We start from the raw sequence: 461373 nt of genomic DNA, 5'->3' as shown, positions 1-461373 counted from the left end.
CGTGCAGCGTTCCAGGTAGACGAAGGAGAGGCGTTCGCCGGTGCGGGTGAGCTGCCTGGGAGTGAGCGCCGGGCGGCGGGAGACCGTGCTCATGGCTGTGCGTGGGTGGGCTGGGTGACGGGTGCCAGGGTGAGGAGGCCGCAGCCGTAGGCGCGGGCCCGGCCGATGCCCTGGGTGAGGGTGCGGCGCAGTGCTGCGGGATCGGTGACTTCCAGCCGTCCTTCGAAGGTGACGGTGACGACGATGACCGACTTGTCCCGGCGGCCGCCGGAGCCGCGGGACTTGTCGAAGGCGAGGGACCGGGTGTCCTGTACGGCCAGCTCGTAGCGGTCGCCGGGGTGGGGCTGTTTGTGGTGGGTGGTGCCGTCGGGCAGCAGCCGCCGGTCGGCCGGCTTCTCGCAGACGCGGAAACCGAGACGCTTCTGGCGTTCCTCGTCGAGCAGCCAGCCCATCTGGTGGACGGGCGTGAGGTGGGCGGTGAGCTTGCGGGGTTCGCCCTCCTTGCGGCGGACCGTGTGCACGGGGTTCGCGGTCAGCCGGAACGCCCAACGGTCACCGGTCGCCAGGCGGTCGAGCAGTGGAGCGTAAGGCCGGGTCTGCCAGCCGGGGTTCTCGGGTCCGGCGACGGCGGGCCACCCGGCCTGCTCGACCAGGTGCGTCAGGTCGGGACGGTCGGGGCTGACGACGTACAGCAGCACCTCGGCGCGGGCTCGCTGGTCCAGACGCCACAGCACACGTGGTGCGTCGGGCTGCGGGCTGTCGGAGGGCAGGATGTGAGGGAAGGAGGACATGACGGCCGCGTGCATGGCCTGGGGTGAGGACAGCAGGCGGCGAGCGCCGGGCCGCGCGGTGTTGACGCGGAAGCGGGAGAGGAACATCAGGCTCTCTCATTCTCCAGGTCGTCGAGGGCGGCGAACGGGTCGTGCGTGCCGTGCGGGCTGCCGTCGCCTGCGGGGAGGGGAGTGGGTACGGCGGTGGTGACGACGGTGCGCAGCGCGTGCCGGCGGTGGGCGGCGTCGAAGCTGACGGGCTGGTCGCGCAGGACGTCGGCAGACTCGGCAGACTCGGTGGTGGTGGTCTCGCGCAGTACGGTCAGGGTCTGCGGGGGCCGGTGGCGTCTGCGGTACCAGGCGGAGGCCTGCCACGGCGCGCTCGTCAGTGCGTCCTCGAGCGTCGCGTCCTCGTATCGTCCGAGGTCGACCGGCTCGGAAGGCGGGCACGAACGCCGGCCGAGGTACGGGGGGTAGACCGGGGCGCGCAGGGCGTCGTGCAGGCCGGTGAGGAGGGCGTGGTCGCCTTCGACGACGGCAACGAAGACGGCGTCGGCTAGGTAGAACCGCTCGGACAGCGGCATAGACGCCCCGGTGACGCCGTGGTGGGCGGTGTGGAAGTCCCGGATGCGGGTGCCGGGCTGGTCGATGCGGACCCCGAACCGCAGTGCCGCCAGGGGCGCCAGGCGCGTGTCGTCGCCGCGTTCGATGCCGGCCGCCGCGGCGAGAAGGCCGACGACGCCGCTCTTGGTCGGGGCGGATTCGGTGGTGCGGCGGGTGAAGCGGGAGGAGGCCCCCCAGGACTGCAGGGGGCCTGCCAGGCGAAGGACGAGCACGCCGGTGCGGCTCATGCGGGCTTCTCCAGGCGTTCGGCGACGGCCTGTCCGACGGCGGCGGCGAGTTCGCGCAACGTTCCGGCCTCGGTGCCCAGATCGGCGAGCTTCTGCGTGGCGGGGCCGACCCGCAGGACCCACGTGAGGGTGGTCTCGGGGTCGCCGTAGGCGCGCTCGACGTCGGCGGCGTAGGCGGCGAGCCGGTCGGCGGCCTCGCGCAGATGTCCGCCGCCGTCGCTGCGGACCGGGTCCTCGAAGGCCGCGACGTAACTGATGGGGCGTGTGGTGCGGAGCTTGACGACCACGGCGTCGGGCTCGGTGTGGTGACCGAAGGTGTTGATCTTCCCGGTGGGGAGCGAGTCGACGAAGGCCCGCACGAACGCCTCGACGGCGCGGCGAACCGGCTCGGTGCGCGGTTCGTCGTCGCGCAGGCCCTGGCCGAGGTTGCCGGCGAGCAGGTGCACGCCGAGGGCGGCGTAACGGTAGAGCGTTGCGGAGTTGAAGTCGACGGTGCCGATCATTCCGGCGCCGGTCTCCTCGTCGGTGTTCTCGTCGTCCACGGCCGTGTAGTAGTCGGACTCGTTGTCGACCCGGTGGACGCTGAGGGCGTGGGCGACCTGCACGGCGGCGTCCACGTTGATGTCGGCCACGTCGGCGACCATCCGGCCGAAGAGGGCGATGTCCACGGAGTGCCGGGTGTCCGCGAGCTCCTTGGCCCGGGCCTTGTTCTCCTTCGTCTTCAAGAACCCCGTGATGTCGTCCGCCCCTTCCAGCGCCAGGCGCGCCAGACCGTCGAGCTGCCGGGAGCTGAGGAAGACCAGGTACTTGCTCTCGGGGGCGGGGGCGGGGCCTCCGTCCTTCTTCGCCTGGTCGGCTTTCCGCTTGGGGACCTCGGTTTTGAAGCCGGCGGCCCGCACCGTCTCGTCGGCGAGCTTCAAGGCCGTCTCCTGCTCGACGGGCTGGTCGAGCCCGGTGATCCGGTCGGCCAGCAGCTCCACGATCTTCTTGGTCCGCACGCCCAGCTCGGCGGGGTCGAGCAGGTGCTCGTCCTTGAAGCAGGTGCGGATGGCCCGCTTCCACGCCTGGCTGGAGACACGGGCCCGGGGGACTCCGCCGTAGACGGCCGTCTTGGGCGCGCCCGTGTCGTCCCGGTTGAGGTTGCTGGGCGGGACGGTCTGCAGGGCGTGCACGTCCAGGAAGATGCGGTTCACGAGGCGTCCTTGTCGGTGTCCGGGGTGTTCTTCTCGTTGGAGGCCGGGGCGGTGCCCGGCAGGGTCCGCACCTGTTCGTGGAAGGAACGGCCCCACCGGCGGCGCACGGCGGCGGGTCCGTCGGCCCACTGCCAGACGTAGAGCTGGCCTGCGAGGAGCGCGTAGTCGAGTGGGACCGGATCCTTGGCAGCGCGCAGCAAGGCGACGATGTCGCGCAGCCGCTGGGTGAGGGTGGCGAGGTCGGGGGCGGTGCCCGCGCGGACCAGGCGCTTACGGACGGGAGCGTCTGTGCCGTCGGCCGGCATCAGACGCCGGACCGCCGCGCCGAGGCCGCCCGGCCGTTCACGGGTGTGCCGACGGTGCATGGGGACGCCGCGGGACTGCTGGTGGAACGCCCACAGGGTGAGAGCCGCGTGCAGCGCGTTCTCGGCACGCTCCAGCTCCTGCTCGCTCAACGGCCGCATCCCCTCGACCGGAGTGTGGAGCGGATCGGTGTCGACCAGGCTCCACAGGTCGGGCGTCTCGCCCGCCTCACGGCCCGCGCCACGGCGCAGTCGCGCGAGAGCGGCGACGGCGGGGGACCTGTCCTTGAGGTATCCCTCCTGCCAGGAGGCGATGCGTGTGGCGGCGAGATCCGCGACCTGCTGCTGAACTGCGGCTGCGGCGGGCGGGGTGGATACGGTGGTCGTCACTGGTCCACCATCCTTTCTACGGGCCTCAGTTGCCGGTTCGTAGTCGGAGCCGGTGAGAGCCGGGGTCATACGTGCACCTCCGGTTCGGTCACGGCGTGTTCGGTTCCTGGCGGGCCGGTGGGCTCCGGCCCGGGCGGGCCGCCGTCGGCCGAGGTGGTGGCCTTCGCGCCGGAGTCGGCGGAGCCTGGTGCGTCGGGGTCTCCCAGCGCCCTGGCCAGGCGTCCCCGGAACCACACGTCGGCCAGGCCCGCGTTCAGCCAGTGGGTGCTGCCCCTGTTGTCGGTGTGCATCCGGCCCTCCCAGGCCGAGTCGCCCGCGGCGGCGATGAGACGGTCACCGAGACGGCCCACCGCCTGCCGCACCTGTCGCTGCCAGGTCTGCCGGTGCTCGAAGGGGTCGGGGGCCTCCGCCATCTCGGACAGCCAACCGCGGTAGCCATGATCCAACGCGTCGAATCCTCCGGCCCGGGCCGCAGACTTCGGCCCCTCCTGCTCGGACCCGGTCGCCCGGGCCAGATCGGCCGCAAGATCCCCTAAGACCCGCACCGCCCTGTCGGCGTCCTCGGCCGCCGCGATGACCTGCGCGGCGTAAGCGGGATCTCGCCCGTGCAGCAGGACGACCGGCATCTCCAGGCGGTCGTCGACCACCTCATCGACCACGGACTGCTGGGTCCCGTACCTGACACCCGCCACCCGGGCACGGACGAGGAAACGACGGGGCAAGTGCCCCTCTGTCACCAGCCGCGCGACCCACTCGAGGATCCGCGGCCGCAGCCGCGAGGGCCCCTCTGCGCCTCCGCCCTCCTCCAGCCGGTCGGCGAGGAGCGCGGCGATACCCCGCCAGGCCGATCGGCCCGGATCGTGTTCGAGCGGCAGATACACGGGCGACTGCCCCAGCTTCTTCTCCTGCGTGGGGCTGCGCCGCCATGCGGTCATCGGCTCGCTGCGGTGTAGGTTCCGCGAAGCGAGGGGATCGCCGTAGCCGAGGACGACACCGTGGACACCGTCCGGGTCGTGGTGCAGAAGCACCCGGCGTGACTGCCAGGTGTACAGGTCACGCAGGCCGGTCGCGGCTCGCCCGTCGGAGCCCGGCCCGCAAGGCTCACGGCGCCAGGCCGGCCGGTCGTCGCCGGAGAAGGCGAGCTCCTCGGTGTCCGCCGCCACCAGGTTGAGCAGCAGGGTCTCGCGCAGGGTGCCGCCCTCCACGAAGACGCCGCCCAGGCCCCCCGCCCACCCAGTGCCGAGCGGGTAGACCTTGCCGCTCTTGACTCGGTCGTCGCCGACCACGCCGGACTTGATGCCGGAGGTGTCGTAGGCATGGACGTGAACGACCCAGCGCGCGGCCTCGGCAAAAGACAGCCGTTCCACGTCCGGCATCCGTGTGCTGAAGAACGGCTCCCCGGCCGGCACGTCGGCCACGATCCGGTTGAGGGAGAACACCTCGTCCCTCGCCGTGTGCAGCCCGGCGGTCTGCATGAACGGTGTGACGGGGTGCAAGAGATCGAACCGCTCGCGCTGCTGCTCCAGGTATGCCTGGACCGGAGCGAAGCAGTCAGGGTCTTCCCACAGCTCCGTCCAGTCCTCGATGTCGCCGGGACCGTCCAAGGCATCATGCGCAACGGCCAGGAGAAGGCGGACCAGGGAGAACTCATGTGTGGCCAGTTCCCCCACGACGCACCGCAGGTCATCGGCCTGGGCAAAGACCTGGCCGAGTGACAGCTCATCCTGGGAGCCGTCACGCCGCAGCACGCAGATCCACGGCCGGCTGGTCAGATCGAAGGACACCACTTCACCCCCACCCACGCCGGCACCGGGGGGTTCAGTCGTCTGCGTCACGGGTCACCTCAAGACCGTCACTCGGGCTGTAGCTGAGTACGAACCCTGCCAGGTGGGTCTGACAGTCCTCGTCGAGAGCGAGAATCAGATGGTCGGAGAGCCAAGGACTGTTCTTGCCCTGCCAGTTGGGCAGGTACAGCTGCTCCAGCTCCTCGATGGCCCGGTCCATCGTCTCGCCGGAGAACTGCAGGGGGAGCCGCAGCCCGCAGCTCGCGGCCGTTCGGGCCGCGAACCGCGTCGGCGTCGCGTCCTGCGGTAACTCGAGGCCCGCGCGCCGGCGTCCCTTGCCGTCCGCCTCGAGCCACGGCAGGGTGGCGAGGCTGCCGTCCCCACGCCGCTGGACCACCACGACCTCCAGGCTGTCCCGGCTGTCGCGGACCTGTGCACGCCCGGTGGGGGTGTCGTCGGTGTCTCCTACGCCGGCGGCGACCCAGCCGAACAACGGCCGTTCCGGTTTGCCGACGTCCCCCAGACGGAACACGGCGGCGCGTTCGGCCTGGTCGTCGCGGTGCCGCTCGAACCGCTCGCCCGCCGTCTTCATGGCCTCCTGCCAGTGGTCCGGCCCGACCGGGGCTTCCCCGTACGCTTCTTGTACGAGTGTGCTGATGTCCGCTGGGAGCCTCACCGGGCGCCGAGACCCGCCTTCCAGGTGGGGAAGGAGCACCGCGGCCGACCGCAGCAGGGCGTGCTGCCCATACACGGCGACCGACCCCCGTACCGGAGCGGGTACGTCCGCGGTCCAGTCGGCTCCCGCCACCAGACAGCGTGGTGTGCGCAGGCGTTCGGGCCGCTCTTGTTGGCCTGGTCCGCGCCAGTGGCGGTGCAGGCGGCCCATGCGCTGCAGGAGCAGGTCGACCGGGCACAGGTCGCTGACCAGCAGGTCGAAGTCGACGTCCAGGGACTGCTCGGCGACCTGGCTGGCCACCACGATGTGCCGGCCCGAGGGCCTGGCGTCCGTCTTCTCCGGAGGCCCGAAGAGGCGGAGCAGTTCCTTGTCCTTGCCCGCCCGGTCGAGGTCGACGAAGCACGAGTGGGCGACGGTCACGTTCTCGGCACCGAACCTGTCGCGCAATGCGCGAGCCGTTTCCAGCACCCGTCTGACCGTGTTCCGGATCACCAGGACACACCCGCCGTCGATCAGCTCGTTCTCCAGCCGGTCGGCGAGGACGTCCAGGCCGTCGGCGAGCGGCTCCACCCGCACCTCCGAGGAGCGGGCAGACGCCTGCGGGCGGCGGACCAGGGGACCACCACCCGGAGCAACGGCGGTCAGCAGCGGGTACGCGTCCGCCGCAGCCGCGCCCGTCTCTCCGGCTACGGCTTCGTTCCGGCCGGAGTACGCCGCGACCAGCTCACGCCTGCGTGAGGCCGGCAGCGTGGCGGACAGCACCACCACCGGAACCCGGTACGCGCCCAGCCAGGACAGCACCCGGTCCAGGTACACGCTCATGTACGTGTCGTAGGCGTGCGCCTCGTCGATGACGACGACCTTGCCGGCCACAGCGAGGTGCCGCAGCGCCAGGTGCCTGCTCTTCAGCCCGGCGAACAGCAACTGGTCGATGGTGCCCGCGACGAAGGAGGCCAGCATGGCCCTCTTACGCCCCCGTAGCCAGGCATGCGCCACGAGCTCGCCCCCCGCGCGGTGCCGCTCCTCCGGCCTCTGTCGGGAGGCCGGCGCCGCTTCGTCCACGCCGACGGCCGCGACCCCTCCCGTACGGGCCATCAGGCCGGCGAAGTCCTCGTTGAGAGCCGCCTTGGAGTGGGCCAGGTGCACCGAGTGACGTGAGCCGGCCACCCCCGGCAACCGGTCCAGCCAGTCGAGCAGGCGGGGAAACATTGCGTTGCCCGTGGCCATGGTGGGCAGGGCGAAGAACACCCCACCCGCACCCGAGCGCGCCGCGAAGATCTCGGCCACGGCGAGGGCCGCCTCCGTCTTCCCCTCACCCATCGGCGCCTCGACGACCATCAGCCCGGGCGTCTCCATCTCCCGGGCGAGTTCCACGGCCGCGTCCTGGACGGGACGTATCTCGGCTCCCGCCGGCAGTTCGAACCGTGAGGTGAACAGCTCCTGGGCACTGCGGTCCAGTTCCTCGGCCCGCCACGGTTCCGGCAGGTCCAGACCCTGCCAGGCCGCGGCAAGACGCTCCTGGTCGCCGCGGGACGCGCCGTCGGGGAAGTACGGGAACAGGTCCGGATTGCTGGCGATCCAGTCGGAGACGATGACCAGCGCGGTGAGCAGCACCTGCACCGGCTGCGGCAGCCTGACCTGCCGCCATTGCCCCAGCCGTTCGGCCACGCCGAACTGTTCCGCACAGGCATCGAGCAGCTCGGTCTGCACCTGTCGCCAGACCCGGCTGCCCGCACCGGGAGTGCGGAGCAACTCCTCATGTTCGTAGAGGGCCTTGATCTGACCGTGCTCGGGCGGCACGCCGTGATGCCCTCCGACAACAACCGTGAACTGCCCGGTCCGCGCGGACGCCCACCCGTGCCGTTCCTCCAGCCATTCCCCCAGCAATACCTGTCCGGCCAGGCCATGCGGCGCCACCCGACGATCCGGCCCCAGCGCCCGCACGGAACGCATCTCCAGCCCTTGATCGCGCATCGCGTCGGCGAGCAGGTCGACCTGGCACGCGAACGCCGGGGTGGCCTTGCCGACGTCGTGCACACCGGCAAGCCATACGGCAAGGGCACGCGCGTCCGGCTCCCCCTGCGGCAACGCCTCGGCGATCAGCTTCCGCACTCCTGCGGGCAGCCACCGGTCCCACAACAAGCCCGCCACCGCGGCACTGTCCTCCATGTGCCGCCATAACGGCAGCCAACCGTCGGTGTCATAATCGTGCTTGGCCCATACCGACCTAGCCGGCTCCCCAAGCCGACGTAGCAGGCCAGAACGGGCGTTCCTCCCATCCCTCCTCATGAGTGATTGATACAGGGAAAACCCGGTTCCACACGCCAGAACGAGAAAACTGAAGGGTTCGCAGGGAGACGGCGCTCTCAAGCCGTACGATGATCGGCTACTTCCGGGACCACTTGCGGATCGAAGGACGCCATATGTCTAATTTGTCGGAATCTGTGAAAGTCGCTGAAAGTACACTTCTGCCTCAGTAAACTCGCAGGTCAAACAGTCTGCTCCCCGCACCCGCGGGGATAGTCCCGAATCCAAGGCCACGGGCCCCGCTCCCTGGCGCTGCTCCCCGCACCCGCGGGGATAGTCCCGTCATGTGCCCGCCCGCGATCGGCTGCTACAACTGCTCCCCGCACCCGCGGGGATAGTCCCGTCATGTGCCCGCCCGCGATCGGCTGCTACAACTGCTCCCCGCACCCGCGGGGATAGTCCCCGGGAACCGAGCGCTGGGGTAGGCACGGTCCCCTGCTCCCCGCACCCGCGGGGATAGTCCCGCTGATCCTGCGGTGACGATCCCGCAGATGATCTGCTCCCCGCACCCGCGGGGATAGTCCCGCCTGCCGGTCCTGCTCCCGCTGCGACGGCTCCTGCTCCCCGCACCCGCGGGGATAGTCCCGCGTGCGTGATGGGCGGCATCGTCTACCTCCCCTGCTCCCCGCACCCGCGGGGATAGTCCCGACGCCAACCGCAGCGCCTACGACGCGCAGATCTGCTCCCCGCACCCGCGGGGATAGTCCCTGACCCCAGTTCGCACTACCTTGCTGATCCCGCTGCTCCCCGCACCCGCGGGGATAGTCCCTGCTGGCGGGGCACGAACGCGGCCACGAATTTCTGCTCCCCGCACCCGCGGGGATGGTCCCGCGACGAGGGCTGTCTGGTCAGACGCCGTCGGGGCGCAGCGCGCTCAAGAAGCTGCTCCATGCGGGGGCAGAGACGGGAAAGGGGCGGCGATCGCGGTCCTTGGCGTCACGGACCAGTACGCCGGCGCCAACCGCGGCAACGCAGGCCTCCACGCAGGCTTCCTCGAAGTCGGTGCTGTAGCTGCTCTTGTACCAGCCCGTGGGCGGGAGCGGCATGAGGTCCTCCTGACAACGGTTGGGAGCGGGCGGAGACCCGTGCCCGCCCGGCGGAGACTACGGATCAGCAGACCTGCCCGCAGGCGTGTTGTTGTGCAGCAACCCGAAGGAGAATAGGGGAGACGTCATGTCGCATGAGGCAAGGCCGCCACGGTGGACGGCGCAGGAGATGGACGACTTCGAGAAATTCAGCTCCAGCTTGGTGAGGGTCCATACGGCGGTTTGTAAGGAACCGGCTGGCCCGACTTCGCGTCCAACAGAATACGGTCCCCCAAGGGGTGCTCAAGTTCTACCGAAACTTGTCGCAACCTAGCCTGTTTCGTGCACTTCTCATTGTCCTTCTGCTGCTTGACGGAGGACGATAGGACCACACTGCGGACGGTTTCCAGGGCCTCCACCGTCGCCCCGTCGTGACAGACACCACGGAGAGCGATCACAGTGACTGATCGCCCGTCCTCGGCAATGTCGACCAGCCCATTCAGTTGCCGTACGGGGATGTCACGCGCTCGGCCGATCGGTGACGGGGGGAGCTGCGATGGGTCGGCAGCTGCCCTCTTGAGGGGGGAGGTGTAGCCATCAAGAGTGAAAAGCCAGGCGGGGACGGTCGCCGGTCCGCGGCTGGTGGCCAGCGTCATGGTGCCCAGCTTCGCGCCAGTCACCGTGAGGCCGGTCTCGCCGTCGGCGAGCCCCCCAGACAGGGACCTGTACGACTCCTCCGCCCCCGACAGGGGGCGAGTGAGCGACTCATCGCCAGCCCAATTCACCCGGCCACTTTTTGGCCAGTCGGTGGGCAACTTGCCTCGCAGAACAAAGCTGCGGTCCTTATATGCCTGCTCATCAACTTTGCTGCGCAGACCACCATGGGGCAACTGAACCACATCACCCATCGGGTAGTAACCAGCACGCCACTTGTCGGCTGCGGTTGACCCATCCCAGGCTGCGGCTACTTGCTCGGCGCGGTGCGACACCGCTTTTGCATCGGCCTCAGCCTTTTCGTCCGACTGACTGCCACAAGCGGAGACGGTCAGCCCGACGACAGTCACCGTGGTCAACAAGCCGACAGAGTGCATGGCCTTGATGCGCATGGTGACCTCCAGAGAGAACTGCAGAGTGGCGACGGCTCGTACCTCTGACGCAGTTGGTGCACGATAGGTTCTCCAGCGGAGACGGTCCGCTGAGGCATAGCGTCAGTAGATGCGGAGGCCGCGTTCGTTCACTACCGTCTGCACCCTCGTGTAGTAGTTGCGGTACTCGCCGGAAGACGAGGAGTTGCAGGTCGTCTCGGCAGTGCCCCCTGAGAGCAGGCCCAGAGCCGTCGATCCGTGGAAGAGCGGCCCACCGCTGTCGCCTCCTAGGGCGCAGTGGTTTGACTCGTACATGCCGTGCATGGTTTTGCCGCTGATGTTGACGGTCACGCTTGTCTTCGTGATGAACCCTGTCGTGTCCTCACTCATGGTGCCGATCCGGTCTGAGTCCTCCCGTTCAGCCGCGAATCGGGAGGTGGTGATGTCCTTGACGGTGCCGTTGAAGTATCGGACACCCTCGACCGGCTTGATCGTGGAACCGTCTGCCCGGATGGTGGCCCAGTCGCAGCCGCGGTCTACACCATCGCACCAGCCGCTGGTGCCGTAGCCGTTGGCGTAGGCGTTTTGGACGCCGATCCTCTCGTTGTTCCAGTTCATGTACCAGATGTTGCCGGTACCCGGCACGCAGTGACCGGCGGTGAGTACGTAGATTGCCCCCGACGAGTTCTTGGCGTTGAACCCGGCAGAACACAGCCATCCATCGGATGTGATGCCGACGGCTCCGAGGAGCCGTTCCTTGAACACCAACCTGCTGTTGATCCGGCTGATCTCTACGGCGCCCGGGTGGGCAGCCGCAATCTTCTCGATTCGGGAACGAGCATCAGAAGGTGCACCGTCGAAGATCTCGACGTTCACCTGGTTGGTGGCGGCTTCAACACCCCATGCCGTATTTGGGATGTTTCCCAGTTGGTCGAGCTTGTCGTGGATGGATGCCAACTCATCTGCGCTGCGGGTCACAACCTTCGCAGCACCGCCCGCATTCCGGACCGTTCGGGCTGCCGCTTGATCAGTAACCGCTACGACGAGACGCCCATCCTCGTAGTACACGCCTCCGGTGCGGTGGCCGCCGAGCTCGGCCACAAGCGCCGCCGCCCGCGTCGGACTGGTGAGCGGCGCGGGACCATCCTCAGCGGATGCCGGCGTAGTTGCAGCTACCGTTGCCAGAAGCGCAACGACGGGGACCTGTAAGAACTTCTGCCAGTGATGATTCACGGCAGCCTCCAAGGCCGATTGAAGCCAGTGGAACACCAGTGCGGATTGCACTGGTGTGACTCTAGGTGATGGTCGGGTCACTGATCACTCAAGTGCGGAAAGTGGCAGTTGTGTTTCCGCTTTCAGGTGACCTGGTGAACCTGTCCAAGCAACGCAGAGGCCTGCCGCCGCCTGAAACAACACCCCGCGACGGTCAGGTGCTTTGGTACTCAAACAGTCACTTAGCGGCCCGGATGAGAAACCGCACCGACCGTCAACCCATCGTTCCCGCAATGGGAGTTGGCTGCCATTGCGCAGAGTTACCCGGCCGGGCGGTCGCCCGGGGCGGCCACTTCCTCAACATCGGAGTGGTCACTTTCCTCTTGAGGGTTTGCGGGTGAAGAGGGCGGCTGCCCGGCCGGGTGGCGCACCGTGAGGAATGTCTTGGGCGCTGTGAAGCACCTCACCTTTCCCGGGGCTATCTGCTGCGACCGGGGCGGTGCTCGATGCCGTCGCCGGACCGGTGGGCGGTGACAGGACCGGACGTCGTGGGCTTCGTGCTCGGGGAACGGGTGCCGGTTGTCGACCGGCTGCGCGCCGCCGCAGCACTGGGGCGGGCAGTCGAGGCCGCGGGGAGCGTGGGCCCCGACTGCTGTTCCGCCGCCACGTCGACGGGCAGCCACGGCTGACCGGACCGGATCTGTCTGTGGGCGGCCGCGTCCAGCCGGGCGCGCGCGGTGTCCATGCCCGTACGGGCAGCCGTGCGCAGGATGCTGGCGGCGGCTGCCTGCTCGGCCCTCACGGCGGGCTCGTAGCGCTCTACGAGGCGTCTCGTCTGGTGGCTGGGCAGCGGGTAGAAGCGATGCACGGCCTCCGGAGGACGGTGATCCACGTTGTCGGTCACCAGAGTGGATTCGATCCGCCTGACGACGGAGGGCATGGCCGCGGCAAGCTGCCACCCGGTACATCGTGTGCGTCAGCTCCGCGAGGCCTCCGGCGTCGGCAAGCACCTCCCGGGTGTCGCGCTGGACCGGGCGCCCTGGTGTCTCCGGGTTCCAGGCCATGCCGTAGAGCAGCTGACCGAGGCGTGTCGTATGCGAGTGCGCGGTGAGCAGGGCGGGGTGCGGAGGCGTCTTGGGCAGGTGTGTGAACTGACCGCTGCGCGCGAGGTGGTAGCTGGGCAGCGGCAGCTTCGGGTGGACGCGAGGGTCGGAGAGATCGACGACCCGGTGCCACTGCGCCGCGCTCTCTTGCCAGGCCTGTGCCGTCTCCCGCAGCCGGCCGGCGGCCTCCCGCAGCGGCTCGGCGGTGTGCGGATCGACGGACGTGGCGACGTGCAGCAGGATACGGCCGGACAGCAGGTCACTCATCGCCCGCCATCGAGTCAGTTGCTGCACGTCGGACCCGCTCAAGCCGGACTCGCCGCGGCCGTGCAGGGCCTCGAAGGCAACCCGGGACAGGCGCTCGCAGTCGTCGGCGAGATGCGCGGTGATGCTCTCGGGAGCATCGGTGGGCAGAGCCGGGCGGGGATCGAGCGGCGGCACATGCGGGAACGCCTCAGTAGCCCGGTTCATCTGTCCGCCGGCGGTGCGGCCGAACACCGAGGCTTGGTCGAGGCTTCCGCGCGCGACGTACAGCTGCACCGCGGTGCCCTCGTTGGTGACGGCCTCGCCCAACGCGTGAGCCACTCGGGCCGCTCCCCAGGCCAGGTCCGCCGAGCAGTGCACCAGGTAGGACCGGGCGGGGCGTTCGGTGAACGCCAGGGCGTACGGCGTCACCGGGATGCCGTCCCGCCCGCGATGGCTGGCGATGAGGTCCTGTACGGCGGCCGCCGCCTGGACCGCACGGGCCAGCGGAGTGCCGTGGTGCAGGGCGGCAACCTCGTCGTCGAGGGCGGGCAATCGTCCGGCCGCGCGGCGCAGAGCGCTCTGGGCGGTGGCCAGATGGGTGGCGGGCCCGGGGTTCGCCCGCCGGGGCCGCTCCCCGGCGCTCTCCAGTGCGGTCTGCAGGTGCCTGACCAGGTTGGTCAGCTGTCGGACCACGACGGACTGTTCTCGGGCATCGTCCGGCATGAGGGTGTCGGAGATGACCTCGCGCAGGTTGCGGCTGGCGGTCTCGCTCAGCTCTCTCAGCGTGGTGGGCATGCCTATCGCTCCCGGGTAGCGAGGAGCGCCCCGGCGGCGGTTGCAGCTTTGTCAGCAGCCTCCCGCACCGCCGCTCGGCCGCCTTCTTCCGTCCCCGGCTCGGCAGCCGTATGCTCGAGGGCCGCCTGGACGTGGCGCAGTAGCTCCACGTATGGGGCGAGCCCTTCGGCACCAGGCGACAGGGGCGGCACGTCGACGGGGCGACCGAGCCCAGGCAGCGGCAGGAGGCTCCGGCCGGCCGCACTCGCCTGCGCGGCCATCAGGGCCTGGAGCTCGTCGCCGACTTCCTCAAAAGCGACAGCGTCCGCCACCTGTTCGGCCACGGCGAAGGCTTCCCAGGCGGCTGCCATGACCTGGGCACGGTCCGTCGAATCCAGGGACGCGTCCAAGGGCTTCAACGTGTCTGGTAGTGACACTCCGATACTCCATGTCTCGCTCAGTCAGGCAGAGATCGTCTCACTCGGTGAAGACAACGCAGGGCGCCCTGTGGATAACCACCTAGGGCTCGGTGTTGAGCCAGAAGGACAGGCCCTACAGGTGGGAGCGGCCGTCCTGGGCGAGAATGGGAGTAGAGGAGGTTGTCGTGTCATCACCGTTCCTTCGGGACACGGATCAGTGCGAGGTTGACGTAGGACGCAGCCCGCTCGACCCCAGTACGTAATCGGCTGCAATGCCTCATTTGCCGGAATCCCTTAAAGTCCCTGAGAACACGCTTCGGCGGTCATAAACTCGCAGGTCGAACAGTCTGCTCCCCGCACCCGCGGGGATGGTCCCAGCGGGTTCACCGTGATGTACCCGGCGTCCACCTGCTCCCCGCACCCGCGGGGATGGTCCCCATCGGTGGGCCTGGCCGGAGTTGGCGGATCCCTGCTCCCCGCACCCGCGGGGATGGTCCCCCCCCGGCGGGGTCACCCCCGCCGCCTTGAGTCTGCTCCCCGCACCCGCGGGGATGGTCCCGGTCGCCTTGATGTTCAGCTTTCCGATGTGCCCTGCTCCCCGCACCCGCGGGGATGGTCCCCTTCGGGACGATGGGGTAATCCACGAAAGGGACTGCTCCCCGCACCCGCGGGGATGGTCCCAGCGGCTTGAGGACGGACTCCCACATGAACTTCTGCTCCCCGCACCCGCGGGGATGGTCCACCTCCGGCGCGTTCTGCTATCCCTCTCACCCACTGCTCCCCGCACCCGCGGGGATGGTCCCTCGCCGGTCACCTCGTCCACGCCGATGCCGACCTGCTCCCCGCACCCGCGGGGATGGTCCCGGCACCGCGTCACGAATCGACCGGGCTACGACCTGCTCCCCGCACCCGCGGGGATGGTCCCCGAGGCCGCTCCACCAGCTTCACGCTGTACCGCTGCTCCCCGCACCCGCGGGGATGGTCCCACGTAGTACGGCCGACCAGCCCCGGAGGGCTACTGCTCCCCGCACCCGCGGGGATGGTCCCCACCAGGCGCGCCGGTCCGGCGACGGGGACGCCTGCTCCCCGCACCCGCGGGGATGGTCCCGCGGCCCCCATCACCACCGACCAGCGCGCCACCTGCTCCCCGCACCCGCGGGGATGGTCCCGCTCACGGCCCCCAGCACGTACGGGCCTGGCCTGCTCCTCGCACCCGCGGGGATGGTCCCAGCGGCAAGGACGTGCGCCCGTGAGCGCCGAACTGCTCCCTGCACCCGCAGGGATGGCCCCCGGTCGTCGGCGTCGCGCTGGAGGCCAGCCATCTGCTCCCCGCACCCGCAGGGTTGCCGTCTCATGGCGACGAGGCGCTCAACTGCTGACGCCGTCGCGCAGCAGCGTTCTGCCGTGCCCCGCGCCCCGGTCAGCGCACGGCACGGACCATCACAGTCAGGACCGGCGACGCCGGTGACGGCTGGCTCTGTCCGATGTCCTCGTACCCCCACGACCGGTAGAGAGCGTGGACCTTTCCGTCCCCGGCGGCCGGGTTGACCATCAGCGTGACGAACGGTTCGTCGCGCGTGGCGAGGAGGGCGTCGTGGATACGCCGGGCAGTGCCGGTCTTCCGCCACGCCGGCCGGACGCCGATCTCCTTCAGAGCCACGGCCGGGCGCTCGGCGTATGGGGCCGCAGGCGCCGGGCTGGTGCGCTGCCAGTAGCGGTCGCCGTGCTCGATGGTGTTGGCGTAGGCGTATCCGACCGGATGCTCGTCCGCGTAGGCGAGGACTGCGGTGAATCCCGGCTCGCCGCCGTGCCGGTCCAGGCGCTCGCCGAAGGCGGTGACCGCGTAATTGGGCAGGTGGAGAAGCGGGGCGCGCACGTCGGCGTAGACGTCGAGGAGGTCGCCGCGGGCGGTGTCGAGGGTGGTGAACGTGCGCAGTTCGATGGCGGGCGCCGTGGTCATGCGGCCATCCTCCAGGAGGCGGTGTGCTCGGTCCAGGTCTGCACGGTGGAGCTGCGGGGCGCGGTGGCGCGCAGCGCGGCCCCGAACTCCTGCAGCATGCGCGTCACCCGGGCGTGCCGGGTGGCGGCGTCGGCGGGGACCTTCATCGCGGTGCTCGTGGCGGCGTCGGCTGCACCCTGTGCGAGCTGGGCGTGCGCGAGACGGGTCGTGGTGATGGACCGGGACCGGACCATGTGCGGCCGCAGGGCGGAGAGGCAGCGGTGGGCGTGGTACTCGGCGGTCGAGTAGTCGCCGAGTGCCAGATGGGCGGACAGGGCCAGGGAGTGCAGCTCGGCCTGGTCGTAGAAGGCGAGCAGCCATACGGGCCGGTAGTCGCCGGGGTCGGCACGCAGCATGGCTTCCTGCGCCTGGTCGAACGCACGGCGGGTGCCGGTGCGGTCGTGCGCCGCGCCGTGGATCGCCGCATGCCGGGCCATGCCGAGGGAAGCGAACATCGGGTCGCGGCGCGTGATGTACAGGTTGCGGGCGACGTCGTTGGCGGCGAACGCGTCGGCGGGCCGGCCCATGTGGCGGTACATGGTGCCCGTGTGGCTCCAGATACGGAACTTGATGGCCTGGTCACCGGACATCTCGGCGAGGGCCTGAGCCTCACGCATGTGCGCCTTGGCGACGTCGTAGCGGCGGCCGTCGATGGCGGCCCACATCGCCGACGAGCGGAACGCCGCCGCGGAGGCGTAGAGGTTGCTGCGTACGCGCTGGGTGGCACTGCCGGCGTTCTGCAGGTTCAGAGCCTCGTCGGCGAGCGCGGCCGCCCGCTGTTCGATGCCGAGCTGTCCGCCGTGTCGGTGGTCGCTGGCGATGATCTCGGCGAAGCGCTTGTTCAGGCGGTCCACGTCGCTCATGCCGATGCGGCGGGGCCCTGCGGCGCCTGGCGCGGCCGCTGCTGCTGCGGCGGCAGCAGCGATGCCGCCGACGAGGGTGCGGCGCTTCATGTCGGGGTCCTCCTGCTGCGGTGGGGAGGGGGTGGACGAAGGCCGGCCCCGTGGCACGAACCCCAGAGCGACGGCGGGCAGGCCGCTGACGTCCTCGATCGCCTTGCGGGTGGCTGATTTGGGCCACATGACACGGCCCGCCTTCCAGGCTCGGACCGACGAGCCGTCGAGTCCGCCAGGCCGGCCGGTCAGCCGCTCGAGGGCCCCGTTCACGGCGTCGGCGAGGCTGTTGGAGCTGTAGCCGTGTTCGGCCATCCACGCCTCGAGAACGGCGTTGCGCGTGGTGTCCATGCCCGAACGGTAGCTCTGACGCCCCCTCATCCACCAGGTAAAGGGAAAGTCAAATCATCCTAGGCCTTTCCTCGGAGTGGACGGCGAATCGCCCTAACCACCAGGCCCCAGAAGCGAGTTGTCTGGTTGGTGGCTGCTCGCCCTCTCCTCCGGAGCGAGCGGCTGTTGACCGTCCGGCCTCCTCCTCGCGGCTTCTCAGGAGTGGGCCGGACACCGAGACGACGCGAGGGCTCAACCCCGATGACGAGTCTGATCACGCTCATGCAATCCGCTGCCACCGGGCATCCCGCCTACAGCCAGACCTTCCCGTGCGAGCCGTCCACTGCCGAAGCCGGCCGGACGCTCGTTCGTGACGCCCTCGGTGCATGGCACCTCGACGACCTCGCCGAGGTCACCGCGCTGATCATGTCGGAGCTGATTGCGAACGCCGTCACGCACACGCCGTGCCGATCGATCCGTCTGATCGTCGGGCGGCCGAGCGCGGCACGGGTACGGGCCGGGGTGGTGGACCGGGCGCCATACCGCCTGCCGGTCCTCGGCCGGGCCGGCGAGGACGACGAGTCAGGGCGTGGCCTGCTCCTGATCGATGGCATCGCCGACCGCTGGGGCTATGACCTGCACGGCCCGCACAGGAGCCCGTGGGGCAAGGAGGTCTGGGCCGAACTCCTGATGAAGACAGACGGGTGAGCACCTCCGTGGCGGCCTCGGGCTTTCCGGACGTCATCCGCCTCCGCATGACCTCTCGAAAGCGACGGCCGGCTGCCGTCTCACCAGACTCCCGCCCCGATCAGGCGGCGCCGTGCCGTACGGCCGGAGGCGGGCTGCACCGCACAGAAGCATTCCGACGTAGAGGAGTTGGCATGACACGCAGCACCGTAGTCCCGAGCAACACGCAGGTGAACGGGCGGACGCCGAGGCCGTCGGACGGCTTCGACCTGGACGTCTCCCTCGTCGAGGTGGCCGACCCGGCGGGCCTGGTCAACCTGACCGACGACAACTGCGGATCCACCTGCGGCGCCTGCACCACGAACGTCGCCTGACCACCCCAGGGCTTCGCGTCTTCGCGGGCTGGTGCTGCCGCGCCGTGTGGCGTGGCGGCACCAGTCGCCGTCCCTCACCCACGGAGGTAGTGGTGGCTGATCCGTATCCGGCGTTCCGTGCCGGCACGACCGCTTTCGTACGAGCCGTTGCCCGCCCGGAACCGCCGTGTCCTCCGCTTCCCGACCCCGACGACCGCTCCGCCGACGGAGTCGCCGCCTGCATCGCGTGGCTGCGTACCGTCCTCGCCGACTACGACCTCGCCGAAGCCCTGGAGTACGCCAGCCCGGTTCTGGCCGCGAGGGTACGGAGCGTGTGCACGTCCGTTGAACCGTCCACGGCGCGCGTTGCACCGTCCACGGCGCGCGTTGAGCCGTCCGCGCGGCAGGTGGGGCGTGTGGCGCTGTCCGTGGCGCGCTACCTGCTGCGTTCCCGGCACAGGGCTACGCCGTTCGGGCTCTTCGCCGGTGTGACCGTCGCGGGATTCGGCCCGCAGGCGCGCGCGAGCTGGGGTGGCGAGCACGTGGCCGTCGGCCATGCGGGCGCGGAGTGGCTGGCCGCTGTCGTCGAGCGGCTGGAGTCCTGCCCGGGCCTCTTCGAACGACTGCCCGTTGTCGTCAACAACACCGTGACGAGCCGCGGCGACCGGTTCGTCGTGCCGTTCCAATCCGACGACCGGAGCGAGCGGACTCGCGCGGTGGAGGCGTCCCTCGCCCTGACCGAGCCCGTGCGCGCGGTCCTCGCCGTGGCGCGGGAGCCGGTCCGGGGCGGTGAACTCGTGGACAAGCTCCAGGCGGAGTTTCCCGAGGCCGGGCCGGAGAAGGTACGCCGACTGCTGGCGGAGCTGGTCCGACGACGGGTGCTGATCACGGGCCTGCACGCGCCGAGCACCGAGACCGACGCCCTCGGACACCTGCTCGACCGGCTCCGCACCATCGACGCCGCTGACCTCCCGGCTCTGGCCGAGACCGCGCGCGAACTGGGGGAGACCCGGGCCATGCTGACGGAGTGCGCCTCGCGCGGTGGGCGCGACAGCGCGGCAGCGCGGATGAGGGCTCTCGTGCCGGGGCTGCGCCGCCACCCCGTCGCACTCGACCTGCGCCTGGACGCGCAGCTCGTACTGCCGGACGCGGTCGCCCGCGAGACCGAGCGCGCCGCACTGATCCTGACCAGGCTCAGCGGTCGCCCGTACGGCACCGCGGCGTGGGGTGCGTACCACCAGCGGTTCTACGAGCGGTACGGCATCGGCACCATGGTGCCGCTTCAGGAAGTCGTCGCCGACAGCGGCATCGGTTACCCCGAGGGCTACCCGGGTACCTCGCCCGGCGCCCGCCGGCCGCGCCTCTCCGCCCGTGACGACGCCCTCGTACGGCTGGCGCAGGCCGCCGCGCTCGACGGCAGTGACGAGGTGGTCCTCACCGACGAGTCGATCGACGGCCTGGACGCAGGGCCCGACGAACCCCGACTGCCACCGCACCTGGAGATGGGGGTACGGGTCCATGCCGGCAGCGTGGACGCGTTGCAGCGCGGGAGGTTCCGGCTGGAGATCGTGAGCGTGTCCCGCGGCGTCGGCGTGACCACGGGCCGCTTCCTCGGCGTTCTGGCCCCGGCCGACCGTGCGGCCTTGGCCGCCGAACTGTCCGGCCTTCCGACCGCCGACGGCGACACCGTGCCCGCCCAGCTCTCCTTTCCGCCGCTCCTGCCGGAGAGTGCCCACGTCGCGCGGGCCCCGCGGGTCCTGCCGACCGTGATCAGCCTCCAGGAACACCGCGCCCTCGCCGACGACGTCCTCGGACCCGCGGACTTGGCGGTGGGGTGCGACGGCCGCCGCATGTATCTGGCCCTCCCGGAGCGTGGCCGGCGCGTCGAGGCCGTCGGGATGCACGCGTTGAACCTCCATACGCACACTCCGCCGCTCGTGCGGTTCCTCGCCGAGTTGCCCCGCGCCCAGAGCGCGCAGGTCACCGTGTTCGACTGGGGCGCCGCGGCGGCGATGCCGTTCCTGCCGCGCCTGCGGTACGGGCGCATCGTGCTCGTTCCGGCCCGCTGGCGACTCGAGGCATCCGAGCTGCCTGGTCGCGCGCATCCCCGGACCGAATGGGACGCCGCCCTCACCGACTGGCGGGCACGGCGGCGGCTGCCTCGGCGGGTCCACCTCGTGGAGGACGACCGGCGCCTCTTCCTCGACCTCGACGAGGCCGGCCACCGGACGCTGCTGCGCCACCATCTCGACCGAGTGCGCCAGGCCCTGCTCGAGGAGGCGGCGGAACCGGGGGCGTTCGGCTGGTGCGACGGCCGGGCCCACGAGGTGGTGGTGCCGCTCAAGGCGACCCGGCCGTCGTCGTGGCCGGAGCTGCCCGCCCCCACTCCCGCACGCGCCCTCTCCCATGCCCAGACGCAGACCCCGGCCACTTCGCCGGTACTGCTGGCCGCGTTGTACGGAGACCCCCGCCGCCAGGACGCGCTGCTCTCCCGCCACCTGCCTGATCTGCTCGAACGACTCGGTGGACCGCCGTGGTGGTTCATCCGCTTCCGCGACCCCGAGCAGCACGTGCGCCTGCGCATCGCGCTCCCCACTCCCGAGGCGTTCGCCGGGACGGCCCGGACAGTGAGTACGTGGGCCGACGAGCTGCGCGGTGCAGGGCTGTTGGCGGACCTGCGGTACCCGACCTCCTATCGGGAGACGGGGCGCTGGGGCTCCGGCGACGCATGGGATGCGGCCGAGGACGTGTTCCGCGCGGACTCGCGCGCCGTCCTGGCCCAGCTCTCCCAACGGCGGCGTCCGCACCGGCGCACGCTGGTGGCCGCGAACGCCGTCTCCATCACCTCCGCGTTCCTCGGCGGCACGGAAGCCGGGACGCGCTGGCTGATCGACCACGTGCCGCCCGTGGCGCCCGGGCCCGTGCCGCGCCCGCAGTTCACCGAAGCCGTACGTCTGGCCGACCCCGGCGACGACTGGTCGGCACTGCGCGCCGTACCCGGAGGAGCGGCCGTCGTGTCGGCGTGGGCGGACCGGGACGCGGCGCTCGCCGCCTACCGGCGGCACCTGCCCGGACCCCACACGCAGGGCATCGCCCTCGACGACGTCCTGACTTCGCTGCTGCACGTCCATTTCGTACGGCACATCGCGGTGAACTTCCCCGAAGAGGAGATATGCCTCCACCTCGCCCGCGCTGCCGCCCTGGCGTGGTCCGCACGCACCACTGGGAGAACACCTACTGGGAGAACGCCATGACCGCACAGGCCGCACAGGCCCCGCTCGACCTGGTCGACGCCGTCGCCCAGCAGCTCACCGACCCCGGCAGTGTGCTCCTGCCGGCGGCACACCGGCAGCACCTCGCCCACGGCCTCCCCGGCATCGCGCTGCTGCACATCGAGCGGGCCGCGGCCGGCCTCGGCCCGTGGCAGCGCGCCCACGACTGGCTCGCCGCAGCATCCCGCGCACCGCTCACCAGCGGCCCCGACAGCCACCCGTTCTACGGGGCGTCCGCCTTCGCGCACGCCCTGGCCTGCGCCGCCGATCACCTGCCCGGTGCCTACCGACGCGCTCTCGACACCCTGGACCGGCAGACGGCGGCCGATGCGATCCGCCGCGTCGACGCCGCTCACCACCGCATCGACACCGGGCGCCTCCCGGCGCTCGCCGAGTTCGACACCATCCGGGGCCTGTCCGGCTACGGCGCCCACCTCCTGCGCCGCAACCCCGACTCGTCCGCCCTGCGCGCCGTCCTCGGCTATTGCGTACGCCTCACCCGGCCGATCACCCAGGACGGAGACACCCTGCCGGGCTGGTGGACGGAAACGGGCCCCTCGGGCCGCCCGGACGAACGCTTCCCAGGCGGACACGCCAACAGCGGCATGGCGCACGGCGTAGGCGGTGTACTCGCCCTGCTGGCGCTCGCTGCCCGGTACGGCACCTTCGTCGCCGGGCACGGCGAAGCACTGGACCGCATCCTGACCTGGCTGGACCACTGGGAGGACGGTAGCGGGCCGACCTGGCCGTACTGGATCACCCGGGCCGAGCTGCGCGCCGGCCACCCCGCCCCGTCCGCGCCACGGCGGCCGTCATGGTGCTACGGCACCGCAGGTCTCGCCCGGGCCCGGCAACTCGCCGCACTCGCCCTCGGCGACACCCGCCGCCGGCTGGACGCCGAGAACGCGCTCGTGGCCGCCCTCACCGACCCCGCCCAGCTCAAGGCGACGAGGGACAACGCCCTGTGCCACGGATTCGCCGGCCTCGCCCACATCGCGGCCCGCGCGGCCGACGACGCCCACCCCTCGACCTCCCGACGGCTCCGCGCCGTGATCCCGGCACTCCTGGCCGCCGTCCATCCGCCGGGCACCGACCCCGTGCACACCGCCACGGCGATCGTCCAGGACGAAGCGCGTGGCCCCGGCCTCCTCGACGGCGCAGCCGGCATCGCTCTGGCCCTCCTCGCGACCAACGCCGCCGCACCGCCCCGGTCCGCCTGGGACGCCTGCCTGCTCGTCGCCTGACCCCATCGACCGAAGGACATCCGCATGCCCCCGGACCCCTGGCAGCAGCACAACGTCACCTTCGCCGACCGCGAGAGCGCCCGGCGCGCCATCGCCGAACGCATCGCCCCCGCCCTCCTCGCCGCCGAACAGGACGGGCAGCTCACGGGCTGGTGGTTCATGAACAAGCAGCCCTGGCCGCTTCGGTACCGCGCCGACGAGCCATCACCCGCCGTCGAGACGATGCTGAGCGACCTCGTCCAGGACGGCACGGTCGTGTCATGGTTGCCGAGCATCTACGAGCCCGAGACCGAGGCATTCGGCGGGACCGAGGCCATGGAAGCCGCTCACGAGCTGTTCCACGAGGACAGCCGCCACCTGCTCACCCACCGGCCCGGGCCGGAGCACCTCGGGCGCCGGGAAACCGCCGTACTGCTGGCGAGCGCGATGATGCGGGCGGCAGGCCTGGACTGGTTCGAGCAGGGTGACGTGTGGGCGAAGGTCGCCGCCCTCCGGCCGGTCACCGGCCGTCCGCCCTCCGCACGGGCCGCCGAACTGGTGCCCGCGATGCGCAAGCTGATGACCGTGGACGCCCAGGGCCTGTGCCGCCCGGGCGGCCCGCTCGCCGGGCACGGCGGATGGGTGGCCGCGTTCGAGAGGGCAGGTGCCGAGCTGGCTTCCCTCGCTGATCGTGGTGCCCTCACACGCGGTCTTCGAGCCGTCGTCGCCCACCACGCGATCTTCCACTCCAACCGCGCCGGCCTCCTCAGAGGCGACCAGAGCGCAATGTCCGACATCGCACGAGAGGTAGTCATGGGAACGAGCGACAGCCCCACACCGTCCGGCGAAGCAGCGACCGGCGCGCAGCGCGTCCACGTCATTAACGACACGCTCGCCGCACCCGAAGCGGACGCCGAGCGCCTCCGGAACACCCTGGTCGACCAGTTGCGCGCGGACGGGCACGCCCGTACGCCCGCCGTCGAAAACGCACTGCGGACCGTCCCGCGCCACGTGTTCGTGCCCGAGGCGCCGCTCGAGGACGCCTACGCCAACGCGCCCGTGCACATCAAGTACGACACCGACGGCACCTCGATCTCCTGCGCCTCCCAGCCGGGCGTCGTCGCCCTCATGCTGGACCAGCTCGATGCCCGGCCCGGCGAGCGCGTCCTCGAACTCGGCACCGGCACCGGCTACAACGCCGCTCTCCTCGCCCACCTGGTCGGCGACAGCGGACACGTGACCACCCTCGACGTCGACGACGACCTGGTGGAGGGCGCCCGCGCGCATCTCGCCGCCGCAGGGATCGGCAACGTCACGGCGGTGACCCGCGACGGGGCCCTCGGCCACGCCGAAGGCGCACCGTACGACCGCATCATCGCCACCGTCGGCGCGCACGGCGTGCCGCACGCCTGGCTGCAGCAGCTCGCACCCGGCGGCCGGCTCCTCGTCCCCCAGCGCCTCAAGGGCACCGTCTCCCGCTCCATCGCCTACGAGCAGCGCGACGGCCGATGGGCGTCCCTCGGCAGCGAGATGAACACCTTCATGCCGCTTCGCAGGGGCATCGCCGACGACGACCGCAGCGTCATCCCGCTGAGCACGGACGGCACCGTACGCCTGCAGGCCCCGGCCGGGCAGAACATCGACGCCGACGCCCTCGCCGGCGTCCTGTACCAGCCGCGCACCGAGGAGTGGACCGGCGTGACGGTCCGCGCCATGGAGTCGCCCGAGTGGATGGAACTGTTCGTGACCTGCTCCCTCCCCTCGGGCCTGATCCGGCTGCTGTTCCCCCAGACCGCCAAGGGCACTCTGCTCACGGAGGACCCCTACCCCTCGTCGACCGCGGCGGTCGACAAGGGCGCCGTCGCCTACCTGGCGCGGCGCTTGTCGGAACGGAAGACGCCGGAGGGCGGCAGGCTCTGGGAGTTCGGCGTGATCGGTCACGGCCCCTGCAGCGACGAGCTGGCCGCGAAGGCCGCCGAGGCCATCCGCACCTGGGACCGGGAGTACCGCGGCCGTGAGGCCACCTTCGAGATCCAGCCCCTCGACGCCCCCGCCATCGAGCAGCGCCCCGGCCACTTTGCTCTCGACACCCCGCTGAACCGCATCGTCGTCGACTGGCGCTGACGCACCACGCGTAGCGGACGGTGGGTGCCCGCCCGCCGACGTACGGCGGACGGGCACCCACCGTCCCAGCAGCGCTCCAGCTCCCACTCACGCCCGGGGGACCCATGGACCCGTACGGACCCGCAGCCCAGCGCTTCCCGCTCGTCGCCCGATTCCGGCCTCCGTGTCTCCCTCTCCCCGAGCGCGTACGCAACCTCGTCGAACTCGCCGGCACCGCGGTCGAGAAGAGCGACCAGGGCCTCGCATCGTCCGCCTGCAACCAGGCCGCGCTCACCGCCTCCGACGCCGGCCTCCCCGACCTCGCCCGCGAACTGTGCCGCCGGCACGCCGCCGCCTACCTTCACGCCTGCCCCCTGCCCGGCATGAGCGCGATCCGGGGCCTGGAACCGGTCGTCAACCTCGCCCGCCTCCACATCCGCGCCGGCCGCGCGGACGAGGGACGACAGCGGCTGCTCGACCTGTACGCGGCGGTCGAGGCGGGTACGGCTGCCCAGTTCGAGGGCGTCGCCGTACCGGCGGACCTCACCGCGACCGACGAGGACCGCCACGAGGTCCGCGCGTGGCTGTGGCGCGTCCTCCTCGCCGACGGCACCCGCACTCTCACCACCACAGGACGATGGGCCGAGGCCGAAGCACACATCGAAGCCCACCGCGGCGTCGGCAGCCGGATGCTCGACGGGCGCCAGACCGCGGTGATCGCCGCGCTCACCGCCGGCGACACGACCCGGGCCGCTGCCCTTCTCGCCGAGACGAAGCCCGGCGACCCGTGGGAACAGGCCGTGACGGCCTGCCTGACCGTCCTGTGCCGCCGCGACGCCGGGCAGCCGGTCGACCGCCACGTGGCCGACCTGGTGACGGCATACACCGGGCGGAAGACCGACCCGGGCATGACCGTCTTCGACATCCGGTTCGGCCTCACCATCCTCGACGCGACCGGCTCCACCGAGCCATCTGTCGCGCGCCGCATGGTCGACGACCTTCACCGCAGGACCATCAACGCCCGGGACGGCTACGCGGCTCGCGAGACCCTGGCGCACCCTTTGTTCACCGCGATCGCCTCAAGCCGACAAACGCAGGATTGCCGCGACCTGGTGAGTGCCTGCGCCCTCGGGGCAGGCGGCATGCCGAACGAGTCGCAAGCAGAACTCACTTCGATCGTGCGCACCAGCGACAGCGTGATCCGGGCAAGTCTCGCCCGACCGTTCGATTCCGGACGTACGCCTCCTATGGAGAGAGGCTGAGGAAGCGCGGCTCGAAGAGTTCGCGGGAAGAGGAAACGTCCAAGAAGTAGGATGAGCGGCTGGCCCTCCAAGTACCCATGGAGCCCCCGATGCCCTATTTGCCGGAACCGGTGAAAGTCACCGAAACCGCGTCTCTGCGGCCATAAACACGCAGGTCAAGCAGTCTGCTCCCCGCACCCGCGGGGATGGTCCCGGCGCCTACCTGGCCGCGATCGGCGCGGTGAACTGCTCCCCGCACCCGCGGGGATGGTCCTCAACAAGACGTCCCGCCTGTTACCTCCACCGGCCTTCCGACCGTCTACGGGAGCCCTGGATGTGGCGGACAGCGGGGTCAGGCCGCCGGCAGGCGCAGCGAGCGGAGCCGTTCGGCCACTGCGAACGAGTCGAGACGCAGGGCGGTGATGTCGGCGATCAGGTCCCGCCAGGCCTCGAACTTGGTGTTCACCCGCTCCCCGTGCATCCCGAGGTACGCCACGGCCACACCGAAGCCGTACAGCTCGTTGCGGGCGGGCAGCGGCCGGAGCACGACGCACTCCTCAAGCATCACGGCCGCACGCCAGAAGGCGTCCGGGTGGTGCTGGTCGTGGCGCGGCGGGTCGACCTTGTGCCGGGCGGCCAGGCCGACGAACACGGAGTAGTCGTTGACCGCGAGATCGTCCAGCAGCTCGGCCTGGCGTTCCAGGAACCACCGGTAGTCGACGTAGTACTCGGCAGGCACAGGTCAGGCCGCCCGCGCGGCGGTCCGGGCCGGCGCGGGGCCTCCGTATTCAGCGTCGAACGCAGCGGCCGTTTCCGGGTCGCTGGTGACCTGCCGGAAGATCTCCGCGCCGTCGGCCAGCGCGCGCTCGCGCCGCTTCTCCTCGGCGACCTGCGCGAGGTAGGCGTCCAGCGGCAGCCCTGCCGCGTCGGCCAGGGCCCGCAGTGCATCTGCGGTGGTGTCGTCGATCTCGATGCCAGCCATGCCACGAGTATGCCGCGCGAGACCACGCCCAGGCCAGCCACCTGGAAATTACGCTTTGACCTGCTGGTTTCTGATCGCTTCCGCCACTTCGATCAGCCAGGCACCTCTTGGCGCCCGAGCGGAGCGATGACGCTGCCCGACGCCTTGATGCCGGCCAGTAGCGGCGACACCCGAGGTCGAAGGTGCGGTCGGGCTGGTCGAGCAGAGCGAAGTATCTGCCGAACGCCCGGAGGCTCCCGTGCTGCGGCCAGGGCTAGGCTCATGGCCGGACACGGTCACCGACGAGGGGGTTCCGAGGCATGAGCGGGAGAGTGACGGCGGTCAGCAGCAACGGGGAGTACTCGTTCACCAAGCCGAACAGGGACAGCGTCAGGTTGCTCGCCGGGCTCGGTGTGGAGGGGGACGTGCATGCCGGTGTGACGGTCAAGCACCGCTCGCGCATGGCGCAGGATCCCACCCAGCCGAACCTGCGCCAGGTCCACCTCATTCATGAGGAGCTTTTCGACGAGGTCGACGACGACGGATTCAAAGTGGCGCCCGGCGAACTCGGCGAGAACATCACCACGCGTGGCATCGATCTGCTCGGTCTGCCGGTCGGCACACTGCTGCGCATCGGCGACTCCGCAGTCCTGGAGGTTACCGGCCTCCGCAATCCCTGCCTGCAGATCGACAACTTCCAGGACGGACTGCTGAAGCAGGTCGTCGGTCGCGACGAGGCGGGGAACATCGTGCGCAAGGCCGGAATCATGAGCGTCGTGAAGGAAGGCGGTGTGGTGCGCCCCGGCGACAGTGTCGAGACGGAACTTCCCAGCGGTCCGCACCGACCCCTCGACCGGGTCTGACCGGCTCGCCGAGGTCGAGCCATGCCCGAACCCGCCGACAGGCAGCCTTCCAGCGGCAAGGACCCCCTTGCCGCTGGAAGGCTGCTTGTCGTACTGGTGGCGGACGTGGTGGCCGTGCTGTCGGCCGCCATCGTGCTCACCGTACGTGGACTGGGACGGACGGACACCACCCCCGGACAGACAGCGACCAGCGTGCCGCTCCTGGACGGGGCGCCAGTGCTGGGTTTGGGGCCCTGATCTGGCGTGGAATCGGCCCTATGGCCGGCGGGGCGGCCACGGGCGCCGGTGGCTGAAGCTGACTGCATCGACTGCACTCGCTGGTCAGAAATGGTCGAGGGGCTCGGCTGCGTAGGTCCCGTCCTCCAACTGCACGTCAGTCAGTTCGAAGAGGCGTTGGCGGCCGCTGACCCAAGGAGTGATCTTGGTCCCGGTGGGCCGGGTGGTCTCGTACCGCACGGGCCTGCCGTCGGCTTCCTCGGTGCGCAGGAGGGTGAAGCGGCGTACGCGAGGCGGCTCGGCGGGAGTGGCGGCCGGGCTCCGTCGGTACAGCCGGGTACCGGCGACGGCAGCGGCGAGAAGTACGACGAGCAGCCACTGGCCCAGGGCCGTTCCGAGAAGATCCAGGCCCTGGTCGAGGGCGAGGGAGACGAGGGCGGTCATGGCGGCATCACTCCTGGGTGGCGCGGTCATGGCCCGCCGGGGTGACGGACCGCGCCGACTGTGCGGGAGAGGGGTGTTAGGCGCGCAACCCCCATTTGATCTGCCTCATCTGTCCTGCTGATGCTCGCTGGTGGTGTCGGCCCCTGCATGGGTGCCGCCCTCGTCGAGAACGACCAGCGGTACGTCGTCGCCGGAGCCCCAGCCGGGTGGCACGGCGAAGGCCGACGGCGCATCCCCGCTCCAGGGGGCAGGTGGTTCAGGTGACACAGGGGCCCGACGGCCGGTGGCCAGGGCGGCGACGGCGGAACGGAAGACGGGCACGTTCTCGCTGGTCATCTCGTAGGCGATGATTTTGTGCCAGCTGGGATTGTCCGGGTCGTGGACCGGGGCGATGGGCACACTGATGCCTTCGGGCCACCAGCCCTCGCGCACGCCGCGCGGGACGGCACGGGACAGGGCGACGGTCGGGCCGTTGAGTTTCCCGATAGCGGCGCGTAGTTGGTCCGCGTCGATGTAACCGTCGCCGTCGACGATGACCATCTCGGCGAACCGGCGGGCGCCGGCGGTCAGCGAGCGCAGGAAGCGCGTGGCGCGCTCGACGGTCCAGGCGGTGTCGACGGCCGCGACAGTCAGTTCTGCGTGGTGCGCTGCGGCGAGCGCGACGAGCTTCTCGGTGAAGTCCTTGTCCGCGCCCTCGATCGTGATCTTCATATGGCCTTCCGTCAGATTCTTACTCAGTTCTGCGGGATCTCCATGAAGAGTAGGCCCGCGCTTCCCGGCAGGCATGTAGCACCCGAAGAATCTGGCCGGAATTCTCCATGAGGAGAGGTGATCTGTCCGGCGGCTGGGCACGACGGGACATCTGGCATCGGATAACCTCTCCTTATCCGACGTCATGAACAATCGGGGGAGTGCCTGTTGAGCATCGACACCGAGCACCCGTCGGGAGAGGGGGGCACGACTCCCGTTCCGGCGGAGCGGTCCCCGCTGGTCGTCCAGTGGGCGGAGCGCCACGGTGTCGAGGTCGCGCGGCGCCTGGCGGACGCGGAGGACTTCGCGGACGAGGTACGGCGGCGACTGCGACCGGCCAACACGACGGACACGTACGCGAAGGCGTGGAAGGTCTGGACGCGGTTCTGCGGAACGCAGGGCTTTCCCGAACTGGAATGCACGCGTGGTGCGTTGGTGGCGTTCGTCGTGTGGCTGCTGGACCGGGGCCGGGTGGACGGGAAGGGCTACGCCCCGTCGTCGGCGAGCACGATCCTCGCCGGAGCCGTCGTGGAGCTGCGCCGCCGTGGCGCGGAGGTGAACCGGGACGACCAGGCGCAGGCCCGGGTGACCCTGGAGGCGGCAGCCGTGGAGTTGCTGAAGGCGGGGGAGCGGCGAGGCCGGGGCCAGGCCGCCGCGGCCGAGGTCCCCGACCTGTACCGGGTGGCGAGGGCATGCCCCGACACCCTCGCCGGAACTCGGGACAAGGCGCTCGTCCTGACCGGCTTCCACTACGCCTCGCGTGCCCAGGACCCCGCCGGACTCCTCGCCGGAGACGTCGCCCTCACCTCGCGCGGCCTGGTCGTGTCGGTGCTCACCGGCAAGACGAAGCACAGCGTCCGTGATGCGAAGATCAACTACCAGCAGGATCCGGCGATTTGCCCGGTGGAAGCGTGGAAGATGTACCGGGCCCGCCTCGCCGCCGAGGCCCCGTCGCACTGGTCGGAGCCGGACGCCCCCGCGTTCGTCGGCGTCGACCGGCACGGCAACGTCACCGGCGGCATGGTCCCCGACTCCGTCACCCGGGCCGTGAAGCGGATCAGCGCCCGCGCCGGGATCCCGCTCGCCTGGACCGGCCACTCCCTCCGCATCGGCCTGGCCACGACCGCCCGCAAGAAGGGCAAGGATGCCGTGGCGATCGCCGACCAGGGCGGCTGGGCCCGGCACTCCCGCTCCATGAACGGCTATTTCCAGCGGGTCGACGGCTGGGAGGACAACGCCACCGCCGGCCTCACCTGACCAGTGGGCGGCGACAGGAGGCCGCCCGCGACAAGACCAGAACCACATGGCCCTGGACTCGCCACGCAGGAAGGCTGCTTCGTTCCGGCACGGAGGACCGGTGCCGGGGCGAAGCGCGGACGACGAGTGCGCAGATCGCGTGTGTCAGTCGTCCGGGAGGTTGGTGGTGGACCACTCGTTGGCGAAGTGTTCCATCTGCTTCAGCACCAGGTCGATGGCCTCCGGGGCCTGGTCCGGAGGGTAGTTGCGGCGGGCCAGGAGGCGTTTGATGGCGCTGCGCAAGCGGGCCCGGACCGGCTCGCGGGCGATCCAGTCCGGCTTGAGCTTGCTCCGTACCTCAGCGACCAGTTCGCGGGCGATCCCGGCCAGCACCTCATCGCCCATCACCGAACGCGCCGTGCCGTGGTCGGCGACCGCGTCGTAGAAGGCGAGCTCGCGCCAGTCCAGCGGCGGGTCGAACTTCTCGCCGCGCCGGCTGTCCTCCATGACCTCCTTGGCCATCTCGATCAGCTTGGCGATGAGCTCAGCGCTCGTGTACTGCTGCCGCATGTACCGGACCATCAGGTCCTGAAGCCGCTCGGAGAACGTCGTGCGGCGCACGACGTTGTGCCGTGTCACCTCACGCATCTTCTTCTCGATGAGCCGCCGCAGCGCCTCCGCCGCCAGGTGCGGGGTCTCGCTGTTCAGCAGCCGGCCGACGAGCGCGTCGTTGAGCTGCGTCAGGTCGGCGGTCTCCAGGCCGGCCTCCGCGAACAGGTCCGTCACGCCGCTGGTCTCGACGACCGAGGAGGTCAGCTGCGCCAGGTACAGCTCGACATCGCGGGCCACCGGCAGACCGCGCGCCTCGCGGTCCATCGCGTCGTACTTCGCCATGTAGGCGCGGACCTCGACGAAGAACTGGATGTCCCGCCGCCAGGTCGGGTGGTCCGGGAACCGCTCGCCGATGTTCGTGGCGCTGCCGCACAGCGCGTAGAAGCGCTCCAGCCGGTGGGCGTGGTCGCGGAAGCGGCGCCCGAGGGTCTGCCGGGGATCGTCCAGCTTCTCCGGGTCGTTGCCCGCGGTCTGCGGGTCCCGGAGGTAGTTGGCGGCCCGGATGGCGGCGTCGATGAACGCTGTCCTCGCCGGCATGGCCAGCCGTTCCCGCCAGCCGAAACCGCGCAGGATGTCCGAGAGGACGTCGTACTCGTTGCGCAGCTCGTCCAGAGCCCGGTCGACGTCCTGTCCGAGCGTGCGGTCCTCCTGGTCGGCCTCGGTGTACTCGGCGATCGCCCGCTGGAGGTTCTCGGTCAGCGGCGCATACCCGACGAGGAGGCCGTCCTGCTTTGCACGGAAGCGGCGGTTGACGCGGGCCAGCGCCTGCATCAGGTTGGCGCCCTTGAGCGGCCGGTCCAGGTACATCGTGTGGACCGGCGGGGCGTCGAAGCCGGTCAGCAGCATGTTGTTGACGATGAGCAGCTCGAGCTCGTCGTCGGGGTCCTTCGCCCGGTTGATGACCGCCTTCCGCCGGGTGTCGCTCAGGGAGTGGGCGAGCAGGCGGTCGGGGTCCTTGCGCGAGTTCGTGGAGAAGACGACCTTCATGGCGCCCTTGTCGATCTCGTCGCTGTGCCATTCGGGCCGCAGCTCGCGCAGGGCGTCATAGACGCGGACGCAGATCTCCCGGGTCGCGCACACGACCATCGCCTTGCCGGCCGCACCGCCCTTCTCCGAGACGCCGACGAACGGATGCATCCGCTCTCGCCGCGCCTCCCAGTGCTTTACCAGGTTTTCGGCGAGGTCCCGTATGCGGGCGGGCGTGCCGTACATCGCGTTCATCGTGGCGACGGCCTGCTCGACGCGGCGGCGCTCGGTGTCGTCGAGACCGTCGGTGATGCGGTCGGCCTCCTCGTCGATCTTCGTGGGATCGACGTCCTTGTCGAGGACGAGCGAGATCACCCGGCTCTCGTGGAAGACCTTGACGGTGGCCCCGTCGTCGGCGGCCCGCTTGAGGTCGTAGATGTCGACGTAGCCGTCGTACGCGCCCTTGTCGCCGAACACGTCACGGGTGTTGCGGTCGTCCTGGGAGATCGGGGTGCCGGTGAAGGCCAGCAGCGTGGCGTGCGGAAGCGCGTCACGCAGGTGGCGGGCGTAGCCGTTGAGGGAGTCGTAGTGGCTGCGGTGCGCCTCGTCGACGACCACCACGATGTTGCGCCGGTCGGAGAGGAGTGGATGGTCCGCGCCGGACTCCTTCTCCTCTTTCGTACGGCCGAACTTCTGCAGCGTGGTGAAGAGGATGCCGCCGACGCCCTTGGCCGCCAGTTTCTCGCGAAGCTCGGCCCGGGTCTGCACCTGGTGCGGGCTCTCCGGGAGGACCTCGCTCTCGAGGAAGGTGGAGAACAGCTGGTCGTCGAGGTCGGTTCGGTCCGTGATGACCACGACCGTCGGGTTCAGCAGCGCCGGGTCGCGCATCACCATCGTCGTGGTGAGCACCATCTCCTCGGATTTGCCCGAGCCCTGCGTGTGCCAGACGACGCCGGCCTTGCCGTCGCTTGCCGCGGCCTCTCGTACGGCCTCGGCGGCGCGGGTCACCGCGTAGAACTGGTGCGGCTTGGCGATCCGCTTCATCCGCCTCGACGGGACGAAGTTGACGAAGGACCGGACGAGGGAGAGGAAGCGCGGCTGGGTGAACAGGCCGTGCAGGGCGAGGTTCTGTCCCGAGTCCCATATGCCCTCGGCCTCTAGCACGTCGACGCGGTTGCCGAACTCGTCCGTGTTCCACGGCGCGAAGTGCTCGTACGGGGTGAAGGGCGTGCCGTACTTCGCGGTGATGCCGTCGGAGAGCAGGACCACCGCGTTGTAGCGGAAGGCGGTCGGGAACTCCTGGACGTACCGGGTGACCTGCGAGTGCGCCGTCTGGAGCGTGGCGTCCTCGTCGCCGGCCCGCTTCAGCTCCAGCACGGCGACGGGCAGGCCGTTGACGTACAGGACGACGTCGAAGCGGCGATTCTTCTCACCGTCGATGACGGTGACCTGGTTGAGCGCGCGGTAGACGTTCGCGTCGGGATCGTCCAGGTTGACGAGACTGATGGTCGGGTTGTGCTCGGCGCCGAAGGCGTCGGTGTACGTGACGGAGCGGATGCCGGTCGTCAGGTACTCGTGGGCGGTGCGGTTCTCCTCGTACGTGTCCTGAGACGCCGGGGCCGCGGCCGTGGCGACGGCCTCGCGGACGGCGTCCGGGGGCAGGCCGGGGTTGAGCCGCTCGACGGCCTCACGGAGGTCGGGGTAGAGGATCAGGTCGTCCCACGACCTGCGGTGATCGGAGCCGGGAGCGAACGCGTTGCCGGGCGCGGGTTCCCAGGCGAGCTCGCCCAGCTCGTCGAGGGCGAGCAGTTCCCAGTCGGACTCGTGGGGGCGGTGGTTGTCTCTGCCGTCGTCCTCGTGCGTCATGCGTGGTCCTCGACAATCTTCTCGGCGTCCTTGACGCGCAGCCGGCCGGACATGAGCTGGGGGAGGAGGGTGTCGCGGAGGGTGCCGAGGAGCCGGTTCTCACTCTGCAAGGATTTAACATGGGCGAACGCTGTTGCGGCTTCCTCACCAAAAACCGCCAGAGCTTCTGCTTCCGGTCGTTTTACGAAGTAGTTAGCTGCATCCGTCGCACTTACGCGCTGGCGCCCGGAAGTGCCGATCATGTTACGAATGGCATGTGCGCGGAATCTTGCATCACGCGCCAAGAAATAGCTGAGTTCTTTAGGGACCCCACTGCGGGAGCGCATGACGATGAATTCAGTGGATCCAAGCCCTACCTCGCCATCCTCCATGAAGTCGACATATCCGGTCTTCCCGTTTTCTAGGCACGGAGTGATGCGCGCCAGGAGTGTGTCACCGTTCATGAACCGTGGGCCGGACTTGGGTGCCCGCCGAGTCCATGTTGGGATGCTGGCTTGATCGGTCTGCAATGCGGCCATGTCCACATAGACCGGCTCATCTGCAGAGGGTTTGGTTAGCTTTGGATTGAAGGTGATCAAGGCCGTGACTGGAATGGCGTGTTCATCGTCAGGTTCGCCGGACAGGCCCATGGCGGTGTACTTGCAGTGGAGTAGCTGTTCGTACGTGGCCGCGATGCGCCTATTGACATCGATCTTGTCATCCAATGCGCCCAATAGGGTCGCGATGGCATCCTGTTCCGGCCGCTCCGGCACCTTGATCGGGAAGGAGCTGATGTAGTTCCTGTTCAGCATGGGCTGAACACTTCCCGAATTGAATCCAGCGAGATCCAGTACTTGGAAAAGATGGTATGTGAACCGTACGTTGTTTCCTCGGAAATCGGTCACATAGAGCGTTGTATTGAGAGGCCAAAAATCCTTCTCGGTCAATGTTGGCACACCGAGATTGGCGGCTCGTCCGATACTGATACCTGGCCCGGGGGCTCTAGACTCATTGTGCCAGCCCGTGATGCCGCCACTTCCTACAACGGGGATATTCCCGGGAAGGCGTTGCCCCGAAGGAAGGTCATGTCCTCGTTGAAGGCTGACAAATTCACCCAGCGTAGTATCGAACCACTCAGGCACTGGCCCTCCCCAACTGCTTCCGTACCGTCTTCTCCAGCTCCGCCGACTTGTCGAACAGCCGGTGCAATTCATCAGTCAGTTTGGTGATCCTCTCGGCAATCGCCTCCGCGTTTTCTTCCTCTGCTTGGGCAGCTCCCACGTAGGGCCCTGGCGTCAGAACGTATCCGCGCTTGCGTACGGTTTCCAGGTCTGCCGAGAGACAGAACCCCGGTTCGTCCTTGTACGTCAGCCCCTGTTCGCGCGCTGACGCTGTGCCCCGCCACGCGTGGTACGCTCCAGCGATCTTCGCCAGATCGGCGTCTGTCAGGACGCGCTCGGTCCGGTCGACCATCTTGCCCATGTTCCGGGCGTCGATGAAGAGGATCTCACCGCGCCGGTCCTCCAGGCGCTTTGCGCCCTGCGGGGTCTTGTCCTTGGCCAGGAACCACAGGCAGGCCGCGATCTGAGTTGTGCGGAAGAGCTGGGGCGGCAGCGCGACCATGCAGGCCACCAGGTCCGCTTCGACCAGCGCCTGGCGGATCTCGCCCTCGCCACTCGACTGGGAGCTCATCGAGCCGTTGGCCAGGACGATGCCGGCCGTGCCCCGCTCGCCCAGCTTCGAGATCATGTGCTGGAGCCACGCGTAGTTCGCGTTGTTCCGCGGCGGCACCCCGTACTTCCACCGCGCGTCGCCCTCGTCCCGCGCCCAGTCCTTGATGTTGAAGGGCGGGTTGGCCATCACGAAGTCGGCCTTGAGGTCCGGGTGCTTGTCCTCGGCGAAGGTGTCGCCCCAGCGACCGGCGAGGTTGCCGTCGATGCCGTGGATGGCGAGGTTCATCTTGGCCAGACGCCACGTGCGCTCGTTGAGCTCCTGGCCGTAGACCGCGATGTCCGCCTTGTGGCCGCGGCCCCGGTGCGCCTCGATGAACTTGCTGGCCTGGACGAACATGCCGCCCGAGCCGCACGCCGGGTCGTACACCCGGCCCCCGTACGGCTCCAGGATCTCGACGATCAGTCGGACGACCGACTGCGGGGTGTAGAACTCACCACCCCGCTTGCCCTCCGCCCGTGCGAAGTTGCCGAGGAAGTACTCGTAGACCTCGCCCAGGACATCCTGTGCCGGCTTGTCCTCGGTGCCGCCGAAGCGGGCGTCGCTGATGAGGTCGACGAGCTCGGCCAGACGCTTTTGGTCGACGTTGTCGCGGTTGAAGATCTTCGGCAGGACGCCCTTCAGCGAGGCGTTCTCCGCCATGACCGCGTCCATCGCCTCGTCGAGGAGCCTGCCGACGCCCTGGCTCTTGGCGTTCGCGGCGATCCACGACCACCGCGCGGTCTCCGGGACCCAGAAGACGTGGGCACCGGTGTACTCGTCGCGGTCCTCCAGGAAGTCGTCGAGGCGCTCCTCGTCGATGCCGTCCTCGGCGAGCTCCTTCCTCAGCTCGTTGCGGCGCTCGTCGAAGGCGTCGGAGACGTACTTCAGGAAGATCAGGCCGAGGACGAACTCCTTGTACTGCGCGGCGTCGATGGAGCCGCGCAGCTTGTCCGCGGCCTTCCACAGGATGGCCTGGATCTCCTTGGCGGTGGAGGCGCTGAACAGCTCCGCCTGGTCGGTGGCTTTCTTCGTGCCGGGAGGCATGGGGTAGGAGGTCTCCTTCGGTCGGTCCATCGGTCGGTGTTCAGTCGGTCATGCGGTTCGGTCATCGGTCCCGGGGCCGGGAAGGTCCTGGAAGGTCAGCGTGCCGTCGGCCACGCCGGCGGCGGCTGTGCGGGCCAGGTCGTCCAGAGCCGCGCACTGCTCCCGCAGGAGCGCCGCCCGGTCCTCGACCTCGGACAGCAGGGCGTCGAAGCGCTCAGCCTCCTCCCGCCCCAGGTCCGGGACGAGGAGGTCCTCGATGCCCCGGGAGGCGCGTACGGCCCCGCTGGTGCGCGAGTACTCGGCGGCCGCCGCCCGCAGCAGCGCCGCCAGCACCCGGGGGAAGACCGGGGGATCGGCGTCCGGCCGTACCCGCAGGACGCGGCCCGGAGCGGCGACCACGGACAGGCCGGCCTCGTCGACGTAGACACCGAAGCGCGGGTTCGCGGTGATGACGAGGTCGCCGGGCTCGGTGAATTCGGCGTGGTCGTACGCGGTGAGCAGTAAACCGCGGTCGATACGGCGGCCGCCCGGGCGCGCGATGCCCAGGACCTCCTCGGGAGTGAGCACCGTGTAGTGGCCCTCGGCCGCGATGTGCTCGGGGGCGATCCGGTGTCCGGGGCGGCGGCGCAGCCGGCGCTGCTCGACGAGCCGCCGGACGGTGGTGCGACGGGGCTGCTGCTGGTCTTCGGAGCGCAGCACGGCCTGGATGCGCAACGCCGCGCGCAGATCGGCCCGGTGGCTCGCCGAGGAGTGCTCGTGGAGCTCGATCAGGCGCCGTTCCAGGCCGCTGATACGGGCCGGTCGCTCGATGACGCCGCGCGTGTAGCGGGACTCGTGCGGGCGGTGCTGCGGGCTGAAGGGGGTGCCGGGCCGATCGTCGAGGTCCTTGGCGGGGACGATGACGGCGTGGCAGGGCTCGTGCCTGCGGTCGCCGTGCCAGCGGGAAGCGCGCCAGATGGCGATGTCCTCCGCGAGCGCGTCGAGGACCGGCTCGGTCAGCGGGCGCGCGGAGAGGTCGGCGAGGAGGACGAGGCCCGTGCGTTCCTCCTCCGCCGTGCGGGACAGGACCCACACGGCGCTGCGGTAGCCGGGGCGGTAGGGGAGCACGCCCTCGGGGAGGCCGATCGCGGCCTTGAGCAGACCGGAACGGAGGAAGGAGCGGCGCAGGCGGTCGGCCTCGTCGTGCCGGGGCAAGGGGCCTACGAGGACGTCGGCGGGGCCGAGGACCACGGCCGTGGAGCCGGCGCCGAGGTAGTCGGTGAGCCCCTGTATCCGGTCCAGTACCGCCACCGGGTCACGGACCTCCGCGGCCTCGTAGGGCAGGGCGCAGACCAGCAGGTGAGGGTCGCCCCACACGTCGACGGAGGCTGCCAGTTCTTCGCCCTCGGTGACGTCTAGCTGGAACTCGTACACTCCGCGCACCAGCATCCGGCGGCGTACGAGCCGGGCCCGGGCCGGGTCAGGGTCGCAGGCGAGGTAGGTGTGGCCGGAACCCTCCGGCGCCAGGGTGTGCAGGGCGGCGAGGAGGTCGCCGGTGCGGGCGTAGGGGGTGGCGAGGACGGCTTCCTCGTCCAGGTCCTCCACCCCGGCCAGGGAGGCGAGCGCACGGACGACGGCCGGGGCGGGCTCGTCGCCGGCCGGGTCGTGGGAGCCGAGGCGTCGGCGGGCCTCCAAAACCCAGTCGAAGGCCTCGGCGGGTGTGTAGGCGGCCTCGACCAGCTCGTCGGCGAGGGTGGCCAGTGCCGAGCCCCTGGTGCCTGCGGGGCCCATGGGCCCCTCGGAGTCGCCGGTGTGGTCGTCCGGGTTGCCAGGTATGGCACGCAGCTCTGACAACAGGAACTGGTCCTCCGGGTCCAGGTCGGCGGCTCGGGCCAGCAGCCCGTCCCAGTCCTGGCCGGAGACGGGCGCGTCGAGCTGCTGGCGGAGGCAGATCAAGGCGGTCAGCGCCCCCACCAGGACGGGAGCCGGCAAGTCGGGTGTACGCCAGGCGGCGAGGGTGTGCAGGGACAGCTCTGCGCGAAGGCGGCGGGCATCGGTGTTGCCGCGACCGGTCGACGACAGCCAGTCGACGATCGCACGCCCGTCGAACAGGGGCCGGCCGTCCACGTGGTCGACGGGCGCTGGAAAGTCGGGATGCCGGCGGCTCCAGGTGGTGGGGACGGGCCGCTGTACTTGGGCGAGGGCGGCGATCTCGGCGTAAGTGATCCGCCAGGCCGGCGTTTCGGGCACGATGGGCGATACGGCTTCGCGTGCGGTGGTCACTCGACCCCGTCCCCCTCCGTGTCGGGCCTGTTCCTCATTGGCCGCTCCCGGGTGGATCGCCCGGTCTCACGGCAGGCAGAACATTACAGCCAAGGGCGCATCGTGCTCCCGATCGGTCTGATAACCCGGGTTACCAGGGTAAATAGAGAGCCTCTGATTCGGATCAGGTGCACCTTTGGTGTCCGCTCACCGCACCACGTTCCGTACGGAGGTCCCACCATGGCCGACACGCCCTCGTTCCCGCCCACCCCCCAGCAGCCCGGAGGTACGGGCCCGAGTTCGCGCCCGGGCCCCGGTCAGGGCCCCGGTCCGCACACCGGGCCCGTGCCCGGACGGGCCGCCGGCCCGCACCCGATGCCCACGGCGGCCGGGCAGCCGCCAGCGTTCACTCCGCCGCCCGCCCACGGCACGCTCACCGGGGGCAAGCCCTCACGCCGCAAGGCGTGGCTCACCCACGGCGCGACGGCGTTCGTCGCGCTGATCTTCGGTGCCGCGATCGGCGGCAGCGGTGAGGCCGACGGCGCCGCGGACGCCTCGGGGCCCGCCCCGGCCGTCACCGTCACCGAGACCGCGCCCGCCGGAAAGGGCCCGGACGCACCGGAGCCGGCGGTCACCGTCACCGAGACGGTCAAGGAGACGGTCACCGCCAAGCCGAAGCCGACGAAGAAGCCCGGCCCACCGAGCAGCTTCGACGGGGACGGCCAGTACCTGGTGGGCGAGGACATCCAGGCGGGCACGTACAAGACTGCCGGACCCCAGGACGACAGCATCATCCCCAACTGCTATTGGGCCCGGCTCAAGGACGCCTCCGGCGAGTTCGACGCGATCATCGCCAACGACAACCTCAAGGGCCAGGGCCGCGTGACCCTCAACAAGGGCGAGTACTTCGAGACCAACGGCTGTCAGAAGTGGGAGAAGGCCGGCTGACGCCTCCGCCGTCCCGGCTCCGATCTGCCGCTCACCGGTGATGCGGCCCGCCCCCGCGTGCTCTTAGCGACGTCGGCGGGTCTGCACGAATGGGCGTCGTGCTCCGGCACCGGCGGCTACTCCGACATCGGCCTCGGCACCCAGGCCAACGTCACAGGCGAGGACGACTGCGCGCCGACGGGATCGAGTTCACACTCGGCGACTGACACGGGCTCGGCCGAGGCCCCAAGCAACTCGCACAGGACCGAGCACCACCCGCTTTTACCCCCGTTCGAAAGGGCTGTGCCATGAGCAGCAAGCGGCAGCGCAAGCACACCACCCGGAAGTCGACACTCCACCGCCTCAAGGTGCCCCGGACAGGGGTAGCCGACCTCCGGGACCTGGTCCGAGACCGCTACCTGGAGAGCCCCGACCACACGGTGCGGGATTTCGCCGCGCAGGGCATCGAAGGCCTGCTGGTCGCTGGGGGAGTCCCCCGCGAGCGGGCCGACTGGTGCACGGCGGTCGAGGCCATCACCGGCCTCGCGGTCAGCGAGCGCAGCCACTCCGCCGCCGGCCTCGTCCTGATGCGGACCGAGCGCGGCTTCTACGCCCTCAGCTACGGCGTGGGCCACCACATGCTCGACCCCTCTCACCGCGACGACGACTTCGGACTGGAGTTCGCCACCCGCAGCCTCGACGAGGACGGCGTCATCAAGGTCCGCAACCAGATCATGGACGGTCGGGGGCGGATCGACGAGTATTCGGTCGCCCGCGGAGAGCGCATCGACGGCTTCGGACTCGACCGGATCGGCGCCATCGTCAGGCGCCTGTGCGGCACTGTCAGCGGCATCCCCCTGACGTCGGTACGGGACGGAAAGGCCCACCAGGTCAAGGTGGAATGCGCGGCGTCGACCATCAAGCTACCCCTGGCGACCCGTCCCGAGGACTTCCTCGGCGATCTGCGGGCGATCGAGGAGATCTGCGCCCGCCCCGAACCCCTTCCCGAACTGCGCTTCGTCGACCGAGTCCGCACCCTCGCCCCTTCCGGTCGCAAGGCGGAAGAGGCGAAGGACGCCCTGGACAGGCTGCTCGCAGATCCGGACAGTCCCCGCCTCGCCGTCAGCGTGCCGGAGTCCTGCCTGGAGGCCTTCGGATCCGCCCAGGCGTTCCGGCTCACCAGACCGAACCACGGCCGCGAGGAGGTGACCGACCTCGATCTGGCCGCCCTGCTGAGGTTCGTCGGGGACGAGGACGAGGGCGACCGGTTGAAGGCGCTGGGGGAGGTGCGCGTCACGCTGTACGCCGACGACGACTGCCGGACTCCCGCGAGCTCCGCCACCAAGGGCTCCGAGTGGCTCATCGCCGACGTTCCGGTCGGGGCCCACCGCTACTTCTACGGTCAGGGGAAGTGGTACGAGGTCGGCGCCGAGTTCCTGGAAACGCTGCAGGAGGAACTGCGGGAGCTGTTCGCGCGGAAGGGGACGGTGACCCTGCCGCCGTGGCCGAAGGGCGTGAGCGACTCGAAGGGACGGGACTCCCACGACGAGGCCTGGTACAACGAAGAGGTCGCCAAACAGCCGGGCTACACGCTGTTCGACAAGAAGACCGTCGTCACCGACAGGTTCAATGGCGGCGGCCTTGAGATCTGTGACGTTCTCGGGCCCCGGGGTGAGCTGATCTGCGTGAAGAAGGCGTCGCAGACCGCGTCCCTCAACCACCTCTTCGCCCAGGGAGTGGTCGCGGTCGAGACACTCCGTACCGACCTCGAGGTGCGCGAGAAGTTCCGCACGCAGGTGGCCGCCCGAGCCGGAGGTCACATGGTCCCGGAGGATCTCGGCGCTCTCCGTGTGGTGTTCGGCATCCTCCTCAAGGACGGGCGGGACATCACCGTCGACTCCCTCTTCGCCTTCGCCCAGGTCTCGCTCCTGAACGCGGCCCGGCGACTGCGCGCCATGCACGCCGAGGTGGAAGTGATCCCCATCCGTCGCTGACCACAGGACGGGCGATGGTGGGTGCGGCCCCGACCATACGGGGCCGCCAGGGGAACGCCGGGCTCATCGGGCGCCACTCGACTCCCTGCGTCCGTGGTAGTGAACTCACGTCAGAGCACGCAAAGTTGATAACCCGGGTTATCAACTTACCCAAGCAATAAAGTGCTTGCTTCCTCTTATCGTTCCGTCCTGTCGGCAGGCGCCGCAGGAACCACATCCTCCGCGGCCTCAGCCGGTGTCCCACCCTTCTCCGCTTCAGCACCGGACCCAGGTAGGCACTCATGACCGAGACAGCACAGCCCGACCCGTCCACGAACCCCACCCCCGCCCACCCGGCTGCAGCCGACCAGCCCGCCCCGCTGGCCGAGCTGGTGCGGGCCCGCCTGGCCGCGGCGGAACTCGCCGAGCCGGTGAAGGCGCTTGTCGAGGAAGCCCTTGGCGACGGTGAGACCCGGGTGGCCTCCCCGGTCGGCCGCGTCTATCTCGAGTCCGTCTCCGTATCCCGGTTCCGCGGCATCGGCCCCCGCGCCTGGCTCAGGCTCAGCCCCCGGCCCGGCGTGAACCTCGTCGTCGGCCGCAACGGTTCCGGCAAGTCCAGCATCGCCGAGGGCATCGAGACGGCCTTCACCGGCACGAACCTGCGGTGGGAGGGCAAGGACGCGGCGAGGACCCAAAACTGGCGCAACCTCCACGACACCGACGGCGGGCCGGAGATCGAGGTCAAGCTCGCCGTCGCGGGAGACACCGGCCGCAGCACCCTCGTCCGCACCTGGGAGGGCGAGGACTTCGACGACTCCCGCGGTGAGCTCAGGCGGCCCGGACACGGTCGCGCCTCCCTGGACCAGGTGGGCTGGGAGCAGCCCCTGGCGAACTTCCGGCCCTTCCTCTCGTACGCCGACCTCGACCGCATGCTCAGCGGGAAGCCGGCCCACATGTACGACGCCATCGCCACCATCCTCGGCCTGGGCCGGCTCAGCACCGCCGAGGGCCGGCTCCGCCAGGAGCTCAGGGGGCTTGAAGCGGCGGCGAAGGCGGTGAAAGAGGAGCTGCCCGGCCTCAAGGACGCCCTGTACGAGCTGGAGGACGACGACCGCGCCGTCCAGGCTCTCCTGGCCGTCGACACCCCGGGCACCCCCGACTTCGTCACCCTCGACGCGCTGGTCGCCGGCCTGCCCGCCCGCGCCGACGACGGCCTGATCGCCGAGCTGCGCGTGGAGGCCGCCGTCCAGAGCCCCGACATCGACCGGACCGGAGCGGCTGTGGACCGGCTGCGCGAAGCCCTCGCCAGCGTCGACGATCTGCGCGGCACCAGTGCCGAGGACGCCCTGCAGCGCGCGGCGCTCCTCGAGCGGGCGGTGGACCACCACGACCGCCACCCCGACGTGGACTCCTGCCCCGTCTGCGGGACCACCGGCAAGCTGGACGCGGCCTGGGCCGCCGAGGCCCTGGCCGAGATCACCGCGCTCCGGCAGGAGGCCGAGACGGCCACGGCCGCGCGCGCCGAACTCCGCTCGGCCGCCCGGGCGGTGCAGGACCTCGTCCACACGCCCGAGCGGATCCCCGCCTCTCTCACCGACCCCTGGAATGCCTGGACCGCCTGCCGCACGGTCGGCGACCCCGCCAAACTCGCCCGGCGCGCCCTCGACGCCGCCATGGTCCTGGCCGACGCCTGCGCCGCCGTCCGGGAGCGGGCCGCCGGTGAGCTGGAGAAGCGCGACGAGCGCTGGAGCGCGCTCGTCGCCCGCCTGGCGGGCTGGGCGAAGCGCGCCCGTGCCGCAGAGGCGGCCAAGGAGCGGCTGAGGGACCTGAGGAAGGCGAGCGCCTGGCTCAAGACCCTCGCCGCCGAGCTGCGGGAGCAGCGCATGGAGGGCTTCGCCGATCAGTCGCAGCGGATCTGGGAGAAGCTCCGCCAGGAGAGCAACATCGACCTCAAGGCCGTGAGCCTGAAGGGCAGCGAGAAGGCCACCGTCCGCAAGCTCGTCATGGACGTCACCGTCGACGGCCGGGAGGCCTCGGCGCTCGGCGTGATGAGCCAGGGTGAGCAGCACTCCCTCGCCTTGTCCCTGTTCCTACCCCGCGCGGCGACCACCGACAGCCCGTTCGGCTTCATCGTCATCGACGACCCCGTGCAGTCCATGGACCCGGCCAAGGTCCACGGACTCGCCCGGGTCCTGCACGAGCTCGGCGAGCACCGGCAGGTCGTGGTGTTCACCCACGACACGCGGCTCCAGCGCGCGTTCGCCGGCCAGGAGCTGCCGGTGACGGTGTTCGAGGTCGAGCGGGGCACGTCGTCCCGAGTGAGCGTCAGGCCGGTCACCGACCCGGTCCGGCAGGCGCTCGACGACGCCCGGGCCATCGCCGCCACCGGTGACCTCCCGGAGGCGGCGAGGACCCATGTCCTGCCCAGCCTGTGCCGCATCGCCCTGGAGAACGCCTTCCTCGAGGCCGCTTGGGTCCGGCACCACCGCGCCGGAGGCCCCGAGCACGCGCTGCAGGCCGCCGTCGCCGGAGCCGACAAGCTCATGAAGGTCGCGGCGCTGGCCCTGTTCGGTGACGCCGGGCGGACCGGTGACGTCTACCGGGAACTGCTGTCGCGCTGCGGACCGCGCGCGGTGGACCTGCTCAAGCAGTGTCAGGACGGCGCTCACGCCGCGGGGGTGCGGATCACCGATCCCCACCGCTTCGTCGACGCCGTCGAGACCATGGCGCAGAAGGTGCGCAGGCCGGAGGTGGCCGCCTGATGAACGCTTCCGTCGTTCCCGCCACGTCCCCTGCCCCCTTGGCGCCCGCCTCCGCGCCCGTTTCTCTGACGGCCTCCGCTGAAGGCCTCCTGCTGACGGCCGACCTCCTGCTCGCCGGTGACTTCACCGGCACCACGGCCGCCGGCCGTAACCGCGGCGCCTGTATCGCCCTGCGGACCGCCCTGGAGATCGGCGTCGACCAGGTACTCGACGCCGCGGTGCCGGGGCTTGGCGACGCCACCATGCGGGCCAAGCTGCTCTGCTTGCACCGCTACAGCACGGAACGGACCGCTCGACGTACTCGCGCAGTCTGGTCGCACCTCTGCCTTGGATGCCACTACCACCAGTACGAGATCGGCCCCGCATACGACCAGGTCCGCGTCTGGCGGGTGGAGGTCGGGGAGTTGGTACGCGAACTGGCCCGCTGATGTGGGCCCCGGACTGTTTGTCACCGTCCGGTCTCTGATAGTCATAACGCCGGGGACGGGCGTACGCCCGTAGCGGCGTCCCGCGGGACGCCGCGAGGGAGGGAAAGCACATGAGCACCACCACACGCGACGACGTCATCGCCCTCGAGCAGAAGGCTGTGGACCACGCGTACGCCTGTTACGAGGCGCGGCTGGTCGAGATGAACGGAACAGTGACCGCCACGGCGTCGGCCACCGGCAAGGACGGCATCGCCAACAAGAAGGACGCGGAGCAGCGGGCAGCGGCCTACGGCAACCTCGGAGGCGAGTCTCTGGTCTTCGCCCGCGTCGACGCGCCGGAGGAGCCCGGCGGCGAGCCCCGGCCCTGGTACGTAGGCCGGCGTCCCGTCTCCGACGTCCGAACCCGCGACACCGTCGTCGTGCTCTGGACCAGCGGTATGGCCACCAAGTGGCTCGAGGCGCAGCAGGAGGCGCCGGGCGACGTCGTTCTGCGGCGGCGACTGCGCTGTGCGGAACGTGTCGTCGAGGACTACTCCGACGAGATCGCCGTGCCCGGAGCGCTGTCCGGCACGGCTTCCGAACCCGCCCCCGACGCCGCCCCCGATGTGGGCCTCGTTCCCACGCCGAGGCCTGCCGCCGACGACATCCCGACGGCCGGGCGGCCGGGCACCGCGAAGCCCGGAGAGCGTCCACCGACCCACACTCCTGCCGACATCGCCCGTATCCAGCGTCGCAGGCCCCCGCAGCCGGACGACTTCCTCCTGCGTGAGCTGCAGCGTGCGCGCAGCGGCCGGATGCGGGACATCGTGGAGACGATCCGCCGTGACCAGATGGCCCTGGTCACGGGTTCGCCGACCGACATCCTCGTCGTACAGGGCGGGCCGGGCACAGGTAAGTCCGCGGTCGGCCTGCACCGCGTGACCTGGCTGGTCAACAACGAGCACTTCACGGCCTCGGACATCCTCGTCATCGGCCCCCACCAGCGGTTCCTCGACTACGTCGGCCAGGTGCTGCCCACCCTGGGCACCCGCGACGTCAACGCCGTCCAGATGACCCGCCTGTGGGAGGGCGATGCCCTCGGTACCGACACGCCGCGGGCGCGGCTGGTGAAGTCCGACGAACGCATGTCGGCCGTCCTGCGCCGGCGGGTCGAGCGCGAGTGCCGCCCCGAAGCCCTCGACGCCCTCCTCACCGCTCCCTCCTTCGAGGGCGATGAGCCGGCGTTCACCGTCACCGCCGGCAGCACCACCCTGCGCGTGCCGCGCTCGGAGGTCCTCGCCCTCCTCGACGAGGCGCGCGACGGTGAAGGCGCCCATCGCGAGCGCCGCGACCGCTTCCGCAACCAGCTCGTCGACCGTCTCCTGGCCGAACTCGTTGCCGTCGCCCCGCGCCGTGGCGCGGACGGCACGATCCGCCGCAGCCTGGAACGCAACCGCAAGGTCGAACGCCTCCTCGACCGCGTCTGGCCCTCGCCCGGCGCCCTGGAGGCCCTGCGCAGCCTCTACGACTCGCCCGACCTGCTGCGGGCCTGCGGCGCCGACGTCCTCGACGACGAGGAGCAGGCCGCCCTGCACCGTCCCCGCGCCGCCACGGCCGACGGCGACCCGTGGACCCTGGAAGACCTCGTCCTGCTCGAGGAACTCCGGTATCTCATCACCGGCGAGACCCCGCGCCGCTACGGCCACATCGTCGTCGACGAGGCCCAGGACCTGACCCCCATGCAGGCCCGCACCCTGCGCCGACGCGTCGCGAGGGGCGGTTCCATGACCATCCTCGGCGACCTCGCCCAGGCCACCGGTCCGCGGGTGCACACGGACTGGGAGGAACTGGGCACCCTGCTGTCCGACCACGGCGACTGGCGCGTGGCCGAACTGAACACCAGCTACCGCGTGCCTGCCGAGATCATGGAGTTCGTCGCGCCGCTGGCCCGCACGGTCGCCCCCTCACTGCCGTACCCGCAGGCGGTGCGAGAAGCCGGCGAGGATGCCGTACGGACCATCGAGACCGAGCCGTGGCGGCTCCTGGACGACACCGTCGCCCAGGCCGTCCGCCTCCTCGGCAGCAGCGACGGGCACACGCTGCGCTCGGTGGCCGTCATCGTCCCCGACGACTCCGGCTGGCTCGACGAGATCGCCCGCCACCTCGACGAGGCGGACGGCCTCACGCGGCCGGAACGCGAGGCGGTGTCCGTGCTGGCCGCCGCCCAGGCCAAGGGTATGGAGTACGACCACGTCCTCGTGGTGGAACCCGCCACCATCGCCGCCCGTGGCCCGGCCGGCCTGCGCCAGCTGTACATCGCGCTGACCCGCAGCACGCAAACCCTGACCGTTCTGCACACCGCGGCGCTCCCGGAGGCCCTCACGGACACCGGCACCGAGGACCCCGCCGAACAGCCGACCACCGTCACCGCTCCCGGCACGGACGAGGGCGTCGGTAGCGCCGCCGGACCGGCCACCGCAACAGGGAACGCCCCCGAGATCGGCACCGACATCAGGGTCCGCGTCGTCGGCCACACCACTGGCGGCAACTACAAAGTCGAGGCGGTCTCACCCGCCACCGACCGCCCGCTGCTCCTGGCCGTACGCCATGGCTCCACCCCTCCCACGAACGGGACGGAGATGAATGCCTGGGTCCTGCGCCACACCTCCAACGTCACCTTCGTCACCGTCGACGAGCGCGGGCGCAGGCCCATCTCGCCCACCATGGCCGAGCGGTACGTGGACGCGCTCGCTGTCGTCGGGGAACTGACCGACGGCAACATCACAGGCGACGCCCGGGCCCGGCTCTCCGAACTCAAGGGCATGGCCAACCGCTGCCTGCGCCTGGACCAGCACGACTGGCTGGACGTCTGGCGCGTCCTCGGCTCCCCGGACCGGGACCGCCTGGCCCTGCTGCGGGACATCGCCGCGAACACCAACCGCACGCTCGCCTCGGACACCCCCGACCTGGACCGGTTCCGGGGCGAACTCCAGCGCAGCGGCTGGGCCGAGGCCCTCGCCGAGGCGCGCCGGACGCTGGAACAGCGTCTCGCGGCCGAGGCCACAGACCGTCCGGTGAACGAGAACCGGGACACCGATCCCGCCGCCACGCGCTCCGTCGAGCCTGCACCGTCGGGGCGGACCGAACCGCCCACACCGCAACAGCAGCCCGCGCGGCCCGACCAGCCCGAGCAGCCCGAGCCGGAGGAGAACCACCCCATGCCCAGCACCCCCGCCGGCACCGCCGCACCGACGGCCGGGCCGAGCACGGACCTGCTCCGGTTCCTGGAGACCTCGGCCGCGACCGACCGCACCTGCAAGACCCATGAGGCGGTGCGCTTCGAACTGATGGCGGCCCTCCTGCGGGCCGACCGGCAGCCGAAGGCCGACTCGCGGATCGTCGACGTCGACTGCACCACCGAACACGGCCACTTCCTCTACGAGATCCTGGGCGCCGGCCTGTCCACGTACCCCGACCTCCGCTCGGGAGCGGCCCGCCTCCGCGAGGTCAACCACACCCTGCCGACGGCCGCAGACCGCCTCTACCTGGTGCTGTCCCAGCCGCCCGCCGAGGAATGGTCGCCCGCCGCCGTCCACGCCGTCTTCAGCGTCCACGTCCTGTGGCGCACCCCGCAGGGCTGGGGCGGACCGGACACCGCAACCGCCCTCGGCCTCGCTCCCGGCCAGGCCTGACAGCATCATCGGCCGGGAGCGTCCCGTCCCGCACCGCTCGGGCCGGGACGGCGCCGACCGTTTCCCGAGCCGTGAACAACACGCCGGACCCCAACCCGCGGGAAGCGGCCGTGAGCAGGCCAGCAGCCCACGCCCGCGCTCGGTCCGCCCACCCTCGGCCCCTGGCCCTTTTGGCCCGCCCGCCGAACCACTTGTGCAAACGACGAAACGGACTTCTTGTGAGCACTGCCGGCCCAAGCGGGCGGATCCAGCCCATCCGCCCCGGTGACCCTTCACGTATCGGCCCTTACCGGATCATCGGCCGTCTCGGCTCGGGCGGCATGGGAATCGTTCACGCCGGACTCACCTCCGACGGGCTTCGGGTCGCGGTCAAGGTGATCCACCCCGCACAGGCCGAGGACGCCGACTTCCGGGCCCGGTTCCGCCGCGAGGTGGACCTCTCCCGCCGGGTCCAGGGCCCGTGCCTCATACCGCTGCTCGCGGCCGAGCCCGACGCGAGCCCTCCGTGGCTGGCCACCGCCTACGCCCCCGGCCCCACCCTCAACCAGCACCTCGCCGACCACGGACCGCTGACCGGCGGAACCCTGTATGCCTTCGCGGCTGGCACAGCCCAGGCACTGGCCGCCATCCACGAGGCGGGTGTCGTCCACCGGGACGTCAAGCCGCAGAACATCGTCCTCACCCCCGCCGGCCCGCGCGTCCTGGACTTCGGCATCGCCCATGCCGCGGACGGCACGAGCATCACCCGGACCGGCGTCATGACCGGCACCCCCGGATGGATCAGTCCGGAGCACTACCGCACCGGCACCGCCGGGCCCGCGGGCGACGTGTTCGCCTGGGGCGCGCTGGTCGCCTACGCCGCCACCGGCCGCCTTCCCTTCGGGGCCGGTGCTCCGGACGTGGTCGCGTTCCGCGTCATGTCGGGCGAGCCCGACCTCGACGGCATGCCCGGGCAGCTGCGGGACATCGTGGAGAAGTGCCTCGCGAAGGAGCCCGCCGACCGGATGAGCGCCGCATCGGCGGCAGAGGAGTGCGGGGCACTGCTCGCCTCGCAGGACACGCAGGTCCTCGGAGACGGCACGGCACCGGAACCCACCCGCGTCGGCGAACTGGTCACGGCCCAGTGGGACATGCCGCCCCTGGACGACCCCGCCTGGCATCTCCCGCCCACACGCTCCCGAAGACGCACGGTCGCGACGGTCCTGGCGGCCGCGGTCGTCGTCGGCGGCATCGTGGGCGGCGCCCTCACCCTCCCCTTGGACACGGAGAGCACCACGCACGACACCGCCGACGCACAGGCCACACCCGGGGGCTCGAGCGCCCCGCGCACCGGGCCCGCACCATCGAGCACCGGCACGGGGGAGCAGCCTTCGGCCGACCCTCGTACGGTCGGCATCCCGAAGGACCCGCTGCTCGGGGTGCCAGATCCCGCCTACACGCGGGCCGACGACCCTGCTCAGCCCCGTTACGACGAGTGGACGAGGAGCACAGCCGCCGCCGGCCCGGACGAGAAGGACGTAGAGGAGGCCGTCCGGAAGGACATGACGTCCATGCTCGCCACGAAGGACATGACCTTCATGGAGCCCACCGTCACGTTCAACAGGCGGGCCCAGACGGTGATGATCACCGGCGGCCCGATCTCCACACTGACCGACGACTACAAGGAAGTGTTCGGCAGAGCAGGAGCGATGGCCGCCTGCACCGCCCTCGCCCACCGCCTCGAGGGTGCCCCCACCACCTGGCCGTACGGCCGCTATTACGTCCTGTGGAAGGACTTCGACGGCCATACGGAACCGACCTTCCTCAGCTTCGGGCAGGCGACCGACGGCTGTCTCCCGCAGACTGCGGGGCAGTGGCAGGGAAGCGAGACCGGTATCGCGACCGCCACGATGCCGAGCAGCGACAAGGCCGAGATCCGCGTCGCGGACACCGTCGTCAAAGCCGTCAGGTCGGCTTGGAACACCAGAGCCGCCGGAGGGCGGTACGGCCTGACCCCCTTCGGCAGGGACGATTCCGTCAGCCTCGGATTCGACCCCGTCGAAAGGGCCGCCTATGTGTGGGCCGGGGACCACACGGGTGGGCTCGTGGGCCGCGCCCAGAAAAGCCAGTTCCAGCAACTCGTCTCCAAGACCGTCTGCCAGAAGATGACCACCGAGTACGACCGGAACGCGAGCTGGAACTATACCCGCTGGTCGGTGGCGGTCTACCAGGGGAACAGCGGGGTGGCAGAGTTCGTCGGCTCGGGCATCTGCGCTGCGGACTGAGCGGTGCGAGGACGGCTCCGAGCAACACGCCACGGACGTGCTGGTAACAGTGGCATACCCCGCCGGAACCGCAGGTCAGACGACCTTTAACGCCTCTCGACGTAGCGGCGCGGAATGTCATTCCAGTAGGAATGGTCTTACCTACCCCGATCCCGTAGTTGCGGACGTGTTCGGGTTGCCGAGCGAATCGCGGAAGACGTCGGCCGCCGCGCGGACGGTCAGAGCCTTCCCCGCGGGCAGTTGTACGACGGCGGACACCACTTTTCCCCTTGCGGCAGATAACGGGGCCGCTTCATGTACGGCCTGACGGCCGTCCCCGCAGGTCACGATCCAACCTGCCTTCCCGCAGATAATAGGGCGCTATCTGCGGAAGGCTTCGAATCGGTCCCGCGACCGACGTCCCGTCAGCCGCCCACCAGGGCCGATAGATCCTTAGCCCCGGTTTTCGTTCCGATGTTCCAAGCGCCACCAATTGCATCGAATGCGAACTCGCGATGGTCTGTGATTCGACCTGGCAGGATGCCGGATTCATCGCCGTGACCAGGGTGATTGTGATCCTGAAGCAGCACCTGACGCTACCGGGGCTCAGCTCGCGGTTGCCAGCTGTGTCACTCGTATGGATGGCTGGCCTGCGGATTTGCCGCTCTCTCGCATCGGATGTGGTTTTCTCGCACCTGATGCGAGTGACGGAGGGTGGCGGAATGGTGGGGTCCAGCGGGCCGGTGCCAGGAGCGGCGGGGCTGCATCTGGTCCTGGTACATGGCCGAGTGCTGCCGCTGCGGCCGCCGCAGAGAACTCCTGATGACGTGCGGAGTCCTTCCTGCGGCCGACAAGTACCTTTGTTCCTTCCAGCGCTGGCTTCCCGGGCATCTGGCCGGCATCGCCGACCCCGAGCACGCCAAGATGATCAAGCTCTACACGACCTGGCGCGTTCTCCCCCGGCTGCGGGCCCGCGCTGAGCGGAGCCACATCACACCGAGCATCCGCCGGTTCGCCGCCGAGCAGATCAAGTACGCGACCGCCTTCCTGCACTGGCTCGGCAAGCGGAACACCAACCTCGCGACTTGCGGCCAGCTCGACGCGTGGTGGGCCGCGAACAACCGAACGCGGCCGCACCTGCTTGCGAGCCTTCCTCAACTGGGCCATGCAGGCTCGCCGCTGCCCAGGCTTCCTCTCCATTCCGGCCATGAAGGTCTCCCGGCGGGTCGCAATGAGCGACGACGAGCGCCTCGACGCCCTCGGCCGACTACGACACGGAGACACCGATGAGGCTCCGAGTCGCCGGAGTCATCGTGCTCCTCTACGCGCAGCCCGTGAGCCGCATCGTCCGACTCACCCTCGACGACGTCATCCGCGACGGTGACACCGTGCTGCTACGGCTCGGGGAGTCACCCTCACCGATCCCTGAGCCGGTCGCCGACCTGCTGGAACACATCGCACACCGCGACAACATGAACACCGCCACCAACCCCGCGTCCCGCTGGCTCTTCCCCGGCCGCAGGGCCGGCCAGCCGTTCCGCCCGGATCACCTGTCCGCTCTGCTGAACGAGATCGGGATCCCGGCCGTAGCTGCCCGCGGCGCCGCCATCCGCCAGCAGCTCCTCGACATGCCCGCCGCCGTGGTCGCGGACGTGCTCGGCTACCACCACAAGACCGCCACCCGGCTCCGCAACGAGACTGGCGGGACATGGAGCCGATACGCCCCCGGAGATCACGGAAGGTCACCAGCGGGCTGGACTCCTCGGGGAACCGGCGACAGTTGATTACGCGAGTCCATCAGTACCAAGGCCGGTCGGCAGCCACGAAGGCGCAGTGCTGACCTGCCCTGAGCTACCCGCACCAGTTCAAGCGTCTGGCGATCCGCTCGGAGGGTTCGGCGAGGGAGAGCGAGGTACCCGGTTCCTTCGTTCCCTGAACGCGTCCGCCTGACGTTGCCGTTCCTCCCTGATCATTGGGGCAGCAGCCAGCTTGTACTGACTTCGGCTCGCCAGGGTGAATCTTTGCGAAGTCCCTGATGGGTCTGGAGCGGTGGCTGTATTCCGTGGTGTGTGAGATATGCGGATGGGGGCGGGCTGACCGCTGCGGGACGTCGGCGCCGGGAGTCGGTGCGGATGCAGGCGGCCGAGCTGTTCGAGCAGGAGATCAAGCCGCCGGAGGTGGCACGGCGACTGCGGGTGAGCCTGAAATCGGCCTACCAGTGGCACCAGCTGTGGCGGGACGGTGGTCATGAGGCTCTGGCCTCCCGCGGCCCGAGCGGATCCCGTTGCCGGCTGTCCCCGCGCTGTCTGGAGAAACTGGCTGCGTACCTCGATGAGGGCCCGGCCGCCCACGGCTGGGTGGAGGACCAGGTGTGGACCGCGGCGAGGGTGGCCACGCTGATCGGCCGGAAGTTCCACGTCTCCTACAGCGTCTCCGGTGCCACGAGGCTGATGCACCGGCTCGGCTTCAGCCCGCAGGTCCCCGCACGGCGGGTCGCCGAGCGCGACGAGAGGGCCGTCACCGTGTGGAAGGAGGTGACCTGGGCGGAGGTAAAAGAGCCCGGGCGGCCTGCGGGGGCTACATCTGCTTCGAGGACGAAGCAGGGTTCACGCGGAAGCCGCCCCGGGGACGAACCTGGGGCCGGCGCGGGCACACCCCGGTCGTGACCGTCAGCGGGCGACGCTCGGGGCGGCTGTCGGTGGCCGGACTGATCGCCATGCGGCCCGGCTCCCGTACCCGGCTGTGCCACCGCCTGCGCGCCCACCGGGCGGGCAGAGGCAAACGCCGCAGCATGGGCGAGCGTGACTTCATCGCGCTCGTCGACGGCGTCCACCAGCTCCTCAAGGCACCTATCGTGCTGGTCTGGGACCGCCTCAACACCCACGTCTCTCACGCCATGCGCAAGTTGATCGCCGAGCGCGCATGGCTGACAGTGTTCCTGCTGCCCGCCTACTCACCCGACCTCAACCCCGTCGAATGGGTATGGGCACACATCAAACGCAGCCTGGCCAACCTCGCCGTCGTCGCGCTCGACCGGCTCGAAGCACTCGTCCGTAACCGACTCAAGCGCCTTCAGTACCGGCCCGGCACCCTCGACGGCTTCATAGCCGGCACCGGCCTGACTCTCGACGAACCTGCCTCACCCTGACGAGCCGAAGTCAGTAACTGTCGGTCAGCTTGCCTAGCACGGTGCTGATGCTGTCTAGCTCCTCCTCCAGCCGCTTGGTAGGCCGCTCGCCAATCAGCGAATCCCCCCAGAACCCGAAATCGATCATGTACTCCAGCGCCTCCACTGCGCCTTCAGGACCATCGCATTGAACAGTGAACGTGTAGGCGGTCGGGAGGTCGGTACGCCACCGGTCGTGGTCGTCGAAGAGATAGACGAGGCGCCTTCGGGGAGGCAGCGCTGAGATGAGCTGCGACATGATCTGTTGCAGGGTTGCGGTCAGGTCATCGCCCCAATTTGAGATGATCGGCGGGTCGCAACTGATCCGCACGTTTCTGGCTACTGTGGGGCCTATGTTCTCAATGACCAGGACCATGGCTGGGGAGCCTGGCTGGTAGGGCTCGATGTCGACGACGACGTAGGGCTCGTTTTGTTCGCGGCGCACCCGCTTGGCCATCTCCATCTGACCATCTGCGGATGTGCGAGCGATCCGGGCCTGCCATGCGCTGATGAAGGCGGCGCCGACCGACACAACGACCGCGATCAGAGCGATCCAGTCTCCTGAGTCCATGTGGAGAACCTAGCGGCCGGGTGCGGCCGCCGCTGCTGCTACGGTCCGGCGCCATGAACACTGACGACTGGACGGCGTTCGGTGCCATTGTTACCGCGGTCGGGGTGGTGGTCGCCGCGGTCATGGCGTACTGGACGACCCGCAAAGCGGCGGCGGCCGCTGCGGACTCGGCTGACACCGCGCGAGAGGTGGCGCAGATCGAACGAGACCGCTGGCACCGCGAGTTGACTCCTAAGCTGACCTTCAGCCTGATCCGCGTGGGCTCCAACCGCCTGAGGCTCACCACCACACTCGCCGGCCCGGTCGGCCTGGATCACCTCGACACAATCACCATCACCGTGCGCGACGAGGCCGGACGGGATCACTCAGCCAGACCGCATTACGACGAAGCTATGCGTACGGAGCTGCCGTCGGTGATCTGGGGGCCCGCCCGGTTCAGCCCCGGGGTCGACGGGGTTGCCGCGCCCGGCCGCCAGAGCATTATCCGGAGCCTGGAGCGCGGCAACTTCGTGCACCGGCAGATGGATAACTCCGAGCCGCCGAGCTGGTTCCAAGACCCGGGAGACTGGGTGGACGGGTACTGGGAGGCGAAACTGCGCCTGCACGCGGTCTGCGAAGTGGAGGGGCATAGACCCTGGATCGTCGTTGCCGAGGTCGCGAACCCGGGGGTGGAGTACATCTCCGACGGTTCAGACGAGATGGAAATTCCGGAGCAGTACCGCTGAATGACGGCTGCCCGGGGTCGAGGCCCAAGCGGTCCCGGCGACGCCGGAGGACCCCGGCGGCAGGTCCTCGCCGAGCGCCGCTGAACGCCACCGGCCCCGGACCAGCACAAGCAGCTCACCCGGAGTCGATACGCCGTTGGAGATCACACACGGTCACCAGTGGGCTGGGTTCCTCGGGGAACTGTCGACAGTTGAATACGCGAGCTCACCAGTAGACCGCCGTTACCCGGCGGCTGCGGCGCAGTCCGCCTCGACGCCTTCGCTTTCGGTGCCGAGCTGTTCCGTGATGGCCTCTTCCTGGTCCGTGCCCTGAGCAGCGGCCAGGGCGATCGGAACTGTACCTGCGGCGTAGTGGTCGATAAAGATTTGGTACTGCGGGGTGTTCTCGACCGTGTTGGCGTCCATGAACGCCTGGAGCAGCTTCTTGTCATCCTGATCGAGCGGCGCCTTGTCCTCCCGCCACTTGAGCGCCAGGGCGGCAAGCACGTCGCGTGTGCAGCCCTGCGCCGGCGAGTCCTCGACCGCAGCCGCCGACGGGTCCTCCGTCTTGGCCGCGCTGCTGGACTGGCCGTTGGAGCATCCAGCCGCGAGCAGCATCGCACCCATCGTGAATACCAGTGTTCTTCGCACGTTCCCCCACCTCAGTGGCCCCAGACGGAGCATCAGACACATCATGCCGAACGGCGCGACCAGCCGTCGACGACGCTGCCGTCGTTGAGTGCTGGTGGGGGGTACTCAATGGCGGCCAGGCTCTCGTCGAGGCGCTCGGCGCCTCACAGACCGGCGCGACCTGATGCCGATACGTCGTTGGCGATCACACCGGGTCACTTGTCGGTCGGACTCCTCGGAGAACTGGCGACAGTTTAAATACGCGAGCCCACCAGTACGCTGGGTAGCTGTTCGCTCACTGCAGGAGTCAGTCCGTACGGGAGCTATCGGCAGGTTGCCCGCTCCGGGTGTCGCCAGCGGGCGGAGTATCCGTTGTAGCGTCGGACGCCGTTTCGGCAGCGTCAGCGGTGCGGCGTTTGCTCCACTTGTCGTAGGCGACGGTCCCCGCGATGGAGGCGCTGGTGATGGCGCCGCCGATGATGATGCCCCGCCCGGTGTAGAAGGCGCGCAGCGCGGTGGGACCGCCGCGCTTGGCTGCTTCCTTGGCCAGTTCCGCGTAGGCCCACGCCATGGTGCTCCTCAATTCGTGTCGCTCACTCAAAGATGGATCAATGATCGCAGGGCGACACGTCGTGGGTGGGGCGTTCACGGACGTACGTCACCGGGTGCGGGAGCCTCCGCCGCCGATGGTGCGGCCGTAGGGTGGGGCGCTGCGGGCACCCTGTCCGCTGCTCGACGGTCCTGGCAGTGGTCGGTGAAGGAGACCAACCGGCCTTGAAACCGGACGCCGTTCGCGATCACGCATCGTCACGAGCCGGTTGGAGTCCCCGGCGAACTCGCGACAGTTGAATACGAGAGCCCACCAGTACCGAGTCGCATCTGATGAGGACGGCCACGACCCGCTGTTCGTCCAGCAGCAGGTCGGCCACGACCACGCCTCCACCACCGCGATCTACACCTGCGTCTCCTCCGGCTTCCGCACCCGCTCCCTGCGACGCGTTCTGGACGCCACCATCGAGGCCGCTCGAGGCCGGGAAGGTTCTCCTGGTGCCACGCCAGATCAGCTATCGATGGCGCCTGCGCGAGCTGATGGCCGCCCGCGGCATGTTCACCGTCGCCGAACTGATGCCACACCTGAACGAACGCGGCATCACGCTGTCCTCCTCCCAGGTCCGCCGCCTGGTCTCCGGCACGCCGGAACGGCTGTCCCTGCCGGTGCTGGCCGCCCTCTGCGACATCCTCGACTGCACGCCCACCGACCTGATCGCCACCTCGGCCCAGAACCTCCCGGCCCGCCGGGCGGCCGGAGAGGAAGCGCCGATCAACCTGGCCGCCCGGCGACCCACACGGGTCCGGCTGACGCCGGAGGGGTGAGCGGTGACGCCGGAGGAGTACGAGCGGTGGATAATCCGCGACTGCGCACGCTGCGGCCGTCGGGCCTCGAAGTCCGCCGAGTGGTCGGACGGTCCGATCTGCCGAACCTGCTACAACCGGGCCATGCTTGTCCGTGGCTGCTGCCCCGGCAGCCGAGCCGACCGACTGCTGCCCGGCCGGGAAGCGACCGGCACGCCGGTCTGCCGCGACTGCGCGGGCATCACCCGCGACTTCTTCTGCGACCGCTGCGGCTTCGAAGGGTTTCTCCTCGGCGGACGCCTCTGCGAACGCTGCACCCTCGCCAACACCCTCGGCCGACTCCTCGACGACGGCACAGGTCACGTTGCCACTTCGCTGCAACCACTGGTCACCTCCCTGTTGGAGATGGACCGGCCCAAGAGCCGCCTGATCTGGCTCCGCAACCCCAATGTCGTCCGACTCCTCCGGGGCCTGGCCGCCGGCAGCATCCCGCTCACCCACGACGGGCTGCACCAGGAGACACCCTGGCGAACCGTCGTCCACCTGCGTGACTTGCTGATGGACAGCGGTGTCCTGCCACGCGTCGACCGTCGAATCCTGCTCTATCAGCGCTGGCTGGCCGAACGGCTCGCCACCGTCCAGCAGGCCGACCTCGACGCCTGGCACACCGAGAAGCCGGCCACCCGCCGCCCGGCCCAGACGTTCCTACGCTGGTGCATGAAGACGAGTCGAATGCCCCGCCTCGCCCTTTCGACGATGGGACCACCGTCACCGTCCGACTGGGAGACCCGCCCTCCCCACTTCCGGAGCCCGTCGCCGGCCTCATGCGGGCATACGTCCAGTCCTGCCGACACCTGCCCTACGCCAGCAGCAGAAGCTCACGGTGGCTCTTCCCCGGACGCCAGCCCGGCCAGCCGATGAACCCGGTCAGCCTCCAAGCCCACCTGCGGGAGATCGGCGTCCCACCACAGCGCGGCAGGACCTCCGCGATCCGCCAACTCATCCTCCAGGCCCCGGCCCCGTCATCGCGAAGGCCCTCGGTTACCACGACAAGACCGCCACCCGCCTGGTCACTGGCTGGCGGAACCTGGAGCCGGTACGCCCCTGGCGACCACACACGGTGACACCAGATTCGGTTTCACCGAGGGACGCGGTCCAGCCGATCTCACCGTCATTCATTCCACGGCCGGACCTGACTTCCGGAACGTCCTCCAGTGCTGACGTCGCTTTTCGTCTCTCACGACGACGCCGAGACGGGCCAGTTCCTCCCGGAGCTCTTGAACGTCGTCGTCCGAGGAACTCTTCTTCTCCAACGACTCCTGGCGGGCTTTGAGGATGGCGTTCGCACCCTCCGGGAGGCCAGGAGTGTCAGGGACCCAGCGGCGGAACTCATCCTTGTGCGGATCGGCATCCGCCCACACGTAACGGTGCTCGGTAAATGCGCCGGCAACGCGGCCGACGTCCAGGTCACACTCTTGCCGGGTGAGCTCGCCGCAGTCGTGGCCGAGCAGGACGAGTTGCTTGCCGTCCCGGAGCACTGCGGCGATGGCGTCACGTGAGAACTCCTGCGCACGTCCCTTGCAGGTGAGCACAACGCGGTCATCCGACAGGCGAATCACCAACTGCTCGTGCTGAGCAACAAGCCCAAGGGCCAGCCCAGCCACCGAACCCGCGGCGGGCAACCACGGAGCGGGGATCGACGCAACGAGCTCGGCCGGTCCCTGTAGCGGTGCCCAGGGAAGCGTCACCAGCCAGTCGGCCAGAAGGCCGACCAGCCAGCCGACACCCGCCCCCACCAGCATGAATAAGAAATAGACACACACAGTGCTCAAAGTCGGCTGTCGAAGCACGGTGAGCCGGCTTCCTTGCGACTCCCGCCCGGCTCCCTTGCGCATGTTCATGTTCCCTCTCGTCTCCAACTCGCGTAATAATAGACCGAGCGCTCAGTCTATCAATACCCATCCAAGACCAGAGTCGAGAGTTGACCAGAGAGAGGCCCCGATGAGGACAGTCGACCCAGCCAGGCGCCAGGCACGGCGCCGGCACATCGTCAACACTGCGGCCGAACTCTTCGCCGCCAAAGGTTTCGAGCGCACCACCACGGCAGAGATCTGCAAGGCCGCCGGCATGAGCGCGGGCAACCTGTTCCACTACTTCCCCAACAAGCGCGCGATCTTCCACGCCGTCTTCGAGGACGAGGAGCACGACAGCGCCGCCAAGGCCGAGCGTCTCGCCGCTGCCCGCACCGCCGACGACCCGTGGACCGCCCTCCTCGACATCGTCGACCTCCTCGCCGCCCCCGCCGCGGAGCCGCTGGTCCCCGCCCTCGTCATGGAGGCGATGATCCAGGCTTACCGCGACCCCGAACTCGAAGCACTGCTGAGCCGTGACAACGATGAGGAACGGGCCACCATCACCGGCCTGCTGCACGACTCGGCCGCAGCAGGCCAGATCGACCCCACCCTGGACCCCGACGACACCGCAGCCTGGATCATGGCACTCATCGCCGCTCTCTACACCAGCGCCGCCACCGACCCGTCCTTCACCCCGGACGCCCAGCTCCCCACCCTGCGCCTGATCCTCCATCGCTTCCTGCGACCCCACACACACGAGGAACCGGAGCGATGAACGGGCACTCCCGGGTTTCGCGCAGTAGGCCAGAGCCTGCTCCAGCCAGTCCTCGTCGAGCAGGTCCCAGTCGGCATCGCTCAGGTAGCCCACGGAGGCCGCTTCGAGGAAAGCCAGCGGCAGGGCTGATGGAAGCCTTTGAAATCGGCCGGGGCTGCTCCTCGCCCCACTTGCTTGGTCTTTGAACTGTCTGGGGAAGATGGGGAGTGAAGAGCGGCCCTCGATTACCGAAATCTCCGGTTTTTGGCTATGCCCCTGTGACTGGCGGATGGGCCGGGACGGGCCTGCACGGCCCCCGTTGGAGTGTGGGGTCCGGACCGTTGGCTTGATCGGTCCGTGAGCCTTGATCGTTGCCGAGCCTGTTGATTGGTTGGTCGGCATGACCGAATTCGGATCCGACGCCTGGCCGCCTGCCCCGATCAAGACTGAGCGGCTCGTGCTCCGAGAGCCCGAGGCCCGGGACCGTACGGCGTTTATCGAGCTGCTGGCGTCGCCAGAGGTGCACACCTATCTCGGCGGCCCCCGGCCGGGTGACGCGCTTGAGCGCGAGATACCCGGGGTGCCCGAGCGGTGGCCGGGGAGTTTCGTCGTTGATCTCGACGGGGCGATGATCGGCCAGATCTTGCTCAGGAGGGCAACGGAGCATCTTCGTCCGGCTGCTGCGGGGAAGGTTGATCTCGGTTACCTGTTCCTGCCACGGGCGTGGGGATTCGGGTATGCCGCCGAGGCGTGCACGGCGGCACTCGATTGGTTCGACGGCGTCCTTCCCGGCGAGCCGGTGGTGCTCGCCACCCAGACCGCCAACGTCGGCTCGATGCGCCTCGCCGCAAAGCTGGGGTTCACCGAGGTAGAGCGGTTCCAAGCCTGGGACGCCGAGCAGTGGCTCGGCTTGCGGTTCCCGGTCGCGCCGTCCGCTTGAACTTATGGACGAAGTCGCGTTGTGCGCCCGCCGACCGTCAGGTCGGCGGGCCCGATGATCGGTGACGGTCAGCCGGAGCAGGGCCCGGCCGCGCACGGCTGGGTGGAGGACCAGGTGTGGACCGCATCGAGGGTGGCCACGCTGATCGGCCGGAAGTTCCACGTCTCCTACAGCGTCTCGGGTGCGACGCGGCTGATACACCGGCTCGGCTTCAGCCCGCAGGCTCCCGCCCGGCGGGTCGCCGAACGCGACGAGAGGGCCGTGACCGCGTGGAAGGAGGCGACCGGGGCGGAGGTGAAAGAGCCCGGGCGGCTTGCGGGGGCTACATCTGCTTCGAGGACGAAGCCGGGTTCACCCGCAGACCGATAGCAGCAACAAGCGCAGACACCCCTCCCTCGGCCGTTTGCAGGTCTCATCTCGGTCCGTGTCGGACCGAATCGTTCCGTGCAGGCCCGCCGTTGGTTCCGCTCGCGGGTGACGGGCCCGCCTACGCGGACAGCGCCCCGCTCCGGGCCGCCTTGCGGTGGCGTGCCGACAGGCGGGAGCCGGACTCGCGGCGGGCGGCGCGGCGCAGGAGCGGGACCGCGAGGAGGAAGCCGAGGACGGCCCAGGCGGCCAGTACCAGGGCGACCATGGGCAGCTCCCAGGAACCCGCCGCCTCGGCGGCCCGTGCGGAGTCCGGCAGCAGCGCCGAACGCAAACCCTGCGCCATCCACTTGAGCGGGAAGACGGAGGCCACCTGCTGGACCGGCACCGGCAGCGAGGTGAGCGGGAATACCGCTCCGGAGGTCAGCAGCAGCGCCATCGTGGGCAGCATGATCAACGCCAGTGCCTCGCGCGGGTTGGGCAGCACGGCGCCGATGGCCGCGCCCAGCGGCACGACGGCGAGCAGTCCGAGCGCGGTGACCCACAGCAGCGTCAGCCAGTCGCCCGGCCCGCGCGGCAGCGGCCCGTCCACCAGCAGCGCGGCGGCCGCCAGGAGCAGGGCCAGGGTGCCGGCCGCCACGGCGACCACCAGCAGGCACTTGGCGACGAGGTAGGCCGGTATCCCGCCGGGCGTCGCGCGCAGCCGCAGCAGGGCGCCCTCCTCCCGCTCGGTCACGAGTATCTGCGGGAGGTTGATCAGCCCGATCTGGAACAGCAGGTAGGCGGCGAAGCCCGCCAGCACCAGGTGGGCCATCGGGGTCTCGGTGCCGGGCACGTCGTCGCTGATGTAGGCGGCGATCAGCAGAGCGACGACCACGTTGCTCAGATGGCCGGACATCTCCTTGGGATTGCGCAGCAGGTGCCGCAGTTCGATGCCGCCGCGCTGGAACCCGGCGCGCAGACGCTTCGACGTCATGTGTGTTCCCCCTGTTTCCCGTCCTCCCCTCATGCGGCCTGTGCCTCCTCGTCGACGGCCCCGTCCGCGCCCTCGTCCGTGCCCTCGTCCGTGCCGTCCGCCTCCCGGTGCACCATGTGCAGGTAGGTGTCCTCCAGCGTCGGGCGGCGGACCTCCAGGCCGGCGATCGGGCCGGTCGCGTCCTGGTGGAGTTCCCAGACCAGGCGCGAGGGGTCCTCGGTGCGTTCGCGACGGGGCGTCCCGTCGTCGGCCGTCCAGCGGACCTCGGCCCGGGCGGCGGCCCGGCGGGCCAGCTCCGCCGGGGTGCCGCAGGCCCGGATCCGGCCGCCGACCAGCATCGCGATGCGGTCGGCGAGCCGTTCGGCCTCCACCAGGTCGTGCGTGGTGAGCAGGACGGTGACGTCTTCCTCGCGGGCCAGCCGTTCGACCAGGAGGTGGAACTCGCGCCGCGCCTCGGGGTCGAAGCCGGTGGTCGGCTCGTCCAGGAAGAGGAGTTCGGGGCGGCCGACGATGCCGAGCGCGACGTCCAGCCGCCGGCGCTGGCCGCCGGACAGCCGGTTCACCTGCCGGTCGGCCTGGCCGGTGAGGCCGACCAGGGCCAGCAGTTCGGCCGGGTCGCGCGGGTCGGGGTAGTACGTCGCGAAGTGCGTCACGAGCTCGGCCACCCGCCAGCGCGGGTGGTCGCGCCAGGCCTGCAGGACCAGACCGATCCGCCCGCGCCAGGCGTCGTCGCCCCGCTCCGGGTCCGCGCCGAGGACGCGGACCTCCCCGGCGGAGCGCTGCCGGAAGCCCTCCAGGATCTCGACGGTGGTGGTCTTCCCGGCCCCGTTGGGCCCGAGCAGGGCGAAAACCTCGCCGCGGTGGACGTCCAGATCGATGCCACGCAGAACGTCGACGGCGCCGTACGCCATGGTCAGATCGCGTGCCCGGATCACGGGCTGGGCGGATGCGGGCCGCGTCATCGGGTTGCCTCCGAAGGCTGCTGCCGCCGTGGTGCCGTCCCGGTCTCCGCCGTCGGCCCGGCGGCGCCCTCGACGATCGCCCGGAGCGCCGCCACATGCCCCTCGAAGGCGGTGCGGCCACGCTCCGTCAGCCGTACCCTCGTGCGCCGCTTGCGGCCGCCGCCCTCCTTGCGGATCTCCAGGTATCCGGCCTCTTCCAGGGTGTGCAGTTGTTTGGAGAGCGCGGAGTCGCTGAGCGAGAGGCTGTCGCGGACGAAGGCGAAGTCCGCCCACTCGGTGGCGGCGAGCAGCGAGACCACCGAGAGCCGGGTGGCGGGGTGGATCAGCTCGTCGAAGCCGCTGGGGATGCTCATCGTCCCGCCCCCTCGCGGACCGTCGGTTCGCCGCTGCCGCGCAAGGAGCCGGCCGCCCAGCGGGTCGTCGGCCCGGTGAACACGATGAACACGGCCGTGGACACCGTGGCCTGGACGAGACCGGCGTACACCGGCTCCAGCGACTCGACCAGGTGGCCGGAGAGCAGGACGGTCCCGCCGGTCACCACCGCCCCGGCGACGAACGACGCGAGCAGCCGCCAGTTGGCGCGGGAGTGGTGCAGTCGCATCCGGCTCCTGCGGCTGTACCTCACGGCCAGCGCGCTCAGCAGCGCCACATACGTGGCGAGGCACAGCCAGGAGCCCCACCGGGGCAGGTCCAGTCCCATGCCGGCCAGGAAGAGCCACATGAGCGCGGCCGTGGCGTAGGTCGCGCCGGGGCCGCCGGACGCGGACCGCTCGAACTCGTCGTACACCCGCTCCTGCGGTACACGGATGCGCTGCAGGTCCCGCCATGCCTGTTCGGCGTCCACCGGTGTGCTCACGCTCGTCGTCTCCTAGCCGCAGCCTTCACTTTCCTGAGAGGAAAGTTATCCCCGGCTTTCCCGGAAGGCAAGTCGGGCGCTGCTCACGACCGAGCGGGCCGAGCGGGCCAGCGGGCCCGGGGGCCCGGGGGCCCGGGGGCCGGGACGCGGTCGCGGTCACCGGCCGAGGGCCCGGGTGGTGCGCGGCGGCGCCGTGCTCGCGCGTTCCACCAGGCGGGTCGAGAGCTCCGTGCGAGTGCTCTCCGGGCGGTCGCCGTCCATCATGCGCAGCAGCAGGCGCAGGGCGGTGGCGGCCATCTCGGAGAGGGGCTGCCGCACCGTGGTCAGGGCCGGGGTGGCCCAGCGGGCCTCGGGCAGGTCGTCGAAGCCGACCACGCTCACGTCGTCCGGCACCTTCAGGCCCCGTTCGGCCAGAGCCTCGTACACGCCGAGGGTCATCACGTCCGAGCAGACGAACACGGCCGTGGGCGGGACCGGCAGGTCCAGCAGCTCCCGCGTGCGGCGCCGGGCCGCGGCCCGGTCGAAGCCGGCGTGGCGGACGTACTCGGGGCGATGGCGCAGGCCCGCCGAGGCCAGGGCGGAGCGGTAGCCGGCGACCCGCGCGCCGCTGCCCGGCATGCGCCGCCGGCCGGCGATGACGGCGATCCGTTCGTGCCCCAGGCTCAACAGGTGCTCGGCCGCCGTCACCCCGCCCCGCCAGTTGGCCGCGCCCACGGACACCACGCCCGGGGGCGGTTCCTCCGCCGGGTCGATCATCACGAAGGGGATGCGGTGGCGCTCCAGCCAGGCGTACTGGGCGGCGGTCAGTTCGGCCAGGTTGAACAGCACTCCGGACGAACCGCGCGCGACCAGCCGGTCCAGTCGGCCGCGCTCCGGCCGCGGCCGCTCCCCGGCCCCGGCGCCGGACCGGGGGCGGTCCAGGCCGGCCGAGACCACGACCTCGAGCCCCGCGTCGTACGCCGCCTCCTCCACCCCGTGCAGCACCGCGCCCGACCAGGAGCTCTCCAGGGAGTGCACGATGAGGTCGACCAGCCGGGGCGCGTGCGTGGCGTCGAAGCGGGGTCTGCGCACATAGCCGAGCCGGTCCAGGGCCTCCGTGACGCGGCGGCGGGTCTCGGGCGCCACGTCCTCACGCCCGTTGACCACCTTGGACGCGGTCGGCACCGAGACCCCCGCCTCCCGGGCCACCACCGCCAGCGTCGGCCCGGCCGACGTGCTCGCACTCGCCGTACGGCCCATCGGTCAACCACCTCTCCGGCCCGCCCGGGGCCCGGGGATAGAAAGCGCTTCCTATCCTAGGTGTGCCGCGTCACGGCGGGAAGACGCGGGAAGCGAGGGGCCGCGCGGCGGGCGGCCCCGGGCCCGGTCAGTCCGCGAAGGCGGCGACGGCGTCGAGGCCGGCGTGGTGGAGGGTCCGGTGCACGGCCGGGCGGGCCCCGCGGACGGTGATGTCGGCCGGCTCCGGGACCCGGGTGACCGCCCGCAGCAGCGCGTAGGCGCAGGCCAGGTCGATGTGGTGCAGGTCGCTCATCTCCAGGGTCCACGTGCCGGGCTGCCGCAGGCGGTGGTCGAGGAGGAGCTCCTCCAGCACGCGCAGCGCGGGAGCGTCCAGGTTGCCGGAGAAGGCCAGCACGGCGTGCTGCCCGTCGGCCTCGGCGATCCTCACGGGGGCGGACTGGCTCGGGCGATGAGGGTCGACGGTCACGACGGCCTCCTCAGCGGCACATGGCGGACGTGCGTGTGCTCCATTGTCCCTCAGCCGCGTCGAGCCGGACGTCCGGAATAGATCCGCTCGCCGTACCGCTGTGGCATGAGCAGTGCATCAGTGCGGCGAAGGGCTGGTGAGCGCGTCATGGCAGACCGGAAGAGACCCGTGGTCAGTACGCCGTACGGGGCGGTGCGCGGCAGGTACGAGCACGGGACCGCCGTGTTCCGGGGTATCCCGTACGCGGCGCCCCCCTTCGGGCCCCGCCGGTTCCGGCCGCCCGAGCCGCCCGAGCCCTGGGACGGCGTACGCGACGCGGGCTCCTTCGGCCCCACGGCGCCGAAACCGCCGTACTCCGAGGCCTTCGCCCGGTACCTCTCCGACCCGGCGATCCCCGGCGAGGACTGCCTCAACCTCAACGTCTGGACCCCGGAGCCGGGCCCCCACGCCCGCCTGCCGGTCCTGGTCTGGCTGCACGGCGGCGCACTGACCAGGGGCTCGTCCGCCGTGCCCGTCTACGACGGCCGCACCTTCGCCCGGGACGGCGTGGTCTGCGTGTCGATCAACTACCGGCTGGGCGTCGAGGGCTACGGACTGTTCCCGGACGCCCCCGCCAACGCCGGCCTGCGCGACCAGCTCGCCGCCCTGGAGTGGGTGCGCGAGTCGATCGCCGCCTTCGGCGGCGACCCCGACCGGGTCACCCTCGCCGGCCAGTCCGCCGGAGCCATCAGCACCGGCGCCCTCCTCGCCGCCCCGCGGGCCCAGGGCCTCTTCCGGCGGGCCGTGCTGCAGAGCGGCGCCCCGGAGGCCGCCGAGCGCGACAAGGTGCGGCGGATGGTCCGCCGCATGGCCTCGCGCCTGAAGATCCCCGCCACCGCGGAGGCCTTCGCCGCCGCCGACCGCGACGAGCTGCTGCGCGCCCAGGCCGAGGTGGGCAGGTTCAGCAGTCCCGTACTCGGCGGACCCGCCTTCGGCATCGTCGTCGACGGGGACGTGCTTCCCCGCGATCCGCTGGAGGCGCTCGTCGAGGGCGGGGCGGCACCCGGTGTCGACCTGATGATGGGCTGGACCCGTGACGAGTACCGGCTGTGGCTGGTGCCCGGCGGTCTCCTCGAACGCGTCGACCGGCTCGGCGCCGTCGCCCTCGCCGGCGCGCGCGCCCGCGTCCACTGCGGCAACGAGGTCGTACGCGGCTACCGCGCCGTGCACGCCGGTGCCGCCGAGACCGTCGGCCAGTTGGTCACCGACCACCTGCTCCGCATCCCGATGCACCGCCTGGCCGACGCGCGGCCGGGTTCGTCCTACGTCTACGAGTTCGCCTGGCCGTCGGGCCTGCCCGGCCTCGGCGCCTGCCACGCCCTGGAACTGGGCTTCGTCTTCGACTCCGGGGACACGCCCGATTCCCGCAGGCTCGCGGGGGAGGGTGCTCCCCAGGAGCTGGCCGACGCGATGCACGGGGCGTGGGTGCGGTTCGCGGAGTGCGGGGACCCGGGCTGGACGGCGTGGGACGCCACGCATCCCGTGCGAGTGTTCGGGGACGGCGCCCCGTACGTGGAGTACGGGCCGCGTGACGCCGAGTTCGACCTGTGGGAGGCCGACGTCACCATGCGAGGAATGCGGTCCAGGCGGCTGGTTCGACGGTGATGGTGTCGCCGACGGTTGTTTTGGAGTCGCGGATGTGGATGGTGGTGGGTTGGATGGCGACTTCTACGCAGGCGCCGCCTTCGCTTCCGCTGTAGCTGGACTTGAACCACTTGAGTTCGGTGCCGCTCATGCTTCTCCCAGAAGACGATCCAACATGGCCCTCGTCTCCTCGGTGTTGAGGGCCTGCGTTCGCAGCATCGCATACTTCTGGGTCAGGATCCCCACCCCATCGGGATCGGCGATCAACTGGCTGCCCCGCTGAGTTTCCATGTAGGCGAGCCGCTGGTATTCGGGTGTTTCGAGCAGGATGAACGGGCCATCGAGTCCGGCGTGGGAGGTTCGGCCGAGTGGCAGGACCTGGAGGGTGATTCCAGGTACGTCGACGTGCTCCCGCAGCTTCCGAACCTGCTCGACGTATACGTCGCGTCCGCCCAAGTGGTCTCGCAGCGCGGCCTCCCAGATGACGAAGCTCACGGTGGGCGGCACTTTGCGGTGAAGAATTGATTGACGGTCGATGCGACCAGCGACCAACTGCGCGATCGAGTCGTCGTCATAGACCGGTACCCGGCTCCGGAAGACGGCTTGGGCGTAGGCCTCTGTTTGCAGCAGACCGGGAATGGCCAAACCCTCATACCACGAGATCGCGAAGGCCTCCCGCTCCCTGTCGATGTACTCCTCCGCCCACAACGGAACCAGATCCACTTCCGGCATCCTGCTCAACGCAACCGACAACGCCCCTTTTGTCTCAAGGAGTTCGTCGAGCTGCTCGGCGAGATCCGGCTTCAGCGGCCGCCTGCCCTGCTCGATCGACGCGATCTGCTGCTCGCCGATGACGAACCTCTCGCCCAGTGACCGCTGCGTGTGTCCGGCCGCCTGGCGGTAGAGGGCGAGCAGCGCCCCCACCATCTTCATCGCGGAGGCGTTCCTCCGTGTCGTCGTGCCCATGAGGTCGAACTCCCCAGCCGTGCGCGTACGTTCACCCTCGCGCGCCCGTACAGACCTGCTGTACGGCAGCGCGTTCTGTCTCATCATGACCACGGAGCGTGACCATCGTCACGTGAACAAGGAAACTCAACCCCCGTCCCCGCGTGAACGCCTCTACCGCCGGGAACGCCGGTCGGTCCCCGCCGCGAGGGCGTTCGCGCGCGAGGCGCTCGACGCGTGGGGCATGCGCGAGCGCGCGGACGACGTGGTGCTGTGCGTCAGCGAACTGGCGACCAACGCCCTGGTGCACGGCGTGCCGCCCGGCCGGGGCTTCCTGCTGCGCCTGCTGCCGTACGGCGACGGCGTCCGCGTCGAGGTGCACGACAGCGGGGACGGCGTACCGGCGGTGCCGCGGACGGACGTACGCGAGCCCGGGGAGGGCGGACGCGGACTGCTGCTGGTCTCGGAGCTGGCGGACAAGTGGGGCGTGGCGGAGCGGAATCCCGGCAAGACGGTGTGGTGCGAGCTGGGCGGCGCCTACTTCCCGCCCCACCGCCGAGCACCCGTCACCTGAGCGACGCCGACGGCGACACCCACCACCACCCCGGCGGCGATCACGCGCCCCAGCCCGAAGCCGGCACCGCTCACCGGAACCACCGAGGCGGTCAGCACCACGCCGGCCCCGGCGCAGGCCGCGATCGCCTCCGCCCACACGCGTGCGGCCCCGCGTCCCCACCTCCAGGGCCACGTCTCACTCATCACCAGGTAGGCGACCAGCAGCCCGATCACGCAGGCGCCCTCCCACCAGGCCGGATCACCGGACGCCGCGATCACCACGACACTCCCCGCCAGCACCGTCGTCCGCTGCCGCAGCAGGAGGTGGGACCACCGTGCGGACTCCAGCGACGGCCGTCGGTCCAGCGACGGCGCCGCCCACAGCGCGAGGGCGACCGCGCATCCGAACACGACCGCACCCGGCCCACCGCTCACCGTCGCCCACGGCCGCCACGCCATCACGACGGACGCCGCTCCGAGCAGACGGACCGGCAGGGTGCCGACCCAGTACGCCAGGTACTCCCGAAGGCCGGCCCGTGCGTCGAGCACCGTCATCCCGCGCGCCCCCTCCCGCCGACCCGCCCCGACCGCAGCGGCGCCAACGCCAGGTCCAACGACTCACCCACGACGTGCCGCAGCACCGGCACCCCGCTGTCCCGCAGGGCGAAGCGCATCGCGTCCCGCTCCGCGTGCCACAGCCGCAGCCCCAGCTCGCCCGCCGTGTCCCCGGGCTCGACCCGCGGGTCCCCGCTCGGGATCTCCACGACGACCGGGCGGCGCCCCCGCGCCTGAAGGTCCCGCAGTACCTTCAGCACCCGCGCGTCACTCAGCGGGGTGAACACGTACACGAGCGCTCCCTCCGGCAGCGCGGGCGGCGGCACCCGTTCGAGGCCGGAGGCGTCGAACCGCCGGTCCCTGCGGACGTCGAGGACGCTCTCCACGATGCGGTAGAACGCCGCGTCCCCGGTGCCCGGCGCCAGCCAGCGTGTGGTGCCCCCGGTCGAGACGACCCCCACCCGGTCGTGGGTGCGCAGGTAGGCCCGGGCGAGCCCGGTGGCGGCCCGCACCGTCTCGTCCAGGGACGACAGCCCGGTCACCGGGTCGACGACGTCCCCGAACGCGTCGAGCAGCATCACCGTGTCGGCGGCCCGCTCGGCCGCGAACCGGTGCAGTTGCACCGACCCGCGCCGGGTCGTCGACGGCCAGTGGATGCGCCGCTGCCGTTCCCCCGGCACCCAGGGGCCCACTCCGATGACCTCGACGCCCTCTCCGGCCTGCGGCGAGGCGTGCTCGCCGAGCCGCTGCGGCAGCCGTGCCGGGATCGGCGTGAACCTCGCCTGCGTGGCGCGCGGGAACACGGACACCTCCGCCGCCGCGACGCGCACGGTGCGGCGCACGGTGCCCCCGGCGTCGTACACGTCGAGGTCCACCGGCCCGAGCGACCAGCGGCCCCAGTGCAGCGCGGTGTGGCGCAGCGTCACCGTGGACGGGCCGACGACGACCTCGTCGAGCCGCAGTCCCGGGCCGAGCGTGACGCCGGGGTCGAGGCGGACGGCGTCCCCGTCGTGGGCCACCGAGACGCGGACGGTGACGGTGTCGCCCTCGAAGCAGCGGCCCGGTTCGACGGCCACCGACGTCTCGACGCGCCGGGCTTGGGCGCGGGGCAGCGCCAGCGCGAGCAGCACCAGCGGCGCCGCCGCGAGCGCCAGCAGCCACGCCCGCCCGGTGAGCAGTGCGGCGGACAGCGCGACGGCGGCGACGGTCAGCAGGCGCAGCGTCCGCTCGCCCGGGCGCGGCCCGCCGGGCGGCGGGGGCGGCGGCTGCGCCGGGGAGGTGCGCCCCTCCAGGGCGCGGACCACGGCGGCGTTCGGCGGCGGCACGGGAGCGGGCGCGGTCACGACGACACGGCGGCGGCCGTACGCCGCGTCGTCGGCGTGCCGACACTGCCGACGATCTCGCGGAGCACATCGTCCGTGGACACCTCGCGTACCCACAACTCCGGCCGGAGCGAGACCCGGTGGGCCAGCGCGGGCACCGCGAGGGCCTTGACGTCCTCCGGGACGACGAAGTCGCGGCCGTCCAGCACGGCGCGGGCGCGGGCGAGCTGGACCAGGGCGAGTCCGCCGCGCGGCGAGGCGCCGATGCTGATCTGAGGATGGTCGCGGGTCGCGCCGACGAGCGCGACGGCGTACTCCAGCAGGTCGTCGTCGATCTCCACGCGCTCCACGACGGCCCGCCACGCCACGACGTCCTTCGGCCCCGCGAGCCTGTCGAGCACGGCCTCGGGCGCGGCCCGGTCGATGCGGGCCCGCAGCATCGCCAGCTCCTGGCGGGCGGTCAGATAGCCCATCCGGACGCGTAGCTGGAACCGGTCGAGCTGGGCCTCGGGCAGGGAGTAGGTGCCCTCGTACTCCACCGGGTTGGCCGTCGCGACGACCAGGAACGGGTCGGCGAGCGGTCGGGTCTCGCCGTCCACGGTCACCTGCGACTCGGCCATCGCCTCCAGCAGCGCGGCCTGGGTCTTGGGCGGCGTCCGGTTGATCTCGTCGGCGAGCAGGAGGTGGGTGAAGACCGGGCCGGGGTGGAAGACCATCTCACCGGTGCGCTGGTCGTACAGCGGCGTTCCGGTGACGTCGGAGGGCAGCAGGTCGGGCGTGAACTGGATGCGGCGGAAGTCCAGGCCGAGCGTGGTGGCGAAGGACCGCGCGAGGAGCGTCTTGCCGAGCCCCGGCAGGTCCTCCACGAGGACGTGGCCGCCGGCCAGTACGCCCAGCATCACCAGTTCGAGGGCGTCCGGCTTGCCGACCACGGCACGGCCTATCTCGCGCAGTACGGCGCCGGCCTGCTCGCCGACCTGTTCGGCGGTGCGGAGCCGGGGCGTGGGGTCAGTCGTCACGTCGCTTGTTCCTTACCGGTGCGGGGGTACGAGTGCGGGGTGCGCCGAGCGTTTCGAGCCGGTCGACGAGGCGGCGCAGCACGTCGACGGGAACCTCGCCGTCGGGCCCGGTCCGCGGCGGCTCGGGGCCGAGCCACGGCCACAGCTCGGGGCCGATCAACTCGGCTGCCCGCCCGGGCTGCTGGTCGAGCGAGACGTGGTGGTGCTCGGCGAGCGCGGCGGCGTATAGACGGCGCAGCTCGGGCCGGAGGACCGCACGGTAGTAGAGGGCGCCGTCCGGTCCGGTCGCGGTCCCCACGTTCCGTCGCCACTCGCCCATACCCGGCGCCCGCGTCCGCAGCAGCCGCACCTCGTCCCGGCGTCCGGAGTCGAAGGCGCCCGCCCCGGCGACGTACCGGGAGACGATCAGCGCCACGACGACGAGCAGGGTCAGGAGGGCTCCGGCCGCCTCGGCGCCGTCGAGGAGCAGGACGAGCAGGACACCGGAGCCGGCGACCGCGCCGCCGAACAGCCCGAGCCGGCCCAGGGTGAGCAGGTCCCCTCCCGGAGCCTCTTCGGCCGGCCGGTTCACCGCGCGCCCTCCCGGTCCCGGAGCAGCGAGGCGATGTCCTCCAGGGCGCCGGCCGCGGCCCCGCGGTGCGAGGCGTCCATCGGGTGCGAGGAATAGCGGGCCTCGCGGAACAAGGCGGTGAGGCGTGGTGCGGCCGGGCCGGGCGCGAGGCCCGCGTCGACGGCGCGGGTGAGCAGATCGGCGGGGCTGTCGGAGACGTGCCGCGGCACGCCGGACGCGACGAGGGCGTCCTCCATCCCGGCGTAGCAGGCGATGACGGCCGCACGGGCGTCACCGGTGGCGGCCAGCGCGCGGCGGCCCGACCGCACGGCGGACAGGAGCAGGCGCGCGTCGTCGTCCTCCGTCACGCTGCCCGGGAGGCCGGGGCGCTGCGGCACCCTGAGTCCGAGCCGTCGCAGCCGTCGCACCACGGCCACCGTGACGACCACGACGACGACCGCGGCCAGCAGGCCGAGGACGAGGTACAGCGGCAGGGACCAAGGGTGCGCCGGATCCCCAGAGTCCGCACTGGGCAGCGGCCTGCCCGGATCCGGCCGGGTGGGGGCCGGGACCGGGGTGATCGGCGGTGGGGTGGATTGTGGGCTGCCGCGCGAGAACCGGTGCAGGACCAGCGCCAGGACGCCGATGGCACCCGCCCCGACGAGCAGCAGCGGCGCGGCGATCTCCCGCAGCCGTTCCTCGCCCGGTGGCAGCGCGGCACGGTAGGTGTCGAACCGGGGGCGAAGGCGCTTGACGGCCGTCATGACTCCGACCGCCCAGGCGACGGACGATCCGATGGCGACGATGCCCCAGTGGCCCAGCGGCCCCTTGCCGGAGTGCAGCAGTCCCTCCGCGGGCCGCAGCGCGAGCGCGGCGACGGCCAGCGCCCCGACCACCGAGACGGCGACCACCGCCCCGGGCACCACGCGCCGCCTCGCCCGTCCCCCCTGTTCCATGCCGCCCCCTGCTGAACCCGTCGCCCCCGAACGCCAGTTCACCGCAATCTTGGCACATGCCGCACCGACGGCCTACGGCACGGCTCGCGGCCCCGCGGCCCCGCGGCCCCGCGGCCCCGCGGCCCCGCGGCCCCGCGACCTCGCGGCCCCGCAGCCCCGCGACCTCGCGACCTCGCGGCCTCGCGGCCTCGCGGCCCCGCGCCCCCGCGGCCACCGGTCACCCCGGTGTCAGCGCCGCAGCGACCGACCTGATCGCCTCCGGCCCCACCCGGCAGCACCCGCCGACCAGGCGCGCCCCGGCCGCCCGCCAGCCCCGTACCTCCCCGGCGGCGAACGAGGAACGCCCCCGCCACGCCCGTGCCTCGGCGTCCCAGGCCTCCCCGCTGTTGGGGTAGACGACGACCGGTTTGCCGGTGACCCGGGCGGCCGTCTCGACCGCGCCCGCCACGTCCTCGGGGGCGCAGCAGTTCACGCCCACCGCGATCACCTCGTCGGCGTCCGCGGCCAGGGCGAAGGCCTCCTCCAGCGGCTGGCCGGCGCGGGTGCGGTCGCCCGCGACGGTGTACGACAGCCAGGCCGGCACGCCCAGGTGGCGCACCGCCCGCAGCAGCGCCGCCGCCTCCTCGGTGTCGGGGACCGTCTCCAGCGCGAGGACGTCGGGCCGGGCGGCGGCCAGGACCTCCAGGCGGGGCCGGTGGAAACGCTCCAGCTCCCCGGCACCGAGCCCGTACCGGCCCCGGTACTCGGAGCCGTCCGCGAGCATCGCCCCGTAGGGCCCCGCCGACGCCGCCACCCACAAGCGGCGGTCCGTCCGTGCGCGCCGGGCCGCCTCCCGCGCCGACTCCACACTCAGCGCCATGAGTTCCGACGCCGCGTGCCGCCCGACCCCGTGCCGGGCGAAGCCCTCGAAGGTGGCCTGGTAGCTCGCCGTGATCGCCACGTCCGCGCCGGCCTCGAAGTAGGCGAGGTGCGCCTCGCCGATCGCCTCCGGCTCCTCGGCGAGCAGCCGCGCCGACCACAGTCCGTCGCTCAGGTCGTGGCCCGCCGACTCCAGTTGGTTGGACATGCCGCCGTCGAGGACGAGGGGGCGGCCGGAGACGAGGGCGTCGGCGAAGTCGCTGGTCATGGCGCGAGGGTAGTCAGTGACCCCCGCCCGGCGAAGGGCCTGTCCCCCGTGCGAGCTACAGCCGGGTGTCCACCGTGAGGTGACGACCTGCGGCCGCCGGATCCGTAGCGTCCGGTGCAGCCCGCGGCACACCGGCCGCGGCCCGCAGGAGGGGTTCCCGTGAGGTTTGTCTGGCAGTTCCTGGCCGTCGTGGCGATCTACGCGCTGGGCGGCATAGCCGTCACCGCGGTGAAGGAGAACGACTGGCTCACGCTCGTCCTCGGTCTCACGGCGGCCGCGCTGGTCGTGCTCGTGTACGCGTGGGTGGTGCGGCGGACCGAGCACCGGCCCGCCCTGGACGTGGCCCGGGAAGGCGCCGTGGCCAAGACCGGCTGGGGCGTCCTGATCGGCGCGGGGATGTTCGCGGCCGTCATCGTGAACCTCTTCGCCTCCGGGCACTACGACGTCGAGGGCCTGGGCTCGGTGACGGGCGCGCTGGGGCTGCTCGGGTTCATGGCCGCCGCCGCGGCGGCCGAGGAAGTGGTGTACCGCGGGGTGCTGTTCAGGATCGTCGAGGAGCGCACCGGCACGTACCTCGCGCTGGTGCTGACCGGGCTCGTGTTCGGCCTCTCGCACCTGCTCAACGAGCACGCGACCCTGTGGGGCGGCCTCGCCATCGCCATCGAGGCCGGCTTCATGCTCGCCGCCGCGTACGCCGCCACCCGCAGCCTCTGGCTGACGATCGGCGTGCACTTCGGCTGGAACTTCGCCGCGGCCGGCGTCTTCAGCACCGAGGTCTCCGGCAACGGCGCCAACCAGGGGCTGCTGGACTCCTCCACGTCCGGTCCGGAACTGCTCACCGGCGGCGCGTTCGGGCCGGAGGGCAGCGTGTACTCGGTGGGCTTCGGGGCGCTCCTGACCCTGGTCTTCCTGTGGCTGGCCCACCGGCGCGGCAACATCGTGCCCTTCGGCTCCCGGCGGGCCGCGGGCGCCGACTCCGCGGCTAAACTGCCCCGGTGATCGTTCGTCGGCGTGTCCTGGAGTCGTGGCACCGGCTCGACGTCACGGTCCGGGACCTCCCGCTCGGGATACTGCTCCTCGTGGCGTCGGCGGTGCCGGCGCTGCACGGCAACGGCACGGAGGTCGGCGGTCTGCCGACCCGGCCCGTCGACGCGCTGGCCGGTGTGGCGGGCGTCCTGCAGTGCCTCCCGCTCGCCCTGCGCCGGCGGTGGCCGCTCGTCTGCCTCGCCCTGGTGTCGTGCGGCTTCTCCCTCGACCAACTGCGGGGCTACCACCTCTTCGCGGGCACCGCGCTGCCCATCGCGCTGCTGAGCGCCGGGTCGTATCTGGAGCGGTACCGGCGCGCCACCCTGGTCGCCGGCTCCGTGGCGTTCGCGGTCCTGTCGGTCGCGCTGCACCGGCGGGGGCCCGGCGACCCGGCGGTCGAGTTCGTGACGTTCTACCTGGTGCTCGGCCTCACCTGGGGCGTCGGCGCGTGGATGCGCTCCGCCCGGGTCGCGGAGGCCGAGCGCCGCGGCCGCGTCGCCGAGGACGCCCGTACCGCCGAACGCACCCGCATCGCCCGCGAGCTGCACGACGTCGTCACCCATCATGTGACGGCGATGGTCGTGCAGTCCGAGGCGGCCCGGTACCTGACCGCCGCGCCCGACCGGCTCGACCAGGCCCTGACCGCCGTCAGCGACACCGGCCGGCGTGCCATCACCGACCTGCGGCACCTGCTCGACCTGCTCAACCCCGACTACGGCACCGGCCACGGCGGCGAGGACCGGACGCCCCCCGTCGGCCGGGTGCTCACGCTCGTCGAGCAGACGCGACTGGCCGGGCAGCCCGTGGAGTTCACCGAGGAGGGCACTCCGCCCGCCTCGACCGGCAGCGCCGACCTGGTGGCCTACCGGGTCGTGCAGGAAGCCCTGACCAACGCGCTCAAGTACGACCACGGCGGCCGGACCTCGGTCCTGGTCCGCCATGGGGAGAGGGAGATCACCGTGGAGGTCGGCACGGACGGTTCCGGTTCGCGGGCCGGTTCCCCCGGCGGCAGCGGCCGGGGACTGGAGGGCCTGCGCGAACGGGTCGGCGTCCTGGGCGGCGACTTCAGCGCGGGCCGGGGGACCGGCGGCGGCTTCCTCGTACGGGCGCGGATACCCGCGGGCGGCCCGGTATGAGCGCGCCGGTCCGGGTCCTGGTCTGCGACGACCAGGTGCTGATCCGCACCGGGCTGTCGACGATCATCGACGCGCAGCCCGACCTGGCGGTGGCGGGGGAGTGCGGGGACGGCCGGAGCGCGGTGGAACTGGCCGCCGAACTGCGCCCGGACGTCGTGGTCATGGACGTCCGCATGCCGGTGCTCGACGGCATCGAGGCCACCCGCCTGCTGGCCGGTGCCGGGGTGCGGCACCCCGTCAAGGTGCTCGTGGTGACGACCTTCAACCTGGACGAGTACGTCTACGAGGCGCTGCGGGCGGGAGCGAGCGGGTTCCTGCTCAAGGACGCGCCGCCGGACCGGCTGCTGCACGGCATCCGGACCGTGGCCATGGGCGCGGCGCTGCTGGACCCCGACGTGACGCGGCGGCTCGTGGGCCGGTACGCCGCCCGCATCCGGCCCGCCGAGGGCAGCGCGGCGGACGTCCCGCTGACACCCCGCGAACTGGAGGTCCTGCGCCTGATCGCGGACGGGCTGTCCAACAGCGAGATCGCCGCGGCGCTCGTCATCAGCCACGAGACCGTCAAGACCTTCGTCTCCCGCATCCTCACCAAGCTCGACCTGCGCGACCGGGTCCAGGCCGTCGTCTACGCCTACCGGCACGGCCTGGTGACCTGACACGCCGTGCGGGTCCGCGGCGTCGGACCCGTTGACCTTCCCCCGTCACCCCCTTACCTTTTCGACGTTCGTAATCACAGATGGTGTTCGGTATGCCGGACGGCTGTGGAGAACAGCCTTCGCCTGCCCGCACCCCCGTCGAGAGGCAGCCCGCATGAGCCGCGCCGACGAAGCGCCCGATCAGCCCGCGGTCCCCGGCCGACGCCTGCTGTTGAAGGGCGCCGCGCTCGCGGGAGCCCTGGCGGCCGTCCCCGCCGTCGCCTCCGCCGTGCCCGCCGTGCCCGGCAAGGCGGCCCCGTACGTGAACCCGCTCGTCCGCAACCGCGCCGACCCGCACATCCGCCGGCACACCGACGGCTTCTACTACTTCACCGCGACGGCCCCCGAGTACGACCGCATCATCCTGCGCCGCTCCCGCACCCTGAACGGCCTCGCGACCGCCCACGAGTCCGTGATCTGGCGCAAGCACGCCACCGGCGACATGGGCGCGCACATCTGGGCGCCGGAGATGCACCGCGTCGGGGGCAAGTGGTACATCTACTTCGCCGCCGCGCCCGCCGAGCGCGTCTGGGACATCCGCATCTGGGTCCTGGAGAACTCCCATCCGAACCCCTTCCGGGGTACCTGGGTCGAGCGGGGCCAGGTGAAGACGGCGTGGGAGACCTTCTCCCTGGACGCCACCACCTTCACCCACCGCGGCACCCGCTACCTCGCCTGGGCCCAGCACGAGCCCGGCATGGACAACAACACCGCGCTGTGGCTGTCGGAGATGGCGAACCCCTGGACGCTGAAGGGCCCGCAGATACGGCTGTCCACGCCCGAGTACGACTGGGAGTGCGTCGGCTTCAAGGTCAACGAGGGCGCGTCGGTCATCGCCCGCAACGGCCGCCTGTTCATGACCTACTCGGCCAGCGCCACCGACGCCAACTACTGCATGGGTCTGCTGACCGCCGACGCGGACGCCGACCCGATGGAACCCGCGAACTGGTCGAAGTCGCCGACCCCCGTCTTCACCAGCAACGACACCACCGGTCAGTACGGTCCCGGGCACAACTGCTTCACCGTCGACCGGGACGGCCGCACCGACGTCCTCGTCTACCACGCCCGCCAGTACAAGGAGATCGACGGCGACCCGCTGAACGACCCCAACCGGCACACCCGCGTCCAGAGACTCGGCTGGAAGCCGGACGGCACCCCGGACTTCGGCGTTCCGGTCGCCGACACGGCGAAGGGACGGGCGTGAGACGCGCTGCCGTCACCACGCTGGTGGCGGCCGTCACGCTGGCCGTCGGCGCCCTGACGGCCGTACCCGCCCAGGCTCGGACCCAGGCGCCGGCACCGGCGCGGGATCAGGCACCGGAGCGTCCCGCCGGTATGGCCGACTGCACCGCCACGGCCTGCCACTTCGACGTTCCGCCGGGCACGTACGACGTGCGGGTGCTGCTCGGCGGCGAGGACGCCGCCCGTACCGCCGTCAGCGGCGAGAGCAGGCGGGCCCTGCTTCCCGAGACCGTCACCGCGGCCGGTGAACGGGTCGCCCGCGGCTTCACCGTGGACGTCCGCACACCCGAGGGCGAGCCCACCGGACCCGACGGCAGCCCGGGCCTGGACCTGGTGATCGGCGGTTCGGCGCCCGCCCTGGCCGGCATCAGGGTGACCCCCGCCCGGCACGCGCGGCAGATCATCCTCGTCGGTGACTCCACGGTCTGCGACCAGCCGGGGGAGCCGTACTCCGGGTGGGGCCAGCGACTGCCGCAGTACCTCGGCAAGGGACTGTCCGTCGCCAACCACGCCGACTCCGGTGACAGCACCGTCAGTTACCTGGCCGACCAGCGGCTGTGGGGCACCGTCCGGACCCGGATCCGCCCCGGGGACCTGGTGCTCGTCCAGCTCGCGCACAACGACAAGACGACCGACGGGGCCACCTACCGGGCCAACCTGGAGACGCTGGTGGCGGGTGTGCGGGAGCGGGGCGGCCGGCCCGTCCTCGTGACGCCCGTCGTGCGCCGCTGGTTCAACGCCGACGGCACCCTGAACAACGGCACCGCCCTGCTCGTCAACGGCCTCGGCGTCGACCATCCGGCCGTCGTCCGCTCGGTCGCCGCCGCCCGGGACGTGCCGCTGGTCGACCTGACCGCGAAGACCAAGGCGCTCGTGGAGTCCCTGGGCGTGGAGGGCTCCAAGGAGCTCTACCTCTACAACGAGAGGCGGGACAACACCCACACCTCCGCGTACGGCGCCACGGTCTACGCGGGCCTGGTCCGGGACGGACTCGTCGCCCAGCGGCTGGTACCGCCCGGCAAGGTGCGGGCGCAGCTCAGCTCTGGAGCCGACTCCGCATCTGCGACAGACGCCGGTCGAAACGGAGGTTGAACCAGGTCAGCCAGCCCATGGCCGCGACCGCGAGGGCGAGGGTCCAGCTCCCGGCGGTGACGGAGCCGTAGACGAACCAGAGGATCGACGTGCCGAAGAAGATGAGGGCCAGGAGCGGGAACGCCCACCAGCGGTTGCGCCGCAGCCGCCGCTGACGGGAGTCGACCAGCGCCGCCAGGGCCTGCCGGCGTCGCGGATCCTCGGGGGGCGGCCCGCCCTTGAGGATCCGCCGTTCCATGGCGGGCACGTCGTCGGGCTGCGCACCGGTGTCCCGCGCGTCGTGCCGACGGCGGCGGCGGACCAGGAACACGACCCAGACACTCATCAGGCCGGCACCGACGAGGGCCGACGGCCATGAGCCGGCCCCGTTGAGGAGCAGTCGGACCACCAGGCCCACGGCCAGTGCGACCAGGCCGATGACCGACAGCCTGTCCCGCCATCGCGGTCCGGAGAACGCGTCGTGCCGCTCTCGTCTCTTCATGTCCACCTCTCGCAGTCGTAGTGGTCACGCCGGGTGCCTGCCCGGGTACCCGCCCCGAGGTCGGGAACACTTCGGCCGGCACCGAAGCAACCGGCCCATAGCGTGCGGGACATGAGCGACACGAACACCGCCACCGCCACCACCGTCACGCCCGCCGACGCCGTCACCGGCATGGTCGACCACGTCCTGGCCCTGGCCGCCACCTGGACCCACTGGGACGGGCGGCCCGCGCACGTCGACGACCGCGTCCACACTCCGCACAAGGCGATCCGGCGCGTCGCCGACCACCTGGTCGACCACCTCGCGGAGCTGGAGGCGCGGTTGGCAGGAGAGGAGACGCAGCCCGACCACTGGCACGCCTCCATGGTCACCACGGACGCGGACCGCGCCCCCTTCACACAGGAGGACCTCGACGAGGCCCGCAGCCGCCTCACCCGGCTCGCCCGGATCTGGGCCAACCGCCTCGACGCGCTCACCGACGAACAGCTCGACCACTCGCCCGGCGAGGGCTGGAGCTTTCGCGAACTCGCCGTGCACCTCACGGAATCCGTGTACTACGCCGACGCGGTGGGTGACCTGTCGTGACCGCCTTCGCCGACCTCCACCGTGCCGGTGAGCCCCTGCTGCTGCCGTGCGCCTGGGACCACGCCTCCGCGCTCGCCCTCGCCGGGCAGGGCTTCCGGGCGGTCGGCACCACCAGCCTGGGGGTCGCGGCGGCGGGCGGGCTGCCCGACGGGGCGTCGGCGACCCGTGACGAGACCCTGCGGCTGGCCCTCACCCTCGGGTCGGCGCCGCTCCTGCTGTCCGTCGACGCGGAGGACGGCTTCAGCGACGACCCCGACGAGGTGGGCGAGTTCGCCCGGCGGTTGACGGCGGTCGGAGCCGTCGGCGTCAACCTCGAGGACACCCTGGGGCCCGCCGACCGGCACGCCGCGAAGATCGCCGCGGTCAAGTCGGCGGCTCCCGGCCTGTTCGTCAACGCCCGAACGGACACGTACTGGCTCGGCGACGGCTACCGTGACGGCGACGGTGACGGACGTGCCAGGGAGACCATGCGGCGACTGGACGCCTACCGCGAGGCCGGCGCCGACGGCGTCTTCGTTCCCGGCCTCACCGATCCCGGCCGGATCGCGGCCCTCGTCGCCCACTTCGACGTTCCCCTCAACGTCCTCTACTCGCCCACCGGTCCCGCCCTGCCGCACCTCGCCGACCTCGGCGTCCGGCGCGTCAGCCTCGGCTCGCTGCTCTACCGGCGGGCGCTGGGCGCCGCCCTGGAGACGGTGGCCGACATCGGCGCGGGCCGGGAAGTGCGGGGCACGGCACCGACGTACGACGAGGTGCGGGCGCTGGGCCGGGGGTCCGCGGAGCCTGGGTAGGCTGGGGGCATGTCGAACGAGTATCCGGCCGCGCCGGGTTCCGACGGGCAGCCCTCCGGCGCCCCGGGTGGTTACGGCGCCCCGGGCGCCCCGGGTGCTCCGGGTGCTCCGGGCGCCCCGGGTGCTCCGGGTGCTCCGGGCGCCCCGGGTGCTCCGGGTGCTCCGGGTGCTCCGGGTGCTCCGGGTGGTTACGGTGCTCCGCCCAGCGCGTACGGCGGCGCCCCCGGCGCGTATGCCGGCGCGCCGCACGCCGGTGTCCCGTACCCCCAAACCCCGTACCCCTATGCCCCGTACGCCCAAGCCCCTTACCCCCACGCCCCCGTGCCGCCGCCGTCCATGCCGGGTAGTGTGCGCGCGGCACGGACCGTGATCTGGGTGATGACGGGTCTGGTGCTGCTGGCCGTGGTGGTCTGGGGAGCCGGCTTCGGTGCCGAGGACGCGGGCCGGCTCTTCGCCACGAACCTGATGGGATGGGCGCTGTTCGTCCTCTCCTTCAGGTACGGCACGGGCGGCAACGGCGTGCGCGTCGCGTCCATCGTGCTGGCGAGCGTGCAGATCGCGTTCTCGCTCGGTGGGATCGCCCAGGGGAACGGGGGCGGCGGCCTCCCGCTGTTCGGCGCGATCGCCGTCGTGGCCCTGCTCAGCCAGAGCGCCGCGGCCCAGTGGTTCAAGCGGCCGCGCGCGGGCGGGCTGCCGTACGGTCAGTGACCGCGGGGGCCGGCCGGCTCCCGGGGCCAGTTCTCCAGCGCCACGTGCAGGGCGTCGACCGCCTTGTCCCAGGACGCCCGTACGTCGCGCGGGGCGCCGAAGCCGCCGGTGGCCTCCAGGGCGCAGTAGCCGTGGAAGGTGGCGCGCAGCAGGCGTACCGCGTCGGTGCGGTCGGGTTCGGCCAGGCCGTAGGCGCGGAGCATGCCGTAGGTGATCTCGGCGGTGCGGCGCAGGGCGGTGGAGCCGGCGACGAGGGACTGGTCGACGCGGATCTGGGTCGCGGCGTAACGGCCGGGGTGGCGCAGGGCGTACGCCCGGTAGGCGCCCGCGAAGGCGGCCAGCGCCTCCTTCCCGGCCCGGCCGGCCACCGCCGCCGCGATCTCGTCGATCAGCTCGCCGCCGGCCAGCAGCGCGACCCGGACGCGCAGGTCCTGGAGGTTCCTGACGTGCGTGTAGAGGCTGGCGTCCTTCACCCCGAAGTGCCGGGCGAGCGCGGAGACGGTGACGCTCTCGAACCCGGTCGCGTCGGCGAGGTCGGCGGCGGCCGCGACGACGCGGTCGGTTGTAAGGCCCGCTCGGGGCATGGGCCACCTTCCAGCTTCCTAGAGCTCCTAGGTTTCATGCTAGGGCAGGCCGGGCGGCAGGCGGGGCTCATCTCCGAGTCGTTAAACGTTCATCTTCTGCCTCGATTCTCCTCACAGCCGCGCACGGCGGCGGTATCCAGGAGGAACTTCATGGAGCACGGACACGGGCACGGGCAGCACCACCACGGACACGCACACCCGCACGACCACGACCACGAGCACCAGGCCGCGCAGCCCCTGCCCGCCGCCTTCGACACCAGCGTCCCCGACGAGGCACTGAGCCCCGAACAGCAGTCGCGCCGCGGCCTGCTGCGCCGTGCGGGCCTGCTCGGCGCCGGACTGGCCGCCGGCAGCGTCCTCGCGCAGACCGCGACCGCCGCCCCCGCACAGGCCGCGGGCAACGGCCGCCGCAGGAAGGGCTTCCTCTGGCTGGCCGGCGACCACCACATCCACACCCAGTACAGCAGTGACGGCAAGTACCGCGTCGTCGACCAGGTCCGCCAGGGCGCCCGGCACGGCATGGACTGGCTGGTCATCACCGACCACGGCAGCGTCACCCACGCCAAGATCGGTGTGGAGAAGGTCAACCCGGACATCCGCGAGGCCCGCGACGCCCACGGGGACACCCTCGTCTTCCAGGGCCTGGAGTGGAACATCCCGGCCGCCGAGCACGGCACCGTCTTCGTCCACCCCGGCCGCCACGAGGTCTCCGTCCTCAAGCAGTTCGAGACGGACTACGACGGCGGGGTGAAGGGCGCAGGCGACTCCACGCCCGCCAACGAGGCGCTCGCCGTCGCCGGCCTCTCCTTCCTCGCCGACCAGGTCAAGCGGCGCAAGGTCAAGGACGCCCTGATGCTCGCCAACCACCCGGCGCGCAAGGGCATCGACTCGCCGCACGAGATCCGCGCCTGGCGCGACGCCACCTCCCGCGGCCACCAGATCGCCGTCGGCTTCGAGGGCGCCCCCGGCCACCAGGCGGCCGGACTGCCCAAGCCGCTCGGCATGGGGCGCGCCCGCGGCATCTACGACGGCAGCCCGGGCGCCAACTCCTTCCCCGGCTACCCGCTGGAGAGCTACCGCACCTGGGGCGGCTTCGACTGGATGACCGCCACCGTCGGCGGCCTGTGGGACAGCCTCATCGCCGAGGGCCGCCCCTGGTGGATCACCGCCAACTCCGACTCCCACCAGGTGTACGCCGACACCGCCGCCCGCGGCGGCGGCGACTTCAAGGCCAACGGCCGCTACGACGACCCGGTCTACGCCGGGCAGATCGACGTCACCCAGGGCGACTTCTGGCCCGGCCAGTACAGCCGCACCCACGTCGGCTCCGACGGCTTCTCCTACGCCGCCGTCATGGACGGCATCCGCGCCGGCCGCATCTGGGTCGACCACGGCCAGCTCGTCAGCGGCCTCGACGTCCGCGTCTCGGGCGGCGGCCGCTGGGCCACGCTCGGCGGCGCCCTGCACGTCCGCAAGGGCACGCGGGTCACCCTGTCCATGGACGTCGCCATGGCCGGCGGCCCCAACTGGGCCGGGTTCACCCCGAAGCTGGCCCGGGTCGACGTCATCCAGGGCGACGTGACCGGCTCGGTCGCCGACCAGGACACCTTCACCGCGCCGACGGCCAGGGTGGTCAAGTCGTACGAGGTGAACAAGGACACCGGCACCGTCCGGCTCACCTACGACCTCGGCCGCGTCGACCGCCCCGTCTACCTCCGCACGCGCGGCACCGACGGCAACCGGTCCGCCGTCGGCGCGCTGGGCGCGAAGGTCGACCCGGCGGGCCCCGCCATCGACGTCGTCGGCGACGCCGACCCGTGGCGCGACCTGTGGTTCTACTCCAACCCGGTGTGGGTCCTGCCGTCGTGACACCGCCCTGCGCGCCGTACGCCATCGGCATCGACACCGACGCGACGACGCTGCGCGAGGCCGATCACCTGCTCCAGGCGTTCGCGGCCGGACTCGACCTCCCCGAGGGCGTCTTCGGCTGCACGCACCTGGTGCGGGACGGGCGTCCGCGCGTCGCCCTGTCGCTGGCCGCCGAGGCGGAGCCGGTCCTGCGCACCGCCCGGGAACGGCTCACCGCACAGGGGTACGGGGTCCGCGAAGGCGCCCCGGACGAGTCCGGCCGCGCCGTCCTCTACCCGGGCGCGGACGCCCTCACCGGCACGCTGACGCTCGCGGAGCTGCTCGCGCGCTCCGCGATCGAGCGGGTGACGGTGCTGGGCACGCCGGACGAACCCGCCCCGGACACCCGGCTGGTCACCCGGGGACACGTCCGTCCGCAGTGGCGCAACGGCCGCCTGGTCCTGGCCGCCATGCCCGCCGCGGGCGGCACCCTGGTGCCCTTCGAGTACCCGGATCCGACACCGTGCTGCGCGGACCACTGACACGTACGTAAGGTGGTCGCCGACCGGACAGGGGGACGCGACGGGGGAGGCGACCGGCATGCGGCGGCGGACGGCGACGGCCCGATGACCCACGAGGCACGGGACGCCGGGCGCGCCGCCGGCCGTTCCCCGAAGGACCCGCGGCCCCTGTGGCGGCAACGGGACTTCGGTGTCTTCTGGGCCGCGCAGACCCTCTCCGTCCTCGGTGACTCCTTCGCGCTGATCGCCCTGCCCCTGCTGGTCCTCGAGGCCACGGGCTCGATCGCGCGGATGGGGCTGCTCACGGCCGTCGGCGGCGCGGCCGCGGTCCTCGCGGCCGTGTTCGCCGGGACCGTGGTCGACCGGGTGGACCGCCGCAGCCTGCTCATCGGCTGCGACCTGGTGCGGATGGTCCTGTACGGGCTGGTCCCCGTCGTGTGGCTGCTCGACCCGCACATCTGGCTGCTCTACGTCGTCCTGCCGGTGTGCGAGGCCGTCGGCATGTTCTTCGCCGTCGGCTACGTCACCGTCGTCCGCGCTCTGGTCGGCACCGAACAGCTCACCGAGGCCAACGGACGGCTCAACGCCACCGCCGCCGCGGCCGGAGTGCTCGGGCCGCTGTGCGCCGGAGTGGTGGCCGCCTGGTCCGGCCCGGCCGCCGCCGTCGGCGTGGACGCGGCCAGCTTCGGCGTCTCGGCGGCCTGCGTCGCCTTCGTCCGCTTCCGGCCCCGCCCCGCCGACGACCAGGGGTCCGAGAAGCGCCCGGGGCTGTGGCAGGACCTGCGCGTGGGAGCGGCCTTCCTCCGCGGGCACCCCGTGCTGCGCGCGCTCACCGTCCTGCTGTGCGGTTTCAGCTTCCTCACCCTCGGCCTCAACGACCTGGTCATCTACCACCTCAAGCACGACCTCGGCCGCGACGACGGCACGGTCGGCACCGTCATGGCGGTCGGCGCCCTCGGCACCATCACCGGCGCGCTGCTGGTGGCCCGCGTGCGCCGCCGGCTCGGCTTCGGCCCCACCTGGACCGGCGCCGTGGCGGTGTGCGGACTGGCCTTCGCCGGGCTGGGCTGGGCCAGCGACGTGCCCGCCGTCGCCCTCCTGAGCGCCGCCTTCCTGGCCTGCGTCGGGATGGCCGGCACCTGCTCGATGTCGCTGCGGCAGGAGGTGACCCCGGAACACCTGCTCGGCCGGGTCACCTCCGCCTTCTGGACCCTCCAGTACTCGGTGGCGCCCATCGGCGCGGCCGTCCTCACCTGGGCGGCGGAACGGCGCGGCACCACACCGGTCGCCCTGGCGGCCGGCACCTGCTGCGTACTCATCGCGGCCGCCGGGCTGTTCACCCCGATCCGCCGGGCCGGCCGCGCCTGAGCAGCCCCTCGCCCGGTGCTCACCCGCACCCGCACGCGCACCCGAACCCGCACGCGCACGTGCACGCGCATCCGCGTCGGCGGTCGTCCGGGAGCGCTGGCGGCGTACGCCCGCGCGGGCGTTCGTGCACCGCGCGTCAGTCCTCCGGCTCGGAGAACACGAACGAGAACTCCGTGGGCTCGGGGTGGAGGAAGTACCGCGGCAGCGGACCCGGCCCGCAGGACTGGGAGCCGATGCCGTGCAGGGCGTGGTCGAGGTTGACCCAGACCGTGTCGCCGGGGGTGAGGTCGGTCAGGTGCCGGGCGGCGTCGAGCTGTTCGGTGCTCCACGGGCGGGCGGTGAACCAGAACTCGGGCTCGGCCTCGGCCCGCAGGCCGCCGATCTCCGCCCACCGCACGTCCGCTCGCGCGCCGTTCTCCTGCGGGCGGACGTAGGGCGTCTGAAGCTCCTCGACGTCCGCGTCCCACAGGAGGTGCCGCGAGGCGGACCTGGTGTCCGGGTAGGCCTCCGTCCCGCCGCCGTACCAGAAGACGACGTTCGTGGACTCGGCGTCCAGCCCGAAGCGGATGCCGAGCCTGGGCAGCGGTACCGTCCACTCGCCGTCCGGCTCGACCGACACGGTCAGCCGCACGGACGTGCCGTCCGAGGTCCAGCGGTACACCGTCCGCAGCCCCGGCTCGCGGCCGGCCGGCGCCACCCGGGTCCGCACGGTCAGTGCCTCGCCGTCCGGCTCGACGGCGTCCAGCCGGTGCCGCATGCGGTGCAGGCCCAGTTCACGCCAGCGGAGCCCGTACCGGGTGTCCGACTGCCAGGCCGCCCCGTCGTCGTTGTCGGTCGGCGCCCGCCACACGTCCAGGCGCAGATCGCGCACCTCCACGCCGAGCAGCGTGCGCACCGCGCCGGTGCGGGCGTCGAAGGAGGCCGGCCCCAGCGTGATCCGGTCCCCCTCGACGACGGGCCGGAGACCGGTCGCCGGGGGCAGGGGGGCCCGCGGGGACACCGTGTGCTGGGCCCAGGCCACCAGGTGTCCCTTCCCGGCCCAGGGGGTGTCCGTCGCGTGCACCGCGCTTATCGACCACTGCACTTCCTCCCCCTTGCCGTCGGGGGCCTCGGGCAGCTCGACCTCCGCCGACCGGCCGGGCGCGAGCGGCGAAACCGCGAGCCGGCTCGCCCCCGTGGGCATGCCGTCCACCTGGTGGCAGAACACGAACTCCAGGTGGGACAGGTCCGCGAAGTCGTACCGGTTCGTCACGCGCACGAAGCGCCCCGCCTCACCGTTCGCGTCGCGGACGGGCTCGATACGCACGGGCTCGATCACCTTCTTGTACTCGGTGAGCCCCGGCGAGGGCGTCCGGTCCGGGAACAGCAGCCCGTCGCAGACGAAGTTGCCGTCGTGCAGTTCCTCCCCGAAGTCACCGCCGTAGGCGTAGCCGAACTCCGGGTGCCTGATGCCGTGGTCGATCCACTCCCAGACGAAGCCGCCCTGGAGCCGGTCGTACGCCTCGAACAGCCTTTGGTAGTCGGCGAGTCCGCCGGGGCCGTTGCCCATGGCGTGCGCGTACTCGCACAGGATGAAGGGGAGTTCGCGGCGGCGGTGCGGGCCCCCGTCCAGGCCCCGGCCGATCCGCTCGACCTCGTCGTGGGAGGCGTACATGCGGGAGTGGACGTCGGTGTCGCGGCAGCTCTGGTCGCCCTCGTAGTGCAGCGGCCGGGACGGGTCCCGCTCACGGACCCACTGGGCCATCGCGGTCAGGCCGCGTCCCGTGCCGGCCTCGTTGCCGAGGGACCACAGCACGATCGACGGGTGGTTCTTGTCCCGCTCGACCATGCGGGCGGCGCGGTCGAGGAGGGCCGGGGTCCAGCGGTCGTCGTCGACGGGGTTGTCCCGCCAGTCCTGTTCGACGAATCCGTGCGTTTCCAGGTCGCACTCGTCGATCACCCACAGGCCGTACTCGTCGCACAGGTCCAGGAAGGCCGGGTGCGGCGGGTAGTGGGAGGTGCGGACCGCGTTGACGTTGTGCCGCTTCATCAGCAGCACGTCCTCGCGCATGGTCTCCAGATCCAGCGCGCGGCCCCGATCCGGGTGCCACTCGTGCCGGTTGACGCCCTTGAAGAGGACCGGCGTGCCGTTGACCTTGATCAGGCCGTCCTCCAGGGCGACGGTGCGGAAGCCGATCCGCAGGCTCACCCGTTCGCCGTCCGTGGCCAGTACGCCGTCGTACAGGGCCGGCGTCTCCGCCGTCCACGGCCGGACGGGGACCGTCACCGTCTCGCCGGTCGCGATGTCGACGTCCAGGGCGGGCACGGTGACCCGGCCGGGCACGTCCGAGTCGACGCGCAGGGTGCCGGTGCCGGCGGTGTGGTCGTAGGAGGCGTGCACGAACAGGTCGCGGGCGGCACCCGCCGGGCGGTGCAGCAGGGTCACGTCCCGGAAGATGCCGGGCAGCCACCACTGGTCCTGGTCCTCCAGGTACGAACCGGCCGACCACTGGTGGACCCGGACCGCGAGCACGTTGCCGGCCAGCTTCAGCAGCGGGCCCACGTCGAACTCGTGCGGCAGCCGGGAGCCCTTGAACTCGCCCAGCCCGGTGCCGTTGAGCCAGACCCGGGCACACGACTCGACCCCGTCGAAGCGCAGCACCGCCCCGCCGTCCGCCGGCCACTCGTCCGGCAGGTCGAAGACGCGGAGGTGGTCCCCGGTCGGGTTCTCGGTGGGGACGCGGGGCGGGTCCACCGGGAAGGGATAGAGGTGGTTGGTGTACGCCGGGGAGCCGAAGGCCCCGTCGCCCTGGAGGACCCAGTGGCCGGGCACCGTCACCTCGGCCCAGGCCCCGGCGTCGTATCCCGGCGCGGCGAACGAGTCGTCCTCGGCGTCGGCGGTCGCGGACAGCCGGAAGCGCCAGCTACCTCCCAGTGGGAGGGACTTCGCGTCCGAGGTGTACCGGGCGCGGGGCGCGAGGGCGCCGCTGCCGGGAGAGACGTCCTCGACGTAGGCGACGGCGGGAGAGGGAGAGGAAGGGGGGGAGGGCGTGGGGGAGAGGCCGGCGGGGGCGCTGCGGGCGGGGCGGGCGGGGCGCGTTGACATGGGGCTCCTGACTCGGTCGTCGGGTGCGGAGGGCGTCGGGTGCGGGAGTTTCGGGGGCACCGGGCGTGGGGTGCGGGCGGGGCGCGCGGAGAGCACCCGGGTTCGGGCCGGGGCCGGCCGAGGGCCGGCCGAGGACCGGGGATGGGGCTCGCGCGCGTCGGGCGTCGGGCTCGGGCGGGTCGGGCACCGGCACGCGAGGTCGGGCATCGGGCGCGCGGGTCGGGCACCGGGGATGTGCCGGTCGGGAAAGGGTGTGCGGGTCGGGTACCGGGGATGTGCCGGTCGGGAAAGGGTGTGCGGGTCGGGTACCGGGGATGTGCCGGTCGGGAAAGGGCGTGCGGGTCGGGACGTCAGCCGAGCGGTGCGGTACGGCGGCCCGGCGCCGGGGCGGCGCGTCTGGGGGTGCCGGGCCGGGGTGCCGGCTCCAGCGCCCCCTCCAGCGCGAACGTCGCCGCGCCGAGACAGACCGGGTCGGTCGGGATCGGGGACAGGACGATCTCGGTGGCCGCCAGCGGGCGGCGCAGCGCGTGCCGGGCGACACACTCGCGCACCGCGTCCAGCAGCGGGTCGCCGAGGGCGGCCGCGACCCAACTGCTCAGCACGACCACCTCGGGGTTGAGGAGGTTGACGAGGGCGGCGATGCCCGCGCCGAGGTGGCGGGCGGTGTACCGGACCACCTCGAGGGCCACCGGATCGCCCGCCGCCGCCGCACGGGCCAGCGCCTCGACGGTGGCCGTCTGGTCCCCGGGGTGCAGCAGCGGACTGCGCGGGCTCAGCTCGCTCAGGTTCCGCATGATCCCGGGCGCCCCGACGTAGGCCTCCACACAGCCGAGGCCGCCGCAGTGGCACGGGCGGCCGTCCAGGACGAGGGTGGTGTGGCCCCACTCGCCCGCGCTGTTGCTCACGCCCCGGTGCAGCCCGCCGCCCAGCACCAGCCCGGCGCCCACCCCGGTGCCGAGGTTGACCACCACCGCGTCCCCGCGCCCGCGCGCCGCCCCCGACCACAGCTCGGCCACCGCACAGGCGCGCAGCGGGTTGTCGAGGTAGAGGGGGTGGCCGAGGTGCCCGGCGAGCAGGTCCAGGAGGGGGACGTCGTGCCAGCCCAGGTTGGCCGCGTACACGGAGACCCCGGCGCCCCGGTCCACCTGGCCCGGCACGCTCACCCCGACGCCGAGCACCCGGGCGTCCTCGGCACCGGCCCGCGCGAGCACCGTGCCGACGGTGGTGGCGACATGCCCGACCACCTGCTCGGGACGGCTCTCACCGGGGTGCAGCTCCGCGTCGGCGCGGGCCAGTACGTTCAGCGCCAGGTCGAACAGCTCGGCCCGGACGTACGTCTCGGCGACGTCCACCCCGACCAGCACGCCGCCCGCCGCGTGGACGGCCACCAGGCCCCGGGGGCGTCCGCCGGCCGAGTCCTCGAAACCGACCTCGGTGACCATGCCGAGGTCGAGCAGCTCACCGACCAGGGTGGCGACCGTGGCGAGACTGAGACCGGTGAGGGACGCCAGCTCCTGCCGGGACGTGGGCGAGCCGGCGATGATCCGGCGCAGCACCTCGTAGCGGTTCGCGGTACGGATGTCCCGGGACGTGCCGCGCTTCATCGAACCCCCAAGTCACCGACGAGCACCGGGCGACGCCAGGCTATGGCGCCGTCCGGGCTTTCTACAAGGGGTGTGCGAAGGGGTTGGGAAAGGCTGCGGAGAGGCGAGACCGTGCAGGAGGTCCGGGGAAGGCGCGCGGCCTCAGCCGGCCAGCACCGCCCGCACGAAGGCGTTGGTGAACTTCCCCGCCGGGTCCAGCGCCTCGGCCAGCGCCCGGAAGTCGTCCAGCCGCGGATAGAGCCGGCGCAACTCGCCCGCCGGCGTCGTGAACACCTTCCCCCAGTGCGGACGTGCCGCGAACGGGGCCAGCGCATCCTCCAGCCGCCGCACCACCGGCAGCACCGCCGCCGTGTCCTCGACCCAGGTGAAGTGCGCGGCCACGGTGTCCCGACCGTACGCCGGGCTCAGCCACTGCTCGTCGGCGGCGACCGTGCGCACCTCGCAGGTCTGCAGCACCGGCGCGAGGACGTCGCGTATCGCGTCCATGGCGCGCAGGGCGGCCAGGGCGTGCTCGCGCGGCATCAGGTACTCCGACTGGAGCTCGGCACCGCTGCTCGGCACGAACTCGGCGCGGAAGTGCGGCAGCCGCTCGTGCCAGGGGCCCGGCACGCCGAACTGCTCGGTGCAGTTGACCGCGGGCATGCCCGGCACCGGGTGCGTCTTCTCGGTGGCCGGCGCGGCGTACGGGAACTCGGGCAGCGGCTGGTCGGTGCGCCGCTTCAGCCACACCTGCCGGAAGCCCGGGGCCCGCCAGTCCGTGAAGAGGCTCACGCTGTACGCCGCCGCCATCACCGTCTCGAACGCCGCCGTGTCCAGTCCGACGAGCGGCAGCTCGGTGAAGACGTGCTGCTCGACCTCGTAGGCCGGCTCCAGGTCGAGGGTGAGCGCGGTCACGACACCCAGCGCGCCGAGTGAGGTCACCGCGCCGTCGAACCGCTCGTCGCCCCGCGCGATCCTCACCGTCGAGCCGTCCGCAGTGACCAGCTCCACCTCGCGCACCACCGACGCCAGCGAGCCGTTGCGCACCCCCGAACCGTGCGTGCCGGTCGCCACCGACCCGGCGACCGAGATGTGCGGCAGCGACGCCATGTTCGGCAGCGCCAGCCCCCGCCCGTGCACCAGCCGGGCCAGCTCCGCGTACCGGACACCGCCGCCCACCCGCACCGTACGGGCCGCCGTGTCGACGTCCACCTCGGCCGGCAGTGCCGCGAGCGAGAGCAGTACGCCCTCGGCGCCCGGCTCGGCGATCTCGTTGAAGGAGTGCCCGCTGCCCAGCACCCGCACCCGCGCGCTGTCCGCCACCAGGGCCCGCAGCGCGTCCGGTGAGTGCGGCCGGAGCAGTTCCTTGGCCGTGTAGGTGATGTTGCCGGCCCAGTTGGTCACGGTGATGTCGCTCATACCGCGGAAACCTACCCGGCGCGCCCGAGGGGGCCCCGCGCGGGAAGCCGCACGGCCGGGGGCATACCGTGAGAAGTCGAACGCCTGAGCCGGGAGGAGACACGGATGGGCAGCCGCACCGCGCTGGTCGAGGATCTTATGGAGCGCTTTCCGCACGTACCGCGGGAAGCCGTCTTCAAGGAGGACCTGCTCCGCGGCGGGGTGGCCTTCGACCCCTCCGCACTCAGTGACAACGAGGACGGCGAGGTCAAGCCGAAGTCGTACTTCATCTTCTCCTTCGACCACGGCACCCTGCCCGAGCTGGGCGAGGCCGCGCTGCGCCGCCCGCCCGAGGAGATCATCCTCACCGGCGGCCCCTACGACCTGCGCCGCACCGTCGTGTCGGTCCGCGTGAACCCGGCGTCCCCCTACCGGGTCGCCGCCGACGAGCACGGTCAGCTCGGTCTCTACCTGGACGGCAAGCGCATCTCGGACGTCGGTGTGCCCCCCATGCCGGAGTACTACCGGCACACCCTGTCCAACGGGAAGTCGGTCATGGAGGTGGCGCCCACCATCCAGTGGGGCTACCTGATCTACCTGACCGTCTTCCGGGTCTGCCAGTACTTCGGCGCCAAGGAGGAGTGCCAGTACTGCGACATCAACCACAACTGGCGCCAGCACAAGGCCGCCGGGCGGCCGTACACCGGCGTCAAGGACGTGGAGGAGGTGCTGGAGGCCCTGGAGATCATCGACCGGTACGACACGGCGAAGGCCTCCACCGCCTACACCCTCACCGGCGGCGCGATCACCAAGACCGTCTCCGGGCGGGACGAGGCCGACTTCTACGGCCACTACGCCAAGGCCATCGAGGAGCGCTTCCCCGGCCGCTGGATCGGCAAGGTCGTCGCCCAGGCGCTGCCCAAGCCGGACGTCCAGCGCTTCAAGGACTACGGCGTGCAGATCTACCACCCCAACTTCGAGGTGTGGGACGAGTACCTGTTCAAGATGTACTGCCCCGGCAAGGAGCGCTACGTCGGCCGCGACGAGTGGCACAAGCGCATCCTGGACTCCGCCGACGTCTTCGGCGCGCGCAACGTCATCCCGAACTTCGTCGCGGGCGTCGAGATGGCCGAGCCCTTCGGCTTCAAGACGGTCGACGAGGCGATCGCGTCCACCACCGAGGGCCTGCGCTTCTTCATGTCGCACGGCATCACGCCCCGCTTCACCACCTGGTGCCCCGAGCCCACCACGCCGCTCGGCAAGGCCAACCCGCAGGGCGCGCCGCTGGAGTACCACATCCGGCTGCTGGAGGCCTACCGCGCCACCATGGACGAGTTCGGCCTGGCCTCGCCCCCCGGCTACGGCCTGCCCGGCGCCGGCCGCGCGGTCTTCTCGGTCAGCTCCTTCATGGACAGCCTGCCCGAGGACGCGGCCGTCGAGGTGTGAGCCGAAGGGGGAGCCGGCGGGTCGCGCACCGGACCCGCCGGTGCTGAGCACGGCGCTTGTCAGTCGTGCCGAAGACGTGCGAAGCTCTGCGCCTGCCGCGAGACCCGGCCGCCAACTCCTCCGTCCGTGCGGCGAGTTGTCCTCGCCCGTGGATGCAGGAGTCCGATGCCCGACCTGCCGAGCCCCCAGGACGCCGCCGAGGCCGCGCTGCTCGACGAGTGCTGGGACACGGTGCTCTCCTACGCCGATCTGTGTACGACGGGTTCCCGGGCGGCCGTCCGGCTCGCCGCCGAGGCGTTCGCCCACGGCATGCGCGAGGTCCGCGCCGCCGACGCGACCGCGGCGCGCGGCACCGTCCGCCGCCTGCCCCGCATCCCCCTGCTCCTGACCGCCGTACGCACCACCGCGGCCGCCTGGGAGGACGACGGGCGGGGCCACGAACTCGACTCCGGACTGCGGCTGTGGCTGGGCTCCGCCCAGGCCGCCCGCTACGCCGGACCGCCGCCGCGCCGCCCGCTGGCGCTGCGCGGCCTCAAGGACATGCAGCCACCGGACGCGGAACTGCTGTGGCTGGCCGACGTGGAGGCCCTGCCCCTGTCCGTGGTGGCCCGCCGTCTCGGCCTCGATCCGGCCACCGCGTCCGACGAACTCGCCCAAGTGCGGGACCTGTTCCGCGACCGCTGCCGGCGGGGCCACCTCGACGCACCGCTGGACGCGCGGTGCCGCGGCTACGCCCGGCTGCTGGACGCGGTCACCAGGTCGTCCGCCGCCGACGTGCCCGACGACCTCTCCCGCCACCTCGCCACCTGCCCCGACTGCGCCGAGGCCGCCGCCTGTCTGCGTACGAACGGCGGCGGACCGCCCGCGGCCCTCGCCGCCGGGGTGATCGGCTGGGGCGGTCTCGCCTACCTGGAGCGCCGCCGCCGCGCCGCCGATGTACGACTCGGTGCCGGGCGCCCGGCAACGGCCGACGACGACCGCGCCGACGCGCCGCCGGACGGCGGCCACCGGGCCCGCGTCGTCCGCGGCGGCCTCCTGGCCACCGCCGTCCTGGTGTCCCTGGTGGCGCTCACCGTCTCCCTCATGCCCTTCGGCGACACGGCCGAGGACGGCGCGGCGTCCGCCGGCACCGTGGACCGCCGCCCCGTCGCCGTCCCGGACCCCGTACTGCCGCCGGCCGGCCCGCGGCCGTCGCACACCTCACCGCCGACCGCCGGCACCACGGCCGCCGCGCCCGCCAGGACGCCGCGGACGGACCCCGACCCGGAACCCCAGGGCACCGCCACGCCCACCCCGAGCACCGAGGACCCGCCGGAACGCGGCCGGGACGGGCCCCCGGCTCCGGAGCCCTCCGCGACCGGCCCGGCCGCCTGCCGCGTCCGCTACGACCTCGTCAACCAGTGGCCCGACGGCTTCCAGGCCACGGTCACCGTCACCTCCGCCGACGCCCTCGACTCCTGGCGCGTCGCCTGGACCTTCCCCGACGGCCAGCGGATCGGCCAGATGTGGGACGCGAGCCACGCCCAGAGCGGCCCCCGGGTCACCGCCACCGCCGCCGAGTACAACGGCTCCGTCCCCGCGGGCGGCCGCCTCGCCTTCGGCTTCCTCGCCTCCTGGCGCGGCAAGAACTCCCCGCCGTACGACTTCACCCTGAACGGCCGGGCGTGCGAACGGGCCTGACGCCCCGGGCCCGGAAAAGGCGTTGACGCACCGCGGTACCGACGGGCTACTGTGGCGGCACGTCACGCGGTGATCACCGCGGGGCGAAGAGCGCAGGAGTGAGGAGGTGTCGACCGATGGCTGTCGTTGCGAAGGGCGCTGCCCGCATCCAGGAGTCCATCAAGTCCACCTCCGCGGCCACCGGCTGACCTCGGCCTTCCCGAGTCCTTCCGCCGGGGCCGCCCCCCGAAGGGTCACCCCTTGTCTTCCACGTCTTCCAGCTCCGTCTTCACCGCTCACTCCGCCCTGACTCCCCACGGCTGGGACGAGGACTGGGCCGACGCGTTCACCCCGTACGCCGACGAGGGACTGCTGCCCGGCCGTGTGGTCCGGGTCGACCGCGGGCAGTGCGACGTCGTCACCGCCGGCGGAGTCCTGCGGGCCGACACCGCCTTCGTCACCCCGCACGACCCCCTGCGCGTCGTCTGCACCGGCGACTGGGTCGCCGTCGAACCGGACGGCAACCCGCGCTACGTACGGACATGCCTGCCGCGCCGTACGGCCTTCGTGCGCTCCACCTCCTCCAAGCGGTCCGAGGGGCAGATCCTCGCGGCCAACGTCGACCACGCGATCGTCGCCGTGTCGCTCGCGGCCGAGCTGGACCTCGCCCGGATCGAACGCTTCCTGGCGCTCGCCTGGGAGTCCGGCGCGCAGCCCCTGGTCGTGCTCACCAAGGCCGACCTCGTCCCCGACCCGGTGACCCTGGGCCACCTCGTCCAGGACGTGCAGACCGCCGCCCCCGGCGTGCCGGTGCTGTCCGTCAGCGCCGAGCGGGGGGAGGGACTCGACGTCCTCGCCGCCGTCGTCACCGGCGGTACGGCGGTGCTGCTCGGACAGTCCGGCGCGGGCAAGTCCACCCTCGCCAACGCACTGCTCGGCGAGGACGTCATGGACGTCCGGTCCACCCGGGACGTCGACGGCAAGGGCCGGCACACCACCACCACCCGCAACCTCCTCGTGATGCCCGGCGGGGGAGTACTGATCGACACCCCCGGACTGCGGGGCGTCGGACTCTGGGACGCGAGCAGCGGGGTCGGCCAGGTGTTCGCCGAGATCGAGGAGCTGGGCCGGGACTGCCGGTTCCACGACTGCGCCCACGAGAGCGAGCCGGGCTGCGCCGTCCTCGCCGCCATCGACACCGGCGAACTGCCCGAGCGGCGGCTGGAGAGCTACCGCAAGCTGATGCGGGAGAACCAGCGCATCGTCGCCAAGACCGACGCCCGGGTGCGCGCCGAGATGCGCAAGGAGTGGAAGCGGCGGGGCGCCATCGGCAAGGCGGCGATGGAGGCCAAGCGGGGCCGCGTGCGGTAGCCGGCAGCGCCGTGTCCGATTTCCGCCAGCCCGGTCCTCCGGTCTGGCGGAGACTGGACGGCGTGATGGGGAACGGGACGCGGCCCGCGGAGCACCGGGCGCACGAGGACAGCAGGTACGAGGCCGTACGCAGCCGGGACGGCCGGTTCGACGGCGCGTTCTTCTTCGCCGTCGAGACGACCGGTATCTACTGCCGGCCAAGCTGCCCGGCCATCACGCCGAAGCGGCACAACGTGCGGTTCTTCGCGACGGCCGCCGCCGCGCAGGGCTCGGGGTTCCGGGCCTGCCGGCGGTGCCGTCCGGACGCCGTGCCGGGCTCGGCGGACTGGAACGTCCGCGCCGACGTCGTCGGCCGGGCCATGCGGCTCATCGGCGACGGCGTCGTCGACCGCGAGGGCGTCGCCGGACTCGCCGGGCGGCTCGGCTACAGCGCCCGCCAGGTACAGCGGCAGCTCACCGCCGAACTCGGCGCCGGGCCGGTGGCCCTGGCCCGCGCCCAGCGGGCGCACACCGCGCGCGTCCTGCTGCAGACCACCGGCCTGCCGGTCACGGAGATCGCCTTCGCGTCGGGGTTCGCCAGTGTGCGGCAGTTCAACGACACCATCCGGGCCGTGTACGCGGCCACCCCGAGCGAGCTGCGCGCCGCCGCCCCCGCCCGGGACCGGGCGGGCTCCCGGCGCGCGGCCACCCCGTCCGCCGGCATCCCCCTCCGGCTCGCCCACCGGGGCCCCTACCAGGCCGGCCCCGTCTTCGACCTGCTCCAGCACGAGGCGGTGGCCGGCGTCGAGGAGGTGAGCGGCCCGCCCGGCCGCCGCGTCTACCGCCGCACCCTGCGCCTGCCGTACGGCACCGGGATCGTCGCCGTCGACGAACGGCCGGGTTCGCCCGCCACGGGCAGCGGCGGCTGGCTCGACGCCCGCCTCCACCTCACCGACCTGCGCGACCTGACCACGTCCGTACAGCGGCTGCGGCGGCTGTTCGACCTGGACGCCGACCCGTACGCCGTGGACGAGCGGCTCGGTGCCGACCCCCGCCTCGCCCCGCTGGTCGCCGCCCGCCCCGGGCTGCGCTCACCGGGCGCCGCGGACCCCGACGAACTCGCCGTACGGGCCCTGACCGGACGGACGGAGGCCGAGCGGCTGGTCCGGCGCCACGGCAAGACGCTGGACGCTCCCTGCGGCACCCTTACCCACCTCTTCCCCGAACCGGCCGTCCTCGCCGGGGCCGAGCCGGACGGCGCCCCGGGCCGGCTCGCCGCCGCCCTCGCAGGCGGCGCCGTGCGCCTCGACCCGGGCGCCGACCGGGACGACGCCGAACGCGCGCTGCTCGCCGTGCCCGGCGTGGACCCCCGTACGGCCGCCGTCGTCCGCACCCGCGCCCTCGGCGACCCGGACGTCGCCCCGCCCAACCCGGCCGTACCCGACACCTGGCGCCCCTGGCGCTCCTACGCCCTGAACCACCTGCGCGCAGCGGGAGAATGGGAGCAGCACCGATGAAGACCCCGACCACCACCACGCCCTCTGTGACCACGCCCCCTGTGACCACGATGCCTGTGACCGCGACCACGATGACCACGACCTACTGGACCGAGACCGACAGCCTCGTCGGCCGGCTGCTGCTCACCGCGGGGCCGGACGGCGCGCTCACCTCCCTGTCCGTGCCCGGGCAGAAGGGCGGCCGGAGCGTCCAGGACGGCTGGCGGCACGACGCCGGGCCCTTCCGCGCGGCCGCGGAACAGCTCGCCGCCTACTTCGCCGGGGAGCTGAAGGAGTTCCGGCTGCCGCTGCGCGCCGAGGGGACCGCCTTCCGGGAGCGCGTCTGGGCCGCCCTGGACGACGTGCCCTACGGGGCGACCACGACGTACGGCGAGATCGCCGCGCGCATCGGTGCCTCCCGGCCGGCGGTACGCGCCGTCGGCGGCGCGATCGGGGCCAACCCGCTGCTGATCCTGCGCCCCTGCCACCGGGTGATCGGCTCCGACGGCTCCCTGACGGGGTACGCGGGCGGTCTGGAGCGCAAGACGCGGCTGCTCACCCTGGAGGGCGCCGCGCTAGCCGGCTAGCACCGCTCCCAGCCACGCCCCGGTGACCAGCAGGCAGGCGAACAGCTCCGTCAGCACGCTGGAGCCGCCCGAGCGCATCGCCGTGCGCAGCGCCGTCATCGCCTCGCCGTGCCGGCCGAGCCGCAGCCGTTCGGCGAGGTAGATGCCACCCATGAAGCCGGGTATCGCGCCCAGCACCGGGACCACGACGAAGCCGACGAACGCGCCCGCGCCCGCGTACGCCGTGACCCGGCGGCCGGCGTCGTCCCGGCCCAGCCGCCGGGGCGGCAGCGTCCAGCGCACCGCCTGGGACAGGAGGAGCACGACCGTGGCGCCGACGAGCACGGCCCACGAGAGGGACTGCGGATCCTTCAGCGCCCACCACAGGACCCCGGCCCACACCAGCCACGACCCGGGCATGCCGGGGAGCAGTACTCCCAACAGCCCGAGCAGGATGACCAGGCCGGACAGCAGGAGATTCCACGCTCCCATCTGTCCAGGGTGCCGGAATCGGTTCCGGTCCGCAGATGTCCCGCACCGCGGGCGGGGCGGGGGTGGCCAGGCGGCCGGTTCAGCCCGTCCGGGCCACCCAGTCCCGCTCGTACGCGTGCCAGCCGAGCTGGAGCCGGGTCGTGACCCCGGTCAGTTCCATCAGGCGCTTCACCCGACGCTGTACGGTCCGCAGTCCCAGGTCGAGCTGTTTGGCCACGCTCGCGTCGGTCAGTCCGGCCAGCAGCAGGGAGAGGATCTCCAGGTCGGTGCCGTCGGGACCGTCCGGGCCGTGCTCGCTCACGCCGGCCGCGCCGAGCCGCAGCGGCAGCGCGTCCCGCCACACCGAGTCGAACAGGCCCGAGAGCAGTTCCAGGAGGCCGCTGGCGTGGACGACCAGTGCGGCCGGCTCCGAGGAGTGCGCCGTGAGGGGGACCAGGGCCAGGGCCCGATCGGCGATCACCAGCTTGGTCGGTACCCGGTCCACCACGCGCACCTGCTCGTCGCGGCCCAGTGCGGCGGTCAGCTCGGTGATGCCGGTGGGCAGGTCCAGAACCGCCCGCTCGACGACCACCCGGTAGCCGACCCCGCGTCCGGCGGCCTGCTCCTCCGCGTCGTTCTCCATGCCGGTGACGGCGACGGGGTTGCCGGTGACCAGCGCGCACACCTCGTCGCTCGCCCCGAGCTGGAGCTGGAGGAAGCGCTGGGCGACCGCCGCGGCACCGGTCACCACCTCCACCAGGTCGTGCACGGCGGGCTCGGCCGCCGCCGCCCGGTACTCCTCGGCCAGCAGCGCCGCGGCCAGCTCCGCCTTCTCCAGTTCGTGCCGCTGCCGGGTGAGCAGCGCGCCCAGTGCCACCCCCGGCGGCGCGGCGACCCAGCGGCCGGGCCGGGCCGACGACTGGGCGGCCAGCCCGTTCTGTTCCAGCCGGCGCAGCGCACGCTCCGTGTCCCGCTCGCCGAGCACCAGCCGCCGGGCCAGATCGGGCACGTCGGCCGCGCCCACGGCCACCAGCGCCCGGTACGCCGACTCGTGCGTGTCGTCCAGCCCCAGCACTCCCAGCATCAGGTGCAGTCCCTCCCCGAGAACAAACCTCACCACCACAGCGCGCGGAGCCGTCCCTGGCGGAAAACGGCCACGGCGTAAACCCGCCTGCGGACATCATCGCCGTACCGCCGGTCACTCTGCCAATGTGGCGTCGCCGAGCGGTCCTCCCGTGGGGGGTGGGGCCGCTCGGCCGCCCACCTCGCCACACGTGTTCGACACGTCCCCCGACACGCCGTCCGGCGCGGCACCGGTCCGCCGGAATTTCCGGATGCCCCGTTTTCATACGGCTCCGTCGGTGGACAATCGGGAGCATGAGTCAGCAGGGGGGAAGGCCCACCGGTCAGGACGACGACTGGTGGGGGCGGCTGTACGACGACTCCACCGGCGACACCGGCCACACGGCCGCGCCCGATTCCCTGGACGACCGGTTCGCCTCGGCAGCGGGGACGGTGGGCGGCCGGACACCGCCCCCGGACACCGCGGACGGACCGCCCCCGGACACCGCGGACAGACCGTCCTCGGACACCGCGGACGGACCGCCCCCGGACACCGCGGACGGAAGGACACCGTCCTCGTCGGCGACGGGCCGGATCCCGCCCGCGGCGACCGATCCTCCCGCCGAGCGGAACTCCCCTCCGGAAGAGGACCGGCCCCCCTGGTGGGCGGCGGCCGAGCCGCCCGGTGTCCCCGGCCCTCGCACCGCGGGCCCGCCACACGCCGACACCCCACTGCGCCCCGAGGCGCCTCCGCCGGGCGGCGCTCCGGGTGCCGGTCGGGGGCCCGGTGCGGGTGGGGTGCCGCCGGTTTCCGGTGAGGCGCCGCCCACCGTTGGTGGTGATCGTGGTGCCGGTGAGGTGCCTCGGGCCGGGGGCGGGCCGGGTGCCGGTTCGGTGTCGCGGGCGGGCGATGGGCGGCGTGAGGAGGGTTCGCCGTCGCGCGGTGAGGTGCCTCGGGCCGGGGGCGGGCCGGGTGCCGGTTCGGTGTCGCGGGCGGGCGATGCGCGGCGTGAGGAGGGTTCGCCGTCGCGCGGTGAGGTGCCTCGGGCCGGGGGCGGGCCGGGTGCCGGTTCGGTGTCGCGGGCGGGCGATGGGCGGCGTGAGGAGGATTCGCCGTCGCGCCTTCCCGGGCCGCCCCGGCAGCGAGCCCCCTGGGAACCGCCGCCCGCCACACCCACCGGCCCGGTGAGCTTCCCGCGCGGACCCGGACCCGGACGGGGGCCCGGGGGGACGGCCCACGGGGCGGAAACCGACGGCCCGCCACAGCCGCCGGCCGGCCGGGAGCCCGGACTCATACGGCCCGCGCCTGCGTCGGCTCCGCCACCGACCGGGCACCGGCAGGGACCCCACGGCCGCACCACCTCGGGGACCGGCCCCGCCGATCTGACGGAACCCTCCGCCCAGGATCCCCCCGCCGCACGGCCGGCCCCCGGCGCGGCAGCGTCACCGCCGCCTCCCCCCACCGCCTCCGACCTGCCCCCGCTCCCGCCGCCGTTTCTCCCCGCGCAACCTCCACAGCCCCTGCCCGCACCGGGTGAGGACCACCCCGCCCCGCGCGACTACGTCGGCTCCGGGCCGCCCACCTACGACGCCGAGCCCACCGCGCTGCCGTCGGCCGACCCCGACGGGCTCGACGGGCTGGTGGCGGACACCGTGCTGGACGGCGCCCGGTACGGGACGTGCACGCTGCGGGCCGTCTCCGCGCGGGGGGACTCCGCGCGGTACCGGGGCGACCCGCGCCGCGACGCGCTGCTCGTCGCGCGCTTCGGCGCGGGGGAGCAGGCACTGATCCTGGTGGCGATGGCGACCGGCGCCCGCGCGACCGCCGGGGCGCACCGCGCCGCCGCCGAGGTGTGCCAGTGGATCGGCCGGGCCGTGGGCCGCAGCCACGCCCGGCTCGCCGAGGACCTGCGGGCCGCCCGGCGCGGCGAACTGAAGTCCGGACTGCACCGCCTCACCGACCGCAGCCTCGGCCGGCTCCGCGCCGGCGCCGCCGAACAGGGCCTGGCTCCGGAGGAGTACGCGGCCACGCTGCGCTGTCTGCTGCTGCCCGCCGACCCCGGGTGCCGTACGCGGGTGTTCTTCGGTGCCGGCGCGGGCGGACTGTTCCGGCTGCGGGACGGCGCCTGGCAGGACATGGAGCCGGGCGCCGGCGACGTCGCCGGTGAGCCCGTCGTCGGGTTCGGCTCGCCGCCGCGAGCGAGGCCGGGCCAGGCGCCGGACGAGACGCCGGAGGGCGACCGGCTCACCATGGACCTGGGCGTCACCACCCCGCCCGGCCCCTCCGGAGGACCGCCCGCCGGGCCGCCCCGCGAGCCCTTCCGCTTCCGGGCCTCCGTAGCCCGCCCGGGTGATGTGCTGCTGCTGTGCACCACGGGCCTCGCCGAACCCCTGTTGAGCGAGCCCGAACTGGGCGAACACCTCGCCCGGCGGTGGTCCGGCCGTACCCCGCCCGGCCTCGCGGAGTTCCTCGCCGACAGCCGCGTCCGGGTCAAGGGCTACGCCGACGACCGTACGGCGGCCGCCGTCTGGGAGGCGTGACGCCGCCCGCTGTGCCATAGCTGGAGCCATGGCCAAACAGAACGTCGCGGAACAGTTCGTCGACATCCTCACCCGCGCCGGAGTCAAACGCCTCTACGGAGTCGTCGGCGACAGCCTCAACCCGGTCGTGGACGCCGTGCGCCGCCACTCCGGCATCGAGTGGGTCCACGTGCGGCACGAGGAGACCGCCGCCTTCGCCGCCGGCGCGGAGGCCCAGATCACCGGGAAGCTGACCGCGTGCGCCGGCTCCTGCGGCCCCGGCAACCTCCACCTCATCAACGGCCTCTACGACGCCCACCGCTCCGCGGCCCCCGTCCTCGCCCTCGCCTCGCAGATCCCCTCCAGCGAAATCGGCCTCGGCTTCTTCCAGGAGACCCATCCCGACCAGCTCTTCCGCGAGTGCAGCCACTACAGCGAGTTGATCTCCAGCCCGAAGCAGATGCCCCGGCTGCTCCAGACCGCCATCCAGCACGCGGTCGGGCAGGGCGGCGTCAGCGTCGTCTCCCTGCCCGGCGACCTCGCCGACGAGCCCGCGCCCGAGAAGGCGGCCGAGACGGCCCTCGTCACCTCCCGGCCGACCGTCCGGCCCGGCGACGAGGAGATCGACCGGCTGGTGCGGCTCATCGACGACGCCGACAAGGTCACCCTGTTCTGCGGCGCCGGCACGGCGGGCGCGCACGCCGAGGTGATGGAGTTCGCCGGGAAGATCAAGTCCCCGGTGGGGCACGCCCTGCGGGGCAAGGAGTGGATCCAGTACGACAACCCGTACGACGTGGGGATGAGCGGCCTGCTCGGCTACGGCGCGGCCTACGAGGCCACCCACGAGTGCGACCTGCTGATCCTGCTCGGCACGGACTTCCCGTACAACGCCTTCCTGCCCGACGACGTGAAGATCGCCCAGATCGACGTCCGGCCCGAGCACCTGGGCCGGCGCTCCAAGCTGGACCTCGCGGTGTGGGGCGACGCGAAGGAGACCCTGCGGTGCCTGATCCCGCGGGTGAGGGAGAAGAAGAACCGCCGCTTCCTCGACCGGATGCTGAAGAAGCACGCCGACGCGCTGGAGGGCGTGGTCAAGGCGTACACCCGCAAGGTCGACAAGCACGTGCCGATCCATCCCGAGTACGTCGCCGCCGTGCTCGACGAGATGGCCGACGACGACGCCGTGTTCACCGTCGACACCGGCATGTGCAATGTCTGGGCGGCCCGCTACATCTCGCCCAACGGGCGGCGCCGCATCATCGGTTCCTTCTCGCACGGCTCGATGGCGAACGCGCTGCCGATGGCGATCGGCGCCCAGTTCACCGACCGGCGCCGGCAGGTCGTCTCCATGTCCGGCGACGGCGGGTTCACCATGCTGATGGGCGACTTCCTCACCCTCGTGCAGCACGACCTGCCGGTGAAGGTCGTCCTCTTCAACAACTCCTCGCTCGGCATGGTCGAGCTGGAGATGCTGGTCGCGGGGCTGCCCTCGCACGGCGTGGCCAACGCCAACCCCGACTTCGCCGCCGTCGCCGAGGCCTGTGGCGCCTTCGGGGTCCGGGTGGAGAAGCCCAAGGACCTGGCCGGGGCGCTGAAAGCCGCGTTCAAGCACAAGGGGCCGGCCCTCGTCGACGTCGTCACCGACCCCAACGCCCTCTCCATCCCGCCGAAGATCAGCGCCGACATGGTCACCGGCTTCGCCCTGTCCGCCTCGAAGATCGTGCTGGACGGCGGTGTCGGACGCATGCTCCAGATGGCCCGCTCGAACCTGCGCCACGTCCCGCGACCGTGACCGGCGAGCGGTCGTCGGCGGGAGTGCGGCCGGGATCGTGGCGGGGCCGACGCGTATCGGCATGACTGCGGGGGGCCCGAACGGGCAAGGCTTCCCCGTGAGGACGTTCGAACAGGAGGGGGAGCGACATCAGCACGCGGACGGGGGACATGAAGGGACACGCGGCACCACAGCTCAGGCGGCGGCTCGGGCGGGCGGACCTGCGGGCGGTGCCCGAGGCCCGGCGCGCCCTGCGTGAGCTGCTGCGGCAGTGGGGAGGACCCGGACGCTCGGAGGTGGCGGAACTGCTCACCAGCGAACTGGTCACCAACGCGCTCGTCCACACCGACGAGGGCGCCGTCCTGACCGCCACGGTCGGACCGCGCGCGCTGCGGGTCGAGGTGCGGGACTTCGTCGGCCGGCTGCCCCGGCCGCGCGCCCCGGAACCGGAGGAGAGCACCAACGGCAGAGGCCTGGTCCTGGTGCGGTCCCTCGCCGACGACTGGGGCGTACGGCCCTGCGCGGTGGGCAAGTCGGTCTGGTTCGAACTGGGCGCCGAGGCCGCCTGAGGCGCCGGGACGATCCCGGCGCCCGGCACCCCGGCGTCTCACGTCTCGTCAGCCGAACTGCTGCTCCAGGTCCTTGAGCTTGCGCTCCAGGGAGTCCAGGCGGGGCAGGGCCTGGGTGTCGTCCTCCGCGGTGAGGTCGACGGTGATCTGGTCAGCTCCGCGGCGGACGGGCTGCAGTGAGGGACGCCGGCTTGCGGGCAGGGGCTCCGGCGTCGATATGGCAGGCTCCGCGGTGGCACGTTCGGAGCCACGCTCCACCTGCTGCACCTCGACCTCGACCGGGCGGCCGCCGCGGCCGGGGAAGCCCCGGTGGCCGTGGCCCCGGCTGATCGCCTTGAGCTGTGCGCGCTCCAGTCGCTCCTGCTCGCGCCGCCGCAGCTTCTTCTCCTCCTTCTGACGCCTGTCGTCGCGCACCTCCTCGACCGCCTCGTCGAGGCTGCGCACACCCTCCAGGAGCATCAGCGACCAGGCGCGGTACGTCTCCCGGGGAGCCCGCAGCCAGCGGACCATGCGGATCTGCGGCAGCGGGCGCGGCACCAGGCCCTGCTCGCGCAGGGCTGCCCGGCGGGTCTGCTTCAGGGCGCGGTCGAACAGCACCGCCGCCGACAGGGACATGCCCGCGAAGAAGTGCGGGGCACCCGCGTGACCGATCCCGCGGGGCGCGTGCACCCAGTTGAACCACGCCGCCGCGAACGCGAACGTCCACACGAGTATGCGGGAGCCGAGCGCCGCGTCACCGTGGCTGGCCTCGCGCACCGCGAGGACGGAGCAGAACATCGCCGCTCCGTCGAGACCGAACGGGACCAGGTACTGCCAGCCGCCGCTCAGGCCGAGGTTCTGCTCGCCGAAGCCGACCAGACCGTGGAAGGAGAGCGCCGCGGCGACCGCGGCGCAGCAGAAGAGCAGGACGTAGGAGACGCTGCCGTAGAGGGCTTCCTTGCGCCTGCGCCGCTCCTCCATGCGCTCCCACGAGTCGTCCGCGCCCGCGTCCTTCCCCGAGGAACGCTTGCCTCGCGCGAGCACCGCCACCGCCGCCAGCATGCCCAGGAGCAGTACGGCGCCCGGAAGCAGCCAGTTCAGCGATATGTCGGTCAATCTCATCTGGGGGTCCCTTGCATTGGGATAGGGCGTAACGCCCGCCATGGTGGCCCAAACCCGGCGGCCCTCAAGGGGTTTCGGGGCAAGAGGCAGCCAAGGGAGGGTGAAGGGAGGCCCAGGGCGGTGCTCCGCTCGAACTGCCGCATGAGGGGCGGGAGTTGAGTTCGAATAAGACTACCCGTACGGGTGGTTCCACGGAAAGTTCCCGCGGCTCGTGAGGGAGTTGTGAAACGACGCCGGTGATCTTAACCGACCATCTTGGTGGCGGTCGCGCCCGAGTTCACCGCGCCCGAGTTCACCGCGCCCGAGTTCACCGCGCCCGAGTTCACCGCGCCCGAGTTCACCGCGCCCGAGTCCGGCCGCGGGTGGCTCAACCCGCCGTGGCGAGCAGCTTGCCGACGCGGTCCGCGTCGCAGGTGCGCGGGCAGGTGGCGCAGGTGTCCTCGGGGCGCAGCGTGTAGAACATGCAGCAGCTCGCCCGGTCCCGGGTGTGCAGTGACTCGCCGTCAGGTCCGGTCAGCTCGCGGAACGCCGCCTTGCCGACGTACGGCTTGGTCGCGCCCGGCAGCAGCGACTCCAGCTCGTGCCGCGCCCGCTCCTGCTCACCGAGCAGATGGGCGACGTACCACAGGCCCTCGACGACCTCGTCGGTCGCCATGCCCCACAGGGCGCGTCCGCGCCGCCGCATGCGCGGCCCGAACCCCGCCAGCACCGGTTCCATGTGCTCGGCGACCGCGGCGCGCACCTCGGCCCGCAGTGCCTCCTCGTCGGCGACCACGCGGGCGCCGGGCAGCGCGGCGGCCGGATCGCCGGGCAGGCAGGCGAAGTCCTCGGGCCGCACGGCCATGCGGCCGAGGGGGAGGCCTGCCGCCGAGCGGTCGTAGGCGACGCGGGTCACGGGGTAGCGGGGCACCCGGCGGTGCAGGAACCACGGCACGGTGATCAGCAGGCAGGCCGGCCACGCGTACCGGTGCAGTCCGAAGCTCGCGACCACGTCCGGCCGGGCCCGCTGCCCGTAGTCCCGGACCACCTGGGCGTCGTCCCAGGCGAGGAAGGCCTCCAGCTCCGCCCCGCCCGCGGCGAGCGCGTCGGCCGCGACCCAGCCGCCGCCGCGCGGGACCTCGCCGGCCGGGTCCACCTCGGTGACGCCCAGCCCCGGGAGCACCTCGGACAGGCGCGCGTAGGCGGCTGTGAAGGCCGAGCGGGCGACACGCATGCGGGACCACCGATCCACGTTCGAACAACGGGCTGCTTGAGGTAAGCCTTACCTTACCCAAGATCTTTGGGATTTGAACTGACGGCCCCTGCCCTTATGGTGCTTGACGGACAGGTGACAACCCGCCGTAATGACCCCAAGTACCGACACATCCCACAGGAGGGCCCGTGAAGCCGAGCGCGCGGGGTCCCGCAGGCACAGGGGCCGGGCGGGTCCGCACCGCCGAGTCGCCCGGACCGGTCCGCGAACCGGCCGCATCGGCACGGGTCGAACCGGCCGCATCGGTGCGGGTTCCGGCGCAGCCGGGCGTCGCGGACATGGACCGGGACCGGGTGTGCGGGGCCGGGGAACCGGCCGGGGCCGCGCGCGGCGAGCACACGCACGGCGAACCTCCGCCGCACCGCCCGCGCGTACTCGTCCAGCGTTCCTCCGTGCGCGGGCAGATCCTCGACGCCCTGCGCACCGCGCTGGTCTCCGGGGAGCTGCGGCCCGGCGAGGTCTACTCGGCACCCGTGCTCGGCGAGCGGTTCGGCGTCTCGGCCACCCCCGTACGGGAGGCCATGCAGCAGCTCGCCCTGGAGGGCGCCGTCGAGGTCGTCCCCAACCGGGGCTTCCGCGTCGTCGAGCGCGGCGACCGGGAACTGGCCGAGCTGGCCGAGGTCCGCGCCCTGCTCGAAGTCCCGGTGCTGCTGCGCCTGGCCCGTACGGTGCCCGCCGAACGCTGGGCGGAGCTGCGGCCCCTCGCCGAGGCCACCGTCCGGGCCGCGTCGTCCGGCTGCCCGGCCACGTACGCCGAGGCCGACCGCGCCTTCCACCGCGCGGTGCTCGCGCTGGCCGGCAACGACCAGCTCGTCCGAATCGCCGCCGACCTGCACCGCCGTGCCCAGTGGCCGCCGGCCGGGGCTCCCGCGGTACGGGGGCGGGCGGACCTGATCGCCGACGCGCACGAACACACGGCGCTGCTGGACGCGCTGATCGCCGGCGACCCGGACATGGTGCGGACCCTGGTGGGGGAGCACTTCGGCCAGCCACGCTGAGCGCGACGCCGCGGACGCGAACCCCTCCCGACCGGACTCCTGCGAAGACTCGTAGGGTCCCTATGAGTCCCTACGAGTCCCTATGAGGCCTTACAAGGCCCTATGAGTCCCTACGGGTGTCGCAAGCCGCTACGGGTGCTTGCGGCGCCCTGTAGAGGCGCTACAAGACCTCCTGCCGTTCCGTGCGGCTCGCCGGCACCTTCTTCCGCTCCGTGCTCCGGCCCTCGCGGCGGGTGGGGCGGGACCCGGTGCCGCGGTCGTGCATCTCGATGGCCAGCGGAGACGCGGTGAACACCGAGGAGTACGTGCCGACCCCCACACCGATCAGCAGGGCGAGGGCGAAGTCGGTGAGCGAGTCGTCGGCGAGGACGGCCAGTGAGGCGAGGATCAGCACCGCGCCCAGGCCCGTGTTGACCGTGCGCGGCAGGGTCTGCAGGATCGCCTGGTTCGTGAGCCGGGCGAACGGAGCCTTCCGCTCCTTGCCGCCGAGCAGCTCCCGGATGCGGTCGAAGAGGACGACCGAGTCGTTGACCGAGTAGCCGATCACGGTCAGCAGCGCGGCCAGGAAGACCCCGTCGATCGGCTTGCCCAGCCAGGCGAACACACCGACCAGGATCACCACGTCGTGGGCGAGCGCGCCGACCGCCGCGGTGCCGAACAGCAACCGGAAACGGACGGCGAGATACAGCAACTGGGCGCACAGGGCCAGGCCCAGGGCGATCAGCGCGTCCTTGCGCAGCTCCGCGCCCAGGCTGGGGCCGATCAGCTCGTCGCGGACCTTCTCCGTCTCGCCGCCCAGCTCGCCGATGGCCTCGGTGACGGTCTCCGCCTCCGCGTTGGTCAGCTTCTCGGTGCGCACGGTGAGGTCGCTGTCGCCGGAGGACTGGACGACGGCGCGGGGGAAGCCCGCGTCGGCGAGGGCGTCCCGCGCCCGGTCGGCGTCGACCCGGGTGGCCGTGGAGTACTCGATGAGCCGTCCGCCGGTGAACTCGATGCCGAAGTCGAGGCCGCGGACCAGGATGCCGGAGCCGGCCACCACGAGGACGACCGCGGAGGCGGCCAGCCAGCGGCGCGGGCGGCGCATCAGGAAGGGGTCGCGGCGCAGCAGGGCGTCACGCACCGGGCCGGTGGTCGAGATGCCCGTGATGTGCGGGCGGCGGAAGACCGACGGGCGGCTCGCGGCGAACTCGGCGAGCACCCGGGTGATCACCAGGGCGCTGACCATGGAGGCCAGCACGCCGATGCCCAGGGTGACGCCGAAACCCTTCACCGGCCCCGAGGCCAGGAAGAACAGCAGGGCGGCGGCGATCAGCGTGGTGATGTTGGAGTCGGCGATCGCGCTGAAGGCGCTGCGGAAACCGGCGGTCAGCGACGAGCGCGTACTCGGCCGGGTGCGGGCGGCCTGTTCCTCGCGGGCGCGTTCGAACACCAGGACGTTGGCGTCCACCGCCATGCCGATGGCCAGCACGAAGCCGGCCAGGCCGGGCAGGGTCAGGGTGGCCCCGATCGCGGCCAGGGCGGCGTAGGAGATCAGGCCGTAGCAGAGCAGGGCCACGGTCGCGAGGGCGCCCATGAGCCGGTAGACGAAGACGATGAACAACCCGGTCAGCGCGGTGCCGATGACGGCGGCCCAGGCGCCGGCCGAGATGGCCTCGTCGCCCAGGGTGGCGCCGATGGTGCGCTGCTCGATGGTCTCGACCGGTACGGGCAGGGCGCCGCCCTTGATGAGCAGGGCAAGCTCGCGGGCCTCGGCGTCGTCGAAGGAGCCGGTGATCTGGGTGGAGCCGCCGGCGATGCCCGCCCCGCAGGCCACGGAGGGATCGACCTGCGGCGAGGAGATGATCTTGTCGTCGAGCACGATGGCGACGCGGCGCTGCGGATCGCCGGCCGGGTGACAGGCGGCTTCGCCGGTCACCTCGGCCCAGCGGTCGCTGCCCGCGTCCTTGAAATCGACGGTGACGTGCCACCCGGCTCCGCCCTGCTGGTCGAAGCGGGCGTCGGCGCCCTTGACGTCCTGCCCGCTCAGCGTGGCGTCCGCGAGCCGCAGGGACTGTCCGGACTCGTCCGGCAGCACGCGCTCGCCGTCCGTGCCGGACGAGGCCCCGGTGGCCTCCTGCCCGGCCTCGGCCGGGCCGAGCACCGAGTGGACGGTGAGTTGCGCGGTGCGGCCCAGCACGTCGGCCGCCTTCTTCGGGTCCTGGACGCCGGGCAGCTCGACGACGACGCGGTTGTCGCCGGAGCGGACGATGGTCGGTTCGGCGACACCGAGCGCGTCGATACGGCCGCGCAGTACCTCCACGGTGCGGTCGGTGGCCTCCCGGTCGGCCTCGGTGGTCTCGGTGGACTTGGTCTCCAGCACGATCTGGGTGCCGCCGCGCAGGTCGAGTCCGAGGCGGATCGGCATGGTCAGGGCGATGGCCGCGGCTCCGGCCAGCACGAGGAGGGCGACGAGCGCCCGCCCCTTCGGGGAGTTGGCTCGGGAGCGGGGACGAGAACGTTTCAACACGGGCCTCCGGCAGGCACGCCACGGCGGCGGCCGAGCGCGGCCGCGGCGGGGGAAGGTGAAAGGACGGACTGTCTCAGTTACCGGAGGAGACGGGGGGAGCCCGCCCGCGGTCGTGGCTCGCACGGCCGGGGGAGACGGGCACGGGCCGGGGCGCCGCCGAGGTCCGCCGGTGGGCGGCCGGGGCGGTGCCGGCGGCGCGTGTGACGGTGGCGAGGCGGTCCGGTGGCGCCGGACGCTCGGCTAGGTGGTCGTGCCGGGGCCTGACCTGGGCCGCGCAGCCGGTGGCACAGTTGTCGTCCGCGTGGTACCCGGCGTCCGGATGCGGGACGGCCGTCGCCGCGGGCGCCGGGACCGGTCCCGGGACGGTGGTGCCCGCGCCGGCCACCGGCCATGCCGGGACCAGGACCAGCAGAACGGCCAGCAGCGCGGCGAGCGTCGCCGCGAGCCGGTGTCCCGGGGCGGGAGGGGCAGCGGCGCGGCCTGCGGGGGCGGTGCGGCCCGCGGGGGTGGTGCGGTCTGCGGGGGCGGTGCGTCGTGCGGGGTGCATGCACCGTCCCCTTTCGTGGCGGGTGACGCGTCGCGGGCGGTCGGACGGTCGGGCGGGCGGAGGAGCGGGAGCCCGGGGCTCCGGACGGGGAGTGGGCGGCCAGGGCTCCGGGCGGTTCGCAGGCGTCGTGCGGACGTGTCAGGGTTCGATGAGTCCGGCCCGGATGGCGTAGCGGGTCAGTTCCAGGCGGTCGCGCAGACCGAGTTTCTGCAGGAGGTTCGCCCGGTGCCGCTGGACGGTCTTGATGCTGATGAAGAGGATCTCGGCGATCTCCTTCGAGGAGTGGCCCTCGGCGACGAGCTTGAGGACCTCCTCCTCGCGGGGCGTGAGGATGTGGTCGGCACTCTCCTCGCCGTGCCGGACACGGTCCAGGAAGTTGCGGATCAGCGCGGTCACCGCGCCCGGGTACAGGAAGGGCTCGTCGCGCATCGCGGCCCGACAGGCGGCGACCAGATCGCGGTCCGCGACGGACTTCAGCACGTACCCGCAGGCCCCCGACTTCAGCGCCTGGAACAGGTACTGCTCGTTGTCGTGCATCGTCAGCATCAGGATGCGCAGCCCCGGCTTGAGCGCCGCCAGCTCCCGGGCTGCCTGCAGACCGGTCAGCCGGGGCATCGCGATGTCCAGGACGGCCAGGTCGACGGCGTGCGCCCGCGCCATGTCGATGGCCTCCGCGCCGTCTCCGGCCTCGGCGACCACCTCGAGGTCCGGCTCCCGGTCGAGGATGAGCCGCACGCCGCGGCGTACCAGCGCGTGGTCGTCGGCGAGCAGGATGCGGATCCTCGACGGATCGGCCGCGGGCGCCGGGGCCGGTCCGGACGCGGGGGAACCGGGCAGGGAGGGGTCGGACATGGTCAGGGCTGCTTCCTGGGGACGGGTGAGAGGAGCTGGATCCGGGTGCCGGCGCCGGGCGCCGAGGTGATGTCGAGGGCGGCCCCGATGAGCAGGGCCCGTTCGCGCATGCCGCGGATACCGGCGCCCTCGCACGCCGCCTCGATGCCGCGGCCGTCGTCGGCGATGGCGAGCGCCACCGCGCCGTCGGCACGGGCCAGGCTCACCTCCACCCGGGAGGCGTCCGCATGCCGGGCCGCGTTGGTCAGGCTCTCCTGCGCGACACGGTAGAGGACCAGCTCGGTCTCGGGGTCCAGATCGGGCAGATCGGCCTCGAAACGGCGCACCACCCGCAGGCCGGTGTGCGTGGCAAAGTCGTGCGTCAGCGAGGACAGCGCGCTGATCAGACCGAGGTCGTCCAGGACCCCGGGACGCAGCCGGCGCACCAGGCGGCGCACCTCGTCCAGGCTCTCCCGGGTGATCTCCTGCGCCTGGTGCAACTCCTCGCGCAGCGGCTCGTCGGCGTCGTCGGCGGCACGCCCCAGCACCAGCAGGATCGCGGTCATGCTCTGCCCGACCTCGTCGTGCAGCTCCTGGGCGATACGGCGCCGCTCCGCCTCCTGGGCGAGCAGGACCCGGGCGGTGCTCGTGGCGCGCTCGTGCTCCAGCCGCTCGAGCATGGCGTTGAAGGTGCGGATCAGCTCGGCGACCTCGCCGCCGCCGGACACCGGCAGCCGCTGGCCGGGGCGCAGCAGGTCGACGGTGGTCATCAGTCGCGTGAGCCGGTCCAGGGGTGCCAGGCCCCAGCGCAGCAGGGCGCCGTTGGCCACCAGCATGACGCCCAGGCCGCCCACCAGAATGACGGCCTCGGTCAGCAGGACCGGCACGGAGACGGTCACCGGAGCCCACAGCAGCAGTGCCGTGGCGAAGCCCAGCACCACCGCGTTGAGCCCGAAGATCCGCCAGAACAGGGACACCGGGGGGTACGCCTCCTTCTGCGACGCGTCGACTGGTACGCCTCTACTGTCGGTCATCGCGCCCTCGGCGGGGCCCGCGGCCCAAGTCGCGACCGGGCAAACGACCAGCGTGCCCCGTCCGCCACCGCCGGTCGATGGGGTCCGACCCCCATTTCCGGGACGCGGCACACCCATCCGGCCGCCCCCGCGCACCGCCGAGTGGATCCTGCGCCCCCGGGCAAATGGGGCCTGCGCCCGATGGGTTTCCCGCGACGGGGCGGCCAGGGTTGAGGCTGACCGGGTCCCATCGGCCCGGCGCCGGTCATACCCGCGGAACTTCCCGAGAGAAGGACTCACCGTGTCGCTCGACGCCTCCCGTATCGAACCCCGCCCCGAGCGGCTGACCGCTCACGAGTCGCGCCAGCGCCTCGAACACGCCCGCAACACCCGCCTGACCCAACTGCGGGCCCTCCCGGAGAGCGGCCAGGCGGACGACCAGCTCATGTCCGCGCAGAAGGCCGCCATCGAGCGGGTGCTCAAGGAGATCGAGGAGGCCTTCGCCCGCATCGAGCAGGGCACCTACGGCACCTGCCTCGGCTGCGGCAAGCCCGTCCCGGGGGAGCGGCTGGAGATCCTCCCCTACACGCGGTACTGCGTCGCCTGCCAGCGCCGCGCCGCCGCCTGACCACCGTCCGTCCAGTCTTCGTCTCCCGCCCCGCCCGAGGGGTGAAGTGGGTGAAGTGGTGAACCACCAGACCATCGACGACCGCGACAGGCGGCTGTCGCCCGAGGACCTCGCCGCGCTCCGGGACGACCTCCACGAGCAGCGGCTGTTCCGCGAGGAGCAGCTCCGGCAGATCGCCGACGTCCCGTCCCGCACCGGCGAGCCGGTCCAGCGGCCGTCCGCCGCGCGGACCGAGGTGCGGGCCGAGCTCGCGGCCTGCGCGCGCATGGTCCTCGCCGACGTGGAGGCGGCACTCGAACGCATGGACGAGGGCCGTTACGGCCTCTGTCATCTGTGCCGTCGCCCCATCGACCGCGAACGCCTGGCGATCGTGCCGCAGGCCCGCTACTGCGGTCGCTGCCGGCAGGTGCGGGAGGCCGGACGATGACCGTGGTCCGCCGGCCCCGCGCCGCCCCGGCCGGGCACCGCCCGTGGCCGCTGTGCCGGCGGTGCGGCGGCGGGGTCGCCCTCGACATGGGCAGTGCCCGCACCCGCGCCTGGGTCGCCGGGCGCGGTGTGATCCTCGACGTGCCGACGGTGACCTTCCCCGGCGCCGGTGCGGTGTACCCCATCCGGCGCGGCTCGATCGTCGACACCGGGGGCACCGCCCGGATGCTCGACCGGCTGCTCGGCCACCGACTGCCCCGCCTCACCCGTCCCCTGGTGGTGGTGACCGCGCCGGTGCTGGACGGGTTCGCCTACCGGACCGAGGCCCGTACGGCCGTGGAGGTGCTGCGCCCGCGCGGTGTGCTGACCGTTCCCAGCGCGCGGGCCGTGGCCCTGGCGGCGGGCGCGGACCTGGCCCGGCCGCTGCTCGTGGTGGACATCGGCGCGCATCTCACCGAGGTGGTGCTCCTGGTGGACGGCGCCGTCTTCGACGCGCGCCGCACCGCCCTGGGCACGGGGGACATCGACGAGGCGACCCCGGCCGCGCGGGTGGCGGAGGCGGTGGTCGACATGACGACCTCGATGCTGCGGCAGGACGACACGTCGCTGACGGCAGACGCCCTGAGCAGGGGCCCGCTGCTCGCGGGCGGGGGTGCCCTGCGTCCCGACATCACCTGCCGGCTCACCGGCGGACTGCACGCTCCCCTGCGGGCGGTGCCGGCCCCGCACACGGCCGCGGTCCGCGGCGCCGCCAAGCTCCTGGAAGCCGCGCACGCCCACCCGTCGACCACGGGTACGGACCCACCGGACGAGCATCCGCACTGACCCCGGGGCGACCGGCCCTCCCACGGCGCGGGGCACCCGTGCGGCCGGACAGAGCACCACCACGACCGGCCCGTGACCTCGGCCCCCGACCCCGCCCCCGTCGCCGTGCCGGCTACGGGCGTACTCCGGCCCCCGCGCCCACCGCCCGCCCGGCGTCGGCCGTACCGCCCCGCCCGCCACAACCCCCGCGCCCGTCCCCCGGGCCCCGACCCGCCGTCGATGCCGGACCGGTACCGACCGGCGCCGCTCCGGCTGCCCCGACCCTGGAAGGAGGCGCACCGTGGCCGGTGAGATACCGCAAGCACAGCCACCGCCCGACGTTCCCGCCCCCGGACGACACCCGCACCTCCTGCTGTGGCGGTGGCGGCGCAACCCGTTGCGGCGCCGTACCGACCGGATGCACGCGTGGGCCGCCCTCTGGCTCCTGCTCGCCGTGCTGGTGGCAGCCCCGGCGGCGATGTTCGCGGTCGGTGACACCGCGTACAGCCACTACCGGAGCACCGCCGAGCACGAGGCCCGGACCCGGGACCACCGTCCCGCCGTCCTCGTCCACGACGCGCCGCGTCACCCCGAACCCGGGTCGGACGAGGCCGAGAAGACCCGGTACCCGGTCAAGGTCCGGTTCACCGGTCCGGACGGCGCGGCGCGGACCGGGAAGGCCGACGTCGAGCCGGGGCTGCCCGTGGACAGCACCGTCCTGGTCTGGGTCGACACGGACGGGAAGATCACCGAGCCGCCGCTGACCGCGGAGCAGATTCGCAGCCGCACGATGGGCTGGGCGATCCTCGCCTTCCTGGGCGTCGTCCTCACCGGCCTCGCCGCCCACGGGGTCACCGGGTACGTGCTGCAACGGCGCAACCTCGCCGGGTGGGACGCCGCCTGGACCGCGACGGCCCCGCGCTGGAGCGGGTTCCCGTGATCGGCCGTCCCGCGGTGGCGGTGCCCGTCGCCGGCTGTCCCGAGGCGGCGGTGCCTGCCGGCTGCCGTCATGCGGCCGTGACACCCGCCGACTGCCGTCCCGAGGTTGCCGCGCCCGCCGTCCGCCGTCCGCCGTCCGCCGTCCGCGGTCCGCTGTCCGCTGTCCGCTGTCCCGAGGTTGCCGCGCCCGCCGTCCGCCGCCCCGCGGTCGCCGCGCCCGCGACCGCCGTCACGCCGTCCGCCGCCCCGCGGTCGCCGCGCCCGCGACCGCCGTCACGCCGTCCGCCGCCCCGCGGTCGCCGCGCCCGCGACCGCCGTCACGCCGTCCGCCGCCCCGCGGTCGCCGCGCCCGCGACCGCCGTCACGCCGTCCGCCGCCCCGCGGTCGCCGCGCCCGCGACCGCCGTCACGCCGTCGCCGCGTCCGCGCCCGGCGGGGCCAGTTGCCGCGCCAGCCACGTCGGCACACCGCCCAGCAGCCGGAACAGCCGCCGTGCCTCCTCCCGCAGCCGCGACGCCTCCGGCTCCGACTCCGCGTCCGCCAGCGACGCCAGCGCGGGGGCCGTACCGACCAGGTATCCCAGCTCCTCGCGGATGCGCAGGGACTCGGCGAAGCCGTGCCGCGCCTCGGCCAGCTCCCCTTCCCGCAGGGCGAGTCCGGCCAGATGCCGCCAGGTGAAGGACTGGAGCAGCGGGTCGGCGTGCGCGGTGGCGCCGGCGTGGGCGCGCCGGTACGCCGCCCGGGCGGCCTGCGGGGACCGGGTCAGGTTCTCCGCGAGCAGCCCGCGCCGGAAGTCCAGCAGTGCCCGCCCCCTGGCCCCCGGCGCGATCAGTGCCGCCGCCCGGCCCAGGGCGGCCCGCGCCTCGTCGGCCCGGTCGCGCACCCCGTGCACCGTGGCGGCGTACGCGAGCTGCCCGCGTTCACAGGCGGCGGCCCCGCGCTCGTCGTCGCTGTGGGCCAGCGCCTCGGCGGTGCGCAGCGCGTCCTCGGCCTCCGCCCAGCCCTGCTCGGTGTACAGACACCGCTCCACCAGCAGCGCGGTCCGCTGCAAGGCGGTGGCCGCGGTGACCGGCTCCAGCAGGGCGACCGCGTCGGCCCAGCAGGCGCGCGAGCGCAACCGCCACACGGCGGTCTGGAGCGGATCGTCACCTTCGGTCGTTCCCCAACCAGAACCAGCCATGGCGGAATGCGCCACGTTGCCCTCCCCTTAGCACGCCATCGAGCTCTCGAGTGGTGGCCGCATCTCAGCACGGATCCGGCGGCCCGGCCAAGAGGATGGGTGAAAGATTTCACAAAGTGGTGGGACTTCCCGGTCCGGAGGTTTGGGAGCGTCCGGGGCTTCTCGCGCGCCCCGGCTCAGCTCATCCGCAGCGCCAGGAAGAAGTCCAGCTTGTCCTCCAGGCGCGACAGGTCACGCCCCGTCAACTGCTCGATCCGCCCGACGCGGTAGCGCAGCGTGTTGACGTGCAGGTGGAGCCGGCCCGCGCAGCGCGTCCAGGAGCCGTCGCAGTCGAGGAACGCCTCCAGCGTCGGGATCAGCTCGGCGCGGTGGCGGCGGTCGTAGTCCCGCAGCGGGTCCAGCAACCGGGCGGTGAAGGCGCGGCGGACGTCGTCGGGGACGAAGGGCAGGAGGAGGACGTGCGAGGCCAGTTCCTGGTGGCCGGCCGCGCAGACCCGGCCGGGGCGCGCCGCGGCCACCCGTCGCGCGTGCCGGGCCTCCTCCAGCGCGCCGCGCAGTCCCTCCGCGGAGTGCACGGCCGCGCTGACGCCGAGGGTGACGCGCCCGTCACCGTCCAGCCCGGCGGACAGCGGTTCCCGTACGGAGGCCAGCAGCGCGTCCGCGAGGATGCCGGTCTCGGAGCCGTCGTGCTCGCTGGAGACCGCCGGCAGCGGGACGAGGGCGACGGCCTCGTCGCCGGTGTGCGCCACGGCGATGCGGTCGGAGTGCTCGGGGCCCGTGGCGAGCGGGTCGACGAGGATCTCCTCGAGCAGGGTCTGGGCGACCGGGCCGGTCTCCGTCCCGCCGTCCGTCCACTCGACGCGGGCCACGACGACCTGCCAGTGCGGGGCCGCGCCGAGGCCCGGCAGCAGCACCGGTGCCGCCACCCGCAGCCGGGCCGCGACCTCGGCCGGGGCGGCGCCCGTCTGCACCAGCTCCAGGACCTCCTGCGCGAGCCGCCGCCGCACGGTGCGCGCCGCGTCCCGGCGGTCCCGCTCGACCGCGATGAGCTGCGTGACGCCGTGCAGCAGGTCGAGCCGCTCCTCGGCCCAGTCCCCGGCGTCCGCCTCCACCACCAGCAGCCAGTCGGACAGCACCGTCTCGCGCACGTCCCGGGCGGCGGCGCCCGCGCCCTGCGGGGTACGCGTGCCGGCGCGCACCGGGAAGAGGCTGTACGTCGTGCCGCCCAGGGGCACCCGGTGCGGCGCGCGCCGGCCCGCGCGGGTGGCCGCGAGGTGATCCGCCGCCAGTTGCGCGCACACCTCGGCGGAGAGCGCGGGAGCGGCGTCCTTCGGGCCGGCGACCGGGCGCCCCGTCGGGGAGAGCACCCAGGCCCGCAGGTCCAGGTCGGAACCGAGCAGGTCCAGCACCACGTCGGGGCCGCCGCCCGCCGGACCTGAGGTCATCATCCGGCGGTGCCGGTCCACCACGGCCGCCAGGTCCCCGGCCCGCTCGCCGGAGACCTGGCGGACGACGTGCTCGGTGATGGTCGCGAAGGCCACCGACTCGTTCACCGCGAACAGCGGCAGCCGGTGCCGGGCACACGCCACCAGCAGGTCCTCGGGCACGCTCCCCAGCTCCGCCTCACCGGCGGCCAGCGCGGCGACCCCGGCCTGCACCAGGATCCGGACGAACGGCTCGGAGTCGTCGGCGTCCCGGCGCCAGGCCAGACCGGTGAGGACCAGCTCGCCGCCCGAGAGGTAGCGGCTGGGGTCCCGCAGGTCGGTGGTCATCACGCCCCGCACGGAGCGGTCCAGCTCGTCCTCGCCGCCGAGCAGCTTGAGGCCCAGCGCGTCGGTGTCCAGCAGTGCGCGCAGCCGCATTCTCGTCGCCGCCGTTCTTTGTCTCGAAGTGTTCCAGGTCACGCGGCTGTGTCGCCCGTTTCCGGAGGAAAACGAGGAGGCTCCCGAGGACCTCCTTTCATACGAATCTACAAGATGCCAGCCCTGGCCAGCCAACTCCTTCATGGTTTCTGCGACTGACCCTGGTGGAGCGCCGGGCGGTGTACTGAGGCCACTCCACGTGAACAGGACATGAACGAGCCGGGCCCGCCGCCCGCAGATTGGCTTGATCCGCACGGCCCACCGCACGAAGACGTAGAAGAGAGCCGGTCATGGACTTCCTTCGCCCCGCAAGCTGGGAGGAGGCGCTCGCAGCGAAGGCCGAGCACCCCACCGCTGTGCCGATCGCGGGTGGTACCGACGTGATGGTCGAGATCAACTTCGACCACCGCCGGCCCGAGTACCTGATGGACCTGAACCGCGTCGCCGACCTCTTCGAGTGGGAGGTCGGCGAGGACTCCGTACGGCTCGGTGCCTCCGTGCCCTACTCCAGGATCATGGAGAACCTGAGCACCGAGCTGCCGGGTCTCGCCCTCGCCTCGCACACGGTCGCCTCCCCGCAGATCCGTAACCGCGGCGGCGTGGGCGGGAACCTCGGCACCGCCTCCCCGGCCGGCGACGCCCACCCGGCGCTGCTGGCCGCCGGCGCGCGGGTCGAGGCCGAGTCGGTGCGCGGCAGGCGCCTGATCCCGATCGACGACTTCTACACGGGCGTGAAGCGCAACGCGCTGGAGCCCGACGAGCTGATCCGCGCCGTGCACGTCGACAGGGCCGACGGCCCGCAGCAGTTCTCCAAGGTCGGCACCCGCAACGCCATGGTCATCGCCGTGTGCGCCTTCGGTCTCGCCCTGCACCCCGGGACCCGCAGGGTCCGCACCGGCATCGGCTCGGCCGCGCCCACCCCGGTCCGTGCCCGGTCCGCCGAGGAGTTCCTGAACGCGGCGCTCGAAGAGGGCGGCCTCTGGGACAACGGAAAGATCATCACCCCGGCGGTCGCCAAGCAGTTCGCGGACCTGTGCTCCGCCGCCTGCGACCCCATCGACGACGTCCGGGGCACCGCGGGCTACCGCCGCCACGCGGTCGGCGTCATGGCCCGCCGGACGCTCACCTGGACCTGGGAGTCGTACCGCGGCGCCCGCCGCACCGAGGAAGGAGCCGCGTGATGCGCGTCAACTTCACCGTCAACGGACGTCCGCAGGAAGCCGACGACGTGTGGGAGGGCGAGTCCCTGCTGTACGTGCTGCGCGAGCGGATGGGCCTGCCCGGTTCCAAGAACGCCTGCGAGCAGGGCGAGTGCGGGTCCTGCACGGTCCGCCTCGACGGCGTTGTGGTGTGCTCCTGCCTGGTCGCGGCAGGTCAGGCCCAGGACCGCGAGGTCGTCACCGTCGAGGGCCTGGCCGACCTCGCCGAGAAGCGCGCCGAGGGATGCGCCGCCGGCCGGGGCACCACCCTCGACGAGGCCGAGCGGTGGCAGGCCCGGGGCACCGACTCCCGGACCGGCGAGGGCGCGGAACCGGCCCCTCTCCAGCAGGCGTTCCTCGACGCCGGCGCCGTCCAGTGCGGCTTCTGCACGCCCGGCCTGCTGGTCGCCGCCGACGAGATGCTGGAGCGCAACCCCAGCCCCACCGACGCGGACATCCGCGAGGCGCTGTCGGGCAACCTGTGCCGCTGCACGGGCTACGAGAAGATCATGGACGCGGTCCGCCTGGCCGCCGCCCGCCAGTCCGAGGGGGGCTGAACATGGCCGCCACCGGCGCACCCACCAAGATCACCCAGGGCTCCCGGACCAAGGGCGGCGTCGGCGAGTCCACGCTCCGCCCGGACGGCACCCTCAAGGTCACCGGCGAGTTCGCGTACTCGTCCGACATGTGGCACGAGGACATGCTCTGGGGCCAGATCCTGCGCTCCACCGTCGCACACGCCGAGATCGTGTCCATCGACACGGGCGAGGCCCTCGCCACGGCCGGAGTCCACGCCGTCATGACGTACGACGACCTGCCCACCGACGTGCGCGACTACGGCCTGGAGATCCAGGACACCCCCGTCCTCGCCCACGGCAAGGTCCGCCACCACGGGGAGCCGGTCGCGATCGTCGCCGCCGACCACCCGGAGACCGCGCGCCGCGCCGCCGCCAAGATCAAGGTGGAGTACCGGGAACTGCCCGTCATCACCGACGAGGCCTCCGCCACCGCCCCCGACGCGGTCCTCGTCCACGAGAACCGCGACGACCTCCCCCCATCGCCTGAGACGAGCTCCGGCGCCGGCAAGACCCCCAGCAGTGCCCACGTCCCGCACCCCAACATCGTGCACCGCCAGCCGATCATCCGCGGCGACGCCGACCGGGCTTCGCGCAAGGCCGACGTCATCGTCCGGGGCGAGTACCGCTTCGGCATGCAGGACCAGGCCTTCCTCGGCCCCGAGTCCGGCCTCGCGGTGCCCTCGGAGGACGGCGGCGTCGACCTCTACGTCGCCACCCAGTGGCTCCACTCCGACCTGCGCCAGATCGCGCCCGTCCTCGGCCTGCCCGAGGAAAAGGTGCGGATGACGCTGTCCGGCGTGGGCGGCGCGTTCGGCGGGCGCGAGGACCTGTCGATGCAGATCCACGCCTGCCTCCTGGCGCTGCGCACCGGCAAGCCGGTCAAGATCGTCTACAACCGCTTCGAGTCCTTCTTCGGCCACGTCCACCGCCACCCGGCGAAGCTCCACTACGAGCACGGCGCCACCAGGGACGGCAGGCTCACGCACGTGAAGTGCCGGATCGTCCTGGACGGCGGCGCCTACGCCTCCGCCTCCCCGGCGGTCGTCGGCAACGCCGCCTCCCTGTCCGTCGGTCCGTACGTGGTCGACGACGTGGAGATCGAGGCCCTCGCCCTCTACTCCAACAACCCGCCCTGCGGCGCGATGCGCGGCTTCGGCGCGGTCCAGGCGTGCTTCGCCTACGAGGCGCAGATGGACAAGGTGGCCGGGGAACTCGGCCTGGACCCGCTGGAGTTCCGCCGGATCAACGCCATGGAGCAGGGCACGGTCATGCCCACCGGCCAGCCGGTCGACTCCCCGGCCCCCGTCGCCGAACTCCTGCGCCGCGTCAAGGCGATGCCGATGCCTCCCGAGCGTCAGTGGGAGTCCAGCGAGGGCACCGACGTACGGCAGTTGCCCGGCGGCCTGTCCAACACCACGCACGGCGAGGGCGTCGTCCGCGGCGTCGGCTACGCGGTCGGCATCAAGAACGTCGGCTTCTCCGAGGGCTTCGACGACTACTCCACCGCCAAGGTCCGCGTGGAGGTCGTCGGCGGCGAGCCGGTGGCCGTCGTGCACACCGCCATGGCGGAGGTCGGCCAGGGCGGCGTCACCGTCCACGCGCAGATCGCCCGCACCGAACTGGGCGTCACGCAGGTGACCATCCACCCGGCGGACACGCGGGTGGGCTCGGCCGGCTCCACCTCGGCCTCCCGGCAGACGTACGTGACCGGCGGCGCCGTGAAGAACGCCTGCGAGCTCGCGCGCGAGAGGGTCCTGGAGATCGGGCGCCGCAAGTTCGGCTCCTGCCACCCCGCCTGGGCCACCGCCGAACTCCTCCTGGAGGGCGGCAAGGTCGTCACCGACGGCGGCGAGGTCCTGAGCGACCTGGCCGAGGTGCTGGAGGACGAGGCCGTGGAGGTCGAGGAGGAGTGGCGGCACCGGCCGACCGAGCCCTTCGACCCGCACACCGGCCAGGGCCACGGCCACGTCCAGTACTCCTTCGCCGCGCACCGCGCCGTCGTCGAGGTCGACACCGAACTCGGCCTGGTCAAGGTGATCGAGCTGGCCTGCGCGCAGGACGTCGGCAAGGCGCTCAACCCGCTCTCCGTCATCGGCCAGATCCAGGGCGGCACCGTCCAGGGCATGGGCATCGCGGTGATGGAGGAGATCGTCGTCGACCCCGGGACCGCGAAGGTCGGGAACCCGTCCTTCACGGACTACCTGATCCCCACGATTCTCGACACGCCGGCCCTCCCGGTCGACGTGCTCGAACTCGCCGACGACCACGCGCCGTACGGGCTGCGCGGCGTCGGCGAGGCACCCACCCTGTCGTCGACCCCGGCGGTCCTCGCGGCCATCCGGGACGCGACCGGGCTGGCGCTCGACCGCACGCCGGTACGGCCGGAGCAGCTTACCGGCACGGCGTGAGAAGACCCTCCGGGCGGCGCACGGAACGTCACACCCGCGCCGCCCGGAGCGCAGACCAAGTCCCGCTCCGCTCGCGGTGCTTGAAGTACCACCACATGCGTTCGCCTCGGGCCGTCCCCCGGGTCGTGCATATCCCAAATCCCGCGACCGCCCCAGCGGTCGGCCGGGTGCACCTATGAACCTTGGGAGACGGCCCCATGACCCAGCAGTCAGTGGAGCCCAGGACCACCGCCGAGGACGCGGCCGCGGGTTCCCGCGTCCCCGCCGGCCGGTCCTGGCTCGACCGGTATTTCCACATCACCCATCGAGGATCCACGGTCGCGCGTGAGGTGCGCGGCGGTACCACCACCTTCATGGCGATGGCGTACATCGTCCTGCTCAACCCCGTCATCCTGTCCGGCAAGGACGCGGCGGGGGACACCCTGGGCCAGAAGGCCCTGATCACCGCCACGGCGCTCGCCGCGGCGGTCACCACGCTCCTCATGGGCTTCGTCGGCAAGGTGCCGCTCGCCCTGGCCGCCGGTCTCTCGGTGTCCGGGGTGATCGCCGGGCAGGTCGTTCCCCAGATGACGTGGCCGCAGGCCATGGGCATGTGTGTGATGTACGGCGTGGTGATCATGCTGCTCGTGGTCACCGGGCTCCGCGAGATGATCATGAACGCGATCCCGCTCGCCCTCAAGCACGGCATCACCATGGGCATCGGCCTGTTCATCGCCATCATCGGCCTGGTCAAGGGCGGCTTCGTGCACGCCGGCAAGGCGACCCCGCTCACCCTCGGCCCCGCCGGTGAACTCGCCGGCTGGCCCGTCCTGCTCTTCGCGGGCACCCTGCTCCTGATCTTCATGCTCCAGGCGCGCAACATGCCCGGGGCGATCCTGATCGGCATCGTCACCGGCACGATCGTGGCGGCGCTGCTGAACGCCACCGGGGTCATCGACCCCGAGCAGTGGGCCAACGGAGCCCCCGAGCTGCACGGCGGCGCGGTCTCCATGCCGGACTTCTCGCTCTTCGGCGACCTGGAGTTCGGCGGCTGGGGCGAGGTCGGCGCCATGACGGTCGGCATGATCGTCTTCACGCTGGTACTGGCCGGGTTCTTCGACGCGATGGCCACCATCATCGGCGTTGGCACCGAGGCGAAGCTCGCCGACGACAAGGGCCGCATGCCGGGCCTGTCGAAGGCGCTCTTCGTCGACGGCGCCGGCGGCGCGATCGGCGGTGTGGCGGGCGGCTCCGGCCAGACCGTCTTCGTCGAGTCCGCGACCGGCGTCGGCGAGGGTGCCCGCACCGGGCTCGCGTCGGTGGTCACCGGCCTGTTCTTCGCGGCCTGCCTCTTCTTCACGCCGATCACCGCGATCGTGCCGCAGGAGGTCGCCTCCGCCGCGCTCGTCGTCATCGGCGCGATGATGATGATGAACGCCCGGCACGTGGACTGGGCCGACCGGGCCACCGCGATACCGGTCTTCCTGACCGTCGTCCTGATGCCGTTCACGTACTCCATCACGGCGGGTGTCGCCGCCGGCGTCATCTCCTACGTCGCCATCAAGGCCGCCCAGGGCAAGGCCCGGGAGATCGGCGTGTTCATGTGGGCGCTGACGGTGATCTTCGTCGTCTACTTCGCCCTCAACCCGATCGAGAGCTGGCTGGGCGTGCATTAGCCGCCGCCACGGGAACCCCTTCCATATCCGCTCCGTGGAGGAGACCGACAGATGCTGGACATCGCCGAAGAGCTGGACCGGTGGGTCGGGCAGGGACGCGACTTCGCCGTGGCCACCGTGGTGGCCGTCGGCGGCAGCGCCCCGCGCCGGCCCGGCGCCGCCCTCGCGGTGGACGCCGGGGGCACGGCGGTCGGCTCGGTCTCCGGCGGCTGTGTGGAGGGTGCCGTGTACGAGCTGTGCCGGCAGGCGCTCGAGGACGGCGAAACCGTACTGGAGCGCTTCGGCTACAGCGACGAGGACGCCTTCGCCGTGGGGCTGACCTGCGGCGGGGTCGTCGACATCCTCGTCACGCCGGTACGGGCGGACGACGCCGCCCGTCCGGCGCTGGCCGCCGCGCTCGCCGCCGCCGCGCGGGGGGAGCCGGCGGCGGTGGCGCGGATCGTGCGCGGTCCGGCGAAACTGACGGGCCGCGCGCTCGCCGTCCGCCCGGACGGCTCCCGCACCGGCGGTTTCGGCGCCCATCCCGAACTGGACCGCACGGTGGCCGGCGAGGCGGGCGCCTTCCTGGACGCCGGCCGCACCGGCACGCTGGAGATCTCAGAGCAGGGCTCGCGTTGCGGAGCACCGCTCACCCTGCTGATCGAGACCTCCGTCCCGGCACCCCGCATGATCGTCTTCGGCGCGGTCGACTTCGCCTCGGCGCTGGCCCGGGCCGGCAAGTTCCTCGGCTACCACGTGACGGTGTGCGACGCGCGCCCCGTCTTCGCGACGCGGGACCGCTTCCCGGAGGCGGACGAGGTCGTCGTCGAGTGGCCGCACGAGTACCTGCGGCGCACGGAGGTCGACGCGCGCACGGTGCTGTGCGTCCTGACCCACGACGCCAAGTTCGACGTACCCCTGCTCGAGCTGGCGCTGCGCCTGCCGGTGGCGTACGTCGGCGCGATGGGCTCCCGCCGCACCCACCTGGACCGCGACGCACGGCTGCGCGAGGCCGGCGTGAGTGACCTGGAGCTGACCCGCCTCAGGTCACCCATCGGCCTCGACCTGGGCGCCCGTACGCCCGAGGAGACGGCCCTGTCCATCGCCGCCGAGATCGTCGCGACCCGCCGGGGCGGCACGGGCGCCTCCCTGACCGGCGCCCACACCCCCATCCACCACGACGGCCCGTCGTCCCCGGCCGGCCGCATCGGCTCGGTGGCCTAGCCAGGACCCAATCAGCCGCGGCCGTCCCCATTCCCCGCCTTCCCGGCCTTCCCGGCCTTCCCGGCCTTCCCGGCCTTCCCGGCCTTCCCGGCCTTCTCCGTCTTCGGCGGCTTCCCGGGCTTCCTCGGCAGGGAGACGTCCGCGACCACCGGCCGGTGGTCCGAGGCCAGGGCCTCGTCCGGCACGTGGGCGCCGTGCACCCGCACGTCCTTGCCCACGGCCACGTAGTCGATCCGCTTCACGGGTGCCGCGGCCGGAAACGTGCCACCGCTCTCCCCTCCGGCGTCGCGCAAGTCCGTCCACAGCGGTCGCAGTTCGGGATCCAAGGGCTCCGCGTTGAAGTCGCCCAGCAGCACCTGCCGGGCCCCCGGCAGCGCGGCCCGCTCCCGCGCCATGATCCGCCGGGTGTCGGCGACCTGGGCCACCCGGACCGCCGGGTCGGAGCGGTAGTCGAGGTGCGTCACGAACACCTGCACCGGCACCCCGCGCACCTTGAGCGTCACCTCGCCGAACCCGGGCGCCGGGGCCGGCACCGGGTTCTCGTCCTGGGTGGACAGGCGCGTGATCTCGTGGTTCGCCGCGGAACGGATCGGGAAGCGGGAGAGCACCGCCACGCCGTACTCGCGCCGAGGGCTCCCGGGCGCCACGGGGTCGAGACTGTAGATCGGCGCGAACGACACCCGCATGCCGAGCCGCCGCGCCAACTCTCCTGCGACGTCCAGCCCCTGACTGCGTGGACCCCAGTGCACGTCGACCTCCTGGAGGCCGATCACGTCGGCGTCGAGGGCACGCAGCGCGGCGGCCTGCCGGTCGAGGTCGAAGACGCCGTCCGACCCCGTTCCGGCGTGGATGTTGTACGTGGCGACGCGCAGCGGGACCGCGAAACCCTGGTCGGCGGAGGCGGCCGGTGCGGCCACGGCGAGGCTCAACAGAGCACCGGCTACGGACAGTTGGACGAAGGTGCGCACTCTGGCAGACATGCCGGCACGGTACGCGGGAAACGTCCGGGGCGCGGCGTGCGACGCGATCCCGACCGCGGCCCGTGCCTCGTGGGCGACCGGGGGTTCACGGTCGCCGCAGGAGCCGGTTGACCGCGCGGCCGAAGACGTACCGCCCCGCGCGGCCGAGCGCGCCGTCGAAGAACGACGGGAGGAGGCGCACCCTCAGTTCCTCGCGCCACACGACGCGGGTCCGGCCGCCGGGGCCCGGGTGGACCTCGATCTCGGCCCAGCCCCCGACCAGGCGGCCCCGCTTCTCCAGCCGGCACAGGCCGGGGGTGCCGTCGCCCGGTGGCTGCCAGGCGGTCACCTCCATCCTGTCGTCGAAGGCGAGCGGCCCCGCGCCCGTGCGGGCCACGATCACCGTGCCCCGGCGCGTGGGACCGGGAGTGGTGACGGTGACCCGGGTCATCGGCACGGCGTCACCGTGCCGCTGCCATGCGGTGAGCCGGCGCCATGCCTCGTCCAGGGGGAGCGGGGCGGTGCGTTCGAGCGAGAAGGTGGCCACGCACCGATCGTAGGGAACGGGCCGCGGGTGACCGATGACCGGTGACCGGTCCGGCCGGTCGCGGGACGGGGTGATGCCGTCCGCGGAAGTGCCCTCCTCGCCCATGTCGAATGTGTGTTCGGGGTAGTGGGGGCGTTCACCGGGTTACTCAGCCGACACGCGAGTGACGCGAGAGTGAGGAGGACCCCGTGAGCGAGAGCCCCGTGGGCGACAACCCCGTGAGCGGACGTGACTGGCGCCGGGCCCTGGTGACCGGCGGAGCGGGATTCGTGGGTTCCCACCTGTGCGGCCGCCTGCTCGACGCCGGTACCGACGTCGTGTGCCTCGACAACCTGGCCACCGGCTCCCGCGCCAACGTGGCCGAGCTGGAGCGGCACCGAGGCTTCCGGTTCGTCCGGGCCGACGCCACCGACCCGGCGGCCCTGCGCCGCCTGCCCGGCCGCTTCGACCTCGTCCTGCACTTCGCCTGCCCGGCCTCACCCGCCGACTACCTCCGGCTGCCCCTGGAGACCCTCGACGTCGGCAGCACCGGGACCCGCAACGCCCTGGAACGGGCCCGTGCCGACGGCGCCCGCTTCCTGCTCGCCTCCACCTCCGAGGTCTACGGCGACCCGCTGGAGCACCCGCAGCGCGAGACGTACTGGGGCAACGTCAACCCGGTCGGCCCGCGCAGCGTCTACGACGAGTCCAAGCGCTTCGCCGAGGCCCTGGTCACCGCCCACCGCCAGGTGCACGGCACCGACGCGGCCATCGTCCGCATCTTCAACACCTACGGCCCCCGCATGCGCACCGGCGACGGCCGCGCCGTGCCGACCTTCATCGCGCAGGCCCTGGACGGCATGCCGCTCACCGTCGCCGGCGACGGCGGCCAGACCCGCTCCCTGTGCTACGTCGACGACACCGTCGACGGCGTTCTGGCCCTCGCCGCGTCGGGTGAGAGCGGGCCGGTGAACATCGGCGGCGCCGACGAGATCACCATGCTGGAACTGGCCCGCCGCGTCGTCGAGCTCACCGGTTCCGGCTCCCGCATCCGCTTCGTCGAACGCCCCGTCGACGACCCCGGCCGGCGCAAGCCCGACACCACCCTGGCCCGGGAACGGCTCGGCTGGCGGCCCCGGGTCGGCTGGAGCGAGGGGCTGGAGCGGACCATCGGCTGGTTCGCGCACTCCGTGGCGGCGTAGCCGCGGGCAGGACAGGCCGCCTACCATCACAGTCCGTGACATGTCCGCTCATTTCTGGAACTGAGTTGTCTCCAAGTGTTTGAGTCAGCCGCCCCGCGGCACCCGCGAGCCGAGACGGAACCAAAGGTTCCACAGGAGCCGGAACGACCCAGAGAGATTCACGAGCCGCCCGGGACGGAGCACCCCCCATGCGCATCCTTGGTATCAACGCCCTGTTCCACGACCCGGCCGCCGCACTCGTCGTCGACGGCCGGACCGTTGCGGCCGCCGAGGAAGAGCGCTTCAGCCGCCGCAAGCACGGCAAGCGCCCGGTGCCCTTCTCCGCGTGGGAGGTACCGGAGCTGTCGGCGCGGTGGTGCCTGGAACACGCCGGGGTGCGGCCCGGGGAACTGGACGCCGTCGCGTACTCCTTCGACCCCAAGCTCGCCCGGCCCGCCCGCGACATGGGCCTGGACGACCCCTGGGACCCGCTGCGGCTGGAGTACGCCCGCCGCGCCCCCGAGTTCCTCGCCGACGCGCTGCCCGGTCTCGACCCCGACCAGGTCGTCTTCGTACCGCACCACGTGGCGCACGCCGCCTCCGCCGGACCGGCCTCACCGCACCCCGACAACGACGTCCTCGTCCTCGACGGGCGCGGCGAGTCCGCCTCCCACCTGGCCGGCCGCTACCGCGACGGCAAGCTCGACACCCTCGCCACGCAGGCGCTGCCGCACTCGCTCGGCCTGGTCTACGAGGAACTGACCGAGCACCTCGGCTTCCTGCGCAGCAGCGACGAGTACAAGGTGATGGCCCTCGCCTCCTACGGCACCCCCCGCCACCTCGACCGGCTGCGCGAGCACGTCCACGCCACCGGCGACGGCGGCTTCCGCGCCCACGGCGTCGACTGGGCGGCCCTCGCCCCGGCCCGCGCCGAGGGCGAGGACTGGACGAAGGACCACGCCGACCTCGCCGCGAGCACCCAGGCCGTACTGGAGGAACTGCTCCTCGAACTCGTCCACTGGCTGCACCGCGAGGCCGGGGGAGAAGCGCTGACCATGGCGGGCGGCGTCGCGCTCAACTGCGTCGCCAACTCGAAGATCGCCGCCCGCGGCCCGTACCGGCACGTGTGGGTGCAGCCCGCCGCCGGCGACGCGGGCACGGCCCTCGGCGGCGCCCTGCACGTGGCCGCCGCCCAGGAGGGCACCGCTCCCGAGCCCATGCCCGGCGCCGACCTCGGCCGCGGCTGGAGTGACGAGGAGATCCGCGCCTGGCTGGAGACGGCCGCGATCCCCTACGAGGAGCCGGACGACATCGCCGAGACGGTCGCCGAGGAACTGGCCCGGGACGGCGTCGTCGCCTGGTTCCAGGGCCGCAGCGAGTTCGGACCGCGCGCCCTCGGCCACCGCTCCCTGATGGCCCACCCGGGCCGGGCGGAGAACCTGGAGCGGCTCAACCACGTCAAGGGCCGCGAGGAGTTCCGTCCCGTCGCGCCCATGGTGCTGGCCGACCGGGCCGCCGACATCTTCACCGGGCCGGTCCCGAGCCCGTACATGCTCTTCGTGCACGATGTGGCGCCCGCGTGGCGCGACCGCATCCCGGCCGTCGTGCACGTCGACGGCACCGCCCGCATCCAGACCGTCGAGGAGCGCCGCGAGCCGCTCGTCGCCCGGATGCTGGCCGCCTTCGAACGCCGTACCGGGCTGCCCGTCGTGGTCAACACCAGCCTCAACACCGCCGGGCGGCCCATGGTCGACGACCCGCGCGACGCGCTGGAGTGCTTCGGGTCCGCACCGGTGGACCTGCTGGCGATCGGCCCGTTCGCGGTGCGCCGGGGGAGGGCATTCGCATGACCGGCGACTCCGTGACCGGCGGCGGCCCCAGGACGGGCTACGCCGTGGTCGTCCCCACCCTCGTGCGCGCCACGCTGGCCGACTGCCTGGCCGCGCTGACCGCCGCGACCGGGCCCGGTCCCGACGAGATCGTCCTCGTCGACGACCGGCCCCTACCGGACGCCGACCCGGAAGCGCTGGAGCACCCCCTGAGCGTCCTCGGCGACCTGCGCGAGCGCACCGTGGTGCTGCGCAGCGGGGGCCGGGGCCCCGCCGCCGCCCGCAACACCGGCCTCAGCGCGGTCACCTCGCCCTGGACCGCCTTCCTCGACGACGACGTCCAGGTCGGCCCGCACTGGTGCGACCAGTTGGTCCAGGACCTCGCCGAGGCGGCGCCCGACACGGGTGCCGTGCAGGGCGTGATCGCCGTGCCGCTGCCGGGTGAACGCCGCCCCACCGACTGGGAGCGGGGCACCGCCGGCCTCGCGCGGGCCCAGTGGATCACCGCAGACATGGCCTACCGCACCGACGTGCTCAAGCAGGTCGGCGGCTTCGACGAACGCTTCACCCGCGCCTTCCGCGAGGACGCCGACCTGGCGCTGCGCGTCCTCGACGCGGGCTGGCGCATCCGGCGGGGCCGCCGCACCACCCGCCATCCCGTACGCCCCGCCTCCCGCTGGGCGTCCCTGAAGCAGCAGCGCGGCAACGCCGACGACGCCCTGATGCTGCGGCTGCACGGCCCCGACTGGTGGGCCAAGGCGGTGGCGCCCAAGGGCCGGATCCGGCGCCACGCGGCGATCACCGCCGCCGGTGCGGCCGCCCTCGCCCTCACCGCCGCCGGCCGGCCCCGCGCCGCCGCGGCCGCCGGGCTCGGATGGGCCGCGGGCACCGCCGAGTTCGCCTGGGCCCGCATCACCCCGGGACCGCGCACCCGCCACGAGGTCACGACCATGCTGATCACGAGCGTGCTCATCCCGCCCGCCGCGACCTGGCACCGGCTGAGCGGACTGTGGCGGCACCGCAACGCCCCCGCCTGGCGGGAGGTGGCCGCATGAGCCCTGTCAAGGCCGTGCTCTTCGACCGCGACGGCACTCTCGTCCACGACGTCCCCTACAACGGCGACCCGGAACGCGTCCGGCCCGTCGAGGGCGCCCGCGAGGCGGTCGCACTGCTGCGCGAACACGGCATCCGCACCGGCGTCGTCACCAACCAGTCCGGCATCGCCCGCGGCCTGCTCAGCGACACCGACGTCCGCCACGTCAACCGGCGGATCGACGACCTCATCGGCCCCTTCGACGTCTGGGCGATCTGCCCGCACGGCCCCGACGACGGCTGCCACTGCCGCAAGCCGGAGCCCGGCCTGGTGCTCTGGGCCGCCGGACGCGTCTGCACCGACCCCGCCGACTGCGTCGTCATCGGCGACATCGGCGCCGACACGGAGGCCGCCGAACGCGCGGGCGCCCACGGCATCCTCGTCCCCAACGCGCAGACCCGCCCGCAGGAGACGGCCACCGCGAACCACGTCGCCCCGGACCTCCTGACCGCCGTACGGGCGGTACTCGCCGGCCCGCCCAGGGGCCGGGTCCTCGTGGACGAGCGGCCCATCGGGGCGGCGTTCGACACGGGCACGGACGGCAGCGAGCCTGCGGCCGCTGTGGACGGGCGGGCGCCGGCGGGCGGTGCTGATGGGAGTGAGCCTGCGGCCGGTGTGGACGAGCGGGCGTCGGCGGCCGGCGTGGACGGGAGTGAGCCTGCGGCGGTCGTGGACGGGCGGGTGTCGGCGGCCGGTGTTGACGGGAGTGAGCCTGTGGCGGTCGTGGACGGGCGGGTGTCGGCGGCCGGCGTGGACGGGAGTGAGCCCGCGACCGCCGCCGACCGGCCCGCCCCCGGCCGGGGCGGGCGGGGTGACGTAGGCGCCGGTGGTGAAGGGGGCCGGTCGGCCGTCCCCGGCGTGGCTGCTCCCGGCGCGCGGAGCGGTCGGGACCGCTCCGTCGGCTTCCCCGGCCGGGGCACCTCCGGCCCCGAGGCGGCTCGGACACGTGCCGTCGTGGACACCCGCGGGAGGCCGCGATGAAGGCGCTCGTCACCCGGCTCGACAGCTTCGGCGACGTACTGCTCGCCGGGCCCGCCGTCCGGGCCGTGGCCGCCCGGGCCGACCACGTCACCATGCTGTGCGGGTCCCGCGGCGCGCCGGCCGCCCGTCTGCTGCCCGGCGTCGACGAGGTGCTGGTGTGGGACGCGCCGTGGGGCGGGTTCCAGCCGCCCGACGTCAGCCGGGCGGACATCGACGCACTGGTGGACCGGATCGACGCCGACACCGCCCTCGTCCTCACCTCCTTCCACCAGTCCCCGCTGCCCACCGCCCTGGTACTGCGCCTGGCCGGCGTCCGGCACATCGCCGCGGACAGCGTGGACTACCCCGGCTCCCTGCTCGACCTGCGCCACCGGCGCGCACCGCACGCCCACGAGGCCGAGGCCGCGCTCGACCTCGCCGAGGCGGCCGGATTCCCGCGCCCCGACGACGGACGGCTGCGGGTGCGCACCCCGCCCCGCGCCGGCGCGCTGACCGGCCCCGGCCCCTACGTCGTGCTCCACCCGGGCGCCAGCGTCCCCGCCCGCGCCTGGAGCCCCGACCGCAGCGCCGAGGCCGTGCGCGAACTGGCCGCCGCCGGGCACCGCGTGCTGGTCACCGGAGGCCCCGGCGAACGCGAGCTCACCGCGTACGTCGCGGGCGAGCACGGCACCGACCTCGGCGGCCGCACCGAGGCTCCCGAGCTGGCCGGGGTGCTCGCGGGCGCCGCCGTCGTCGTCACCGGCAACACCGCGCCCGCCCACCTCGCCGCCGCCGTCGGCACCCCGGTCGTGTCTCTGTTCGCACCGGTCGTACCGGCCGAGCGCTGGCGGCCGTACGGCGTCCCCTACGTCCTGCTCGGCGACCAGGACGCGCCCTGCGCCGACAGCCGGGCCCGGGACTGCCCCGTCCCCGGCCACCCCTGCCTGAACACCGTCACGGCCACCGACGTGGCGGCCGCCGTCGAGAAACTGCTGGGGGAGGCATGAGGATCCTCATCTGGCACGTGCACGGGTCGTGGACCACGGCCTTCGTGCAGGGCCCGCACACCTACCTCGTCCCCGTCACCCCGGACCGCGGACCGGACGGCCTCGGCCGCGCCCGTACCTGGGACTGGCCCGACTCCGTCGTCGAAGTACCGCCTCAGCGGCTGCGGGACGAGCACATCGACCTCGTGATCATCCAGCGCCCGCACGAACTCGCCCTGGTCGACCAGTGGCTCGGCCGCCGCCCGCCGCTGGTGTACCTGGAGCACAACGCCCCCGACGGCTCTTCTCCCGGAGTACCCGACACCCGCCACCCCGCCGCCGACATCCCCGGCGTCACCCTCGTCCACGTCACCCACTTCAACCGGCTGATGTGGGACGCGGGCCCCACGCCGACGACGGTCGTCGAGCACGGCATCATCGACCCCGGACACCGCTGGACCGGCGAGCTGGACCGCGCGGCCGTCGTCGTCAACGAGCCGATCCGGCGCGGGCGTACGACCGGAACCGACCTGCTCCCCGCGTTCGCCCGCGCCGCCCCGCTCGACGTGTTCGGCATGCGCACCGAGGGACTCGCCGACCACATCGGCGTCGACCCCGGCCGCTGCCGCACCCGGGACGTTCCCCAGAGCGACCTGCACGCCGAGCTGGCCCGCCGCCGCGTCTACGTCCACCCCATCCGCTGGACCTCCCTGGGCCTGTCCCTCCTGGAGGCCATGCACCTCGGCATGCCCGTGGTCGCCCTCGCCACCACCGAGGTCACCGAGGCCGTGCCCCCCGGCGCCGGCGTGGTCTCCAACCGCATCGACGTACTGACCGACGCCGTACGCGACTTCCTCGCCGACCCGCCGCACGCGCGGACCGTCGGCGACGGGGCCCGTGCGGCGGCCCTGTCCCGCTACGGGCTGTCCCGCTTCCTGGACGACTGGGAGCGGCTGCTGAAGGAGGTGACCCGATGAGGATCGCCATGGTGTCCGAGCACGCGAGCCCCCTCGCCGCGCTCGGCGGCGTCGACGCCGGAGGACAGAACGTCTACGTGGCCCGCCTCACCGAGGAGTTGGCGGGGCGCGGCCACGACGTCACGGTCTACACCCGCCGGGACGCCACCGACCTGCCCGACCGGATCCCCCTGCCCGGCGGCGCGGTCGTCGAGCACGTGCCCGCCGGACCGCCCGCGGCCGTACCCAAGGACGAACTGTTCCCGCACATGCCCGCCTTCGGCGCCTACCTGGCCCGTGCCTGGGCCCGGGAGACGCCCGACGTGGTGCACGCCCACTTCTGGATGTCCGGCATGGCCGCACAGATCGGCGTACGGCCGCACGGCATCCCCCTCGTGCAGACCTTCCACGCCCTCGGCACCGTCAAGCGGCGCCACCAGGGCATGCGGGACACCAGCCCGTACGAGCGCGTCGGCATCGAACGGCAGCTCGGCCGCGCCTGCGAACGGGTCCTGGCCACCTGCACCGACGAGGTCGTCGAACTCGGCGACATGGGCGTACCGCCCCGGCAGGTCTCCGTCGTGCCCTGCGGTGTGGACGCCGAGCACTTCCACCCCACCGCCGACACCGGCCGCACCCCGGCCCGACGGCAGCGGCACCGGCTGCTCGCCTGCGGCCGGCTCGTCCCCCGCAAGGGCTACGACCAGGCCATCCGCGCCCTGGCCCAGGTCCCCGACACCGAACTCCTCATCGCCGGCGGCCCGCCCCCCGGCGGCCTCGACGCCGACCCCGAGGCCCAGCGCCTGACCGGGCTCGCGCGCCGCACCGGCGTCGCCGACCGTGTCCGGCTGCTCGGCGCGGTCGACCCCGAGGACATGCCCGCCCTGCTCCGCAGCGCCGACCTGGTGCTGTGCACCCCGGTCTACGAGCCCTTCGGCATCGTGCCGCTGGAGGCGATGGCCTGCGGCGTGCCGGTCCTCGCCACCGACGTCGGCGGCCACCGCGACTCCGTGGCCGACGGGACCACGGGCCGCCTGGTCGCCCCGCAGGACCCCGAGGCCATCGCGGACGCCGCCCGCGAACTCCTCGCCGACGAACGGCTGCGCCGCCAGTACGGCCGCAACGGCCGCGAACGCGTGCTGCGGCACTACACGTGGGCGCGCGTCGCCGACGGCGCGGAACAGGTGTACCGCCTGACCCTCGCCGACCACGCGCTGTCGAAGGAGGTGGCGTGATGACCGTCCACCCGCCCGTCGTCGGGCACTGCGACGAACTCCAGGACGCGCTGGGAGCGTTCCGCGCCTCCGCGCACATCACCGAACGCTGGGGCGGGCGGCTGGCGTCCGTCCTCTCGGGCGGCGGCCGGCTGCTGGCCGCGGGCAACGGCGGCAGCGCCGCCCAGGCACAGCACCTGACCGCCGAACTCGTCGGCCGTTACCGCGACGACCGGCCGCCGTTCTCCGCCATCGCCCTGCACGCGGACACCTCCTCCACGACCGCCATCGCCAACGACTACGGCGTCGACGAGGTCTTCGCCCGCCAAGTCCGCGCCCACGGCCGCGAGGGCGACGTACTGATGCTGCTGTCCACCAGCGGCGCCAGCGCCAACCTGCTCTCCGCGGCGGACGCCGCCCGCGCGGCCGGGGTACGGGTGTGGGCACTCACCGGCCGCGCCCCCAACCCGCTCATGGCGGGCAGCGACGAGTCCCTGTGCGTCGACGCCCCGTCGACGGCCACCGTCCAGGAGATCCACCTGGTCGCCGTGCACATGATCTGCGCGGCCTTCGACGCCGCCCTGGAGCGGGGTGTACGGCGTGCACCGGGCGCACGGGGCGCACGGGGCAAGGGAACGCGGAGGTGACGAGACGCATGGCGGACAGGACCCCACTGGTCGTGGTCGGCGACGCCCTGCTGGACCGCGACCTGACCGGCTCCGCCGACCGGCTGGCGCCCGACGCGCCGGTACCGGTCGTGTCGGAGTGCGCCGAGCGCGTCCGGCCCGGTGGCGCCGCGCTCGCCGCGTACCTCGCCGCCCGCGACGGCCGCGAGGTCACCCTGATCACGGGCGCGGGCGACGACCCGGCCAGCCGGGCACTGCGCGCACTCCTCGACCCCTGGCTGACCCTGATCCCCCTTCCCCTCACCGGGACACTGCCCGAGAAGACCCGCGTCCTGGCGCAGGACCGCCCCGTCGTCCGCCTCGACCGCGGCGGCGGCCGGGCCCGCGAGGCCACCGACGAGGCCCGCGCCGCCCTGCGCTCCGCCCGGGCCGTCCTCGTCTCCGACTACGGCCGCGGTACGGCGGACGCCCTGCGGGACGTACTGACCGCACGCCCGCCACTGGTCTGGGACCCGCACCCGCGCGGGGGCCCGCCGGTCCCCGGCACCCGGCTGGTGACACCCGCCGAGAAGGAGGCGCACGGCTTCGCACCGCGCGACGGCCACCCGGGCGGGGGCCTGCGCGCCGCCGCGCTCGACGCCGCCGCCCTGGTACGGGACTGGCGGGTGGCCGCGGTGACCGTGACCCTCGGCTCCCGGGGCGCCCTCCTCTCCTACGGCGAACACCCCCTGCTCGTCCCCGCGCCCGCCGCCCACCACGGCGACTCCTGCGGCGCGGGGGACCGGTTCGCCGCCACCGCCGCCGGACTGCTCGCCGACGGGGCGCTGGTGGGGGAGGCCGTCGAGGGAGCGGTGGCGGCCGCGACGGCGTTCGTCGCCGCGGGCGGTGCGGGCGCCCTGCCCCCCGCCGGCACCGGTCCGGAGTCGGCCGCCTCGCCCGACTCCGGCGACCCGCGGGCCCTGGCCGCCCGCGTCCGCGCCCAGCACGGCACGGTGGTCGCCGCGGGCGGCTGCTTCGACCTGCTGCACGCCGGACACGTCGGCCTCCTCCAGGCCGCCCGGCGGCTCGGCGACTGCCTGGTCGTCTGCGTCAACTCCGACGCCTCCGTCCAGCGCCGCAAGGGCGTCGGCCGCCCGGTCAACCCCCTCGCCGACCGCGTCCGCGTCCTGCGCGCCCTGGCCTGCGTCGACGCGGTCGCCGTCTTCGACGAGGACACCCCCGAACGCCTCCTCGGCGATCTGCGCCCCGACGTCTGGGTCAAGGGCGGCGACTACGCCGGCGCGGACCTCCCCGAGGCCGCGCTCCTCCAGGAGTGGGGCGGCCAGGCGGTCCTCCTGCCCTACCTGGACGGCCGCTCCTCGACGGCCCTGATGGCCCGGGCCGCGGAGGGGGTGCGATGACCCGGGACACGCCGAGGGGGCGGGCCGGCCGGGAGACGGCCACGACGTCCGCCGGTGGCCCCGTGACGGGCGACCCCGTGCATCCGCCGTCCCCCGGGATGGCGCACCCGCCCGATGCCGGACCGGCGTACGCCGCCTCGGACGCGGGGCGGCACGGGGACGGCGGGGAAGCACGGCCCCGCGTGCTCGTCCTGCGCGCCCTCGGGCTCGGGGATCTGCTGGCCGGGGTGCCCGCGCTGCGCGCGCTGCGCCGCGCGTACCCCGGGCACGAACTGGTGCTGGCCACCCCGGCCGAGCTGGCGCCCGCCGTCGCGGCGACCGGCGCCGTGGACCGGCTGCTGCCCGCCGCCGAACCCGGCCGCGCCGTCCCGCGCTCCCTCGACTGGACCGGACCGCCCCCCGACGTCGCCGTCGACCTGCACGGCAACGGACCGCCCAGCCACCGCCTGCTGACCCGCATGCGCCCGCTGAAGCTGATGGCGTTCGCGCACCCACGGACGCCGGAGGTGGAGGGGCCGCCCTGGTTCGCCGAGGAGCACGAACGCGACCGGTGGTGCCGGCTGCTGCGGGCTTACGGCATCGACGCCGACCCCGCCGACCTGCGGCTGCCGCGTCCGGACGGACCGTCCCCCGCCCCCGGCGCGGTCGTCCTGCACCCCGGCGCAGGCGCCCCCTCCCGCTGCTGGCCCGTGGAACGGTACGCGGCCGTGGCGCGAGCGCTGCGCGCGCGAGGACGCCGGGTCGTCGTCACCGGGGGAGCGGACGAGGCGGACCTGGTGGCGCGGCTGGCGAAACGCGCCGGCCTGCCCGACACGGACGTGTTCGGCGGCGGCCTGCCCTACCACCGGCTCTCCGCCCTGGTGGCCGGCGCCCGCGCCGTCGTCAGCGGCGACACCGGCATCGCCCACCTCGCCGTCGCCCACGCCACGCCCTCCGTCACCCTCTTCGGCCCGGTCCCGCCCAGCCGCTGGGGTCCGCCGGACCACCCCCGGCACCGCGCCCTGTGGCTCCCGAGTCCCCACGGCGACCACGGTGACCCGCACGGCCACGAGACCGATCCCGCGCTGCTGCGGATCACCACCGACGACGTCCTGGACGCACTCGCCGCCCTGGACGCCCTGGAAGAGGCACCATGAACCACGCCACCGACCGCGGCCCCTCCAGCACCCGAGAGCGGTCCCACGCCGACCCCGCGGAAACCGCGCCCGTCGGCGTCGTCATCGCCACCCGCAACCGTTCCGCGAGCCTCGCCGTGACCGTGCGGAACCTGCTCGCCCTGCCCGAACGGCCCAAGGTCCTCGTCGTCGACAACGCCTCCACCGACGACACCCGCGCCATGCTGGCCCGCGACTTCCCGAGGGTGCGGGTGCTCGCCCTGCCGTTCAACCGCGGCGCCCTCGCCCGCACCCACGGCGTCCGCGCCCTCGACACCCCGTACGTGGCGTTCAGCGACGACGACTCCTGGTGGGCCCCCGGCGCCCTGCGCGCAGCCGCCCGGTACTTCGACGAGCACCCCCGGCTCGGCCTGCTCTCCGCCCGCACCCTCGTCGGCCCCGCCGACGCCGCGGACCCCCTCAACGACCTGCTCGCCGGCTCCCCCCTCGGCGCGGCCACCGACCTGCCCGGCACCCAGGTGCTCGGCTTCCTCGGCTGCGCCGCCGTCGCCCGCCGCACGGCCTACCTCGACGCGGGCGGCTACCACCCCCTGCTCTTCTTCGGCGCCGAGGAGACCCTCCTCGCCTACGACCTGGCCGCCCGCGGCTGGGGCGTCACGCACTGCCCCGACGTGGTCGCCCACCACCACCCGGACCCCGGCCCCCGCACCGACCGCCCGGCGTTGGTACGCCGCAACGAACTGCTCACCGCCTGGCTGCGCCGCCCCCTCCCGCACGCGCTCGCCCGCACCCGCGCCCTCGCCGCCGACGCCCGCCGCGACCCGCGGGCCCGGCGCGCCCTGCGCGAGACGCTCACCCGCCTGCCCGCCGCCCTGCGCGCCCGCAGGCCCCTGCCCCCGCACGTCGAACGCGCCGCGCGCCTCCTCGACGGCGCCCACGGAACGGACGCAGCCGGCGGAGCGACCTCGTGAGCGACACCCGGACCACCGTCGTCGTCATCACCCACAACCGGTGCCCCGAACTCCTGCGCACCCTGGACCGCCTCGCCGAACTCCCCGAGAAGCCCCCGGTGATCGTCACCGACAACGCCTCCACCGACGGCACCGCGTCCGCCGTCGCCCGCCACCACCCGGACGTACGGCTCCTGCGCCCCGGCCGCAACCTCGGCGCCGTCGGCCGCAACCTGGCGGTCCGCCAGGTCCGCACGCCCTACGTCGCCTTCTGCGACGACGACTCCTGGTGGGCCCCGGGCTCCCTGTCCGGGGCCGCCGACCTGCTCGACCGGTACCCGGCGGTCGGCTCGGTCACCGCTCGCATCCTCGTCGAACCCGACGGCACCGAGGACCCGATCGTCGGGGAACTGCGCGAGTCGCCCGTGCCCCGCCCGAACTGGCTCCCGGGACCGGCCCTCGGGTCCTTCCTGGCCGCCGCGACCGTGCTGCGCGCCGACGCCTTCCGGGCCGCGGGCGGCTTCCACCCCCGGCTGTGGCTGGGCGGCGAGGAGGAGCTGCTCGCCGCCGACCTGGCGGCGGACGGCTGGTGGCTGACGTACGCGGACGACCTGACGATCCACCACCACCCCTCGCGGGTGCGGGACTCGACGTTGCGGCGGGCGCACGGCATCCGCAACACCCTGTGGTTCACGTGGCTGCGCCGCCCGGCCGGCCCGGCCCTGCGCCGCACCCTCCACCTCGCCCGCACGGTCCCGCGCGACACCGCGTCCCTGCGCGCCTTCGCCGAGGCGACGGCCGCCCTGCCGTGGGTGCTGCGCGAGCGCCGGGTGCTGCCACCGGAGGTAGAGGCCCGGCTGCGCTCACTGGAACCCGCCCAGCGCGCCTCGACCGCCCGCAGCTACACGGGCTGACGCCCGCCGCCCACCACCACGGCGGCCACACACGGGCCGGCCCCGCGCCGAGGGGACGCGGGGCCGGCCAGGGGAGTGGACGGGCGGGCGAACCGCCGCCTAACCCTCCGTCCACCGGCACAGCAACCGGAACACCGCGAACAGCGTCACCGGCCACACCGCGGCGAAGGACCAGATCACGGCGGGCTCGGACGTGACGATGCCGGTGACCAGCAGGGTGACCGACACGGTGAGCAGCAGCAGGACGGTCGGGGTGCGCGGGCGGTACGCCGCCGGACGGCCGAGGCCGGGGCACCGGCCGAGCCGCAGCGTGCGCAGGCGCCGGTCCAGCCCGCGGTCGCGGCACAGTGCCCGTTCGACCTCGTCGAGTACGCGCTGCTCGTGATCGGAGAGCCGGCCGGCGCTCACGATGTCTCCTCCCGGGACGGACCGACGGTCCACCGGGTGCCCGCGCGGCCGGGCCGCTGACCGGCCGGCCGCGCCCCCGGCGCCTCCCGGGTCTCCAGTGCCGCCAGGAGCCCGTCCGCGGCGTCCGCGGCCGCGTCCGCCGTACGGAACCCGGCGGCGATCCGCCGCGCCTCGTCCCGCCCGCCGGTCAGGCACCAGTCCCACCAGCGGTCCAGTACGCCTTCCGCTCCCTTCACCGTCCGCTCGGCGGGCACCAGCGCCGGCCAGCCGCAGGCACGGGCCTGCGCCGTCACCTTGGCGCCGCCCGCGACCGGGTCCACCGCCAGCGCCGGCGTCCCGGCCCGCAACGCCAGGACCAGCCCGTGCAGCCGGTCGGTGACGACCAGGTCCAGCCGGGACAGCACCGCCTCCAGTTGGGCCGGCGTGCCGCACAGCCGCCAGTCGTGCGCGTCGAGCCGCGTGTCCAGTTCCAGCCGGGCACAGTCCTTGCCGGCCAGCCAGCGCGTCAGCCCCGCGGCGACCTCCTCGTGCCGCCGCTGGTCCCCGTACTCGTGCTGCCCGTGGGTGAGGACCACCCCCACGACCGGCCGGGCGGGCAACGCGGGCGCGCGGGCGGCGAGGTCCGGGGTCGGCACCGCGCCGGCGGCGTCCCGGGCCAGCACCTCGTGGAAGCCGGTGGCGGCCGGGGAGGCGGGGTCGACGACGGAGACGCCGACGGCGATCCGCACGCAGTGCGCGAACCGCCGGTGCAACTCCTCGACCTGCGGCCCGTGCACCGGACCGCACACGAAGACCAGCCGGGAGTACGCCGCCGGGTCCAGGTCGGCGAAGTGCGGCGCGTCCGCCCGGAACCCGGGACTCCACACGACGTCGTACGCGAGCCCCGCGCCCCGCAGCACCTCCTCCACCCGTCGCAGCGCCAGCACGTCCCCGGCGGTCGCCTCCCCGTGCAGGAAGCTGAACCAGCCGGTCACCAGGGTCTTGCCTCGTTCGCGCACAGTGCCCATGGGTGCCCCGACGGCGGCCCGGCAATCACCGGCCGGCGCGGTCAGCGCTTGACCACCGGCTCGAAGGCGTCGCGCACGTCCGCGTCCGAGGGCGTGACGGACCGCTGCGCGGGCGGACTGCCGTAGTACGAGATGAAGTACGGGCAGCTTGAGCCGCTGATCTGCAGCTTGCGGTCGGACACGAGCTTCCCGGTCCGCAGTGCGTAGGCCTTCACCCGGACCTCGACCTTGCGGAACGTGACGCTGCGGACGCGTTGGTCGTCGTCCCGGTACCGGCAGGTCTCGACGGTGTCGCCCATGCCCGCCGAGTCCACGCACACCACCAGCGCCGCCTTGGCCGCGTCGGAGGCCTGCCACCCGTCCGGCAGCTTGTCCGTGTACTCGCCGTCGCCCACGAACAGGGCGCGGTTGGTGCCCTTGCGGTAGGCGGGGGCCTGCGAGTACTTCGCCGGCTCGCGGCAGTAGCCGGTGCTCATGCCGTCCGTCGCCGACACCAGCTCCCTGACGTGGTCCAGTTCGATGGCCAGCCCGGCCTTCCTCATCCCCTCGCGGGCCGTCCTGGCGCGCTTGTCCCCGGGGTGCTCGTCGAGCAGCCGCTGGTAGCGGTCGCGCGCGTTCGCCCACTCGCGGTCCGTCATGAGGGCGTCCGCGCACTTCATCAGCGCCTCGGGCGCTATCCGGGCCGCGGTGGCGGAGGAGGGGGTGGTCAGGCCCTCGGGCCCGGCCTCGCGGTCCCGCAGCCAGTCCGCGATCCGTACGGTCTGGCAGCCGTCGCCGGTGGGCAACTGACCGAGGAAGCGTTTCAGGGCCGTGGCGACCGTCTGCTCGTTGCCGGGTTCCTCGAGGACCGTGCCGAGCCGCCCGAAGCCGGTCTCCAGCATGTCCAGGTCGCCGGTCAGCCCGCCGCTCAGATAGCCCGACGCCGTGTCCAGGCGCTCGCACGCCTCGACCACCCTGTCGCCCCGCGCGGCCACCGGGGCGGCGGCCAGCCGGTGCCCGAACCCCACCCCGTCCTGGGCGTCCACCGCGGCCACGCAGTCCCCGTCCGCACGGGCCTCGTCGACCGAGTCCTCGATGCCGTGGGCGTCGAAGCGCAGCCACCCGGCGCTCACCAGCACCGGGAGGGTGAGGGCGAGGGCGAGCACCCGCTGTCCGCGCCGGGGACCCGCCGCCGGGTGCCGCCGCGCCAGCCGCCACCCGTGCGCGACGACCGCCGCCCACCACAGCAGCAGGAGCAGCTCGCACCAGGTCTCCGCCTTCGCGGCCGTGAGCCACACCAGCGACACGGTGACCACCGCGGCAGCCCAGAACAGCCCCCGCCGGCCCAGGATCAGGTATCCCGCTCCCAGCAGCGAGGCGTTGCCGACGGCGACGGCGAGCGGATCGGGCTCGCGGGGCCCGCGGGGCTCCCGGGACGGCGCCGGCGGCCAGGGTCCCGGCTCGGGGGACCCGTTCTCGGGGTACTCCGGCTCGTCGTACGGCGGTCGGGTCATGTTCCGGCCTCCTCGGTGCGGGCACGGACGTACCTTTCGGCGGCCGGCAGGTACAGCAGGGCCAGGCCGGGAACCGCGAGGGCCGCGCCGAGCAGCAGGGTGGCGCCGCCGTACAGCGGATCGTCGAACGCGTACGGTGCCGACAGCACGAGGACCACCACGGTCAGACAGGTGACCGTGATGCGGGCGATCCGCCGCCCGCGGCCGGCGCGCACCGCGAACCAGAAGCAGAGCGCGACGGGCAGCACCGTCGTCGGATGCCCCTGGGGGCCGGTCGCCGCCATACCCGCGATGAACGTCCCGAGGATCAGCAGCACCACCGCCGTCGTCACGCTTCGCGGCCGGCGGGTCGCGTCGGTGGTCATCGGATCACTTCCTTCATGGGCCTTTCCCTGGTGCGGGGTGAACCGGGTGCGGGGTGGCGCGACCGTGCCGGACACGGCGTCCGCGCCGCCCCGCGCTCCCCCGGCCACCGATTCCACCGCGGCACACCGTTGTTCAGCAGCCCGGGCGGGACACTGAACAATGCGGAACGGCGCGGAACGGGCGCGGAACGGCGCGGAACCATGCGGAACCGGGGTGAAGGCACGGTGAACTCCCCGTGTGCCACCCGCCGACGAACACCTGTGCGCTTGCCGCTTCGTCCGGCGGCTCCCTACCGTGGGCGCCCGGACGGAGACCGAGAGCGACGAGCGGCGACGGGGCGGGCGGGGATACGTGAGCGGACACGGAGTGGGACGCCGGGAGCGACGGCTCGACCCGGGGGCCGGACCGGTGCAGCGGTTCGCCGCGGAACTCCGCGCCCTGCGGGAGTCGGCGGGGCGGCCTACGTACCGGACGATGGCGCAGAAGGTCCCGTTCTCGGTGACCGCCCTGTCGCAGGCGGCGGCCGGCCGGCAGCTCCCCACGCTCGCGGTGACCCTCGCCTACGTCGGTGTCTGCGGCGGCGACGAGGAGGAGTGGGAGCACCGCTGGCGGGAGACGAGCGCGGAGGCCGCCGCCCTCGCCGCCGCCGACGAGGACACGCTGCCGCCGTACCGGGGGCTGACGCGGTACGAACCGGACGACGCCGCCCTGTTCTTCGGGCGCGACCAGTTGGTCGACCGCCTCACCGAACTGACCCGCCGGCACCGCTTCACCGCCGTCTTCGGCCCCTCCGGCAGCGGCAAGTCCTCCCTGCTGCGGGCCGGTCTGATCCCGCGCCTGCGCGAGAGGGGAACCGGCGCGGACGCCGCCCGGCCCCCCGCGGCCGTACGCATCCTCACGCCCGGCGCACACCCCCTGCGCACCCACGCGGACCGGCTGGCCCCCGTGCCGGACACGGACGCGGACACCTGGCTGATCGTCGACCAGTTCGAGGAGCTGTACACCCTCGGCGCCGACCCGGCCGAGCGCGACGCCTTCGTCGGCCGGCTGCTCGCCGCCACCGCCCCCGGCAGCACACTGCGGGTGGTGATCGCCGTACGCGCCGACTTCCTGGGGCGGTGCGCCGAACACCCCGGGCTCACCGCGGCCTTGCAGGACGCGACCCTGCTCGTCGGCCCGATGTGCCGAGAGGAGCTGAGGGAGGCCGTCGTACGGCCCGCCGCCGCGGCCGGACTGGTCGTCGAACGCGCCCTGACGGCACGGCTGCTCGACGAGGTCGAGGACGCTCCGGGCGGACTGCCCCTGATGTCGCACGCGCTGCTGGAGACCTGGCGGCACCGCACCGGCCGGTCCCTGACCGAGACCGCCTACGAGGCGGCGGGCGGACTGCGCGGCGCCGTCGTCCGCACCGCCGAGGAGGTGTACGGCGAACTCACCGCGCCCCAGGCCGACCTGGCCCGCCGCGTCCTGCTGCGGCTCGTCGCCCCGGGCGACGGCACCCCCGACACCCGGCGGCCGGCCGAGCACGCGGAACTCGACCTCGGCGACCCCGACGGCACCCGTGCCGTGCTGGACCGGCTGGTCCGGGCCCGGCTGCTCACCTTCGACGACGGCACCGTCGAACTGGCCCACGAGGCCCTCATCACGGCCTGGCCGAGGCTGCGCGGCTGGATCGACGCCGAACGCGACCGGCTGCGCGTCCACCGGGCGCTGTCCGAAGCGGCCCGCACCTGGCTGAACCTGGGCCGGGAGAACGCCGCGCTCTACGCCGGATCACGCCTGGCCGCCGCCCACGACGCCTTCCCGCAGGACCACCGGAGCGCGGAACTCACCTCGGCGGAGCGCGAGTTCCTGGCCGCCTCGATCCACCGGAGGCGTCGCGCGGTATGGCTGCGGCGGGGCCTGTCGGCCGCGCTCGTCATGCTGGTGCTGATCGCCTCGGGCACCGCCGTCGTCGCCCTCAGGGCGCGGGCCACCGCCCAGGCCGAGCGGGACGACGCCGTCTTCGGCCGGATCACCGCGGAGGCCGACCGGCTGCGCGGCAGCAACACCGCGCTGACCGCCCGGCTCGACGTCGCCGCGCTCGGCATGCGCGCCACCGCGGAACTGCGGACCCGGCTCACCACGGACGCGGGCCGGGTGCTGTCCACCCGGCTGGGCGGGCACGAGGGCATCGGCAGCGCCGTGGCGTTCGCCCCCGACGGCCGGACCCTCGCCAGCGGCGGCCACGACGGCACCGTACGGCTGTGGGACACGGCGGGAGCGGGCGAGGGCGCGCAGATCGGCGAGCCGCTGCGCCTGACCGGCGGACCGGTGGGCGCCGTGGCCTACTCACCCGACGGCGCCCTGCTGGCGGCGGCCGGGCACGACGGCGGCATCCGGCTGTGGGACGTACGCGACCGCGAGCGGCCGCGGCCCGAGGGCCGGCCCCTGGTGAGCCACGCGGGGGAATCCGTCGTCGCGGTCGCCTTCGCCCCGGACGGCGGCACCCTCGCCACCGCGGGCGACGACGGCACCGTCCGCCTGTGGGACGTGAGCGGCCCGGCCGGGCCCCAACCACTGGGCGAACCGGCCCGCGCCGACGCCCGCAGCGTCCGCGACGTCGCCTTCGCCCCGGACGGCCGCACCCTCGCCACGGCCGGCCACACCGGAACCGTGCGTCTGTGGAGGCTGGACGGCACCGACGGACCGGCCCCGCTCGGCGAGCCCCGGCACGCACACGAGGAGGCCGTCTGGTCGGTGGCGTTCTCCCCGGACGGCGACACCCTGGCCACCGCCGGCTACGACGAGACGGTGCGCCTGTGGGAGGCTTCCGGCCCGGGCGCCCCGCGCCCGCTGGGCGATCCGCTCACCGCGCACTCCGCCGCGGTGTGGGGCGTGGAGTTCGGCCCGGACGGGCACACGCTGGCCACGGCCGGGCAGGACGACGTCGTGATCCTGTGGAACGTGGCCAACCCCGAGTACCCGCAGCAGATCGGCGAGCCGCTGACCGGCCACACGGAGGGACTGTGGGACGTGGCGTTCGCCCCCGACGGCCGTACCCTCGCCACCACCGGCGCCGACCGCGGCGTCCGCGTCTGGCACCTGCCGGAGAACGTCCTCACCGACTTCACCAACCCGCTCACCTCCGTGGCCTACGGCCCGAACGGCCGCCTGCTCGCCGCCGCCAGCACCGACGACGCCCTGGTCCGCCTCTGGGACGTCCGCCGTCCGGGACACCCCCGCCGGCTGCCGCGTGACCTCACCGGCCACGAGGCCCCCGTACTCGCCGTGGCCTTCGCCCCGGACGGCCGCACCGTCGCGGCCGGCGCGGAGGACGGCACCGTACGGCTGTGGGACGTCAGCGAGCCCAGCCGCCCCGCCCCCGCCGGCACCCTCCGGGACGCCCACCCGGGCGGTGTCCTCACCGTCGCCTTCGCCCCGGACGGCCACACCCTCGCCACCGGCGGCGCGGACGGCAGGGTCCGGCTCTGGGACGCGCGCGACCCGGACGGCGTGCGCCCCGTCGGCGAGCCCCTGGTCGGCCACACGGACTGGATCACCTCCGTGGCCTTCGCGCCGGACGGCCGTACCCTCGCCACCGGCAGCCAGGACAAGACGGCCCGCCTGTGGGACGTGAGCGACCGCGACCGGGCCCGACCCGTGGGCGAACCGCTCACCGCCCACGGGGACTGGGTCAACTCGGTCGCCTTCGCCCCGGCAGGCGACACCCTGGCCACCGGCGGCCGGGACCGCACCGTCCGGCTGTGGGACGTCACGGACCCCGGCCGGGCCCGCCCGCTGGGCGAGGAACTGAGCGGGCACCGCGGCGGTGTCACCTCCGTGGCCTTCGCCCCGGACGGCCGCACCCTCGCGAGCGGCGGCGAGGACCACGAGGTACGCCTGTGGAACGTCGCGGACCCCGCCCGCGCCGAGCCGTTCGGCGACGCGCTCACCGGCCACCTGGAGACGGTCACCTCGGTCGCGTTCAGCTCCGACGGCGACACCCTCGCCTCCGCGGGCATCGACCTGACCGCCCGGCTGTGGACGCTCGACACGGAACGGACGGTCCGACACATCTGCGCCCGCACCGGCGGCGACCTCACCCCCGGCACCTGGCACGAACTCCTGCCGCAGCTCGCCTTCCGGCCCACCTGCGGACAGCGCGGCCACCGGCCCACACCGCTTCGGTGACGGTCACCGTCACCTGCGCGCCGGGCGCCGTCTCCGCGAGGGCGGCGGTCACCGCGCCGGGTACGGCGCGGGCGACGGCCGGGGCGCGGTGGTCGCGGGGACGACGCTCTGTACGCCCGCCTCCCCCCGCCCGGCCCCGGGGGCCCGGACGCCCGCATCCGGGCCGGACCGCGGACGGAACCTGTCCGCAAGCCCCGCTACCGTGCACACCATGACGACCAAGGCACGAACGTCGACGGCCCCCGTCCTCGGGACCCGGGCCCTGGGCCGCGCCACCCTGGCCCGGCAGTTGCTGCTGCGCCGCGCGTCGATGTCCGCCGAGGCCGCCGTCGCCCATCTCGTCGGACTCCAGGCGCAGAACGTGAAGCCTCCGTACTACGCGCTCGCCGCCCGCATCGAAGGCTTCACGCCCGACGACCTGTCCGGGCCGATGGCCGAGCGCCGGACCGCCCGCCTCGTCACCCTGCGCTCGACCATCCACACCCACACCGCCGACGACTGCCTGACCCTGCGTCCGCTGGTGCAGGCCGCACGGGACAGGGAGCTGGGCAACTTCCGCAAGGGCCTGGTGGGAGTGGACCTGGACCGCCTCGCCGTCCTGGCCCGCGAACTGGTCGAGGCCGAACCGCGCACCATGGGGGAGCTGCGCGAGGCCCTCCTCGCCGAGTGGCCCGGCGCCGACCCGCAGGCCCTGTCCGTCGCCGCCCGCTGCCGGCTCCCGCTCGTGCAGGTCACGCCGCGCGGACTGTGGGGCAGGAGCGGCCAGGTCAGGCTCACCACCGCCGAGCACTGGCTCGGACGTCCCGCGCGGCCCGCGCCGGCACCGGACGACACCGTGCTGCGCTACCTCGCCGCCTTCGGTCCCGCCTCCGTGAAGGACATGCAGACCTGGGCGGGTCTGACCCGCCTGCGGGACGCCTTCGAACGGCTCCGCCCCCGGCTCGTCACCTTCCGGAGCGTGGACGGTACCGAGCTGTTCGACCTCCCGGACGCGCCCCGCCCCGACCCGGACACGCCGGCCCCGCCGCGCTTCCTGCCCGAGTTCGACAACCTGCTCCTCTCCCACGCCGACCGCGCTCGCGTCGTCCCGCCCGCGTACAAGGGCCGCACCTGGAAGAAGAACCAGGCCTACCGCGTCCTGCTCGTCGACGGCTTCGTGGCCGGGCTGTGGAAGCCGGCCGACGACGCGCTCGTCGTCGAGCCCTTCGACCGCCTCACGGGAACGAGCCGCGACGAGGTGGTGGCCGAGGGGGAGCGGATGCTGGCGACGATGCACCCGGACGCCGCGTACGGCGTCCGCTTCGGGACGGTACGCGGCTGACGTGGAAAGGGGGCGTTGCGGGCCGCTCGTGGAGGCTCGCAACGCCCCCCGGTCTCTCACCTGAGGGGTACTCAGGAGATCAGGAGGGCCCCCGGCACGGGGCTACGATGGGCTGCGGCGCGGCGACGGCGGAGGGGGCGGCGAGCCGCGCGGTGACGGCGGCGCCGGCGGTGGCCAGGGCGGCGGCGGCCGATCTGGCACGGGTGAGCCCGAACATGAGTCTCCTCAAGGGGTTGCCGGTGGGGGGTCGCACGGGCGTGGGGGGTTGCACGGGGGTCTCGGGACAGACCCCCGTATGCCCGGGCGAGCGGCACGTGCTCACGCTAGAACCGGCGGTGCGGACCGCCCAATGAGGGAAGCCCCTAGGGGAGTCGGGCAGGGAAAACCCTCGGTTTACCGCCGGTAAACCCTGCCGTTTCCCGTGCCGTTCCCCGTGCTGTTTCCCGTGCCGTTCCCCGTGCTGTTTCCCGTGCCGGTCTCCCTGCCGTCTCAGTCGGTCCGCCGGCCCGCCGCCAGTCGGACGATGTCGACCCGGGAACGGATCCCGAGTTTGCGGTAGACCCGGGTCAGGGTCGCCTCGACGGTCTTGACGCTGACGAACAGGCGGGCGGCGATCTCCCGGTTGGTCGCGCCCTCCATGACGAGTGCGGCGACCTGACGCTCCATCGAGGCGAGCCCCGCCAGACCGTCCGGCACGACGGGTGGCGCCGGGGGCGGTCCGGCCGCCTGCGCCGCGACCGCCGCCTCCACCTGCCGCAGCCAGGGCAGCGCCCGGCAGCGCCGGAACAACCGAGCCGCCTCGTCGTACGACGCGGGACCCGGCGCCCGCCCCGGCCGGCCGGCGTGCAGTGCCGCCAGCGCGAACGCCGCCCGCGCCTCCTCCAGGCCGTAGCCCAGCCCGGCGAGCCGCTCCCGCGCCGACGTCAGCCGGGTGACCGCGGCCCGGTGCTCACCCCGCGCCGCCCGCACCTGCGCCTCGGCCCGGTCCAGCACGGCGAGCACGCTCTCCCGCCCGAGCCGCAGGGCGTGCGCGCGCGTGACCTCGATGACGTCCTGGGCCTCGGCCGGCTCCCCGGTACGCACCAGCGCCTCGGCGAGGTCGCCCTGCCACCGGCCGCGCGCCGGGTCGGTGATGCCGGCGCCGGCCTCCAGCTCCCGCACCCGGCGCAGCGCCCGCACGGCCGCGCCGGCGTCGCCCGCCACCAGGCTCGCGTGGCCGAGCGCGGCCAGCGCCCGCGACAGGTACACGGCGTCGCCGTCCTCCTCGGCCCGCCGCACCGCCTCCCGGGCCAGCGCCAGCGCCCGTTCGACGTCACCGCCGGCGGCCTCGGCGAGCGCGGCCTGCATCGCGCCGGCGCCCTCGCCGATGCCCGCGTCCCGGGCCAGTGTCAGGCTCTCCCGGGACAGTTCCAGGGCCCGGCCGCAGTGCCCGGAGTGCAGTTCGGTCTCGGCGAGGAAACGCAGGTAGTGGACCTCGCTCTCGGCCATGCCGCGCCGGCGCACCTCGCGCAGCAGCGCCGTGACGGTGGTCCGCGCCTCCACCAGCCGGTCGCTCATCACCAGCCACCGGAACCGAGAGGAGCCGGCCCCGTTGTGATGGCAGGCCACCCGCGGGTCCTGCGGCTCCTCCAGTGCCCGCCGGATGGTCGCCGGGGCGGCCGGATGCCCCATCAGCGTCTCCGCCTGCGCCTGGAAGGCGAGCGCGAGCAGCTCGGTGCGCCGGTCCCCGGCCCGCGCCGCCAGCCGGGCCGCGTGCGCGGCGTCCTCCCTGCCCTGCGCGAAGTCGCCCTGCACCACCAGGGAGCGCCAGGCCAACTGGTAGTGGACCAGGGCGAGCAGCCGCGGGTCGTCGCCCGCGTCGGCCAGCGCCTGCGGGAAGACGGCGTCGACCTCGCCGATGGCCTGCCCGGCGGCCTCGATCACCACCATCCAGGCGCGTACCCGCTCACCGGGCGCGCCGGCGCGGGTCAGCACCTCGCGGGCGATGTCCCGGGCCAGGTCCGGCTCGCCGGCGGTGATCGCGTCGTCCGCGGCCGTCAGCCGGCGCTCGTCCGGCCCCGGTGCGCCGTCCGCCGGGGTGTGCCGGGCCGCGAGCAGCCCCAGCGACGCGGCCACCGAGGGCGCTCCCCGGTCCCGGGACAGCGCGGCGGCCTCGGCCAGCCGGGCCGCCACCTCCGGGTCGGTGCCGGTGGTGGCCAGGGCAAGGTGCCGGGCGCGCTCGATCGGGTCCGAGGCCGCCGTGGACAGCGCGGCGTGCGCCGCCCGCCGCTCCGGCGCCGGTGCCTCGGCGTACAGCGCGGCCGAGATCAGCGGATGCGCGAACCGTACGGTCGGACCCTCCTGGGCGGTCGCCAGCAGCCCGAGCGTCGCCGCCTGGGCGGTCTCGGCCTCGGCGTTGTCCCGGCCGGCCGCGTGCAGCAGGGCCGGGGTCGGGCGGGCGCCGGCGCTCGCGACCAGGAGGGTGCGGCGTGCCTCGTCCGACAGCATCTCCAGCCGGGACAGGACCAGGGCGCGCAGCGAGGTCGGCACCGGCAGCGGCTCGCCCGGCCGCGGCGGGGTGGGGCTCTCGGCGAGTGCCCGGCCCAGCTCCAGTGCGAAGAGCGGGTTGCCGCCGCTGGTGCGGTGGATGTCGCGGACCGTGGACCGGGGCAGACCCGAGTAGCCGCGTTCGTCGAGCAGCGTCGACACCTGGGCGCGGGTCAGCGGTCCCAGGCGGACCGCGCGGGTGTCCGGCGGGGAGGCGCGCAGGTGGCGGTCGTACTCCGCGCCCTCGGTCTCCGGTCCCTCCGTCCGCACCGCGCACAGCAGCCGTACCGGGGTGTCGCCCAGGCGGCGGGCGGCGAAGCCGAGGAGTTCGGCGCTGGCCGGATCGAGCCACTGCAGATCGTCGGCGACCACGAGGACGGGGCCGTCGGCGGCGAGCGCGCGCAGCGCGGAGAGCACGGCGAGGCGCAGCGCGAGGCCGTCGCGCTGGAGCGTGGACTCCCGGCCGGTGAGCGCCGATTCCAGTGCGGTGCGCTGGGCGGCGGGCAGTGCGTCCGACACGTCGCCCAGGACCAGGCCCAGGAGGTCGGCGAGGGCCAGGAAGGGAAGATGTGATTCGGACTCGGTGGCCGAGCAGCGCAAGACGGTGTGAGCCGTGCCGGCGTATTCCGCGGCCAGGGTCCGCAGGACGGTCGACTTTCCGATTCCGGCGGGCCCGTGCAGCAGCACGCTCCCCCCTCTGGCGAGCTGCTCCCGTGCCGCGCCGAACGCCTCCTCCCGCCCGATGAGCAGGTCGGAACGGCACCCGGCAGACTCCGCGAAGTCCCGTCGCACGGTGACCGCTCCCCTCCGATGTCGTGTCCCGGCCAATATTAGGCATTGGTCCATTGAATTACGGTGGGACGAGAAGGTGAGCCGAACAACAAACACCGGATCCGAATACACAAAAGCCCGCGAAAAGTGGCCCCCGCCGCGCGCACGGGCCTACGGCAGCCACCCCGCCCGGCGTGCCATGACGACCGCCTCTCCGCGGGTGCGCGCGCCGAGCTTGCGCATGGCCGAGCGCAGGTAGCTCTTGACGGTTTCCGGCCGTACGCCGAGCCGTCGCGCGGCCGCCGCGTTGGTCGCCCCCGCGGCGACGCAGGCCAGCACGTCCACCTCGCGCGGAGCCGGGCGGGCCTCCCGCGCGGGTCCGCTTCCCGCGGCGAGCAGGCCGCACGCGCGCAGCAGTTCGTCCCGCAGTGCCGGGTCCGCGATCCTGGGCGCCAGTGCCCGCAGCGCCGTGTGCGCCTCCCGCACCTGTTCCCAGGCCGCCGGGCCCGCCGGGTCGTGCGCCGGCTCCGGCCGGGCCGCCGCCAGCAGTTCGCCCGCCTCGTCCCGCAGCACCAGCGCCTGTTCCACGTCCCGCGCCGCCGCCACCGCCGCCCTCAGCGTGCGGTCGCCCAGCGGCTGGGCCGTGCGCAGCGCGCCGTACAGCACGCCGCGCACCCGGCGCCGTACGACCACCGGCACCGCCAGCACCGAGCGCAGGCCCTCGGCGGCGACGGGGAGGTCGTACTCGTGGCTGATCCGCCGGGACGCGGAGTAGTCCGTCACGGCGCACGGCCGGGTGAGCTCCACCGCCTTGCCGCCCAGGCCGTTGCCCGAGGTCACGGCGAGGGAGCTCAGCGCGGCCGTGGCGGTGCCGCTGAGCGCGCTGATGCGCACCCGCCGCCGGCCGGTCTCCATCAGGCCGCCGAAGGCGACCGGCAGCCCGGTCGTGCGCCGCAGCCGCGTCAGCGCGCTGCGGATCTCCGCCATGTCGGCCGCGTCCACCGCCACTGGTTCCGTCCTCCCTCGCACCCGTCCGGGGCGCACACCCCCGTTCGGGGGTAGTGAGACCCGCATCACGGATTAGACGATGGCACCCAGCCGCCCGGCAAGGTCCGGCACCGAGGAGGACAGATGACGACGGCCACGGAGCTGTTCCGCAGCGCACGGGACTTCCTGCTGGAACACCGCGAGGACTACACCGCCGCCTACGAGGGGTTCCGGTGGCCCCGGCCCGAGTACTTCAACTGGGCGCTGGACTGGTTCGACGCCCTCGCCGACGGCAACGAGCGCACCGCCCTGCACATCGTCGAGGAGGACGGCTCCGAGGTCCGGGTCTCCTTCGCCGAGATGTCCGCCCGCTCGAACCGCGTGGCGAACCGGCTGCGCGAGTGGGGCGTCGGCCCCGGGGACCGCGTCCTCGTCATGCTCGGCAACCAGGCCGAACTGTGGGAGACCGCGCTCGCCGCGATGAAGCTGCGCGCCGTCGTCATTCCGGCCACCCCCCTGCTCGGCCCCGCCGACCTGCGCGACCGCGTCGACCGCGGCCGGGTGAAGCACGTCGTCGTGCGGGCCGAGGACACCGCCAAGTTCTCCGACGTGCCCGGCGACTACACGCGCGTCGCGGTCGGCGGCACGACGGCACCCGGCTGGCAGGCGTACGAGGACGCCCACGCCGCCTCCGGCACCTTCACGCCCGACGGCCCGACCGCCGCCGGCGACCCGCTGATGCTGTACTTCACCTCGGGCACGACCGCCCGGCCCAAGCTGGTCGAGCACACCCACGTGTCGTACCCCGTCGGGCACCTGGCGACCATGTACTGGATCGGGCTGAAGCCCGGCGACATCCACCTGAACATCTCCTCGCCCGGCTGGGCCAAGCACGCCTGGTCGAACCTGTTCGCACCGTGGAACGCCGAGGCGACCGTCTTCCTCTACAACTACACCCGGTTCGACGCGGTCCGGCTGATGGCCGAGATGGACCGGGCCCGGGTGACCACCTTCTGCGCCCCGCCGACCGTGTGGCGCATGCTCATCCAGGCCGACCTGACCCAGCTCGCCACCCCGCCGCGCGAGGTCGTCGCCGCCGGTGAGCCGCTGAACCCCGAGGTGATCGAACAGGTCCGCCGCTCCTGGGGCCGGACCATCCGGGACGGCTTCGGGCAGACGGAGACCGCCGTCCAGGTCGCCAACAGCCCCGGCCAGGTGCTGAAGACCGGCTCCATGGGCCGCCCCAGCCCCGGCTACCGCGTCGCACTCCTCGACCCGGTCACCGGCGCGCCCGGCGCCGACGAGGGCGAGATCGCCCTGGACCTGTCCGACCGTCCCGTCGGCCTGATGACCGGCTACCACGGCGACCCCGACCGCACCGCCGAGGCGATGGCCGGCGGCTACTACCGCACCGGCGACATCGGCGCCCGCGACGCCGACGGCTACCTCACCTACGTCGGCCGCGCCGACGACGTCTTCAAGGCGTCCGACTACAAGATCTCCCCGTTCGAGCTGGAGAGCGCGCTGCTGGAGCACGAGGCGGTCGCCGAGGCCGCGGTCGTGCCCGCACCGGACGCACTGCGCCTCGCGGTGCCGAAGGCCTACGTCGTGCCGGCGGCGGGCTGGGAGCCGGGCCCGGACACCGCGAAGGTGCTGTTCGAGCACTCCCGGGAGACCCTCGCCCCCTACAAGCGCATCCGCCGCCTGGAGTTCGGCGAGCTCCCCAAGACCGTCTCCGGCAAGATCCGCCGCGTCGAGCTGCGCGAGGCCACGGCGGCCGGTTCCGCGAACGAGTACCGCGAGGAGGACTTCCGGTGACTTCGCGACCGCCGCGCTCGCCGCAGGCGTCGTACGCCCACGGCACCGGCACCACCCCGCTCCTCGGCGACACCATCGGCGCCAACCTCGACCGCGCGGTCGCCGCGCATCCGGACCGCGACGCCCTGGTCGACGTACCGTCCGGGCGGCGCTGGACCTACGCCGAGTTCGGCGCCGCGGTCGACGAGGTGGCGCGCGGACTGCTGGCGAAGGGCGTCACCAAGGGCGACCGGGTCGGCATCTGGGCGGTCAACTGCCCCGAGTGGGTCCTCGTCCAGTACGCCACCGCCCGCATCGGCGCCGTCATGGTCAACGTCAACCCGGCCTACCGGGCGCACGAGCTGGAATACGTGCTCGGGCAGTCCGGCATCACCGTGCTGATCGCGTCCCTGTCCCACAAGAGCAGCGACTACCGGGCGATCGTGGAGCAGGTCCGCGTCAGGTGCCCCGCGCTGCGGGAGACCGTCTACATCGGCGACCCGTCCTGGGACGCGCTGACGGCGGGCGCGGCCTCGGTGCCGCGGGAGCGGCTGGCGGCGGCCGCCGCCGAGCTGAGCTGCGACGACCCGGTCAACATCCAGTACACCTCGGGCACGACCGGCTTCCCGAAGGGCGCCACCCTCTCCCACCACAACATCCTCAACAACGGCTACTGGGTGGGCCGTACGGTCGGCTACACGGAGCAGGACCGGGTCTGTCTGCCCGTCCCCTTCTACCACTGCTTCGGCATGGTCATGGGCAACCTGGGCGCCACCTCGCACGCCGCCTGCATCGTCATCCCCGGCCCGTCCTTCGAACCGGCGGCCACGCTGGAGGCGGTACAGCGGGAGCGGTGCACGTCCCTGTACGGCGTCCCGACCATGTTCATCGCGGAGCTGAACCTCCCCGGCTTCGCCTCCTACGACCTCACCTCCCTGCGCACCGGCATCATGGCGGGCTCGCCCTGTCCGGTGGAGGTCATGAAGCGGGTGGTCGCCGAGATGCACATGGAGGAGGTCTCCATCTGCTACGGCATGACCGAGACCTCCCCGGTCTCCCTGCAGACCCGGATGGACGACGACCTCGAACACCGCACCGGCACCGTCGGCCGGGTCCTGCCCCACATCGAGGTCAAGGTCGTCGACCCGGTGACCGGCGTGACCCTGCCGCGCGGCGACGCGGGCGAGCTGTGCACCCGCGGCTACAGCGTGATGCTCGGCTACTGGGAGGAGCCCGAGAAGACCGCCGAGGCGATCGACGCGGGCCGCTGGATGCACACCGGGGACCTCGCGGTGATGCGCGAGGACGGGTACGTCGAGATCGTCGGCCGCATCAAGGACATGATCATCCGGGGCGGCGAGAACATCTACCCGCGCGAGGTCGAGGAGTTCCTCTACGCCCACCCGAAGATCGCGGACGTCCAGGTCGTCGGCGTGCCGCACGAGCGCTACGGCGAGGAGGTCCTGGCCTGCGTCGTCCCGCGCGACGCGGCCGACCCGCTCACCCTGGAGGAGCTGCGCGCCTACTGCGACGGGCAGTTGGCCCACTACAAGGTGCCCAGCCGCCTCCAGCTCCTCGGCTCCTTCCCGATGACCGTCTCCGGGAAGGTGCGCAAGATCGAGCTGCGGGAGCGGTACGGCGCGTAGGCCGCGCCTGGTGAGAGGTCAGCCGGCCGTGGCGTCCAGCGCCACGGCCGGCGCGTTGACCGGGCGCGGCACACCCCCGGGGTCGAGGACGAAGAGCGGGACGCCCAGCGCACCGGCCCGGGCCCGCGCCTCCTCGGCGTACCCGGCGAGGGAGAAGTAGACGCAGTCCGCGGACTCCGCCATGGCGGTCAGCCACAGGCACTCCACGTCCCGCACCGAGGCCGGGCCCACCGTCGGGTCCACCTGGACGACGATGCCGGGCGCGGCCAGCCCGATGCCGGACATGGGCCGCTGCTCGGCGCGCCGGACGTCCCGGTGGCCCAGCCCGCGCAGATACAGGACGGCGGCGGTGACCGCGTCGCGGGCGGTCCTGACCGGGACGGCCCGATGGGCGGGGACCCGTGACCCGGGGGCGCGCCCGGACCGGCCGGTGGCCGCGCCGTCCACCGGCACGCACAGCACGGTCCCGCACGAGCAGCCCAGCTCCGGCCGCGGCCACCGGCTCTCGGTCCCGCAGGCCGCGCAGCGCACGCCGATCCACTCCTCGTCCCAGGTCCGGTGGGTGACCTCGGTCGCGGTCCCGCGCGGATCGAGCTCCGGGGCGACGGGCGCGCCGCACGCGCAGGGGTACGACGGTGCCGTGTAGCGGTGCCGGCGCCCGCAGGCGGCGCAGCACACCGAGATGGTCTCGGACATGACCCCCATCGTCCTCTCTTGACGGCCCTCGGCCGCCCACTTACATTACTTCCAGATCGTAGAAAATAAATTTCGCTATACGGAAGTTGCTACGGAAGAAGCTCACCGCGGGGCGCGACGGTAGTGCGAATCCGACAGCCGGAGCAGGAGTACTCGATGGCTCGTATGACCGCTGCCCGAGCGGCAGTTGAGATCCTCAAGCGCGAGGGCGTCACCGACGCGTTCGGTGTGCCGGGCGCGGCGATCAACCCCTTCTACGCGGCGCTCAAGGCATCCGGCGGCGTGAACCACACCCTCGCCCGGCACGTCGAGGGCGCCTCGCACATGGCCGAGGGCTACACGCGGACCCACGCCGGCAACATCGGCGTCTGCATCGGCACCTCCGGGCCGGCCGGCACCGACATGATCACCGGCCTCTACTCGGCGATCGGCGACTCGATCCCGATCCTCTGCATCACCGGCCAGGCGCCGACCGCGGTGATCCACAAGGAGGACTTCCAGGCCGTCGACATCGCCTCCATCGCGAAGCCGGTCACCAAGATGGCCGTCACCGTCCTGGAGGCGGCGCAGGTCCCCGGCGTGTTCCAGCAGGCGTTCCACCTGATGCGCTCCGCCCGGCCGGGACCGGTCCTGATTGACCTGCCGATCGACGTCCAGATGACGGAGATCGAGTTCGACCCGGACACCTACGAGCCGCTCCCGGTCTACAAGCCGGCCGCGAGCCGCGCCCAGATCGAGAAGGCCATCGGCCTGCTCAACGCCGCCGAGCGCCCGCTGATCGTGGCCGGCGGCGGTGTCATCAACGCCGACGCCGCCGACCTGCTGGTGGAGTTCGCCGAGCTGACCGGCACCCCGGTCGTGCCGACCCTGATGGGCTGGGGCCTGCTGCCCGACGACCACGAGCTGAACGCCGGCATGGTCGGCCTGCAGACCTCGCACCGCTACGGCAACGCGACCTTCCTGGAGTCGGACTTCGTCCTCGGCATCGGCAACCGCTGGGCCAACCGCCACACCGGCAAGCTCGACGTCTACACCGCCGGGCGGAAGTTCGTCCACGTCGACGTCGAGCCGACCCAGATCGGCAAGATCTTCGCCCCGGACTACGGCATCGCCTCCGACGCGAAGGCGGCCCTGGAGCTGTTCGTCGAGGTGGCGAAGGAGCTGAAGGCGGCCGGCAAGCTGCCCGACCGCTCCGCGTGGGCCGCCTCCGCGCAGGAGCGCAAGGCCACCCTGCAGCGCCGTACGCACTTCGACGACATCCCGATCAAGCCGCAGCGCGTCTACGAGGAGATGAACAAGGCCTTCGGCCCGGAGACGCGGTACGTCTCCACCATCGGCCTCTCCCAGATCGCCGGCGCCCAGATGCTGCACGTCTACCGCCCGCGGCACTGGATCAACTGCGGCCAGGCCGGCCCGCTCGGCTGGACCGTCCCGGCCGCCCTCGGTGTCGCCAAGGCCGACCCGGACGCGCAGGTCGTGGCGCTCTCCGGCGACTACGACTTCCAGTTCATGATCGAGGAACTGGCCGTCGGCGCGCAGCACAAGATCCCCTACGTCCACGTCCTGGTCAACAACTCCTACCTGGGCCTGATCCGCCAGGCCCAGCGGGCGTTCGAGATCGACTTCCAGGTCAACCTGGAGTTCGAGAACCTCAACTCGCCCGAGCTGGGCGTCTACGGCGTCGACCACGTCAAGGTCGCCGAGGGCCTCGGCTGCAAGGCGATCCGGGTGACCGACCCGGGCGAGCTGGGCGCGGCCCTGGAGCAGGCCAAGAAGCTCGCCGCCGAGCACCGGGTGCCGGTCGTGGTCGAGGCGATCCTGGAGCGCGTCACCAACATCTCCATGTCGGGCAGCAACGACATCGGCAACGTCGTGGAGTTCGAGGAGCTGGCGACCGAGCCGGGGCACGCCCCGACGGCGATCCGGACGCTGAAGGCCTGACCCGTACGCGGTACGCCGAGAGCGGCCCGTTCCCGACGAACGGGCCGCTCTTTCGCGTGCCCTGCCGCGGGCTCCCGCTCAGTCCCCGCCCCCGCCGCCTCCGCCGCAGTAGTACGCCATGCCGCCTCCCGGGCCGCTTCCGCGTTCCGGCCGGGCGTGCTTGAGCAGGCCCTTGTCCGCCACCTCCACCCGGTCGGTGAGCCCGGCCCGCAGAGCGAAGCGGGGCAGCAGGACGCGCAGGGCGGCCACGTCGTGCAGGGCGACGGCGAGCAGCCTGTCGTCGGCCGTCAGACCGCGCCGGCTCGCGGGCAGCGGGTGCGCCTCCCGGAGGGCTCGCACCCGGCGACGGGCGGCACGGGTCGGACCGAGCAGCGGGTAGCGCAGCAAGCCCGCTTCCGCCAGGGGGATCCGCATCAGCGCCACCGCCAGGCGGACGTCCGGGTGCCGGGTCAGCCGCCGTGGCGCGAGGGGCTCGTGGAGGCACCCGCGCACCGCCTCCGCCAGGGGCGGCAGGGGGACCGCGGCCGCCCCGGGCGCCGACGACAGGGCGCGTACGGTGCCCGGCGGGCCGGCGTCGACGGCGCCCCGCAGGTACAGGTCCACCACGCAGACCGTCACGGCGGCACGGGGGCCGCCGCGCAGCAGTGCCACCTCGTGCGGTGCGAGACGGACCGTCCTGTCGTCGTCCATGAGACCACCCCCGAGAGCACCCCGTGTGCCCCGGGTTGTGCCCGCTGCCGGGGGCGCCTACGCGCGTTCAGCCCCCGTGGTGCTCATGGTGTTCGTGCAGTCCCGGCCAGTCGTCCGGGCCGCCGCCCTGCCACTCGACCAGCTCGCTGTCCTCCACGTCGGTCACGTACAGGTCGGCCAGCCGCAGCAGCTCGGCGACGTCGTCGACGTGCGAGGCGACGCCCAGGGTCTCCTCGCCGGAGGTGACCCGGCGGGATCCGTCGAGGGCGGGGGAGTGGACGACGATGTGCGGGTGCTCGGACGGGTGCGCCATTGCCATGTCTCCAGGCTGCTGCGCGGACGCGCGATCCGCACCCCGGCGCCGGGGCGAACACCGCGGAGCGCCGGATGCGGGACCGTCCGCATCCGGCGCTCCGCGGCCGGTGAGGCTTCTTCACGTGCTGTCAGGTGCTGTCACGTGGTGTCCGTCCGACGGCGCGAGGCTGGGCGCGACAGGTCGTTCGCGCCGCCGGACGGAGTTCTGGGGCCCCTTTCGCGCAAGGGGCGGGTGGTGGCTGGGACCGCGGCGGTGCGACGGGTCCGGAACGCCTCTCCCCTCAGGTCGTAGGAGAAGCCCCCGGGCCCTTCACCACCGCACTGGCTCGCAGGCCGCCGCGGTCCTCGCCCTGCCCGCGCAGTCCCCGGGCGGTCACCCCTCATCCGGGCCGCTCCGGTGCCTGCGCGGGCCGCGCACACGGTCCCGGCCTCCCCGCCGGGTCCCGTGCGCGAGCCTTGCGTCAGTCCTCGCGCAGGGCGCGGACCGCCTCCTCCACGCGCCTGCCGTACTCGGTGTCGGCGGCGTGGAAGTGCGCGAGGTTCTTCTCGACCACGTCGCCCCGGGAGACCTGGGACAGGCCGCCGGCGATGTTCGCGATCAGGCGCTTCCTCTCGTCCTCGGACATCAGGCGGTACAGCTCACCGGCCTGGAGGAAGTCGTCGTCCTTGGTGTGCTGCGGCGCCGCGTGGGTGCCGGTGTGGCCGGACACCGCGAGCGGGGCCGCCAGCGGACGGCCGGTCTCGACCGGGCCGTCGTACGAGTTCGGCTCGTAGTTCTTGGCGTCCCGGCCCCGCGAGTGGGAGGCCATGAGGCCGTCGCGGCCGTAGTTGTCCGCGCCGCCGGGCACCGCCTTCGGGGCGTTCACCGCGAGCTGGGTGTGGTTGACGCCCAGGCGGTAGCGGTGCGCGTCCGCGTAGGCGAACAGCCGGCCCTGGAGCATCTTGTCGGGGGAGGGGCCGATGCCCGGAACGAAGTTGTTCGGGGAGAACGCGGCCTGCTCGACCTCGGCGAAGACGTTGTCCGGGTTGCGGTCCAGCACCAGCCGGCCCACCCGCTTGAGCGGGTAGTCGGCGTGCGGCCACACCTTGGTCACGTCGAAGGGGTTGAAGCGGTAGTTCGCGGCCTCGGCCACCGGCATGAGCTGCACGTGCAGCGTCCAGGACGGGTACACGCCCCGCTCGATCGCCTGCACCAGGTCCGTCTGGTGCGAGGTCGGGTCCTGGCCCGCGAGCTCCGCGGCCTGGTCGGCGGTCAGACAGCGGATGCCCTGGTCCGTCTTGAAGTGGTACTTGACGAAGAAGGACTCGCCCTTGCCGTTCGTCCACTGGTAGGTGTGCGAGCCGAAGCCGTCCATGTGGCGGTACGACGCCGGGATGCCGCGGTCGCCCATCAGCCAGGTCACCTGGTGCGTGGCCTCGGGGGAGTGCGCCCAGAAGTCCCAGACGTTGTCCGGCTCCTGGCGGCCCGAGAACGGGTCGCGCTTCTGCGAGTGGATGAAGTCGGGGAACTTGATCGGGTCCTTGATGAAGAACACCGGGGTGTTGTTGCCGACGAGGTCGTAGTTGCCCTCCTCGGTGTAGAACTTCAGCGCGAAGCCGCGCGGGTCGCGGACCGCGTCCGCGCCGCCCAGCGAGTCGGCCACGGTGGAGAAGCGCAGGAAGACCTCGGTGCGCTTGCCGACGGTGCTCAGGAAGTCGGCGTGCGTGAAGCCGGTGACGTCGTCGGTCACCTCGAAGTGGCCGTAGGCGCCGGAGCCGCGGGCGTGCACCACGCGCTCCGGGATGCGCTCGCGGTTGAAGCGGGCGAGCTTCTCCAGCAGGTGCTGGTCCTGGATGAGGAGGGGACCGCCGATGCCGGCGGAGGCGGAGTTCTGGTTGTCTGCGACCGGGGCGCCGGACTCCGTGGTGAGAGTCCGCGTCGTGAGCACGCGCTGCGACATCGGGGACCTTCCGTGCGAGGGGTCAGCGGAAACTTGTTTCCGCTTCGTGGAGCCTAGATTTGGGGCGATGGAACGTCAACAGTTTGTTGAAGTTCATCGGCGGTTCGTTGAGCCGGGTTCCGGGCGGCGCCGCCGCTCGGGCGCGACGGGACAGGTGTCAGCGACGGCGCCACCCGGAGGTCTCATGGGGTGCCCGCGGTCAGACCTGGGCGCCGGAGAGGCGCTCCACGGCCCGCAGCAGGGCCGAGTGGTCCAGGCCGCCGTCGCCCTGGGCGCGCAGCGACGCGACGAGCTGGGCCACCACGGCGCCCACCGGAAGCGCGGCGCCGACGTTGCGGGCGGCGTCGGTGACGATGCCCATGTCCTTGTGGTGCAGGTCGATGCGGAAGCCCGGTTTGAAGTCGCGGTCGAGGAAGTTGTCCTTCTTCCGCGTCAGCACGGTGGAGCCCGCCAGTCCGCCGTTGAGGACGTCGAGGGCGGCCTTGAGGTCCACGCCCGACTTCTCCAGGAAGACCACGGCCTCGGCGCACGCCTGGATGTTCACGGCGACGATGAGCTGGTTGGCGGCCTTGACGGTCTGGCCCGAGCCGTGCGGGCCGCACAGCACGATGGTCTTGCCGAGCGTCTCCAGCAGCGGCCTGGCCTCGTCGAAGTCGGCCTGCTCGCCGCCGACCATGATGGACAGCACGGCCTCGACGGCGCCGGCCTCGCCGCCGGAGACGGGGGCGTCCAGGACGCGGATGCCCTTGTCCTTCGCGGCCTTCGCCAGGTCGACCGAGGTCTGCGGGGTGATCGAGGACATGTCGACCAGCAGCGCGCCGGACTTCGCGTTCTCCAGGATGCCGTCGGGGCCGTACGCGATGGCCTCGACCTGCGGGGACGCGGGCACCATGGTGACCACGACGTCCGCGTCGCGCACGGCCTCGGCGATCGAGCCGGCCGCGGTGCCGCCGGCGGCGGACAGACGGTCCAGCTTCTCCTGCTCCAGCGTGAAGCCGGTGACCTGGTAACCCGCCTTGATCAGGTTCTCCGACATGGGGGATCCCATGATGCCGAGACCGATCCAGGCGACCTTGGGAAGGGTGCTCATGATGGGTGCCTCTCTGAAATCTCTGAAGAGTTCCTGCGGGACGGCGCTCAGCGGGCCGCGCGGGCCTCGGCCGGCAGCCAGGAGAAGGACGCGGCGCTGGGGTTGTCGCCCGGCTTGTACTCCAGGCCGACCCACCCCTCGTAACCGGCCTTCCCGAGCTGGTCGAGCAGCTCCTCCAGCGGGAGGGAGCCGGTGCCGGGGGCGCCGCGGCCGGGGTTGTCGGCGATCTGCACGTGGCCGGTCTTCGCGGCGTAGGCGTCGATCACCCGCGGCAGGTCCTCGCCGTTCATGGACAGGTGGTACAGGTCCATGAGGAACTTGGCGTTGCCCAGTCCGGTGGCCTCGTTGACCTTGTCGACCACCGCGACGGCGGCGGGCGCCGACACCAGCGGGTACAGCGGCGACTCGGGCTTGTTGAGCGCCTCGACCAGCAGGATCGCGCCGATCCGGTCGGCCGCGCGGGCGGCGAGCACCAGGTTCTCCAGCGCGAGCCCGTCCTGTTCGGCCGGGTCCACGCCCTCGACGCGGTTGCCGTACAGGGCGTTGAGCGCCGTGCAGCCCAGCGACTTCGCGAAGTCGGCGGCCACGTCGATGTTGGCGCGGAACCGGTCCGACTCCTCGCCGGGGACCGACAGGGCGCCGCGGTCGGGGCCCGGCAGCCGGCCGGCGTAGAAGTTCAGCCCGGTGAGCTGGACGCCCGCGTCCTCGACGGCCTTCTTCAGGGCGTCGAGCTCGGCCTGCTCGGGGGTGGGCGAGTCGATCCAGGGCCACCACAGCTCGACCGCGGTGAAGCCGGCCGCGGCGGCGGCCGCGGGGCGCTCCAGGAGCGGGAGTTCCGTGAAGAGGATCGACAGGTTGACGTTGAAGCGCTGGTCTGCGAATCCCATGGGGTGCCGCGCTCCCTTCCGTTCGATCGCGATTCCGTATTACGGAAGTTCGTTTCTGCTTAATGGAAGATTGCCGCCAGGGCTTCACCCTTGTCAAGAGGGGGCGGCGGAAACGGTCACCGCGCGTTAGGTTGACCGGGTGCGATTGAGAGTGGAGTTCACGACCGAACCCTTCGACCTGGACGAGGCGCCCGCGCACGCGGTGGTGGCCCGGGAGGTCGTCGAGGCCGCGGAGCTGGACGAGGTGGACGTCGGCCCGTTCGGCAACACCGCCGAGGGCGGCGCCGACGCGGTGCTCACCGCCGTGGACGCGCTGCTGCGCCGGTCCCTCCGGGCGGGCGCCACCCGGATCTCCCTCCAGGTCAACGTGGTCGAGGAGAGCGTGGCCGGGGAGGGTGAGCGGTGACGGGCCCGGGGGAGGAGCCCTTCATCGCGTCCGTGAAGCCGCTGGTCGACGCCATCGGCGGCGAGATGCTCCCGCCGGACGAGGCGGGCCAGGACGACGTCGTGCTCTCCTGGGAGGGTGCCGACGTCGTCGCCGTACGCCTGCCGCAGCTCGCCGACTCCCTGGACCACATCCTGGCCGCCATGGAGCGCCGGCAGGGCAGGCCGCTGGCCGAGCTGGACCGCCGGGCCAAGCAGGAGGTCGTCCGCACCCTGGAGGCGCGCGGCGCCTTCTCCGTGCGGCACGGAGTGGAGACCGTCGCGGGCGCCCTCGGCGTCAGCCGCTTCACCGTCTACAACTACCTCAACCGCGAGAAGGACTCCTGACCTGCGCGGGAGCCCCGTATGACGAGCCGCCGTCCGGTAACCGGGCGGCGGCTTTCGTTACCCCGAATTTTCAACAAACTGTTGACGCGTTGTTTCCGAGGGCGTTAGCTATCGGCACGCCCGTCCAGCACAAGGCCACGGAGGCTCCCGTGACGTCCACTTCCGCGCCGGGCCTGGCCCGTCTCAACGCCGGTGAGGAGTCCGCGGCGCTCGCCGAACTCCACGAGGCGTGTGCCTCCACGGCGTGGGCCCGGCACCTGCTCGCCGCCCGCCCCTTCGCCACCGTCGAGGACCTGTACACCGCCAGTGACGCCGCCATGGCCGAGCTGACGGCGGACGACCTCGACGAGGCGATGGCCGGGCACCCGCCGATCGGCCGGCCCGAGCCGGGCGACCCGACCTCGTCCCGCGAGCAGGCCGGGATGGCCGGCGCCTCCGAGGAACTCAAGGCGGAGATGCTCGAACTCAACCTGGCCTACCAGGACAAGTTCGGCCACGTCTTCCTCATCTGCGCCACCGGCCGGACCGGCGAGCAGATGCGGGACGCGGCTCTGGAGCGGATCGGCAACTCGCCCGAGCAGGAGCGCGAGATCATCCGCGCCGAACTGGGGAAGATCAACCGCATCCGCCTGACCCGACTCGTCGAACAGGACGCCTGACCATGAGCACCAGCACCACCGCCTCCGTGTCCACGCACATCCTGGACACCAGCGCCGGCCGCCCCGCCGAGGGCGTCGCCGTCCAACTCGCCGCCCGCTCGGGGCAGCACGCGGACTGGCGGACACTCGGCGGCTCCGCGACCGACGCGGACGGCCGGTGCAAAGACCTCCCGGCCCTGCCGGAGGGCACCACCCACGTACGGCTCGACTTCGACACCGAGACGTACTTCGCCAAGAAACAAGCCGCGGCCCAGCAGGACGCCCCCGCGCTCCGGGACAGCGAGAACGGCCGGCCCGTGTTCTTCCCCGAGGTCACCATCACCTTCGCGGTGGTGCCCGGGGAGCACTACCACGTTCCGCTGCTGCTCAACCCGTTCGGCTACTCCGTTTACCGAGGGAGCTGACCGACACATGACCCGTTTCGTCCTGGGACAGAACCAGTACGGCAAGGCAGAGAACCGCGTTGTCAAGATCACGCGTGACGGCGACACGCACCACATCAAGGACCTGAACGTCTCCGTCGCCCTCTCCGGCGACATGGAGGAGGTCCACCGCAGCGGGTCCAACGCGAACGTCCTGCCGACCGACACCACCAAGAACACGGTGTTCGCCTTCGCCAAGGAGCACGGCATCGAGAGCGCCGAGGACCTCGGCGTCAAGCTCGCCCGCCACTTCGTGGACAACAACGAGCCCATCCACCGGGCCCGCATCCGCGTCGAGGAGTACTCCTGGGAGCGGATCGAGACCTCGAAGGGCGGCGCCCGCTTCGTCGGCTCCGAGGAGATCGCCCACTCCTTCGTCCGCAAGGGCCAGGAGACCCGCGTCGCGCAGATCACCTACGACGGCCACGGCGTCCAGGTGCTCTCCGGCTTCAAGGACCTGACCGTCCTGAACTCGACCAGCTCCGAGTTCTTCGGCTTCCTGAAGGACAAGTACACCACCCTCCAGGAGGACTACGACCGCATCCTCGCCACCACCGTCTCCACCTGGTGGCGGCACAACTGGGACGGCGTCGACTCGCACGCCCCGGACTGGGACCGCTCGTACGCCGGGGTGCGCAAGCACGCCCTCCAGGCGTTCGCCGAGACCTACTCGTACTCGCTCCAGCAGACCCTCTTCGAGATGGGTGTGCGGGTGCTGAACTCCCGCGACGAGGTCGACGAGATCCGCTTCTCGATGCCCAACAAGCACCACTTCCGCTCGGACCTGTCGCCCTTCGGGATCGACAACGAGGCCAAGGACGGCGCCGTCTACTACGCCGCCGACCGCCCGTACGGCCTGATCGAGGCCACCATCCTGCGGGACGGCGCCGAGCAACTCATCCCGGTCGACATGACCAACCTCTGACGCGGAAGGCGCGCCCCCGGCCGGCCGACCGGGCCCGGGGGCGCGCCACACCGGAGGAAAGAACATGGCACTGCCTGCGAAAGGGCCCGTGACAGGCCCGGGTTCCACCCCGCCGGTGCACGAAGAGGACGCCGTCACGTCCGTGCACCCGGTGGACGAGAAGCTCCACCCCTCGCGGCTCGTCCCCGCCGCGCTCCAGCACATCGCCGCCATGTACGCGGGCGTTGTCACTCCTCCGCTCATCATCGGCCAGGCCGTCGGACTCGACATCGAGGGCCGCACCCGGCTGATCGCCGCGAGCCTGCTCATCGCGGGCGTCGCCACCCTGCTCCAGACCCTCGGCGTCAAGGGCTTCGTCGGCAACCGCCTGCCGTTCGTCAACGCCGCCTCCTCCGCCGGCATCGCCCCGATCCTCGCCATCGCCGAGACCAACGGCGACGGCGGCCAACTCCCCGCCATCTACGGCGCGGTGATGGTCGCCGGCGTCTTCTGCCTCGCCGTCGGCCCGTTCTTCGGCCGGCTGCTCCGCTTCTTCCCGCCGCTGGTCACGGGCGTCGTCATCACCCTCATCGGGGTCACGCTGATGCCGGTCCCGGTCGGCTGGGCCCAGGGCGGTGACGAGGCCGCCGCCGACTTCGGCTCGATGCGCAACCTCGCGCTCGCCGCCTTCACCCTCGGCGCCATCCTCGTCATCCAGCGCTTCGGCAAGGGGTTCCTCAAGCAGGTCGCCCTGCTCTTCGGCCTGCTCATCGGCACCCTGGTCGCCGTCCCGGCCGGCATGGCCGACTTCAGCGCCCTGAAGTCCGCGCCCCTAGCCGCGCTGCCCGCCCCCTTCGCCTTCGGCGCCCCGGAGTTCCAGCCCGCGGCCATCCTCTCGCTGTGCATCGTGATGCTGGTCCTGATGACCGAGTCCAGCGCCGGCATGCTCGCCCTGGGCGAGATCTGCGACCGCCGCGCCGACGCCAGGGTCATCACCCGCGGTCTGCGCACCGACGGCCTCGCCACCCTGGTCGGCCCCGTCTTCGGCGGCTTCCCCACCTCCGCCTTCGCCCAGAACGTCGGCGTCGTCTCCCTCACCCGGGTGCGCAGCCGCTACGTCGTCGCCGTCGCCGGCGCCACCCTGCTGGTCCTCGGCGCCTTCCCGGTCCTCGGCGCGGTCGTCTCCCTGGTGCCGATGCCGGTCCTCGGCGGCGCGGGCATCGTCCTCTTCGGCTCGATCGCCGTCAGCGGCATCCGTACGCTGTCCGAGGCCGGCCTCGACGACAGCTCCAACATCATCCTGGTGGCCGTGGCGCTCGGTGCGGGCATCATCCCGCTGGCCGCGCCCACCTTCTACGCCGAGTTCCCCGCCTGGGCGCAGACCGTCCTCGGCTCCGGCATCAGCGCCGGCGCGCTCGTCGCGGTCTCGCTCAACCTGTTCTTCCACCACCTCGGCACCCGGGGCCGTCCCGCGGCTGCGGCACTCAAATCCTCCTAGGGTCCTGCCGTGCCCTCCCCGTGGGCACGCAGTCCCGCCCGCGGGCCCCACCGAAAGACAAGGAAGCAGCATGGCAGCATCATCGGCAGCCGAGCGCGTGGTGATCGAGAACTGTGCGATCGCCACGGTGGACGCGGGCGACACCGAGATCGCCTCGGGCCACCTCGTCCTCGCCGGCAACAGGATCGAGTCCGTCGGCGCGGGAGGGGCACCCGAGGGTCTGGGGAACGTGGCGCGCCGGATCGACGCGACCGGCCACCTGGCCACCCCCGGCCTGGTCAACACCCACCACCACTTCTACCAGTGGCTCACCCGGGGCCTGGCCACCGACCACAACCTGTTCGACTGGCTGGTCGCGCTCTACCCGACCTGGGCGCGCATCGACGAGCCGATGGCATACGCGGCGGCCCAGGGCTCCCTCGCCATGATGGCCCGCGGCGGCGTCACCACCGCCATGGACCACCACTACGTCTTCCCGCGGGGCTCCGGCGACCTGTCCGGCGCGATCATCCGCGCCGCCCGCGAGACGGGCGTCCGCTTCACCCTCGCCCGCGGCTCCATGGACCGCGGCGAGTCCGACGGCGGCCTGCCGCCGGACTTCGCGGTGGAGAGCCTGGACGACGCGCTCGCCGCCACCGAGGCCACCGTCAGGCAGCACCACGACTCCTCCTTCGACGCGATGACCCAGGTCGCCGGCGCCCCCTGCTCCCCGTTCTCCGTCTCCACCGAACTGATGCGCCAGGGCGCGGAGCTGGCCCGCCGGCTCGGCGTACGGCTGCACACCCACGGCTCGGAGACCGTGGAGGAGGAGAAGTTCTGCCACGAGCTGTTCGGCATGGGCCCGACCGACTACTTCGAGTCCACCGGATGGCTCGGCGAGGACGTGTGGATGGCGCACTGCGTCCACATGAACGACGCCGACATCGCCGCCTTCGCCCGCACCAGGACCGGTGTCGCCCACTGCCCGTCCTCCAACGCGCGACTGGCCGCCGGAATCGCCCGGGTCCCCGACATGCTCGCCGCCGGCGTCCCGGTCGGTCTCGGCGTCGACGGCACCGCCTCCAACGAGTCCGGCGAACTCCACACCGAACTGCGAGGCGCCCTGCTGGTCAACCGCCTCGGTGCCCACCGCGAGGCCGCGCTGAACGCCCGCGAGGCGCTGCGGCTGGGCACCTACGGCGGTGCCCGGGTCCTGGGCCGGGCCGCCGAGACCGGCTCACTGGAGCCCGGCAAGCTGGCCGACCTGGTGCTGTGGCGGATGGACACCCTCGCCCACTCCTCCATCGCCGACCCGGTGACCGCCCTGGTCTTCGGCGCCGCGGCCCCGGTCACGGCATCGTTCGTGAACGGCCGCCAGATCGTCGAGAACGGCCGGCTGCTCACGGTCGACGAGGACGCCATCGCCCGCTCCACCCGGGACGAGGCGCGGCGCCTGGCGCGGATCGCGGCCCAGGACTGAACCACCCGGCCACCGGTCCGCCGGCAGCCGGGGCACGCACAACTGAACACCACTTGATCTCCGGCCGGAAGGGACGGCTTCCGGCCGGTAGCCGTGGACCCGAGCGGGGTCCACGGCGGCCGTCTCCGGGGCGTGCGCCCATGTGCACGCCCCCGGAGCGGTCACCGTTTCCCCGAACGGCCCGTCACGGTCCCTCCCCCACTCTCGACTTCTCTCGAGCGGGAGGTACCCCATGCCCCTCACCAGCACCACCTCCCTGACACTGACGTCAAAGCCGACGTGTAACCGACCGGAGGAACGCCGCCGTGGCCGACCACCCTGTTGACGAGAAACTTCCGCCACTGAAAATGGCGACGACCGGCCTGCAGCACGTGGCCGCCATGTACGCCGGAGTCGTCGCACCACCCCTGATCGTCGGTGCGGCCATCGGCCTGACCGCCACCGAACTGACCTTCCTCACCGGCGCCTGCCTGTTCACGGCAGGCCTCGCCACCTTCCTGCAGACCCTCGGCATCTGGAAGATCGGTGCCCGGCTGCCCTTCGTCAACGGCGTCACCTTCGCCGGTGTCGCCCCCATGACCGCGATCGTCGCCTCCACGGAGGACAAGTCCGACGCGTTGCCGATCATCTTCGGCGCCGTCATCGTCGCCGGACTCCTCGGATTCGTCGCGGCCCCCTTCTTCAGCAAGGCGATCCGCTTCTTCCCACCGGTCGTCACCGGCACGGTCATCACCCTGATCGGCATATCCCTGCTGCCGGTGGCCTTCGGCTGGGCCCAGGGCGCCAGTCCCGAGGCCGACGACTTCGGGTCCGCGACCAATCTGGGCCTGGCCGCGATCACCCTCGTCATCGTCCTGCTCCTGCGACGCTTCACCCGCGGTTTCGTCAAGCAGATCGCCGTGCTGCTCGGCCTCGTCGCGGGCACGCTCATCGCCATCCCGTTCGGCGTCACGGACTTCGGGCCGGTCGCGGACGCGAGCGTCGTCGGCTTCCCGACCCCGTTCCACTTCGGCGCCCCGCAGTTCCAGCTCGCGGCGATCCTCTCCATGTGCGTGGTGATGGTGGTCTCCATGACGGAGTCCACCGCCGACATGCTCGCCCTGGGCGAGATCGTGGACCGCAAGGCCGACGAGAAGGTCATCGCGGCCGGCCTGCGCGCCGACACCCTCGGCTCGGCGATCAGCCCGCTGTTCAACGGCTTCATGTGCAGCGCCTTCGCCCAGAACATCGGCCTGGTCGCGATGACGAAGATCCGCAGCCGCTACGTCGTCGCCGCGGGCGGCGGCTTCCTGGTCCTGATGGGCCTGTGTCCCATGGCCGCCTCGCTCATCGCCGTCGTGCCCCGCCCGGTGCTCGGCGGCGCCGGCGTGGTGCTGTTCGGCTCGGTCGCGGCCAGCGGCATCCAGACCCTGGTCCGGGCGAGCCTGGACAAGGACAACAACGTCCTGATCGTGGCGGTGTCCCTGGCCGTCGGCATCATCCCGATCGCGGCGCCGGAGTTCTACCACTCGTTCCCGGAGAACGCGAAGATCATCCTCGACTCGGGCATCTCGACCGGCTGTGTGGCCGCCGTCCTGCTCAACCTGATCTTCAACCACATCGGCGGCCGGGGGCGGGAAGCGGAGGACGTGACCCATCCGATGGAGGCCGGCACGGAGATCAGCGAGGCGTCCCGGGCCCCGGCCACGCCGTGATCCCGAGGCCCTGACGCGGGTGGGCCGGAGCCTCTCGATCCGTCGAGACGCCCCGGCCCACCCGCGCTGGACGACCGGGAAGGGAACGGGCGAGGTGGCGGCACGGGCGCGGGCACCGATGGGTTTCGTCCCGCCGCGTCACCTCCCTGTCGGGAACGTACTCTTCCGCACCCGCGCAAGGCCCGGCGTGAGATGACGAGGAGCGTGCGGACCATGGCCGAGGAGAGGGTGCCACCCTGACGGTCGCCGTGCCCGTCGCGAGGGTGTTCGCGGTGCCGGCGGGCCCGGCGGCCCATGCCGTGATCCTCTCCCCGGGGCTCGAACGAGCGTTGAGCGCGCCCCGCCTCTCCCCGAGGCTCGGACGGCACGGCTCGCTCACGGCCCGAACAGCGCGGGATCCGAGGCCAGCTCCTTGAGCCGCCGGTGCGGATCCGCCACCAGTTTGCGGGCCTCGAGGTCCATGAGCCCGCCGACGCCCTCGATCTCCGCCGCGACCGTGCCGTCCGCCTTGCGGATGAGCTGCCGGATCCGGAACGTCCTGCCCTCGCCCCACTCGAACGCGCAGGTCACCTCGACCTCGTCGCCGGCGAGCAACTCCCGCCGGTAGCGGATGGTCGTCTCCAGGGCGACCGGCCCCACACCGCGGGCGATCAGGTCGGCCTGCCGGACGCCGGCCGCCTGGAGCAGCGACCAGCGGGCGTGCTCCGCGTAGTTCAGGTACACGGACTGGTTCAGGTGGCCCTGCGTATCGATCTCGTACCCGCGGACCGTGACCGGCACGGAAAACGGCTCACTCACCGCTGCTGCCTCTCCTCGTGGACGTACTGCCGTACTGACCGACCGATCCTGTCATGAGAGCGTCACACCTTCCGCGGGGACGCCAGCAGGTAACGGGCCCGTGTACGCGGCTCGGTGTGCTCGCCGACCTGCCACCCCGCCCGTTCCAGCGTCACCGCACACCCCCGCAGCGCGGCGCCGTCGGGCGCGTACACGGCGACGGCCTCCGGCTGCGGCGTCGCGCGCACCCGGTACCCGTCCTCGCCGTCCGGACCGGCCGGAGGGTGCCCCGCAGCCTCCAGGGCGAGCGCGGCGGCCTGCACGAGGTGCGTCCGCTCCCACCCGCAGGGCCGGTCCGTGCTCCCGTCGGAACGTGTCATCCGGCGCAGCTCCAGCAGCCCCTGCCAGGCACCGCGCACCTCCCGCAGCCGCGCCGGCCCGGCGCCGCCCGGCCCGGCCTCCTCCCCGCCCACCCGGGCGGCGAACACCCCACCGGCGGCCGGTGCGGCCGGCTCCGTCGTCCCCGGCGGCTCGGGCTCGGCGGGCGACTCCCGTACCCGGTGCCCGGCCGGTGTCAGGAAGTGGTCGTGCGGCGGTCGCGGATGCCGGAACGCGAGCCCTCGTTTCACCAGCGCCGCGAGCTGCGTCTCCGTTCCCCTCAGGCGTCCGGTGGCAGGATCGGCGGCGTCGATGACGCGCCGCTGCGCGGGCGTGGGCGACAGGGCCACGGCGTCCTCCCTCCCTCACCGGTGACGTCTTCGAAGACTACGACGGGGGTCTGACATTCCAGGCGGCGATCACCGGCCGCCCGTGCTCCGTGCCCAGCCGGCACAGCGTCCCCGTGCCGAGCTGGAACAGGGCGCCGTCCGATGCCGGCAGCCCCAGGTGCCGCGCGGTCAGCACGCGCAGGAAGTGCCCGTGCGCCACCAGCACCACGCACCCCTCGGTGTTCGCGAACGCGGCCTCCACCTTGGCCAGCACCCGGTCGGCCCGCTCCCCGACCTGCTCCGGCGTCTCCCCGGGGTGGTCCGGCGGGCCGGGCGTCACGCCGTCGGAGAACAGGAACCAGTCCGGCCGGGTCCGGTGGATCTCGACCGTCGTGATCCCCTCGTATCCGCCGTAGTCCCACTCGTGCAGGTCCGGCTCGATCCGCACCCCGTGCAGCCCGATCAGCTCGGCCGTCTCCCGAGCCCGCTGGAACGGGCTGACGAACGCGGCACCGATCCGGTGCGACCGGATCAACGGCACGAGACTCCGAGCCTGCTCCCTGCCGTTCTCGGTCAGCGGCACATCCGTCAGCCCGGTGTGCCGTCCGGACCGCGACCACTCGGTCTCACCGTGCCGGACCAGAAAGAGATCACCCATACCGCCCAGGCTACTGTCGGCGCCCTCCGGCCCGCTCGGGGCGGGCCACGGGGGCTCGCCCTACTGCCGGTACCCGCCCAGGAACCGGCCGATCCGCCCGATGGCCGCCTCCAGGTCGTCCGCGTGAGGCAGGGTCAGGATGCGGAAGTGGTCGGGGGAGGGCCAGTTGAAGCCGGTGCCCTGGACCACCTGGATCTTCTCCCTCAGCAGCAGGTCCAGGACGAACCGCTCGTCGTCGTGGATCTCGTGCACCTTCGGGTCGATGCGCGGGAACGCGTACAGCGCGCCCTTCGGCTTCACGCACGACACACCCGGGATCTCGTTCAGCTTCTCCCAGGCCACGTCGCGCTGTTCGCGCAGGCGTCCGCCCGGTGCCGTCAGCTCGCGGATCGACTGGCGGCCGCCGAGCGCCGCCTGGATGGCGTACTGGGCGGGCGCGTTGGCGCACAGGCGCATGGAGGCCAGCATGGTCAGGCCCTCCAGGTAGTTCCGCGCGTGCTGCCGCGGGCCCGTGACCACCAGCCAGCCCGAGCGGAAGCCCGCCACCCGGTAGGTCTTGGACAGGCCGCAGAAGGTGAGGACCACCAGATCGGGAGCGAGGGCGGCGGCCGAATGGTGCACGGCGTCGTCGTACAGGATCTGGTCGTAGATCTCGTCGGCGAAGACCATCAGGCCGTGGCGGCGGGCGAGGTCGAGGATGCCCTCGACGATCTCCTTGGGGTAGACGGCGCCGGTGGGGTTGTTGGGGTTGATGATGACGACCGCCTTGGTGCGGTCGGTGATCTTGGACTCCATGTCGGCCAGGTCCGGGTACCAGTCCGCCCGCTCGTCGCACAGGTAGTGGACCGCCTTGCCGCCCGCGAGGGTCGTCACCGCCGTCCAGAGGGGGAAGTCGGGGGCGGGGACGAGGACCTCGTCGCCGTCCTCGAGCAGGGCCTGTACGGCCATGGAGACCAGCTCGGATACGCCGTTGCCGAGGAAGACGTCGTCGACGTCGACCTCCAGGCCGAGGGCCTGGTAGCGCTGCGCGACGGCCCGGCGGGCGGAGAGGACGCCGCGGGAGTCGGTGTAGCCGTGCGCGCTAGGCAGCATGCGGATCATGTCCTGGAGGATCTCCTCCGGGGCCTCGAAACCGAAGAGCGCGGGGTTGCCGGTGTTCAGGCGCAGCACGCTGTGCCCCGCCTCCTCCAGTGCGTTGGCCTGCTCGATGACCGGGCCGCGGATCTCGTAACAGACCTCGCTGAGCTTGTTCGACTGCCGGAACTCCATGGCGGCGCTTCCCCTCCGGTATCTGGTGTTGCTTGGTTTTACCAAGTGCAAGCTTGGAAAGTCCAACAGCTTGTCTACACTGCGTCGCATGTCACCTCGCCGAAGCTACGACCAGTACTGTTCCGCCGCCCGCGCCCTCGACGCCGTCGGCGACCGCTGGACCCTGCTGATCGTCCGGGAGCTGCTCGCCGGTCCGCGGCGCTACACCGACCTGCACGCCGACCTGCCCGGCGTCAGCACGGACGTACTCGCCTCGCGGCTCAAGGACATGGAGCGGGACGGCTTGACGACCCGGCGCCGGCTGCCCCCGCCAGCAGCGGCGTACGTCTACGAACTGACCTCTCGCGGGCGCGGGTTGCTGCCGGTACTCGAGGCGCTCGGGGCCTGGGGCGCCGGCGAGCTGGGGGAGCGGCGGCCGACGGACGCCCTGCGGGCGCACTGGTTCGCGCTGCCCCTGCTGCGGGCCCTGCGCGAGGCCGGTGCGGGGGAGGGGCTCGTCGAGGTCCGGCTGGAGGAGGGGAACTTCCACCTGTACGCGGGCGGGGGCGAGGACCGCCCCGTGTACGGAGACGGGCCCGCACCGGAGGAGCCCGACGCCCTGCTCGTGCTGGACTCCGGGACCTGCGCCGCGATCGGCCGCGGGGAGCTCGGCCTGCGGGACGCGGTGCGGGACGGCCGCGTCGGGGTGAGCGGCGAAGGCACCGCGGCCAAGGCGCTCCGGGAGGGCTGAAACGCCGGAAGGCCCGCCGTGGCGGGCCTTCCGGGGAGCCGTCTTCCGGGGAGTCGTCTTCCGGGGGTCTTCCGGGGAGCGTCACACGCCCGGCGGCACCCGTCGCGGCCGTCCCGTCCCGCGGGTCAGCGCGTATCCGCCGATGCCCGCCAGCGCGGCCAGCACCCCGCCGGCCCCGGTCCACACCCATCGGTCGGACCACCAGCCGGAGGACCAGCCGTCCTCGGGCTCGACCGCGGACAGCACCGCGCCGCGGTCCGAGCCGTCCTCGTCCGCGCCGGAGTCAGCGCCGGACGTCATCGCCACGCCAGGCACCAGCGGCTCGGCCAGCGAGCCGTCCACCGCCGCCGCCCCGCCGACGTCCTCGGAGTCCACCCGGACCTCGGCGCCGACCGGGACACCGAGATCCGACGTCGGCAGGTCCACCGCCGTCAGCCGGACGTAGTACGTCCCCGGCAGCGGATCGTTGGCCCACGGCTCCGCCCAGGCGCGGACCGTGCGCAGCACGCAGGCCAGCTCCACGGAGGACGCGTCCACCGTCGCCGTGCGGGTCTGCGCGCCGTACTGGCAGGCCTGGCGGCGGCGCAGACCGTCGTACACGTCGATCCGCCAGGTCTCGGCGGCGTGCGTCTCGGGCAGTTTCACCGTTGCCTTCACGGTGGGGCGCTGTCCGGCGTCGGCCGGGAAGGACCAGTACAGGTAGTCGCCCGCGGAGCCGTTCGCCGTGGCCTGCCGGCCCTGCTCCAGCTCGGTCGCCGTACGGAAGGACGTGCCCGCCTCGGTCGGCGCACCGCCGTCGTCCGACGGCCCCGCGGAGGGTGAGGAGTCGGCCGCAGCGGGGGCCGCGGCGAGGCCGAGCAGCAGCGTCGCGGCACTCAGTGTCCGGGTGATGCGCATCAGTTGGTCCTCCAGACCGCGAATCGCCAGCGCGACAGCCAGCCCCACAGCAGACCGGCGAGGAAGCCGGCCAGGATCAGTGCCCCCAGCAGCCACCAGCCGCGCCCGAGACCGAAGGAGGCCACGTCGTCGGCGTCACTCGGACCGTCCACGACGTCGACCGTCAGTTCCAGCGGCAGCCCCGGCGTGGTCTTCACCCCGGCGGCGACGGAGAAGGAGTTGGTGACCTGGAGACACACGGTCTCGGCCGGGGCGTCCTCCTCGTCGCTCGCCGCCTTCGGATACCGCAGCCCCGTGGAGAGCACGTCCGTGCGGCCGTTGCCCGCCGCCTCACCGCGCACGATCTCCCGGCCGTGCACCGTCACCGCCCGCAGCAGCACGCCGTAGGAGGGGTTCACGGCGCGGTCGGCGCCCACGCTCACCGAGGCGCGCAGCTCCTGGCCGGGCTCCACGTCCACCCGGTACCAGCGCTGCCGGCCGAACTCCTCGCGGTCGGTGTACAGACCCGACTCGAGCGTCGGCGCCTTCGCGCACGTGTCCGCGCCCTCGGTGGCGACCGGCGTCACCACCGGGTCGGCCGCGCGGTCCACCAACTGGTTGACCTTGTCGGTGAGTTCGTCGGTGTGTTCGACCGAGGTGTACGTCCCGCCGGTCGCCTCGGCGATGCAACTGAGCTGCTGCCGCATCTTGGCGTTGGGGACCAGGCCCAGCGTGTCGATGGTCAGCCCGATGCCCTTGGCGGCGATCTCCCGGGCCACCTCGCACGGGTCGAGCGGGGCACAGGTGTCCTCGCCGTCGCTGATCAGCACGATGCGCTTCGAGCCGCCGCCGCCCTCGAGGTCGTCGGCCGCCTTGAGGAGCGCGGGGCCGATCGGCGTCCAGCCGGTGGGCGCCAGCGTCGCCACCGCCGTCTTGGCCTCGGTGCGGTCCAGCGGGCCGACCGGGTAGAGCTGCGCGGTGTCCTTGCAGCCGGTCTTGCGGTCGTCCCCCGGATAGTCGGCGCCCAGGGTCCGGATCCCGAGCCGCACCTCCTCGGGCGTCGCGTCGAGCACCTCGTTGAACGCCTGCTTCGCCGCCGCCATCCGCGTACCGCCGTCGATGTCCCGCGTCCGCATCGAACCGCTGACGTCGAGCACCAGGTTGACCTTCGGCGCGTCCTCGCCCGTGGGTTCACCGGCGGCCGCCCCGGCCGGGAAGGCGATCCCGGCCGTCAGCGCGGCGAGCAGGGCACAGGCACCCGCCGCCAGCCGTGTTCTTGTGATCATCGGCGGATCCTATTGATCAGTGGTGCCGGGTTCCAAAACGAGACCGCGACGACGCCCCGACTTCACCTCCAGCGCAGCGGGTTGGGCAGAAGCGCCCACAGGTCCCCGGCGGTCCCCGGCGAAGTGCGCATCAGCGTCAGTGCTTTCACCGGCAGCGGCTCCTCGCACAGCGCCACGACGTCGGGGGTGCGCGGCAGTTCGCGTACGGCCTCCTCCAGCACCTCCCGCAGCGCCGCGCCCGAGCCCACCGTCGCCGCCAGCGCGCCGCCCACCAGCGAGCCGAACAGTTTGCGGCGCAGCGCCACCGGGTCGTCGGTGAGCATGCGTGCGGGCAGGCCCGGGGCGGCGACGCCGTGGCGGGCGAGGCGCGCCGGGCTGACCCGGATGTCGGCCAGGTCGCGGTAGACCAGGCGCAGCGGATCGCCCGCCGGGGACAGCACCACGAGAAGGTTCTGGCCGTGCGCCTCCAGGGCCACGCCCAGTTCCAGCAGACGCAGCCCCACGGTGAGGGCGAGGCGAGCGAACCCCGCCCGCCACGCGGGAGAGCCGGGCAGCCCGGTGCCGGCCAGTGCGGCCACCGGGACGACGCGCTCGCCGGGGGCCGCGTACACCCGGGGCGACTCGCGCAGTACGGCGGCCAGGTCGGGTGAGCCGGCGGCCGCCGCTCCCAGGGTGCGGGTGACGTGCAGCAGCCCGTCCGCCCGAGCCGTCAGCGCCTGCCCGAACTCCGACACCTCCGCCGACGCGGCGACCGAGGCGACCGAGATGTCCCGCACGGAGGAGGTCAGCCGGGTGCTCAGCGCGGTCTTGACGTGCGGTCCGCCGGGCAGGGCGAGGGTGCGCAGGGACATCAGCGGGTGGGCGGCCAGCCGCTCGTCGCACGGCCGCTTGAGCACGTGCGCGGCCTGCCACGGGTGCACGGGCAGCAGGACCTTCGCGCCCTCGCGCAGTTCCCGCGGCCACACCCCCGTGACCAGGCACTCGGCCGCCGGTACCGGCACCAGCCCCAGCCCCACCACCGGCCCGTGCTCGGGCCCGTACGCGAGCTGCTCCGCCACCGAGAAGCCCGGGCGGGAACGGCAGCCGGGGTGGTACGGATGGCCGTCGACCACCCGCTGCTCCCAGGCCCAGTCGCTGTCCGGCCACTCGTCCGGGTGATTCTCCTGCCCCGCCCGCGACAGCGCCAACGACGCGACACTGTGCCCGAGTTCGGCCGCGAATCCCGCGGAGCGCGGTACGGCGAGGTCCGTCACCAGCCGCGCCGCATCGTCGTACGCGGCCCCGTCGAGCCGCACCACGCCGACGTACGCGTCCGTGCGGTACGGGTCGGCGGCCGGACCGGCCAGCCGGCGGCCGTCCCGGAGGCGCAGCACGAGTTCCTCCCGGCCGCTGCCCCGGCCCGCGATCCACGGCAGCGGTTCATGGGCGAACGCACGCCACAGCCGGGACAGCACGGCCGCGCGGGCGCCGGGCAGCCCGGCCGTGAACCGGGCGACCAGACCGGGGCGGACGACCGCCAGCTCGTCGGCGACCTCGGCCTCTGCGCTGGGGGAACGATGCACGGGCGGGCTCCTCGGGTACGAGACAGGACGTCACGGCGGACGGTCGACGACAGACATACTGATCGTCTCCGGCAACTCCGCCATCTTGGCCATGGACAGCATGGGCAGCATGGACAGACCGTAGGGAACGAGTGGAACGCGTGGATCTCCTGCCCCCGCCCACCGGCGCCGACGCCGCCTTTCGGGACGACGTCGCACAACGCGCCGACGCCTACGCGGCGGTGCCGCTGCTGAACTGCCTGCTGCGGGAGGTGGCCGAACCGCTGCCGGCCCCCGGCGCCCGGCCGGTGTACCGGCTGCCCGGCGGCAGACTGCTCCGCGTACGCGGAGGCCGGCGCCCCGCCGAGCCGGAGGTGCGCGCGGCCGGCGGCTGGCACCGCGTCGGCCACACCGAGCTGGTGAAACTCGTCGCGGAGGAGCTGCGCCGGCACACCGGTCTGACCAACCACGAACTGCCCACCGAGATGACCGACAGCCGGGACGCGGTGGCCGCGCTGCTGACGGCACGCGCGGCAGCGACCCCGCCCGAGGACCCGTACCTCCGCTCCGAGCAGTCCCTGCTCACCGGCCACACCCACCACCCCGCCCCCAAGGCGCGCGGCGGTGGCCCGCACGCGGGCTGGCTGCCGTACGCGCCCGAGGCGCACGCCCGTTTCCCGCTGCCGCTGCTCGCCGTGCGCGAGGACGCGGTCGTCGACGAGGGCGACACCGCCGCCCTGGACGCCCTGGGGGAGGCCCCGCCCGGCTACCGGCTGCTCCCGGCCCACCCCTGGCAACTCGACCTGACCGCGGCCGCCCTGGCCCCGGCCTTCGCCGACGGCCGCCTCCTCCGGCTGGGCACGACCGGCTTCCCCACCTGGCCGACCGCCGCGATCCGCACGGTGTACGCACCCGAGTACCTTCCGGGGCGCGACCTGTTCCTCAAGTTCAGCCTCGACGTGCGCATCACCAACGACGTCCGTCGCCTGTGGCGCCACGACCTGATGGAACTGCGCCGCACCGACACCGCGGTCACCGAGGCCTTCGCCGCCATCGCCTCCCCGGCGGCCTGGCTGGGCGACCGCGGCTACCGCACCGCGGACTTCGCCTTCGAGGAACTGGCCGTCGTCGTTCGCGACGGACTGCGCGACCACGCCCTGCCGGGCGCGACCCCGGTGCTCGCCGCCGCACTGGTGGAGGGCTTCCCGGGCAGCCCGCTGGAGGCCGCCGCGGACCCGGCGGCCTGGTGGGAGGCCTACCTCGCCGCCGTCGTCCCGCCCGTGCTGACCGCCTTCGCCGACGACGGCGTCGTCCTGGAGGCACACCTGCAGAACACGCTGGTCGCCGTGGACCGGGGCGGCACACCGGTGCAGGCGCTGTTCCGGGACGCCGAGGGCGTCAAGCTGCTGCCGGACACCTCGCGGGCGGCCGGCTGGGAACGGCTGGTCTACTGCCTGGTCGTCAACCACCTCTGCGAGCTCGCCGCGGCGCTGGCCGAGCACCACCCCGGCCTCGACCCCTGGCCCGCCGTCCGCCACGCCCTGGCCCGCCACGACGACCTGCCCGAGGTCCCGGCCCTCCTCGACTCGCCCACCCTCCCCGGCAAGACCAACCTCCTGCTGCGCTGGACGGGCGCGGACGGCGCCGACGCCCGCTACCTGCCGCTGCCCAACCCGCTGCGGACCGCCCGCTGAGGCCCGCTCCGGGCCCGTGGAGCACCGGACGCGCCTAGGCCGACTTCCCGGCCGGCTCCGACGAGGTGGGCGACGTCCGGTGCCGGTACGCCCCCGAAACGTACGAGCGTCTCGGCCGGATCAAGCAGCGGTACGACCCGGGCGTCCCCCTTGCCGCACCCACGCCGTCGTCCAGTCCGCAGCCGCGACCTGACGCTCCCTCGGTCCTCCCGCACTCATCTAGTAATGGTAATCATTATCGATTATCGTGCCGATCGAGTGCCGCGCGCCCTGGCCCGAAGGCGCAGTCGGATGCCTGGTGATCCGCCCCGTCCCCGGTCGCCGGCCGTCGCGTCGGCTCGTTGCCGAACTGTGTGCCAACGATTCCAGGAGCAGTGATGAGCGACCCCTACGAGCGGTCCGCGGAGTACCTCGACATCATGATCGCCGAGGCGTGGGAGCCGCTGGCGCCGGCGCTGACGGACGTCCTGTCGCGGGTGCGCGCCGAAACCGGTGCCGTGGTGGACCTCGGGGCCGGGTCCGGCCGGGGTGTCCGCGTCATCTGTGACGCACTGCCGCAGGCTCCGGTGCTCGCCGTCGAACCGTCGGCGGCGATGCGTGCCGTCCTGCTGGCCCGGGTCCACGAGGACGACCGGCTGCGCGGGCGCGTCACCGTGCTCCCGGGTGACTGCGCGAGTGCCGACTGGCCCGACGGGGTGCGCGCGGTCGTGGCCCTGAACGTGATCGGTCACCTTCCGCCCGGCGAGAGGCGTGTGCTGTGGAGCCGCGCCGCCCGGCAACTCGCCCCGGGCGGGGTGCTGGTGTTCAACGTCACTCGGCCGTACGCCCCGGTGGAGGTGGAGCGGGTGCGGATGGCCCGGGTCGTCATCGGCGAACTGGAGTACGAGGGCTGGGCCAGTGCTCGGCCAACGGGTCCGGACGAGGTCACTTGGCGCATGGACTACCGGGTTCTGCGTCGGGGGGAGCCGGTGGGCGGGACCTCGGTCCAGTACCGGTGGTGGGTCGCCACGGTGGAGGAGCTGGCGGCCGAGGCCGCCGGGGCTGGGCTCCGGCTCGGCGCGGCCGGTGATCCGGGGCTGGGGCTGTGTGTCGTGGAGCACGCGAAGGAAGCACCCACGTCCAATAGTTGATCTGATAATCATTTTCATCTAGGTTCATTCGTGTCCTGCTCCCCCCGGGTCCTGGTGCCCTGCCGGGGAGGGGAGGCCCCTTCCCGCCCGCCGCCGCAACGGAGACCGGATGAACCAGCCTGTGCCGAGCGAAGACACCCTTGCCCGCGTCGTCGATTGCATAGCCGACGTCCTCGGCACACCACCGCGGACGGTCGCGCTGACGACTCCGCTCGCGGCCCTGGGGCTCGAATCCTTCACCGCGGTGCGATTGAGGCGGCGGATCCGCGAACGCACCGGCCGGGACCTGCCGTTGACCGCCTTCCTCGGTGACGGCGCCACGGCCCGCGCGGTGACGGACCTGCTGATCGCCGCCGAGGCGTCCGCGGCGTCGGCGGACCCCGCGCGGCCCGCGCCTGCCGGCCCCGACGCGCTGGCGGCGGCGGAGGCGGGCCCCGGCGGTGGGGGAGTGACGGGGGAAGGCTTCCCGCTGACGCCGATCCAGGCCTCGTACCTCGCCGGACGGGCCGAGGGCATGCCGCTGGGCGGGGTCGCCACGTACTACTACCACGAGTACGACCGCACGCCCGGTGACGCGGACCCGCTCGTGGACGTCGACCGTCTGGAGACCGCCTGGAACCGACTGGTCGACCACCACCCGATGCTGCGTATGACGGTGGACCACCGGGGCCGCCAGCACATCGCCGCTGCTCCGGGCCCCTACCGGATCGGCGTCACCGACCTGCGGCGCGAGCCCGCCGAGGGCGTGCGGGAAGCCCTGGCGGCACAGCGGCGGGAGCGATCCCACCGGAACCGCCCCACCGGCTCCTGGCCGCTGTTCGACGTCCACGCCACGCTGGTGCCCGACGGACGGACGCGGCTGCACGTCGGGGTCGACGTGCTGCTGACCGACCTGGCCGGCTGGATGCTGCTGATGCGCCAGTGGGGCCGCCTCGTCGAGGACCCCGCCCACCGGCTCCCCGAACCGTCGGCGCGGTTCGCCGACCTCCAGCGGGCCCGGTCCGCGGACCCCGAGTGGGCCGCCCGGCGCGCTCGTGACCGCGCCTACTGGGCCGAGCGCGCCCCCGTCCTGCCGCCGTCACCGCGACTGCCCCTGCTGCGCGACCCCGCCGACACCACCCCGCCCCGCTTCGTCCGCTCCGCGGCCGAACTCGACGCCGGAAGCTGGGCGGAACTGCGCGCCCGATGCGCCCAGCACGCGGTCACACCGACCGCCGCCCTCCTCGCCGCCTTCGCCGTCGTGCTCGGCCGGTGGGGCGCCGGGGAGCGGCTGTGCCTCAACACCACGCTGTTCGACCGCCCGGAGGAGGGGAACGGGGCCGAGAACGTGGTCGGCGACTTCACCACCACCGCACTGGTCGGCACGCCCCGCTTCCACCCGGCCGACTGGAAGGGCTTCGCCGACTACGCCGCCGCCGTGAACCACCGCTTCTGGGAGGACCTGGACCACCGGTCCGTCTCCGGTGTGGAAGTGCTCCGGGACCTGCGGGACCGCACCGCGCGGCCGGTGGGAGCCCCCAGCCACCCGGTGGTCTTCACCAGCGGCGTCGGTCTCGCGGGCGACGGGAAGCCCCCGGCCTCCTGGCTCGGCCGGGAGGTGTACGGCATATCCCAGACCCCGCAGGTCCTGCTCGACCACATCGTGTGGGACGAGGGCGGCCGGCTCCGCCTGGCGTGGGACGCGGTCGAGGGAGCCTTCCCCGACGGCTGGATACCGGCCCTGCTCGACGCCTACGTACGCCTGCTCACCACCCTGACCCGCCCCGCGGCCTGGCACGACCCGGCCCTCGGCTGGGACCCCTCCTTCCGCCCCGAGGAGCCGCTGGACGTCCGGCCCTTCACCACCGCCGGCCCTCTGCTGCACGACCCGGTCGCCGACGCGGCTCAGCGGCATCCGAGGCGGCCCGCCCTGCTCACCTCCGCCGCCACCGTCACCCACGCCCGCCTCGCGGGCAACGCCGCCGCCACCGCCGCCCTGCTGGCCGCTCACGGCGCGGGCCCCGGCGAGATGGTCGCCGTCGCCTGCGAGAAGGGCTCCGCGCAGATCACCGCCGTACTGGGCGTCAGCCTGAGCGGAGCCGGATACCTGCCGGTCGAACCGTCCTGGCCGGCCGCGCGCGTCGCCGCGGTCTGCGAGCGCGCCGGCGTCCGCCACGCGCTGGTCGGCCGGGGCGTGCAGACGCACTGGCCCGACTCGGTCACGGCGCACCGCCTGACCGCTGCCGGACGGCCCGCCCGCGGGGCCGCGCTGCCGCCCGCGCCGGAGCCGTCGCCCACGGCCCCGCGCCCCGACGACATCGCCTACACGATCTTCACGTCCGGCTCCACCGGCAGCCCCAAGGGCGTGGAGATCGAGCACCGGGCCGCGCGCACCACCATCGACGACATCGTCGACCGGTTCGCCATCGGCCCCGACGACCGGGTGCTGGCGCTGTCGGCACTCAGCTTCGACCTGTCCGTGTTCGACGTCTACGGCGTCCTCGGCGCCGGCGGATCCCTGGTACTGCCCGACCCCGCGCGGCAGCGCGATCCGCAGCACTGGCTCGAACAGGCCGGACGGCACGGCGTCACCGTGTGGAACACCGCCCCCGCCCTGCTGGAAATGCTCGTCGAGTACGCGGAGATGGAGCCGGACGAGGCCGGCGAGGCGCTGCGCGCGCTGCGTCTGGTGATGCTCTCCGGCGACTGGATCCCGCTGACCCTGCCCGACCGGCTGCGACGGCTCGCGCCCCGGGCTCAGGTGATGAGTCTGGGCGGGGCCACCGAGGCCTCCATCTGGTCCATCACCCATCCGGTCGGGCACACCGACCCGAACTGGCGCAGCATCCCCTACGGCAGGGCCCTGCGCGGCCAGAGCTTCCACGTCCTCGGCGAGGACGGCTCGCCCCGCCCGGTCGGCGAGGCGGGGGAGTTGTACATCGGCGGCGACGGACTGGCCCGCGGCTACACCGGTGACCCGGTGCAGACCGCCGAGAGGTTCGCCGTCCACCCCGTACTCGGCCGCAGGCTGTACCGCACCGGGGACCTCGGCCGGTGGACCGCCGACGGCACCATCGAGTTCCTCGGGCGCGTCGACCGGCAGGTGAAGATCCGCGGGCACCGCATCGAACTGGGCGAGGTGGAGGCGGTGCTGGCCCGCCACCCGGCGGTCCGCCAGTGCGTGGTGTCGTCCGTACGGGGGCCCGACGGGCGGCCCCGGCTGGTCGCCCACCTGGCGCCCCGCGGGGCGAGCGAGCCGCCGACGGCCCAGGAGTTGGCGGACGCCTTGCGCGAGCGGTTGCCCGACTACATGGTGCCCGGCCGGTTCGTGATCCTGGACCGGCTTCCGGTGACGGCCAACGGCAAGATCGACCACACGGCCCTGACCGCCGCGCCGGCCGACTCCGGACCCACGGAGACCGGCGAGTCGGGTGCGTCCGGCGCGGAACGGGACGAACCCTCCGCGCCCCGGAGCACGGCTTCGGCCGGAGCCGTCACCGAGCCGGCCCCGGCCGCCGACGCGGGCAGGGAGTGGGTGGCCGCGGCGCTGGCCGAGGCGGCCGGCCTCGGGCTGGAGGCGGCCCTCGTGGTCCGGCCCGGACGGCTCAGCCCGGACCGGGCGCTGGAGGCTTCCGCCCGTTGGCTGCGAAGCGTGGCGCGGACCGCGGACGGCAGGGGCGCCGAACCGCGCCTGGCCGCCGCAGGGCTCGCGGAGGTGGTCTGGCACCCCGACGGGAGCGCGCCCGAGACACCCGCCCCGGCCCCCGGTCCGGCGTCGGAAGCCGGAGCCCCGCCCCCGGCCTCGGCGCCTGACCCGCACGGCAGCGCGTCCCGCACGGCCCCCCGGCGTCGCGGGCACGGCCCCGCCGCACTCGTCGACCCGGCCGTACTGGAGGCACTCACCGGCGTACTGGCCGACTTCACGGACGTGCCGGTGACGCCCGACAGCACCTTCGGCGACCTGGGGGCGACCTCCCTCACCCTGGTCCTCGCCCACCGCCGGCTCCGCGAGAGCATCGCCCCCCGGCTGGCGCTGGCGGACATGTTCGAGCATCCCACCGTCGCCGCGCTGGCCGCCCGCATCACCGGCCATAGCGCCCCGGACCACGGCCGACCGCCTGGCGCCACCGCCACCGGAACCGGAACCGGAACGGACAGAGGCACAGGCCCGGGCCCTGGCCCGGACACCGACGCCGTCCCGCCGTCCGCGACCGCGCAACCCCCGCAACCCGCGCGGCCCTCGCGCAGAACCTCCCGCATCGCCGCCCGCGCCCTGGCCGAGGAGACCGCGTGAGCACCGGACCGACCACCTCCCGAGAACATGCGCCGGACGCGTCCCCGCCCGGCAACCCGGCCGGCGAGGACGACCTGATCGCCGTCACCGCCCTGGACTGCCGGTTCCCCGGAGCCCCTGACACGGCGGCGTACTGGGACCTGCTCGTCAACGGCCGCAGCGGACTGACCCGGCACAGCGAGCGGGAGTCGCCGGGCAACCCCGCGCACGTACCCGTCAGCGGGATCATCGACGGACAGGACCACTTCGACCCCGAGCCGTTCGGCCTGTCCGACGCCGAGGCGGCCGTGATGGACCCGCAGCAGCGGCTCTTCCTCGAGGCCTGCCTGCGTGCCCTGGAAAGCGCCGGGCACGGCGGCGGCGCCGGAGCGGGCGCCGTGGGGGTCTTCGCGGGCGCCGCCCACAGCGACTACCTCGCCCGCAACCTCGCGGACCGGTACGCCGCCTCCGCCACCGACCCCGTCGGCAGCCTGCAGGCCGCCCTCGCGGGAGTCGCCGACTACCTCCCGCTGCACGTCGCGCACCGCCTCGCGCTCACCGGGCCGGCCGTCGCGGTCGGTACCGCGTGCTCGACCTCGCTGGTGGCCGTGCACCTGGCGGCCCAGTCGCTGCTGGCGGGGGAGTGCGACACCGCGCTCGCGGGCGGATCCTCCCTGATCATCCCGCAGGGCAGGGGTTACCTCCACGTCCCCGACGGCATCTTCTCCGTCGACGGGCACGTGCGGACCTTCTCCGCCGGGGGGACCGGCATCGTGCACACCCAGGGCGTCGGGGTGACCGTCCTTCGGCGGCTGCGCGAGGCGCTGGCCGACGGCGACCCGGTGCTGGCCGTCCTGCACGGCTCCGCGGTCAACAACGACGGCGGCGACCGCACCGGATTCACGGCCCCCTCACCGCGTGGACAGGCCCGTGCCGTGAACGAGGCACTCGCCGTGGCCGGTCTCACGCCGAGGGACATCACCTACGTCGAGGCCCACGGCACCGCCACCCGCCTCGGCGACGTCGTGGAGGTCGCCGCACTGCGCCGCGTCTTCGGCGACACCGGCCCGGCCTGGTGCGCCCTCGGCTCGGTCAAGAGCAACATCGGGCACGCCAACTCGGCCGCGGGCATCGCCGGTTTCGCCAAGACCGTGCTCGCCCTGCACCACGGTGTGCTGCCACCCACCCTGGACGCCCTGCCGCTCAACCCCGACCTCCGGTTGGCCGACTCGCCCTTCACCGTCGTGCACGAGACCGCCGACTGGACCGGGCCCCGGTACGCGGGCGTCAGCTCCTTCGGCATCGGCGGCACCAACTGCCACGTCGTCCTGGGCAGCGCCCCCGTCCGGCCCGCACCTCCCGCCGACCCGCGCCCACAACTCGCCCTGCTCAGCGCGCACCGCGACGACGCCCTCGCCCGCCTGGCCGAGGACACCGCGACCGCCCTGCACACCACGGCCGCCGATCCCGCCGACGCCGCCCACACCCTGCACACCGGCCGCGCGACGCTGCCGTACCGCGCCGCGGCCGTACTCACCGGCCGGCGGGCGGCCGACAGCCGCGCCCTGCGCACCGCACCGCGGCGCCGTCCCGGCCCCACACCGCCCCGGATCGTGCTGGCCTTCCCCGGCGGGGGAGCACAGTACGCGGGCATGGGGCGCGAACTGTACGCGCAGGAGGAGGAGTTCGCCCGCACCGTGGAGGCGTGCGCCGACCTGTTCGACGACGGCGTCGGCTCCGGCCTCACCGAGCTGATCACGGCCGAGCCGTCCGACGAGGGGGCACGCCGGCTGCTGCGCGACCCCGAACACGGCCTGCCGGCCCTGTTCGCCGCTTCCCTCGCCGCCGCGCGGACGCTGCGCTCCTGGGGCGTGGAACCGGACGCGGTGGTCGGTCACAGCCTCGGCGAGTACGTGGCCGCCGTGCTGGCCGGAGCCCTGTCACTGCCCGACGCGGCGACGCTGGTGGCGGTCCGCTCACGCGGCATGTCCCGGGCGGCCGGCGGCGGGGCGATGCTGACCGTCCCGCTGACCGAGCGGCAGGTCCTGGCCCTGCTCATCGACCATCCGGAGCTGGACCTGGCCGCCGTCAACGGTCCGCGCTCCTGCGTCGTGTCCGGGCCCGCGCGGGCCGTGACCGATCTGGAACTGGCCCTCACCGCGCGGGGCGAGCACACCGTACGGCTCTCCCTCGACGCGGCCGCCCACTCCCGCCTGGTCGACCCGGTCCTGCCGGAACTGCGCGCGGCCGCCGAAGGCGTCCAGCCGGGCGTTCCCGGCATCCCGCTCGCCACGACCCTCACCGGGAAGCTGCTGGACACCGCTCCCGATGCCGACCACTGGGTGGCGCACCTGCGTTCCACCGTGCGCTTCTCCGACGCCCTGGCCACGGCCCTCGGCGACGGGCCGGCCGTCCTGATGCAGACGGGGCCGGGCAGTGGCCTGCTCCAACTGGCCCGCCGACAGGGGGACCGGCGGGCGCCGGCCACCCTGGCCACCTTCCCCGACCGCGACGATCCCCGTGGCGGGCGGGCGGCGCTGCTCGCGGCCGCCGGCGAACTGTGGACGTACGGAGTCCCCCTGGACGCGGCCGCCCTGCACCGCCCGGGGCGCCGGAGGACCACCCTGCCGGGCCTGCCCCTGGCCCGCCGCAGACTGTGGATCGACCCGCCCGCCGCCGCTGTGCCGGCGGATGGCCGGCGGCACCGTTCGGGGCAGCCGGTACCCGACGAGTCCGAGCCGCTCCAGTTGCCCGTGTGGACGCGCACGCCGCCCCTCGAGGCGGACCGTTCGGCGCTACGGGGCCGTTGGCTCGTGGCCGCGTCCCCCGACTCGCCGTCGGCCGGCCCGGTGCGGGCCGCGCTCGTCGCCGCGGGCGCCGAGGCCGTCACCCTCGACGAGGCGGTCCGGGATCCGGACATCCCGTGCGAGGGCATCGTCGTGACCGGCCCGCACGGCGGCCGCGGCGAGTCCCCGGCCGAGGGAGCGGACCCCGCCGCGACCGTCACCGCGTCGGTCCTGCGCTACGCGGAGGTGGCCCGAGCCGCCGCCTCCTGGGCCCACCGCGCCTGTCTGCTGCACGTCAGCCACGACGCCCAGCAGGTGGAGAGCGCCGACCGGCCCGCGGCCCACGCCGCCGCCACGCTCGCCGTACCCCGGGTGCTCGCCCAGGAGTTCCCAGGCCTGCGCTGGCGTGCCCTGGACCTGCCGGCCGGACCACCGGACGCCCTCGGCACGGAGGCCGTACTCGCGGAGGCCGCGGACCTGGTGTCCGGCGGGCCGAACGGCACCGAGTGCGCGGTCCGCGGCGGACACCGCTGGACGCGCGGCATCACGCCCTGGCGGCCGTCCGCCCCCGCACCGGACCCGGAAGGACCCGCCGTCACCGAGGGCGGCACCGGAACCGCGGTGGTGCTCGGCGGACTCGGCGACGTGGGCCTGGCCCTGGCCGGACACCTGGCCCGCTCCGGGCGGCGCGTCGTGGTGACCGGCCGCGCCGGACTCGACCCGCGTCCCGGCTCCGGCGGCAAGGACGCCGAACGCGCGGAGACCCTACGCCTTCTGCGGGCGTCCGGCGCCGACATCGAGGTCCGCGCCGCCGACGCCGCGGACATCGCGGCCACCACGGACCTGCTGAGCGAACTGACCGGCCGCCACGGCCCGCTGGACCTCGTCGTGCACGCCGCAGGCGTCGTCGCCTCCGCCGCCGTCGCACCGCTGCGGGCCACCGAGGAGGAGAGCGTGCGCGCGCACGCCCACGCCAAGGTCACCGCGGCGCTCGCGCTGCGTAGCGCCGTCAACGCCCTCCCGCCCGGCCGCCGCCCGGGCACCGTACTGCTGATGTCCTCGGCCACGGCGTTCGTCGGCGGCCTCGGCCTCGCCCCGTACGCGGCCGTCAACCGCTACCTGGACGCGCTCGCCGAACACGAGCACAGCGCGGACCCGGACGCGCCCCGCTGGCTCAGCGTGGCCTGGGACGGCTGGCGCGTAGGGCCCGGCCGCAGCGAACGCACCGTGGCCTCCCGGCACTCGATCGGCCTGGCGGACGGCATGCGCACCGTGGACCGGCTGCTGGCCCTCGCGGCCGCGGGCCGTTCGCCGGCCTCCGTCGTCGTCTCGCCGGCCGACCTCGCGCCCCGCACCGCGGGCACGCCCGCCGTCGTGGCCGCCGCCGCACCCGGCGTGTCCACGTCGGAGCCGCGGGACGGCACGGCATTCACCACCGCGGCGGAGGCACGGCTGGCCGAGGTGTGGTCGGACCTGCTCGGCTTCCCCGTCACCGACCGCGACGCCGACTTCTTCGCTCTCGGCGGACACTCGCTGCTGGCCACCCGGATGCTCGCCCGGCTGCGCGACGACCACGGCGCCGACCTGCTGCTGCAAGACCTCCTCGCCCGGCCCTCCATCGCGGCCCTGGCCCCGATGCTGCCCGGCGGGCCGGACCGGCGCCCACCGGCCGGACCGCAGGACACGGAGGCCGCCCCACCCCCCGGACCCGACGAGGAGCCGCGCGAGTTCCCCCTCACCCGGGTGCAGCACGCCTACTGGGTGGGCGGGTCGGGTGGCTACCGCCTCGGCGACGTCCCCTGCTCCTTCCACCTGGAGTACGACTGTCCCGACCTGGACACCGACCGCTACGAAGCCGCCTGGAACGCGGTCATCGCCCGCCATCCCATGCTGCGCGCGGTCGTCTCACCCGAGGGCCGCAACCGGATCCTCGACAAGGTGCCCCACTACCGGATCCGCGTCCAGGACCTGACGGGGGACGACGACGGCGAGCGCGCCCGGAAGCTGGAACGCGTCCGCGAGCGCATGGTCCGCCGCGAACCCCGCCCGGGCCGCTGGCCCCTGGTCGACATCCGGGCCGCCCGGCTGCCCGGCGACGTCGTCCGCCTGTTCGTCAACGTGGACGTCCTGGTGTGCGACACGGCGAGCTACCTGGTCTGGGACCGGGAACTGCGCGCCCTCTACCACGACCCGGCCGCACGACTCCCTCCGCTGACCACCACCTTCGCGCAGTGCGTGGCCGCGCTCCAGCACCGCGCCGAAGGCCCCGGACACGCCCGGGCCGCCGCCTACTGGCGTGCCAGACTGGACGACCTGCCCGGCGCGCCGGCGCTTCCCGTCCAGGACCGGAATCCGCGGGAGCGGCCCCGCTTCGCACGGCGCACCGCCCGTCTGGAGCCGGACCGCTGGGACGCCCTCAAGGCCGAGGCGGCCCGGCGCGGACTGACCCCCACGGCCGTCCTGCTGGCGGCATACGGCGAGGCACTCGCCGGATGGTCGGGACAGGACCGGTTCTCCCTCACCCTCACCCTCTTCGACCGGCCCGCGCACCTGCCCGGGGCGGACGCCGTGGTCGGCGACTTCACCTCGCTGATGCTGCACGAGGTGGACCGCTCGGACACCCGCCGCTTCGCCGACGCCGCCGTACGGGCCCAGCGCACCCTCTTCGAGGACCTGGACCACCGGGAGTTCTCCGCGCTCGACCTGCTGGCCGAGAAGTCCTCGCGCACCGGCCGCTCCGAGTCCGTTCCCGTGGTCTTCACCAGCGCCCTGGGTCTGTCCGGACCGCTCGGCGGCGGCCACGACCTGGACTGGGCGGGCACACCGGTGCACGGCGTGAGCAGCACCCCGCAGACCTGGCTGGACCACCAGGTGATCGAGCAGCACGGGGCGCTCCTGCTCCAGTGGGACGTGCTGGAGAGCGCCCTGCCCGCCGAGGAGGCCAACGCCGCGTTCGCCGCCTACACCGAGCGGGTACGCCTGCTGGCCGACGCGCCGTCGGCGTGGGACCTCGACGAGCCCCGCGCCGCGCTCCCCGTCCCGGCCCGCGCACCGGACCGGCCGGCACCCGCCGACGCCTCCCGGACGGCGAAACCGGCCGGCCACGGCCCGGGCCCCGACGCCGCTGCCCACGCCGGTGGCGATACCGGTGCCGGTGGCGACGCCGGTGGCGATACCGGTGCCGGTGCCGGTGCCGGTGCCGGTGGCGATACCGACGCCGCTGCCCGCGCCGGTGGCGACGCCCGCAACCGCGCCGATGCCGATGCCGACGCCGCCATGCTGCTGCACCACGGCAACGGCGACCGCCCGCTGTTCCTGATGCACCCCTCCGGCGGCGACGTGCTGTGCTACGGCGAACTCGCCCGCCTCCTCACCGACGGCCGGCCCGTCGTGGCCCTCACCGACCCCGCCCTGACCGGCGGCACCGGGGCGCGGACCATCGCCGAGATGACCGACCGCTACCTCGCCGCGCTGCGCGCCCACCAGCCGCGGGGGCCCTACCTGCTGGGCGGCTGGTCGATGGGCGGCACGGTCGCCCACCAGATGGCCGTGGAACTCGAACGACGCGGTGAGAGAACCGACCTTCTGGTCCTGATCGACTCCAACACCCCCGACCGCATCCGGGCCCTGGCGGGGACCGGCCGCACCCGGACCACCGCCCACGCGGCCGTCCGCTACCTGCGCTCGCTGGAGGCGTTCCTCGACCTCGACCTGGACCTCGGCGCGGACGCGAAGGAGATCCGCGAGGCCCCGACCCCGGCCGCCGTGCGCCGGGCCGTCACCGAGCGACTGCGGCTGGCCGGCCTGCTCGGCCCGCACGACACCGCCGACACCCGGCTGGAGGTCTTCGAACGCCACCTGCGGGCCCTGGCGGACCACCGGGCCGGACACCTCACCGACCCGGCCACCCGGCTCCTGCTCATCGCCGCGTCCCGCCCCTCGCCGCACAACGCCGGCGTCGGCATGGGCGTCGACGACGCCGGGGACCTGCCCGCCCTGGGGTGGCTGCCGCACGTCAACGGCCCCGTCGACGCCCACACCGTCGAGGGCCACCACTACTCCCTGCTCCACGACCCCGCGGTACGGCGGACCGCCGCCCTCATCGACCGGGCCCTGGCCGCCGTACCCGCCGACCGGTGAAAGCCGGCAGCCCCAGCCCCTGCGACACCCGAATCCCGCGGAAAGCAACCATGCACCAGCACCCCTCGTCCCGTGTCCGCCCGTCCCGCTCCCGCGGATCCGCCCTCGCCGCCCTCACGGCGGCCGGCGCCCTGCTGCTCGGCGCCTGTTCCGGCACACCCGCCGCGGACGCGGACGCGCCCGCCGCCGGCACCGGCACACCGGTAGACGGCGGCACCCTGCGGTACGCCGTCGCCGGATCACCCGCCACCGCCAGTGACGACCCGCACGGCGGACTCGGCAACGAGTCCGACGTCATGCGCTTCGCCCTGACCTACGACGTCCTGACCGTCCCCGGCGAAGACGGGAGGACCCGGCCGCGGCTCGCCACGTCGTGGAAGCCCAACGACGCCATGAACCGCTGGACCCTCACCCTGCGCGACGACGCCCGCTTCACCGACGGCGCCCCGGTACGCGCCGCCGACGTGCTCTACTCCCTGCGCCGCATCGCCGGCAAGGCCGCCGAGAACTACGGCCGACTCGCCGACTTCGACCTGCGGAAGTCCACGGCCCCCGACGAGCACACCGTCGTCCTCGCCACCCGCGCCCCGATGGCCGACGCGCCCCGCGCGCTGGAATCCGTCACCTTCGTCGTACCCGAGGGCACCGAGGACTTCTCCCGTCCCGTCCCCGGCTCGGGACCGTACCGGGTGGAGCGGACCAGCGCCCAGACCACCGTGCTCACCCGCAACGACACGTGGTGGGGCGAGCGCCCGCACCTGGACCGGATCGAGGTCCAGGCCGTCGCCGACCCGCAGGCACGGGCGAGCGCCGTCGCCTCCGGGCAGGCCGACGTCGCCGGAAGCGTCAGCCCCGCCGCCGTCAAGAGCACCGGCTCCTCGGCGAAGACCCAGGTCGTGCGCCGCGACGGGGTCACCGAGTACCCGTTCGTCATGCGCTTGGACACCGAGCCGTTCGACGACCCCGGGGTCCGCGAGGCATTCCGCCTCGCCGCCGACCGGAAGGCCCTGGTCGACACCGTGTTCCTGGGCTACGGGGAGGTCGCCAACGACCTCCCCACCCCCTACGACCCCTCGGCGCCCGACGACCTTCCGCAGCGCACCCGTGACGTGGAGAAGGCCAGGAGACTCCTCGAGGAAGCGGGCCACGCCGACGGGCTGTCCGTCACCCTGCACACCACCACCTCCTATCCCGGCATGGACACGGCGGCCACGCTCTACGCCCAGCAGCTCGCCGACATCGGCGTCGACGCGGAGGTGAAGGTCGAGCCCGCCGACACCTACTGGACCGCCGTCTACGCCAAGAAGGCGTTCTACACCGGCTACTACGGCGGCATCTCCTTCCCCGACCTGGTCCGTGTCGGCCTGCTGGCCGACGCGCCCACCAACGAGACCGCCTGGCGCAGCAAGACCTTCGACGACGGCTTCGCCAGGGCCATGGCCACCGCGAACGAGGCACGGCGCGAGGAACTGCTCTCCGGCATCCAGCGCGAGCTGTGGAAGGACGGCGGCTACGTCGTCTGGGGCACCGGCGACGGACTGGACCTCGCCGCGCCCGGGGTGCGCGGCCTCCCCGACGGGCCCGGCTTCCAGCGCATGTTCATCGACCAGGTGTGGATGGCCGAGTGACCCCGCGTGCTGCCGGCCGTGCCCTGCGCCCGCTGGGCCGGGCCGCGGCCCTGGCCGTCGCCGCCACGGCGGTGGTCTTCACGGCGACGGAGCTCCTCCCCGGCGACGCCGGGGAGCTGCGGACGACGGGCCGGGCCTCCCAGGAGGACGTCGCGGCGGAACGGCACCGTCTCGGACTGGACCGGCCGGCCGCGGTGCGCTACCTCGACTGGCTGTACGGTCTGGTCCGGGGAGACCTGGGACGCTCGCTGGCGGGCGACAGGCCGGTGGCGACGCTGTTCGCCGAACGGCTGCCCGCCACCGCCGTGCTGGTGGCCGTGGCGCTGGCCGTCACCGTGCTGCTGACCGCGACGGCCCTGACCCTGACGTACCTGCGTGGGGGCCGGGGCGGCACGGCCGCCGCCGCGCTGGCCGCCGTGCCGCAGCCGGTCTACGCGGCGTCGCTCGGCGCGGTCCTGGCCGGGCTGCTGGGCTGGCTGCCTCCCGTGTCCCTGCTCCCGCCCGGCGGCTCGCCCCTGGCCGATCCCCGGCTCCTGGTGCTGCCCGCCCTCACCCTCGCCCTGCCCTCGGCCGCCTTCGCCACCGTCCTGCTGCGCGGAGCGCTGGGCGACGCCCTGCGCCGCCCCCACGTGGCCGACGCACGACTGCGCGGCCTGCCCGCGCCGCTCGTGCTGCACCGGCACGTCCTGCCCTTCCTGTACGCGCCGGCGCTCCAGGTGGCGGCCCTGCTGGCCGGGGGACTGGTGGCGGGAACCGCCCTGGCGGAGACCCTGTTCGGCTATCCGGGCACCGGCCAGCTACTGGTGTCCGCCGTAGTGGTGCGGGACGTCCCCGTCGTCCAGGCCGCGGCCCTCCTCCCGGCCGCCGTCCTGCTGCTGGGCATGCTCCTGGCCGACCTGGCCGCCCGCCGCACCATGCTCCCGCGCCTCTCCCGGGGCGCCGGACGCGCCGTGCCGGACGGACCCGGAGGGGCCGGATGGTGAGCCGGTCCGCGCCGTCCTTCCCCACGACCGCCCGCCGCACGGCGCCCGTCGTCGCGGCCGCCGTCGTGCTGGTGTGCGTGCCGCTCGGCCGGTACGCCGCCCCGCACCCGCCGGAACGGACGGTCGCCGAGCCCTGGCTGCCGCCCGGCGGGCAGCACCTCCTGGGCACCGACGTCCTGGGCCGCGACGTACTGTCCCGGGTGCTGGCAGGGGGCACCGAACTCCTCACCGTGTCCCTGCTCGCCGCGCTCGCCGCCGTCGTCTGCGGCACGGCTCTCGGCCTCGCCGCGGGCTGGTCGGGCGGCCGTACCGCCCGCTCCGTGCGGGCCCTGTGCGACCTGCTGCTCGCGGTCCCCGCCCTCGTCCTGGCGCTGGTGCTGGCCACCGCGCTGACCGGGGCCACGGCGGTCGTCGTGGCGGCGGTGCTCGCCGGGGCGCCGCTGACCGCGCGGGTCGTCGGCACCCAGTGCGCCCACCTGCGCGACAGCGGACACGTGCACGCCGCCGTCGAACGGGGCGAGCGCACACCCGCCGTGCTCGTCCACGAGGTGCTGCCCAACCTGCGCCGTCTGGTCGCCGCCGACGCCGGACTCCGGCTGGTCACGGCACTGCAGATCGCGGCCGCCCTGGCCGTGCTCGGCCTGGGACCGCAGCCGCCCGCCCCCGACTGGGCCCTGATGCTCAGCGAGAACCTGCCCGGCGCCGCGCTCAATCCCCTGGCGCTGCTGGCTCCCGCGGTTCCCCTGGCGGGCTGCGCCTGGGTGTTCGCCGCGGCGGCCGGGACCGCCGCCCGCACGCCGCAGGAGGCCGTATGACAGCCCGTTCGCACACTGCCGCAGCCGCAGCCGCAGCCGCCGCCGTCCCCCTGCTGGCGGCGGAAGGATTGACGGTACGCCGCGTCCACGACGGAGCCACGGTGCTGCCGCCGGCCGGTCTCGAGGTCGGCTCCGGCGAGGTGCTGGCCGTCACCGGCGCGTCCGGTGCCGGCAAGACCACCCTGCTGCGGGCCCTGCTCGACGTCCTGCCGGACGGACTGCACCGTCCGGCGGGGACCGTCCGCTGGCGCGGCGCGCCGGTGGAACCGGGCCGGGCGGCCAGGCGGTGGCGGCGTGCCCGGTGCGGCTGGCTGGGGCAGGACCCCGGCGCGGCGCTGAACCCGCTGTGGCGCGTGGACCGGCTGATCGGCGAGGGGTTCACCGGTGACGCCGGCGCCCGGGTGCGGCGCGTCGAAGTCCTGATGCACCGGCTGGGCCTGCCACCCGGCCTCGCCGCACGACGGGCGGGGGAGGTCTCCGGCGGACAGGCACAGCGGGTCGCTCTGGCCCGCGCCCTGTGCGCCGACCCGGAACTGCTCGTACTGGACGAACCGACTTCGGCGCTGGACCGTGCGACGGCCGGCCTGGTCGCCGAAACCGTACGCTCCTGGCGGGACGTCCCCGGCAGGTGCGTCGTCCTGGTCACGCACGACGCCCACCTGGCCGCCGAACTGGCCGATCGCACCCTGGTGCTCGCCGGCGGCCCCCGTCCCGCGCCCGACGCGGGGGCCGCCGGCGGCCCGGCGCTCCCGGCAGCCCCGGGGCACGGACCACGCCCGGCCGCCGTGGTACGGGAGTCGCTTCCGTCCGCCGTCGTCCGCGAGCCGCTTCCGTCCGGCGTGGTACGGGAGTCGCTTCCGGCCGCCTCGGCGCACGAGGCGTCCGCCGGGACCGCCGGGACTCCGACCGGGCCCGCACCCTGCACGGCGGCTGCTTCGGCCGCGTCGTCGGCTTCCGCCGCCCCGTCACCGGCTCCTGTGGTGTCGTCCTCGGCTTCTGCGACGCCGTCGCCCGGTCCTGTGGTGCCGCCACCGGTCACTGCCGCGCAGGCACCGGATCCTTCCACGCCGTCACCGGCCTCTGCCACGCAGCCACCGGCACCGGATCCTGCCGCACCGCCACCGGCTCCCGTGCTGTCGCCACCGGCTCCCGTGCTGTCGCCACCGGCTCCCGTGCTGTCGGCGCGGGGTCTGTCGCTGCTCACCCCCGGCGGCGCGCCGTTGCTCGACGCGGGCGACCTGGAGTTGCCCGAGGGCGGCTGGCTGGCCGTCACCGGACTTTCGGGTTCCGGCAAGACGACCCTGCTGCACGCCCTGGCGGGCCGCCGCCCCCCGGCCGGCGGGGAGCTGCTGCTGCGCGGGCACCCGCTGCCCCGCGAAACGCGCTCGCGTGACCGGCGGATGCTGCGCGCCGTCCAACTGGCCGGACAGGACACGGTGACGGAACTCAACCCGGCGCACACCGCGGGCCGGTCGGTGGCCCGGCCGCTGAGGGTGTTCCACGGCACGACGGGGACGGCCGGGCGACGCCGGGTGCGGGAGCTGCTCGAAGCCGTGGGACTGCCCGCAGAACTGTCCGGCAGCCGGCCCTCGGCGCTCTCCGGCGGCCAGCGTCGTCGGGTCGTCCTGGCCCGCGCGCTCGCCGCCGAGCCCGACGTGCTGCTGCTGGACGAACCCACCGCGGGCCTCGACCCGGTCTCCGCGCGACGAGTCCTCGATCTCCTGGACCGGCTGCGCGGGAGCGGCCCGGCGATCCTGACCGTCACCCACGACCCGGACACGGCCGCCCGCGCCGACCACGTACTGCACCTGACCGGGCGCCGTCTCATCCCGCGGGCGCCCACGGCCCTCCCCGACCCCGCCCATGACCAGAGAACGGAGCATCACGGTGTCCGACAACACCACGGCTGACCACACCGGCCGGATCGCGGAGCTGCTGGCCGCCCACCCCTGGGTGGCCCGGGCACGCCCCGCGCCCGACGGCGGCGTCCAGGTCGTCCCGCACCCGTACGCCGTGACCGCCGTGCCCGAGCCGGGCCCTCTGCTGCGCGAACACCTCGAGCAGTGGACCGAGGTCTACGAGTGGGTGTACGAGACGGCCGAGGGGCGGCACGCCGACGACCTGGACCTGTCCGGATGGCGGGCGTCCGACACCGGAGCGCCGTTGCCCGAGAGCCACATGCGGGACTGGGTGGAGCGCACCGTGGAACTCGTCCTGGACCGGCGCCCGAGGCGGCTGCTGGAACTGGGCTGCGGCACCGGACTGCTCGCCTACCGACTCCATCCGCACCTGGACGGGTACGTCGGCACCGACGTCGCTCAGGTCGCGGTGGACCGCCTCGGCGACGCCGGCCTGCCCCGCTCCGCTTTCGTCCGGGCCGCCGCCCACGAGACCGCCGCCCCCGGAGTGCGGGACGCGATGGACGCCGTCTTCGGTCCCGGCACGCTCCCCGACTGCGTGCTGCTCAACTCCGTCACCCAGTGCTTCCCCGACCTGGCCTACCTGACCGCCGTCCTGCACGGGGCGCTGTCGGCCGTAGCGGACGGCGGCACCGTGATCGTCGGAGACAACCGGCACTCCGGCCTGTTGCTCGACCACTTCGAACGACTGGAGCGGGCACGGGATCCCGAGGCGGACGACACGACGATCGCCACCAGGGCCGCGGCCGCCGCGGCCGCCGACGAGGAGCTGTCCTTCAGCCCCGCGGCCGTCGCCGCGGCCGTCGCGGCCCAGCCGCGGCCGGTCCGCATGAGCGTGCACGCCCGCACCATGGCGGCGGACACCGAACTGACGCGCTACCGCTACGACGTCGTCCTGCGTGTCGGCCCGTCCGCCGGTGGGCGGGAGACCCGGCGCGTGCGCCGGACGCCGTGGCACGGGCTCCGGGGGAGCGACACCCGGGCAACGCTGCGCGGCGCCCTCGGCGCGGGCCCCGTCGTCGTCCACGGCATCCCCAACGCGCTCCTGTGCGACGCCCCGGGAGCGGTGACCCCGTACGCCCTGCGCGAGGCACTGGAGGGAGTCGACGCCGCCGTACTGCTCGACGTCGCCGATCCGCGCCTGCTGGCCGTGGCCGCGCCCGCGGACCGCGCCCCCGCCGCCGCGGACGTCGCGATGCCTTCCGGCCCGGCCGCCCACGAGCCGTTTCCCGTGTTCGTGCGGCGCCGCCTGCCGGAGGTCCTGCGTGATCACCTGCGCCGGGCGGAGCCGGCGACGAGCCCACCGGCGATCACCGTGGTGGACGGCGGCGAGGACGGCCGCTCGTGAACGACGTGCTCACCGACGAGGTCCTCGGCGGACTCCCGGGCGTGACGGACTGGCAGTTGGTGCGCGGTGGCGGTCGGGACAGCCTGCTGGTGGCGGGCCCGTCGCCCGGTCCGCGACCGCCGGCCGACGCCGGACGTGCCGACGCCGACGCCGCGGGCCGGGCCGCGGACGCGGGTGACGCCTCCGTGCGCGGTACCGATCCGGCCCCGCTCGCGGCCCTGATGCGGCAGCTCGACGAAGCGGCGCTGCTGACGATGGCCCGGGTGCTCGACCGGACCCGGCTGTTCCGCGACGCCGGCCGGCCGCACACCGACGAGATCCTCGCGGCCCTGGCGGTCGCCCCCCGGCACGCCTGGATCGTACGGCGCTGGCTGAGCACCCTGACCGCGGAGGACCGGCTCCGGCCGGCCGCGGCGACGGGCCGCCACCACCGCCTCACGGCGCCGGACCGCCGGGACCACGCACGGGCGTTGCGGGACCTGGAGGGGGCCTGCGCGGGCCTGGGCTACCCGGCGTCCATGACCCGGTTTTTCCGGGCCGCGGCCGAACGGCTTCCCCTGCTCCTCCAGGACCGCACGTCCCTGCACGAGGTTCTCTTCCCCGACGGGGAGACGGACACGGCGCAGGGCAACTACCGCGACAGCGTGCCCAGCCGCTGGGCCAACCACGCCGCCGCCGCCCTGCTCGCCGCTGAGGCCGGGCGCCGGAGCGAGCGGGGCCCGCTGCGCGTCCTCGAAGCGGGCGCCGGGGTGGGCGGCACCACCACGGCCGTCCTGGAAGCGCTCGGCGACACGCCCGTCGACTACCTGTTCACGGATGTCTCGCCGTTCTTCCTGCGGGCGGCCAAGGAGGCCTTCGGCGACCGCCCCGGAGTGCGGTACGCACTGTTCGACATCCAGGCCGACCCGCACGGGCAGGGCCTGGAGCCGGGCTCCCGGGACGTCGTCCTTGCGGCGAACGTCCTGCACAACGCGCGGCACGCCGGGCGCTGCCTGGCGGACCTGCGGGAACTGCTGGCCCCCGACGGGCTGCTGGTCATGATCGAGTCGTGCCGGGAGCACTACCAGGCACTCACCTCCATGTACCTGCTGATGTCTCCCGGGCCCGACGAGGAGGGCTGGTTCACGGACCTGCGAGCCGGCCAGGACCGGGTCTTCCTCACCGCCGAGGAGTGGACGCGGCAGTTGGACGCGGCGGGCTTCGACCCGCTGCCCGTCCTGCCGCACGAGGCACACCCGCTCGCCGCGGCCGCGGGCCAGCGCGTCATCGCGGGACGGGTGCGAGCCCACGGGGCCCGTCCGGACCCCGGCCGCGTCCGCGCCGCGCTCGCCGACCGGCTGCCCCCGTCCCCCGGCCCTCCCCGGGTCCACTCCGTGGACGAGATCATCCACCCCACCATCCCGACTGGAGAACCCCGTTGACCTCCCCCTCCACCTCCGAGCACACCACCTCCGGGCACACCACCTCCGGGCACGCCACCTCCGGGCATACCACCTCCGGGCATACCACCTCCGGGCATGCCACCTCCGGGCACGCCGCCTCCGGGCCGTCGGCCCCGGCCGACCTGGTCGACGCCGTCCGCGCCGTGTGGGCCGACGCCCTGGAGACCGACCCGACGGCCGTGCCGGCACACGCCAGCTTCCTGAGCCTGGGCGGCGACTCCGTCCTGGCCGTCCGCATGGCCGCGATGCTGCGCAAGCGGCTGGGCACGCCGCTGGCCCTGGCGGACATCCGGGTGGAGCAGAGCGCCGCCCAGCTCGCCGCCCTCGTCCACGAACGCAGCACCGGTTCCGGCACCGGCACACTGCGCCCGCTGCCCCTGGACCTGCGCCGGCGTGCGGACCCGGACGCCGCCTTCCCGCTTCTGCCGCTCCAGCAGGGCTACTTCGTGGGTCAGCAGGACGCCTGGGAGCTGTCCTACCGCTCCGCACACCACTACGTGGACATCGGCCTGGAGGACATCGACGCCGACGAGGCTCCCGAGGCGCTGCAGGACGCCCTGGAGCGGCTGGCCGAGCACCAGGCCGTCCTGCGTGCCCGCATCCTGCCCGACGGCCGGCAACGCATCCTGCCCCTCGACGATCCGGACGCGGTACCGAGGCTCGGCGTCACCGACCTGCGCGGCGCCGACGAGGAGACGGCCGCCGCGCGGCTCGCGGAGATCCGCCACGAGATGAGCACCGAGGGGCCCGACCCCGCCACGGGGTGCGGGCTGGACATGCGGCTGACGCTGATGCCCGGCGACCGGGCGCGACTGCACTCCGCCACCAGCCTGCTGATCATCGACGGCTGGTCCTCGGGCGTCTTCTACCGCGACCTCTTCGCCCTGGTCTCCGACTACAACGCCGTCCTCGCCCCCCTGGACATCGACTACGGCGACTACGTGACGACCCTGCGCGACCTGCCCGGCACGCAGGCGTGGCAGGAGGACCGCGACTGGTGGTGGGACCGCCTCGACTCCTTCCCCCTGCCGCCGGCGCTGCCGCTGGTGGCCGACCCCGCCGAGGTGCGCCCCACCCTGATGGGCACCCGGCAGGCGGTGCTGGCCCCGGAGCGCTGGTCGGCGCTGCGCCGTCTGAGCACCGAGCACGGGGTGACCCCCTCCGCGGCGATGTTCGCCGCGTTCGCCGGTGCCGTCGCGCGGGCCTGCGGGCACCGCCGTTTCCTCCTCAACACCCTGCAACTGAACCGCCTCCCGCTCCACCCGGACGTGTCCCGCCTGGTGGGAGCCTTCTCCTCCACCATGCTGCTGCCGGTCGACCTGCCGGCGGCCCCGGTCTTCGCCGACCTCGCCTCCCGCGCCCAGCAGGACATCGGCGACGCCCTCGCCCACAACCTGGTCACCGGCGTGGAGGTCTCCCGCGAACTGGGCCGTCGCCGGGGCACCCACCGTCCGGTGGCGCCCGTCGTCTTCCAGTCCACCCTGGGCGTGGACGCGGCACTGGGCAGTGAGGTGCCCCAGGAGGCGGGACCGCTCGGAGTCATCGACCTGCTGAGCCACCACCAGCAACTGAGGACGCCCCAGGTGGCCCTTGAGGTGCGGCTGTTCGAGCTGCGCGGCGAGCTGGTGGTCGTCTTCTCGCTGGTGGAGGAGCTGTTCGCGGGAGCGGATGTCGACCGGATGTTCGCCGATCTCATGGTCACCGTCGAGTCGCTGGTCGAGCCGGACGGCTGGTCCGCCGTCGTCGAACTGCCGGACCCGGTCGACGGCGAGCAGGAGGGACCGAGCCGGCAGGCATCCGGCCGGCGCCTGTCCATGCCCGCGACGGTGACCGACCGGGCGGAACCGGGACCGCCCCGCGACGACACCGAGCGGGCCGTCGCCGCTCACTGGGAGAAGTCGCTGGACTGCCCGGTGGACGAACGCACCGCCGAGTTCTTCGCGCTCGGCGGCGACTCGCTGCTCGCGGTGCGGATGCTCGGGTCGCTCGCGCGGGAGGGGCTGGGACGGGTGACGCCCCGCCGTTTCCTGCGGCAGCCCACGGTGGCCGGGCTCGCCGCCGCCCTGCGCGAGCCGGACGGCCGGTGAACGGGGTGCGGCGGGGGCGGGACCGCTCCCGCCGCACCCGGTGTCAGCCGCCCAGGCCGGCGTCCTCGCGGAAGAGTTCCTGGTCCAGCCAGACCGCGGCGCGGGCGCCGTCGGCGGCGCCGGTGATCACGAAGGTGAGGGCGTCCGGCAGGGCCTCCAGACGGGCGGTGTCCCCGGCCGCGTACACGCCGGGCACCGACGTGCGCTGGAACTCGTCGACCCGCACACAGCCGTCCGGGAGGATCAGGCACCCCAACTGCTCGGCCAGCGGGGAGTGCTGGCGGGTCGGCGGCCGGTGGTAGACGCCCTGCCGCTCGATGACCCGGCCGTCGGCGAGGACCAGGCGGACGGCGCCCTCCTCGCCCTCGATCCGGGTCACGCCCGTCTCCTCCACCGCGATCCCCGCGTCGGCGAGCCGGCCCGCGGCCTGCTCGGGCACGGGGTGGCCGTCGGTGCACACGATCACGTCCCGGCTGAAGCGGTCGGCGACGTACAGGGCCTGCATGACCTGCGGCAGTTCATGCCCGAGGACGGCCAGGCTCATCCCGGTGGTCTCCCAGCCGTGGCAGAACGGACAGTGGTACACGCCCCGGCCGAACAGCGCGGACAGCCCCTCCACCCGCTCGTCGAGCACGTCGACCTGCCCCGTGGCGAGGACCAGTCTGCGGGCGTGCTCCACCGCGCCGTCGGCCAGCGTCACGGTGAATCCCCGGGGCGTGGTCGCGGCGGTGGTGACGGTGGCCCCACGCACCTCCACGTTCGGGTAGGCGGAGAGCTGGTCGCGGCCTATGCGGCGCAGTTCGGCCGGCGGGAACCCGTCACGGCTGAGGAACATGTGCATCCGCGCCGCGGGTGCGTTGCGGGGGCGGTCGGAGTCCAGCAGGAGGACCCGCCTGCGCTGACGCCCGGACACCAGCGCCGCGTTGAGGCCCGCGGGCCCGCCGCCCACCACGATCACGTCGAACATCGTCGTCACTTCTTTCCTGGTTCGGCGATCAAGAACTAGTACGATAATCATTATCATTTTCAACAGTGGAGTCCGAGGGGAACGGTGGGAATACCGATGCGAGACAAGACGGCCGTCGGCGTCCTGGGCGGTTACGGAGCGGTCGGCGGTGCGGTCGTGCGACGGCTCCACCGGGCGGGTGCCGGCCCCCTCCTGGTGGCCGGCCGTGACGCGGACCGGGCGGCGGCGCTGGTCACCGGACTCCCGGAGGGCGGCTCGGACGCGGCTGCCCTGGCCGTCGATCTGACCGACCCCGACTCGCTGGACCGCTTCACGGCCGGATGCCGGCTCGTCGTCAACTGCGCGGGTCCCTCGTACCGCGTGCTCGACCTGGTCGCGCGGGCAGCGCTGCGCAACGGCGCCGACTACGTGGACGCGGCCGGTGACGATCCGGTCCGCGACCTGCTGTCCGCCGGCCAAGGCGCCGAGCGATGGGCGGCGGCCGGACGCGTGGCCGTGCTGTCCGCCGGCGCGCTGCCCGGTCTGTCGTCGCTGCTGCCTCGCGCCCTGGCCGCCCGCGCCACCGCGGCGGTCGCACTGGACGCCTACGTCGGTGGTGTCGCGCCGCTCACCCCGGCCGCGGCCGGCGACGTGCTGCTCGGCCGGGGGCCGGAGCACGGCACACCGGCGGCCGCCTGGGAGGAAGGACGGATACGGGAGCGCGCCCTGGCCCCCCGCCGGGCGGAGCGGCTCGATGCCTTCCCGGCGCCCGTGGACGCCTTCCCCTTCCTGTCCGCCGAGGCCGTCCGGCTGGCCCGCGACACGGGTGTCGGCCGCCTGCGCTGGTACACCGTCTTCGGCGGCGGCCGCCTGGCCGAGGAACTCGCCATGGCGTGGGCGCTGGACGGCACGGGGACCGCCGAGCTGGTCACGGCCGCCGACGAGGACGTGCGGCGCCACGGGGCCTGGTACGGACAGGAGTTCCACCTCTGGGACGGGGTGGAGGACGGGCCGCCCACCGCAAGGCTGGTCCTGCGCGCCGAGGACTCCTACGAGCTGAGCGGGTTCCTGGCCGCCACCGCCGCGCTCGGGGTCCTCCACGGGGCGATCGCACCCGGTGTGCGCTTCGCCGCGGAGGTACTCGATCCGCTGCGCGTCACCGAGGACCTGGCGACGGACGGGGCGGCCGAGCTCAGGATGCTGTGAGGGTCCGTGCGCCGGCGCGCCTGCGGGAGCCGCTCGCGCGCCCGCCGGTCAGGGGTCCGTCCGGCGGTCGGCCGGGCGGTGGCAGTCACCGCACACGCCCGTGAGTTCGACGGTGTGGTCCACCGCGCGGAATCCGATCAGCCGTACGGTCCTCGCCACCCACTGCTCTACCTCCTCGGAGTCGACCGCGAGGCTGAGGCCGCACTCCCGGCAGACGGCGTAGTGCCGGTGACCGCCGTCCGGCCTGGGCCGGTAGAGACGCTCACCGTCACCGTCCCGTACCACGTCGACGTGCCCGGCCGACTCCAGTAACCGCAGGGTGCGGTAGACGGTGGTCAGCCCCACCGCCACGCCGTCCGCGGCCAGAGCGGCGTGCAGGGCCTGCGCCGAGACGAAGCCGTCGCAGGCGCGCAGGGCCCCGAGGACCGCGGCTCGCTGCCGGGTCGTACGCCACTCGCCGCGGGCCGTTCCGTACATGGGCGTGCCTCCTCGCGTCCGGCGGGCCGCGCGGTGCCGGACGCCGTCCGTCCAGTGGGTCTCTCGCAGTCGTCAGGCGCGGACCGCGCGCCCGTCCCTCATCTCGACCACTCGGTCCGCGAAGTGCCGTACGACCGCCCGGTCGTGGCAGATGAACAGGTAGCCGAGGCCCAGTTCGTCCTGGAGGTCACAGAGCAGGTTCAGCACGCCGGCCCGCACGGAGGCGTCGAGCGCCGACACCGGTTCGTCGAGGACGAGCAGCCGCGGCCCGGAGGCGAGGGCGCGGGCGATCCCGGCCCGCTGGCACTGGCCGCCGGAGAGTTCGTGCGGGCGCCGGTCCCCGTACGAGGGGTCGAGGCCGACCCGGTCGAGCAGCTCGGCCACGCGGGCGGGTCCGTCGGCCCGGTCCCATCCGCCCTGCACCTTCAGCGGCTCGGCCACCGCGTCGCGGATGCGGTGCCGGGGGCTCAGGGAACCGTAGGGGTCCTGGAAGACGGGCTGCATGCGCGGGCGCAGCGGGCGCAGTTCACGTTCCGTCAGGGTCGTCAGCTCCCGGCCCTCGAAGCGGACCTGCCCGCCGTCGGGCCGGCGCAGTTGGAGCACCGCGAGGGCCGTGGAGGACTTGCCGCAGCCGGAGGGGCCGTTGAGGGCGAGGGTCTCACCGGCGTCCAGCGTGAACGAGACCTCGTCCACGGCGGTCACCGGGCCGTAGCGGACGACGAGGTCGCGGACGTCCAGCAGGGGGTGGTTCACACGAACTCCCGGAGAGGGTCGGGCACGTCGTCGGCGTGATGGCAGGCGACCAGGCGTCCGTCCACGGTCCGCGGTTCGGGTTCGCGGTCGCGGCACGGGTCCGTCGCCAGCGGGCAGCGCGGCGCGAAGGCGCAGCCCGGCCCGAGGGCGTCCGGCGCGGGCGGGGTGCCGGGGAGCGCCGGCAGCCGGCGGCGCCGGGGGCCGTCCTGCGGGAGCGAGGCCAGCAGGCCCGCCGTGTACGGGGCGCGCGGACGGCCGAGGACCTGCCGGGCCGGGCCTCGTTCGGCCGCCCGGCCCGCGTACATCACCAGCACCTGGTCCGCGTGCTCCCGTACGACCTCCAGGTCGTGGGTGACGAGGACCAGCGCGGCGCCGACCGCCTCCCGCTGCTCGGCGAGCACCCGCAGCACCTGCTCGCGGCGTTCCTCGTCCAGCGCGGTGGTCGGTTCGTCGGCGACGACGACGTCCGGCTCGTTGACCGTCGCCATGGCGATCACCGCGCGCTGCCGCATACCGCCCGAGTACTCGTGGGGATAGGCCCGCGCCCGGCGCGCGGCGTCCGGGATGCCGACCCGGTCCAGTGCCGCCACGGCCAGGTCGCGCGCCCGGCCGCGGGACAGGCCCCGCACCGAGCGCACGGCTGCCGCGAGCTGGTCGCCGACGGGGTGGACGGGGGAGAGGGCGGACAGGGCGTCCTGGGGGACGAGGGTGATCCGGCGCCCGCGTTCGGCGGCGAGGTCGGCGGAGCCCCGCAACCGCACGCTGCCGCCGGCCGTCGCACCGCGCGGCAGCATGCCGAGCAGTGCCCGGGCGGTGAGGGACTTGCCCGCGCCCGACTCCCCGACGACGGCGAACACCTCGCGCGGGCGGACGTCGAACGTCAGCCCGCGCACCGCCTCGACCGCGCCGAACGCGATCCGCAGATCACGCACCGACAGCAGTGCCTCGGACGGCATGGGTGGTCTCCTTTCGTGACGTGCGGCCGGTCGTGCGCCGGGCTCCGCGGCCCTGCGCGTACGCCGCTCCCGTCACGGCCAGCCCCGCCAGCAGGGCCAGCGCGACGGCCGGGGCGAGCGCGGCCCAGGGGGCGCGTTCGATGTAGGCCCGGGACTCGTCCAGGAGCAGGCCCCACTCGGGGGCGGGCGGCTGGGCGCCCAGCCCCAGGAAGCCCAGGGAGGCCAGGGCGAGGGCGATGCCGGGCAGCCGGAGGAGGGCGTGGCGGGCGACCGGGGCGGCGACGGACGGCAGGACGTGCCGGGTGAGGATCCACAGGGGCGGTGCCCCGATGGCGCGTTGGGCGGTCAGGAACGCCGACGCCCGCACCTCCTGCACCAGCGCCGCCGCGTGCGCCGCCAGGGGCGGCCAGGAGATCAGCGCGACGGCGAGGGCCGCGCCGCCGGTGCCGGGACCGGCCGCCGCCGCGACCAGGATGCCGACGATCACGGGTGGCAGGGCGTTGGCGATGTCCGCCGCCCCCGCCGCGACGCCGGGCAGGAAGCCCAGCGCCAGCCCGGCCAGCAGGCTCAGCAGGCAGACGGCCACGGCCGTACCGACCGTAGCGGCGGCGCCGTGCCCGAGCCGGGCCAGCACGTCGCGGCCGAGCCCGTCGGTGCCCAGCGGGTACGCCCAGGAGGGCGGGGCCAGCCGGGCGGCCGTGTCCACCGCGTACGGGTCGCGCAGCAGGCCCCAGCCGATCACCGCCAGCAGTACGGCGGCGAGGGCGGCCGGGACCGCCGGGTGCGCCCGGACCGGGCGGGCCGGGGGCAGCGCGAGTCCGGCGTCGCGCAGGGCGGGGCCCAGCAGCCGACGCCGTACCAGGGCGGCCAGCGCGCCGGTGACCAGGCCCAGGGCGAGCAGGGCGAGGACCGCGCCCTGGAGCAGCGGCAGGTCCTGCGACTTGGCCGCGCCCAGCGCCGTACGCCCGATGCCGGGCACCGCGAACACGGTCTCCACCGCGACCGCGCCGCCCGTCAGGCCGACGGCGACCATCCCGAACTGCGGGACCAGCGGCGGCAGTACGCGGCGCAGCGCGGCGGCCGAGACGCGGGCGCGGCTCACCCCCGCGCCCCGCCACAGCTCCACCCACCGTTCGTCGAGCACGGCGGGCAGCGCGTCCGCGACCAGCCGCCCGAGCAGGCCGCCCGCCGGAACACCGAGCGCGAGGGCCGGCAGGACCAGGTACTCGGGCCCCCGCCAGCCCGACGTCGGCAGCCATCCCAGCCACACCCCGCACACCAGCAGTGCCACGGTGGCCAGGAGGAACTCGGGCACGGCGGCGGCCATCGCGGCGAACGCCCCGGCCGACCCCCGGCCCCGCACCAGTACGGGTGCCACCAGGGCCGTGGCCAGCAGCACCGCCACGGTCAGCGCGGCGGCCATCAGGCCCAGCGAGACCTGGAGTCCGGAGACGACGGACGGCAGGATCTCCGTCCCCGACACCCACGAGGTGCCGAGGTCGCCGCGGAGCAGTCCGGCGGCCCAGTCGCCCAGCAGGGAGAGCGGGCCGGCGTCCAGGCCGAGGTGCTCGCGGATCGCGGACAGCGCCTCCTCGGTCGGCTCCTGTTCGGCCGACCGGGCGCGCAGCACGGTCAGCGCCGGGTCCCGGCCGGAGAGCCAGGGCAGCAGGCCGACGGCGGCCAGCACGGTGACGAGGGCGACGGCGCGCGTCACCCCCGCTGCGCGCGGCCTCACTTGACGTGCGTGTCGAGCGTGACCAGCTCCCGCTCGCGCGGGTCGTGCGCCGCGCCGACCACGTCGGCGGCGTCGCCCTGGATCACGCGTTCGTGGAGCATCGGTACGGCCGCGTCGGTGGCGAGCACGGCGGCCTCGGCGTCGACGACGGCCCGGCGCCGGGCCTCACCCGTCGGCGTCGCACCGGCCTTGCGCAGGGCCTTGTCCACGGCCGGGTCGGCGAGTTGGGAGATGTTGAAGGAGCCGTCGGAGGCGAAGTCGCTGTACAGGTACGCGGCCGGGTCACCGGAGTCGAGGACGGTGGCCCGGGAGAGGACGAACGCGTCGAACGCGCCCGCCAGCGCGTCGGACTCGATGTTGGCGTACTCGCGGACCTCCAGCTTCACCTGGAAGCCCGCCTTCTCCAGTCGCTGTTGCAGTGCGGCGGCCACCTCGGGCAGTTCGGCCCGGTCGGTGAAGGTGCCGATGGTGATGCTCTTGCCGGACGGATCACCCGCCTTCGCCCGCCGCACCGGTTCGCGCAGCCCGGCCGCCCACGGCAGTGCGGGCCCGAGCAGCCCCTCGGCCACGTCGGCCCTCCCCTCGTACACGCCCTTCACGATCGACTCGGCGTCGATCGCCTCCCGGGCCGCCGCCCGCAGCGCCGGGTCCTTGAAGGCGCCCTTCTCCGTGTTGAGGTACAGCGTGTTGGTGCGGGGCATCGGGACCTCGGTGATCAGGTCCTCGTCCAGCAGCGCGGCCTGCGAGACGGGCACCGCCTCCACGATGTCCGCCTCGCCGCTGCGCAGGGCGGCGGCGCGCGCGGTGCCGTCCGGCACGAACGTGACGTCGATGCCGGGAGCCTTGGCCGTGCCGCCCCAGTAGTCGTCGTAGCGGTCGAGGGCGGCGGAGGAGGTGCCGTTGACCTCGGTCAGCTCGAAGGGGCCGGTGCCGGCGCCGACCGGGTTCACGGTCTTGCCCCGGTAGGCCTTCGCCGCGAGGACCGACAACTGCGGGGAGCTGAGCCGCTGCGGGACCAGGGGGTCCTCCTCGGCGGTGGTGACGGCCACGGTGCCGGCGTCCCCCGCCTTCACCGTCAGCTCGACCCCGTCGAGGATGCGGGGCTTGGGGGAGGCGCCGGCGGCCCGGGTGAGGGAGCGGACCACGGCCTCGGCGGTCAGCTCGGTGCCGTCGTGGAAGGTGACGCCCTCGCGGAGGGTGAAGGTCCAGGTCCGGCCCGACTGCTTCCACCCGGTGGCCAGCGCCGGTTCGGGGTCGCCGTCCGCGTCCAGTTTCACGAGCGTCTCCGCCGTCGACCAGCGGGACAGCTTGAACGCGTCGTCGGAGAGCGGGGACAGGCCCGAACGCGGCGGCTGCATCATCGCGACGCGGATGCGCTCGCCCGCGTCGGCGCCGGTGGCTTCCGTGGACGCGAAGCAGCCGGTGAGCAGGGCGGAGGCGGCGAGTGCCGCGGGGAGAGGCAGGAGGCGGGCGGGGACGCGCACGGGGTCACTCCGGGTAAAGAGCCGGTCAAAGGTTGAGCGTTCGACGACCGTAGCACGATGACAATCATTTTCAAGCACGGGCTTTCCAGGTCACCTTCTCCTGCCGTGCCGGTCGGCGAGACCACGGCTCGGGAGGCGCTCCCGCGTGGCCCCCGGCCGACTCGGCCACGCGGGCACGTCGGCCTTGGGGCGTACGGAAAGCCGATCAGGGCCCCGCCGCGAGGGCCGGGTCGTGGAGGCGAGGACGCCTGAGAGGTGCCGCGCGACGGCGGCTCGGTCGTGGCCGTCGGCGGCGAACAGCCCGTTGGTGTAGTGCGCGAGCGGACTGCCCGGGGTCGTGATCGCGACGACCGGCGGCAGGCGGGTGGCTGCTCGCGGGCGCGGCCCACGGCCTCGACGTGCTGCCGGGCGCCTTCGCCGCCGGTGCTTGACCCGCCTCGTGCTGCACGCGGAGGGCGCGCGCAGGCCTGCGCACCCGCCGAACCGGTCACCCGAGTGACCGTCGGAATGGGCAGGGGCTACGGCCGCCCAGGTGCCGGAGCGAACCCGCACGGACCGGACGGCCCTCGCGCTGTTCGCCGCCGGACACCCGCTGACGAACCCCGAGGGACCACCGTCCGCTTGAGCGGGCAGGTCAGGCGTCGGCCTTGTCGGAGCGGTCCGCGGGACGTCGCCGCAGCTCCTCGTTGATGCGCCGGGCCTCTTCCAGTTGGTCCTCGAGGATGACGATGCGGCAGGCGGCTTCGACGGAGGTGCCCTGGTCGACCAGCTCGCGGGCGCGGGCGGCGATGCGTAGCTGGTAACGGGAGTAGCGGCGGTGACCGCCGTCGGAACGCAGGGGCGTGATCAGCCGGGCCTCCCCGATGGCCCGCAGGAAGGCGGGGGTGGTGCCGAGCATCTCCGCTGCTCGTCCCATGGTGTAGGCGGGGTAGTCGTCGTCGTCGATACGGTTGAGCGGATTGTCTGCGGTCACTGGCACCTCTGATCGGGGAACGCGTCGAGGGGCCTTGGTGCCGTACGGCACCAAGGCCCCGAGGGATTTGTAACACCATCTGCCGGCTTACTGCGGTGCCGGCTCTCTGTTTCCGCACCAGCCACTGTGCAAGGGCGGGCGGTCAAGGGATCGCGGATGCGTGACCGTGGGACCACCTTCCGTTCCGGGGCCTGCGGTACCCGGGAGAACCGTTCTCGCCCGGGCGATCCTGATGGCGTTCGCCTCCTTCTCTCTTCCTTCTTTGCATCTCTCGGTACTGCTGGCACTGCGTACTGCCGGCGGCCCTGGTAGGCCGCCTGGCCCGGCAACCAGCGGCGGGACCCTGGGAATCTCTGGCCCACGCCACTCCGCTGCCGTGCCGAACCACTGTCCTGCATGCGGGCAGTTCGTCTCTGCCGCGCCTCACTGACTTCCTGGCTACAACAAGACAGTAACCCCAACGACGGCCGCATGTCTACATCAGCCGCTACAGGTTTCACTCCGAACGGGTGACCGTTTCTCTGCATCCATGCCATCCGCTCAGGTGGGCCGGGCGACGGCCGTGGTCGAGACGGACGCCGGTCGGTACCCGGTGTCGCCGCCCTGGAGCAGATGGCCCGGGAACCCGAGCGGATCAGACGGAGCGCAGCCCATGTTCACCCGGCAGTACCTCCAGGAGCACGCCGAACGTCGCGTCCCGGCCGCGCCCACGACGGCTGCGTCCGCCAGGTCATCACCGCGTACCCCGTAGTCGCGGGCCGGTTGGCGGTTGACGCACGAGCCGGCCGAGGGTCCGCTCGACGACCGGGCGCAGGGGCGCATGGCGCGGTGGCCCGGGCGCTCCTCGCCGGCGGTCACCCTCGGTTACTATGCTCACTTCATGCCTGAAGCCGGTAGCAGGGGGCGGACGGCCATCGACGGACTGCCGGGGAGGCGGGAGGATCAGCATGGTGGCCGGAACTCCCCGGGTCCTCCCCAGAGCTGTGGACGAGCCGATCTCTCTGTGCGGCACCCAGGAGGTCGCCATGGGTTTCGAGGCCGACAGGGGTGACGGGATGGGAAAATGCTGAGGAGCGTCACCGCCGCTCGCTATGTCGAGCCCCTGCATACCGGCGGCTCCGTCCCCGGCGTCGTCGAGGCCGACGACCTCGGCACCTACGTCGTGAAGTTCACCGGCTCCGCGCAGGGCCGCAAGGCGCTGGTCGCCGAGGTGATCGTCGGTGAGCTGGCCCGTGAGCTCGGGCTGCGCGTCCCCGAGCTGGTCCTCGTGCGATTCGACCCGTCCATCGCCGCCGGTGAACCGCATCAGGAGGTGCGGGACCTGCTGGACGCCAGCGCGGGACTCAACCTCGGCATGGACTACCTGTCGGGCGGCGCCGACTTCACGCCCGAGGTCGCGGAGGTGTTCCCGGTGGACCCGGGGGAGGCCGGTCGCGTCGTCTGGCTGGACGCCCTCACCGTGAACGTCGACCGCACGGTGCACAGCTCCAACCTGATGGTCTGGCCCACCCTCGGCATCGCGCCCCCGCGCCTGTGGCTCATCGACCACGGGGCGGCCCTCGTCTTCCACCACCGCTGGGGCGCCTCCCCGCCGGAGAAGGCGTACGACTTCCGCCACCACGCGCTCGGCCACTCCGCGCCCGACGTCCGGGCCGCCGACGCCGAGCTGGCGCCGAAGGTGACGCGGGAGCTGCTGCACGAGGTGGTGGCGCGGGTACCGGAGGTGTGGCTGACCCGAGAGGCCGGCTTCGGCACACCGGACGAGGTCCGGAACGCCTATGTCGGCTACCTGCACGCGCGCGTCCGGGCCTCCCACGACTGGCTGCCCACCGGCTTCCCGACCCGTGACGAACTCGCCGCCGAGAACGCCGCCCGTGCCGCCCGTACCCGGCGGGGACGTCCCGACTGGCTCAAGCGCGTACCCGACCTGCACGGCAAGCCGCCCGCCGAGCAGGACTGGTCCGTGCACCTGGGCTGACGCGCGTCGGCGCCCCCGGCGCGGTGCGGTACCGGGGGCGCGGACGGGCATCGCCGAGTCGGACGTCAGCCCCTGAGCTGCTCGTACGCCGGCAGCGTCAGGAAGTCGGCGTAGTCCTCGTCGAGGGAGACGGTGAGCAGCAGGTCGTGGGCCTGCTGCCAGTTGCCGGCCGCGAACGCCTCGTCGCCGATCTCGGCGCGGATGTTCGCCAGCTCCTCGGCGGCGACCTTGCGGGCCAGGTCGGCGGTGACCTGCTCGCCGTTGTCGAGGACGACCTCCGCGTTGATCCACTGCCAGATCTGCGAGCGGGAGATCTCGGCGGTGGCCGCGTCCTCCATCAGGTTGAAGATGGCCACCGCGCCGAGGCCCCGCAGCCACGCCTCGATGTAACGGATGCCCACCTGCACGGCGTTGACCAGGCCCGCGTACGTCGGCTTGGCGTCCAGGGAGTCGATCGCGATCAGGTCGGCCGCCTTGACGTCGACGTCCTCGCGCAGACGGTCCTTCTGGTTCGGCTTGTCGCCGAGGACCTTGTCGAAGGACTCCATGGCGATCGGGACCAGGTCGGGGTGGGCGACCCAGGAGCCGTCGAAGCCGTCGCCGGCCTCGCGGTCCTTGTCGGCGCGGACCTTCTCGAAGGCCACCTTGTTCACCTCGGCGTCCCGGCGGGACGGGATGAACGCCGCCATGCCGCCGATCGCGTGCGCGCCCCGCTTGTGGCAGGTGCGGACGAGGAGTTCGGTGTACGCGCGCATGAACGGGGCGGTCATCGTCACCGCGTTGCGGTCCGGCAGGACGAACCTGGCGCCGCCGTCCCGGAAGTTCTTGACGATGGAGAAGAGGTAGTCCCAGCGGCCCGCGTTCAGCCCGGAGGCGTGGTCGCGCAGTTCGTAGAGGATCTCCTCCATCTCGTACGCGGCCGTGATCGTCTCGATCAGGACGGTGGCGCGGACGGTTCCCCGCGGGATGCCGACGTAGTCCTGCGCGAAGACGAAGACCTCGTTCCAGAGGCGGGCCTCCAGGTGCGACTCCGTCTTCGGGAGGTAGAAGTACGGGCCCTTGCCGAGGTCCAGCAGGCGCTGCGCGTTGTGGAAGAAGTACAGGCCGAAGTCGACCAGCGCGCCCGGGACCGGCCGGCCGTCGACCTGGAGGTGGCGCTCGTCGAGGTGCCAGCCGCGCGGGCGCATGACGACCGTCGCCAGTTCCCCGTCCGGGCGCAGCGCGTAGGACTTGCCGGTGCGCTCGTCGGTGAAGTCGATGCTCCGGGTGTAGGCGGAGGCCAGGTTGAGCTGGCCGAGAACGACGTTCTCCCAGGTCGGCGCGGAGGCGTCCTCGAAGTCCGCGAGCCAGACCTTCGCACCCGAGTTGAGCGCGTTGATCGTCATCTTGCGGTCGGTGGGGCCGGTGATCTCGACGCGGCGGTCCTGCAGCGCGGCCGGAGCGGGGGCCACCCTCCAGGAGTCGTCCGCGCGGATGGCGGCGGTCTCCGGGAGGAAGTCGAGCGAGGAGGTGCGGGCGATCTCGGCGCGGCGCTCCGCGCGGCGGGCGAGGAGCTCGTCACGCCGGGGCGTGAACCGCCGGTGCAGCTCGGCCACGAAGGCGAGCGCCGCATCGGTGAGGACCTCCTCCTGCCGGGGCAGGGGCTCGGCGTCGACGATGGCCAGCGTGGACGGCGCTGGTGCGGACATGAGCTGTCACTTCCTTCAGCGGTGGCACCGGGTGCCAACGAGCACGTATGGGGCATAGCGCACCCGTTGTGCGGTCGGGTGCTTCTGGTCAGTGGATAGTAGTTTCCTCATTGTGGAACTTCAATGGTTTGTTGATGTCGAGATTCTCTGAGTCGAGGCAAGGTGGCGCCCAGTGCCACGCTCCTCACTCAAGGTGGCGCAGGTCGGCCTCCGTGTCGATGTCGTACGGCCGCGCCACGTCCCCGCACTCCACGAGCGCGATCTCCGCCTCGTGTTCCCTCAGGTAGGCGCGTGCCCCCCGGTCCCCGGTGGCAGTCGCGGAGACCCCCGCCCAGTGCGCGGCGCCGAGGAGGACCGGATGGCCGCGCGCGCCCGCGTAGGCCGCCGAGGCGAGCGACGATTCGTCCAGGTATCCCGCACGCACGCGCGCCATCGCCCGCGCGCCGATGCCGGGCTGGTCCACCAGCGAGACCAGGGCGGCCCGCATGCCCGTCCCGGCCAGTGAACCGAGCCCGGCGCGCAGTGACGACCCCATGCCCTGCTCCCAGTCGGGGTTGTCCACGACGACGCAACCGTCGAGCGCGGCCCGCGCGCGTACGTCCTCGGCGCGCGCCCCCAGTACGACGTGCACGCGGGCGCAACCGGCCGTGCGCAACGCTGCGATCGCATGTTCGACGAGTGGACGTCCGCGGTGCTCGAGCAGCGCCTTGGGGCGTCCGCCGAGTCGTCGCCCGCCCCCGGCGGCGAGCAGCAGCCCCGCTACCTGGTCTTCGTTGTCGGTCATGCGTCCTGCATACCTGACCGCCCGCCGAACGCTCCGGCGTGCGCGGGTTTCGGGAAGACTGAAATTCGGTCCGCGCGGTGGCGCGTCCGGTGCGGGGTGGCGTTTACTGGCCCGCGTCCCCGGCGCCCGGCCGACGCCATGGGGCGCTCGGCACGATCACCGGGTAGGGGCGCGCAACGGGGAGCGAGGGGGAGGGCTGTGTTGCGGAGCTTGGGGCAGAGGCAGGCGACCGTCGGTGACGAGGATGTGAGGGTGGCGGCACTGCGGACCGCGGTGTCCCGGTTGCGCCGCCAACTCGCCCTGCTGCCTGCCGACTTCCCGGACCGGGCCATCGCGGAGGACGAACTGGCCGACCTCGCCGCGATGACGAACCACGGTGTCCCCGAGGTGCCGCGACTGCACCGGGCCCTGCTGCTGATAGTCGGCGCGATCGGCTCCGTCAGCGCCCTGTCCCGGGGGCTGGCGGAGGTCCGTCACGCCGTGGAGCTGTTCGGCGATCCTCCGCGCCGCTGATTCTCCGTGCCGCCGGCGCCCGCACGGGCTCATCCTCCGCGCGGGTTGTGTCCTGCGCCCGGTTGAGTCCCGCGCAGGCCGTGTCCCGCGCAGGCTGTGTCCTGCGCCGGCTGAGTCCCGCGCCGGTTGGACCCCGGGTCGCCGGCGCGGGTGACGACGGCGCCGGTTACGCGGCCGGGTTGCCGTTCGAGGTGAGCAGGGCCTCCGACAGTTCCGCCGCCACCTGCTGGAGCAGCGGCACCATCCGGTCGGTCGCGGTCTCCGTGACCCGGCCTGCCGGGCCGGAGATCGAGATCGCCGCCGCGGTGGGGGAGTTCGGGACGGAGACGGCCAGGCAGCGGACGCCGATCTCCTGCTCGTTGTCGTCGATCGCGTATCCCTGGCGCCGCACGTCCTCCAGCGCCGCGATGAACCCGTCCGGCGTGGTGATCGTCTTGTCGGTCGCGGCCGGCATGCCGGTCCGGCCCAGCAGGGCCCGTACCTCGTCCGCCGGGAAGTCCGCGAGCAGGGCCTTGCCCACGCCCGTGGAGTGCGGCAGGACGCGCCGGCCGACCTCGGTGAACATGCGCATCGAGTGCTTGGACGGCACCTGCGCGACGTACACGATCTCGTCCCCGTCGAGCAGCGCCATGTTCGCCGTCTCGCCGGTCTCCTCGACCAGGCGGGCCAGGTGCGGGCGGGCCCAGGTGCCGAGCAGCCGGGACGCGGACTCGCCGAGCCGGATCAGACGGGGCCCGAGCGCGTAGCGGCGGTTGGGCTGCTGGCGTACGTATCCGCAGGCCACGAGGGTGCGCATCAGGCGGTGGATGGTCGGCAGCGGCAGCCCGCTGCTCGCGGAGAGCTCGCTCAGGCCGACCTCGCCACCCGCGTCCGCCATCCGTTCGAGCAGGTCGAAGGCGCGCTCCAGGGACTGGACGCCTCCTGTGGCGGACCTGGCGGAGTCGGTGGTGCTGGCGCTGGACGTCGGCACGGCACGTTCCTTTCGGGGCTGGCGGGAGAAAGAAGCGTACCCGGCGGCCGGTTGACTACCGGCTTGTACGTAGCTACGTTCTGCTTGCTGGAATTCTAATTCCGCTTTGTGGAAACGTCCAGGATGGATCCGCTGGGCATGCCCGCACAAAGGGTGCCTCTTGACGGCGCGGGAGCGGGAATGAAGACTCCTTCAACAGAACGTTGAAAAACTCGGTGGCGGAAAGAGAGGTTCGGGTGTCCGAAGCTGAACTGGTGCTGCGCTCGACGCGCGTCATCACTCCCGAGGGGATACGTGCCGCGTCGATCGCGGTGACCGGGGAGACGATCGCGGCCGTCCTGCCGTACGACGCCCCCGTCCCGGCGGGCGCCCGGCTGGAGGACGTCGGTGACCACGTCGTCCTGCCCGGCCTGGTCGACACCCACGTGCACGTGAACGACCCCGGCCGCACCGAGTGGGAGGGCTTTTGGACCGCCACCCGCGCCGCGGCGGCCGGCGGCATCACCACCCTCGTCGACATGCCGCTCAACTCCATCCCGCCGACCACCACGGTCGAGAACCTGCGCACCAAGCGTGCGGTCGCCGCCGACAAGGCACACATCGACGTCGGCTTCTGGGGCGGCGCCCTGCCCGACAACGTCAAGGACCTGCGCCCGCTGCACGAGGCCGGGGTCTTCGGCTTCAAGGCGTTCCTGTCGCCGTCGGGCGTGGACGAGTTCCCGCACCTCGACCAGGAGCAGCTCGCCCGGTCCCTCGCGGAGATCGCCGCCTTCGACGGCCTGCTGATCGTGCACGCCGAGGACCCGCACCACCTGGCCGCGGCCCCGCAGCAGGGTGGTCCGAAGTACTCCCACTTCCTCGCCAGCCGCCCGCGCGACGCCGAGGACACGGCGATCGCCGCCCTCCTCGCGCAGGCGAAGCGGCTCAACGCGCGCGTGCACGTGCTCCACCTGTCCTCCGGCGACGCCCTGCCGCTGATCGCCGAGGCCCGCGCCGAGGGCGTACAGGTCACGGTCGAGACGTGCCCCCACTACCTCACCCTCACCGCCGAGGAAGTGCCGGACGGTGCGAGCGAGTTCAAGTGCTGCCCGCCCATCCGGGAGGCCGCCAACCAGGACCTGCTGTGGCAGGCGCTGGCGGACGGCACCATCGACTGCGTGGTCACCGACCACTCGCCGTCCACCGCCGACCTGAAGACCGACGACTTCGCCACCGCCTGGGGCGGCATCGCCGGCCTCCAGCTCAGCCTGCCGGCCATGTGGACCAAGGCACGCGAGCGCGGCCACGGCCTGGAGGACGTCGTGCGCTGGATGTCCACGCACACGGCCCGCCAGGTGGGGCTCGACGGACGCAAGGGCGCCATCGCCGCCGGCCACGACGCCGACTTCGCGGTCCTCGCCCCCGACGAGACGTTCACCGTCGACCCGGCCGCCCTCCAGCACCGCAACCGCGTCACGGCGTACGCGGGCAAGACCCTGTACGGCGTCGTGAAGTTCACCTGGCTGCGCGGACAGCGCGTCGTGGCGGACGGCGCGTTCACTGAGCCGAAGGGACAGCTCCTCACCCGGTCGTGACGCGTCCGGACCTCCTGAACCCAGCTCACCCCGAACGATCCCGAAAGGAACACCTGATCACCGTGACGGCCCAGCAGAACCCCTCGTTGGCCAGCTTCACCGGCGACGCGAACCCCTACGGAGGCGGCGACCCGTACGCGGACTACCGCACCGCCGACCTCCCCTTCACCCAGTACGCCAACCTTGCCGACCGGCAGCTCGGCGCGGGTGTCGTCGCCGCCAACGACGAGTTCTTCGCCCAGCGCGAGAACCTGCTGGTGCCCGAGCCCGCCGAGTTCGACCCCGAGCACTTCGGGCACAAGGGCAAGGTCATGGACGGCTGGGAGACCCGCCGGCGCCGCGGCGTCTCCGCCGAGCACCCCTGGCCCACCGAGGACGACCACGACTGGGCGCTGATCCGCCTCGGCGCCCCCGGCGTGATCCGCGGCATCGTCGTCGACACCGCCCACTTCCGCGGCAACTACCCGCAGGCGGTCTCCGTCGAGGGCACCTCGGTCGCGGGTTCCCCGTCGCCCCGGGAACTGCTCGCGGACGACGTGAAGTGGACGACGCTCGTCCCGCGCACGGCGGTCGGCGGCCACGCGGCCAACGGCTTCGCCGTCTCCGCCGAGCAGCGCTTCACCCACCTGCGGCTCAAGCAGCACCCGGACGGTGGCATCGCCCGCCTGCGCGTGTACGGCGAGGTCGTCCCGGACCCGGCCTGGCTCACCGCCCTCGGCACCTTCGACGTGGTCGCCCTGGAGAACGGCGGTCGGGTCGAGGACGCCTCCAACCTCTTCTACTCGCCGGCCACCAACACCATCCAGCCCGGCCGCTCCCGCAAGATGGACGACGGCTGGGAGACCCGCCGCCGCCGCGACCAGGGCAACGACTGGATCCGGTACCGGCTGGTGGACCGCTCGCGGATCCGCGCGATCGAGATCGACACGGCGTATCTGAAGGGCAACTCGGCCGGCTGGGCGTCGGTGTCCGTGAAGGACGGTGAGGACGGCGAGTGGCGTGAGGTCCTGCCGCGCACCCGGATGCAGCCGGACACCAACCACCGCTTCGTCCTGCCCGAGGCGGCCGTCGGCACCCACGCGCGCGTGGACATCTTCCCCGACGGCGGCATCTCCCGCCTGCGCCTGTTCGGCTCCCTGACCGAGGACGGCGCGACCCGCCTGGCCGCCCGCCACCAGGAACTCGGCGGCTGACCCACGACCCAGGAACGGACCGGCCGCCCCGCCCCGGGCCGGGCGGCCGGCCCCACGAGACCCGCGGGACGCACCGGCCGGACAGCACCGGTGCGTCCCGCGCGCACGCGCGCCGACGGTCGCGTCGTCTACGCCGCGTGCCCGCCGTCCACGGCGAACTCCGCGCCCGTGACGTACGAGGCACCCGCCAGGTACGCCACCGTCGACGCGACCTCGTCCGCCGTGCCGAAGCGCCCCAGCGCGGTCATGGCGGCCTGTCCGTCCGCGTAAGGGCCGTCCGCCGGGTTCATGTCGGTGTCGATCGGACCGGGGTGAACGATGTTCGCCGTGATCCCCCGCGGGCCCAACTCCCTGGCCAGGGCCTTGGTCAGCCCGATCAGCGCCGACTTGCTCGTCGCGTACAGCGTCCCGCCCGGTCCGGGTACCCGCTGGGTCATGCAGGTGCCGATCGTGATGATCCGGCCGCCCTCGGACATGCGGGCCGCGGCCGCCTGCGAGGTAAGGAAGACCCCGCGCACGTTCACGGCCAGCAGCCGGTCCACGTCGTCGAGCGACAGGCCCTCCAGCGGACCGAGCACGCCGAGACCGACGTTGTTGACCAGCACGTCGAGGCCGCCGAGCGCCTGCGCTACCCGGTCCACCGCCCCGGCCGCCTCGCCGGCGTCGGCGGAGTCCGCCCGCAGGGCGACCGCCCGGCGGCCCAGCGCCTCGACGGCCCGTACGACGTCCTCGGCCGCGTCCTTGCCGTTCACGTAGGTGAGGGCCACGTCGGCGCCCTCGCGTGCGAGCCGCAGCGCGGTCGCCGCCCCGATGCCCCGGCTGCCGCCCGTGACCAGGGCGATCCGGCCGGTCAGCGGCGCCGAGGAGTGAGTAACCGATTCCGTGTTCGTGTTCATGGGTCCATCCCAGCGGGCCGGGCCTTCGCACGCTGGCGGCGAACGGACATCGACCTGACCGATGAGTCGCGGACGCCGGCGGAGTCGGAACCGGTGACAGCCAAGACCGCGACCCACGAAAGCAGGCATCCGTCATGGGCAAGCTCGTACTCACCACCTTCCTCACCCTCGACGGCGTCTACCAGGCGCCCGGCGGTCCCCGCGAGGACACCCGCGACGGCTTCGCGCAGGGCGGCTGGAGCGTGCCGTACGGCGACGAGGACTTCGGCCGGTTCGTCGACGAGGTCTTCGGCCGTGTCGGCGCGTTCCTCCTCGGCCGGCGCACCTACGACATCTTCGCGGCGTACTGGCCGAAGATCACCGACCCCGCCGACCCCGTCGCCTCCAAGCTGAACGCCCTGCCGAAGTACGTCGCCTCCGCCACCCTCACCGACCCCGACTGGGCGGGCACGACCGTGCTCGGCGGCGACCTCGCCAAGGAGGTCACCGCGCTGAAGGAGCGCACCGACGGGGAGCTCCAGGTGCACGGGAGCGGAGCCCTCGCGGGCTCGCTGCTGGCGCTCGACCTCGTCGACACCGTCCACCTGCTGACCTTCCCCGTGGTACTCGGGGCCGGACGCCGCCTCTTCGCGCAGGGCGCTCTGCCGACGGCCTTCCGGCACACTGGCGGGCGGGTGACGGGCGCGGGCGTCTCCATCCAGTCGTACGACCTGGCCGGGCGGCCCGAGTACGGCTCGTACGAACTGTGAACTCGCCGAGAACACATACGACCCCCCGGCCAACCCCACGGCCTTGTCATTGACATGCCACTGCCTGGGAGGTGCGGCGGTGCTTGGGGTGCGTGGGGTGGCGCGGTGCGGCGGTGCTTGGGGTGCGTGGGGTGGCGCGGTGCGGCGGTGCTTGGGGTGCGTGAGGTGGCGCGGTGCGGCGGTGCTTGCGGTGCGTGGGGTGGCGCGGTGCATGCGGCCCACGCGGTCCCGCGGTGCGTGCGGAACCCGCTCACCCCGCCGTGGACGCCGTGGACGCCCCGGCCCCCGGGATCTCCGCCAGCCGCACGGGCCTGCGCTCGCGCCGGGAGATCTCGCAGGCCTCGGCGATCCGCAGGGCCAGCAGTGCCTCGCGCCCGTCGCACGGGTTGGCCCGCTCGCCGCGCACGACCTCCACGAACGTGGTCAGTTCGGCCTCGTAGGCGGGACCGAACCGTTCCACGAAGCCGGTCCACGGCTTGTCCGCGGCCGGCGGTCCGGTCGGCTCGGTGGAGGCGATCGGCGTACGGTCGTCCAGGCCCACGACGATCTGGTCCAGCTCCCCGGCCAGCTCCATGCGCACGTCGTACCCCGCCCCGTTCAGACGCGTCGCGGTCACCGTGGCCAGCGTGCCGTCGTCCAGCGTGAGGAGGGCCGCGCCGGTGTCCACGTCGTCCGCCGCGCGGAACATCGGCGGGCCGGCGTCGGACCCGGCGGCGTACACGTCGGCGACCTCGCGGCCGGTCACCCAGCGCAGGACGTCGAAGTCGTGGATCAGGGTGTCCCGGTAGAGCCCTCCGGACTGCGGCAGGTACGCGGCGGGCGGCGGGGCCTGATCGCTGGTCATCGCCCGGACGGTGTGCAGCCGGCCGAGCCGCCCGGACCGTACCGCCTCACGGGCCCCCGTGTAGCCGGCGTCGAAGCGGCGCTGGAACCCCATCTGCAGAATCGTCCCCGCGGTCTCCACCTCGGCGATCGCCTGGAGCGTGCCGGGCAGGTCCAGCGCGATGGGTTTCTCGCAGAACACCGGTAAACCCGAGCGTGCCGCCCGACCGATCAGTTCGGCGTGGGCCGGCGTCGCCGTGGTGATCACCACGGCGTCCACGCCCCACTGGAAGATCTCGTCCACTCCTGGTGCCGCCGTCTCGCCCAGCCGGTGGGCCAGGTCCTGGGCCCGCGCGATGTCGGCGTCCGTGAGGATCAGGGATCCGACGTCGCGATGACGGCTGAGCGTGTTGGCGTGAACGGTGCCGATGCGGCCCGTTCCGATGACCCCGATGCGCATGGAATCAAAGTGGGCTCACAGCCCGCGCGCTGTCAATGCGTATGTCCGGACAATCGAACTACACAACTTCCCGTCAACAGCGCACGGAGCTACGCTCGGCCCGTGCCGAAACCAGAAGTGGACCCGACCGTGTCGCTGGACCTCAGCGTGGATCGCAGCAGCCCCGTGCCGCTGTATTTCCAGTTGTCGCAGCAGCTCGAGGCGGCGATCGAGCGCGGCGCGCTGACCCCCGGCAGCCTGCTGGGGAACGAGATCGAACTCGCCGCGCGGCTCGGTCTGTCCCGGCCCACCGTCCGTCAGGCCATCCAGTCGCTCGTCGACAAGGGCCTGCTCGTGCGCCGCCGGGGCGTCGGCACCCAGGTCGTGCACAGCAAGGTCAAGCGCCCACTGGAGCTCAGCAGTCTCTACGACGACCTGGAGGCGGCGGGCCAGCGCCCGGCCACGAAGGTCCTGGTCAACACGGTCGTGCCCGCCACCGCCGAGGTCGCCGCCGCGCTCGGGGTCGCCCAGGAGAGCGACGTGCACCGGGTGGAGCGGCTGCGGCTGACGCACGGGGAGCCGATGGCGTACCTCTGCAACTACCTGCCGCCGGGTCTCTTCGACCTGGACACCGAACTGCTGGAGGCCACCGGCCTGTACCGGCTGATGCGCGCCGCCGGGATCACCCTGCACAGCGCCCGTCAGTCCATCGGGGCCCGCGCCGCCACCGCCGGCGAGGCCGAGCGGCTCGGCGAGGCCGAGGGCGCGCCCCTGCTCACCATGGAGCGCACGACGTTCGACGACATGGGACGCGCGGTCGAGTTCGGCACGCACACCTACCGGCCGTCCCGCTACTCCTTCGAGTTCCAGTTGCTCGTGCGGTCCTGACCCGCGCCGGTCGGCGGACCGGGGGCTTTGCGGTCCGCGGTGCCGCTCGTCGTGAGGTCCGCCGTGCCGGTGGCCGTGCCGGTGGCCGGGCCCGTGGCCGGGGGGCTCGCCGTGCGAGGCCGTCCCAATGTCCGGACAATGTGACCGGCGCCTGCTCCCCGGCGCCGAGTGATCCGCTGCCATGTCGGACAATGGGGCGTTTGGGGTTTCGAGAACCCGGCCGGGTTCCGCGGAACCCCGGCACGCACAGCACGGCACAGCAAGAAGGGCACGGCCTCGTGGCACGGTTTCGGACCTGGGTAGGCATAGCGCTGGCAGGGGCACTGTCCGTGTCCCTGGCCGGCTGCAGCAGCACCGGCGGCAAGCGCGCCGAGGACGCCCGCAAGGCCGCGTCGGCCCAGGGGGAGGCGGCGGTGGACACGCCCCGCTGGACCTTCGCGATGATCACTCACTCGGGTGATGGCGACACCTTCTGGGACATCGTCCAGAGCGGCGCCGAGCAGGCGGCCGTGAAAGACAACATCAACTTCCTGTACTCCCACGACGACGAGGCCCAGCAGCAGGCGCAGCTCGTGAACGCGGCCATCGACAAGAAGGTCGACGGGATCATCGTCACGCTCGCCAAGCCCGCCGCCATGAAGTCCGCCCTGGCCCGTGCCGAGAAGGCGGGCATCCCCGTGATCACCGTGAACTCCGGCTCGCGGGAGTCCAAGGAGTTCGGCGCCCTCACCCACGTCGGCCAGGACGAGACGATCGCCGGCGAGGCGGTCGGCGAGGAGCTGAACGAGCGCGGGCGCGAGCAGGCGATCTGTGTGCTGCACGAGCAGGGCAACGTCGGACACGAGCAGCGCTGCGACGGCGTGGAGAAGACCTTCGACGGCGAGGTCCAGCGGCTCTACGTCAACGGCACCAGCATGCCGGACGTGCAGTCCGCCATCGAGGCCAAGCTGCAGACCGACAAGTCCGTCGACGCGGTCGTCACCCTCGGCGCGCCCTACGCCGACACCGCCGTGAAGGCCAAGCAGGGCGCGGGCAGCGAGGCCGAGATCGACACCTTCGACCTCAACGCCAAGGTGGCCGCCGGGCTGGAGGACGGCACCCTCGGTTTCGCCGTCGACCAGCAGCCCTACCTCCAGGGCTACGAGGCGGTCGACCTGCTGTGGCTGTACAAGTACAACGCCGACGTCCTCGGCGGCGGCCGGCCGGTGCTCACCGGACCGCAGATCATCACCAAGGACGACGCCGCGGAGCTGGCCGACTACACGAAGCGGGGCACTCGATGAGCGCCACCACGGAGGCCCGATCCGACGAAAGGATTCTGCAGACCTCTCCGCTGCGGAAGCTGCTGGGCCGCCCGGAGCTGGGTTCCGTCGTCGGCGCGATCGCCGTCTTCGTCTTCTTCGCGTTCTTCGCCGACAGCTTCCTGCGCGCCTCCAGCCTCAGCACGGTGCTCTACGCCGCGTCCACGATCGGCATCATGGCCGTGCCGGTGGCGCTGCTGATGATCGGCGGTGAGTTCGACCTGTCCGCGGGCGTCATGGTCACCTCGTCGGCCCTGGTCTCGTCGATGTTCAGCTACCAGATGACCGCCAACGTCTGGGTCGGTGTCGGGGTCTCCCTGCTGGTCACCCTGGCGATCGGCGCCTTCAACGGCTTCATGCTCACCCGGACCGGACTCCCCAGCTTCATCATCACGCTCGGCACCTTCCTGATGCTGACCGGCCTGAACCTGGGGTTCACCAAGCTGATCGACGGCACCGTCTCCACCAAGACGATCGCCGACATGGAGGGCTTCCCCTCCGCCCGCGAGGTCTTCGCCTCCACGCTCACCATCGGCGGCGTCGGCTTCAAGGTCACCATCCTGTGGTGGCTCGCCCTGGTCGCCGTCGCGAGCTGGATCCTGCTGCGCACCCGCGCCGGCAACTGGATCTTCGCGGTCGGCGGCAACAAGGACGCCGCCCGCGCGGTGGGCGTACCGGTCACCAAGACCAAGATCGGCCTCTACATGGGCGTCGGTCTCGGCGCCTGGATCTCGGGCCAACACCTGCTCTTCTCCTACGACGTCGTCCAGTCCGGCGAGGGCGTGGGCAACGAGCTGATCTACATCATCGCGGCCGTCATCGGCGGCTGCCTGATCACCGGCGGCCACGGCAGCGCCGTCGGCTCGGCGGTCGGCGCGTTCATCTTCGGCATGACCGGCAAGGGCATCGTCTTCGCCGAGTGGAACCCCGACTGGTTCAAGTTCTTCCTCGGAGCGATGCTGCTCCTCGCGACCCTGCTCAACGCCTGGGTCCGCAAGCGCGCGGAGGCGACCAAGTGACGCAGACCGAAAGCGGTACGCCGAAAAGCCGCGCGGCGCTCGTGGAGCTGGCCGGTGTCAGCAAGAACTACGGGAACGTCCGTGCCCTGGAAGGTGTGACCCTCCAGGTGCACGCGGGCGAGATCACCTGCGTGCTCGGCGACAACGGAGCCGGCAAGTCGACGCTCATCAAGATCATCGCCGGGCTGCACCAGCACGACGGCGGCACCCTGAGCCTCGACGGCGAGGAGACCCGCCTCTCCTCCCCGCGCGAGGCCCTGGACCGCGGCATCGCCACCGTCTACCAGGACCTGGCCGTCGTCCCCCTCATGCCGGTCTGGCGCAACTTCTTCCTGGGTTCCGAGCCGCGCAAGGGGGTGGCGCCCTTCAAGCGCATGGACGTCGACCACATGCGCCGCACCACCCACGCGGAACTCCTCCGCATGGGCATCGACCTGCGCGACGTCGACCAGCCCATCGGCACCCTCTCCGGCGGCGAGCGCCAGTGCGTGGCGATCGCCCGCGCGGTGTACTTCGGCGCGAAGGTGCTGGTGCTCGACGAGCCGACGGCGGCACTGGGCGTGAAGCAGTCGGGCGTGGTCCTGAAGTATGTGGCGGCGGCCCGGGACCAGGGCCTCGGTGTTGTGCTGATCACCCACAACCCGCATCACGCGTACCTGGTGGGAGACAGGTTCGTCCTGCTGAAGCGCGGCACCATGGTGGGCAACCACGAGCGGGACGACATCACGCTGGACGAGCTGACCCGCCAGATGGCCGGGGGCAACGAGCTGGACGATCTCCGCCACGAACTGCGGCGCCGCTAGGAACAAGGGTTGGTGCCGGTTCGCGGCTCCGCCGCGTGGGCGCGATCGACCACCGGGCACCCACGCCCGGCGTCGAACCGCTCCGGCCGCCGCTTGTCCCCTTCGGCGCTCGGCGTCGAACCGCTCCGGCCACCCCCTGTCCCCTTCGGCACCCGGCGTCGAACCGCTCCGCCCACCCCCTGTCCCATTCGGCACCCGGCACAGCCGTGCGGCACAATCGCACCCGATGAGCACCTACCGCGACTTCACCGCCCCCATCGGCTCCCGCCGCGCCCCGGTCCTGCGCACCGTGGGCACGAGGGAACGCCGCTCCCACCTGACGGCACCCCGAGTGCCGACGGTCGGCATCGACATCGGCGGCACGAAAGTCATGGCGGGCGTCGTGGACGCCGACGGCAACATCCTGGAGAAGCTCCGCACGGAGACCCCGGACAAGTCCAAGAGCCCCAAGGTCGTCGAGGACACCATCGTCGAACTGGTCCTGGACCTCTCCGACCGGCACGACGTGCACGCCGTCGGCATCGGCGCGGCCGGCTGGGTCGACGCCGACCGCAACCGTGTGCTGTTCGCCCCCCACCTGTCCTGGCGCAACGAACCGCTGCGCGACCGCATCGCCGGCCGCCTCGCCGTCCCCGTCCTGGTGGACAACGACGCCAACACCGCCGCCTGGGCAGAGTGGCGCTTCGGCGCCGGCCGCGGCGAGGACCACCTCGTCATGATCACCCTCGGCACCGGCATCGGCGGCGCGATCCTGGAGGACGGGCAGGTCAAGCGGGGCAAGTACGGGGTCGCCGGCGAGTTCGGACACATGCAGGTCGTCCCCGGCGGCCACCGCTGCCCCTGCGGCAACCGCGGCTGCTGGGAGCAGTACAGCTCCGGCAACGCGCTGGTCCGGGAGGCCCGCGAGCTGGCCGCCGCCGACTCGCCGGTGGCGTACGGGATCATCGAGCACGTCAAGGGCAGCATCGGCGACATCACCGGCCCGATGATCACCGAGCTGGCCCGCGACGGCGACGCCATGTGCATCGAGCTGCTCCAGGACATCGGCCAGTGGCTCGGCGTCGGCATCGCCAACCTCGCGGCGGCCCTCGACCCGTCCTGCTTCGTGATCGGCGGCGGGGTCAGCGCCGCCGACGACCTGCTGATCGGCCCCGCACGCGACGCCTTCAAACGCCAGCTCACCGGCCGCGGCTACCGCCCCGAGGCGCGCATCGTCCGCGCCCAGCTCGGCCCGGAGGCCGGCATGGTGGGCGCCGCCGACCTGTCCCGGCTGGTCGCCCGCAGATTCCGCCGCGCCAAACGCCGCCGGGTGGAGCGCTACGAGCGCTACGAGCGGTACGCGGAGGCCCGCCGCACGTCCCGGGAGTCGCTGTGACGGATTCCCTGCCCCACCAGGCCGGGCCCCCGGACCAGCCCCGGCCCCCGGCCGAGGACCGCCGGCACATGATCCGCCGCCGGTCGCTCACCCTGCTCATCATCGTGCTGCTCATCGGCATCCCGGCCGGCTACTTGATGATCTCCGCCAACCAGAGCCGCGACAGCGGCAGGGAGAAGGAGGCGAAGTACGCGGCGACCGGCATGACCGAGGGCTGGCCGTCCAAACTGCAGCGCCGCGTCTACGAGGTCCCCGTCCCGGTCCCGTCCGAAGAGGTCGCGTACTACGAGACGAACAACTGGAAGACCAGTCGCCTCTACGTCCAGTTCGAGACCACCAACGCCGGCCTGGACGCCTTCCTCGCGGGGCTGGGCGTCGACCGGGACGCGCTGGAGAGGGGCAAGATCGCCATCAGCGACCGCGCCCAGCGGATCACCGGCTGGGAGTTCGGCGGGTCCGACTCCTGGTACGGCCTCGTCAACGAGCAGCGGAACCCGGCGCCCACCCAGGACGTCGTGGTGAACATGGAGGACCCGGACTATCCGATGGTGTACGTCGTCTCGCGCACGGTTCCCTGACCGCGCACGTGCGCCCTGCCGGGCCCCGGCAGGGCGCCGGAGCCGATTGTCAGACCCCGCCCGTAGAGTCGAAGACATCTGATCCGGCAGACGGGCGGGAGGTGACAGGACGTATGAGCGACGTGGCCGTGGCGGGCACGATGTCCGCGGGACGAGCGGGGGAGCGGGGAGCGGCGCGGCAGCCGGAGGAACTCACTTCGTCCGTCCCCGTCCGGCTCGCGGCCGTCTTCCTGCCCGCACCTCTCCCGCGCGACGGGCGGATCGTCTTCTGGGACCCCGAGGGCGGGCCCGTCGGCACCGCCGTCGCCGGACACCGTGCGGCCGTCGCACCGGCGGAAGGCGGGGCTGACGCCACCGGGTCGCCCGTCGGCCGGTCCGCTGCCGACGCGTCTGCCGGAGGCGGGGCATCCGCCACCACGTCATCGGGCGCAAGGGCTGTCGCCGCCCGGGAGCCGGGGGACGCGTCTGCCGTGTCCCCCACCGAAGGCGGCGTGTCTGCCGCGCCTTTGCAGGACGCCCCCGCCGTCCCGCCCGCCGGGGGCGGCGCCCGGCCCGGCGCACCCACGGAGCTCACCGTCGTACGGCGGCACGGCGCCGGAGTGCGGCGCCGGGCGACGCCCGCGCTGTCGCTCCCGGTCGGCGAGGCGCTGCCCCTGCTGGTGCGCGCCCGGCACGACCCGGCCGCCCATCCGGCGACCGCCTGCTGGGGCGCCGCCACCCTGCACGCCCTGCGGCTCGCCGCGCGCGGCCGGCTCCTGCCCGGCCTGACGGCGACCGGACACGACGCCTGGCGGGCCGGCCCGATGGACCCCGACGACATCGCGCACCTGCGGGCGGTGGCCGCCGCGATGCCCCCGGAGGGCCACGCGGTCCCCCTGGACGGCCCCGGCCCGATCCGGCTGCCGGACCCCGAGGCACTGATCCGCGCCTTCCTGGACGCGGTCGCCGACACCCTGCCCCGCACCCCGGCCGCGCCCCACGCCTCGGGCCGGCCCTTCGCCGCCCGCGGGGCCCAGCGCCTGCCCGACGCCCACGACTGGGCCGCGGAGGTCGCCGCCGGCATGGACGCGGGCGTGCGTATCTCGCTCCGCCTGGATCTGTCGGCGTACGACCTGTTCGACGGGGACGACGGCAACGGAGGCGCGCGCGGCGCGGGGGCGGCGGTCGTCCAGGTGCACAGCCTCGCCGACCCCACCCTCGTGGCCGACGCGGCGGACCTGTGGTCGGGAGCGGCCGACGTGGCGTTCGGTCCCCGCGCGCGCGTGGACGCCGCCCTCGCGGTGCGGCGCGCCGCGAGGGTCTGGCCGCCGCTCGACCGGCTCACCGAGCAGGACGTGCCCGACGTCCTCAGCCTGTCCGAGGAGGAGGTCATCGACCTGCTGGGCGTGGCGGCAGGCCGGCTCTCCGCCGCCGGTGTCGCCGTGCACTGGCCCCGTGACCTGGCCCAGGACCTCACCGCGACCGCGGTGGTCCGGCCCGCGCCCGGCTCCTCGACCGACGGCACCGGCTTCTTCGAGAGCGAGGACCTTCTCCAGTTCCGCTGGCAACTGGCGATCGGCGGCGACCCCCTCACCGAGGCCGAGATGGACAGCCTCGCGGAGGCCCATCGTCCGGTCGTCCGGCTGCGCGACAGGTGGGTACTGGTCGACCCCGCCCTGGTCCGCCGCGCCCGCAAGCGCGACCTCGGCCTGCTGGACCCGGTCGACGCCCTGTCCGTCGCCCTCACCGGCACCGCGGAGGCCGACGGCGAGACGGTCGACGTGGTCCCGGTCGGAGCGCTGGCCGCCCTGCGCGACCGGCTCACGGCCGGTGTCCGCCCGGCCGAACCGCCGCCCGGCCTGCACGCCACCCTCCGCGACTACCAACTGCGCGGCCTGGCCTGGCTCGACCTCATGACCTCCCTCGGCCTCGGCGGCTGCCTCGCCGACGACATGGGTCTCGGCAAGACGGTCACCGTCATCGCCCTGCACCTCAAGCGGGCCCGCACCGAACCGACCCTGGTGGTCTGCCCCGCGTCCCTGCTGGGCAACTGGCAGCGGGAGATCACCCGGTTCGCGCCCGGTGTCCCCGTCCGCCGCTTCCACGGCCCGGACCGCACCCTGGGCGACCTGACCGGCGGCTTCGTCCTCACCACGTACGGCACCATGCGGTCCGCGGCGGCGACGCTGGCCGAGCGGCACTGGGGCATGGTCGTCGCCGACGAGGCACAGCACGTCAAGAACCCGTACTCGGCGACGGCCAAGGCCCTGCGCACGATCCCGTCCCCCGCGCGCGTCGCACTGACCGGCACACCGGTGGAGAACAACCTCTCCGAGCTGTGGGCTCTGCTCGACTGGACCACCCCCGGGCTCCTCGGCCCCCTGAAGTCCTTCCGCGCCCGGCACGCGCGCGCGGTGGAGAACGGCGAGGACGGGGAGGCGGTGGCGCGTCTCGCCAGTCTGATCCGCCCCTTCCTGCTGCGCCGCAAGAAGTCCGACCCGGGCATCGTCCCGGAGCTGCCGCCGAAGACCGAGACGGACCACCCCGTCCCGCTCACCCGCGAACAGGCCGCGCTGTACGAGGCGGTGGTGCGCGAGTCGATGCTCGCCATCGAGTCGACCGAGGGCATGGGCCGCCGGGGACTGGTGCTCAAGCTCCTGACCTCGCTGAAGCAGATCTGCGACCACCCCGCGCTGTTCCTGAAGGAGGAGCACCCGCCCGGCGGGGCCGACCGGCTGACCGCCCGCTCCGGCAAACTCGCCCTGCTGGACGAACTGCTGGACACGCTGCTGGCGGAGGACGGTTCGGCGCTCGTCTTCACGCAGTACGTCGGCATGGCGCGCCTCATCACCTCCCACCTGACCGCCCGCGCGGTCCCGGTCGACCTGCTGCACGGCGGAACGCCGGTGCCGGAACGCGAACGCATGGTGGACCGCTTCCAGAGCGGGGCCACCCCCGTCCTCGTCCTCTCCCTGAAGGCCGCCGGCACCGGCCTGAACCTCACCCGGGCGGGCCACGTCGTGCACTTCGACCGCTGGTGGAATCCGGCGGTCGAGGAACAGGCCACCGACCGCGCCTACCGCATCGGCCAGACCCAGCCGGTCCAGGTCCACCGGCTCATCACCGAAGGCACCGTCGAGGACCGCATCGCCGAGATGCTCCAGTCCAAGCGGGCCCTGGCCGACGCCGTCCTCGGTTCCGGCGAGGCGGCCCTCACCGAACTGACGGTCCGCGAACTGTCCGACCTGGTGTCCCTGCGGAGGCCGTCATGACCCCCCGGCCCGCCGACGAGGCACGCCGCGCCCTGCGCGAGGCTCGCGAGCGCGGAGAGGGGGCGCCGGCCACCAACGCCGGAGCGCAGGCGGATGCCGGAGCGGAAGCCGGAGCCGGAGCCGGAAGGGGTCCGAGGGACCGCGAACAGCCGGTGCGGGAGCCGGGCCACGACCAGCACCAGGACCAGCATCAGTACCAGGACCCTCACCCGGATTCTGCCCCTCACCCGGACTTTGCCCCCCGCCAGGAGCATGCCTCCCGGCAGGAGCATGCCCCGCGCCAGGACGATGACCGGGACCGGCGGCACGAGGAGGGCCCCGGGCGGTCGCGTCCCGGCGACGTGGCACGCGCGGCCCTGCGCAGCGCGCGGACCGCACGACATGCGCGGGAGGACGGCGGAACGGACGGCGCGACGGGGGAGACGGGCGAGGAAGCGGACAGGCCCGAAGAGGCGGCTCGCTCTGTTGGGCCGCCGATCCCCGGTGGGGCGACCGCCCCCGCTCCGAGGCCTCTTCCCGCCGACGCGCCCACGGCAAGCCCGGGCCCCGCGGGCGGAAGCGACAGTCGACCGGCGGATGTGGCGCGTGAGGCGTTGCGGGCGGCTCGTCGCCAGGTGACGACGGACACCGCGGCCAAGGGGGCGGAGGCCACGCGGCGGCTGTCCCGCCCGGCCGCCCGCCGTCCGCGGGGGCACGCCGCGCCGCACACCGCCGACGCCCGCGCCCGCGCCGTACGGGACTTCGCCGCGGGCGCGTTCCGTCTGCCTCCGGAGGCGGACTCCGACGCGGAGCCCCCGACCGCTGAGGACGCCATCCCTGAGCCCGCCCCGGGGGCCGTCCCCATGCCCACCCCCGGGTCCACTCCCACGACCTCTCGCGCCGCGCACCCGGAGGGTCCCGCCGAAGCCGAAGCCGAAGCCGAAGCCGAAGCCGAAGCCGAAGCCGAAGCCGAAGCCGAAGCCGAAGCCGAAGCCGAAGCCGAAGCCGAAGCCGAAGCCGAAGCCGAAGCCGAAGCCCAGGCATCGGCCGCCGGTGAGCCCTGGCGCCCGCCCACGTCGTCGTACGAGCCGCCGCCTCCACCGCGGCGGGCGGCACCGCGACCGGAGCCGACCCCGGGGGCGCCGGGCCGTGCGCTCCACCCGGTGCGACACGGCCAGGCGTCTCGTACGCCACCCGCCAGCCCCCGTACCCCCCGCTCGATGGCCGCCCCGGGCCGCGACGGCGAGCTCCGGCGTACCTTCCCCGCGCTCCCGCCCCGTCCGGCGGCGGACGAGGACCTCGCCGGCACCTGGTGGGGGAAGGCATGGGTGACCGCGTTGGAGGAGGGCGCCCTGGACCCCGCACGGCTGGCACGAGGGCGGGGATACGCCGAGGGCGGGCGCGTCGACGCCATCACCGTGACACCCGGCCTGGTCCTCGCCTACGTGCAGGGCAGCCGGCCCCGGCCGTACCGCGTGCAGGTGCGGCTGCGCACGCTCGACGACGCCGACTGGGAGCGGTTCCTGGACGCCGCCGTCGAGCGGCCGGGGCACATCGCCGCCCTGCTCGACAAGGAGTTGCCCCATTCCCTGGCCGACTGCGGCGTCCCCCTGCTCCCCGGCCCCGGCGACCTCGCCCCGCAGTGCGGCTGCCCCGACTCGGGGCACCCCTGCAAGCACGCCGCCGCCCTCTGCTACCAGACGGCACGGCTGCTCGACGCCGACCCCTTCGTCCTGCTCCTGCTGCGCGGCCGGGGCGAACGCGAGCTGCTCGACGCCCTGTCCCGGCTGAACGCGGCCCGCGCGGCCCGCGCCGCCCAGGATCGCGGACCGGCGCGCCTGCCCGGCGTCCGGGCGGGCGAGGCACTGGCCGCACGCACTCCGCCGCCCCTTCCGGCGCCGCTGCCCCCGCCCCCGCATCCGGAACAGCCTCCGGCGTACCCGGCGGCACCGGGTGGTCCCGACCCCTTCGCGCTGGACCAGTTGGCCACCGACGCCGCCGCCCGCGCGCACACCCTGCTCACCACGGGGCGTGACCCGGTCGGCGGGCTGACACTGTGGCAGGACGCCGTCCGCCTCGCCGCGGCCCGCCCCGGTTCCGGCCTCACCGCCGGCAGCCGGGCCCTGTACGCGTCCCTCGCCGGCGCCGCCGGACGCGGCACGCCGGAGCTGGCGCGAGCGGTGGCCGCCTGGCGCCAGGGCGGGCCGGAGGGCCTCGACGTCCTGGAAGAGCCCTGGGATCCGCCGGCCGGCCGCTTCGACCGCGCCCGCCCCCTCCTGCTCGCCGCAGACCTCCCGGCCTTCCGCCCCTGGCGCAACCGCCTCACCCACCCCAAGGGGCATACCCAAATCCGCCTCGGCCGCACGGGCCTGTGGTACGCCTACGAGTCCGAACCGGGCCGCGAGGACTGGTGGCCCCGCGGCACCCCCGACCTCGACCCGGTCGGGGCGCTCACCGGCCTGGGAACGCCGGGGGAGTACTGAGGCGGCCGGTCCCCCGCGCAAGCCGTCCCGCTCAGGCCGTCCCGCTCAGGCCGTCCCGCTCAGGCCGTCCGTCCAGGGGCGCCGTGCCCGGAGTGTCCCGCAGGCCGAGGCGCTGATGCTCGACGTGGTGGAGAGCCTGCTCCAGGAGTTCGGCGACGTGGTTGTCGTAGAGGGCGTAGATCACCGAGCGGCCCCGACGCTCCCCGGTGACCAGGCCGAGGTTCCGCAGCAGGCGAAGCTGGTGGGAGCAGGCCGACTGTTCCATGCCGACGGCATCGGCGAGTTCGGTGGCCGCGCACGGGCCCTCCCGCAGGCGGGCGAGGATGCGCAGCCGGGAGGGGGTGGCCAGGGCCTGGAGGGTCGCGGCCACGTCAGCGGCACCTACTGCTTCCAGGCGCTCGCGTGCGGTGGCGGTGGTTTCGACGTCAGCTCCATGGCCCATGGACTCCATCTTACGAAGACCGTCCCATGAACACATGAACGGTTCTTCATGCGCTCCTGTATGGTGAGGGCGAGCGGCCGCCGGGTGTCCGGGCTGCCGCCTTTCCCGCATGCCGTCGTGAAGGACTGTCTGCTCCGATGACCTCCACCCTCACCCCGCCCACGGCCGACCGGCCCGCACCCGCGCGCACCGGCGAAGTCTCCCGGCGCCGGACGCGCGTCCTCGCCCTGCCCGAGGCGCGTTGGGCAGCGGCGGCCACGGTCCTCTTCCTGCTCGCGCTGCCCCTCCAACTGGCCGGGGCACCGGCCTGGACCTGGGGCCCGCTGTACGCGCTGTCCTACGCGACCGGCGGCTGGGAGCCCGGATGGGCGGGCCTGCGGGCGCTGAAGGAGAAGACGCTCGATGTCGATCTGCTGATGGTCGTCGCCGCGCTGGGCGCGGCGGCGATCGGGCAGGTGATGGACGGCGCCCTGCTGATCGTCATCTTCGCGACCTCGGGTGCGCTGGAGGCGCTGGCCACCGCCCGCACCGCCGACTCGGTACGCGGTCTGCTCGACCTGGCGCCCGCGACCGCCACTCGCGTCGAGGCCGACGGGAGCGAGACGGCCCTTGCCGTCGAGGACCTCACCGTCGGCGACACCATCCTGGTACGGCCCGGAGAACGCATCGGCGCCGACGGACGCGTACTCGACGGGGCGAGCGACGTCGACCAGGCCACCATCACCGGCGAACCGCTCCCGGTGCCCAAGGAGAAGGACGACGAGGTCTTCGCCGGCACCCTCAACGGCACCGGCGCGCTGCGCGTGAGGGTCGAGCGGGACGCCGCCGACTCGGTGATCGCCCGGATCGTGCGCATGGTGGAGGAGGCGTCCGAGACCAAGGCGCCGACCCAGCTTTTCATCGAGAAGGTCGAACAGCGCTACTCGCTGGGCATGGTGGTGGCGACCCTCGCGGTGTTCCTCATCCCGCTCGCCTTCGGCGCGGACCTCACCGGCTCACTGCTCCGGGCCATGACCTTCATGATCGTGGCCTCGCCGTGTGCGGTCGTGCTGGCCACCATGCCGCCCCTGCTCTCGGCCATCGCCAACGCGGGACGCCACGGTGTACTGGTCAAGTCGGCCGTGGTGATGGAGCGGCTGGGGCAGGTCGACGCGGTGGCGCTGGACAAGACGGGCACGCTGACAGAGGGCACCCCGCGCGTTTCGGACGCTCGCTCCTTGCCGGGCTCCGGGCTGGACGAGGAAGCCCTGCTCGCCCTTGCCGCCTCGGCGGAGTACCCCAGCGAGCACCCTCTGGCCAGGGCCGTCGTGACCGCGGCCCGCGAACGGGGACTGCCGATCAGGCCGGTGGAGGACTTCGTCTCGACGCCGGGCGTCGGAGTGACGGCCACGTGCGAGGGGCGCCTGGTCGAGGTGGGTGCTCCGCTCCGGCTGCTGCGCGGTGCCCCTGACGCGGCCTCGGCCCGCGTGACGGCCGTCGTCGGTGAGCTGGAGGAGGGTGGCCGGACCGCCGTCCTCGTCACTCTCGACGGCGCCCCCGCCGGGGTGCTCGGCATCTCCGACCGGCTCCGCCCGGATGCCGCCGAGACCGTGGCCTCGCTCGCCTCCCTGACCGGAACCGCCCCCCTGCTGCTGACCGGTGACAATCCGCGCGCCGCCGCCCGTCTCGCCGCCGAGGCCGGCATCGCCGACGTACGGGCCGGGCTGCTGCCCGAGGACAAGGTGCGTGCCGTCCGGGAACTGGAGCGCGGCGGGCGCAGGATCATGGTGGTCGGCGACGGCGTCAACGACGCCCCCGCCCTCGCCGCCGCGCACACCGGCGTCGCCATGGGCCGGGCGGGCTCCGACCTGGCGCTGGAGACCGCCGACGCGGTGATCGTCCGGGACGAACTGGCCACCGTCCCCGCTGTGGTCTCCCTCTCCCGCCAGGCGCACAAGCTCGTCGTGCAGAACCTCGTCATCGCCGGGGTCTTCATCGCCGGCCTGGTCGTCTGGGACCTCGTCGGCCATCTGCCGTTGCCGCTCGGCGTCGCCGGCCATGAAGGTTCCACTGTCATCGTCGGCCTCAACGGCCTGCGCCTGCTGCGCGAGTCGGCCTGGCGGAAGGCCGTCGGCTGAGCCGCGACGGCTCTGAGTGGTCATCAACGCGCGGCCCATGCCCGCCGGCCAGGTTTCCCGGGGCCCGACCCCGCGCGAGCCCGGCCGGCGAAGGGTGCCGGAGCGGCGGCTTCGCCTCGCTGGCCCGCCCGTCGTGATCAACTCAGCAGGGTCGCGGTTCGTCCGCGACTTCTGCCCGGCCGTCAGGGCCGTCCCGTAGCCGTTACCTTCAGCGCCGCCCAGACGCCACGGCAGCCCCTGGTCAAGGGCTTCTCCCCGTCCCCGCCCCCCGCCCCCGGTCACGGAGTGGATGTGAGATGTGGGAGCGTGAACGGGTGAGTGAGAAGAACATCGATACCCTGCAATACCGCTTTGACGGGCCGGAGCAGGCCCCGGTCCTGGTCATGGGGACCTCCCTCGGCGCCACATGGCACATGTGGGACAGGCAGGTGCCCGAGCTGGCGCAGCAGTGGCGCGTCTTCCGCTTCGACCTGCCCGGACACGGAGGCGCCCCCGCCCACCCGGCGGGCTCCGTCGCCGAGCTCACCACGCGGCTGCTGGCCACCCTCGACGGGCTCGGCGTGCAGCGCTTCGGCTACGCGGGCTGCGCGTTCGGCGGCGCCGTCGGTATCGAGCTGGCCCTGCGCCACCCCGAACGCGTCGCCTCCCTCGCGCTGATCGCGGCCTCGCCGCGGTTCGGTACGGCCGACGAGTTCCGTCAGCGCGGTGTGATCGTCCGTACCAACGGGCTCGAACCCATCGCCCGCAGCTCGCCCGAGAGATGGTTCACCGGAGGCTTCGCCGCCGCCCAGCCCGCGATCACCGAGTGGGCCGTGCAGATGGTGCGGACCACCGACCCCGGCTGCTACATCGCGGCCTGCGAGGCGCTCGCCGCGTTCGACGTGCGCGGCGAGCTCGGACACGTCGGCGCTCCGACCCTGGTCCTGGTCGGCTCCGACGACCAGGTCACCGGTCCCGCCGAGGCCCGCACCCTGGTCGCCGGCATCCCGGACGCCCGCCTCGCCGTCGTCCCCGGGGCCTCCCACCTGGTCCCGGTCGAGCAGCCCGCGGCCGTGACCGACCTGCTGGTCCGGCACTTCACCACCGCCTGGCAGACCGGCCACGACGCCTCCACCGGCCAGCTCGCCGTCCCCGCCGCCCACGCGACGGCACCCGCCGCCCTCGCCGGACCCGCCGGACCCGTCGGACCCGCGGCCTTCGCCGCTTCCGCCTCCGCCGCCCCCGTGCAGCCGGCCATGGCCCCGCCCTCGCAGCCGGCCGTGGGCCCGCCGTCGCAGCCGGCCGCGCCCATCGCCGAGATCTCCCCGGCCGCCGTACCGCCGCAGGTCCCGGCCCAGGGGCGGCCCGACCCCTACGAGGCGGGGCTCAAGGTGCGCCGCGAAGTCCTCGGCGACGCGCACGTCGACCAGGCGCTGGCGCAGGCGGACGAGTTCTCGGGAGACTTCCAGGAGTTCCTCACCCGGTACGCGTGGGGCGAGATCTGGGACCGGCCGGGCCTGGACCGGCGCACTCGCAGTTGTGTCACGCTCACCGCCCTGGTCGCCGGCGGCCACTCGGAGGAACTCGCGCCCCATGTCCGGGCCGCCCTGCGCAACGGCCTCACTCCGGGCGACATCAAGGAGGTACTGCTGCAGGCCGCCGTCTACTGCGGCGTACCGGCCGCGAACGGGGCCTTCCGGGTGGCGCAGCAGGTCATCCGCGAGGAGACCACGCCGCCGGAGTGAGCCCCGCCCGCCGCGGGCCCGCCCGCGGCGGCAGGATGGACTCATGAAGCTCACCAAGAAGTCGCACGCCTGCGTCCGCCTCGAGAAGGACGGGCGGACGCTGGTCCTGGACCCCGGCGGGTTCAGCGAGGAGGACGCCGCCCTCGGCGCGGAGGCGATCCTCGTCACCCACGAGCACCCCGACCACTTCGACGAGCTGCGGCTGCGCGCCGCGATGGAGAACGACCCGACGGCCGAGATCTGGACGCTGAAGTCCGTCGCGGACAAGATCTCGGCGGCGTTCCCGGGGCGCGTGCACACCGTCGGCCACGGCGACACCTTCTCCGCCGCCGGCTTCGACGTGCAGGTACACGGCGAGCTGCACGCGGTGATCCACCCGGACCTCCCGCGCGTCACCAACGTCGGCTTCCTCGTCGACGGCGGCAAGGTGTTCCACCCCGGCGACGCCCTCACCGTCCCCGGCCACCCGGTCGAGACGCTGATGCTCCCCGTGATGGCGCCGTGGAACAAGATCTCCGAGGTCATCGACTACGTCCGCGAGGTGAAGCCGCAGCGCGCGTACGACATCCACGACGCCCTCCTCACCGACCTCGCGCGCCCGATCTACGACCGCCAGATCGGCGCGCTGGGCGGCGTGGAGCACCTGCGCCTGACCCCCGGGAACTCCGCGCGGGTGTGAGGCCCGCCCCGGCGCCCTGGGCGGGACGGGGACCCGGGCCGGGTTGTCAGTGCCGCCCGGTAGGTTTGGGACATGCGCATCGCGACCTGGAACGTGAACTCGATCACCGCCCGCCTGCCGAGGCTGCTCGCCTGGCTGGAGAGCAGCGGCACCGACGTGCTGTGCCTCCAGGAGGCCAAGGTCGCCGAGGAGCAGTTCCCCTTCGACGAGCTGCGCGAGAAGGGCTACGAGGCGGCGGTGCACGCCACCGGCCGGTGGAACGGCGTGGCGGTGCTCTCCCGCGTGGGCCTGGAGGACGTGGTCAAGGGCCTGCCCGGCGACCCCGGCTACGACGGCGTCCGGGAGCCCCGCGCGATCTCCGCCACCTGCGGCCCGGTCCGCGTCTGGTCGGTGTACGTGCCCAACGGCCGCGAGGTGGAGCACCCCCACTACGCCTACAAGCTCCAGTGGCTCGAGGCGCTCCGCGCGGCCGTCGAGGGCGACGCCACCGGCAGCCGCCCGTTCGCGGTGATGGGCGACTACAACGTCGCCCCGACGGACGACGACGTCTACGACCGCGCCGCCTTCGACGACTCCACCCACGTCACCCCCGCCGAGCGCGCGGCCCTGGCCTCCCTGCGCGGGGCGGGCCTGTCCGACGTGGTCCCGCGCCCGCTGAAGTACGACCACCCCTTCACCTACTGGGACTACCGCCAGCTCTGCTTCCCCAAGAACCGAGGCATGCGCATCGACCTGGTGTACGGCAACGAGCCCTTCGCCAAGGCGGTCACCGACTCCTACGTCGACCGCGAGGAGCGTAAGGGCAAGGGCGCCTCGGACCACGCGCCGGTCGTGGTGGACCTGGACGTGTAGGAGCGCACACCGTTCGCCCGGCTCGCCCCGCGACGCCTGCGTGCCTGTGGTGCACATGGCGGTACGAATGACAGTCTGGAGGTATGAACTTCCCCTTCCTGGGCAAGCGACGCGAAGATCCCCGGGCTCACGACGCCGAGGGCATCGGTGAGCTGCTCGCCGACTGTGATCTGCTGCGCTCGCAGGCGTCGCGGGAGGGTGTCCGGCTCGACGACTCCGCGGTCTCCCTGGAGCAGCTCGACCAGGTGCTGCCGCGCTGGCGGAGCGACGAGGAGATCCTGACCTGGCTCGGCAACGACGCCGGTCTGTACCTCGGCACCGTGATCGTGCGCACCGTGCCCGGTGCCGTCTGGTCGATCCGGTCCGACGGGCAGCCCGTCGTCCGGCTCGCCTCCGGCCGGGAGTTCGACGTGGTGGCGTCCGGTCACGCGTGGGCGGCGGACGGAGTGCCCGAACTCTCGCAGCTCTACGGCGAAGTCGCCGAGGGGTGAACCCTTTGGCCCCATAAACGTCGTGTACTCCGTAAATAGGGCTAATGCCCGGAAGTTGCGTGTCGTTGGCTTATCTGCCCTTTGTGTCGATACGTTGCGGTGGTCAGGCCACACATGAACGCACAGGGCATACGCAGGGTGCAGCCGGAGATCACTGCTCGCGCGGCGGACCCGGACCCGAAGTCGGGCCGTCCGTAGGCGAGAAGAAGGTCAGTTGTACACCGGGCCCGGGCCCGGCGTGAGTTGCGGGGCGTCGGTGCCGGGGTCGGCAGGGGGCTCGTCGCCGCCCGGGCCCACGTCCCCCGACGAACTCGACGGCATCCGGGCCGTACGCCGGGGAGTTGACCCCCTTCAGCAGCGGCGAAGCGGTCGTCGCCGGGCTTGCGGGCGAGCTTCTCATGGGACGCGCGAGGTGGCGGGTGGTGGCCTTGTCGCCGATCGGGCCGACCGCGGAACGGGAGTGCGGGCCGGGCGTCCCGCCGCTCCCCGGCGGTGCGGCGGGCGGCGGGACGTACTCCGTGATGCCCGCGTCCGTACGACCCGCCCTACGCCGATCCGGACGTGTTCCCGGGGTCACGGCAAGGCCGGCGAGGGAGCCGGGCGAGCGGGGCACTACGAGGCGCCCGCCCGGCGCAGTGCCCTCTCGCGCAGTTCCTTCAGCTCGGCGGCTCGCTGCCGGGAGGAATGCGGCAGCCCGTCCTGGACGCGCCGCTGGACAGTACGGGTGACCTCGGCGAGGTCGCTGCGGCTCTGGCACGTCGCGTCGCGCCGGGCCAGCCGCTGCTCGCGGCGCCCGGCCCGTACCAGGGCCGACCGGGCGTCTTCGGCCTCGAGCACGGCCTGCTGGATGACGCCACGGGCCTGCTGGAGCGTACCGACCCGCTCACCCCGGTCCCGCATGCACGCGGCCCATTTCCTCTGTGCCGCGAGGAACTCCGGGTCGGTCGTGACCGCGGAGACGACCTCGGCACTCACGCCGGCCACGTCCAGACCGCCCTGCTCCCAGCCGGGGCCGTAGACATCGCGCCGGGCCAGGTACACGCAGCCGTCGGTGTTGATGCGTACCGAAGGCGCGCCGCGCGCGGTCAGCGTCACCTGCTGATCGTCCGTGCCGACCAGCGCTTCCCGCCAGGCCGAGCGGCGGTCCGTGGACAGCTTCGCGAGGTGACGCGCGTTGGGATCCTTCGGAGCACCCGCCAGTGCGGCGGACACCAGCCCGTAACCGTCGGTACCGGCCGTGTCCTCGGTCAGCAGCCCGTACGGGTTCGCGGAGACGGCCGGGGCGGCCGGGACGGGGCGGTAGGAGAATCCGCGGCGCCGCATGCACGAGGCGATGGCCCGTTCCTCTCCGTCGTGCAGGAGTCGGGCCTGCTGTGCCGAGGTGCTCTCCGCGCCGTTCAACGGGACGGGCAGGCTGCCGGCGGCCCGGTGGGCGGATGCCTCGGTGCATCCGCCCACCGCCAGCAGACACAGGACGATCAGGGCTGCTGGTCTCGTGTTCACGGCATCAGCACCAGTGGTTCGACGCGATGTTCTTGTAGAAGGCGGTGCCCGAGAGGTTGCCGATTCCATAGCCTCTGGGGATGTTGACCGAGGAGCCGGTGCGGCTCAGGCCGCTGTAGATGCGGACGTTGCACTGGGTTCCGGAGTTGGACACCGAGACCGCGTTGTTGAACTTGTTGTACTGCAGCAGGTTGCTGTTGTTGCCGTAGACCGTGCCCGGGTCGCCGCGGTAGTCCGTGTAGAGGTAGGCGCACAGTGCCCCGGCAGGGCACGGATCCGCGGCCGCGGGTGTGGCCACGGCCAGGCCCGTCCCCAGCGCGGTGGTGGCGATGACCGCTGTGCTCGCGATGAGTCTCTTCAGCATGTGGTCGATTCCCTCCGCATTGCGAATGGTGGTGACTTCACCACCAGCAAGCTAGCCAGCGCCGCGTGCCGGGACATCGGCGTCGCGTGCCCGCCTGTTACCGATGCGTGCCGCTGCTGGGCAGCGCAAGGTCTCGGTACTCGCCCGGGGGCACTCCGTACGCGGTGCGGAAGACCCGGTTGAAGGCGGCGGGCCGCAGGTACCCCCACCGGGCGCCGATGGCGTGCACCGGCAGGTGGCTGAGGTGCGGGGCGGCCAGATCGCGGCGGCAGTGCTCCAGCCGCGCCTGTCTGATGTAGCCGGCGACCGTGGTGTCGTGCTGCGCGAAGAGCCGGTGCAGGGCGCGCACGGACATCTGGTGTGCGCGGGCGACGTGTGCCGGCGTCAGGTCCTCGGTGCCCAGGTGGCTTCGGATGAACGAACCGATCCGGAGGAACAGGACGTGCTGCTGGGACTCGCGCGGCAGTACCCGTTCCCGGTCGAGATGGTGGGCCAGCACCGCGCTCACCAGGTCGAGGGTGGTCGTCTCCAGGCGCGTTGCGTCCTGCGGCGTGCAGCGAGCCGCCTCCTCGCTCAGGCCGGTCAGGAAGCGGGCGAGCAGCAGGCCGACGCCCGTCCTCCCGGAGAGCGGGACGGCCAGCAGCCGGGAGACGTGAGTGTCCCGAAAGGGCAGCCGCCGCTTGGGGAACTGCAGCACCAAGGAGTCCGCCAGGCCGGTGTCCGTGGCGACAGTTGCCTCGAACGGGTGCGAACTGTCGTACAGCACCATGTCGCCGCTCTCCAGTGACACGCTCCGCCCGCACTGTTCCAGCCCCTGCCGGCCGCGCTCGACGAGGGCGAGTTGGTACAGCTCGGGGTCGGAGCGCCGGATGAGCGCCGGGGTCCGGCGGGAGGACAGGGAGCTGTAGGCGAGCGCGGACAGTTGTACGTCGTCTCCCAGGGACACCGCCCTGAGCCGGGCCCGTAACGGGCCCTCGTCCAGAAAGCGGAACTCCGTGGGCACCAGGGACCGGGACGTGGTCTCCGCCCAGCCGTCGGCCCGCTCGGCGGCCATGAGCTCGTCGCTGTCGAAGAGTGTTTCCATGCTTCCCCCCAGGCGTCGCATGATAGAGACATGCCAAAAGTGCTCTCCGGCAGACGATCGTGCACAAAGCGGCGAGGCGGACGACAGCGCCCTTTCGGCCCTTTCGCGCCGGGGCACACCGTCCGCAGCCGGCCGGAGGCGGGCCCTCACCTGTGGGCCGGCCGCCGCGGAGTCCGGGGTGCGGCCGGAGCGCGGGAGCTCGGGCGACCGGCCGGGGCGGGCTCCGCCGGCGGCCGCATGCGCACGGCGCCGGCGCCTCGACCCCGCGTACACCGGGGTCAAGCTGCGAACACCAGTCGCATGAGCCGGTCCGGTGGCGCGGCGGCGGACCGGGCCGGCCACGCCTACGACGAGGACGCGTACGCCGTCAGTCGTGGGCGCGCCTGCCCGCGGGCTCCGGTGCACCGGTGTCGCCGGGCCGCGGTGCGTGTGCTCCTGACGCGACCATGGCGATCAACTAAGCTGCCCGGACGGCCCTTGCCTGGAGGTGCGGATGCGTCGCCCTGTCGTACGGAAACTGACGGTCCTGGCGGTCTCGGCCGCCGTGGTGTCGGTGGGGGCGGCGCCACCCACCGCCCAGAACAGACCCGCCGCCCCGAAGACGCCGGTCGCCGTCGGTTACGGCGGCGCGGTCGCCAGCGTCGACCGCGACGCCTCCGCCGCCGGCATCGAGATCCTGCGCAGGGGCGGCAACGCCGTCGACGCCGCCGTCGCCACCGCGGCCGCGCTCGGCGTCACCGAGCCCTACTCCGCCGGCATCGGCGGGGGCGGCTACTTCGTCTACTACGACGCCAAATCCCGCACCGTGCGCACGATCGACGGCCGCGAGACCGCGCCGCTGTCCGCCGACGCGGACCTGTTCACGGAGAACGGCGAGCCGATCGCCTTCGCCGACGCCGTCAGCAGCGGGCTCGCCGTCGGCACCCCGGGCACGCCCGCCACCTGGCAGACCGCACTCGACGAGTGGGGCAGCCGGAAGCTCGGCTCCGTACTCAGGCCCGCCGAGCGCCTGGCCCGGCACGGCTTCACCGTCGACGACACCTTCCGCTCCCAGACCGCCGCCAACGAACAGCGGTTCCGCTACTTCCCGGACACCGCCGAGCTGTTCCTGCCGGGCGGCGAACTCCCGGCCGTCGGCTCCACGTTCAAGAACCCCGACCTGGCGCGCACCTACAAGGAACTGGCCCGCGAAGGCGTCGGCGCGATCTACCACGGCGCGCTCGGCGAGGACATCGTCGCCACCGTCAACGAGCCGCCCGTGGACCCGGACTCCGGCTGGAACGCCCGCCCCGGCGACCTGTCCGCCAAGGACCTCGCGGCCTACGAGACCAAACTCCAGAAGCCGACCGGTACCTCGTACCGCGGACTGGACGTCTACTCCATCGCGCCCTCCTCCTCCGGCGGCACCACCGTCGGCGAGGCCCTCAACATCCTTGAGCGCACCGACCTCTCCGAGGCGAGCAAGGCCCGCTACCTGCACCGCTTCATCGAGGCGAGCCGCATCGCCTTCGCCGACCGGGGGCGCTGGGTCGGCGACCCGGCCTTCGAGGACGTACCGACGGCGGAACTGCTGTCCCAGCGGTACGCCGACTCGCGCGAGTGCCTGATCAAGGACGACGCGGTGCTCACCAGCCCCCTCGCGCCCGGCGACCCCCGGCACCCCGCCCCCTGCGCGGGCGGCGGCACGGCGGCGCCGACGACGTACGAGGGCGAGAACACCACGCACCTCACGGTGGCCGACAAGTGGGGGAACGTCGTCGCCTACACGCTCACCATCGAGCAGACCGGCGGCAGCGGCATCACCGTGCCGGGCCGCGGCTTCCTGCTCAACAACGAGCTGACGGACTTCTCCTTCGCCCCGGCCAACCCGGCCGTCCACGACCCGAACCTGCCCGGACCCGGCAAGCGCCCGCGCTCGTCGATCGCGCCGACGATCGTCCTGGACCAGCACCACAAGCCGGTCCTGGCGGTCGGTTCGCCCGGCGGTGCCACCATCATCACCACCGTCCTCCAGACACTCACCGGCGTCATCGACCGCGGGCTCCCGCTCGTCGACGCGATCGCCGCCCCGCGCGCCAGTCAGCGCAACGCCGCCCGGACCGAACTCGAACCCGGCCTCCACGACAGCGGCGTGCGGGAAGAGCTGGAGGCACTCGGGCACTCGTTCAAGCGCACCCCCGAGATCGGCGCGGCGACCGGCGTGCAGCGGCTGCCGGACGGCAGGTGGCTGGCCGCCGCCGAGAAGGAACGGCGCGGCGGCGGCTCGGCGATGGTGGTACGGCCCGTGCGCTAGGACCTGTCGTCCAAACCGACGCCGGCGTCGCGAACGACAGGCCCCGGCCGGGATTCACAGTTCGGGGACGGGCCGCTCGGGCGTGCGGAACGCCAGCCGCCCGTCCTCGACGTCGACGGTCACCCGGCCGCCCTCCGCGATGCGGCCGTCGAGCAGCAGACGGGACAGCTCGTTGTCGACCTCCCGCTGGATGGTGCGGCGTAGCGGCCGGGCGCCGTACTCGGGCTGGTAGCCGCGCTCGGCGAGCCAGTCCACGGCCGCGTCCGTGAAGTCCACGGTGACGCCCTGGGCGCGCACCATCCGGCGGGTCTGCTCCAGCAGCAGGCTGGTGATCTGCCGCAACTGCTCGCCGCTGAGCTGGCGGAAGACGACGATCTCGTCGATGCGGTTGAGGAACTCGGGCCGGAAGTGCTCGCGCAGCGGGCGCAGCACCTGCTCGCGCCGGGCCTCCTCGTCCGCCTCCGAACCGCCGGCACCGAAGCCGATGCCCGCACCGCGCCGGGTGATGACGTCGGAGCCCAGGTTGCTGGTCATCACGACGACCGTGTTGGCGAAGTCCACCGTGCGGCCCTGGGAGTCGGTCAGCCGGCCGTCGTCCAGGACCTGGAGGAGGATGTTGAAGACGTCCGGGTGGGCCTTCTCCACCTCGTCGAGCAGGAGCAGTGAGTACGGGTGCCGGCGCACCACCTCGGTGAGCTGGCCGGCCTCCTCGTGGCCGACATAGCCGGGCGGGGCGCCGACCAGGCGGCTGACGGTGTGCCGTTCCTGGTACTCGCTCATGTCGAGCCGCACCATCCGGTCCTCGCTGCCGAACAGCGCCTCGGCCAGCGCCCGCGCCAGCTCGGTCTTGCCGACGCCGGTCGGGCCGAGGAAGAGGAAGCTGCCGATGGGCCGGTCGGGGCTGGCGAGCCCGGCGCGGGAGCGCAGCACGGCGTCGGATACGACCCGTACGGCCTCGTCCTGGCCCACCACCCGCTCGTGGAGGTGGGACTCCAGGCCCAGCAGGCGGTCCTTCTCCTCCTGGGTGAGGCTGCTGACCGGGATGCCGGTCTGCCGGGACACCACCTCGGCGATGGACTCGGTGGCGACGACCAGGTTGAGGCCCTCGTCGGCCTCGCCGCCGCCGTCGGCCTCGGTGATCCGCTGCTTCAGCTCGGTGATCCGGTCCCGCAGTCGCATCGCCTGCTCGTACTGCTCGTCCGCGACCGCCTGGTCCTTGTCCCGGACGAGCTGGTCGACCTCGCGCTCCATGGTGCGTACGTCGGTGCCCTTGGTCCGGGCCCGCAGCCGCACCCGGGCGCCGGCCTGGTCGATCAGGTCGATCGCCTTGTCCGGCAGCCGGCGGTCGGTGAGGTAGCGGTCGGACATCTCCACGGCCGCCACCAGCGCCTCGTCGGTGTAGCGGACCTGGTGGTGGGCCTCGTAGCGGTCGCGCAGTCCGCGCAGGATCTCGATCGCGTCGGCCGTGGTGGGCTCCGGGACGAGGATCGGCTGGAAGCGGCGGGCGAGGGCCGCGTCCTTCTCGATCCTGCGGTACTCCTCCAGCGTGGTGGCGCCCACGATGTGCAGCTCGCCGCGGGCCAGGGCCGGCTTGAGGATGTTCCCGGCGTCCATCGAGCCGCTGTCGCCGCCGCCGCCCGCGCCGACGACGGTGTGCAGCTCGTCGATGAAGATGATCAGTTCGTCGGAGTGGGCGCGGATCTCGCCCACGATGTTGTTCATGCGTTCCTCGAAGTCACCCCGGTAGCGGGTGCCCGCGACCACGCCCGTCAGGTCCAGCGCGACCACCCGCCGCCCGATCAGCACGTCGGGCACGTCACCGTCGGTGATGCGCTGGGCGAGTCCCTCCACGACGGCGGTCTTGCCGACGCCGGCGTCACCGATCAGCACGGGGTTGTTCTTGCCGCGGCGGGAGAGCACCTCGACGGTCTGCTCGATCTCCGCCTCGCGCCCGATCACCGGGTCGATCCGGCCCTGCCGGGCCAGGTCGGTGAGGTCTCGGCCGTACTTGTCGAGCGTCGGCGTGTTGGTGGCCCGCGGCCCCTCCGCGCGTCCCTTCGCCGCGTCCGGCGCCTCCGTCGGCAGACCCGACGGCGCGAACCGGGCCGCGTTCAGGATGTGTCCGGCGGCCGAGTCCGGATTGGCGGCCAGGGCGCTGAGCACGTGCTCCGGGCCGATGTACCCGGTGCCGGTCGACCGGGCCAGCTCGTGTGCGTCCAGCAGGGCGCGCTTGACGGCCGGGGTCAGGGAGAGCGAGGTGGGCGGCGGCGCGTCGCCGGGGGAGTGCTGCGCCGGGCCGGTCCGCTCGTCGATCTGCGACGCCAGCGCGTCGGGGTCGGCGCCGGCCCGGCTGAGCAGGCCCCGGGTCGGCTCGGTGGCGAGCGCGGCCCGTAGCAGGTGCTCGGTGTCCAGGTCCCGGCTGCCGTGCTCGGCGGCGTACTGGGCGGCGCCGCGCACCAGCTCCCGGGCGGGCTGGCTGAGCAATCGCCCGATGTCGATCTGCCTCGGCCTGGGCCCGCCGAAGAAGCGTGCCAGGAATTCCGCGAACGGGTCACCCTCCGGGCCCATGAAGCCGCTGGTCATCGTTTCCGGTCCTCCGCTGCTTCGGCGATCGACGTGCCGCGGCCGGGTAACCCGGTCGGGGTGAGGTCATGCCCAACATGACACGTTCTGTTCCGGTGGGCATGTCCGGGAACCCGGGCGGGCTCAGGGCTGGACGCGGGGCCGCGGCAGGGTGAGCGGCGGGCCCGGATGGGGCGCGGCAGGGCCCCGGAAGGGGCGCGGCAGGGGCCCGGTGGGCGGGGCGGAGGGTCTCAGAAGCCGTCGCGCGACGTCAGCACACGGGGACCGCCGTCCGTGATCGCCACCGTGTGCTCCACGTGGGCCGCCCGCGAGCCGTCGTTCGTCCGCAGGGTCCAGCCGTCCGCGGCCGGGTGGTAGTCGTCCCGGCCGCTGCCGATCAGCATGGGCTCGATGGCCAGGACCATGCCGTGACGCAGGGGAAGTCCGCGTCCCGGCCGGCCCTCGTTGGGCACCCCCGGGTCCTCGTGCATGCGCCGGCCGATGCCGTGGCCGCCGAAGTCCTCCATGATGCCGTAGCCGGCCGCCCGGCACACCGTGCCGATGGCGTGCCCGATGTCGCCGATGCGGTTGCCGACCACGGCCGCCCCGATGCCCGCGGCCAGGGCCCGCTCCGCGGTCTCGATCAGCGTCACGTCCGCCGCGCGCGGGGTGCCCACGACGAAGCTGAGCGCCGAGTCGCCCGCCCAGCCGTCCAGGGTCGCGCCGCAGTCGATGGAGACCAGGTCGCCGTCGCGCAGCCGGTAGCCGTCGGGGACGCCGTGCACGATCGCGTCGTTCACCGACGCGCAGATGACGCCCGGGAAGGGCGTCGGGGCGAAGGAGGGCCGGTAGCCGAGGAACGGTGATCCCGCCCCCGCCTCCCGCAGCACCTCGCGCGCCACCGCGTCCAGCTCCAGCAGGGACACGCCCACGTCCGCGGCCTGCCGTACGGCGGTCAGGGCGCGGGCGACGACCTGGCCGGCCGCGTGCATGGAGTCGATCGATGTATCCGTCTTGAGTTCCACCATGCCAATTACTATACCGGTATTTGAATTGGTCGACGCCAGGGGTGGGCCGGTACGGGAAGCCGGTATTAGAATCACGGTATGGTACGCACCCCCTTGACCCCCGAAGAGCGTGAACGCGGCGAGCGGCTCGGACGGCTGCTCCGCGCGGCCCGCGGCGACCGGTCGATGACGGAGGTGGCGGCCGAGGCGGGCCTCTCCGCCGAGACCCTGCGCAAGATCGAGACCGGCCGGGCACCCACCCCGGCGTTCTTCACGGTGGCCGCGCTGGCCCGTGCGCTGGGGCTGTCCATGGACGACCTGGCGGGGCGGTGCGTGCCGGCGGGGGTGTGAGGGTGGTGTGACGACACTCCTCGAAAACTCCCTGTAGCGGCGTCGTAACACCGCTGGTGTTCCCTACGTGACCGGATGGACCGGACCGGGTCCTCCAGTCGGGCGGGAGTCGAGCGATGGCCGTGGAACAACTGCCGGGTCGGGTCGGACGGTTCGCCCGGTACCTGACCGACCTGCTGGCGCTCCTGGATCAGGGCGGCGGCTGGTGCGGGGTGTTCCGGCAGCGCGACCCCGACGGCATGCGGGCCTGTCTCGACGGGCGCGAGGTGCCGCCATGGGACGTGGTGGAGGCCCTGCTCCAGGACTTCGCCGGCCGGTACGGCGCCCCCGCCGCCACCGCGGAGACGGACCGGGCCCGCACCCTGCACGCCGCCGCGCTCACCGCGTACGACTCCCTTCCCGACGCCCGGGAAACCCTCGGCGACCGGCTCGACGTCATGCTCCGCGAGCAGCGGTACGCGGCCGAACGCCGGGCGGAACTGGGCCGCCTGCTCGCCGCGGCCACCGACCCGGAGGCGGCCGACGCTCTCCGCCTCGACCTGGCCTGGGCCCGCGACGACCACGCCCGGGCGACGGCCCGGTGCGCCGAGATCCGGGACCGGATGACGGAACTGGACCGTCGCACGGCGGCCGCCCGGCCGGGGGAGCCCGGGAACGACGCCGGGATCCGCGCGCCCGGCGCCTCGCCGGCAAGGGCCGGGGAGGGCGCTCCCGAAAGCCCCGAGGGTGAGGGCCGAACGGGCGGGGCGGCGGGCCGGGTACGCCGGGCGGCGGGGCCGGCGCAAGGGGGTGCCGGTTCCGAAGGCGGGCGGCGACGCGGGCGGCGCCGGGGCGGTGCGCGGTTCGCCGGGGTCGTCGGGGAGGACGCGGCCCCCGCCTCCGCGGTGCCGGACCACGTGCCGGGCCCGCTCGCCGCACCGGCGGCGGAACACACTCCGCGCGGCGCGCGGTTCGCCGGGACCGCGGGCCCCGGGGAGCAGCCGGCGCCGCGGCCCGGGCCACCGGCCGTGGCGGCGGCGGACGAGGCCGCGGCCGGACGCCTCGTCGAGGCGCTGACGCGGCTGCGTGCCGAAGAGCGCGGTGGTGAGGCGCACGCCCTGCTGGCCGAGGCCGCCAACGGGCCCGCCGCCCGCTTCGCGCCGCTTGCCGCACACCTGGAACAGGCCGGACTCGGCGCCGACTGGACGACCCTGCTGTGGGAGGCCGCGTCCCTGCCCGCCGAGCGCCTGGTCGCCGTCGCGGACGCCCTGGCCGCGGCCGGACGCGCCACCGACGCGGAGCGGATCCTGCGGCAGGGCGTCGCACGCCCCGCCACCGAGATCGGCGCGGCCGTCCTCGGCCTGGTCCGCGAAGGCCGGCGGCGCGAGGCCCGCGCGCTCCTCGACGCCTGCGTGCGCGCCCGCACCCCGGAGGAGGCAGCCCGCAGCGCCGAGCCCGCCCCGCCGGTCCTCGTACCGCTGCTCCTGGAGGCGGCCCACGGTGTCTCCGACGAGCGCCACCGGGACCTCGTCCACGCCCTGCGAGTCGCCGGATTCGCCACCTGACGCGCGCCTCGGCGACCCCACCCGTCCCACCACTCACCCACAGGAGTGCGAAACGCGATCGACACCACGGCGTGGCGACGATGGTCTTGGCAAGCCCGTCCGGCCAGGCTTACGTTCGTCCCTCTACGGCCTGCTCTACGGGCGTAGAGGCTCTGACGTCGTGTCGAAGGAGCAGCTCATGGCCAACGTCGTACGTGCCGCTCTCGTCCAGGCCACCTGGACCGGCGACACCGAGTCCATGGTGGCGAAACACGAGGAGCACGCCCGCGAGGCGGCCCGGCGGGGCGCCCGGATCATAGGCTTCCAGGAGGTCTTCAACGCCCCCTACTTCTGCCAGGTCCAGGATGCCGAGCACTACCGCTGGGCCGAGCCCGTGCCCGACGGCCCGACCACCCGACGTATGCGGGCCCTCGCGCGTGAGACCGGCATGGTCATCGTCGTCCCCGTCTTCGAGGTCGAGCAGTCCGGCTTCTACTACAACACCGCGGCCGTGATCGACGCCGACGGCACGGTCCTCGGGACGTACCGCAAGCACCACATCCCGCAGGTCAAGGGCTTCTGGGAGAAGTTCTACTTCCGCCCCGGCAACCTCGGCTGGCCCGTCTTCGACACCGCCGTCGGCAAGGTCGGCGTCTACATCTGCTACGACCGGCACTTCCCGGAGGGCTGGCGGCAACTCGGCCTCGGCGGCGCCCAGCTCGTCTACAACCCCTCCGCCACGCACCGCGGCCTGTCCGCCCACCTGTGGCGGCTCGAACAGCCCGCCGCGGCCGTCGCCAACGAGTACTTCGTCGCCGCGATCAACCGCGTCGGGCAGGAGGAGTACGGGGACAACGACTTCTACGGGACGTCGTACTTCGTCGACCCGCGCGGGCAGTTCGTCGGCGAGACCGCCAGCGACACCAAGGAGGAACTCGTCGTCCGCGACCTCGACTTCGACCTCATCGACGAGGTGCGGCAGCAGTGGGCCTTCTACCGCGACCGCCGCCCCGACGCCTACGAAGGGCTGGTGCGGCCGTGACCATGGACCTCTTCGCCCGGCACCGCGCCGTCCTGCCCGACTGGCTCGCCCTCTACTACGAGGACCCGCTGGAGATCACCCACGGCGAGGGCCGCCACGTCTGGGACGCCGCCGGCAACAAGTACCTCGACTTCTTCGGCGGCATCCTCACCACGATGACCGCGCACGCCCTGCCCGAGGTGACCAAGGCGGTGAGCGAGCAGGCCGGGCGGATCATCCACTCGTCCACGCTCTACCTCAACCGGCCCATGGTCGAACTCGCCGAGCGCATCGCCCACGTGTCAGCCATCCCGGACGCCCGCGTCTTCTTCACCACCTCCGGCACCGAGGCCAACGACACCGCGCTGCTGCTCGCCACCGCCCACCGGGGCAGCAACACCGTTCTGGCGATGCGCAACAGCTACCACGGCCGCTCCTTCAGCTCGGTCGGCATCACCGGCAACCGCGGCTGGTCCCCGACCTCGCTCTCCCCGCTCCAGACGCTCTACGTCCACGGCGGCGTACGCACCCGCGGTCCCTACGCCCACCTGGACGACCGCGACTTCATCGACGCCTGCGTGGCCGACCTCGAGGACCTCCTCGGCCACACCAGGCCGCCCGCCGCGCTGATCGCCGAACCCGTCCAGGGCGTCGGCGGCTTCACCTCCCCGCCGGACGGCCTGTACGCGGCCTTCCGCGAGGTGCTGCACGAGCGGGGCATCCTGTGGATCGCCGACGAGGTGCAGACCGGCTGGGGCCGCACCGGCGAGCACTTCTGGGGCTGGCAGGCCCACGGGCGCGGCGGCCCGCCCGACATCGTGACCTTCGCCAAGGGCATCGGCAACGGCATGTCCGTCGGCGGGGTGATCGCCCGCGCCGAGATCATGAACTGCCTGGACGCCAACAGCATCTCCACCTTCGGCGGCACCCAGGTCACCATGGCGGCCGGCCTCGCCAACCTCACGTACCTCCTGGAGCACGACCTCCAGGGCAACGCCCGGCGCGTCGGCGGCATGCTCATCGAACGGCTGCGGGCCGTCGCCGCCCAGGTGCCGCACGTACGGGAGGTGCGCGGGCGCGGGCTGATGATCGGCATCGAGCTGGCCCGGCCCGGCACCGACGAGGCCGCCCCCGAGGCCGCCGCCACCGTGCTGGAGGAGGCCCGCGCGGGCGGGCTGCTCATCGGCAAGGGCGGCGGCCACAGCACCAGCGTCCTGCGCGTCGCCCCGCCCATGTCCCTCACCGTCGCGGAGGCGGAGGAGGGCGCCGCGATCCTCGAACGCGCTCTGCGCAGCATCTGACAGCCGACACGGGCCGTGCATCGAGCAGAGGAACCACCGCCATGACCTCCACCTCGGACACCTCGCACTCGCAGGCCTCCCGGGCCCCGCAGACCTCGGAAACCCTGGAGCAGCAGCCCTGGGAACCCGCCCTGTCGGTCCGCCAGGTACTCACCCTGGAGCGGGTGCTCGCCGGACAGCCCGAGGTGGTGGCCGGCGCGCACCGGCTCGACCGGCCCGTGCGCTGGGTGCACGTCGCCGAGGCGGCCGACGTCGGAGTGATGCTCAGCGGCGGCGAGATGGTGCTCACCACCGGTGTGCTGCTCGCCGGGGACGAGGACAAGCAGGGCGAGTACGTCCGCTCCCTGCACCGCGCGGAGGCCGCGGCCGTCGTACTCGGCCTCGGGCGGGCCTTCCCCACCCCGCCGGACGTGATGCGCCGGGCGGCCGAGCGGTGCGGACTCCCCATGGTCGTGCTGCACCGGCCCTTCCCCTTCGCCGAACTGACCGAGGAGGTGCAGTCCCGGCTGCTGCGGCGCAAGTTCGCCGCCGTCAGCCTCTCCGAGGCCGTACGCACCGAACTGACCGGCCTGATCACCGCGGGCGCCCCGGTGCAACGCCTGCTCGACGAGGTGGCCCGGCACGGCGGCTGCCCGGTCGTCGTCACCAACCTCGCCCACCGCGTCCTCGCCACGGCGGGGGAACGGCCCGCGGTCGACGACGTGCTCCGGGACTGGGAGCGCATCGCCCGCCAGGCCGGCGCCGGGGCGGCCGACGGCTGGATCCGCGCCGAGCTGAGCTGCCGCGGGCAGCGCTGGGGGCGGCTGGTGCTGTGCGGCTACCGCGGTGACCGGGCGGCGGGGCGGCTGCTCGCCGACCGCGCCGCGGAGGCCCTCGTCCTGCACCGCATGCTCGGCGGCGACGGAACACCCGCCGGGGGCTCGGCGAGTCGAGGCAACTCCTGGGACGCCTGGGAGGCACAGTCCGCTCGGAGCCTGCTCACCGACCTGGCCAGCGGCGCCGTACCCGCGCGGCAACTGCTGCCCCGGGCGCGCGCCGCCGGACTGCCGGTCAACCGGCGCGTCTTCGTCCCGCTGGTCGTCCGCGACCGGGAGCCCGCCCGGCCTGCCCGCGTGCTGCGGCTGCTGGGCCTGCCCGGAATCGTCGCGGAACTCGCCGACGGCACCAGCACCGTCCTGCTCAGCCTCGCCCCCGACCAGGACGCCAGGGCCCTGACCGCCCACTTCGCGGCCCGGCTGCGGTCGGAGCCGGAGTCCGCCCACGCCGTGGTGGCGGCGGCCGACGCCCGCGCCGCCTGGGACGACGTGCCCGCCGGCCTGCGCGAGGCCCGGCACGTCGCCGAGGCCGTGGCCGACTCCGCGGGTGCCTTCGACCCGCCGCCCGTGGTCCGCCTGCGCGACATCCACCTGCGCGGACTGGTCCGGCTGCTGCGCGACGACCCGCACGTGCAGTCCTTCGCCGAGCGGGAACTGGACGGACTGCTGCGCGGCCCCGACGAGGACCTGCTGCCCGTGCTGCGCACCTACCTCGCCACCGGCCGCAACAAGTCCCGCACCGCCCGGCTCCACCACGTCTCCCGGCCCGCCCTCTACCGTCGCCTGGAGGCCATACAGGGCCGCCTCGGCGTGGACCTCGACGACTTCGAGCAGGCCGCCTCCGTACACATCGCGCTCCTCGCCCACGACGCACAACAGGGGTGACACCGTGCAATGCCCGACCCCCGCAGACGTGACACCGTGCCACTCACCACGGCCACCCGCCCTTCCTAAGCTCACAGGACACCGAGCGAGTGGAGGCCGAAGATGAGCCGAGTGATCCGTGCCGCGCTCTTCCAGACCGCCTGGACGGGCGACAGGGAATCGATGATCCAGGTCCACGAGCAGGCGGTCCGCGACGCCGCCGCCCAGGGGGCACAGGTCCTGTGCTTCCAGGAGCTGTTCTACGGGCCGTACTTCTGCCAGGTCCAGGACCCCGCGTTCTACGCCTACGCCGAGCGCGTTCCCGACGGCCCGATCGTCGGGCGCTTCCAGCGGCTCGCCCGCGAGCACGGCATCGTCCTGGTGCTCCCGATGTACGAGGAGGAGCAGCCCGGCGTCCTCTACAACACCGCCGCCGTCATCGACGCCGACGGCTCCTACCTCGGCAAGTACCGCAAGACGCACATCCCGCAGGTGCGCGGCTTCTGGGAGAAGTTCTACTTCCGCCCCGGCAACTCCGGCTGGCCGGTCTTCGACACCGCCGTCGGCAAGGTCGGCGTCTACATCTGCTACGACCGGCACTTCCCGGAGGGCTGGCGGGCGCTGGGCCTCCAGGGCGCGGAGGTCGTCTTCAACCCGTCGGCCACCTCACGCGGCCTGTCCGGCTACCTGTGGCAGCTCGAGCAGCCGGCGGCGGCCGTCGCCAACGAGTACTTCGTCGGCGCCATCAACCGGGTCGGCGTCGAGGAGTACGGCGACAACGACTTCTACGGCACCTCGTACTTCGTCGACCCGGAGGCGCGGTTCGTCGGCGAGGTGGCGAGCGACAAGGAGAGCGAACTCGTCGTCCGTGATCTGGACATGGGCAAACTGCGCGAGGTCCGCGACCGCTGGCAGTTCTACCGCGACCGGGCTCCGGGCGCGTACGCCCCGCTGACCGCGCCCTGACCGCGCCCTGAGCGAGCGGGGACCCTGACAGGAGGGAACAGCAGCATGAGCAGCCGTACCGTCATCCGCGGTGGCCTCGTCGTCACCGCGTCCGACGAGATCCACGCCGACGTCCTGATCGAGGACGGCCGCATCGCCGCCCTCGCCGCGTCGGGCACCCCGGCCGCCGAGGCCCTCACGGCCGAGAGGGTGATCGACGCGAGCGGCAAGTACGTCATCCCGGGCGGCGTCGACGGCCACACGCACATGGAGATGCCCTTCGGCGGCACCTACGCCGCCGACACCTTCGAGACCGGCACCCGGGCCGCCGCCTGGGGCGGCACGACCACCATCGTCGACTTCGCCATCCAGAGCGTCGGGCACTCCCTGCGCTCGGGCCTGGACGCCTGGCACGCCAAGGCCGAGGGCAACTGCGCGATCGACTACGCCTTCCACATGATCGTCTCCGACGTCGACCAGAAGGCGCTCAAGGAGATGGACCTGCTGGTGGAGGAGGGTGTCACCTCCTTCAAGCAGTTCATGGCCTACCCCGGCGTCTTCTACTCCGACGACGGCCAGATCCTGCGCGCCATGCAGCGCGCCGCCGGCAACGGCGGCCTGATCATGATGCACGCCGAGAACGGCATCGCGATCGACGTCCTCGTCGAGCAGGCCCTCGCCCGCGGCGAGACCGACCCGCGCTACCACGGCGAGGTCCGCAAGGCCCTCCTGGAGGCGGAGGCGACCCACCGCGCGATCAAGCTCGCCCAGGTGGCCGGAGCGCCCCTGTACGTCGTGCACGTCTCCGCGACGGAGGCGGTCGCGGAGCTGACCCGGGCCCGCGACGAGGGACTGAACGTCTTCGGCGAGACCTGCCCGCAGTACCTGTTCCTGTCCACCGACAACCTCGCCGAGCCGGACTTCGAGGGCGCCAAGTACGTGTGCAGCACCCCGCTGCGGCCGCGCGAGCACCAGGCGGCGCTGTGGCGGGGCCTGCGGACCAACGACCTCCAGGTGGTGTCGACCGACCACTGCCCCTTCTGCTTCAGCGGCCAGAAGGAGCTGGGACGCGGTGACTTCTCCAAGATCCCCAACGGTATGCCGGGCGTCGAGAACCGCATGGACCTGCTCCACCAGGCCGTCGTCGACGGGCACATCAGCCGCCGCCGCTGGATCGAGATCGCCTGCGCCACCCCGGCCCGCATGTTCGGCCTGTACCCGAAGAAGGGCACCATCGCGCCCGGCGCCGACGCCGACGTGGTCGTCTACGACCCGCACGCCGAACAGGTCATCTCCGTCGAGACCCACCACATGAACGTCGACTACTCGGCGTACGAGGGCCGGCGGATCACCGGCCGGGTGGAGACCGTGCTCTCGCGCGGCGTTCCGGTCGTCACCGAGCGGGAGTACACCGGGCGCAAGGGCCACGGCGTCTACACCCCGCGCGCCACCTGCCAGTACCTGAACTAGGAGCCGCGCCCATGGACTTCGGACTCGTCCTGCAGACCGACCCGCCGGCCTCCCGCGTCGTCGACCTGATGAAACGGGCGGAACGCAACGGCTTCCGCTACGGCTGGACCTTCGACTCCTGCGTCCTGTGGCAGGAGCCGTTCGTGATCTACAGCCAGATCCTGGCCAACACCACGGAGCTGAAGGTCGGCCCGATGGTCACCAACCCGGGCACCCGCACCTGGGAGGTGACCGCCTCCACCTTCGCCACCCTCAACGACATGTTCGGCAACCGCACCGTCTGCGGCATCGGCCGCGGCGACTCCGCGATGCGCGTCGCCGGCCGCAAGCCCAACACCCTGGCCCGCATCAGCGAGGCCATGAAGGTCATCCGGGCGCTGGGCCGGGGAGAGGAGGCCGACCTCGGCGGCGGCACCGTCGTCCGGTTCCCCTGGATCAAAGCGGGCGCGGAACTCCCCGTGTGGATGGCGGCGTACGGTCCCAAGGCGCTGAAGATGACCGGCGAGGAGGCCGACGGCTTCATCCTCCAGCTCGCCGACCCCTACCTGACCGAGTACATGGTCAAGGCCGTCAGGGACGCCGCCGTCGCCGCCGGACGCGACCCGTCCGAGGTGACGATCTGCGTCGCCGCCCCGGCCTACGTCACCGCCGACGACTCGCCCGAGGCGCTCGCCCACGCGCGCGAGCAGTGCCGCTGGTTCGGCGGCATGGTCGGCAACCACGTGGCCGACCTGGTCGAGAAGTACGGTGCCCACTCCGGCGCCGTACCCGACGAACTCACCGACTACATCAAGGCCCGCCACGGCTACGACTACGCCCACCACGGACGCAGCGGCAACCCGGACACCCGGTTCGTGCCGGACGAGATCGTCGACCGGTTCTGCCTGATCGGGCCGGCCGGGAAGCACATCGAGAAGCTGGGCGCCCTGCGCGCCCTCGGCGTCGACCAGTTCGCGCTCTACGACATGCACGACGCGCAGGAGACCGTGATCGACGCCTACGGCACGGAGATCATCCCGGCCGTCAACGCCTGACCCCTCCCTCTTCCCCTCCCGGGGAAGCCCCTGCCTCTTCCCTCCCGGGGGAAGAGGGCGCAGGGCGCACCCGCGCACCCCCCTCGGCACCGCCCGCACGGCCTCTCCCGTCCCACCGCACGATTGGCCTGCCCATGACCGACACCGCGCCCACGGCGATACCGCCGTCCGCCCAAGTCACCCTCCCCGACGGGCGCGTGGAGCTCGCCCCGGGCTCCCCGCCGCCGAGCGGCCCCTACGCCAACGAGGACCTGCTGCCCGTCCCCGTCGGGGGGCGCACCTGGACCACGTACAACTTCTCCGCCCTGTGGGTCGGCATGGCCCACAACACGGCCTCCTGGACGCTGGCCTCCGGTCTGATCGCCGTCGGCATGGACTGGAAGCAGGCGGTGTTCACCATCGCCCTGGCCAACGTGATCGTGCTCCTGCCGATGCTGCTCACCGGGCACGCGGGACCCAAGTACGGCATCCCCTTCCCGGTGTTCGCCCGTGCCTCCTTCGGCATCCGCGGCGCCAACCTGCCCGCCGTGGTGCGGGCGCTGGTGGCGTGCGGCTGGTTCGGCATCCAGACCTGGATCGGCGGCGAGGCGATCTACTTCCTGGCCGGCAAGCTGATCGGCGGCGGCTGGACGAACGCGGCGACGTTCGGCGGCCACGCCTGGACGATGTGGCTGTCGTTCGCGATCTTCTGGGCGATCCAGGTCGCCATCATCTACCGGGGCATGGAGACGATCCGCCGCTTCGAGAACTGGGCGGCACCCTTCGTGCTGGTGGGCGCGTTCGTGATGCTGTGGTGGATGGCCGACAAGGCGGGCGGCTTCGGCCCGCTCTTCGACCAGCCGTCGCGGCTCGGCTGGGGCGGTGACTTCTGGAAGCTCTTCTGGCCCTCTCTCATGGGCATGATCGGCTTCTGGTCCACCCTGTCCCTCAACATCCCGGACTTCACCCGCTACGGGAAGAGCCAGAAGGCGCAGACCCGCGGCCAGGCCCTCGGCCTGCCGACCACCATGACGCTCTTCGCCTTCCTGTCCGTGATGGTCACCTCCGGCTCGCAGGCGGTGTACGGGGAGGCCATCTGGGACCCGGTGAAACTCGCCGCGAAGACGGACAACGTGGTCGGACTGCTCTTCGCCCTCGTCACCGTCCTGGTGGCGACCCTGTCCGTGAACATCGCGGCCAACCTGGTCTCACCGGCCTTCGACTTCTCCAACGTCGCGCCCCGCAAGGTGAGTTTCCGGGCCGGCGCGCTCATCACCTGCGTCCTCGCCGTGCTGATCTTCCCGTGGAAGCTGTACTCCGACCCGCAGGGCTACATCTTCACCTGGCTCGGCCTGGTGGGCGGGCTGCTCGGCACCGTCGCCGGCATCCTCATCGCGGACTACTGGATCCTGCGCCGGGCCCGCCTCGACCTCGTCGACTTGTACCGCACGGGCGGTCGCTACTGGTACGACGGCGGCTGGAACTGGCGGGCGGTCGTCGCCTTCCTCGCCGGCGGCGTCCTGGCCATCGGGGGCGCGGACTTCCACCCGCTGGTCGACGGCCGCCCCGTGCCGTTCCTGGAGCCGCTGGCCGACTACGGCTGGGCGGTGGGCCTCGGCACCTCCATGGTGCTGTACCTGGCGCTGATGCTGCTGCCCGCCACCCGGCCCCGTACGGAGGCCGGCCCGGCTCAGCCCTGACCGCCCTCCAAGGCGGCCACCGCTTCCTTGGCCGCCTTGATGGCACCCTTGTTGACCGTCTCCGTACTCGGCGCCTTCTTCGACTCGAAGTCACTGCCGTTGTACGTGATCATCACCAGGGCGTTGGACGCGCGGACCAGCACCGTGCCCTCGCGTGTCTGCTGCTCGTCCTCGGTGGTGAGGTTCACGACGGAGTAGGCCGCGTCGCCCAGCCCCGGGACCTCGCCACCACCGCTGCGGTCGGCGACCCGCTCCTTGTACGACTTCAGTGCCGCCTCGTCCGACTCCATCACCTCGTAGGAGACGTCGAGCCACCGGTAGTCGTACCCCTTGAGCGCGTTCCAGGAGCAGGTGCGGCGCACCTCGGTGTCCGTCGACGGGATCTCCTTGCCGGCGGCCTTGGCACCCGGCACCAGCGAGGTGACCGTCTTGCCGGCCAGGCTCTCGCAGGGCGCCGGGGCGGCGGCGTACGTCTTCGTCACCGCCTCGGTCGCCGGTGCGGAGGCCGACCGGTTCGTGGTGTCGGGCGGCGTCCTGTCCTCGGCGGCCGGTGTCGTGTCAGGACCGGACGACAGCGCCCAGCCCGCCGTGGCGAGGACGGCGACCGGCGCCAGACGCGCGGTCAGGGCGAGCGGCAGAGGAAGAGAACGCACGGCGCACTTCTCGTGGGGGACGGTGCGGAGGAGGTCCGCACTGCGGACGGGACGCCAGTGTCACACGAGTCCCCGTGGGGCGGAAGGGCGAACTCGGTGCGTGCCCGCACGGTGACGCAGACGAACGGGAGCGCCCGGTCCGGGCCGGGGGCCGTCCTGACCGGACGGCCGTTCACCAGCCACACGCCGTCCCGCATCCGCCCCCCCGGTGCCGGGGCCGGCGATCAGGGACTCGCGCGTCAGCGCCCAGGCGGGGGCGACGAGTGCGGGCGCCGAGGAGAGGACCACGAACGGGGCGGGCCCCTGGATACCGAAGTTCCGTGCCGCCTGCGCGTAGACCTCGGCGACGCGGCCGGTGGCCGCCTCGGGCGGCGGCGGCTCGGTGCGACGGAAGGGTGTGGGCATGGACAGCAGCGTGCGCCGCCGGGGTGCCCGTGGTCGTCGTACGACCGGATGCGGTGGGCGCTGCGCCGCCGAGGCCCGGTCCGCACGGCCCCTACTTCGCCGGGAGTAGTCCGCATGCCGTCCACAGGGCCGACGCGACGGTCGGCGTGGCCGTCTATCGTGCGGGTATGAGTGGGCGTCAGGCCGGTCGCGGAAGGCTCGCCGACGTGATCCTCGCGGTCGCGGTCGGTGCGCTCGGCATGACCGTCGCCGCCTTCGACGACGGCACCACGGCCCTCGACCACGCGCTCGTCGCCCTCGCCTCGGCGGCGCTCGCCTTCCACCGTGCCGCCCCGCGCGCGGTGCTGGCCGTCGCCACCGTGCTCGGCACGGCCCACGTCGTACACGCCCACCCGGGGCCGCTCTCCGCGCTGCCCGTCCTGGCGGCCGTGCACACCGCGGCCCGGGTCGGCCACCGGGGCGTCGCGGCGGCCGGCGGCGCGGTGTTCCTGGCGGGCTACGTGGCGACCGGACCAGGGACGCAGGACGTGGCCGAGCGGGCCGGACTGCTCGCCGGCTGGTTCCTGTGCGCGGTGGTGACCGGGCTCGCCGACCGGAACTGGCAGGCGTACCTGCGCCAGACCGAACAGCGTGCCCTGGAGGCGGAGCGCACCCGGGAGGAGGCCGCGCTGCGCCGCGCCGGTGAGGAACGCCTGCGCATCGCCCGGGAGTTGCACGACTCGCTCACGCACAGCATCTCCATCGTCAAGCTGCAGGCCGGCGTCGCCGTCCACCTGGCGCGCAAACGGGGCGAGGAGGTGCCGACGGCGCTGCTCGCCATCCAGGAGGCCAGTGGCGAGGCGATGCGCGAGCTGCGCTCCGCCCTGCAGGTGCTGCGCGCCGACGAACCGACCGGCACTCCGGCGCTGCTGGTGGAGCGGGCCCGCGCGGCCGGGCTGGCCGTCGACCTGATGGTCACCGGCGACGAGCGCCCCCTGCCGCAGGCCGTCGACCGGGCGGCCTACCGCATCGTCCAGGAGGCCCTCACCAACGCGGCGCGGCACGCGGGACCGGCGAAGGTGGCGGTCCGGATCGACTACGGCACGGGTGGCAGGGGGGAGCTGACGATAGACGTGGACGACGACGGAGCCGCCGACCCGGCCCGCCCGCCGGTGCCGGGCACCGGCCTGACCGGCATGCGCGAACGCGTGACGGCTCTCGGCGGCACCCTGGGCGCCGCCCCGCGCGCGGAGGGCGGCTTCTCGGTGCGGGCCCGGCTGCCGCTGGGGGAGACGGTATGAGCGAGGTCGTGCGGGTGGCGCTCGTCGACGACCAGGCGCTGATGCGCGCCGGCTTCCGCGCCCTCCTCGACGCCGAGGACGGCATCGAGGTGGTCGGCGAGGCCGCCGACGGCGAGCAGGGCGTGGCACTGGTGCGGGACCGGGTGCCCGATGTGGCGCTGGTCGATGTGCAGATGCCCGTGATGTCCGGCATCGAGGCGACCCGCCGCATCGTCGCCGACCCGGCCCTCGCCACCGTCCGCGTGGTCATCCTCACCAACTACGGACTGGACGAGTACGTCTTCGAGGCCCTGCGGGCGGGAGCGAGCGGTTTCCTGCTGAAGGACACCGAACCGGCCGACCTGCTCCAGGCCATCGAGGTGGTGGCGCGCGGTGAGGCCCTGCTCTCCCCGTCGGTCACCCGCACTCTGATCGGCGAGTTCGTCTCCCGGCCCCCGGACTGGGCCACCGCCCCGGGCCTGGATCGCCTCACCCGCCGCGAACGCGAGGTCACCGCGCTCGCCGCCCGCGGCCTGAGCAACGAGGAGATCGCCGCGCACATGGTGATCAGCCCGCTGACCGCCAAGACGCACATCAGCCGGGCGATGACCAAGCTGGGCGCCCGCGACCGGGCCCAACTCGTCGTGTTCGCCTACGAGTCGGGCCTGGTTCAGGCACGGCACCGTTAGGCACCCGGGCCGTCCGGTCGGCGGAGCGCAGGCGCGGCACCGTCAGGGGACTCGCGCCGTCCAGTGGTCGGAGCCGAACTTGCTGCGGGCCAGCTCCCGCGCCCGCGCCAGCTCCTCGTCGGTCACCTTCCCCCGGGCGAGCCCGTACCGGCCGCCGAACGACTCGATCATCCGCTCGATGACGGCCTCCCGCGCCAGGCCGGTCTGCCGGCGCAGCGGGTCCACCCGCTTCCCCGCGCTCTTGACGCCCTTGTCGGACATCTTCTCCCGCCCGATGCGCAGCACTTCCAGCATCTTGCCGGCGTCGATGTCGTACGACATGGTCACGTGGTGCAGCACGGCGCCGGGACCGCCGCCCGGCCCCACGACGCGCTTCTGGGCGGCGCCCGCGATCTTGCCCTGGTCGGTGGTGATGTCGTTGAGCGGCTGGTACCAGGCGCGGACGCCCATCTCGCCGAGCGCGCCGAGCACCCAGTCGTCGAGGTAGGCGTAGCTGTCCTGGAAGGAGAGCCCCTGCACCAGTGCCTCCGGCACGGACAGCGAGTAGGTGATCGTGTTGCCGGGCTCGACGAACATGGCGCCGCCGCCGGAGATCCGGCGCACCACCTCGATGCCGTGGCGGGCGGCGCCCTCGGCGTCCACCTCGTTGCGCAGCGACTGGAAACTGCCGATGATCACCGCCGGGGCGCCCCACTCCCACACCCGCAGCGTCGGCGGACGCCGGCCGGCGGCGACCTCGGCCGTCAGCACCTCGTCCAGCGCCATGTGCAGGGCCGGCGGCTGCGGACCCTCGTGGACGAGCTGCCAGTCGTAGTCGGTCCAGTCCGTGGCGTGGGCGAGGGCCCGGCGCACGGCGATGCCGACCCCCTCCGAGGTCAGCCCGTACATCACGGTCCCCTCGGGCAGTGCCGCGTCGATCCGGGCGGCGAGTCCGGCCGCGTCGGTGTCCGCCGGGGCGCCCTCCAGCGCGCGGTTCACGGCGTCCAGCGCCTCGTCCGGTTCCAGGAAGAAGTCGCCCGCCACGCGCACGTGCCGCAGCACACCGCCCTCGGCCTCCACGTCCACGACGACCAGCTTGCCGCCGGGGATCTTGTATTCACCGTGCACCGATCCGCCTCCGTTCCCGCACACGAGGGGCAACAGCGGAGGTGATCAGGCTGTTCCCGGGGCCCGGATTCGCCGGCCCGGCTCACTCGGAAGAACCAGTTGCGCGGCGGGCACGGGCACGCCGCGCTCGCCCCGGGGTCCGCTGCGCGATGCTGATCGGGCCCGTGCGCCGGACCCGCCCGGAATGGCACGTCCCCCCACGGGGTACGCGGCGGGCTCGACTGCCGAGGGAAGGACGTGGAGCGGATGAGCGGGACCACGGCGGCGCTCTCCCTGCTCGGCGTGGCGGCGATCGCGGTGCTCGGGGTATACGGCGCGGCCCGGGCGATGCGCCTGGCTTCACAACCGGTGGCGGCCGCGCCGTTCGGCTCCGGGTGGGAGCCGGCGGAGCACGCGGTGAGCCGGTTCCACGTGCGCTGGTACACGGTGACGATGCTGTTCCTGGCCTTCGACATGGAGATGGTCTTCATGTACCCGTGGACGCGCGTCATCTCCGCCGTGGGCGTCGGCGCGGTGATCGAGATGTTCGTCTTCCTCGCGGTGCTGCTCGCCGGGGTCGTCCACGCGTGGCGGGAGGGTGCGCTGCGATGGACGTGACCCGACGGCTCCTGCGCGCCGTCGCCGCCCGGCCGCGCGTGCTGCTGGTCACCCTGCCGGGCGGGACGGCGGTGCGGCTGGCCGCCGAACGACACCTGCGGCTGCGGGACTGGCCCGTGGCCGCCACCCCCGCCGAGGCCGATCTCCTCGTCGTCGCCGGCCCCGACCGCCCGGAGACCCGGCCACCCCTGACCCGGCTCTGGCGCGACATGGCGGCCCCCCGCGCCCGCGTGCACGCGCCCACCGTCGACGACGTGGAGAGGGCGCTGAACGACGGCCGGACCCGGCTCGGTTCACCCACCGACGCCGACGCCGACGCCGGGCACCCGGAGCGCGCCGGACGCGAGGAGCACGGCGGCCGGAACCAGGCGCTCGGCGGCGGGCACGACGCGCACGGCGCCCACGGCGTCGACCACGGCGACGGCGGAGGCGGCCACGGCGACGGCGGAGGCGGCCACGGCGACGACGGGATGGAGATGCCGGGCGGGCTGCCCATGGCCGAGCGGGGTGAGGACCGTGACGGCCTCACGCTGGACCGACTGCACGTGCCGCTGGGGCCGTTCCTCGTCGACTGGCCTTCCGGTTTGACGGTACGCCTGGTGCTGCAGGGCGACGTGATCCAGCAGGCGGACCTGGCGGAGCCCACCGGCCACGCCGGCGAGGCGCCCGCGCCGTTCTGGGCGGAGCCGTGGCTGCGCGCCGAGGCCGGGGAGGCGGTGACGGTGGGGGAGGCGGCGCGGCGGCGGTCGGCCGCGCACCTGGACAGCCTGGGCCGGCTGCTCGCGGTGGCGGGCCTGCCCGCCGAGGCGGTGGCGGCCCGGCGGCTGCGCGACGACCTGCTCGCCGGCGCCGCCACCGCGGCGTACGCACCCGGGCTGGCGCGCTTCGCGCACCGGGTCGGCAGGTCGCGGACGCTGGCCTGGCTGACCCGCGGGATCGGCGGGCTGGACACCGAGGAGGCCCGGGAGGCCGGGGTGAGCGGCCCGGCGGCCCGGGCCGGCGGCGACGTGACCGACCGCTACCGGCAGTGGCTCACCGACCTGCTCGGTGACGTAGGGCGTCTGGACGAACCGGCTCTTCTCGAACCGGATGTCCAGGAGAGCCCCCGCGGTCACTGGAGGACCGGACACCCTCCGTCGGCCGCGCTGGTCGCGCTTCTTCCCCGGCTGCTGACCGGTACCGAACTGGCGGCGGCCCGCCTCGTCGTGGCCGGTCTCGACCCGGACCTCGACGAACTCGCCGCCCGCCGAAGGGAGGTGCCGGTACGTGCTTGAGACCGGCGCGTGGTGGACCGTACTGGCCGCGCCCGCGCTGCTCCTCGCCCTCGCGGTGCTCGCCGTGGCCGGCCACGCGGTGCTGGACGCGCGCGGCGCCGGACGGCCTATCACCCTGTCCGCCGCGGTACGGCCGTTGCTCGACGTGCCCCGCGCCCTGCTCGCACAGCCCCGGCGGCTGCCCGCGTCCGACCGGCTGCTGTGGCGGGCGGGCGTCGTCACGGTGCCGGGGGCCGCGGTGCTGTCCACGCTGGTGATCCCGTTCGGGAACGTGGCGGTCGCCGATCCCTCGGTCGGGCTGGTGTGGTTCAACGCCATGGAGGTGCTGACCTGGGCGGGGCTGTGGCTGGCCGGCTGGGGCCCGAACGCGGCCCTGTCCCTGGTCGGCGGCTACCGGTTCCTCGCCCAGGGCCTGGCCTACGAACTGCCGCTGATGTTCGCGCTCATCTCCACCGCCACCGGCGCCCAGTCGTTGCGGGTCGGCGACATCGCCGCCGCCCAGCACGGCCTGTGGTACGCGGTGTGGATGCCGGTCGCCTTCCTCGTCTACCTGGCCGGGGTCCTCGCCTTCAGTTTCCTGGGGCCGTTCGCCTACCCGGCCGGCCGCGACATCGCGGGCGGCGTGCTGAGCGAGGCCTCCGGAGCGGACCGGCTGCTGCTGCGGGCCGGGCGGTGGCTGTGGCTGGCCGCGGGCGCCGCGATGGCCGTGCCGCTGTTCCTCGGCGGGGGCGCCGGGCCGTGGCTGCCGGCGTGGGCCTGGTCGCTGGTCAAGACGCTGCTGGTACTGGCCGCACTGGTGGTGGTCCTGCGGCGGTTGCCGGTACTGCGGGCCGACCGGTACGTGGAGCTGGCCTGGGTGGTGCTCGTTCCGCTGACCATCGCGCAGACGTTGGTGCCGGCCGTGGTGGTCCTGAACCGATAACCGAACAGGAGAGGAGGGATCGTGCCGTGCCAACGGACCTGGGGACGACGGACACCGTCGTGCTGGTGGTGCTCGGCGTGCTCGCCCTGACCGGCGGCGTCCTGGTCTTCACCCTGGACTCGATGGCCCGGGTCACCTTCGCGCTGCTGGCCTGCCTGGTGTGCGTGGGCGGTGTGGTGACCGTGCTGGGGCTGCCGTACCTCGGCGTGGTGATCGTGCTGATGATGGTCATGGAGATGGTGATCATGGCCGTGTTCATGATCGCGTACATGATGAACCCGGCCGGGCTGATGCCGATGTCGATGCTGCACAACAAGCGCGGCTCGCTGGTCGTCAGCGGCGCCGTCTTCGCCGCTCTCGTCACGGGGATCTTCCTGGCGCCGTGGCCCGAACGCGCACCGGCCAGGCCCGCGGACACCACCTTCCAGGTGGCCATGTCACTGATGGGCGATCAGATGCTGACGATGGTCACGCTGGGCTTCGTCCTGCTGGCCACCATGGTCGGCGCCACCGTACTCGCCACCCACCGGGGGCGCTACGACCGCTTCGGCGACGACCTGGACCGGCGGCCCGCCGACGACCCGGCCGGCGGAGGGGTGGGCCGGTGACGTTCGAACTGATCCTGGTCCTGGCCGCGGGGCTCTTCTGCACCGGCCTGTTCGGCGCGCTGTCCCAGCAGTCCATCGTCATGATCATGATGGGCATCGAGCTGATGATCGGCGGAATCATCGTCGCCGCGGCAGGTTTCTGGCACTTCCTCGCCCCCTCCTCGGCGAGCGGGCAGGTGGTCGTCGTGGCCGCGGTGGTGGCGATGGCGGTCGAGATGGCCATGGGCTTCGCCGTCACCACCGCCCTCTACCGCGCCCGCCAGGCCGACATGACCGACATGGCGGAGGAGTTGAAGGGATGAGCGCGCTGCTCTGGCTGCTCGTCGCCCTTCCGCTCGGCGCCGGTACGGCCCTCGCGCTGGCCGGCGCCCGCGTCGACCGGCCGGCTCCCGCGCTCGGCGGGGCGGTGGCCGTGGCCACACTCGGCCTGGCCGCCGCCGTCGCCGTGGCCCGGCCGGAGACCGGCGCACCGCTGTTCGCCGGGATGCGCGCGGGACTGGCGGTGGACGGCCTGTCCGCGGTGCTGGTGGTCACCGTCGCCGCCGTCACGACCGCGGTACTCGTCTTCGCGGCGGGCGAGTTCGGCAGGGACGAGAACCGCGGCCGGTTCTTCGGGCTGATGCTCGTCTTCGCCGGGGCCATGCTGGTCACCGTCACGGCCACCACCCTGCCGCTGCTCCTGATGGCCTGGGAGGTGATGGGCGCCGCCAGTTGGGCGCTCATCGGCCACTGGTGGCGGCAGCCCGAGCGGGTGCGGGCGGCCGACGTCGCGTTCCTGACCACCCGCACCGCCGACCTGGGGCTGTACCTCGCGGCCGGCGCCGCTCTGGCCGGCGGAGCCGGCTCACTGAGCCTGGACGCCCTGCCGCACACCTCCGGGCCCTCGCTGCACCTGGTCACCGCCGGAGCGGTGACCGCCGCGCTGGGCAAGTCGGCCCAACTGCCCTTCTCCTTCTGGCTGTCGCGGGCCATGCAGGGCCCCAGTCCGGTCTCGGCGCTGCTGCACTCGGCGACGATGGTGGCCGCCGGCGCCTACCTGCTGCTGCGCCTGAACCCGCTGCTGGCCGCCACCGGTTGGGCCGGCCCGCTCGTCGCCTGGACCGGCGCCGTCACCGCCCTCGCTCTGGGCGTCGTCGCCGTCGCCCAGAGCGACCTCAAGCAGTTGCTGGCGGCCTCCACCTCCGCGCAGATCGGTTTCATGGTCACCGCCGCCGGCACCGGCGGCATCGCCGCGGGCACCGCGCAACTCGTCGCGCACGCCGCCACCAAGTCGGCTCTCTTCCTCGCCGCCGGGGCCTGGCTGACGGCGCTGGGCACCAAGCGACTGCCTGCCCTGCGCGGGGCCGCCCGCCGGTACCGGCTGGTCGGCGGTGCCTTCGTCGTCGGTGCGCTGACGCTCGCGGGCCTGCCACCGCTGTCCCTGTGGGCGGCCAAGGACGAGGTCCTCGCGTCCGCCCGCGCCGACAGCACCGGCCTGTACGCCGTGGGACTGGCGGCCGCGGCCGTGGCGGCCGTCTACAGCGTCAAGGCCGTCTGGTACGTCACCCGGCCCTTGCCCGAGAAGGTGCGGACGGGCCCCGAGGGCGTGCGGACGGGCCCTGGGGGCGTGCGGTCCCGTGCCGGGAACGGGCGGACGGGCCTCGAGGGTGTGCGGTCCCGTGCCGGGAACGGGCGGACGGGCCTCGAGGACGGGCGAGCCGGTCCCGGGAACGGGCGGACGGGCCCCGAGGACGGGCGGTCCGGCGTCGAAAGTGTGCGGACGGGCCCCGAGGGCGTGCGGTCCGGCGCCGAGAACGTGCGGTCCCGCCCCGAGGACGCGCCGACCGGCTACGACACCGAGCGGCGCGGCACCCGGCGCACCGCCCGGACGACCCCCGCTCCGCTCCTCGTCCTCACCCTCGCGGCAGCCGGACTGGGCGTGCTGGCCCTGCCCGGTCCCGCGGCCTGGCTGAAGCGACTGGTCGGCGCCCCGGACGAACCGTCCCCCCAGCCGTGGGAGCTGGGCCTCTCCGCCGGTGTCGTGTTCGCCGCCGCCGCCCTGGCGTGGTGGCGGTCCGGGCGCCCGGCACCCGCACCGCACGCCGCCCTGCGAGGGGCGCGCGGCTGGCTGTGTCTGGAGCGGGCCGCGCGAGCCCTCGTGGTCCGTCCCGTACTCGGTCTGGCGCGGGCGCTGGCCCGCTTCGACGACCGGGTCGTGGACGGCGCGGTACGCCAGGTGGCCCGGGGCGGCACGGCGGCCGCCGGGCTCGCCCGCCGCCTGGACGACGGCGCCGTCGACGGCGCCGTCCGCGCGGTCGCCGCGGGCGCCCGGAACCTGGGCCGCCAAGCGCGCCGGCCGCAGACCGGACTGCTGCACCAGTACTACGCCCAGGCGGCCGTCGGCTTCGCCGTGCTCGTCCTGATCATCCTGTTGGTGAGGTAACCCCTGTGCTGAGCGTCGTCACCTTCCTGCCGCTGCTGGTGTGCGTGGTCCTGCTGCTCCTGCCGCGCTCTCTCCCCGACCGGGCGTGGGTCCGGATCTGGATCGCCACCGCCGCCGCGGACCTCGCCCTGGTCATCGGGCTGTGGGCGGGTTTCGACACCGGCGGCGGGATGCAGTACGAGCAGCGGGCGCGCTGGATCCCCAGCGCCGGGGTCGGCTACCACGTGGGTGTCGACGGACTGTCCCTCCCCCTGGTCGCCCTGACCTGTCTGCTCTTCCTGGCCGTCGCCGGGTACTCACTGCGCGAGTCCCGGCGGGTGCGCTCCTACGTCTGCCTCTTCCTCTTCCTGCAGACCGTCGCCATCGGCCTGTTCGTCGCGCTCGACCTGATCCTGTTCTTCGTCTTCTTCGACCTGTCGATCGTCGGCATGTTCTTCGTCATCGCGGGCTGGGGCCACGGTGAACGCGCCCGTGCGGCGGCGGTGAAGTTCTTCCTCTACACCTTCGTCGGCTCCCTCGCCCTGCTGCTCGGCTTCATCGGCCTGTACCTGGCCGCCGACCCGCACACCTTCGACATCACCGACCTCGCGCGTGCCGACCCGCTGGCGGGCCGGGGCCCGTACGCCGGTCTCGTACTGCTGGCCGTCGGCGTCGGCCTGGCGGTCAAGACGCCGACCGTGCCGTTCCACACCTGGCTGCCGCCCGCCCACACCGACGCCCCGGCCGCCGGCTCGGCGATCCTGGCCGGGGTCCTGCTGAAGATGGGCACCTACGGGTTCGTCCGCATCGCCATGCCCCTGCTGCCGGGGAGCTGGCGCCGGTACGCCCTGGCCATCGTCGTCGTCGGCGCCGTCTCCGTCGTGTACGGCGCGCTGGTCGCCCTGGCACAGACCGACTTCAAGCGCATGATCGCCTACACGTCGGTGAACCACATGGGCTACGTCGTGCTGGCCGTCGGCGCGGCCGGCACGCTGGCCGGCACCGACACGCAGGCCCGCGCGCTGGCGGTGACCGGCGCGGTCACCCAGATGGTCAGCCACGGCCTGATCACGGGCGCCCTGTTCCTGCTCAGCGGCGTGCTGTACGACCGCGGGCGGACGTACGCGATGGACGCCTACTCCGGTCTGGCCGCCCACGCTCCCCGCTTCGCGGCGGTCACGGCCGTGGCCGCGTTCGCCAGTCTCGGCATCCCCGGCTTCTCCGGCTTCATCGCCGAGTTCCAGATCTTCACGGGTGCCCTGGCCTCGCGGACGGTGGCCACCGCCATCGCCCTGACCGGCATCCTCATCACCGCCGCCCTGTTCCTGACCGCGCTGCGGCGCATGTTCCTCGGCGTCCCGCGCCTGCCGGGGAGCGTCCCGGCCGGCGGCATCGCGGACCTCGACCGCCACGAGGCGCTGCCCGTCGTCGCCCTGCTGGCGGCCGCGCTGGTGATCGGCGTCCTGCCCCGCTGGCTCCTGGACGTCATCGAACCGGCGGGCCGCACCCTGACCGGGCTGGTGGCACGGTGAACGAGAACCTCACCGCGCTCCTTCCCGAAATCGCCCTGCTCGGCGCCGCCGTCGTCGGCCTGCTCGCCGGCTCCTGGCTGCCCCGCCGCCGCCAGTGGATCGTCGCCGTCGTGGCGGCCGCCGCCTGCGTGGCCGGCCTGGTGGCCACCGCCGTCACCATGCTCACCGGCCGCGAACAGACCGTCTTCGCCCACGCGTTCGCCGTCGACACCGCGACCGACGCCGGCCGTCTCATCGTCCTGGGCACCCTGCTGCTGGTCATCGGCATGTCCGTGGACACCGTACGGGGCCACAAGCGGGAGACGGAGTACTGGGTGCTGCTGTGCCTGACCGGCGCGGGCACCCTCGCCCTGCTCGGCGCGAACGACCTGCTGATGCTGTTCGCCGCCTACCTGCTGGCGAGCATCCCCGCCTACGCGCTGACCGCTTTCGCCAAAGACTCCCGGGGCACCGAAGCCGCCCTGAAGTACTACCTGATGGGCGCCCTTCTCGGCACCACGATGCTGGCCGGCGCCGCCGTCCTCTACGGGGTGGGCGGCGCCACCCTCTACCGGGAACTGCGCACCACGCTCCCCGCCGCACCGTACGGGCCGGTCGCCGTCGGCCTCGTCTGCGTGCTGGCCGGGGTGCTGTTCAAGGCGGGCGCCGTGCCCGCACACTTCTGGGTGCCCGACGTCACCGAGGGCGCGCCGCCACCCGTCGCCGCCTACGTCACCACCCTGCCGAAGGCCGGCGCTCTCGTCGCCGGCTACCGCCTGCTCACCCAGGTCCTGCCGGGCAGCGACGTCAACTGGCCGCTGCTGACGGCCGTCCTCGCCGCGGTCACCATGACGCTGGGGAACCTGGCCGCGTTCCTCCAGACCTCCGTGACACGCCTGCTCGCCTACTCCGCCATCAGCCAGGTCGGATACCTCCTCATGGCCCTGGCCGTCGCCGACCGCAGCGACCTCGCCCTGAAGAGCCTGCTGTTCTACCTGGCCGCCTACGCCGCCACCAACCTCGGCGCCTTCGCCGTCGTCGGCGCGCTCCCGGGCGCCCGCTCCCTGGACGACTACCGCGGCCTGGCCCGCCGCCGTCCCGGTCTCGCCGCCGTCCTCGTCGTCTGTCTGCTCGGCCTGGTCGGTACTCCGCCCACCGGCGTCTTCCTCGGCAAACTGGAGATCTTCGGCGCCGCCGTCGACGGCGGTTGCGCCTGGCTCGCCGCACTCGCCGTCGCCAACACCGTCGCCTCCCTCTTCTACTACCTGCGCTGGCTGGTGCCCCTCTTCTTCCCCACCGGCGGCCCCGCGCCCGCCACCGCCCACGCCGTGCCGGGCCGCTGGGCGGCGGCCACCGCGTACACCGCCGGCACGGCCTCCGTCACCCTGGGCGTGGCCGGAGGGGCCGTACTGCCCGCCATGACGGGGACGCTGCTGTCCTGACCGCCGGCCCTCCCGCCGGCCCTGTTCCGCAACCGCTCGGCAGGAGTTGCCCGCACGGGTTTCGGAAGACGCGAGCCAGCGCTGAGGGCGCCGAAGACACCCCGCGACGTGTCCCCTTCCGATGTTGCCGTGGTTCGGCAAGGTGAGAGGTGAGAGCGTGTCCGGCTCGGGGAAGCGCGGCCGTCCTCTCCCGGATGGCACGATGCGACTGCCGTCGAACCGGGAGGAAAGGGAGGTGGAGCGGGGTGCGCACACGGCGTCGGACTCCGGCTGCCGACGAGCGGCATGTGCTGGCCCACCTGCGTTCCACGGTATGGGGGCCGGCGGAGTTCCTGGGACTGCCGCCGTGGCGGCTGGTCGGTGACGGACTCCTCGTCGGAACGCTCGGCACCGCGGCGATCGTCGGTGTCACTCTTCTCGGTGCCTGGACCGGCAGCCCCGTGCTGGCGGACGGCGAGGCGGGCCTGGTCTGCGCCGCCGCGCTCGTCGTCCGTCTGCTGCTCGTACGGGCCGGACGAGCGCTGGTCGGGATCGTCGGGGTCCTCGCGGTGTCTCTCGCGCTCCACGCGCCGCAGGCCGCGGCCGGCGTGGTCCTCGCGGAACAGGGCCGAACCCGGCCCGTGGTCGTCACGTCGGTGCACGGTGGAACGAGCCCGTCCGGCGGAGCGGCCCGCTACCTCTGCTCGGTGGCGGACCCCGCCGGTGTACCGCTCGCGGTCCTCATCCGGCGCGGCTGCGGCCAGGCCACACGGCCCGGAGACACCCTCGCCGTGGTCTACGACCCGCGGGGCCGCGTCCCTCCCCGTGGTGCCGTGGCGGAGTCGGACGCGGGCGAAGCACTGCGCGGCCTGGCCGGCTGGGCCGCGGCCCTGGTCGCCGCGAGCGCCGTCGCGGTGGTGCGCTCGTTCCGCCTGGCCGGACCCGACGGACACCATGGCGCCGACGCACCGGGCCGGCCCTGATCCCGGCCGGCTCTCTGGCCGGTCCTCTGGCCGGTCCTCTGGCCGGTCCTCCGGCCGGTCCTCCGGCAGGTCCTCCGGCAGGGAGTCACCGGCCGGAGGAGACGGGCCAGGGGGTCGTCGGCTGGAGCACGGCCTCGGCCAGAGCGCGGGAGCGCAGGCCGGTGATCTCCTGGTACTCGGGGTCGGCCACCATGCGGCTGAACGCCTCCCGGCTGGGATAGCGCACGACCAGCACCGCGTCCCAGGCCTGCCCCTCCTCCGCGACCAGGGGGGTGCCGCCGTCGCCGGCGTAGAGCAGTTCGGCTCCGTACCGTTGCAGGAAGCGGCCCGCCCGACGCGAGTACTCCTCGTACGAGGCACGCCCGTCGGGGGTGAAACGCAGCAGGTTGAGCATGACGACGGGGCCACCCGGATCCTCCTCCACCAGGCGGGCGAGATCGGTTCCTGCGGGGTCGACGGCCATGCGGCTCTCCTTCCGGTCGTGAGGCGGCGCGGCGCGGTGGGCCTCGGCGAGGTGCGGCGGCAGAAGCCTAGAGGTGACGCACCCCGTCTGCATACCGTCTGGTTGGTCCGGTCCGGAGCGGTCCGTGCGCCGCTCGTCCGGCGGCCGGCGCAGCGGCGTAAGGGTTCCGTCATCTTTCCGAGCCTCCGCGCGTGCCGCACGTCGCGTTGAATGGGGGCCGGCGCAAGGCATTCGAGAGGCGAGGCGGAACATGGTGCGTGGGCGAAGCGGAGCGGGCAGGCCGTGGGTCATCGGGGTGCTGGTCCTGGCCCTGGCCGGGGCCGGCCTCGGGCTGTACTGGTTCCAGCCGTGGAAGCTGTGGCAGGACGAGACCGTGGACGAGGCCCTGCCCGGTGTCGTGGCGACATCGCCCCCGCCCGCCGCCGGGCCCGCCCCGTCGCCGACGCGGGACGCCGGGCCGAGGACTCTGGCCGGCGGCGAGCTGATCAGCCACGAGCACGCCACCTCCGGCACGGCCGAGCTGGTGCGGCTCGCCGACGGCTCCCACGTCGTACGGCTGGAGAACCTCGACACCAGCAACGGTCCGGACCTGCACGTGTGGCTGACCGACGCGCCGGTGAAGGAGGGGAAGGCCGGCTGGGGCGTCTTCGACGACGGTGAGTACGTCAGCCTCGGCGAACTCAAGGGCAACAAGGGCAGCCAGAACTACACCGTGCCCGCCGACATCGATCCGTCCCGCTACACCAGCGTGAGCATCTGGTGCGACCGCTTCGACGTCTCCTTCGGCGCGGCGGAACTCGCCCGCGTCTGACGCGCCCTGACCGCGGACGCCGCCTCGAGGCGCGGCGGCGAAGCGTGAGTACTCGCGGCCGCCGAGGACCTGCGCCCGCCCCCGCGCCCGCACCTGCCCTCGGACGCCGAGGTACGTGACGCCGGAGGCGGGGAAGGAGGGGCGCGGGGCGATCGATAGCCTTCCGGGCAGTGGGAGAAGGGAGTCCCTGGCGCAAGCTCCCCGGATTCTCCCCAGGATCCGCTCCGAGAGCCCGCCGTCCGCGGCCGGTACACGTAAACAGCGAGGTGAGAAGCTCTGTGTTCACCACCCGACCCACCCTCCAGGGCACCTTCGGCATGGTGTCCTCCACCCACTGGCTGGCCTCGCAGACGGCCATGGCGGTGCTGGAGGACGGGGGCAACGCCTACGACGCCGCTGTGGCCGGTGCCTTCGTGCTGCACGTCGTCGAGCCCCACCTCAACGGCCCCGCCGGTGAGGTGCCGATCCTGCTCGCCCCGGCGGGCGGCGAGGTGCGGGTGCTGTGCGGACAGGGGGTGGCACCGGCCGGGGCGACGGTCGCGCACTACAAAGGGCTCGGTCTGGACCTCGTCCCCGGCACCGGCCCCCTCGCCGCCGCCGTGCCCGGTGCCTTCGACGCCTGGCTGCTCCTGCTGCGCGACCACGGCACCAAGCCCTTGGCCGACGTGCTGAAGTACGCCATCGGCTACGCCGAGCACGGGCACGCGCCCGTGGAGCGCTTCACGGAGACCGTCGAGACCGTGCGGGAGCTGTTCGAGACGGAGTGGAGGTCCTCGGCCGAGGTCTACCTGCCGGGCGGCCGTCCGCCCCGCCCCGGCGAGCTGTTCCGCAACCCCGCCCTCGCCGCCACCTGGAAGCGCCTGCTCGCGGAGTCGGCCGGGGCGGGGGGCCGGGAGGCGCGGATCGACACGGCGCGAGAGGTCTGGCGCACCGGGTTCGTCGCCGAGGCCCTCGTCCGGCAGGCCGGGCGTCCCACCATGGACACCAGCGGCGAGCGCCGGACCGGCCCGCTGACCGCCGCCGACCTCGCCGGCTGGTCCGCGTCCTACGAGGCTCCGGCGACGTACGACTGGAACGGCTGGACCGTGTGCAAGGCCGGCCCCTGGAGCCAGGGCCCCGTCCTGCTCCAGCAGTTGGCGCTGCTGCCGTCCGAGCTGCCCGCCTACGGCTGTGCCGACTACGTCCACCTGCTGGTCGAGGGCTGCAAGCTCGCCATGGCCGACCGGGAGGCCTGGTACGGGGACGCGGACGGCGCGGACCGGGTGCCGCTCGACGACCTGCTGTCACCGGAGTACAACGCGGCCCGGCGGGCGCTCGTCGGTGTCAAGGCGTCCTTCGAGCTGCGGCCCGGCGGTCCGGGCGGGCGCACCCCGCGGCTCAGCGCCCACGCGCGCGTGGCGGCCGTGGAGGGGGAGGGCCTCGACGCCCTGGGGGTGGGCGAGCCCACGGTCGCCAAGAGCCCGGCGTCCCCGGTGCCGGGCGAACCGGACGTCGCCGCCGACGGAGGCACCCGCGGCGACACCTGCCACCTCGACATCGTGGACCGCTGGGGCAACATGGTCTCGGCCACCCCCAGCGGCGGCTGGCTCCAGTCCAACCCCGTCGTGCCCGAACTGGGCTTCCCGCTCGGCACCCGGCTCCAGATGACCTGGCTGGAAGAGGGCCTGCCCAACTCGCTCACACCGGGCCGCCGGCCGCGCACCACGCTCACGCCCTCCATCGCGCTGCGCGACGGGGTGCCCGTCATGGCGTTCGGAACGCCCGGCGGCGACCAGCAGGACCAGTGGCAGTTGCACTTCCTGCTGGCGGTCGCGCTGCGCGCCCCGGTGCGCGGCGGCCTCGACCTCCAGGGCGCGATCGACGCGCCGAACTGGCACAACGACAGCTTTCCCGGGTCGTTCTTCCCACGCGGCATGCGGGCCGGGAGCGTCACCGTGGAGTCCCGCATGCCGGCGGCGGTCGTCGAGGAGCTGCGCCGCCGCGGGCACGACGTGACGGTCGGCGAGGCCTGGTCGGAGGGCCGGCTGTGCGCCGTCGCGCGCGATCCCGGGACGGGAGTGCTGTCGGCGGCGGCGAACCCGCGCGGGATGCAGGGTTACGCGATCGGCCGCTGACCTGCGCACTTGTTGCTCGTGGGCGCCCGGCGGCCGTGTTCGCGGCGCCCGGCGCCTCATGTTCGTGCCGATTCCACCCGGAGTACACCACCCGGGTGGGGATTGTCAGTGGGGCGTGCTCTCATGGAGTCATGATCGAGAACAACGAAACCATCGACGAGTTTCTCGCCCGGCACGCCGACGAGGTGGAGGAGGCCGTCCGCAAGGCGGCCGCCCAGGAGATCATGCCGCGCTGGCGCCGGCTCGCGGCCCACGAGGTCGACGAGAAGGCCGGCCCGCACGACCTGGTGACGGACGCCGACCGCAAGGCCGAGCTGTACCTCACCGAGGTCCTGGCCGCCCTGCTGCCCGGCTCGGTCGTGGTCGGCGAGGAGGCGGTGCACGCCAACCCGGCGTCGTACGAGGCCATACGCGGCGAGGCACCGGTGTGGATCGTCGACCCCGTCGACGGGACGCGTCAGTTCGTGCACGGCGACCCGGGCTTCTGCACGCTGGTCGCGCTCGCCCGGCACGGAGTCGTGCACGCCTCCTGGACCTACGCCCCCGCCGACGACCGGCTCGCCACGGCGGTACGCGGGCGAGGTGCCTTCCTGGACGGCGAGCGGCTGTACGCCGGCCCGCCCGAGCCCGGTCGCGACCTGCGGGTCGCCACGTCCCACCCGGACTACACTACGGACGACCAGAAGCGTGCCCTGCGCCCCCTGCGTACCCCGGGCGTGGCACCCCGCGCCTGCGGCTCGGCCGGCCTGGAGTACCTCGCCGTCGCCCGAGGCGAGTCGGACGCCACCGCCTTCTCGTGGGAGGCAGCCTGGGACCACGCCGCGGGGCTCCTCCTGGTCGAGGAGGCGGGCGGCACCCACCTGACCCGCACGGGCGAGCCCTTCCGCATCACGGGCGGCAACGACCTGCCGTTCACCGCGGCCCGCGACGCGGCCACGGCCCGCCGGGTGGTGGCCCTGCTGTCGGACGGAGCCTGATCTCCAGGTCGGGGGAGCCCGGCCGGACGGAGAAGCGGACCTGGACGACCTCGAACTCGGTCGCGGTCCCGACCGGCGCCCAGTCCTCGCCGCTGTGCGGCAACTGCCCGAGATCCACGAAACCCCGCCCCGGCCCGCCGATGTCCACCACCAGCCCCGTGATGCCGGGGCCCCACGGCAGGGCGGTGACCGTTCCGGTGACCAGCGATCCCTCGGGCAGCGGTCCGGTGCGATGGCGGGTGGACCGCCTATCTCGCCGCGCCGTGTCCCAGGCTCGGCGGAACTCCTCCCCGGCGACGTCCTCGGCGCCGGGCGGCACCTCGACGGGGCCGTCCGTCGGCACGCCGTACACGGTCTCGTGGAATGGCACGCCGTCCGGCCCGAGCCGTTCGCAAACCGAGCGGAGGTCGTCGCGCGAGGCCGCCACCGACGCGCCTTTGTCGGCAGGGGACCGCTCGTCCCCGGCGTGCGGGACCGGCAGTGACCGGTCGAACGCCGCCCGCCGCAGTGCCCGCCCGTCCCCGGCCGGCTCGTACCGGAGCCGAAGGCCCTTGTGGGAGGCGGGGGAGCGCGTCCAGTGCGTCATCCCCGGACCCTGTCCGCCCCACCCGCGACCACGGGCTGCCGGTGCCCGGGCATATCCTGATCCCGAGTGGCCATCGGCTGACGAAGGGGTCCGAAGGTGCCGTCGATGCTCGATGCGGTCGTAGTGGGTGCGGGGCCGAACGGACTGACCGCTGCCGTGGAGCTGGCCCGCCGCGGCTTCTCGGTCGCCGTGTTCGAGGCGCAGGGCACCGTGGGCGGCGGGGCCCGCACGGAGGAGCTGACCCTGCCGGGCTTCCGGCACGACCCGTGCTCCGCCGCGCACCCGCTCGCGATCAACTCACCCGCGTTCCGCGCCCTGCCCCTGGAGCGGTACGGGCTGCAGTGGCTGCACGCCGGGCTGCCCATGGCGCATCCTTTCCCGGACGGCTCGGCCGCCGTGCTGTCCCGGTCGGTCGGCGAGACGGCCGCCTCCTTCGGAGCGCGCGACGCGGGCGCGTACCGCAGGCTGGTCGAGCGCTTCCTGCCCAGGTGGGACACCCTGGCCCGGGACTTCATGTCCCTGCCGCTGACCGCGCTGCCCCGCGACCCGGTCACCCTCGCCCGGTTCGGCCTGGTCGGCCTGCCCCCGTCGACGTGGCTGATGCGCCGCTTCCGCGACGACAAGGCCAAGACCCTCTTCGCCGGGCTGGTCGCGCACGTCATGGCCCCGCTCGGCGGCTTCGCCACCGGTGCCATAGGCCTGGTCTTCGCCCTCGCCGCGCACGCCCGCGGCTGGCCCGTGGCCCGCGGCGGCTCGCAGGCCATCTCCGACGCCCTCGCCGCCTACCTCAGGGATCTCGGCGGCACCGTCCACACCGACTACGAGGTGAAGCGCCTCGACGACCTGCCGCCCGCCCGCGCCTACGTCTTCGACACCTCGCCCACGGCCCTCGCCCGCATCGCCGGCCTCGGCAACCACTACGCCGGCTACCGGTACGGCCCCGGCGTCTTCAAGATCGACTACGCGCTGGACGGGCCCGTGCCGTGGACCGCCCAGGAGCCCCGCACCGCGGGCACCGTGCAGATCGGCGCCGACAGCGCGGAGATCGGCGCGGCGCTGAACGCGGCCTCCCGGGAGGGCCGCGCCCCCGACGCGCCGTTCCTCATCACCACGCAGCCCAGCGTCGCCGACCCCACCCGCGCCCCCGAGGGCAAGCACGTCTTCTGGGCGTACGGACACGTCCCCAACGGCTGGACCGGTGACCTCACCGACGCCATCGAACGCCAACTGGAGCGCTTCGCCCCCGGCTTCCGCGACCGCGTCCTGGCCCGCGCCACCGCGGGCCCGCCCGAACTCGCCGTCCGCAACGCCAACTACGTCGGCGGAGACATCGCCTCCGGCGCCGTCTCCGGCCTCCAGCTCCTGCTGCGCCCCAAGCTGTCCCTGTTCCCGTACGCCACCCCGCACCCGGCCGTCTTCATCTGCTCGTCGGCCACCCCGCCGGGCCCCGGAGTGCACGGCATGTCGGGGCACAACGCGGCGAAGGCGGTCTGGCGCAGGCTGCGGCAGACGTGAGCACGAAGCGGCGTTGACCGGGAGGCGCACATGACCACCATCACGCTCGTCCGGGGCGACATCACCCGTGAGAGCGCCGACGCGATCGTCAACGCGGCCAACTCCTCCCTGCTCGGCGGAGGCGGCGTCGACGGCGCCATCCACCGGCGCGGTGGCCCCGCGATCCTGGAGGAGTGCCGCAAGCTCCGCGCGGGGCACCTCGGCAAGGGACTTCCCACCGGCCGCGCGGTCGCCACCACCGCCGGGGCCCTGGACGCCCGCTGGGTGATCCACACGGTGGGCCCGGTGCACAGCGCGACCGAGGACCGCTCGGGACTCCTCGCCTCCTGCTACCGCGAGTCCCTCCGGGTCGCCGACGAGTTGGGCGCCCGCACGGTCGCCTTCCCGGCGATCTCCACCGGTGTCTACCGCTGGCCGATGGACGACGCGGCCCGTATCGCCGTGACCGCCGTACGGGAGGCGGACACCGGAGTCGAGGAGGTCAGGTTCGTGCTCTTCGACGACCGGGCCCACGCCGCGTTCGCCGCGCGGCTCGGCTGACCGTCGGGTGCCTACTCCGGCAGGTGTGCCTCCGGCGCGTCCGGGCGGTGGTCGGGCAGTGCGGACCGGTCTGCCGACTCGCGGTGCATGCGCAGGAACTCCAGATGCCGCTCGTACTGGTCGAGGCTGTCGCCGATGAGCTGTTCCTTGGTGTACCCCATCACGTCGTAGCCCTGGTTGCCCTCGGCGAGCCGGACCTCGAAGCGCACGTAGGTGTCGTGGGTGGTGACCGACCGGGTCGCGAAGCCCGGGGTCGGCTTCTCGACGGGCCAGACCTCGTACACGAACGTGTCGCTCGGACCGATCGGCACCCTGAGGCCGACGTGCGCGAGTCCGTTCTCCTCGTTGACCCCTTCCAGGAGTTCCGCCTCCGCTCCCTGCTCCCGCAGCGCCTGGCCGACCTCCTGGAAGGCGGGGCGGCACACGTCCTCGACGAACCTGGCGGCCGCCCGCCTGCCCGGGAACGCCATCGCCCGCGCCAGCCGCTGTCGCCAGTTCCGCGCTCCCGTGGGGCCCTGCTGCGTCGTACGTCCGGACAGCGACGCCGGCAGCGTGGTGGCCAGCGCTTCCTCCCGCATGTACTCGGTACGCAGCGCCAGATAGAGCCCCACCATGATCAGGAACATCACGAACGAGAAGGGCAGGCCCATGATGATGGTGGCGTCGGTGAGTGCCTGCACGCCCCCCACGATGAGCATGGCCAGCGTGAGCAGCCCGGTCGTCAGGGCCCAGAAGATACGCAGCCAAGCGGACGCGTCGGTCACCGGGGTGGGCAGACTGGAGCTGAGGTTGCCCATGACCAGGGCCCCGGAGTCGGCCGAGGTGACGTACAGCAGGAGCCCGACGAACGTGGCGAGTCCGGCGCTGAACAGCGCGCCCGGGTACTGCTCCAGCAGACCGTAGAAGCCCTGCTCGGGGACGTTCATCGCGGTCTGGCCGAACTCGGAGTCGCCGTCGCGGACCACGAACAGCGCACTGTTGCCGAAGACGGCCAGGAAGAGACCGGTGAAGACGAACGGGACGACCAGTGTCGCCGCGACGAACTGGCGCAGGGTGCGGCCGCGGGAGATCCGGGCCAGGAACAGCCCGACGAACGGCGCCCAGGCGATCCACCAGGCCCAGAAGAACAGCGTCCACGCGTCCAGCCACTCCGTGGGCTGGTCGTAGGCGAAGGTGTTCAAGGTCATCGAGGGGAAGCGGCTGACGTAGTCGCCGACGTTCTGGACGAGGGAGTTGAGCAGCCGGAACGGTTCGCCCACGACCAGGATGAAGAGCATCAGCAGCACGGCGAGCAGGACGTTGAGCTGTGACAGCCGGCGGATGCCCTTGTCCACACCGGCCACCGCGGACACCGTGGCCATCACCACCGCCACGGCGATCAGGCCGATCTGGGCGGGGAGCCCTTCCGGTACGTCGAAGAGCACCCTCAGCCCGTAGTTCAACTGCACCACACCGATGCCGAGCGACACCGAGATGCCGAACACGGTGCCGATGATGGCCGCCAGGTCGACGGCGTCACCGATCCGCCCGTGGATCCGGCGGCCGATGATCGGGTAGAGCGCGGAACGGATCGCGAGCGGCAGCCGGTACCGGAAGGCGAAGAAGCCGAGCGCCATGCCCATCAGCGCGTACATGGCCCAGCCGGTGATGCCGTAGTGGAAAAGGGTCCACACCACGGCCTGCCGGGCGGCCTCCACCGTCTCCGGGTCGCCCTCCGGCGGTGCGAGGTAGTGGCTGACGGGACCGGAGACGGAGAAGAACATCAGGTCGATGCCGATGCCCGCCGCGAACAGCATCGCGGCCCACGCGAAGAGCCCGTAGTCGGGCTTGTAGTGCTTGGGGCCCAGCTTGATCGTGCCGTACTTGGACACGCCGATGAAGACGACGAATCCCAGGTAGACGGTCGCGGCGAGGAAGTAGTACCAGCCGAACCAGGACGAGATTCTGTCGACCGCCACCCCGATGGCGGATTCGGCGCCGGAAGGCGTGACGATCGCCCAGATCGAGATCGCCAGGATCAGCGCGGCCGACCCGAAGAAGACCGCGGGTTTGAGCGTGCCCGTACCCGTCGGTCCGTTCTCCGTCGGCGCTCCTTCCGGCTCTGCTCCGGCGCTCTCGTCTCCTGCGGTCGACACGGCCGATGCCTCCTGGGCGCTGCGCATGCGTGCTGGGACTCAGGTGATAAGGCAGTGTGCTGCTGATCACACGCTCCGTCCAGTACCGGCAGGCCGTGTCGGCCTTGACCGCCGGTGGTGAGCCGGTGGGCGGGCACCCCCTCCATCACCCGGCTTGACGCTTCTATTGCGACTGATGTGCAATAACCACGCACCAATGACAAGCGTGGGGGAGACATGACGACCCGTCGGATACGAAGTGCCGCCGCGGCGGCGTTTGCCGCGGGCGTCACCGCCTGCTCCGCGCCCGGGGGCGGTACGGGAGACGGTGCCGCAGAGCCGGCGGAGTCCGTCGTGATCGGGGTGGCGTCCGAACCGGACACCCTCAGCCCGCTGCTCGGCTACGGCAAGGACGGAAACTCCAAGATCTTCGACGGGCTGCTCGCCCGCGACACCGACCTGAAGCTGAAGCCCGCGCTGGCGACCGCGCTGCCGAAGATCGCCGACGGCGGCCGGACGTACACCTACACCCTGCGCGACGGCGTGAAGTTCAGCGACGGCGAGCCGCTGACGGCCGAAGACGTGGTCTACACGTACCGCACCGTCCTCGACGCCGAGACCAACAACACCGCCCGGAGCGAACTGGACGCCGTCGACAGCGTCCGCGCCGACGGCGACGACACCGTCGTCTTCACCCTCAAGTACCCGTACGCGCCGTTCGCCGCCCGCACGGTGCTGCCCATCGTCCCCGAGCACGTCGCGGGCGAACAGGACCCCAACACCGGCGCCTTCAACACCGAGCCCGTCGGCACCGGTCCGTACGTCCTGACCGACTGGAGCAAGGGCGAGAAGCTCACCTTCGAGGCCAACCCGCACTACTGGGGCGGCAAGCCCGCGGTGACGTCGTTCACCATGGCGGTCATCGCCGACGACAACGTCCGCGCCACCCGGCTGCGCTCCGGCGACCTCGACGGCGCCGTCCTGCCGCCCAACCTCGCCGCCACCTTCGAGAAGGACGACGGCCGGCGTACGTACCAGGCACGCTCCTACGACTTCCGGGCCGTCACCCTGCCCACCGCGGGCGAGGTCACCGGCGACCGCGCGATCCGGCGGGCCCTGGACGCGGCCGTCGACCGCCGGGCCATGGTCGACAAGATCCTCGACGGCGCGGGCCGGCCGGCGTACGGGCCGCTGCCCGTCGACGACCCCTGGTACGAGCGCGGCATCGAGCGCCCGCACGACCTCGCCAAGGCCGAGCGCATCCTGGACGAAGCGGGCTGGAAGCCCGGCTCCGGCGGCGTCCGTGCCAAGGACGGCCGGCGCGCCTCGTTCACCCTGTACTACCCCTCGGGCGACAAGGTCCGCCAGGACCACGCGCTCGCCTACGCCTCCGACGCCAAGAAGGCCGGCATCGAGGTGAAGGTGGAGGGCGCCACCTGGGAGGTCATCGAGCCGCGGATGAAGAGCGACGCGGTCATGGCGGGCTTCGGCAGTGTCGGCGACCCGGACTTCGGCCTCTACACCCTGCTGCACTCCTCGCTCGCCGGCGACGGCTTCAACAACATGGCCCACTACGACAACCCGGCGGTGGACGAGGCACTCGACGCCGGCCGCCGCAGCCAGGATGCGAAGGTGCGCGGCGCCGCCTACGAGAAGGTCCAGAAGGCGCTCGTGGAGAACCCCGGCTACACCTTCCTCACCCACATCGACCACCTGTACGTCCTCGCCGACCGCTGGGACGGACTGACCACCCAGCTCGAGCCGCACGAGCACGGCTTCGCCAGCGGCCCCTGGTGGAACATCGAGGACTGGCAGCCGAAGAAGTGATCCGATCCCCCCGAAGAGCGCCCTGGGGAGCGATGGGCCGACTGGTGGGGCGGCGGGCCCTGTTCGCCGTCCCCGTCGTCCTGGTCGTCACCTTCGGCGTCTTCGCCATCGCCGCCGCCTCCCCCTTCGACCCCGTGAAGGCGTACGCCGGCACCGCCGCGCTCGGCGCCGACCAGGAGACCCTGGACCGGCTGCGGGACAACCTCGGAGTGGACCGGTCGTTCGTCGCCCGCTGGTGGGACTGGCTGGCCTCCGCGCTCACCGGCGACCTCGGCCACTCCGGGGTGATGCGCCAGCCGGTGGCGCAGGTCATCGGCGAACGCCTGGTGTGGTCCGCGCTGCTGTGCGCCGTCGCCTTCGCCGTCGCCGTCCTGGCCGGCACGATCCTCGGCGTGCTCGCCGCCCGCCGTCCCGGATCGATGCTCGACCGGGCCGTCACCTCGCTCGCGTACGTCCTGGAGGCGGCACCGGTCTTCTGGATCGCGCTGCTCGCCGTATGGCTGTTCGCCCTCCAGTGGGACGTCCTGCCGGCCGGCGGCCTGACGGACACCGCGAGCCGACAGGTCACCCCCGGACAGGTCGCCGGCCACATCGTGCTGCCCGCCGGCGTACTCGCCGTCTCCCAACTGCCCTGGTTCACCCTCTACGTCCGCCAGGGCGTCGGCGACGCCCTCGCGGAGGACCCGGTGCGCGGCGCACGGGCCCGGGGCCTCGGCGAGGGCACCGTCCTGCTCGGGCACGCCCTGCGCTCGGGCCTGCTGCCGGTGCTCACCCTGATCGGCTCCCGCGTGCCCGAACTCATCACCGGCGCGCTGCTGGTGGAGAGCGTCTTCAGCTGGCCGGGCATCGCCGCGGCCACCGTCGAGGCGGCCACGGCCGTCGACTTCCCGCTGCTGGCCGCCCTGACCGTCCTCGCCACCGTCGCCGTACTCGCCGGCAACCTGCTCGCGGACCTGCTGTACGGGCTGTTCGACCCGAGGGTGAAACTGGGTGAGATGTGATGTCCGTGGGTGAGACCGCAGCCGAGAGGGCCGAGAGGGCCGAGAGGGCTGAGCGGGCCGAGAAGCCCGAGCGCTCCGGACCCGTGTGGCGTTCCCACGGCGCCGGCCGCCGCTCCACCCGCACCCTGCGCCTGCGCACCTCCGCCGCGCTGCTCACCGTGACCGTCCTGGCCGTACTGCTCGTGCCGCCGCTGGTGCAGCTCGACCAGCAGGCCGTCGACCTGGCCGCCAAGCTGCGACCACCGAGCTGGGAGCACCCGTTCGGCACCGACGACGTCGGCCGGGACCTGCTGCTGCGCTGCGTCTACGGCCTGCGCGTCTCCCTGCTCGTCGGGGTGGCGGCGGCGCTGACGGCCACCGTGGTCGGCACCGCCGTGGGCGCCACCGCCGGAGCGCTGGGCGGCTGGGTCGACCGGGCCGTCATGCGGGTCGTCGACACCATCTCCTCCGTGCCCCACCTGCTGCTCGGCATCTTCATCGTCGCGATGTTCCGGCCGGGCGTCTGGCCGGTGGTGATCTCCGTCGCCCTCACCCACTGGCTGTCCACCGCGCGCATCGTCCGCGCCGAGGTGCTGTCGCTGCGCTCGCGCCCCTACGTCGACGCGGCCGTCTCCGGCGGCGCCTCCCGGTGGCGGGTGGCCGTACGGCATCTGCTGCCGGGCGTGCTGCCCCAGGCCGCGCTGGCCGCCGTACTGATGGTGCCGCACGCCATGTGGCACGAGTCGGCGCTGTCCTTCCTCGGCCTCGGTCTGCCCACCCACACCGCGAGTCTCGGCAACCTCATCCAGGAGGCGCGGGGCTCACTGCTCGCCGGGCAGTGGTGGCCGACCCTCTTCCCGGGCCTGTTCATCATCGTGCCCACCCTCGCCGTCGCCGGACTCGCGGGTGCCTGGCGGGAGCGGATCAATCCCCGCCGCCGATCGGAGCTGATGCTGTGACAGAGCGAGCCCCCGTGCTGTCGGTGCGCGGTCTGTCGGTGCGCTTCCTGATGCCGGGCGCACGCCGCGTCGCCGCCGTCACCGACGCGCACTTCGACGTGGCGGCCGGCGAGTGCCTGGCCCTGATCGGCGAGAGCGGCTGCGGCAAGTCCGTGCTCGCCTCCGCCCTGCTCGGGCTGCTGCCGGGCAACGCGCAGACCGCGGGCAGCGCCGTGCTCGGTGACCTGGACCTGCTCGCCGCCGACGAGCGGACCCTGGCCCGCACCGTACGGGGCCGGCTCATCGGACTCGTCCCGCAGAGCCCGGCCGCCCACCTCACCCCGGTCCGCACCATCCGCTCGCAACTGGAGGAGACGGTCGCGGAACTCACCGCCGTCCGTGGCCGCGCCGCCCTGCGCACGGCCGCCGAGGCCGCCGCCGAGCGCGCCGCGTTCCCGGTGGACCACCTCGACCGCCACCCCCACGAACTCTCCGGCGGCCTCGCCCAGCGCGCCGCCACCGCCCTCGCCCTCGTCGGCGACGCCCCGCTGCTGCTCGCCGACGAGCCGACCACCGGCCTCGACCGGGACCTGGTGGACCGCACCGTCGACGAGCTGCGGCGACATGTCGACCATGCCGGCCGCAAGGGCGGCACGGCGGCCGACGGCCGCGCCCTGCTGATGATCACCCACGATCTGGCCGCCGCCGAACGCGTCGCCGACCGGATCGCCGTGATGTACGCGGGCCGGATCGTCGAACTGACCGACGCCACAGACTTCTTCGGCTCCGGCGGCCCACGCCACCCCTACAGCAGGGGCCTGCTCGACGCCCTGCCCGACCGCGCCTTCATCCCCGTCCCCGGCCTGCCGCCGGAACTCGGCTCCCTTCCGGACGGCTGCGCCTTCGCCCCCCGCTGCGACCGGGCCACCGACTCCTGCGCCGTGCTGCCGCCGCGGACCGCGGCGGTCGCCTGCCACCACCCGCACGCAGTGCTCACGGAGGCCGCCGACCGTGCTTGAACTGCGTGCCGTCACCGCCGGATACGACAAGAACACCCCCGTGATCCGGGACATCTCCCTGTCCGTGGCACCGGGCGAGTCCGTCGGACTGCTCGGCCCGAGCGGCTGCGGCAAGTCCACCCTCGCGCGCGTCGCCGCCCTGCTGCACCGTCCCGACGCCGGCGCCCTGGTCGTCGACGGCACACCCGTGCGGCGCTGGCGCCACCGTGCCCCGCGCGAACAGCGCACCGCCTTCGGCGTCGTCTTCCAGCAGGCCCGGCTCTCCGCCGACCCCCGGCTGGCGCTCGCCGACCTGATCGCCGAACCGCTGCGCGCCACCGGCCGGCGCGAGGGCGTCGCCGGCCGGGTCGCCGAACTGGCCGCCACCGTGGGCCTGACCGCCGACCTGCTGAGCAGGCGCCCGCACGAGGTCAGCGACGGCCAGTTGCAGCGCGCCTGCCTCGCCCGCGCCCTCGTGCTGCGCCCGCGCTGGCTGGTGTGCGACGAGATGACGGCGATGCTCGACGCCTCGACCACCGCCGCCCTGGTCCGCGTCGTGGAGGACTACCGGGCCGCCACCGGCGCGGGCCTGCTCGCCGTCGGCCACGACCGCGTCCTGCTCGACCGCTGGTGCGACCGCACCGTCGAGTGGGCCACGCTGACGGGCCACTGACTCCTCTCGCGTCCCCGGTGCCGCCCGCACCCCCGACCTTCATCGACATGTATCGGTCAAGCGCCGTGCACGGGAGCGGAAGTCGCGGTTCACCCCGCGCCGATTGCCTGGGGGTCGTCCGGCCATCCGTCCTCTGGAGGTTCGATGACCCCGCCGCTCACCAGCTCTCCGAGCTCCCTGAAGAGAAGGGGTTTCCTCGGCATCGCGGGTGCCGCGGGTGCCGCGGGTGCCGGTGCGGTGCTGCTCGGCGCCGGTGCCGCCCCCGTCGCGAGCGCCGCGCCCGCCGCGCCGGGCAACGTCCCGGCCGACCCGTTCCGGCTCGGCGTCGCGTCCGGTGACCCGCTCCCCGACGGCGTCGTGCTCTGGACCCGCCTGGCACCGAAACCCCTCGACGACGACGGCGGCATGCCCCGGCGGCCCGTCGCCGTCCGATGGGAGATCGCCCTCGACGAACGGTTCAGGAAGGTCGTCAAGCGCGGCGTGGAGCACGCCGTGCCCGCCGAGGCGCACACCGTCCACGCCGACGTGCGCGGCCTGCGGCCCCACCACGAGTACTACTACCGCTTCCGCGCCGGCCACGCAGTCTCACCGGTCGGCCGCACCCGCACCGCCCCGGCCCCCGGCACCTCACCCACCGTCGACTTCGCCTTCGCCTCCTGCGCCAACTGGGAGCAGGGCCACTTCACGGCGTACCGGCACATGGCCGGGGAGCGCCCCGACGTGGTCTTCCACCTCGGCGACTACCTCTACGAGTACGCCGCCGGCGTCAACGGCGACGTGCGCACGCACCACGGCGACGAGATGAACACCCTCGCCGAGTACCGCGCGCGGCACGCCCAGTACAAGTCCGACCCCGACCTGCGGCTGCTGCACGCCACGGCGCCGTTCGTCGTCACCTGGGACGACCACGAGACCGACAACAACTACGCCGACCTGAGCCCGGAGAACGGCGACGCCGGCCAGGGCAACGACACCACCGCCCACTTCGCCGCCCGCCGCCGGGCCGCCTACCAGGCGTACTGGGAGCACATGCCGCTGCGCCGCCTGCGCAAGCCGGTGGACACGGCGCTGCCGCTGTACCGGCGCCTCGAGTTCGGCGCCACCGCGACGTTCAGCGTGCTGGACACCCGCCAGTACCGCACCAACCAGCCCTACGGCGACAAGTGGCAGGTCTCCGGCCCGGAGCAGTGGGACCCGAAGGCCACCATCCTCGGCGACGAGCAGCACGCCTGGCTGGAGCGGAGCCTGTCGCGGTCGCGCTCGGCCTGGAACGTGCTCCCGCAGCAGATCTACTTCGCCAACTGGGACGCCGTCGCGGGCCCGGACGACGGCGGCTACAACGACGGCTGGGACGGCTACCGCGTCTCCCGCGACCGGGTGCTCGGCTACGTCGAGGAGCGCCGCATCGACAACTTCGTCGTCCTCACCGGGGACGTGCACAACAACTGGACCAACGACCTGCGCCGCGACTTCGAACGCCCCGAGACGCGGCTGCTGGGCAGCGAGTTCGTCACCACGTCGATCACCTCGGGCGGCGACGGCTCGGCCACCCACGACCCCGGCCGGGTGTACTGGGACGAGAACCCGCACACCAAGTACTACAGCAGCCGCCGCGGCTACGTCCGCTGCTCGGTCTCCAGGGACCGGTACACCGCCGACTACCGGGTCGTCGACTACGTCACCCGGCCCGGTGCCCCGGTCCGCACCGACAAGTCGTTCGTGATCGAGGCGGGTGTGCCGGGAGTCCGGGACGCCTGAGCCTCCATCAGGAACCAACAAAGTCCGACGGGGTAATTGATTCGGTTGTGTTCGGGTTCTAGGGTGTGCCTGACTCAGTAGCCGCTGCGTCACCGGCAGTTGTAATCCTCCTCCACCTCAACTGCTCTCACAGCACCGTGCGTTGAGCCGCCCCCGAAGCCCACGGAAGGCCACGGTCATGCCGCACTCGCCCGTGTCACCCGCCGGATCCCCGGCCCCCCGCCCCCGGCCGCTCGTCAGCCGCCGCCGCCTTCTGGAGGGCGGTGCCGCAGTCCTCGGCGCCCTCGCCCTGTCGTCCGCGTCGCCCCTCTCGGCGCACGCGGCCGGCCGGCGGGCGGCGGCCGGTGAGGCCCCGGAGTGGAACGACTTCGGAGTCTTCCGCCTCGGCACCGAGCCGCCGCACACCACGCTCATGCCGTACGCGGACGTGAGAGCGGCCCTCGCCGGCGACCGCACCCGCTCGCCGTACCGGCTCAGCCTCGACGGCACCTGGAAGTTCGCCTGCGCCGACCGCCCAGAGGACCGGGACGCCGACTTCCACCGCACCGACACCGACGACGGCGACTGGGAGACCATCCCGGTCCCGTCCGTGTGGCAACTGCACGGCCACGACTTCCCGATCTACCTCAACATCACCTACCCGTACTCGGGCCCCAACGGCCTCGGCGAGGACCCGCGGCCGCCCGCCGCGCCGACCCGCTACAACCCGGTCGGCCAGTACCGGCGCACCTTCACCGTCCCGCGCGACTGGGACGGCCGCCGCACCTTCCTCCACTTCGAGGGCGTCAAGTCCGCCCACTACGTCTGGATCAACGGCGAACTGGTCGGCTACGACGAGGACTCCTACACACCCTCCGAGTACGACATCACCGACCACCTCAAGCGCGGCACCAACCAGATCGCCGTGGAGGTGTACCGCTACGCCGACGGCGACTGGCTCGAGGACCAGGACATGATCCGGCTGAGCGGCATCTTCCGCTCCGTCTACCTGTACTCCACGCCGGCCGTCCACCTGCGCGACTTCAAGCTGGACACCCCGCTGAACGGCACGTACACGGACGCCGAGCTGGCGGTCACCGCGAGCGTGCGGGCGTACGGCGACGGCCACGCCGGCCGGTACACCGTCGAGACCCAGCTCTACGACGCGCGCGGCCACGCCGTCTGGTCCCGGCCGCTGGAGCAGTCCGCCGACCTCGGCACGGCCGGCGCCGGCCAGGACGTCACCGTACGGGCGGCGAAGGCCGTACCGAAGCCCAGGCTGTGGTCGGCCGAGCACCCCCACCTCTACACGGCCGTACTGCGCCTGCGGGATCCGGCGGGCAAGGTGGCCGAGACCCTGTCGCACCGCGTGGGTTTCCGCGAGTTCGCGCTCAAGGACGGGCTGATGCGGATCAACGGCGAGCCCGTCTCCTTCCGCGGCACCAACCGCCACGAGATGCATCCCGCCCGCGGCACGGCCCTCAGCCGCGAGGACCTGGTCGAGGACATCAAGATCATCAAGCGGATGAACATGAACAGCGTCCGCACCTCGCACTACCCGAACAATCCCCTCTGGTACGAACTCGCCGACGAGTACGGCCTCTACCTCGTCGACGAGACCAACCTGGAGACGCACGGCATCCGCGACGAGTACCCCGGCGACCACCCGGACTGGACCGAGGCCTGCGTGGCCCGCGCCCAGAACATGGTCCACCGCGACAAGAACCACGCCTCGGTCGTCATCTGGTCGCTGGGCAACGAGGCCGGCGGGGGCAGCACCTTCACCGCCATGCACGACTGGATCCGCTCCTACGACCCCACCCGCGTCATCCAGTACGAGGGCGACGACCGCCCCGGGATCAGCGACATCCGCTCCGAGATGTACGACTCCCCGCAGCGCGTCGAGCAGCGGGCGAAGGACACCTCCGACACCCGGCCCTACGTCATGATCGAGTACTCCCACGCGATGGGGAACTCCAACGGCAACTTCAAGAAGTACTGGGACATCGTCCGCCGGTACGACGTGCTCCAGGGCGGCTGGATCTGGGACTTCGCCGACCAGTCCCTGTACACGCCCGTGCCGGTGCGCACCCTGCTGACCGAGACCGGACCGGCCGCGCTGCGCGGGGAGATCCTCGCCACCCGCGGCGGCCTCGACCGTGACAAGGGCCTGTCCGGCGGCACGGTCTTCGAGCGCGACGACAGCCTCGACCTCACCGACTCCCTGACCCTGGAGGCCTGGGTCACCCCGCACTACACGGGACACCACCAACCCATCCTCGCCAAGGGCGACACCCAGTACGCGCTGAAGCAGACCGACCGGCGACTGGAGTTCTTCATCCACTCCGGCGGCCAGTGGATCACCGCGAGCTGGACCGTGCCGGACGACTGGACCGGCCGGGAGCACCACATCGCGGGCGTCTTCGACGCCGACGCCCAGGCCCTGACCCTGTACGTCGACGGCACCGTACGGGCCACCCGCACCACCGACCGGCGGCCCAGCCGCAACACCGCACCCCTCGCGCTCGCCACCGACGCCGACACCCAGACCCGGGAGTTCAGCGGCACGATCCGCCGCGCCCGCGTCTACGCCCGCGCGCTCGGCGCCACCGAACTGGCCTCCGACGGCCGCGGCCCCGGGGACGACGGCGTACGGTTCTGGTTCGACGCCGCGACCGTCAAGGCCGGCGAGAAGCGGCCGAAGGACAAGCGGTTCCTCGCGTACGGCGGCGACTGGGGCGACAATCCCAACGACGGCGCCTTCGTCGCGGACGGCATCGTCACCGCCGACCGCGGGCACACCGGTAAGGCCACCGAGGTCAAGCGCGTCTACCAGGCCGTCAACGCCGCCCGCACCCCCGGCGGCGGCCCCGGCGCCGTCACCCTCACCAACGAGTACCTGTTCACCGGCCTGCGCGAGTTCGACGGCCGCTGGTCACTCGTCGCCGACGGCAAGGTCGTACGGCGCGGAAAGCTGACCCGCGGCCAGCTCGACGTGGCGCCGCGGTCCAGCAAGGACATCACCGTCCCCGTCCGACTGCCGGGCGACGCCGGCCCCGGCACGGAGTACTTCCTGGAACTCTCCTTCACCACCAAGGAGTCCACGCCGTGGGCCGAGGCCGGCTTCGAGGTGGCCCGGCAGCAGCTCCCGGTCGAGGCCGACGGCCCCGACGTGACCCCCGTACGCCTGGAGAGCGTCCCGGCCCTGCGCCACGACGACCGCGACGAGGACGTCAGGATCAGCGGCAGGGGCTTCTCCGTCACCGTCGACAAGCGCACCGGCACCATCTCCTCCTACGAGGCGAGGGGCAACCGGCTGCTCACCTCCGGGCCCGCGCCCAACTTCTGGCGGGCGCCCACCGACAACGACAAGGGCAACGGCCAGCACACCCGCAACCAGACCTGGCGCGACGCCGGCGCCCGGCGGAAGGTCACGGACGTCACGGTGCGGGCCCTGGGCGAGAAGGCCGTCGAGATCAGCGTCGCCGGCACGCTGCCCACCACGGTGGAGTCCACGTACACCACCACGTACACGGTGTTCGGCAACGGTGAGATCAAGGTCGACAACACCCTGCATCCGGGCGCCGCGAACCTGCCCTACATCCCCGAGGTCGGCACCCTGCTCTTCCTGCCGCGCCGCCTGGACCGCCTGCACTACTACGGCCGGGGCCCCGAGGAGAACCACTGGGACCGCAACACCGGCACCGACGTCGGCCTGTACTCCGGGACCGTCGCCGAGCAGTGGACCCCGTACATCCGCCCGCAGGAGAACGGCAACAAGACCGACGTCCGCTGGATCGCCCTCACCGACCGGCACGGCGTGGGCCTGCTCGCCTCCGGCGAACCCCTGCTGGAAGCGAACGCCTCCTTCTTCACGCCGGAGGACCTGTCGGCCGGCGTACGCCACGACTACCAGCTCACGCCCAGGGACGAGGTCGTCCTGCGCCTGAACCACCGCCAGATGGGCGTCGGCGGCGACAACAGTTGGGGCGCGCACACCCACGACGAGTTCAAGCTCTTCGCCGACCGGGACTACTCCTACACCTACCGGCTGCGCCCGTTGGCGGACGTGCGGGACGCGATGGCGGCCTCGCGGCGGCCCACGGCGACCGAATAGAGGCCGGCCGACGTGAGGACCCGGGAGCCCGGGTAACCGGGCTCCCATGGGTGACGTACTGGTGGGAGCGTGTTCCTGGACGGACCGGCAACTGGTCGCGAGCGGCTGGTATCCGCGCGGACGGCGGGACGCCGAGGGGCGGCTGCGGCACTACGCCGCTCGGCTGCCGGTCGTCGAAGTGGACTCCGGGTACTACGCGTTGCCGAGCCGGCGCAACAGTGAGCTGTGGGTGGAGCGCACGCCGGACGGGTTCCGCTTCGACGTCAAGGCGTTCTCGCTGCTGACCGGCCACCCCACACGCCCGGAGGCACTGCCCGCCGACCTGCGCACGGCCGACCCCGGCCCGCTCAGGCGCGGGCGGGCGAGTGCGGGACTGCTCGACGAGGTGTGGGGGCGCTTCGCCGAGGCGGTCGGGCCGCTGCGCAAGGCCGGGCGCCTCGGCACCGTGCTGTTCCAGTTCCCGCCGTGGTTCGCACCCGGTCCCGTCGCCGAGGCGGCGCTCGAGACCTGCGCCCGGCGCACGGAGGGCTGGCCGCTCGCCGTGGAGTTCCGGCATCCGGGGTGGTGGGAGCCGGAACGGGCGGAGGCCACCCACGCGTTGCTGTCCGCCCTGGGCGCGTCGGCCGTCGGTACGGACATGGCCCAGCACCTGCCCGCGTCCCTGCCCGCCATCGCTCCGGTGACCCGGCCCGCCCTCGCCGTCGTACGGTTCCACGGCCGCAGCACGGCCTGGGGGAGGGGCGGCAAGGAGGACCGCTTCCGCCACGACTACGACGTGGCCGAACTCGCCGCCCGGGTGCCCCGGCTGCGGCGCGCGGCCCGGCAGAGCGAAGAGCTGCACGTGCTGTTCAACAACTGCTGCGGGGACGCCGCCGTACGCGCCGCCGAGACCATGCGGGGGCTGCTCACCCGGCCGTGTCGCTGATCCCCAGCCGCAGGTGCTCCACGTGGTACACGGCCTGGTCGAGCAGCTCGGCGACATGGTGGTCGTGCAGCGCGTACACCACCGACCGGCCGCGGCGCTCACCCACCACCAGGCCCAGGTTGCGCAGCAGCCGGAGCTGATGGGAGCAGGCCGACTGCTCCATGCCGACCGCCGCCGCCAACTCGGTGGCGGGCAGCGGCCCTTCGCGCAGCCGCGCGAGGATCAGCAGCCGGGACGGGGTGGACAGGGCCTGGAGCGTGGTGGCGACCTTCGCGACGTTGTCCACGTCCAGGCGCACGCGTGCGGCGGCGTCCTGCGCGGTGGTGGCGGCTCCGTGACCCATACGGTCATCCTACGCACGGCGCCCACGCGAACGAATGAGATGAATGAACGGTGCTTCATGTGTGTCTGCGCCGTGTCCGGCGGGGCCGGGCCGAGTCGCCTGCGATCCGTCCTGACGTCGTGACGTGTGACGTCCATGTCGGATTCCCGCCAGCCCCGTCCCGGCAGACGGGCCATCCTGGACGCATGCAGACGGGAATGCACACCGACACCGAGCGCTGCGTGCGCGCCGTCCGGTCCAAGGGCGCGCGGTTCGACGGCTGGTTCTTCACGGCCGTCCTGACCACCCGCATCTACTGTCGGCCGAGCTGCCCGGTGGTGCCGCCCAAGCCCGCGAACATGACCTTCTACCCGAGCGCGGCGGCCTGCCAGCAGGCCGGGTTCCGGGCGTGCAAACGCTGCCGCCCGGACACCAGCCCCGGCTCCCCGCAGTGGAACCAGCGCGCCGACCTCACGGCCCGCGCCATGCGGCTGATCGCCGACGGCGTCGTGGACCGCGAGGGCGTGCCAGGCCTCGCCGCCCGGCTCGGCTACAGCACCCGGCAGGTCGAACGCCAGCTCCTCGCCGAGCTGGGGGCGGGCCCCCTGGCGCTCGCCCGCGCGCAGCGCGCCCAGACCGCCCGCCTGCTCATCGAGACGACCCCGCTGCCGATGGCGGACGTCGCCTTCGCCGCCGGTTTCTCCTCCGTCCGCACCTTCAACGACACGGTCCGCGAGGTCTTCGCACTCTCCCCGAGCGAGTTGCGCGCCCGCGTCCCGAAGAACCGTGCCGCCGGCTCCATGCCGGGCGCCGCCCCCGGCTCCACCCCGGGCGCCCTGACCCTGCGCCTCCCGTTCCGTACCCCGCTCAACCCCGACAACCTCTTCGGCCACCTCGCCGCCACCGCCGTACCCGGCGTGGAGGAGTGGCGGCAGGGCGCGTACCGCCGCACCCTGCGCCTCCCGTACGGTCACGGCATCGTGGCCCTCGCCCCCGGCCCCGACCACATCGCCTGCCGCCTCACCCTCAGCGACCCGCGTGACCTGACCGTCGCCATCAGCCGCTGCCGGCGCCTGCTCGACCTGGACGCCGACCCGGCGGCCGTCGACGACCAACTGCGCGCCGACCCGCTGCTGGCGCCGCTGGTCGACAAGGCACCCGGGCGTCGGGTGCCGCGCACGGTGGACGAGGCGGAGTTCGCCGTACGGGCCGTACTCGGCCAGCAGGTCTCCACCGCCGCCGCCCGCACCCACGCCGCCCGTCTGGTCACCGCACACGGCGACCCGGTGGACGACCCGGAGGGCGGCCTGACCCACCTCTTCCCGTCGGCGGTGGCGCTGGCCGCGGTGGACCCGGAGACCCTGGCGATGCCCCGCACTCGCCGCACGACCTTCACCACCCTCGTCTCCCACCTGGCCGACGGCTCGCTCAACCTGGGCGTCGAGTCCGACTGGGCCGAGACCCGCGCCCGGCTCCTCGCCCTCCCCGGGTTCGGCCCCTGGACCGCCGACGTCATCGCCATGCGCGCCCTCGGCGACCCCGACGCCTTCCTCCCCACCGACCTCGGCATCCGCCGCGCCGCCGGAGAACTGGGCCTGCCCTCGACACCGGCGGCGCTCACCGCCCGGGCGGCGGCCTGGCGGCCCTGGCGGGCGTACGCCGTCCAGTACCTGTGGGCGACCGACAGCCACCCGATCAACTTCCTGCCCGTGTGAGGACGTACTCCGTGCCACCCCGCAAACAGCACACCGTGACCGACAGCCCGTACGGCGCGCTCACCCTCGTCGCCGAGGACGGCGTCCTGTGCGGCCTCTACATGACCGACCAGCGCCACCGCCCGCCGGAAGAGAGCTTCGGCACGGCCGACGACGGGCCGTTCGCACAGGTGGAGGAGCAACTGGCCGCGTACTTCGCCGGCGAGCTGAAGGACTTCACCCTCGACCTGCGTCTGAACGGCACTCCGTTCCAGCGCACCGTCTGGGACCAGCTCCGCCGCATCCCGTACGGCCAGACCCGCACGTACGGAGAACTCGCCGCCGCCCTCGGCAAGCCGGCCGCGTCCCGGGCCGTGGGCCTCGCCAACGGCCGCAACCCGGTCGGCATCGTCGTTCCCTGTCACCGCGTCATCGGCGCGAGCGGCGGCCTCACCGGCTACGGCGGTGGCCTGGAGCGCAAGCAGCGTCTGCTGGACTTCGAACGGGGGTCGGCGCTCTTCTAGTCACCGGCCCCCGGGCGGAGAGGCGGATCTCCCGCAGGGGCCGGCCGCCGCCGGCGAAAGGGCGGCCGCCCGGCGCCGCCACGGCCCGCGCGGCGGCGCCCGGTGCGCGTCCGATCCCCAGGACCCACGCCCCGGACGTCAGTGGCAGCGCGTCCACGGTGTCGGCGAGAGCCGGCGGTAGCTCTCCCGGCGCGGACCGCTCACCTCACTCGATCGGTGTGCCGACACGCAGGCGGTTGCCGTCCGGGTCCCGCAGCTCGATCTCGCGCGCCCAGGGCGCCTCCTCGACCCGCACCGCGAACTCGGCGGCGACCGCGTCGACGTCCGCCACCCGCAGATACACCAGGGTGCCCGGCCGCGCGTCCCCGGTGTGCTCCGACAGGAACAGCCGCACCCGCCCGCGCGCCACCTCCACGAAGGCCGGCAGACCCGGTTCGAAACGGTGCGCCCACTGCTCGGCGAAGCCCAGCCGCGCGTACCAGCGCACGGCCGCCGCGGCGTCGGCCACGCGCAGGATCGGAACGACCTCCTCGTCCACGGGGTCAGCCACCGTCTCGGCCACTGCCGGGGCCCAGCCCGCGCAGCAGCGCGGGCAGGGCGGTGCCGATGGGTTCCCGGACGACCTCGTCCGCGAGCTCGTCGTACGGCGTCGGCTCGGCGTTGACGACGACCAGGCGGGCGCCGTGGTCGGCGGCCACACCGGCGAGTCCGGCGGCGGGCTGGACCTGGAGGCTGGTGCCGACGGCGATGAACACCTGGCACGCCTTGCTGATGGCGGCGGCCTCGCCGAGGACCACCGGGTCGAGGCGCTCCCCGAACATCACGGTCGCCGACTTCAGGATGCCGCCGCACGCCAGGCACGGCGGGTCGTCCTCGCCCGCCTCCACCCGGGCGAGGGCGTCCTCCATCGGCCCCCGGGCGTGGCAGCCGGTGCACACGTAACTCCGTGCGGTGCCGTGCAGTTCGAGGACCTTGCGGGCGGAGAGTCCGGCGAGCTGGTGCAGGCCGTCGACGTTCTGCGTGATGACCCGGACCGGCACCCCGGACCGCTCCAGCTCGGCCACCGCGCGGTGCGCGGCGTTCGGCTCGGCGTGCAGCGCCCGGTTCGCGCGCCGCATCTGCCAGGAGCGCCGCCGGATGTCCGGATCGCCCATGTAGTACTCGTACGTGACGAGCTTCTCGGCCTCCGGATCACGCCGCCACAGTCCGTTCGGCCCGCGGTAGTCCGGGATGCCGGAGTCGGTCGAGACACCGGCGCCGCTGAGTATGGCGACGAGGGGCTTGCTGGTCATGCGGTCGAGGGTAGGGCGCCCGTGCCCACCGGGCTAACGGGTTTACGGCGTCACCGCACGTGCCGGCCCGCGGTGTGCGCCCCGGGGTGTGCGGCCCCGAGGTGTGCCGTCCGGGGCACGCCGTCCCGCGTGTGCCGCCCCGGACCGTGCCGTCCGGGGCACGCCGTCCCGCGTGTGCCGCCCCGGACCGTGCCGTCCGGGGACGTGTCCTCACGCGTCGACCCGGCGGCCGTTCTCCAGCTCGGCCGTCCCCGAGCCGTCCGCCAGCACGTCCAGCGCGGCGAGAACCCGGCCGTGCAGGGCGCCGAGCAGGTGCTCTCCCAGCTCCTCGCGGGGCACCAGCCGCCAGGACAGCAGCTCCTCCTCCTGCAAACGGATCGCCTTGAGGTCGTCCTCGGTCAGGACACCGCCGTCGTACAGGTACGCCACGATCGGCGGCCGGCCCGTACCGTGCGCCCAGTCCACCGCCAGCAGCCGGCCCGGCCGGACGTCCAGCCCGATCTCCTCGAGGGTCTCCCGCCGTGCGCCCTGCCGCGGGGTCTCCCCGTCCTCGGACTCGATCGTCCCGCCGGGCAACGTCCACCCCTCGCGGTAGCCGGGCTCGACGAGCAGCACCCTGCCCCCGGCGTCGCGGAAGACCGTGGCGGCGCCGGCGAGGACGCGGGGGAGGGCGGCGATGTAGGTGGCGTAGTCAGGAGTGGCCATCCCGGAAGCGTATCGAGACGCGGGCCCGGTCGTGTCCCCGCCGTTCCACCCTGCGGGCAGGGCATGACGGCGTGGGCGTCCTGCGGTTAAGGTCGCAGCGGCGCGACTGCCTTGACGTGCGCAAGGCTCGGAGAGCAAGGGGAGATCAAGGTGGCTGACGCTGCAGTGGACGGGGCCCGCCGGGTACTCGTCGCCGCGGACAAGTTCAAGGGGTCGCTGACGGCCGTCGAGGTCGCCGAGCGGGTGACGGCCGGACTGCGCCGCGTCGTGCCGGACCTCGGCGTCGAGGCGCTGCCCGTGGCCGACGGCGGTGACGGCACCGTCGCCGCCGCGGTGGCGGCCGGGTTCGAGCGCCGGGAGGTGCGGGTCGCCGGGCCCCTCGGCGACGAGGTGGCGGCCGCGTTCGCGCTCCGCGACGGCACCGCGGTGGTGGAGATGGCCGAGGCCAGTGGCCTGCAGCGGCTGCCCGCCGGTGTCCTCGCACCGCTGACCGCGTCCACGTACGGCTCCGGCGAGCTGCTGCGGGCCGCGCTGGACGCGGGGGCGCGGACGATCGTGTTCGGGGTCGGTGGCAGCGCGAGCACCGACGGCGGCGCCGGGATGCTGTCCGCGCTGGGCGCGCGGTTCCTGGGCAGCGACGGGGAGCCGGTCGCGCCGGGCGGGGGCGGCCTCGCCGACCTGGCCTCGGCCGACCTGTCCGGCCTCGACCCGCGGCTGTCGGGCGTCGAGCTGGTACTCGCGAGCGACGTCGACAACCCGCTGACCGGGCCGAAGGGCGCCCCGGCGGTCTACGGCCCGCAGAAGGGCGCCTCCCCACAGGACGTGGAGGCCCTGGACGCGGCCCTCACGCACCTCGCGAAGGTGCTGGAGGACACGGAGACCGTGGGCACACGGGCCGCCGAGTACGCCGCCTCCCCGGGCGCGGGTGCCGCGGGCGGCATCGGGTTCGGGGCGATGCTGCTCGGGGCGCGGTTCCGGCCCGGCATCGAGGTGATGCTGGACGTGCTCGGGTTCGCGCCGGCGCTGGAGCGGGCCGGCCTGGTCATCACCGGCGAGGGCTCGCTGGACGAGCAGACCCTGCACGGCAAGGCCCCGGCGGGCGTCGCCGCGGCGGCACGGGCCGCGGGCAAGGAGGTCGTCGCGGTGTGCGGGCGGCTGGCGCTGGCTCCGGAGGTGCTCGGGCGGGCCGGGATCCGGCGGGCGTACCCGCTGACGGACGTGGAACCGGACGTGGCGAAGTGCATCGCGGACGCGGGGCCGATCCTGGAGCGCGTCGCGGAGCGCATCGCGCGGGACTTCCTGGCGTAGGGGCCGTTCGCCCCCGCCGCCCTCTCCCGTCCCGTCCCCGGGGGCTGCCGCCCCCGGGCCACCGTCGTCGGCCTGAACGGCCTCGCACGCCGGACGGGCCGGGAACCTCGGCTCTGTTGTCCCGAACCTCTGCCCCGGCCGGGTCGGGCGGTGGTGGGCACAGGCCGGGGGGTCTGGGCCGGAGCCCCCCCCGGCAGGGCCCGCACCGGCGCCAGTGCGGGCGAAACACGAGGGCCCCGGACCCAACCGGGTCCGGGGCCCTCGAAGACGCCGTCACGGCAACTGCGCCGCCCGAGCCTCCCGCCGGTTGTCGCGGAAGTTGTTCACCCTGCGAGCGGTGGCGAACAGGGGGATCACCGCGCCCATCACCAACTGCAGCGCACACCCCGTCTGCAGCAGCAACTGCCCGCTCGGCGCGTCGAAGGCCCAGCCGGCCAGCAGCCCCATCGACAGGACGATCCACGCGAGCATCGCCACCGCGAGGCGCCCCCGCGGCTTCGGGTACTCGACCCGGCTCACCATCAGCCAGGCCGTGCCGATGATCGCCAGCAGCGTCGCCACGAAGGGCAGCTCCAGCAGCACGATCGACACCACCGTCAGCGCCCCGAACGGCGACGGCATGCCCTGGAAGGTGCCGTCCTTGACGGTGACGCACGAGAACCGCGCAAGCCGCAGCACCACCGCCAGCAGCACCACGATCGCCCCCACCGCCGCCACCCGCTGGTACGCGTCGTGCGCGACCATGCCGTAGACGAGGACGAAGTACGCCGGCGCCAGCCCGAAGCTGATCAGGTCGGACAGGTTGTCCAGCTCGGCCCCCATCGGCGAGCTGCGCAGCTTGCGCGCCACCAGGCCGTCGCACAGGTCGAAGATCGCCGCGCACAGCATCAGGATGACCGCGGTGGCCGCGCTGTGCCGGGCCATGCCCGACTCGTCGCTGCCCATGAGGTGCGGGATCAGGATGCCGGTGGTGGTGAAGTACACCGCCATGAACCCGCACGTGGCGTTGCCGAGCGTGAGCGTGTCGGCTATCGACAGGCGGAGCGAGAGGGGCATCTCCTCCTCGTCGTCCACCTCGTCGGCCTCGGGCACCCATCCGGCCTGGGTCTGTGGATCAATCACGGTCAATTCGAGTCACCCCAGCCACCGTCTTCTGACCCACCTCGACCGCGACCTCCACACCCTCCGGCAGGTACAGGTCGACGCGCGAGCCGAAGCGGATCAGACCGACCCTCTCGCCCTGCTCGACCTTCGTGCCCCGCGGCACGTAGGGCACGATGCGGCGGGCCACCGCGCCGGCGATCTGGATCATCTCGATGTCGCCGAGCTCGGTGTCGAAGTGCCACACCACCCGCTCGTTGTTCTCGCTCTCCTTGTTGAAGGCGGGAACGAAGCCACCGGGTACGTGCTCGACGGACGTCACGGTGCCCGACAGGGGCGCGCGGTTGACGTGGACGTTGAGCGGGCTCATGAAGATCGCGACGCGGGTACGGCCGTCCTTCCACGGCATGATGCTCTGCACCACACCGTCGGCGGGCGAGATGACCCGGCCCTGGGCGATCTCGCGCTCGGGGTCGCGGAAGAACCACAGCATCCCCGCCGCGAGCGCGGTGGCGGGGACGGCGACGGCCTTGGCGGCGCCGGAACGACGGGCACCAAGGAGGCTGACGGCTGCGGTGGCGACGGTCGGCAGAAGCCACGGCGATGCTCCGCGCGCGAGGCGTACGCCGGCCAGGCTGTCGCGAGATGCAGAGGTTTGGCTGTGGGGCATGGATGACCTTCGTAGCGGATGATGCCGCACACTGACGGGGGACGGCGGCTTTCCGGCGATCGTAGCGGCTCTCCGCCGCAACTGGGTAAGCCAGGAAGCCGAGTCGGCGGCCGAACACTGCCTACGGGGTGTGACCTTCTTCTCCAAGAAAACACCCCGTATCCGGACATCTAACCCTGGAATCGATACTCTTCGAGCAGTCGGCGGCCGATGATCATTTTCTGGATCTCGGCGGTGCCTTCGCCGATCAGGAGCATCGGGGCCTCGCGGTAGAGGCGCTCGATCTCGTACTCCTTGGAGAAGCCGTACCCGCCGTGGATCCGGAAGGCGTCCTCCACGACCTCCTTGCAGTACTCGGAGGCGAGGTACTTGGCCATCCCCGCTTCCAGGTCGTTTCGTTCGCCCGAGTCCTTTTTGCGTGCAGCGTTCACCATCATCGCATGCGCCGCCTCCACCTTGGTAGCCATCTCCGCGAGCTTGAACTGAATGGCCTGGTGCTGGGCGATCTGCTTGCCGAAAGTGTGACGCTGCTGGGCGTACTGGACGCCGAGCTCGAAGGCACGCTGAGCGACGCCGCAGCCACGCGCCGCCACGTTGACGCGGCCGACCTCGACGCCGTCCATCATTTGGTAAAAACCTCGGCCGGTGACGCCGCCGAGCACCCGATTGGCCGGAATGCGCAGGCCGTCCATGATGAGCTCGGTGGTGTCGACGCCCTTGTAGCCCATCTTGTCGATCTTGCCGGGGATGGTGAGGCCGGGCCGGACCTCGCCGAACCCGGGCTCCTTCTCCACCAGGAAGGTCGTCATCGACTTGTGCGGCGCGGTCCCCTCGGGGTGACCCTCGTCACTTCGCACCAGTACGGCCACCAGAGACGACGTGCCGCCGTTCGTCAGCCACATCTTCTGGCCGTTCAGGACGTACTCCTCGCCGTCCCGCACCGCCTTCGAGGAGATCGCCGACACGTCGGAGCCCAGCGCCGGCTCCGACATCGAGAAGGCACCCCGGATGTCACCGGCGGCCATCCGGGGCAGGAAGTGGTCCTTCTGCTCCGCCGTGCCGTGCTGCTTGAGCATGTACGCCACGATGAAGTGCGTGTTGATGATGCCGGACACCGACATCCAGCCGCGGGCGATCTCCTCCACGCACAGCGCGTAGGTCAGGAGCGACTCGCCCAGGCCCCCGTACTCCTCCGGGATCATCAGGCCGAACAGGCCCAGCTCCTTCAGCCCGTCGACGATGTCCTGCGGGTACTCGTCCCGGTGCTCCAGCTCGGTGGCGACCGGGATGATCTCCTTGTCCACGAAGTCCCGGACGGTGGAGAGGATCTCCCGCTGGACGTCCGTGAGGCCGTGGGTCTGGGCGAGGCGGCTCATCTACTTCCCCTGTTCCTTCAGCTCGGGGCGGCCCGGCTGCTCGCCGCCGCGCTCCTTGATGTACGTCTCGGTGGGCACCATCACCTTGCGGCGGAAGACGCACACGAGGGTGCCGTCCTGCTTGTAGCCCTTGGTCTCCACGTGGACGATGCCGCGGTCGTCCTTCGACTTGGACGGCCACTTGTCGAGCACGGTCGTCTGGCCGTAGACCGTGTCGCCGTGGAAGGTCGGCGCCACGTGCCTGAGCGACTCGATCTCCAGGTTGGCGATGGCCTTGCCGGAGACGTCCGGAACGGACATGCCCAGCAGCAGCGAGTAGACGTAGTTCCCGACCACCACGTTCTTGCCGAAGTCGGTCGTCTTCTCGGCGTAATTGGTGTCCATGTGGAGCGGGTGGTGGTTCATGGTGAGGAGGCAGAACAGGTGGTCGTCGTACTCCGTGACCGTCTTCCCGGGCCAGTGCTTGTACGTCGCCCCGACCTCGAACTCCTCGTAGGTGCGTCCGAACTGCATCGCCCTCAGCCCTCCGGGATCTCGAACTTGCCGGTGCGCGTCATGCCGGCGGCGCGTCCCTTGCCGGAGACGACCAGGGCCATCTTGCGGCTGGCCTCGTCGATCATCTCGTCGCCGAGCATCGCGGAGCCCTTCTTGCCGCCCGCCTCGGACGTGTAGTAGTCGTACGCGTCCAGGATCAGCTCGGCGTGGTCGTAGTCCTCCTGGGACGGCGAGAAGATCTCGTTGGAGGCATCGACCTGGCCGGGGTGCAGCACCCACTTGCCGTCGAAGCCGAGGGCGGCGGCGCGCTGCGCGACCTCGCGGTAGCCGTCGACGTTGCGGATCTGGAGGTAGGGGCCGTCGATCGCCTGGAGGTTGTTGGCGCGGGCGGCCATCAGGATCTTCATCAGGATGTAGTGGTAGGCGTCCGCCGGGTAGCCGGGCGGCTGCTCGCCCACGACCAGCGACTTCATGTTGATGGACGCCATGAAGTCGGCCGGGCCGAAGATGATGGTCTCCACGCGCGGGGAGGCCTGGGCGATCTCGTTGACGTTGTTGAGGCCCTGCGCGTTCTCGATCTGCGCCTCGATGCCGATCCGGCCGACCTCGAAGCCCATCGTCTTCTCGATCTGGGTGAGGAGGAGGTCGAGCGCGACGACCTGCTGGGCGTCCTGGACCTTCGGCAGCATGATGCAGTCCAGGTTCGGGCCGGCGCCCTCCACCACCGTCACGACGTCGCGGTACGTCCACTCGGTCGTCCAGTCGTTGACGCGTACGACGCGGGTCTTGCCGGTCCAGTCGCCCTCGTTGAGGAACTTGACGATGGTGTGCCGCGCCTCCGGCTTGGCGAGCGGCGCGCAGGCGTCCTCCAGGTCGAGGAAGACCTGGTCGGCCGGGAGGCCCTGGGCCTTCTCCAGGAAGCGGGGGTTGCTTCCGGGCACCGCCAGGCAGGAACGCCGGGGGCGCAGGCGGTTGACCTGGGGAGCGGGGCTGCTCATGCGGGGACCTCCAGGGGGTCGAGCTTGTTCGCTTTGCGGATCTCGTCGACGATCCGGCCGATGATGCCGGTGATGTCGAAGTCCTTCGGGGTGAAGACCGCGGCCACTCCCGCGGCCCGCAGTTCTTCGGCGTCACCGTTGGGGATGATGCCACCGGCGATCACCGGTATATCTGTGGCACCGGCCACACGGAGTCGCTCCAGCACGTCCGGGACGAGCTGGGCGTGCGAGCCGGAGAGGATGGACAGGCCCACCGCGTGCACGTCCTCGGCGAGGGCGGCGTCCACGATCTGCTCCGGGGTGAGCCGGATGCCCTGGTAGACCACCTCGAACCCGGCGTCGCGGGCCCGCACGGCGATCTGCTCGGCGCCGTTGGAGTGCCCGTCCAGGCCCGGCTTGCCGACCAGGAAGCGCAGCTTGCCGACGCCCAGGTCCTTGGCCGTCAGGTCCACCCTGCGGCGCACCTCGGACAGCGCCGAGCCCTCCTCCGCGGCGACCGCCACCGGCGCCGAGGACACCCCGGTCGGCGCCCGGAACTCGCCGAACACCTCGCGCAGCGCCCCGGCCCACTCGCCGGTCGTGACGCCGGCGCGGGCGCACTCCAGGGTGGCCTCCATCAGGTTGTCGGTGCCCTTGGCGGCCTCCTTCAGCTTCTCCAGCGCCTTGCAGGGGCGCGGGTGGTTGAAGGGCGGCTGGTAGCGGGAGTCCCGCCAGTGCTGGAGCGAGGCGATGACACGGGCCTCCACCGCCGGGTCGACCGTCTGGATCGCGGTGTCCAGGTCGGCGGTCAGCGGGTTGGGTTCGGTGCCCTCGAAGGCGTTGACACCGATGATCTTCTCCTCGCCGGACTCGATCCGGGCCCGGCGCCCGGCGTGCGAGGCGACGAGCTGGGACTTGAGGTAGCCGGACTCGACGGCGGCCATCGCGCCGCCCATCTCCTGGATGCGCTCGATCTCGGCGAGCGACTCCTCGACCAGCTCGGCCACCTTCGCCTCGACGACCTTGGAGCCCTCGAACAGGTCGCCGTACTCCAGCAGGTCGCTCTCGTACGCCAGCACCTGCTGGATGCGCAGCGACCACTGCTGGTCCCAGGGGCGGGGCAGGCCGAGGGCCTCGTTCCAGGCCGGCAACTGCACGGCACGCGCGCGTGCGTCCTTGGAGAGGGTGACCGCCAGCATCTCCAGCACGATCCGCTGGACGTTGTTCTCGGGCTGGGCCTCCGTCAGCCCCAGGGAGTTGACCTGGACGCCGTAGCGGAAGCGGCGGTGCTTGGGGTTCTCGATGCCGTAGCGCTCGCGGGTGACACGGTCCCAGATCTGCCCGAAGGCGCGCATCTTGCACATCTCCTCGACGAAGCGGACGCCCGCGTTCACGAAGAAGGAGATGCGGCCGACCACGTCGCCCATGCGCTCTGGCGGCACCTGGCCGGAGTCGCGCACGGCGTCCAGCACGGCGATCGCGGTGGACATCGCGTACGCGATCTCCTGCACCGGCGTGGCGCCCGCCTCCTGCAGGTGGTAGCTGCAGATGTTGATCGGGTTCCACTTGGGGAGGTGGGAGACCGTGTACGCGATCATGTCCGTCGTCAGGCGGAGGGACGGGCCCGGCGGGAAGACGTGCGTCCCCCGGGACAGGTACTCCTTGACGATGTCGTTCTGGGTCGTGCCCTGGAGCCGGGTGATGTCCGCGCCCTGCTCCTCGGCGACGACCTGGTAGAGCGCCAGCAGCCACATGGCCGTGGCGTTGATGGTCATCGAGGTGTTCATCTGTTCCAGGGGGATGTCCTGGAGCAGCCGGCGCATGTCACCGAGGTGCGCGACCGGCACGCCGACCCGGCCGACCTCGCCGCGGGCGAGGATGTGGTCGGAGTCGTAGCCGGTCTGCGTCGGCAGGTCGAACGCGACCGACAGACCCGTCTGGCCCTTGGCGAGGTTACGCCGGTACAGCTCGTTGGACGCCTCGGCCGTGGAGTGACCGGCGTAGGTCCGCATCAACCACGGCCGGTCCTTCTGACGCTCACTCATGCGGCGGCGCTCCTCAGACGTTCCGGAAGCGGTTGATGGCGTCGACGTGCTTGGCGCGCATCTCCTGGTCGCGCACGCCCATGCCCTCCTCGGGGGCCAGGCACAGCACGCCGACCTTGCCCTGGTGGGCGTTGCGGTGGACGTCGTGGGCGGCCTGGCCGGTGTCCTCAAGGGAGTACACCTTGGAGAGCGTCGGGTGGATCTTGCCCTTGGCGATGAGGCGGTTGGCCTCCCAGGCCTCGCGGTAGTTGGCGAAGTGGGAGCCGATGATCCGCTTGAGGGACATCCACAGGTAGCGGTTGTCGTACTGGTGGTCGTACCCGGAGGTGGACGCGCAGGTGACGATCGTGCCGCCCTTGCGGGTGACGTACACGGAGGCGCCGAAGGTCTCGCGGCCCGGGTGTTCGAAGACGATGTCCACGTCCTCGCCGCCGGTGAGTTCGCGGATGCGCTTGCCGAAGCGCTTCCACTCCTTCGGGTCCTGGGTGTGCTCGTCCTTCCAGAACCGGTAGTCCTCGGCGTTGCGGTCGATGATGTGCTCGGCGCCCATGCGCCGGCAGATCTCCGCCTTCTGCTCGCTGGAGACGACGCAGATCGGCGTCGCCCCGCCGGCCAGCGCGAACTGGGTGGCGTAGGAGCCGAGCCCGCCGCTCGCGCCCCAGATCAGGACGTTGTCGCCCTGCTTCATCTGGGCGCCGTTGCGGGAGACGAGCTGGCGGTACGCGGTGGAGTTGACCAGGCCCGGGGCGGCGGCCTCCTCCCAGCTCAGGTGGTCCGGCTTGGGCATGAGCTGGTTGGACTTGACGAGGGCGATCTCCGCCAGGCCGCCGAAGTTGGTCTCGAAGCCCCAGATGCGCTGCTCGGGGTCGAGCATCGTGTCGTTGTGGCCGTCCGAGGACTCCAGCTCGACGGAGAGGCAGTGCGCGACGACCTCGTCGCCGGGCTGCCAGGCGTTGACGCCCGGGCCGGTGCGCAGGACGACGCCGGCCAGGTCGGAGCCGATGATGTGGTACGGCAGGTCGTGGCGCTTGGTGAGCTCGCTGACCCTGCCGTAGCGCTCCAGGAAGCCGAACGTCGACAGGGGCTCGAAGATCGAGGTCCACACCGAGTTGTAGTTGACCGAGGAGGCCATCACGGCCACCAGGGCCTCGCCGGGGCCCAGCTCGGGCAGCGGCACCTCGTCCAGGTGGATCGACTTGCGGGGGTCCTTGTCGCGGGTTTCGAGGCCCGCGAACATCTCCGTCTCGTCCTTGTGCACGGTGATCGCGCGGTACGACTCGGGGAGCGCGAGAGCGGCGAAGTCGGCCGAGGTGGACTCGGGCGACTGGATCGCGGCCAGGATGTCCTTCATGGTCACGGTGTTGCCTCCGGCGTCGAGCGCCCTGAGGGAGGGGCGCTGAGGGTTACGTCGGTGCTGCTGAGGATCGGATCGAGGGGGCCGTCGGTTCGGCGGTGGTGCTGTTCGGCAGCGCTTTGTGGCGCGGAGGGTGCCTGTGACGCAGGCGCCGGGCACGCAGGCGATCGCTTGCGGGGACAGCCCGGACACCTTCAACGTATGACACCGCGTGTCACCCCGCAAGGCACTGAGTGCCAGAACCTGCACTCAGATGAAATCTTTACCCGACAGATGAGCGATGATCGATCGAATGAGGGTCGAGAGAGCTCAGAAAAGGGACATCGACATGCGAAAACGGCCACCCGGAGGGTGGCCGTTCTCACAGCGGGGGAGGGCGGATCAGCGCTCCTTGAGTGCCTGCTCGATGGTGCGCATGACCTCGTGCAGCGGCGCGTCGGTGCGTGCGACCGTCACCAGCACCTCGCCCTGCACGGAGGCGGCGGAGGCGGCCGGCCGCGCGGCGGACGCCGTGCCGCGCCCCGCGCCGATGCCGGTGCCGAACGTCCTGCGCACGATCGCGAAGGCGTGGTCGAGCTGGGCCTCCACGTCCCCCTGCCCGCCCGCCCGGAGCCAGCGCCGCAGCACGTGGTTGTGGGCGGTGACCACGGCGGACGCGGCGACCTCGGCCAGCAGCGGGTCGTCGTTGGCGTCGTCGTCGTGCGCGTGCTCGTCGAAGTGGCCGAGCAGATAGCGGGTGAAGAGGCGCTCGTAGCGGGCCACCGACGCGATCTCCGCCTCACGCAGGGTCGGGACCTCACGCGTCAGCTTGTAGCGGGCGACCGAGATCTCCGGCCGGGCCGCGTACATCTTCATGACTTCCTTGATGCCCCGGCACACCGTGTCGAGCGGATGCTCGTGCGCGGGTGCCGCGTTGAGCACGGCCTCGGCGCGGACCAGGGTGTCGTCGTGGTCCGGGAAGATCGCCTCTTCCTTGGAACGGAAGTGCCGGAAGAAGGTGCGGCGGGCGACCCCTGCCTGGGCCGCGATCTCGTCGACGGTGGTCGCCTCGTACCCCTTGGTCGCGAACAGCTCCATCGCGGCTGCCGCCAGCTCCCGGCGCATTTTGAGCCGCTGGGCCGCGGCTCGGCTGCCGGCCGCGCTCTCCGGCGCGTCGGGCGTAGCTGGTGTACGTGAGGACTTGGCGGGCTGGGACATGACCCGAACGTACTGCATGTGCGCGCGATCACGCGCGTGACCGGGGATTCCCCCGTCCGGGCAGGACGGGGGAGACCCACCGGGCCCACCGGGGGCGGGCGGCGGGCACCCGGCCGGGGCGGGCGGCGGAGCCCCGGCCGGACCGAGCAGTCCGCCCCAGTCCTCCTCGGACCGCAACCGGTCGCCCGGTCGCTCAGCGGCGGGCATATTCGCGAAAGCCGCGGCCCGTCTTGCGGCCGAGGCAGCCCGCGGCCACCAAGTGCTCCAGGAGCGGCGCCGGGGCCAGGCCCGGGTCGCGGAACTCGCGGTGCAGGACCTTCTCGATGGCGAGCGAGACGTCCAGCCCGACCACGTCCAGCAGCTCGAAGGGCCCCATCGGGTAGCCGCCGCCCAGCTTCATCGCCGCGTCGATGTCGTCGAGCGTCGCGTAGTGCTCCTGCACCATCTTGACCGCGTTGTTGAGGTACGGGAACAGCAGCGCGTTCACGATGAACCCGGCCCGGTCACCGCAGTCCACGGGGTGCTTGCGGATCTTCGCGCAGACCTCGCGGACGGTGGCGTGCACGTCGTCGGAGGTCAGCACGGTACGCACCACCTCGACCAGCTTCATGGCCGGCGCCGGATTGAAGAAGTGCATGCCGATCACGTCCTGCGGGCGCGAGGTGGCACGGGCGCAGGCGACGACGGGCAGGGAGGACGTGGTGGTGGCCAGCACCGCACCCGGTTTGCAGACCTTGTCCAGCGTGGCGAACAGTTGCCGCTTGACCTCCAGGTCCTCGGCGACCGCCTCCACCGCCAGATCGACGTCGGCGAAGTCGTCGTACGTCCCCGTCGGAGTGATCCGCTCCAGCGTCTGCGCGGCGGCCTCGGCGGTCATCCTGCCCTTGTCGACGCCGCGCGCCAGGGACTTGCCGATCCGGGCCTTGGCCGTCTGCGCCTTCTCCGCGCTGCGGGCGGCGAGGACGACCTCGTACCCGGCCTTGGCGAAGACCTCGGCGATGCCGGACGCCATGGTGCCCGAACCCGCGACGCCCACCGCCCGCACGGGACGGCCCGGGACCGCCGTCCCGCTCGCGCGCGGGGTCAGTGAGTCCGGCACGACGACCGCGCTGCCCGGGGCCTCGTAGGTGTAGAAGCCGCGTCCGGCCTTGCGACCCGTCAGGCCCGCCTCGCTGAGCTGCCTCAGGATCGGCGCCGGGGCGTGCAGACGGTCGTGGGAGGCGGCGTACATGGCCTCCAGGACCGTGCGCGCGGTGTCCACGCCGATCAGGTCCAGCAGGGTCAGCGGGCCCATCGGCAGGCCGCAGCCGAGCCGCATCGCGGCGTCGATGTCCTCGCGGGAGGCGTAGTTCGCCTCGTACATCGCCGCGGCCTGGTTGAGGTAGCCGAACAGCAGCCCGTCGGCGACGAACCCGGGCCGGTCGCCGACCGCGACGGGCTCCTTGCCGAGGTCCAGGGCGAGGTCGGTGACCGCGGTGACGGCGCCCGGTGCGGTCAGCACGGAGGAGACGACCTCCACCAGCTTCATCGCCGGCGCCGGGTTGAAGAAGTGCATGCCCAGCACCCGCTCCGGGCGGGCCGAGTCGGCGGCCAGGCGCGTCACGGACAGGGCGTTGGTGCCGGTCGCCAGGATCGTTTCGGGGCGCACGATCCCGTCCAGCTCCCGGAAGACCTGCTGCTTGACCTCGTACGACTCCGGGACCACCTCGATCACCAGGTCGGCGTCGGCCGCCGCCCGCAGGTCGGTGGAGGTGCTGACCCGGGCGAGGGCGTCGGCGCGCTCCCGCTCGGTGAGGCGTCCGCGCTCGACGGCACGGGCGGTGGAGGACTCCAGCGCGGCGACGGCCGTCGCGGCCTGCGCCTCACTGGAGTCGATGCCGACGACGACGCGGCCGGCCCGGGCCAGGACCTCGGCGATGCCGGTGCCCATGGTGCCGAGGCCGACGACGGCGATGGTCTGGAGCGGGGACAGAGGGGCGTCGGACAGGGGAGTGGCCATCGCGGGACTCCAGGAATGAGGGTGACGACGGGAACACGCCCGGACGCGCCGGGAGGCGCACCGGATGCGTGGGCAATGGAGTGGAGTGCGGGTGTTGCCGGGCTGACTGGCGCACACGCCCGGTGCCGTCGCTCGGGGCGTGCACACGCCCGCACGGCGGCGGTCTCCGACCGGCCCTGTCCCGAGGCCGAGCCGTACTGCGGTACCCCGGCACCCGGGTACTTGAGTACTCGGGCACCTGGGGTGCCGAACCGACTGCTCTCTGCTCTCACGGTGGCCGCGTCACCAGACCGCCGTGAGGAGTACCGCGAGTGGGTGACTCGCTCGTCTGAGATTAACTCGCGGGTAACGAGCGCGCCAGCCCCCGGTGTTCGTGATGTACGTCCCACAGGCCCTGTGACGCCTCTAACCTCGGTGTCATGGACGAAGAGTCGCGATCGCTCACGGAGCGCTTACGGGCCGAGTCGGCGGCGTCGGGCGCGACGGCTGCCTCGGCGGTGTACGACCGTCTCGTGGCGACCGGGGACCCGGACGAGCTGGCCGCGGTGCTCACCGAGCCCGGACAGCCGCTCTGGGCCCGTGAACTGGCCGCGTTCCGGCTGGGCGTGGCGGGGGACCGGCGGGCCTTCGAGTCCCTCGTACTGCTGCTCAACCACCGCGACCCGCCGCGCTGCGCCTCCGCCGCCCACGCCCTCGCCCGCCTCGGCGACCCCCGCACCGCCCGCGCCGCGGCCGCCCTCGCCACCAACGAGATGCGGGTCGCCTACGCCCTGCACCCGGTGCGGCTGCTGGTCGAACTGAGGGCACCCGAGGCCGTGCCCGCCCTGATCACCACGCTGAAGCGGCGGCTGCGCCCGCACGACCCGTACCGGCGGGTGGCGCTCGCCTGCGTGGACGGGCTCGGCGCGCTGGGCGACGACCGTGCCACTCCCGTCCTGAACGACGCCCTGGCCCACCCGGCACTGGCACAGGCGGCGGTGCGGGCGCTGGCGCGGATCCCGGGGCAGCGGTGAGCCGTCAGCCGGTCAGGTGCCTGGCGTACCGCACCTCGGGCACCTCGACGCCGTCCACCTCGAACGGCTCCTCGGCGCCGTCGGCGCGGAACCCGGCCCGTTCGTAGAAGCGGCGGGCCCGGGTGTTGCCCCCGACCACCCACAGGAGCACGCGCGTGTGCCCGGCGGCCGTGCACCGGCGCACCGACTCCCCGAGCAGGGCCTGTCCGACGCCGGTGCCGAGACGCCCGGCGTCGACGTAGAGGGCGTACAACTCGGCGTCCGCGGTGCGCGTTTCACCGTCGCGGTACGGGCCGTGGCAGGCCCAGCCGACGACCGTGCCGCCGTCGTCCTCGGCGACCAGGTTCACCACGTCGTCCGGGGTGCGGGTGAACAGGCCGCGGCGCCGTGCGGCGTCCGCACCCGCGTCGAGCCGGTCCAGGTACGGCTGCGGCATGAGTCCCCGGTACGCCGTCTGCCAGCCCCGGACGCGGATCGCGGACACGCGGTCGCAGTCCGCGAGCCCCATCTCCCGCACCCGTGGCCCGCTCACGGGGCCACGACCGCGAACGCCTCGATCTCCATCAGGAATTCCGGCCGGACCAGGGAGGCGACCTGCACCGCCGACGCGGCCGGCAGCCGGTCGTCGGGTATGTGCTCGGCGCGGGCCGCGCGGATCGCGGACATGTGCGCCATGTCCGTGACGAAGAAGGTCAGCTTCACCACGTCGTCGAAGGCCGCGCCGGCCGCTGCCAGGCACCGGCGCAGGTTCTCGAAGACCTGGCGGGCCTGGGCCGCCGGGTCGCCCTCGCCGACCAGTCTGCCGTCCTCGTCCAGGGCGAGCTGGCCCGAGACGGCCACGAACCGCCCGGTGCCGAGGACGACATGGGCGTACTGGGCGGCGGGCGCGACGCCGTCGGGGGCGGGAATCCTGGTCAGCTCACTCATGCGTCCATGGTGGGCCATGGGTCCGACAACGGCCCCGACGGGCCGTCGGCCGGGCCGCCGAGCGGGAGGGGCTAACCCCGGAAGCCGAGCAGCCCGTGCAGTGTCGAACCGCGTGACGACGTCGACGCCGCCTTGGACTGTGGCGGATCGGGCGCGGGCAGCGCCGGGCACACCGCGTCCGCCTCGCCGTCGCCACGCGGCACGGTGCCGTCGGCCAGGTAGGCGGCCAGGTGCTTGTCCAGGCAGGTGTTCCCGCTCAGCGTGATGCCGTGGTTCCCGCCGCCCTCCTCGACCACCATGCTGGAGCCGCGCAGCAGCCGGTGCACGGTGACGCCGCCCTCGTACGGGGTGGCCGCGTCGCCGGTCGCCTGGAACAGCAGTGCCGGCGGCAGTTCGTGGTTGGTGACGTCCACCGGCCGCCTCGAGTCCGTGGGCCAGAACGCGCACGGCGCGTTGTACCAGGCGTTGTTCCACGTCATGAAGGGCGCCTTCTCGTACACGTCCCAGTTGTCGTCGCGCCAGGCGTCCCAGTCGCGCGGCCAGGCGGCGTCCCGGCACTCCACGGCCGTGTAGACGCTGTATCCGTTGTCGCCGGAGGCGTCCACGGCCCCGAAGTTCTCGTAGGCCTCGACCAGGGGGCCGGCGGTCTCGTCGTGCGCGTACGCGGCGAACGCCTCCGCGAGGTAGGGCCAGTAGCCGTTGTAGTACCCGCCGGGGATGAAGGTGTCCTCCAGCTCCGCGGCCCCGACCTTCCCGCCCGCCGGCTTCTTCGCCAGCGCCGTCCGCATGGCGTACCACGCGGCCTCGACCCGCTCCGGGTCGGTGCCGAGCCCGTACGTCGCGTGGTGCCCGGCGATCCAGGCGAGGAAGGCCCGGTGGCGGTCGTTGAAGGCGTGGTCCTGGTCGAGGTTGGCGTCGTGCCAGACGTCGGTCGGGTCGACGACGGAGTCCAGGACCAGGCGCCGCACCCGGTGCGGGTAGAGCTTGGCGTAGACGGCGCCCAGGTAGGTGCCGTACGAGTAGCCGAAGTAGGTGATCCGTGCCGAGCCCAGCGCCCGGCGGATCGCGTCCACGTCCCGAGCGGTGCTGACCGTGTCGATGTACGGCAGCACGTCCGCGTACTTCTCGCCGCAGGCCCCGGCGAACGACTTGGCGCGCGCGAGGTTGGCCCGCTCGACGGCCGGGGTGACGGGCAGGGAGTCGGGGCGCACCGGATCGAAGTGGCCCGGCAGGCAGTTCAGGGCGGGCTCGCTCCTGCCCACACCGCGCGGGTCGAAGCCGATGACGTCGTACTGGGCGGCCACCTCCGCGGGCAGCGAGGACGCCACGAACCCGGCGAGCGTCAGCCCGCTGCCGCCGGGGCCGCCGGGGTTGACCAGCAACGGGCCCTGGTACGTGTCGGCGGTGTGCGGGACGCGGGACAGCGCCAGCGTGATCCGCTTCCCCTCCGGACGCGCGTGGTCGAGCGGCACCGCCAGGGACGCGCACTGGAGGGTCGGGTAATCGGCCGTGCCGCACTTCTTCCAGCGGGGCTTCGCGGCCTGGGAGGTGCTCGCGAGGTGCGGCGCGCTCGCGGAGTGCGGTGCGCCGGCCTCGGCGGGGACGGCCGTGACGGCCCCGGCGGCGATGACGGCGGCGCCGCACAGTACGGCTGCGCGTTGTCTCATGGCGTCCTCCCAGGACGGAGAGGCTGCGGTCCGCGCGGGTCGCGGTCCTCGCCGGATCGTCCCGGGGAGCGCCTCCGGAGGAACGCCTTCTGCCCATACTTGACCCAATTGGGTCGGCAGATGCCCTCGAATGATCCCGGGTGTCCCAGGATGGCCGGATCGAGGTGGTGGCCTGATCGGTCCGGCCGATGGCGCGGACTCGGCGCTCACAGCGGGTATCCATCAAGGACGGGTCCTCGTGCGGACCGGGGCGTTGGCACGTGGCCCGGCGAGGACATCAGCCGCAGGGCCGACACGATCACCGTGCTCCGACGAGGGCCCCGCACCCACACGATCGGAGGCTGACATGCCCCAACCACCCATCCCGAGCGGCATCGTCGCGTACCCGTTCACCGAGGACGACGCCCGCCTCCCCGCCGGGCGCCGTCACCGCGACGGCACGAACGGCGACTTCGTCCGCGAGGGCCACCGGTGCCCGGCGGCCGCCTGGTCGTGGCCGGGACGTGTGTGATGGCCACGCCGATGGGAGCGCGGAGCTTCCTGCGAGCCCTACGGGACGAGGGCCTGGCCGTCGTCGAGGTCGGCGGATGGGAGGAACACAACCGCAACCACAAGGGCCCCTGGGGACCGGTGCACGGCGTGATGATCCACCACACCGTGACCCGGGGCAGCGCCCGCACGGTGGAGATCTGCCGCAAGGGCTACGAGGGACTGCCCGGGCCGTTGTGCCACGGCGTCATCACCAAGGACGGCAGGGTCCACCTGGTCGGCTACGGGCGGGCCAACCACGCGGGCCTGGGAGACGACGACGTCCTGCGCGCCGTCATCGAGGAAGTGCCACCGCCGGCGGACAACGAGGCGAACACCGACGGCAACCGGCACTTCTACGGATTCGAGTGCGAGAACCTCGGCGACGGCGACGACCCCTGGCCCGCCGTCCAACTGGACGCCATCGAACGGGCCGCCGCCGCCGTCTGCCGCCACCACGGCTGGAACGAGCGGTCCGTGATCGGCCACCTCGAATGGCAGCCCGGGAAGGTCGACCCGCGCGGCTTCACCATGGCGTCGATGCGCACCCGGATCGAAGAACGCCTCACCCACCCCGCCGGCTGGACCCCCGGCGATCCCGAGGAGGACGACATGCCGCGAGCGATCGGCCGCTACGACAGCGACGACCGGGAGATCACGCCCCGGAAGTGGACCACGCTCGACGTCGAAGGGGTGGACCTGCTGACCGGCGCGTCCCACTACCAGGCCATGACGCAGGTCCGGGTGGAAGTCCCGCCGGGCTCCACGCTCCAGGGCCGCTTCTACCACCTGCGTCCGGACGGCTCCCGCTGGAACGGCCCGATCGTCGAACGGACCGGCACCGGCGGTAGCAGCTTCGCGGACTTCCACAACAGCGGCTCCATCGTCTCCGACGAGCGGCTGCGCTTCGAGTTCGTCTACTACCCGGCCGACTCCGGTGACCAGGGACCGATCACGATCACGGCCGCGTACGTGCGCGGGCTCTACTGGGAGGCCCGATGACGATGTCGCGTCGCGGGACCGCGGCGGTCGCCGGCACCGCGGCGTCTCCTTAATCGGGTGCCCGTCCACGGGGCGACGGTTACTGTGGGCGCGTTCAGGTGCGCAGGCCGCGGCTACTTCTCCTGTCAAGAGGGAGACGCGGGTTCGAATCCCGCCGCCGGCCCCGGCCGGTGTCGTCCAGTGGCCCAGGACACCAACGGTGCCGCCGCCGCTTCGATCTCTGAACACCACGGCACGAGCCGTCCGCCACGGGGCTTTCGGGCGGGCGGCTCCGCTGCCGTCCGGGCGACCGCGGATCTCACCGGGGCGGCAGTCCCCGGGGGAAGACGCCGCGGCGGTGCGAGGGCCGGCGGGGCGCTTGGATCCGCCCGGGCCGTCCGACGCCCTCGTGTGTTCCTCCGCCGCGCCTATATGAGCGAGAGTTGAATCGGCTCCGCTGCCACCGCGTCGGTCGGCCCCGCCGTCTCCTGCTCCCCGGCCCGCCGCGCCATCCCCGCGCGCGTGGGACCGATGCCGTACTCCCGGGCCAGGTCGTGCACCTGGCGGGTGATCCGGCGCTGGTACCACTTCGGGGCGTAGGCGCCCTCCGCGTACAGCCGCTCGTACCGGCGCACCAGGTGCGGGTGGTGCCGGCCGAGCCAGGCCGTGAACCACTCCCGGGCGCCCGGCCGCAGATGCAGCACCAGGGGCGTCACCGACGTGGCTCCGGCGGCGGCGATCGCCCGGACGGTCGCCCGCAGTTGAGCCGGTTCGTCGCCCAGGAACGGGATGACCGGTGCCATGAGAACGCCGCAGCCGATGCCGTGCTCGCCCAGGGTCCGTACGACCTCCAGGCGGCGTTCCGGTGCGGGCGTCCCCGGCTCCACGGTGCGCCACAGCTCGGGGTCGGTGAAGCCGACCGAGACCGAGATCCCGACGTCGGTCACCCGTGCCGCCCGCGTCAGCAGGTCCAGGTCGCGCAGGATCAGCGTGCCCTTGGTCAGGATCGAGAAGGGGTTCGCGCGCTCGGTGAGGGCCGAGATGATGCCCGGCATCAGCCGGTAGCGGCCTTCGGCGCGCTGGTAGCAGTCGACGTTGGTGCCCATCGCGACGTGCTCGCCCTGCCAGCGGCGCGAGGCGAGCTGGCGGCGCAGCAGCTCGGGCGCGTTCACCTTGACGACGATCTGGGAGTCGAAGCCGAGCCCCGTGTCGAGGTCCAGGTAGCTGTGGGTCTTGCGCGCGAAGCAGTAGACGCAGGCGTGTGTGCAGCCCCGGTACGGATTCACCGTCCACTCGAACGGCATGCGCGACGCGCCCGGCACCCGGTTGAGGATCGAGCGGGCGCGCACCTCGTGGAAGGTGATGCCGCGGAACTCGGGCGTGTCGAACGTGCGGGTGGTGACCGCGTCCGCGCCGAACAGTGCGGGGTCGGCCGCCCGGGCGTGGTCGGAGTCCGTGAGGTTCTCCCAGCGCATGGCGCCTCCTCGGTAGTGCTGCGGCCCACACAATAGAACACTTGTTCCCTTGATCGTGCGGATGAGTCGCGCGGTGCCGCTTCGCGCCCCCCGATTTGGTGGCCGGGCGGCGGGGTGGTTGGCTTGCTCCGACCCCGAGAACCAGGCCCAGGAGGAACCCGATGGCGCAGGTCGAGGCGGAGACGGAGCGGATCGTCGCGGCGGACGCGGAGACGGTGTTCGACACCCTCGCCGACTACAGCGGCACCCGCGAGAAGCTGCTGCCCGAGCACTTCAGCGAGTACGAGGTCCGCGAGGGCGGCGACGGCGAGGGCACCCTCGTGCACTGGAAGCTCCAGGCCACCAGCAAGCGGGTCCGTGACTGCCTGCTGGAGGTCACCGAGCCGACCGACGGCGAACTCGTCGAGAAGGACCGCAACTCCTCCATGGTCACCACCTGGCGGGTGACCCCGGCCGGTGAGGGCAAGTCCCGAGTGGTCGTCGTCACCACCTGGCAGGGCGCCGGCGGCGTGGGCGGCTTCTTCGAGAGGACCTTCGCGCCCAAGGGCCTCGCCCGGATCTACGACGCGATGCTCGCCAAGCTCGCCACCGAGGTCGAGAAGTAGCCAAAGGGCAAGCACGGAGCGGCCGTTGGCCGCCTCACCGGTTCGGGTGATCTCCGCGAGATGCCGCCGTATGCCGTAACTCTCCGCACTTGTTCGCAGTTGTCGCCTCAGGTGGCAATTGTGAGCAGGTGTGACGAGGGGAGCGGTACGTGGGCGGGATCACTCCGGTGCAGGACGAACCGGCCACCGCACCCCCGACGCCCCCCGGGCCTCCCGCCCCCGGGCCGGAGCCCGGGGCCGGGCTGAGCCCGCGCCGGGTGCGGCTGGTCTTCGTCGGACTCATGCTGGCGCTGCTGCTCGCCGCGCTGGAGCAGATGATCGTGGCCACGGCGCTGCCGAAGATCGTCGGCGAGCTGCACGGCCTGGACAAGATGTCCTGGGCGATGACCGCCTACCTGCTCACCTCCACCATCGGCCTGCCGATCTACGGCAAGCTCGGCGACCTCTTCGGGCGCAAGGGCGTCTTCCAGTTCGCCATCCTGGTCTTCATCGTCGGCTCGGCACTCGCCGGCCGGGCGCAGACCATGGACCAGCTCATCGCCTTCCGCGCCGTACAGGGCATCGGCGCGGGCGGACTGATGATCGGCGTGCAGGCGATCATCGCGGACATCGTGCCGCCCCGTGAGCGCGGCCGGTTCATGGGCCTGATCGGCGCCTCCTTCGGACTGGCCTCGGTCGCGGGGCCCCTGCTGGGCGGCTACTTCACCGACCACCTCTCCTGGCGCTGGTGCTTCTACATCAACGTCCCCTTCGGCCTGGTCACCATGGCCGTCGTCGCCGTCGTCCTGAAGCTGCCCAAGCCGCGGTCCAAACCCCGCCTGGACATCCTCGGCGCGCTGCTGCTCGCCGCCGCCTCCACCTGTCTGGTGCTGCTGACCAGTTGGGGCGGCACCGAGTACGAGTGGGGCTCGGAGGTCATCCTCGGTCTCGCCGCCGGAGCCCTCGTGTCCACCCTGCTCTTCCTGGCCGCCGAGCACTTCGCGCCCGAACCGCTGATCCCGCTGCGGCTGTTCCGGGACTCCGTCTTCAACGTCACCGGACTGGTCGGGCTCGTCATCGGCGTCGCCCTGTTCGGCGCCGCCGGCTACCTGCCGACCTTCCTGCAGATGGTCGACGGCGCCACCGCCACCGAGTCCGGACTGCTGATGCTGCCGATGATGGGCGGCATCGTCGGCGCCTCGATCATCTCCGGGCAGCTCATCAGCCGTACCGGGCACTACCGGTCCCACCCGATCCTCGGCAGCGCCCTGTCCGTCGTCGGCATGTGGCTGCTGTCCCGGCTCGACGCGGACACGCCCCGGCTGCACTACAGCGTCTGGACGGCGGTCCTCGGTGTCGGCATCGGCATGGTGATGCCCGTGCTGATCCTCGCCGTGCAGAACTCCGTGCGCCCCGCCGACCTCGGCACCGCCACCAGCGCCAACAACTACTTCCGGCAGATCGGCGGCAGCGTCGGCGCGGCCGTCTTCGGCACCCTCTTCGCCGACCGGCTCACCGACGCCCTGGCCGACCGGGTCCCCGCCGAAGCGGCCACCGGGCTTCCCGACGCCAAGGCCATCACCCCCCAGCTCGTCCACTCCCTGCCCCCGGCGCTGCGCGACGCCTACATCGGGGCGTACGCCGACGCCATGCCGCGGATCTTCCTCTACCTGGTGCCGGTGCTCGTCCTGGGGCTGCTCATCGCCCTCTTCCTCAAGGAGAAACCACTGGTGTCCCACAACGCCCCCGTAACCGACCCGGAGACCGCGCAGCCCGTCGCCCCCGTCCCGCGGGCCCGACCGCCGTACGCCGCCGGCGTCCCGGTCTGCGGCACGGTGCAGCATCCCGACGGCACCGTCGTGCCCCGCGCGGCGCTCACCCTCATCGACGTCGGCGGTCAGCAGATCGGCCGGGGCGCCAGCGGCGACGACGGACGGTACGCGCTGGCCACGCCCGGCTCGGGTTCGTACGTCCTGATCGCCGCGGCCGGCGGCCACCAGCCGCAGGCGGTCTCCGTGACCGTCGGCGAGCGCCCGGTGGAGCTGGACGTGGTGCTCGGCGGCGCCGGCCGCCTCGCCGGCAGCGTGCTCACCGCCGACGGCAGCCCCGTACGCGACGCGACCGTCACGCTCACCAACGTCCACGGCGAGGTCGTCGCCACCACCCGCAGCGGGCGCGAGGGCGGCTACACCATCTCCGAGCTGGTGGCCGGCGAGTACACCCTGGCCGGCAGCGCCCCCGCCTTCCGCCCGGCCGCGCTGCCCGTCAGCGTCCAGGCCGCCCGGGAAACCCGCCAGGACGTCGAACTGGCCGGCGGCGCCGTGCTGCGCGGTACCGTGCGCGCCACTGGCGGACGCGCCGTGGAGGACGCGCGCGTGACACTGCTCGACGTGGCGGGCAACGTGGCGGACACGCTGACCACCGGGCCCGACGGTACCTTCCGGTTCGTCGACCTGTCGTCCGGCGAGTACACCGTCATCGCCGCCGGTTACCCGCCCGTCGCGACCGTGCTCCAGGTGGCCGGCGGCGGCCGTACGGAACGCGACCTCCAGCTCGGGCACGAGGACTAGACCGGGCACCGGCGCGCGGGCGCGCGCCGGTGTGTTCGCGCGCCACCAATTCCCCCGTTGCCGCACATGGTCACCTGCCACCGCCGTACCGTGGTGACGGCGACACAGATCTTGCGGAGCTGTGGGGAGAGAGGGCCTGACGCCATGGACCATGGCACCCAGCGGGACGCACCTCCAGGCCGCCGTGCCGGACCGGGCGCCGGACCGGCGGACCCTGTCGCGGGCCGGGTCCCGCTCGCCGTGGTCGTGGTGGACCGCGACGGACTGGTCTCCCACTGGAGCCGGGGCGCGCGAAGGCTGTTCGCCCTGCCCAAGGAGGAGGCGATCGGCCGGCCCGCCCCCGATCTGCTGCCCGTCTCGGGTGTGCTCCCCGAGGACGAGGACCACACCGGATACGGCTCCTACGCGGCCCACGACGGCCTCGGCCCCGGCCTGGAGTCCTCCCTCGACGGGCGGCTGTCCTACCCGGCGGCGGGCCGCGCCCGCCTGACCGTGCCGGGCAGCGACCGCCTCGACGTGCTGTGGTGGGCGTACCCCCTGGTGGGTCCCGGCCGGGAACGGCTGTTGGTGCTGGCCGCCGACGCGGACGGTCTGCGGCGGGATTACGCCGACGGCGGCCCGGAGCAGACGACCTTCGAGCGGATCGCGCCCGGTTTCGCGCTGCACACCGACTTCCCCGGCGCCGAGGAACTCGCCCGCCGCCTCCCCGAGATCCTGCCCAGCATGAGCGTCGGCGAGAGCGCCCGCATCGTCGCGCAGGTCCTCGAACTGGGCTATCCGGTCCTGGAGTTCAGCCAGAACGACCGGGTGCCCGTCACCCCGGACTGGGGCGTTCCCCGGCGCGTCGAGCGCAGAGCGCGCCGGGAGCGGGCGGCCCGGGCACTGGCGGCCGGCGAGCCGGTGCCGGACGACCTGCGGGACGAGGCCGAGGACCTGGAGTACGCCGCCGTCCGCGAGCGCCTGGAGTTCCTCAACGAGGTCAGCGGACGGATCGGCACCTCGCTCGACCTCTCCCGGACCATCGTCGAGGTCAGCAAGGCGGTCGTCCCGCGCTTCACCGACGTCGCCGGCACCTATCTGCGCGAACAGGTCGTCGCCGGCGAGGGGTTCCCCGACGGTGTGCCGGACACGACGACGATGTGGCACCGGGTAGCCCTGGAGCACACCGACGAACCCGGCCGCTGGGACGACGTCGTACCGGTCGGCGAGGCCATGCCGTTCCCGGCGCACACCCCCTTCTTCCAGTGCATGACCAGCGGCGATCCGGTCCTGGTGCCCCGCATCACCGAGGAGATGGGCCACGCCATCGCCTCCCAGTTCGAGAAGCGGGACATCCGGCCGCTCATCACGGGCCGCTCGATGCTGCTGGTGCCCCTGAAGGCTCGGAACGTCGTCCTGGGCTTCATGATCCTCCTCCGGCACCCGGAGCGGCCCGTCTTCAACGACATGGACCGGGTCACCGGCGCCGAACTCGCCGCCCGCGCGGGGCTCGTGCTCGACAACGCGCGCATGTACACGTACCAGGAGAACGTCGCCGAGACGCTCCAGGACAGCATGCTGCCGCACATCCCCGCGCGCATGGCCGGCTGCGACATCGCCACCCGCTATCTGCCCGGCACCCTTCTCGGCCGCGTCGGCGGCGACTGGTTCGACTCGGTCAAGCTGCCCGGCGCCCGCACCGCCCTCGTCGTCGGGGACGTCATGGGACACGGCCTCAACTCGGCGGCCATGATGGGTCAGTTGCGCACCGCCGTGCAGACCATGGCAGGGCTCGACCTGCCGCCCGCCCAGCTCCTGCGCAATCTCGACGACCTCGCCCAGCGGCTCGGCGACACCCACTTGGCGACCTGCCTGTACGCCGTCTACGACCCCATCGCCGGTGAACTGCACCTCGCCAACGCCGGTCACATCCCGCCCGTCCTGGTGCGCGCCGCGGACGGCGCGAGCGAGCTGATCGACCTGCCCACGGGGGCGCCGATCGGTGTCGGCGGGGTGCCCTTCGAGGCGGTGCGCGTGCCGGTGGCGCCGGGCGACCGGCTGGTGATGTGCACCGACGGCCTGGTGGAGGTGCGCGGTGAGGACATCGGCGTCGGCCTCGCCACCCTCTGCGAGTCCGCCGCCCACCCGGCCGCCTCCATGGACGACGCCTGCGACACCATCATCCGCGCCCTGGGCACAGGCGGCGGCCGCAAGGACGACGTGGCCCTCCTGATGGCACGGCTGAACGGCATCGAGTCCGACGCCGTCGCCGAATGGCGCCTCGCCCGGGACCCGGCCGAGGCCGGCCGCGCCCGCGCGGCGGTCCGTGAACAGCTCCACGACTGGGGCCTGCCGAAACTGGCCGACCCCGCCGAGCTGATGGTCAGCGAGCTCGTCACCAACGCACTGCGGCACGCCCACGCCCGTCCCGTCGAGCTGCGCCTGGTCCGCGCCGACACGCTGCTGTGCGAGGTGGACGACGACGACCACGAACTTCCCGCGTTGCGCGGCGCCGGTCCCGACGACGAGAACGGGCGCGGACTGCGCGTCGTCAGCGCGCTCGCCCGCGAATGGGGCGCGAGCCGTACGAAGGCGGGCAAGACCGTCTGGTTCGAACTGACGCTGCCCCGCCGCTGAGCCGCCCCACGTCCCGCTGAGCGTCCCGGGTCTCGCTGAGCCGTCCCACGTCGCCGGGGCGCGTGTCGTTGGCACGTCCGGTGAAGGGATGCGCCGGGCGCTTGTGGCCGTGCGCCGGGCGCGGTACACCGTACGGGCCCGTCATCTTCGGCGGGACCTACGTCGTCGCACCTGGGGAGACGGGCATGAGCGTGACGAGTCGGTACCGGGACGCCTGGGAGGGCTTCTGGAGCGAGGCACCCGAGGGGCAGGGCGCGGTGTTCTGGGACGCGGAGCCGATACTGACCGCCGGCCGGCACCTGGCCCACTTCGAGCCGCACCTGACCGACCCCGGACTGCCGATGATCGACGTCGGCTGCGGCAACGGCACCCAGACCCGCTACCTCGCCGACCGCTTCCCGCACGTCGTCGGCGTCGACCTCTCCGCCGCCGCCCTCGGTCACGCCCGCCACGCCGACCCCGCCGGACAGGCGGTGTACCGGCAGTTGGACGCCGCCGACAAGGCCGAGGCGGAGACGCTGCACGCGGAGCTGGGCGACGCCAACGTCTATGTGCGGGGCGTCCTGCACCAGTGCGCGCCCGACGACCGCCAGCCGCTGGCCGACGCCCTCGCCGCACTCGTCGGCGGCCGCGGCCGGGCCTTCCTGGTGGAGCCCTCCCAGTCCGCCGGGACCGTGCTGACGGGCCTGGCCCAGGGACCCGACGGGCCGCCGGCCAAGCTCGCCCCCGTCCTCCGGCACGGCCTGACCCCCGGCGCGGTCCCCGACGAGGCGGTGCCCGAGTACCTCCGCGCGGCCGGCCTCACCGTCCTGGCGAGCGGCGAACTCCCGCTGATAACCACGGAGTACACGCCGGACGGCACACGCATCGAGCTGCCGTCGGCGTGGGTGGTGGCGGGAAAGGACGGGTGAACGGCGGTCCGAGGCGTCCGACCAGCCATTGGTCTGGGCCGGTGAGAGTTTTCCACAGGCCTGGCTGGCATTCGACGCGACCGCGTAACGTGGCGCAGCATGAAGATCCTCATCAGCGCCGACATGGAAGGCGCCACCGGTGTCACCTGGCCGGCCGACGTGCTGCCGGGGACGCCGCAGTGGGAGCGGTGCCGGTCGATGTTCACCTCGGACGTGAACGCCGCCGTGCTGGGTTTCCTCGACGGCGGCGTCGACGAGGTGCTCGTCAACGAGGCCCACTGGAGCATGCGCAACCTGCTCCTGGAGCGGCTCGACGAGCGTACGCAGATGCTCACCGGCCGGCACAAGGCGCTGTCCATGGTGGAGGGCGTCCAGCACGGGGACGTGGACGGTATCGCGTTCATCGGGTACCACGCGGGCGCCGGCATGGAAGGCGTCCTCGCGCACACCTACCTCGCCAACCAGATCACCGGCGTGTGGCTGAACGACGTACGGGCCAGTGAGGGTCTGCTCAACGCGCACGTCGTCGCCGAGTACGGGGTGCCCGTGGTACTGGTCACCGGGGACGACGTGGCCTGCGAGGACGCGCTCGGGTACGCGCCCGAGGCGCCGAAGGTCGCGGTCAAGGACCATGTGTCGCGGTACGCGGCCGTGTGCCGGACGCCGGCCAGGACCGCCGCCGACATCCGGGCGGCGGCCAAGGAGGCGGCGGCGCTCGCGGTGCGGTACGAGCCGGTGGACGGCGGGCCGTTCACCGTCGCCGTGGAGTTCGACGCCGAGCACCTGGCGGCGGCCTCGACGGTCGTGCCGGGTGTGGCCCGCGTCGGGGAGCGGAAGGTGGCGTACACCCACGACACCATGTTCGAGGCGATCCGTACGTTCAAGGCGGTCACCACGATCGCCTCGGCCGCGGTGGAGGAGCAGTATGGCTGAGCGGGCGCAGCACCCGGACGCGCAGGCGCTGGACGAGGTCGTCCGGTTCACCTCCGAGCTGATCCGGATCGACACGACGAATCGGGGTGGCGGCGACTGCCGCGAGCGTCCGGCCGCCGAATACGCCGCCGCGCGGCTCGCCGAGGCCGGGATCGAGCCCACGCTGCTGGAGCGGACCGCGGGCCGGACCAACGTCGTGGCCCGTATCGAGGGCACCGACCCGTCGGCCGGTGCGTTGCTCGTGCACGGTCATCTGGACGTCGTGCCCGCCGAGGCCGCCGACTGGAGCGTGCACCCGTTCTCCGGCGAGATCCGCGACGGTGTCGTCTGGGGGCGCGGCGCCGTCGACATGAAGAACATGGACGCGATGATCCTCGCCGTCGTGCGCGACTGGGCCCGGCAGGGGGTACGGCCCCGGCGCGACCTCGTGATCGCGTTCACCGCGGACGAGGAGGCCAGCGCGGAGGACGGTTCCGGATTCCTCGCCGACCGGCACGCCGCGCTGTTCGAGGGCTGCACGGAGGGCGTCAGCGAGTCGGGGGCGTTCACCTTCCACGACGGTGCCGGCCGGCAGTTCTACCCGATCGCCGCCGGTGAGCGCGGCACGGGCTGGCTCAAGCTCACCGCGCGGGGGCGGGCCGGCCACGGTTCCAAGGTGAACCGGGAGAACGCGGTCAGCCGGCTCGCGTCGGCGATCACCCGCATCGGCCACCACGAGTGGCCGCTGCGCCTGACCCCGACCGTGCGCGCCGCCCTGACCGAACTCGCCGCCGTCTACGGCATCGAGACCGACCTCCGGGACGTCGACGCGCTCCTGGACAAGCTCGGACCCGCCGCGGCGCTGGTCGAGTCAACCGTCCGCAACAGCAGCAACCCGACCATGCTGGACGCCGGCTACAAGGTCAACGTCATCCCCGGCGAGGCCGTCGCCCACGTCGACGGGCGGTTCCTGCACGGCTGCGAGGACGAGTTCCGCAGCACTCTCGACCGGCTCACCGGGCCAGACGTGGACTGGGAGTTCGCCCACCGCGAGGTCGCCCTCCAGGCGCCCGTGGACTCGCCGACGTATGCCCGGATGCGCGCCGCCGTCGAGGAGTTCGCCCCGGAGGGGCACGTGGTGCCGTACTGCATGTCCGGTGGCACGGACGCCAAGCAGTTCTCGCGGCTCGGCATCACCGGGTACGGATTCGCGCCGCTGAAGCTGCCCGAGGGCTTCGACTACCAGGCCCTCTTCCACGGCGTCGACGAACGCGTCCCCGTCGAGGCGCTGCACTTCGGCGTCCGCGTCCTCGACCGCTTTCTGCGCACGGCCTGACGGACACCCCCTGGGGTCCGCCCGACAAGGAACTGGAGGAGACGTGGGGGAGTCAGTGCGGACTCTGCCGTACGGATCGTGGCCCTCGCCCATCGACGCGGCCCTCGCCGCCGAGCACGACGGGCGCCCCGAGGACGTGGGCTTCGTCGGCGACGAGGTGTGGTGGACCGCGCCCCGGCCCACGGAGGGCGGGCGGCGCACTCTGCTGCGGCGGCGTCCCGACGGCACCGAGGAGCCGGTGCTGCCCGCGCCGTGGAACGTCCGCAGCCGTGTCATCGAATACGGCGGCCGGCCCTGGACCGCCCTGATGACCGGCACCGGGCCGTTGCTGGTCTTCGTGAACTTCGCCGACCAGCGGCTGTACGCCCACGAGCCGGGCGGCGGCGAGCCGCGTCCGCTGACGCCCGTCTCCCCGGTGGGCGGCGGGCTGCGCTGGGCCGAGCCGCACCTGCGGCCCGAGCGCGGCGAGGTGTGGTGCGTCCTGGAGGAGTTCACCGGCGACGGGCCCGGCGACGTGCGCCGGGTGCCGGCGGCGGTGCCGCTGGACGGCTCGGCGGCCGGCGACCGGGACGCCGTCCGTGAGCTCACCGGGGACCGGCACCGCTTCGTCACCGGGCCCCGCGTCTCGCCCGACGGGCGGCGTGCCGCCTGGCTCGCCTGGGACCACCCGCGCATGCCCTGGGACGGCACCGAGCTGATCGTCGCCGAGATCGGCCCCGAGGGCACGTTCCGGGACGCCCGGACCGTCGCCGGCGGGCCCGAGGAGTCCGTCGCCCAGGTGGACTGGGCCCCCGACGGCGCCCTGCTGTACTCCTCCGACCGCACCGGCTGGTGGAACCTCTACCGCGACGGGCAGCCGTTGTGCGCCCGTGAGGAGGAGTTCGGCGGACCGCTGTGGAAGCTCGGCCGGCGCTGGTTCGCACCGCTGGACAGCGGCCTGATCGCCGTAGTGCACGGCCGTGGCGCCACCGCCCTCGGCATCCTCGACCCCGAGAGCGGCGAGGTCGTGGACGCCGCGGGTCCCTGGACAGAGTTCGCGGCCACCCTCGCCGCGCACGGCGAGCGCGTGGTGGCCGTCGGCGCGAGTCCGCGCACCTCTCACGAGGTGGTGGAACTGGACGCCCGTACCGGCCGGGCCCGGGTGATCGGCGCCCCGCACGACGACGCGGTGGACCCGGCGTACTACCCCGAACCGCGGATCCGCACCTTCACCGGCCCCGCCGGGCGGGACATCCACGCACACCTGTATCCGCCGCACCACCCCGGCTGTGCCGCACCGGACGGCGAGCTGCCGCCCTACGTGATCTGGGCACACGGCGGCCCCACCACCCGGTCGCCCCTCGTGCTGGACCTGGAGATCGCCTACTTCACCTCGCGCGGCATCGGCGTCGCGGAGGTCAACTACGGCGGCTCCACCGGCCACGGCCGGGAGTACCGCAACCGGCTGCGCGAGCAGTGGGGGGTCGTCGACGTCGAGGACTGCGCCGCCGTCGCCCTCGCCCTCGCCGACGAGGGCACCGCCGACCGGGAGCGGCTCGCCGTGCGCGGCGGCAGCGCGGGCGGCTGGACGGCCGCCGCCTCGCTGGCCACGACCGACGTCTACGCCTGCGGCACGGTCAGCTATCCGATCCTCGACCTGACGGGCTGGGGCACGGGGGAGACCCACGACTTCGAGTCGCGGTACCTGGAGAGCCTCGTCGGCCCGTACGCCGAGGTGCCCGCCCGGTACGCCGAGCGGTCGCCCGCCGAGCACGCCGACCGGGTCACCGCGCCCTTCCTGCTGCTCCAGGGGCTCGACGACGTGATCTGCCCGCCCGTGCAGTGCGAGCGGTTCCTCGCCCGCATGGCCGGCCGCGGGGTGCCGCACGCGTACCTCACCTTCGAGGGCGAGGGGCACGGATTCCGCCGGGCCGAGACGATGGTGCGCGCCCTGGAGGCGGAGCTCTCCCTCTACTCCCAGGTCTTCGGCCTCGACTCGCGCGGCATCCCCGCCCTGGAGCTGACCCGATGAGGGACCTGGTCAGGCCGTCCCGGCTGGCCGCGGGCGCCCGGGTGGCCGTCGTCGCACCCAGCGGTCCCGTGCCCGAGGAGCGGCTGCAGGCGGGTCTGGACGTGCTGCGCGGCTGGGACCTGGACCCGGTCGTGGCACCGCACGTCCTGGACCGGCACGGCACCTTCGACTACCTCGCGGGTACCGACGCCGACCGGGCCGCCGACCTCCAGGCCGCCTGGTGCGACCCGGCCGTGGACGCCGTGCTGTGCGCCCGCGGCGGCTACGGCGTCCAGCGCATGGCCGACCTGCTCGACTGGGAGGCGATGCGTGCGGCCGGACCCAAGGTGTTCGTCGGCTTCAGCGACATCACCGCGCTGCACGAGGCCTTCGCCACCCGTCTGGGCCTGGTCACGCTGCACGGGCCCATGGCCGCCGGGATCGACTTCACCAAGAACGCGCGGGCGCAGGAGCACCTGAAGGCCACCCTGTTCGCCCCGGAGACGGTCCGCGTGATCGCCTCCGGCGGCGCACCCATGGTCCCCGGCCGGGCGCGCGGCGTCACCCTCGGCGGCTGCCTCGCCCTGCTCGCCGCCGAACTCGGCACCCCGCACGCCCGTCCCTCCGCGCGCGGCGGGCTGCTGTGCCTCGAGGACGTGGGGGAGGAGACGTACCGGCTGGACCGCTACCTCACCCAGCTCCTGCGGGCCGGCTGGCTCGACGGGGTCGGCGGGGTGCTCCTCGGGTCGTGGCAGGAGTGCGAGCCCTACGAGCGGTTGCGACCGATGCTGGCCGACCGGCTCGGCGGCCTCGGCGTGCCGGTCGCCGAGGACTTCGGCTTCGGCCACTGCGAGGGGGCGCTGACCGTCCCGTTCGGCGCGGCGGCGGAACTGGACGCGGACGCGGGCACCTTGACGCTGGACGGGCCGGCGCTCGGCTGATCACCGCGCCGACCGGCCCCGCGCGCGGCGGCACCGCGTCGTAGGCTGGCGAAATGCCGCACAACGCGTCCCGCCACCTCGCCGAGGCCCCCCGCGTGGGCATACGGCCCTTCACCTACGAGGACGGCGCCGAGTTCACCGCCCGGGCCCGGGAGAGCAAGGACCTGCACCGCCCGTGGCTCTTCCCGCCCGACAGCGTCCAGGCCTACGACGCCTACGCGGCCCGGCTGATCGAGGACCCCACCAAGGCCGGGTTCCTGGTGTGCGAGAAGGAGGCGGACGGCGGGCGGGACGGCTCCATCGCCGGGTTCGTCAACATCAACAACATCGTCGGGGGCGGCTTCCTCAGCGGCGCGCTCGGCTACGGCGCCTTCGCGCACGCGGCGGGCCGCGGGCTGATGCGCGAAGGGCTGGACCTCGTCGTGCGGTACGCGTTCGGACCGATGCGGCTGCACCGGCTGGAGATCAACGTGCAGCCGGGCAACGCCGCCTCGATCGCGCTGGCCCGCGCCTGCGGCTTCCACCTGGAGGGCTTCTCGCCGAGGATGCTCCACATCGGCGGGGCCTGGCGCGACCACCAGCGCTGGGCGATCACCGCCGAGAGCGTGACCCAGGACTGAGCCACATGGTGCCCCGGCCCGGCACCGTCCACCGCGGGCCGCGAAACCCGCGGCCGAGCCCGCGCGGCGTCGTCTCCGCCGCCCGGTCCTCCGTGATCGCGCCCGCCCTCCGCTCGCCGTCCGCCGCGTCCGACACCACGGCGTGCCGCGTCGAGAAGCGCCTCGCAACGCCGCCGAAGGGGCGCCCGGCGACCCGGACGTGAGCGACGTCGCGCGAACGTGACCGACGGCGCCCCTGTTCACGGCACCGGTGAGCGGCTTCCATGGGGAACCGTGACGACGATCCGACGTGAGGTACTGACCCTGCCCGCCGCGCCGCTGGGACCGGACAACCCGCTGCCGCCGCTGCGCCCCCTGGACGAGGCCCACCACATCGACGAACGCGACCGGGCCGGCCTGCCGCGCGACATGGCACGCCAGGTCGACTACGAGCCACTGCGCAGCCTGCTGCCGCTGCGGGTCCGGGACGGCTACGACCGCGAGCGCGAGCCCCGGGAGGTCGACGCCCTCGTCATCGAGAACGACCGGCTGCGGGCCACCGTCCTGCCCGGCCTCGGCGGCCGCGTCGCCTCCCTCCACCACAAGCCGACCGACCGCGAGCTGCTCTACGTCAACCCCGTGCTCCAGCCCGCCAACTTCGCCCTCAACGGCGCCTGGTTCTCCGGCGGCATCGAATGGAACATCGGCGCCACCGGTCACACCACCCTTGCCTGCTCACCCGTGCACGCCGCCCGCGTGCCCGCCCCGGACGGCGGGGAGATGCTGCGCCTCTGGGAGTGGGAGCGGCTGCGGGACCTGCCCTTCCAGGTGGACCTGTGGCTGCCGGAGGGCTCGGACTTCCTCCACGTCGGCGTCCGGATCCGCAATCCGCACGAGCGCCCGGTCCCCACCTACTGGTGGTCCAACATCGCCGTGCCCGAGGACCGCCGCGTCCTCGCCCCGGCCGACGAGGCATGGCTCTTCGGCTACGAACGGCGGCTGCGGCGGGTGCCCGTCCCGTCGTACGACGGGACCGACCGGACGTACCCGCTGAACAGCACCCACCCCGCCGACTACTTCTACGAGGTGCCGGACGGCCGGCGCCGCTGGATCGCCGCCCTCGACGAGCACGGGCACGGGCTGGCGCAGACGTCGACCGACCTACTGCGCGGCCGCAAGCTGTTCGTGTGGGGCACGGGATCCGGCGGGCGGCGCTGGCAGGAGTGGCTCACCGAGCCCGGCACCGGCGGCTACTGCGAGATCCAGGCCGGGCTCGCCCGCACCCAGTTGGAGCACGTCAGGCTGGAGGCGGAGAGCGAGGTGTCCTGGCTGGAGGCGTACGGGCCGCTCGACGCGGCGCCCCGGGGCGAGTGGCACGCCGCACTGCGCCGCGCCGAGGACCGGCTGGAGGCGGTCCTGCCGCGCGACGACGTCGACGCGGCGTACGAGGCCTGGCTGCCGTACGCCGACGCCGAGCCCGGTCAGAGCCTCGCCACCGGCTCGGGATGGGGCGCGCTCGAAGTGCTGCGCACGGGCTGGAAGCTGCCCGGCACGCCCTTCGCCGAGGACACCCTCGGCGACGAGCAGCGGCCCTGGCTGCACCTGCTGCGCACCGGTTCGCTGCCCGAACCGGGGCGCCACGAACCGCCCGGGAGCACCCTGGTCGCCCGGCCCTGGCGGGACATGCTGGAGACCACGGCCGCCACACCGATCGCCGAGTACCACCTCGGCGTCGCCCAGTGGCACGGCGGCGACCGGGCCCAGGCGGTGCGCAGTTGGGAGCGCGGCCTGAAGACCGCGCCCGCCGGCTGGCCCCTGCTGCGCTGCCTCGCCGTCGCCGACCGGGAGGACGGACACCACGAGCGGGCCGCCGACCGGTACACCGAGGCCTTCGACGACCTGTGCGAGCGACTGCGGGAGCAACGGGAGGAGACGGACGTCCGCGTCGAAGACGCCCAGTGGACGGCCGTCGCCGCCGCGCTCGGCCGCGAGGCGATCGAGGCGCTGCTCGCGGTCGGGCGCACGGCGGACGCCCGTGCCGTGTGGCAGCGGCTGCGCCCCGCGACCCGAGCCCGCGGCCGGTTCCGGCTGACCGAGGCGGAGCTGCTGGCCGCCGAGGGCCGGCGCGAGGCGGCACGGGCCGTCTTCGACGAGGGCTTCGAGGTCGCCGACCTGCGGGAGGGTGCGGAGAGCATCGGCCGGCTGTGGGCCCGGCTCGGCGACGAACCGCTCCCGGCCCGCCACGACTTCCGGATGCGGCCGGACGGAGGGTGAGCCCGCCCGGCCCGCCGCTACGCCCGCCGGTCCACGTACTCGTAGATCGTGCCGTCCGGGTGCCGGGCGATCAGGTTGCGGCCCGCCGGCGTCGGGACCGGGCCCGCGATGATGTCCGCGCCCAGCGAGGTCAGGACACGATGGGTCTCCTCGACGTCGGTCACGGCGATCGTCGCGGTGATCTTGCGCAGTACCTCGAGCTGGGACTCGGGGCCGCTCATCAACAGGAAGCAGCCGACCGCGGCGACTTGGACACCGCCGCGTTCGAAGCGGTGGGCCGGACCGCCGGCCAGACCTTCGTAGAAGGGGATCGCCTTGTCCAGGTCGTCGACGTAGATGCGCAGTGTGGCTCCCAGAATGTCCATGCGGAAGAGCCTAGTTGGGCGCGGCGGGGCCGCACTCACGGTCCGGCCCCATGGAAGTTCCGCCCGCGGGTACCCGCGACGTATGGACCGCATGGATCACTTGGAACACCTGGACAAGCATCTGGTCGACGAACTGGCGCAGGTGGCACGCGAGACCGTGCGCGACGAGCTGCGTGAGCAGACGCGGAAGCAGCGCCGCAAGGCCACGCTCTACGCCGCGTCCGGTGCCGCCGCCCTGTACGCGGGTGCCGCCCTCGCGCTCACGGTGGGCCTGGCCCTCGCCACCGGCCTGCCGGACTGGGCCGCCGCGCTGATCACGGCCGTCCTGCTGGGCGTCGTGGCCTACCTGCTGCGCGGTGCGGCCCGGCCGGGGTCCGCCCACGGCCCGGGACACGGCGGCGCACTCGGCGGAACCGCGCCGAGTGCGCCGCCGAACGGCCTGGGCGTGCCGTACCCGCCGATGCCGCCCGCCGCGCCCGGCGGCGTCGGCGGCACGAGCGGCGCCCCGGTGGCGGGCACGCCCCCGCCGAGCGCCACCGGGCCCGCGGCGCCGCCCCGGGAGGGCGTCGACCCCGCGGCCCCGCGCGACCGCGGTTGACCGGCCGCGACTCGGCAGACACGGCGCCCCCCGAATCCGCGGAAGCGGTTCGGGGGGCGCCGTGTCTGCGTGTCCGCGCCGCTCAGGTGGCCCGCTGGAGCTGAGGCAGCACCTTGGTGCGGTAGAAGTCGAAGAAGCCGCGCAGGTCGGGGCCGATCTGGTTGACGTAGACCCGGTCGAAGCCGGCGTCGGCGAACTGCTGGAGCTGCGCGACGTGTTCGTCCACGTCGTCGCCGCACACCCGGTTGTCCCGGACCATGTCCTCGGTGACCAGGGTCTGTGCCTGCTCGAAGTGCTTGGGCGAGGGCAGCACCTGGCCCAGCTCGCCCGGCAGCAGTTCGTTGGCCCACAGGCGGTGCACGGTGCGTACCGCCTCGTCCCGGTCGGTGTCGTAGCAGACCTTGGTGCCCCCGCTGACCAGCTTGGCGCCGCCCCCGCCCTTGCGGTACTGCTCCACCATCGAGGTGTCCGGCATCATCGTGATGTAGCCGTCGCCCACCCGGGACGCCAGTTTGGTCGCCGCCGGGCCGAAGCCGGAGATGTCGATCGGCACGGGCTCGTCGGGGACGGTGTACAGGCGGGCGTTCTCCACCGTGTAGTGCGTGCCGTGGTGGTTGACCTCCTCGCCCGTGAACAGCCGGCGCATGATCAGGACGGCCTCCTCCAGCATCTCCAGGCGTACGTGCGCGGCCGGCCAGGCGTCCCCGAATATGTGCTCGTTGAGCGCCTCGCCAGTGCCGACGCCGAGCCGGAAGCGGCCGTCCGTCATCACCGCGCTGGTCGCCGCGGCCTGGGCCACCACCGCCGGGTGGATACGCAGGGTCGGGCAGGTCACCGCCGTCTCGACGGGCAGGGACACCGCGTCGGACAGCGCGCCGATCACCGACCACACGAACGGGCTCTGTCCCTGCTCGTCGTTCCACGGGTGGTAGTGGTCCGAGATCCACAGTGCCTGGAATCCGGCCTGCTCGGCCATCCGCGCCTGCTCGATCAGCTCCGCGGGACCGTACTGCTCGCACGAGAGGAAGTAGCCGTACTCGGGCATGGGGCGCCTCCGGGACATGACGGGGGTGGGTCCCGGCCCGGGTACCCGGGGGCCCGGCCGGAAACCGGCGGTTCGGGGCGTCGAACGGGGCCGCCGTACGGGCCCGGCGCACGTTTGGAGGGCTTGGCCAGGGGGACGCGGAAGGCTCACGAGGTACGCGACAGCCCGGAGGCGAACCGTGAGCCGACCCCGCATCGTGATCGTCGGTGCCGGCTTCGCCGGGTACCGGACGGCCCGCACCCTGTCCCGTCTCACCCGGCACCAGGCCGACATCACCCTGCTCAACCCGACCGACTACTTCCTCTACCTTCCCCTGTTGCCCCAGGTCGCCGCCGGAATCCTGGAACCCCGCCGGGTCAGCGTGTCCCTGTCGGGCACCCTGCCGCGCGTGCGGCTGGTGCTCGGCGAGGCCGACGGCATCGACCTCGACGGGCAGACCGTGCACTACACCGGCCCGGAGGGCGGCGAGGGCACCCTGTCCTACGACCGGCTGGTGCTCGCCGCGGGCAGCGTCAACAAGCTGCTGCCCATTCCCGGCGTCGCCGAGCACGCCCACGGCTTCCGCGGGCTGCCGGAGGCGCTGTACCTGCGCGATCACGTCACCCGGCAGGTGGAACTGGCCGCCGCGGCCGACGACCGCGCGGAGTGCGCCGCCCGGTGCACCTTCGTCGTGGTCGGCGCCGGATACACCGGCACCGAGGTCGCCGCGCACGGCCAGATGTACACCGACGCGCAGGTCCGGCGACACCCGATGCGCACCGGCATGCGGCCCCGCTGGATGCTGCTGGACGTGGCGCCACGGGTGCTGCCCGAGATGGACGAACGCCTCTCCCGCACCGCCGAGCGGGTGCTGCGGCAGCGGGGCGTCGACGTGCGGATGGGAACCTCCGTGAAGGAGGCCACGCACGACGGGGTCCTGCTCACCGACGGCACGACGGTCGACACCCGAACGCTGGTGTGGTGCGTGGGCGTACGGCCCGACCCCCTCGTGGAGTCCCTGGGGCTGCCCATGGAACGCGGCCGCCTGCTCGTCGACCCGCACCTCCAGGTGCCGGGGCGGCCCGAGGTGTTCGCGTGCGGTGACGTGGCGGCGGTGCCCGACCTGAACCAGCCCGGCCAGTACACGCCGATGACCGCACAGCACGCCTGGCGGCACGGCAAGGTCTGCGCCCGGAACGTCGCCGCGTCGCTCGGCGTCGGCGAGCGGCGGGCGTACCGCCACCGTGACATGGGGTTCGTCGTCGACCTGGGCGGCGCGAAGGCCGCCGCCAACCCGTTCGGCCTCCCGGTGTCCGGCCCGGCGGCGGGCGCGGTGACCCGGGGCTACCACCTCGCGGCGATGCCCGGCAACCGTGTCCGGGTCGCCGCGGACTGGCTGCTCGACGCGGTGCTGCCCCGGCAGGCCGTCCAACTGGGCCTCGTACGCTCCTGGTCCGTGCCTTTGGAGTCGGCGTCGCCGGAGGTGGCGCGGGTGCCGGGCGGTGCGGCGGCCCGGAAGAGGGAGGGAGCGCCCGCGGGAGACGAGCCCGCCGAAGGCCAGCCGACGACGGACACGCCCGGCGAGGCGCGCGCCCGGCACCAGGCTGACAAGGGTCGGGCCGACACGGGACAGGCTGACAAGGGACAGGCAGGCAAGAGCCGCCCCGGCGGCGAACCCGCCAAGAATCAGCCGGGTGGTGAGCCTGCGAAGGGTCAGCCGGGTGGTGAGCCTGCGAAGGGTCAGCCGGGTGGTGAGCCTGCGAAGGGTCAGCCGGGTGGTGAGCCTGCGAAGGGTCAGCCGGGTGGTGAGCCTGCGAAGGGTCAGCCGGGTGGTGAGCCTGCGAAGGGTCAGCCGGGTGGTGAGCCTGCGAAGGGTCAGCCGGGTGGTGAGCCTGCGAAGGGTCAGCCGGGTGGTGAGCCTGCGAAGGGTCAGCCGGGTGGTGAGCCCGCGAAGAGGCAGCCCGCTGCTGAACCGGCCAAGGGCCGTCCGGCCGGTGCCGCCGCCAAGCCCCGTCCCGCCCGCGCGCCCGCCAAGCCGCCGTCCACCGCGGCGCCCGCCAAGCCGCCCTCCGCCAACGCCCCCGCCGAGCCGCGGCGGCCCGGCGCGGCGCCCGGGAAGCCCCGGCCCGCCGGCGCGGCGCCCGCCCCGGCCCGGTCGGCCGGGGCTCCCGAAGACCCCGGTCCCGAACCCCCAGCGCACCAGCCGCCCCCCGGACCCGACATCGCCCCCGGCCCCGTCAAGCGCACCGACGGCCGCGCCGTGGAAGGAGACTCATGAACACCGGTGAACTCGTCGACCTCGGACAGCAGCTACGCGTCGACAGCGTACGGACGTCCGCCGCCGCGGGCTCCGGACACCCGACGTCCTCGATGTCCGCCGCGGACCTGATGGCCGTGCTCCTGGCCAACCACCTCCGCTACGACTTCGAGCGCCCCGCCCACCCCGGCAACGACCGCTTCGTCCTGTCCAAGGGACACGCCTCCCCCCTCCTCTACTCCGCCTACAAGGCGGCGGGCGCCATCGACGACGAGGAACTGCTCACCTTCCGCAAGCTGGGCAGCCGCCTGGAGGGACACCCCACGCCGCAGCGGCTGCCGTGGGTCGAGACGGCCACCGGTTCGCTCGGCCAGGGGCTGCCCGTCGGTGTCGGCATCGCGCTGTCCGGCAAGCGGCTGGACCACGCCGACTACCGTGTGTGGGTCCTGTGCGGCGACAGCGAGATGGCCGAGGGGTCGGTGTGGGAGGCCGCCGAGCACGCCGGGTACGAGCACCTCGACAACCTCACCGTGATCGTCGACGTCAACCGGCTCGGCCAGCGCGGCCAGACCCGGCACGGCCACGACCTCGACGCGTACGCGCGCCGTTTCCGGGCCTTCGACTGGCACACGATCGAGATCGACGGCCACGATGTGGACGCCGTCGACCGCGCCTACGGCGAGGCACTGTCCACCAAGGGCCAGCCCACCGCGATCATCGCCCGCACCCTCAAGGGCAAGGGGGTGAAGGCCGTGGAGGACCGCGAGGGACAGCACGGCAAGCCCCTCCCCGAGGCCGAGGAGGCCATCGCCGAACTCGGCGGACCCCGCGACCTCCGGGTCCGGGTGCAGGAGCCGCCGTCCGCACGGGCGCTGCACTCGGCCGGCACCGGACAGACCGAGTTGCCCCGTTACGACAAGGGCGACGAGGTCGCCACCCGCAACGCCTTCGGCGAGGCGCTCGCCGCGCTCGGCACCGCCCGCGGTGACGTCGTCGCCCTCGACGGCGAGGTCGGCGACTCCACGCGGGCCGAGTTCTTCGCCAAGGAGCACCCCGAGCGCTACTTCGAGTGCTACATCGCCGAGCAGCAGATGGTCGCCACCGCGGTCGGCATGGCGGCGCGCGGCTGGGTGCCGTTCGCCACCACGTTCGCCGCCTTCCTGACCCGTGCCCACGACTTCGTGCGGATGGCGTCCGTCAGCGGCTCCGGTATCAACCTCGTCGGCTCCCACGCGGGCGTCGCCATCGGCCAGGACGGGCCCAGCCAGATGGGCCTGGAGGACATCGCGATGATGCGGGCCGTCCACGGCTCGACCGTGCTGTACCCGTGCGACGCGAACCAGGCCGCCCGCCTCGTCGCCGAGATGGCCGGCCTGGAGGGTATCCGCTACCTGCGCACCTCACGCGGCGAGAGCAAGGTGATCTACAGCCCCGACGAGGAGTTCTCCGTCGGCGGCAGCAAGGTGCTGCGCTCTTCCGACCGCGACCGGCTCACCGTCGTCGCGGCCGGCGTCACCGTGCACGAGGCGCTCGCCGCGGCCGACGCCCTCGCCCAGGACGGCATTGCGGTCCGGGTGATCGACCTGTACTCGGTCAAGCCCGTCGACCGGGCCACCCTGCGCGAGGCCGCCGAGGACACCGGCTGCCTGGTGACCGTGGAGGACCACCGCCAGGAGGGCGGCATCGGCGACGCCGTCCTCGACGCGTTCTGCGACGGACGGCCCGTGCCCCGCCTGGTCCGGCTCGCCGTCGGCACGATGCCGGGCTCCGCGACCCCGGCCGAGGAGCTGCACGCCGCCGGAATCGACGCCGAGTCCGTCGAGGCGGCCGTACGGATGCTGGTGGAGCAGGCGATCGTGCGGTGAGCGGTGACGCCGTACGGACCGTCCGGGCCGGCCGGCACGCGGTGGAGGTCCACCGGCCGGACAAGGTGCTGTTCCCCGAGGGCGGCGGCGCGAAGGAGTACACCAAGGGCGATCTCGTCGACTACCACCGTGCCGTCGCGCCCTTCATGCTGCCGCACCTGCGGGGCCGCCCGCTGATGCTGGAGCGGCACCCGGACGGTGTCGACGGACCGCGGTTCATGCAGAAGAACACCCCGGAGCACTACCCGGACTGGATCGGCCGCGTCGAGGTGGGCAAGGAGGGCGGCACGGTCTGCCACACCGTCTGCGACGACACCGCCACCCTCCTCTACCTCGCCGACCAGGCCTCCCTCACCCTGCACCGCTGGCTGTCCCGGGCCGGGCGGGTGGACCGGCCGGACCGGATGGTCTTCGACCTCGACCCGGCCGGTGACGACTTCGAGGAGGTCCGGGAGGCGGCCCGGCTGCTGGGCGGGCTGCTCGACGAGCTGGAACTGCCCTCGGCCCTCATGACCACCGGATCCCGGGGCCTGCACGTGGTCGTACCGCTGGGTGGCCGCCAGGACTTCGACGGCGTGCGGGAGTTCGCCCGGGACGTGGCCGAGGTCCTGGTCGCGGCCCATCCCGGCCGGCTCACCACCGCCGCCCGGAAGAAGGACCGCGGCGACCGGCTGTACCTCGACATCCAGCGCAACGCCTACGCGCAGACCGCGGTCGCCCCCTTCACCGTCCGTGCCAGGCCCGGCGCACCCGTGGCCACGCCCATCGCCTGGGACCAGCTCGACGACCCCGCGCTGCACGCCCGCCGCTGGACGATCGCGGACGCCGTCGACCAGGCGCGCACCCGGCCCTGGGCCGGGCTCATGAGCCGTGCCCGGGCCCTGGGGCCCGCCCGGCGGCGGCTGGACACCCTGCGCGGCTGACCCCCGCGCGGCCGAGGGGGCAGGGGGCGGGGCGGTGGGCGTCGGCGGGTGGCACATGCACGCGCCGATGGAGGTTTGGCGAACACTCTTGCGGCCACACGAAGGGGGAGGTGGCCATGTCGAACACGAACAACACGCCCGAATCGCAAGGCTCACAACAGAGTTCACATAAGTCACAGAGAACACAGAAGACCCAAGACTCACAGGAGTCGCGTCGGCCCCGGCCGATGGAGGTGCTGCGCGACGCGCGCGCCCAGCTCGCGGAGCTCACCGGCATGACCGCGGAGTCCGTGTCGTCCTTCGAGCGGACGGAGGAGGGCTGGTCTCTGGAGGTCGAGATCCTCGAACTCGAGCGGGTGCCCGACACGATGAGCCTGATGGCGAGCTACCAGGTGGAGCTCGATGCCGAGGGGCAGCTCACCGGCTACCGGCGGGTCCGACGCTACGAGCGCGGGCGGGCCGACGCGCGCGGATCCGGCGGCCGCTAGGCCGCCCGACCCGCCCGGCCCCGGCCGACCGAACGCACCCACACCCAAGATGGAGGAACAGCAGGCATGAGTGTCGTACCGGCACAACAGACCGGCGGCGGAGGCGGCAGCAGCGGTCTCTACGACGTGCTGGAGCTCGTTCTGGACAGGGGGCTCGTCATCGACGCATTCGTGCGCGTCTCCCTGGTCGGCATCGAGATCCTGAAGATCGACGTTCGCGTCGTCGTCGCCAGCGTGGACACCTATCTGCGCTTCGCCGAGGCGTGCAACCGGCTCGATCTGGAGGCCGGGCCGCGCAAGGACCCGGGTCTGCCCGACCTGGTCGGCGAGATGACCGAGTCCGGCGCCCGCGGCAAGTCCAAGGGGGCGCTGTCCGGCGCCGCCGAGACCATCTCCGACGCGTTCAAGCAGGCCCGTGACGAGGGCGGCTCCGAGCGCGAGACCACATCGCGTCCGCGCGCCCGCAAGGCCGCGCCCTCGCGCCGGAAGGAGGAGCAGGAGTGAGTACGTACGTCTACGGCATCACCGCCGGCTCCCACGCCTCGCTGCCCGAGGGCCTCAGTGGCGTCGGCGATCCGCCGCGGGAGGTGCGGATCCTGAAGGAGGGCGAGCTGGCGGCCGTCGTCAGTGACGCGCCCGAGGGACTGCGCCCCAAGCGCAGGGAGCTGCTCGCCCACCAGAACGTGCTGAGCGAGGTCGGCGCGGCGGGCTGTGTCCTGCCCATGCGCTTCGGCAGCGTCGCCCCGGACGACGAGGCGGTCACCGGTGTGCTCGCCGAGCGGGCCGAGCACTACCGGGAACGCCTCGGGGCGCTGGACGGCCGGGTCGAGTACAACATCAAGGCCAACCACGTCGAAGAGGCCGTCCTGCACCACGTGATGGCCGAGAACCCGGAGATCCGCGCGCTGGCCGAGTCCAACCGGCAGGCGGGAGGCGGAAGTTACGAGGCCAAGATTCAGCTCGGCGAGATGGTCGCGGCCGCGGTCAAGGGCAAGGAGGCCGAGGACGCCACCACGCTGGAGCGGGCCCTGGAGCGGGCCGCCGACGCCGTGAGCGTGGGTCCCGAGTCCACCGGCTGGCTGGCCAACGTGTCGTTCCTGGTGAACCGCGAGTCGGCCGAGGAGTTCCTGGCGGCCGTCGAGCAGGCCCGCAGGGAGATGCCGCACCTGGAGGTGCGCGTGAACGGTCCGCTGCCGCCGTACAGCTTCGTCGAGCCCGGCCCGGCCGAGCCCGCGGGCACCGCGGCCGGTGGCGTGGACGCCGGAGTGGGGTGACGACGTGGGACTGATCTCGGAGGTCCTGCTGCTGCCGTTCGCCCCGGTGCGCGGCAGCGGGTGGGCCATCAGACAGGTAATGCGCGAGGCCGAGCGGATCTACTACGACCCCGCCACGATTCGGGCCGAACTAACCCGTCTGGAGGAGCAGTTGGAGGCCGGCGAGATCACCGAGGAGGAGTTCGACCGACAGGAGGACGAGCTTCTGGACCGGCTGGAGATCGCTACGCGCACGAGCGCGGGATTGGGCAACGGGACGGCACCATGAATCGAGTCGGACTGGGCCTCGCGGTAGGGGCCGGTTATCTGCTGGGACGCACGAAGAAGCTGAAACTGGCGGTCGCCGTGGGCACCATGGTGGCCGGCAAGAAGATGAACCTGACCCCGAAGGGCATCGCGGAGCTGGTCTCCACTCAGCTACAGGACAACCCCCAGTTCAAGGAGATCGGCGACCAGCTACGCACCGATCTGCGGGGCGTGGGCAAGGCGGCCTCGGGCGCCATGGTCGAGCGGCAGATCGACGCGCTCGCCGACCGCCTGCACGGGCGTACCGCCCAGGTGCGCGACCAGCTCTCCGGCGTGGCGTCCCGGGCGCCGGGCGCCGGATCCGGCGACTCCCGTGACCCCGAGGCCTCGGAGGACTCGGAGTACGACGGCGAGCGCGCGGAGTACGAGGACGAGCGCTACGAGGAGGACGAGCCGGCCGGCGAGCGGTCCGGTCAGGAGCCGTCCGAAGAAGAGCGCGGCACGGAGCGGCGCCCGGAGCGGCGCGAACCGCACCGCGAGCGGGCCGCGAAGAAGGCCCCGCCCGAGGCACGGAGGGCCGCCAAGAAGGCGCCCGCGAAGAAGGCGGCCGAGGCGCCCGCGAAGAAGGCCGCGGCGAAGCGGGCGCAGCCCGCCGGGAAGACGGCCGCCAAGAAGACGGCCGGCAAGAAGACGGCCGGCACCCGGGGCGCCGCACGCGGGGCCGGGACCCGGCAGACGAAGGGCGGTGGTGAGCGATGACCGACACCGTCGGATCCGCCGCCTCCACGGCGGGCAAGGCCGCGAAGAAGAACCCGGTCGCGGACGTGGCCCGGAGCGAGGCGGCCGACCGCCTCAAGGAGGAACTGCAGGACTATCTCGCCGCCCAGCTCACGCGGCTGCTGACCGGTGTCGGCACCAAGCTCGGCGAGACCACCGGCAAGCTGAACGACATCGCCGAGGGCAACAGCCCCGGATTCGCCAAGCTCGCACTCGACGGCGGGCGCAAGCTCGCCGAGGGCAAGAGCCCCCTGCGGACCGCGTTCGAGGTCGGGGCCGGCAAGGTCAAGGACAACGTGGTCGGCGCCGTCAAGAACCTCGGCGGCGGCAAGGGCGGGAAGAAGGGCGGCGGCGGTCAGAAGCCGACCGTCATCATCGAGTACGTCGACGTCGGCGTACCGCTGCGCACGGCCTACGACCAGTGGACGCAGTACCAGGACTTCAGCACCTTCGCCAAGGGCGTCAAGAGCGCGAACCGCGCCGACGACACCTCTTCCGACTGGCAGCTCAAGGTCTTCTGGTCCAACCGGAGCTGGAAGGCGACGACCACCGAGCAGGTGCCCGACGACCGCATCTCCTGGACGTCGGAGGGCGCCAAGGGCTCGACGAAGGGCGTCGTCAGCTTCCACGAGCTGGCCGACAACCTCACCCGCGTGATCCTGGTCATCGAGTACTACCCCCAGGGGCTGTTCGAGAAGACCGGCAACATCTGGCGCGCCCAGGGCCGCCGGGCCCGCCTCGACCTGAAGAACTACGTCCGTCACATCACCCTCAAGGGCGAGGCGGACGACGGCTGGCGCGGCGAGATCCGCGACGGCGAGGTCGTCCGCAGCCACGAGGACGCCCTCGCGCAGGAGCAGGAGGAGAGCCAGGACGGCGCGGAGGCCCACGAGGGCGGGGAGGATGCGCCGGACGCCGGGTACGAGGACGAGGAGGAGGCGCCGGACGCCGGGTACGAGGACGAGGAGGAGGCGCCGGACACCGAGTACGAGGGCGAGGACGGGGGCGAGTACGAGGAAGAACCCGGGGAAGAGCCGGAAGACGAACCGGAGGCGGAGTACGAGGAGCCCGAAGCCGGATACGAGGACGACGGGGAAGCCGGCGAGGACGAGTACGCGTCCCGTGACGAGGACGAGGACGCCGACAGCGGGAGCCGTCGATGACCACACCCAGCCGGCTGCCCGATCCCTATGGCCAGGGACAGAGCGCCAATCTCGCCGACATCCTGGAGCGGGTGCTCGACAAGGGAGTCGTCATCGCCGGCGACATCCGGATCAACCTGCTCGACATAGAGCTGCTCACCATCAAGCTGCGGCTGGTCGTGGCGTCCGTCGACAAGGCCAAGGAAATGGGCATCGACTGGTGGGAGAGCGACCCCGCGCTCTCCTCGCGCGCCCGGCGCGACGAACTGACCCGGGAGAACGCCGAGCTGCGCGAGCGCCTGCGCGAACTGGATCCGGGCCGCGTACCGAGGGAGGCACCATGACCGGACTGCGGTACGTCTACGCCGTCTGCCGCCCCTTCGGCGCGGCCCTCCAGTCGCAGTTGACCGGGGTCGCGGGCGACCCGCCCCGGCTGCTGCCCCACGGTGACCTGGTCGCCGTCGTCAGCCATGTGCCCGAGGCCGACTTCTGCGAGGAGGCGCTCCGCGCCCACCTGGAGGACCTGGACTGGCTCGCCGGGACCGCCCGCGCCCACCAGCAGGTCATCGACGCGCTCACCGCCGTCACCACCCCGCTGCCGCTCCGGCTGGCCACCGTCTTCCGGGACGACAGCGGCGTACGCGTGATGATGGAGGAGCGCGGGGAGGCCTTCCGGCGCACGCTGGAGCGGCTGGACGGGCGGGTGGAATGGGGCGTCAAGGTGTACGTGGAGGCGGAGCCGGAGCAGGCCGCCGGACCGGAGCGGCCCGCCCCTAAGCCCGCCTCGGGCCGGGACTACCTGCGGCAGCGGCGCATGCGCACGCGGGCGAACGACGACCTGTGGAGCCGGGCCGAGGATTTCGCGACCCGCCTGCACGGGACGCTGGCCACCCGGGCCGACGACGCGCGGCTGCACGCGCCGCAGAACCCCCGCCTTTCCGGTGCGGCCGGACGGAACGTGCTCAACGCCGCCTATTTGGTGCGGCGCGACGTGTCGGAGGAATTCGTGGAAATGGTGGACCGGACGAAGGACGACGCTCCCGGAATTCGCGTGGAACTCACCGGACCGTGGGCGGCCTATTCCTTCGCCGGTGAAGAAGGGGCGGCCGGCGAGGAAAGCACGGGGGAGGGCTCATGACCGTCGTCGAACGCCGTGAGATCGCCCTCGTCGACCTGCTCGACCGACTGCTGGCCGGCGGCGTGGTCATCACCGGCGACGTCACGCTGCGCATCGCGGACGTCGACCTGGTCCGCATCGACCTGAACGCGCTGATCAGCTCGGTCAACCGCGATGTCCCGTCGCCGTTCGGGGACTGACGTGAGCGAACACCGAGAGCCCCGCAAGCGCCTCGACCTCGAACCCGACACGGTCGAGCGCGATCTGATCAAACTGGTGCTGACGGTCGTCGAGCTGCTGCGCCAGCTCATGGAACGCCAGGCACTGCGCCGCGTCGACGAGGGCGACCTGAGCGAGGAGCAGGAGGAGCGGATCGGGCTCACCCTGATGCTCCTCGACGACCGCATGACGGAACTGCGCGACCGCTACGGCCTGCGGCCCGAGGACCTGAACCTGGACCTCGGGCCGCTGGGACCGCTACTGCCCCGGGAGTGAACCTCCCGGGGCAGCAGCCTCACCACCTGTACCAGCGGCCCCTGCCGCCGCCGGCCGTCGTCCCGCGGAGCAGGAACCCCAGCAGCCACAGGACAAGGACTGCCAAGGCAATCCACCAGAGAATCTTCACGGCGAAGCCTGCGCCGAAAAGAATGATTGCGAGAAGCAGTACGATCAGAAGCGGAACCATGATGTGAACCTCCTGTCGTACTGGTTTCCCGAATTCCACCGATCAGGCGCCCGGCAGGCTTTCTTTCGCTTCCTTTCGGCAGACAATCTCCCCGTGCAGGACGCTGAACCAGCCCTCCGGCCGCTCGCCCCACTCCCGCCAGGCAGCCGAGACGGTCCGCAGTTGCTCCGTCGTCGCGTGGCCGCCCTCGGTGGCGCGCTCGGCGTACGCCGACGCCAGCGTGCGGTCCGCCCACAGGCCGCTCCACCACTCCCGCTCCTCGGGTGTGGCGAAGGTCCAGGTGGCTGAGGTCGCCGTGATGTCGGTGAACCCCGCCTCGAGCGCCCAGGCCTTCAGCCGGCGCCCGGCGTCCGGCTCGCCGCCGTTGGCGCGGGCCACCCGGTGGTACAGGTCCAGCCAGTCGTCCATGCCCGGGGAGGCGGGGTGCCAGGTCATGGCGCCGTAGTCCGAGTCGCGGACGGCGATGATGCCGTTCGGCCTCGCGACCCGCCGCATCTCGCGCAGGGCCCGCACCGGATCGCCCACGTGCTGGAGCACCTGGTGGGCGTGGACGACGCAGAACGTGTCGTCCGGGTAGTCCAGGGCGTGTACGTCCGCGACCGCGAAGGCGGTGTTGGCGAGACCGCGTCCGGCCGCCGTGGCCCGGGCCCGCTCGACGATCTCCGGCGCGCGGTCCACGCCGGTGACGTGCCCGTCCGGGACCAGTTCCGCCAGGTCCGCGGTGATGGTGCCCGGGCCGCAGCCGACGTCCAGGATCCGCATGTGCGGCTTCAGGAGGCCGAGCAGGTAGGAGGCGGAGTTGGCGGCGGTGCGCCAGGTGTGCGAGCGGAGCACGGACTCGTGGTGTCCGTGCGTGTAGACGGCGGTCTCCTGCGGCTTCGGCATGGTGGATCCCCTCTCCCGACGATGCGGTCACGGTACGCGCACCGGCCGGATGGTGAGACCCGCGTCTCGCCATATGGATTGACGAGGCGTCAGGAAATGGTCGGAGTCCGTGGGCGGAGGGCGTCGTGCGTCGGGGGGAGGGGAGTGCGGCGGTAAGGGTCAGAGGAGGAGTCCCTCACCGGGCAGCGGGCGGTACACCGTGAGCGCTTCGGGCAGCTTCTCCAGCGTCAGGTCGCCCTCCGTCTCCGTCAGTTCGCCGTCGAACGCCATCAGCGTGCCCGGCGCGACCCCGGACAGGCGCAGCCGGCTCACCTGCACCGCCGCGTGAGCGGGGGAGCGGGTCAGCGGACCGGCCAGGGCCGCGGACAGCAGCCGCAGGGCGGGCCGGCGGCCACCGTGCACGACCCGCACGTCCAGTTGCCCGTCCGCCAGGTCGAGGCGGCGGCCGGAGGCGATGCCCCTGCGGTGGTACGTGCCGTTGCCCGCGAACAGCATCCACAGTGGGCGCCGGCGGCCCCGTACCTCCGCCTCCAGCGGGTGCCGGTCGGCGCGCAGCACCCGTACGGCCGCCACCACCCCGGCCGGCCAGCCGCCGATCCGGGGCGACCAGCGCTCCCGCTCGCGCACCAGTTCCGGGTACACGCCCAGGCTGAAGGTGTTCAGGAAGATGCCGTGCCGCCCGCCGGAGGCGAACCGGCCCACGTCCACGCGCACACCCTCGCCCCGCTCCAGCGCCCGGCACAGGTCCCGCACGTCCTCCACGCCGAGGTCGTAGGCGAAGTGGTTGAGCGTGCCGCCGGGCAGCACCGCGAGCGGCAGTCCGTGGCGTACCGCGATCCCGGCCGCGGCGTTCACGGTGCCGTCGCCGCCGCACACCCCCAGCACCCGGGCGTGTCCCGCCGCCTTCTCCAGCTCCGCCCGGACGTCCTCCGGCTCGCACTCCACCACCTCCGCGTCGGGCAGCGCGTCGCACAGCGCCCGCACCCGGTCCGAGGTGCCCGAACCGATGTTGGCCACCATGACGAGTCCCTCGCCGCCGGGCAGCGCCGGCACCTCGGCCCGCGGCCGGGCCGGCGGGGTGAGCTGCGCCCGCGTCGGCACCATGCCCCGGACGGCGAACGCGGCCCCCGCACCGAGGGCCGCGCCCGCCAGTACGTCACTCGGGAAGTGGACGCCGGTGTAGACCCGGGACAGGGCGACCGCGGCGGCCACCGGGGCGACCGCCGCGCCCCACGCCGGGGACTCCAGCGCGACGCCGGTCGCGAACGCGGCGGCCGACGCGGCGTGCCCGGAGGGGAAGGACGTCGTGATCGGCTGCCGCTTGAGCTGCCGCACCAGCGGCACCGGATCCAGTACGGGGCGGGTGCGGCGGACCGAGCGCTTGCCGAGGGTGTTGATCGCCAGTGAGGCCAGACTCAGCGAGGCGAGGCCCCGGGCGGCGGCGCGACGGGCCCTCGGGGTGCGGGACGCGGCCAGTGCGGCAGCCGCCGCGAACCACAGCACGCCGTGGTTGGCGCTGCGGCTCAGGCGGGGCAGCAGGGGGTCGGCGCCGGGCCAGGTACGGGCGGCGACGGCCTCGAACATGCGCTGGTCCAGCCGCAGGAAACCGTTGCGGACCGGGTGCGGGCCGGGCATCGTGGCGGTGAGGTCTACGTCGGGGCTCATGGCTCCCGCCTACCCTGCGGACGGCGTTTCCTGCGGGTGGCGTGCCCCGTGTAACGGCGCCCCGGACCCCGGCCGGGAAAAGCGGTTTGCCCCGAGCCTGCCCAACGCCGCAGAATCCGGTGCCATGGGTCATCTCGAAGCCGCGCACCTGGAGTACTACCTCCCCGACGGGAGGACGCTGCTCGGCGACGTCTCCTTCCGCGTGGGGGAGGGGGCCGTCGTGGCCCTCGTCGGACCCAACGGAGCGGGCAAGACCACCCTGCTCCGCCTGCTGTCGGGGGAGCTCAAGCCGCACGGCGGCACCGTCACCGTCGGCGGCGGCCTCGGGGTGATGCGGCAGTTCGTGGGCTCCGTCCGGGACGAGACGACCGTACGCGACCTGCTGGTGTCCGTGGCGCCGCCCCGCATCCGCGAGGCCGCGCGCGCCGTCGACGCCGCCGAGCACGGGATCATGACGGTCGACGACGAGGCCGCGCAGATGCGCTACGCGCAGGCGCTCGCCGACTGGGCCGAGGCGCAGGGGTACGAGGCCGAGACCCTGTGGGACATCTGCACGACGGCCGCGCTGGGCGTCTCCTACGAGAAGGCCCAGTGGCGGCGGGTGAGCACCCTGTCCGGCGGGGAGCAGAAGCGGCTGGTGCTCGAGGCGCTGCTGCGCGGCACCGACGAGGTGCTGCTCCTCGACGAGCCGGACAACTACCTCGACGTGCCCGGCAAGCGCTGGCTGGAGGAGCGGCTGAAGGAGACCCGCAAGACGGTCCTCTTCGTCTCCCACGACCGCGAGCTCCTCGCCCGCGCCGCTCAGAAGATCGTCTCCCTGGAACCCGGCCCCGCGGGCGCCGACGCCTGGGTGCACGGCGGCGGCTTCGCCACCTTCCACGAGGCCCGGCGCGAGCGCTTCGCCCGCTTCGAGGAACTGCGCCGCCGCTGGGACGAGAAGCACGCGCAGCTCAAGAAGCTGGTGCTGACGTTGCGCCAGGCGGCGGCGGTGAGCCACGAGATGGCCTCCCGGTACGCCGCCGCGCAGACCAGGCTGCGCAAGTTCGAGGAGGCCGGCCCGCCGCCCGAGCCGCCGCGCGAGCAGGACATCAGGATGCGCCTGAAGGGCGGCCGTACCGGCGTCCGCGCCGTCACCTGCGAGCAGTTGGAACTCACCGGCCTGATGAAACCCTTCGACCTGGAGGTCTTCTACGGCGAACGGGTCGCCGTCCTCGGCTCCAACGGCTCCGGGAAGTCGCACTTCCTGCGGCTGCTCGCCGGCGACGGCGTGACCCACACCGGGCACTTCAAGCTCGGGGCGCGCGTGGTGCCCGGACACTTCGCGCAGACCCACGCCCACCCCGAACTGCTGGGCCGCACCCTCCTGGACATCCTGTGGACCGAGTACTCGCAGGACCGGGGCGCCGCCATGTCGAGGCTGCGCCGCTACGAGCTGACCCAGCAGGCCGAGCAGGCCTTCGACCGGCTCTCCGGCGGCCAGCAGGCCCGCTTCCAGATCCTCCTGCTGGAACTCCAGGGCGTCACCGCGCTGCTGCTCGACGAGCCGACCGACAACCTCGACCTGGAATCGGCCGAAGCCCTCCAGGAGGGCCTGGAGGGCTTCGAGGGCACGGTCCTCGCGGTCACCCACGACCGCTGGTTCGCCCGCTCCTTCGACCGGTACCTCGTCTTCGGCAGCGACGGCCGCGTGCGCGAGACGCCGGAACCGGTCTGGGACGAACGGCGGGTGGAGCGGGCCCGCTGACGCTCGGCGGAGGTCACTTCCAGCGCAGCAGCGCCCCCAGGCCGCCCACCGGTGTCTTCTCCGCCGCCTCGGACGGCAGGGCCGGCGTCACCGAGATCGCCGCCGCACCGGTCATCACCGCCGAGCGCAGCAGGGCGTCGTCCGCGCGGGCCGACCACGAGTTCTGCTCGCCGAGCGTCTTCAGCTCCGTACGGCGCACCGCGAGCTGGTCGGCTTCCTCGCCGATCCACACCTCGCGATGGGTGTCGGGGGCGTCCGGGATGACCAGCAGCTCGTCGATGCGGTGCTCCCGGGCGGCCTCGACCAGCGCGGGCACGCCCTCCGCGGCGCCGGCCCGGCCCTCGCCGTCCGGTGTCCGGGCGGCCAGGAAACGGTCCAGGTCCTCCCGCGCGCGTGAGCGGACGTGGTCCTCGCGCAGCCCCTCCACCTCGTCGTCCAGCAGCCTGCTGCCGGCGCCGCGCGAGGCCTCGGCGATCCGGTCCCGCAACCGCTTGGGCAGCCGTTCGTGCACGGACCGCCGTTCCCGGTCGTCACCCACGAGGATCAGCAGGTCCGCGCCTGTCTCCTCCTGGCACACCGCGAGCGCGTCCGCGATCTCCGCCGCGTTGTGCTCCCAGGTGTTCTCCACCCGCAGTTGGAAGTGGCGCTCCGACCAGTCGACGGTGCTCGTGCGGTGCACCGGCCACTGCCGGCCGGTCACACCGCCCGCGTCCGAGCTGCCCAGCGCGCTGCGCAGCTCGAAGTCGGCGCCCTTGCGGTCGACGTACGCCACCACGCACACCGGGTCCTCGCCGGCCAGGTCCAGCAGCGGCGAGACGTGCGGCAGCGGCGCCCAGTCGGCGGTGGTCCCGCCGTACGGGGGCCGGGCCAGCGGCGGATCGAGGACCACCCGCCCGGCGCACGCGAACAGTGCCCGCCCGTGCGGGTCGGTGGCGTGGCGCAGCCCCTCCACCGCCTCCCGCACGGCCCGGCAGGTCGCGTCGTCCGCGCCCTGCTCCGCCAGCTCCCGGGCCACCGCGGCGGCCGTCAGCTCACGTTCGTGGGCGGTGTCCTCCGTGTGCCGGGACAGGTCGACGTAGACGGAGGCCCAGGGCCCCTGATGTTCGTAGAGGGGATGCAGAAACGCGAGATCCATGGCTCCCTCCCGGGTGCCGCTCGGGGGTGGTGACTCCGGGGGCGGGTACCCGGACCGCATGAACGAACACGACACGCGGGACGACACCATGACCGGAGTGGACCCGGGCCGCCTGGACGACCAACAGCTCATGAAGGAGCTGGAGACCATCCACCGCACGCGCCACGACACCCTGCTGTACGGGTCGAACGACGCGCTGCGGGCCCACAACGACCGCATGGCGCAGCTCGAGGGCGAGTGGCTGCGCCGCAACCCCCGGCGCCCGGTCGCCGCGGGCCGCACCCGCGAGGGCGCCCGGGAACGGGGCTGTGGGGAGGCCACCGCCCCCGGTGGCTGACCGGGCCCCCCGGCGGCTGACCGGGCCGCACGGACGGACGAAGGCCCGGACCCCTGGCGCGCCGGGGACGCGCCAAAGGTCCGGGCAGGGGCCGTCGACCCGCGCGGCTCTTCGACGGCTTCTCAGCCGCCCGCCTTGGCGAACTCCGCGAGATAGGTCTCGCAGAACGCCTCGAGGTCGTCCGGCTTGCGGCTGGTGACCAGTACGTTGTCGCCGTGGTCGCAGACCTTCACCTGTTCGTCGACCCAGGTGGCCCCGGCGTTGCTCAGGTCGGTTCGCAGGCTGGGCCACGAGGTCACGACCCGGCCGCGTACGACGTTTGCCTCGACGAGCGTCCACGGGGCGTGGCAGATGGCGGCCACCGGCCGGCCCTGCTGGAAGAAGTCCCTGACGAACGCCACGGCCTTCTCGTCCATCCGCAGGAAGTCCGGGTTGGCCACGCCGCCGGGCAGGACCAGCCCCCCGAACGAGTCGGCCGAGGTGTCGCCCACCACCTCGTCCACCGGGAACGTGTCCGCCTTGTCGAGATGGTGGAAGCCCTGGACCTCACCGGACTGCGTGGAGACGAGCACGGGCTCGTGCCCCGCGTCCTTCGCCGCCTGCCACGGTTGGGTCAGCTCGACCTGCTCCACGCCCTCGGGCGCGGTCAGAAATGCGATGCGCATGTGGTTCGGATTCCTTTCCTTAAACGCGCCGGCCGGTGTCGCCGCCCGGCGCGCGTGAGTCGTTCGGCGCGCGTGAGTCGTCCGGCCGCCTGGGGACCCGGTACGTACTCAGCCGCCGCTCCGGGCGTCCGGTTCCGCGCGGCTGATGCCGGCGAGCGTCGAGGAGGGATCCAGGGCCTCGGCCACATCACCGAGGCTCACCATCCCGACCGGCAGCCCGTCCTCCACGACCGGCGCCCGGCGTACGGAGTGCTCGCGCATCAGCGTGACCACGTCCGCGACCGGATCGTCCGGGGAGACCGTCAGCGGGTCGTGGGTGCACACCGTCCGGACCCCCACCCCCATCGGGTCGAGGCCCGCCGCCACCGCACGCACCGTGATGTCACGGTCGGTGAGCAGACCCACGACGTCCTGCCCGTCCGCGACCACCACGTCACCGATGTTCTGCGTGCGCATGAGCTGCGCCGCCTCGACGAGTGAGGAGTCCGGACGAACGGCGGTCACGCCCGGTGTCATCACGTCCCGCACGTGGTCGGCCGCGTGCTCGGTCATGGGGGCCGCCCTTTCCGGCGCCTACGCGCCCTGCGTGCCGGCGGATCCGGGCCCGCCGCTCTCTGTCAGGGCCATCGCCAGTTCCTGGACGTTGTCGTAGCGCGCCTTGTGCGGCAGCCTTTCCAGTCCCTCGACGAGGGCGTCGGGCGCGTTGCCGCGGCGCAGGGCCCGGGTCAGTTCCCGCGGGCCCGCGGGGAAGGCGCCCCGGGTCAGGTTCCGGGCCAGTTCGAGCCGGAGGGCTTCCAGGTACGTCGGTCCGCGGCCCGGTGTCACCGGTCCGTAGGTGACGTCCGGGTCGTCCTCGGCAGCCGGTTCCGGGTCGTGCCACTCCTCGGTGCGGGTGGGGTGCCCGGACCTGAGCAGACCCTGCAGTTCGTGCTTCATCTCGTCGTCGCGGTGGACGCTCATCCGGTCACTGCCTCGCTGCATGTCTCCCTCCACATCCTCAGGGGGTGCCGACCGCGTACCCGGCCACCCGGGGCCGACACGGATTCATCCGGACGGGTCCGGACCGATTTCCCCGGACACGGTGCGTGCGTCCGCGTGCACCGCCGGTTTGCCCGGCGGGCACAGGGAACCCGGTCCGCGCCACCACCCCCCACGCCCACCCCTTATCGGGAAGGACGGATCATGGCGGTGCTGCTCGCTGTGTTCATTCCGGTCCTCATGCTCGGCGTGGTGCTGGCCCTGGGCCGCTACGAGGAACTGGTGCTGCCGGGCACCGCTCCGCCGCCGGACGACCCCGACGCGGCCGCGGGTGCGAACCGGTAGCCACGAGCGGATCAGGAATCGAGAAGCGGCGCCCACCCTGCTCCGTCTAGCGTGTCACTGCTGACCCGCCGACAGATGGAGACACGATGAGCAGCGCCAGGAGAACGGACCAGCGGCCTGCCGCGGCGCATGTCGCCGACAGCCACGACCTGATCCGTGTGCACGGTGCCCGCGAGAACAATCTCAAGGACGTCAGCATCGAGATCCCCAAGCGCCGGCTGACGGTGTTCACCGGTGTCTCCGGGTCCGGCAAGAGCTCTCTGGTGTTCAACACGATCGCCGCCGAGTCGCAGCGGCTGATCAACGAGACCTACAGCGCCTTCGTGCAGGGCTTCATGCCGACGCTGGCACGGCCCGAGGTCGACGTCCTCGACGGCCTGACCACCGCGATCATCGTGGACCAGCAGCGGATGGGCGCCGACCCGCGCTCCACGGTCGGCACCGCCACCGACGCCAACGCCATGCTGCGCATCCTCTTCAGCCGGCTCGGCGACCCGCACATCGGCCCGCCCAGCGCCTACTCCTTCAACACCGCCTCCGTCCGCGCGAGCGGCGCGATCACCGTCGAGCGCGGCAACAAGAAGGCGGTGAAGGCGACCTACGAGCGCACCGGCGGCATGTGCGCGAACTGCGAGGGCCGGGGCCAGGTCTCCGACATCGACCTCTCCCAGCTCTACGACGACTCCAAGTCGCTGGCCGAGGGCGCGTTCACCATCCCCGGCTGGAAGTCGGACAGCCAGTGGACCGTGCAGGTCTACGCCCAGTCCGGCTTCGTGGACCCGGACAAGCCGATCCGGGAGTACACCAAGAAGGAGCTGCGGGACTTCCTCTACGGCGAGCCGGTCAAGGTGAAGGTCAACGGCGTCAATCTCACCTACGAGGGACTGATCCCGAAGATCCAGAAGTCGTTCCTGTCCAAGGACAAGGAGGCGATGCAGCCGCACATCCGGGCGTTCGTGGAACGGGCCGTCACCTTCACCACCTGTCCCGAGTGCGACGGCACCCGGCTCAGCGAGGGCGCCCGGTCGTCGCGGATCGGGAAGATCAGCATCGCCGACGCCTGCGCGACGGAGATCCGCGACCTGGCCGAATGGGTCCGCGGGCTCGACGAACCGTCGGTGGCGCCGCTGCTCACCGCCCTGCGGGACACCCTCGACTCGTTCGTGGAGATCGGCCTCGGCTACCTCTCGCTCGACCGGCCGGCCGGCACGCTGTCGGGCGGCGAGGCACAGCGCGTCAAGATGATCCGTCACCTCGGCTCGTCCCTCACCGACACCACGTACGTTTTCGACGAGCCCACCATCGGCCTGCACCCGCACGACATCCAGCGCATGAACGACCTGCTGCTGCGGCTGCGCGACAAGGGCAACACGGTGCTCGTCGTCGAGCACAAGCCGGAGACCATCGCGATCGCCGACCACGTCGTCGACCTCGGCCCCGGCGCCGGCACGGCGGGCGGCACCGTCTGCTTCGAGGGCACCGTCGAGGGCCTGCGGGCCGGCGGCACCGTCACCGGCCGCCACCTCGACGACCGGGCCACCCTCAAGGAGACGGTGCGCAAGCCCACCGGGACGCTGGAGATCCGCGACGCCACGACGCACAACCTCCAGGGCGTCGACGTCGACGTCCCGCTCGGCGTGCTCTGCGTGGTCACCGGCGTGGCGGGCTCCGGCAAGAGCTCGCTGATCCACGGCTCGGTCCCGGCCGGCGCCGACGTCGTATCGGTCGACCAGAGCCCCATCAAGGGCTCCCGGCGGAGCAACCCGGCCACGTACACCGGACTGCTCGACCCGATCCGCAAGGCCTTCGCCAAGGCCAACGGCGTCAAGCCCGCCCTGTTCAGCGCCAACTCCGAGGGCGCCTGCCCCACCTGCAACGGCGCCGGTGTCATCTACACCGACCTGGCGATGATGGCCGGCGTCGCCACGCCCTGCGAGGACTGCGAGGGCAAGCGGTTCCAGCCGTCCGTCCTCGAGTACCACCTCGGCGGCCGGGACATCAGCGAGGTGCTGGCGATGTCGGTGGCGCGGGCGGAGGAGTTCTTCGGCGGGGGTCAGGCCCGCATCCCGGCCGCGCACAAGATCCTCGAGCGGCTCGCCGACGTCGGGCTCGGCTACCTCACCCTCGGCCAGCCGCTCACCACCCTGTCCGGCGGCGAGCGGCAGCGGCTGAAGCTGGCCACCCACATGGGCGACAAGGGCGGCGTCTACGTACTCGACGAGCCCACCACCGGCCTGCACCTCGCCGACGTCGAGCAACTGCTCGGCCTGCTCGACCGCCTCGTCGACGCCGGCAAGTCGGTCATCGTCATCGAGCACCACCAGGCCGTCATGGCGCACGCCGACTGGATCATCGACCTCGGCCCGGGCGCCGGACACGACGGCGGCCGGATCGTCTTCGAGGGCACCCCCGCCGATCTCGTCGCCGACCGCTCCACGCTCACCGGCGAGCACCTCGCGGCGTACGTCGGGGGCTGACCGCGGCCGGGCACTCCCGCGGCGTCGGCGCCCGAGGTGTCCGGCGCTGTGGGATCGTGGTGGGGTGACGACGTTGGAGGACCTGGTCCGGCTGCGCCGGGCCCGCGACCTGATGGACCGCGACTACGCCGAGCCGCTCGACGTCCCGGCGCTGGCGCGTGTCGCCCTCATGTCGGCGGGCCACTTCTCCCGCGCCTTCCGCGCCGCCTACGGGGAGACGCCCTACAGCTACCTGATGACGCGCCGGATCGAGCGGGCCAAGGCCCTGCTGCGGCGCGGCGACCTGACGGTGACGGAGGTGTGCTTCGAGGTCGGCTGTACCTCGCTGGGGTCCTTCAGCTCGCGGTTCACCGAACTGGTCGGCGAGAGCCCGAGCGCGTACCGGGCCCGCGACCACGCCGACGGCGCCGCCATCCCGGCCTGCGTCGCCAAGATCTCCACGCGCCCGGTCAGGAACGGGGAAGCGAGGTCGGAGCCCCCGCCCGTGGCGTGAAGCGCGTGGACGTGCCGCGCTCCGGCCGGCCGCGCGATACCTGACCGCCGCAACCGCGCTCACCGCTGCCCGCGTTCCGGCAGCCCTCGTCTCATGCCGGGAAACATCGGGCGTTTGCCGTGGGGTTGAGGGGGCAGGCGCAAAACCAGTGCTTCGGACAGGAGGCACGTCCGTGGGAGCGGCGCGACGCCGCCACGGATGCGTCCGTCCGGGCCGGACGCCCTCCCACGGTGACCGCCCGAAACCAAGGGTTGTGTCGTCGCACCGGTGACGCCCGTCCCGCGTGCCGGAGGTTCCACGAGCTTCGGCGCCGTCCGCACCGGCCGCGCCGGCCGGCCATCGCCCGGCCGCGACGACAGGACCCCGCGCTCCGAGGGAGTTGCGACGCACCATGCCGATCCACGCCAGCGCGAAGCACCCGCACGACGACGCCCCCGACACCGCCGACGCCTTCCGCCGACTCGCCACCCTTCCCGACGGCCCGGAACGCGACGCGGTCCGCGACCGGATCGTCGAGGCCTGGCTGCCCATGGCCGAACGGCTCGCGGGGCGGTTCCGCAGTCGCGGTGAGAGCCACGAGGACCTGCGCCAGGTCGCGGCGCTCGGCCTGGTCAAGGCCGTCGACCGGTACGACCCCGAACGCGGCAACGCCTTCGAGAGCTACGCCGTGCCGACCATCACCGGCGAGATCAAGCGCCACTTCCGCGACCACATGTGGACCCTGCACGTGCCGCGCCGGGTCCAGGACCTGCGCAACCGTGTGCGCTTCGCGGGCCAGGACCTGTCCCAGACCATCTCCGGCCGCCGTCCCACCGTCGCGGAGATCGCCGAGCACGCCGACCTGAGCGAGGAGGACGTCCGCGTGGGCCTGGAGGCCCTGGAGAGCTTCACCGCCCTGTCCCTGGACGCGGAACTCCCCGGCAGCGAGGACGGCTACTCACTCGGTGACGCCCTCGGCGCCTTCGACCCGGCCCTCGAGACCGTCGTGGACCGCGAAGCCGTCAAGGACCGACTCGCAGCGCTGCCCGAGCGGGAACGCGCCATCCTCTACATGCGCTTCTTCGACGACATGACCCAGAGCCGCATCGCCGAACAGCTCGGCATCTCCCAGATGCACGTCTCCCGCCTGATCAGCCGGTGCTGCAACCGGGTGCGGGAACAGGTGCTCCGGGACCCGGCGGCCTGAGCCCGCGGGCGAAACTGCGGCCTCACCCGCTCGGGCGTCCCGTTCCCGCATACGGCGCACGGCGGCGCGCGCACCCGTGGCGGACGGGCTGTGATGGCCGAGGGGGCGCGAGTGCCGTGCCCCCGCAGCCGTCGCTCGAAGGAGCCCGCCCCATGCGCCGTACCGCCCGCGCCCTGTCCGCCGCCGTCCTGGCCAGTGCCGTCCTCGGCGTCTTCCCCGGGCCTGTCTCGGCCGATCCCGGCGCCCCGCAGCCGCCCACCGGTGCCGGCTCGCCCGCCGCGGAGGTCAGCCCGGCCGACGCCGCCCCGGGCGGCACCGTCACCGTCTCGGTGACCTGCGCCCCGACCGGCGGGTCCGCGCCCGCCACCCTGGACGCCACCTCACCGGCCTTCGACGAGGGCACCGTCGCGCTGCGCAAGGTGGCGGGCGACGAAGGGGCGGCCACCGGGCCCGCCTACCGCGGCACCGCGCGCATAGCCGCCGCCGAGGACTTCGAGAGCGAGCCGGAAGCGGAGGGCTCCGAGGACGCGTGGACCGTCGACGGCGCCTGTCCCGGGGAATCCGGCGCCGAGGGCGATCCCTGGAGCACGACGATGACCGTGCCGCAGGAGCCGGTGCACGTGCCGGAGGAGGCGGTGACCGTACCGGAGGAGGCCGTGACCGTACCGGAGCAGGGGAGCGGAGCCGTCGCACCTCCGTGCCCCGAGCCCACACACTCCGCCAAGCCCGGCGGGCAGTGCGGTGGGACCGAGCCCGTGTGTCCTGAAACGACCGTCCCGCACGGCGAGAGCGCCGCGCGGGGCACGTCCTGCACGACGAAGCCGCCGTGCCCCGAGCCCGTCGTTCCGGGCAAGTCCTGCGGGGGCGGGACCGCGGAGCACGGGGTACGGGCCGGCGCGGGCGGGGCCTTCACCGACTCGATGCCCGCCCTGGTCGCCGGTGGAGTCCTGATCGCGGGCGCGTTCGGCGCGGCGGCGCACCGGCTGCGGCTCCGCCTGCGCGGGGACGCCGGGCACCGCTGACCCGCGCCGCCGCCGGTCCGCGCGTGATCCGCGACCGGGGGGCACAGCCATGACAGGGCGGCACGGTGGGTACTTGGAGCAACGACCGGGGGAGAGAGCACCCGGCCGGGCGGCGACAGGACACGGCACCCAGGACTGGGCGGAGGCACGCATGCGGTGGACGGATCCCGACGGCCATGACTCCGACGGCCATGGCTCCGAGGGTCATGGCTTCGAGGGGCATGGCTTCGAGGGGCACGACGCCGTGAGGCGCGTGGCCGTGCGGCACCACCGGCCCGCGCACGACCCCGTGGGGCACGACCCCGTGGGGCGAGGGTCGGTGGGGCACGACCCCGTGGGGCATGGGCCCGTCCGATACGGCCCGCACATTCCCGACGACGGACTGCCCGTGCTGCCCGAACTCTCCGCCGTACTCGCCGCCGCGGCGGGCCGCGGCCGCGACGAACCGGCCGGCGGCGCCCCGCCCCTCCTCGACGCCGCCTGCGGCTACTGGGAGCGGCGCGGTCTGCCCACCGGGCCCGACCACGTCGCCGCCGCCCCCGGCGCCAACGCCCTGCTGCTCGCGCTGACCGCCGCGCTCGGCGGCGACGTCCTGGTGCCCCGTCCCTGCGCCGCCTGGTGGGCGCCGTACGCACGGTTGCTGGGCAGGCCCGTCTTCCACGTGCCGACCCCGGCCGAGTCCGGCGGCGTCCCCGACCCGTACGCCCTCCTGGAAACCGTCCGCCGGGTCCGCGCCGAGGGCGGCGACCCCCGCCTGCTCGTACTGGCCGTCGCCGACGACCCCACCGGAACCGTCGCGCCGCCCGAACTGCTGCACGAGACCGTCGAGGCCGCCGCCGGTGAGGGACTGCACCTGGTCGGTGACGAGACCTGGCGGGACACCGTGCACGACCCGCATGCCACCGTGCTGCTCAGCCCCGCCGAGATGCTGCCCGAGCGGGTCACCGTCGTCACCGACCTGGCCGGCGCGCTGCTGCCGCCGGGCTGGCCGGCCGCCGTCGCCCGGTTCCCCGCGTCCGCCGCCGGGGACGGCCTCCACGCGCGCGTGCTCGACGTGCTCACCGCCCTCGGCGCCCGCGTCGCCGCGCCCGTCGCCGCGGCGGCCGGGTACGCGCTCGCCGAACCCGAGCCCGTCGCCGCCCGCCGGTCGTGCGCCGTACGCCTGCACGCGCGCGTGGCCGCCGCCGTACACGCCGCCGTCGTCGCCGCGGGCGCCACCGCCCGGCCCCCGCAGGCCGGCCGCCACCTGTACGCCGACCTCGGCCCGCTGCGCGACGCGCTCGGCGCCCAGGGCGTCGGCGACGCCCAGGAACTGGAGGACTTCCTCACCGCGCGGCTCGGCATGCCCGCCCCCGGTGGGCACCGCTTCGGCGACGACCTTCCGGCCCTGCGCGTGCGGCTGGCCACCGGCCCGCTGCTGGACGGCGGCACCGCGGAGCAGCGCGCGGAATGCCTCACCTCCCCCGACCCGTTGGAACTGCCACACGTGCAACGCGCGTTGATCGGTCTGAAGTCGGTCTTCGGCGATCTGCGCGACGCTCAGCGACGGGAGCCTCCTCGATGACGCAGCAGCCTCGGTCGAGCACGTCCACGTCCATGTCCACGAGCACGTCCACGTCGGGGTCCACGTCCGTCAAGGGCACCGGCGCGCCGGCGGCCACGTCCTCCTCGGCTCCCCCGTACCCGCCGCTCGCCGAACCCCGGCCGATGGCCGAACACCGGGTGTGGCCGCGGACCTTCCACGACCGGCTCACCGCGCCGCTTCCCGGCCTGAAGGCCGTCGCCAGATTCGCCCGAGAGGGCGCGGTGAGACCCGGCCCCGAGGGCCTCGCCGACATCCCCCGGCTGCCCTACGCGCCCGGCCCGCTGCCCCGCGTGGACGCGCGCACCGTCGCCGTCACCTGGGCGGGACACGCGAGCTGGGTGGTGCGCATCGGCGGGCTCACCGTGCTCACCGACCCGGTCTGGTCCCGCCGCATCCTCGGCACCCCGGCCCGCGTCACTCCCGTCGGCGTCCCCTGGAGCGCCCTGCCGGGCGTCGACGCGGTCGTCATCAGCCACAACCACTACGACCACCTGGACGCCCCCACCCTGCGCCGGCTGCCGCGCGACACCCCCGTCTTCGCCCCGGCGGGGCTCGGCCGCTGGTTCCACCGCCGCCGCTTCACCCGGGTCACCGAGCTGGACTGGTGGGAGGCCGCGGAACTGGACGGCGTCCGCTTCGACTTCGTACCGGCCCACCACTGGTCCAAGCGCACCCTCACCGACACGTGCCGCACGCTGTGGGGCGGCTGGGTCCTCACCGACGCCGACGGCCGGCGCGTGTACTTCGCCGGTGACACCGGGTACGGCCACTGGTTCGCCCGCATCGGCCGCCGCCATCCCGGCATCGACCTCGCCCTGCTTCCCATCGGCGCCTACGATCCCCGCTGGTGGCTGCGCGACGTGCACTGCGACCCGGAGGAGGCGGTGCGGGCCGCCCAGGACGTCGGCGCCCGACGGATGGCGCCGATGCACTGGGGCACGTTCGTCCTGTCCGCGGAACCGGTGATGGAACCGCTCACCCGGGTACGCGCCGCCTGGCAGCGGGCGGGCCTGCCCCGGGAGCACCTGTGGGACCTCCCCGTCGGTGCGTCCCGCCTGCTGGAGTGACCAGTCCGCCAGTCCGCCAGTCCGCCAGTCCACGAGTCCGATGGCGCCGGTGCCATCGGTGCCATCGGTGCCGCCGGTGCTCGCGCCCGCGTGCCTTCCGGGCTCCAGCGCTTTCCGGGTCCTCGTGTTGCCGGGCTTGCATGCTTTCCGGGTCCGCGTGCTCTCCGGGCTCGCGTCCGGGATCCGCGTGCCTGCCGGGCCCGCCCTCTGCCGAACCCGCCCCTCCCGGCCCCTCCAGGGCCCCGCCCAGGCCCGGGCCGCCGGCGGCCTACGCCTTCGCCGGCCCCTGCCCCCGCAGCCGCCGCCACACGCTCGGCGCCCCGCTGACCAGCACGGTCAGTGCGATCGCCGCGGCCACGCCCTCCCACGGCTTGCTGAACAGGGCGCCGCTGAGGACGCCGATGAGCTGGTACGTCACCGCCCAGGCCAGGCAGGCCGGCAGGTTGCCCCGGGCGAACCGGCGCAGCGGCCACTCGGCCAGCAGGCAGGCCAGCATCACCGGTATCCGCCCCGCCGGCACCAGCCGGGACAGCACCAGCACCGCGACATCGTGCTCGGCGAGCTTCTCCTGCGCCTGCTCCAGCCGGTCCTCGGGCGCCCGGGACCGGATCGCCTCCAGCCAGCGCGAGCCGTTCCTCGAGCCGACCCCGCGCCGCCCCAGCCAGTACAGCGCCATGTCCCCGCAGAACGCGGCCAGCGACGCCGTCGCGAACACCATCAGCATCGAGAACGGCAGCGACTGGTGCATCGCCACCACGGCCGCCGAACTCACCAGCGCGCCGGTCGGCACCACCGGCACCAGCGCCCCGATCAGCACCAGCAGGAACAGCGAGGGATAGCCGAACGCCTGCTGGGCCGGCTCGGCCGGGATGCTCGTCACGGCGGCTCCCAGTCGGCTCACCGCGCGACCTCCACGCGCACACTCTCACCGTGCCCCAGCCGGTGCACCGCCACGCCCGGCGCGCGCAGCGCCGACAGGCGCACGAACTCGTCACCCGGCGTGTGGAACTCGTGGGGGCGCACGGCGTCCATCCCGATCGGCCAGTACGTGCCGTAGTGCACCGGCACCGCCGTGCGCGGCGCCAGCCGGGCCAGCGCCTCGGCCGCCCGCCCCGCGTCCAGGTGCTCCGCGCCCAGGTACGGCCCCCAGCCGCCCACCGGCAGCAACGCCGCGTCGACCGGCCCGACCTCCTTCTCCATGCCGTCGAACAGGCCGGTGTCCCCGGCGAAGTAGGTCCGTGCCTCGCCCTCGACGACATAGCCGAGGGCGGGGGAGCGGTGCGGTCCGAGCGGCAGCCGCCGCCCGTCGTGCCGCGCGGGCACCGCCCGTATCCGCAGGCCCCCGACGACCGTCCGGTCGCCGGGCGCCACCTCGGTCAGCTCCAGGTGCCCCAGCCGGCGCAGCCCCGGCACCGCCCGTCGTGCGCCCCGGGGCACGAGCAGGCGCGTGCCCGGCGCGAGCCGCGCGAGCGACGGCACGTGCAGGTGGTCGGCGTGCAGGTGGGACACGAGCGCCACGTCCGCGCGCCAGGCGTCCGGCGGCGGCACCTCGCCCCGCCTGCGGCGCAGATGGGCGAGCCGGCGGACGAACAGAGGGTCGGTGAGCACGCGGATGTCCGAGTCCTCGACCGTGCAGGTGGCGTGACCCCACCACGTGAGCTCCACCGGCACCCCTTTGCCTCCTTCGCGCGACTCCCCGAAGCCTACGTCCAGGAGTAGGGTCGGCGGCGAAACGGGAGGTGAGGGGGACGCCATGAGACGGGTGCGGGTGACGGCGATCGCGAGTCTGACGCCGCTGGAGCAGTTGGACGACGACCCCTTCCTGGTCGACTCCCGCAGCCAGCACGCCATGTGCGCCCGCTGGGCCGCGGCGCACGGATACGTCGTCGCCAGGGAACTCCTGGTACGCGGACTGCGGACCGACCACGACGCCTTGTGGGACGGAGTCCGGCCCGGGCACGACCTGTTCGTGGCGCCCAGCCGCCGGGTGCTGGAAAGTGCCCTGTCGTCCGTGGAGGAGTTCTTGACGGAGTGCGCGCGGCGCGGGGTCCGGGTCGAGACGGTCGGTCACGCCGAACCGTCCTACGACGCCCGGATGAAGGCGTGCGTGCACCGGCGGCTGTCGATGCCGACGGCCGGGTACGACGGCCGCTGACCTCCGTCGCGGGCACCGCGGGGGCGTGAACCGGACCCGGGGGGACAAACGGGTGCTCCGGACCGTTGTGACAGGGTGGGGCAGGCCCGCGCGGACGACGGGCCGGGACGTGAGGTGTGCGGAGCGTGGGTGGAGGGCGTTGGCGCCGGGTCGCCAGTCAGATCGGGCGGAGTGTCACGGTGTGGGCCGTCTCCACCCTCACCATGCTCGTGCTCGCCGGGATCCTGCCGGACTTCCGGCTCCAGTCGCCCGACGGCGACAGCGCGACCGACATCGCGATGACCGCCGCGGTCGGCGCCGGCGCCTTCGGCCTGCTGTCCGCCCTGGTGTGGCCACTGCTGGTCCGACTGCTGCTCCTGGTGCCGGCGCTCGTCCTCGGGCTCCTCGTCTTCTTCCTCAACGGCGGGCTGCTGCTCCTCGCGATCGACGTGAATCCGGCCGGGCGCGGCGGCGTCGCTCCGGAGACGGCGGTCGTGGTGGCCGCCGTCATGTCGGCCGTCGCCTCCGCCACCGGCGGTGCCCTGGCCGTGCGCGACGACGACGCCTACCGGCGCCGGCTCTACCGCCTCGCCGACCGCCGCCGCGGATCCGGCCCGCCCTGCCCGGCCGACCCGGGCACCGTCTTCCTGCAACTGGACGGCGTCGGTCACGACGTCCTGCTGGACGCCGTCGACGGCGGCGCCATGCCCACCGTCGCCCGGTGGCTGGGCCGCGACGGCACCTCCGCGACCCACCGGCTCGCCCTGTGGCGCACCGACTGGTCCAGCCAGACCGGCGCCAGCCAACTCGGCATCCTGCACGGCTCCAACCACGACGTCCCCGCCTTCCGCTGGTACGAGAAGGACAGCGGCGAGGTGGTGGTCTGCAACCGCCCGACCAGCGCCGCCCAACTGCAGCACCGCGCCGTCAAGCACACCGGCGACGGCGGACTGCTCAGCTTCGACGGCGCCAGCCGCGGCAACCTCTTCGGGGGCGGCGCCGACGAACAGGCCCTCGTCCTCTCCATCGCCACCCGCCGCCGCGGCCCTCAGACGCGGTCCCGGTCCGGCTACTTCGCCTACTTCTCCGACCCGGCGAACGCCGTACGCACCGCGATGTCCTTCGTCGCCGAGGTCTGCCGGGAGATCGGCCAGTCCACCCGCGCCCGCGTCCACAAGGTCCGCCCCCGCGTCTCCCGCGGCGGCCTCTACCCCTTCGTCCGCGCCTTCGCGACCGTCGTCGAACGGGACGTCGTCGTCGCCGCGGTGATGGGCGACATGCTCGCCGGCCGCACCGCCGTCTACGCCGACCTGGTCGCCTACGACGAGGTGGCGCACCACTCCGGGCCGGGCAGCCGGGACGCCGCGAAGGTCCTCCAGCGGCTCGACCGCTCCCTCGCGCTGATCGAGAAGGTCGCCGAGCACGCCCCCCGCAGGTACCGCGTCGTCGTCCTGTCCGACCACGGCCAGAGCCCCGGCGAGACCTTCCGCGCCCGCTACGGCCTCACCCTCGGCGACCTGGTGCGGGCCGGCTGCGGGCTGCCCGTGCCGCGCCGCGCGCAGCGCACCCGCAGCGGCGCCGAGGCGCGCAACACCGTACGGGCCGCCCTGCACCGGCCCGTCGAGGAGGGCGCCGAGCAGCAGCGCCCCGCCGACACCCCCACCGGCCGCCGCTCGGAGCCGATCGTGCTGGCCTCCGGCAATCTGGGCCTGGTCTCCTTCCCGGACGTCCGGCACCGGATGACCCGGGAGGAGATCGACGCCCGCCACCCCGCCCTGCTGCCCACCCTCGCCAACCACCCCGGCATCGGCTTCCTGCTGGTCCGCAGCGAGCGGCACGGCGGTGTCGTACTCGGCGCGCGGGGCGCGGAGGTCCGGCTCGACCGGCTCGACGAGGACCCCGGCCCGCTCGCGCCCTTCGGACCCGGCGCCGCCGACGCCGTGCGCCGCACGCACTCCTTCCCGCACACCGCCGACATCATGGTCAACTCCTTCCACGACCCGGCCGACGGCGAAGTTCTCGCCTTCGAGGAGCAGATCGGCTCCCACGGCGGGCTCGGCGGCGCCCAGTCGCGTGCCTTCCTGCTGTCACCGGTGGTCCTGTCCGCGCCGGTCGCCGAGGGCGCGGAGATCGTCGGCGCCGAGCACGTGCACCGGGTCCTGCGCCGCTGGCTACGCGAGTCGAACGGCCCGCAGGTGCCCGTGGAGGATCCCCGGTCCAGAGCCGTCGACAGCGGACCTTTTCCGGTGGTGGACGGGGTCGTACAGGACAAAAGCGCCTGATTTGGAACCGTGCCGGACCGTGCCCGACCATGGGCGCCGTCCCGGCGATCCCGGGCACCAGTTCCAAGGAAGGCGCCCCACCCCATGCACGTCACCGGGACCGTCCCCCCACCGGCTCCGGACCAGCGGGAAACCCCCGCGGCCCCCGATTCCGCTCCGGCACCCGGCGACGGCAGGCACGCCCGCCGCTTCGGGCTCCCCGTCGCCACCGCCCTGGTCATGGGCAACATCATCGGCGGCGGCATCTTCCTGCTTCCGGCCTCCGTCGCGCCCTTCGGCACGATCAGTCTGCTCGCCTTCGGTGTCCTGACCGTCGGCGCCGTCGCGCTCGCCCTGGTCTTCGGCCGCCTCGCCGCCCGCGACCCGCGCACCGGCGGCCCCTACGTCTACGCCCGCGAGGCCTTCGGCGACTTCGCCGGCTTCCTCGCCGCCTGGGCGTACTGGATCACCACCTGGGTGTCCAACGCGGCCCTGGCCGTCGCCGCCGTCGGCTACCTCGACGTCCTGATCCCGGTGAACGACCACCGCTGGACCGCCTGCCTTGCCGCGCTCGTCATCCAGTGGCTGCCGGCGCTCGCCAACTTCGCGGGCACCCGCTACGTGGGCGCCGTCCAGTTGGTGTCGACCGTCCTGAAGTTCGCTCCGCTGCTCCTGGTCGCGGTCGGCGGGCTGTTCTTCTTCGACGCGGACAACCTCGGCCCGTTCAACGCGAGCGGCGGCAGCGGCATCGGCGCGGTCTCCGCCGCCGCCGCGATCCTGCTCTTCTCCTACCTCGGCGTGGAGTCCGCCGCCGTCAGCGCCGGCGAGGTCAAGGACCCCCGCCGCACGGTCGGCCGGGCCACGGTCATCGGCACCGCGGGCGCCGCCCTGGTCTATCTCCTGGGCACCCTGTCCGTCTTCGGCACGGTCGCCCACGACCGTCTGGTGGACTCCACCGCGCCCTTCTCCGACGCCGTGAACGCCATGTTCGGCGGCGCCTGGGGCGGCTGGGCCGTGGCACTCGCCGCCCTGGTGTCCATGACCGGCTGCCTCAACGGCTGGACGCTGCTCAGCGCCCAGACCCCGTACGCCGCCGCGAAGGACGGCCTCTTCCCGGCCGCGTTCGCCCGCAGGCGGCGCGGCGTCCCGACGACCGGGGTCGCCGTCACCGTCGTCCTCGCCTCCCTGCTCACCGTCTACAACTACACGTCGGGTCCGGCGAAGGTCTTCGAGGTCCTCGTCCTCGTCACCACCTTCACCGCGACCGTGCCGTACCTGCTGGCCACCGCCGCGCAGCTCTTCCACCTGGTGTCGGGACAGGGCGAGAGGGTCGACCGGTCGCGGCTCGTGCGGGACGGTGTGATCGCGGCGGTCGCGGCCGGATTCTCCCTCTGGCTGGTCGCCGGTGCCGGCTACGCGGCGGTGTACCAGGGCGTGCTGTTCCTCTTCGCGGGCGTGCTGGTCTACGCGGTGATGGCGGCCCGCAGACGGCGCGCGGAGGGCCCCGCCGCACCGTGATCCGGCTGCGCGGGGGCGGCGGGGGACCCGCACTGGTGTCCGCGCGCACGGCGTCTGCGTCGCCGCCGCCCCCCCTGGGCCGGCGAAATCCACGTCATCCCGCTGCGGCGCTTCGACGACGAGAGTGGCGGATCGTCCTCGCCCACGAAATGCCGCACGCCGCCGTGCGCCACGGCGACCGCCGCGGCACCCGCGACCCCCACCTCCCCCACCTCCGCAACGTAGCCTGCGACCACGTCGTCAACGGCCGACCGGTGCCCGCCGGTTCGACGAGCCCGTACCCCGGCCCGAGCCCGTACGGTCCTACGCGCGCCCCCCGGCGCCTGGCGGCCACCCCCGGCGTCCCGCGCGCCGGACGGTACTTCCCGCCCGAAGAGGTCGCCCGCCGCACCTTCGGCGCCGTCCTGGACACCTCCGGCTCGATGGGCCGCACCCTGCTCGGCGAGGCACTCGGCGCCATCGCCTCCCGCGCCGGGGCCCCCGACGTGCCCGCCGCCCGGGTCGTGTTCTGCGACGCGGCGCCGCACGACGCCGGGTACCTGCCCGTGCCGGACCTCGCGGGCCGGGTGCGGGCGCACGGCAGGGGTGGCACGGTGCCCCGGCCCGGCGTCGGTCCGCTGCGGCGCGCCGACGGCTTCCCGCCCGCCGCGCCGGTGCCCGTCAGCACCGGCGGCTGGTGCGACTACCGCGGGTGCCGCGCGAGCACGCCTGCCTGGTCCCGCGGGGTGCGCGGCTGCCGTTCACCGCCCGGGGACCGGTCTTCCGCGTGAGCTGAGCCGGAGTGTGATCGGATGGGGGTGGGAACCCGGACACGGGCTCCCACCGCCCCAGTACAGCAAGCGAATTCGAGAGGACCCGCCGTGGCAACCACGCGCTCCGCACACACCGTCTGGGAAGGCAACCTGCTCGAGGGCAACGGTGTCGTCACCTTCGACTCGTCCGGCATCGGCGAGCAGCCGGTGTCGTGGCCGTCGCGCGCCGAGCAGGCGAACGGCAAGACCAGCCCGGAAGAGCTGATCGCCGCCGCCCACTCGAGCTGCTTCTCCATGGCGCTGTCGCACGGTCTGGCCGGCGCCGGCACCCCGCCCACCAAGCTCACCACCTCCGCCGACGTCACCTTCCAGCCCGGTGAGGGCATCACGGGCATCCACCTCACCGTGGAGGGCACCGTCCCCGGCCTCGACAACGACGCGTTCGTCTCCGCCGCCGAGGACGCCAAGAAGAACTGCCCGGTCAGCCAGGCCCTGACCGGCACCACCATCACCCTCACGGCGAAGCTCGCCGGCTAGGGTCCGTCCGGTTCAGGAGCCCGCGCGCTCCCAGCCACGCCGGTCCGGGCGCGGCCCCAGTTGCCTGGGGTCGCGCGACCGGTAGACCACGTACGGCCGGACCAGGTACTGGACCGGCGCGCTGAACATGTGCACGAGCCGCGTGTAGGGCACCAGGGCGATCAGCACCATCCCGATCACCGCGTGCACCTGGTACAGCGCCGGCACCCCCACCATCAGCTCCGTTCTCGGCTGGAGGGTGAACAGGCCGCGCGACCAGGGTCCGATGGTGTGCCGGTAGTCGTAGCCCGTGCCGGAGGAGTGCGCGAGCTTGGCCACCATGCCGAGGACGATGGCACTCAGCAGGAAGACGTACATGACCTTGTCGTTGGCGGTCGTCGCCCGGAACACGGGCGCGTTGGTGCGACGCCGGTAGATGAGGACGATGATCCCGGCGACCGCCAGCGCCCCGGCCGCCGTGCCGCCGTACAGGGACAGCAGGTGGTAGGCGTGCCCGCTCACGCCCACCGCGTCCGTCCACGACTCGGGGACGAACAGCCCGATGAGATGGCCGACCAGCACGAACAGGATGCCGTAGTGGAACACCGGCGAGGCGATGTTCAGCAGCCTGGACTCGTAGACCTGGGAGGACCGCGTCGTCCAGCCGAAGCGGTCGTAGCGGTGCCGCCAGACCAGGCCGGCGATCAGCAGGGCGAACGCGGCGTAGGGCAGCACGCCCCAGAGGAAGACGGTCACGGGCGTGCTCCGGTGGGTGCGGGCGGCAGGGTGGCGCACACGGCGTCCAGGACGCACGCGTAGGGCGTTCCGAAGGCGGTGAGCCGGGAGCGGAGCTGGTCCAGGGCGTCGCGGTGCTCGGCGAGCATGCCGATGTCCCCGGTACGGGAGGCGAACTCCAGCACCGCCGGCAGGAAGTCCGGCAGCTCCTCGTCGGTGAACTCCAGACCGTGGGCCCGGTACAGCTCCTTGAAGCGGACCAGCGACATGCCGCGGTTGCGGGTGTCGCCGTCGGTCCACCAGCTCAGGTACAGGCTGTGCCGGTTCTTGAAGTCGAAGACCTCCACGTAGTGTGCCTGGAGCTCTCCCTGCGGGGTCACGGCCGCGTGGTCGGTGAACCCCCGCAGTTGCGGCGCGGCCTCGCGCAGCAGCGGCAGCCGGGTGCGGAAGTCGTCGTCGGGATACGTCAGACAGAGCGCCGCCGCCTGGTACAGCACCTCGAATCCGGGCATCGGATCAGACCTCCCTCTCGTCGCCCGCGGTCTGCCGCCTGCGCAGGATGTGAAAGTTCTCCACCGGCACCAGCGGCAGCCGCCTGCGTCCGGAGTCCTGGCCGAAGGGGCCGTCGCCGCCCATGCCCGGCCCGCCGTCGGTGTCCAGGCTGCACGTGTCCGGCAGCGCGGACGCCTCCAGCCGGTGCGCGTCACCGACGGCCGCCGTCGGGATCACGTACCGCTCCTCGTACTTGGCGATCGCCAGCAGCCGGTACATGTCCTCGACCTCCTGGGCGCGCATCCCGACGCCCGCGCAGACGGCCGGGTCGGGGTCCTCGCCGAGGTTGACCGACCGCATGTGGGCGCGCATCGCCGCCAGCTTCTCCAGTGACGCCCGCACCGGGCCCACGTCGCCCGCCGTGAACACCTCCGCCAGGTACTCCAGCGGGATCCGCAGCGTGTCGATGGCGCCGAAGAGGTTGTCCGGGTCCTCGCCGTCGTGCCCGGTCTCCGTCAGCGCGTCCACCACCGGCGACAGCGGAGGGATGTACCAGACCATCGGCATGGTCCGGTACTCCGGATGCAGGGGCAGCGCCACCCGGTACCTGCTCACCAGCGCGTGCACGGGGGAGCGCCGGGCCGCCTCCATCCAGTCGTACGGGATCCCCGCCTCCTCGGCCGCCCGCCGCACCGCGGTGTCGGCGGGGTCGAGGAACAAGCCCAACTGCGCCTCGTACAGGTCCCGCTCGTCCGGCGTGGAGGCCGCCTCGGTCACCTTGTCGGCGTCGTACAGCACGACCCCCAGGTACCTGAGCCTGCCCACGCAGGTCTCCGAGCAGACCGTCGGCTGCCCCACCTCGACGCGCGGATAGCAGAAGGTGCACTTCTCGGCCTTGCCGGTGCGGTGGTTGAAGTACACCTTCTTGTACGGGCATCCCGTCACGCACATCCGCCAGCCCCGGCAGCGGTCCTGGTCGACCAGGACGATGCCGTCCTCCGCACGCTTGTACATCGCCCCGGACGGGCACGAGGCCACGCACGACGGGTTGAGGCAGTGCTCGCAGATGCGCGGCAGGTAGAACATGAAGGTCTCCTCGTACGCGAACCGCACCTTCTTGGAAGCCTGTTGGCGCGTGCGCTCCACCATCGGGTCGAGGTCTCCGTAGGCGGGGGTGCCTCCCAGGTTGTCGTCCCAGTTCGAGGACCAGCCGATCTTCATCGGCTTGCCGTCGAGCTGGGAGACGGGCCGGGCGACGGGGTAGTCCTCGCCGAGCGGGGCGTCGGTGAGGTTCCTGTAGTCGTACGTCCAGGGCTCGTAGTAGTCCTTGATCTCCGGGAGCCTCGGGTTGGAGAAGATCCCCGCGAGCTTCTTGAACCGGCCGCCCGCCTTCAGCTTCAGCGCACCCCGCCGGTTCAGCTCCCAGCCGCCCCGCCACTTCCCCTGGTCCTCGTAGCGGCGCGGATAGCCCTGGCCGGGGCGGGTCTCGACGTTGTTGAACCAGACGTACTCCATGCCCCGCCGGTTGGTCCACGCCTGCTTGCAGGTGACCGAGCAGGTGTGGCAGCCGATGCACTTGTCGAGGTTCATGACCATGGCGACCTGGGCCATCGGGCGCATCAGTACTCGACCTCCTGGCCGCGGCGGCGGATCACGGTGACCTCGTCGCGCTGGTTGCCCGTCGGACCGAGGTAGTTGAACGCCCAGGACAACTGGGCGTAGCCGCCGATGAGATGGGTCGGCTTGAGGATCAGCCGGGTGAGGGAGTTGTGGATGCCGCCGCGTCTGCCGGTCGTCTCCGTCAGGGGGACGTTGACCGTCCGTTCCTGCGCGTGGTGCATGTAGACCGTGCCGGGCGGCATGCGGTGCGAGACGATCGCGCGGGCCACCACCACGCCGTTGCGGTTGACCGCCTCGATCCAGTCGTCGTCGGCGACGCCGATCGCCTCCGCGTCCCGCGTGGACATCCAGACGGTCTGACCGCCCCGGGACAGGGCCAGCATGAACAGGTTGTCCTGGTACTCGGAGTGGATGGACCACTTGTTGTGCGGGGTGAGGTAGCGGACCGTCACCGCCCGGTGTCCGTCCGGACCGAGCTGCGGTTCGCCGAACAGCCTGCTCATGTCCAGCGGCGGCCGGTACACCGGCAGCGCCTCGCCCAGCTCGTGCATCCAGTCGTGGTCGAGAAAGAAGTGCTGGCGGCCGGTGAGGGTGTGCCAGGGCTTGAGGTGCTCGGTGTTGAGCGTGAACGCGGTGTACCGGCGCCCGCCGGCCTCGCTGCCCGACCACTCCGGCGAGGTGATCACCGGCACGGGCGCCGCCTGGGTGTCCGCGTAGGTGATCCGCTTGCCCTCGTGCTCGGCGGCGAGGTGGGCCATCCGCTGCCCGGTCTTCGCCTCCAGCGTGTGGAAGCCCTGGACGGCCAGGCGCCCGTTGGTCGTGCCGGACAGGGCCAGGATGGTGTTGGCGGCCTTCACCGCCGTGTCCAGCGCCGGACGCCCGTCGGCCGGGCCGCCGCGCACCGCCCCGTTCATGCGCCGCAGCCGCTCCACCTCCGCGTCGGGCCGCAGGGTGATGCCCTTGGCGGGCAGGCCCTTGGCCTCCACCAGCGGGCCCAGCGCCGCGAACTTCGCGCCGACCGCCGTGTAGTCGCGCTCCACGACGACGAGGTTCGGCATGGTCCTCCCGGGCTCGGGATCGCACTCCCCGCGCCGCCAGTCCCGTACCACCCCGCCCGGCTGGGCCGTCTCGCCCGGCGTGTCGTGCTGGAGCGGAGCCGCCACCAGGTCCTTGCGTACCCCGAGGTGGCCGACGGCCAGCTCGCTCAGTCGCTCGGCGAGTGCCTTGAAGGCGTCGAAATCGGTCCGTGTCTGCCACGGGGGGTCCACGGCCGGGGAGAAGGCGTGCACGTAGGGGTGCATGTCCGTGCTGGACAGGTCGTGCTTCTCGTACCAGGTCGCGGCGGGCAGCACCACGTCGGAGAGCAGCGTGGACGAGGTGTGCCGGAAGTCCAGCGACAGCAAGAGGTCGAGTTTCCCCTCCGGCGCATCCTCCCGCCACACCACGTCCCGGGGACGCTCGTCGGGCGCGGCCTCCTCGGCGCGCAGCGAGGAGTGCGTGCCCAGCAGGTGCTTGGTGAAGTACTCGGCGCCCTTCGCCGAAGAACCGAGCAGGTTGGCCCGCCACAGGGTCAGGATCCGCGGCCAGTTCTCCGGCGCGTCCGGGTCCTCGCAGGCGAACTTCAGTGTTCCCGCCCGCAGTTCGGCCACCGCGTTCGCCACCGGGTCGCCGAACGCCTCGCCCAGCTCCAGCGGACTGCGGTCGAAGGTCGGGTACGACGGCATCCAGCCCGTCCGCGCCGACAGCGCCAGGCAGTCCGCGCCCGTCATGCCCGCCAGCCGCCCCTCGCCCAGCGGCGAGGCCAGTACGTCGGCGCCGAACCGGTCGTAGCGCCACTGATCGGTGTTGAGGTACCAGTACGCGGTGCCGATCATCTGGCGCGGCGGGCGCGACCAGTCCGACGCGGCGGCCAGCGACGCCCAGCCGGTCACCGGGCGGCACTTCTCCTGGCCCACGTAGTGTGCCCAGCCGCCGCCGTTGCGGCCCTGGCAGCCGGTGAGCTGGAGCAGGGCCAGGAAGGCCCGGTAGATCGTCTCGGAGTGGAACCAGTGGTTGGTGCCCGCGCCCATGAGGATCATGCAGCGGCCCTTGGAGCGCTCGGCGGTGCGCGCGAACTCCCGGGCGATCCGCACACAGGCCGTGGCCGGGACCGAGGTGTGCGTCTGCTGCCAGGCCGGAGTGCCGGGCGCGTCCGCGTCCTCGTACGAGACCGGCCAGTCGCCCGGCACCCCGGGCCGTGCCACGCCGTACTGCGCCAGCAGCAGGTCGAACACCGTGGTCACCAGCGGCCCGGTCGCCCCGCCCAGCCGTGTCGCCGGCACACCCCGCCGAACGACCTCGCCGCGGCCCTGCGCGTGCGCGCCGCCCTCGGTGTCGAAGCGGGGGAGCAGCACCTGAACGCCCGACGCCATCTCGTGGCCGTGCAGGCTCAGCAGGGGCCGCACGTCACCGAGGTCGAGGTTCCACTTCCCCTGGTCCGCCTCGTTCCAGCGGAAGCCCAGCGACCCGTTCGGGACGACCGCGCGGCCCGTCGTCCCGTCCAGCACGACCGTCTTCCAGGCGGCGTCCGCGCCCTCCTGCCCCAGGTCGGCGGCGCGCAGGAACTTCGCCGGGACGTGACCCCCGTCCCGCTCGGTCAGTGTCACCAGGAACGGAAGGTCCGTGAAGCGCCGTACGTAGTCGTCGAAGAAGGGCGTGACGCGGTCGACGAAGAACTCCTTGAGGACCACGTGCCCCATGGCGAGGGCCAGGGCGCCGTCCGTGCCCGGGTGCGGGTGCAGCCACTGGTCGGCGAATTTGGTGTTGTCGGCGTAGTCGGGGGAGACGACCACGACCTTCTGGCCCCGGTAGCGGGCCTCCGCCATCCAGTGCGCGTCCGGCGTACGGGTCACCGGGACGTTCGAACCCCACATGATCAGGTACGCCGCGTCCCACCAGTCGCCCGACTCCGGCACGTCCGTCTGGTCGCCGAAGACCTGCGGGGACGCCACGGGGAGGTCGGCGTACCAGTCGTAGAACGACAGCATCGGCGCGCCGATGAGGGAGTGGAAGCGGGCACCGGCCGCGTGCGACACCATCGACATCGCCGGGATGGGAGAGAAGCCGGCGATGCGGTCGGGGCCCTGGGTGCGGATGGTGTGGACGTGGGCCGCGGCGACCATCTCGACGGCCTCGTCCCAGGTCGCCCGGACCAGGCCGCCCTTGCCGCGCGCCCGCTGGTAGCGCCGCCGCCGCTCGGGGTCTTCCTGGACGTCGGCCCAGGCCAGCACCGGATCCGACAGCCGCGCCTTCGCCTCCCGGTACATGTCCAGCAGCACGCCGCGCACGTACGGGTAGCGCACGCGGGTAGGCGAGTACGTGTACCAGGAGAAGGCCGCTCCCCGGGGGCAGCCGCGCGGCTCGTACTCGGGGCGGTCCGGGCCGACCGACGGGTAGTCCGTCGCCTGGGTCTCCCAGGTGATGACGCCGTCCTTGACGAACACGTTCCAGCGGCAGGAGCCGGTGCAGTTCACGCCGTGCGTGGAGGTCACGACCTTGTCGTGGCTCCAGCGGTCCCGGTAGAAGGCGTCCGCCTCCCGGCCGCCGACCAGCCCGATGCTGTGCAGGTCGGGCGCCGCGGTGCCGGGCCGGAAGAACCGTCCCGCGCGCAGCAGCGCCGCGCCCGGCTCGGTGGGCGGTGTCCGCGTCTCGGTCACGTGCGCTCCCTTGATCACCCTCGGCTTCCGAACCTAGGGGCGGGCGCGGGAGCGCACCCGTTCGCGGGGCCCGTACGGGTCAGGGCGGGCCGCCCGGGTCAGGCCTTGCGCGCCACCCCCGCGTACACCGGCACGATGCCCTCCGCCTGGGCCGCCACGTCCTGGGGGTCCGGCCGCCACCCGGTGACCGGGATGACGCCCGGGCCGAGCAGCTCCAGGCCGTCGAAGAAGCGGGAGAACTCGGCGAGGGAGCGCGGGTGGAACGAGGTGCCGCTGCGGGCGAACAGACCGGCGGCCTTGCCCACGGCTTCCGGATTCAGATCGGGCGTGACCTGGGAGAGGACCAGGTAGCTGCCGGGGGCCAGTACGTCGACGTACCGCTTCAGCAGGCCGTGCGCGTCGTCGCCGTCGGCCGCGTCACCGAGGTAGTGCGTCAGGGCCACCAGGGACAGGGCCACCGGCCGGCCGAAGTCCAGGGTCTCGCCCGCCAGCCGGAGAATGGTCTTCGGGTCGCGTACGTCCGCGTGCACGTACTCCGTCGCGCCCTCGGCGGAGCCGTGCAGCAGCGCCTCCGCGTGCCTGAGGACGATCGGGTCGTTGTCGGCGTAGACGACGCGCGCCTCGGGCGCCACCGACTGGGCCACCTGGTGGAGGTTCGGCTCGGTGGGGATACCGGTCCCGATGTCCAGGAACTGGCGGATCCCGGCCTCGGCGAGGGTGCGGACGGCCCGGTGCATGAACCGGCGGTTGGCCCGCGCCCCGCGGACCGCCGTGCCGTCCGCGGCGAGGATCTTCCGGGCCAGCTCCTCGTCCACCGGGTAGTTGTCCTTGCCGCCCAGCCACCAGTCGTAGACGCGGGCCGGGTGCGGCCGGCTGGTGTCGAGGGGGGCGGGGCCGGTGTGGGATCCGGTCATGCGGTGTCTCCTCGGGGCCTGGGGTGCCGCGGCTCGGTGCGCCGGGGCCTGGTGTCCGGGTGTGCAGGGGTGCGGGGGTGCGGGGGTGCGGGGGTGCGGGGGGTGCGGGGGTGCCGGGTCAGAACTTCTCGCGGTACTCGCGCAGTACCTTCTCGGTGCGCTGGGTCGAGGCGGCACGTGCCGTCATGTGGTCCAGGACCTCCAGGTGCGCGGAGACCTCCGCGCGGGAGTCCAGGTACAGGGCACCGGTCAGGTACTCGGTGAAGACCATGTCGGGCAGCTCCGGCTCCGCGAACCGGAAGAGCGTGAACGGCGCGTACGTCCCGGGGTGCGGCCCGTCCTCGAACTCGGCGACCTGCAAAGTCACCCGGTCCCGCGTCCCGAACTCCAGCAGCTTGTCGAGTTGGTCGCGCATCACCCGGCCGTCGATGCTCACCGGGCGGCGCAGCACCGTCTCGTCCATCACCACCCACAGGTGGGGCGGGTCCGCGCCCTCCAGCAGCCGCTGCCGCTCCATGCGCAGGGACACGTGCCGCTCGACCGCGTCCCGGCCCGCGTTGCCGATCGTCCCGGCCTCCAGGACCGCGCGTGCGTAGCCCTCGGTCTGCAACAGCCCCGGTACGAAGTGCGGCTCGTAGGAGCGGACGATCCGTGCCGCGCCCTCGAGGCTCACGTACATGCTGAACCAGTCCGGCAGCACGTCGTGGTACCGCTGCCACCAGCCCGGTTGATTCGCCTCCTCGGCCAGCGTGATGAACGCCGAGACCTCGTCCGCGGGCACTCCGTAAGCCGTCAACAGAATCTGGACGTACGGTATTTTCAGTGCAACCTCGGCCGTTTCCATGCGCCGCACGGTCGCCGGGGCCACCCGGAGGACCTTGGCGGCCTCCTCACGCTTGAGTCCCGCACCCTCCCGGAGCTCCTGCAGCCGTCTGCCCAGGACCACCTGGCCCACGGTGGGTGCGGCCCGCCGCTCACTCACGCCACGCCTCCCCAACGCGCCCAAGTCTCACCGCAGTCTGTCATGTTCCCCCGGCAGTCTCACAGGGGTGGCGGCGGGTCAACATCGTCACCGGCGGGGTAATCGACCTGTCACGCCCCGGCCGGCCCTCGGCGTGCGGACCGTCGTGGAGTCCGATCTCGCCTGGGCGGCGGTCAGTTGTGTCGCCTGGGCCTGTGGCTGACGCCCACCACGGCGGGCGCGGTGTGGACGGTGCTCCAGGCGCTCACCGTCACCGGTTTCGCGCTGCCGCAGTACGCGGCGCCGGGCACGCGTCGGCGCGGGGTGACTCCGGCGGGCGGGTCTCCTCGCCGACCCGGGTCGGGGGAAAACGCGTCTCGACAGGCCGGCCGCCGCCCGCGGGTAATCCTGGAAGGCGGCACTGAAGAATGCGCACTCGGCCCGCGTGGCGTCGAAAGCCAGAAGTTGAATGACGAACGGCCAGTAAGAAGTAGTGGGAGTTCACCACTCGCACAATCCCCGTTCACCCCCGCCCATCATGGTTGGATCCGCCCCCCGAGAGCTTCACAACCGTGATCGAATGGGAAGGGAGCCTAGGCCATCGACTGCACGTCGTCAACCATGATCCGCCACTCAGAACAGCGGTGCCCACCGGCCTCGTCATGTGATGCGCCGGACGTCGTCCTGTTCGCGGTCACCGTCCACTGACGGGAAGTCCGCAGGTCCGTCGCGGCGGGCGGGGTCCGGGTCGAGGAATCGAGCTGCGCGATCTTCGGGAGACGGTTGACGGTCGTGATCAGCCAATCTAAGCTCTCGATTCGAATGGGGGAACGAGATGGGTAAGCCTGACATCGCATGGGCAGGGGGACGGCATCCCCGCGATTGCCCTTCTCCGGTTACCGGCTCTTGGTACCGGACATCCAAGGTGGCGATCCTGAGCGCGACTTGCCGGAATCCTCACGGCGGGACGCTGTAAGCCGCCAGGTCTGCCTCGCCTTTATCACGTAGAACACTGATCTGCGATCGCACAGCCTCCGCCTGGCCATGGCGTCACCTGTGTGAGTCCATTTCGCAGTCGCACAACGCACATCGACACGGGGGAAATACGCGTGCGCTCGCACATGCTCGGCCGTATGGATTTCGACGGCGAAGCCGACCATTGTCTTCGCGTCCGCTTGATGCCCGATAACAGCCCGCCGGCCTTCCGTCCGGCCGGCGGAGCAGGGACATTCGTCGAGCGCTCCTCGCCGACCACCTGGTAATCGGTCAAAGAACGGGGCTCGGGGGAGCAGTGATCGAGGAGATACTTCCCGTCGACGTGATGTCCGCCGAGGCATTCGACGACGACGCGGACATTCGTCTCTTCGCCGAGGAACGCGCGGCCGTCGCCGACGCCGTACCACGGCGTCGGCGGGAATTCGCGACGGTGCGACGGTGCGCTCGTACCGCGCTCGGTGAACTGGGAATACCGCCGGTTCCGCTGCCGCCCGGGAGGCAGCGTGCGCCGCGGTGGCCCGCCGGAGTGGTCGGCAGCATGACGCACTGCGCCGGATACCGCGCCGCCGCGGTGGCGCGGGCCAGCCGACTGCACTCCGTGGGCATCGACGCCGAGGAAAGCGCCCCGCTTCCCGGAGACCTGCTGGACCTGATCGCCCTGCCGGCCGAACGAGACCTCGTGGAACGGCTGGGCGCGCGAAGCGACGCGGTGCCATGGGACCGTCTGCTCTTCAGTTGCAAGGAGGCGGTCTTCAAGGTCTGGTTCCCCCTCACCCAGCGGATGCTGGGATTCGACGGGGCCCGGATCGACATCGACTCCGGTGGCTTCTTCTCCGCGCGGTTCCTGGTGCCCCCGCCCCAGGCGGCCGGGAATCCGGTCCCCCGGCTCACGGGGCGCTGGATGCACCGCGACGGGTTCATCCTGACAGCCATCGCTCTCCCCCTGTCCGTAGCCGAGACCCCGGTTCGCGCCACGCACACTCGGGCACCTTCGTGCGCCCTTTCTGGGACGGAAATCCGATGACCACATCTCCCGCGTTCGCCGAGACCTTCACCGTCACCGCCGACAACCCCCTGTTGCGCGGGCACGTCGTGTACGGCCGCAGCCTGCTGCCCGGTGTCGGCTACGTGGACCTGGTGCTCCAGGTGCTGGCCCGGCACGGACACCCCATGCCCGAGGTGGAGTTGCGCAACCTCACCATCCTCGCGCCGCTCGTCGCCGGGCCCGGTGAGGCCGTCCTGACCACCGTCGAGGGGCGCCCCGCCGCCGGCGGGGGATGGCGCATGGAGGTGCGCAGCCGTCGCGGTCAGGACACCACCGACGTGCTGCACGCCGTCGTCACCGCGCACCACCGCGGTCCCGTCACCTACACGGAGCGGCTCCCGCTGCCCGTCCAGGAGGCGACCCGGCGCACCACCATGGACGAGATCTACACCTGGTGCCGGGAGTACGACCTCTTCCACTCGGGCCTGATGAAGCTCGGCGGCGCGGTCCACCACCGCCCCGGCGACTGGATCGCCGAGCTGGAACTCGCTCCCGAACACCAGGCCTCCACCGGTGCGTTCCTCTTCCACCCCGCCCTCTTCGAAGCCGGGCTCCTCGGCGGCGGTGTCGCCCTGGGCATGCTGCACGGGGACAACGACGGCCCCGGCCTCTACCTCCCGCTGATGTTCGACCGGTTCCGCGCGGCCGGGCCGCTCGGCGGGCGCTGCTACGTCCGGGTGCCCGCCGACTCCGTCCGCCGCGACGACGAACTCATCCGTCTGGTCGTGGAGTTCTACGACGAGGCCGGTCGGAAGGTCGCCGAGGTCGGGCAGTTCGTCGCCAAGCGCATCCGGGCCGCCGGCGCGCTCGACGTCCGTGGTGACGCTCCCGTCGCGTCGGCGGTGCCCGTCTCCGGCCCTGTCGCGGTGCCGGTGGTGGAGTCGCTGTCCGTTTCCGCCGTGTTGCGGGAGTTGGTGGGTGCTCGGCTGGGTGTGGCGGTGGATGCGGTGGATGTGGGCGTGGGTTATTACGAGTTGGGGTTGGGGTCGGCTGATCTGTTGGCGTTGGTGGGGAAGTTGGAGGGGCGGCTGTCGGTGGAGTTGTCGCCGACGGTGATGTTCGAGCATCGGACGATCGCGGAGCTCGCGGCGTGGTTGGAGCCTCAGGTGCCTGCCGGTGCCGGTGCCGGTGGCGGTGCCGGTTCTGGAGCCGGTGCGGTGGCGGCAGCGTCGGCCGCGCACGCGCCCGCTCCCGCCGCGCCTGCTCCCGCCGTGCTCGCTCCCGCTCCCGCTCCCGCTCCCGCCGTGCCCGCTCCCGTCGCGCCCGCTCCCGCCGTGCCCGCTCCCGACGCGTCGGCGGTGCCCGTTTCCGGCCCTGTCGCGGTGCCGGTGGTGGAGTCGCTGTCCGTTTCCGCCGTGTTGCGGGAGTTGGTGGGTGCTCGGCTGGGTGTGGCGGTGGATGTGGTGGATGTGGGTGTGGGTTATTACGAGTTGGGGTTGGGGTCGGCTGATCTGTTGGCGTTGGTGGGGGAGTTGGAGGGGCGGCTGTCGGTGGAGTTGTCGCCGACGGTGATGTTCGAGCACCGGACGATCGCGGAGCTCGCGGCGTGGTTGGAGCCTCAGGTGCCTGCCGGTGCCGGTGCCGGTGCCGGTGCCGGTGCCGGTGCGGTGGCGGCAGCGCCGGCCGTGCACCCTCCCGCCGTGCCTGCTTCCGTGGCGCCTGCCGTGCCCGCTCCCGCCGCACCGTCCTTCCCCGCGCAGAGTCCCGCCGCCGAGGCTCCGGCCGAAACGGCCCCCGCTCCGACCGCCCCCGGCACCCCCGACTCCCTCGCCGGCGTACGCACCGCCCTCACCGAAGAGGTGGCGGCCCTGGTCGGGGTGCACCCCGACGATGTGCACCCCGACGCGGAGCTCGGCGAGTTCGGGCTGGACCTGGGCGGGCGCGCGCGGCTCGCCGAGCGGGTGAACGAGCGGTACGGGACGGCGCTGGTTGCGGGCGTCTTCGGCGAGCACCGCACGCTGCAGGCCATGGCGACCCACCTCGTCGGCGCCCACGGCGTCCGGAACGCGCCCGCCGCCCAGGCGGACTCGCCGAGTACCACCGCCCCGCGGAGCCACCCGCTGCTCCAGCGGACCGTGCCCGGCGGCCCGGCGGACGAGGCGACGTACGAGACCCGCTTCGACGGCTCGGAACCGTATCTGCGCGACCACCGGATCCGCGGCGGCCGGGTGCTGCCGGGCGTAGCGCATCTGGAGATGGCGCGCGTGGCGGTCGCCCGGGCGCTGGGCCGGGAGGACACCGCCGCCGTCCGGCTGACCGACGTGGTGTGGCTCCGGGCCGCCGTGTACGGCCCCGACGGACTGACGCTGCGGGTGCGCGTGCGCACCGGCGGCAAGGTCTGCACGTACGAGATCCTCACCGTCGGAGCCGACGGTGGCACCACCCTGTGCGGCCAGGGCCGGGCGGCCCTGGCCGAGGATGCCACCGGGCGCACCCTGCCCCTCGCCGAACTGCGGGCCGCATGCACCGGGGCGACGTACACAGGTGAGCACGTCTACGGCGTCTACGACGGCCTCGGCCTGGCGTACGGCCCCTCGCAGCGGTCCCTGACCGAGCTGCGCACCGGCGGGGACGCGGAGGGCCGGCGCCAGGTCCTCGCCGAGCTGCGCCTGCCGGAGGCGGCCGAAGCGCTGCCCGGCGGCCTGCTGCACCCGAGCATCCTCGACGGCGCCCTCCAGAGCACCATCGGCCTGTGGCTGGGCGACGGCGGCTCGGCGGCGCTCGCGCTGCCGTTCGCCCTCACCCGCGCCGAGGCCCTCGCCGCCTCGCCCGCCCGGGCGTACGCCTGGATCCGCCACCGGCCCGGCGGCGGCACCGACCGGGCCTCCGCCCGGCTGGACGTCACCGTCCTGGACGAACGGGGCCGTGTGTGCGCGGAGCTGACCGGGCTCTCCAGCCGTCCGCTGCCCGCTGTCGAGCCCGTCCCGGAGCTCGAGACCGTCCCGACCGTCCCGACCGCCGGGACCGCCGGGACCGCCGGGGCACCCGCCGGGCCGGGGTCCGTGCGTCCCGGTGACATCGCGATCGTCGGTGTCAGCGGCCGGTATCCGGAGGCGGCCGACCTGGATGAGTTCTGGCAGAACTTGCGCGTGGGCCGGGACTGTGTCCGGGAGGTACCGGCCGATCGCTGGAACCGGGGGCGGTACGCGGAGGCGGGGGCCGGCGGCTGGGGTGGCTTCCTGGACGACATCGACCGGTTCGACCCGCTGTTCTTCCAGATCTCGCTGCTGGAGGCCGACTACCTCGACCCGCAGGAGCGGCTGTTCCTGCAGTGCGCTCACCACACCCTGGAGGATGCCGGATACACCGCCGACCGGCTCTCGCGCGGCGCGAAGGTCGGTGTGTTCGTCGGTGTGATGTACCAGGAGTACCAGCTCCTGGGGGCCCAGGCGCAGGAGCGCGGGGAGCCCGCGGCCCTGTGGGGCAGCGCTTCCACGGTCGCCAACCGGGTGTCGTACTTCTACGACTTCCACGGACCGAGCCTGGCCGTGGACACCATGTGCTCGTCCAGTCTCACCGCCATCCATCTGGCCTGTGAGGCCATCCGCAGCGGTCAGTGCGACACCGCGCTCGCGGGCGGTGTCAACCTCACCCCGCATCCCAACAAGCACCTGGTGCTCGGGCAGCGCAAGTTCCTCTCCAGTGACGGCCGGTGCCGCAGCTTCGGCGAGGGCGGCGACGGTTACGTACCCGGCGAGGGCGTCGGCGCCGTCCTCCTCAAGCCACTGGAGCGGGCCGTCGCCGACGGCGACCAGATCCACGGGGTCATCAAGGGAACGGCCGTGAACCACGGCGGGCGCACCTCGGGCTACTCGGTGCCGACCCCGGTGGCGCAGGGCGAGGTCATCGCGGACGCGCTCGCCGCCGCCGGTGTCGAGGCACGCTCCCTGAGCTACCTCGAAGCGCACGGCACCGGTACGTCCCTCGGCGACCCGATCGAGGTCAGCGGCCTGGAACAGGCCTTCCGCCGCGCGGGCGGCGCACCGGAGCAGCTCGCCGTCGGCTCCGTGAAGTCCAACATCGGACACCTGGAGTCCGCCGCCGGCATCGCCGCGCTCACCAAGGTGCTGCTCCAGCTCCGCCACGGCGAACTCGTGCCGAGCCTGCACTCCGCGACCCTCAACCCGCACATCGACTTCGACCGCACCCCGCTGCGCGTCCAGCGGACCCTGGAGCCCTGGCACCGGCCCGCGCCTCAGGGCCGTACCCTGCCCCGCGTCGCCGGGGTCTCCAGCTTCGGCGGCGGCGGCTCCAACGCCCATCTCGTCATCGCCGAGTACCAGCCACCCGCCCGCCCCGCGGTCGCGTCGGCCGACGGCCGCCCGGCGCTGCTGGTGCTCTCCGCCAAGAGCGAGGCCCAGCTAGTCGAGCAGGCCCGTCGTCTGCACGCCCGGCTCGGCCGGCTGACCGACGCCGACCTCTGGGCCGCAACGTGGACCCTGCAGACCGGACGCATGGCTCTGGAGGAGCGTCTCGCCCTCGCCGTGACCTCTCTCGCCGAGGCCCGCGAACGGCTCGCCGCCTTCGCCACCGACCCCGCCGCGAGGGGCCCCTGGTACCGGGGTACCGTCCGCCCCGGCCGGCCCGCCGACGCCCCGGCGGAACGCGCCGCCCTGGACGCCTGGACCCGGCACGGGGCCCCCGAGGAGCTGCTCGCGGGATGGGCCGACGGCGCCGAGGTGCGCTGGGAGGACGCCTGGCCGGCCGGCAGCGCCGTGCGCCGCATCAGCCTTCCGGGTTACCCCTTCGCCCGCGAACGCTGCTGGTTCGACCTCGACACCGAAGGCGCACCCCACCGACCCGCACCGGCCGCCGGCTCCCCGGCCGCCGAGGGCGACATCCCTGACGTCGTGCTCCTGCGACCCGAATGGGCCGAGCGGCAGGCCACGGCCGGGGCGGCGGGCGTTTCCGCACAACGGCACGTCGTGGTGCTCGGCCGGCTCACCGCCGACGCACGCGACACCCTGCGGGCCGCCCTGCCCGCCGGGACCGAGTGCACCTTCCTCGCACCGGCGGACGCATCGCCGGACCGGCAGTACGCCGATGCCGTGCGGCAGGTGTTCACGCTGACCCGGCGGCTGCTGGAGCGGGGCGTGCGCCGGCCCACGCTGCTCCAGGTGGCGGCCGTCGGCGACGGCGACCGGCCGGTCTGGTTCAGCGGCCTGGGCGCGCTGCTGCGCACGGCCCACCTGGAGAACCCCAAGCTGCGCACCCAGTACCTGGAGTGCCTGGACGGCGCCTCACCCGCCACCGTCGCCGCCCGCCTCACCAGCGAGGCCACCACCGACCCCGAGCCGGAGGTGCGCCACCACGACGGCCGGCGCCTGATCCGCCGCTTCACCGAGGTCACCGGGGCCCGGGCCGCCGCCGCGCCCTGGCGGGAGGGCGGTGTCTACCTCATCACCGGCGGCATCGGCGGACTCGGTCTGATCACGGCCCGCGACATCGCGGCCGCCGTCGGCCGCGCCACCGTGGTCCTCACCGGGCGCTCGCCACTGACCGAGGAGCGGCGCGCCGCTCTGGACGCCCTGCGCACCACCGGCCTGACCGTCAGGTACGAGGCCGTCGACGTCACCGACCGGGACGCCCTTGCCGCCCTACTGGCCCGCATCACCGACGAACACGGCGCGCTGACCGGCGTGCTGCACGCCGCCGGCGTCGTCCACGACAACTTCGTCGTCCGCAAGAGCGCCGAGGAACTCGACCGGGTCCTCGCCCCCAAGGTCGCCGGACTCGTCCACCTGGACGAGCTGACCCAGGAGCAGCCGCTGGAGCTGTTCGTCTGCTTCTCGTCTCTCGCCGGCGCCTTCGGCAACCCGGGGCAGAGCGACTACGCCGCCGCCAACGCCTTCATGGACGCCTACGCCGCCCACCGCGACCGGCTCGTCGGCGCGGGCCTGCGCAGCGGCCGTACCGTGTCCGTCAACTGGCCGCTGTGGGACGAGGGCGGCATGGGCACCGAGGGCCCCGTCCGCGAGCAGTTGCGCGCACTGGGCCTCGCCCCCCTCGACACGCGGCGTGGCCTCGCCGCCCTGCGTCAGGCCCTGGCCGGCGCCGAGGGCGGCGTCACGGACGGCAGGCTGCTGGTGGTGGCGGGCGACCGCGAGGCGCTGCTGAGCCGGCTGACCGAGCGCGCCGGGGAGTCGGCACCGCAGACCGCCGTACCGCAGACCGCCGCAGCGGAGACTGCCGTACCGCAGAACGCCGCAGCGGAGACTGCCGTACCGCAGAACGCCGCGGCGCAGACCGCCGTACCGCAGAACGCCGCAGCGGAGACCGCCGTACCGCAGAACCCCGCGGCGCGGACCACGACGGATGCGGCACCGCAGGCCCCCGCGCCCGCCCCGGTGGCCGGCGGCGGATCCGCGCCGTCCGTCGAGGACCGTGCCGTGGCGCACCTCAGGCGCGTGCTGGCCGCGGCCCTCAAGCTCGGGCCCGAGCGCCTCGACCCCGACACACCGCTGGAGCGGTACGGCATGGACTCCGTGCTCGCCGTGACCATGGTCCAGCCGCTGGAGGACACCTTCGGGCCGCTGTCGCGCACGCTGCTCTTCGAGGTGCGGACGGTGCGCGGTCTGGCCCGGTACCTCGCCGACGAGCACGGGCAGGCGCTGCGCGCACTCGTCGGCGAGGCGGCACCCGAGGCCCCTCGGGCGCGGACCGCCGCACCCGTAACGGCCAGGACGGACTCCACCGCCCCCGCTCCCGTTCCCGCTTTGGCCCATGCCCCGGCCCAGGCTCCGACGGACCGGGACATCGCCGTCATCGGTATCGGCGGGCGCTACCCGCACGCCGACGACCTGGAGGAGTTCTGGGCCGTGCTGCGCGAGGGCCGGGATTGCGTCACCGAGGTCCCCGGCGACCGCTGGAAGACCGAGGGCGGCGCCCGGTACGGCGCCTTCCTCGACGGCATCGACCGGTTCGACCCGCTGCACTTCGGCATCTCGCCCCGCGAGGCGGCCGCGATGGACCCGCAGCAGCGGCTGTTCCTGGAGACCGTCTGGCACCTGCTCGAACAGGGCGGCGTCACCCAGGAGGTGATCGAGCGCCGCTACGGCCGGCGTGTCGGCGTGTACGTCGGCGCCGCCTACCAGATGTACCGGGCGGACACCTCCGAACCGGTGCTCGCCGCGCTCACCTCGTCCGCCTCGTACAACCTGATAGCCAACCGCGTCTCGCACTTCTTCGGCCTCGAAGGCCCGAGCCTCGCCGTGGACAGCATGTGCACCTCCTCGGCGATGGCCGTCCACCTCGCCTGCGCCGACCTGCTGCGCGGCGAGTGCGAGCTGGCCGTCGCGGGCGGGGTCAACCTGACCGTCCACGAGGACAAGTACGTGGCGCTCTCGGAGATGCAACTGCTCGGCACCCACCCGGGCAGCCGCAGCTTCCGCGACGGCGACGGCTACCTGCCCGCCGAGGCGGTCGGCGCGGTCCTGCTCAAGCCGCTGGACGCGGCGCTGCGCGACGGCGACACCGTCCTCGCGGTCCTCAAGAGCACGTCCTCGCTGCACGGAGGCCGCTCCAACGGCTTCATGACGCCCAGCCACCGCACCCAGGTCGCGGCCATGCGCCGGGCGCTGGAGCGGGCCGGCGCCGAACCCGGCTCCATCGGCTACGTCGAGTCCGCCGCCAACGGCACCGCCTTCTCCGACGAGGTCGAACTGCGCGCCCTGCGTGAGGTGTTCACCGGCGTCACCACGCCGGTGCCGGTCGGCGCCGTGAAGTCGAACCTCGGGCACCCCGAGGCGGCCTCCGGCATCGCCCAGCTCACCAAGGTCGTCCTGCAGCTCCAGCACGGCCGGATAGCTCCGCTCGTGGCAGCCGGCACCGCCAACCCGCGCCTGGACCTGGACGGTTCGCCGCTCGAGCTGTGCGACCGGCTGACCGACTGGGAGCCGCGCGGCGGTACGGACACCGGCGGCCCCTCCCGGCCCCGCCGCGCCCTCATCAACTGTGTCGCCGCGGGCGGCTCGCACGTCAGCATGGTCGTGGAGGCACCGCCGGCCGCGGCCGAGGCCGGGCCCGCCACCCCGGACACCGCGCCGCAGGTCGTCGTGGTCTCCGCCCGGACCGAGGAACGCCTGCGCACGGCGGTACGGCGCCTGCTCGACCACCTGGCGGACCTGCCCGGCGAGGACGGCACCGGCTCCCACGTGAGCCTCGCGGACATCGCGTACACCACGCAACTGGGCCGCGAGCCGCTGGCCGAGCGCCTCGCCGTGGTCGCCGCCGACCGAGCCGAACTGGCCCGGGCGCTCGCCGACCACCTGGCGGGCACCCCCACGGCGGCACCCGTGTACCGGGGCAACGCCGACGACGACGCCGGACCCTGGACCTCCGTCCTGTCCGGCGCCCGGAGCCGGGCCTTCCTCGCCGGGCTCGCCGAGGACCGGGCCCTGGAGGAACTGGCCGCCCTCTGGGTGCGCGGGGTCCGGGTGCCCTGGAGCGCGCTGCACACCGGGCGGCGCCGGATGGCGCCGCTGCCGGCCACCGCGTTCGAGGCGGGCAGCTACTGGGTCGGCCGCGACGCGCAGGCGGCCGTACCGCACACGAGGGCACCGGAACCCGTGCCGCCCGCCGACGCCGCCACCGACGCCGAGCAGGTCATGGGGCAGGCCTGGGCCGACGTCCTCCAGGTCGACGCGGCCACGCTGACCGCACGGACCGACTTCTTCTCGCTCGGCGGCAACTCGCTGCTGGCCACCCGGCTGATCAACCTGCTCAAGGAACGGGCGGGCGTCGAGCTGCCGGTCGAGGCGGTCTTCGCCGCCCCGCGCCTGTCCGACATGGCCGGGGAACTGCGCCAACGGCTCCTCGTGGCCGGGGACACGAGCAGACCCGAGCTGGATCTGATCCTCGAAAGCATGGCCCTCGTCGAGCACATGAGCGACGAGGAGCTGGACGCGCTGGACACCGAGAGCTGAGGCAGGGGGACGACGATGGGCACCACCACGCAGGACACCGGCCTTGATCTCATCCGCAGGATCCGTTCCCTGCCGAAGAAGCGGCAGCGCGCCCTGATCGCGCTGCTGCGCAAGCAGGGCGTCGACCTCTCCGCGCTCGAGACCATTCCCCGGCTGCCCCGGACCGACGGCACACCCGTGCCGCTGTCCTTCACCCAGCAGCGGCTGTGGTTCCTCGCCCAACTGGACGGCACCAGCGCCGCCTACAACATCCCGATGGCGATGCGGCTGCGAGGCCGCCTCGACCGTCCGGCGCTGCTGCGCGCCCTGGCGGCCGTCGTCCAGCGGCACGAGGTGCTGCGCACCCGCTTCACCGACGTCGGCGGCGTACCGCGCCAGGTCATCGGCGACGGCGGCGACTTCACGGTCGCCGAGGAGGAGCTGACCGACCCGGCGCGGCTCACCGCGATCTGCCGCGAGGAGGCCGCCGCCCCGTTCGACCTGGAGCGCGGACCCCTGATCCGGGTACGGCTGCTGCGGCAGTCGGAGCAGGAACACCACCTGCTCGTCACCACGCACCACAGCGTGTCCGACGGCTGGTCGGTCGGCGTGTTCTTCCGCGACCTGGTCGCTCTGTACGAGGCGTTCCGCGCGGGCCGCCCCGACCCGCTGGAGCCGCTGGCCGTGCAGTACGCGGACTACGCGCACTGGCAGCGTGAGCGGCTCGCCGGTGACCTGCACGACCGGCAGACGGACTACTGGAAGCGCCAACTGGCCGGGATCGACCCGCGGCTGACGCTGCCCGTCGACCGGGAGCGCCCGCGGCTGAAGACCTACACGGGGGCAGGCGAGAACTTCACCTGCCCGGCGGAACTGCTGAGCGCCCTGCGCGACGTCGCCAAGGTCCACGAGGCCACGCTCTACATGACCCTGCTGGCCGCCTACACCGTCGTCCTCAACCGCTACACCCGCCAGACGGACATCGCCGTCGGCACGGTCGTCGCAGGCCGCGGGCGACGCGAGCTCGAGGACCTCGTCGGCTTCTTCGCCAACACCCTGGTGATGCGCGCGGACCTCGCGGGCGACCCGGACTTCCGCGACCTGCTGGCCCAGGTGAAGCAGACCGCCCTGGAGGCCTACGAGCATCAGGAAGTCCCCTTCGAGGCGGTCGTGGAGTCCCTGGACACCGAGCGCAGCCTCGCCCACTCGCCCGTCTTCCAGACGATGTTCGTCCTCCAGGAGGCACAGACCCGACGGGACGCCACCCTCGGCGGCCTCGAGGTCTCCCCGGTCGACGTCGACCTCAGCTTCACCAAGTTCGACCTGACGCTCGACCTGCGGGAGACCCCCGACGGACTGGTCGGCACCGTCGAGTACAACCCCGACCTGTACGACCGCGCGACCATCCGGCGCTTCATCGGCCACTACACCCGGCTGCTCGCCGCCGTCGCCGACGATCCGGCGCTGCCCGTGTCCCGGCTCGCCATGATCGACGCCGAGGAGCGTCGCCAGGTGGTCGAGGAGTTCAACGACACCGGGCGCCCCTTCAGCGACGACCGGTGCCTGCACGAACTCTTCGAGGAGCGGGTGGCCCGGCACCCCGGGCGCACCGCCCTGGTCACCACCGACCGCTCGTGGACGTACGCCGAACTCGACGCCTGGGCCGGCCGGATCGCCCGCGGACTGCGCCACCTCGGCGTCGGACCGGACACGCTGGTCGGTCTGCACGCCGAGCGTTCCGCCGAGATGGTCGCGGGCATCCTGGGCACCCTGAAGGCCGGGGGCGCCTACATGCCGGTCGAGCCGTCCTACCCGGCGGCCCGCCGCACCGGCCTCGTGGACCAGACCGGTGTCACCGTCGTCCTCACCCAGCCGCACCTGGACGCCGAACCGCTGCACGGCGTCGAGCACCTGCTCGTCCTGCACCCCGACGGCACCCTGCGCGACCGGGCGGGCGCGGACGTCCTCGACGCGCGCGACGCGGACGCCCCCACGGCCGAACCGGAGGTGCGCGCGGGCCACTTGGCCTACGTGATCCACACCTCCGGTTCCACGGGCCGCCCCAAGGGCGTGATGATCGAGCACCGGGCGGCGGTCAACCGCATCGAGTGGATGCAGAACGAGTACCGGCTCACCGGTGACGACGTCGTCCTCCAGAAGACCCCCTACAGCTTCGACGTGTCCGTCTGGGAGTTCTTCTGGCCGCTGCTGTGCGGCGCCCGGCTCGCGATCGCCGCGCCCGGCGGTCACCGCGACCCCGCCTACCTGCTCTCCGCCGTCCGCGCGTTCGGCGTGACCACCCTGCACTTCGTGCCGTCGATGCTGCGCAGCATCGTCGAGGAGCCGGGCTGGGCGCGGTGCACGACCGTACGGCAGGTCTTCTGCAGCGGCGAGGCGCTGCCCGCGGACCTGTGCGCCCGCCACTACGAGCGGCACACCGCCCCGCTGCACAACCTGTACGGGCCCACCGAGGCGGCCGTCGACGTCAGCCACTGGACCGTCCCCGCCGAGGGCACCCCCCGCGTCGTGCCCATCGGCCGGCCGATCCAGAACATCCAACTGCACGTGCTCGACGATGCTCTCGCACCGCAGGGCGTCGGCTGCGTCGGCGAGCTGTACATCGCCGGCACGGGACTGGCCCGCGGCTACCTGCACCAGCCCGGGCTGACCCGGGAGCGGTTCGTGCCCAACCCGTTCGACGCCTCCCCCGACGCCCGCATGTACCGCACCGGCGACCTGGTGCGCCGACTGCCCGGCGGCGAACTGGAGTTCCTCGGCCGCGCCGACGACCAGGTCAAGGTGCGCGGCTTCCGCATCGAGCCGGGCGAGATCGAGCACCGGCTCACGGAACACCCCGCCGTCCGCTCCTCGGCCGTCCTGGTCCGTGAGGACCAGCCCGGCAGCCCCCGTTTGGTCGCCTACGTGGTGCCCGAACCCGGACACCCCCTCGCCGACCACCGCGCCGACCTGATCCGGCACCTCGAGGGTGCCCTGCCCGAGTACATGGTGCCGAGCGCGTTCGTCGAGCTCGACGCCCTGCCGGTGACCGCGCACGGCAAGCTGGACCGCCGTGCCCTGCCCGCCCCGGGCATCGACGCCTTCGCCCGGCGCGACTACGTCGCACCCGTCACCGACACCGAACGGCGCCTGGCCGACGTCTGCGCCGAACTCCTCGGCTTCGACGCCGACCGGGTCAGCGCCGAGGACAACTTCTTCGCCCTCGGCGGCCACTCCCTGATGATCACGGTGCTGGTGGCGCGGCTGAAGGACAGCGGCCTGCACGTCACCGTCCAGGACGTCTTCACCGCACCCACGCTGGCCGATCTCGCGGCGCGCGTCGACGCGGCCGGGACCGCGCCCGCGCACACCGTCCCGGCCAACCGGATACCGGAGGGCTGCGAGCGCCTCACCCCCGACCTGCTTCCACTGATCGACCTGACACAGGAGCAGATCGACACCGTCGTGGCCGCGGTGCCCGGCGGGGCCTTCGCCATCCAGGACGTCTACCCCCTGCTGCCCACGCAGGAGGGCATCCTCTTCCACCACCTGATGGACCCGGACAACGACCCGTATCTCGTCTCCACCCTCTACCGGGCCGACGACGAGCAGGCGTGCGCCCGGTTCATCGACGCGCTGCAGCGCATCGTCGACCGCCACGACGTCATGCGCACCGCCGTGCTCACCGCGGGCCTGCCCGAACCGGTCCAGGTCGTGCTCCGGGCCGCGCGGCTCCCCGTGCTGCGGACCAGGCTCGCCGCCGGCCGCGACCCCGAGGAGCAGGCGAGGGAACTGCTCGCGCGCCAGGAACGGATGCGCCTCGACAGCGCGCCGCTGCTGCGCCTGGTCGTCGCCGAGGAGCCGCACTCGCCGCGGCGCCACCTGCTCCTGACCGCCCACCATCTCATCGAGGACGCCACCTCCCTGCGGCTGATCCTGCACGAGCTGGCCGCGCACATGGCGGGCCGCGCCGACCTGCTGTCCACCCCGGCGCCCTACCGCGACTTCGTCTCCCACACCCTGGCCAGGCACACCGAGGACGACACGGTGGCCTACTTCCGGGCGGCCCTCGAGGACGTCACGGAGCCCACCGCGCCGTTCGGCCTCACCGACGTGCACGGCAACGGCCGTCGGGTCGGCCGGCTGCGCCGAGCGCTGCCCGAGCCCCTCGCACGCGACCTGCGCGCCCAGGCGCAGCGTCTGCGACTGAGCCCGGCCTGTCTCTTCCACGCGGCGTGGGCCTGCTTCGTCGCCGCCACCAGCGGGCGCGACGACGTGGTGTTCGGCGCCGTGATGTCCGGACGCCTGCAGGGCGTGCCCGGGGTGGAGCGCATGCTCGGCAACTTCATCAACACGCTCCCCCTGCGCACCCGGCTCGCCGGGCGGTCCGTGCGTGAGCTGCTCACGGACGTCGACACCGGACTGCGGGAACTGATCGCGCGGGAGCAGAGCCCTCTGAGCCTGGTCCAGCGGTGCAGCGGCCTGGAGGGCGACGCCCCGCTGTTCACCGCGGTGGTCAACTTCCGTCACTTCGAGGCGGAGCACGACGAGGAGCTGCCGCGCATCGACGACCACGGGGTGCGCTTTCGCGCGGCCGTGGACGCCATCAACTACCCCGTGACGGTGTCGCTCGACGACTTCGGCACCGAGCTGTCGCTCGACGTCCAGGTGGAGGAGACGGTCACCTGCGAGGCGGTGGCCGACTGCCTCGAGACCGCGTTGGCGGGCCTGGTCGACGCCCTCGCCACCGACGACGGGACCGGTACCGCCGCCCTGGACGTCGATGTCCTGCCGGCGGGCGACCGGCGGCGCCTGGCCGAGTGGAACGACACCGCGAAGCCCCTGCCGTACGAGACGCTGCCCGCCGCGTTCGAGGCGCAGGTCGCACGCACTCCGGACCGCACCGCGCTGGTCTTCGAGGGCCGCACCCTGACGTACGCGGAGCTGAACGCCCGTGCCAACCGGCTCGCGCACTGGCTGATCGAGCGGGGCGCCGGGCCCGGGCAGCGGGTCGCGATCCGGATGCCCCGCTCGTTCGACCTGGTGGTCGCCGTCCACGCCGTGGTGAAGACCGGAGCGGCGTACCTCCCCATGGAGACCGACCTCCCGGACGAGCGCGCGGAGCAGGTGCTCACCGACAGTGAGCCGCTGCTCGTGCTGGACGAACTGCCGGACACCACCGGCCGCCGGGACGACAACCCCCTGGTCCGGGTGGGCAGGGACGACGCCGCGTACGTGCTCTACACCTCGGGTTCCACGGGCAGGCCGAAGGGCGTGGTGATCCCCCACCGCGCGGGCCTGAACTGGACCGCGTGGAAGCAGGGGCACTACGGCATGAGCGGCGAGGACCGGATGCTGCTGAAGACGTCGGTGGGCTTCGACGTCTCGGTGCCCGAGCTGTTCTGGCCGCTCCAGGTCGGCGCGGCCGTGGTGATCGCCCGCCCCGACGGACAGAAGGACCCGGAGTACCTCGCCCGGCTGATCCGCGACGAGCGGGTCACCGACCTCCACTTCGTCCCGTCCATGCTGGCCGAGTTCCTGTCGGAACCGGCCGCGGAACACTGCACCGGCCTGCGCCGCGTGGAGACCGCGGGCGAGGCGCTGCCGGTCGAGCTCGCCGAACGGTTCGCACGCGTACTGCCGGACACCGAACTGCACAACCTGTACGGGCCCACCGAGGGCGGTCCCCTCACCGCCTGCCGCTACCGGTCCGAGCCCGGAGCGACGGCCGTGCCCATCGGCCCCCCGGTGTGGAACACCCGGGTGTACGTGCTGGACGAGGCGCTGCGACAGGTACCGCTCGGAGTGCCGGGTGAGCTGTACGTCTCCGGTGACGGCACGGCCTGCGGCTATCTGAACCGGCCGGACCTGACCGCCGAGCGGTTCGTGGCCAATCCGTTCGACCCCGGAACCCGCATGTACCGCACCGGCGACCTGGTCCGCTGGCGGGTGCGGGGCACGCTCGACTACCTCGGCCGTGTCGACGACCAGATCAAGGTGCGCGGCTTCCGCGTAGAGCCCGGTGAAGTCGCCAACGTGCTGCTCCAGCACCCCTCGGTGCACCGTGCCGTGGTCGTCCCGCAGGGGAGCGGTGCCGCCCGCACCCTCGCCGCCTACCTGAGCCCGACCCCCCAGTGGCTGCACACCGCCGCCCGGGAGGAGAACGCCGCCCACCTCGAACAGTGGCGGCAGGACTCCGAGGACCGGTACGCCCTCGGCACCGCGTCCGCCGACCCGGCAGCCGCCGAGGCAGTGGCCCGGCAGGTGGAGCGCATGGGCCCGAAGCGGGTGCTGGAGATCGGCTGCGGCGGGGGAGAGCTGCTCCTGCGCTACGCCGCGGGCCGCGCTTCGGTGCACGCGCTGGATCCGTCGGCCGCCGCGCTCGACGCGGCACGTCGCGAGGTGGCACGCCGCGGCTGGTCGCACGTCACCCTGACCCAGGGGGACGCACTGTCCGCGGCGGAGCTGTCCGGCGAGAAGTTCGACACGATCGTGCTCAACTCGGTGGTGCGGCACTTCCCGAACGAGGAGTACCTGGAAAAGGTGCTCGAGCTCCTGGTGCCGCTCCTGGAAGACGGTGGCGGCGTCCTCGTCGGCGGCGTCCGGAACCTGGATCTGTTCACCGCCGAGCTCTGCGCGGCCGAGCGGGATCGTCCGGAGCCCGCGGACACCGCCGACACGCCGGCCACCCGCGTGGCACGCGCCCGGCGCCAGGAGCGGGAACTGCTCGTCAGCCCGACGTACTTCGCCCGCCTGCCGGAGCGGCTCCCCGAGCTGGGGGCGGTCGACCTCGTCGTCGGGCGGGGCGAGGGCGCCGACGGGGCACTCGCCTACCGCTACGACGTGATCCTGCGCAAGGACGTCGCACCGGCCGTCCCCCTGCCGTGGCTGGAGGCCGCCTCCCCGGCGGAGCTGCGCGACCTGCTGGACGGCGAGGTCCCCGACCGGTTCGGGGTGAGCGGCTTGACGAACCCCCGTGTCACCGACGCCGTGCGCCTCGGCGCGGAGCTCGGGCAGCGGCCGCACGCCCGAGCGGCCGAGCCGCCGACGCCCCGGTCGCGGACCGCGGACGAGGTCCGCGAGCTCGAAGCCGTCCTCCGGCACGCCGAGGAACTCGGCTTCCAGGTGGCGGCCACCTGGTCACAGGACCGGCTCGACGGCCTCGACCTGGTGCTCGGCCGCGGCGAACTGCCCCGCGTACGGGCGCGTGAGCCCTACCGGGCGCCCGCCGCGACCAACCATCCGCAGCTCGGCCGCAGGGCGCCGTCACTGGCCCGCGCCCTCAAGGAGCACCTCTCCGCGCAGTTGCCGCACTACATGGTGCCCGGCGTGTTCGTGGTCCTCGACGAACTGCCGGTCACGCCGAACGGCAAGGTCGACAAGCGGGCCCTGCCGGCCCCGGACGAGGCCGACGTGACCAAGGAGCGGTACGTCGCCCCGCGGACCGAAGCCCAGCGCGCGCTGTGCGGGATCGTCGCCGACGTCCTCGGTCTCACCGAGGTCGGACTCCAGGACACCTTCTTCGATCTCGGCGGACACTCCCTGCTCGCGACCCGGCTCACCCTGCGGATCAAGAAGGAGACCGGCGCCGAGCTGCCGCTCCAGCTCATCTTCAGCGGGGCCACCGTCGAGGAGATGTCCGCCGTCCTGGAGCGGCCGGCGCAGCCGGAGAGCGGACCGTCGGCCCCGGCCGGGCCGGCGGCGGCCGGCGAGGCCGGGGAGCCGGGCCCGGCGCCCATCACGCTCCAGCAGCGCGATCTGTGGTTCCTCAACCGGCCCGCACACCTGGGAACGGCGCACGACAACGTCCAACTGGCGTTCCGGATCAACGGATCCCTGGACCGCGAGGCCTACGCGCGCGCCGTGGGGGCGCTGGTGGAACGGCATGCGGTGCTGCGCACCGGCTACACCCGGCACGACGGCACCTGGACCCAGAGCGTCCATCCCGCCGACGGCTTCGCGGTGCGGCCGGCGGCCGTCGACGAGGACGCGGTCACGCAGTGGCTGCGGGCCGAACGGCTGCGCCCCTTCGCGCCCGAGGACCCGTACGCGATCCGCGCACACCTGCTCACCGTCTCCGACGACCGGCACATCGGGGTACTGACCCGGCCCTGGGGCGTCTTCGACGGCTGGTCCGTGAACATCGTGCTGGCCGAACTGCTCGAGCTGTACCGCGCGCTCAGCCGGGGAAAGACCCCGGAACTGCCCGACCTTCCGCTGTCCTACGCGGAGTTCGCCCGCTGGCAGGCGCGCACGACCGACGCCGCGGAGCTCTCGCGCCAAGAGGGCTACTGGCGGCGGCAACTGGCCGGACTGCCCGCCTGCATGCCGCTGCGCACCGACTACGCACGATGCCCGGTCAAGACGTACCAGGGCGCGTCGGTGGAGTTCCAGGTCCCCGCCGACCTGCTGGACGGCCTGCGCCGGCTGAGCCAGGAGCAGGGGGCCACGCTCTACATGACCCTGCTGTCGGCCTTCGCCGTGCTGCTGGGCGGTCACACGGACGGCAGCGAACTGGTCGTCGGCACCGCGGTGTCGAACCGCCCGCGCAGTGAGCTGGAGAGCGTGGTCGGTTACTTCGTGAACCTGCTGGCGCTCCGCGTCGACGTGCCCGAGGACCGCTCCTTCCCCGATCTCCTGACGCGGACCCGGCACGTCACCACCGAGGCGCACGCACACAAGGACCTGCCGTTCCCGGACCTCGCCCGGGCCCTGGCGCCCACCCCCGAGCCGGGCTGCTCCCCGCTGTTCCAGGTGATGTTCAACCTGCTTCCCGCAGCCGCCCCCGGGTCCGGCGGTGACGCGGCGGACCTCGAGGTGCTGCCCATCCGTCCCACGACCACGACGACGAGGTACGACCTCAACCTCGTCGCGGAGGAAACGGCGTCGGGGCTGCGGGGCTACCTGGAGTTCAGCACCGACCTCTTCGCCCCGCGCACCGCCGAGCGCATGGCCCGCGCCTACGAGCGGCTGCTGGCGGAGATCGTCGCGTCCCCGCGATCGGACGTGGCCCACCTGCGCGCCGCGGCGACGAGCACGCCGGACTCACCGACGACGGCGAGCGCGTGCCCGGTCCGGCATCGGCCGGCCACCCCGGAACGACCGGCGCAGCCGGCACCCGCACCACCCGACGCGTCCGGCCCGCAGGACGCGGCCGGGCACGTAAGCAGCAGAAGGAGAGACGGCATCATGACCGCGAGCACTTCGACGGTTTCGGCACCCCCCACCATGACGGGGCACCCGCTGTTCGGGTCGCTGATGGACCTCCAGAAGGACACGCTGGGCACCTACCTCAAGGCGCTGCGCGACCACGGCGACGTGGTCCGGTTCACGGTGGGTCCGCCGGGGATGCGGGCGGAGTTCTACGGTGTGTTCTCGGCGGACGGCGCCCAGCAGGTGCTGGCGTCCTCGGCGCAGACCTTCTCCAAGGAGAACCGGTTTCTCGGGGAGCTGCGGCAGTCGTTCGGCAACGGGCTGCTCACCAGCATGGGGGACGAGTACCTGCGCCAGCGCCGCATGCTCCAGTCGTTGTTCACGCCGCGTCAGGTGAACGAGTACGGCTCGGAGATCACCGAGGAGACCGGCAGCCTCGTCGAGCGGTGGCGGACCGCGCCGGACGCGACCGTCGACGTGGCGGAGGAGATGACGGGGCACACGCTGCGCACGATCTCCCGCATCCTCTTCGGCCGGAAGAACGACGTGGACGCGATGGTCCCCACGGTGCAGCGGAACTTCCCGCTGATCAACGCCTACGCCGTCAAGCGGGCCTTCGCCCCGGTGAACCTGTCCCGGAAGGTGCCCACGCCGGGCAACCTGCGCGCCGCCAAGGCGCACCGTGAGCTGTACGAGGTGTGCGACGAGATCATCTCGGCCCGCCGCGCCGAGGACTCGGCCGTCCCGGCCGGCCGGAACGACATGCTCAGCCTGCTGGCGCGGGCGCACGACGACGAGGGCAACCCGATCAGTGCGGAGGAGACCCGGAACCAGGTCCTCGTCTTCCTCGTCACCGGTCACGAGTCCACCGCCACCACCCTGGGCCTCACGCTGCACCTCCTCGCCTGTCACCCCGAGGTGCAGGCCCGCGCCCACCAGGAGGTCGACAGCGTCCTGGGCGGTCGGGAGCCCGTCGCGGAGGACCTGGAGAAGCTCCCCTACCTGACGCAGGTGCTCAAGGAGACGCTCCGCCTCTACCCCGCCGCGCCGGCCCAGGGCCGCATCACCACCGAGGACGTGCGGGTCGGCTCGTACACCATTCCGGCCGGCGCCGATGTGGTGGTCAGCTCCGGCGTGGTCCAGCGCCGTCCCGACATCTGGGAGGACCCCGAGACGTTCGACCCGGACAGGTTCCTGCCGGAGCACGAGGCCGCGCGCCCCCGCTACGCCTGGTTCCCGTTCGGCGGCGGTCCGAGGGCGTGCATCGGCCAGCACCTGGCGATGCTGAACGCCACCCTCACTCTGAGCGTGCTGCTCCAGAACTACTCGTTCACCGCTGTCGACACCGATATCCCGCTGAACACCGGAATCACCCTGCGGCCCACCGGCCGGGTCCGCTGCAGGCTGACGCCGCGAAACTGACCGCACGGGCGGCCGTCATTTCCGGATGATGTGCCGCCCGGTGAAATCGGCCTTGCTGGAGCGAAAGTAATGGGGCTAGGGTGATCGAGACCTCTGAAATGGGCGCCGCATTTCCGCAGGCAACCTCCGCCGGCCCGCCGATGCCCGGCCGGTATTCCTATCCGTGACAACATCCCGCGGCTGATTCTTCGCGGGATCGTTGCAGGATCAGATGAATCTTCTTCCGGTGAGTCCGTCGATGCGTACAGGAGACATGAGGGTGCACAAGGAATTCGCGGTGGTCACCGGCGGTACCAAAGGTATCGGGCTCGCACTGAGCGGACGCCTGGTGTCGCTGGGGTACCGGGTCGTGGCGCTCTACCGGGGCGACAAGGAGTCCGCCGCCGTCGCCGAGCGCGAGTTCGGCGACTCCTTCCGGGCCGTGCGAGCCGACCTGGCGGACCGCGACGCGGTGGTCACGGTTTCGGAAGAGCTGCTCGCCGAGTACGGGGCGCCGAGGGTGCTGGTCAACAACGCCGGCCGGAACATCGACCGTCCCTTCCTCGACCTGTCGTTCGACGACTGGGACCAGGTCATCGCGGCCAACCTGTCCGCGCCGTTCTACCTCACGCGGGCGCTCGCGCCGAGGATGCTCGAGGCGGGCGGCGGATCGGTGGTGAACGTCGCGGCCACCACGGGGATCCGCCCGCGGCTGGACGGGCTGAACTACTGCGCCAGCAAGGCGGGTCTCCTGCACTTCACGAAATGCCTCGCGATGGAGCTGGCTCCGACCATTCGCGTCAACTCGCTCATCCCCGGAATGATCGACACCGAGGAGATGCGCACGCGATTTCGGACGAACGAAACGCACTACCGCGACAAGTTGCTCGATGAGATCCCGCAGCGGCGCATCGGAGATGTCGAAATGATGGCCGACGCGCTGGAATTCCTGATCGGGGAGAAATCCTCGTACGTCACCGGTCAGAAATTGATCGTGGACGGCGGACAGTTCATGTGGTGATTCTCGCGGCGAGCGCGAGAAGACCTCCACACTCCCATTTTCCGAGAAGAGGGCTGTGTACGTGCGTACTCGAATGGACCGGTACGAGGAATTCCTCTCCGAGAACTACCGGAAGGGCTTCACGAAGTCCGACGAATACTCGCTGGACGAGCTGTCCGGCAGCCTGCGCGACCGTATCGCCGCGGGTCACTTCAAGCGTGTGGTCTTCACCGGCATGGGATGCTCGGCGATCGTCTCCGACGTCGTCCGCGCCTTCTTCATCTCGACGGGCACCGAGGTGGAGTTCCACGTCTTCAACGACTACGACCACGCGTACCTGCTGCCGTCCTCCATCATGGACGACGACCGGACCCTGATCATCCTGAGCTCCTACAGCGGCCACTCCATGGAGCCCGCGCGAGCCTTCCACGCGCTCGCGCACGCCCACGACCGGATGGTCCTGCTCACCTCCGGCGGGCGCCTGGCCGAGCTGGGCCGCGAGGCCGGTGTGTCCATCCTCCGCTGGGAGCTGAGCGAGCCCGACCGCGAGTACCCCCTGTTCCACGTGGGGCAGTACTTCGCCATCCTGCTGGACGTCTTCTTCCGGCTGGGCCTGGTCGCGCGGGACTTCGGCGACGAGGTGCGGGCGCTCCCGGACCACCTGGCCCACGACTACACCGACGCCCACCGGGAGCTGGCGCGCACGGCGGCCCTGCGGAGCCGGGACGCCAACATCATCATGATCGCCTCACCGGTGTGGCACGAGAGCCTGCTCAAGCTGGCCAAGATGCACCTCAACGAGATCGCCATGGTGCCGGCCACCCGCAACTACTTCCACGAGTTCTGCCACAGCGAGGTGGCGACCCTGTCGGACCCGACGCGCAAGCACAGCGTGCTGGTCTTCGCCGACGCGGACGACGACGAGTACACGCAGGCGAAGCGGAAGAACCTGACGGGCCTGCTCACGAGCGACCGCCCGGAGAACAGGAACATCGAGGTGATCGAGATCCCGATGGCCGAACCCACCTTCATGCGGAAGTACTTCACCGCCCTGGAGTTCGTCCAGCACCTCACGCTCGCTCTCGGCCGCGCCCACGAGACGCAGTCCCGCAACCTCATCTCCGAGGCCGCCGGAAACCCCTGGTACCACGGCGACACCATCCTCGCGGAAGCCGCGGCCGGCTAGTCCGACGCGAGCCGGAGCACCGTCTCGTCCCCACGTGAGCGCAGGAACATAAGGAGTGTTGGGTCAGTGAACAACCCGGTACCGGTGGTAGCCGAAACGGACGTCGCCATCATCGGCATGGCCGGGCGTCTCCCCGGCGCCGACGACCTGGACTCCTTCTGGCGCCTGCTGGTCGAGGGCCGGGAGGGCATCACCCGCTTCAGCCGCGAGGAACTGGCGGCGGCGGGGGTGCCCGCCCGGCTGCTGGACGACCCGGAGTACGTCCCCGCCCACGGGGTCATCCCGGACGTCGACCTGTTCGACACCGGGTACTTCGAGTTCACCCCGGCCGAGGCCGCGATCACCGACCCGCAGCACCGCATCCTGCTCACGGCGGGCCACGCCGCCCTGGAGCACGCCGGCTACGACCCCGCCCGCTACGACGGGCTGATCAGCGTCTACGCCGGCGCGGCCATCAACACCTACCTCCAGCAGCAGGTCCTGCCCCACGTCGACCAGACCACCACCTCCCGGCACTTCGCGGTGATGGTCGGCAACGACAAGGACTTCCTGGCCACCCGGCTGTCCTACAAACTCGACCTCAAAGGCCCCAGCTACGCCGTCCAGACCGCCTGCTCCACCTCCCTCGTCGCCCTCCACCTGGCCTGCCAGGGCCTGATCAACGGCGAGTGCGACATGGCGCTGGCCGGCGGCGTCACCGTGAAACTGCCGCAGGCCAAGGGGTACCTGTACGAGGAGGGCGCGATCCTGTCCCGGGACGGGCACGTGCGCACCTTCGACGCGGACGCCAGCGGCACCGTCCTCGGCAACGGCGTCGGCGTCCTGGTCCTCAAGCTCCTGCGGGACGCCGTCGCCGACCGGGACACCATCCACGCCGTCATCAAGGGCACGGCCACCAACAACGACGGCTCCGGCAAGGTGAGCTTCGCCGCGCCCGGCGCCGCCGGCCAGACCGCCGTCATCCGCGAGGCGCACACCGTCTCCGGCGTCGACCCCCGCACCATCGGATACGTCGAGGCGCACGGCACCGCCACCCGCCTCGGCGACCCGGTCGAGGTCTCGGCGCTCACCCGGGCCTTCCGGGAGTCCACCGCCGACACCGGCTTCTGCGCCATCGGCTCCGTCAAGTCCAACGTCGGCCACCTGGACGCGGCGGCCGGTGTCGCGGGCGTGCTCAAGACGGTCCTGATGATGAAGCACCGGACGCTGGTGCCGACCGTCAACCACACCACCCCCAACCCGGCCATCGACTTCGCGGCCGGCCCCTTCAAGGTGAGCACCGAGACCGCCCCCTGGACGGGTCAGGGACCGCTGCGCGCGGGCGTCAGCTCCTTCGGCATCGGCGGCACCAACGCGCACGCGATCCTTGAGGAGGCCCCGCCCGCCCCCGTCACCGGCGACGCGCACCGCGCGCGGCAGCTCCTGGTGGTGTCCGCCCGCACCCCGACCGCGCTGGCCACGGCCGCCCGGAACCTGGCCGCCCACCTCGACGGCGACGACCCGGCCGCGCTCGCCGACGTCGCCTACACGCTGGCCGTGGGCCGCCGCGCCCACGAGTACCGGCTCGCCGTCACCGGATCCGACCGCGCCACCCTCGCCCGGGCGCTGCGCCGGGCCCCGGTCCCCGAGCGGCCCGGCACCGGCGAGGTCTCCTTCGTCCTCGCCGAGGACGTCCCGGACGCGGCGGGCCTGGCCGGCCGGTGGGCCGCCGCCGAGCCCGCCTTCGCCGGGCACCACGAGGCCGCGCTCGCCGCGGGCGCCGACCGGCTCGGCGAGCGGGGGCGGGCGTTCGCCGTGCAGTACGCCCTCGGCAAGCTCTGGCTCGACTGGGGCCTCACCCCGGTCGCGGTGCACGGAGACGGGCTCGCGGCCCGGGCCGCCGCCTGCGTGACCGGGGCGCTGCGGCTCCAGGACGCGCTGACCGGCGACGGCCCGGTTCCGGCCGCCGCCCGCGCCCGCATCCCCGTGCGCGGCGCCCACGACGAGGTCCGCGGTGTCGCCCTCGGCGTGACCGACGGCCCCTGGGACGGCGTGGCCCGCGCCTGGCAGGCCGGCGCCGCCGTCGACTGGGCGGCCTGGTTCGAGGGCGAGGAGCGCGGCCGCGTCCCGCTGCCCACCTACCCCTTCGAGGGCCGCCGCTGCTGGCTGACCGGCCCGGACGGCAGCGCACCCGCCGACCGGGTCACCGGCCCCGGCCCGCACCCCATGCTGGACGAGAACGTCTCCACCCTGGAGACCCTCGCCTACCGCAGCACCCGCACCGGCACCGAGTTCTACCTCGCCGACCACCGCGTCGACGCCGAGCCCGTCCTGCCCGCCGCCGGACAGTTGGAACTGGCCCGCGCGGCCGGCGAACTCTCCCTCGGCGGACCGGTCCGGCTGCGCGGGGTCTCCTTCGAGCAGTTGCTCTCCTACGCCACCGGGCCGCGCACCGCCCTGGTACAGCTCTGGCGCGAGCGGGACACGGTCGGGTTCGAACTCACCGCCGACGAGCGGGTGGTGGCGGCCGGGGAGATCCACCCCGGAGCCGACGAGCGCCCGGCACCGGCCGACCCGGCCGCCGTCGCCGCCCGCTGCGCCGAGGCGGTCACCCACACGGACTGCTACGACATCCTGCGCGCCCACCGCCTGGACTACGGCCCCCGCATGCGCGCCCTCACCGAGGTCCGGCTCGGCGACGGGGAGGCCCTCGGCACCCTCGAACCGCCCCACGGCTCCTCGCTCGACGGCGCCCTGCTCAACCCCGCCCTCCTGGACGGCGCCCTGCACGCCCTGGTCGTGCTGCTGGCCCGCGCCTACGGAGACAAGGCCGACGGCTTCCTGCCGCTGGCCCTGGGCGAACTCACCGTGCACGCCCCCGTCACCGGCCCCTGCCACGTCCACGTCACGGCCGGCAAGCTGGGGGAGCGGACCGCGCACGCCGACCTCACCGTCCTGGACACCCACGGCCAGGTCCTGGCCCGCCTGCACGACCTGGCCGTACGCGTCCTCGGCGAGCCCCGCGAGTCGGCCCTGCTGGTCCGCCGCTGGACCGCCGCGCCCGCCGAGCCCACCGGCACACCCCTCGGCGACACGGCCGCCGTCGTCACCGCCGGCCCGGCGCGCGGCGCACAGCTCGCCGCCCACCTCACCGCGCTGGGCGTCGGCACGGTCGGCCGCGACCTCGACCCGGCCACCGCGCCCGACGTCGTCCTCGTCGACGAACCCACCCCCGAACAGGCGCTGCACGTCGTCCGCACGCTCCTCGCCGCCCGCCCCACCACCCCCGTGCGCGTCCTGCTGCTGCACCGGCACGACACCGACGGCCCACGCCCCGAACGCGCCGCGCTCGGCGCCTTCGCCCGTACCGTCCGCGCGGAGAACCCGCTCCTCGAAGTGCAGGCCGTCGGCCTCGCCGAGGACGTGGCCGAGGCCGACGCGCTCGCGGGTGAACTGTCCGGCCACGGCCGCGACCCGGAGGTCGAGCACACCGCACGGGGCCGCCGGATCCCGCGGGCCGAGCCGGCTCCGGCCGCCGGCCCGGTGGCGGTCCGCGACGGCGGCGTGTACGTCGTGACGGGCGGCGCCGGCGGACTGGGCCGCGCCGTCGCCGGCCGGCTGCTCTTCCGGGCCGACGCCCACGTGGTCCTGCTGGGCCGCGGCGAACGCCCCGCCGGCCTGGACGAGCGCCTGGCCCACCGCAGCGTCGACGTGTCCGACCCCGACGCCCTGGCCGCCGTACTCGCCTCCGTACGCGAGGAGTTCGGGCCGCTCACCGGTGTCGTCCACGCCGCCGGCGTGCTGCGCGACGGCTTCGCCCTGACCAAGTCCGCGGAGGACCTCGCCGCCGTCCTCGCCCCCAAGGCCGCCGGACTGCGCGCACTGGACGCGGCCACCGCCGACGACCCGCTGGACTTCTTCGTCGCCTTCTCCTCCATCGCCGCCCACATCGGCAACCCCGGCCAGAGCGACTACGCGTACGCCAACGCCTACCTGGAGGCCTACGCCGAACGGCACCGCCGGATCACCGCGATCGCCTGGCCGATGTGGGCCGAGGGCGGGATGCGCCAGAGCACCGAGGACGCCGCGGACATCGCCGCCCGCACCGGCTTCGGCGTACTGCCCACAGAGGCCGGCCTCGCCCTGTTCGAGCGGGCCCTCGGCACCTCCGGCGCACTCGTCGCCGCCTACGGAGACCTCCGCACCATCACCACCGCGCTCACCGCGCCCGTCGCCCGGGCGGCCCGGACCGCCCCGGCCCTCGCGCCCGCCACGGCCCCGGCCACGGCCCCCGCCGAGGGCGGCCCGCGCGACGAGGCCCTGCGGCTGCTGCGCGAGCTGATCGCCGCCGAGACCGGCCTGGAGCCGTCCGAACTGGCCGAGGACACCCCCTTCGACCGGCTCGGCATCGACTCGCTGATGATCGCCAAGCTCAACCGCGAACTGGACCGGCACTTCGACGCCCTGTCCAAGACCCTGTTCTTCGAGTACGCCAACCTGGGCGAACTCGCCGGCTACTTCGCCGAGCACCACGCGACCGAGGCGGCCGGCGGCACACCGGCCGCCGCACCGGTCGCGCCCGCCGCGGAAGACACCGCCGCGCGCCCGCCGCGCACCCTCCGCCGTACCGCGCGAGCCGGTGTCGCCGAACCCGCCGACCCCGCCGACCCCGCCGAGGACGCCCCCGACGCCATCGCCGTCATCGGCCTGGCCGGCCGCTACCCCGCCGCCGACGACCCCGACGAACTGTGGACCAACCTGGCCGAGGGCCGCGACGCCATCACCGGGATACCCGCGGAGCGCTGGGACGGCGGCCGCTGGTACGACCCGGACCCGGCGGCCCCCGGCCTCGCCCACACCCGGTGGGGCGGATTCCTGCGCGACGTCGACCGCTTCGACCCGCTCTTCTTCGGCATCTCCCCGCGCCAGGCCGAACTGATGGACCCCCAGGAGCGCCTGTTCCTGCAGAACGCCTGGCACGTCCTGGAGGACGCCGGCTACCGCCGCTCGGACCTGGCCGGCCGGCCCGTCGGCGTGTACGTCGGCGTCATGTACGGCGAGTACCAGTTCCACGGCGCCCTGGACGCCCTGCGCGGCGGGCGGCCCCTCACCGGCTCGTCCTTCGCCACCATCGCCAACCGGGTCAGCCACGCCCTGGACCTGTCCGGCCCGAGCATGGCGCTGGACACCATGTGCTCCTCCTCGCTCACCGCGATCCACCTGGCCTGCGAGAGCCTGCGCCGCGGCGAGAGCGAACTGGCCATCGCCGGAGGCGTCAACGTCTCCGTCCACCCGTACAAGTTCGCCTTCCTCAGCCAGGGCCGCTTCCTGTCCGCCGACGGCCGCTGCCGGGCCTTCGGCGCGGGCGGCACCGGGTACGTGCCCGGCGAGGGCGTCGGCGCCGTCCTGCTCAAGCCCTATCGCAAGGCGCTGGCCGACGGGGACCGCGTCCACGGCCTGATCCTCGGCAGCGCCGTCAACCACGGCGCCCGGACCAACGGATACAGCGTGCCCAACCCGCGCGCCCAGCAGCACGCGATCACCACCGCGCTGGAACGGGCCGGCGTCACCCCGCAGGACATCGGCTACGTCGAGGCGCACGGCACCGGCACCGCCCTGGGCGACCCGATCGAACTGACCGGCCTCACCCACGCCTACCGGCCCGCCGAGGCCGCGCCCGGCACCTGGCCGATCGGCTCGGTCAAGTCCAACATCGGGCACCTCGAGTCCGCGGCCGGCATCGCCGGACTCACCAAGGTGCTGCTGCAGTTCCGGCACCGCACCCTGGTGCCCTCGCTGCACTCGGCCGAGCTGAACCCCAACATCGACTTCGAGCGTTCCCCGTTCCGCGTCCAGCGCGAGCTGTCCGCCTGGCCCGACGAGGACCGGCCGCGCCGGGCCGGCCTCAGCTCCTTCGGCGCGGGCGGCGCCAACGCGCACCTCGTCCTGGAGGAGTCCCCGGACCCCGACCCGGTCACCGACGTACCGGCGGGCGGGCAGCGCACCGGCGAACCCGTGCTGTTCCTGCTCTCCGCCCGCGACGAGGAGCGGCTGCGCGCCTACGCCGAGTCGGCCGCCCGCTTCGTCCGAACCGAGCGCGTGCCGCTCGCCGACCTGTGCTTCACCACCCAGGTGGGACGTGAGCCCCTCGACGCGCGGCTCGCGGTGGCGGTCACCGACGGCGGTGAACTCGCCGACGCCCTGAGCCGGTTCGCCGACGGCGGCCCGCTCCCCGACCTCGCCGACGCGGGCCCGCTGACCGAACCGGCCCGCCGCTGGCTGGACGGCGCCGACGTGGACTGGGCGGCCTGGCACGCGGGCCGGCCGGGTCCCGCCCCGCGCCGGGTCCGCGCCCCGCGCTACCCGTTCGCCGCGGAGCGCTACTGGATCCCGCTCGACCCCGACCTGGGCACGCCCGCTCCGCATCCGCTGGTCGACGCCAACGAGTCCACCGTCACCGAGGTCCGCTTCCGCAAGACGCTGCGCGCGCACGACCCGCTGCTGCGCGACCACGTGATCGAGGGCCGGCCCCTGCTCGCGGGCGCGGCGACGCTGGAGTTCGTCCGCGCCGCCGCCGCGCTCGCCGAGCCCGGCACCCGGCACGCCTTGCGCGAGGTGGTGTGGGGCCGGTCCGTCGAACTCGCGGACGGCGCCCTGGAGTTGTACGTCGGCTTCCGCCCGGACGGCGCCGGGCTGGCCTTCGAGGTGTACAGCGGGACCGGTGCCGACCGCACCACGCACGCCCGGGGCAGCGCCGTCCCGGCCCCCGCCGCCCCGGAGACCGCCGAGGACCTCGCCGCGTTGCGCGCCCGTCTGTCCGTCGTACGCGAGGGACCCACCGCGTACGACGAGTACGCGGCCGCCGGGTTCGCGTACGGCCCTTCCTTCCGCGTCATCGACGAGATCCGCGTCGGCCCCGGCGAGGCGCTGGTCCGGCTGGCCCGGGCCGGTACCGCCCCGGACACCCGGCTGCCCCCGGCGCTCCTGGACGGTGCCCTGCGGGCCTGCCACTGGGCCGGCCGGTCCACCGCACCGCGCCCCGGTGAACTCGCCGTTCCCTTCAGCCTCGGCGCCCTGGACTCCTTCGCCCCGCTGCCCGAGGTCTGCCACGCGCACGCCCGACTGGTCGGCGATTCGGCGGGCGTGCGCCGCTTCGACCTGACCGTGTACGACGACCAGGGCCGCGTGCTCGCCTCCGTACGGGACTTCGCGGGCCGCCTGCCGGGTGTCCAGGCGGTGCCTGGGGGGTCTGGGCCCGGTGTCCACGCGGCGCTCGCGGGCCCCGCGCCCGGCGCCCGAGCGGCGCTCGCCGTGCCTGCCGTGCATGCCGCGTCTGCCGCATCTGTTGCGTCCGCCGTGCCTGTCGCGTCCGCCGCGTCCGCCGCGTCCACCGTGCCTGCCGCGTCCGCCGTGCGCGCCGCGTCCGCCGCGCAGACCGAGCCCGAGGCCGCCTCCGGTGAACCCCGCCTCTACGAGCCGTACTGGCGCCCCGCCGCCGACCCGGAACCGGCGGACGCCGCCGGGACCCTCGTCCTGCTCGGCCGCCACCCGGAACTGGAGTCCGCGCTGGCCGCGACCGGCGTGTGGCGGCGCGTCGTCGCCGTCGGCGAGGACACCGGCCGACTCGCCTCCCTCGCCGGCGAGGACGGGCTCGACCTCGCCGTCGTCCTCGGCGACACGGACGCCGGCTCGCCCGCCGACCTGCTCGACCGGGCCTGCGCCCCCGTCCTGGACGTGCTCGACGCGGCCCGCGCCGACGTGCTGCCCGGCCGGGTGCGGTGCCTGGTGCTGCACACGCGGAACGCCGGCGAGGACCGGCCCGAGTGGGCCGCCCTGGCCGGGTTCGCCCGCTCCACCGGGCCCGTCGCGCCGCGTCTGGAACTGCTCACCCTCGGCGTCGACACCGCGGCCCCGGCCGCCGAGGTCGCCCAGGCCGTGGCGGTGGAACTGCGCGCCGCACCCCGCGCCGCGGGCCTGGAGGTCCGCCGCACGGCCTCCGGCGAGCGGCAGACCCGGGCCCTGCGTCCGCTCACCGCCCCGGCCGCCCCGGCCGACGTGCCGCTGCGGGACGGGGGCGTGTACGTCGTGACCGGCGGCGCCGGTGCCATCGGCCGTGTCCTCGCCGAGCACCTGGCCCGCACCCACGCGGCCAAACTGGTGCTGATCGGCCGCTCCGAGCCCGACGAGCGGGCCCGCGCCTGGCACCGCGCGCTGACCGGCCTCGGTGCCGAGGTGCTCGCGCTGCGCGCCGACGTGGCCCGGGCCGACGAACTCGACGCGGCGCTGGCCGCCGCCAGGGACCGGTTCGGCGCCCCGCACGGCGTGTTCCACCTGGCGGGCGTCGCCGACGAGGGCCGCGCCGACGGCGACCGGGAGCGCTTCGCCCGGCTGCTCGGCGCCAAGACGCACGGTCTGGTCCACCTCGACCGGCTCACCCGCGAGGACCCTCTCGACCTCTTCGTGGTCTTCTCCTCCGTCTCCTCCGTCATCGGTGACTTCGGAGCGGCCGGCTACGCCACCGCCAACCGCTTCGCCGACCTCTACACGGTGCTCCGCGACCTCCGGGTGCGCCGGGGCGAGGGGCACGGCCGCAGCCTGTCCCTGGCCTGGCCGCTCTGGGCGGTCGGCGGGGTCGACGGGCTGGTCCGCGAGGAGGAACTGGCCGCGTACACCCGCCGCAGCGGGATGCGGGCGCTGACCGCGGAAGCGGGCCTCGACCTCCTGGCCCGCTCCTTCGCCCCCGGTGTCCCGTGGCTCGTGCCCGCCTGGGGCGACCCGGCGGCCGTCGACGCCGCCCTGACGGGCACGCCCGCCCCGTCCGGGCCTGCCACGTCCGGGCCTGCCACGTCCGGGCCTGCCCCGTCCGGGCCTGCCACGTCCGGTTCCGTCACGCCCGGGCCCGCCGCGCCGGCGTCCGCCGACGGCGCGGACCGGCTCCGGGACCGGTTGGTGGACCACCTGCGCGAAGTTCTCGCGGGCGTGCTCAAGCTGCCCGCCGGGCGCCTCGACAGCCGCGTCCCGCTGGACGACTACGGCCTGGACTCGGTGCTGGTCATGGAGTCCAACTCGCTGCTGGGCAAGGACTTCCCCGGCCTGCGCGGCACCGTCTTCTTCGAGTTCCGGACGGTCGACGAACTGGCCGCCCACATCCTCGCCGGGCAGGCCGACGCCGTCACCCGCCTGTTCCCCGGGGAGAGCGAGCCGCCGGGCCAGGAGACACAGCCGTCACGGCAGGACCTCACGCCCGCTCCCGGGCCCGCGACCGCCCCGGGCCCGTACTCCCCACCCGCCCGGCGGGACGCCGACGAGCCGATCGCCATCATCGGCATCAGCGGCCGCTACCCCCAGGCGGACAACCTGGAGGAGTTCTGGCGCAACCTCGCCGAGGGCCGCGACTGCGTCACCGAGGTCCCCGCGGACCGCTGGGACGCCGACGCCCTGTTCGACGCGGACCCGGCGGCACCGGGCCGCAGCTACAGCCGCTGGGGCGGCTTCCTGTCGGACGTGGACTCCTTCGACTCGCTGTTCTTCCAGATCGCGCCCAAGCAGGCCCGCACGATGGACCCGCAGGAGCGGCTCTTCCTGCAGACGGCCTGGTCGGCGCTGGAGGACGCCGGCTACCCGCCGTCCCGGATCCCGGCGCCCCGCCACGGCGGCCAGGGCCACGACGTCGGCGTGTTCGCCGGGGTCATGTGGGACGACTACGCGATCCTCGCCGCCGCCGAGTCCGCCCGCGGCAACCACCAGGCCGTACTGGCCAACCGTTCCGCCATCGCCAACCAGGTCTCCTACTTCGGCGACTTCCGCGGCCCGAGCGTGGTGATCGACACCGCCTGCTCCGCGTCCCTCGTCGCCGTGCACCAGGCCTGCGAGAGCATCCGCCGCGGCGAGTGCTCGTACGCCATCGCCGGCGGTGTCAACGTCGCCGTGCACCCCGACAAGTACGTGCACCTCAGCCGCAAGACCATGCTGTCCGCCGACGGCCGCTGCCGGGCCTTCGGCGCGGGCGGCACCGGGTACGTGCCCGGCGAGGGCGTCGGCGCGGTGGTGCTCAAGCGGCTGTCGGACGCCGTGCGCGACGGCGACACCGTGCACGCCGTGATCCGTGCCAGCGCCGTCAACCACGGAGGCCGCACCAGCGGCTACACCGTGCCCAACCCGCAGGCCCAGCAGGCCCTGGTGGAGCAGGCGCTCCAGGCCGCGGGCATCGACGCCCGCACCATCGGCTGTGTCGAGGCACACGGCACCGGCACCGCCCTGGGCGACCCGATCGAGCACACCGCGCTGGCCCAGGCCTTCGCCCGGCACACCGGCGACACGGGATTCTGCGCGCTCGGCTCGGTGAAGTCCGCGATCGGCCACCTGGAGGGTGCCGCCGGGATCGCCGGGCTCACCAAGGCCGTGCTCCAACTGCGCCACGGCACACTGCTGCCCACGCTGCACGCGGAGGAGCCCAACCCGGTCATCGACTTCGGGAACTCGCCGTTCACCGTGCAGCGGGAGACTGCGCCGTGGCCGCGCGCCTACGACGGTGACGGCCGTCCGCTGCCGCGCCGCGCCGCCGTCAGCTCGTTCGGGGCGGGCGGCACCAACGCGCACGTCGTCGTGGAGGAGTACGTGGCCCCCGAGCCGGCCCCGGCCGGGCCCGAGCGGGCGGAGCTGATCGTGCTGTCCGCCCGCGACGAGGACCGGCTGCGCGCCCGCGCGGCCGACCTGGGCCGCGCCCTCGCCGAGCCGGACGCCCCGAGCCTGGCCGACGTCGCCCACACCCTGCGCGTGGGCCGCGAACCCCTCGCCGCGCGGTTGGCGTTCGTGGCCGCCGACCTCGCGGACGCGGCGGACCGGCTCGCCGCCGTCGGCCGGGGCGAGGGCGGCCAGTGGCTGCACCGGGGCCGGGTCGAACAGCACCCGCCGCTGGCCGGCCTGCTGACCGACGGCCACGGCGGTGAGGAGTTCCTCGCCAACCAGATCGCGGCCGGCGCCGACGACCTCCTCGGCCGGCTGTGGGTCTCGGGCGTCAGCGTCGACTGGGACCTGCTGCACCGACTGCGCCCCGCCGAGCGCCGTCGGGTGCCGCTGCCGACGTACCCCTTCGAGCGGGTACGGCACTGGCTCGACACCACGCCCGCTCCCGCCTCCGCGCAGGGCCCCCGCCGGTGGGAGCGCCGGCTCGCCGCCGACGAACCGGTGCTGCGCGACCACGTGGTCGACGGGCGGCCCATCCTGCCCGGTGCCGGTCACCTGGACCTGGTCGCCGAGGCGAGCGGGGGACTGGCCGGACGGGCCTGTCTGGACGTCCGCTGGGTCGTCCCGCTGGCCCCGAGCGGGTCCGGGGAGACGGTGGCGGTGGCCTTCGACGGCGACCGGTACGAGGTCCGCGGCGCCGACGACGCCGTACGCTCCGTCGGCCGGCTCGCCGCCGCCCCGGCCGCGCCCGCCCCCCTCGACGTCACCGCGCTGCGCGCCCGCCTCGACGAAGGCCCCGGCGAAGCCTCCTTCTACCGGGCGCTGGCCGGGCAGGGACTGCCGTACGGGCCGTTCTTCCGCCGCGTCCGGCAGGTGTGGACCGGCCACGACGAGGTGCTCGGCCGGATCGGCGAGCCCGCCGGCGACGACCCGGAGCACGCCCTGCACCCGGGCGTCCTGGACGCCGCCCTGCACACCGTCGCCGCCCTGCTGGTGCGCCGCCGGGGCGCACACGCCCGGCCGATGCTGCCGTTCGCGGCCGACCGCGTCGAGGTGTACGGCGCCGTCCCCGCGACCGGCTGGTCGTACGTCCGGGAGACCGGAACCGACCGCTGCGAGGTGCTGCTCAGCGACGACACCGGCGCGGTACGGGTCCGCTTCGAGGGACTGACCTACCGCGAGGCCAAGCCGTCCGCGGTGGTCGTGCACCGGCCGGTGTGGACCGCCCGGCCCGCCGACGAGCACGCCGGGGCCGCCCGCAGCGTGCTGCTCGTCGGGGAGCGGCTGGACGCCGAGCCCGCCGCCGGCATCGCCCGCGCCCACCACGGCGCCGACGTACGTCGGCTCCCGGTCGGCCCCGGCGGCCTCGCGGACGCCGAACTCGACCGCGCCCTGGCCGGGTCCGGCGCACCGGAGCTGGTCTACTTCCTCGCCACGGCCCCCGGGCGCGAGCCCGCCGGCCGTGCCGAGCTGCGCGCCCTGACCGACCGGGGCCCGGTCGCGCTGTACCGCCTGGTGCGGGCGCTGGACCGGCACGGACTGCTGGAGCGCGAGACCCGCCTGAAGGTCGTCACCACGGACGTCCACCCGCTGGAGGCGGGCGACGACTCCTCCCCGTGGGCCGCCGGAACCGCCGGTCTGGCCGCCGTCGCGGCCAAGGAGTTCCCCGCGCTGCGCGTGGCGCTCGTCGACGTACGCGCGGTGGAGGCCTCCCGGGCGGCCGGCGCGATCGTGGCCGAGCCGTTCCCGGCCCGGCCGGTGCCGGTGTCGCTGCGCGCGGGCGTCCGGCGGGTGCGCACCCTGGAGCGGGTCGAACTGCCCGCCGCCGCACCCCGCTTCCGCCCGGGCGGTGTCTACCTGGTCGTCGGCGGGCTCGGTGCCGTCGGCCGGGACACCTGCCGGCACCTGGGCCGCGCCTACGGAGCGAAGCTGGTCGTGGTCGGCCGCTCCCCGCTCGACGAGACCCGGCGGCAGACCGTCGCGGAGCTGGAGAAGGCGGGCGCCGAGGTCCGTTACCTCGCCCTCGACGCCACCGACCCGGACGCGCTGAAGGAGGCCGTCGGTGTCGCCGTCCAGGAGTTCGGCGCCCTGCACGGGGTGATCAACGCGGCGATGGTGCTGGTCAGCCAGGTGCTCAGGGAGCTGCCGGAGGACGGGCTGCGGACCGCCCTGGAGTCCAAGACCGACGCCACCTGGAGCCTGCTGCACGCGGTGCGCGAGCTGCCGCTGGACTTCGCGCTCCTCTACTCGTCCGGCGTGGCCTTCGAGGGCAACCACGGCCAGGCCGGCTACGCCGCCGGCTGCACCTTCGCCGACGCCTGTGCCCTGCACGCCGCCCGCACCCTGCCCTTCCCGGTGCGGGTCCTCAACCTCGGCTACTGGCACGCGGGCGGCGACCCGGAGCGGGAGCGGGTGCTGCGCCGCTTCGGCGCCGCCGGCATCCGGCCGCTGAGCGCCGAGCAGGGCATGACCGTCGTCGAGCGGACCCTCGCGGCCGGGCTGCCCCAGGTGTTCGCCCTGGACGCCGACCGGCCCATCCTGGACAACCTCGGGATCGACCCCGACCGCACCCTGAGCGTGCTGCCGGGCGGTGCGCCCGGCCCGCTGCCCGAGGTCCGGTTCCCCAGCGCGCCCGGGGCCGACCGCGAACCGGCCGACCGCGAACTGGCCGACCGCGAAATGGCCGCGCACCAGCGCGCGGTCGCCGAGGCGGAGGAGCTGGCGCTGCGGCTGCTGGCGTCGGTGCTCGACCGGGCGGGCCTGTTCGGCGCGGGCGAGGCCTCCCGGGAGGAACTCGCCGCCCGCCTCGGCGTGGTGCCCGAGCACGCCGCGCTGTTCCAGGCGGAGCTGGACATGCTGGCCGAGGCGGACTGGCTGACCGGCACGGACGGGGGCCGCCTGCGCCCGACGGGCCGCGGTACCGCGCCCGAGGCGGAACTCCTCGCCGAACTCCGCCGGTTGGCCGAGCGCCATCCGTCTCTCGCGCCGGTCGTCACGCTCCTCGGTGACTGCCTGACCGCGCTGCCCGACGTGCTGACCGGCCGCCGCCCCGCCATGGAGGTCCTCTTCCCCGACGGCTCCGCCGAGCGGGTGGCCGCCGTCTACCGGGGCGACCCGGTCACCGACCGCTGCAACGGGGAGGTGGCGCGGCTCGTCGCCGAGCAGGTCGGGGCCCGCCGGGCCGCCGACCCCACCGCACCGGTGCGGATCCTGGAGGTCGGCGCCGGCACGGGCGGCACCACGGCGGCGGTGCTCGACGCCCTCGCGTCCTGCGGCGACGGTGTCGAGTACGTCTTCACCGACGTCTCCCCGGCCTTCGTCCGCAAGGCCAGGAACCGCTTCGGCTCGCGGTACCCCTTCACCCGCTTCGAGGTGCTGGACATCGAGGCCGACCCGGCCGGGCAGGGGCTGACCCCCGGCGCCCACGACGTGGTGCTCGCCACCAACGTCCTGCACGCCACCCGGCGGCTGTCCGGCACGCTGACCGGGGTCAAGCGGCTGTTGCGGCGGGGCGGCGCCCTGCTGCTGGTGGAGGGCACCCGGGCGCGGCACCAACTGGCGCTCGTCTTCGGCCTGACGACCGGCTGGTGGCTGTTCTCGGACCCCGAGCAGCGCATGCCCCGCTCCCCGCTGGCGAGCGAGCGCCAGTGGCGGGACGCGCTGGCCGCGTGCGGCTTCACGGACATCAGCGCGGCTGCCCCGACCACGGAGGCCGGACCGGCCTTCCAGAGCGTCATCGCCGCCGTCAGTGACGGGGTGGTGCCCGGTGACGGGCAGGCTCCGGCGGCCGAGCGCGAGCCGAAGCGGACCCCGGCTCCGGCCCCCGCGCGGGCTTCCGCCGTGGCCCCGGCCGCCCCCGTCTCCCCGGCCTCCCACGCCTCCCCGGTCTCCCGGGACGACGCGCTGCACCAGGTGACGGACGTCTTCGCCCGTGTCCTGGAGATGACCGCCGACCAGCTCGACCCCGACCTCACCTTCGAGAACTACGGCGTGGACTCGCTGGTCGTCCTGGAGCTGACCCGCGCCCTGGAAGCCGTCTACGGACCTCAGCCGGCGACCCTGCTGTTCGAGCGGATCACCATCCGGCAACTGGCCGGGCACCTCGGCGCCCAGGCGCACGGCCCCGGCACCCCCGGCACCCCCGAATTCCCCCTGACCGAGACCCCCGAGGCGCCCAAGACCCTCAAGACCCCCGAGACCTCCGACACTCCCGTCACCACCCCCCAGCCCAGCACCCCCGCAGCGCCCGAACCCGCCCCGGCCGGCCACGCCGAGCGACTGGTCGCGGGCCTGTCCGACGCGGCCGTCGACGAGCTGCTGGCCGAACTGCTCCCCCACCGCGGGGAGTCCGAAGGAGGCGGCCGATGACTGCCGAGCCGTTCACCTGTGTCGTGATCGGCGAGGAGACCCTCCTCGTCGAGTGCACCAGGCTGCTCGTGGCCCGCGGACACACGGTGGCCGCCGTGGTCTCGCCCTCCGCCGAGCTCCTCGGGTGGGCCGAGGAGGAGGGGCTGCCCGCCGTACCGTTCGGCGCGGACCTCGCCGAGCGGCTGGCCCCGCTGCGCTTCGACTACCTGTTCAGCATCGCCAACCTCCGGATGCTCCCGGAGGAGGTGCTCGCCCTGCCCACCCGGCTGCCCGTCAACTTCCACGACGGTCCGCTGCCCAGGCACGCGGGTCTGTTCGCCACCAGTTGGGCCATCCTCGACGGTGACAAGCAGCACGGCGTCGCCTGGCACGTGATGCGTCTGGAGGCCGACACCGGCGACGTGCTCAAGCGGCGCACGGTGCCCGTCGAACCGGCGGCCACGGTGCACGACCTGGACGTCGCCTGCTTCGAGGCGGGCGTCGAGTCCTTCGCCGAACTCGTCGACGAACTGGCCGCCGGCACGGCCACCCGCACGCCGCAGGACCCGGACCGGCGTACCTACCACGGCCGGTACGACGGCCTGCCCCGGGGCGGTGTGTTCGACTGGCGCCGGCCCGCCGCCGAACTGGACGCACTGGTGCGGGCCACCGCGTTCGGGCGCCGCCGCAACGACTTCGGCACGGCGCTGCTCGCCCGCGGCGACGACCTGCTGGCCGTCCGCGCCGTGGAGGTCACCGACCGGCCCTCCACCGCCGAGCCCGGCACCGTCGTCGACGCCGGCCCCGACGCCCTCACCGTGGCCACCGGCGACCGCGACGTCCGCCTCACCGACCTCGCCGCCCTGTCCGGGGAACGGCTCGACCTCCTCGCCCTGGCCCGGGAACTCGGCGGCAGCTTCCCGCACCTGCCCGACGCGGCCGTCGCCGAACTCGCCCAAGCCGCCCGCGCCGCCCACCGCGAGGAGCGCCGCTGGCTGCGCTCCCTGCGATCGCTGCGGCCGGTGCTCCCGCCGAGGTTCGGCACGCTGGACCCGCAGGCCCGTCCGGCGGGCCCGGTGCCGCTGCCCGAGGCGCTGCGCGAGCGGGGCACGCGGCCCGAGCGGCCGGCCCTCGCCGCCGCCCTGGCCTTCCTCGCCCGGCTCACCCGGGGCGACGAGCGGCACGTCGCCGTGTCCGTCCCGCGGACGGCCTCCCCGGCCGCCTCCCGCATCATGGCGCCCGACGTGCCCCTGCGGGTCCCGGAAGGGCTGTTCGAGCTGACCCTGTCCGGCCTCACCGAACTGATCGGCACCGCACTCGACGGACTCCGGGACCGCGCGCCGTACCGGCGCGACGTGCCCCTGCGCCACCCGGACCTGACCGGCGCCGCCCGCACCGGGCTGCCGGTCGCCGTCGTACTGCCCGGCGGCGCGGACCTGCCGGGGGACCGGCCGCTGACCGTCCGCATCGACGCCGACGGAGCCGTCCGCTTCCACCCGGGCGCCGGACTGACCGCGGACCACGAACGCTGGCTCGCCGGGCACTTCGCCGCCTTCCTCGACGCCCTCGCCGCCGGGCCCCACCGCCCGCTCGGCACCGCCGACCTGCTCGCCCCCGGGGAACGGGAACTGCTGCTCGGACGTTGGAACGACACCGACGAGGAGTATCCGCGCGGGCAGACCGTGACCCGACTGGTCACCGACATCGCCTGCGCCGCACCGGACGCCACCGCCGTCCGCTTCCGGGACCGTGCCCTCGGCTACGGCGAACTCGACGAGGCCGCCGACCGGCTGGCCCGGCACCTCGCCGGCCTCGGCGCGGGCCCCGGCACGCTCGTCGGCGTCTACCTGGAGCGCTCGCCCGAACTGCTGGTCAGCCTGCTCGCCGTCCTGCGCACCGGCGCCGCCTACGTGCCGATCGACCCGATCTACCCGCCCGCCCGGATCGGCCACATGCTCCAGGACTCCGGTGCCCGGCTGGTCGTGACCGACGAGACGCTGGGCGGCACCCTGGCCGAGTTCCCGGTCACGCCGGTACCGGTCTCGGCCGCGCTCACCGCCGGGCCACCGGCGGCCCCCCTGGACCGCTCCGACCCGGACACCCCCGCCTACGTGATCTACACCTCCGGCTCCACCGGCCTGCCCAAGGGCGTCCAGGTCGGCCACCGGGCGCTGGTCAACTTCCTGTGGACGATGGCCCGCAGGCCCGGCTTCGGCTCCGGGGACTCGCTGCTCGCGCTGACCACCGTGTGTTTCGACATCGCGGGCCTGGAGCTGTACCTGCCACTGGTGCGGGGCGGCACCGTGGAGGTCCTCTCCGCCGCCGAGGCCGCCGACGGCGTCGCCCTGCGCGAGCGCGTGGAACGCTCCGCGCCCACCGTCCTGCAGGCCACCCCGACCACCTGGCAGATGCTGCTCGCCGCCGGCTGGAGCGGCGATCCGGCGCTGCGGGCGCTGTGCGGCGGCGAACCGCTGCCCCCCGAGCTGGCCGCGCGACTCGCGCCCCGCGTCGGCGCCCTGTACAACATGTACGGCCCGACCGAGACCACCATCTGGTCCACCGTGGACCGGGTGCTGCCCGGCGAGGCGGCCACCATCGGCCGGCCCATCGGCAACACCCGCTGCCACGTCCTCGACGAGCGCGGCGTCCGGGTCCCGCCCGGCATCCCGGGCGAGCTGTACCTGTCCGGAGACGGTGTCGCCGACGGCTACCTCGGCCGGCCCGAGCTGACCGCCGAACGCTTCGTCACCGCCCCCGCCGACGGCACCGCCCCCGCCGACGTCACCGCCCCCGCCGACGGCACCGGCCGCGCCTACCGCACCGGGGACCTGGTACGCCACCTGCCCGACGGCCGCCTGGAGTACCTGGAGCGGATCGACGGCCAGGTCAAGCTCAACGGCTACCGGATCGAACTCGGCGAGGTGGAGTCCGCCCTGCGCCGGCTGCCCGATGTCACCGCCGCGGTCGCCGTCGTCCGCGAGGACCGGCCCGGCGAACGCCGCCTGGCCGGCTACCTGGTCGGCCCGGCCGGCCCGCCGGACACCGCCGCCCTGCGCGCCGCGCTGGGCGAGCACCTGCCTGCCTACATGGTCCCCTCCGCCCTCGTCGTCCTGCCCCGGCTGCCGCTCACCCCGAACGGCAAGGTCGACCGCAAGGCCCTGCCCAAGCCGGACGTCGGCCGCGTCGCCGGCGGGGCGGCCGACGTCCGCACCGACCTGGAGCGGCGCATCGCCGGGGTCTGGTGCGAGGCGCTCGGCCTGGAGTGGGTCGGCGCCGAGGACAACTTCTTCGACGTCGGTGGCGATTCGCTGCGCCTGACGTCCGTGGTGGCGACCCTGCGCGAGCGGCTCGGCCTGCGGGTCACCCGCCTCGACATGTTCGGCCACCCGACCGTACGGGCCATGGCCGCCCATGTCGCCGGCGCCGGCCGCCCCGCCGAGGCCGCCGGGCCGTCCCGGCCCCGGCGCTCCCGGGACACGGCGGCGCTGGCCCGCCGCCGCGACCGCAGGGGGCGGCGCTCATGACCGGCCGGCACCTCGCCACAACCACCGCACAATCCGATCCGTCCGTTCCGCCAGGGGGTTCCGTGTCCAGTTGCCAGGTCTGCTCGCTCAAAGCCGGCCATCCGGGAGTGGTGCTCGACGACCAGGGGGTGTGCAACCTGTGCAACCTGGACTTCGCCGAGGACCTGCTCGTCAACTACCGCTACACCAGCGAGGTGTTCACCGAGTTCCAGCAGGCACCGCCCGGCACCGGCGAGTACGACTGCCTGTTCATGTACAGCGGCGGCAAGGACAGCACGTACATGCTGGACAAGTTCGTCAACGAGTACGGCAAGCGGGTGCTGGCCTTCACCTTCGACGTGCCCTTCGAGAGCGTGCACGCCGCCCAGAACATCGCGCTGGCCCGGGAGAAGATCCCGGCGACGTTCGTCCTCGACGCCGACGACGACAACATCAAGCTGATGATGCGCGAGGTGTTCAACCGTCCCGCGCCGAAGAAGCCCGGCAAGTACCTCGACGAGAAGCTGCCCTGCGTCTCCTGCCGCACCTTCTTCGTGCTGCGCGCGATCCTCATGGCCTACCGGCGCAAGATCCCCTACATCGCGCTGTGCGCCGACCCGCAGCAGATCCTCACCATGGAGTCCAACGTCCGGGAGATCGTGCGCGACTTCTACAAGACGTTCGGCGAGCGGCTCGTCGACACGCTCTTCGGCGGTCAGCTCGAGGAGCTCCTCTTCGACGACGACGAGAACCTGCCGAAGATCGTCTTCCCGTTCATCGCCATGCGGCACGAGTACGACCCCGACCGCATCGTCGAGGAACTGCGCGCCAAGGGCCTGTACGAGTCCTCGCCCATGGAGACCCACTGCACGCTCTTCCCGCTGCTGAACTACTACTCGTTCACCAACTTCGACTGCATGTTCTACAAGCTCAACGCGTCCAGCCACGTGCGGTCCGTCAAGCGCAACGCCTCCTACGACCGCAACACCTTCAGCATCAAGTTCCCGCGCTCGCTCGACCTCGCCGACGTGGAGGACCGGCTCGGCAAGGTGGTCAAGGAGATCGCGGCGGGCGAAGGCGACCGCGACGAGCACGAGCGCAGCCTCGTCGACATCTTCCAGCGCATGGACGCCTCCGAGGACGCCGCCCGCTTCGTCGCCCGCAGCTTCCTCGACATGCGATCCGTCGCCGCCGACCTCGGCATCCGGCTGAGCTGACCCCGAGCAGGAGAACACCATGACGCTTTCCGACTCCGACGTCGCCATCATCGGCATGGCCTGCCGCTTCCCGGGCGCCGACTCCGTCGACCGCTTCTGGGACGTGCTCAGCGAAGGCCGCGAGACGCTGACCCGGTACACCGACGAGGAACTCCTCGCCGCCGGAGTGCCCGCCGCCCGGCTGGCCGACCCGCGCTACGTGAAGGCCGCCCAGACCATCCCCGGCACCGACCTGTTCGACTCCGAGCTGTTCCAGTTCACCCAGGACGAGGCCGAGATCCTCGACCCGCAGCACCGGGTGTTCCTGGAGTGCGCCCTGGAGGCCCTGGAGCGGGCCGGCTACGACCCCGGGCGCACCGACGCCCAGGTCGGCGTCTACGCGGGCGCCGGGATGAACACCTACCTGCTGCACAACCTGGGCGAGCGCTACCGGGCCGCGTCCTCCGTGGACCACTACCGGCTGATGCTCGCCAACGACAAGGACTTCCTCGCCACCCGGGTGTCGTACAAGCTCAACCTGACCGGCCCCAGCGTCAGCGTCAACACCGCCTGCTCCACCTCGCTGGTCGCCCTGCACACCGCCTGCCTCGCCCTGCTCGGCGGCGAGTGCGACATGGCCCTGGTCGGCGCCGTCCACCTCAACCCGCCGGGCCAGGGCTACCAGTACCAGGAAGGCATGATCTTCTCGCCCGACGGCCACTGCCGCGCCTTCGACGCGGAGGCCCGCGGCACCGTGATCGGCAGCGGCGCCGGAGCGGTCGTCCTCAAGCGCCTGAAGGAGGCAGTCGCCGACGGGGACTGGATCCACGCCGTCATCAAGGGCTCCGCCGTCAACAACGACGGCTCCGCCAAGACCGGTTACACCGCGCCCAGCATCTCCGGGCAGGCCGCCGTCATCGCCGACGCCCAGGACGTCGCCGACGTCGACCCGGAGACCATCGGCTACGTCGAGGCGCACGGCACCGGCACTCCGCTGGGCGACCCCATCGAGGTCGCCGCGCTCACCGAGGCCTTCCGGGACGGCACCGACCGGTCCGGCTACTGCGCGCTCGGCTCGGTGAAGACCAACATCGGTCACCTGGACACGGCCGCCGGCATGGCGGGCCTGATCAAGACCGCGCTCATGCTGGAGCACCGCACCCTGGTGCCCAGCCTGCACTTCACCGAGCCCAACCCGGACATCGACTTCGCCACCGGCCCGTTCTTCGTCAACACCGAGAAGACCGAGTGGAAGAGCGGGACGGGCCCGCTGCGCGCCGGCGTCAGCTCCTTCGGCATCGGCGGTACGAACGCCCACGTGATCCTCCAGGAGGGCCCGGCCCGCGCGCAGGCCCCCCAGGAGAGCCGGCCGGAGCTGCTGGTGCTCTCCGCCCGCTCCGAGGACGCCCTCGAACAGGCCGCCGCCGCCCTGGCCCGCCATCTGCGGGCCAACCCCGGCCTGGATCCCGCCGCCGTCGCCCAGACCCTCGGCCTCGGCCGCCGCGCCCACCGCCACCGCCTGGCCCTGGTCGCCGACAGCACCCGCTCCGCGGCCATGGCGCTCGCCCTCGGCAACGGGGAGCGCATCCGTCGCGGCACCACCGGACGCGAGCCGAGCGCCCCCGTCCTCGTCCTGACCGGCACCGGCACCGGCGCCGACCCGGCCGGCACGGCCGAGCTGTACGCGTCGGTGCCCGCCTACCGGGACGCCGCCGACGCCTGCGCCGCCGCGCTCGGGCGCCCCGGCGAGGCCGAAGCCCTCCTCGCCGAGGACGGCGCGGTCGCCGCCTGCAGCCACGAGTACGCCCTCGCCACCGCCCTCACCACCTGGGGCGTCGCACCGGCCGGCCTCGCCGCCACCGGCACCGGCCTCGCCACGGCCGCCGCCCTCGCCGAGGCCCTCCCGCTCGCCGACGCCCTCGCCCTGGCCCGCGGCACCGTCCCGCACCGCGTCGACCCGCCCCGGCTGCCCGTCGTGTCGCCGCGCACCGGCCGCTGGATGACCGAGGACGAGGGCCGCGACCCCGTCCACTGGACCGGCCCCGCCGACGCGACGGCCGCCCCGGACGCGCTGCTCGACGGCACCGGCCGGCACGCGGTCCGCCTCACCCCGCCGGACGGCGAACCCGGGGGCCTCACCCACCTGCTCACCCTCGCCGCCGACCAGTGGGTGCTCGGCGCCGACCTCGACTTCGCGGCCGTGCACACCGGCAGGGACATCCGCCGGGTGCCCCTGCCCACCCACCGCTTCGAGCGACGGCGGCACTGGGTGGAGCCCGGCGGCCACGGCACCCGGACCGAGGCGGCACCGGCCGGAGACCGGCTGATCACCCGCTTCGACCCGGCCGACCCGGAGCACAACGCCGAACTGATCCGGGACTACCTCTGCGAGGCGATCGGCAAGGTCCTCGGCGGCCGGCACCTCGCCACCCTCGACACCAACCTCTTCGATCTCGGCCTGGACTCCCTGGTGCTCATCGAGGTCGTCGCCAAGCTCGGCGAGGAACTGGGCTTCGAGGTCCCGGCCGCCTCCTTCGTCGAGTTCCCCACCATCCGGTCCTTCGTGGACAACCTCGCCGAGCTGATGGGCCTCGCCCCCGGCACGGCCCCGGGCGGCGGCGACGGCACCGCCCCGGCGACGCGGACCTCCCGGCGAGCCCAGCGCGCGGCGGCCCGCCACACCGGCCAGGCCTGACCCCGCCCGGCGGCGACGCCCCGGCCCGCGGTGGCCGACCGAAGACCTGTGAGAGAGAGCAACTGTGGACGACAAGCGAAAGCTGCTGCTGAGCCTGCTGGCCCGGGCCTCCGCCCCGGCCCCGGCGAGCGACGGCGTGGCGATCGTGGGCGTCGCCGGCCGCTACCCGCTGGCCGAGACGCCCGCCGAGCTGTGGGACAACCTGACCGCGGGCCGGCACTGCATCCGTGAGGTGCCCGCCGACCGCTGGGACGCCGACGCCCACCACGACCCGGCGGGGGAGCACGGCAGCTACAGCAAGTGGGCCGGATTCATCGACGACGTCGACAAGTTCGACCCGCTCTTCTTCCAGATATCACCGGCCGACGCCGAGGCGATGGACCCGCAGGAGCGGCTGTTCCTGCAGACCGCCGCCGCCGTCCTGGACGACGCCGGCCACCCGGCCGCCGAGCTGGCCGCCCGGGGCCCGGTCGGCGTCTTCGCCGGCGTCATGAACAACAACTACGAGTGGATGGGCGGCGAGGCCACCGCCCTCGGCGTCCGCACCGACGCGCACTCCAACCACTGGTCGATCGCCAACCGCGTCTCCTACACCTTCGACTTCACCGGCCCGAGCCTCGCCGTCGACACCGCCTGCTCGGCCTCGCTCACCGCGATCCACCTGGCCTGCGAGAGCATCAGGTCGGGGGAGTGCCACACCGCGATCGCCGGCGGCGTCAACCTGATCCTGCACCCCATGCACCTGCGCATGCTGGCCGACCGCGGGATGATCTCGCGCGGTGACCGGCTCAGGAGCTTCGGTGCGGACGCCGACGGCTTCGTCGACGGGGAGGGCGTGGGCGCCGTACTCCTGCGGCCCCTGAAGGACGCGATCGCCGACGGTGACCGCGTCCTCGGCGTGATCCGCGGCTCGGCCATCAACGCGGGCGGCAAGACCGGCGGTTACACCGTGCCGAGCGCGGCCGCGCAGGCCGAGGTGATCCGCGCCGCCCTGCACCGCGCCCAGGCCGACCCGGCCACCGTCGGCTACGTGGAGGCCCACGGCACCGGCACCCCGCTCGGCGACCCCATCGAGATCGCCGGGCTCGTGGAGGCCTTCGGCGGGCGCGTCGACGCCGCGCGGCGGTCCGAGCGGCCGACGGTCGCCGTCGGCTCGGTGAAGTCCAACATCGGCCACCTGGAGTCGGCGGCCGGTGTCGCGGGCCTGACCAAGGTGCTGTTCCAGCTCCGCCACCGCATGCTGGTGCCCTCGCTGAACTCCGCCCGGCGCAACCCCGGCATCGACTTCGCCACCACGCCCTTCGAGGTGCGGCAGACCCTGGGGCCCTGGGAGCCCGCGGCGGACGACGGCGGCCTGCCGCTGCGCGCGGTCGTCAGCTCCTTCGGCGGGGGCGGCGCCAACGCCTGCCTGGTCGTGGAGGAGTACCGCACACCACCGGCCGAGCCCGTCGACCCGGACACCGAGCAGCTCCTCGTCCTGTCCGCCAAGAGCGAGGACCGGCTGCGCGCGTACGCCACCGACCTCGCCGCGTTCCTGCGCGGCGCCACGGGCGCGGATCCGGCGGGCGCCGGCCGGGACGCCCTGGGCGACGCCCAGCGGCTGTGCCTGCGCCTGGCCGCCGAAAGCGTCGGCGTGGCCGCCGAGTACCTCGACCTCGGCACCGACCTCGCCGACTGCGGCTTCGGCGTCCCCGAACGCGCCCGCCTCGATGCGGCGCTGACGACGGAGCTGGGCGGCACCCCGCCCCCGGCGGTGACCACGGCACGGACGCTGGGCGCGATGGCGCAGGCGATCGCAGCCACCGCGGGCGCCGACGGTCCGTCAACCGGCCGTGCCCCGGCCGCGCCGGGGGCTGTGGTCGTGTCGGGAGGCCCGGTCGGCTCGGGGACTTCGGTCGTGTCGGGAGGCCCGGTCGGCTCGGGGGGTGTGGGCGCGTCGGGAGTCCCGGTCGCGTCGGACGCGGTCGGCACCCGGGCCGGTACTGGTGTCCAGGGCGCCGCCCGCCCGGCCGAAAGCCCCCTCCGCCTCGCCGACATCGCGCACACCCTCCAGTCCGGCCGTACCCCTCACGAGTACCGGCTGGCCCTGACCGCCGGCTCGGTGGCCGAGGGCGCCGCGCTGCTGGAGGCGTACGTCGCGGGCACGGCCGACGCCCGGATCGCCACCGGCCGGGCCACCCGGGCACGGGTCGTCCTCGCCGGCGCCGAGGCCGACGCCCTGGAGACGGCCCTGGCCCGGCGGGACCTGGTGGCGGTGGCCGAACACTGGCTGGCCGGCGCCGACGTCGACTGGTCCCGTGTCACCCCCGCCGCGGCCCGCCGGACCGCGCTGCCGACGTACCCCTTCGCCCGCAAGCGCTACTGGATCCCCGAGCCCCCGGCACCCACCGCCCCCGCGCCGCAGGCCGGCCCCGACGACGCCCGCGCGGAGCGGCTCCCGGACTTCTACCGGCCCCTGTGGGTACGCGAGGACGCGCCCGCTCCCGGACCCGCCCCGCGCGTGGGCCGCGTCGTCGCCCTGGTGACCGAGGCCTCCGCCTGGCTCGCCGAGGCGATCTCGGCCCGCGTCCCCGAGAGCCGCGTGGAGCCGCTCCGCGTCGACGAGCTCCCTCCGTCCGCCTGGCTGGAGCGGACCCACGGCGCCGACCTGGTGCTCCACCTCGGCGGCGTCGGCTCCGGCATCACCGAAGGCCTCGGCGCCGACCGGGCCGCCGGGCAACTGCGCACCGGCTCCCTGTCCCTGTTCCACCTGGTCCGCTCGACCAGCGCCGCGCGCGTCCTCGTGGTCACCAGCGACGTCCACCCGGTCGCGGGCGGCACCGTCACCAACCCCTTCGCCGCGGGCATGCACGGCCTGCTCCAGGTGGTGGCCAAGGAACGGCCCGGACTCCGGGTCGGCGCCCTCGACTTCGCCTCGGCCGACCTCACGGGCGAGCAGGCGACCGCCGCCCTGGCCGACGCGATCCTGGCCGCGCCCGCCGACGCCGGCGGCCGCACCGTCGCCCTGCGCGGCGGGACCCGCTACGTCCGCCGCCTCGGCCGCGTCACCCTGCCCGAGCCCGGCCCCGTCTTCCGGGACGGCGGCGTCTACCTGCTCGTCGGCGGCACCGGCGGCATCGCCCAGCGACTCAGCCGCCACCTCGCCGAACGCCACCGGGCCCAACTGGTGTGGTTCAGCCGCGGCGACCTCGGACCCGGACAGCACGCCGCCGCGGAGGAGATCCGCGCCCTCGGCGGCGACGTCGCCCACGTCCGCGGCGACGCCTGCGCCACCGCCGACCTCGCCGCCGCCGTCACCGAGGCGCACCGCCGCTTCGGCGCCCTGCACGGGGTCGTGCACGCCGCGATGGTGTTCGACAACCATGCCCTCGCCGACCTCGACGAGGAGACCTTCACCGCCGCGACCCGCGTCAAGACGGAGGGCGCCGCCGCGCTCGCCGCCGCCGTCGACGGCCAGGACCTCGACTTCCTGGTCTACTTCTCCTCCGCCGGCTCCTTCGGCAGCTTCGCCGGCAACGGCGCCTACATCTGCGCCTCCGCCACCGAGGACGCCTACGCGCTGTTCCTGCGCGACCGGCTGCCGTATCCGGTGACCGTCGTCAACCAGGGCTACTGGGGCATGGTCGGCTCCGGCGCCCAGCCCGGACTCGCCGACATCTTCTCCGGGCTCGGCATCCAGGGCTTCAGCCCCGACGAGGGCATCGCCGCCGTCCACCGCATCCTCGGCAGCGGGCTGCCGCAGGTCATGCCGATCCGCGCCGGGCGCCGGGCCCTGGAGGCCATGGGCCACGACCCGGCCCTGGACGGCGAGGTCCTCGGCGGCGGCCATCCGGCCGCCCTGGCCGCCGCGGCCCAAGACCTCGGCACCGGTACCGCCGCCGGTCCGGCCGCCCGCCGCGTCCTCGGCGGATACGAGGAGCTGGAGGCCGTCTCCGCACCCATGCTGCTCGGCGTCTACCAGCGCATGGGAGCCTTCCGCCGCTCCGGCGAACGGCACGCCGCCGAGGAGCTGCGCGGCCGCCTCGGCATCCTCGACCGCTTCCGGCGGCTGCACGAGGCACTGCTCAACATCCTGGCCGACGCCGGGTTCCTGACCCGCGACGGCGACCTGGTCGCCACCACCCCGGCCGTCGACGGCGTCGACGCGGACGCGCACGCGGGCCGCTGGGAGGCGGAGTTCGACCGGATCGCGGCGGCCTACCCGGACATCGAGCCGACGGTCACCCTCAACCGCCTGTTCCTCCAGGCGTACCCGCGCATCCTGCGCGGCGAGGTGGGCGCCACCGAGATCATGTTCCCCGGCTCCTCGATGAAGCTGGTGCAGAACTTCTACAAGGGCAACCCGCTCACCGACTCCTTCAACCTCCTGGTCCGCGACACGGTCCGCCACTTCCTCGACCTGCGGCTGCCGGGGCTGCCGCGGGGCCGCACGGTCGAGGTCGTGGAACTGGGCGCCGGCACCGGCGCCACCAGCGAACGGGTGCTGCCCGCGCTGGCCGCGCACCCGGGACGCGTCGGGTACACCTTCACCGACATCTCGCCGCGCTTTTTGGAACACGGCCGGGAACGCTTCGCCGAACGCTACGACTTCGCCCGCTTCCGGGTACTCAATCTGGAACGCGGCCTGACGGAGCAGGGGTTCGAACCGGCGGGCGCCGACCTCGTCGTCGCCACCAACGTCGTGCACGCCACCAGCGACCTGCGGGCCACCCTGCGCAAGGCCAAGGCGCTGCTGCGGCCCGGCGGCTGGCTGGTCCTCAACGAACTGACCTCCGTGCGGCCGCTGCTGACCATCGGCGGCGGTGTCCTGGAGGGCTGGTGGGCCTTCGAGGACGGCCACCTGCGCATGCCCGACTCCCCGCTCGCCTCCCCCGAGGGCTGGACCAGGCTCCTGCACGAGGAGGGGTACGGTCCGGTCCACGCGCTGGGCGCCGGCGACCCGGCGCTGGGCCAGACCGTGCTGGTGGCGGAGAGCGACGGGGTCCTGCTGAGCACGTCCGCGGCCACGGCAAGCCCGGCCGCCACAGCCACAGCCACCGTCACCGCCCCCGCCCCGGACCCCGCCTCCTCGGGCGCGACCACCTCCACCGACGCCCTCACCGAGCGTCTGCGCGACCTCGTCGAGCGGGTCCTCAAGCTGGACGAGCGCATCGACCCCGGCCGCCCGCTGGCCGACTACGGCTTCGACTCGCTCAGCGGCATGAAGATCGTCGCCGCGGTGGACGAGGAGTTCGGTGTCGCCGTACCGCTCGGCGACTTCTTCGAGCAGCCGACCCTGCGCGAGCTGACCACCCACCTGGCCGCCAACTGGCTCGCCGGTACGGCGGCCGGGCCCGCCCTGCCCGAAGCCCCCGGGACATCCACGCCGGCGCCCACCGCACCCGCACCGGCCGCTGCCCCGGCCACCACCCTGGCCGCCGTTCCTGCCGCTTCCCCGGCCACCGAGGCCGCGGCCCGCGTCCTGCGGCCGCGCACCGACGGCGAGGAGCGCCGCCACCCGCTGTCCGAGGGCCAGCGCGCCCTCTGGGTGATCGAACAGATCGCGCCGGGTACGTACGCCTACAACCTGCCCCTCGCCCTCTGGCTCGATCCCGGTCTCGACGTGCTCGCCCTGCGGGCCGTCCTGCAGGACCTGGTCGACCGGCACGCCGAGCTGCGGGCCACCGTCCACGCCGGCGACGAGGGACCGTACGCCCGGATCGCGACCGAGCCCGAACTCCCCTTCCAGCAGGTCTTCCTGACCGCAAGGAGCGACGCCGAGCTGCGCGACCGGATGCGCGCCGACCTGCGCCGTCCCTTCGAGCTCGCCACCGGCCCCCTCGTCCGCGCCACCCTCTACACCCTGGGCGACGGCCGCAACGCGCTGCTGCTGACCTTCCACCACCTGGTCTTCGACGGCGTCTCCATCGCCCTGCTCCTGCGCGAGCTGGAACGCGGCTACCGCGCACTCCTCGCGGGCCGAGCCCTCCCCGCCGAGCGCCCCGCCCGCGGCTACGCCGACTTCACCGCCTGGCAGCGCGAGCTGCTCGCCGGTGCCGAGGGCCGGCGGCTGCGCGCGTACTGGACCGAACGGCTGCGCGGTCGCGGGACCACCGTGCCGCTGCCGCTGGACCGGCCCCGCCCGGCCGTACCCGGCTTCCACGGGGCGAGCCTGGACGGGCACATCCCCGCCGCGGTCGCCGACCGGGCCCGCGCGCTCGCGGGCGCCGAGCAGACGTCCCTGTTCGGGGTCGTGCTCGCGGCCTGGTTCACGCTGCTGCACCGCTACAGCGACCAGGCCGACATCGCCGTGGGCACGCCGACGGCGGGACGCCCGGCGAGCGGCTTCGACGACACGCTCGGCTACTTCATGAACATGGTGGTGCTGGCCGAGCGCGTCGAGGGCGACGAGGAGTTCCGCGGTCTGGTCCGCCGCGTCCACCGCACCGTGCTGGAGGCCCTGGAACACAGCGCGTACCCGCTGATCACCCTGGCCGACGACCTCCGCCGCGCGGACCCCGAGGCCGGCGCCCCCTTCAACGTCGCCTTCTACTTCCAGAACTGGACCCGCGCCGCCCGCCGCGACGCGCCCGGCGACGCCGTGGTGCTCGGCCCGGTCGAAGGAGTGCACCAAGAGGGCGAGTTCGACCTGACCCTGGAGGTCGTCGAGCAGGAGCGGGGCTGCCGCTACACGCTCAAGTACGACCCCGGCCTCTTCGACGAGGAGACCGTGGCCCGCCTCGGCGCCCACTTCACCACCCTGCTCGCCGCCGCCGTCGAAGGGCCCGGCACCCCGGTGGCCGACCTGGAGCTGCTCACCGAGGACGAGCGGGCCCGGCTCACCCCGCCCGCCCCCGCCGACTACCCGGCCGACACCCTGGTCTGGGAGCTGGTACGACGGCAGGCCGACGCCCGGCCCGACGCGGTCGCGGTCCGGCACGGCGGCACCGAACTGACGTACCGCACCCTCGTGCGGCGCGTGGACGCCCTCGCCGCCCGGCTGACCGCCGCCGGAGCGGGCCGCGGCCGGACCGTCGGAGTGCTGCTCCCGCGCGACCAGGACCTGCCGGTGGCGCTCCTCGCCGTCCAGGCCTCCGGAGCCGCCTACGTACCGCTCGACCCCGCCTACCCGCAGGACCGGCTCGCCTACATGGCCGAGGACGCCGGGCTGCACCTGCTGCTCACCCACTCCGCCTCCGGCGTCGCCCTCGCGGCTGTGCCCCGGCTGGTCGTCGACACCTCCGAGCAGCCGCCGGCCCTGCCCTCGCCCGGCCCGGCCCGCCCGTCCGACGCCGCGTACGTCATCTACACCTCCGGCTCCACCGGCCGTCCCAAGGGCGTCCGGGTGCCGCACCGCGCGCTGACCAACTTCCTGTGGTCGATGGCCCGCGAACCCGGCTTCGGACCCGGCGACACCCTGCTGGCCCTCACCACCGTCTGCTTCGACATCTCCGGCCTGGAGCTGTACCTGCCGCTGGTCACCGGCGGTACGGTGGAGGTGCTCCCCGCCGAGGACGCCCGTGACGGGCTGCGGCTGCGCGAGGCCCTCGAACGGGCCCGCCCCACGGTCGTGCAGGCCACCCCGGCCACCTGGAGCATGCTGCTGGCCGCCGGCTGGCAGGGCGACCCCGCGCTGAAGGTGCTGTGCGGCGGCGAGGCGCTGCCCGCCGACCTGGCCGAGGCGCTCCTCGCGGGCAACGGGCAGGTGTGGAACCTCTACGGCCCCACCGAGACCACCATCTGGTCGGCGGCCGGCCGCCTCACCCCGGGCGGCCCGGTCACCCTGGGCGCCCCGGTCGCCAACACCGCGCTCCACGTCCTGGACAGCGCGCGCAGGCCCGTCCCCACCGGCGTCACCGGGGAGCTGTACATCGGCGGGGACGGCGTGGCCGACGGCTATCTCGGCCGCCCCGACCTGACCTCGGAGCGCTTCCTGCCCGACCCGTTCGCGGCGCGCGCCGAGGCCCGCATGTACCGCACGGGCGACCTCGTGCGACGGCTCGCCGACGGCACGATCGAGTACCTCGGCCGGCTGGACTCCCAGGTCAAGGTGCGCGGCTACCGGGTCGAGCTGGAGGAGATCGAGGCGACCCTGCGCCGGCTCGACGGCGTCCGCGAGGCCGTCGTCGTGGCCCGCGGCCAGGCGGCGGGCTCGCACACCCTGCTCGCCTGCTACGTCCTGGAGGACGGCGCGGCCGAGCCGGACCGCGAGCGGCTGGCGGCCTGGCTGCCGGACCACATGCTGCCCGACGCCCTGGTCCGGGTGACCGGCTTCCCGCGCACCCTGAACGGGAAGACGGACCGCACCACCCTGGCCGCGCTGCCCCTTGCCGACCTGCGCGCCCGCTTCGGCGCCGGGTCCCCGCCCGCGGCCCGCGCCGGCGCCCCGGCGGGCGCCGCCGGCGGCCGCACTCAGGCCCTCGTCGCCGAGCTGGCCCGCATGGTCGCCGCCCTGGTGGACCTGCGCCCCGAGGACATCGGCGCGCACACGCCGCTCGGCGAGGCCGGCATGAACTCCGTGAGCTTCACCGCGCTCAGCGCCGAACTGCGCAAGGCCTACGGCATCACCGAGTACCCGACCCTCTTCTACCGCCGAGGCACCCTGCACGCGCTCGCCGAGCACCTGTGGGAGCACCACGCGGCCGCGCTCACGGCCCGCTACGGGGCGGCCCCGCAGGCAGCGGTCACCGGACCGGCCGCTTGGGCCGGTGCCGAGGCCGCGGCGGCCCCCGCCGCGTCGGAGGCCGGCGGTGTTCCCGCCGCCGGGTCCGGGACGTCCGGTGCTCGTGCCGGGTCCGGGACGTCCGGTGTTCCCGCCGGGTCCGGGACCCCGGTGGCCCCCGCCGGCCGTGAGGTCGCCGTCATCGGTATGGCCGGGCGTCTGCCCGGCTCCATGGACCTCAGGGAGTTCTGGGACCACCTCGCCGCCGGCGACGACCTGGTCGGCGAGATCCCCGCCGACCGCTGGGACTGGCGCGACCACCCGCGCTCCCGCTCCCGCTGGGGCGGCTTCGCCCCGGACGTGGACCGGTTCGACGCCGCGTTCTTCGGCATCTCGCCCCGCGAGGCCGAACTGATGGACCCGCAGCAGCGGTTGCTGCTGGAGACCGTCTGGCAGGCCGTCGAGGACGCCGGCTACCGCCCCTCCGAGCTGGCCGGGAAGCGCGTCGGCGTGTTCATCGCCGTCACCAACTCCGACTACCACGAGGTGCAGCGGGCCGCCGGACGCGCCACGGAGGGCCACACCCTCACCGGCGCCGCCCTGTCGATCGTCCCCAACCGGGTGTCGTACGTGCTCGACCTGCGCGGCCCCAGCATCGCCGTCGACACCGCCTGCTCCGGCTCCCTCACCGCCGTCCACCAGGCCTGCGCCGCCCTGCGCGACGGCACCTGCGACCTGGCCATCGCGGGCGGCGTCAGCCTCATCCTGGCCCCGGGCGTCTACGAGGCCCTCAGCCAGGGCGAGATGCTCAGCCCCGACGGCCGCTGCAAGGCCTTCGACAGCCGCGCCGACGGCTATGTGCGCGGCGAGGGCGCGGGCGTCGTTCTGCTCAAGCCGCACGAGCGGGCCGAGCGCGACGGTGACGCCGTACACGCCGTGATCAAGGCCGTCGCGCTCAACCACGGCGGCCGGACCACCTCGCTCACCGCTCCCGACCCCGACGCCCAGGCCGACCTGCTGGTCGAGGCCTACCAGGCGGCCGGCGTCCACCCGGACACCGTCGGCTACATCGAGGCGCACGGCACCGGCACCGCTCTGGGCGACCCGATCGAGACCACCGGCCTGAGCACCGCGTTCCGGCGGCTGCGGGCGGGGCAGGACGCGCCCGGCGGGTCCGCTCCCTGCGCCATCGGCTCGGTCAAGACGAACATCGGCCACCTGGAGGCCGCCGCCGGTATCGCCGGACTCTTCAAGGTGGTCCTGTCGATGCGGCACGGCACCATCCCGGCAAGCCTGCACTTCCTCGAACAGAACCCCTACCTGGAACTCGACGGCGGCCCCTTCGAGGTCGCCGGCACCGCCCGGCCCTGGCAGCGACCCCGGGCCGCTCACGGAGCCGAGCTGCCCCGCCGCGGCGGCGTCAGCTCCTTCGGCTTCGGCGGGGCGGGCGCGCACATCGTGTTGGAGGAACCCCACATGCCGGACACCCGCGACGAGCCCGCGGCCCAGCAGGTCTTCGTGCTCTCGGCCCGCGACGGCGACGCGCTCCGGCGCTCGGCCGCCCGGCTCGCCGACCACCTCGGGCGCCAGGACGTCCCGGCCGAGGACCTCGCCCACACCCTGCAGACGGGCCGGGAGCCGATGGCGCACCGGCTCGCCGTCGTCGCCGACGGCACCGCGGCCCTGCGCGCCGAGCTCACCGCATACCTGGCCGGGCGCCCCTCCGCCGTCCGCACCGCCCAGGTGACGGCTCCCCGGACGGGCGACTCCGTCTCCCCGGACCGGCGCGACCTCGACGCCGTGGCGGCCGCCTGGCTGCACGGCACCGACGTCGACTGGCGGGCGCTGCACGAGGGCGCCGCCCCGCGCCGCGTCCACCTGCCCGCCTACCCGTTCGCCGGCCCCCGGCACTGGGTCGCCCCCGGTGGGCGCGCCGCGGAGCCCGGCCCCCGCCTGCACCCCACCCTCCTGGACGCCAACGTCTCCACCTTCGGCGAGCAGCGGTTCGCCAAGACGCTGACGGGCGAGGAGTTCTTCCTGCGCGACCACGTCGTCGGCGGCGACCTGGTGCTGCCCGGCGTGGCCTATCTGGAGATGGGCCGCCTGTCGGGCGAGCTCGCCGCCGGGGGAGCGCCGGTGCGCGGCGTCGACGACCTGGTGTGGGCGGCGCCGGTCCGGCTCGCCTCCGGCCACGCCGGGCACCCGCTGCTGGTCCGCGTCACCGGCGACCGTTCCCGCGCCGCCTTCGAGGTGCGCGGCACCGCCGAGGACGCGCCGGTGCACGCCGGCGGCACCCTGCGGTTCGACGACCCCGGTCCCCGGCCCGCCCCCGTCGCCCCGGCGGACGTGCGCGCCCGCTGCACCCGCGTCGAGGCGGGGGCCGACTGCTACGACGGTTTCGTCCGGCTCGGCTTCGCCTACGGTCCCGCGTTCCGGGTGATCGAGGAGATCGCCGAGGGCCCCGGGGAGGCGCTGGCGACGCTGCGCCTGCCGGAGCCGCAGCGCGCGGACGCCGGTGCGTACACCTTCCACCCCTCGCTTCTGGACGCCGCCCTGCAGACCGCGGGCCGGCTCGTCCCCGGCGCCGGGGACCCGGCGGGACCGACACCGTACCTGCCGTTCTCCCTGGGCTCGGTCCGGCTGTACGCCCCGCTGCCCGAGCGGGGTTACGCGTACGCCACCCCGGCCCGGCGTCCCGCCCCGGCGGGCTCCCTCGCCTTCGACGTCGCCCTGCTCGACGAGAACGGGCAGGTGGCCGCGACGCTGGAGTCCTTCACACTGAGGGCGCTGCGCCCGACCGACGGGGCGCGGGCGGTGGACACCGCGCCCGCGTCCGGGACGCGGGCGGTGCCCGCCGCCGACGTCGTCCACGCCTTCGAGCCCGTCTGGGAGGCGGCGCCCGCACCGCAGGGCCGACTCCCCGCCGGAGCAAGCGTCCTGCTGCTCGAGCCCGCCGCCGCCACCGACGCCGCCGACGTGGCCGCCGCCCTCACGGCGAGGGGCGCCCATGTCCGCCGCATCCGGCTCGGCGGCGACAGCGACAGTGGCAACGGCAACGGCAACGGCAACGGGAACGGGAGCGGGAGCGGGAGCGGGAGCGGCAACGGCTTCGACGCCGAGGCCGCCGTGCGCGCCGCCGGAGCCGGAGCCGGAGTCGGACCCGTCCACGTCGTCCACCTGGCCGGACGCGACCGCACCGCCGAGGACTCCGTGGAACACGGCTTCCACGCGGCCCTGGCCTTCCTGCGGGCCTGGCAGCGCGAGCGCCGCGACGCCCTGCGCTACCTGTACGTCCACGCCGAGCCGGCCCCGTCGCCCGCCCAGCCGGCGATGGCCGCCTTCGCCCGCACCGTGCGCCTGGAGCAACCGTCGGTCGCCCTCGGCGTCCTGGCCCTCGCCCCGGGCCGCCCGCTCGCCGAGGCCGTCGTCGCCGAACTCGGTACGGACGGCGGCCCCGAGGTGCGCACGGACGCGGCGGGCCGGGCCCGCCGTGCCTGGCGACAGGTGAGCCTCCCGGCCGCGCCGGGGGCCGCGTTCACCGGTGCCGGCGCGCACGTCGTCACCGGCGGCACCGGCGCCCTGGGCCTGCTCGTCGCCGAGCACATCGCCGCCGCGCGGCGGGCCGCCGGTGTCACCGGCGGCGGCATCGTGCTCGTCGCGCGCACCGCCCCCGGCCCCGAGACCCGGGCCCGCGCCGAGGCCCTCGGCGCCCGGGTGGTGCTCGCCGACGTCACCGACCCGGCCGCCGTACGCGACCTGGTGGCCGAGGCCCGCCGGGCACACGGCTCGGTCAGCGGCGTCGTGCACGCGGCCGGCGTCCTCAGGGACGGGCTGATACGCACCAAGCAGCGTGCGGACGCGGACGCCGTCCTCGCCGCCAAGGTGCACGGCACCGTGCTGCTCGACGAGGCCACGGCCGACGAACCGCTGGACTACTTCGTCGCGCTGTCCTCGGCGGCCGCCGCCTTCGGCAACGCCGGCCAGAGCGACTACGCCTTCGCCAACGCCTTCCTCGACCACTTCGCCGACGAGCGCGAGCGGCGCCGCCGGGACGGCGCCCGGCACGGCCGCACCCTCGCGGCCGCCTGGCCGGTCTGGGCCGACGGCGGGATGCGCGTCGACGCCGACGCCGAGGCCTACATGGAGCGTGTGCTCGGCATGCGCCCGGTGCGCACCGCCCCCGCCCTGCGGGCCCTGGACCACGCCCTCGCCCACGGCGCACCGCGCCTGCTCCTGGCCGCCGGCGACCCCGGCCGCATCCTCCAGGCCCTCGACGGCGCCGAGCCGCACGAGGACGGGCCCGCCACCGCCGCTCCCGGAGCGCACGAGCGCGCCGAGGAACTGGTCCTGCGGCTGCTCGCCGAGGAACTGAGGCTGCCCGAGGCGGAGATCGCCGTCTGCGAACCCTTCGACCGGTACGGCGTGGACTCGCTCATCACCATGAGCCTCATCCGCCGCCTGGAGGAACACGTCGGACCGCTCTCGAAGACCCTGCTCTTCGAGTACGTGACCGTGCGCGACCTCGCCGGCCACCTGGCCGGGGCCCACCCCGGCGCGTTCCCGGCCGCCGTCCCGGACACCGCCGCCCCCGCGGCCACCGCCCCCGCGGCCACCGCGCTCGCGGCGAAGCCGGCCGAGCCGGTCGCGCCCGCCCCGCGGGACGCCGACATCGCCATCATCGGTGTCGCGGGACGCTACCCCCAGGCCGGCGACGTCAACGAGTACTGGCGCAACCTGCGGGCCGGCCGGGACAGCGTCGAGGAGATCCCCGCCGACCGCTGGGCCCACGGTCCGTTCTACGACCCGGACAGGTCCGCCACCGGCAAGACCTACGGCAAGTGGGGCGGATTCGTACCCGGCGCCGACCGCTTCGACCCGCTGTTCTTCCGGATGTCGCAGATCGAGGCGGAGCACACCGACCCGCAGGAGCGGGTGTTCCTGGAGACCGTCTGGCATCTGCTGGAGGACGCCGGATACACCCGCGAGCAGTTGCGCGGCGCCCGCACCGGCGTGTTCGTCGGCATGATGTACGGCCACTACCAGCTCTACGGCGTCCAGGAGGCGCTGCGCGGCGAGGGCTTCGCGCCCTCCTCGTCGTACGCCTCGGTGGCCAACCGGGTCTCGTACTTCTTCGACTTCACCGGCCCCAGCGTCGGCCTGGACACCATGTGCTCCTCGTCGCTGGTCACCATCCACCAGGCCTGCCTCGCCATCCGCAACGGCGACTGCGACGTCGCCGTGGCCGGCGGGGTCAACATCTCCAGCCACCCGGTGAAGTTCCTCCAGCTCGCCCAGCGCGGCTTCCTCGCCGAGGACGGGCGCTGCCGCAGCTTCGGCGAGGGCGGCACCGGGTACGTGCCCGCCGAGGGCTCGGGCGCCGTCCTGCTCAAGCGCCTGGACGCGGCCCTCGCCGACGGCGACCGGATCCTCGCCGTGGTCAAGGCGTCCGCCGTCAACCACGGCGGCGCCGGCGCCGGTTACAGCGTCCCCAACCCCAAGGCCCAGGGCGACCTCGTGCGTACGGCGCTGGAGCGGGCCGGCCTCGCGCCCGCCGACCTCGACTACCTGGAGGCGCACGGCACCGGCACCGCGCTCGGCGACCCGGTGGAGATCACCGGCATGCTGCGGGCCTTCGGCGACGAGCCGCCCGAGCGGCTGCCCATCGGCTCGGTCAAGTCCAACATCGGGCACGCCGAGTCGGCCGCCGGCATCGCCGCGATCACCAAGGTGCTGCTCCAGATGCGGCACGGCGAGCTGGTGCCGTCCCTGCACGCGGACCGCCTCAATCCGAACATCGACTTCACGGCGACCCCGTTCGAGGTCCAGCGCGAGCGGGCCCCCTGGCCCCGCCGCGTCCTGGCGGACGGCGGGGTACGGCCGAGGACGGCGGGCGTGAGCTCCTTCGGCGCGGGCGGCACGAACGCCCACATCATCCTGCAGGAGTACATCGGCGACCGGGCCGGTGCCGGTGCCGCCCCGGCCGGTCCCCAGTTGGCGGTGCTCTCCGCGCGCGACGCCGGCAAGCTCGCCGCGCAGGCCCGGCGGCTCGCCGGCCACCTGCGTGCCGAGGACACCGCCACGACCCCCGCGCAGGTCGCCTGGACCTTGCAGACGGGCCGAGAGGCGATGGCCCACCGGCTGGCCGTCCTCTTCCACGACCTGCCCGAACTCTCCGCGCGCCTCGACGAGTTCGCCGCGGGCGGCACCCCGGCCGGTAGCTGGACCGGCGTGGTCGACCCGCGCCGGCCCGTCCCGGGCGAGCGGCTCCCCGCCGACCCCGGCGCGTACGCCACCGCCTGGACCGGCGGACAGCAGGTCGACTGGCCCGCCCTGCACCCCGGGGGCAGGCCCGCCCGGGTGGCGCTGCCCGGCTATCCCTTCGAAGGAGACCGGGTCTGGCTGGCCGCGGCCGACGCGGAACTGGCCGCCCTCGGCGCCGGGCGTGACGCACTTGGTGGCGGGCGTGAGGTCCTGGGGGCCGGGCGTGACGCCCTCGGTGACGGCCGGAGCGTACCGGGCGCCGGGCGTGCTGCCGTCGGTGGCGACCGGGGCGCACCGGGCGCCGACCGCGGCGCGTCCGGTGCGAGTCACACCGCCCCCGGTGCGAGTCACACCGCCCCCGCCGCCCGACGCGACGCCGAAGGGCTGTTGCTGACCCGGCAGTGGCGCCCCGCCCCGCCCGGGACCCGTTCGGCGCCGCCCGCCCTGACCGCCGTGCTCGCCGCACCCGGTACCGAGGCGCTGGCCGCCCGGCTCGCGGCGGTGCTGCCGGCCGCCGAGGTGCTCACCGCCGACCGGATCAACGCGGAACTCACCGACGCCGGCACCCGCTGGGACCGCTTCGACTCCGTGGTCGACCTGGCCGGCTGCACCGGACCCGAGCTGCCGCCCTCGCACGCCGCGCTGCCCTCCTGGCTGCGCTGGCTCCAGCACCTGGTCGACCTCGGCCGCCGGGACCTGCGCGCCCTGCTCGTCTCGCGGGGCGCGCCCGCCCTCGGCGGAGCGGTCCGGGTGGGCCTGTACCGGATGCTGCAGAGCGAGTACCGCCACGTCCGTTCCCGGCACGTGGAGACCGACCGCACCGCGACCGACGAGCAGTTGTGCCGCTGGGTCGCCGAGGAGCTGTCCACCGACGGCGAGCCCGCCGAGGTCGCCTACCGCGGGGGAGTGCGCCACCTGGCGACGCTGGCCGAGCCCCCGCGGGCGCAGCGCGCCGGACTCGGCTTCCCGGCGGACCACGTGCTGTGGGTGACCGGCGGCACGCGCGGCCTCGGGCTGCTCACCGCGCGCCACTTCGTCGCCCGGCACGGCGTGCGCAAGCTGGTTCTCACCGGCCGCGAGGAGTTGCCGCCGCGCGCGGAGTGGGCCGCGCACATCGCCGAGGACGGCCCGCTGGGCCGAAAGCTCCGTCCGCTCGCCGAACTGGCCGCCCAGGGTGTCGAACTCGAGGCCGTAGCCGTGCCGTTGGAGGAGAAGGAGGCGCTCGCCAAGGTTCTCGCCGACGTCAGGCTGCGGCTCGGCCCGGTCGGCGGCGTGATCCACAGCGCGGGCTTCACCGACTTCGAGAACCCGGCGTTCGTCCGCAAGCCGCAGACCGGCATCACCCGCGTCCTCGCCCCGAAGGTGTTCGGCCTGGACGCCCTGCTGGAATGCTTCCGGGACGAGCCGCTCGGCCTGTTCGTGCTGTACTCGTCGGTCGCCGCCGCCGTTCCCGCCCTGGCGGTCGGCCAGAGCGACTACGCCATGGCCAACGCCTACCTGGACGCGGTGGCAGAGGCCCGCCCGTACGGCCTGCCCCTGGTCAGCGTGCAGTGGCCGAGCTGGAAGGACACCGGCATGGGGGAGGCCCGCAGCGCCGCCTACCAGGCCTCCGGCCTCGCCACGCTTACCGACGCACAGGGGCTGGACCTGCTCGACCGCGCGCTGGAGAGCGGCGCCCGGGTCGTGATGCCCGTACTGCCGCGCCCCGGCGCCGGGTTCAGCGCCGAGCGCCTGACGGCACGGCGCCTGGAGAACCCGCCCGGCGCACCGGCCGGTACGCGCACCGCACCGGCCGCGGCGCCACGACCGGTGGCCGGCGCGGGTGCGGGCACGGGTGTGGGCGCGGACGTGCGTGCCGCCGTCGAGGCGGCCGCCTCCTGGCTGCTCGACCGGCTCGCGGCGGAACTGCGCTTCGACCGCGCCAAGCTGGCCGGCGACGTCCCCGTCCATGACTACGGCATGGACTCGATCATGGTCTCCCAGCTCGTCCAGACCGTCGCCCAGCGCCTGGACGTCTCGGTCGACCCGTCGGCCCTGCTGGAACACCCGACGGTGGACGGTTTCGCGGCGTATCTCGGCGAGGAGCACCGGGCGGAACTGCTCGCCGAGTTCGGCGGCCCGGAGACCGGCGACCCGAAGTCCGCAGGCCCGGGGACCGGCGACCCGCAGACCGGCGACGCGAAGAACGCAGGCCCGGAGACCGGCGGCCCGGTACCCGAAGCCGAGGCTGACACACCGCCTGAGACCCCGGCCCCGGCGCCACCGGCGTCCGCGCCCCCGGCACCGTCGCAGTCCGCGCCCCCGGCACCCGTCTGGGCCTTCGACACACCCTCCGCCCCGACCGCCTCCGCCCCCCGCGAGGCCGGCACCGCCGCCCGGACTCCCGACCCGGGATCCGACTCCATGGCCGTGGTGGGCCTCTCCTGCCGCTTCCCCGACGCCGACTCCGCCGACGCGTACTGGGAGCTGCTGCGAGACGGCCGTACGGCTCTGCGCCCCGTCCCGGACACCCGTTTCGGCCGCTCGCTGGGTTACCACGCCGGGCTGCTGCCGGAGGTGCTGCGGTTCGCCCCCGAGCGGTTCCTGCTGTCCGAGGAGGACGTCGAGGCGATGGATCCGCAGGCGCTGCTCCTGCTGGAGGAGGTCGACCGGGCCGTGCACCACGCCGGTTACGACCCGGCGGACCTCAAGGGCCGCAGGGTCGGCGTCTACGTCGGCGGCCGGGCCACCCACACCCCCGACCCGGCGGCCCTGGAGCGGGCCAGGAACCCGGTCGTGGTCACCGGCCAGAACTACCTCGCGGCCAACATCTCCCAGTTCTTCGACTTCCAGGGACCGAGCCTGGTGGTGGACACCGCCTGCTCCTCCGCCCTGGTGGCGATGGACATGGCCGTACAGGCACTGCGCGCGGGTTCCGTGGAGTCGGCCGTCGTCGCCGGTGTGAGCCTGCTCGCCGACGACCGGGCGCACCAGGTGTTCGGGCAGCGCGGGCTGCTCAACCCCGGCTCCCGGTTCCACGCGTTCGACGGCCGGGCGGCCGGCCTGGTGCTCGGGGAGGGGGTCGGCGTCGTCGTCCTCAAGCCCCTGGCCCAGGCCCGGGCGGACGGCGACCGGGTGCTCGCCGTACTGGAGGGCATCGCGATCAACAACGACGGCCGCACCGCCGGACCCGCCACCCCCAACCTGCGGGCCCAGAAGGACGTGATGGCCCAGGCGCTGGCGCTCAGCGGCCGCGCGCCGCAGGACGTCGGCTGGGTGGAGACCAACGCCTCCGGCTCGACCGTCACCGACCTGCTCGAACTGAAGGCGATCGAGGGTGTCTACGGTGCCGGCCCGGCCCGTTCCACCCCGCTGGCGCTCGGCTCGGTGAAGCCGAACATCGGTCATCCGCTGGCCGCGGAGGGCATCGCCGCACTCATCAAGGTCGTCCTGATGCTGCGGCACCGGCAGCAGGTCCCCTTCCTTTCCGGACAGCAGCCTCTGCCGCACTTCGACCTGGACGCCTCCGCGATGTACTTCCCGAGGCAGGCCCGCCCGTGGGCCGCGGGCGCGGACCGGGCCGCGCTCAACTGCTTCGCCGACGGCGGCACCAACGCGCACCTGCTGCTCGCCCCGGCCCCGGCGGACCACCGCGCCGCCCGGGCGCCGCTGCCGCGGCCCCCGTCGGAGCGCACGGTCGTCATCCGGGGCACCGCCGCCGCGGCGCCCGACGCGCCCGCCCCGTCGGCCGGCCTGTTCTGGGACACGTACCGGTGACCGCGGCCACCGGGACGCCCCCGGTCACCGAGACGCCCACCGGGCGCCTGCCCGTGGTTTTCATGTTCTCCGGGCAGGGCTCGCAGTACTACCGCATGGGCGAGGAACTCTTCGAGTCCGACGAGGTGTTCCGTACGGCCCTGCGGCGGTACGACACCGTCGCCGCCGGGCTGCTGGGTGAGTCGGTCCTCGCCCGGGTGTTCGACCCGGCCCGGCGCAAGAACGACCCCTTCATCGACACCCGGCTCACCCACCCGGCGATCGTCATGATCGAGCTCGCGCTGGCCGAGACCCTGCGCGCGGCCGGCGTCGAGCCGGACTACCTGCTCGGTTCCAGCCTCGGCGAGTACGCGGCCGCGGTCGTCTCCGGCAGCATCGACGCCGAGACGTGCCTGCGGCTGCTCGTCGGGCAGGCGGAGGGGCTGCCGGGGGGCCCGCGCGGCGGGTTGCTCGCGGTCATCACCCGCCCGGACGGCCGGGACCGGATCCCCGAGCTGCCCGGCTGCGAGGTGGCCGCCCGCAACTACCCCGGCCACATCGTGGTCGCGGGCGCCGACGCGGACCTGGACCGGGCCGAGGCGGCCCTGCGCGCGGCCGACGTGCTGTACCAGCGGGTACCGGTCGAGTACCCCTACCACTCCAGCCTGATGGACGGCGTCCTCACCGAGTGCCGGGCCGTCTTCGACGGGGTGGCCTTCGCCCCGCCGCGCATCCCCTGGGTGTCGTGCGTGGACGGACGGCTCGTCGAGCGGCCCGGTGCCGACCACTTCTGGCAGGTCGCCCGCAGACCCATCGAGTTCGAGCGGGCCATGGCCGCGATGCGTGCCCGCGGGGACTTCCTCTACCTCGACCTGGGCCCCTCGGGAACCCTGCACAACTTCGTCCGCGGCAACCTCCCGGCGGGCGACCGCTCGCGTTCACTGCCGCTGCTCAGTCCGTTCGGTCACGACCCACGCAACCTCGACCAGGTCCGGGCACTCGCGGCACCGGCCTCCACCCGCTCCACCCTGAGCACCCCCTCCACCACTGCGATCAGACATCCGCATCCGACTTTGGTGACAGCGGAGACGGCAAGGAAGGCACACGGCATGAAGGTCTACGGTTTCCCAGGTCAGGGGTCCCAGCGGCGGGGTATGGGCAAGGAGCTGTTCGCCAGGTACCCGCGGGAGACCGCGATCGCCGACCGCGTGCTCGGCTACTCGACCGAGGAGCTGTGCGTCCACGACCCGGAGCGCCGCCTGGGCCGCACCGAGTACACACAGCCGGCGCTCTACGTCGTCAGCGTCCTGACCTACCTCGACCGGCTCGCCGAGGATGCCGAGCCCGCCGACTACCTGGTCGGCCACAGCCTCGGCGAGTACGCGGCCCTGTTCGCCGCCGGCGTCTTCGACTTCGAAACCGGGCTGCGCCTGGTGCGGCGGCGCGGCGCCCTGATGGCGGAGGCCGGCGGTGGCGGGATGGCCGCGGTGGTCGGCTGCGACGAGGCGACCGTGCTGCGGGTGCTCGCCGACCGCGGCATCGACGAGCTCGACCTGGCCAACCACAACGCCCCCGACCAGTTCGTGCTGTCCGGCCCGGCCGAGCACGTCGACGCGGCCCGCGCCGCCTTCGAGTCGGCCGGCGTCCGCGCCGTCCGGCTCAACGTCAGCGCGCCCTTCCACTCCCGCCTCATGCGGGACACCGCCGCGGAGTTCGCCCGCTTCCTGGACGGCTTCACCCTGCGGGACCCGGCCGTCCCGGTGCTCGCCAACGTGGACGCGCGGCCGTACGCCCCCGGCGCCGTCAAGTCGACCCTGACCGCGCAGATCGCCTCCCCGGTCCGCTGGACCGACACCGTGCGTCGGCTGATGGGCCACGGCGACTTCGAGTTCGTGGAGCTGGGCCCGGGCCGGGTCCTGACCAATCTGGTCACCAAGATCAGAAAGAATGCGGAGCCGCTGCCCGCGCCGGCAGCGGAGGAACGCCTCATTGCACCACTGCCCGCGCCGGCAGCGGCGGATCGGTTCGTCGAGCCGCTGCCCGCCGTCCAGTCGCCGCCGCCCATGGGGCCCGCGGCCTCCGCCGCCCCGACGGCCGACACCCTCGGAGCCGCCACCTTCCGCGAGCGGTACGGTCTGCGGCGCGCGTACCTGCTGGGCGCCCTGTACGGCGGCATCTCGGGCCGCGAGATGCTGGGCGCGGCGGCCAAGGCAGGGCTCCTCGGCTTCCTGGGGACCGGCGGGCTGCGCCTCGACGACGTGGACGCCCTGCTGGGCGACGTGGCCGGGGACCTGGGCCTGGGCGGCTCCTTCGGTGTCAACCTGCTGTACCGGCACGGCGCCCCCGATGAGGAGTCGGCCCTCGTGGACCTGCTCCTGCGGCACGGCGTCGACCTGGTCGAGGCGTCCGGCTTCCCGCTGATCACCCCGGCGCTGGTCCGGTTCCGCCTCAAGGGCGGCCGCATCATCGCCAAGGTGTCCCGCACGGACGTGGCCGCCGAGTTCCTGGCCCCGCCGCCCGAGCGGCTGGTCACCCGGCTGCTGGAGGCGGGCGAGGTCACCGCGGAGGAGGCCCGCGCGGCGGCCGGACGGCCGATGGCGGACGATCTGTGCGTGGAGGCCGACGGCGGCTGGCTGAGCAGCACGGCCGACCTGCTGACCCTGCTGCCCGCCGTGCTGCGGCTGCGCGACACGACCGCGACGGGCGGCCACCGGGTGCACGTGGGGTGCGCGGGCGGCATCGGCACCCCCGAGGCCGCCGGGGCCGCGTTCCTGCTCGGCGCCGACTTCGTGCTGACCGGCTCGGTCAACCAGTGCTCCGTGGAGGCGGCCACCAGCGCGGAGGTGAAGGACATCCTCCAGGAGGCCCGCGAGTACGACGTGGACACCGCGCCCTGGGGCGAGTTGTTCGACCTGGGCGTCCAGGCCCGCTACCTCAAGCGGGGGCTGTTCTTCCCGGCCCGGGCGTCCCGGCTGCACGAGCTGTGGCGCCGGCACGGCTCGCTCGCCGAGCTGGACGACGAGACCAGGAGTCAGGTTCTCGACCGGTACCTGGGCGGCGAGGCCCCGGCGCCCGTGGCGGCGGGCAGCACCCCCGAGCAGCAACTGGCGGCCGTGTTCCGCGGCTACTTCACACGCGGCTTCCGCCTCGCCGTGCGCGGTGACCAGGGCTCCCGGGTGGACTACCTGGTGCACTGCGGCCCCGCCATGGGCGCCTTCAACCAGGTGGTCGCGGACACCGAACTCCACCCGTGGCGTGCCCGCACGGTGGAGGCGATCGCCGACGCCCTGATGGACGGCGCCGCCGCCCACCTCTCCGCACGACTGCGCAGCTTCGGCTGAGCTCGGTGCGGCGAACCGGACCCGTCCGGGCACGCCGCGCGGGCGATCGCCGGCCCGGACGCGCCGGGACGGCGTCAGGGCAGCAACGAGTGGAGATACTTGACCGTCGCCGGGTCGGCCGGGAGCAGCGTCTCGATGGCCAGCTCGGCGACGGTCACGTCCATCGGCGTGTTGAAGGTGGAGATGGACGAGATGAACGACAGGGTCCGGCCCTCGTGCTCGATCTGCATCGGCAGCGCGAAGTACGGCACCGCCTCGGCCGGCTCCTCGCCCCGCGCCGTGTCCGGCACCGGATACGCCGCCACCTCCTCGTACAGCGCCCGCAGCGGCTCCGAGCGGTGCAGGGCGATCTGCCGCTCCATCTGCTCCAGCAGGTGCCCGCGCCACTCGCGCAGGTTGGGGATGCGCGGCGCCAGGCCCTGCGGGTGCAGGGTCAGCCGCATCGCGTTCAGCGGCGGCTCGAGCAGATGCTCCGGTACGCCGTCCATCAGCATCAGGATGCCCCGGTTGGCGGCGAGCACCTGGTACGTCGCGTCGACGACCAGCGCCGGATACGGCTCGTAGCCCCGGATCAGCCGCTCCATGCCCTCGCGCAGGGCGTCCAGCGCCGGGTCGTCCAGCGGCGTCTCCGGATAGTGCGGGGCGTAACCGGCCGCGAGCAGCAGCGCGTTGCGCTCCCGTACGGGGACGTCCAGGTGCTCGGCGAGCCGCAGCACCATCTCCTCGCTCGGCCGGGAGCGGCCCGTCTCGATGAAGCTGATGTGCCGGGCAGAGGAGTCGGCGCGCAGCGCCAGCTCCAGTTGGCTGACCCGCCGCCGCTCCCGCCAGGCCCGCAGCAGCGGGCCCACGCCCTGTGCGGTGGCGGCGGTGGGAGCGGTGCCGGTCACGAGTGCGGTCATACGCCGAACGGTAACCGACGGCCTTCCGCGGCGGGACCGGCCGACCCTCCCGACCAGGGCTCGGGCGGCCGTGCTGTGGCAGGCTGAAGGGGACCGAGGAGATACCCACAGGTACCGCCCAGGAAGGGAGCGCAGCCCATGCCCGTCGAACCGCTGTCGCAGAAGGAGATCGAGGAGCGGCTGGCCGAGCTGCCGGGCTGGTCCCTCGACGACGGCCGCCTCACGCGTTCCTACCGGCTCGGCTCGCACTTCGCGGCCACCGCGATGGTCGTCCACATCGCCCAGGTGCAGGAGGAGCTCGATCACCACTCCGACCTGACCCTCGGGTACAACACGGTCTCCCTGGCCGTGCACACCCACAGCGCGGGCGGTGCCGTCACCGAGAAGGACGTCGGGCTCGCCCGCAGGGTGGAGGACCTGGCCGCCGGCCATGGGGCACACTGAACGGTGTGCTCGACTACGACAAGGAAGCGGAGCGGTACGACGCCTCCCGCGGCGGCGAGCCCCGCGCCGAAGCCGCGGCACGGGCCGTACTGAGCCTCGTACGTCCGGACGCGCGCAGCCTGCTCGACATCGCCTGCGGCACCGGCATCGTCACCCGGCGGTTCGCCGCCGCGCGGGAGGGCATGCGCGTGACCGGCGCCGACCTCGCCCCCGCCATGGCCCGCTACGCGGCCGCCCGGCTGCCCGGCGCCGTCGTGCTGGCCGACTGCCGCCGACTGCCCTTCCGCGACGGGGAGTTCGACGCGGTCAGCAGCGTGTGGCTGCTGCACCTGGCCGGCGGCGACGCGAACGTGCGGGCGATCGTCGGCGAGTGCTCCCGGGTCCTGCGGCCCGGCGGAGTGTACGTGACCACGGTCGACAAGGGCGCCTCGCACAACGTGGGCAGCGACATCGACGCGGTGCTGGCCTCCCGTCCGCCGAGCACCGCCCACGACGCCGCCGGCCTCGTCGGGAGCATGCCCGCGCGCACGGCCTGGTCCCGGCGGGGCAGGCCCGCTTCACCGGCCACGGCCAGGGCCGCAGCCCCCGCCGCACCGTCGCCGACCTGCGGCGCGGCTGGTTCGTCACGCTGCCGCCGGGTGACCCGCGCGCCGAGCACTTCGCCACCCGGCTCGCGGCCCTGCCCGACCAGGACCGGCCGCGCCCCGACCCGGTCTTCACGCTGAGGGCGTTCGCGAAGCCGTAGGAAGCAGCGGGCCGAGAGCGGCAACCCGGCTGCCCCGGGCGGCGACTGAGAGACGGAACCCATCCGTCCTCAAGGAGGTTCGTCCCGTGAGGCACCCCCACAAGTACCGCAGACGCCCCCTGGTCCTCGGCGCGGCCCTCGCCGCCGCGGGCCTCGTCGGCGCGGGTCTGACGACGCTCACCGCCGACAGCGCCGAGGCCGCCACGGCCCGGCAGGTCGAGGCCCTCGACCGGGGAGTGGTCAGCGTCCACACCGGTGACGGCAACCTGGTGAGCTGGCGCTGGCTCGGCACCGACCCGGACAATGTCTCGTTCAACGTCTACCGGGCCGGCACGAGGGTCAACTCCGGCCCGGTCACCGGCACCACCACCTACTTCCACCCGGGAGCCCCCTCCCACGCCGACTACACGGTCCGCGCGGTCGTGAACGGCACGGAACAGGGCGACTCGGTCCACGCCGTCCAGTTCCGGGCCGGTTACAAGGACGTCCCCATCAGCCCGCCCGCCGGCGGTACCACCCCCGACGGCGTCTCCTACACCTACGAGGCCAACGACGCCTCCGTCGGCGACCTCGACGGCGACGGAGCGCTGGACATCGTCCTCAAGTGGCAGCCGACCAACGCCAAGGACAACTCCCAGTCCGGCTACACGGGCAACACGATCGTGGACGGCGTCAAGCTCGACGGCACCCGGCTGTGGCGCGTCGACCTGGGCCGCAACATCCGCTCCGGTGCCCACTACACGCAGTTCCAGGTCTACGACTACGACGGCGACGGCACGGCCGAGGTGGCCATGAAGACCGCCGACGGCACGAGGGACGGCACCGGGGCGGTCATCGGCAGCTCCTCGGCCGACCACCGCAACTCGAGCGGCTACATCCTGTCCGGTCCCGAGTACCTGACCATGTTCAACGGGCAGACCGGCAAGGCCATGGGCACCGTCGACTACGTCCCCGCCCGGGGCAACGTCTCCTCGTGGGGCGACTCCTACGGCAACCGCGTCGACCGCTTCCTGGCCGGCACGGCCTACCTGGACGGCTCCCGTCCCTCACTGATCATGGCGCGCGGCTACTACACCCGCTCGGTGATCGCCGCCTGGGACTGGCGCGACGGCCGCTTCACCCGCCGCTGGACCTTCGACACCAACTCCTCCACCAACGCGGGCAAGGGCTACGACGGCCAGGGCAACCACCAGTTGTCCGTCGCGGACGTCGACGGCGACGGCAAGGACGAGATCGTCTACGGCGCGATGGCCGTCGACGACAACGGCTGGGGCCTGTGGACCACGAGGAACGGCCACGGCGACGCCATGCACGTCGGCGACCTCGACCCGTCCCGCGCGGGCCTGGAGGAGTTCAAGGTCGACGAGGACGGCTCGAAGCCGTCGTCGTGGATGGCGGACGCGCGCACCGGGCAGATCATCTGGTCCACCGGTGCGGGCGGCGACAACGGCCGGGGCGTCTCCGCCGACATCTGGTCCGGCAGCGCGGGCGCCGAGTCCTGGTCGTCGGCGGAGAGCGGCATCCGCAACCCGAAGGGCACGGTGGTCCACAGCCGCAAGCCCGCCGGCGCCAACTTCCTGTCCTGGTGGGACGGCGACCCCGTCCGCGAACTCCTCGACGGCACCCGCGTCGACAAGTACGGCACCTCGGGCGACACCCGCCTGCTCACCGGTTCCGGCGTCGCCTCCAACAACGGCACGAAGGCCACGCCGGTCCTGGCCGGGGACATCCTCGGCGACTGGCGCGAGGAGGTCGTCTGGCGCACGAGCAACAACACCGCGCTCCGTATCTACTCCACCCCGCACGACACGGACCGCAGGATCACGACCCTCCTCCACGACACCCAGTACCGCACGGCCCTGGCCTGGCAGAACACCGCCTACAACCAGCCGCCGCACCCGAGCTTCTTCCTGGGCGACGGCATGGCGACGGCACCCAGGCCCACGGTGTACACGCCCTGATCCGTCCGCGAGGCCTCACGCGGCCTCGTCCACCGGCGGGGGCTTCCCGCCGGTGACCACCGTCCTGACCCGTCTCTGCGTCAGCCGCGTCCGGGAGGCGATCACCTCCACCGGTACGCCCCGCCGGTGCGCGGCGCGCAGAGCGGCGTCCCGCCAGTGCTGGTGTCTCTTCTTCGCGGCCCTGCCCGTGACCGTCCGGTGCAGCAGCACCGCCAGTTGGAGCGACAGCCGCCCCGCCACGCCCTCCCACGTCCGCGCCATGCGGCGCCCCCTGTCCTCGCCACCACCCCCGCTCACACCACGGTCGAAGAAGCGCGGCAGGGCCACAAGGGCGTGAAACGGGCGCACTGGTCACGGAGACGGGAGGACGCGCCGCCGGTACGCGCCCTCCCGAAGAATCACGCCTGTTCGCAGACCTGGTCGCCCAGCCTGAACGACGTCGGTTCCGCGTTCGTCCCCGACCAGCTCCCCGTGAAGCCGAAGCCCACCGACGCGCCGGGTGCCACGTTGCCGTTCCAGCCGACGTTCTCAGCCGTCACCGTCGTACCCGACTGGGTGTGCCCGGCGTTCCACATCTGCGTCACCTTCTGATCGCCGCCGAACGACCAGCCCAGGGACCAGCCCGTCCAGGCGGAGGTGCCCGTGTTGGTGAGCCGTACGTCGGCCTGGAAACCGCCCGTCCACTGGTTGGTGACCGTGTACGTCACCGCGCAGGCGCCGGTCGGCGTCGGGTCGGGTCCCGGGCCGGGACCGGTGCCGGCGGTGTCGCCGTAGACGACCCCGCGCCCGTTCGTCGCCACGTACACCCGCCCGTACACGCGCGGGTCGCCGGTGATGGCGGCGCCGGTCCACCCCCACTGGTGGGCGTCGTCGTTGACCCGGGTCCAGGTGGCACCCTCGTCGGTGGAGCGGAAGATGCCGCGGACACCGCCGATCTTCGCGCTGGTGAAGAGGGTCTGGTAGGTCGCGTCCGGTGCCGCCTTGCCGAAGCCGACGGTGTCGGCCGCCTCGACGCCCGGGAGCTTGGTGAAACTCGCGCCGCCGTCCGTCGAGTGCCACAGGCCGTACGGACCCTCCGCCGCCCCGCCGGCCAGCCAGATGTCCCCTTCCCCGCCCGGCAGCGCCTTGAAGCGGACGCTGTCACCGGCGGGCAGGCCGGTCGCCGCCGACGCGGTGAAGGTCGCGCCGCCGTCCGTGCTGACGTAGAACTTCCCGGACTCGAAGCCGTAGAAGGTGTCCGGGTCGACCCGGTCGGACTCGACGACCGCCCCGGCCGGAATGCCGGCCGACGCCTGCCAGGACGTGCCGAAGCCCGTCGTGTAGTGCACACCGGCGCCGTCCGGGCTCCACACGAAGCCGCTGCCGTCCGCGCCCGCCGCGACCGTGCCGCCGCCGCTCACGCCCGACGGGTCGGTCCCGCCGAACCAGTTGGCGCCGTTGTCCGTCGAGAACGCGATGTGCGGCCCCGCGTCCAGGTTGCCGGCCCGCACGACGACGTCCGGGTTCGACTCCGCGAAGTCCAGGCTCGTGGTGGAGGTGAAGTTCGGGGACGTGAACATCATCGACGGCACCTCGGTCAGGCTCGTGTGCCGGAAACCGCCGATGTCGCCCAGCGCGCTGAGCAGCGGGGCGCCCGACGGGGGCGAGGCCAGGTCGTTGACCGCCGTCTCCTCGAGGCCGCGCACCATCGGTTCGATGGCGAACTTGCCGCCCGAGTCCCACTTCGTGAGGTCCTGCGTGCCGTAGATCGTCGCTCCCGTCCCGTACATCATCCGGTCGGAGTCGAACGGGTCGATCTCCAGCGCCTCCGTCATCCAGCCCAGCTTCGGCGTCTGCTCGGGCGGTGTCGGGTTGGCGCCCCAGGTCAGCCACGGCGACGACGAGACGTCCATCGTGTAGCGGTTCTCGCGGGTCGGGTACGACGTGTAGTCCCACGCCCGCGTCCACGTCGCGCCGCTGTCCGTCGAGCGGAAGATCTGCGTGTCCGGCCACCAGGAGCTGTACGCCGTCGCCATCACCGTGCCGGGGTTCTGCCGGTCGACGGTCAGGCCGCTGAAGCCGTAGTAGGTGTCCGCCTCCGCGACCGGGCTGACGTCCGTCCAGGCGCCCGTCGCCGTCGCGTACCGGTACAGCCGGCCCTTGCCGCCGTCGTAGGGGCCGCCCGTGTCGCTGTAGGCGAGGTAGAGGTAGCCGTTCTCCGCGTCCAGGACGCCCTTGTGGGCCAGGTACCCGGTGGGCTGCCCGGTGACCCGCTGCCAGGTCGCGCCCGCGTCGGTCGAGCGGTAGACGGCGTTCTCCTTGTCGGCGACCCCGACGTAGACCGTCTTCGTGGGAGTGCCCGCGGTGCCCGTGGACTCGTCGAAGGTGACCCAGACGATGCCCTGGTTGTCGGAGGCGTAGCCGCTCGTGTCGCTCGGGTCCTGCGCGTAGTTCCCCGGGTTCGGGAAGGCCGTCACCTCGGACCAGGTCGCGCCCGCGTCGGTCGAGCGCCACAGGCCGTTGCCGCTGGGCGCGCCCAGGTACAGCACGTCGTTGTCGTGCGGGTCGACGGCCAGGCGCTCGCCCATGCCCCGGCCCGGCATGTTGCCGCCCAGCTTGAACGGCAGGTCCGCCTTCTCCCAGGTCGCGCCCCGGTCGGCCGAGCGCAGCACCGCGCCGTTGCCCGGGTCCCAGTCGTTGGTGTACGTGCCGACCGCCGCGTACACCCGGTCCGGGTCGACGGCGTCGGAGGCGACGCTGACCACGCCCGTGTGACCCCAGTCGTCCCAGCCGACGTGGTCCAGCAGCGGCGTCCAGGTCCGGCTCGCCTCCTGCCAGCGGTAGGCGCCGCCGATGTCGGTGCGGGCGTAGGCCAGGTCCTTCTCGGTGCGGTTGAAGACGATGCCGGGGACGAAACCGCCGCCGTCGATACGTGCGTTCTTCCAGGTGTAGGTGTCGGCGGTGACGGCCGCCGCCCTGGGTGACTCGGCGGCCAGGGCCGCGGGCGGACCGCCCGTGAGCAGGCCCGCCGCCAGGGCCAGCAGAGCCGTGAGGATCCGGGTTCTTCGCACGGTGGGGAACCGTCCTTCCGTCAGGAGGGGAACATGCGAGGACCGGGCGGTCCCTCGGCGTGGACGAGGGCCGCCCGGCAGGTGGTCCCGCCGTCCGGTGGCGGAACCGTGCACACGGAGCCGTCAGACGTCGCCGTGGACGAGACGGTGCCCCCCGCGCCCCTGAAGGGGCACGGGGACCGCGCGACCGGCCACACACCGGCCCGCAGTCGAACGACCGTCCGATCCTCGGAGCGTCCGGCGGGGACTATTCGAGAAGCTCCGCGTACGAACCCATGGCGAGGGCGATGTCCGCCTGCGCCCAGAACCGGTGGTAGGTGAACGTGGGCGCGGCACCGCCCGCGAGATAGCTCTCGATCTTCGACCAGGCCGGGTCGTCCTGGTAGAAGGAGCGGATCGAGGAGAAGGTCGACGAGGCGTCGATCGTGTCGCCGTTCGGCATGGTGCCGCTCCACCCGCTCGGCACGTACACCGGGTCGTCGAAGCGGTTGTAGTCGGCGCGGGTCTCCGGGACGGCGATGCCGAGCGCGTCCTGGTTGTTCTCCCACATGCCGTCGAGCAGCGCCTTGGCGGTCGCGGCCGCCTCGGTGTCGCCCGAGCGGTCGGCGTAGTACGTCAGGGTCTTGGCGTACGCCGCCGCCACACCGACGTCGTTGGTGTAGTCCGCGACGGTGACGTGCAGCTCGCCGTTGTCACCGGGGGACGAGGCGTTCCAGGTGTCGGGCTGTCCCGACCACTTCAGCGTCGAGGGCATCAGGAAGCTGCCGTCCGGGTTGACCGTGGTCTCCGACAGCGCCCAGTCGACCCACTTGTCCAGGACCTCCTTGGCCTGCGCGTCGCCGCTCTGCTGGTAGTACTCGGCGACCCGTTCCATGGACCACGCCTGGAAGCCGAACCACTGGTTGGACGGCGGGTCGTGGTAGACCGGCTTCTCGTCGTAGTACATGCCGTAGAAGGTCGGCGTACCGGCCGGCGGCGTCGCGTACCGGCCCGCCCAGCTATTGGTCGCGCCGCCCGCGATGGCGCCCTCGTCCGACTGCAGCCAGCGGTAGAACTCCACCTGCCGGTCGAGGGACTTGGCCCAGTCGGACGCACCGGTGGCCGACTTGGGCTTCAGGTCGTCGTAGGTGCTCAGCGCGTACGCGGCCAGCGGGTTCTGGTAGCCGCCGTGGGTGTGGCTGGAGCCGATGCGCCAGGCCCAGCCCGCCGAGGTGTCCACCGCGCCGCCCCAGGCGTAGTACCAGGACAGCAGGTAGTGCGAGGAGTCCTTGCCGGTGCCCGCCGGGCAGCTCGTCGGCCCCACGCAGTCGCCGACCTTCTTGAAGTACTTGTCGAACATGGCGTAGCGCAGGTAGTCGCCCATCTTGGCGGCCTTGTCGAGGGTCCCGGCGATCTCGTCGCCCTTGCCCTGCTCCTCGGCCCAGATGTCCGCCCAGTACGCGGCCTGCACGGCGCGCGCGTCGGCGTCCGGGGCGTTGGTGAACTTCCACTGCTTGGCGTAGGACGCGTCACCGGTGAACAGGTCCAGGTAGCCGTTCGGACCGCCGTACTTGAACGCGTCGCAGGTCGGCTGCGGCACCGTCTCCCACACCGACTCCTGCGCGCCGCGCTGGAAGGTGTTGATGTAGGAGGGGCCGGTGTCCGACGGGCCCGCCTCGCACTTGCCGGGCGAGTTGCCGTAGCCGTAGGTGTTGTCGACGTCCTGGAGCCAGTGCATGCCGTAGACGTCGTCGGTGCCGTACGCCGACTTCAGCTCACCGGCGATCGGGTCCGGGCCGACGGAGACCGCGCCGTCCAGGGGGGCCGGGTACTCGTTCGGCGTGTCCAGCTCGGGCGCGTACGTCGCCGGCTTCGAGGCGTTGTAGGCCGAGTTGGTCGGCTGGTCGGCGTGCGTGGGGATCATGTACGTCTCCATGATCTCCCAGGCGTTGTTGAACCGCGTCCAGTCGCCGGTCACCTTGCCGTACATGGCCTGGAGCCACAGCAGGTAGCTGTACGCCTCGGACGTGGTCTCGTGCCCGTGGTCCGGTGCCTCGACGATCAGCGTCTCCACCGAGTGGTACGGGATGCCCTCCGGCGAGAAGTAGCCGTTCGCCGGGTCGGTGATCTTCCCGTACAGCTCCAGGAAGCGGGCGTCGTAGTCCTTCGCGGCGGCGAGCTGGGTCACGTTGACCGTGGCCTTGCCGTGACCGGGGGCCGTCGACTCGAAGACCGCCGAGCCGGTGCCCGAGGCGTCGGCCGCGATGGTCACCCGCTGGGCGGTGGCCCAGTTCGACGGGGTGAAGGTGAGCGTCGCCCCGCCCAGGACGGTCAGGCCGGTGTTCCCGCTCACGCGAGCCGTCGTCACCGCGACGTTCGCCGCGGGCTGCTTCGAGAGCTTGACCTCGTATGTTCCCGACTCGCCCTGTTGGACGCCCAGTTGGGCGGGCGTGGCCACCACGGTCGGGCCCGAGGCGACCGTGATGCCGACCGGTGTCGAGTCCGCGGAGGCGCCCATGCTGTCGTACGCCTTCGCCACCAGGGAATGACTGCCCACGGTCAAGCCAGAGGCGGAGTACGTGTAGGGCGAGCTGTTGTCGGTGCCCAGCAGCGTGGTGTCGTCGTAGAACTCCACCTTGCTGATCGTGGCGTTGTCGGCGGCGGCCGCCGTGGCCGCCAGCGGGACCGCCTCGCCCTGCGAGTAGACCGCGCCCGCCTCCGGGCTGGTCAGCACGGTGATCGGCGGCTGGTGCGCACCGGCGCAGGCGGTGCCGTTGACCGCGAAGTCCGTCGGGGCGGTGTTGGCGCCGCTGTAGGTGAACTGCCCGCCGGTGGAGACGGCGGCGCCCGCGGCGATCCGCGCGTTGTACGGGGCGTTCTTCACGGTGACGGTCTGCCCGGACTGGGACCAGGTGCCGTTCCAGCCGTTGGTCAGCCTCTGGTTGCCCGCGTAGTCGTACGTCAGCGTCCAGCCGTCGATGGCGTCGGCGCCGCGGTTGGTGAGCGTCAGCTCGGCGGTGAAGCCGGCGCCCCAGTCGTTGGTCCGGTAGTCCACGCTGCACTGAACTGCCGCCGCCTGAGCGGGAGTCGAGCCGGTGCCCACCATGGTGAGAGGCAGCGCGAGGGCCGCCAGTGCGGCCGTCCACAGCCGCCGCGCGGTGCGGCGTCTGCGTCTGTGTCCGGGATGCATGGTGCTGGTTCCTCCTTGCGGCTCGGGGAGGGTGGGGGAGGAGCAACAAGCCTTGAACCAGTGGGAGCGCTCCCATAGTGAGGAGGGGGCCCAGTGCGGTCAAGATGTGTGGAGAGTCGAAAAGATTCGACAGGTGGCGTCGGGAGAAAGTCGGTGACTCCCCTGTTCTTTGCCGTCACTTGGCGCTACCTTCACTGGCACCAGTGGGAGCGGTTCCATCAGTCGACGCGTTCGTCACGGCGCGCCCGAACTGCAAGGAGTCGCTCATGCGACACCCCGCGCTCCACCTTCCGCGTTCAGGACTTTTAGCCGCGGTCGCGGCCTGTCCCACGCGTCATCGGCCGGCCTGCCGGCCCGTACATCCCCCGGGCGGTCCCACCGTGCCCGCGGGCCGTTCCTGACCCCCGATCACGACGGCACCCCCATGCCGTCCGGCAGCGGGCCGCGCCCGGCGTGCGCGCGGCCCGGGACGACAGCACCCGCACCCCCACGAAAGAAGGAACCCGCACTCATGACCCGTAGCAGAACCGCGATGCTCGCTGCCCTGGCGCTGGTCGCCGGGGCCTCCGGCACGGCCTTCGCCGCCCAGTCGGCGAACGCCGGCGCGGCGGCCGTCCCCTGTACCGTCGACTACGAGGTGCAGAACGACTGGGGCAGCGGCTTCACCGCAGCCGTGACCGTCACCAACAACGGCGCCGCCACCTCCGGTTGGTCGCTGGGCTGGACCTACGCGGGCAGCCAGAAGGTCACCAACAGCTGGAACGCGAAGGTCAGTCAGAGCGGTGCCGCCGTCACCGCGGCCAACGAGTCCTACAACGGCACCCTGCCCACGGGCGGTTCGGCGAGCTTCGGCTTCCAGGCCACCTACAGCGGCAGCAACGCGATTCCCGCCACCTTCACCCTCAACGGCGTGACCTGCAACGTCGACGACGGCGGACCGACCGATCCCCCCGACCCGACCGACCCGCCGGACCCCGGTGGCCCCTCCGACCGGGTGGACAACCCCTATGACGGCGCCAAGGTCTACGTGAACCCGGAGTGGTCCGAGAAGGCCGCCGCCGAACCCGGCGGTGACCGCATCGCCGACCAGCCCACCGGGGTGTGGCTCGACCGGACCGCCGCCATCGAGGGCGTGAACGGCGGCATGGGGCTGCGCGACCACCTCGACGAGGCGCTGGCGCAGAAGGGTTCCGGCGAACTCGCCATCCAGCTCGTCATCTACAACCTGCCCGGCCGTGACTGCTCGGCCCTCGCCTCCAACGGCGAGCTGGGCCCGACGGAGATCGGCAAGTACAAGACCGAGTACATCGACCCGATCGCCGCGATCCTCGCCGACCCGAAGTACGCGGACCTCAGGATCGTCACCACGGTCGAGATCGACTCGCTGCCCAACCTCGTCACCAACGTCACGCCGCGGCCGACCGCCACGGAGAACTGCGACGTGATGAAGGCCAACGGCAACTACCAGAAGGGCGTCGGATACGCGCTGAACAAGCTCGGCGACGTCGGCAACGTCTACAACTACGTCGACGCCGGCCACCACGGCTGGCTCGGCTGGGACGACAACTTCGGCGCCTCCGCCGACATGTTCAAGACCGCCGCCAACACCGAGGGGGCGACCGTCGCCGACGTGCACGGCTTCATCGTCAACACCGCCAACTACAGTGCCCTGAAGGAGGAGCACTTCAAGATCTCGGACTCCGTGAACGGCACCTCCGTGCGGCAGTCCAAGTGGGTCGACTGGAACCGCTACACCGACGAGCTGTCCTACGCCCAGGCCATGCGCGACCAACTGGTCTCGATCGGCTTCGACCAGAACCTCGGCATGCTCATCGACACCTCCCGCAACGGCTGGGGCGGCGCGGCGCGGCCCGCCGGTCCCGGCCCGCAGACCAGTGTCGACGCCTATGTGGACGGCGGACGCTACGACCGCCGCATCCACCTCGGCAACTGGTGCAACCAGTCCGGTGCCGGCCTCGGTGAGCGCCCGCAGGCCAGCCCCGCCGCCGGGATCGACGCGTACGTGTGGATGAAGCCCCCGGGCGAGTCCGACGGCGCGAGCGAGCCGATCGACAACGACGAGGGCAAGGGGTTCGACCGGATGTGCGACCCCACCTACGAGGGCAACGCGCGCAACGGCAACAACCCGTCGGGTGCCCTGGGCGACGCCCCGGTGTCCGGGCACTGGTTCTCCGCGCAGTTCCAGGAGCTGATGAAGAACGCCTATCCGCCGCTGTCCTGAGCGGGTTCCGGCATAGGTGACGCCGTCGGGGTCCGGCCTTCGGGCCGGGCCCCGGTGGCCCTGTTGCTTTTTGCGATTGCGGCAACGGAAGTTGCCCGTGCGCGGTGAGTCGTCGCACCCTGACGGCATCGCGAACGGGAGGCTTACCACCATGGCGCACGACCAGCACCGGCAGCACGAGCACGACCACCCGGTACCCGAGCACGGACTCGGACACGGACACGACCACACCGACATGGACTGGGCCGAGATGGCCCCGCTCCTGGAGGCACAGGCGGAGCTGTACACGCCGCTGTACCGCCAGGCCATGACCTGGCTGGCCCGGGAGGTGACCGAGCCCGGTCTGGTCGTCG

General features: G+C 73.2%; 336 protein-coding genes, 6 pseudogenes and 2 CRISPR repeat arrays (2 of these 344 running past the window's edge). Of the genes and pseudogenes, 203 read left to right on the top strand and 139 right to left on the bottom strand.

Annotated features, from left to right (window positions below; genetic code table 11):
• The 14 genes from cas1e to B1H29_RS08010 form a co-directional block, all read right to left on the bottom strand.
• Positions 1–93 carry the 5' end (the start) of a type I-E CRISPR-associated endonuclease Cas1e gene (gene cas1e, locus B1H29_RS08075; RefSeq protein WP_055419583.1) on the bottom strand. Its footprint begins 876 nt before the window's first position, so only the first 93 of its 969 coding nucleotides appear in the window; it begins with the start codon at positions 91–93; its stop codon lies beyond the left edge, outside the window.
• Positions 90–878 carry a type I-E CRISPR-associated protein Cas6/Cse3/CasE gene (gene cas6e, locus B1H29_RS08070; protein WP_055419582.1) on the bottom strand — a complete coding sequence of 263 codons (789 nt, stop codon included), beginning with the start codon at positions 876–878 and terminating at the stop codon, positions 90–92. The genes cas1e and cas6e overlap by 4 nt, the downstream gene beginning before the upstream one ends.
• Positions 878–1621, bottom strand: a complete 744-nt coding sequence (gene cas5e / locus B1H29_RS08065) for a type I-E CRISPR-associated protein Cas5/CasD (RefSeq protein ID WP_055419581.1) — start codon at positions 1619–1621, stop codon at positions 878–880. The genes cas6e and cas5e overlap by 1 nt, the downstream gene beginning before the upstream one ends.
• Positions 1618–2814, bottom strand: a complete 1197-nt coding sequence (gene cas7e, locus B1H29_RS08060) for a type I-E CRISPR-associated protein Cas7/Cse4/CasC (protein ID WP_055419580.1) — start codon at positions 2812–2814, stop codon at positions 1618–1620. Before cas7e ends, cas5e begins: the two co-directional genes overlap by 4 nt.
• The gene (gene casB, locus B1H29_RS08055) at positions 2811–3506 is read right to left on the bottom strand and encodes a type I-E CRISPR-associated protein Cse2/CasB (RefSeq protein WP_055419579.1); all 696 of its coding nucleotides are present in this window, start codon (positions 3504–3506) and stop codon (positions 2811–2813) included. The genes cas7e and casB overlap by 4 nt, the downstream gene beginning before the upstream one ends.
• 65 nt (positions 3507–3571) lie before the next feature.
• On the bottom strand, positions 3572–5341 hold the full coding sequence (gene casA, locus B1H29_RS08050) for a type I-E CRISPR-associated protein Cse1/CasA (RefSeq protein ID WP_055419578.1): 1770 nt from the start codon (positions 5339–5341) through the stop codon (positions 3572–3574).
• Positions 5325–8135 carry a CRISPR-associated helicase Cas3' gene (gene cas3 / locus B1H29_RS08045; RefSeq protein WP_234393073.1) on the bottom strand — a complete coding sequence of 937 codons (2811 nt, stop codon included), beginning with the start codon at positions 8133–8135 and terminating at the stop codon, positions 5325–5327. Before cas3 ends, casA begins: the two co-directional genes overlap by 17 nt.
• Before the next feature lie 329 nt (positions 8136–8464).
• A CRISPR array of direct repeats spans positions 8465–9103; the repeat unit is 29 nt; unit sequence CTGCTCCCCGCACCCGCGGGGATAGTCCC.
• Between the two features lie 18 nt (positions 9104–9121).
• A complete protein-coding gene (locus tag B1H29_RS08040; protein WP_055419576.1) occupies positions 9122–9319 on the bottom strand; it encodes a DUF397 domain-containing protein in 198 nt (65 codons plus the stop codon).
• 188 nt (positions 9320–9507) lie between these two features.
• Complete coding sequence (locus B1H29_RS08035) at positions 9508–10404, bottom strand: hypothetical protein (RefSeq protein WP_079160088.1); 897 nt, start codon at positions 10402–10404, stop codon at positions 9508–9510.
• 102 nt (positions 10405–10506) lie between these two features.
• Positions 10507–11667: a S1 family peptidase gene (locus B1H29_RS08030; RefSeq protein ID WP_159027800.1), complete on the bottom strand. Its 1161-nt coding sequence runs from the start codon at positions 11665–11667 to the stop codon at positions 10507–10509.
• 248 nt (positions 11668–11915) lie between these two features.
• Positions 11916–13739 carry a hypothetical protein gene (locus B1H29_RS08025; protein WP_055419574.1) on the bottom strand — a complete coding sequence of 608 codons (1824 nt, stop codon included), beginning with the start codon at positions 13737–13739 and terminating at the stop codon, positions 11916–11918.
• Positions 13740–13741: 2 nt separating this feature from the next.
• Positions 13742–14128 carry a hypothetical protein gene (locus tag B1H29_RS08020; protein WP_159027799.1) on the bottom strand — a complete coding sequence of 129 codons (387 nt, stop codon included), beginning with the start codon at positions 14126–14128 and terminating at the stop codon, positions 13742–13744.
• 356 nt (positions 14129–14484) lie between these two features.
• Positions 14485–15427: direct repeats of the CRISPR family, unit length 29 nt; unit sequence CTGCTCCCCGCACCCGCGGGGATGGTCCC.
• Positions 15428–15557: 130 nt separating this feature from the next.
• Positions 15558–16097: a GNAT family N-acetyltransferase gene (locus B1H29_RS08015; RefSeq protein WP_199832381.1), complete on the bottom strand. Its 540-nt coding sequence runs from the start codon at positions 16095–16097 to the stop codon at positions 15558–15560.
• On the bottom strand, positions 16094–17380 hold the full coding sequence (locus B1H29_RS08010; protein ID WP_055419572.1) for a hypothetical protein: 1287 nt from the start codon (positions 17378–17380) through the stop codon (positions 16094–16096). Before B1H29_RS08010 ends, B1H29_RS08015 begins: the two co-directional genes overlap by 4 nt.
• Before the next feature lie 240 nt (positions 17381–17620).
• Between B1H29_RS08010 and B1H29_RS08005 the strand changes: the two genes are divergently transcribed.
• The 6 genes from B1H29_RS08005 (at position 17621) to B1H29_RS07980 (ending at position 26259) form a co-directional block, all read left to right on the top strand.
• Positions 17621–18067 carry an ATP-binding protein gene (locus B1H29_RS08005; RefSeq protein WP_055419571.1) on the top strand — a complete coding sequence of 149 codons (447 nt, stop codon included), beginning with the start codon at positions 17621–17623 and terminating at the stop codon, positions 18065–18067.
• Between the two features lie 173 nt (positions 18068–18240).
• Positions 18241–18420, top strand: coding sequence for an FxLD family lanthipeptide (locus B1H29_RS08000; RefSeq protein ID WP_055419570.1), 180 nt, complete (start codon positions 18241–18243; stop codon positions 18418–18420).
• A 221-nt stretch (positions 18421–18641) separates the two neighbouring features.
• Positions 18642–21653 (top strand): lantibiotic dehydratase, encoded by a 3012-nt coding sequence (locus B1H29_RS07995; protein ID WP_055419965.1) that lies wholly within the window; start codon positions 18642–18644, stop codon positions 21651–21653.
• The gene (locus tag B1H29_RS07990; protein ID WP_055419964.1) at positions 21650–22915 is read left to right on the top strand and encodes a lanthionine synthetase C family protein; all 1266 of its coding nucleotides are present in this window, start codon (positions 21650–21652) and stop codon (positions 22913–22915) included. The genes B1H29_RS07995 and B1H29_RS07990 overlap by 4 nt, the downstream gene beginning before the upstream one ends.
• A gap of 24 nt (positions 22916–22939) precedes the next feature.
• A complete protein-coding gene (fxlM, locus tag B1H29_RS07985) occupies positions 22940–25018 on the top strand; it encodes a methyltransferase, FxLD system (RefSeq protein ID WP_055419569.1) in 2079 nt (692 codons plus the stop codon).
• A gap of 104 nt (positions 25019–25122) precedes the next feature.
• A complete protein-coding gene (locus B1H29_RS07980) occupies positions 25123–26259 on the top strand; it encodes a hypothetical protein (protein WP_055419568.1) in 1137 nt (378 codons plus the stop codon).
• 331 nt (positions 26260–26590) lie between these two features.
• On the opposite strand, the gene B1H29_RS07975 is transcribed toward B1H29_RS07980, so the two are convergent.
• Both B1H29_RS07975 and B1H29_RS07970 read right to left on the bottom strand, forming a co-directional pair.
• A complete protein-coding gene (locus tag B1H29_RS07975) occupies positions 26591–26977 on the bottom strand; it encodes a hypothetical protein (protein WP_055419567.1) in 387 nt (128 codons plus the stop codon).
• A gap of 3 nt (positions 26978–26980) precedes the next feature.
• On the bottom strand, positions 26981–27220 hold the full coding sequence (locus tag B1H29_RS07970; protein ID WP_055419566.1) for a hypothetical protein: 240 nt from the start codon (positions 27218–27220) through the stop codon (positions 26981–26983).
• A gap of 299 nt (positions 27221–27519) precedes the next feature.
• Between B1H29_RS07970 and B1H29_RS07965 the strand changes: the two genes are divergently transcribed.
• Positions 27520–28062, top strand: coding sequence for an MOSC domain-containing protein (locus B1H29_RS07965; protein ID WP_199832380.1), 543 nt, complete (start codon positions 27520–27522; stop codon positions 28060–28062).
• Positions 28063–28383: 321 nt separating this feature from the next.
• Here the strand turns inward: B1H29_RS07965 and B1H29_RS07960 are convergent, their stop codons facing one another.
• Together B1H29_RS07960 and B1H29_RS07955 are read right to left on the bottom strand one after the other, a co-directional pair.
• Positions 28384–28722: a hypothetical protein gene (locus B1H29_RS07960; RefSeq protein ID WP_055419564.1), complete on the bottom strand. Its 339-nt coding sequence runs from the start codon at positions 28720–28722 to the stop codon at positions 28384–28386.
• Between the two features lie 105 nt (positions 28723–28827).
• Positions 28828–29433 (bottom strand): hypothetical protein, encoded by a 606-nt coding sequence (locus B1H29_RS07955; protein WP_234393072.1) that lies wholly within the window; start codon positions 29431–29433, stop codon positions 28828–28830.
• A gap of 207 nt (positions 29434–29640) precedes the next feature.
• Here B1H29_RS07955 and B1H29_RS07950 point away from each other — a divergent pair, with 207 nt between their 5' ends.
• On the top strand, positions 29641–30729 hold the full coding sequence (locus B1H29_RS07950) for a tyrosine-type recombinase/integrase (protein ID WP_234393071.1): 1089 nt from the start codon (positions 29641–29643) through the stop codon (positions 30727–30729).
• Between the two features lie 144 nt (positions 30730–30873).
• Here the strand turns inward: B1H29_RS07950 and B1H29_RS07945 are convergent, their stop codons facing one another.
• From B1H29_RS07945 to B1H29_RS07930, 4 genes are read right to left on the bottom strand one after another with little or no spacing between them, the layout of a single operon-like run.
• Positions 30874–34152 carry a type I restriction endonuclease subunit R gene (locus tag B1H29_RS07945; protein WP_055419563.1) on the bottom strand — a complete coding sequence of 1093 codons (3279 nt, stop codon included), beginning with the start codon at positions 34150–34152 and terminating at the stop codon, positions 30874–30876.
• Positions 34149–35273, bottom strand: coding sequence for a restriction endonuclease subunit S (locus B1H29_RS07940; protein ID WP_159027798.1), 1125 nt, complete (start codon positions 35271–35273; stop codon positions 34149–34151). The genes B1H29_RS07945 and B1H29_RS07940 overlap by 4 nt, the downstream gene beginning before the upstream one ends.
• Positions 35266–36888 (bottom strand): type I restriction-modification system subunit M, encoded by a 1623-nt coding sequence (locus B1H29_RS07935; RefSeq protein ID WP_055419961.1) that lies wholly within the window; start codon positions 36886–36888, stop codon positions 35266–35268. Before B1H29_RS07935 ends, B1H29_RS07940 begins: the two co-directional genes overlap by 8 nt.
• 48 nt (positions 36889–36936) lie before the next feature.
• On the bottom strand, positions 36937–39150 hold the full coding sequence (locus B1H29_RS07930) for a hypothetical protein (protein ID WP_055419561.1): 2214 nt from the start codon (positions 39148–39150) through the stop codon (positions 36937–36939).
• 324 nt (positions 39151–39474) lie between these two features.
• Here B1H29_RS07930 and B1H29_RS07925 point away from each other — a divergent pair, with 324 nt between their 5' ends.
• The 8 genes from B1H29_RS07925 to B1H29_RS40155 all read left to right on the top strand — a co-directional run bounded on the left by B1H29_RS07925 (position 39475) and on the right by B1H29_RS40155 (position 54281).
• Positions 39475–40077 carry a hypothetical protein gene (locus B1H29_RS07925; protein WP_234393070.1) on the top strand — a complete coding sequence of 201 codons (603 nt, stop codon included), beginning with the start codon at positions 39475–39477 and terminating at the stop codon, positions 40075–40077.
• 287 nt (positions 40078–40364) lie between these two features.
• On the top strand, positions 40365–42050 hold the full coding sequence (locus B1H29_RS07920) for a DUF6119 family protein (RefSeq protein WP_079160084.1): 1686 nt from the start codon (positions 40365–40367) through the stop codon (positions 42048–42050).
• A gap of 281 nt (positions 42051–42331) precedes the next feature.
• Entirely contained in the window at positions 42332–44791 is a 2460-nt protein-coding gene (locus B1H29_RS07915) for an AAA family ATPase (protein ID WP_055419560.1), read from the top strand.
• Positions 44791–45219, top strand: a complete 429-nt coding sequence (locus B1H29_RS07910) for a hypothetical protein (RefSeq protein WP_234393069.1) — start codon at positions 44791–44793, stop codon at positions 45217–45219. The genes B1H29_RS07915 and B1H29_RS07910 overlap by 1 nt, the downstream gene beginning before the upstream one ends.
• 110 nt (positions 45220–45329) lie before the next feature.
• Complete coding sequence (locus B1H29_RS07905) at positions 45330–48890, top strand: HelD family protein (protein ID WP_055419559.1); 3561 nt, start codon at positions 45330–45332, stop codon at positions 48888–48890.
• A gap of 218 nt (positions 48891–49108) precedes the next feature.
• Entirely contained in the window at positions 49109–51154 is a 2046-nt protein-coding gene (locus B1H29_RS07900; protein ID WP_079160083.1) for a serine/threonine-protein kinase, read from the top strand.
• Positions 51155–52419: 1265 nt separating this feature from the next.
• Entirely contained in the window at positions 52420–52917 is a 498-nt protein-coding gene (locus B1H29_RS37190) for a hypothetical protein (RefSeq protein ID WP_159027796.1), read from the top strand.
• 285 nt (positions 52918–53202) lie between these two features.
• Positions 53203–54281 (top strand): IS630 family transposase gene (locus tag B1H29_RS40155; protein ID WP_432280061.1). Its coding sequence is split into 2 segments (ribosomal slippage): positions 53203–53704 and positions 53704–54281, totalling 1080 coding nucleotides; the frame shifts between segments, so codons are not numbered across the junction.
• A 10-nt stretch (positions 54282–54291) separates the two neighbouring features.
• Here the strand turns inward: B1H29_RS40155 and B1H29_RS07880 are convergent.
• A complete protein-coding gene (locus B1H29_RS07880; RefSeq protein ID WP_055419557.1) occupies positions 54292–54870 on the bottom strand; it encodes a hypothetical protein in 579 nt (192 codons plus the stop codon).
• Between the two features lie 53 nt (positions 54871–54923).
• On the opposite strand from B1H29_RS07880, the gene B1H29_RS07875 reads away from it, so the two are divergent.
• Positions 54924–55595, top strand: a complete 672-nt coding sequence (locus tag B1H29_RS07875) for a hypothetical protein (protein ID WP_159027795.1) — start codon at positions 54924–54926, stop codon at positions 55593–55595.
• Positions 55596–55817: 222 nt separating this feature from the next.
• Here the strand turns inward: B1H29_RS07875 and B1H29_RS07870 are convergent, their stop codons facing one another.
• Positions 55818–56192 carry a hypothetical protein gene (locus B1H29_RS07870; protein ID WP_055419555.1) on the bottom strand — a complete coding sequence of 125 codons (375 nt, stop codon included), beginning with the start codon at positions 56190–56192 and terminating at the stop codon, positions 55818–55820.
• Positions 56193–56511: 319 nt separating this feature from the next.
• Positions 56512–56775, bottom strand: coding sequence for a hypothetical protein (locus tag B1H29_RS07865; protein WP_055419554.1), 264 nt, complete (start codon positions 56773–56775; stop codon positions 56512–56514).
• A 476-nt stretch (positions 56776–57251) separates the two neighbouring features.
• Between B1H29_RS07865 and B1H29_RS07855 the strand changes: the two genes are divergently transcribed.
• Together B1H29_RS07855 and B1H29_RS07850 are read left to right on the top strand one after the other, a co-directional pair.
• Positions 57252–57578 carry a helix-turn-helix domain-containing protein gene (locus B1H29_RS07855; RefSeq protein WP_055419553.1) on the top strand — a complete coding sequence of 109 codons (327 nt, stop codon included), beginning with the start codon at positions 57252–57254 and terminating at the stop codon, positions 57576–57578.
• Positions 57579–57701: 123 nt separating this feature from the next.
• Positions 57702–58478: a hypothetical protein gene (locus B1H29_RS07850; RefSeq protein WP_159027794.1), complete on the top strand. Its 777-nt coding sequence runs from the start codon at positions 57702–57704 to the stop codon at positions 58476–58478.
• Positions 58479–58732: 254 nt separating this feature from the next.
• Here the strand turns inward: B1H29_RS07850 and B1H29_RS07845 are convergent, their stop codons facing one another.
• Positions 58733–59458 carry a YqeB family protein gene (locus tag B1H29_RS07845; RefSeq protein ID WP_234393067.1) on the bottom strand — a complete coding sequence of 242 codons (726 nt, stop codon included), beginning with the start codon at positions 59456–59458 and terminating at the stop codon, positions 58733–58735.
• Positions 59459–59558: 100 nt separating this feature from the next.
• Here B1H29_RS07845 and B1H29_RS07840 point away from each other — a divergent pair, with 100 nt between their 5' ends.
• The 3 genes and pseudogenes from B1H29_RS07840 to B1H29_RS07830 all read left to right on the top strand — a co-directional run.
• Positions 59559–60185, top strand: a complete 627-nt coding sequence (locus B1H29_RS07840) for a TetR/AcrR family transcriptional regulator (RefSeq protein ID WP_055419551.1) — start codon at positions 59559–59561, stop codon at positions 60183–60185.
• 379 nt (positions 60186–60564) lie between these two features.
• Positions 60565–61104: a GNAT family N-acetyltransferase gene (locus tag B1H29_RS07835; protein ID WP_055419955.1), complete on the top strand. Its 540-nt coding sequence runs from the start codon at positions 60565–60567 to the stop codon at positions 61102–61104.
• Positions 61105–61179: 75 nt separating this feature from the next.
• Positions 61180–61469: pseudogene (locus B1H29_RS07830) on the top strand (helix-turn-helix domain-containing protein); the annotation flags it as partial.
• A gap of 122 nt (positions 61470–61591) precedes the next feature.
• Here the strand turns inward: B1H29_RS07830 and B1H29_RS07825 are convergent.
• The 6 genes from B1H29_RS07825 to B1H29_RS07800 all read right to left on the bottom strand — a co-directional run bounded on the left by B1H29_RS07825 (position 61592) and on the right by B1H29_RS07800 (position 65969).
• Positions 61592–62446: an ABC transporter permease gene (locus tag B1H29_RS07825; protein ID WP_055419550.1), complete on the bottom strand. Its 855-nt coding sequence runs from the start codon at positions 62444–62446 to the stop codon at positions 61592–61594.
• 29 nt (positions 62447–62475) lie between these two features.
• Positions 62476–63408: an ABC transporter ATP-binding protein gene (locus B1H29_RS07820; protein ID WP_055419549.1), complete on the bottom strand. Its 933-nt coding sequence runs from the start codon at positions 63406–63408 to the stop codon at positions 62476–62478.
• Positions 63405–63761: a transcriptional regulator gene (locus B1H29_RS07815; protein WP_055419548.1), complete on the bottom strand. Its 357-nt coding sequence runs from the start codon at positions 63759–63761 to the stop codon at positions 63405–63407. Before B1H29_RS07815 ends, B1H29_RS07820 begins: the two co-directional genes overlap by 4 nt.
• Complete coding sequence (locus B1H29_RS07810; protein WP_199832378.1) at positions 63758–64264, bottom strand: hypothetical protein; 507 nt, start codon at positions 64262–64264, stop codon at positions 63758–63760. The genes B1H29_RS07815 and B1H29_RS07810 overlap by 4 nt, the downstream gene beginning before the upstream one ends.
• 156 nt (positions 64265–64420) lie before the next feature.
• Positions 64421–65503 (bottom strand): LacI family DNA-binding transcriptional regulator, encoded by a 1083-nt coding sequence (locus tag B1H29_RS07805; protein WP_055419546.1) that lies wholly within the window; start codon positions 65501–65503, stop codon positions 64421–64423.
• Between the two features lie 127 nt (positions 65504–65630).
• Positions 65631–65969, bottom strand: coding sequence for an STAS domain-containing protein (locus tag B1H29_RS07800; RefSeq protein ID WP_055419545.1), 339 nt, complete (start codon positions 65967–65969; stop codon positions 65631–65633).
• A 147-nt stretch (positions 65970–66116) separates the two neighbouring features.
• Between B1H29_RS07800 and B1H29_RS07795 the strand changes: the two genes are divergently transcribed.
• Positions 66117–67613, top strand: coding sequence for a carboxylesterase/lipase family protein (locus B1H29_RS07795; RefSeq protein WP_055419544.1), 1497 nt, complete (start codon positions 66117–66119; stop codon positions 67611–67613).
• Here the strand turns inward: B1H29_RS07795 and B1H29_RS07790 are convergent.
• Together B1H29_RS07790 and B1H29_RS07785 are read right to left on the bottom strand one after the other, a co-directional pair.
• Entirely contained in the window at positions 67570–67743 is a 174-nt protein-coding gene (locus tag B1H29_RS07790; protein WP_079160081.1) for a DUF397 domain-containing protein, read from the bottom strand. The genes B1H29_RS07795 and B1H29_RS07790 overlap by 44 nt on opposite strands.
• Positions 67740–68558 (bottom strand): helix-turn-helix domain-containing protein, encoded by an 819-nt coding sequence (locus tag B1H29_RS07785; RefSeq protein ID WP_055419953.1) that lies wholly within the window; start codon positions 68556–68558, stop codon positions 67740–67742. Before B1H29_RS07785 ends, B1H29_RS07790 begins: the two co-directional genes overlap by 4 nt.
• Positions 68559–68670: 112 nt before the next feature.
• Between B1H29_RS07785 and B1H29_RS07780 the strand changes: the two genes are divergently transcribed.
• Positions 68671–69111 carry an ATP-binding protein gene (locus tag B1H29_RS07780; RefSeq protein WP_167392517.1) on the top strand — a complete coding sequence of 147 codons (441 nt, stop codon included), beginning with the start codon at positions 68671–68673 and terminating at the stop codon, positions 69109–69111.
• Here B1H29_RS07780 and B1H29_RS07775 read toward each other — a convergent pair.
• From B1H29_RS07775 to mmuM, 6 genes are all read right to left on the bottom strand, one after another.
• On the bottom strand, positions 69075–69647 hold the full coding sequence (locus B1H29_RS07775; protein ID WP_055419543.1) for a hypothetical protein: 573 nt from the start codon (positions 69645–69647) through the stop codon (positions 69075–69077). The genes B1H29_RS07780 and B1H29_RS07775 overlap by 37 nt on opposite strands.
• On the bottom strand, positions 69644–70990 hold the full coding sequence (locus B1H29_RS07770; RefSeq protein WP_055419542.1) for a DUF58 domain-containing protein: 1347 nt from the start codon (positions 70988–70990) through the stop codon (positions 69644–69646). The genes B1H29_RS07775 and B1H29_RS07770 overlap by 4 nt, the downstream gene beginning before the upstream one ends.
• Positions 70987–71988 (bottom strand): AAA family ATPase, encoded by a 1002-nt coding sequence (locus B1H29_RS07765; RefSeq protein ID WP_055419541.1) that lies wholly within the window; start codon positions 71986–71988, stop codon positions 70987–70989. The genes B1H29_RS07770 and B1H29_RS07765 overlap by 4 nt, the downstream gene beginning before the upstream one ends.
• Positions 71978–72559 (bottom strand): hypothetical protein, encoded by a 582-nt coding sequence (locus B1H29_RS07760; protein WP_107095310.1) that lies wholly within the window; start codon positions 72557–72559, stop codon positions 71978–71980. Before B1H29_RS07760 ends, B1H29_RS07765 begins: the two co-directional genes overlap by 11 nt.
• Positions 72556–73494 (bottom strand): DUF4129 domain-containing protein, encoded by a 939-nt coding sequence (locus B1H29_RS07755; protein WP_055419540.1) that lies wholly within the window; start codon positions 73492–73494, stop codon positions 72556–72558. The genes B1H29_RS07760 and B1H29_RS07755 overlap by 4 nt, the downstream gene beginning before the upstream one ends.
• A 217-nt stretch (positions 73495–73711) precedes the next feature.
• The gene (mmuM, locus tag B1H29_RS07750) at positions 73712–74620 is read right to left on the bottom strand and encodes a homocysteine S-methyltransferase (RefSeq protein WP_055419539.1); all 909 of its coding nucleotides are present in this window, start codon (positions 74618–74620) and stop codon (positions 73712–73714) included.
• 159 nt (positions 74621–74779) lie between these two features.
• On the opposite strand from mmuM, the gene B1H29_RS07745 reads away from it, so the two are divergent.
• The 5 genes from B1H29_RS07745 to B1H29_RS07725 all read left to right on the top strand — a co-directional run bounded on the left by B1H29_RS07745 (position 74780) and on the right by B1H29_RS07725 (position 79811).
• On the top strand, positions 74780–75619 hold the full coding sequence (locus B1H29_RS07745) for a CPBP family intramembrane glutamic endopeptidase (RefSeq protein ID WP_055419538.1): 840 nt from the start codon (positions 74780–74782) through the stop codon (positions 75617–75619).
• Positions 75616–76782 carry a sensor histidine kinase gene (locus B1H29_RS07740; protein WP_055419537.1) on the top strand — a complete coding sequence of 389 codons (1167 nt, stop codon included), beginning with the start codon at positions 75616–75618 and terminating at the stop codon, positions 76780–76782. Before B1H29_RS07745 ends, B1H29_RS07740 begins: the two co-directional genes overlap by 4 nt.
• A complete protein-coding gene (locus B1H29_RS07735; protein WP_055419536.1) occupies positions 76779–77438 on the top strand; it encodes a response regulator in 660 nt (219 codons plus the stop codon). The genes B1H29_RS07740 and B1H29_RS07735 overlap by 4 nt, the downstream gene beginning before the upstream one ends.
• A 154-nt stretch (positions 77439–77592) precedes the next feature.
• On the top strand, positions 77593–78681 hold the full coding sequence (locus tag B1H29_RS07730) for a glycoside hydrolase family 43 protein (RefSeq protein ID WP_055419535.1): 1089 nt from the start codon (positions 77593–77595) through the stop codon (positions 78679–78681).
• Positions 78678–79811, top strand: a complete 1134-nt coding sequence (locus tag B1H29_RS07725) for a rhamnogalacturonan acetylesterase (protein ID WP_079160078.1) — start codon at positions 78678–78680, stop codon at positions 79809–79811. Before B1H29_RS07730 ends, B1H29_RS07725 begins: the two co-directional genes overlap by 4 nt.
• On the opposite strand, the gene B1H29_RS07720 is transcribed toward B1H29_RS07725, so the two are convergent.
• Entirely contained in the window at positions 79756–80292 is a 537-nt protein-coding gene (locus B1H29_RS07720; protein ID WP_055419534.1) for a hypothetical protein, read from the bottom strand. The genes B1H29_RS07725 and B1H29_RS07720 overlap by 56 nt on opposite strands.
• Positions 80293–80403: 111 nt before the next feature.
• Here B1H29_RS07720 and B1H29_RS07715 point away from each other — a divergent pair, with 111 nt between their 5' ends.
• The 3 genes from B1H29_RS07715 (at position 80404) to B1H29_RS07700 (ending at position 82376) form a co-directional block, all read left to right on the top strand.
• Positions 80404–80877, top strand: coding sequence for a hypothetical protein (locus B1H29_RS07715; RefSeq protein WP_055419533.1), 474 nt, complete (start codon positions 80404–80406; stop codon positions 80875–80877).
• The gene (locus tag B1H29_RS07710) at positions 80874–81668 is read left to right on the top strand and encodes an isocitrate lyase/PEP mutase family protein (RefSeq protein WP_055419532.1); all 795 of its coding nucleotides are present in this window, start codon (positions 80874–80876) and stop codon (positions 81666–81668) included. Before B1H29_RS07715 ends, B1H29_RS07710 begins: the two co-directional genes overlap by 4 nt.
• Before the next feature lie 375 nt (positions 81669–82043).
• On the top strand, positions 82044–82376 hold the full coding sequence (locus B1H29_RS07700) for a hypothetical protein (RefSeq protein ID WP_159027793.1): 333 nt from the start codon (positions 82044–82046) through the stop codon (positions 82374–82376).
• Here the strand turns inward: B1H29_RS07700 and B1H29_RS07695 are convergent.
• Complete coding sequence (locus B1H29_RS07695; protein ID WP_055419530.1) at positions 82370–82960, bottom strand: TetR/AcrR family transcriptional regulator; 591 nt, start codon at positions 82958–82960, stop codon at positions 82370–82372. The two genes, B1H29_RS07700 and B1H29_RS07695, sit on opposite strands and share 7 nt — an antisense overlap.
• Positions 82961–83110: 150 nt before the next feature.
• Here B1H29_RS07695 and B1H29_RS07690 point away from each other — a divergent pair, with 150 nt between their 5' ends.
• The 3 genes from B1H29_RS07690 (at position 83111) to B1H29_RS07680 (ending at position 86697) form a co-directional block, all read left to right on the top strand.
• Positions 83111–84829: a PHP domain-containing protein gene (locus B1H29_RS07690; protein ID WP_055419529.1), complete on the top strand. Its 1719-nt coding sequence runs from the start codon at positions 83111–83113 to the stop codon at positions 84827–84829.
• A complete protein-coding gene (locus B1H29_RS07685; protein WP_055419528.1) occupies positions 84826–85350 on the top strand; it encodes a hypothetical protein in 525 nt (174 codons plus the stop codon). Before B1H29_RS07690 ends, B1H29_RS07685 begins: the two co-directional genes overlap by 4 nt.
• 84 nt (positions 85351–85434) lie before the next feature.
• Positions 85435–86697, top strand: a complete 1263-nt coding sequence (locus B1H29_RS07680; protein WP_055419951.1) for an MFS transporter — start codon at positions 85435–85437, stop codon at positions 86695–86697.
• A gap of 136 nt (positions 86698–86833) precedes the next feature.
• Here the strand turns inward: B1H29_RS07680 and B1H29_RS07675 are convergent, their stop codons facing one another.
• The 3 genes from B1H29_RS07675 to B1H29_RS07665 all read right to left on the bottom strand — a co-directional run bounded on the left by B1H29_RS07675 (position 86834) and on the right by B1H29_RS07665 (position 92784).
• Positions 86834–89782 carry a glycoside hydrolase family 2 TIM barrel-domain containing protein gene (locus tag B1H29_RS07675; RefSeq protein WP_079160075.1) on the bottom strand — a complete coding sequence of 983 codons (2949 nt, stop codon included), beginning with the start codon at positions 89780–89782 and terminating at the stop codon, positions 86834–86836.
• 350 nt (positions 89783–90132) lie between these two features.
• Positions 90133–91386, bottom strand: coding sequence for an ROK family transcriptional regulator (locus B1H29_RS07670; protein WP_055419527.1), 1254 nt, complete (start codon positions 91384–91386; stop codon positions 90133–90135).
• A gap of 141 nt (positions 91387–91527) precedes the next feature.
• Positions 91528–92784 carry an FAD-binding protein gene (locus B1H29_RS07665; RefSeq protein WP_055419526.1) on the bottom strand — a complete coding sequence of 419 codons (1257 nt, stop codon included), beginning with the start codon at positions 92782–92784 and terminating at the stop codon, positions 91528–91530.
• 105 nt (positions 92785–92889) lie between these two features.
• Between B1H29_RS07665 and B1H29_RS07660 the strand changes: the two genes are divergently transcribed.
• The 5 genes from B1H29_RS07660 (at position 92890) to B1H29_RS07640 (ending at position 99301) form a co-directional block, all read left to right on the top strand.
• The gene (locus B1H29_RS07660; RefSeq protein WP_055419525.1) at positions 92890–94209 is read left to right on the top strand and encodes a radical SAM protein; all 1320 of its coding nucleotides are present in this window, start codon (positions 92890–92892) and stop codon (positions 94207–94209) included.
• Between the two features lie 165 nt (positions 94210–94374).
• The gene (locus B1H29_RS07655; protein WP_055419524.1) at positions 94375–95889 is read left to right on the top strand and encodes a cellulose-binding domain-containing protein; all 1515 of its coding nucleotides are present in this window, start codon (positions 94375–94377) and stop codon (positions 95887–95889) included.
• A gap of 240 nt (positions 95890–96129) precedes the next feature.
• On the top strand, positions 96130–97239 hold the full coding sequence (gene rsgA / locus B1H29_RS07650; RefSeq protein ID WP_055419523.1) for a ribosome small subunit-dependent GTPase A: 1110 nt from the start codon (positions 96130–96132) through the stop codon (positions 97237–97239).
• A gap of 65 nt (positions 97240–97304) precedes the next feature.
• Positions 97305–98735: a bifunctional transcriptional activator/DNA repair enzyme AdaA gene (locus B1H29_RS07645; RefSeq protein ID WP_055419522.1), complete on the top strand. Its 1431-nt coding sequence runs from the start codon at positions 97305–97307 to the stop codon at positions 98733–98735.
• Positions 98736–98785: 50 nt separating this feature from the next.
• Positions 98786–99301 (top strand): methylated-DNA--[protein]-cysteine S-methyltransferase, encoded by a 516-nt coding sequence (locus B1H29_RS07640; RefSeq protein ID WP_079160723.1) that lies wholly within the window; start codon positions 98786–98788, stop codon positions 99299–99301.
• Here B1H29_RS07640 and B1H29_RS07635 read toward each other — a convergent pair.
• Positions 99290–99772, bottom strand: a complete 483-nt coding sequence (locus tag B1H29_RS07635; RefSeq protein WP_055419521.1) for a DUF456 domain-containing protein — start codon at positions 99770–99772, stop codon at positions 99290–99292. The genes B1H29_RS07640 and B1H29_RS07635 overlap by 12 nt on opposite strands.
• Positions 99773–99851: 79 nt before the next feature.
• Positions 99852–100835 carry a winged helix-turn-helix transcriptional regulator gene (locus B1H29_RS07630; RefSeq protein WP_055419520.1) on the bottom strand — a complete coding sequence of 328 codons (984 nt, stop codon included), beginning with the start codon at positions 100833–100835 and terminating at the stop codon, positions 99852–99854.
• Positions 100836–101128: 293 nt separating this feature from the next.
• Between B1H29_RS07630 and B1H29_RS38470 the strand changes: the two genes are divergently transcribed.
• The 3 genes from B1H29_RS38470 (at position 101129) to B1H29_RS07610 (ending at position 105673) form a co-directional block, all read left to right on the top strand.
• Positions 101129–103354, top strand: a complete 2226-nt coding sequence (locus B1H29_RS38470) for a protein phosphatase 2C domain-containing protein (protein ID WP_055419519.1) — start codon at positions 101129–101131, stop codon at positions 103352–103354.
• A 28-nt stretch (positions 103355–103382) separates the two neighbouring features.
• The gene (locus B1H29_RS07615) at positions 103383–105125 is read left to right on the top strand and encodes a pyruvate dehydrogenase (protein WP_055419518.1); all 1743 of its coding nucleotides are present in this window, start codon (positions 103383–103385) and stop codon (positions 105123–105125) included.
• A 149-nt stretch (positions 105126–105274) separates the two neighbouring features.
• A complete protein-coding gene (locus B1H29_RS07610) occupies positions 105275–105673 on the top strand; it encodes an ATP-binding protein (RefSeq protein ID WP_055419517.1) in 399 nt (132 codons plus the stop codon).
• Positions 105674–105721: 48 nt separating this feature from the next.
• On the opposite strand, the gene B1H29_RS07605 is transcribed toward B1H29_RS07610, so the two are convergent.
• Together B1H29_RS07605 and B1H29_RS07600 are read right to left on the bottom strand one after the other, a co-directional pair.
• Positions 105722–106774 (bottom strand): DUF2637 domain-containing protein, encoded by a 1053-nt coding sequence (locus B1H29_RS07605; protein ID WP_055419516.1) that lies wholly within the window; start codon positions 106772–106774, stop codon positions 105722–105724.
• A 367-nt stretch (positions 106775–107141) separates the two neighbouring features.
• Complete coding sequence (locus tag B1H29_RS07600; protein WP_055419515.1) at positions 107142–107987, bottom strand: (2Fe-2S)-binding protein; 846 nt, start codon at positions 107985–107987, stop codon at positions 107142–107144.
• Positions 107988–108154: 167 nt separating this feature from the next.
• On the opposite strand from B1H29_RS07600, the gene B1H29_RS07595 reads away from it, so the two are divergent.
• Positions 108155–109024 carry a GntR family transcriptional regulator gene (locus tag B1H29_RS07595; protein ID WP_079160074.1) on the top strand — a complete coding sequence of 290 codons (870 nt, stop codon included), beginning with the start codon at positions 108155–108157 and terminating at the stop codon, positions 109022–109024.
• Positions 109025–109184: 160 nt separating this feature from the next.
• On the opposite strand, the gene secD is transcribed toward B1H29_RS07595, so the two are convergent.
• The 4 genes from secD to B1H29_RS07575 form a co-directional block, all read right to left on the bottom strand.
• A complete protein-coding gene (secD, locus tag B1H29_RS07590) occupies positions 109185–111527 on the bottom strand; it encodes a protein translocase subunit SecD (protein WP_055419514.1) in 2343 nt (780 codons plus the stop codon).
• 76 nt (positions 111528–111603) lie between these two features.
• A complete protein-coding gene (locus B1H29_RS07585; protein ID WP_055419513.1) occupies positions 111604–112077 on the bottom strand; it encodes a hypothetical protein in 474 nt (157 codons plus the stop codon).
• A 138-nt stretch (positions 112078–112215) separates the two neighbouring features.
• A complete protein-coding gene (locus B1H29_RS07580; protein ID WP_055419512.1) occupies positions 112216–112929 on the bottom strand; it encodes a response regulator in 714 nt (237 codons plus the stop codon).
• A 2-nt stretch (positions 112930–112931) separates the two neighbouring features.
• On the bottom strand, positions 112932–113885 hold the full coding sequence (locus B1H29_RS07575) for a HAMP domain-containing sensor histidine kinase (protein WP_055419511.1): 954 nt from the start codon (positions 113883–113885) through the stop codon (positions 112932–112934).
• Positions 113886–114222: 337 nt separating this feature from the next.
• On the opposite strand from B1H29_RS07575, the gene B1H29_RS07570 reads away from it, so the two are divergent.
• The 4 genes from B1H29_RS07570 to B1H29_RS07555 all read left to right on the top strand — a co-directional run bounded on the left by B1H29_RS07570 (position 114223) and on the right by B1H29_RS07555 (position 116719).
• Positions 114223–114549: a TraR/DksA C4-type zinc finger protein gene (locus tag B1H29_RS07570; RefSeq protein ID WP_055419510.1), complete on the top strand. Its 327-nt coding sequence runs from the start codon at positions 114223–114225 to the stop codon at positions 114547–114549.
• 55 nt (positions 114550–114604) lie between these two features.
• Positions 114605–114976 (top strand): TraR/DksA family transcriptional regulator, encoded by a 372-nt coding sequence (locus B1H29_RS07565; RefSeq protein WP_055419509.1) that lies wholly within the window; start codon positions 114605–114607, stop codon positions 114974–114976.
• Positions 114973–115800 (top strand): rod shape-determining protein, encoded by an 828-nt coding sequence (locus B1H29_RS07560; RefSeq protein ID WP_055419508.1) that lies wholly within the window; start codon positions 114973–114975, stop codon positions 115798–115800. The genes B1H29_RS07565 and B1H29_RS07560 overlap by 4 nt, the downstream gene beginning before the upstream one ends.
• 280 nt (positions 115801–116080) lie before the next feature.
• Complete coding sequence (locus B1H29_RS07555) at positions 116081–116719, top strand: Rv1733c family protein (protein ID WP_055419507.1); 639 nt, start codon at positions 116081–116083, stop codon at positions 116717–116719.
• 404 nt (positions 116720–117123) lie between these two features.
• On the opposite strand, the gene B1H29_RS07550 is transcribed toward B1H29_RS07555, so the two are convergent.
• Together B1H29_RS07550 and B1H29_RS07545 are read right to left on the bottom strand one after the other, a co-directional pair.
• Entirely contained in the window at positions 117124–117912 is a 789-nt protein-coding gene (locus tag B1H29_RS07550; RefSeq protein ID WP_055419506.1) for a hypothetical protein, read from the bottom strand.
• Between the two features lie 161 nt (positions 117913–118073).
• Positions 118074–119759: a PucR family transcriptional regulator gene (locus B1H29_RS07545; protein ID WP_055419505.1), complete on the bottom strand. Its 1686-nt coding sequence runs from the start codon at positions 119757–119759 to the stop codon at positions 118074–118076.
• A gap of 290 nt (positions 119760–120049) precedes the next feature.
• Between B1H29_RS07545 and B1H29_RS07535 the strand changes: the two genes are divergently transcribed.
• The 5 genes from B1H29_RS07535 to B1H29_RS07515 all read left to right on the top strand — a co-directional run bounded on the left by B1H29_RS07535 (position 120050) and on the right by B1H29_RS07515 (position 126802).
• Positions 120050–120940 (top strand): FAD binding domain-containing protein, encoded by an 891-nt coding sequence (locus tag B1H29_RS07535; protein WP_055419504.1) that lies wholly within the window; start codon positions 120050–120052, stop codon positions 120938–120940.
• On the top strand, positions 120940–121515 hold the full coding sequence (locus B1H29_RS07530) for a (2Fe-2S)-binding protein (protein ID WP_055419503.1): 576 nt from the start codon (positions 120940–120942) through the stop codon (positions 121513–121515). Before B1H29_RS07535 ends, B1H29_RS07530 begins: the two co-directional genes overlap by 1 nt.
• A gap of 2 nt (positions 121516–121517) precedes the next feature.
• Entirely contained in the window at positions 121518–123944 is a 2427-nt protein-coding gene (locus tag B1H29_RS07525) for a xanthine dehydrogenase family protein molybdopterin-binding subunit (RefSeq protein ID WP_055419502.1), read from the top strand.
• Positions 123945–124141: 197 nt separating this feature from the next.
• Positions 124142–125599 (top strand): NCS2 family permease, encoded by a 1458-nt coding sequence (locus B1H29_RS07520; protein ID WP_055419501.1) that lies wholly within the window; start codon positions 124142–124144, stop codon positions 125597–125599.
• 51 nt (positions 125600–125650) lie between these two features.
• On the top strand, positions 125651–126802 hold the full coding sequence (locus B1H29_RS07515) for an XdhC family protein (RefSeq protein WP_055419500.1): 1152 nt from the start codon (positions 125651–125653) through the stop codon (positions 126800–126802).
• Positions 126803–126813: 11 nt separating this feature from the next.
• Here B1H29_RS07515 and B1H29_RS07510 read toward each other — a convergent pair whose 3' ends face one another.
• Together B1H29_RS07510 and B1H29_RS07505 are read right to left on the bottom strand one after the other, a co-directional pair.
• Complete coding sequence (locus B1H29_RS07510) at positions 126814–127782, bottom strand: endonuclease/exonuclease/phosphatase family protein (protein ID WP_199832377.1); 969 nt, start codon at positions 127780–127782, stop codon at positions 126814–126816.
• 85 nt (positions 127783–127867) lie between these two features.
• On the bottom strand, positions 127868–128308 hold the full coding sequence (locus tag B1H29_RS07505) for an SRPBCC family protein (protein ID WP_055419948.1): 441 nt from the start codon (positions 128306–128308) through the stop codon (positions 127868–127870).
• 188 nt (positions 128309–128496) lie between these two features.
• Here B1H29_RS07505 and B1H29_RS07500 point away from each other — a divergent pair, with 188 nt between their 5' ends.
• The 12 genes and pseudogenes from B1H29_RS07500 (at position 128497) to B1H29_RS07445 (ending at position 141511) form a co-directional block, all read left to right on the top strand.
• A complete protein-coding gene (locus B1H29_RS07500) occupies positions 128497–129489 on the top strand; it encodes a UDP-glucuronic acid decarboxylase family protein (RefSeq protein WP_055419499.1) in 993 nt (330 codons plus the stop codon).
• Between the two features lie 188 nt (positions 129490–129677).
• Positions 129678–131318, top strand: a complete 1641-nt coding sequence (locus tag B1H29_RS07495) for a carbamoyltransferase family protein (protein WP_055419498.1) — start codon at positions 129678–129680, stop codon at positions 131316–131318.
• Positions 131315–132352 carry a glycosyltransferase family 2 protein gene (locus B1H29_RS07490; RefSeq protein WP_055419497.1) on the top strand — a complete coding sequence of 346 codons (1038 nt, stop codon included), beginning with the start codon at positions 131315–131317 and terminating at the stop codon, positions 132350–132352. The genes B1H29_RS07495 and B1H29_RS07490 overlap by 4 nt, the downstream gene beginning before the upstream one ends.
• A pseudogene (locus tag B1H29_RS07485) lies at positions 132349–132915 on the top strand (D-glycero-alpha-D-manno-heptose-1,7-bisphosphate 7-phosphatase); the annotation flags it as partial. The gene B1H29_RS07490 and the pseudogene B1H29_RS07485, both read left to right, overlap by 4 nt.
• A gap of 452 nt (positions 132916–133367) precedes the next feature.
• Positions 133368–134357, top strand: a complete 990-nt coding sequence (locus B1H29_RS07480; protein WP_055419496.1) for a glycosyltransferase family 9 protein — start codon at positions 133368–133370, stop codon at positions 134355–134357.
• Positions 134354–135313 carry a glycosyltransferase gene (locus tag B1H29_RS07475; protein ID WP_055419495.1) on the top strand — a complete coding sequence of 320 codons (960 nt, stop codon included), beginning with the start codon at positions 134354–134356 and terminating at the stop codon, positions 135311–135313. The genes B1H29_RS07480 and B1H29_RS07475 overlap by 4 nt, the downstream gene beginning before the upstream one ends.
• Positions 135310–136527: a glycosyltransferase family 4 protein gene (locus tag B1H29_RS07470; RefSeq protein WP_055419494.1), complete on the top strand. Its 1218-nt coding sequence runs from the start codon at positions 135310–135312 to the stop codon at positions 136525–136527. Before B1H29_RS07475 ends, B1H29_RS07470 begins: the two co-directional genes overlap by 4 nt.
• The gene (locus B1H29_RS07465; RefSeq protein WP_055419493.1) at positions 136527–137153 is read left to right on the top strand and encodes a D-sedoheptulose-7-phosphate isomerase; all 627 of its coding nucleotides are present in this window, start codon (positions 136527–136529) and stop codon (positions 137151–137153) included. Before B1H29_RS07470 ends, B1H29_RS07465 begins: the two co-directional genes overlap by 1 nt.
• A gap of 8 nt (positions 137154–137161) precedes the next feature.
• Positions 137162–138532, top strand: a complete 1371-nt coding sequence (rfaE2, locus tag B1H29_RS07460; RefSeq protein ID WP_055419492.1) for a D-glycero-beta-D-manno-heptose 1-phosphate adenylyltransferase — start codon at positions 137162–137164, stop codon at positions 138530–138532.
• Complete coding sequence (locus B1H29_RS07455) at positions 138529–139668, top strand: glycosyltransferase family 9 protein (protein WP_234393065.1); 1140 nt, start codon at positions 138529–138531, stop codon at positions 139666–139668. Before rfaE2 ends, B1H29_RS07455 begins: the two co-directional genes overlap by 4 nt.
• Positions 139665–140618 (top strand): glycosyltransferase family 2 protein, encoded by a 954-nt coding sequence (locus B1H29_RS07450; RefSeq protein WP_055419491.1) that lies wholly within the window; start codon positions 139665–139667, stop codon positions 140616–140618. Before B1H29_RS07455 ends, B1H29_RS07450 begins: the two co-directional genes overlap by 4 nt.
• The gene (locus B1H29_RS07445) at positions 140615–141511 is read left to right on the top strand and encodes a glycosyltransferase family 2 protein (RefSeq protein WP_055419490.1); all 897 of its coding nucleotides are present in this window, start codon (positions 140615–140617) and stop codon (positions 141509–141511) included. Before B1H29_RS07450 ends, B1H29_RS07445 begins: the two co-directional genes overlap by 4 nt.
• 99 nt (positions 141512–141610) lie before the next feature.
• Here the strand turns inward: B1H29_RS07445 and B1H29_RS07440 are convergent, their stop codons facing one another.
• The 4 genes from B1H29_RS07440 to B1H29_RS07425 are packed head-to-tail and all read right to left on the bottom strand — an operon-like array spanning position 141611 to position 144784.
• Entirely contained in the window at positions 141611–141919 is a 309-nt protein-coding gene (locus B1H29_RS07440) for a DUF3040 domain-containing protein (RefSeq protein ID WP_055419489.1), read from the bottom strand.
• Entirely contained in the window at positions 141916–142926 is a 1011-nt protein-coding gene (locus B1H29_RS07435) for a polysaccharide pyruvyl transferase family protein (RefSeq protein WP_167392516.1), read from the bottom strand. The genes B1H29_RS07440 and B1H29_RS07435 overlap by 4 nt, the downstream gene beginning before the upstream one ends.
• A 41-nt stretch (positions 142927–142967) precedes the next feature.
• Positions 142968–144419, bottom strand: coding sequence for a tetratricopeptide repeat protein (locus B1H29_RS07430; protein ID WP_055419488.1), 1452 nt, complete (start codon positions 144417–144419; stop codon positions 142968–142970).
• On the bottom strand, positions 144416–144784 hold the full coding sequence (locus B1H29_RS07425; protein ID WP_055419487.1) for a hypothetical protein: 369 nt from the start codon (positions 144782–144784) through the stop codon (positions 144416–144418). The genes B1H29_RS07430 and B1H29_RS07425 overlap by 4 nt, the downstream gene beginning before the upstream one ends.
• Positions 144785–145136: 352 nt before the next feature.
• Here B1H29_RS07425 and B1H29_RS07420 point away from each other — a divergent pair, with 352 nt between their 5' ends.
• Positions 145137–148958, top strand: a complete 3822-nt coding sequence (locus B1H29_RS07420; protein ID WP_055419486.1) for a hypothetical protein — start codon at positions 145137–145139, stop codon at positions 148956–148958.
• Between the two features lie 211 nt (positions 148959–149169).
• Positions 149170–150279, top strand: a complete 1110-nt coding sequence (locus B1H29_RS07415) for a winged helix DNA-binding domain-containing protein (protein ID WP_055419485.1) — start codon at positions 149170–149172, stop codon at positions 150277–150279.
• Between the two features lie 79 nt (positions 150280–150358).
• Here the strand turns inward: B1H29_RS07415 and B1H29_RS38005 are convergent, their stop codons facing one another.
• The 3 genes from B1H29_RS38005 to B1H29_RS07405 all read right to left on the bottom strand — a co-directional run bounded on the left by B1H29_RS38005 (position 150359) and on the right by B1H29_RS07405 (position 154584).
• Positions 150359–150496, bottom strand: a complete 138-nt coding sequence (locus B1H29_RS38005) for a hypothetical protein (RefSeq protein ID WP_159027792.1) — start codon at positions 150494–150496, stop codon at positions 150359–150361.
• A gap of 272 nt (positions 150497–150768) precedes the next feature.
• Positions 150769–153651, bottom strand: a complete 2883-nt coding sequence (locus B1H29_RS07410) for a helix-turn-helix transcriptional regulator (RefSeq protein WP_055419484.1) — start codon at positions 153649–153651, stop codon at positions 150769–150771.
• 96 nt (positions 153652–153747) lie between these two features.
• On the bottom strand, positions 153748–154584 hold the full coding sequence (locus B1H29_RS07405) for a helix-turn-helix domain-containing protein (protein ID WP_079160069.1): 837 nt from the start codon (positions 154582–154584) through the stop codon (positions 153748–153750).
• Positions 154585–154707: 123 nt separating this feature from the next.
• Between B1H29_RS07405 and B1H29_RS07400 the strand changes: the two genes are divergently transcribed.
• Both B1H29_RS07400 and B1H29_RS07395 read left to right on the top strand, forming a co-directional pair.
• Positions 154708–156381: an AMP-binding protein gene (locus tag B1H29_RS07400; protein WP_055419483.1), complete on the top strand. Its 1674-nt coding sequence runs from the start codon at positions 154708–154710 to the stop codon at positions 156379–156381.
• A complete protein-coding gene (locus tag B1H29_RS07395; protein ID WP_055419482.1) occupies positions 156378–158006 on the top strand; it encodes an AMP-binding protein in 1629 nt (542 codons plus the stop codon). Before B1H29_RS07400 ends, B1H29_RS07395 begins: the two co-directional genes overlap by 4 nt.
• A gap of 18 nt (positions 158007–158024) precedes the next feature.
• On the opposite strand, the gene B1H29_RS07390 is transcribed toward B1H29_RS07395, so the two are convergent.
• Positions 158025–158711, bottom strand: a complete 687-nt coding sequence (locus tag B1H29_RS07390; protein WP_055419481.1) for a hypothetical protein — start codon at positions 158709–158711, stop codon at positions 158025–158027.
• 147 nt (positions 158712–158858) lie between these two features.
• On the opposite strand from B1H29_RS07390, the gene gcl reads away from it, so the two are divergent.
• A complete protein-coding gene (gcl, locus tag B1H29_RS07385; protein ID WP_055419480.1) occupies positions 158859–160643 on the top strand; it encodes a glyoxylate carboligase in 1785 nt (594 codons plus the stop codon).
• A 78-nt stretch (positions 160644–160721) separates the two neighbouring features.
• On the opposite strand, the gene B1H29_RS07380 is transcribed toward gcl, so the two are convergent.
• The 5 genes from B1H29_RS07380 to B1H29_RS07360 form a co-directional block, all read right to left on the bottom strand.
• Positions 160722–161333: a hypothetical protein gene (locus tag B1H29_RS07380; RefSeq protein WP_055419479.1), complete on the bottom strand. Its 612-nt coding sequence runs from the start codon at positions 161331–161333 to the stop codon at positions 160722–160724.
• Between the two features lie 67 nt (positions 161334–161400).
• Positions 161401–161646: a hypothetical protein gene (locus tag B1H29_RS07375; RefSeq protein ID WP_055419478.1), complete on the bottom strand. Its 246-nt coding sequence runs from the start codon at positions 161644–161646 to the stop codon at positions 161401–161403.
• A gap of 463 nt (positions 161647–162109) precedes the next feature.
• Positions 162110–163588, bottom strand: coding sequence for a catalase (locus tag B1H29_RS07370; protein WP_055419477.1), 1479 nt, complete (start codon positions 163586–163588; stop codon positions 162110–162112).
• Positions 163589–163787: 199 nt separating this feature from the next.
• The gene (locus tag B1H29_RS07365) at positions 163788–164678 is read right to left on the bottom strand and encodes a 2-hydroxy-3-oxopropionate reductase (RefSeq protein ID WP_055419476.1); all 891 of its coding nucleotides are present in this window, start codon (positions 164676–164678) and stop codon (positions 163788–163790) included.
• A 47-nt stretch (positions 164679–164725) separates the two neighbouring features.
• A complete protein-coding gene (locus B1H29_RS07360; protein ID WP_055419475.1) occupies positions 164726–165565 on the bottom strand; it encodes a TIM barrel protein in 840 nt (279 codons plus the stop codon).
• A gap of 139 nt (positions 165566–165704) precedes the next feature.
• On the opposite strand from B1H29_RS07360, the gene B1H29_RS07355 reads away from it, so the two are divergent.
• The 8 genes from B1H29_RS07355 to B1H29_RS07320 all read left to right on the top strand — a co-directional run bounded on the left by B1H29_RS07355 (position 165705) and on the right by B1H29_RS07320 (position 172972).
• Positions 165705–165971 (top strand): hypothetical protein, encoded by a 267-nt coding sequence (locus tag B1H29_RS07355; RefSeq protein WP_055419474.1) that lies wholly within the window; start codon positions 165705–165707, stop codon positions 165969–165971.
• Positions 165968–166336 (top strand): helix-turn-helix domain-containing protein, encoded by a 369-nt coding sequence (locus tag B1H29_RS07350; RefSeq protein WP_055419473.1) that lies wholly within the window; start codon positions 165968–165970, stop codon positions 166334–166336. The genes B1H29_RS07355 and B1H29_RS07350 overlap by 4 nt, the downstream gene beginning before the upstream one ends.
• A 149-nt stretch (positions 166337–166485) precedes the next feature.
• On the top strand, positions 166486–166995 hold the full coding sequence (uraD, locus tag B1H29_RS07345) for a 2-oxo-4-hydroxy-4-carboxy-5-ureidoimidazoline decarboxylase (RefSeq protein ID WP_055419472.1): 510 nt from the start codon (positions 166486–166488) through the stop codon (positions 166993–166995).
• A 2-nt stretch (positions 166996–166997) separates the two neighbouring features.
• On the top strand, positions 166998–167399 hold the full coding sequence (uraH, locus tag B1H29_RS07340; RefSeq protein WP_055419471.1) for a hydroxyisourate hydrolase: 402 nt from the start codon (positions 166998–167000) through the stop codon (positions 167397–167399).
• Positions 167400–167406: 7 nt separating this feature from the next.
• Entirely contained in the window at positions 167407–168342 is a 936-nt protein-coding gene (gene pucL, locus B1H29_RS07335; RefSeq protein ID WP_055419470.1) for a factor-independent urate hydroxylase, read from the top strand.
• Between the two features lie 64 nt (positions 168343–168406).
• Positions 168407–169819, top strand: a complete 1413-nt coding sequence (locus B1H29_RS07330; protein ID WP_055419469.1) for a nucleobase:cation symporter-2 family protein — start codon at positions 168407–168409, stop codon at positions 169817–169819.
• A 70-nt stretch (positions 169820–169889) separates the two neighbouring features.
• On the top strand, positions 169890–171278 hold the full coding sequence (locus tag B1H29_RS07325) for an 8-oxoguanine deaminase (RefSeq protein WP_055419468.1): 1389 nt from the start codon (positions 169890–169892) through the stop codon (positions 171276–171278).
• 305 nt (positions 171279–171583) lie between these two features.
• The gene (locus B1H29_RS07320; protein ID WP_055419467.1) at positions 171584–172972 is read left to right on the top strand and encodes a nucleobase:cation symporter-2 family protein; all 1389 of its coding nucleotides are present in this window, start codon (positions 171584–171586) and stop codon (positions 172970–172972) included.
• Positions 172973–173347: 375 nt separating this feature from the next.
• On the opposite strand, the gene B1H29_RS07315 is transcribed toward B1H29_RS07320, so the two are convergent.
• The 4 genes from B1H29_RS07315 to B1H29_RS07300 form a co-directional block, all read right to left on the bottom strand.
• Positions 173348–173770 (bottom strand): acyl-CoA thioesterase, encoded by a 423-nt coding sequence (locus tag B1H29_RS07315; RefSeq protein ID WP_055419466.1) that lies wholly within the window; start codon positions 173768–173770, stop codon positions 173348–173350.
• A gap of 62 nt (positions 173771–173832) precedes the next feature.
• A complete protein-coding gene (locus B1H29_RS07310) occupies positions 173833–174477 on the bottom strand; it encodes a hypothetical protein (protein ID WP_055419465.1) in 645 nt (214 codons plus the stop codon).
• Positions 174478–174514: 37 nt separating this feature from the next.
• Complete coding sequence (locus B1H29_RS07305; RefSeq protein ID WP_055419464.1) at positions 174515–175114, bottom strand: histidine phosphatase family protein; 600 nt, start codon at positions 175112–175114, stop codon at positions 174515–174517.
• 60 nt (positions 175115–175174) lie between these two features.
• Positions 175175–176383 carry a pyridoxal phosphate-dependent aminotransferase gene (locus B1H29_RS07300; RefSeq protein WP_055419463.1) on the bottom strand — a complete coding sequence of 403 codons (1209 nt, stop codon included), beginning with the start codon at positions 176381–176383 and terminating at the stop codon, positions 175175–175177.
• A gap of 88 nt (positions 176384–176471) precedes the next feature.
• Between B1H29_RS07300 and B1H29_RS07295 the strand changes: the two genes are divergently transcribed.
• Positions 176472–177113 carry a winged helix-turn-helix transcriptional regulator gene (locus B1H29_RS07295; protein ID WP_055419462.1) on the top strand — a complete coding sequence of 214 codons (642 nt, stop codon included), beginning with the start codon at positions 176472–176474 and terminating at the stop codon, positions 177111–177113.
• A gap of 81 nt (positions 177114–177194) precedes the next feature.
• Here B1H29_RS07295 and B1H29_RS07290 read toward each other — a convergent pair whose 3' ends face one another.
• The 3 genes from B1H29_RS07290 to B1H29_RS07280 all read right to left on the bottom strand — a co-directional run bounded on the left by B1H29_RS07290 (position 177195) and on the right by B1H29_RS07280 (position 180837).
• The gene (locus B1H29_RS07290; protein ID WP_055419461.1) at positions 177195–178010 is read right to left on the bottom strand and encodes a hypothetical protein; all 816 of its coding nucleotides are present in this window, start codon (positions 178008–178010) and stop codon (positions 177195–177197) included.
• The gene (locus tag B1H29_RS07285; RefSeq protein ID WP_055419460.1) at positions 178010–179275 is read right to left on the bottom strand and encodes a VWA domain-containing protein; all 1266 of its coding nucleotides are present in this window, start codon (positions 179273–179275) and stop codon (positions 178010–178012) included. Before B1H29_RS07285 ends, B1H29_RS07290 begins: the two co-directional genes overlap by 1 nt.
• Positions 179276–179337: 62 nt before the next feature.
• Complete coding sequence (locus B1H29_RS07280; RefSeq protein WP_055419459.1) at positions 179338–180837, bottom strand: IucA/IucC family protein; 1500 nt, start codon at positions 180835–180837, stop codon at positions 179338–179340.
• A 131-nt stretch (positions 180838–180968) separates the two neighbouring features.
• Here B1H29_RS07280 and B1H29_RS07275 point away from each other — a divergent pair, with 131 nt between their 5' ends.
• The 11 genes from B1H29_RS07275 to B1H29_RS07220 all read left to right on the top strand — a co-directional run bounded on the left by B1H29_RS07275 (position 180969) and on the right by B1H29_RS07220 (position 205040).
• Entirely contained in the window at positions 180969–182510 is a 1542-nt protein-coding gene (locus B1H29_RS07275) for an IucA/IucC family protein (RefSeq protein WP_055419458.1), read from the top strand.
• A gap of 377 nt (positions 182511–182887) precedes the next feature.
• Complete coding sequence (locus tag B1H29_RS07270; protein ID WP_055419457.1) at positions 182888–183640, top strand: class I SAM-dependent methyltransferase; 753 nt, start codon at positions 182888–182890, stop codon at positions 183638–183640.
• A gap of 109 nt (positions 183641–183749) precedes the next feature.
• Entirely contained in the window at positions 183750–187913 is a 4164-nt protein-coding gene (locus B1H29_RS07265; RefSeq protein ID WP_055419456.1) for a non-ribosomal peptide synthetase, read from the top strand.
• Positions 187910–194818: a type I polyketide synthase gene (locus B1H29_RS39845; protein WP_063787509.1), complete on the top strand. Its 6909-nt coding sequence runs from the start codon at positions 187910–187912 to the stop codon at positions 194816–194818. The genes B1H29_RS07265 and B1H29_RS39845 overlap by 4 nt, the downstream gene beginning before the upstream one ends.
• 50 nt (positions 194819–194868) lie before the next feature.
• Positions 194869–196446, top strand: a complete 1578-nt coding sequence (locus B1H29_RS07255) for an ABC transporter substrate-binding protein (RefSeq protein WP_055419455.1) — start codon at positions 194869–194871, stop codon at positions 196444–196446.
• A complete protein-coding gene (locus B1H29_RS07250; protein ID WP_199832376.1) occupies positions 196443–197429 on the top strand; it encodes an ABC transporter permease in 987 nt (328 codons plus the stop codon). Before B1H29_RS07255 ends, B1H29_RS07250 begins: the two co-directional genes overlap by 4 nt.
• Entirely contained in the window at positions 197423–198244 is an 822-nt protein-coding gene (locus B1H29_RS07245; RefSeq protein WP_055419454.1) for an ABC transporter permease, read from the top strand. The genes B1H29_RS07250 and B1H29_RS07245 overlap by 7 nt, the downstream gene beginning before the upstream one ends.
• Positions 198241–200154, top strand: a complete 1914-nt coding sequence (locus B1H29_RS38000) for an ABC transporter ATP-binding protein (protein WP_199832375.1) — start codon at positions 198241–198243, stop codon at positions 200152–200154. Before B1H29_RS07245 ends, B1H29_RS38000 begins: the two co-directional genes overlap by 4 nt.
• On the top strand, positions 200132–201511 hold the full coding sequence (locus tag B1H29_RS07230) for a class I SAM-dependent methyltransferase (RefSeq protein WP_199832374.1): 1380 nt from the start codon (positions 200132–200134) through the stop codon (positions 201509–201511). Before B1H29_RS38000 ends, B1H29_RS07230 begins: the two co-directional genes overlap by 23 nt.
• Positions 201508–202932 (top strand): class I SAM-dependent methyltransferase, encoded by a 1425-nt coding sequence (locus B1H29_RS39840; protein WP_055419452.1) that lies wholly within the window; start codon positions 201508–201510, stop codon positions 202930–202932. Before B1H29_RS07230 ends, B1H29_RS39840 begins: the two co-directional genes overlap by 4 nt.
• A complete protein-coding gene (locus B1H29_RS07220; protein WP_199832373.1) occupies positions 202929–205040 on the top strand; it encodes a phosphopantetheine-binding protein in 2112 nt (703 codons plus the stop codon). The genes B1H29_RS39840 and B1H29_RS07220 overlap by 4 nt, the downstream gene beginning before the upstream one ends.
• Positions 205041–205083: 43 nt before the next feature.
• On the opposite strand, the gene B1H29_RS07215 is transcribed toward B1H29_RS07220, so the two are convergent.
• Positions 205084–206007: an NAD(P)/FAD-dependent oxidoreductase gene (locus tag B1H29_RS07215; protein WP_055419942.1), complete on the bottom strand. Its 924-nt coding sequence runs from the start codon at positions 206005–206007 to the stop codon at positions 205084–205086.
• A gap of 96 nt (positions 206008–206103) precedes the next feature.
• On the opposite strand from B1H29_RS07215, the gene B1H29_RS07210 reads away from it, so the two are divergent.
• Positions 206104–207192, top strand: coding sequence for a saccharopine dehydrogenase NADP-binding domain-containing protein (locus tag B1H29_RS07210; protein ID WP_055419451.1), 1089 nt, complete (start codon positions 206104–206106; stop codon positions 207190–207192).
• A 48-nt stretch (positions 207193–207240) separates the two neighbouring features.
• On the opposite strand, the gene B1H29_RS07205 is transcribed toward B1H29_RS07210, so the two are convergent.
• The 6 genes from B1H29_RS07205 to B1H29_RS07180 form a co-directional block, all read right to left on the bottom strand.
• Positions 207241–207669, bottom strand: a complete 429-nt coding sequence (locus B1H29_RS07205; protein WP_055419450.1) for a Fur family transcriptional regulator — start codon at positions 207667–207669, stop codon at positions 207241–207243.
• A 72-nt stretch (positions 207670–207741) separates the two neighbouring features.
• The gene (locus tag B1H29_RS07200; RefSeq protein WP_055419449.1) at positions 207742–208422 is read right to left on the bottom strand and encodes an ATP-binding cassette domain-containing protein; all 681 of its coding nucleotides are present in this window, start codon (positions 208420–208422) and stop codon (positions 207742–207744) included.
• Complete coding sequence (locus B1H29_RS07195) at positions 208419–209378, bottom strand: ABC transporter ATP-binding protein (RefSeq protein ID WP_055419448.1); 960 nt, start codon at positions 209376–209378, stop codon at positions 208419–208421. Before B1H29_RS07195 ends, B1H29_RS07200 begins: the two co-directional genes overlap by 4 nt.
• Positions 209347–211113 (bottom strand): ABC transporter permease subunit, encoded by a 1767-nt coding sequence (locus B1H29_RS07190; RefSeq protein ID WP_055419447.1) that lies wholly within the window; start codon positions 211111–211113, stop codon positions 209347–209349. The genes B1H29_RS07195 and B1H29_RS07190 overlap by 32 nt, the downstream gene beginning before the upstream one ends.
• A complete protein-coding gene (locus B1H29_RS07185) occupies positions 211110–212597 on the bottom strand; it encodes an ABC transporter substrate-binding protein (RefSeq protein ID WP_055419446.1) in 1488 nt (495 codons plus the stop codon). The genes B1H29_RS07190 and B1H29_RS07185 overlap by 4 nt, the downstream gene beginning before the upstream one ends.
• A 634-nt stretch (positions 212598–213231) precedes the next feature.
• Positions 213232–213570 (bottom strand): MerR family transcriptional regulator, encoded by a 339-nt coding sequence (locus B1H29_RS07180; protein ID WP_055419445.1) that lies wholly within the window; start codon positions 213568–213570, stop codon positions 213232–213234.
• Between the two features lie 1063 nt (positions 213571–214633).
• Between B1H29_RS07180 and B1H29_RS07170 the strand changes: the two genes are divergently transcribed.
• Positions 214634–215548: a HipA family kinase gene (locus B1H29_RS07170; protein WP_055419443.1), complete on the top strand. Its 915-nt coding sequence runs from the start codon at positions 214634–214636 to the stop codon at positions 215546–215548.
• A 65-nt stretch (positions 215549–215613) separates the two neighbouring features.
• Here B1H29_RS07170 and aceB read toward each other — a convergent pair whose 3' ends face one another.
• Complete coding sequence (gene aceB / locus B1H29_RS07165) at positions 215614–217236, bottom strand: malate synthase A (RefSeq protein ID WP_055419442.1); 1623 nt, start codon at positions 217234–217236, stop codon at positions 215614–215616.
• A 184-nt stretch (positions 217237–217420) separates the two neighbouring features.
• On the bottom strand, positions 217421–218020 hold the full coding sequence (locus tag B1H29_RS07160) for a nucleotidyltransferase family protein (protein ID WP_055419441.1): 600 nt from the start codon (positions 218018–218020) through the stop codon (positions 217421–217423).
• Positions 218021–218218: 198 nt separating this feature from the next.
• Between B1H29_RS07160 and B1H29_RS07155 the strand changes: the two genes are divergently transcribed.
• Positions 218219–218533, top strand: a complete 315-nt coding sequence (locus B1H29_RS07155; protein WP_055419440.1) for a DUF5955 family protein — start codon at positions 218219–218221, stop codon at positions 218531–218533.
• Positions 218534–218699: 166 nt separating this feature from the next.
• Here B1H29_RS07155 and allR read toward each other — a convergent pair whose 3' ends face one another.
• Complete coding sequence (allR, locus tag B1H29_RS07150) at positions 218700–219503, bottom strand: allantoin degradation transcriptional regulator AllR (RefSeq protein ID WP_055419439.1); 804 nt, start codon at positions 219501–219503, stop codon at positions 218700–218702.
• A 236-nt stretch (positions 219504–219739) separates the two neighbouring features.
• Between allR and allB the strand changes: the two genes are divergently transcribed.
• Both allB and alc read left to right on the top strand, forming a co-directional pair.
• Positions 219740–221077: an allantoinase AllB gene (allB, locus tag B1H29_RS07145; protein WP_055419438.1), complete on the top strand. Its 1338-nt coding sequence runs from the start codon at positions 219740–219742 to the stop codon at positions 221075–221077.
• A 62-nt stretch (positions 221078–221139) separates the two neighbouring features.
• Complete coding sequence (alc, locus tag B1H29_RS07140; protein ID WP_055419437.1) at positions 221140–222270, top strand: allantoicase; 1131 nt, start codon at positions 221140–221142, stop codon at positions 222268–222270.
• A 128-nt stretch (positions 222271–222398) separates the two neighbouring features.
• Here alc and B1H29_RS07135 read toward each other — a convergent pair whose 3' ends face one another.
• Positions 222399–223166, bottom strand: a complete 768-nt coding sequence (locus B1H29_RS07135; RefSeq protein WP_055419436.1) for a 3-oxoacyl-ACP reductase family protein — start codon at positions 223164–223166, stop codon at positions 222399–222401.
• A 134-nt stretch (positions 223167–223300) separates the two neighbouring features.
• Here B1H29_RS07135 and B1H29_RS07130 point away from each other — a divergent pair, with 134 nt between their 5' ends.
• Positions 223301–223915, top strand: coding sequence for a dihydrofolate reductase family protein (locus B1H29_RS07130; RefSeq protein WP_055419435.1), 615 nt, complete (start codon positions 223301–223303; stop codon positions 223913–223915).
• A gap of 250 nt (positions 223916–224165) precedes the next feature.
• Here B1H29_RS07130 and B1H29_RS07125 read toward each other — a convergent pair whose 3' ends face one another.
• Positions 224166–225197, bottom strand: coding sequence for a Gfo/Idh/MocA family protein (locus B1H29_RS07125; protein WP_055419434.1), 1032 nt, complete (start codon positions 225195–225197; stop codon positions 224166–224168).
• A 129-nt stretch (positions 225198–225326) separates the two neighbouring features.
• Here B1H29_RS07125 and B1H29_RS07120 point away from each other — a divergent pair, with 129 nt between their 5' ends.
• The 8 genes from B1H29_RS07120 to B1H29_RS37170 all read left to right on the top strand — a co-directional run bounded on the left by B1H29_RS07120 (position 225327) and on the right by B1H29_RS37170 (position 236853).
• Positions 225327–226064, top strand: coding sequence for a myo-inositol degradation transcriptional regulator (locus B1H29_RS07120; RefSeq protein ID WP_079160717.1), 738 nt, complete (start codon positions 225327–225329; stop codon positions 226062–226064).
• Positions 226065–226342: 278 nt separating this feature from the next.
• A complete protein-coding gene (locus B1H29_RS07115; protein ID WP_055419432.1) occupies positions 226343–227347 on the top strand; it encodes a sugar ABC transporter substrate-binding protein in 1005 nt (334 codons plus the stop codon).
• Positions 227344–228384: an ABC transporter permease gene (locus B1H29_RS07110; protein ID WP_055419431.1), complete on the top strand. Its 1041-nt coding sequence runs from the start codon at positions 227344–227346 to the stop codon at positions 228382–228384. Before B1H29_RS07115 ends, B1H29_RS07110 begins: the two co-directional genes overlap by 4 nt.
• Complete coding sequence (locus tag B1H29_RS07105) at positions 228381–229187, top strand: ATP-binding cassette domain-containing protein (protein WP_055419430.1); 807 nt, start codon at positions 228381–228383, stop codon at positions 229185–229187. The genes B1H29_RS07110 and B1H29_RS07105 overlap by 4 nt, the downstream gene beginning before the upstream one ends.
• 226 nt (positions 229188–229413) lie before the next feature.
• Positions 229414–230562, top strand: a complete 1149-nt coding sequence (locus B1H29_RS07100) for an ROK family glucokinase (RefSeq protein WP_055419429.1) — start codon at positions 229414–229416, stop codon at positions 230560–230562.
• Positions 230559–231140, top strand: coding sequence for a hypothetical protein (locus B1H29_RS07095; RefSeq protein WP_055419428.1), 582 nt, complete (start codon positions 230559–230561; stop codon positions 231138–231140). The genes B1H29_RS07100 and B1H29_RS07095 overlap by 4 nt, the downstream gene beginning before the upstream one ends.
• A gap of 113 nt (positions 231141–231253) precedes the next feature.
• Positions 231254–234391, top strand: coding sequence for a DEAD/DEAH box helicase (locus B1H29_RS07090; protein ID WP_055419427.1), 3138 nt, complete (start codon positions 231254–231256; stop codon positions 234389–234391).
• Positions 234392–234867: 476 nt separating this feature from the next.
• Positions 234868–236853: an SWIM zinc finger family protein gene (locus tag B1H29_RS37170; protein WP_432280067.1), complete on the top strand. Its 1986-nt coding sequence runs from the start codon at positions 234868–234870 to the stop codon at positions 236851–236853.
• A gap of 31 nt (positions 236854–236884) precedes the next feature.
• Here B1H29_RS37170 and B1H29_RS07075 read toward each other — a convergent pair whose 3' ends face one another.
• Complete coding sequence (locus B1H29_RS07075) at positions 236885–237295, bottom strand: ArsR/SmtB family transcription factor (RefSeq protein ID WP_055419425.1); 411 nt, start codon at positions 237293–237295, stop codon at positions 236885–236887.
• Between the two features lie 137 nt (positions 237296–237432).
• On the opposite strand from B1H29_RS07075, the gene B1H29_RS07070 reads away from it, so the two are divergent.
• From B1H29_RS07070 to B1H29_RS07050, 5 genes are all read left to right on the top strand, one after another.
• Entirely contained in the window at positions 237433–239412 is a 1980-nt protein-coding gene (locus B1H29_RS07070) for a heavy metal translocating P-type ATPase (protein WP_055419424.1), read from the top strand.
• Between the two features lie 314 nt (positions 239413–239726).
• A complete protein-coding gene (gene pcaC, locus B1H29_RS07065) occupies positions 239727–241136 on the top strand; it encodes a 4-carboxymuconolactone decarboxylase (protein ID WP_055419941.1) in 1410 nt (469 codons plus the stop codon).
• A gap of 43 nt (positions 241137–241179) precedes the next feature.
• Positions 241180–241815 (top strand): MBL fold metallo-hydrolase, encoded by a 636-nt coding sequence (locus B1H29_RS07060; protein ID WP_055419423.1) that lies wholly within the window; start codon positions 241180–241182, stop codon positions 241813–241815.
• A gap of 72 nt (positions 241816–241887) precedes the next feature.
• Positions 241888–242667 carry an exodeoxyribonuclease III gene (locus B1H29_RS07055; RefSeq protein ID WP_055419422.1) on the top strand — a complete coding sequence of 260 codons (780 nt, stop codon included), beginning with the start codon at positions 241888–241890 and terminating at the stop codon, positions 242665–242667.
• Positions 242668–242750: 83 nt separating this feature from the next.
• Positions 242751–243158, top strand: coding sequence for a DUF6278 family protein (locus B1H29_RS07050; RefSeq protein WP_055419421.1), 408 nt, complete (start codon positions 242751–242753; stop codon positions 243156–243158).
• Between the two features lie 612 nt (positions 243159–243770).
• On the opposite strand, the gene B1H29_RS07045 is transcribed toward B1H29_RS07050, so the two are convergent.
• The 3 genes from B1H29_RS07045 to B1H29_RS07035 form a co-directional block, all read right to left on the bottom strand.
• Positions 243771–244661, bottom strand: a complete 891-nt coding sequence (locus B1H29_RS07045) for a hypothetical protein (RefSeq protein WP_159027791.1) — start codon at positions 244659–244661, stop codon at positions 243771–243773.
• 4 nt (positions 244662–244665) lie between these two features.
• A complete protein-coding gene (locus tag B1H29_RS07040; RefSeq protein WP_055419419.1) occupies positions 244666–245025 on the bottom strand; it encodes a peptidase inhibitor family I36 protein in 360 nt (119 codons plus the stop codon).
• A gap of 97 nt (positions 245026–245122) precedes the next feature.
• Positions 245123–246109: a helix-turn-helix domain-containing protein gene (locus tag B1H29_RS07035; RefSeq protein WP_055419418.1), complete on the bottom strand. Its 987-nt coding sequence runs from the start codon at positions 246107–246109 to the stop codon at positions 245123–245125.
• 493 nt (positions 246110–246602) lie between these two features.
• Between B1H29_RS07035 and ggt the strand changes: the two genes are divergently transcribed.
• Positions 246603–248402, top strand: coding sequence for a gamma-glutamyltransferase (gene ggt / locus B1H29_RS07030; protein WP_055419417.1), 1800 nt, complete (start codon positions 246603–246605; stop codon positions 248400–248402).
• 54 nt (positions 248403–248456) lie between these two features.
• Here ggt and B1H29_RS07025 read toward each other — a convergent pair whose 3' ends face one another.
• Both B1H29_RS07025 and map read right to left on the bottom strand, forming a co-directional pair.
• Positions 248457–250985: an ATP-dependent Clp protease ATP-binding subunit gene (locus B1H29_RS07025; protein WP_055419416.1), complete on the bottom strand. Its 2529-nt coding sequence runs from the start codon at positions 250983–250985 to the stop codon at positions 248457–248459.
• 230 nt (positions 250986–251215) lie between these two features.
• A complete protein-coding gene (gene map / locus B1H29_RS07020; RefSeq protein ID WP_055419415.1) occupies positions 251216–251992 on the bottom strand; it encodes a type I methionyl aminopeptidase in 777 nt (258 codons plus the stop codon).
• Positions 251993–252070: 78 nt separating this feature from the next.
• Here map and B1H29_RS07015 point away from each other — a divergent pair, with 78 nt between their 5' ends.
• The 9 genes from B1H29_RS07015 (at position 252071) to B1H29_RS06975 (ending at position 262974) form a co-directional block, all read left to right on the top strand.
• On the top strand, positions 252071–252322 hold the full coding sequence (locus B1H29_RS07015; protein ID WP_055419414.1) for a helix-turn-helix domain-containing protein: 252 nt from the start codon (positions 252071–252073) through the stop codon (positions 252320–252322).
• 116 nt (positions 252323–252438) lie between these two features.
• Complete coding sequence (locus tag B1H29_RS07010) at positions 252439–253866, top strand: hypothetical protein (RefSeq protein ID WP_055419413.1); 1428 nt, start codon at positions 252439–252441, stop codon at positions 253864–253866.
• Positions 253867–254044: 178 nt separating this feature from the next.
• Positions 254045–254887 carry a nitrilase-related carbon-nitrogen hydrolase gene (locus B1H29_RS07005; protein WP_055419412.1) on the top strand — a complete coding sequence of 281 codons (843 nt, stop codon included), beginning with the start codon at positions 254045–254047 and terminating at the stop codon, positions 254885–254887.
• Positions 254884–256167 carry an aspartate aminotransferase family protein gene (locus tag B1H29_RS07000; RefSeq protein WP_055419411.1) on the top strand — a complete coding sequence of 428 codons (1284 nt, stop codon included), beginning with the start codon at positions 254884–254886 and terminating at the stop codon, positions 256165–256167. Before B1H29_RS07005 ends, B1H29_RS07000 begins: the two co-directional genes overlap by 4 nt.
• A gap of 41 nt (positions 256168–256208) precedes the next feature.
• A complete protein-coding gene (locus B1H29_RS06995) occupies positions 256209–257867 on the top strand; it encodes a PucR family transcriptional regulator (RefSeq protein ID WP_055419410.1) in 1659 nt (552 codons plus the stop codon).
• Between the two features lie 102 nt (positions 257868–257969).
• A complete protein-coding gene (locus B1H29_RS06990) occupies positions 257970–258812 on the top strand; it encodes a nitrilase-related carbon-nitrogen hydrolase (RefSeq protein ID WP_055419409.1) in 843 nt (280 codons plus the stop codon).
• 45 nt (positions 258813–258857) lie between these two features.
• On the top strand, positions 258858–260261 hold the full coding sequence (gene hydA, locus B1H29_RS06985; RefSeq protein ID WP_055419408.1) for a dihydropyrimidinase: 1404 nt from the start codon (positions 258858–258860) through the stop codon (positions 260259–260261).
• A gap of 11 nt (positions 260262–260272) precedes the next feature.
• On the top strand, positions 260273–261295 hold the full coding sequence (locus tag B1H29_RS06980) for a TIGR03842 family LLM class F420-dependent oxidoreductase (protein WP_055419407.1): 1023 nt from the start codon (positions 260273–260275) through the stop codon (positions 261293–261295).
• Positions 261296–261429: 134 nt separating this feature from the next.
• Positions 261430–262974 carry an NCS1 family nucleobase:cation symporter-1 gene (locus B1H29_RS06975; protein WP_055419406.1) on the top strand — a complete coding sequence of 515 codons (1545 nt, stop codon included), beginning with the start codon at positions 261430–261432 and terminating at the stop codon, positions 262972–262974.
• On the opposite strand, the gene B1H29_RS06970 is transcribed toward B1H29_RS06975, so the two are convergent.
• Both B1H29_RS06970 and B1H29_RS06965 read right to left on the bottom strand, forming a co-directional pair.
• On the bottom strand, positions 262965–263627 hold the full coding sequence (locus tag B1H29_RS06970; RefSeq protein WP_055419405.1) for a hypothetical protein: 663 nt from the start codon (positions 263625–263627) through the stop codon (positions 262965–262967). The two genes, B1H29_RS06975 and B1H29_RS06970, sit on opposite strands and share 10 nt — an antisense overlap.
• A 210-nt stretch (positions 263628–263837) precedes the next feature.
• Positions 263838–264032, bottom strand: a pseudogene (locus tag B1H29_RS06965) (carboxymuconolactone decarboxylase family protein); the annotation flags it as partial.
• A 167-nt stretch (positions 264033–264199) separates the two neighbouring features.
• On the opposite strand from B1H29_RS06965, the gene B1H29_RS06960 reads away from it, so the two are divergent.
• Positions 264200–265312 (top strand): sensor histidine kinase, encoded by a 1113-nt coding sequence (locus B1H29_RS06960; protein WP_055419404.1) that lies wholly within the window; start codon positions 264200–264202, stop codon positions 265310–265312.
• Positions 265309–265980, top strand: a complete 672-nt coding sequence (locus tag B1H29_RS06955; RefSeq protein ID WP_055419403.1) for a response regulator — start codon at positions 265309–265311, stop codon at positions 265978–265980. The genes B1H29_RS06960 and B1H29_RS06955 overlap by 4 nt, the downstream gene beginning before the upstream one ends.
• A gap of 42 nt (positions 265981–266022) precedes the next feature.
• Here the strand turns inward: B1H29_RS06955 and B1H29_RS06950 are convergent, their stop codons facing one another.
• Entirely contained in the window at positions 266023–267087 is a 1065-nt protein-coding gene (locus B1H29_RS06950) for a lipoate--protein ligase family protein (protein ID WP_055419402.1), read from the bottom strand.
• 246 nt (positions 267088–267333) lie between these two features.
• Between B1H29_RS06950 and B1H29_RS06945 the strand changes: the two genes are divergently transcribed.
• The 9 genes from B1H29_RS06945 (at position 267334) to B1H29_RS06905 (ending at position 276804) form a co-directional block, all read left to right on the top strand.
• A complete protein-coding gene (locus B1H29_RS06945; RefSeq protein ID WP_055419401.1) occupies positions 267334–267684 on the top strand; it encodes an NADH-quinone oxidoreductase subunit A in 351 nt (116 codons plus the stop codon).
• Entirely contained in the window at positions 267675–268958 is a 1284-nt protein-coding gene (locus tag B1H29_RS37995; protein WP_055419400.1) for a hypothetical protein, read from the top strand. Before B1H29_RS06945 ends, B1H29_RS37995 begins: the two co-directional genes overlap by 10 nt.
• Positions 268951–269880 carry a complex I subunit 1 family protein gene (locus tag B1H29_RS06935; RefSeq protein WP_055419399.1) on the top strand — a complete coding sequence of 310 codons (930 nt, stop codon included), beginning with the start codon at positions 268951–268953 and terminating at the stop codon, positions 269878–269880. Before B1H29_RS37995 ends, B1H29_RS06935 begins: the two co-directional genes overlap by 8 nt.
• A 38-nt stretch (positions 269881–269918) precedes the next feature.
• Positions 269919–270488: an NADH-quinone oxidoreductase subunit J gene (locus tag B1H29_RS06930; RefSeq protein ID WP_055419940.1), complete on the top strand. Its 570-nt coding sequence runs from the start codon at positions 269919–269921 to the stop codon at positions 270486–270488.
• Positions 270485–270790 (top strand): NADH-quinone oxidoreductase subunit NuoK, encoded by a 306-nt coding sequence (locus B1H29_RS06925; RefSeq protein ID WP_055419398.1) that lies wholly within the window; start codon positions 270485–270487, stop codon positions 270788–270790. Before B1H29_RS06930 ends, B1H29_RS06925 begins: the two co-directional genes overlap by 4 nt.
• On the top strand, positions 270787–272910 hold the full coding sequence (locus tag B1H29_RS06920; RefSeq protein WP_055419397.1) for a proton-conducting transporter membrane subunit: 2124 nt from the start codon (positions 270787–270789) through the stop codon (positions 272908–272910). Before B1H29_RS06925 ends, B1H29_RS06920 begins: the two co-directional genes overlap by 4 nt.
• A 5-nt stretch (positions 272911–272915) precedes the next feature.
• Positions 272916–274421 (top strand): complex I subunit 4 family protein, encoded by a 1506-nt coding sequence (locus B1H29_RS06915; protein ID WP_055419396.1) that lies wholly within the window; start codon positions 272916–272918, stop codon positions 274419–274421.
• A complete protein-coding gene (locus B1H29_RS06910) occupies positions 274418–275842 on the top strand; it encodes an NADH-quinone oxidoreductase subunit N (RefSeq protein ID WP_055419395.1) in 1425 nt (474 codons plus the stop codon). Before B1H29_RS06915 ends, B1H29_RS06910 begins: the two co-directional genes overlap by 4 nt.
• Before the next feature lie 245 nt (positions 275843–276087).
• On the top strand, positions 276088–276804 hold the full coding sequence (locus B1H29_RS06905; protein WP_234393063.1) for a hypothetical protein: 717 nt from the start codon (positions 276088–276090) through the stop codon (positions 276802–276804).
• Between the two features lie 85 nt (positions 276805–276889).
• Here B1H29_RS06905 and B1H29_RS06900 read toward each other — a convergent pair whose 3' ends face one another.
• Positions 276890–277267: a DUF1330 domain-containing protein gene (locus tag B1H29_RS06900; protein ID WP_055419394.1), complete on the bottom strand. Its 378-nt coding sequence runs from the start codon at positions 277265–277267 to the stop codon at positions 276890–276892.
• Positions 277268–277517: 250 nt separating this feature from the next.
• On the opposite strand from B1H29_RS06900, the gene B1H29_RS06895 reads away from it, so the two are divergent.
• The 3 genes from B1H29_RS06895 (at position 277518) to B1H29_RS06885 (ending at position 281169) form a co-directional block, all read left to right on the top strand.
• Complete coding sequence (locus B1H29_RS06895) at positions 277518–278078, top strand: DM13 domain-containing protein (RefSeq protein WP_055419393.1); 561 nt, start codon at positions 277518–277520, stop codon at positions 278076–278078.
• Positions 278079–278356: 278 nt separating this feature from the next.
• A complete protein-coding gene (locus B1H29_RS06890) occupies positions 278357–280192 on the top strand; it encodes a gamma-glutamyltransferase family protein (protein WP_055419392.1) in 1836 nt (611 codons plus the stop codon).
• 131 nt (positions 280193–280323) lie between these two features.
• The gene (locus B1H29_RS06885; protein ID WP_055419391.1) at positions 280324–281169 is read left to right on the top strand and encodes an inositol monophosphatase family protein; all 846 of its coding nucleotides are present in this window, start codon (positions 280324–280326) and stop codon (positions 281167–281169) included.
• Here the strand turns inward: B1H29_RS06885 and B1H29_RS06880 are convergent.
• A complete protein-coding gene (locus tag B1H29_RS06880; RefSeq protein ID WP_055419390.1) occupies positions 281105–281755 on the bottom strand; it encodes a hypothetical protein in 651 nt (216 codons plus the stop codon). The genes B1H29_RS06885 and B1H29_RS06880 overlap by 65 nt on opposite strands.
• A gap of 105 nt (positions 281756–281860) precedes the next feature.
• On the opposite strand from B1H29_RS06880, the gene B1H29_RS06875 reads away from it, so the two are divergent.
• Both B1H29_RS06875 and B1H29_RS06870 read left to right on the top strand, forming a co-directional pair.
• Entirely contained in the window at positions 281861–283270 is a 1410-nt protein-coding gene (locus B1H29_RS06875) for a phytoene desaturase family protein (protein WP_055419389.1), read from the top strand.
• A 30-nt stretch (positions 283271–283300) separates the two neighbouring features.
• Positions 283301–283810: an O-acetyl-ADP-ribose deacetylase gene (locus B1H29_RS06870; RefSeq protein ID WP_055419388.1), complete on the top strand. Its 510-nt coding sequence runs from the start codon at positions 283301–283303 to the stop codon at positions 283808–283810.
• Positions 283811–283821: 11 nt separating this feature from the next.
• On the opposite strand, the gene betT is transcribed toward B1H29_RS06870, so the two are convergent.
• The gene (gene betT, locus B1H29_RS06865) at positions 283822–285945 is read right to left on the bottom strand and encodes a choline BCCT transporter BetT (RefSeq protein ID WP_234393062.1); all 2124 of its coding nucleotides are present in this window, start codon (positions 285943–285945) and stop codon (positions 283822–283824) included.
• A gap of 216 nt (positions 285946–286161) precedes the next feature.
• Between betT and B1H29_RS06860 the strand changes: the two genes are divergently transcribed.
• The 8 genes from B1H29_RS06860 to B1H29_RS06825 all read left to right on the top strand — a co-directional run bounded on the left by B1H29_RS06860 (position 286162) and on the right by B1H29_RS06825 (position 298119).
• The gene (locus B1H29_RS06860) at positions 286162–287751 is read left to right on the top strand and encodes an ABC transporter substrate-binding protein (protein WP_055419386.1); all 1590 of its coding nucleotides are present in this window, start codon (positions 286162–286164) and stop codon (positions 287749–287751) included.
• Between the two features lie 32 nt (positions 287752–287783).
• Positions 287784–288752: an ABC transporter permease gene (locus B1H29_RS06855; RefSeq protein ID WP_055419385.1), complete on the top strand. Its 969-nt coding sequence runs from the start codon at positions 287784–287786 to the stop codon at positions 288750–288752.
• 83 nt (positions 288753–288835) lie between these two features.
• Entirely contained in the window at positions 288836–289690 is an 855-nt protein-coding gene (locus B1H29_RS06850) for an ABC transporter permease (RefSeq protein WP_234393088.1), read from the top strand.
• Positions 289687–290688: an ABC transporter ATP-binding protein gene (locus tag B1H29_RS06845; RefSeq protein WP_055419383.1), complete on the top strand. Its 1002-nt coding sequence runs from the start codon at positions 289687–289689 to the stop codon at positions 290686–290688. Before B1H29_RS06850 ends, B1H29_RS06845 begins: the two co-directional genes overlap by 4 nt.
• Positions 290681–291340: an ABC transporter ATP-binding protein gene (locus tag B1H29_RS06840; protein ID WP_055419382.1), complete on the top strand. Its 660-nt coding sequence runs from the start codon at positions 290681–290683 to the stop codon at positions 291338–291340. The genes B1H29_RS06845 and B1H29_RS06840 overlap by 8 nt, the downstream gene beginning before the upstream one ends.
• 144 nt (positions 291341–291484) lie before the next feature.
• Positions 291485–293098 carry an alkaline phosphatase D family protein gene (locus B1H29_RS06835; protein ID WP_055419381.1) on the top strand — a complete coding sequence of 538 codons (1614 nt, stop codon included), beginning with the start codon at positions 291485–291487 and terminating at the stop codon, positions 293096–293098.
• 178 nt (positions 293099–293276) lie between these two features.
• A complete protein-coding gene (locus B1H29_RS06830; RefSeq protein WP_055419380.1) occupies positions 293277–297194 on the top strand; it encodes a glycoside hydrolase family 2 TIM barrel-domain containing protein in 3918 nt (1305 codons plus the stop codon).
• Between the two features lie 46 nt (positions 297195–297240).
• Complete coding sequence (locus B1H29_RS06825; RefSeq protein ID WP_055419379.1) at positions 297241–298119, top strand: DUF72 domain-containing protein; 879 nt, start codon at positions 297241–297243, stop codon at positions 298117–298119.
• Here the strand turns inward: B1H29_RS06825 and B1H29_RS06820 are convergent.
• Complete coding sequence (locus tag B1H29_RS06820; protein WP_055419378.1) at positions 298100–298462, bottom strand: ArsR/SmtB family transcription factor; 363 nt, start codon at positions 298460–298462, stop codon at positions 298100–298102. The genes B1H29_RS06825 and B1H29_RS06820 overlap by 20 nt on opposite strands.
• Positions 298463–298647: 185 nt before the next feature.
• Here B1H29_RS06820 and B1H29_RS06815 point away from each other — a divergent pair, with 185 nt between their 5' ends.
• Both B1H29_RS06815 and B1H29_RS06810 read left to right on the top strand, forming a co-directional pair.
• Complete coding sequence (locus tag B1H29_RS06815; protein WP_279636541.1) at positions 298648–300156, top strand: AlkA N-terminal domain-containing protein; 1509 nt, start codon at positions 298648–298650, stop codon at positions 300154–300156.
• An 11-nt stretch (positions 300157–300167) separates the two neighbouring features.
• On the top strand, positions 300168–300659 hold the full coding sequence (locus B1H29_RS06810; protein ID WP_055419376.1) for a methylated-DNA--[protein]-cysteine S-methyltransferase: 492 nt from the start codon (positions 300168–300170) through the stop codon (positions 300657–300659).
• A gap of 205 nt (positions 300660–300864) precedes the next feature.
• Here the strand turns inward: B1H29_RS06810 and B1H29_RS06805 are convergent, their stop codons facing one another.
• From B1H29_RS06805 to B1H29_RS06795, 3 genes are all read right to left on the bottom strand, one after another.
• Positions 300865–301197: a glyoxalase superfamily protein gene (locus tag B1H29_RS06805; RefSeq protein ID WP_055419375.1), complete on the bottom strand. Its 333-nt coding sequence runs from the start codon at positions 301195–301197 to the stop codon at positions 300865–300867.
• A 4-nt stretch (positions 301198–301201) separates the two neighbouring features.
• Positions 301202–301951, bottom strand: a complete 750-nt coding sequence (locus B1H29_RS06800; RefSeq protein ID WP_055419374.1) for an SIR2 family NAD-dependent protein deacylase — start codon at positions 301949–301951, stop codon at positions 301202–301204.
• 210 nt (positions 301952–302161) lie between these two features.
• Positions 302162–302656 carry an NUDIX domain-containing protein gene (locus tag B1H29_RS06795; RefSeq protein ID WP_055419373.1) on the bottom strand — a complete coding sequence of 165 codons (495 nt, stop codon included), beginning with the start codon at positions 302654–302656 and terminating at the stop codon, positions 302162–302164.
• 165 nt (positions 302657–302821) lie between these two features.
• Here B1H29_RS06795 and B1H29_RS06790 point away from each other — a divergent pair, with 165 nt between their 5' ends.
• Positions 302822–303964: a glycerate kinase gene (locus tag B1H29_RS06790; protein ID WP_055419372.1), complete on the top strand. Its 1143-nt coding sequence runs from the start codon at positions 302822–302824 to the stop codon at positions 303962–303964.
• Between the two features lie 273 nt (positions 303965–304237).
• Here the strand turns inward: B1H29_RS06790 and pssA are convergent, their stop codons facing one another.
• The 9 genes from pssA to B1H29_RS06745 all read right to left on the bottom strand — a co-directional run bounded on the left by pssA (position 304238) and on the right by B1H29_RS06745 (position 315178).
• On the bottom strand, positions 304238–305056 hold the full coding sequence (pssA, locus tag B1H29_RS06785; protein ID WP_055419371.1) for a CDP-diacylglycerol--serine O-phosphatidyltransferase: 819 nt from the start codon (positions 305054–305056) through the stop codon (positions 304238–304240).
• 22 nt (positions 305057–305078) lie between these two features.
• The gene (locus B1H29_RS06780; RefSeq protein ID WP_079160065.1) at positions 305079–305735 is read right to left on the bottom strand and encodes a phosphatidylserine decarboxylase; all 657 of its coding nucleotides are present in this window, start codon (positions 305733–305735) and stop codon (positions 305079–305081) included.
• Positions 305736–305905: 170 nt separating this feature from the next.
• On the bottom strand, positions 305906–307111 hold the full coding sequence (locus tag B1H29_RS06775; protein ID WP_055419369.1) for an acyl-CoA dehydrogenase family protein: 1206 nt from the start codon (positions 307109–307111) through the stop codon (positions 305906–305908).
• Complete coding sequence (locus B1H29_RS06770) at positions 307112–307624, bottom strand: MaoC family dehydratase (RefSeq protein ID WP_055419368.1); 513 nt, start codon at positions 307622–307624, stop codon at positions 307112–307114.
• Between the two features lie 5 nt (positions 307625–307629).
• Positions 307630–308604: an HpcH/HpaI aldolase/citrate lyase family protein gene (locus B1H29_RS06765; RefSeq protein WP_055419367.1), complete on the bottom strand. Its 975-nt coding sequence runs from the start codon at positions 308602–308604 to the stop codon at positions 307630–307632.
• Positions 308601–310628, bottom strand: a complete 2028-nt coding sequence (locus tag B1H29_RS06760) for a protein meaA (protein ID WP_055419366.1) — start codon at positions 310626–310628, stop codon at positions 308601–308603. The genes B1H29_RS06765 and B1H29_RS06760 overlap by 4 nt, the downstream gene beginning before the upstream one ends.
• A gap of 13 nt (positions 310629–310641) precedes the next feature.
• The gene (ccrA, locus tag B1H29_RS06755) at positions 310642–311979 is read right to left on the bottom strand and encodes a crotonyl-CoA carboxylase/reductase (RefSeq protein WP_055419938.1); all 1338 of its coding nucleotides are present in this window, start codon (positions 311977–311979) and stop codon (positions 310642–310644) included.
• 384 nt (positions 311980–312363) lie between these two features.
• Entirely contained in the window at positions 312364–313179 is an 816-nt protein-coding gene (locus tag B1H29_RS06750; protein WP_079160715.1) for a TetR family transcriptional regulator, read from the bottom strand.
• A gap of 193 nt (positions 313180–313372) precedes the next feature.
• On the bottom strand, positions 313373–315178 hold the full coding sequence (locus B1H29_RS06745; protein WP_055419364.1) for a 3-hydroxyacyl-CoA dehydrogenase family protein: 1806 nt from the start codon (positions 315176–315178) through the stop codon (positions 313373–313375).
• Between the two features lie 419 nt (positions 315179–315597).
• On the opposite strand from B1H29_RS06745, the gene B1H29_RS06740 reads away from it, so the two are divergent.
• A complete protein-coding gene (locus B1H29_RS06740) occupies positions 315598–316191 on the top strand; it encodes an adenylosuccinate lyase (RefSeq protein WP_055419363.1) in 594 nt (197 codons plus the stop codon).
• A gap of 4 nt (positions 316192–316195) precedes the next feature.
• On the opposite strand, the gene B1H29_RS06735 is transcribed toward B1H29_RS06740, so the two are convergent.
• The 3 genes from B1H29_RS06735 to B1H29_RS06725 all read right to left on the bottom strand — a co-directional run bounded on the left by B1H29_RS06735 (position 316196) and on the right by B1H29_RS06725 (position 318785).
• Positions 316196–316699 carry a GNAT family N-acetyltransferase gene (locus B1H29_RS06735; protein ID WP_055419937.1) on the bottom strand — a complete coding sequence of 168 codons (504 nt, stop codon included), beginning with the start codon at positions 316697–316699 and terminating at the stop codon, positions 316196–316198.
• A gap of 20 nt (positions 316700–316719) precedes the next feature.
• Positions 316720–317118: a RidA family protein gene (locus B1H29_RS06730; RefSeq protein ID WP_055419362.1), complete on the bottom strand. Its 399-nt coding sequence runs from the start codon at positions 317116–317118 to the stop codon at positions 316720–316722.
• Positions 317119–317189: 71 nt separating this feature from the next.
• Positions 317190–318785, bottom strand: a complete 1596-nt coding sequence (locus tag B1H29_RS06725) for an alpha/beta hydrolase (protein WP_055419361.1) — start codon at positions 318783–318785, stop codon at positions 317190–317192.
• 346 nt (positions 318786–319131) lie between these two features.
• On the opposite strand from B1H29_RS06725, the gene B1H29_RS37990 reads away from it, so the two are divergent.
• Together B1H29_RS37990 and B1H29_RS40000 are read left to right on the top strand one after the other, a co-directional pair.
• Positions 319132–319296, top strand: a complete 165-nt coding sequence (locus B1H29_RS37990) for a hypothetical protein (RefSeq protein ID WP_159027790.1) — start codon at positions 319132–319134, stop codon at positions 319294–319296.
• An 11-nt stretch (positions 319297–319307) separates the two neighbouring features.
• Positions 319308–319880 (top strand): annotated as a pseudogene (locus B1H29_RS40000) (N-acetylmuramoyl-L-alanine amidase); the annotation flags it as partial.
• 842 nt (positions 319881–320722) lie between these two features.
• On the opposite strand, the gene B1H29_RS06715 reads toward B1H29_RS40000, so the two are convergent.
• The gene (locus B1H29_RS06715) at positions 320723–321769 is read right to left on the bottom strand and encodes an Rv2578c family radical SAM protein (RefSeq protein WP_055419359.1); all 1047 of its coding nucleotides are present in this window, start codon (positions 321767–321769) and stop codon (positions 320723–320725) included.
• Between the two features lie 161 nt (positions 321770–321930).
• On the opposite strand from B1H29_RS06715, the gene B1H29_RS06710 reads away from it, so the two are divergent.
• From B1H29_RS06710 to B1H29_RS06660, 10 genes are all read left to right on the top strand, one after another.
• Entirely contained in the window at positions 321931–322374 is a 444-nt protein-coding gene (locus tag B1H29_RS06710) for an SRPBCC family protein (RefSeq protein ID WP_055419358.1), read from the top strand.
• A gap of 149 nt (positions 322375–322523) precedes the next feature.
• Positions 322524–324923 (top strand): MFS transporter, encoded by a 2400-nt coding sequence (locus B1H29_RS06705; RefSeq protein WP_055419357.1) that lies wholly within the window; start codon positions 322524–322526, stop codon positions 324921–324923.
• 144 nt (positions 324924–325067) lie between these two features.
• The gene (locus B1H29_RS06700; protein ID WP_055419356.1) at positions 325068–327539 is read left to right on the top strand and encodes an ATP-binding SpoIIE family protein phosphatase; all 2472 of its coding nucleotides are present in this window, start codon (positions 325068–325070) and stop codon (positions 327537–327539) included.
• Between the two features lie 185 nt (positions 327540–327724).
• Complete coding sequence (locus B1H29_RS06695) at positions 327725–328450, top strand: class I SAM-dependent methyltransferase (RefSeq protein ID WP_055419355.1); 726 nt, start codon at positions 327725–327727, stop codon at positions 328448–328450.
• 99 nt (positions 328451–328549) lie between these two features.
• Positions 328550–329383 carry a M55 family metallopeptidase gene (locus B1H29_RS06690; protein ID WP_055419354.1) on the top strand — a complete coding sequence of 278 codons (834 nt, stop codon included), beginning with the start codon at positions 328550–328552 and terminating at the stop codon, positions 329381–329383.
• Positions 329376–330698: a M20/M25/M40 family metallo-hydrolase gene (locus B1H29_RS06685; protein ID WP_055419353.1), complete on the top strand. Its 1323-nt coding sequence runs from the start codon at positions 329376–329378 to the stop codon at positions 330696–330698. Before B1H29_RS06690 ends, B1H29_RS06685 begins: the two co-directional genes overlap by 8 nt.
• A gap of 43 nt (positions 330699–330741) precedes the next feature.
• Complete coding sequence (locus tag B1H29_RS06680) at positions 330742–332709, top strand: prolyl oligopeptidase family serine peptidase (RefSeq protein ID WP_055419352.1); 1968 nt, start codon at positions 330742–330744, stop codon at positions 332707–332709.
• On the top strand, positions 332706–333629 hold the full coding sequence (locus B1H29_RS06675; protein WP_055419351.1) for a S66 peptidase family protein: 924 nt from the start codon (positions 332706–332708) through the stop codon (positions 333627–333629). The genes B1H29_RS06680 and B1H29_RS06675 overlap by 4 nt, the downstream gene beginning before the upstream one ends.
• A 53-nt stretch (positions 333630–333682) precedes the next feature.
• Positions 333683–334249, top strand: a complete 567-nt coding sequence (locus B1H29_RS06670; RefSeq protein WP_055419350.1) for a GNAT family N-acetyltransferase — start codon at positions 333683–333685, stop codon at positions 334247–334249.
• Between the two features lie 273 nt (positions 334250–334522).
• Positions 334523–336502, top strand: coding sequence for a DUF5107 domain-containing protein (locus B1H29_RS06660; RefSeq protein ID WP_055419348.1), 1980 nt, complete (start codon positions 334523–334525; stop codon positions 336500–336502).
• Between the two features lie 17 nt (positions 336503–336519).
• Here B1H29_RS06660 and B1H29_RS06655 read toward each other — a convergent pair whose 3' ends face one another.
• Positions 336520–336867, bottom strand: coding sequence for a VOC family protein (locus B1H29_RS06655; RefSeq protein WP_055419346.1), 348 nt, complete (start codon positions 336865–336867; stop codon positions 336520–336522).
• Positions 336868–336949: 82 nt separating this feature from the next.
• Here B1H29_RS06655 and B1H29_RS06650 point away from each other — a divergent pair, with 82 nt between their 5' ends.
• A complete protein-coding gene (locus tag B1H29_RS06650) occupies positions 336950–337465 on the top strand; it encodes a phage holin family protein (protein WP_055419345.1) in 516 nt (171 codons plus the stop codon).
• Between the two features lie 82 nt (positions 337466–337547).
• Here B1H29_RS06650 and B1H29_RS06645 read toward each other — a convergent pair whose 3' ends face one another.
• Positions 337548–338510, bottom strand: a complete 963-nt coding sequence (locus tag B1H29_RS06645) for an LLM class F420-dependent oxidoreductase (protein WP_055419344.1) — start codon at positions 338508–338510, stop codon at positions 337548–337550.
• Positions 338511–338688: 178 nt separating this feature from the next.
• Between B1H29_RS06645 and B1H29_RS06640 the strand changes: the two genes are divergently transcribed.
• The 13 genes from B1H29_RS06640 to B1H29_RS06580 all read left to right on the top strand — a co-directional run bounded on the left by B1H29_RS06640 (position 338689) and on the right by B1H29_RS06580 (position 349073).
• Positions 338689–340767 carry an NAD(P)/FAD-dependent oxidoreductase gene (locus tag B1H29_RS06640; protein WP_079160063.1) on the top strand — a complete coding sequence of 693 codons (2079 nt, stop codon included), beginning with the start codon at positions 338689–338691 and terminating at the stop codon, positions 340765–340767.
• Positions 340764–342611, top strand: coding sequence for a transketolase (locus B1H29_RS06635; protein WP_055419343.1), 1848 nt, complete (start codon positions 340764–340766; stop codon positions 342609–342611). The genes B1H29_RS06640 and B1H29_RS06635 overlap by 4 nt, the downstream gene beginning before the upstream one ends.
• Positions 342608–343534: a non-homologous end-joining DNA ligase gene (ligD, locus tag B1H29_RS06630; RefSeq protein ID WP_055419342.1), complete on the top strand. Its 927-nt coding sequence runs from the start codon at positions 342608–342610 to the stop codon at positions 343532–343534. Before B1H29_RS06635 ends, ligD begins: the two co-directional genes overlap by 4 nt.
• Positions 343535–343650: 116 nt before the next feature.
• Complete coding sequence (locus B1H29_RS06625) at positions 343651–344022, top strand: gas vesicle protein (RefSeq protein ID WP_079160714.1); 372 nt, start codon at positions 343651–343653, stop codon at positions 344020–344022.
• Positions 344023–344088: 66 nt separating this feature from the next.
• Entirely contained in the window at positions 344089–344526 is a 438-nt protein-coding gene (locus B1H29_RS06620; RefSeq protein WP_055419340.1) for a gas vesicle structural protein GvpA, read from the top strand.
• Entirely contained in the window at positions 344523–345296 is a 774-nt protein-coding gene (locus B1H29_RS06615) for a GvpL/GvpF family gas vesicle protein (protein ID WP_055419339.1), read from the top strand. Before B1H29_RS06620 ends, B1H29_RS06615 begins: the two co-directional genes overlap by 4 nt.
• A 4-nt stretch (positions 345297–345300) precedes the next feature.
• Positions 345301–345564, top strand: coding sequence for a gas vesicle protein GvpG (locus B1H29_RS06610; RefSeq protein ID WP_055419936.1), 264 nt, complete (start codon positions 345301–345303; stop codon positions 345562–345564).
• A complete protein-coding gene (locus B1H29_RS06605; RefSeq protein WP_055419338.1) occupies positions 345561–346301 on the top strand; it encodes a hypothetical protein in 741 nt (246 codons plus the stop codon). Before B1H29_RS06610 ends, B1H29_RS06605 begins: the two co-directional genes overlap by 4 nt.
• On the top strand, positions 346298–347482 hold the full coding sequence (locus B1H29_RS06600; RefSeq protein WP_055419337.1) for an SRPBCC family protein: 1185 nt from the start codon (positions 346298–346300) through the stop codon (positions 347480–347482). Before B1H29_RS06605 ends, B1H29_RS06600 begins: the two co-directional genes overlap by 4 nt.
• A complete protein-coding gene (locus B1H29_RS06595; RefSeq protein ID WP_055419336.1) occupies positions 347479–347805 on the top strand; it encodes a gas vesicle protein in 327 nt (108 codons plus the stop codon). Before B1H29_RS06600 ends, B1H29_RS06595 begins: the two co-directional genes overlap by 4 nt.
• Entirely contained in the window at positions 347802–348599 is a 798-nt protein-coding gene (locus tag B1H29_RS06590; protein WP_055419335.1) for a GvpL/GvpF family gas vesicle protein, read from the top strand. The genes B1H29_RS06595 and B1H29_RS06590 overlap by 4 nt, the downstream gene beginning before the upstream one ends.
• Entirely contained in the window at positions 348596–348778 is a 183-nt protein-coding gene (locus B1H29_RS06585) for a gas vesicle protein (protein WP_055419334.1), read from the top strand. Before B1H29_RS06590 ends, B1H29_RS06585 begins: the two co-directional genes overlap by 4 nt.
• A 1-nt stretch (position 348779) precedes the next feature.
• Entirely contained in the window at positions 348780–349073 is a 294-nt protein-coding gene (locus B1H29_RS06580; RefSeq protein WP_079160062.1) for a gas vesicle protein K, read from the top strand.
• Between the two features lie 19 nt (positions 349074–349092).
• On the opposite strand, the gene B1H29_RS06575 is transcribed toward B1H29_RS06580, so the two are convergent.
• The 3 genes from B1H29_RS06575 to B1H29_RS06565 form a co-directional block, all read right to left on the bottom strand.
• Positions 349093–349263, bottom strand: a complete 171-nt coding sequence (locus B1H29_RS06575) for a hypothetical protein (protein WP_055419332.1) — start codon at positions 349261–349263, stop codon at positions 349093–349095.
• Between the two features lie 42 nt (positions 349264–349305).
• Complete coding sequence (locus tag B1H29_RS06570) at positions 349306–350148, bottom strand: methyltransferase domain-containing protein (RefSeq protein ID WP_055419331.1); 843 nt, start codon at positions 350146–350148, stop codon at positions 349306–349308.
• A gap of 159 nt (positions 350149–350307) precedes the next feature.
• Complete coding sequence (locus B1H29_RS06565; RefSeq protein WP_055419330.1) at positions 350308–351813, bottom strand: bifunctional phosphatase PAP2/diacylglycerol kinase family protein; 1506 nt, start codon at positions 351811–351813, stop codon at positions 350308–350310.
• A gap of 124 nt (positions 351814–351937) precedes the next feature.
• Between B1H29_RS06565 and B1H29_RS06560 the strand changes: the two genes are divergently transcribed.
• Positions 351938–353557 carry an ABC-F family ATP-binding cassette domain-containing protein gene (locus B1H29_RS06560; RefSeq protein ID WP_055419329.1) on the top strand — a complete coding sequence of 540 codons (1620 nt, stop codon included), beginning with the start codon at positions 351938–351940 and terminating at the stop codon, positions 353555–353557.
• Positions 353558–353570: 13 nt separating this feature from the next.
• On the opposite strand, the gene B1H29_RS06555 is transcribed toward B1H29_RS06560, so the two are convergent.
• Positions 353571–354692, bottom strand: a complete 1122-nt coding sequence (locus B1H29_RS06555; RefSeq protein WP_055419328.1) for a Vms1/Ankzf1 family peptidyl-tRNA hydrolase — start codon at positions 354690–354692, stop codon at positions 353571–353573.
• A 58-nt stretch (positions 354693–354750) separates the two neighbouring features.
• Here B1H29_RS06555 and B1H29_RS06550 point away from each other — a divergent pair, with 58 nt between their 5' ends.
• Complete coding sequence (locus tag B1H29_RS06550; protein WP_055419327.1) at positions 354751–355029, top strand: DUF6158 family protein; 279 nt, start codon at positions 354751–354753, stop codon at positions 355027–355029.
• Positions 355030–355151: 122 nt separating this feature from the next.
• Here B1H29_RS06550 and B1H29_RS06545 read toward each other — a convergent pair whose 3' ends face one another.
• The 3 genes from B1H29_RS06545 to B1H29_RS06535 all read right to left on the bottom strand — a co-directional run bounded on the left by B1H29_RS06545 (position 355152) and on the right by B1H29_RS06535 (position 356675).
• On the bottom strand, positions 355152–355694 hold the full coding sequence (locus B1H29_RS06545; RefSeq protein ID WP_055419326.1) for a type 1 glutamine amidotransferase domain-containing protein: 543 nt from the start codon (positions 355692–355694) through the stop codon (positions 355152–355154).
• A 108-nt stretch (positions 355695–355802) separates the two neighbouring features.
• Positions 355803–356246 (bottom strand): CBS domain-containing protein, encoded by a 444-nt coding sequence (locus B1H29_RS06540; RefSeq protein WP_055419325.1) that lies wholly within the window; start codon positions 356244–356246, stop codon positions 355803–355805.
• Between the two features lie 21 nt (positions 356247–356267).
• Entirely contained in the window at positions 356268–356675 is a 408-nt protein-coding gene (locus B1H29_RS06535) for a DUF2795 domain-containing protein (RefSeq protein ID WP_055419324.1), read from the bottom strand.
• A gap of 201 nt (positions 356676–356876) precedes the next feature.
• On the opposite strand from B1H29_RS06535, the gene B1H29_RS38460 reads away from it, so the two are divergent.
• The 7 genes from B1H29_RS38460 to B1H29_RS06505 all read left to right on the top strand — a co-directional run bounded on the left by B1H29_RS38460 (position 356877) and on the right by B1H29_RS06505 (position 364847).
• Positions 356877–357017, top strand: coding sequence for a hypothetical protein (locus B1H29_RS38460; protein WP_167392514.1), 141 nt, complete (start codon positions 356877–356879; stop codon positions 357015–357017).
• 86 nt (positions 357018–357103) lie between these two features.
• Positions 357104–359494 carry an ATP-binding cassette domain-containing protein gene (locus tag B1H29_RS06530; RefSeq protein WP_055419323.1) on the top strand — a complete coding sequence of 797 codons (2391 nt, stop codon included), beginning with the start codon at positions 357104–357106 and terminating at the stop codon, positions 359492–359494.
• A gap of 64 nt (positions 359495–359558) precedes the next feature.
• Positions 359559–359987 carry a helix-turn-helix transcriptional regulator gene (locus B1H29_RS06525; RefSeq protein ID WP_079160061.1) on the top strand — a complete coding sequence of 143 codons (429 nt, stop codon included), beginning with the start codon at positions 359559–359561 and terminating at the stop codon, positions 359985–359987.
• 391 nt (positions 359988–360378) lie between these two features.
• Positions 360379–361173: an RNA polymerase sigma factor SigF gene (locus B1H29_RS06520; RefSeq protein ID WP_055419322.1), complete on the top strand. Its 795-nt coding sequence runs from the start codon at positions 360379–360381 to the stop codon at positions 361171–361173.
• A gap of 152 nt (positions 361174–361325) precedes the next feature.
• Complete coding sequence (locus B1H29_RS06515; RefSeq protein WP_055419321.1) at positions 361326–362195, top strand: hypothetical protein; 870 nt, start codon at positions 361326–361328, stop codon at positions 362193–362195.
• Between the two features lie 151 nt (positions 362196–362346).
• The gene (locus B1H29_RS06510) at positions 362347–363759 is read left to right on the top strand and encodes an aminotransferase class I/II-fold pyridoxal phosphate-dependent enzyme (protein ID WP_079160060.1); all 1413 of its coding nucleotides are present in this window, start codon (positions 362347–362349) and stop codon (positions 363757–363759) included.
• On the top strand, positions 363756–364847 hold the full coding sequence (locus B1H29_RS06505) for an MBL fold metallo-hydrolase (RefSeq protein WP_055419320.1): 1092 nt from the start codon (positions 363756–363758) through the stop codon (positions 364845–364847). Before B1H29_RS06510 ends, B1H29_RS06505 begins: the two co-directional genes overlap by 4 nt.
• A 268-nt stretch (positions 364848–365115) precedes the next feature.
• Here the strand turns inward: B1H29_RS06505 and B1H29_RS06500 are convergent, their stop codons facing one another.
• On the bottom strand, positions 365116–365748 hold the full coding sequence (locus B1H29_RS06500) for a DedA family protein (RefSeq protein ID WP_055419319.1): 633 nt from the start codon (positions 365746–365748) through the stop codon (positions 365116–365118).
• Positions 365745–366518, bottom strand: a complete 774-nt coding sequence (locus B1H29_RS06495; RefSeq protein WP_055419318.1) for an MBL fold metallo-hydrolase — start codon at positions 366516–366518, stop codon at positions 365745–365747. The genes B1H29_RS06500 and B1H29_RS06495 overlap by 4 nt, the downstream gene beginning before the upstream one ends.
• Before the next feature lie 82 nt (positions 366519–366600).
• On the opposite strand from B1H29_RS06495, the gene B1H29_RS06490 reads away from it, so the two are divergent.
• The 5 genes and pseudogenes from B1H29_RS06490 to B1H29_RS06470 all read left to right on the top strand — a co-directional run bounded on the left by B1H29_RS06490 (position 366601) and on the right by B1H29_RS06470 (position 372049).
• Positions 366601–367002 (top strand): hypothetical protein, encoded by a 402-nt coding sequence (locus B1H29_RS06490; protein WP_055419317.1) that lies wholly within the window; start codon positions 366601–366603, stop codon positions 367000–367002.
• Positions 367003–367118: 116 nt separating this feature from the next.
• Positions 367119–369263 (top strand): phage holin family protein, encoded by a 2145-nt coding sequence (locus tag B1H29_RS06485; RefSeq protein ID WP_055419316.1) that lies wholly within the window; start codon positions 367119–367121, stop codon positions 369261–369263.
• 84 nt (positions 369264–369347) lie between these two features.
• Positions 369348–370760: an amino acid permease gene (locus B1H29_RS06480; RefSeq protein WP_055419315.1), complete on the top strand. Its 1413-nt coding sequence runs from the start codon at positions 369348–369350 to the stop codon at positions 370758–370760.
• 40 nt (positions 370761–370800) lie between these two features.
• A pseudogene (locus B1H29_RS06475) lies at positions 370801–371535 on the top strand (hypothetical protein); the annotation flags it as partial.
• A gap of 85 nt (positions 371536–371620) precedes the next feature.
• Complete coding sequence (locus tag B1H29_RS06470; RefSeq protein ID WP_055419313.1) at positions 371621–372049, top strand: OsmC family protein; 429 nt, start codon at positions 371621–371623, stop codon at positions 372047–372049.
• 12 nt (positions 372050–372061) lie between these two features.
• Here B1H29_RS06470 and narI read toward each other — a convergent pair whose 3' ends face one another.
• The 6 genes from narI to B1H29_RS06440 all read right to left on the bottom strand — a co-directional run bounded on the left by narI (position 372062) and on the right by B1H29_RS06440 (position 380466).
• Entirely contained in the window at positions 372062–372784 is a 723-nt protein-coding gene (narI, locus tag B1H29_RS06465) for a respiratory nitrate reductase subunit gamma (protein WP_055419933.1), read from the bottom strand.
• Positions 372781–373275, bottom strand: coding sequence for a nitrate reductase molybdenum cofactor assembly chaperone (gene narJ / locus B1H29_RS06460; RefSeq protein WP_055419312.1), 495 nt, complete (start codon positions 373273–373275; stop codon positions 372781–372783). Before narJ ends, narI begins: the two co-directional genes overlap by 4 nt.
• A 4-nt stretch (positions 373276–373279) precedes the next feature.
• A complete protein-coding gene (gene narH, locus B1H29_RS06455; protein WP_055419311.1) occupies positions 373280–374875 on the bottom strand; it encodes a nitrate reductase subunit beta in 1596 nt (531 codons plus the stop codon).
• Entirely contained in the window at positions 374875–378570 is a 3696-nt protein-coding gene (locus tag B1H29_RS06450; protein WP_055419310.1) for a nitrate reductase subunit alpha, read from the bottom strand. The genes narH and B1H29_RS06450 overlap by 1 nt, the downstream gene beginning before the upstream one ends.
• Positions 378571–378668: 98 nt before the next feature.
• Complete coding sequence (locus B1H29_RS06445; protein ID WP_055419309.1) at positions 378669–379484, bottom strand: SAM-dependent methyltransferase; 816 nt, start codon at positions 379482–379484, stop codon at positions 378669–378671.
• A 118-nt stretch (positions 379485–379602) separates the two neighbouring features.
• Positions 379603–380466, bottom strand: a complete 864-nt coding sequence (locus B1H29_RS06440; protein WP_055419308.1) for a helix-turn-helix domain-containing protein — start codon at positions 380464–380466, stop codon at positions 379603–379605.
• A 1270-nt stretch (positions 380467–381736) separates the two neighbouring features.
• On the opposite strand from B1H29_RS06440, the gene B1H29_RS06430 reads away from it, so the two are divergent.
• From B1H29_RS06430 to fabD, 11 genes are all read left to right on the top strand, one after another.
• Positions 381737–382465, top strand: coding sequence for a 4'-phosphopantetheinyl transferase family protein (locus tag B1H29_RS06430; protein WP_063787507.1), 729 nt, complete (start codon positions 381737–381739; stop codon positions 382463–382465).
• Positions 382462–391410 (top strand): SDR family NAD(P)-dependent oxidoreductase, encoded by an 8949-nt coding sequence (locus B1H29_RS06425; protein WP_079160058.1) that lies wholly within the window; start codon positions 382462–382464, stop codon positions 391408–391410. Before B1H29_RS06430 ends, B1H29_RS06425 begins: the two co-directional genes overlap by 4 nt.
• A gap of 15 nt (positions 391411–391425) precedes the next feature.
• Complete coding sequence (locus B1H29_RS06420) at positions 391426–401961, top strand: non-ribosomal peptide synthetase (RefSeq protein ID WP_079160057.1); 10536 nt, start codon at positions 391426–391428, stop codon at positions 401959–401961.
• 253 nt (positions 401962–402214) lie between these two features.
• Complete coding sequence (locus tag B1H29_RS06415) at positions 402215–402961, top strand: SDR family NAD(P)-dependent oxidoreductase (RefSeq protein ID WP_055419306.1); 747 nt, start codon at positions 402215–402217, stop codon at positions 402959–402961.
• Between the two features lie 61 nt (positions 402962–403022).
• Entirely contained in the window at positions 403023–404126 is a 1104-nt protein-coding gene (locus B1H29_RS06410; RefSeq protein WP_159027789.1) for an SIS domain-containing protein, read from the top strand.
• A 66-nt stretch (positions 404127–404192) separates the two neighbouring features.
• The gene (locus B1H29_RS39200; protein ID WP_234393060.1) at positions 404193–419159 is read left to right on the top strand and encodes an SDR family NAD(P)-dependent oxidoreductase; all 14967 of its coding nucleotides are present in this window, start codon (positions 404193–404195) and stop codon (positions 419157–419159) included.
• Positions 419156–422662, top strand: a complete 3507-nt coding sequence (locus B1H29_RS06395; RefSeq protein ID WP_055419304.1) for an amino acid adenylation domain-containing protein — start codon at positions 419156–419158, stop codon at positions 422660–422662. Before B1H29_RS39200 ends, B1H29_RS06395 begins: the two co-directional genes overlap by 4 nt.
• 62 nt (positions 422663–422724) lie before the next feature.
• Complete coding sequence (locus B1H29_RS06390) at positions 422725–423858, top strand: hypothetical protein (RefSeq protein ID WP_055419303.1); 1134 nt, start codon at positions 422725–422727, stop codon at positions 423856–423858.
• A 19-nt stretch (positions 423859–423877) separates the two neighbouring features.
• Positions 423878–426532: a type I polyketide synthase gene (locus B1H29_RS06385; protein WP_055419302.1), complete on the top strand. Its 2655-nt coding sequence runs from the start codon at positions 423878–423880 to the stop codon at positions 426530–426532.
• A 64-nt stretch (positions 426533–426596) separates the two neighbouring features.
• Positions 426597–445190 (top strand): non-ribosomal peptide synthetase, encoded by an 18594-nt coding sequence (locus B1H29_RS06380; protein WP_055419301.1) that lies wholly within the window; start codon positions 426597–426599, stop codon positions 445188–445190.
• Positions 445187–448510 (top strand): ACP S-malonyltransferase, encoded by a 3324-nt coding sequence (gene fabD / locus B1H29_RS06375; RefSeq protein WP_055419300.1) that lies wholly within the window; start codon positions 445187–445189, stop codon positions 448508–448510. Before B1H29_RS06380 ends, fabD begins: the two co-directional genes overlap by 4 nt.
• A 74-nt stretch (positions 448511–448584) precedes the next feature.
• On the opposite strand, the gene B1H29_RS06370 is transcribed toward fabD, so the two are convergent.
• Entirely contained in the window at positions 448585–449409 is an 825-nt protein-coding gene (locus tag B1H29_RS06370) for a helix-turn-helix domain-containing protein (RefSeq protein WP_055419299.1), read from the bottom strand.
• A 138-nt stretch (positions 449410–449547) separates the two neighbouring features.
• On the opposite strand from B1H29_RS06370, the gene B1H29_RS06365 reads away from it, so the two are divergent.
• From B1H29_RS06365 to B1H29_RS06355, 3 genes and pseudogenes are all read left to right on the top strand, one after another.
• On the top strand, positions 449548–449853 hold the full coding sequence (locus B1H29_RS06365; protein ID WP_055419298.1) for a 4a-hydroxytetrahydrobiopterin dehydratase: 306 nt from the start codon (positions 449548–449550) through the stop codon (positions 449851–449853).
• Between the two features lie 5 nt (positions 449854–449858).
• A pseudogene (locus B1H29_RS06360) lies at positions 449859–450598 on the top strand (class I SAM-dependent methyltransferase).
• Between the two features lie 86 nt (positions 450599–450684).
• Positions 450685–452559 carry a rhamnogalacturonan lyase gene (locus tag B1H29_RS06355; protein WP_055419296.1) on the top strand — a complete coding sequence of 625 codons (1875 nt, stop codon included), beginning with the start codon at positions 450685–450687 and terminating at the stop codon, positions 452557–452559.
• 15 nt (positions 452560–452574) lie between these two features.
• On the opposite strand, the gene B1H29_RS06350 is transcribed toward B1H29_RS06355, so the two are convergent.
• The 3 genes from B1H29_RS06350 to B1H29_RS06340 form a co-directional block, all read right to left on the bottom strand.
• Positions 452575–452820, bottom strand: coding sequence for a hypothetical protein (locus B1H29_RS06350; protein WP_055419295.1), 246 nt, complete (start codon positions 452818–452820; stop codon positions 452575–452577).
• Positions 452821–452957: 137 nt separating this feature from the next.
• A complete protein-coding gene (locus B1H29_RS06345) occupies positions 452958–455609 on the bottom strand; it encodes a cellulose binding domain-containing protein (RefSeq protein ID WP_055419294.1) in 2652 nt (883 codons plus the stop codon).
• A 247-nt stretch (positions 455610–455856) separates the two neighbouring features.
• Positions 455857–458778, bottom strand: coding sequence for a glycoside hydrolase family 48 protein (locus tag B1H29_RS06340; protein ID WP_055419293.1), 2922 nt, complete (start codon positions 458776–458778; stop codon positions 455857–455859).
• 511 nt (positions 458779–459289) lie between these two features.
• On the opposite strand from B1H29_RS06340, the gene B1H29_RS06335 reads away from it, so the two are divergent.
• Positions 459290–461020 (top strand): glycoside hydrolase family 6 protein, encoded by a 1731-nt coding sequence (locus tag B1H29_RS06335; protein WP_055419292.1) that lies wholly within the window; start codon positions 459290–459292, stop codon positions 461018–461020.
• A 151-nt stretch (positions 461021–461171) separates the two neighbouring features.
• Positions 461172–461373: the beginning of a class I SAM-dependent methyltransferase gene (locus tag B1H29_RS06330; RefSeq protein WP_055419291.1), read on the top strand. Its footprint extends 719 nt past the window's final position; 202 of the gene's 921 nt are visible here — the first part of the coding sequence; the start codon lies at positions 461172–461174; its stop codon lies off the right edge, out of view.

Source organism: Streptomyces pactum (assembly GCF_002005225.1).
Classification (GTDB): Bacteria; Actinomycetota; Actinomycetes; order Streptomycetales; family Streptomycetaceae; genus Streptomyces; species Streptomyces pactum_A.
This window is presented reverse-complemented; position numbering and strand designations above follow the sequence as displayed.

Bases quoted from the DNA above. Each gene is read 5' to 3' on its own strand.
- B1H29_RS06335 (WP_055419292.1), top strand. From the start codon at position 459,290: ATGACCCGTAGCAGAACCGCGATGCTCGCTGCCCTGGCGCTGGTCGCC.
- B1H29_RS07695 (WP_055419530.1), bottom strand. From the start codon at position 82,960: ATGCCCCGAGCGGGCCTTACAACCGACCGCGTCGTCGCGGCCGCCGCC.
- B1H29_RS38000 (WP_199832375.1), top strand. From the start codon at position 198,241: ATGACAGCCCGTTCGCACACTGCCGCAGCCGCAGCCGCAGCCGCCGCC.
- B1H29_RS07545 (WP_055419505.1), bottom strand. From the start codon at position 119,759: ATGCGGCTGCGCGCACTGCTGGACACCGACGCGCTGGGCCTCAAGCTG.
- B1H29_RS06560 (WP_055419329.1), top strand. From the start codon at position 351,938: ATGGGTCATCTCGAAGCCGCGCACCTGGAGTACTACCTCCCCGACGGG.
- B1H29_RS07245 (WP_055419454.1), top strand. From the start codon at position 197,423: ATGGTGAGCCGGTCCGCGCCGTCCTTCCCCACGACCGCCCGCCGCACG.
- B1H29_RS07850 (WP_159027794.1), top strand. From the start codon at position 57,702: ATGCTTGTCCGTGGCTGCTGCCCCGGCAGCCGAGCCGACCGACTGCTG.
- fxlM (WP_055419569.1), top strand. From the start codon at position 22,940: ATGCCCCCGGACCCCTGGCAGCAGCACAACGTCACCTTCGCCGACCGC.
- B1H29_RS06600 (WP_055419337.1), top strand. From the start codon at position 346,298: ATGACCGACACCGTCGGATCCGCCGCCTCCACGGCGGGCAAGGCCGCG.
- B1H29_RS07945 (WP_055419563.1), bottom strand. From the start codon at position 34,152: ATGACGCACGAGGACGACGGCAGAGACAACCACCGCCCCCACGAGTCC.
- B1H29_RS06595 (WP_055419336.1), top strand. From the start codon at position 347,479: ATGACCACACCCAGCCGGCTGCCCGATCCCTATGGCCAGGGACAGAGC.
- B1H29_RS06420 (WP_079160057.1), top strand. From the start codon at position 391,426: ATGGGCACCACCACGCAGGACACCGGCCTTGATCTCATCCGCAGGATC.
- B1H29_RS07015 (WP_055419414.1), top strand. From the start codon at position 252,071: ATGGTACGCACCCCCTTGACCCCCGAAGAGCGTGAACGCGGCGAGCGG.
- B1H29_RS06855 (WP_055419385.1), top strand. From the start codon at position 287,784: ATGGGCCGACTGGTGGGGCGGCGGGCCCTGTTCGCCGTCCCCGTCGTC.
- B1H29_RS07295 (WP_055419462.1), top strand. From the start codon at position 176,472: ATGTCACCTCGCCGAAGCTACGACCAGTACTGTTCCGCCGCCCGCGCC.
- B1H29_RS06800 (WP_055419374.1), bottom strand. From the start codon at position 301,951: ATGACCAGCAAGCCCCTCGTCGCCATACTCAGCGGCGCCGGTGTCTCG.
- B1H29_RS06945 (WP_055419401.1), top strand. From the start codon at position 267,334: ATGAGCGGGACCACGGCGGCGCTCTCCCTGCTCGGCGTGGCGGCGATC.
- B1H29_RS06735 (WP_055419937.1), bottom strand. From the start codon at position 316,699: ATGGGGCTCGCGGACTGCGACCGCGTGTCCGCGATCCGCGTCCGGGGC.
- B1H29_RS38470 (WP_055419519.1), top strand. From the start codon at position 101,129: ATGAGTCAGCAGGGGGGAAGGCCCACCGGTCAGGACGACGACTGGTGG.
- B1H29_RS07510 (WP_199832377.1), bottom strand. From the start codon at position 127,782: ATGTCTGCCAGAGTGCGCACCTTCGTCCAACTGTCCGTAGCCGGTGCT.
- B1H29_RS07370 (WP_055419477.1), bottom strand. From the start codon at position 163,588: ATGTCGCAGCGCGTGCTCACGACGCGGACTCTCACCACGGAGTCCGGC.
- B1H29_RS06365 (WP_055419298.1), top strand. From the start codon at position 449,548: ATGCCCGTCGAACCGCTGTCGCAGAAGGAGATCGAGGAGCGGCTGGCC.
- B1H29_RS07255 (WP_055419455.1), top strand. From the start codon at position 194,869: ATGCACCAGCACCCCTCGTCCCGTGTCCGCCCGTCCCGCTCCCGCGGA.
- B1H29_RS07330 (WP_055419469.1), top strand. From the start codon at position 168,407: ATGGCACTGCCTGCGAAAGGGCCCGTGACAGGCCCGGGTTCCACCCCG.
- B1H29_RS07970 (WP_055419566.1), bottom strand. From the start codon at position 27,220: ATGGCTGGCATCGAGATCGACGACACCACCGCAGATGCACTGCGGGCC.
- B1H29_RS06820 (WP_055419378.1), bottom strand. From the start codon at position 298,462: ATGGGTCACGGAGCCGCCACCACCGCGCAGGACGCCGCCGCACGCGTG.
- B1H29_RS07560 (WP_055419508.1), top strand. From the start codon at position 114,973: ATGACCGTGGTCCGCCGGCCCCGCGCCGCCCCGGCCGGGCACCGCCCG.
- B1H29_RS06515 (WP_055419321.1), top strand. From the start codon at position 361,326: ATGCGCCGTACCGCCCGCGCCCTGTCCGCCGCCGTCCTGGCCAGTGCC.
- B1H29_RS07795 (WP_055419544.1), top strand. From the start codon at position 66,117: ATGGCAGACCGGAAGAGACCCGTGGTCAGTACGCCGTACGGGGCGGTG.
- B1H29_RS07455 (WP_234393065.1), top strand. From the start codon at position 138,529: ATGACCCGGGACACGCCGAGGGGGCGGGCCGGCCGGGAGACGGCCACG.
- B1H29_RS07755 (WP_055419540.1), bottom strand. From the start codon at position 73,494: ATGGAACAGGGGGGACGGGCGAGGCGGCGCGTGGTGCCCGGGGCGGTG.
- B1H29_RS07210 (WP_055419451.1), top strand. From the start codon at position 206,104: ATGCGAGACAAGACGGCCGTCGGCGTCCTGGGCGGTTACGGAGCGGTC.
- B1H29_RS07170 (WP_055419443.1), top strand. From the start codon at position 214,634: ATGCTGAGGAGCGTCACCGCCGCTCGCTATGTCGAGCCCCTGCATACC.
- B1H29_RS06690 (WP_055419354.1), top strand. From the start codon at position 328,550: ATGAAGATCCTCATCAGCGCCGACATGGAAGGCGCCACCGGTGTCACC.
- B1H29_RS07880 (WP_055419557.1), bottom strand. From the start codon at position 54,870: ATGGACTCAGGAGACTGGATCGCTCTGATCGCGGTCGTTGTGTCGGTC.
- B1H29_RS06780 (WP_079160065.1), bottom strand. From the start codon at position 305,735: ATGCCCCACAGCCAAACCTCTGCATCTCGCGACAGCCTGGCCGGCGTA.
- B1H29_RS06960 (WP_055419404.1), top strand. From the start codon at position 264,200: ATGAGTGGGCGTCAGGCCGGTCGCGGAAGGCTCGCCGACGTGATCCTC.
- B1H29_RS07820 (WP_055419549.1), bottom strand. From the start codon at position 63,408: ATGACGCGGCCCGCATCCGCCCAGCCCGTGATCCGGGCACGCGATCTG.
- B1H29_RS07535 (WP_055419504.1), top strand. From the start codon at position 120,050: ATGGACTTCCTTCGCCCCGCAAGCTGGGAGGAGGCGCTCGCAGCGAAG.
- B1H29_RS06980 (WP_055419407.1), top strand. From the start codon at position 260,273: ATGGACTTCGGACTCGTCCTGCAGACCGACCCGCCGGCCTCCCGCGTC.
- B1H29_RS37990 (WP_159027790.1), top strand. From the start codon at position 319,132: ATGCCCCAACCACCCATCCCGAGCGGCATCGTCGCGTACCCGTTCACC.
- B1H29_RS07075 (WP_055419425.1), bottom strand. From the start codon at position 237,295: ATGGGCCATGGAGCTGACGTCGAAACCACCGCCACCGCACGCGAGCGC.
- B1H29_RS07675 (WP_079160075.1), bottom strand. From the start codon at position 89,782: ATGTCAACGCGCCCCGCCCGCCCCGCCCGCAGCGCCCCCGCCGGCCTC.
- B1H29_RS06875 (WP_055419389.1), top strand. From the start codon at position 281,861: ATGCTCGATGCGGTCGTAGTGGGTGCGGGGCCGAACGGACTGACCGCT.
- B1H29_RS07655 (WP_055419524.1), top strand. From the start codon at position 94,375: ATGCCCGACCTGCCGAGCCCCCAGGACGCCGCCGAGGCCGCGCTGCTC.
- B1H29_RS06725 (WP_055419361.1), bottom strand. From the start codon at position 318,785: ATGAGACAACGCGCAGCCGTACTGTGCGGCGCCGCCGTCATCGCCGCC.
- B1H29_RS06565 (WP_055419330.1), bottom strand. From the start codon at position 351,813: ATGAGCCCCGACGTAGACCTCACCGCCACGATGCCCGGCCCGCACCCG.
- B1H29_RS07805 (WP_055419546.1), bottom strand. From the start codon at position 65,503: ATGGGCCGTACGGCGAGTGCGAGCACGTCGGCCGGGCCGACGCTGGCG.
- B1H29_RS07265 (WP_055419456.1), top strand. From the start codon at position 183,750: ATGAACCAGCCTGTGCCGAGCGAAGACACCCTTGCCCGCGTCGTCGAT.
- B1H29_RS07935 (WP_055419961.1), bottom strand. From the start codon at position 36,888: ATGCCTCCCGGCACGAAGAAAGCCACCGACCAGGCGGAGCTGTTCAGC.
- B1H29_RS07430 (WP_055419488.1), bottom strand. From the start codon at position 144,419: ATGACCCGACCGCCGTACGACGAGCCGGAGTACCCCGAGAACGGGTCC.
- B1H29_RS06425 (WP_079160058.1), top strand. From the start codon at position 382,462: ATGACCACATCTCCCGCGTTCGCCGAGACCTTCACCGTCACCGCCGAC.
- B1H29_RS06750 (WP_079160715.1), bottom strand. From the start codon at position 313,179: ATGTCCCAGCCCGCCAAGTCCTCACGTACACCAGCTACGCCCGACGCG.
- B1H29_RS07005 (WP_055419412.1), top strand. From the start codon at position 254,045: ATGGCCAACGTCGTACGTGCCGCTCTCGTCCAGGCCACCTGGACCGGC.
- B1H29_RS06415 (WP_055419306.1), top strand. From the start codon at position 402,215: ATGAGGGTGCACAAGGAATTCGCGGTGGTCACCGGCGGTACCAAAGGT.
- B1H29_RS07055 (WP_055419422.1), top strand. From the start codon at position 241,888: ATGCGCATCGCGACCTGGAACGTGAACTCGATCACCGCCCGCCTGCCG.
- B1H29_RS07515 (WP_055419500.1), top strand. From the start codon at position 125,651: ATGCTGGACATCGCCGAAGAGCTGGACCGGTGGGTCGGGCAGGGACGC.
- B1H29_RS06645 (WP_055419344.1), bottom strand. From the start codon at position 338,510: ATGCCCGAGTACGGCTACTTCCTCTCGTGCGAGCAGTACGGTCCCGCG.
- B1H29_RS06955 (WP_055419403.1), top strand. From the start codon at position 265,309: ATGAGCGAGGTCGTGCGGGTGGCGCTCGTCGACGACCAGGCGCTGATG.
- B1H29_RS06830 (WP_055419380.1), top strand. From the start codon at position 293,277: ATGCCGCACTCGCCCGTGTCACCCGCCGGATCCCCGGCCCCCCGCCCC.
- B1H29_RS06370 (WP_055419299.1), bottom strand. From the start codon at position 449,409: ATGACCGCACTCGTGACCGGCACCGCTCCCACCGCCGCCACCGCACAG.
- B1H29_RS07050 (WP_055419421.1), top strand. From the start codon at position 242,751: ATGAACTTCCCCTTCCTGGGCAAGCGACGCGAAGATCCCCGGGCTCAC.
- B1H29_RS07525 (WP_055419502.1), top strand. From the start codon at position 121,518: ATGGCCGCCACCGGCGCACCCACCAAGATCACCCAGGGCTCCCGGACC.
- B1H29_RS07465 (WP_055419493.1), top strand. From the start codon at position 136,527: ATGACCGTCCACCCGCCCGTCGTCGGGCACTGCGACGAACTCCAGGAC.
- B1H29_RS06760 (WP_055419366.1), bottom strand. From the start codon at position 310,628: ATGAGTGAGCGTCAGAAGGACCGGCCGTGGTTGATGCGGACCTACGCC.
- B1H29_RS07425 (WP_055419487.1), bottom strand. From the start codon at position 144,784: ATGACCACCGACGCGACCCGCCGGCCGCGAAGCGTGACGACGGCGGTG.
- B1H29_RS06975 (WP_055419406.1), top strand. From the start codon at position 261,430: ATGACCGACACCGCGCCCACGGCGATACCGCCGTCCGCCCAAGTCACC.
- B1H29_RS07470 (WP_055419494.1), top strand. From the start codon at position 135,310: ATGAGGATCGCCATGGTGTCCGAGCACGCGAGCCCCCTCGCCGCGCTC.
- aceB (WP_055419442.1), bottom strand. From the start codon at position 217,236: ATGTCCGCACCAGCGCCGTCCACGCTGGCCATCGTCGACGCCGAGCCC.
- B1H29_RS06555 (WP_055419328.1), bottom strand. From the start codon at position 354,692: ATGGATCTCGCGTTTCTGCATCCCCTCTACGAACATCAGGGGCCCTGG.
- B1H29_RS07040 (WP_055419419.1), bottom strand. From the start codon at position 245,025: ATGCTGAAGAGACTCATCGCGAGCACAGCGGTCATCGCCACCACCGCG.
- B1H29_RS06545 (WP_055419326.1), bottom strand. From the start codon at position 355,694: ATGCGCATCGCATTTCTGACCGCGCCCGAGGGCGTGGAGCAGGTCGAG.
- B1H29_RS06530 (WP_055419323.1), top strand. From the start codon at position 357,104: ATGAGCAGCGCCAGGAGAACGGACCAGCGGCCTGCCGCGGCGCATGTC.
- B1H29_RS07960 (WP_055419564.1), bottom strand. From the start codon at position 28,722: ATGACCGCCCTCGTCTCCCTCGCCCTCGACCAGGGCCTGGATCTTCTC.
- B1H29_RS07410 (WP_055419484.1), bottom strand. From the start codon at position 153,651: ATGGACCAATGCCTAATATTGGCCGGGACACGACATCGGAGGGGAGCG.
- B1H29_RS07665 (WP_055419526.1), bottom strand. From the start codon at position 92,784: ATGAGCGACATCACCGTGACCAACTGGGCCGGCAACATCACCTACACG.
- B1H29_RS07090 (WP_055419427.1), top strand. From the start codon at position 231,254: ATGAGCGACGTGGCCGTGGCGGGCACGATGTCCGCGGGACGAGCGGGG.
- B1H29_RS06990 (WP_055419409.1), top strand. From the start codon at position 257,970: ATGAGCCGAGTGATCCGTGCCGCGCTCTTCCAGACCGCCTGGACGGGC.
- cas5e (WP_055419581.1), bottom strand. From the start codon at position 1,621: ATGAGCCGCACCGGCGTGCTCGTCCTTCGCCTGGCAGGCCCCCTGCAG.
- B1H29_RS06575 (WP_055419332.1), bottom strand. From the start codon at position 349,263: ATGGTTCCGCTTCTGATCGTACTGCTTCTCGCAATCATTCTTTTCGGC.
- narJ (WP_055419312.1), bottom strand. From the start codon at position 373,275: ATGCCCGGATTCGAGGTGCTGTACCAGGCGGCGGCGCTCTGTCTGACG.
- B1H29_RS07415 (WP_055419485.1), top strand. From the start codon at position 149,170: ATGACGACCAAGGCACGAACGTCGACGGCCCCCGTCCTCGGGACCCGG.
- B1H29_RS06685 (WP_055419353.1), top strand. From the start codon at position 329,376: ATGGCTGAGCGGGCGCAGCACCCGGACGCGCAGGCGCTGGACGAGGTC.
- B1H29_RS07870 (WP_055419555.1), bottom strand. From the start codon at position 56,192: ATGCTGCTCGCGGCTGGATGCTCCAACGGCCAGTCCAGCAGCGCGGCC.
- B1H29_RS07195 (WP_055419448.1), bottom strand. From the start codon at position 209,378: ATGCCGTCCGAGGCACTGCTGTCGGTGCGTGATCTGCGGATCGCGTTC.
- B1H29_RS07845 (WP_234393067.1), bottom strand. From the start codon at position 59,458: ATGAACATGCGCAAGGGAGCCGGGCGGGAGTCGCAAGGAAGCCGGCTC.
- B1H29_RS07825 (WP_055419550.1), bottom strand. From the start codon at position 62,446: ATGACGTCGAAGCGTCTGCGCGCCGGGTTCCAGCGCGGCGGCATCGAA.
- B1H29_RS07270 (WP_055419457.1), top strand. From the start codon at position 182,888: ATGAGCGACCCCTACGAGCGGTCCGCGGAGTACCTCGACATCATGATC.
- B1H29_RS08015 (WP_199832381.1), bottom strand. From the start codon at position 16,097: ATGACCACGGCGCCCGCCATCGAACTGCGCACGTTCACCACCCTCGAC.
- B1H29_RS07615 (WP_055419518.1), top strand. From the start codon at position 103,383: ATGGCCAAACAGAACGTCGCGGAACAGTTCGTCGACATCCTCACCCGC.
- B1H29_RS07290 (WP_055419461.1), bottom strand. From the start codon at position 178,010: ATGCGCATCACCCGGACACTGAGTGCCGCGACGCTGCTGCTCGGCCTC.
- B1H29_RS07130 (WP_055419435.1), top strand. From the start codon at position 223,301: ATGGGCAAGCTCGTACTCACCACCTTCCTCACCCTCGACGGCGTCTAC.
- B1H29_RS07285 (WP_055419460.1), bottom strand. From the start codon at position 179,275: ATGATCACAAGAACACGGCTGGCGGCGGGTGCCTGTGCCCTGCTCGCC.
- B1H29_RS07450 (WP_055419491.1), top strand. From the start codon at position 139,665: ATGAACCACGCCACCGACCGCGGCCCCTCCAGCACCCGAGAGCGGTCC.
- B1H29_RS07300 (WP_055419463.1), bottom strand. From the start codon at position 176,383: ATGGAGTTCCGGCAGTCGAACAAGCTCAGCGAGGTCTGTTACGAGATC.
- B1H29_RS07585 (WP_055419513.1), bottom strand. From the start codon at position 112,077: ATGCACCCCGCACGACGCACCGCCCCCGCAGACCGCACCACCCCCGCG.
- mmuM (WP_055419539.1), bottom strand. From the start codon at position 74,620: ATGACCAGCGACTTCGCCGACGCCCTCGTCTCCGGCCGCCCCCTCGTC.
- B1H29_RS07060 (WP_055419423.1), top strand. From the start codon at position 241,180: ATGAAGCTCACCAAGAAGTCGCACGCCTGCGTCCGCCTCGAGAAGGAC.
- B1H29_RS07875 (WP_159027795.1), top strand. From the start codon at position 54,924: ATGAACACTGACGACTGGACGGCGTTCGGTGCCATTGTTACCGCGGTC.
- B1H29_RS07720 (WP_055419534.1), bottom strand. From the start codon at position 80,292: ATGAAGAGACGAGAGCGGCACGACGCGTTCTCCGGACCGCGATGGCGG.
- B1H29_RS06535 (WP_055419324.1), bottom strand. From the start codon at position 356,675: ATGCAGCGAGGCAGTGACCGGATGAGCGTCCACCGCGACGACGAGATG.
- B1H29_RS07635 (WP_055419521.1), bottom strand. From the start codon at position 99,772: ATGGGAGCGTGGAATCTCCTGCTGTCCGGCCTGGTCATCCTGCTCGGG.
- B1H29_RS07125 (WP_055419434.1), bottom strand. From the start codon at position 225,197: ATGCGCATCGGGGTCATCGGAACGGGCCGCATCGGCACCGTTCACGCC.
- B1H29_RS06835 (WP_055419381.1), top strand. From the start codon at position 291,485: ATGACCCCGCCGCTCACCAGCTCTCCGAGCTCCCTGAAGAGAAGGGGT.
- B1H29_RS07580 (WP_055419512.1), bottom strand. From the start codon at position 112,929: ATGTCCGACCCCTCCCTGCCCGGTTCCCCCGCGTCCGGACCGGCCCCG.
- narH (WP_055419311.1), bottom strand. From the start codon at position 374,875: ATGCGCCCGATGGCCCAGGTCGCCATGGTCATGAACCTCGACAAGTGC.
- B1H29_RS07375 (WP_055419478.1), bottom strand. From the start codon at position 161,646: ATGGCGCACCCGTCCGAGCACCCGCACATCGTCGTCCACTCCCCCGCC.
- B1H29_RS06775 (WP_055419369.1), bottom strand. From the start codon at position 307,111: ATGAGCCGCCTCGCCCAGACCCACGGCCTCACGGACGTCCAGCGGGAG.
- B1H29_RS07640 (WP_079160723.1), top strand. From the start codon at position 98,786: ATGCCTGTGACCGCGACCACGATGACCACGACCTACTGGACCGAGACC.
- B1H29_RS06505 (WP_055419320.1), top strand. From the start codon at position 363,756: ATGACGCAGCAGCCTCGGTCGAGCACGTCCACGTCCATGTCCACGAGC.
- B1H29_RS07070 (WP_055419424.1), top strand. From the start codon at position 237,433: ATGACCTCCACCCTCACCCCGCCCACGGCCGACCGGCCCGCACCCGCG.
- B1H29_RS06655 (WP_055419346.1), bottom strand. From the start codon at position 336,867: ATGGACATTCTGGGAGCCACACTGCGCATCTACGTCGACGACCTGGAC.
- B1H29_RS07910 (WP_234393069.1), top strand. From the start codon at position 44,791: ATGAACGCTTCCGTCGTTCCCGCCACGTCCCCTGCCCCCTTGGCGCCC.
- B1H29_RS07610 (WP_055419517.1), top strand. From the start codon at position 105,275: ATGAAGGGACACGCGGCACCACAGCTCAGGCGGCGGCTCGGGCGGGCG.
- hydA (WP_055419408.1), top strand. From the start codon at position 258,858: ATGAGCAGCCGTACCGTCATCCGCGGTGGCCTCGTCGTCACCGCGTCC.
- B1H29_RS06445 (WP_055419309.1), bottom strand. From the start codon at position 379,484: ATGACCGGATCCCACACCGGCCCCGCCCCCCTCGACACCAGCCGGCCG.
- cas3 (WP_234393073.1), bottom strand. From the start codon at position 8,135: ATGGAGGACAGTGCCGCGGTGGCGGGCTTGTTGTGGGACCGGTGGCTG.
- B1H29_RS07480 (WP_055419496.1), top strand. From the start codon at position 133,368: ATGAAGGCGCTCGTCACCCGGCTCGACAGCTTCGGCGACGTACTGCTC.
- B1H29_RS07160 (WP_055419441.1), bottom strand. From the start codon at position 218,020: ATGACCGACAACGAAGACCAGGTAGCGGGGCTGCTGCTCGCCGCCGGG.
- B1H29_RS06870 (WP_055419388.1), top strand. From the start codon at position 283,301: ATGACCACCATCACGCTCGTCCGGGGCGACATCACCCGTGAGAGCGCC.
- B1H29_RS07110 (WP_055419431.1), top strand. From the start codon at position 227,344: ATGAGCGCCACCACGGAGGCCCGATCCGACGAAAGGATTCTGCAGACC.
- B1H29_RS07865 (WP_055419554.1), bottom strand. From the start codon at position 56,775: ATGGCGTGGGCCTACGCGGAACTGGCCAAGGAAGCAGCCAAGCGCGGC.
- B1H29_RS38005 (WP_159027792.1), bottom strand. From the start codon at position 150,496: ATGTTCGGGCTCACCCGTGCCAGATCGGCCGCCGCCGCCCTGGCCACC.
- B1H29_RS07680 (WP_055419951.1), top strand. From the start codon at position 85,435: ATGACCCACGAGGCACGGGACGCCGGGCGCGCCGCCGGCCGTTCCCCG.
- B1H29_RS06815 (WP_279636541.1), top strand. From the start codon at position 298,648: ATGCAGACGGGAATGCACACCGACACCGAGCGCTGCGTGCGCGCCGTC.
- B1H29_RS07215 (WP_055419942.1), bottom strand. From the start codon at position 206,007: ATGTTCGACGTGATCGTGGTGGGCGGCGGGCCCGCGGGCCTCAACGCG.
- B1H29_RS07325 (WP_055419468.1), top strand. From the start codon at position 169,890: ATGGCAGCATCATCGGCAGCCGAGCGCGTGGTGATCGAGAACTGTGCG.
- B1H29_RS07495 (WP_055419498.1), top strand. From the start codon at position 129,678: ATGCGCATCCTTGGTATCAACGCCCTGTTCCACGACCCGGCCGCCGCA.
- B1H29_RS06385 (WP_055419302.1), top strand. From the start codon at position 423,878: ATGACGCTTTCCGACTCCGACGTCGCCATCATCGGCATGGCCTGCCGC.
- B1H29_RS08040 (WP_055419576.1), bottom strand. From the start codon at position 9,319: ATGCCGCTCCCGCCCACGGGCTGGTACAAGAGCAGCTACAGCACCGAC.
- pucL (WP_055419470.1), top strand. From the start codon at position 167,407: ATGACCCGTTTCGTCCTGGGACAGAACCAGTACGGCAAGGCAGAGAAC.
- B1H29_RS06650 (WP_055419345.1), top strand. From the start codon at position 336,950: ATGGACCGCATGGATCACTTGGAACACCTGGACAAGCATCTGGTCGAC.
- B1H29_RS06590 (WP_055419335.1), top strand. From the start codon at position 347,802: ATGACCGGACTGCGGTACGTCTACGCCGTCTGCCGCCCCTTCGGCGCG.
- B1H29_RS06825 (WP_055419379.1), top strand. From the start codon at position 297,241: ATGGGTGACGTACTGGTGGGAGCGTGTTCCTGGACGGACCGGCAACTG.
- B1H29_RS07600 (WP_055419515.1), bottom strand. From the start codon at position 107,987: ATGCGTGTCGCCCGCTCGGCCTTCACAGCCGCCTACGCGCGCCTGTCC.
- B1H29_RS07790 (WP_079160081.1), bottom strand. From the start codon at position 67,743: ATGAGCGGCACCGAACTCAAGTGGTTCAAGTCCAGCTACAGCGGAAGC.
- B1H29_RS07205 (WP_055419450.1), bottom strand. From the start codon at position 207,669: ATGTACGGAACGGCCCGCGGCGAGTGGCGTACGACCCGGCAGCGAGCC.
- B1H29_RS07980 (WP_055419568.1), top strand. From the start codon at position 25,123: ATGGACCCGTACGGACCCGCAGCCCAGCGCTTCCCGCTCGTCGCCCGA.
- B1H29_RS06795 (WP_055419373.1), bottom strand. From the start codon at position 302,656: ATGGCCACTCCTGACTACGCCACCTACATCGCCGCCCTCCCCCGCGTC.
- cas6e (WP_055419582.1), bottom strand. From the start codon at position 878: ATGTTCCTCTCCCGCTTCCGCGTCAACACCGCGCGGCCCGGCGCTCGC.
- B1H29_RS06710 (WP_055419358.1), top strand. From the start codon at position 321,931: ATGGCGCAGGTCGAGGCGGAGACGGAGCGGATCGTCGCGGCGGACGCG.
- B1H29_RS07990 (WP_055419964.1), top strand. From the start codon at position 21,650: ATGACCGCACAGGCCGCACAGGCCCCGCTCGACCTGGTCGACGCCGTC.
- rfaE2 (WP_055419492.1), top strand. From the start codon at position 137,162: ATGGCGGACAGGACCCCACTGGTCGTGGTCGGCGACGCCCTGCTGGAC.
- B1H29_RS06670 (WP_055419350.1), top strand. From the start codon at position 333,683: ATGCCGCACAACGCGTCCCGCCACCTCGCCGAGGCCCCCCGCGTGGGC.
- B1H29_RS06540 (WP_055419325.1), bottom strand. From the start codon at position 356,246: ATGACCGAGCACGCGGCCGACCACGTGCGGGACGTGATGACACCGGGC.
- B1H29_RS06715 (WP_055419359.1), bottom strand. From the start codon at position 321,769: ATGCGCTGGGAGAACCTCACGGACTCCGACCACGCCCGGGCGGCCGAC.
- B1H29_RS06585 (WP_055419334.1), top strand. From the start codon at position 348,596: ATGACCGTCGTCGAACGCCGTGAGATCGCCCTCGTCGACCTGCTCGAC.
- B1H29_RS06860 (WP_055419386.1), top strand. From the start codon at position 286,162: ATGACGACCCGTCGGATACGAAGTGCCGCCGCGGCGGCGTTTGCCGCG.
- B1H29_RS38460 (WP_167392514.1), top strand. From the start codon at position 356,877: ATGGCGGTGCTGCTCGCTGTGTTCATTCCGGTCCTCATGCTCGGCGTG.
- B1H29_RS06765 (WP_055419367.1), bottom strand. From the start codon at position 308,604: ATGAGCAGCCCCGCTCCCCAGGTCAACCGCCTGCGCCCCCGGCGTTCC.
- B1H29_RS07390 (WP_055419481.1), bottom strand. From the start codon at position 158,711: ATGGGGGTCATGTCCGAGACCATCTCGGTGTGCTGCGCCGCCTGCGGG.
- uraH (WP_055419471.1), top strand. From the start codon at position 166,998: ATGAGCACCAGCACCACCGCCTCCGTGTCCACGCACATCCTGGACACC.
- B1H29_RS07660 (WP_055419525.1), top strand. From the start codon at position 92,890: ATGGGCAGCCGCACCGCGCTGGTCGAGGATCTTATGGAGCGCTTTCCG.
- B1H29_RS07730 (WP_055419535.1), top strand. From the start codon at position 77,593: ATGAGCCGCGCCGACGAAGCGCCCGATCAGCCCGCGGTCCCCGGCCGA.
- B1H29_RS07835 (WP_055419955.1), top strand. From the start codon at position 60,565: ATGACCGAATTCGGATCCGACGCCTGGCCGCCTGCCCCGATCAAGACT.
- B1H29_RS08005 (WP_055419571.1), top strand. From the start codon at position 17,621: ATGACGAGTCTGATCACGCTCATGCAATCCGCTGCCACCGGGCATCCC.
- B1H29_RS07775 (WP_055419543.1), bottom strand. From the start codon at position 69,647: ATGACGGTGCTCGACGCACGGGCCGGCCTTCGGGAGTACCTGGCGTAC.
- B1H29_RS06480 (WP_055419315.1), top strand. From the start codon at position 369,348: ATGCACGTCACCGGGACCGTCCCCCCACCGGCTCCGGACCAGCGGGAA.
- B1H29_RS07380 (WP_055419479.1), bottom strand. From the start codon at position 161,333: ATGGACGACGACAGGACGGTCCGTCTCGCACCGCACGAGGTGGCACTG.
- B1H29_RS07785 (WP_055419953.1), bottom strand. From the start codon at position 68,558: ATGGGCACGACGACACGGAGGAACGCCTCCGCGATGAAGATGGTGGGG.
- B1H29_RS06770 (WP_055419368.1), bottom strand. From the start codon at position 307,624: ATGCAGTTCGGACGCACCTACGAGGAGTTCGAGGTCGGGGCGACGTAC.
- B1H29_RS07490 (WP_055419497.1), top strand. From the start codon at position 131,315: ATGACCGGCGACTCCGTGACCGGCGGCGGCCCCAGGACGGGCTACGCC.
- B1H29_RS06880 (WP_055419390.1), bottom strand. From the start codon at position 281,755: ATGACGCACTGGACGCGCTCCCCCGCCTCCCACAAGGGCCTTCGGCTC.
- B1H29_RS06675 (WP_055419351.1), top strand. From the start codon at position 332,706: ATGAGGGACCTGGTCAGGCCGTCCCGGCTGGCCGCGGGCGCCCGGGTG.
- B1H29_RS07475 (WP_055419495.1), top strand. From the start codon at position 134,354: ATGAGGATCCTCATCTGGCACGTGCACGGGTCGTGGACCACGGCCTTC.
- B1H29_RS07735 (WP_055419536.1), top strand. From the start codon at position 76,779: ATGAGCGCGCCGGTCCGGGTCCTGGTCTGCGACGACCAGGTGCTGATC.
- B1H29_RS06730 (WP_055419362.1), bottom strand. From the start codon at position 317,118: ATGAGTGAGCTGACCAGGATTCCCGCCCCCGACGGCGTCGCGCCCGCC.
- B1H29_RS06550 (WP_055419327.1), top strand. From the start codon at position 354,751: ATGAACGAACACGACACGCGGGACGACACCATGACCGGAGTGGACCCG.
- B1H29_RS06570 (WP_055419331.1), bottom strand. From the start codon at position 350,148: ATGCCGAAGCCGCAGGAGACCGCCGTCTACACGCACGGACACCACGAG.
- B1H29_RS06895 (WP_055419393.1), top strand. From the start codon at position 277,518: ATGGTGCGTGGGCGAAGCGGAGCGGGCAGGCCGTGGGTCATCGGGGTG.
- B1H29_RS07360 (WP_055419475.1), bottom strand. From the start codon at position 165,565: ATGGGATTCGCAGACCAGCGCTTCAACGTCAACCTGTCGATCCTCTTC.
- B1H29_RS07965 (WP_199832380.1), top strand. From the start codon at position 27,520: ATGAGCGGGAGAGTGACGGCGGTCAGCAGCAACGGGGAGTACTCGTTC.
- B1H29_RS07670 (WP_055419527.1), bottom strand. From the start codon at position 91,386: ATGAAGCGCGGCACGTCCCGGGACATCCGTACCGCGAACCGCTACGAG.
- B1H29_RS06745 (WP_055419364.1), bottom strand. From the start codon at position 315,178: ATGGCCACTCCCCTGTCCGACGCCCCTCTGTCCCCGCTCCAGACCATC.
- B1H29_RS06700 (WP_055419356.1), top strand. From the start codon at position 325,068: ATGGACCATGGCACCCAGCGGGACGCACCTCCAGGCCGCCGTGCCGGA.
- B1H29_RS07100 (WP_055419429.1), top strand. From the start codon at position 229,414: ATGAGCACCTACCGCGACTTCACCGCCCCCATCGGCTCCCGCCGCGCC.
- B1H29_RS06635 (WP_055419343.1), top strand. From the start codon at position 340,764: ATGAACACCGGTGAACTCGTCGACCTCGGACAGCAGCTACGCGTCGAC.
- B1H29_RS07715 (WP_055419533.1), top strand. From the start codon at position 80,404: ATGAGCGACACGAACACCGCCACCGCCACCACCGTCACGCCCGCCGAC.
- B1H29_RS07025 (WP_055419416.1), bottom strand. From the start codon at position 250,985: ATGACCAGCGGCTTCATGGGCCCGGAGGGTGACCCGTTCGCGGAATTC.
- ggt (WP_055419417.1), top strand. From the start codon at position 246,603: ATGCGTCGCCCTGTCGTACGGAAACTGACGGTCCTGGCGGTCTCGGCC.
- B1H29_RS06885 (WP_055419391.1), top strand. From the start codon at position 280,324: ATGATCGAGAACAACGAAACCATCGACGAGTTTCTCGCCCGGCACGCC.
- B1H29_RS07630 (WP_055419520.1), bottom strand. From the start codon at position 100,835: ATGCTGGGAGTGCTGGGGCTGGACGACACGCACGAGTCGGCGTACCGG.
- gcl (WP_055419480.1), top strand. From the start codon at position 158,859: ATGGCTCGTATGACCGCTGCCCGAGCGGCAGTTGAGATCCTCAAGCGC.
- B1H29_RS06520 (WP_055419322.1), top strand. From the start codon at position 360,379: ATGCCGATCCACGCCAGCGCGAAGCACCCGCACGACGACGCCCCCGAC.
- B1H29_RS07530 (WP_055419503.1), top strand. From the start codon at position 120,940: ATGCGCGTCAACTTCACCGTCAACGGACGTCCGCAGGAAGCCGACGAC.
- B1H29_RS08025 (WP_055419574.1), bottom strand. From the start codon at position 13,739: ATGCCCACCACGCTGAGAGAGCTGAGCGAGACCGCCAGCCGCAACCTG.
- B1H29_RS07645 (WP_055419522.1), top strand. From the start codon at position 97,305: ATGGGGAACGGGACGCGGCCCGCGGAGCACCGGGCGCACGAGGACAGC.
- map (WP_055419415.1), bottom strand. From the start codon at position 251,992: ATGGTGGAACTCAAGACGGATACATCGATCGACTCCATGCACGCGGCC.
- B1H29_RS07690 (WP_055419529.1), top strand. From the start codon at position 83,111: ATGGAGCACGGACACGGGCACGGGCAGCACCACCACGGACACGCACAC.
- B1H29_RS06695 (WP_055419355.1), top strand. From the start codon at position 327,725: ATGAGCGTGACGAGTCGGTACCGGGACGCCTGGGAGGGCTTCTGGAGC.
- B1H29_RS07035 (WP_055419418.1), bottom strand. From the start codon at position 246,109: ATGGAAACACTCTTCGACAGCGACGAGCTCATGGCCGCCGAGCGGGCC.
- B1H29_RS06510 (WP_079160060.1), top strand. From the start codon at position 362,347: ATGCGGTGGACGGATCCCGACGGCCATGACTCCGACGGCCATGGCTCC.
- B1H29_RS07400 (WP_055419483.1), top strand. From the start codon at position 154,708: ATGACGACGGCCACGGAGCTGTTCCGCAGCGCACGGGACTTCCTGCTG.
- B1H29_RS08010 (WP_055419572.1), bottom strand. From the start codon at position 17,380: ATGGACACCACGCGCAACGCCGTTCTCGAGGCGTGGATGGCCGAACAC.
- B1H29_RS06620 (WP_055419340.1), top strand. From the start codon at position 344,089: ATGAGTGTCGTACCGGCACAACAGACCGGCGGCGGAGGCGGCAGCAGC.
- B1H29_RS08000 (WP_055419570.1), top strand. From the start codon at position 18,241: ATGACACGCAGCACCGTAGTCCCGAGCAACACGCAGGTGAACGGGCGG.
- ccrA (WP_055419938.1), bottom strand. From the start codon at position 311,979: ATGAAGGACATCCTGGCCGCGATCCAGTCGCCCGAGTCCACCTCGGCC.
- B1H29_RS06605 (WP_055419338.1), top strand. From the start codon at position 345,561: ATGAATCGAGTCGGACTGGGCCTCGCGGTAGGGGCCGGTTATCTGCTG.
- B1H29_RS06920 (WP_055419397.1), top strand. From the start codon at position 270,787: ATGAGCGCGCTGCTCTGGCTGCTCGTCGCCCTTCCGCTCGGCGCCGGT.
- B1H29_RS06995 (WP_055419410.1), top strand. From the start codon at position 256,209: ATGACCTCCACCTCGGACACCTCGCACTCGCAGGCCTCCCGGGCCCCG.
- B1H29_RS07955 (WP_234393072.1), bottom strand. From the start codon at position 29,433: ATGAAGATCACGATCGAGGGCGCGGACAAGGACTTCACCGAGAAGCTC.
- B1H29_RS07815 (WP_055419548.1), bottom strand. From the start codon at position 63,761: ATGAGCATCCCCAGCGGCTTCGACGAGCTGATCCACCCCGCCACCCGG.
- B1H29_RS07840 (WP_055419551.1), top strand. From the start codon at position 59,559: ATGAGGACAGTCGACCCAGCCAGGCGCCAGGCACGGCGCCGGCACATC.
- B1H29_RS07365 (WP_055419476.1), bottom strand. From the start codon at position 164,678: ATGAGCACCCTTCCCAAGGTCGCCTGGATCGGTCTCGGCATCATGGGA.
- B1H29_RS07520 (WP_055419501.1), top strand. From the start codon at position 124,142: ATGACCCAGCAGTCAGTGGAGCCCAGGACCACCGCCGAGGACGCGGCC.
- B1H29_RS06340 (WP_055419293.1), bottom strand. From the start codon at position 458,778: ATGCATCCCGGACACAGACGCAGACGCCGCACCGCGCGGCGGCTGTGG.
- B1H29_RS06740 (WP_055419363.1), top strand. From the start codon at position 315,598: ATGGACGAAGAGTCGCGATCGCTCACGGAGCGCTTACGGGCCGAGTCG.
- B1H29_RS06625 (WP_079160714.1), top strand. From the start codon at position 343,651: ATGTCGAACACGAACAACACGCCCGAATCGCAAGGCTCACAACAGAGT.
- B1H29_RS07435 (WP_167392516.1), bottom strand. From the start codon at position 142,926: ATGGGCACTGTGCGCGAACGAGGCAAGACCCTGGTGACCGGCTGGTTC.
- B1H29_RS07605 (WP_055419516.1), bottom strand. From the start codon at position 106,774: ATGAGATTGACCGACATATCGCTGAACTGGCTGCTTCCGGGCGCCGTA.
- B1H29_RS06490 (WP_055419317.1), top strand. From the start codon at position 366,601: ATGAGACGGGTGCGGGTGACGGCGATCGCGAGTCTGACGCCGCTGGAG.
- B1H29_RS06900 (WP_055419394.1), bottom strand. From the start codon at position 277,267: ATGGCCGTCGACCCCGCAGGAACCGATCTCGCCCGCCTGGTGGAGGAG.
- B1H29_RS08035 (WP_079160088.1), bottom strand. From the start codon at position 10,404: ATGCGCATCAAGGCCATGCACTCTGTCGGCTTGTTGACCACGGTGACT.
- B1H29_RS07920 (WP_079160084.1), top strand. From the start codon at position 40,365: ATGAGCAGCAAGCGGCAGCGCAAGCACACCACCCGGAAGTCGACACTC.
- B1H29_RS37995 (WP_055419400.1), top strand. From the start codon at position 267,675: ATGGACGTGACCCGACGGCTCCTGCGCGCCGTCGCCGCCCGGCCGCGC.
- B1H29_RS06350 (WP_055419295.1), bottom strand. From the start codon at position 452,820: ATGGCGCGGACGTGGGAGGGCGTGGCGGGGCGGCTGTCGCTCCAACTG.
- B1H29_RS07010 (WP_055419413.1), top strand. From the start codon at position 252,439: ATGGCCGTGGAACAACTGCCGGGTCGGGTCGGACGGTTCGCCCGGTAC.
- B1H29_RS07905 (WP_055419559.1), top strand. From the start codon at position 45,330: ATGAGCACCACCACACGCGACGACGTCATCGCCCTCGAGCAGAAGGCT.
- B1H29_RS07305 (WP_055419464.1), bottom strand. From the start codon at position 175,114: ATGGGTGATCTCTTTCTGGTCCGGCACGGTGAGACCGAGTGGTCGCGG.
- B1H29_RS37190 (WP_159027796.1), top strand. From the start codon at position 52,420: ATGAGGCTCCGAGTCGCCGGAGTCATCGTGCTCCTCTACGCGCAGCCC.
- B1H29_RS06395 (WP_055419304.1), top strand. From the start codon at position 419,156: ATGACTGCCGAGCCGTTCACCTGTGTCGTGATCGGCGAGGAGACCCTC.
- B1H29_RS07135 (WP_055419436.1), bottom strand. From the start codon at position 223,166: ATGAACACGAACACGGAATCGGTTACTCACTCCTCGGCGCCGCTGACC.
- B1H29_RS07915 (WP_055419560.1), top strand. From the start codon at position 42,332: ATGACCGAGACAGCACAGCCCGACCCGTCCACGAACCCCACCCCCGCC.